This is a genomic window from Labrys sp. HAY1-8F (assembly GCF_056754975.1).
Window position 1 is genome coordinate 403,965 of record NZ_JBPGWZ010000001.1, and the last position, 455,509, is coordinate 859,473.

Below are 455,509 nucleotides of genomic sequence, written 5' to 3' on the forward strand. Positions count from 1 at the left end.
AGGTCCAGCCAGCGGCGTTGTGGGGGCTTTGATAGACAGGCGCAAAGCAGCCCCTCGGGCTGCCCGAGGCCGTGGCGAGTGTCGCGAATTGCTGGCGCGCCAGCGCCGTCAGGAGGGAGGTGAGAGTCCGGTCGGCGCATTGCATTGCGGCCCTGATGGGCGTGCCGCAGGTCAGCGAATAGGGTTTGATGCCGGTCTTTTCCCGAACGCAGTCCCGCCGCACCGCGGCAATTGGCGACCTGGGATCGAGGCCACGCAGCATCATGATCTTTTGGAGCCTGTCCATACATCCTGTCCGGCACTGCGGACTGGATTCGGCCAGTTCGTCGAAGGCGCGCAGCAGGCCGCGAGCGATCGCATTCATTTGCTCGGGATTGGAGCGATTAGCCAGAGTGACTAGTGCGAAGGCCTGCTCAGGCTGTGCAACGGCCATTCGGTAGGACGTTTCTTCCAGGGCCTGCCCACCATGGGGATGGACCGAAAGCAGCCTGAGCATCTCCGGCGAAAGGTCTTCCCGCGCCTGCTCGCAACCGAGTGGATCCGCTTCCGAGACGCAGGTCGGAGCATTGGTGGCCTGGGCCTGTGCAGCAGCGACGTGCCACAAGCAGGCAAGAATTGGCAGCGTGAGCCTCGCCAGCATGGTTGATGGCTCCCTAAGGCGTTTTGCGATCTGCCGGCATTGGCAAGAATCGCAAGGATGCGTCCAAACAAAGAGCTGCAGCATAGCGCGTTCCCGTTTGAACGCGCTGATCTCTAGTAATGGTACGTCAATCCGACCGAGACGACATTCTGGTTGAACGAGCTGGTGGAATTGAAAAGGGCCGCTTGCCTGTATTTCGAATTGGAATGATTGAACTGGTATTCGAGCGTAAGGGCCATATTGCGCCATAGGTCGTAACGAAATCCTGCGCCAGCCGACCAGACCTGAGTTTGAGTGAGATTGGATATTGCATTGTATCGTGTTTGGCCATAGCCGGCCTGGACATAGGCCGACCACAGTTGTGACAGCGCGTAGTCGGCCTGAATGCGAGACTGGAATGTCCGGCCTGACGCCGATTGCATGGCCTGAGAGACGCTGCCATTGCCTGAGGGAAGCAGAACGGGGGTTTGCGAAAAGGAGAGCGACTGATCGGCGGAGGCGGCAATAGTGATGTATTGCGTGGGGTAATATGTGATCCTTCCGCCGAATGCAGGCTGGTTCGACGAGCCTGAGATGCGGCGCGATCCGCTGCGGGTCTGATAACCGACATAGACTTCGCCGCGCACGAGCCGGATCAGCTCCGAGCCGAGGCCTGTGGTCACGTGGTAGACGGAGTCGCCCTTGACGTTCTTGTCATATCGATGGAAATCGGCGCCACCTTCGATGAAGGCATAGATCTGCGGGGTCAGCATGGTGGTGGCGCGAAGCGCCACATAATAGTCCGTTCCATTGAACGGTATGGGGAAGCCGCTCTTTGCCTCGGCCCTGTCATCGGGGCGATCGAAGCTGGCGTAGATGACGCCGCCGGACAGGCGCAAGGAGGTCTGATCGGTCACCTTCTTTTCGATCGAGGCGCCGGCCTCATAGGTGTTGGTGAAAATCGAGGAATTGGTGAGCACGGCGCCCGGCCGTTGCCAGGTCTGATAGGGCGATGACCAGAAACCTGGGACGAACATGCCGTTGGCGCGGGTGAAATCGCCGTGCAGCCGGATGGTCAGATCCGGCAAGGGCGAATAGGTCCACGCCCCTCCGACCTTGGCAGTGATGCGACTGCTATCCTGATGCGACGGGTAGAGTTGGAAATCACCATTGGCATAGACGGCGAGGCGATGAATTCCGTCTTCCCAGGCCGCGTCCAGGCGTGGCTGGATCTGCAACCCCAGGGATGACTGGCGGTGCCGTGCCTGACCGTCGATATTGTCGTTGTATACCGTGCCGAGGAACAGGGATGGATAAACCAGCCAGCCACCAAAGGGCAGTCCCTCGACAAAGCTGGGGCTGGCGGCAATACCCAGTGTCTCGATCGTGGTCTGGCTGGGCGTGGCGTCGAGCGCCAATGCAGGTTGCAGGCCGAAGCCCGGGATGAGCGTCGTCACCGATGCCAGGAAAACCAGTGACGTTTTACGCAGCATGGGTACTCCTGGCTGTTACTAAAGCGTTTTACTCTAGAAGTAGCGCATGGGAACGCGGATGAGATCGCCCGGCAGAACGGGAATGTTCGACGAAATCGGGTATTTCTTGAATCCGCTTTCACCCACATGCTGAATGTCGATGGTGGACGTACTTGCCCTGTAGGTGGTTCCGCCGGCTACAGCCAGGGCGCTCATGATATTCAGGCCGCTCTTGTAATCGTACTCCCCGGGTTTGTTGACTTCCCCCAGAATGTAAAAGGGCCTGAAGCTGGCCAGGTCCACGGTGACCTTCGGGTCGCGCAGATACTCGCCGCTGAATTTGGTGGCGAGCGTCTTTTCCATCTGCTGCTTGCTCAGGCCCGCTGCCTTCACGGTACCGGCGAGTGGCAGGGACACGAAGCCGGCTGGATCGACCTGGTATTCCCCCGTAAGACGGTCCTCGCCGAAGACAGTGACCCTGATCTTGTCGCCGGCCTGGATATTCGGGGCTGCGACCGCCGTTTTCTGGATAAGAGCTTCCTGGTCGGCTTTCGAAGCGACGCCAACGGTGTCGTTCGCGCATGATGCAAGCAGTAGGCAGAAAACCAGGACGAGCGCCGAACACTGCCTCGATTGAATACCCATACGCGACACCCACAACCCCTCGCGCCTGAGATCGGATACGTAGACGCCGTAACGATAGGCGTAAGTGTGTTTTTTTGTCCAATAATTTCTCCGGTTTTCCTCGTGCATTATTTCGTTTCGTTAATGAACAAATTCATCTGACTGATGAAGAAGGGTGTTGATAGCTCAAGCATCAAGGGTAATCTTAACGCTGTTTGGTTATAACTCGTAATGTTGATGATGGCGTTGCCAGAGGGGGAAGGTGTGTCGACTATCCCGCCTGGAACGAGAATTTACGCCGTTGGGGACATTCACGGCCGCCGGGATCTGCTGTTGCGGATGGACCAACGGATTTTGGCAGACCTCGAGGGCGGTGTCACCGAACCTCTCGTGATTTTTCTGGGAGATTATGTCGATAGAGGCCCTGAATCTGCCGGTGTGATCGAGCACTTGTCCTCGTGCCGGTTCGGCGTCCCCATCAAGGCCTTGCGTGGCAATCACGAGGATCTGCTGTTGTCCTTTCTCGATGATCCCTCGGTTCTCGATAGCTGGCGTGGCCTCGGTGGCTTGGAAACGCTGCACTCCTATGGGGTCGACGTCAGTGAGGCCTTGCGCGGACGCGGCTACCGCCAGGCACGCGAACAATTCGAACGAAAACTGCCCCCCGCCCATCGGCGATTCCTGCAAGACACCGTTCTAAGCCATGCATGCGGGGATTATTTCTTCTGCCATGCCGGCGTGAAGCCACATGTTGCCCTTGATCGCCAGGCAGGCGGAGACCTCCTATGGATCCGGGACGAGTTTTTGAAGTTCGAGGGCAGCTTCGGCAAGATCGTGGTGCACGGCCATTCACCCGTCTCCCAGCCGGAAACGCACGCCAATCGGATCAATGTCGATACCGGAGCCTTTGCTACTTCCCGCCTCACCGCAGTCGTGTTGGAAGAAGCCGGGCGACGCTTCCTGAGTGCCACGCCATGAGGAGCAGCGGGGCCGATTGTCCAGGATCATGGCTCAGGACCGTAGCTTGGGAACCGCGACGTTTCTTCGCGATCACCCCGCAACTGTCGGCTGTGTTTCTGGGTTGGCCGCTTGACGTTGTTGTGGCCATATCTATTCTGGACCTGTAAGGAGCGTTGAATGCGGTCCCGAATCCCGACGTCATATAGTCCGCGTAAAATACGTCTATCGCTTTTCGACGTATTGTGGGTGATTGCAGCGCCGTTATTGACTCTGGCATTGCGAGATGTCGACCTTCTCGCCTGGCCGAATATGCCGTTCGACCTACCGGGACCCTATCTTTTCGTTTTCGTTACGATCGCATTCGCAATCCCGGCCCTGCTCATCTTTCGCGCCGGGGATGCAATCCAGAATACCTTTTCGGTCCCCGATCTCTATGCGATCTGCGCGGTGATCGCGTTGACGATCAGCGCCAGTGCCTTGCTTCTTTTCATGCTCACACGGCTCGATGGCATACCACGGTCGACCCCTATCATCTACTCGCTCGTTCTCGGCGCAGGCCTGGGAGGGGGGCGGGCCTTCTCGAGGCTTGTCTCTCATGAGCGGGCCAGGGTCAGCGCCAAGCGCAATATCACCGATCTTCGCAAGGTCATCCTTGTCGGCACAGACCAGTTCGCGTGGCTCGTGATCAAGCTCATCGAGAGCCAATCGCCTGTCACCACGCAAATCATGTCGGTTCTCGACGAGGGGCCGTCGGCGACGGGAAGGTCGCTCAATGGCGTGCACGTGGCCGGGCGGGTCGGTGATCTCGGGCGGATCGTCGACGAATATGCGCTGCATGGCGTGACCATCGAGGCCGTGTGGCTGTCCATGGAACCCGAGCAACTGGACACGGCCAGCCTTCGCTTCATCACGGATGAATGTGATCGTCGAGGCATTGCGCTCAAGAGCGTCGCACAGGCGCTCGAACTCATGCCCAAGGCTTCCGCGCGGCGGGCACAGGCATTGCCGACGGTCGTGGCTCGCGAGGCGGCGGCGGACCCTGCGGCCGGATTGCCACGCTATTTCGGTGTGAAGCGCGTCATCGATATCGTGGCTTCGCTTATACTCATGGTACTGCTGGCCCCTGTCTGGCTGCTGGTCGCAGCTCTCGTGCTTTTCGACGTCGGGCGTCCCCTGCATTTCTGGCAGCAGCGGGTAGGGCGTAGCGGCAGGCATTTCTTCATCTACAAGTTCCGCACCTATCACGCCCCCTATGATGCCAAGGGGCACGTGGTTCCCGGGGCCGAGCGTCTCTCGCCGATCGGTCGGCTCATCCGCAAGATGCGCCTCGACGAGATCCCGCAATTGTTGAACGTCCTCGCCGGCGAGATGTCCTTGATCGGCCCGCGCCCCCTTCTGCCGGCAGACCAGCCTGCCAATCCCGGGCTCCGCCTGGCGGTACGGCCAGGCATCAGTGGCTGGGCGCAAGTCAATGGCGGCAATCTCGTGACCAGCGAGGAGAAGGACGCACTCGATGAATATTACATCGACAACGCATCCCTCGGGCTGGATCTGAAAATCGCCGTCATGACCATGATGTTCGTGTTCGGCGGCGAAAGGAGGGGAATTGCCGCGCTCAGTCGCGCCATGGCCGCACGCAGGGGCAGAAAGGCCCCGGCTCGGGGCCTGGCGGAGCAGCACTCTCCTCCGAACTATCGACGCTGACCGGGACGGCAGCGATCCAGCATGGCTTTGAAACAGCGCCGCGTTTTCCTGGTCAATCGCTATTTCCATCCCGATACGTCCGCGACCAGCCAAATCGCCTCCGATCTGGCGGCCTTCCTTGCCGAGCAGGGTTGGGACGTGACCGCCCTTACCGGTGCTGGCCGCTATGACGAACCCGCCCGCAGGCTGGATCCGGATGCGGCATTGCCCGGTGTTTCAATCTATCGTGTCGGTCCGGTGGTGGAAGCGGGCTCATCGCTCCTCAGACGGGCTGCCCTTGCCATGGCTGTTCACGCGACTCTGGCCTGGGAGCTTTGGCGACGCGCACGGGCTGGCGATATCGTTGTGGTCAAGACCGATCCGCCGCTGCTGAGCGTTTCGCTGCTGCCCATCATTGCGGTGAAGCACCTCCGGCAGATCAACTGGCTGCAAGACGTGTATCCGGAAGTCGCAGCAGAGCTTGGCGTGAAGGCCGGCCAGGGGGTCTTGGGGGGCATCCTGCGCTGGCTGCGCAACGTCAGTCTTCGCCGTGCGGCAGTGAATGTAGCGGTTGGCGAAAGGATGAAGGCGATGATCGTCGGATTCGGCGTACCGACCGCCAGGGTCACGGCGATTTGCAACTGGTGTGATGACCAGCACATCGTGCCGGTTGGCCCTGAGCCCAACCGCTTGCGCCGTGACTGGGACCTACAGGACAAGTTCGTGATCGGCTATTCGGGCAATCTCGGGCGGGCGCATGAGGTCGATACCCTCATAGGCGCCGCGCGCCTGCTTCGAGACGAGCCCGGGATCGCGTTCCTGTTCATCGGGGATGGCTATCTCACCTCTTATCTCAAGCGGGCCGTTGCCGAACAAGGGCTGGAGCGGATGTTTCGATTTCTGCCCTATCAGGACGCCGGCACATTGCCACAGTCCCTGACGGTGCCGGATATTCACTGGCTATCGCTCAATCCACGCCTGGAAGGTTTGATCGTGCCGAGCAAGTTCTACGGCATCGCTGCAGCCGGAAAGCCCATGATTGCAGTCATGGCGCCGGACGGCGAAATTTCCGACCTGATCCACCGGTTCGATTGTGGTGCCGTCATCACGCCCGGCGACAGCGCGGGTTTTGCGAAAGTCGTCCGCGAATGGCGCCATCGGCCTGAGCTTTTGGTGCAGAAGGGGCGTAATGCGCGTGCCTTGATCGAGAGCGGATTTGACCGGCTCTCCTGCCTGCGCCGCTGGCAGGCGCTATTGTCATCCATGGGAAGCCCGCCGGAGGCCAAGCGCTGATTGGCGAGCTCAGGTCAAGGGGTGTGGGCGCTGTCGGTGGACAGGCGCGCGGGTTCGCCGAGTGACGGTGTCGATACGGCCTTAATTTACCCTGATACCGCAAGGTACAAAGAAAGCGTCACGATGGACAAGGCCGTCGTTGCCAGCACCACACGGCTCGTGACCAGGGCTTGGCGGCCATAGAATTCGGCCAGCATGAAGGGGCCCGTGCCGGTCGGAAGGGCTGCGATAAGGACGGCGATGCGGACCGCATCCGGTTCCAGGCCGAGGATGGGCCCGGCAATCACCCAGGTTGCGACGGGGTGAGCCACCAGCTTCAGCCCGATCAGCAAGGCCTCTACCTTGCGTCCGGCCTCGGCGCCTTTTCCGGCATTGTCCGCCAGGAAAAGGCCGAGCGCAATGAGTGCGCATGGCGAGGCGGCACCGCCGAGCAATTTGAGAAATTGATCGAGTGTCTGAGGAAGTGGCCAACCCGCAACCATCACCACCGCCCCCAGGGCCGGCGCGACCAGCAATGGATTCTTGATCAGCGCGAGCAGCGTCTTCCACGCGATATCCCTTCGGCGCGCCTGGGCCTGAAGGCTGGCCTCGATCAGGACGATGGCAACGGCAAACAGCGCGCAGACAGTCACGATCGTCGCGACCAGGGTTGGAGCCATACCGGATTGGCCGATGACGGCAAGGACCAGTGGGAACCCCATGAAGCCGGTATTGGCGTAACCGGCATTGAGGCCGTCTATCGCCGCATCCGCCAGATGGCTGCCCTGTCTCAGGCGGATCCACAATGTAACGCAGAAGATGAGCACGCAGCCCAGGGCAAAAGCCAGAATGAAGCCGGGCTGCCAGATCTGGACCGGGTCTGCGTTGGCCATGATGTCGAACAACAGGGCAGGCAGCGCGAGATAGACAACGAGCCGGTTCACCTCGCGCGTGGCATGCGGGCCAAGCGCATTGCACCGCCGCGCAAGCCAGCCGGCGAGGATCAGCGCGAAGACAGGCAGGACGATGAGGAGATTGGAAAGCATGGCACGCCGATTGTGGTGTCGCCTTTCATAAAAGAGACGATCGATATAATCCAATCCAATGCGAAGCTATTATCCATGCATTGGAGGTATTGATGGATTCCCGGCAGATGCGGTATTTCGTGGCTCTCGCCGAGACCCTTCACTTCGGCCGGGCAGCTGCGCGAATGCATATGACCCAGCCGCCTTTCAGCCGGCAGATCGCCAATCTGGAGCGCGAACTCGGCGTGCAGTTGGTCGACCGAAATTCGCGCCACGTCACTCTGACCCAGGCGGGGGAAAGATTTCTGGCGGATTCCCGTATGGTGCTGGCCCAGTTCGAGGATGCCTGCCGCGATGCAAGGCTGGTTGCGGAAGGCCAGAAGGGCGAGCTGCGCCTGGGCTTCATGATGCATGCCGCCCATCGCATCGTGCCACAGATCGTCAGTTGCTACGCCGGGCTGAGACCGGACATTCGGATCGTCCTCCTGGAGACGACGCCTGCCGATATCGAGCACAGGCTTCTCGGCGGCGAACTCGACGCGGCCATTACCTTTGCCGGCCGGCCATTTCCGCAGTTGCGGACGGTGCCTGTTATCACGGACCATCTGTGCCTGATCGTTCCGAGGGAGCATCCCTTGGTCGGGCGGGACCGCATCACTCCTCACGATCTGGAAACGGAGGACTTGATCGCTGCGCCCGCAACCGTGGCGCCCACGCTGCGCGAGGCCATCGCGGGTTATTTCGAGAAGGCTGGCATCGTTCCGCGATTTCGCTACGAACCCCAGTTGCAGCACACCATCGTCCGGCTCGTGGCGGCACGATTGGGCGTGGCTCTGGTGCCGGCGTCGATATGCGACGAGGCGGCTGTGGATGTCATACCGAGATCGCTCGCGGCTGCGCCGACATTGAGGGTCGTTCTCTCGGTTCCGGGTGAATCCCGCAATCCGGCCGTTGCGCCCTTGATCGATGTCGTCCGGGATTGGAAAGGGTCGCCAGCTGGCAAAAGGCCGGCAACACGATTGGAGCGCTGAAGGACGCGGTAGGAAACGGCCGGATGCCTGGCACGGCCTTGCAACCGGCATCTGTCACGTCGAGCGACCTATGCCGTCAGGCCGCCTTGCTGTTCTATGAAGGCGACGATGTCGGCGAGCCCAATGCGCCGGCGCATATCGGTGAACACGAAGGGCCGCTTGCCGCGCTGCTTCTCGGTATCGGCGCGCATGATGTCGAGATCGGCGCCGACATGGGGGGCGAGGTCCATCTTGTTGATGATCAGGAGATCGGAGCGGGTGATGCCGGGGCCGCCTTTGCGCGGGATCTTCTCGCCCGCCGCGACGTCGATGACGTAGAGCGTGAGATCGGCGAGGTCCGGCGAAAAGGTTGCCGCCAGATTGTCGCCTCCGGATTCGATGAAGACCACGTCGAGATCGGGAAAACGCCGGCGCATTTCGGCGATCGCCGACAGGTTGATCGAAGCGTCCTCGCGGATGGCGGTGTGGGGACAACCACCAGTCTCGACCCCGATGATGCGGTCCTGGGGAAGCGCCTGCACCCGGTTGAGGATGAGCTCGTCTTCCTTGGTGAAGATGTCGTTGGTGACCACGGCGACCGAATAGCTTTCGCGCATCGCCTTGCACAGCATTTCGGTCAGGGTGGTCTTGCCGGCGCCGACCGGGCCGCCGATGCCCACGCGCAAAGGGCCGTGGTTTGAATGGGGACCTGGACTGACATGAGAGCCTGGGCTGGAAGTCATGAGCGGAAGATCCTCGAATATTGGGTTTCGTGCCGCATCGAGACGATGTCGGACATCAGGGTGCAGGCACCGAGGTCATCGAGCATCGCAAGCGAGGCGCGCCTTGCGGTGGCCAGGATGACCGGCTCGAAGGCCGCGAGCGCCAGCACCCCGTCGCGCTGACCGAGCGGGACCAGCCGGATGGCAGCCTGGATCAGATTGGCGGTAAAGGCGTGAAGGAAGCCGGCCAGCGCGTTTTCGAGCCCGATGCCATGGCGCGCGGCGACCCGGCCGATGGCGACGGCATAGGGCATCGGTTCGGGGGGCTCCCCGGTCCAGTGCGCGACGGCTTGCGCGAAAGCCTCGCCCTGCAGCGTGGTTTCGCGATGGCGCTCGCGCGTGCCGGCCATAGCCTCGGCGAGCTCCGCGATATCGGCGCAACTCTCTCCGCGGGAGGTCAAGCGCCAGGCCTGCGCCAAGAGGACGGCATCGTTCCAGCCGGAACCGGCCTGGATGATTGTTGTCAGCCAATCGACCAGCGTGGAGCGATCCTCGATCAGCCCGTCATGGACAGCCCGTTCCAGGCCGTGGCTGTAGGCGAAGGCGCCGACGGGAAAGGCCGGCGACAGCCAGCTCAAAAGCCGGACGAGATGCGCCGTCCTATCATTCATGACCGTGCCCATGGCTGTGATGGTGGCCGTGCCCATGCGCATGGTAGGCGCCGTGCACGGGCTGGAAGGCTGCGACCACCTCCCGGACTTCGGCCCCGAGGCCCTCCAACATGGCCCGGATCACGCGATCGCGTTCGATCAGGATGACATCGGCGCCGATTTCGGCAGCGAGATGGCGGTTGCCGAGATGCCAGGCGAGATGGGCGAGCGGGCATTGCCGGCCGGGCCTGACCTCGTAGAGCGCTTCCGGGGAGGCGAGGATGGTGATGGTGCGTCCGTCTTCCAGCACCAGGGCATCGCCGCTGGCGAGCAGCACCGCTTCGGGCAGGTCGATCATGACGATATCGCCCTGATCGGTGACGAGGCGCTTGCGGCGCAGATGACGGCCCCTGTGATCGAGCGTGATGGTGCCGAAGGGGAGCCGGCTGTCGTGATGGCAGTGGGAAGTGGCGTGCAGCATGGTCAAAACAGGAAATAACGTTGGGCCATTGGCAATTCTGCCGCCGGCGGACAGGTCAGGAGTTCGCCATCGGCGCGGACTTCGTAGGTTTCGGGATCGACTTCCATGTGCGGCAGCGCATCGTTCAGGACCATGGAGCGCTTGGAAATGCCGCCGCGCGTGTTCTCCACCGCCGCCATCGGCTTGGCGACGCCGAGCCGCTCCCTCAGGCCGCTGGCGAGCGCGGCTTTGCTGACGAACGTCAAGGAAGACGCCGCCGGCCCACCACCGAAACTGCCGAACATCGGGCGGTAATGCATCGGCTGCGGCGTTGGAATCGAGGCATTGGGATCGCCCATCGGGGCCGCGGCGATCGTGCCGCCGACCAGTACCATGTCCGGCTTGACCGCGAAGAAGGCCGGATTCCACAAGACGAGATCCGCGCGCTTGCCGATCTCGATGGAGCCGACATAGGCCGACAATCCCTGCGCGATGGCGGGGTTGATGGTGTATTTGGCGATATAGCGGCGCACCCTAAGATTGTCGTTGTCGCCGCTCTCGGCGGGCAGGCGGCCGCGCTGCAGCTTCATCTTATGCGCCGTCTGCCAGGTGCGGATCAGGACCTCGCCGACGCGGCCCATGGCCTGGCTGTCGGAAGAAATGATGGAGAAGGCACCGATGTCGTGAAGGATGTCCTCCGCTGCGATGGTTTCCTTGCGGATGCGGCTTTCGGCGAAGGCGATGTCCTCGGCGATCGCGGGCGAAAGATGATGGCAGACCATCAGCATGTCTAGATGCTCGGCGATGGTATTCTTCGTATAGGGCCGGGTCGGGTTGGTCGAGGACGGTAGCACATTGGGCAGGCCGCACACCTTGATGATGTCCGGCGCATGGCCGCCGCCGGCGCCTTCGGTGTGAAAGGCGTGGATGGTACGCCCCTTGAAGGCGGCGACCGTGTCCTCCACGAAGCCGCTCTCGTTGAGCGTGTCGGTGTGGATCATCACCTGAACGTCGTATTCGTCGGCCACGGCGAGGCAATTGTCGATGGCGGCCGGTGTCGTACCCCAGTCCTCGTGCAGTTTGAGCGAGCAGGCACCGCCTTCGATCATCTCGACCAGGGCCTCCGGCTGGGAGGTATTGCCCTTGCCGGATAGCCCCAGATTGATCGGGAAGGCGTCGAAGGAGCGGATCATGCGGGCCAGGTGCCACGGTCCAGGCGTGCAGGTGGTGGCGAGCGTGCCGTGGGCGGGCCCCGTGCCTCCGCCCAGCATGGTGGTGACGCCCGACATCAGGGCTTCCTCGATCTGCTGCGGGCAGATGAAATGGATATGCGCGTCGACGCCGCCCGCGGTGAGGATCTTGCCCTCGCCGGCAATGATCTCCGTGCCGGGGCCGATGACGATGGTGATGCCGGGCTGGATGTCGGGATTGCCGGCCTTGCCGATCGCGGTAATCAGGCCGTCCCTCAGGCCGACATCGGCCTTGACGATGCCCCAATGATCGATGATCAGCGCATTGGTGATGACGGTATCGACCGCGCCCGCGGCGCGGCTCGCCTGGCTCTGGCCCATGCCGTCCCGGATCACCTTGCCACCGCCGAATTTCACCTCCTCGCCGGGAATGGTGAAGTCCTTCTCGACCTCGATGAAAAGCTCGGTATCGGCAAGCCTGACGCGATCACCGACGGTCGGCCCATACATCTGCGCATAGGCGGCGCGTGAAAGAGAAGTGGCCATCACAGCGCTCCCATGATCTTGCCCTGAAAGCCGAAGATCTGACGCCTGCCGCCGATCGCGATCAGCCGCACCTGCCGCTGTTGCCCGGGCTCGAAGCGAACAGCCGTGCCGGCGGGAATGTCGAGCCGCATGCCGCGCGCCGCGCCGCGGTCGAACAGGAGGGCCGCATTGACTTCGAAGAAATGATAGTGGGAGCCGACCTGGATCGGCCGGTCGCCTGAATTGGCGACGACGAGAACGGTCGCCTCCGCGCCGGCGTTCAACATGATATCGCCAGCCATCGGCATGACTTCGCCCGGGATCATGGTCTAGCCTCCCACGATCAAAGCGAGGCCGGCGAGGGCAGTCACTCCCCCGGCAAATTGCGTGGCAAGCTTGCCGGCCCGGTCACCCGCGATACGGGCGATCCCCGGTCCGAGCAGGATGCCGGCCGCATGCAGCAAGGCCGTCGCCAGGGCAAAGCCGACCAGGAAGGACGTGGCGCTGGCATTGCCCAACTCGCCGCCATGGGCGAAGCCATGGAACAGGGCAAAGAACCCCACCACGACCATGCCGATGGGCGTGGGCACCTTGAACGCCATCATGGCCAGCAGGCCGAGCACCACGACCGAGGCTGATATCGCCGGCTCGATGAAGGGCAGGGGCATGCCGCCAAGGGCTGCGGCAAAGCCGGCCATCATGACGATGACGAAGGTTGTCGGGACGGCCCACAACGCGCGCCCGCCGAGCAAGGCAGCCCACAGGCCCACGCCGACCATCGCCAGCACGTGGTCCGCGCCTGAAAGCGGATGCAGGAAGCCTGTGGAGAAGGAGGCATGTTCGGCCGGGTTGAGATGGGCCAGGGCCGGTGTGGCTTCGAGCATGGCGCCAGGCACGGCGGCGAATGCGACGAGATATTTCTTCATGATCGTTCCTTGGCAGCCTCTAGAGCAAAGCGCTTATCGGATGGGTTCGTGCACGGTGACCAGCTTGGTTCCGTCCGGAAAGGTCGCTTCCACCTGCACGTCGTGGATCATCTCGGCGATACCCGGCATGACCTGCTCGCGCGTCAGCACATGTGCGCCCGCTTCCATGAGTTCGGCGACCGAGCGGCCATCCCGCGCGCCCTCGACCACGAAGTCGGTGATGAGGGCTATCGCCTCGGGGTGATTGAGCTTGACGCCGCGTTCGAGGCGCCGGCGGGCAACTATCGCCGCCATGGCAATGAGGAGCTTGTCTTTTTCGCGGGGCGTGAGGTTCATGCGAGTTCCGAAGGTTAGAGGTGCCACACTTTCGGCAGCGGGCGGTCGGCGAGCAGATAAGAAAGGACGGGCTCGAGGCGATGTCGGAGCGCCAGGCTGTCCTGGGCCAGGAGGCGCACCACGAGCTTGCCGCCCCAGGCGCTGGCACCGCCATGGCCGCCGATGATCTCGCGCACCCGTTCGATCCGTTCCTCCGGGTCCGGGCAAACCGCGAGAACCGTGGCCATGGCCTGCTGCCCGCCCAACGCCGCGGCAGTGGCAAGGCGCCCGGCGATATCGCCCTCGATGCGGAAATCCTCCGCGAAGATCAGCCTGCTGTTGCGGCGGATGCGCCAGCGATCGCGCAGAACACCGCTGCGGACGACTTCGCCCATGGCGGCGCGCCCGAACAGCACCGCCTCGACGGCGAGAAGTTCGGCGCCATCGGCCAGATCGGCCTCGAGGCAGCGGACAAGACGGCCGCCATCGAACAGAATGGTTTCCTGCGGCAGCCAGGCGAGGCGAGCGCCGGCCTCGACGACCAGCCGGTTGACCACCACCGCATCCTCGCCCGTCGAGCGGTAGATGCGTTCACAGGCCTGGGTGGTGATGGTGGCCGAGCATGCCTGCCGTGCCACGATTTCGAAGGAGAGATTGTCGCCGCCGGTCAGGCCGCCAGCCGTGTTGATGAGGATCGCCTCTGGCTCCGCGCCGGGCAGCGGTCGCGGCAACCGCGCCTTGGCGCATCCTTCCTGATAGAGGGTCTCGAGCCTGGTGGCCCCGGCGCGTCGGCGAAAGGCCAGGCGCGCGACTCCCTCGGCCCGTTCGAGACGGAGCGGAGCCTTCCTGAGGTCAGAGCAGAAGATGTCGGCGTACATCGGGCTTGTCCAGGTCGCCGGCGTCGCCGGAAAAGACGATCTCGCCGCGATCCATGATGATGACACGATCGGCGAGTTCGCGGGCGAAATCGAGATATTGCTCGACCAGAAGGATGGTCATGCCCATCTTATCGCGCAGGAATGCGATGGCCCGGCCGATATCCTTGATCACGGAGGGTTGGATCCCTTCCGTCGGCTCGTCGAGCAGCAAAAGCTTGGGCCGGGTCACCAGCGCCCTGCCGATGGCAAGCTGCTGCTGCTGGCCACCTGAAAGGTCGCCGCCCCGGCGCTGCAGCATCTGTGCGAGCACCGGGAACAGGTCGAATATATGGGCTGGAATGCTGCGATCGGCTCGTTTAAGCGGAGCAAAGCCGGTCTGCAGATTCTCCTTCACCGTCAGCAGGGGAAAGATCTCGCGGCCCTGGGGCACGAGGGCGATGCCGAGCCTGGCCCTGTCATGGGCGGGGCTGCGGCCGAGTACTTTGCCCTCGAAGCTGATGGAACCGGCGCTCGACCGATGCTGCCCGGCGATGGTGCGCATCAGGCTGGTCTTGCCGACCCCATTGCGGCCGAGAATACAGGTGACCTTGCCGGCCTCGGCCTGCAGCGAGACGCCGCGCAGCGCCTGGGCCGCGCCGTAATGCAGGGTCAGATCCCTGACGGACAGCATCATGACCCTCTATCTCCCCAGATAGACTTCGACGACCCGCGGATCCGCCGAGACATGGTCGAACCGCCCCTCCGACAACACGCTGCCCTCGTGCAGGCAGGTCACCTTCACCCCGAGTTCGCGTATGAAATGCATGTCGTGCTCGACAACGACCACCGAATGCGAGCGGGCGATCTGCCTGAGGAGGTCACCGGTCTGCGCCGTTTCGGCGTCGGTCATGCCGGCTACGGGCTCGTCGATGAGCAGGAGCTTGGGGTTCTGGGCCAGCAGCATGCCGATCTCCAGCCATTGCTTCTGGCCGTGCGACAGCCCGGCCGCCTTGTCGCCCCGCCGCTGTTCGAGACGGACGGTGGCGAGGATCTCGTCGATGCGCTCCGCCTCGGATCGCGAGCGCTGGTCGAACAGGGCAGCGAAGATGCCGCGCCTGCCCTTGAGCGAGAGGGCGATATTGTCCTCGACCGTATGGGTCTCGAACACGGTCGGCTTCTGGAACTTGCGGCCGATGCCGAGATTGGCGATGTCCGTTTCATCGAGCTTGGTCAAATCATGTTCGCCGTCGAAGAAGACCTCGCCGGTATCGGGACGGGTCTTGCCGGTGATGATGTCCATCATCGTGGTCTTGCCGGCCCCGTTCGGACCAATGATGGCGCGCATCTCGCCAGGTTCCAGGATGAGCGAGAGATTGTTGATGGCCTTGAAGCCGTCAAAGCTGACGCTGACGCCGTCGAGATAGAGAATGCTCTGCGGTTGCTGGCTCATGAGGCCGCTTCCTCCGCGGCTTCGCTTTGGGCGGGCGCAAGCGCCTTGCTCGCGGGGGCCTTGCGAGCGGACCAGGATCGACGCCAATGCGCGAAGGCGCCGACCAGGCCCTTCGGCAGCAGGAGAGGCATGGCGACGAACAGGGCGCCGAGGGCGAACAGCCACAAATCGGGCAGGGCGGCGGTGAACCAGCTCTTGGCCCAGTTAACGCTCACTGCGCCGATTACCGGCCCGATCAGGGTGCCGCGGCCGCCGATGGCGGTCCAGATCACCACTTCGATCGAATTGGCCGGCGAGAACTCGCCGGGGTTGATGATGCCAACCTGCGGGACATAGAGCGCGCCGGCGATGCCGGCCATCACCGCCGAGAAGGTGAAGGCGAACAGCTTGATGTTCTCTGGCCGCCAGCCGAGAAAGCGGGAGCGATATTCGGCATCGCGCACGGCGACCATGAGCTTGCCGAGCTTGGAGGCGGTGATCATGGCGGTGAGCGCGACGAACAAGGCCAGCATCAGGGCGCTGGCGGCGAACAGGGCCGCGCGCATGCCCGGCGCCTGCAGGGAAAAGCCGAGCAGATCCTTGAAATCCGTCAGCCCGTTATTGCCGCCGAAGCCCATGTCGTTGCGGAAGAAGGCAAGCATGAGGGCATAGGTCATCGCCTGGGTGATGATCGACAGATAGACGCCGTTGACGCGGCTGCGGAAGGCGAACCAGCCGAAGGCGAAGGCGAGCAGGCCGGGTACGGCCATCGCCATCAGTGCGGCGAACCAGAACCGGTCGAAGCCGTACCAGAACCAGGGCAGTTCCTGCCAGTTCAGGAACACCATGAAGTCGGGCAGGACGGGATTGCCATAGACGCCGCGATCGCCGATCCCGCGCATCAGATACATGCCCATGGCATAGCCGCCCAGCGCGAAGAAGGCGCCATGGCCGAGCGATAGAAGGCCGCAATAGCCCCAGACGAGGTCGAGGGAGAGGGCGAGCAGGGCGTAGTTGAGATATTTGCCGAGCAACGCCACGAGATAGGCGGGAACGTGGAAGGCGCTGTCTGCCGGTACCACCAGGTGAAGGACCGGCACCAGCACGGCCGCCGCCACGAGAAGGGCGACGAGGATGGAGAGGCGACGGTCGAGCCCGTTCTTGAGCAGGGTTGCGAGGATCATGCTTCCACCGCCCGTCCTCTCTGCGCGAACAGGCCACGCGGGCGCTTCTGGATGAAGAGGATGATGAAGACGAGCACGATGATCTTGCCGAGCACCGCGCCGGCATAGGGTTCGAGGAATTTGTTGGCGATGCCGAGCGTCAGCGCGCCCAGGAGCGTGCCCCACAGATTGCCGACGCCGCCGAACACCACGACCATGAAGGAATCGATGATGTAGCCTTGCCCCAGATTGGGAGAGACATTGCCGATCTGGCTGAGGGCGACGCCGGCGATGCCGGCGATACCGGAGCCGAGGCCGAAGGTCAGAGCATCGATTTTCGGCGTGCGGATGCCCATCGAGGAGGCCATGCGCCGGTTCTGGGTGACGGCGCGCATCTGCAAACCCCAGCGGGTGCGATTGAGGATGAGGCGCAGGGCGATGAACACGGCGATCGAGAAGGCGAAGATCCACAGCCGGTTGGCGGTGATGTTCAGTTCGCCCACGCTGAAGCTGCCGGACATCCAGCCGGGATTGGAGACCTCGCGATTTGTCGGCCCGAAGATCACGCGCACGCCCTGCTGCAGGATCAGCGAAACGCCCCAGGTCGCCAGCAGGGTTTCGAGCGGTCGGTCGTAGAGAAAGCGGATGATGCCGCGCTCGATGACAACGCCGACGGCGCCGGCGACCAGAAAAGCCAGGGGCAGGGCGATCAGCAGGGATATGTCGATGAGACCGGGCGCATAGGCGCGCACCGCCTCCTGCACGACGAAGGTGGTGTAGGCGCCGATCATCACCATCTCGCCATGCGCCATGTTGATGACGCCGAGCACGCCGAAGGTGATGGCAAGGCCGATGGCGGCCAGCAGGAGCACCGAAGCCAGCGAGACGCCGTACCAGACGTTCTCCGCCAGATCCCACATTTTCAAGCGCGCATCGATGGCGCGGATACCGGCGGTGGCCTCGTCCTTCAAGGTTCCGTCGGCACCGGCCTCGAAGCGGCCGAGCAGCGTGGCGGCTTCACGTGTGCCGAGAGAGGCGACGAGCCCGATGGCCGCGCTCTTGTCGGCCTGGGGCCTGTCGGAGAACAAGGTCGCGGCAGCGCGCGCGGTCTCCAACCGGGTCTTGACGGTGGCATCGGTCTCCTTGCCGATGGCGTTGTCGAGGGCCGTGAGCGCGCTGGGATCAGGGGTCTGGATCAGGGTAGCGGCGGCCGTGAGACGCGCCGCCTTGTCGCTGGAAGCGAGCGTAAGCGAGCCGCTCGCCTCCCTTATCGCCCGCCTGATGGCGTTGTTGACCTTGATCCTGACGAGTTCGCCCTTGCCTGCGGTCCCCTGTCCCGTACCGGTGACCGGATCGGCGACCGCAAGCGGATCGCCGGTACCCGAGGCGATCAGGATCGCCTTGTCGGATTGACGCCAGTAGAGATTGCCGTCCGCCAGCGCCGCAAGCGGGCGGGCCGCCAGCGCATCGCCGCTCCCGGCCAGGTCACGCACCACCGCCTCGACCTGCTGGAAATTTCCTGCGCCGGCCAGCTTGGCAAGGCTGGCCCGTATGCCGGCTTCATCGGCATGGACGAGGCCGGGCATGAGGAGGCAGGCCCACAGGGCCAGGATGAGGAAACGACACCCACGCATGGCGGAGCGCAACCGGAGACGGGAGGGTTTGCGGGACAGCATGCCAGCGCCTAGTTCGTGCCCTGGCCGCCGCACTTGCCGGTGGCGACGTTGAAATTGCCGCAGGAAAGCGGCTTGCGCCAATCGGCGATCAGGTCCTTGGAATCAGGCAGGTAATCGGACCATTCATCGCCCACCAGCAGCCCCGAACTCTGCCAGACGGTCTGCATCTGGCCGTCGGCCTGGATCTCGCCGATCAGCACCGGCTTGGTGATGTGATGATTGGGCATCATGGTCGAATAGCTGCCCGAAAGGTTGGGCACCGATACGCCGACGATGGCGTCGATCACCGCGTCGGGATCGGTGGTGCCGGCTTTCTCCACCGCCTTCACCCACATGTTGAAGCCGATATAATGCGCTTCCATCGGATCGTTGGTGACGCGCTTGTCATTCTTGGTGAAGGCGCGCCAGGTCTTGATGAACTGGGCATTGGCCGGGGTATCGACCGACTGGAAATAGTTCCAGGCCGTGAGGTGCCCGACCAGCGGCCCGGTGTCGAGGCCGGCCAGTTCCTCCTCGCCCACCGAAAAGGCCACGACCGGAATGTCCTCGGCCTTGATGCCCTGATTGGCGAGTTCCTTGTAGAAGGGCACGTTGGCATCGCCGTTGATGGTGGAGATGACGGCGGTCTTCTTGCCGGCCGAACCGAATTTCTTGATGTCTGAGACGATGGTCTGCCAGTCCGACTGGCCGAACGGCGTGTAGTTGACCATGATGTCGTCCTTGGCCACGCCCTTGGACTGCAGATAGGCCTGCAGGATCTTGTTGGTGGTCTGGGGGTAGACGTAATCCGTCCCCGCCAGCACCCAGCGCTTCACGCCTTCCTGCTGCATCAGATAGTCGACGGCCGGGATAGCCTGCTGGTTCGGCGCCGCGCCGGTGTAGAAGACGTTGCGCTCGCTCTCCTGGCCCTCATATTGCACCGGGTAGAACAGCAGGCCGTCGAGCTCCTTGAACACGGGCAGGACGGATTTGCGGCTGACCGAGGTCCAGCAGCCGAACACCGCCGCCACCTTGTCCTTGCCGAGAAGATCCCGGGCCTTCTCGGCGAAAAGCGGCCAGTTCGAGGCGGGATCGACCACCACGGCTTCCAATTTGTGCCCGAGCACGCCGCCTTTCTTGTTCTGCTCTTCGATCAGCATCAGCATGGCGTCCTTGAGCGTGGTCTCGGAAATCGCCATGGTGCCGGACAACGAATGCAGGATACCGATCTTGATGGTGCCTTCTTCGGCCCTGGCCGCGCCGCAGATGATCAGCATCGCGGCAATGCCGCCCGACAGGCTATGACCAAGTCTTCCAAGCTTCGACATGACGCCTTCCCCTTGCTTCTTGTTGGATCCCGTGGGGCTCCTGCAAGCGGCGTGCCAATCGGGCGAAAGACCGTTCTCGGAAGGCACCGGGCGTGGCGATCGGGTTTTCGGGGCTGGCAGGTGGGGCTGGCGCCCATCGGTGGTGGGGCGAAATTTTATGCATGCCTAACGATTAGGCGAATTGCTGCCTTTGGAAGCTCACCTCCTGGGTCGGGTGTTGTCGTACGGAATGCTCGTAAGCTATGTCCGCCCGTGCGGGACCGGTCGGAGGTTTCATCGGATAGGCAGGCAAGCCGGACCGATCGGCTCGAAGGCCTTGTAGGTGAGAATGAATTCCTGATGGCCGAGCGCTTCCGATTTCGTCATCGCGCCCGACGCCACGTCCTGGATCAGTGCGAGGATTTCGTCGCCGACCTCGTCCAGCGAGGCGCGCCCTTCCAGGATACGGCCGGCATCGACATCCATGTCTTCGGCGAGGCGTCGATAGGTATCGGGATTGGCGCAAATCTTGATGACTGGTGACAGCGCCGAGCCGGAGACGGAGCCGCGTCCTGTGATGAAGAGCACGAGGTGAGACCCCGAGGCGATCAGCTCGACGATCTCCGCATTGTCGGAAATATTGGGAAAGCCGAACCGCACCGGTCCGTCAGGCACGACGTCCATCAGATAGAGCCCGCCACGAGGAGGGACATCGCCCGGCTTGATCAGGCCGGAGATGGGCGAGGAGCCCGACTTGGCGTAGGCCCCCATCGATTTTTCCTCGATGGTGGACAGGCCCCCATCCGCGTTGCCCGGTGCGAAACTGCCATAGCCGAGCGTGGCGTAATACTGCGCCGCTTTCGCCACGGCCCCGCGCAAGGCATCGCCGAGGGCCGGCGTCACGGCACGTGCGGCCATGATCTCCTCGCAGCCGATGAGTTCGCCCGTCTCCTCGAAGATGCAGGTGGCACCGGCCTTGACCAGCCGATCGAAGGCGCGTCCGGCCGCGGGATTGCCGGTCAGGCCGCTGGTGCCGTCCGAGCCGCCGCAAACCGTGCCGATGACCAACTCGTCGAGAGCCATGGGAACGGTGGGTTGGCTTGCCAATATGTCGACCTGCCGTGCGACCCAGGCGCGCCCGGCCTCGAGCGTGCTGCGCGTGCCGCCGCTGGTCTGGATGGTCAGCGTCTCCACGGGCCTGCCGCTCGACGCGATTGTCTCGGCAAGCGCATATTTGTTGAAGCTCTCGCAGCCCAGCGACAGCAGCAGCACGGCGCCGACATTGGGATGGGTGCAAAGCTGCTCCATCATGCGCTGGGCATAGGCGTTGGGAAAGCAGCCTGGAAAGCCGATCAGGTGAACGGGCTGGTCGGGAAAGCGTTGCACGATTTCCCGTGCCACATGATGAGCGCATTCCACCAGATAGGCGACCGCGACGACATTGCGGATGCCTTTGCGCCCGTCACTGCGAAGATAGCCTTTCATCACTCTGCCTCTGTCGCTGGCGAGCCGATGACGTGGGTCGCCGTATAGTCGCTCTTTATATTGTGGAGATGCACATGCTCGCCCGGCGCAATGGGCCGGATGGCCGAGCCGATCGGCGCACCGTATTTCATGATCCTCTCGCCTGGCGCGATGACGCGACAGGCGATCTTGTGGCCGCGCTGCACCGCCCCGGCCAGCGTAAACGCCTGCCCGTCCAGTATCAGCACGGCCTTGGCTTCAAGGCCTTCGCGCGCCACGACGACATTGTCGAGTGGCGAGAGGTGGAGCAGGCGAGGGTCCAGCTGCATGGTTGTGGCCTCACATCACGCCAAAGGTCGCCATCGCTTCGCAGGCGCTCATGCCATTGCGGATCGCCACGGCCACCTGGTTCTCCGTCGAGGCCTTTTCGAGCGCGCGGGCGATGGCTTCATCCTCCGCTTCGCGCGGAATGATCAGAACGCCTTCGCGATCGCCGAAGACGAGATCGCCCGGAGCCACGCGGATGCCTTCGATCTCGATCGTGGTGCGAAAATCAATGACCTTGCCGCGTACACCCTGATCCTGCGCGTAGACGCCGCGGCAGAAGGTGGGAAATCCCAGCGCCTCGATGTCGGCCGCATCGCGCACATAACCGTTCAGCACCGCGCCCGCGGCCTTGAGATGGGTGGCGCGCGTCGACATCAACCCACCCCAGAGGGCATAGCGCAGGGACGAGCCGGAGGCGACGTAGACCTCGCCCGGCTTCAGATCGTCGAGCGCCTCAAGCATGATGCCGAACGGCTTGCTGGCGAGCGGGCCGGCCGAAAGCTCGGTTCCCTCGGCGAAGATGTCGGCCTCCAGCACCGGCATGGCGCGCCCGGCGATGCGCATCGGCTGCTGCAGCGGGCCGATGGTCGCCGGCAGGAACTGCTTGCGCAGTCCCATGATGTCGAGGACGTCGCCAACCACCGCCGTGAACAACCGTTCCTTGAGCAGCGCGAAGGTTTCCTCGTCGCTGCGCTTGGTCGCGATCGGCATAGACTTTCTCCTTATCAAAAACCAACCAGGGCGCCGCCGTCCACCACGAGCGTCTGCCCGGTGACGTAGCTGGCGGCGGGCGAGGCCAGGAAAACGCAGGCCCAGCCGATTTCTTCCGGCGTGCCGACCCGGTTCATCTGGATGCGGCCGAGGATCTTGGCCCGGCGTTGCGGATCGTTGTCGGTGGCCTTGCGATAGAGTGGCGTATCGATCCAGCCGGGCGCCACGCCGTTGACGCGCACCCCGCGGGCCGCAAATTCCGCCGAGAGCCCGCGCACGGCGCCAAGCAGGGCAGACTTGGCCACGGTGTAGCCCATCACGAAGGGCTGGCCGATGAAGGACGTCATGGAAGCGGTGAAGATGACATTGCCGGCGCCGCGCCGGGCCTGGCCGGCGATCACGGTGCGGGTGAGCTCCAACGCACCGCGCAAATGCACGTCGAGCACTTGGTCGATCTCGGCCAGGGATGTCTCCTCGAAGGGCTTCTTGATGGTGTTGCCCGCATTATTGACCAATATGTCAATTTTCCCATGCCGCGCCTCCACGCCGGTGGCGAAAGCGGCCAGGGTGTCGACCTGGGCCAGATCCACCGCTTCGCAGGCCGCGCCGTCAATGGTGGCGGCGGCCTCCGAGAGCACATCAGCGCGCCGGCCTGCCAGGATGACCTTGGCGCCCGCCGCACCCATCGCCTGGGCGATGGCGAGGCCGAGGCCCGAGCCACCGCCGGTGATGAGCGCGGTCTTGCCCGCCAATCCGAAAGCCTGCTGCAGATTCATCGCGCCACCACCACCTTCAGACTGTCCCGGTTGCCGTCCCAGAAGGGCAGGGCGTCTTCCGCCTCCTCGAAAGGAATGATGCGCGAGATCAGCGCATCGGCTTCATCGCCGATGCCTTCGAGCCAGGCGATCACGGCGCGGAAGTCCTCGATCGTCGCGTTGCGCGATCCCATGATGTCCAGCTCCTTCAGGTTGAAGAGCTGAGTGTCGTAGGTCACCGGCGCCTTGGAATAGCCGACATAGACGACGCGCCCCGAATAGCCGGCAAGGGCGATGCATTGGGTGAAGGTCGCGGGCAGGCCGACAGCCTCGATGGCGATGTCCGCGCCGTCATCCCCGGTCAGGGCCGAGACCTCGGCAACCACGTCCCGCGAGCTGGCATCGATGGCATGGGTCGCACCGAAACGCCGGGCGAGCGCGAGCTTTTCCGCACTCATGTCGACCGCGATGACCTCGGCGCCATGGGCGACGGCGGCGATCAGGGCGCCCATGCCGATCATGCCGCAGCCGAGCACGACGACGCGTTCACCCGCGGCCACCCGGCCCCGCCTCACGGCGTGAAAGCCCACCGAAAGCGGCTCGACCAGGGCCAGATGCCGCGGTGCCAGCGTGTCGTTGATGATCAGCTTGCCGGCGGGTAGCACGATCTCCTCGGCCAGCCCGCCATCCTGCTGTACTCCGAGGGTGCGGTTGTAGCGGCAGGCATTGGTGCGGCCTTTACGGCAGGAGGCACAGTAGCCGCAATGGGTGTAGGGCATGACGATAACGCGCTTGCCGGCCGCGAAGTCCGGTGGCACGCCTGCGCCCGTTGCGATGATTTCGCCGCCGATTTCATGGCCGGGTATCCGGGGTAGCTGCACCAGCGGATTGAGCCCGCGATAGGTGTTGAGGTCGCTGCCGCACAGGCCGACATGGCGCACGGCAATGCGCACCTCGCCATCGCCTTCCACCGGGGCAGCCACGTCATGGAAACGCGTACGCCCTTCGCTTTCGATCATCAGCGCTTTCATGTCAGTTGAGCATTTCTGCCGGCAGATCGGCACCGATATATTTCTTGTAGATGGCGTTGAGCTTGCCGTTGCGCAGATTGGTATGAACCCACTCGTTCACCGCGGTGCGCAACGCCTCGTCGTTCTTTCGCAGGCCGATGGCATAGGGGAAGACGCGCAGGACATATTTGATTTCGTAAGGCGCGTCGGGTGCGCGGGTATTGGCGGTCTGCATGATGCCCGGCGAAGTCGCCATGATGTCGATCTGGCCCGATACCAATGCGGTGACGAGGGTGGCATCGTCCTCAAAGCGCACAATCTCGGCGCCGGTGCCCCGCGAGGTGAGTTCCTTGTCGTTGGAGCTGCCTCGCGTGGTGCCGACACGCAGGCCTGAGAGCGAGGCGTCGTCCTTGATCGCTATCTCCTTCCTGGCCGCAATCACCGACTGGATCACGCCATAGGGATCGGAGAAATCGATGACCTTCTTGCGCTCCTCCGTGACACTGAAGCTGGCGATGACCATGTCGGCCTTGCCTGTCAGCAGGAAGGGAATGCGGTTGGGGCTGGTGACCTGCACGATGTCGAGGTCGAAGCCCATGTCGCTGGCCAGCAATTGGGCCGTCTCCACATCGGAACCCGACGGCTTCATGGCTGCATCGATCGTACCATAGGGCGGGGAGCCCAGATCGAGTGCGATCATCAGCTTCTTGCGACTGCGGATGGTGTCGAGCGTATCGGCACGCACCACGGCCGGTGCAAACAGCATGGCGGCGCCCGCCAGCAAAAATTGCCTACGTTTCATGTCGTTTCCCTTGCCATTCTTGTTTTCAAAGCTCGCCGGCGATGAAGTCGCGCAACTCCGGCGTGACAGGATTGGCCAGTTGGCTGCCGGACAGCTGCTCCCAGACCTGGCCTCGATGCATGTAGATGACGTTGGTTGCCACGCGGCGGGCAAAGCCCATTTCATGGGTGACGAGGATCATGGTCATGCCGCCGCGCGCGAGATCTTCCATCACCTTCAGGACTTCGCCGGTGAGTTGGGGATCGAGGGCCGAGGTGACCTCGTCGAACAGCATCACCTTGGGCTGCATCGCCAGCGAGCGGGCGATGGCGACACGCTGTTGCTGGCCGCCCGAGAGCTGCTCGGGATAGTGATCGGCCTTGGCCTCCAGTCCCACCTTGCGCAGGCAGTCGCGTGCCAGTTCGCGCGCCGCGGATTTCGACAGGGACTTCACGCAGACCGGTGCGAGCATGATGTTCTGTTCGGCGGTCAGGTGGGGGAACAGATTATAGCTCTGGAAGACGATGCCGACGTCGCGGCGCAATGCGCGCTTGTCGAGCGCCGGGCTGTGGACCTGATGACCGCAGACATCGATCGTGCCGGATTGAATGACCTCCAGGGCATCGATGCAGCGCAGCGCCGTCGACTTGCCCGAGCCGGACTGCCCGATGATGGCGACGACTTCGCCACGGCCGACCTCGAAGGAAATGCCCTTCAGCACCTCGACGGCGCCGAAGCTCTTGTGAACGTTGGCGAGCTTAACGACGGCCGACATTGAGCCTCCTCTCCAGCCCTCGGCTCCAGACCGAGAGCGGGTAACAGATGACGAAATAAAGCAGTGCGACGCAGATGAAGACGGCGAAGGGCTGGAAGGTCGAATTGTTGATCAGCTTGCCCGCCTGGCTGAGCTCGACCAGGCCGACGACCGAGGCGAGCGAGGTGTTCTTCACGATCTGGACCAGGAAGCCGACGGTGGGAGCCGTGGCGATGCGCATCGCCTGTGGCAGGATCACCCGGCTCATGCGCTGCCAGCGCGTCAGTGCGAGACACTCGGCCGCCTCCCACTGCGTCTTCGGCACGGACTGGATGCAGCCGCGCCAGATCTCGCCCAGAAAGCCGGAGGCATAGATGGTCAGGCCGGCACCCGCGGCGGCGAGGGCCGGCAGTTGATCCAGCCCGAAGATCGCCAGTCCGAAATAGATCAGGAAGAGAAGGATCAGCAGAGGCGTACCCTGCACGATCTGCACATACAGGCTGGCGAGCGCGCGCAGGATCCGGCTGTCGGAAATGCGCGCCAGCGCAACGGCGAAGCCGAGAATGCCTCCGCCGACGAAGGCGAGCGCCGAAAGCGCCAGCGTCCAAAAAGCGGCCTGCAGCAGGAAGACGAGATGATAGAGCCCGAAACTTGGCATGTTACAGCGATGTCCCCAATCGGCGCTTGCGCGGGAAGATCAGCATGCCGAACGCCCAGAAGGCGCCGCGCACGACGAAGGAAAGCAGCAAATAGAGCAGGGCGGTGACGATATAGGTTTCGAAGCTGCGGAAGGTGTCGGACTGGATGCGGCCGGTGACGGCAGTCAGCTCTTCGGCCGAGATCTGTGATGTGATGGAGGAGGCCAGCATCAGCAGCACATATTGGCTGGTCAGAGCCGGATAGACCCGTTCGACCGCGGGGCGCAGGATGACGTGCCAATAGGTCTGGCGACGGGAGAGGCCCAGGCAATCGGCGGCCTCGATCTGTGCCTTGTGCACGGATTCGATGCCGGCGCGCATGATCTCGCAGGTGTAGGCCGTGATGTTCACCACCAGGGCGATGACGGCGGCGAGATTGGCGGAAAGGTGGATACCGAGCACTGCAATCCCGAAATAGATCAGGAAGATCTGTACCAGCAACGGGGTGTTGCGGATCGCCTCGACATAACCGCCGACGATACGCTGCAGCCAGGGTGCGCCATCAGCCCGGGCGATGGCGCAGAGCGTGCCGCCCACGAAGCCGAACAATGTCGACCAGGCGGAAAGCTGGAGCGTAAGCCACACCCCTTGCGCGAAGTCCCGCCAATAGGGCAGCAGTGCTGTGAAATCGAACTGATAGCTCATGCAGTGCGCGCGTGGCGCCCTCTGATCTGACGTTGCCTGCCCGGATGGATCTGCTGGCAGCGCCCAAAGGCGCGGTGCCGTGATCCCATCATTCTTGAAGGGGTATGATGCCCTTGACCGCGACGATGGTCGCGCAGTAGGTTGGCGTCAATTGGTTTTAAATGTCTAATAAACCAAGGTGCATGTATTGCGGTCGAAGAGCGTCTACAAGAAAGCCTATAATCACCTGCTCCAGCGCTTGTCGGATCCTGCGATCAGGTGCCTGGACGGCCCCGGGGCACGGCTCGCCCAGGATTTGCAGATCAGCCGCACGACGCTGCGAGCCGTACTGCGGGACCTGCAGCATGCCAGGATCCTGGGGGAGCGCGAGGTTTTGCGCCGCCCGCGACCGGTCGACTACTTCCCGGAAGAAGAAACCGAGTAGCGTTCCGCCCAGGTCGAGCGCGCCTTCATGGAATGGATCCTGCGCGCCGACATCCGTCCGGGCAATCCGATCAACGTTGCCCAGCTCTCGCGCGAGTTTGGCGTCTCGACGACGGTGATCCGCCAATATCTTCAACAGATGCGCCATTACGGCCTGCTCGCGCAGCGGCCCAACAGCACCTGGATCTTTCGCGGTATCACCACCGACTTTGCCGCCGAACTTTCGGAAATCCGCGAGTTGTTCGAGCTGCGCTCGGCCCGCAAGGTCGCGACGCTCCCCCCGAGGCGCCGATCTGGGCCGAACTCAGGGCAATCCGAGAGGATCATGTGGCCCTGTTGGCCGTGGCGGAGACCCGGTTCCACGACTTCTCGGCCCTAGACGAGACGCTGCATCGCCTGATCTACGATGCTTCCGAGAACCGCTTCGTGGTCGAGTTCTACCAGATCATCTCGATCATCTTCCACTACCATTATCAGTGGAACAAGGTGGACGAGAAGGCCCGCAACATTGCAGCGATCCATCAGCATCTCGACTATATCGATGCTCTGCTCAGCCGGGATGTCGATGCCATCGAGCGCACTTGCCGCGCCCATCTCGCTGCCGCCCGCGAGACAATGCGCCTGTCCATTGGAGACAACGTCCCACCTCTGTCTCTCTCCGGCGACAGGTGACACGCACGGGCAGGACAAGGGCTCGGCTACCATTGCGTTGGTCAGGGCGGGAAACCGGAAAAACCATCCCTGTTCCCTTTACTGCCACGTCCGGTTGACGCGTGCGCATCTCATCATCAACCATCGACCGGCGGTAATCGTTCCGATGATCCTCGGTCATGCTTGTCGTTGCCGGCCTTTCCGATCCAGGATTGGCCGCCAGTTTGATCGTGTATCGCCTGCCAATGCGGGTCGAGAGGTCATCGATGCCCCGCAGAACGCAACCGCCTCGGCCGAACGCGCCTTCATCCGAAAGGGCTGACCGGTCCTCGGGGGGATCCGGTGTCGGTGGCCTTCTCCTGGTCATCGAATATCAGGATGCCGCCGGTCGCCGGCAGTTTCGGCCTGTTACGCTCTGGTCGGTCAAGCCGGGGCGGGACGGCATTCCCCGGCTTCTCGGCTACAGCCATGATCGAGATGATCTGCGCTCTTTCCGCCTCGACAGGATCGTGTCGATCGCCGACGCGGATGGCGTGCTCCAGGAACCCCTGGATGCGTTCTATCGGGAGGTGCTCGGACTGTCTTTGCAGCAGCCGCCGCCAGCCGCCTCTGGCGATGAACGGGGAGGGGAACGCTGGGCCGTGATCCGCAGGGTCGCGCGGGAGAACGGCCTCGTGCTCGCCGTCTCGGTGGCGAGGGCCGACCTGCAAATGTCGGGCGAGGAAGTGATGATCATGCTCGACCATGTCACAGCTTGCTGTGCCGCCCAGGGCATCGACTTGAATCCGGACGAGATCGAGCGGGCTCGCCAATGGATTCGGCGCATGCGGCCGTCGGCCGATGCCGCAAGAACGAGTTTACACGAGCTTCAAGCGGCCGCACTGGCTACGAGGAAGAGGGTGATTGAGGTTTGCCTGGCGGTGGCTGACAGCGACGGTTTTCGCCATCATCGGGAATTGGCGCTCATCGACGAATTCTCGCGCGCGCTTCTCGGGGAAAGTCTCCTGCCGAACCGCCCTTTCACGCCCGACGGCTCTTGATCGTGTTGGCGAACAGAATCGGCCAGTGACGAATCCCGGTCCAGATCACGACATTGGCGTGGACTCGGTGCTGATCGAAGCGAAGGGGCTTGGAGGTACCAGGCATCAATATTGCTTAATTGGCGACGAGCTTCCGTCGATCGGGAGATCAGCAGCAGCAGGCGGGGTGATGGATCTCGGAGGGCATAGAGAACGACATTGTCGCCGTTCGAGCCAAGGGCAAGCGGCCGGGCCGCACGCCCTCGATACGAGCACGCCCTCGATACGAGAAAGGGGGATGGCGGTAAAACTCTCGGGGGGAACGCCCCAATAGGCAGGGGACACAAAACAGCTTGGCCTCGACCGCTTCATCGTTTGTCGCGAGACGCGTCATCAAAGCAGCAGTCGGATCGCAGCGCCTTCCTACGGGGTGTAAAGGATCCGAAAACGATCTGGCGCCGCCGGATCTCGGTCAACCACGTGGACTGGCGGCCAAGTCCATTGCCAAACGCCGATGCCCGGCGCGCGGGAGAATTGGATCCGCCCGCGGGTGCCTTCAACGGCTACGCTCGGCCAGGATCCGGCAATCCGCGCCCGGTTCACGCCGTGAGCACGCGACGCCGCGGCGAGAACGGCGATCGTGTCGTAGCCCTCGAAGGCGACGAAAGAGGGAGCTTCGGCCAGCCGTTCGCGCAGGGCCGTCTCGATGCGGGTGCCGAGCGGGCCGAGGCGCTCGGGCAGATAGCGCAAGAACGGGATGGCGGTGCCCTCGTCACCCAGCAACCTCGCCCATTCGGCGAACTCCGGTTGCCCGGCCGGAGCACCGATCATCATCGTGGCGAGACGTTGATCGCGGCGAACGGCCTTGACGATCGACACGGCCGGCTCCGGATACCCGACCAGCAAAAGCAGGGCTGTCGTGCGCATGTCGGCGAGTTTGTCGCATACCGCAGCGGGGATAAGCGAGTGCATGTCGAGTTCGATGACGGTGACGCCGCGTGGAGACAGATAGTCCCGCAGAATGCGGGCTCCGGAGGCCCAATAGACACTTGGCTGGGCTGCTACGGCGATCCGACTGTGGCCTGCGCCGAGGAGAAAGTCTGCATAGACCTGCCAGCCGTGGGACTGTGCCGGGGCGAGGCGCGCGACCCCGTGTGTCGGCTGTTCGGTGAGTGCGTCAAGAACCGCAGACGAGCATAGAAACGGCAGGCCGAGGGCATCGGCCCTGCCCGCTGCGGCGCGAGCGGCCACGCTGTGATACTCCCCCACCAGGGCAGCCACACCCAAGCGGTCCAATTCATCGACCGCCGCCACGCTTCGTTGCGGGTCAGCCGCTGTATCTCGGACCAGCAGTTCGAGCGGCCTTCCGGCGATCCCGCCGGCAGCATTGACCTCGCCAACGGCCAATTCGAGTCCGGCAAGCAAATGCCGGCCTGCCTCGACCCAGCCGGGCCGGCTTAGCGGAACCAGGGCACCGATCTGCACGGTCGAGCCGTCACCTGGCCCCACGCCAGGCGGAGATGGCGACGTGTTCATGCCTTGACCTCTCCTGACGTGATGGGGTGCCGTTCCGCAATCTCCGACCAAAGCGTCCATACGGCTTGAGGACAACCACATACAGCTGCGAATTCGAGGGGGACAGGAACAGTTTCAGACAATTCCGCCGATCTGTATGGTCAAGGCAAGCCATACGGTAATTTCGATCTTGCCCGCTGAGCGTTCGTCTGCGCCAGAAACGCTTCAATGGTTCTCGCGCAGCTTTTTGACGTCTTCCGCTGTCAGCTTGGACTCCTGATTGCCCCAGGTCTGGCGCATCCAGTTCACCAGATCAGCCAGGCTGCGATCGTCGAGCTGATGGCCGAAGCCCGGCATCGGCTGCATGCGCTCCAGCCCGGGAAAGCGCTGCGCCGGAATGCCGTCGACCACAGCACGCACGAGATTGCGCGCGCTGGTCAATCGCAGGGTCGCATTGGTGGCGAGTGGCACCACGACATGCGGGATGCCCTGGCCCTCGGCGCCATGGCAGCCCGAGCAGAGCGCGAGATAGGTCGGCTTGGCCGAAGCCGTGACCTCGGGCGCCACCGAGATCGCGGGCGATGGTGTCGGCGTCTGTCCTTTCGAGGCGTCGTCGAGATCGAAAAGATAGGCCGACAAGGCGTTGAGGTCGTCAGGCGTCATATATTGCGTGGAGAAATGTACGACCTCGAACATCTGGCCGGTCATCGCGCCCTGTGCCGAGAGGCCCGATTTCATGAAAGTAGCGAGCACTGGCGAGGTAAAGCCCATGCGCTCGAGGCCATTCCTGGTGATGTCTGGCGCGTGCGCGCCCTCGATGACCGAACCCTGGAGATAAGCATCCTGCCTCATGCCCTGCAGCACATTGCGCGGCGTGTGGCATTCCCCGCAATGGGCAAGCGCATCGGTCAGATAACGCCCGCGATTCCAGACGGGAGAACGTGCCGGATCTGCCGTCGAGACATCGGAGGACAGGTTGACGAGATTCCAGACCGTCAAGGTCTGGCGGATGTTGAATGGGAAGTTCAGCTCGTTCTTCTTGTTCTCGACCTTCATCGGTTCGCGCGTCATCAGAAAGGCATAGACCGCATCGACATCCTCGGCTGTCATCTTGCGGTAGGACGCATAGGGCATCGCCGGATAAAGGTGGCCTTGCTTGCCCACCCCGTCGCGCACGGCCCGATGGAATTCCGCACGCGTCCAATTGCCGATGCCATTGTCCTTGTCAGGCGAGATGTTGGTTGCATAGATCGTGCCGAACGGGGTCTGGAAAGGCAGGCCGCCGGCCCAGGGCGCGCCGCCCTTGGCCGTATGGCAGGCATAGCAGTCGGCCGCAACGGCGACATAGGCGCCCCGCTTGGCGAACGCCTTCATCTCATCGGCCGTAAGCGGCTGCTCAATATCCTTGGCGACCACGCTTTTTTCGAACAGGCCCAGCAAGATCGCACTTGCGACGGCCGCCCCCAGCACGATTCCGCCGGCGATCGTCCAGAGCAGTTTTCTCATCATGGCTGCGCTACGCCTTCACCAAGCCAGGGGTATTGAGAGCAAGATCGCGCACCGCCTCGAAATAGCGCACATAGCCGGTACAGCGACAAATATGCCTGCCGAGTGTGTCCGTGATCGTCTGCTCGAGCTCGGCACGCGGGATCGGCTTGCGTTCGAGCTGGTCCAGGAGAACGGTCGCTGCCGTCACGAAGCCTGGCGTGCAATAGCCGCACTGGAACGAAAAATGTTCGATGAAGGCCAGCTGGACAGGTGAAAGCTGGGTAATCGCGCCGTTGGCGTCGCGCTTGGCGTGCCCCTCCACGGTCCTTACCTTCCGGCCGGCGAACCACTGGGCGCCGACGATGCAGGTGCGCATTTCCTCGAGCACGCCATCATCTTTTTCCACGATCACGGTGCAGGCATGGCATATGCCCTGGCCGCAGCCCATGCGCGAGCCAGTCAGGTTGAGATACTCGTAGAGGAAATCCTGCATCATCATGGTTTCGGGCACGTCGATGGGGCCGACGGCCTTGTCGTTGATGGTGAGCGAAAGTTGCTTGGACGCGAGTGTCATGCCAGCGCCTCCAGGATCTTTTCCGACGTGATAGGCAGGTTGTAGAAACGCTTGCCGATAGCGTGTGCGACGGCATTGGCAATGGCGGGGACGACCGCGATCATCACCACCTCCGCCATGCCCCTGGGCGGGTCGGTCTCGGAAAGCGCCGGCAGGATCTCGACGGTCTGCGACCACACGGCAACATCCCCCGCCATCGGGAGCTCGTAGCGGTTCCAGTTCCAGGTGCCGTTGCCCGGGCCGTCTTCGTAAAGCGGCAGATATTCCTTGAGGGCGTGGCCGATACCCATGGCAAGGCCGCCCTGGATCTGGCCGGATACCAGTTCCGGCACGATATGCCGGCCGCAATCCATGATGGAATGATGCGACAGCAGGGAGATCCCACCGGTGGCGGTGTCGACGACGATCTCGGCGAGGGTAGCCATGGGCGTATAATAGGTCACGCCCGCATTGTTGCGCTGGACAGGCGGATAGGACACCGCCTTGCGATCTACGAACTGCCAGCCATCCAAGGTCATCAGCGCTTTGCGTTCGGCTGGCGCACCATCGCCATATCGCACGGCCAGCGCGTCGATGGCAAAACGGTGCTGGCCGATCACGCCGAGGTCGAACTCCGCCTCCGCCCATTGCCAGCGATTGAAGGTGTGGACCGTCACCCCGGTGACGAGCCCCTGGTGATGCGCTTCGGCCGCAACCTCGGCAAAGGAAAGTGGCTGCAGGCCCGCGGCATTGACCTTCCCGCCGGCAAGCCTGAGGTCGTCACGGCGCACCGCCTCCGGAGCCATCTGGCCGCCGCCGATGCCGCGTGACCACAGCGCCCGCGCCGCTGGCCAGATGGCGAGGTCGATAATGGCCCGTGCCGCCTCGCGCGTGGCGTGGCCGAGATAATAGACGCTGTTGGAAGCGCTCATGGGCGAAGTGAAGGAGGGGGTCCAGCGCGGGTTCTGCCTGCGCTGGTCTTCCTCGGCCTGCGACATGGTATAGGGCTGGTCGGTGGTCTCGAGCGGCATTTGCGGCCAGCGGACCTTGCCATATTCGGTGTCGTCAGGTGCCACGCCGAGCATGTCGGCCACCATGATGGCCTGGGAGGTGGTCACGCCGGTGCCGATCTCATGCGCGACATGGACGAGCTTCAGGCGCCCCTTGGCATCGAACTCGATGGCAGCGAAGGCAGCCTCGGCGCCGGTGCCGTAATCCTTGTGTACGTGGCCGTAGCCAACGCCATATTTCTTGCCCGGATTGGCGGCTTCGAACGCTGCCTTTTTCTTCTGCCGCTCGCTCCATAAGGGATGTTCGCGTGCCTTGAGAATGATCTCCTCATGACGCATGGCCCCGGCGGGAATGGCGCCTTGCGTGTTCTTCATGCCGGAACGCAGAACGTTCTTCAGCCGCAGATCCATGACGTCCATGCCGATCAATTCGGCCGCCTCGTCGACCATCATCTCGGTCGCCGACATCGATTGCAGCGTGCCGTAGCCTCGGGTCGAGCCTGCGTCGACGGCACGCGATGCAACCGCCGCCGCCGAGAAATCACTTTTCGGCAGGTAATAGATCGATTGTCCGGCGGTTGCCCCGACAGCACCGACCGAGGCCGAGAAATTCTCGCGCCCGCCGCCGTCATTCTTGTAGCGGCCGGTCATGGCGCGGAACTGCCCGGTCTTTCGGTCCACCAGCAGCACATTGTCCATCCAGAAGGCGTGGCGCTTCAGCCCCATCTGGAACTGCTCGTAGCGGTCGTTTGCCAGCCGCACCGGGCGGCCATTGCCGTAGAGCCCGGCGAGCACGCAATAGAAGGGGAAGATTGCGTGATCCTTGGTGCCATAGCCCACGGTGTAGCCGACCCGAAGATCGACCTCCTTCAAAGGATGTTTCGACTTCGACACCATCTGGGCCGCGACTTCTGCGACCTCATAAGGCGACTGCGTCGCGATCATGGCATGCAGGATCCCGCTTGCCGGATCGTACCAGACATTGCCATTGTCGGCCTCCATGGCCGAGGCGTCGGTCGACTGGGAGAAGTAGCTACGCTTCAGCACCAGGGCATCATCACCCGCGGCCGCGATCTCGCGCTCGATTTCGGTGGCTGCGGCCATGCCGCGCGCCATGGCGTCAGCGTTGCCGGCCGGTGGCCATTGCGGCTCGTCGCCCTTGAAGCCTGCCCGGATCACGGTGTCCTTCAGCGATGAATAGCGATCCTCCGCAAAAGGATCGCCGCCGTCGATACGCACATAGCGCGCGGAGGCATAGGGACCGGGTGTGGTGGAGGCTGCCTTGCCACCATAGCGCACGACAGTGTCATCGAAGCGCGTCAAGCGCTTGGCGGCGTCGTAGCGGGCAAAATCGTGATAGACGAGCAGGGCCACGGGCTGGCCGAGCAGGCGTGCCGTCTGCCCTTTCGGCACAAGGAAAACGTCGCCATAGAAGCCCGGCACCGGAATCTCGATGCCGTCGGCGACAAGATCCTGGTACAGCACCAGCCGGTCCGGCTTGAGATCCTCGCCCAGCACCTTGAGGTCGATGCCGTCAAACGCCAGGTCCGTTCTGGTCGCATGCAGCAGGAAGGCATGCGATTGCTCCTTGGGCCACCCTTCGAGATCGCGGGCGCGATAGTCGTGCGAGAAGGTCTTTTCACCGGTAACCTTGGCGATCGCATCGAGGCGGTATCTTGGCTTGCCCCGGCCGTTCAGCCAATCCGGCCCTGGCCGCGGCGGCGTCTCGATCAATCGCGCATCGGCGGTGAGGCCCAGGAATGATATCTTGATCGCCACGCCGGCAGCCACGCCTGCCTTCAGGAAATCCCTGCGCGAAAGAGCCGCTTTCATAGCGTTGCCTCCATGACTGCGTGGGTCACTTTCGGTCATCAGCTTAGATCACGGAAGTAATTTATTACAATCCTGTTCTGGGGAATTGCGAGCTGGCCCGTCAGTGAATGATGGACCGGCGCGCAGGATCGAATTGGAGGATGGCTCAACACGCAACGCGACACCAAGATCTGTCGCGTTGACTTCGAGCTTGCGTGCCAGGGTCCGAGGACCTCGGGATTTCGTGAGGCGATACGGCCGGCAATGACGGCCCTCCCTTGTCGATTGTCTAGTCTGGTGCCGCACCAACGGGCGGGCCGCCAGGCGGGCGGTGCAGGAAGGTAATCGAGGCGTAGGCGCCGAGCCACGAGCCTAGCGCTGCAAAAGCGACATAGGCCCAGTTCTCGGTGTAGCTGATGACCGCATAGGACGACAGCAGATACCAGACACTGCTCCAGGTCGCGGCCGGCACGCGCTTGCGGGCCACCACCGCAGCGGTGAACATGACATAGACCGCATCCGTGGCGGCGGTTGCCAGCAGGACGGCGCCGGCGGTGAGGGGATCGATGGCGGCCATTGCAGCGTCTCCGAAGCCGGACCTGGGATAAGCGAGTTAAGTCGTGGTCGCTGGCCGTCATCGTGCGGGGCGCTCCGGCGGCGCATGGCCCTCGATGCGTCATTCACGCCAGCGTCACGGCGGCTGACCGAGCATTCGTGCAGATCTTCAAAGTGCTTCATCTCGATTCCTGCAAGGTCGAGAGAGGGTGGCCCTGTCGGACTAGGTGAATGGCGCCGACAGGGCCGTGCCGGTGGCCGTGGTGAGCCGCACACCGACGGCGAAGTCTATCACCGATCATGCACACGCATTGCGTGTATTTTTTCAATCATGCATCCCGTATTACGGATGACGACTTGATCAGTCATGACCAATTGCACGCGATGAAGGTGAGGTGACTGAAACCCTGGATCAATTCACACTCAGATCCCGAATTGAGTTGAGGGAAAGAAGGAACAAGCATTGCGGCGAAGTAGGATGCTGCCGCAACGAATTCGCGTCAGTGCCGTGGTGCATGGTCCTGATATGTCGACAGGCGTTGACATCCGTCGAGCAGGCGGAATGCTGGGTCGCGTTCTGTTCAATGAAGCGGGTCAGGTTGAACTGAACCCAAGAGCCTAGTTCTTCGTCTTTATCCTCGCCGATGGCGCTGTCCGAGCCTCATGGGCTGGTTGGTGTGCGATCTCGTTCTGCAAGGCCGTGATGTGATCACGTGCAACATCGCTGACGGCCCGCTCGATGGCGCGAAAGCGAGCGATGAGGGCGAGGCCCAGAGGCGTGAGTACGGCCCCGCCGCCATTCTTGCCACCGATCTGACGCGTGGCGACGGGCTTGCCGAAGATCTGGTTGATTTCCTCTACCAGATCCCAGGCACGGCGATAGGACATGCCCATGGCACGGCCGGCCGCCGAGATCGAACCGAGCGAAGCGATGTTCTCGAGAAGCTCGATTTTTCCGGGGCCAATGCGGCCTGAGCCGCGCAACACGAAGTACGTCTTTGCGGAGATCGTCGACTATGTGCTTGCGATGATCGAGCCCGATGCTGCGCCGCTCACCTTCGTGCAGGTCGGCGCCGATGACGGCATGCGCGGCGATCCCATCAGCCGGCACGTCATCCAGGGTGGCTGGCGCGGCCTGCTGGTCGAGCCGGTGCCGGCGGCGATGGAGCGGCTGCGTACCCATTACGGCACGCGTGACTTTCACATTGTCCGCGGCGAGGACGTGTTGAGCAGCTTCTCGCTGCCGACCATCATGATGCACGAACTCAAATATGATGATCTGCCCGGAATGATCGAGACCGTGCCGGTTACGACACGCAGGCTCGACTCGCTCTGCCGGGAAACCGGATTCGAGACGGCTGACCTGTTGGTGATCGATGTCGAAGGCTGCGACGACATTGTCTTGCGCACCTTTGATTTTGACCTCCACCGCCCCTCGGCGATCCTGTTCGAGCATGTGGCGCTTACGGCCGAAGCCTCACGGGCGATTGGCGAGTTTCTCGAAAAACTCGGTTATCACATCATCTACGACCGCCATGATTGCCTCTGCCTCCTCGGCGAACGCTTCGAGCCACGGCTGGTCGAATTCCTCGGACGCGTCGTCAAGGCTGCGCGGGAGAATTGAAGGACGGGCGGCGCAAGGGGTATACGGGCAATTCCCGTAACCATCTTGGCGGCGCCCCCGCCCTTCCGAGTGCTGAGAAGGCCTTGGGTGCTTTGTGCAAGACCCATATGCCTGCCAGTCAGTCAGCCTATTTTGCCGGCGAAGCCTGGGCAGCGGCTTCGATCAGCTTGGCGACAACTGCCGGGTTCGACACCATCACCACATGCGAGGCGCCCTTGACCACCACGGTCTGCTTGGAATGGGCGCGGTCCGCCATGAAGGCCAGGGCCTGGGGCGGGATGTTGCGGTCCTTGTCGCCATAGACGAACCAGGAGGGGATCGTCTTCCAGGCCGGCTCGGTCGAGGCCTCGCCGAGCGCGGCTTCGGTGATCGGCCGCTGCGTGGCGGCCATAAGCTTCGCCTCGGCCTTGGGAACGTCCGCGGCGAACTGGTCGGGGAATTTGGCCTGCTGGATATAGAGATCCTTGCCGCCGCCCGAGGTCGGCACCGGCGGGGCGAGTGTCGGCCCGAGCGTCGAGCCGGGGAACTTGCCGCTGAGCCCGATGGCGGTTTCGCCCGTTTCCGGCGCAAAGGCCGCGACATAGACGAGGGCTTGGACATTGGCCTTTCCGGCGGCGGCCTCGCTGATGACCGAGCCGCCATAGGAATGGCCGACCAGGACCACGGGCGTCTTGATGCTGTCGATCAGGCTGGCCACGGAGTCGGCGTCACCGCGCACGCTGCGCAGCGGATTGGCGGCGGCGACGACGGGGTAGCCGTCCTTTTCGAGGCGCTGGATCACGCCGTTCCAGCTCGAGGCGTCGGCAAAGGCGCCATGCACGAGAACCACGGTTGGCTTGGCTGTCTCGGCCAGAGCGGGCGCACTCAGCAACAGGGCGCCGGCGACGGCCAGCCCTCTCACGAACTTCTTCATCGGACTTTCCTTCGGGTTGTCACCCGCACCGGATCTCGGGCGGGAAGATGAAATCGGGCGTTTACAGATCGGGAGCGAAGGTCTCGCGCATCGCGGCTTCTTCCTGCCGGATGCGGGTCACCAGGGGGATGAAATAGAGGGGAATGCCGATCACCAGCGTCCAATAGGCGTTGAGAGCCAGTGCGAAACCAATGAGTTCGGGCAGGATATTCAGAAAGTAATTGGGGTGCCGCACGAACGAGAACAGGCCACTCTGAACCCGCCGATGCTGCGGGCTGATGATGATCTTGATCGTCCATAGCCCGCCGAGCGAACGGATCACCGAAACGAGGACGAAAGTGGATGCGATGTAGATCGCGATGCCGCCCGCGGACACAAGGGCGTTCGGCTGATGCACGCCGGCCGCCGACTCGACGACCGCGCAGACGTAATAGACCACGTGAAAGACCGCGAGGAGGATGCTGTTCTTGGCGCCGTACTCCTGCGCGCCATCCCTCTTCAAGGCCTTTTCGTGCCGCGCCGAAATCACGAGCGTGAGGAGGCGCCAGGCAAAGGCGGCGACGGCGAAAAGGATGAGATGGGGTGGCATGTGAATTTCCGGATCGTCAGGAGCAGGGCGCCTTATGGCGCCAGCTTGGTAAAGACATAGTCACGTGCCTTCACGCGCGCCTCGTGGCAGGCAAAGCAGGTCTCGTGTTGGGCCAGGTCCACAGGCTTGCCGTCGATGAAGCGCCCGAACCCCCAGCCGCCGGTGGCGGCATATTTCCTGGAATCCTTGACCATGACCTGCACCGTCGTTGCCGGCCCTGGTACCAAGGCGGATTCGAATTCCGGCGACTGCACATGCTTCCAGGCAAGCTTGACCAGAATGGTCCCGTCGGGGAAGGGCAGGGTCCCGGCACGATAGGCGTCGATCGCGGTCTTGTTGCCGAGGACAGTGCGCAGCTCGTTGAGGGGCTCGTGCTCCAGCGCCGGCGCCACCAATTCCCATTGCCGGTAGCCGTCCGGAATGGTGACGTCGTAGATCGGCGAGGCCGGCTTGGATGCGCTCTTCGAGGCTTCCGTATCCTGGGCGAGCGCTCCGGCCGCAGCGACGACCACAGCCACGAGGCAGGCCCCGGCCAAGGGCATGATCACTGAGGTCTTCATCGTGGAAGTCCTTCACTTGGCTCAGAAACGGGCGACGTCGAGCATCGCCTGGGCGAAGGCTTGCGGCGCCTCCTGCGGCAGGTTGTGGCCGATGCCGCCCTTGATCAGGCGATGCTCGTAGCGGCCGGAGAACCGCTTGGCATAGGCTGATGGCTCCGGGTGCGGCGCGCCATTGGCGTCGCCTTCCATGGTGATCGTCGGCACGGTGATCGTCGGCAGGGCGGCGAGCCTCTTTTCCAACTCATCATACTTGGCTTCGCCTTGCGCCAAGCCGAGCCGCCAGCGGTAATTGTGGATGGAGACGGCGACATGATCGGGATTGTCGAAGGCCTGTGCCGAACGTGCGAAGGTCGCGTCGTCGAACTTCCATTGCGGCGAGGCGAGCTCCCAGATCAGCCGGGCAAAATCATGGGTGTATTTCGCATAGCCGGCCTGGCCCCGGTCGGTGGCGAAATAATACTGGTACCACCACTGCAACTCTGCCTTTGGCGGCAGGGGTGCCTTGTTCAGTTCCTGGCTGCCGATGAGATAGCCGCTCACCGAGACCAGCGCCTTGCAGCGCTCGGGCCAGAGGGCCGCGACGATGTTGGCCGTGCGGGCACCCCAATCATAGCCGCCGATCACTGCCTTCTCGATCTTCAGCGCATCCATGAAGGCGATGATGTCGCTGCCCAGCGCGGCCTGCTGGCCGTTGCGGGGCGTCTCGGCCGAGAGGAAGCGCGTGCTGCCATAGCCGCGCAGATAGGGCACGATCACTCGGTAGCCGGCTGCCGCCAGGATCGGTGCAACGTCGGCATAGCTGTGGATGTCATAGGGCCAACCGTGCAGCAGCAGCATGGGAGCGCCATCGGCCGGCCCGGCCTCGGCATAGCCGATATCGAGCACCCCGGCCTTGACCTGCTTGAGCGAGGCGAAGGCGGTATGGGTGCCGCGGCCGGATCCGGGCGAAGAGGAATTGGTCTGTGCGCTGACGGCACCGATTGCGCCGAGCGGCGCGACAACGGCACCGAACACCAGTGTGCCGAGCAGGCCGCGGCGCGATTGATCGATTTGTTCCGACATCGACATGAATCCCGATTGCTGAAGTTGTGGCCGTAAAAAGCCGCAACACTGTATCGGCCTTATGTCGCCATCGGCTGGATTTGAAAGGCTATGTAAGCCCTTTCCGCCTCGATACAGAGTGATACAATCGGCCACAGCCGCCGCCTGCCTGTATGGCAATGTATCGACACGCCAGCCGGATACGGCAGGATGCGGATCGAGGGCGGCGGAGACATATCGGGCAAACATGACATCGCCAAAGACGGGGCACCGGCAGCAGGGCTGCCGTGAAACGAATGGAGTTGCCCCATGTCTTCAAACAAGATGTCTTCAAACAATTCGTCTTCTTCGAGCAATTTGCCTTCGCATGATTTCGACACGTCCCGACGCGGTTTGCTGAAATCGGCTGCCGCCGCGGCGCTCGTTGGCCTGATCCCCACTGTGCTCTACGCGGCGGAAGCCGGCAACGATATCAGGCCCTTCAAGGTCGCCATTGCCGAGGAGGACATCGTCGATCTGCGCCGGCGCTTGAGCGCCACGCGCTGGCCCGAAGAGACGGTGTCCGACTTCTCGCAAGGGGTGACACTGGCAAGGCTGAAGCCGCTGGTCGCCTATTGGGCGGAATCCTATGATTGGCGCAAGGTCGAGGCCCGGCTCAACGCGCTGCCGATGTTCGTGACCGAAATCGACGGCCTCGACATCCACTTCATCCATATCCGCTCTCCACATGTCAAGGCGATGCCGATGATCATGACTCATGGCTGGCCGGGTTCGATCCTCGAATTCATGAAGGTGATGGATCCGCTGGTCGATCCCACCAGATATGGCGGCAAGGCCGAGGACGCCTTTCATCTGGTGGTGCCCTCGATCCCCGGCTTCGGCTTCTCGGGCAAGCCGACGGCCAAGGGCTGGGGCTCCGACCATATCGGCCGCGCCTGGGGCGTGCTGATGCGGCGTCTCGGCTATGAGCATTATGTGTCGCAGGGCGGCGACTGCGGCTCGGTGATTTCCCACCGCATGGCGCTGCAGAAGGTGCCCGGCCTGATCGGCATCCACGTCAACATGCCGGGGACGGTGCCCAAGGATATCGCCGCGATCCTCACGGCCGGTGGGCCGGCGCCCACGAGCCTCACCCCAGACGAGCGGCGTGCCTTCGACGCCCTTGACCTCTTCTACAAGGACAGTTCGGGCTATGCGACCATGATGGTCACGCGGCCGCAGACCATCGGCTATTCCCTGGTGGATTCACCCGTGGGCATGGCCGCCTGGATGTATGAGAAATTCGCGACCTGGACCTATAGCGGCGGCGATCCGGAGAAGGTGCTGACCAAGGATGAGATGCTCGACGACGTCTCCCTCTACTGGCTGACGCAGACGGGCGCTTCGGCGGCGCGCATCTATTGGGAGGACCACTCCAACAATTTCAATGCCGTCGACATTGCCGAACTGCCCGTCGCGGTGACGGTGTTCCCGGGCGAGATCTATCAGGCGCCCCGGAGCTGGGCGGAGCGCTGCTATCACAACCTCGTCTATTTCAGCGAGGCCGGGAATGGCGGTCACTTCGCGGCCTGGGAGCAGCCGGAGCTGTTCGTGCAGGAAGTCCGTGCGGCGTTCAGGTCGCTGCGCTGAGCTAGTCCTACGGGCGCTCGCCCCTCCGGGCGGGTGCCCATCCCCAGTGCCCGTGCAAGTGGGATTGGGATGTTTGCTTCACGACCAGGAAACGGCCTGGCTCAAGGCATCTCATAGGCGGTCGGCGGCTCAAGCAACCCGCCACGGCGAATTTCCAGGGCCCGGCCAATGCGCAAGGCCAGGGCTTCCTCGAAGCGCGGCACCGCGATCTGCAGGGCGGTCGGCAGGCCTGTTCCGACCAGGCCTGCCGGAACGCTGAGGGCGGCCATGTCCATCAGGTTGACGAAGCGCGTAAAGGTGCCGAGCGGGGTCTTGGTTTCGTCGATCTCGGCAAGCGGCGGCGGCAGGATCGGCGCCGTGGGCGTCAGCAGCGCATCCGCGCCCTCCAGATAATCGGCGAACTCGATCTGTGCGGCACGCCGCTGCTCCAGCAGGTCCTGGTAGCGGGCGCCGTCGATCTCCTTGCCCTTGAGGATGCGCGATCGCACGTCCGGATGGACCAGGCCGTCGTCCGGCCCGGCATAGCGGCCGAGATGATGCCAGGATTCGGCCGACATCAGCTCGCCGGTTAGCGTCATATAGGCTTCCGGCGCACGCGGCATCGCCTTTTCCCGAATGTCCGCGCCGAGGGCCGCGAGGTCGGCGAGTGCAGCCCGGAACCGCTCGAGCACCAGCGGCTCGACACCGGCAAGGTCGGACGCCGCGGGGATGCGCAGGCGAAGCCCGGCTAGATCATGCTCCGATGCGCTCGACAGGGCGACCGGCGGTGCGCCGAATGTCGCCGGATCGAGCGGATCCCGCCCGGCCATGGCGGCGAAGAGGAGGGCGGCATCCTCGACCGAACGGGTGAGAGGGCCGACGCTGTCGAACGAGGGGGCGAGGGTCAGCAGGCCACCGCGCCCGATCCGGCCGACGGTGGTCTTCAAGCCAACGATGCCGCACATCGCGGCCGGGTTGCGGATGGAGCCGCCGGTATCGGTGCCGAGCGCCGCCGGGACGAGGCCGGCGGCAACCGCCACGCCCGATCCGCTGGAGGAACCGCCGGGCGCCCGGGGCAGGCCCGGATCTCGCGGGTTGAGTGGCGTGCCCGTGACGTGGTTGGTGCCCCAGCCGCCGAAGGCGAATTCGACGGTCTGGACCTTGCCCACGAGCACCATGCCAGCCTCGGCCAGCCGCGTCACGGCGTTGGCCGTTACAGCCTGGGGTTCGGCACCGAGCGCCCTGGAGCCGGCCCTCGTCGGCCAGCCTTTGACGTGGAACAGGTCCTTGGCGGCATAGGGGACACCGTCGAGAAAGCCCCGCGCCTCCCCGCGGCGGCGGCGCTGGTCGGATGCGATGGCAGCCTGCAGCGCCTCTTCCGCGAAAACGGCGACAAATGAACGAAGCGCGCCGTCATGGGCGGCGATGCGCTCCAGCGCGCGACCTGTGGTTGCCTCGGAGGTAACATGACCCTCCGCCAGCAGGCGGCCGAGCTCGGCGGCTGTTGCGAATGCGGAAATGCTGTCTGCGCCCACGTCGGTCTCCTCATCGGATTCGGCCAAGCAAAGCATGGAGCGGCCCGACAAGGGAAGATCAAGATGCCAGCGCCCTCGGGACCGGTCCGATCGGAGCTTCGGCAAAGACGGCGCTCCCGGCGTTTAAGGGACGAGCAGCAGCTTGCCGGTGGTCTTGCGGCTCTCCATGTCCGCATGGGCCTTGGCTGCGTCCGCCAGTGGATACTCGCCGCCGACCCGAACCTCGAGCTTGCCCTCGGCCAGCCAGTCGAACAATTGGGTCGAACGCCTGCGCAGCAGTTCGGGCGTGTGGATATGATCGAAAAAGACGGCGTAGCCGATCTTGATGCTCCTCGGCAGGCTCATGATGTCGAGCGGGCCGGGGCCGCCCAGAACCGGGCCATACCAGCAGAACGTGCCGGACCGGCGCACTATGTCGAGCGAGCCCTGGAAAGTAGTGGGACCCGAACCGTCATAGACGACAGAGACGCCTTCTCCCTTGGTCAGACGCAGGACATCCCCGGCAAACCGCCCTTCTGCGTCGACGATCACATGGTCGGCCCCGGCTGCCTTGGCCATGGCCACCTTGTCGGGCGTCGAAACCCGCCCAATGACTTTGCCGCCCCGCAGCTTGATGATCTGTGTCAGTAGCAACCCCACGCCACCGGCCGCTGCGTGGACGAAAGCAGTGTCGCCGGGCTGGACCGGATAGAAGTCGGTGGCGAAGTGACTGGCCGTGAGCCCCTGCATCATGATCGCAGCGGCCGTTCGGTCATCGATCGCGTCTGGTACAGGCACCAGCGCGCTGGCCGGGATCGCGATCCGCTCCGCATAGCTGCCCGGTGCATAGACCCAGGCGACGCGCTGGCCCGGCTTGAAGTCCGCGACACCATCACCCCATGCCAGGACGCGGCCGACGCCTTCCACGCCCAGAATCTTGGGATCTGGGATTTCTGTCCAGGCCATGCCCTGCCTGACACCGACATCCATGAAGTTGACGCCGGCAAAGGCGACCTCGACCAGAACTTCGCCGGGACGAGGTGCCGGCTCGGCGCGCTCGACATGGCTCAGCCTGTCGCTTCCGCCGATTCCGTTCATGACGACGGCTTTCATTGATTGACTCCTATATTGAATGATCGTTCCTGAATTGTGCAAAAAAAGCTTAGCGCAGAGCCCTCAAGGCCATGTCGGCCAGGCTGGTCAGAATCCGATGGTCGGCGCCGCTGCGCCCGGCGATACGAATGCCGGCGATGCTGGCGATCAGAAACTCGGCCGTTCTTTCCGGATCGAGACCGGCGGCCACATCGCCTTCGCGTTGCGCGTCGCGGATCCGGCCGGCAAGGACGCCGCCCAGGCTTCTGGCCAAGGAAGCGTTGATCTCGGCGAGATCGGCGCGGGAAGCACCGAACTCGCAGACCGAACCGGTGCCGAGACAGGCCTGGTCGGCGGTGTCGACCACCCGGCGCAGCATCGCCTTGATGCCGTCCATGGCGCGTACACCACTCCGCAGGGCATCGAAATGGGCGGAGCATTCTCCCAGCCCATAGCGGCGCACCGCCGAGCAATAGAGCTGCCACTTGTCGCCGAAGGCAGCATAGAGGCTTTGCCGGCCGATGCCCATGGCATCGACGAGCATCTGAGCCGAACTGCCCTCGAACCCATGTTCCCTGAACACGCCGATCGCGGCGTCGAGCGCGGTGTCGGTGTCGAATTCCCGTAGTCTTCCCATATCGATCGTCTAAATATTCGGGAACGAATGTTCAAGAAAAATTTTGAAGGGATGCACCGCTTTCACCGCCGTATCGATGCCCGGCCGTCTCGATACAGGGAGCTGTGCGTTCCGGACGGGCGGATGGCGGTTGGAGCAGAAGCCGTCATCCGAAGGTGAAGGCATAGGCTTCCACGCCGGGGTCGAGGAAGCGGACCTCGAATGTCCGCGCCGCCACCCCGCCGGACTGGCGCACGAGCTGGTAGAGCCGCGTTTCTCTGACCAGGCCGTTTCCTTGCGCATCGATATCGGCTCCGTGGTCGGGGCCGGGCGCCTTCCCGTCGACGGTGACCTGGAAACGGACGGGCTTGCCGCCGACTCCGGGACCGAGTACCAGGTGCAGGTCGCGGGCGCTGAAGCGATAAGCGATGCCACCGCCCGCCTTGTCGAGAACCGCTTTTTCCGGACCGACGGTCCAGGTGCCCGACAGGCCCCATTGGTTCAGGCCGGGATCCGTCACCGAATAGTCACGCGACGCGTCAGGCGACACGCGCTCGGCCGAGGCGAAATTATCGGCGCGGCTGTAGCCGAGATAGGTCTCCTGCGAACCGAGATTGCCGAGGTCGGGACTGGCCTCCGCTCCCTTCGCCGCGGGCGCGACCGCCTCTTTCGCCAGCCCGTCACTGCCGGCTTCCCGCAGGAGGTCCTGGATCGCCTGTTCGGTCTGGCGATAATTGCCCTCGCCGAAATGGTGGTAGCGGATCTGGCCGCGGGCATCGATCAGGTAGAAGGCCGGCCAATAGCTGTTCTGGAAGGCGCGCCAGATGCGATAGTCGTTATCGACAGCCACGGGATAGCCAATGCCGAAATCCTTGACCGCCTGCCTGACATTGTCGAGCTTCTTTTCGAAGGCGAATTCGGGGGCGTGAACGCCGATCACCACCAGGCCCTGATCCTTGTACCTGTCCGCCCAGGCGCGGATATAGGGCGTGGTGCGGATGCAGTTGATGCAGGAATAGGTCCAGAAATCGACCAGCACCACCTTGCCGCGCAATTGCTCCGTGCTGAGCGGCGGCGAGTTGAGCCAGGCAACGGCGCCGTCGAGCGAGGGAGCCTGGCCCTCGACGGGAAGATCGCTGCGGAAGGGTGTCTGTGCCTTGACGCTCGCGATCAGCATGCCGCTGGCGGCGAGGCTGGACGCCACGGCGGTTCGCGGATCCACATGCAGCCTGTCGAGGATGGCCTGCTCGATGGTTACCGTACCGGCATAGGAGAGCCGCGCCAGCACGCCGGTGTCCAAGCCCAGGGCAGCGGTGCCGACGCCAACGAGCACTGCCACGCCCAGACCCTGCCGAATGCGCTCGCCGATGCCGAGCGAATGCTTCATGGCGGCAAGGAGCCTGCCGCCCACCAGAAGGGCGCCGGCCAGCGAGGTGGCGGCACCGGCCGCATAGGCGAGCAACAGCAGCGTCGTTTCGACATTGGCGCCCTGCAGGGCCGCGCCGGTCAGCACCAGGCCAAGGATCGGGCCGGCACAGGGCGCCCAGAGCAGGCCTGTCGCCACACCGAGGACGAGCGAGCTGGCGGCCGTCCGCTTGCCTGAGGCCGCTGAAGCGCCGTGCAACCGGTTGCCGAACTCGACGATCGGTTGGGTGATCGCGTTGGCGACGCGCGGCGAGATCAGGCTCAGGCCGAAGAGGGCCAGAAGCGCGATCGCAGCCAGGCGCGCGAACTCGTTGGCCTGGATGGCCCAGCTCCCACCGACAGCCGCCAGTGTCGCAACCAGTGCGAAACTGCCGGCCATGCCGGCAAGCATGGGCAGCCTGCCGCGGAGGAAAGGCAGCCCGGTTCCGGCGAAGACGAAGGGGAGAATAGGCAGGATGCAGGGGCTGAGAATGGTCAGCACGCCGCCGAAATAGGCAATGGCTAGAAGAACCATCATTGTCTCCTGTGCAACGGAGTGCCGGGCCCACGATGGCAGGGAGGCCCGACGAGCAAGGAGGCTGATGTGGCGTGCGCGCGTATCGTGAATGTGTCCGAGGCCTTGGGCGATTGTACCGGCGTGTAGGCCGGGGCTCTGGTGGCGACACGACGACACAAAACCCGAGAAGTGACCGATAGAGCCTCGATTGTATCGGAACGTATCCGCGCCCGCCGGATCCTACATCCATATGCAATGGGCGCCGGCGAGGGACACATCCAGGATACATCGCGTTGGCCTAATTTCGCATTGCCGTGGCCCTGATTTCTGCTTCTCGTATGAGACTTCCAGCAGCCAAAAGCGTTTGGCGATTTGATGGTGTCACCAGGAATCGCCGAGACGCTCCAGCCAATCCGATGGATTGGCTTGGAAACAACGAATTGGCGCAATGCGCGTTTTCAACAAAACGCGCATTGCTCTAGAAGACGTTGCTCTAGAAGACATGGTGTTGCGATGTAATACCCGGCTCGAATGCGTCGGCATTTTCGAGCGCAGGTATGAGTGACTGGCGCAAGCAGGAAGTTCAGGCATGGAACATGTCGACCACGTATTGATTGTCGATGACGACAGCGAAATTCGCGATCTGGTATCGAGCTATCTGAAGAAGAACGGCCTTCGTGCCTCGGCCGCTGCCGATGGACGCCAGATGCGCAGTTTCCTCGACGCCAATACGGTCGACCTGATCGTGCTCGACGTGATGATGCCGGGCCAGGATGGCCTCGTGCTCTGCCGCGAATTGCGGGCCGGAAAGCATAAGGCGATACCGATCCTGATGCTGACAGCCCGCAGCGACGAGATGGACCGCATCATCGGCTTGGAAATGGGCGCCGATGACTATCTGCCCAAGCCCTTCGCCGCCCGCGAACTGCTGGCGCGCATCAACGCCGTCCTGCGGCGAACCCGCATGCTGCCGCCCAATCTGCAGATCAGCGAGGCCGGCCAGCTTCTGACTTTCGGCGAGTGGCGGCTCGACACCGTCGGCCGCCATCTCCTCGACAGGCAGGGCACGGAAATCGCGCTGAGCGGGGCCGAGTATCGGTTGCTGCGCGTCTTCATCGACCATCCCCAGCGCGTCCTCAACCGCGATCAACTCCTGAACCTCACGCAAGGCCGCGATGCCGACCTGTTCGACCGCTCGATCGACCTGTTGGTCAGTCGTCTGCGCCAGCGACTCGGCGATGACGCGCGCGAGCCGACCTACATCAAGACCGTACGCAGCGAAGGCTATGTTCTCTCCGTTCCCGTGGAGATCTCGGAGCCCCGGCCATGATGGTGGACGGCGCATTCCGCCCGCTGTGGTGGCCCAAGAGCCTTCGCGCCCGATTGTTTTTGATCCTGCTTGCAGGCCTGGCGATAGCCTATGGCCTGTCGTTCGGTGTCCTCTACGCCGAACGCTATATGTCGGCGAAGGCGCTGATGCTGCGCACGCTGGAAAACGATGTAGCGACCTCGATCGCCGTTCTCGACCGGACGCCGGCGAGCGAAAGGCCTGAGTTGCTGGATTGGCTGAGCCGCGGCAACTACAACCTCGCGCTGGGGCCGGGCCTTCCCGGTGTGCCCAACACCTCCAGCCATGGCCAGGAGATCGCGGCCAAACTGGAGAGTGCAGCCGGTTCCCGTTTCCCCCTGCGCATCGAAGCCATACCGGGTGAGGGCAACCGCCTGCAGGCCCATCTGACCTTGAGCGACGGCAGCCCCCTGACCATCGAGATCACGCCGCGCGGCGTCATGCCGATCGCAGACTGGCTTCCTTACGTGCTGATGCTGCAGATGGCGCTCCTGCTGTTCTGTACCTGGTTTGCCGTCAGGCAGGCCATCCGCCCGCTCGGTGAACTCGCGGCGGCGGCCGACGCCCTCGATCCCAATGCGAAAAGCGTCCCGCTCAGCGAGGCCGGCCCGAGCGAAGTCGCCCATGCGGCCCGAGCCTTCAATGCAATGCTTGAGCGCATCGCTCACTATCTCGAAGAGCGTGTCCAGATTCTCGCCGCGATCTCCCATGACCTGCAAACCCCGATCACCCGCATGCGCCTGCGGGCCGACATGGCCGATGAGTTCAGTGGAAAAGGACAAGCTGGTGCGGGATCTTCGCGAAATCGAACGTCTGGTCCAGGACGGCATCGCCTATGCACGCAGTTCGCACAGCAGCGGCGAGAAAGCGGCGCGCATCGACCTTGTCTCCTTCGTCGACAGCATTGCTTACGACTATCAAGATACCGGAAAGGCCGTTACGGTGGTTGGCTGTGTCGACGGCGTCGCATCGACCAAGCCGCATGCGCTGCGGCGCATCCTCTCGAACTTCATCGACAATGCGCTGAAATTTGCCGGTGCCGCCGAGATTGGCGTGGAGCGCAGATCCGAGGGCAACATTGTCATCACGGTGATGGATCGCGGGCCCGGCATCCCGGAAGACATGTTGAAGGCTGCCATGCAGCCCTTTTTCCGGCTGGAACAGTCCCGCAATCGCGAGACCGGTGGCACGGGCCTCGGCCTTGCCATCGCCCAGCAACTGGCCGGCACCATCGGCGGTGCGGTCCGGCTCTATAATCGCGACGGCGGGGGGCTGGCGGCGGAAGTCGTCATCCGCTGACTGCCGGAGCATTCTCCAAGGCTTTCCGGCATTGCGGTATGCCTGCATGTCGATCTCCCCGGAAACTACCGTTTGTTACACTTCCTGGGTTTTCGGAAACATGGCGGACAAACGCCCCCTTCAAGACACTCCGGTCTTTCCGATGCCGCAGGTGGCGGTATCGACAACCCAAGATGGACAGGAGTGTATCATGACCAAGATCGACAAGGTTCTCTATACCGGCCGGACCCACACCACCGGCGGCCGTGACGGGGCTTCACGCAGCGAGGATGCCCGGCTCGACATCAAGCTGTCGCCTCCCGGCAGCAGCCAGCCAGGCACCAATCCCGAGCAGTTGTTCGCGGCGGGCTGGTCGGCCTGCTTCATCGGCGCCATGGGCCTTGCGGCTGGCAAGCGCAAGCTGAAGCTCCCGACCGATACGGCTGTCGATGCTGAAGTTGATCTCGGCACCACCGAGGGCGCCTATTTCCTGCAGGCGCGCCTGAAGGTCAGCCTGCCCGGCCTCGATCGCGAGCTCGCGCAGGCCATCGTAGAGGAAGCTCACCAGACCTGCCCCTATTCGAAGGCGACGCGTGGCAACATCGATGTGGAGCTCGCCCTCGTCTGAGGAAGCGAGCTTACCGTCACGTTGCGTCTTCCACACCCAACCGAGAGGGCGCGGCATCGCCGCGCCCGGCGAGGCTTCCAATGAAACGGATCATGATTTGCATTCTGAGCCTGGCGATCCTGGCGGCCTCCTGCGTCTATGAGCCCGACTCCCGGGAGCCGTCATCCCTTGCCGGGCTGCTGGCTCTCACGGGGGTGCTGCCCCCCGATCTGCCGCGATGACCGGCAAGAACCACAGGGACGGGCTGAGCCAACAGGCGTTCAGCCGTTTGCGTGCAGGATTTCCAGGTTGGGCAGCCCCCAACACTGGGCGTTCATATCCTGGGCCATGATGCCGAGGCCTTCGGTTTCGATCTCTCCCTGTCCCCAGATCGGATGCTGGGGACGGATCCGCGGATTGCTGCGGCCGTAGAGAAAAGGCGGAAAGATCAGGCCGTCACGATGCAGGTCCGCCTTGACCAGCAGCATCGTTCCACCGACCGCGTCCAGACGGACGGCTTCGCTCTCCCGCAGGTCGCACAGCATCTTGCTGCCATGCTCCCGCCAGCCATTCTGGTCGAAGGTCGGCCCGCCCGGCCTGGTCACGCAGTGGGGATGGACGATCTCGAATCCCGTCGCCATCAGGCGGCGCAGGACGTCGGGCGGATATTCGACGAGATCGACATCGAGCCAGAGAACCCACTCTTCGTCGCGCAGGGACCGGAACAGAAGTTGATTGCGGGCCCGCGCCAGAATCTGGCGGCGCAGGAGCTGAATCTGGGGTGCCCAGCGATGCACGCCCGTCGGAATCTTGAAACCATGGTCGCGTTTGAACAGCGACAGGCGTCTTGCGCGCGCCGACAAGCCTGGCTTGAGTTCCTGGAGCTTGTCCCAGGTACCGTCCACGCTGTCACCTTCGAGGAGACCGATGCTCAAGCGCGATTTCGGCCAATCCAGCCTGTCGAGCAGGCCGAGATAGCGGTCGAGGTGCGGAACGGCATCCTTGACGGGCGTGAGCACCAGCACGGACGGACAGGCGCTTCGCGCCGAGGTCGTGCCTTTGGATCGGACTGCCACTTTGAAACTCTCCTAAACGGCTTCAGCCTGGGCGTGTTCTATCAGCCTTTGGGCCTGCAAATCCGCCAGGCAGCCTTCCACTTCCGCCGTCGGGACATAGGGCAATTCGAAATGCTTCTGCAGGAATTCTGCCATCGCCGCGACGGTATTTCTTCCGTCGCACAGTTCGAACAATATAGCCGCCGTAATATTGAGGAAATGGACCTTGTCGCGCTCCCGGTCATAGACGACATAGCCGTCGGGCAGTTCGTTGCTCTCAACGTCGACGCTTTGCCTGAAAAGCTGTCTTGTATCGTCGCTCATATCCAAAGGTCTTACCGAAAATAGATCACCATGCCCCGCGTCGACACTATCCGCGCAATTCCGGCCGACGCTGCATCGGTATGATGATAGCGACGAAACTGCGCCCGCGATAGGGAGCAACAGTTCCTTCTGTGACCGGACGTACATCGACGCTGGATGGCAGACCGCGTCTGCATCCGCCAGGACTGTCATGAGCATCGCCGCGCTGCCGACAGGCGGCAGACGCCATGTTTGCATGGTTTGTCTTTCCAGGCGCCTCGGCGCAGACATATCGTCCAGACCCGGCCGGTGTGAGGATCGTTGCAGATTATCAAAGAAGAGTGCCGTAACCTTCTTCACATCGATCTCGGCAAGGTGCAGATAAGAGAAGCCGCTCCGGCATCCGCTGCAGACGGTCGAGATTCGGCACCCCGCTGTGAATGAGGCTCGGGATATGGTGAGGCATCGTCTTGAGTCTTTGGCGGCCTTCGTGCTTGCTCGCCGCATAATGAATTGATGATGGAGTCGAGTTTGCCACCCGTCATTTCGCAGCCGGTCGTTGCTCCCCTCTCGCGTTCAGCCATTTTCCTGGTGGTGACCGTCAAGCCCGGCGGGGAGTTGGAGGCGGCGGTCCGGGCGCTGTGCGCGGATCTGTCGGGGCTTTTGCGGGCGGTGGGGTTCCGGGACCTGGAGGGGCGGCTGTCCTGCGTGATGGGCCTGGGCTCGGATCTATGGGACCGGCTGTTCGGAGCGCCCCGGCCGAGGGATCTGCATCCCTTCCGCGAGATCCGCGGCGTCCATCATGCGGTCTCGACCCCGGGGGACATCCTGTTTCACATCCGCGCCCGGCGCATGGACCTTTGCTTCGAACTGGCGACGCAGATCATGGCGCGGATCGGGCACGCCGTCGCCGGCAGCGACGAGGTTCATGGCTTCAAATATTTCGACGACCGCGACCTGATCGGCTTCGTCGACGGTACCGAGAACCCGGTCGACCAGGCGGCGGTGGATGCCACCCTCATCGGCGAGGAGGACGGCGCCTTCGCCGGTGGAAGCTATGTGATCGTGCAGAAATATCTGCACGATCTGACCGGTTGGAACCAGGTGCCCGTCGAGCAGCAGGAGAAGATCATCGGGCGCGCCAAGCTGTCCGACATCGAGCAGGACGATGCGCTCAAGGCGCCGTACGCGCATAACGTCCTGACCTCGATCGAGGAGAATGGCGAGGCCTTGGAGATCCTGCGCGACAACATGCCGTTTGGCGACGTCGGCAAGGGTGAGTTCGGCACCTATTTCATCGGCTATGCCCGCTCGCCCAGCCGGATCGAGCAGATGCTCGAGAACATGTTCGTCGGCCGGCCGCCGGGCAATTACGACCGGCTGCTCGATTTCAGCCGGGCGGTGACCGGCTCCTTGTTCTTCGTGCCGTCGGCGACGTTCCTGGACGATGTGGCGGCCGATGCTGCCGCGCCGGCGACGGCCGAACCGGTTCCCGCAGATATCGAGCCTGCGCAAAGCCCTGGTTCGCGGCCGGCTGGCGGTGACGGCTCGCTCGGTATTGGATCGCTCAAGAAGGAAGCAGGCCATGAATAATCTTCATCGGGAGCTGGCACCGATCTCCGACGGCGCCTGGGCGCAGATCGAGGAGGAGGCGACGCGCACCCTCAAGCGCCATCTGGCCGGCCGTCGTGTGGTGGACGTCGAGGGCCCGCAGGGCCTGGCGACATCGGCGGTGGGAACCGGTCATATCCTTCCGCTTGCAGGGCCGGGCGAGGGGGTTCAAGCCGCCCAGCGGGAGGTGAAGGCCTTGGTGGAACTGCGCGTTCCCTTCGAGCTGGCACGCCAGGCCATCGACGATGTCGAGCGGGGTGCGGCGGATTCGGACTGGTCGTCGGTGAAGGAAGCGGCGCGCAAGCTCGCCTTTGCCGAGGATCGCGCGGTCTTCGATGGCTTTGCCGCGGCCGGGATCGAGGGCATCCGTCAGGGCCTCTCCAATCCGGCGCTGGCGCTGCCGGCCCAGGTGAAAAGCTATCCGGACATCGTCGCACAGGCAGTGAGCCAGTTGCGGCTGGCGGGGGTGGACGGACCCTATGCGCTCGTCCTGGGAGCCGATGCCTATACGGCTGCCACCGGCGGCAGTGATGACGGCTATCCGGTCTTCGAGCATGTCGAGCGCCTGGTGGAGGGGGGAATTATCTGGGCACCGGCGATCGAGGGCGGGCTGGTGCTGACGACGCGAGGCGGTGATTTCGAATTGTCCGTGGGCCAGGACATCTCGATCGGCTATGCCAGCCATTCGGCGACATCGGTCCAGCTTTATTTCCAGGAAAGCCTGACCTTCCGCCTGCTGACAGCGGAGGCAGCCGTCGCGCTCCTGCCCAGCAAGAAATAGGGCAGGGTCGCCAGTATGAGGCGGGTGCTTTGCCATCGAGCGCGCTGAGAGCGCCGCGATCGGAGGCACTCGGCCTTTTTCGGCGCGGTCAATCGAGTCCGGTGCGGCCGATTGTCGTTTGAGCTGCGGCACTCTCAGGTCGACGGTCCGCAGATTTTGGTGACCAGAGCCAGGAAGCCAGTCTGCTCCTCGGGCGTCAAGGTGCGCAGGATCTCTGCCTGAATTGCGACCACCAGAGGCCGCACCTCTTCCAGCAGGGCCTTGCCGCTTGGGGTCAGCGTCAGGATGCGCGCGCGCCGATCCGATGCCTTGACGAGGCGGCGGATCAATTGGCGCGCCTCCAGCCGCGAGACGACATCCCCGATCGTTACCTTGTCCATGTCGACAAGCGTGGCCAGCGTGGCCTGATCGATCTGCGGATTCTCCGCCAGCACGGACAGCACGGCGAATTGAAGCTGGGTCAGATCGAAACCGGCTTCCTGTGTCTTCTGCGTGAAGGTCGCGACGGAAAGCTGATGCAGCCGCCGGATCAGGTGCCCGGGAAGGTGGTGAATGAACGCCATATCCGCTTCCTCGAGCAAAGCGCGTTGAGACGGCAATGCTTGCTTGCTCTAGCTCTTTGGTTCCAAGCCAATCCAACGAATTGGCTAGAGCGTCTTTGCGATTCTTGGCGTGACCGCCACATCGCAAAACGCTTTAGCAGCGCTCCGTATGCGCGACAACCATTGACAAAATCAAATAGTAAGTATACGTACTATTTTCATCGGGAGGAACGACAATGGCCAATGCGATGCAGCCTGAAGACACGCCGGCGTTGCGCCAGCTTTATGCCGACTTCAAGGACCAGCACCTCAATCCGCTCTGGACGCAGCTTGGCGAGCTGATGCCGCGCCATCCCCGTCCGAAGGCGGTGCCGCATGTGTGGAAATGGTCGGATCTGTTTCCGCTGGCGCAGGCCTCGGGTGCCCTCGTTCCGGTTGGCCGCGGGGGCGAGCGCCGCGCTATCGGGCTCGCCAATCCCGGCCTCGGTGGCGAGGCCTATGTCTCGCCCACGCTCTGGTGTGCCATCCAGTATCTCGGCCCAAAGGAGACCGCACCCGAACATCGCCATTCGCAAAACGCCTTCCGCTTCGTCGTCGAGGGCGGGGGCGTCTGGACGGTGGTGAATGGCGACCCGGTGCGCATGAGCCGGGGCGATTTCCTGCTGACGCCGGGCTGGAACTTCCATGGCCATCACAATGAGACCGACCAGCCGATGGCCTGGATCGACGGCCTCGACATTCCCTTCTCCTACCAGAACGATGTCGGCTTCTTCGAATTCGGTTCGGAGCGCGTGACCGACTACGCCACGCCGCAGTTCTCGCGCAGCGAGCGGCTGTGGTGCCATCCGGGCCTGCGCCCGCTGTCGGGGTTGCAAAACACCGTTTCCTCGCCCATCGGCGCCTATCGTTGGGATTATACCGACCGAGCGCTCACCGAGCAGTTGCTGCTCGAGGAGGAGGGCCAGCCGGCCACGGTGGAGCAGGGTCACGCGGCGATCCGCTATGTCAACCCGACCACCGGCGGGGACGTGATGCCGACCATCCGCGCCGAATTCCATCGCCTGCGCGAAGGCGTGGAGACGGCGGTGCGGCGGGAGGTCGGTTCCTCGGTGTTCCAGGTCTTCGACGGTCGCGGCGCGGTGGTGATGGGCGGCGTGACGCACAAGCTCGAAAAGGGCGACATCTTCGTGGTTCCCTCCTGGATTGCCTGGTCGCTGCAGGCCGAAACCCGGTTCGACCTGTTCCGCTTTTCGGACGCACCCATCATCGAGCGCCTGAATTTTGATCGCACGCTGGTCGAGGACGGGGAGCGATGAGCGACCTCGACGCCGCCCGCCGAGCCCTGCAGGAGCGGCAGGGGCTCGGAGCGCGCTACGATGCGCCGGAAGCGCCGGCGGAAGATCTGCGGCTGGCGCGGCTGGGCACGGCCTATTTCGCCCGCAAGCTTAGCGAACTCGGGGACGCCGCGCTCTACGCGCCATCCCGCGTTCCCGGCTGGACCCGCGCGCATGTCATCTGCGACGTCGCCTATCAGGCGCGGGCGATGAGCCGGCAGATGGAGGCGGCGACAGCAGGCGAGGCGGTCCCACCCCTTTATGACGACGAGGCAGGGCGGATCGAGGATATCGAGCTCGGCGCCACGCTGCCCGCCCGAGCCCTGCGTCATCTGTTCGACCACGCGGCCGTGCATCTCAACGTGGTCTGGCGCGATCTGCCGGGTGCCGCCTGGGAGGCGCTTGTGGCCGATGTTGAGGGGCACGCACGGCCTTTGCGGGGCACGGCGATGGAACGGGCACGCCGACTTTGGCACGGAGCCCTTGAACTGGACAATGGGGCACGATTGCGCGACCTGCCGCTCGAATTCCGAGCCTGAGGGCAGGCGACATCACAGCAAGGGAAGAATCCGATGACGAGTGCGAACCTGTTTCCTTCGCCCGCCTGGCCGACGGTGCCGGTGAAGGGCGAGACGGCCGCCTATCCCATTCACCGCATTTTCTGCGTGGGCCGCAACTACGCTGCCCATGCCGCCGAGATGGGCGTGGAGGTGGATCGCGAGGCGCCGTTCTATTTCACCAAATCGGCGCTGACCGCCGAGCAGAGTGGTGCGGTGGTCGCCTATCCGCCCGGCACGTCGAATTTCCACTACGAGATGGAGCTGGTGATTGCCATCGGCGCGCCGGTCTTCAAGGCGGACGTCGCCGCGGCGCAGAAGGCCATCTATGGCTATGCGTGCGGCCTGGACATGACGCGCCGCGATCTCCAGCTCGAAGCGCGTGCCAAGCAGCGCCCCTGGGATCTCGGCAAGGATGTCGAGCAATCCGCCGTGTTCGCCCCCATCACCAGGGTCGCTGATTTCGCCGCCATCGGACCCCAGCGCATCCATCTGGCGGTGAATGGCGAGATCAAGCAGGAGGCCCATCTCAGGGACCTGATCTGGAAGGTGGAGGAGATCGTCAGCCATCTCTCGCACTACTACCATCTGCAGCCCGGCGACCTGATCATGACCGGAACGCCGGCCGGCGTCGGTGCCGTGGTGGCCGGAGACATCATCACCGGCGGCATCGGCGGTCTCGACCCGATCGAGCTCACGATCGGGGCAGCGGAATGATCCGCTTTCACGGCTATTTTCGTTCGTCCTCGGCCTATCGCTGCCGCATCGCCTTCAACCTCAAGGGCGTGACCTATGATTTCACGTCTGTGCATCTGCGCCGGGATGGCGGACAGCAGAAGGCGCCGGCCTATCGCGCCCTCAATCCGCAGGCGCTGGTGCCGACACTGGAGGAGGGCGACTTCCGCCTCACCCAGTCGCTTGCCATCATCGAATGGCTCGACGAAACGCAGCCAGGGCTGAAGCTGGTTCCCGAGGATGCGAACCTGCGTGCCGAGGTGCGCGCCTTTGCGCAGGTCATCGCCTGCGATATCCATCCGCTGCAGAACCTTCGCGCTCTCGATTATCTGAAGACCGGCTTCGGTGCCGATCAGGCGGCGCTGGATGGCTGGTGCCAGCGCTGGATCATCGATGGCCTTGCCGCCTGCGAAGCGCTGCTTGCCCGTCGCGCGCCTTCCACCTTCTGCTTCGGGGAGGCTCCCGGCCTAGCCGATGTCTGCCTGGTGCCTCAGGTTTTCTCGGCCCAGCGCTTCGGCGCCGATCTATCGGCCATGCCGCGCCTCCTGGCCGTTCATGCCGCCTGCGAGGCGCTTCCCGCCTTCGCCGACGCCCATCCGAGGAAGCAGCCCGACTGGGAGGCATGATGGCGCCTCGGCCTCCCCAACTCTACTGCCCCGGGCAGGCAAATAATTACGGACTAAATCATCAAAAAACCGGCGAAGCTGCGTGGCATCGCCGTTTTTTCTTCATGCAACGACGGTTTGTTCATACGCATCGGCGGCGCGGGCCAAGGCGGGCCTGCCCAGCATCATGTCGGCCGCCTTTTCCGCGATCATCATCACGACCGCGTTGATGTTGCCGCCCACCAGGTCCGGCATGACCGAGGCATCGACGATCCTGAGCCCGTCCACGCCGACCAGTCGCAACTGCCCGTCGACGACGCGCCGCGCATCCTGCGCGGCGCCCATCCGGCAGGTTCCCGCCGGGTGATGCACGGTCACAGACGTCGCGCGGATGAACGCATCCAGCGCGTTGTCGTCCTGGGCGGCAGCGCCCGGCGCGTTTTCCTGGACGATATGGCGTGCCATCGCCGGCTGGTTCATCGTCCTGCGCAGGATGCGCAGCCCCTCGCGCAGCGTGTCGCGGTCGCGCTCCGAGGTCAGGAAGTTCGGCGTGATGTGCGGCTTGGCCTCGGGATCGGCTGAGCTGAGCGTGATCGAGCCGGTGCTCTCAGGGCGCAGCAGGGCGACGCGGCAGCCGAAGCCATCCGGCACCGGTCTGGTGAAGGGCGGCAGATAGGGCCGGGCAGGGAAGGGCGCCGCCAGGAACAGGAACTGGACATCGGGGGCTGTCAGGTCCGGCTGCGTCTTGAGGAAGGCGGTCGCGCCGATCGGCACGTCTGAAGCAAAGCCGTCCTTGCGCAGCAGCGATTTGAGCATGGCAACGGCGAGGCGGTCATAACGCATTTCGCGCTGGAACAGGCTCGGGCTCTTGCGGCGGTAGGTCGCCATGACCGAAAGATGGTCCTGCAGATTGCTGCCGACGCCGGGGCTGGCAACCTTCACCGCTATGCCATGCCCGGCCAGATGCGTAGGGCCGCCGATACCCGAGAGCATCAGCAGTTTGGGCGAATTGATCACACCGCAGGCCAGGACGACCTCGCGCCGCGCTTGGGCAAATTGGGGGCGACCGCCCTGGCTGAAGTGAATACCGGTGACGCGGCCGTCCGCCATTTCGATGCGATCGGCACGGGCGCTGACGATGACGCGCAGGTTCTTCCGGCCCAGGGCGGGGCGTAGATAGGCGGTCGCGGCGCTGTTGCGTCTGCCAGCGTGGATGGTTTCCTGGACGTAGTCGAAGCCTTCCTGCTGTGCGCCATTGTAGTCCTTCGTCACGGGATAGCCTGCCTGGCGGCCGGCTTCGATGAAATCGCCGAGAATGGCGTCGCGATAGCGGGTCCTTTGCACACGCAACGGACCCTCGCCGCCGCGATAGGCATCGCCGCCGCCTTCCCAGGTTTCGGAACGGCGGAAATAGGGCAGCACATCGGCATAGGACCAGCCGTCGAGGCCCGATTGCGCCCAGCGGTCATAGTCGCTGCGATGGCCGCGCACATAGGCCATCACATTGATGGAGGACGAGCCGCCGATCACCCGGCCACGGGCGCATTCGATGCCACGGCCGTCGATGCCGGGATCTGGCTCCATGAAATAGCCCCAGTCGTGCAAGCGTTGCGGGAAGATCTTGCCGATGCCGACAGGGATATGGATGAGGGGATCGCGGTCCCATTGCCCGGCCTCGAGCAGCAATACGCTGGCGCCGCCCTCGGTCAGGCGGTGCGCCAGCACGCATCCGGCAGAGCCGCCTCCCACGACGACGAAGTCATAGGTGCCGGCATCCTGGACGGGGGTCACGATGGCCATGTCAGGACGCCGCCTTCAGTTCGGAGGCGGCCGTGGCAGGTCTGTGCGAGAGCCACAGCTTGAAGAAGAGCACGAAGATGCCGCCGATGATGGCCGCGCCGGCGGCGGTAATCATGATCACGCTGGGCAGAGCTCCGATGGCGAGCATCTGGCCGACGAAATAGGGGGCGCAGACCTGCCCGAACCGCCCGACCGCCATGCTCAGGCCGACGCCGGTGGCACGAATGGCGGTGGGATAGACTTCTGCGGCCATGGCGATGGCGCCGGCCGTACCGATGCCGAGGAACAGGCCGACGAGGCCGATGCACAAGGCGGCCGAGGGCACGGACGCTACGCTGTAGCCCAGGCCGACCGTGGCGGCTGCACCGAGGATGAAGGCCGGCACCATGGTCGGGATGATGCCGAACCGCTGGATGCAGCGGCCGGCAATGGCCTGTCCGAAGAAGGCGCCGAGACCGTTGAAGGCAACGACGAAGGCACCGTCCGCTGGCGAGATGCCGTTCATGCCCATCAGGGACGGCGTCCACAGCACGGTGAGGGTCAGCACGCCCATCCCTGTGAAGAAGGGTCCCCAGAGGAGGAGCGTGCCGAGCGCGCGTCCTCCGCGGAAAACCGAGCCGAAGGAGGCCCGTTCGGTCTTGTCGCCGTCGGCGGTCAGCACGGTGCTGTCGGTGACGGTGGCAAGACCCATGCGCCTGAGGATGCGTCGCGCCGCGGCCGTGTCATTGCGGCGTGCGATCAGGAATTTCAGTGATTCCGGTAGCCAAATCGCCAGGATGACGGCAATCACCAGCGGCAGCATGCCGCCGATATAGAAAATCATCTGCCAGCCGAAATGCTCGATCAGCCGCGAATTGATGAAGGCACCGGCCATCGCCCCGAGCGGGAAGGAGGACCACATCAGCGTCACACAGGTCGCCCTGTGGCGCTCCGGCGTATATTCGGCAGTCAACGCAATGAAGCAGGGCGTGGCGCCACCCAGGCCGATGCCAGCGAGGAAACGGCAAAGCATCAAGCAGTTGAAAGACTGGGCGAAGGCGGTGAGCAGGGTGAAGACGCCGATGAGCACCGCGGCGATCAGCAACAGGCGCTTGCGGCCGACCCTGTCCGCGATAGCGCCGAAGCCGATGGCGCCAAGAGCTGCGCCGAGCAGGCCGGCCGAGAAGACGGGGCCGAGCTGGGGGATGGTCAGGCCCAGTGATTTGGCGATGAACGGCGCCGCCACGCCGATCGACTGGGTGTCCATGCCGTCGAAGAAGTTGATCAGGCCGCACAGGCCGATCACCGCGATCTGCAGCCCGCTGATCGGCCTTTCGTCGATCAGCCGCGAAACGTTGAGCGAAGGGCTCGCCATGGTCTCGTTTCTCCCCGAATTGCCGGTCTTTATCCGCGAGGGAGCCGGCCGGAATCGTTCTTTGAAAATTGCCGAAATCGGGTGGCACCGCCCTGCAAGATCGCCTTCACGACCGATTTGTCCGGTGATGGCTTGGCGAGCCTGCCCAATTCGGTTGGGTTATTTTAGTACGTATACATATATTATGTATACTGTCAATTAAATTGAAAACGCTTTGCTCCATCACGATGGTCGGCGGACACGGATTAGGAAAGCGCGTTCAGGGGATCGAATTATCGTTATGGAGGCTGACGAGCTCAGTCAGCAAGCGCATCATCGTCGCGCGGCTCTCCGGCGGCAGGGGAGCGAGAAGGCGTTCCTGCACACGGCGGACGGCCGGCTCGACGTCGCTCAGGAGTTTCTCGCCAGCCGGCGCGAGGTAGAGCAGCTTGGCTCGCTTGTCGCTCGGGCTGGCCCGCCGCCGAATCCATTTCTTCGCCTCAAGACGCTCGAGCACGTCGCCGATGGTGGAGCGATCGAAGGCGATCAGACTCGAGAGCCGGGTCGCGTCCAGGCCCGGATTGGCGCGTATGGTGAACAGCGCCGCGAACTGCACCGACGTCAGATTGAAGCCATCGCACTCCTCGGCGAAGATGCTGCTCGATATCTGCTGCGCGCGCCGGATCAGGTGTCCCGGCATGCCATAGAGTTCTGTCATCGAAATGCTACCCAATTTCCGCCGGACGATAGTTAAATCATCGGCCAAGGCAAATCAAAGCAGCCTACCAGGCAAGGCCCCGAACGCAGATTGGTAACGGGCGAACGCCGGCCGCCTCGCCAATCCATCCATCGTCCGAAATCGACGTTCGTCAGCTCCCTTTGCGACGTGCCTTCGCCTGCTCGACCCATAGGTCCCAGGGCCGGTGCACTTGCGCCTCGATATTCTGCGCGGCCGTGCGCCCTTCGCCCTCACTGAGATAGGTCACATCGCCAAGACGACTGGCTTCGAGCTGATAGCGGGCATTGAGTTCGGCATAAACAGCCCGGTAGACGACTTGCGGCAGCGATTGGGCGACGACTGTCGAGCCATGGCCTCGCATCAGCACGATGTCGCTGGCGTCGAATTGTTCGGCGAGCGCGCGGCCGAGCGCGTTGTTGCTGATGAGCAAATCGGTGCTGTCGCCGCCCGCATCGCGGATCTCGAAGACGGGGGCAGCCTGGCCGATGAATCCGGCCATGTGGAACAAGGCTCGCAGCCTTGTGGATTTCGACACGCTCAAGGGCACGATCGCGTGTGAGTGGCTGTGGACCACGGCGATCACGTCGGGGCGGCGGCGATAGATCTCGCCATGGATGAAGCGCTCGAGATAGACACGCCGCCCCTCGGCGTTGACGGCTTCGCCGTCGAGCGTGAATTCGATGATGTCCTCGGCCGCCACCCGTCCCGGCGCCATGTTGCGCGCGAGCAGGAAGCGGTCCGGGCGGCGATCGTGGCGCACGCTGACATGGCCGAAGGCGTCCACGACGCCCTGATCGAACAATATGTGGTTGGCGTTGACCAGGTCCTCGACCAGTGTCGGTGACGGGGCTGCTCCGGCGCCTGCCTGGTCAGCGACGATGGCGCCGGCGGCATCCTCGAAAGCGTGGGATTTATCGACACACATGGGATGGTCCTCGAAGCATTGTTGTGAAGCTGGATCGGTGCGAGGCGGTCAGGCCGCCGCGACAGGTTGTGGGGCCGACGCTACGCCAAGGCCGTTGGCGCCATACAGCCATTGCAGGGCGTCGTACCATTGCTCCTGCGATTTGGCGGCCATGATCTCGTTGCGCAATCGGGCATGGACGCCGGCGGGATGGTAGATGTGATCGCCCACCTCGCGCGACATCAACTGGATGCGGGCGGTGCGGGTCACGCGGCGACGTTGATAGGAGGTGAGCGCGGCTTCGTGATCATCGGGATGGGCGGCGATTTCGTCGGACAGGCAGACCGCGTCTTCCAGCGCCATGCAGGCCCCTTGCGCCATATATTGCAGGGTGGGATGGGCGGCATCGCCGAGGAGCGCGACCCGTCCTTCCGTCCACCTGTCGGTCGGATCGCGGTCGCACAACACCCACAACCTCCAGTCCTTGCCGTGACGGATGATATCCTGCGCCCGAGGATGGACATGCTGGAAGCCGATGAGCACCTCCTCCTGGCTGACCGGCTTGCCGGCAACCGGTTCCGGCGCGTCGTTGTGGTAGGTGACGACGAGGTTGAAGCTTTTCCAGTCCGATAGCGGATAGTGGACGATGTGGCATTTGGGGCCCGCCCAGAGCGTTGCCGCATTCCAGCGCAGGTCTTCCGGCATCTGTTCGGTGGGAATGACGCTTCGATAGGTCGTATGGCCCGTCACCCGGGGAGCGCCGTCGCCGACGAGCTGGGTACGGATGTTGGACCATAGCCCGTCGGCTCCGATCAGCAGGCTGCCGGCGATGCGCTCACCGGTCTGGAGCAGGGCCATGATACCGGTTCCGTCTTGTTCGTAACCGGTCACGCTGCAGCCGGTGCGCAGGTCGATGAGCGGATCGGCGCGGCAGGCATTGACCAGAACCCGGTGCATGTCGCCGCGGTGGATGACGGCATAGGGATTGCCGAAGCGCTTCTGAAATGGCTCGGTCAGGTCGATCGAGGCAATCTCCTCGGCCGTCAGGGCATCCATCATACGCAGGCGGTCGACATAAACCGCCAGTTTGCGCATGGCGTCGCCGACGCCCAGATAGTCGAAGGAGTGGAAGGCGTTCGGGCCGAGTTGGATGCCGGCGCCGATTTCGCCCAGCGCCGGAGCGCGCTCGAGCACGATGCTGGCATGGCCTTTGCGGGCGAGGCCGAGCGCAGCTGCCAGGCCGCCGATTCCCGCGCCGGCAATGACGGTCTTGTGCTGCATTTTCGGTGTCTCCTCTCCATTGGCTTGTTCACTGGAACCGGTGCGGTCCGTACGGCATCGGATGATCGTGCGGCCTTGGGCAGATGGCCTCGGGCGGTGCGATCCCGGTAGTGCCCGGTCGGGTATTCGATAATTGACAGTTAACTGATAATCCGTATACTGTCAATTATCGAATGAACCATGTGCCATGTCGTCATGGGGTGCCTGTGGCGCAGCCTGCGAGATGGCAGGGCTGCAAGGGTCCCGGCTTCATGGATCGACAGGCGGAATGGTGAAGAACAAAGGCAGGCCTGCTGACGGGTCCGTCGAACGGGAGGAGCACTATCCGATGAACTACGTTACCCAGGCGGATCGCATGCTGATCGGCGGCGAGCTCGTTCATGCCAGCAGCGGCGAGTTCGACCTGTCCATCAACCCAGCAACGGAAGAGGTCATCGGCCGCGTGCCGCGCGCGACGGTTGGGGATGTCGACCGTGCTGTCAGGGCGGCGGATGCCGCCTGGCTCGAATGGTTCGCGCTCACGCCGCTGGCACGCAGCCGCGCGATGCGCGACTTCGGCAAGGCCCTGCTGGCGCGCTCGGAGGAGATCCTCAAGGTCGAGGTCGCCGATACCGGAAACACCGTCACGCCCATGCGCGGCGACGTCGGCTTCGCGGTCGACAGCCTCGACTATTATGCTGGTCTCGCCCATGAGCTGAAGGGCGCGACGATCCCCTCCACGCATGAAAATCTGCACCTCACTTTGCGCGAGCCCTATGGCGTGGTGGTGCGCATCGCCCCCTTCAATCACCCGCTGATGTTTGCCGTGGCGAGGACTGCGGCGGCGCTGGCCGCCGGCAATGCCGTCGTGGTCAAACCGCCGGAAACCAGCCCTCTCTCGGCCATGATCCTGTCGGAGATTGCGCGGGAGGCGCTACCGCCCGGAATCTTCAACATCGTCACCGGAGACGGCCGGGTCGTTGGCAACGCTCTCGTCCAGCATCCCTTGATCAAGCGCATCGCCTTCATCGGCTCGCCGCAGACGGGGCGGGCCATCCAGCGCGCGGCAGCGGAGGTCGGCGTCAAGCATGTCAGCCTGGAGCTGGGCGGCAAGAATCCCTTCATTGCCTTTCCGGACGTCGATCCGGATCGGATTGCCGATGCAGCGGTCCGTGGCATGAACTTCGCGTGGCAGGGCCAATCCTGCGGTTCAACCAGCCGTCTCCTCGTGCATGCCGACATCTACGACGCCGTGCTGGAGCGTGTCGTCGACAAGGTCAAGGCGATCCGGCTCGGTGACCCGCAATCGCCCGATACCGGCATGGGGCCCGTCAATTCGCGGGTGCAGCTGGAAAAGGTGCTTTCCTTCTTCGAGAGCGCCAAGACGGATGGCGCACGCCTGATGACCGGTGGCAAGCGTCCCTATGGTCCGATGTTCGAAAAGGGTTACTGGGTCGAGCCGACCGTCTATGCCGATGTCGAGCCGGGCATGCGGCTGTGGCAGGAGGAAGTGTTCGGCCCGATCCTGTCGGTTGGCAAGTGGACGGGCTTCGACGAGGCGGTGGAGAAGGCCAACAGTACCGAATACGGCCTGACGGCGGCGGTGTGGACCAACAACATCAACGACGCCTTGCGGATGGTACGCAAGATCCGCGCCGGCCACACCTGGATCAACGGTTCTTCGGCGCATTTCATTGGCGTTCCCTTCGGCGGCATGAAAAGCTCGGGCGTGGAGCGCGAGGAAGGCATCGAAGAGATGCTGGGCTATACCGAGACCAAGACCATCAACATCGTACTGCCGAAGGGGTGAGGGCGTGAGCCGGCGCCGGCAGAGCGTCGCGACCATATTGACAGCATACTGAATTTATGTATACTGTTTAATGAGCCAGGGAGTATCCGCGGGCCTTCAAGGCAGGCGGAGAGTGAAGGCGAAACCTTCAGGACAAACCCGGCCGCATTCCAGTTTTGTGTGCTGACAACCAAGCAGGGGACGCGCGTTTCGCTTCCGCGTGACGGTGCTGCCTAACCAAAAACAACACAAAGGGAGGATCCATGACATATGTAATCGGCGTCGATACCGGCGGTACCTTTACCGACGGCTTCCTGGCCAGCACGGATGGCGTGCTGGTCTCCGCCAAGGCCCACTCGACGCCGCCTGACTTTTCGCGCGGCTTCATCAACGTCCTTGGAGAACTGGCACACACGGTCGGAAGCAGTGTGGAGGACCTTCTATCGAAGACGGATTACATCGTTCACGGCACCACCTCTACGCTCAACGCCGTCGTCACCGGCGACGTGGCGCGTGTCGGCTTCCTGACCACTCGAGGCCATGCTGATTCCATCCGCATCATGAATCTGGAAGGGCGCTATGCTGGGCTCGGTCCGAGCGCCGTCCAGAACATCTCGCGCACCAACAAGCCCGCGCCGCTGGTGCCGCATCGCGACGTGATCGAGATCGACGAGCGCATCGACCACAAGGGCGCAGTCATCGTTCCCCTCGACGAGCAGGGCGTCCGTGCCGCGGTGAGGAAGCTGCGCGATGACGGCGTGCGGGCGATTGCCGTCTCGCTGCTCTGGGCTTTCCGCAACCCGGTGCACGAGCGGCGCATTCGCGAGCTCATCCAGGAAGAAGCGCCGGAGCTCTATGTCGCCCTGTCGCATGAGACCAGCCCGCGCATCCGCGAGTACACCCGTAGCGCCACCACCATCATCAACACGCAGATCGGCCCAGTGCTGAAGGGATATCTCACCCCGCTCGAGGAAGAACTGCGCGCCAAGAAATTCGAGGGCTCCCTTTTGGTCATGCAGGGCTCAGGTGGTTGCGTGCAGGCGGCCGATGCGCCCAAACACGCCGTCAGTACGCTGGGTTCGGTGCTCACCGGCGGCGTGATCGGCTGCCTGCGCCTGGCCGAGCGCCTGGGCCACAAGAACATCATTTCCACCGACATGGGCGGAACCACTTTCCTGGTGGGACTGGTGCGCGACGGCAAGCCGAGCACGACGACGACCACGGTGCTGCACCAGCATCAGATCAACACCGCGATGGTCGATGTCCGCACCATCGGTGCCGGCGGCGGTGCGATCGCCTGGATCGACGGCGGTGGCAATCTGCGTGTCGGCCCCCGCAGCGCCGGCGCCCGCCCCGGTCCGGTCTGCTACGGCGAGGGCGGGCAGGAGCCGACCGTCACCGATGCCGATCTCGTGCTCGGCATCATCAATGGCGACAACTTTCTCGGTGGCCGCAAGAAACTGTCCAAGGACCTCGCAGCCGAAGCGATCCGTACCAGGATCGCCGAACCGCTCGGCCTGACCGTGGAGCAGGGCGCCGCCGCGATCTACGCCATCCAGAATGCCCAGACCGCCGATCTCGTGCGCAGCGTCGTGGTCAATGGCGGGCATGATCCGCGCGATTTCGTGCTCTATTCCTTTGGCGGCGCAGGTCCGGTCCATGCAGTCAACTATTCGGCCGATCTCGGCGTGTCGGAAGTGGTGGTGCCGCTCGGCTCCACCGCCGCGGTGTTTTCGGCCTATGGGCTCGCCTCCTCCGACATCGTGCTGACCGCGGAAATGTCGGATCCGGGCAACTTCCCCATCGAGCCGGCCACGCTCAACGGCAATTTCGGCAAGCTCGAAGCTGAGCTCGCCGAACGCCTGGTCCAACAGAAGCTGCGTTTTGCCAATGTGGTCTATGAGCGGGAAGCCGAGCTGCGCTACACCATGCAGATGGCCGAGGTAACCACTCCGGTGCCGGGTGGGCCGCTCGGGGAGGCGGAGATCGCCGGCATCGGCACCAGCTTCGAGCAGCTCTATGAACGCATCTACGGCAAGGGTGCCGGGTTCAGCGACGCCGGCCTGCAGATCATCACCTACCGGGTGCGCGCTATCGGCATCCTGCCGATCCGGGCCGATCTCGCCGCGCATGAAAGCGCGACCGCCGATCCGGTTCCCTTCTCGATGCGCAAGGTGTTCCTCGATACGCGCAAGGGCTGGCAGGACACCAAGATCTACGATTATCGCAGCCTGGGCGCCGGGTCGAAACTGACGGGACCGGCCGTGGTGGAGACACCGACCACCACCGTCGCGCTGCCGGAAGGCTTTGACGGCGTGGTGGACGCCTATGGCAATCTCGCCATTCGCGTCGCGGAACAGGGCTGAGGGGGAGAAAACCATGCCGCTCATTCAAATCGCAGGGTCGGAGCGCTTCGCCTATCAGCCGAAGGCACCCGACGAGACCCGAAAGCTCGCATCGGGCGCGAAGCTGCACCAGGTGACGGACAAGGACATCGAGGCCGTCGATCCCCTGACCTATGAGGTCATCCGCCACCGCCTCGCCGCCGTCGCCGGAGAGATGGGCGACGGCCTCAAGCGCATGTCGGGCTCCGTCGTGGTGACGGACTGCAACGATTTCGGCGCGACCATTCTCGACGAATGCGGCGATTCCGTCGTCGTCGGGCTCTACAACACCCAGCTTGCCGCTTCCGTCGACATGGCGGTCAAATGGACGCTGGAGAACCGCTCCAGGCAGCCTGGCTTCCAGGCCGGCGACATGTTCCTGTGCAACGATCCCTGGGTTGGCGGCGGCCTGCACCAGAACGATGTCACCGTCTTTGCCCCGCTCGTCCATGACGGCGAGGTATTCGCCTGGACCGCCGTCGTCTGCCATCAGGTCGATCTCGGCGGTGTCTCGCCGGGAAGCTGGTCGGTGGAGGGGCGCGACGTCTTCTGGGAATCGACGCCGATCCCGCCGGTGAAGATCGTCGAGGGCGGCAGTATCCGCTCCGACATCGAGGACATGTATCTGCGCCGTTCCCGGGTGCCGCGCCTGATTGCTCTCGATTTGCGGGCCAAGATCGGTGCCAACAACATCGCCCAGGAGCGCCTCGCCGCCCTGATTGCCAAATATGGCGCGCTCACCGTCAAGGCGGTGATGAAGCGCATGATGAACGATGCCGAGGCGCGGCTGCGTGCCAAGCTGCAGGCGCTGCCGGATGGCACGTGGAGCGGCGTTGCCCACCAGGATTCCTTCCGCCACAGCGACCGGAATCTCTACAAGATCCTGCTGACCATGACCAAGCAGGGCGATAGCCTCAAGTTCGACTTCACCGGCACCGACAAGGAAACGGAGGGCTTTGCCAACTGCACTTTCGCTGGCCTTCGCGGCGGCATCATGCCCATCGTGCTGACCATGCTGTGCGGCGACATTCCCTGGTCGCCGGGCGGCCTCTATCGCTGCCTCGAGATCGTCAGTGAGCCCGGCACCATCAACAATTGCAACTTCCCGGCCGGCATTGGCAAGGCCTCGGTGGCTTCGGCCTGGGCGACGCAGAACGTGGTGTCCGAATGCGTCGCGGGCATGCTCGATGTGCATCCCGAGCACCGCAAATCGCTGATGTGCGTGTGCTGCGGTACCTGGGACCTCGCCGTGCTCGCCGGGCTCGACCAGCGCGGGAACCCCTTCGTGACCATGATCTGCGATTCCATGGCCGGGGGCCTCGGCGCCCGTGTCGATCAGGACGGGGTCGATACCGGTGGTCTCAACTGTATCCCGATGGGCCGCGTCGCCGATGTCGAGATCAACGAATTCAGCTTCCCCATGCTCTATCTGTGGCGGCGAGAGGAAACGGATTCCGGCGGACCGGGCCGTTTTCGCGGCGGCATGGGCGGATCGAGCTGCTTCATCCCGCATGATTCCCCGATCGGGGGCGTGCATCTGGTCGTCTCAGCCACCGGCAAGGCGCTGCCGCAGGCAACCGGCATCAGCGGCGGCTATCCTGCCGGCACCCAATATGATGTTCTCAAGCGCAATGCCCGTGTCGCTGAACTCTTCGCGGCCGGACGTATTCCCGCGACCTTGGAGGAGGCTGGCGGCACCGCCGACATTCTGGAAGCGCATCTGGAGACGCATCTGGGCGAGCAGGATGTCTACTACACCCATTGGCAGGGCGGCGGCGGTTACGGTGATCCGCTCCTGCGCGATGCGGTTCTCGTTGCCCGCGACGTCGAGGCCCGCAAGGTGTCCGCCAAGGCGGCCAACGACATCTATGGTGTGCTGCTGAATGGCGATGGCAGCGCGGACGAACTGGCGACCCGCCGGCGCCGCAGGCAGATCCGATGCGAACGCGTCGGCGAACCCGTCCCGAACCAGGCTGCGGAGTGAGAGCCATGAAGATCGATGACAATGTGAGGCAGCAGGCGGACGGGACCATCGTTTGCGATCATTGCGATCATCCCTTGGGGGCTGGTGTGGGCAACCCCTTCGCCAACGCCATCCGCCGCGAGCGGCCTTCCCAGGATGCGGGTCCCGGTGTGCGAGCCCCGGCGTCGCATTTCACCGATCGGCCGATTGGCCTGCGCCAGGTCTTCTGTCCCGGTTGCTATGTGCTGCTGGCGACGGAGATCGCACCGACGGACGAGCCTTCATACCGGCACTGGGAGGTGACGGCCGCCCGTTCCGAAACACAAATCTGACCCGCGAACCGGCCATGATCCTCGATGATCGCCACGGCGTCGCGCCAGCCGGCGTGCGCGATATGCAAACGGTCATGGCCGGGCGGAGCTTCAGCCTCTCAAGCGCTTGCCTCCTGGGTCGAAGGCAGGCTCGGCGAGGATGCGCGCCTTATGCGGGATCCCTAATATGGCCACTGTCACGGCATCGCCGTCACAGGCCAGATCGGCTTTGACGTAACCCAGGGCCAAGGACTGGCCGACCCAATAGCCATAGCTGCCGGAGGAAACCTGGCCGAGCGGAGTGCCGTCCGGCAGGAAGATCGGCTCGCCGCCAGTCGCATCGGCATCCTCAGCCTCGATGGCCAGCGTGACGAGCCGGTCCCGCGCCGGACGGTCGGCGACGGCCGCATAGGCGTCGCGGTTGAGGAAGTCGCCCTTGTCCAGCTTGACGAGACGCGCCAAGCCGGATTCCTGAGGCCAATATTCCGGCGAATATTCGCGCCCCCAGCTGCCATAGCCCTTCTCGATGCGAAGCGACGTCATCGCTCTCGCGCCGACAGGACCGGCGCCGAGCTCCTTCCCGGTCGCGAGGAGGGCGCGATAGAGCGCTTCCTGGTCGCCGGCCTGGCAATGAACCTCCCAGCCGAGATCGCCCGTGAAGGAAACGCGCAGGGCCATGGCCTCGATGCCCGCCAGATTGAGAAGGCGCGAACGCATGAAAGGGAAGGAGTTGTTGGAAAGGTCATCGGATGTCAGGCTCTGCAGGAGGGCGCGCGCCTTGGGGCCGGCGACGCTGAAACCGCACATGGCCTCCGTCATCGAACGAAACAGCGTTCCCTCCGGCAGGGGTACGGCGTTGAAGAAACGCTGATGATAGCGTTCCGCCATGCCGGAGCCGAAGATCATGTAACGATCATCGGCAAGCCTGGTGACTGTAAAGTCGCCGGCGACGCCGCCCCGCCGGCCGATCAGGGGGGTGAGACAGATCTGGCCTGTCCGCGTCGGCATGCGATTGGCGAACAGCGCGTCGAGCCAGGCTCGCGCACCCGGGCCGGTGACCTCATATTTGGCGAAGTTGGAGATATCGATGATGCCCGCATGCTCGCGCAGCATGCGCGCTTCCCGCCCCACCGGCTCCCACCAGTTCTGGCGCGCGAAACCGGCCGTCTCCTCCCGGGGTTCGCCCGCGACGGCGAACCATAGCGGATGTTCCCAGCCGAAGTTGAAGCCGAACACCGCGCCCATTTCCTGCTGCATCGCATGGATGGGGCGGGTGCGCACGGGCCGGCCGGCGCTGCGCTCCTCATTGGGAAAGTGGATCTTGAAGCGATGGCCGTATTGATCGCGAACCCGGGCCTTGGTGAAGGCCTTGTCGGCCCAGGAGCCGAAGCGCGCGAGGTCCCAGGCGAACATGTCGAGGGAGGGCTCACCCTCGATCATCCATTCGGCGGCGAGCTTGCCCATGCCGCCCGACTGGGAGAAGCCGGGAATGATGCCATTGCAGCAAAAATAGTTCTTCATTTCCGGCATGGGGCCGAACAGCACGGCGCTGTCGGGCGACCAGATCATCGGGCCGTTGATCACCCGCCGGATGCCGGTCGAGCCGAGCACCGGTACGCGCTCGATCGCCCGCATCATGTTGTCCTCGATGCGGGTGAGATCGTCGGGAAAGAGTTCATGGCCGAAATTGGCGGGTGTCTCGTCCTCGGCCCAGAACCGCATGTCGCGTTCATAGGCCCCGACCAGCAGGCCGAGGCCCTCCTGGCGAAGATAGTATTCGCCGTCGCGATCGGCGACCGAGGGCAGACGCCGATCGAGCGCGGCAATCTCGTGGATGGTCTGCGTGACGAAATATTGATGCTCGGTCGGCATCAGCGGCAGGGTCAGCCCGGCCATGGCGGCCACTTCGCGCGCCCACAGGCCGGCGGCATTGACGATCCACTGGCTGCGGATATCGCCTTTTGGGGTGCGCACGATCCAGCTCCCGTCGGCCTGCGCCTCGGTGCCCGTGACCGGCGTGAAGCGATGGATCTCGGCGCCGCGCTGGCGGGCACCGGTGGCATAGGCCGCCGTCACCCCCGATGGGTCGACATTGCCGCCCTCGGGCTCGAACATGATGCAACGTATGCCTGAGAAATCCACGAGCGGATGCAGCTTTTCGGCTTCACCGTGCGAGACCTCGTAGAAATTCATGGCGTAGCGGCGCGCCTTGGCTTCCTGCAGCCGCAACTGGTGCTCGCGCTCCTGGGTCTGGGCGAGATAGAGCGAGCCGGGCTGGAAGATGCCGCAGCCCTGGCCGGTCTCCGCCTCCAGCTCCTTGTAGAGCGCCATCGTGTAGTGCTGCAGGCGGCTGATATTGGTCGAGTTGTGCAGGCCGTGGATGTTGGCGGCTGCATGCCAGGTCGATCCCGAGGTGAGTTCGTCCCGTTCCAGCAGGACGATTTCGGTCCAGCCGAGCTTGGCGAGGTGATAGAGGATCGAGCAACCGATCAAACCGCCGCCGATCACGACGGCCTGGGCATGGCTACGCATGAAACGAACTTCCCGATGAACAATCATGCGGCGAAGGCCCGTTGCCGTTGGGAGATCCACGCGGAAGATCCTGGCAGGGCTTTCGCCTGTTGTGACCGGGCAAGTCTAGGCAGCAGGGCACGAGGCGGGTAGGCAGCCTTTCGCGCAAAAAAGCGGTGTTCGGCAAAGAATGACCAAATAAAACGATGTCATTGGCCTCGCGATCTTCGCTTGTTGCCGAACGCTTGAGACGTAGGATCGGCTCGGGGAAGTCTATCGGAGGATCGTGTCAGACCATGTCGGCCTTGGCGCGGGCCAGAATCCACTCCTTCACGATTTTTACCACGCTGCCCTTGGATGAAGCATTGTCGGAAAGATAATAGCCCCACGGACTGGGCGGGCGGACAGCGAAGGGTTCGGCCAGAAGCCCTCTTTTCAGAAAAGGGCGGGCGAGCGAAAGCTGTACGGCGACGCAGCCCGCACCGGCGACCGCCAGCTCCAGGGCGATATTGGAGGAGTTGGTGCTGAGATATTTCTCGTGCTCCGACGTCTCGATGCCGAGAGCCGCGCCCATGCATTGCCAATATTCCTGCCGGCTGTGCACGAAAATCCAGCCCTGCTTCAGGATATCGGCGGGGGACCTGATCGCGTTCGGCCCGGAGAGGAATTGCGGCGCGCACAGCAGAGCCAGGCTCTCATCCCATAGCGGGATGGCCATTGGTGGCTTGTTGTCGAAGCGCCGGGCGGAGACGGTGAGATCGGCCGCCGGTTCGCTGGGATCCTCCCAGATCGTGCCGTGCAGCACGACTTCGATATCAGGATGCCTGGCATGGAAGGCAGCAATGCAGCCCGCGAGCCAGTTGGTGGCGAGCGTCGCCGGGCAGGAAATCACCACCGTCCGGTTCCTGACCGAGGCGAGGATGGCTTCGGTGGCGTGGTCGATCTGATCGAGCGCCTGCCTGAGCGTCGGCAGGAAGGCCTCGCCCATCTCGGTCAGTTTCAGGCTGCGCGGATACCGTACGAACAGCTGACGGCCGATATAGTGCTCCAGGGCCCGCACATGGGTGCTGATGGCGGCCTGGGTATAGCCCAGCTCCTTGGCGGCCTCGGTAAAGCTCAAATGCCGGGCCGAGCATTCGAAGGAGCGGATGTAGTTGAGCGGAGGAGGGGGTTTCATGGCGGCTCTGGATGTTTGCCGGAGGCTAGTTCAACTGCCTCCGCCGGTTCAACGCCGCTTTGCGCCATGACATCATTTTTTTTGGGCAATGCCGCCAAACTAATCACGTGAAAGGCGCCTTGTACCACACCTATCATGGCGAGTTGTCAGATGAATTCAAGCAAGGGTGGCGTACCGGGCATGACACAGGACAGGCGTGGCGGGGGGCGCCGATCGAGAAGCGCGCGGGGCGGGGGCATTCCCCAACTGCCCTGGCAGCGCGTGTCAAATCCCTATGCGCCCATGCAGATGCTCGACGAAGAGCGCATGGAGATGCTGCATCGCAGCTCGATGCGCATTCTCTCCGAACTCGGCATTCGGGTGATGAGCACGCGGGCGATGGACCTGTTCGAAAAGGCCGGCGCGCTCGTCGACCGGGAGAGCCAGACCATCCGCATCGACGAGACATTGGTGAAGGAAGCGCTTCTCACCGCGCCGCGTCGCTTCACCTTGACGGGCCGCAATCCCGACAAGCAGCTCGAGATCGGCGGCAATGCGCTGGTCTTCGGCCTGGTGGCCGGGCCGCCCAACGTGCATGACCGCATCAACGGCCGGCGATCCGGCAATCTTGCCGACTATGAGAACTTCACCCGCCTGGCCCATTATTTCAACGCCATCCACATCCTGGGCAACCAGGTGTGTGCGCCGATCGAATTGCCGGCCAATTCGCGCCACCTCGATACCTACAAAGCCAATCTGTCTCTCAGCGATCTGAGCTTCCACTGCAGCGCCATCGGGCGCGGCCGCGCCATGGACGCCATCGCCATGATGGCGATCGCGCGGGGCATCACCCTGGAGGAGATGCGCGCTTCGCCCGGCGTCATCACCATCATTTCCGTCAACTCGCCGCGGCTCTTCGACGACGCCATGGCGGACGGCCTCATGGCCATGGCCGAACATGGACAGCCGGTAACGGTCACCCCCTTCACGCTGATGGGCGCGATGACGCCGGTGACCCTGGCGGCGGCCCTGTGCCAGCAGAACGCCGAGGCCCTGTTCGGTGTCGTGCTGACGCAGCTCGTCAATCCGGGCACGCCGGTGATGTACGGAGCCTTCACCTCCAATGTCGACATGCGCTCGGGCGCGCCGGCCTTCGGCACGCCGGAGAACACCAAGGCCAACATCATCGCCGGCCAGCTTGCGCGGCGCTATGGCCTTCCCTATCGCACCTCCAACGCCAATGCTTCCAATGCGGTCGACCTGCAGGCGGCCTATGAAACGGAGATGGCGACCTGGGGCGCCGTCCTCGGCGGCGCCAATCTGATCTATCACGCCGCCGGCTGGCTGGAGGGCGGCCTCACGGCGTCCTATGAAAAGCTCGTCCTCGACGTCGAGATCCTCCAGAACATGATGGAGTTCCTGCGTCCCCTGCCTTTCGAGGAGGACGATCTGGGCTTCGAGGCCATCAAGGCCGTGCCTGCCGGCGGGCATTTCTTCGGCAGCGAACACACGATGTCGCGCTACGAAACCGCATTTTATCAGCCCATGCTCTCCAACTGGCAGAATTACGGCAGCTGGCAGGAGGCCGGAGCGCATGACGCACTCGACCGGGCGACGGGCCTCTGGCAGCACGCTTTGCGGGAATATCAGGAGCCGGCCCTGGGCGAAGCCGTTCGTGAGGAGCTCGAGGCCTATGTCGTGCGCCGGCGCACGGAGATCGGCGCCGGGGAACCTTGAAGGGATCGATGCCATGGAGATCAGGCTGAGCGAAAGGCAGGCCAGTGAGGCGATCCGCTTTGCCGTGCTGATGTTCCCGGGCTTTCCCCTGATGGCATTCAGTTCGGTGATCGAGCCGCTGCGTGCCGCCAACACGCTGTCCGGCAAGCGCTGCTATGCCTGGACCACGGTCGGCCCTGATGGATCGAAGGTCCGGGCCTCCAACGGCATCGACATCGAGCCGGATTTCGGCGTTCGGGACGCGCCGTCCGTCGATCGCATCGTGGTGTGTTCGGGCGGCGATGCCGATCATCTGGTCGCCGAGGATGCCATGGCCTGGATCCGCCGCAACCTCAGGGCTGGCGCACATCTCGGCTCGGTCGCCGATGCGGCTTTCCTGCTGGCCCGCGCCGGTCTGCTCGACGGCTATGCCTGCACCCTGCACTGGACCAGCCAGCCGGCTTTTCGCGAGGCCTTTCCGGGCCTCGACATGCAGCGAGACCTCTATGTCATCGACCGGCGACGCTTCACGGCGGCAGGCGGGGTGGGCAGCCTCGACATGATGCTGGACATGATCGGCCGTGATTATGGCAGCGAGCTCTCGGCTGGCGTCGCCGAATGGTTTGTGCACAGTCCGCTGCGGTCGAGCGTGGACAGGCGGCTGATGCCGCTGCGCCTGCGTACCGGCATCGGCGACGAACTCGTGCTGGCCGCCGTGGCGATCATGGAGGACTGCGTTGAGGACCTTCTTCGCATGGATGCGCTGGCGCGGCGCCTCGGCGTCTCAGCCGACAAGCTCGAGCGTTCCTTCCGCTCCGAGCTCGGCGTCACGCCGAACCATTATTACCGTAGCCTGCGCCTGAGGCGGGCAGCCGATCTGCTCACCCATTCGAGCCTGCGGGTCAGCGAGGTGGCGCTGGCCTGCGGTTTCAACAATGCGGCCAATTTCTCCCGGGCCTTCCGCGACAGCTTCGGCTACGCGCCGAGGGGCGTGCGCCAGCGTAAGTCGATCTCGGGGGAGGCGCCCAGGATATGACAAGACCCAGCATGACGAGAATGGTCACGGCGGGCGGCCTTGCGGAATCGCGCATAGTTTTCGCGGAAAGCAGCCAAACAATGCGCGCGCCGGTTGGTCACTGTTCATGGACAGGAGACTATTCATGAGCATTGTGGTTTTCGATCCGGATCGTGTCGAGGATGTCGACTTCAAGGATCGCATGCGCCATCCGGCGGCTGCGGATCCGGCCGGCGGCATGTGGCTTTCCGATACCGAGCCTTCCTTCATCGATGCCGATGCCCTGCGCAAGGGTCGCCTTGCCAGGCTGCGCCAATGGATGGCCGCGGCCGGCTATGGGGCGGTCGTGCTGTTCGACCCTTATAATCAGCGCTACGCCACCGGCTCGCGCAATATGTTCGGCTACTTCCTGCGCAACTCCACGCGCTATTTCTTCATCCCCACCGAGGGGCCGATCGTCCTGTTCGAATATCCGCAGAGCTACCATGTCTCGATGGTGCTCGACACGATCGACGAGGCCCGGCCTTCCAAGCTCGTGTGGTCATCGGTGTCGGGCCGGGACGACGAGACGGCCGGTCCCTTCGCCGACGAGATCACCGAACTCCTCAAGACCCATGGCGGCGGATCGATGAAGCTCGGCCTCGACCGCTGCAGCCATCTGCAGGCAGTGGCGCTGCAAAAGCGCGGCTGCGACGTCAGGGATTGCCAGGGCGAGATCTTGGCGGTGCGCGCCATCAAGACGCCGGAGGAGGTCAAGTGCCTTCAGGTTTCGATGGCCGGCGCCGAAGCGGCCGTTGCCTCGGTCCGGGAGGCGATCAAGCCGGGCGTTTCGGAAAACGAGCTCTTCGCCATCATGTATCACGAGGTGATCCGGCAGGGCGGCGAATTCATCGAGACACGCCTGCTGAGCTCGGGCCAGCGCACCAATCCCTGGTTCAACGAGGCGAGCGGGCGCAAGATCCGCCCGGGCGAATTGGTGGCCCTCGATACCGACACCATTGGCTGCTACGGCTATTATTCCGATTTCTCCCGCACATTCCGCTGTGGGCCGGGCAAGCCGACGACCTATCAGAAGATGCTGTATCGGATGTCCTACGACCAGGTGCAGCACAATATCGGCATCGTGAAGCCGGGCATGGCCTTCCGCGAGATTGCCGAGAAAGCCTGGAAGATCCCCGAGCGTTTCGTCGACCAGCGCTACACCTCGGTGATGCACGGCGTGGGCATGCATGGGGAAACGCCGTTCATCGCCCATTCGATGGATTACGAAACCTATGGCCGCGACGGCCATCTGGTGCCGGGCATGGTCGTTTCGGTGGAAAGCTATATCGGCGAGAAGGGCGGTCGCGAAGGGGTCAAGCTCGAAGACGAGGTCCTCATCACCGAGACCGGCACGGAATTGCTGTCGCGCTTCCCTTATGAGGACGAGTTCCTGGAAGGACAGATCTGACGTGAAACGGACGCTGCATATCGACCGCAACCGGATGGCCGCCATCTTCATCGATCTCCAGGAAGAGCATCGGGCCGATCCGCGCTATCTGGTCAAAGGCTATGCCGGCGTGCTGGCGGAGGCACGCCGTCTGCAGGATATGGCACGCCGACACGGCGTGCCGCTCTATCACGCCGCCTATGTCGTGGATCCGGCGAAGCCCGGCCGTCCCTTCCATCCCATGCAGGCCGACGGACGTTCGGCTTTCAGCGACAAGGACGATCCGCGCATCGCCATCTGCGCCGAAGTCGCGCCGGCCGCGGAGGAGGCAGTCATCTTCAAATCGGAGCCGAGCCTGTTCGGCGCCAGCTCGCCGGCGGAGGAATTGCGGCGCAAGGGCATCGAATGGCTGGCCATCGCGGGGGTGTGGACCGAGGCCTGCGTCGATGCGACGGTCAAGGACGCGATAGCCCTCGGCTTCCACGTGCTCCTGGTCAAGGATGCCTGCGGCACGGCCAGCACGGCCATGCACCAGACTGCCATCCTCAACCTGGCAAATCGGCTCTATGGCGGAGCCGTGGTGGGCACCGACCAGGCATGCCGCCTGATCGCCGGCGAGCCAGTCGAGGCCTGGCAGGTCCGAGGCTCGGTGCCCCTGCGCTTTACCTATGAGAATGCCTCCGATCTCTATGCAGAACTTTGAGGAGCGTTTGCGGGTTCGAACGACGGCGACAAAACGAGGATTGCGGCACAGCGGCATGATGGAAATCCTGACCTTTATCTCCGACAATCTCCATGTGATCGGTGCCAGGGCACTCGAACACATTTCCATCGTCTTCGTGGCGGTGAGCATTGCCCTTGCCACGGCAGTGCCGATCGGCATTGCGATCACCCAGTCCAAAACTGCCGCCGACGCTGTGCTTTATCTCGCCTCGATCATGATCACCGTGCCGTCGATCGCCCTGTTCGGGCTGATGATCCCGCTGCTATCGCCCTTCGGTCACGGCATCGGCTATGTGCCCGCGGTGATCGCCGTGATCCTCTATTCGCAGCTGCCGATCATCCGCAACACCTATACCGCCATCGCCAATGTCGACCCGGCCTTGCGTGAGGCGGCTACCGGCATGGGCATGAGCACGGGCCAGCGGCTGCGCCAGGTCGAGATTCCGCTGGCCGTGCCTGTGATCATGGCGGGGGTGCGCACCGCCGTGGTGATGAATATCGGGGTGACCGCCATTGCTGCCTATATCGGCGCAGGCGGGCTCGGCACCTTCATCTCGCGCGGCATCAGCCAATCCGATCCCCGGCAGTTGATCACGGGCGCTCTGGCCGTGTCCCTCCTGGCGATCGCGGCAGACCTGTTCCTCGCTTTGGTGCAGTGGCTGCTGACTTCCAAGGGCATCAAGGGCGGAGCGAGCCGATGATCCGTCTCGAACATCTCACCAAGACTTTCGAAACGGCGGGCAAGCCCTTCGTCGCCGTCGACGACATCAATCTCGACCTGCCGGCGGGAGAGATCTGCGTGCTGCTAGGGCCGTCGGGCTGCGGCAAGACGACGACCATGAAGATGATCAACCGCCTGATCCAGCCGACCGGCGGCAAGGTCTATATCGACGGCAAGGATACCAGCGCGACCGATCCGATCCAGCTGCGCCGCTCGATCGGCTATGTCATCCAGCAGATCGGGCTGTTTCCCAACAAGACTATCTGCGAGAACATCTGCGTGGTGCCCGATCTCCTGGGCTGGGACCGCAGGAAGTCGCGCTCGCGGGCGGCCGAACTGCTCGAACTGGTGGGCATGCAGCCGGACCTGTTCCTCAGCCGATATCCGCGCGAATTGTCCGGCGGCCAGCAGCAGCGCGTCGGCGTGCTGCGCGCACTCGCCGCCGATCCGCCGGTCATGCTGATGGACGAGCCCTTCGGCGCCATCGACCCGATCAACCGCGAGGTGATCCAGGACGAGTTCCTGAAGATGCAGCGGGCGATCCGCAAGACCATCATCTTCGTCTCGCACGACCTCGACGAGGCGGTGAAGATGGCGGACAAGATCGCCATTTTCCGCAGTGGGCGCCTGGAACAATATGCCAGCCCCGACGCGCTGCTGGCCAGGCCGGCCAATGCCTTCATCGAGAATTTCCTCGGTTCCGATCGGGCCCTCAAGCGTCTGCGCCTGGTGACGGCCGCAGAAGCGATGACCGCCCAGTTCGATACGGTAGGACGCCAGGATCCGATCGCCCTCGCGCTCGAGAAAATGCAGGCCTCGGGCCAGCACGCCATCATCATGGTCTCCGGCGATGGTCGGCCGGAGGGCCTGGTGGCGCTCGACCATGCCAGGACTGCGACGGGGATGGTCGGTGACCACGCGCGCCCGATCGAGACCACGGCCGCGCTCAATTCGGATCTGCGCAATGCGGTGGCCTCCATGTTTGCGCAGGACATGCCCGTTTTGCCCTGCGTGGACGAGGTGGGGCAGCTCAAGGGCGTTTTGACCTATCGCTCGATCGTCGCCAGCCTCAGCCATGCCGGAGAAGCCGGATGAGCGGACCAGCGGCGGCAATAGCGACCAGGCAGGGCAGGGGGCGCTCGCAGTTTTGGGTGCCGCTTGGCATGTGGGCGGTGCTGCTTGCGGTTTGCCTGTGGCTGTGGCTCAGCGGCATGGCGGGCGAGATCCTCGCCTACTGGGACGACATCACCTATCTGAGCCTGCAGCATATCGAACTGGTCGCCTGGGCGGGCGGGCTCGCCATCCTCACCGCCGTTCCCGTGGGTATCCTGCTGTCGCGGCCGGCCCTCAGACGTTTTTCCGAATTCGCGATGCAGATCTTCAATCTGGGCAGCACCATCCCGACGCTCGCCATCCTCGCCTTGTCGATGACCTGGCTCGGCATCGGCATACTGCCATCCGTGTTCGGGCTGTGGGCGGCGACATTGCTGCCGATCGTGCGCAATACCTATGCAGGACTGCGCGCGGTTCAGCCCCATCTCCTGGAAGCCGCGCGCGGTATGGGCATGACACCGCTGCAGACCTTGTGGCGGGTGGAATTGCCCAATGCACTGTTCGTCATCTTCGGCGGCATCCGCACCGCTCTGGCGATCTGCGTGGGCTCGGCCCCGCTCGCCTTCCTGATCGGGGCCGGCAGCCTTGGCGAGCTGATCTTCACCGGCATCGCCCTCGACGAACTGCCGATGATGCTCGCCGGCGCCATCCCCACCGCGATCCTGGCTGTCATGACCGATTTCCTGGTGGGCCGGCTGCAATACTACCTCGTCCCGCGAGGCATCAATCCGCTGCGCTGAACAGCGGCAACAAGCAACAGAGGGAAAGACGATGACAATGCTGATGAAACTGGGCAAGTGCGTGTTTTCGGGGGTGTTTTCGGTAATCGTGCTGGCCGCGACCGGCAGCGTGGCCCCGGCGGCCAATCTCACGGTCGGCGGCAAGGATTTCACCGAGCAGCAGATCATCGCCGAGATGACGACGCAGCTTCTGACCAGCAAGGGCTACACGATCGACAAGAAGAACGGCATGGGCACCAAGATCGTCCGCGCCGCCTTGGAGAATGGCGAAGTCGATCTCTACTGGGAATATACCGGCACTTCCCTCGTCACCTTCAACAAGGTGACGGACAAGCTCTCGCCGCAGGCGACCTATGATCGGGTCAAGCAACTCGATGGCGAGAAGGGACTGGTCTGGCTGGCGCCGTCCAAGGCCAACAACACCTATGCCATGGTGGTGCGCAAGGACAACCCGAAGACCGACGCCTTGAAAACGGTCTCCGACATGGCCGCCGCCTACAAGGCCGGAACGGCGCTGATGATGGGCACCACGGCCGAGTTTCCCAAGCGCCAGGACGGCTTGCTCGGCCTGCAGAAGACCTATGACTTCGAGGCCGGCCGGGCCAACGTCAAGCCGATGGATCTCGGCCTTGCCTACAGGGCTTTGGCCAACAAGGATCTCGACGTCATCTCCGCCCAGGCGACAGACGGCCAGATCGCGGCGCTGGGGCTGCGCGTGCTCGCCGACGACAAGGGCTTCTTTCCCAACTATGCCCTCACGCCGGTGGTGCGCAAGACCGTGCTCGACGCCCATCCCGACCTGAAGCCGACCCTCGAGGCGCTTTCGACCAAGCTGGACGATGCCACCATGCAGAAGCTGAACGGCGAGGTCGATGTCGACAAGAAAACGGTCGAAGTCGTCGCGGCCGATTTCCTCAAGCAGAACGGCTTGAAGTGAGCTGCCCTGTCATCCCCACTCACAAGCAAGGCTCGTGAGGATACCACGGCCTTCGGCCGTGCCGGGGATGACGGTCACTTGCTGATGGAGCCAAAGGAACCAGATCATGATCAGCATTCTGCGCAAGCGCGCGATCGCCGCCTTGTGCGTCGCGGCCTCCTTCGTGTTGTCCACGACCGCCTTTGCCGCCACGCTCACGGTCGGCGGCAAGGATTTCACCGAGCAGTTCCTGCTCGCCGAAATGACCAGGCAGCTCTTGGAAAGCAAGGGTTATACCGTCAACAAGAAAGACGGCATGGGCACCAACATCGTGCGATCAGCCCTGGAGAACGGGCAGGTCGATCTCTATTGGGAATATACGGGCACCTCGCTGGTGACCTTCAACAAGGTGACGGAGCCGCTGTCGCCACAGGAAACCTATGCCAGGGTGAAGACGCTCGATGGGGCCAAGGGGCTGGTGTGGCTGGCGCCGTCCAAGGCCAACAACACCTATGCGCTGGCGATCCGGCCTGATAATGCCAAGACGGACGGCCTGGTCACCTTCTCCGATCTCGCCGCCGCCTATAAGGATGGCAAGCCGGTCCTGCTTGGGGCCACGGCGGAGTTTCCCAAACGCGAGGACGGCCTGATCGGCCTGGAGAAAAAATACGGCTTCAAGGCGGGGCGTGCCAATCTTCGGCCGATGGAGATCGGGCTGGTCTACAACGCCCTCGCCAGCGGCGATATCGACGTCGCCACGGTCGGCGCCACCGATGGGCGCATCGCCGCCATGAAGCTGACCCTGCTCAAGGACGATAAGGGTTTCTTCCCGAACTACGCGCTCGCCCCGGTCGTCAGGCAGGCCACACTCGAGGCGCATCCGGACCTGAAAGACACGCTCGAAGCGCTATCTGCCAAGCTGGACGACGCCACCATGCAGGCTCTGAATGGCGAGGTCGACGTCCACAAGAAGGCGATCGAGGATGTCGCCAAGGCCTATCTCAAGCAGGCGGGGTTGCTTTAATTCTGATGGCTCTTGGACTTGAACGATGAATGACTGTTATTGCGATGCCAATCCTGCGGATCGATTGAGTTCCCAATAACAGCCGAATTATTGCTGAAAATCGAATTTTTTCTGCTTGCGGTACCCGATGATGACGCCAGACTACACCTGCCTCATAGATGCCGAAACCTGGGATTTCATCAACCGGACGAACAGCTTCTATCCGCCTGAAGCCGTCGACTGGTCGATCGAACGCAACCGGGAAGTCTACGACCGGATGGCCCAGGCCTTTCATGCCGGCCGGCCGCCCGGCATCGCCATCGAAACCACGGCTGTGGAGACACCGAGCCATGCCATTCCGATCCGGATCTATTCGGCGGAGGGAGGCAATGGTCGAGCGACGATCCTCTATTTTCACGGTGGCGGCTTCGTCCTCGGCGGTCTCGACAGCCATGATGATGTCTGTGCCGAGTTCTGCGCAGCGACGGGATTGACGGTCGTCTCGGTCGACTATCGCCTGGCTCCGGAACATAAGGGAACGGCAGCGCTGGAGGATGCCATTGCCGTCTATGGCTGGGTGACGGCCGGCCTCGGGCCCCCGGTTGTGCTGGCGGGCGACTCCGCCGGTGGCAATCTGGCCGCCTGCCTGGCGGATCATGTGGGGAAAGAGGGGCGGCGACCGATCGGGCAGGTGCTGATCTATCCTCTTCTGGGAGCCGATTTCGACAAGGGTTCCTATCTGACCCATGCCCACGCACCGCTGCTGACGACCCGCGACGTCATCTATTATCGCGGCATGCGTACCGGCGGCATCGATTGCAGCGCCGATCCGCGCTTCACGCCGCTGGCGAGCTCAAGCTTCGGGCATCTGCCCCCGACCTACGTCTTCACGGCCCAATGTGATCCGCTTTCCTCCGATGGCGAGATCTATTGCAACCGGTTGCGTGCCGAGGGCGTCCCCGCCTCCTGGCATGAGGAGGAAGGCCTGCCGCACAGTTTCCTGCGAGCCCGCAACACGGCATCGCGCGCGAGGGCCGCGATGGAGCGCATAACCCGGGCTCTCTCGACGCTAGCTGCCGACGGACGAGCATAGGCCCCGCATCGGCAACGCCACTCGCATCTATATCAGGAAGGAACGAGCAATATGGTCAAGGTCTCGCAGGTGCGCGTCAGGCCGCTGGTGCTGCCCCTCAAGCAGCCCTATCACTGGTCCTATGGCATCAGGGAGAATTTCGCCGTCAATCTGATCGAGATCGAGGCCGACAATGGCATGGTCGGCATTGGCGAATGCACGGTGGCGCCGGATCAGGCGGGAACGGCGGCGATCCTCAGGCGGGTGGCGAGCCATCTGGTCGGGCAGTCCCCCTATGACGTCGCGCCCTTGATCGCGCGCATCTTCCACCAGGAATATCTCGGTCACGGCGCCAATATCATGCGCGCCGCCAACCAAATGTTCTCGGGTGTAGATATGGCGATGTGGGACCTGCAAGGCAAACTTGCGGGACTGCCGGTGCATCGGCTCCTGGGTGGGGCCCACAGCAAGGCCGTCGGCTATTTCTATTTCCTGCAGGGAGAGACTGCCGAGGAGCTGGCGCGGGACGCTGCCGCGGGCCGCCAACGCGGGGAGCGCGTCTTCTATCTGAAGGTCGGCCGAGGCGAGAAGCTCGACCTGGAAATTACCGCGGCGGTGCGCCGGGAGATTGGCGATGCGCGCCTGCGGCTCGATGCCAATGAAGGCTGGGGCGTGCACGAGGCGATCAACATGTGCCGCAAGCTCGAGAGGTTCGAGATCGAGTTCATCGAGCAGCCGACGGCAAGCTGGAGCATTCCGGCGATGGCGCATGTGCGCGCAGCCGTCGGCATTCCGATCGTCGCCGACCAGGCGGCCTTCACGCTTTACGATGTCTATGAGATCTGCCGCCAGCGCGCCGCCGACATGATCTGTATCGGGCCACGCGAGATCGGCGGCATCCAGCCGATGCTGAAGGCGGCGGCGGTCGCCGAGGCGGCGGGTCTGAAGATCTGCATCCACAGTTCCTTCACCACCGGCATCACCACCTGTGCCGAGCATCATATCGCGCTCGCCATCCCCAATCTCGACGACGGCAACCAGATCATGTGGCAACTGGTGCAAAAGGATATCGTGACCTCGCCCGACCTCGATCCGAAGCAGGGCTGGATCGAGGCTCTCCAGCGCCCGGGCCTTGGCTTCGAGCTCGACAGGGACTTGGTCGGGGAGGGCGAGAGGCGATTTGCGCAGGCGGCGTGAAGCAGGCAGGCCGCATCTCAATAGGTGGCGCGACCGCCGCTGAGGTCGAAGGTGAAGCCCGTGGTGAAGCTGCAGGCTGGTGAGACGATCCAGGCGATCATCTCGGCGGCTTCGGAGAGTTCGCCGCAGCGCGCCATCGGGATCTTGGCGGTCATGTAATCGATCGTTGCCTGGGGCAGGGCCTCCACCAGTGGCGTGCGGATGACGGCGGGCGCGAGCGCGTTCACGGTGATGCCGGCCGTGGCATAGTCCTTCCCCATCGACTTGACCAGGCCGATCAGCCCGGCCTTGGTCGCCGAATAGGCGGTCATGCCGGCATTGCCGTCCTTGCCGGCAATCGATGCGACGTGGAGAATGCGGCCATAGGCCTTTGGCAGCATCCGCCGCAGGGCCGCCTGCGAAATGATCAGGGCACCGCGCAAATTGACGGCATGCACCCGGTCGAAATCGGCCAGGTCCACCTCATGCGCCTTGATGTTGGTGGTGCCGGTGATGCCGGCGCAATTGACCAGGGCATCCAAAGTGGGCAGGTGCTGGTCGAGCCTGGCGAAGACCTCTTCCACGCTGGCGGGATCGTTGACGTCGAGGCGGGCCGCCAGTGACTTGCCGCCGCTGGCGGTGATTTCGGCCGCCAGCCTTGCGGCGCCTGCCTCGTCGATGTCGAGACAGGCCACCGTCGCACCGAGCGCGGCGAGATGGCGGGCCGCGGCAGCCCCCAAGCCGCTCGCGGCACCGGTGATTGCGACGTGGTAATCGGGCCTGAAGCTGGTCGACATGTCCGTTCCTTGTCAAATGGGATAGCCAAAGTGTGCAGCGCCTTCACCGCAACGGCTGGATCGCAAAAATATTTCTAAAACAATGAGTTATAGAAATAAAGCGTTTCTCTGTGAACGAATTTCTATTTAACTCATTGTTGTTGCATAATTTTCTGAACATGGCGCCGATTTTTCGGTACGATGTTCAAACTGTCGCCGGGTGGCTCAGGGGGCGTCGCGTTCGAGCACCGCGTGCAGGAAGCGCCGCAGCCTTTCGTTGCGCGGGGCTCCGAAGATCTGCGCAGGTGGACCTTGCTCGATGATCACGCCGCCATCCATGAAGATGACCCGATCGGCGACGTCGCGGGCAAAGCCCATTTCATGGGTGACGATCAGCATGGTCATGCCCTGCCGGGCGAGGTCGCGGATCACCGCCAGCACCTCGCCGACCAGTTCCGGATCGAGCGCCGACGTCGCCTCGTCGAGGAGCAGCAGGCGTGGTTCCATCGCCAGGCAGCGAGCAATGGCAACCCGCTGCTTCTGCCCTCCCGACAGTTGCGAGGGATAGGCGTCGGCCTTGTCGGCGAGACCCACCCTGGCCAGCAGCGCCTTTGCCTGCGAGATCGCGGTCTCACGCGGCAATTTGCGGACATGAACCGGCGCTTCGATGACGTTGCCGAGCGCTGTCATGTGCGGAAACAAATTGAAGTGCTGGAACACCATGCCCATGCGCATGCGCAAGGCATTGACGTCGGAGGCCGGCGTGAATTCTCGGCCCTCGAAGGTCATTCGTCCACCAGTCGGCTGTTCCAGCCGGTTGAGGCAGCGCAGCAGCGTGCTCTTGCCCGAACCGCTCGGCCCGATGATGGCGATGCTTTCGCCTTCGGCGACCGATAGGTCGATGCCGCGCAGCACCTCATGGCTGCCGAAGGCCATGCGCAGGCCCTGAAGCGTCAGGATCTCGGTCATCGGGGGGCCTTTCGCCGTTCGAGCGCTTTGGCCAGCTGCGACAGCGGCAGGCAGATCGCGACATAGATGACGCCGGCCATGACGTAGATTTCCAGGCTGCGGAAGGATTGGCTGGCCGCGTCATAGGAGCGGTACATGATCTCAGGCACGGCGATCGTCAGCGCCAGCGAGGTATCCTTGATCATGGCGATGACGAAATTTGTGAACGGCGGCAGGATCAGTACGGCGGCCTGGGGCAGGATGATGCGCCGCATGGCGAGCGGCGTGGGCATGCCGAGGCTGCGCGCGGCTTCGTACTGGCCGCGATCGACCGCTTCGATGCCGGCCCTGAACACCTCGGCCGCATAGGCGCCGCCGATCAGGCCGAGGGTAAGCGCCGCCGCGGCGAAGGGACCCAGGCGGATATCGAAGCTGGTCAGGCCGAAATAGATGATGAAGAGCTGCAGCAGGGCCGGCGTGGCCCGGACGAGTTCGATATAGATGCCTGCAATGACCTTCAGCCAGCGCATCGGGCTCATGCGCGCCAAAGCGAGAGCCAGGCCCAGAATGATGCTGCCGACCAGGGACAACACGGTCAGTTCGAGGGTCACCACCGCGCCGCGCAGGGTATAGGGAAAGTAGCGCTGGGCGAGGTCGAGAAAATCCGCCATGAGCGGGGACTCCGGACAAAAGGTCAGTCGCCAAAGCATTTTCCAAAGAAGCCGGCAGACTTCTTGATCAAGAAAATGCATTGAAACAAGGAGGTGGAGAGCAAGGTTCGGTCCGAAGAAACCGCACTTTGATCCAGGGACAGGGAACACGACGCCACATGCAAGTCGCGTCGCGTTCCCGTGGGCATCACTTCAGCACGCCGGTGATATAGGCTGGGTTGCTCAGGCCGTAATTTTCCATGATTTTCTTGTCCTCGCCGGCCGATTGCAAGCGGCGGATCTCGGCATCGAAGGCCTCGACCAGAGTTTGCGTGCCCTTGCGCGCAAAGACGTAATGCGTCGCCGGCAGTTTTTCGCTGCCCAGATATTCGGGCGGGAGATATTCCACCACCTTGAAGTCATAGGACGGGTTTTTCTGGACGGCATAGTCGAAGGTATAGCCCCACCAGATCGCTGCATCGAGGCGGCCGGCCTTGAGATCGAGCAGCATGGGGTCGGCGGCATCGAACTTGCGGATGTCCTGGGCGCCGAAGCGCTTCTTCAATTCTTCCGCTTCCAGCTCCTGGGCCGAGCCGCGTACCGTGCCGATGACCTTGCCCTTGAGATCCTCCACCTTGTCGATACCGCCTTCCTTGCGGGTGACGAGCACGTCGATGCCGTACCAGAACGGCACCTTGTTGTAGGCCATTACCTTCTCGCGCTCGGCGGTGCGGTAGAGGCCGGCGATGACGTCGACGCGGCCCGCCTCCAGGGCTGGTGCAAGGGCACCGTGGACGAGAACGACCGGATCGACCTCGACACCGATCGACTTGGCGATCGCCCTGGTGAAATCGGCATCGATGCCCTTCCATTCACCGCTGCCGATGTCGATCCAGGTCTCGGGCGGAATGCTGAAGGTGCCGACGCGCAGGAAGCCGCGCTTCTTGATCTGGGCGAGCAGATCCTCGGTCTCTGCACGGGCGATGGTTGGGGCGATAAGGCCTGCGCCAGCCATGCCCGCGAGAGCGGCGGCAAAATGGCGGCGGGTCATCCGAACGGTCATGTCTCTTTCCCTTCTGGTTCTGTCTGATGGCTTGATTGTTATGGCCGGGCCGCACTTCTGCGCGGCCTGGAAGGCTTGATGCTCCGGAGCAGGAACGCTCCCTGGCGATTCCGCCAAATCGCAAGACGCTTAGAGTTTGCCGAGGGTGTCCGCGAAGCGGCGGATTGCCGCCATGCCGAAGGGCGTGCACACCGTCGAGGGCAAAGCCGGTTTGCCGGCGTCCGCGTTGAGGCGCAAGGCAGCGACCTGTTTGCCGTAAGTCACCAGATGGTCGATACTCTCCTCCAGGAAGACGATGAGCGGCAAAACTTCGCGATAGAGCCTTTCTGCTTCTTCCGCGTGACCGGCCCGCATGGCGTCATACACCTTGACGAAGACATCGAAGCTCTCGCCCCCTGGGATCACACCGGCAGCACCCGCGCGCAGTATGTCGGGCAGCTCGAAGCCGCCGCGGCCGTTGAACACGTCGAACATGCCCTCGGTTTCTTCGACCAACCGGGCGATTGCAACGGCACTGCCTTCGGTCTTGGCCAGGCGGAAATTGGCGTGGCGGCGGGCGAGTTCCCTGAGGCCGGCATTGGAGAGGCCGATGCCCAGATATTGCGGCGCGTTCTGGATGCCGACGGGCAGGTCGACCTTGTCGATCACGGCGCTGAAGAAGGCGAGAAGCTCGGACTCGTCGATCGGCGAGACGGGGGAGGCTGCAGCACCAGCCAGTTGGCGCCGCGCTCCTTGGCCAGCCTGGCGAACTCGACCTGACCGGCGACATTGTTCTCGGCCACGGTAACGCTGAGCGGTACGCGCCCGTCATTCGCCTCGCTGACCCAATCGAGAAGCTGCAGCCGACTGGCACGAGACAATTTGTTGACCTCGGAGGCGAGGCCGAGGACGGCCAGGCCGTGGACACCATGGCGGATCATCGCTTCGACCGAAGCCTTCACGGGGGCTTCGATCAGTCCGCCCTCGGCGTCGAAATAGGCATAGATCATCGGGTAGACCCCATGAAAGCCGGTATGGGTTTTGGGCAAAGCACGCTCCTTGTTTATCGTTAAACAAGGCCAATATACGAGTCTGAATGGCTTGGCAAGGCCGGGTACGGGTGCCTTCGGGAAAGGACAGGGTGATGGCGAGAGGACTGCCGGCACGCTACGCCTTGCTTTTCAGCAGCCGGTCAAAGGCCGAGGGCGACTTTTCGGCCGTCGAAAAAGGCATAGGGTGCCTGGCGGGGCGCGGCGCAATCGCCGATCTCGACATAGGGAACGCCTTGGGCCGCAAGGTCCGTGGCGAGCCAGTTTGCCGGGATATTGGTCATGGCGAGTACCAGGCTGTCGGCTGCGAGGAACGATCTTTCGCCGCTGTTGTGGTCGATGATCGTGGCGCCCCGGCCGTGCCACTCGGCAATGCTGACCTCGACCTGCCAGGTAACGCCGAGCTTCTTGAGTGTCCGGCGCAAGGGAACATCGGCGGTGGTGCGCTGCAATTCCTTGCCGACAAAGGCATCCGGCGTGAGGATGGTGACCTCGTGGCCTTCTTCCGCCAGCTTCCAGGCCGTTCCGCATCCGCGCCAGCCGCCGCCTTCGTCGAGCAGCAGCACGCGCTTGCCGAGACGGGCCTGGCGGCTCATGACGGCCTCGATCGAAAAGACATTGCCCTTGTCGATGCCCGGCAGCGTTTCGACCGCCGGAATAGCTTTCTGAAAGCCGGTGTCGGGCGGAAGGGAGCCTGTGGCCAGGATGACGACATCCGGAGCCATCGCCGTCACGTCCTCGGCCTCCATGTAGCAGTTCAAGCGGACATCGACGCCGCGCTTAAGCAACTGACGCTCATACCAGGCGAGAAGATCGAGGATCTGGGCACGGCGGGGCTGCAGGCCAGCCAGCAGGAAATTGCCGCCCACCCGGCTGGAGGCCTCGGCCAGCGTCACCTTGTGCCCGCGTTCGGCGGCGACGCGAGCGGCCTCCAGGCCTGCCGGGCCGCCGCCCACCACAAGGACGTGCTTTGCTGCAGCCGCCGGCTCGAAACGGTCGCCGCCCCACATGAACTCACGCCCGACGGAGGGGTTGATCAGACAGCTGATCCAATAGTCGCGCGAGCGGCGTCCCCAGCACATCTGATTGCAGGAGATGCAGCCCCTGATGTCGTCGGCCCGGTCTTCACTGGCCTTTCTGGCCAGATGCGGGTCGGCGATCTGGCCGCGCACGATGGAAACAAGGTCTGCAGAACCTTCGCCCAGGACAGTCTCGGCATTTTCGGGCGTGCGGATATGGCTTTCGGCAATGACGAGTGCATGCGTCGTGACGGCCTTGATCCTGGCAGCCAGATCCGCGCCGAGTTTTTCCGGATAGAGAAAGGTCGGCATCAGCTTGTGAAAGTCGAGATAGCCGCCGGAACCGCAGGTGACATAGTCGATCAGGCCCTGCCGGTCGTGAAGGCTCACGATTTCGGCCAGTTCGTCGCGGCTGAGCGCAACGCTGTAGTCGGGCTCGTCGCTGATGGCCAATCCGATGATGAAGTCCTCACCGCATGACTTGCGGATGCGGCTAAGGATTTCCTTCGACAGGCGCGTGCGGTTCTCCAGCGTGCCACCCCATTGGTCCTCGCGGCGATTGGTCCAGGGCGTCCAGAACTGGTCGACCAGGCCGAGATAGGCGGCCCAGACCTCCACGCCGTCGAAACCGGCGGCCCGGCATCGGCGTGCAGCCTCCACAAAGCCGTCTATCGTCTCCTGGATCTCGGCCTCGCTCATGGCATGGGAACCGTCGCTGTCGTGGTAGCTCGGCAACCCGGAGGGAGACCAGTGCGGATGGAATGAATTGTCGGAATCGCCATGGGCGCCGATGTGATAAAGCTGCTGGATGGCGACGGCGCCGTTGTCCTTGATGGCGCTGACGACTTTCCGGAAGGCGGGAATGACGCTGTCGTCGCAAACGCGAAAATTGCCGCGTGTGAGAATGGCGGCGGGGTGGACCGGCATCGGCTCCACCACGATCATGCCGGCGCCGCCCTTGGCGCGCTCGGCATAATAGGCAGCATGGCGCTCCGTCGGCAGCCCGTTCACCGCCATGTTCGCGGTGTGGGCGCCGAAAAACGATCCTGTTCCTGAGCTCGTGCTTGCCGATTGCGATGGATGAGAACAGACGGGGAAACTGTTTGGACACCGTGGCCATCCGGTGGGTTGAGAGGGGGCTGCCGAGGGGCACGGGTTGTCGCCCCGCCCCGCGGATTTCTTGCTGCGGTGACCGGTCGTCAGTGCGAGGGCACGACGGCGGCCGCGAGCTGCCTGAGATTCACCACGCCGATGGGCTTGCCCGCCGGGTCTAGGACGGCGACATCGTCATGTGGTTGGTGGGCGAGCAGCCGGATGGCGCCCTCCAGGGTGGAGCCCGACAAGACCGTCATGCCCTTCGTCTCATAGCCCTCGACGAGGGGTGACATGATCGCATCCACCTGGATGACGCGTCCGCGGTTCACTTCCTTGACGAAGTTCTCGATGTAATCGTCGGCGGGATTGAGCACGATGTCCTGGCTGGTACCCTGCTGGATCACCTCGCCATCGCGCAGGATGGCGATGCGGTCACCCAGCCGCAACGCCTCGTCGAGATCGTGCGTGATGAACACGATCGTCTTCTTGATCTCCTGCTGCAGATCGAGAAGCACGGATTGCATGTCCATGCGGATGAGGGGATCGAGCGCGGAAAAGGCTTCGTCCATCAGCAGGATCGGGGCGTCGTTGGTGAGCGCGCGGGCGAGGCCGACGCGTTGCTGCATGCCGCCTGAGAGCTGGTTCGGGTAGCGGCTTTCGAAGCCGCCGAGACCCACCCGTTCGATCCAGCGCATCGCCTCCTCGACCTGCCGGGCGCGCGGCACACCCTGAATTTCGAGGCCGTAGACCGTGTTCTCCAGGATGGTGCGATGCGGCAGCAGCGCGAATTTCTGGAAGACCATCGCCGTCTTGTGGCGGCGGAACTCGCGCAACTCGCGCTGGTTCATCTTCACGACGTCCTCGCCGCCCACCAGTACTTCGCCGTCGGTCGGATCGACCAGGCGGTTGATGTGCCGGATGAGGGTCGATTTGCCCGAGCCGGACAGGCCCATGATCACCTGGATGCCACCGACCGGCATGCTGATGTTGATGTTGCGCAGGCCGAGGACATGGCGATGCCGCTCGTTGAGCTCGGCCTTGGTCGCTCCCTGCCGGACAAGCTCTACCATCGCCTTGGCATTCGGGCCGAAGATCTTCGAAAGGTTGCGGATTTCGATGCCGTACTGCTTCGTACCCTCAACCATGGACCGTCTCCCGATGCTTCTGGAGGCGGCGGCCATAGGCCTGGCTGACCCGGTCGAAGATGACGGCGATGCCGACGATCGCCAGCCCGTTGAAGATGCCGAGGGTGAAATACTGGTTGGCGATGGCCTTCAGCACGGGCTGGCCGAGCCCCTGGACGCCGATCATCGAGGCGACGACGACCATGGCGAGTGCCATCATGATCGTCTGGTTGATGCCGGCCATGATAGTGGGCAAGGCGAGGGGGAGCTGGACGTTCTTGAGCTTCTGCCAGCCGGAGGATCCGAAGGCATCGGCCGCCTCGAGGACATCCTTGTCGACCAGGCGGATGCCGAGATTGGTTAGGCGGATGATGGGTGGAATGGCGTAGATGACCACGGCGATAAGGCCGGGCACGCGGCCGATGCCCAACAGCATGACCACGGGGATGAGATAGACGAAGCTCGGCATGGTCTGCATGACGTCGAGCAGCGGATTGAGCGTCTTCTGGAGGCGGTCATTGAGCGCCATTAGAATTCCGATGGGAATGCCGATCACGATGGAAAGCACCGTCGCCACGAAGATCATCGAGATCGTTCGCATGGTGTCATCCCACATGCCGAAATAGCCGATCGCCAGCAAGGTGAGGAGGCAGGCGACCACCACCTTCCAGCTGCGGCTGGCGAACCAGGCGATGGCCAGGATGATCAAAGTGATGATCGGCCAAGGCGTCTGCGTCATGAAGCGCTCGGCCTGCATCAGGAAATACTGAAGCGGCGAGAAGAAGCTCTCGATGGCATCGCCATAGGTGCGGGTGAACGTGCGAAACCCCTCGTCGATCGCCTTCTTCAAGTCGCGAAGGCTGTCATCGTTCATATGGGGAAACTTGTAGAACCATTCCATCGGATAACCCCTCTTCGCCGCGACGGCGCCCCTGTTGTTTTTGCTATGGGCGTCACGAAAGCGGCGCGCCGGACGCGCGCCGCCTTTTTGCTATCAGAGCGCGGCCTTGATCTTGTCCGCGGCGGCCGGCGACACCCACTGGGTCCAGATGTCGGGATTTTCCTTCAGGAAGTGCTTGGCGCCGTCCTCGCCATTGGCCTGGTTGTCGGTCATCCAGGCCATCACCTTGTTGACGGTGTCGTTGTGCCAGGCGCGCTTCTTCAGGTAGTCCATGACATCGGGAGCGACACGTTCGGAGAACTTCTTGGCGACCAGCGTGTAGACCTTGTCGGGAACCCAGGAATTGGGCTTGGGATCGGCACAATCGGCTACGGTGTTGCAGCGCTTCCACTCCGCCTCGTCGCGCGGATAGCCGGGGTCGAGGCGCACCATCTCATATTTGCCGAGCAAGGCGGTCGGGGCCCAGTAATAGCCAAGCCAGCCCTTCTTGCGTTCGTAAGCCTTGGCGATCGAGCCATCGAGGCCGGCCGCCGAACCGGTATCGACCAGCCTGAAATTGGACTTCTCGGCATTGATGGCCTTGTAGAGCTGCGCGGTCACCACGGTGCCGCCCCAGCCTTGCGGACCGTTGTAGATGGCGCCCTTGCCGGAGTCCTCGGGATCGGGGAAGAGCTCGGGATGCTTGAGGGCGTCGCCGATCGTCTTGATGTCGGGATGGGCATCGGCGAGATATTTGGGAATCCACCAGCCCTGCACGCCGCCATCGGGCAGGGAGGTCGCTGCCGTCACCAGCTTGCCATCGTCCATGCCGCGCTTGACCACGTCAGGCAGCAGATCGATCCAGGCTTCCGGCGCGATGTCGGGCTGGCCCTTCTCGGCCATGGAGGTGATCGTCGGCACCGTGTCACCCACCGTGATCTCGGCGGTGCAGCCATAGCCGTTGTTGAGGATGAACTTGTCGATGTTGGACAGCACTTCGGCGCTCTGCCAGTTCATGCTGGCAATGGATACCGAGCCGCATTCGGCCGCCTGAGCCAGCGACATCGGCCCGACCAGGCCGAGAGCAAGGCAGCTCGTCAACAATAGTTTCTTCACGGTCATTTCCCTCTGCTTCAGGCGGCTTTGTCAGGCTGTCGGTGCGCCGCCGTCACCGTGCCCCTTGCAGCTAGGCTGGCAGGCCCATGCTGATGGATTTCTGGAATGCCGCAGCGAGGCCAGCCCCGACAGCCTGGTCGAAGCCGCCCGCCTTCATCGCCTCGATGGCGGCGGCTGTCGTACCTCGGTAATCGAGAAAGACCTCGACGGTGCTCTCTGGGTCATCGCCGTTCTTTTCGAACAGCCGTCCCGTGCCGACGAGAAGAGCGGTCACCGCCTGGCGGGCCACTGCGGCTTCGATGCCGTGGGCGGTGGCATGGCGCATCATCGCCGTCGCCAGCAGCGCCGGAAAGGCAGGGCCTGAGCCTGCAAGACCGGTCAGGTAGTCCAACTCGCGCTCGCTCCCGAGTTCGGCGCTCCTGCCGCACGCCTCGAAAATCCGGCCGACGAGGCGGCGCTCCTCGGCTGATACCGCCGGGGACGCGATCCAGGGCGTGAAGGATGCCCGCACTTCGGCTGCCGCGTTGGGCAGCGAACGCACCGCGCGCTCAGAACCGAGGCCCGAGATTAGCTGTTCCAGGCAAATACCGGCCATGACGGAGATGATAAGTTTACCCGCAGCCTTGACGTTCAGCGCCGGCCAGTCCGCCGGGCGCACGCTGACGATGATGAGATCGACGCTGTCGGCGAGATCCTGATTGTCCCGGGTCCAGCGCGCAGTGGGAAAGCGCGCGGGTTCCCCACTGCGCAGGGAGAGGACCAGATGCTCGGGCGATGTCAGGCCGGCGTCCAGCAGGGCCTGGACGATGGCGCCGCCGAGCCAGCCATTTGCACCGATCACACCGATTTTCAGGGGCCTGCTCATCGTGAACCGCTCATGTGGTCAGCCGGAAACCATGCCTGGCAATGAAACGACCACAAACTCCCCTATCGGAAAGCGTCGCCGCTCATGGACGAAACCCATGCTGCCATAGCCACGCGTTTAGAAGCAATAAAAATGTACACCATTGTCAAAAAACATGACTAGGCCGTTAGAGGTCGATTGACACCAGTGTACATTCTGCCTAGCCTTTTGAGGCACATGCAACGCTGGATCCCGAGCCATGTCGAACGACCCCATCCTGCAGCCCTTTCAGCTCAAGCATCTCAAGCTGCGCAACCGCATCATCGTGACCTCTCATGAGCCGGCCTATCCCGAGGACGGCATGCCGAAGGAACGCTATCGGGCCTATCACGTGGAGCGGGCGAAGGGCGGGGTTGCCATGACCATGACGGCGGGGTCCGCTGCCATTTCAAAGGACAGCCCGCCGGTCTTCAACAATCTGCTCGCCTACAAGGACGAGATCGTGCCCTGGCTCAAGGACCTGACCGACGCGGTTCACGAGCACGGCGCGGCTGTCATGATCCAGCTCACGCATCTCGGCCGCCGCACGCGCTGGGACAAGGGCGACTGGCTGCCTGTCGTGGCGCCTTCCCACCAGAGGGAAGCCTCGCATCGCGCCTTTCCCAAGAAGCTGGAAGACTGGGACATCGAGCGGATCATCAAGGACTTCGCCGATGCGGCCGAGCGCATGAAGGCCGGCGGCATGGACGGCATCGAGCTGGAAGCCTATGGCCATCTCATCGACCAGTTCTGGTCGCCGCTCACCAACGAGCTGGAAGGCCCCTATGGCGGTTCGCTGGAAAATCGCCTGCGCTTCGGCTTCGACGTGCTGAAGGCCATCCGCGAGCGCGTCGGCCCCGACTTCATCGTCGGCGTGCGCTATACTGCCGACGAACAGCTCGAGGGCGGTACGACCAAGGAAGAGGGCCTGGAGATTTCACGCCGCCTCAAGGAGAGCGGCCTGATCGATTTTCTCAACGTCATCCGCGGCCATATCGATACCGATGCCGGGCTGACCGACGTCATCCCGATCCAGGGCATGGCCAATTCGCCCCATCTGGACTTCGCCGGCGAGATCCGCGCAGCGACGCAATTCCCGACCTTCCATGCCGCGAAGATTCCGGATGTCGCCACGGCACGCCACGCCATCGCCGCCGGCAAGGTCGATATGATCGGGATGACGCGCGCCCACATGACGGACCCGCATTTGGTGCGCAAGATCATCGAAAAGCGCGAGGACGACATCCGGCCCTGCGTGGGCGCCAATTACTGCCTCGACCGCATCTATCAGGGCGGGGCCGCCTATTGCATCCACAATCCGGCCACCGGCCGCGAGCTGACCATGCCGCATGCCCTGCAACAAGCCAAGGTCCGCAAGACCGTGGTCGTCATCGGCGCAGGCCCGGCAGGCCTGGAGGCGGCACGCGTCGCCGGCGAGCGGGGGCATCGGGTCGTTGTCTTCGAGGCGGCAGGCAAGCCGGGCGGGCAGGTCAGGCTCACCGCCCAAAGCCCGCGGCGCAAGGAAATGATCAGCATCATCGAATGGCGCATGAGCCAGTGCGAGAAGCTGGGCGTGACCTTCCATTTCGATAGCTGGGCGGACGCCGACAGGGTCGAAGCCGAGAATCCGGACGTGGTTGTTGTCGCCACGGGCGGGCTGCCGCACACCGAGGTGCTGTCCAAGGGCAACGAGCTCGTCGTCTCGGCCTGGGACATCATCTCCGGCGACGTCAAGCCCGGCTCCAACGTGCTCATCTTCGACGATGCCGGCGATCACGCTGGATTGCAGGCGGCGGAGATGCTGGCGCAGGCCGGGGCGAAGGTGGAGATCATGACGCCCGACCGTTCCTTCGCGCCGGAAGTCATGGCAATGAACCTCGTGCCCTATATGCGCAGCTTGCAGAAGCTGGATGTCGCCTTCACCGTCACCTACCGCCTCCATGCCGTCGAAAAGTCCGGGAACCTGCTGGTTGCCCATATCGGCAGCGACTATGGCGGCATTGTCAGGCAGCGCAGCTTTGATCAGATCGTCGTCAATCACGGAACGATTCCGCTCGACGATCTCTATTTCGAATTGAAGCCGTCCTCGAGCAATCTCGGAGAGATGTCTTATGATCAACTGATCGCGGGGGAGCCCCAATCCGTGGTTCGCAACGGTGAGGGCAAGTATCAGCTCTTCCGCATCGGGGACGCGGTTGCGGCTCGCAATACCCATGCGGCCATCTATGATGCTCTTAGGCTGGCCAAGGATCTTTGAGCTCGGTGCCACGACTTTCGATGCTTGCCGGACTGGGAGAGGCTTTCAATGACACAGCGCAGCGCGGCCCTTCAGCACTTCGTCGATGCGGCCAAGGCAGCTTTCGGCCAATTTGCACAGGATCCGAAGGCGCGGAAATCCATCGCCGAGATCTTCTCGGCGTTGGAAGAACCGGGCGCTGTGCGGCCCGGCCCCGGCGGGCGTCTGCCGGTTTGCGAACAGCTCGATGTTGCCCTTGGTATCGAAACGGGCCAAGCCACGCTCGACAAGCTGCTGCAGCGTTTCAGGGAGGTCGAGCCCAACCTCCAATGGCGCCGGCGTCCGAACAATGACAGCACCGCCAGCGGCAATTTCGACGACGGCCACGCCAATGCGATGCTTCTGGGCCCCGGAGGCCTGGAGGAGCGCAGCGACGTCTGGCTCGGCGTGTCGCTGATGGCGCCGAAGGTGCGCTATCCCGACCATGACCATGCTCCCGAAGAGGTCTATCTGGTGCTGTCCGACGGCGAGTTCCGTCAGGGGCAGGGAGACTGGTTTTCGCCGGGTATCGGCGGCTCGTTCTACAACAGGCCCGGTATCCGGCATGCAATGCGCTCGCTCGCAACGCCGCTATTCGCCTTCTGGGCGCTCCGGGCCGATAGGGAGTCCTGAGGACCCTCCGGGTCGATCAGGCCTTGCAACAAGGCTCTCACTTGAAGCCATGCCTTGCATGGAAACGGTCGAGCTCACGCTGTTCCGGCCTTACGCCGGTGAAGATCTCGACATATTCGGGAATGCGCTTCATGCGAAGGGCAACGTCTTCCTGCGTCTGCATCGAGATATAGCCGATCTGGGTGAGGTAGGTCGTTCTGGCCCGCACATCGGCTGTGATCGCGGTATAGCCAAAACGCGTGAACATCTGCGCAAGGGCGTCGAGGCGTATCTGGTCGGCAGTTTGCACTTCGGCGAGGATGTCCGGCGATTCGAGGGCCCAGCTCCGCACGGCGAATTCGAACTGGGCGTCGAACAGCGTCTTGTCGATCCAGCAATCGTTGACATTGAGCATCGCTTCCGCGATCGACTCGGCATAGGCCTGCGCCTGCTTGACGAGATTGCCGGTGTTCTTGTCGCGCCAGCGCTCGATCAGGGCGCCGAGGAGTTCCTCGCGGTCCTTGAAGAACCAATAGAAGCTGGTTCGCGACAGGCCGAGCTTCTTGGCCAAAGGCAGGATCTTGAGCGTGCTGACCCCGGATTCGAGCAGGAGTTCATAGGCCGCCTCCAGCCAGACCTCGGCCGAGCCCCGCCAGCCCGTTTCGCCCAAAACCTGCTCCATGACGCCCCCTCCATCAAACGGCAAATCGGCGATCAGGCGAAATGCACATGAATGTCGAGCATAGCGTCAATTGTGTCTATTTAGTAGACATAATTGTACAGACGTTCACGCGCCTTTCCGATCCATCGCAGCACAGATGGTGCCTCAGCATGCCGGCGCGGTAAACCATGGCGACGATAAACGCGTTTGACCACCCTCCTGCTCATGGACGGGAGGGTGGTCAAACGCTTGATCGATGCGGGGTAGGACAAAGCCGCTGCGAATTGCCCCGAAGGCCAACGGATAGCGGATCCGATTCCGAGCAGTCAGTCGAAAGGGCCGCCCCTCGACATCATCCAGTCGAGAACGGCCGGGTCATGGATTGGAGCTATCTGTCGATCACCAGGTCGCTCAGCGGCTTGGAACAGCAGGGCAGGAAGAAGCCCGCCTCGACCTCGCGTTGGCGGATGCCGCCATTGTGCTGCATGTCGACGCTGCCGCTGACGAGCCTGGATTTGCAAGTGCCGCAGAGGCCATTGGCGCAGGACGAGGGAAGGCGAACGCCCGCCTTCTTGGCTGACGACAGCACCGTCTGCTCGCCGGCTACCTCGATGGTCCGCGACTGCTTGGCGAACTCGACCTTGAAGAGTCTCGCCTGCGGCGTGATATCGGCAGCCGGCTCCTCGACGCCGACACCGTCGAAGCTCTCCTCGTAGTAATTGTGGGCCGGGCTGCCCAATTCGGCGCTGAAGGAGCGGACGGCCTGCATGAAGGGCGCCGGGCCGCAACACATGATGACACGCTCGGTGAGATCCGGGATGGCCAGCGACAGGAACGCCTTGGATATCCGCCCGGTCAATCCCGGCCAGGACGGTTCGCCGATGAGCTGCTCGGGAAGCAGGAGCAGCCGCAGGCCCTTCAGCCGGTTCGCCAGCACGCAAAGCTCGTCGCGGAAGACGAGATCGCGCGGCGTCCTCGCCGCATGGACGAAGACCACGTCCGCGGCTTGCGCGGAATCGGCAATATCCCTGACGATGGACATCAGCGGGGTGATGCCCGAGCCGCCCGACAGCAGCGCGAGCTTGGCCGGCGCGGCTGCTGGCCGCACGAAAGCGCCAAGCGGCCCCAAGGCCTTGACCGTCATGCCGGGGACGAGATTGTCGTGCAGCCAGTTCGAGACGCGGCCGCCTTCCGTGCGCTTCACCGTGACGGTGATGGCCTTCCGCCTCGCCGGCGAGGAAGACATGCTGTAGCAGCGGCTTTCGGGCAAGCCGTCGATCTCCAGCTCGAGCGACAGGTGCTGGCCCGCCGCGAAATCGAAGGCCTTTCCCTCGGGCGACAGGAAGGTGAAGCTTTTCACGTCATGCGTTTCGTCATGGACATCGACGCAGAGGAGCAGGTCGAACGCTTCGGCGTGGGGAGCAATGGTCATGCCTGCACCTGCCTGCAGCGAGCCGTCAGTAGCCATTGGCGCGCATCCGATCGATGTACCAGCTGACGAAATTGTCGAGCTGGCCTTCGGTGAAGGGGGAATAGGGGCCGGGCTCATAGGCCGGATCCAGAACCCCCGAATAGGAACGCGCGACCAATTGCGCATCCTGCTCGTTGGTGGCGAGCCACACATTGGTGAGCTTGTCGAGATCGTAGTCGCGGCCCTCGACGGCGTCCTTGTGCACCAGCCATTTCGTGCGGACGAGGGTCTCGTCGGCGCTGAGCGGAATGATCAGGGTGCTCACGGCATGGTCGCCCATGAAATGATGCCAGCAATTATGGCCCCATAGATGGACGTCGCCGAGATCCTTGCGCGTCATCGAGCCAAGCAGCTTGGAGGAGGCGGCGGTGGCATCCGGCGTCTGGGACTCGCCGGCACCCGCGATGATCAGGCGCTGGGTGCGGAAATTGGTGGCGCAGTCGACGAGTTGTTCGACTGGTGCCGAGGGATGGCCTTCAGCCTCCCAGGCCTTGGTGCGTGCCTCGTAGAGAGCCTGGTGCTTCTCGGCTTCTTCCCGGTCCTCGGGGCTCAGGCTGGCCGGATCGAAGCCGAAATCGAGATCGATGAAGGAGACGCAGAGCTCGGGGTGATTGGACGAGCAGTGATAGCATTCCCGATTGTTCTCGATGGTCAGCTTCCAATTGCCCTTCTCGATGATCTCGCTTTGGAAGGCGACCTTGCTGTTCGCGATGTCGTAGGGCGCCAGGCGCTCCCGCATCACGGTCTCGAGCGTGCCGATGTCTTCGGGGGGATTGTCCGAAAGGCAGACATAGATCAGCCCGCCGATCGATCGGAAGTGAACGGGCTTGAGGCTCCAGCAGGTCTTGTCGAAGGTCATACCCATATGCGGGGCGTAGGCGAGTTCGCCCGACAGCTCATAGGTCCACTGATGATAGGGGCAGACGAGCTTGGAGACGATCGAAGTGCCGCTGTCGAGCAGGCGGGCGCCGCGATGGCGGCAGACATTGTGAAGCACCCGGATCTGGCCGTCGTCGTCGCGCAGCAGAATGATGCTGGAGCTGCCGAGATCGAGCACATGAGCATCGCCCGGCTCGGGGACGTCGCACTCCAGCCCGACAAAGATCCAGTGCCGGCGGAAGAACACCTCCAGATCCGCCTTGAAGACATCCTCGCGCGTGTAGAGGCCGGCGGGAAGGGCATGGCCCGCCATGCGCTGATCCAGCAGGGGCGAAATCACAGACGAGAATGTATTGAGCATGAGTTTTCCTGACCAGATTTCCTCCCATATTGCGCGCTTGAAACCGCCCACTCAACGGCACAAATGTTTGCATTTCCCATAACTCAATGTAATGCGTATCGGGTGACGCCACCGTCATCGCGGTGCATTCGGCGCGTCAGAATTCCCGAGGGCTGTAGGTCATGGCCAATCTGCGGCGAAAGCTTCCTCCGCTCACCGCTCTCACCGCCTTCGAGGCGGTGGCGCGCCTGGGCGGTTTCACCAGGGCGGCCGCGGAACTGGGCGTCACCCAGGCGGCGATCAGCCGCCAGATCCATCTCCTGGAGGATATGTTCGGCTTTCCCTTGTTCCGGCGCCTGCACAGGCGGGTCGAATTGACCGAGAAGGGCAAGCAGCTTTCGTCCACGACCTCGACGGCCTTCAATCTCATTGCGGAGACGATCTCGGACTGGTCGAAGGAAGAGGCGGAAGACGATCTTGCCATCGCGGCGACGATAGCCTTTTCCCATTTCTGGCTTCTCCCCCGCATTGCCTCCTTCTCGAAAGCCCATCCCAACATCAGGCTGCGCATCATCACGCAGGACAATGCCATCAAGGTCGACGGCGAGGACGTGGATCTGGCCATCCGTTTCGGGAGCGGTTTTTGGCCTGACAGTGACGCCGAATTTCTCTTCCGCGACGAGATCTTTCCCATCTGCAGTGCCGATTATGCGCAGGAGATCGGAGAGATCAGAGATCTCGCCCAGCTCACGCGCTATCCTCTGATCACCAACGATACCGCCGACCCCACCTGGACCAATTGGGCCGAGTGGCTTGCGGCGTTCTCCGTCGCGGCCCCCGGCAAAGCCTCGGGAATGCATTGCAGCTTCTATACCGAGGCGATCTATGCCGCCTTGAACGGTCATGGCATCGCGCTCGGCTGGCGCCGGCTGGTCGAGGATCTGCTGATCCAGAACCGGCTGGTCAGGCTCACGAATGAAGCCATCGTCACGCAAAGCGCCTATTTCTTCATCGCGCCCCGGCGTAAGGCACGGAAGAAGGCCGTCGATCTGTTCATAGACTGGCTCAAGCGGGAAGCCCGTCTTCTCGAACCCGCCTGATGGACCTTCGCGGCCGGCTCAGCCCAGCATGATGTTGATGGTCTTGGCCTCGGTGTAGGAGATCATCTCCTCGATGCCTTCCTCACGGCCGACACCGGAATTCTTCATGCCGCCAAAGGGAACGCCGAGGAAATGGTTGGAGCAGCCATTGATCCAGACGTGGCCGGAACGGATCCTGCGGGCGACATTGAGGGCGTTGCGGATATCGTTGGTCCACACCGCGCCGGTCAGGCCATATTCGGTGCTGTTGGCAAGGTTCACCGCTTCGTCCACCGTTTTCCAGCGCCCAACCGACAGGATGGGGCCGAATACCTCCTCCTGCCATAGCCGCATGCCGGGCTTGACGTCGGCATAGACTGTTGGTTCCACCCAGAACCCCTTGGCGAAGCGCTCGCCTGGAGGCTTACGGCCGCCCGTCATCAGGCGCGAGCCGTCATCCCTAGCGTTTTCGAAAAAGGAAACGACCTTTTCCAATTGCAGGCGTGAATTGAGAGGGCCCATGTCGGTGGCAGGATCGAAGGGATCGCCGAGCTTGAGGTGGGAAACCTTCTCGACCACGCGCTCGAGCACGGCATCATGGATGTCCTCGTGCAGGAGCAGCCGGCTGGTCGATCCGCAGGACTGGCCCTGCCAGCTGAAGTTCATGCCGCGCACGGCAGCGGCCGCGATGATCTCGGGGTCGGTGTCGGGAAAGGCAATCAGAGGGTTCTTGCCGCCCAGCTCCAGCGTCACATGCTTGACCGCCACTTCGGCGGCCGAGCGCTGGATGGCGCGTCCGGTCTGGGGCGAACCGATGAAGGCGATGCGCTTGATGCCGGGGTGGCGGACGATGGCATTGCCCACCGTGGCGCCGGGGCCGGTGACGATGTTGAACACGCCCGGCGGCAGGGCCTCGCGCGCGACCTCGGCCAGCAGCAGCGCCGACAGGGGGCTCGTCTCCGGCGGCTTGACGATCACCGCATTGCCGGCCGCGAGCATGGCGGCGGTGCGGGCGACGGCAAACATCAAGGGATGGTTGAAGGGCGCGATGCGCGCTACCACGCCATAGGGCTCCCGCACGGTCAGATGCAGATTCTCGGCCGTGGCGGGAATGGTCTCGCCCTTGAGTTCGTGAATGAGGCCGGCATAGTAGGTCAGGCTGTCGACGGCATGGCCGACATCGCCGCGCATCGGCGTGATGGTGTTGCCGGTGTCGGCGACCTCGATCTTGAGGAACTCTTCGGCGCGGGCGCGCAGGGCCTCGCCGAAGGCGCGCATGCGGGCTCCGCGCTCGGACGGGGTGAGGGCGGCCCAGGCAGGCCAGGCGGCATCGGCGGCGGCAAAGGCACGCTCGACGTCCTCGGCCGTGCCGCGCGGGGAACGGCCGATCGCTTCCTCGGTGGCGGGGTTGATGGAAATGTCGAACTCCCCGCTCGAAGCGTGCACCAGTTCGCCGCCGATCAGCATCCTGTCATGTTCTATCGCGTAAGCCATGTCTGCGTGCTCTTTCCGGCCACCCGTGCGGGTGGCCTGACATCAATGGGTGATCATGCCGCCATCGGCATTGAGGAGCTGCCCGGTAATCCAGCGGGCCTGGCGGGAGAGCAGGAAGGCGATGGCATCGGCGATGTCGTCGGGGCCGCCGGCGCGCTTGAGGCATTGCTGCTCGATCATCGCGGCCTTCTGCTCGGGCGTCACGGTCGCCCGTTCGACCTCCGTGAAGGTCGGGCCAGGCGTCAGCGTGTTGACCCGGATCGAGTGGCCACCGAGCTCGCGCGCCATGGCCCGCGACAGACCCATCACGCCGGCCTTGGACGAGACGTAATGAGCATAATTGGGCCGCCCGAACAGGATGGTCGAGGAAGCCACGTTGACCACCGAGCCTTCGCCCGATGCCACCAGCGCCTCACGAGCGGCACGCGTCATGTTGAAGACGCCCTTGAGATTGACGGCCTGGACCTGGTCCCACTCGTCGGAGGGGATTTCCCAGAAGGGACGCATCTTCAAGGTGGAGAAGATCGAGGCGTTGTTGACCAGGCCAAACACACCGCCGAAGGCTTCGACCGCCGCCGCGACGGCTCCCTGGCAACTGGCCTCATCGGCGACATTGGTGCGCACGAACAGGCGCCGGCCGGTGCCCGGCGTGTCTTCCTCGGCCACCGCGCGGCCCTTGTCCTCGTTCCAGTCGGCGATGCAGACATCGACGCCTTCGCCGGCGAGCGTGAGAGCGAGCCGGCGCCCGATGCCCTGGCCGGCGCCAGTGACGATGACGGCGCCGCGTGACGGGTAAGATTGCATGATGGGTTCCTTTCCTGCGGGCCGGATCAGGCCGCCGCGTGTTCTGGCTGGCTCTGGTGGACGTCGAGCTGTAGCGTGACCAGGGAAGCTTCGTCCTTGCGCACGACCTCGGCTTCCAGCAGCGTGCCGCAGGCGGTACAGACATGTTCGCGCAGTTCGAGATCGGCATGCGTGCGGATATGCGGTCCGTAGGTCTCCGGCTCGATGCGATAACTGCGCACCCTGTCCTTCCAGTTCGCCGTAACGGGGCCGAGGTCGCAACCGCAGCCACAGGCAAAGCGCCCCTCGGCGATGGTGAACTCCCCTTTGCCGGGAGCATGCTTGGGCGTGGCGCCGGCCAGGCGCCGGCTGCGGATCGCGGCCCGGGCCTGTTCGGTTGCGGAGAGGTCGACTGTGCCCTTCGCGATCACCACGCCATATTGGGCGGCCGCCGCCGTGCGGCTGACATGGCGGTTCGCGACATCGCCGAGCACGGCGGCAGGATCGCGCAGCAGCGGGTCGCCATAGCCACCACCGCCCTGGAAGGCATAGCCGAGCACGTCGCGCGAGGTGAGACGCATGCGGCCGGGTTTGGGGCCGATCTGCTCGACTCCGGCAGCCAGCAATTCGTCGAGATCGCCGGCAAGGCCTGCGAGGGCGGCCGGATCGCCGGCGTCGCGGCGGATGACGTTGCGGCCGCAGGCGCCGGGCAGGCCGCCGAACTGGCCCACCGCATTGGGCACCTCCACGCCATGGCCGAGCATCATGGCATGCAGGGCGTCGGTACCATAAGGTGCGATGGCGAGGGAGGCGCCGGCGCCGCCGCGCTGGCGGCCGGGGCCGCCGCTATCGGGTACGAAGGCACGGAAAAGGTAGAGGAAGGGTCCGTTCGCCTCATTGGCCTCGACATTGGCGATGGCCGGTCGCGGCACGCAGAAATCGCCGGAGCCGTCGAGGCCGTCATGATCGGGGAAGGCACCGCCACCACCCGCCGTCGAGTTGAGCAGGAAGGTACCGAACGGCCCGCCGTCGCGGTCCTGCCCCGCCAGGGTCATCACCATCATGTGGCCCTTGGTGACGGCCTGGCTTTCGCCGGCATGTTCGGGCGAGCAGGCCACCATGCGCGACAGCGCGGCAACGACGACGTTCTGGACGATCCAGGCCGTCGAGATCGTGCCCGAGGAAACCGGAGCCGGCCAGGAGGCGTTGCACAAGATGCCTTCGGGCGCGACGAAATCGACGGCGCGCAGGATGCCCTCGTTCCAGCGAATGCGCGGCGCGAGGATCGGCAGGAGCCCGGTGAGCGCGGCGCCGCGCATGCCCGAGGCCGTGCAATTGATGAAGCCGGGCGCTTGCGGCGAGGTCCCCGTCATGTCGAGGGTGAGGCGGTCGCCCTTCTTGGTCGCGGTGACACAGACGCGGTAGAGCACGTTCTCGTGGCCGTCATGCTCGATATAGTCGCGCGCCCGGAAGACGCCGTCGGGCAGGGCTGAAAGGGCCTGGCGGATCTGGCGCTCGGAACTGGCGATCTCCTCGGCCATGATGGTCTCGACCGTGTCGCCGCCATAGCGGTCCATCAGTTCGACCAGGCGGCGGGCCGCCACGGTGTTGGCCGCAATCATCGCCTTGAGGTCGAGGCCCAGAACATGGGGCAGGCGGGTCATGCCCATGATCATCTGCCACAGATCCTGGCGCAGCACGCCGTTCTCCACGAGCTTGATGCCCGGCAGCAGCATGGCTTCCTGCTGGATTTCGGTGGCACCGATGGCCCAGGAACCGAAGCTCATGCCGCCGACATCGAGCTGGTGGGCGCAGGAGCCGGCCCAGGCGACATGGCGGCCCTGGTGGAAGATCGGCGCGACGATCGAGACGTCGGGCTGATGGATGGCGCCGCGATAGGGATCGTTGAGGATGAACATGTCACCCTCGCGGATTCCTGGATTCTCGGCGAACTCGGCATTGATAGAACGGATGACCGAGGACATCGTGCCGGTGTGGAACAGCACCTGCGGACCCATGGTGACGATCGAGCCATCGGCGAGATAGAGGCCGTTGTTGAAGTCGGTCGCCTCGGTCACCACCGGCGAGCCGGAGACCGATTTGAGCGTGATCGCCTGTTCCTCGGTGATCGCCTGCAGCTTGTTGCGCACGACCTCGAAGGTGATGGGATCGATGGCGTTGTCAGTCGTAGACATTGCTGCCTCCCAAGAGCATTTTCCAGAAAAGTCGATAGACTTTTCGGCTAAGAAAATGCGTCAAAACAAAGAATTAGGGCGGGTTGCGATCCCATCGGATCGCACCATGTCCTAGCGCTGCTCGATGGTGATGTTGTTGGTGGCGTCGAGCCGGGCGACCTGACTGGCCGCCACGAAGACCGAGGTCTCGGGGTGCTCGATGACGGCGGGGCCGGTCACGATGAAATCCTTCGGCAGCCCGCGCCAATTATAGACGGCGCAATCCATCCATGCGGTGGCGACAGGCTCGAAGATCCGGCGCTTGCCGACTGTCGGCTCGCCCGTGGGGGCCACAAGGGCGATCTCGGGCCGACGCGCCTTGCCGAAAGCCTCGACACGGACATTGGTCAGCTCGAGGCCGGCCTCGCGGAAGGCCGATCCCTTGCCATAGGTCTGCTCATAAACAGCCTCGAAGCGCGCGACGAGTTCGTCCAGCGTCGCAGCGGCGATCTCGCCCGCCGGCACGGGAATGATGAGGTCGTTGGTCTGGCGGCGATAGCGCAGATCCGCCGTGCGCACGAGCTGGATATCCTCGCGGGCGACCCCGGCCCGGCGCATGGCGTCCAGGCATTCGGCTTCGAGGCTCGCGAAGGCCGCCGCGATCTCGGAGGCGACCAGGCCGTCGGCAGGCGCGCGCGATCCGCCGCCTGCCCGCATCAGCAGCGACTTTTCGACGGCGAACTGCAGGTCGGCGGCGAGCGCTCCATAGGCCGAATGCGCCATGGAGGTCACGGGCACCACCATCTTGGGCACGCCGAGCTCGGCGCCATAGCCGGCGCAATGGACCGGGCCAGCCCCGCCATAGGCGAAGATCACGAAGTCACGCGGATCGTGGCCGCGGCCGATGGTGACCTCGCGCAGCGTATCGGCCATCTGTGCATCGACGATGCGGCGTATGCCGGCGGCGGCCTCCTCGGTGGTCAGGCCGAGCGGCTTGGCGATCTGCTCCTCGATGGCGGCCGATGCCGCCGCCTTGTCGAGCTTCATCTTGCCGCCGAGAAAGGTCTGGGGATCGATGATGCCGAGCACGACATCGGCGTCGGTGACGGTGGCCAATCTGCCGCCCCGCCCGTAGCACACCGGTCCTGGCCGGGCGCCGGCACTGTCGGGGCCGACGCGCAGCTGGCCGTCGATGACGCGGGCGATCGAGCCGCCGCCGGCGCCGATGGCGCGAACCTCGATCATCGGCGTGGCGATATGAAAGCCGCCGGCCTCGTGATTGGTGGACATCAGCGGCTTGTCGTCGACCACGATGGCGACGTCGAAGGAGGTGCCGCCCATGTCGGTGGTGATGAGGTTGCGATAGCCCAGCTTCTTGGCCAGATGGACCGAGCCCATCACCCCGCCGGTCGGGCCGGAGGTGACCAGTGTTACCGGCCGGCGCGCGGCCTCGGCAACCGGCATGACGCCGCCGGCCGAATTGAGGATGGAGAAGGCGCCCTTGAAACCGCGCTTCCTGAGCATCTGCTCGATGCCATCGAGGTAGGAGACGACCTTGGGGGCAAGATAGGAATTGAGCGCGGCCGTGGCCGTGCGCTCATATTCGCCGATGACGGGGGCAACCTCGCTCGAGAGGCTGACATAGGCGCCCGGTACTTCCTCGCCGATGATGCGGGCGGCAATGCGCTCATGCTCGGGATTGCGGAATGACCACAGGAAGGCGACCGCGAAGGTCTGGACCCCCTCGCTCGCCAGGGAGCGAACCGCGGCCCGCACCTGCTCCTCGTCGAGTGCAACCAGCACTTTGCCGGCATGGTCGACACGTTCGCGGATCTCCCGCACCAGATGGCGCGGCACGATCGGCTGGGGATAGCGCCGGCGCGAATACCAGCCGAGCCGGTCGACCGGCACACCGGCGGTAAAGCCCATCAGGCGCTGGATCGCCAGCGTGTCGCCGAAACCGCGGGTGGCGAGCAGGCCGGTACGGGCCCCGTCGCGCTCGATGACGGCGTTGGTCGCCTGGGTCGTGCCATGGCCGAAGGCGATGACCCGAGCCAGCAATTCCTCGCCGGTCATGCCGCGCTGCGCGGCGGCATCCTGTACGGCATTGAAGACGCCGACCTCCAATTCGCCCGGCGTGGACAGCGCCTTGGTGGTAATCAGGCCGCCATTCTCGTCCAGCAGAACGAGGTCGGTGAACGTGCCGCCAATATCGACACCCAGAAACATGGACTTCCTCCCAGCTTGGTACCGGATGATCCATGGCCGAGCGCGTAGGCTGCCGTGCATGGCACAGCGGCTGGAAACGCGCTTGAAATTGGATTCTGTCCCGGCGCGGGGCTCTCTTTCCCCGCGAGCATGGGTCGAGTTTTACGCCCGGGCTTTACGACAATCCAATATATAATTCGCAGCGATACATAGCCAAATGCCTATGAAATGAAGAATGACGAACGGGCTTGCTGAGGCATCGTCCCGGAAATAGCTGGAGCGCCAATTCGTTTCGTTTATTGACGGACGAATCCTCAGCCCGCCATCATACCGCCGCAGGAGGCTCGAAACTCGGTACCTGACCATCTGCGGCTGCCTCCCGCACGAAATCCATCAGCCGGGACTGGAAGCGCGAGAAGGTCTTGCCCCGCTTGTGGATCAGGAAGACGGGGACAGGCAGGTCAAGCCCCGGCGTCGCGACCTGCCGCAGCAGCCCCCTGGCGAGTTCGTCGCGCACGCAGCTCTCCAGCACGAAGGCGACACCGGCATGATGGCGCACCGCCTGCTTCATGGCCTCCGGATGCCCGAATTCGAGGACGACCTCACGATGCCGGATGCCATGGGCATAGAGCGCGTCCTCCTCGAGCTCGCGCCGGACCTGCTGGCGAGGGGAGGAGACGAAGGGCAGGCTTGCGATCTCCTGCGGATCGGCGCTGTTACCGACCAGCGAGCTGTCGGCTGCGACGACCAGGACGAGCTGTTCAGTCCATAGTTTTTCGACGCCGAGGCCATCGACATCGTGCCGTGGATCCAGAATGCACAGTCCAAAATCGCAGGAGCCATCCCTGACGCTGGCGGTGACGAATTGCGGGTTGGAAACCTGGACGGTGATGCCGCCCTCGCGCAAGGTGCGGCGAAAGGCGGCGAACATCGGAGGCAGCACATAGGAGGCGACCGTCATGGACGCCGAGACCACGGCGCTGCCGGCTTCCCCGTCGCCTGACAGCGCCAGCTCGCGTTCCAGTTCGCGGGTTCGGGTGACGACATCGCGAGCCCAGGCCTCGACGCGGATGCCTTCCCGCGTCAAAACCAGGCGCCGCCCGCTGCGCTCGAAGAGCTTGGCGCCGACCTTGTCCTCCAGGAAGCGCAGATGCGCGCTGACCACCGGCTGTGCGATGCGCAGCCGCTCCGCCACGCGGGTGACGCTCTGAAGGTCGCAGACCATGCAGAAGATCTCGAGCTTGTGGAGCGAGGCCTGGGACGCGAACAAGCGCTGCGCACTGTGCCCTTTGGTCATTGGAGTCTTATCGGCACTCGGCATTTCACGCCTTCCGGCTTGAGCTGGAGATCCTTCGATTGAGAAAATAGGTCAAGACAAAGAGTTATACCAATGGCCGCGGGGATTCTCGTTGTTCAGCCGCTCTGTCGCTGTTGCGCTGCCCCTCACCCTAACCCTCTCCCCGTAAACGGGGCGAGGGGCAACGAAACCTCGACGCAATCAAGGAGCACAGCCGGGCCGGCTCGACCAGCTCATGCAAATTTAAACGAGGGTAGGAAGATGTCTTCGACCGGCGGGTGGCGCCAGGTGCGCAGCGGATATTTGTCGATCAGCCGCTCGAACTGGGCCTGGGCTCGCAAGCGATAGTCTTCGAGGTCGATGCCCGGCAATTGCCGGTCGCGCATCACCACCCGGCCGTTGATGATGGTGGTCTTGAAATCCCGGCCGGTGCCGCTGAGCATCATGGTCTGGATGGGATCGATGACCGGGCCGAGTTCGAAGGCACCAAGATCGAACAGCGTCATGTCGGCCTTGGCGCCGGCGGCAAGCCGGCCGAGATCGGGGCGCCCGAGGGCATCGGCCGCCACGAGGGTGGCAGCGTTGTAGAAATCGGCCGAGCTGCAGGCGCCGACATCCGCATCGGCAACCCGGCACAGGCTGATACCGATACGCATGTTCTCCACCATGTCGGGCGGGAAGGTGTCGGTGCCCAGGCCGATCGGAATGCCCTGGCGCTTGAGGCGCGCGAAGGATTCCATGGCGCCGCCATAGCGAGAGAGCACGAGCGGGCAATGGATCAGCGTGGCGCCGGATTGCGCCAGCAGGCCGACATCGTCGCCCCTCCGCGCCACCTTGGAGTGGCCGGTCAGGTAGACGCCATGGGGCAGCAGCGAGCGCCTGGAGAGGAAGCCGAGCGAGGCCAGCCATTCCACCGGCGTCTTGTCATGGCGCTCCACGATCGTCTCGAATTCGTCCATGCCCTGGCAGCAATGCAGGCGGATCGGACAGTCGAGCTCCTCGCGGATATGGGCCGAGCGCCGCAGCAGCTCAGGGGTGCAGTTCTCGATGCGATCGGGCGCCAACATGCCTCGGATCAGCCCGCCATGCGCGCCGTCATAGGTGCGGACATAGTCCCTGGCCGTCTCCAGTCCCCTGAGGCCGCGCTCCTCGTCCCAGAAGGTATCGAAGCTACCGTCCTGGCGGATGATGGTGACACCGGTCATGTAGCAGGGGCCGAGATAAGCCCGGATGCCGATCTCCGCCGCGCTGTCGGCCGAGCGGGCGAACTCGTCATAGGTCTCGGCCCATTGCCGGTAGAACATCGAGGTGATCGGCAGGGCCGTGGTGATGCCGTTGCGCACCAATTGCGCGAAGGCATATTTCATCTTGAAGGTCTGCTCTTCGGCTGAATACATCTCGATCGGACCGGCGGCAAGATAGTCGTCCGGCCAGACGCGCCCCTTCGCCCAGTCGGGCTGGTTGTCGAAGGCGAGGATGGTGGTGTCGAGGTCGCCCAGGGCATTGAGATCGACGAAGCCCGGCCCGAGAATGGCGTTGCCCCCGTTGATTTCCTCGTCGACCTCACCCTGATAGCCACGCCCGACGAAGACGATGGTGTCGTTCTGGTAGACGACTTCGGCATCGACGAGCGTGCGGTGCTGCTCGCCGTCGAAGCCGATCACATAGCGCGCTTTCACTCTGGTGGTGGTCATGATTTCCGGTCCGTTCGGGATGACTTGAGGAGGAGGTGGATCAGGGCGTCATCGGCCCGGCCCAGCGATTGAGGCCGATGGGTGTGGCGAGCGCTTGCCGATACATGCGCCGATAATGGGGTTCGAGCTCGTCAGCGGCGGATTTGCAGCGGGCCATGTATTCGGCGAATTCGCCGGCCAGGAGGCGGGCTTCCTGCTTCAGCGCATTCTCGTCGACCGTGAGCAGGCGGCGGTTCTCGACGACGATGCGTCCGCCCACCATCACCGTGGTGACCGACGAGCCGTTCTCGCAATAGACGAGCTGGCGCCTGAGGTCGTTGAGGGGCGTGAAGGCGAAGCTGTCGAGATCTAGGAGGATGATGTCGGCCTGCCAGCCCGGCGCCAGCCGCCCGGTCGGGCGGGGCAGGCGCATGGCCCTGGCGCCGGCCGATGTCAGCGCGGTCAGGATTTCCAGGGGCAGGGGCCAGCGGTCGAAATCGGGATCGGCGACGTTGTGGACGAGGCCGGCGACCTTGCCGACGGTCCACAGATTGATGCCGTCATCGGTGGCCGCCTCGTCATTGCCGAGACAGACATTGATGCCGCGCTGGCGCAGGCGCCTGAACGGCATGATGCCGCTGCCGATCTTGAGGTTGGACACCGGATTATGGGCGATCGAGCAGCCGGAATCAGCCAGGAGCGCCAGATCGTCCTCGTCGATCCAGATGGCGTGGATGACCATGGCCTGCTCGTTGAGCACGCCCCTATCATGGGCATAGCGGATCAGCGACTTGCCGTAATTGACCTCGCCGAGCACACGCTGCAGGCGCGTTTCCAGGATATGCATGTTGTAGGGAAGGTCGCGTTCGCGGGCGAGCGCGCCGAGCGCCTTGAAATAGGAGGGTGTGACGCGCTGGGGCGCCGAGCACGACACCGCACAGCGCAGCCGTCCCCCGGCGCGATCATGCCAACGCTCGAGGAAGCCCTCGTAATGGGCGAGCAGGTCGGCGTCCGACATCAGGGGCACCGCTTCCATGCGCTCGCGCAGGTGGGGCGGCAGCAGATCCTTCAGGAAGGGGTATTTGGCGTGCTCGACCACATTGGGCTGGTCGAGCGTTACCGTGGCCCGCATGCCGGCATCTTCATAGGCCTGCATAACGTTGTCGACTTCCGTCTGTGTGACCACCGGCACGAAGAAGCAGTCGTCATGCACGGAGGTGACGCCCTGGCGCAGCATCTCCATGGCGCCGAGCATGGTGCGCACATAGGCAAAGCGCGCGGAGACGACCTCGCGCATCAAAGGCGGTACCTCGTAGAGCATGAACAGCTCGAGCGGCCAGTTGTCGAGCGCGCCCTTCATGAAGTTGGCCGGTGAATGAAAGTGGCCGTTGACCAGGCCCGGCATGGCGAGCTTGCCGGCGGCATCGATCACCCGCACGCCGTCCATGCCGATTCCGGCCGCAAGGTCCGGGGCAATCGCCTCGATAGTGTCGCCGCGGACAAGGATGTCGGCCCTCGAATGCTCGCCATTGGTCTCATCGAGCGTGAGGACGCGCGCATCCTTGATCAATGTCAGCATGGCCTCACCGCTCCCTGTCCTGGCCACCGGCCGGATCGGCCCGGTGCTTGACCAACTGGAGACGCGTCCTGGGATCGAGCGAGTCGCGCAGGGAATCGCCGAGCAGGTTGAACGCCATGACCAGGATGGTGATGGCGAGGCCCGGAATGGCGGCGATATGGGGCGCCACGAACACAAAGCTGCGGCCTTCGCTCGTCATGATGCCCCATTCGGCGATCGGGGGCTGCACGCCGAGGCCGAGGAAGCTCAGGCCGGCGGCGGTGATCACCACCGCGCCGACGATGGTGCAGCTATAGACGACGGAGGCGGCCACCACGTTCGGCAGCATTTCCACGAACAGGATCTTGAGATCGGGCGTGGCCATGGCGCGCGAGGCCTCGACATAGGCAAGGTCGCACTCCTGGCGGGCCGCGGCATAGACCACCCGGGTGTTATAGGGCACCAAAGTCACCACCAGGGCGATCATCATGTTGACGAGGCCGGGGCCCATCAGCGCCGCGAGCATGATGGCGAGCAGCGCCATGGGGAAGGCGAACAGCACGTCCATCAGGCGCATGATCACCTCGCCGAGCCGGGGATACCAGGCGCCGATGAGGCCGAGTGGGATCGAGATGGCCGCCCCCAGGAATACGGGGATGACGCCTGAGATCAAGGTGAGGCGCGCGCCGTAGATCAGGCGCGAAAGGATGTCCCGGCCCTGCTGGTCGAGCCCCAGCAGATGGCCCGGCGTGCCAGGCGGGCGAAGCCGCAGGGCCGGATTGGCTTCGTTGGGCGGGAACGGGGCGAGAAGAGGCGCGAAGATCGCCGTGAGGACCAGCACGATGATGATGCCGGCGGCGATGCGGGCGACGGGATCGCCGAGTACGCCGCGCCAGACGAAATAGAGATTGCCGCGGCGCTGCGGCGAAAGCTTGCTGGTCGGCGCCAGGGAAGGGACCGCGGTCATGGCAGCCTCACCGTTGCTTGGGATCGAGGGCGTGGACGATGACGTCCGAGATCAGATTGCCGAGGACGAAGACGATGGCGACCGCGAGCACGCAGCCCTGGATCACCGGCACGTCGCGCTGCATGATGGCGTCGAACAGGAGTTGGCCGACGCCGGGCCAGTTGAAGATGATCTCGGTGAAGATGACGCCACCGAACAGATAGCCGATCTGCAGGCCGCCGATGCTGGCGAAGGTCGGCAGGGTGTTACGCACGCCGTGGCGCAGCACGATCTGCCGGCGGCTGAGGCCGCGGGCGCGGGCGGCCAGGATATAAGGCTGGCCGAGGACATCGAGCATGCGCGAACGGGTGACGCGGGTGACGACGGCGATCGAGGAGGCCGCGGTCGCGATCGCCGGCAGCACCATATGATGGAGCAACTGCCCGAGGCCGCCGGGATCGATCATGTTGTACATGCCGGAGATGGGGAAGAGCTTCCATTTGAAGCCGAAGAAATAGAGCAGCACGATGCCGAGCCAGAACACCGGCAGCGAGGCCAGCACCAAGGTGAGAGCCACCACCGACTTGTCGGTGAAGGTGCGGAAACGCGGCGCCGAGAGCACGCTCAGCCCGAAGCCGCAGGTCAGCACGATCACGAGGCTGCCGGCCATCAAGATGAGCGAGTTGAGGATCTTGGGTAGCAGGATCTGCAGCACCGGCAATTGCTGCGAGACGGAATTGCCGATGTCGCCATGCAGGAGATTCCACAGCCAGCGCAGATATTGCAGGATCAGCGGCTGGTCGAGACCGAGGCGCTGGCGCAAGGCTTCGAGCTGCGCTTCGGTGGCCATGCGCCCGAGCAGTGTCAGGGCGATATCACCGGGAATGAGCTGGAGCGACAGGAAAACCACCAGTGTCACGCCAAGCAGCACCGGAATGGCATAGAGAAGCCGATTGCCGGCAAAAGCGAAGATGGACATGGCAAAGCCCTTCATTGGTGCATCTGGCCGTCCCCATCGAGCTTTCGGATTCACGCATCTCAACCCGAACAGATGGAGCGCTGAGATCCTTCCCGGACTTCGGGGAAGGCGCCGGTGTGCGGCACCGGCGGATGGGGGAGAGCGGTGCGACATGGACCAGTTGGTCGTCCTAAGCGCCACGCTACCCCACCCGAGCCGGCTTTGCCGGCCCCAGCACACACAAGTTGTGTGCGACCTCCCCGAAACCGGGGAGGGATCGTTGCGCTTTGCTCGTTTCGGCGTCGATTCACGAACACCAAAATCTCAGCGGGGGCGACTGGAGGAGGGTTGTTGCTACTGCTTGGTGATGCCGGTGAGGTCGAACCAGTGCTGCGGCGCCAGCACGAAGCCCTTCACTTCGGGCCGGGCCGCATAGACGGAATCGGCCGTGTAATAGGAGGTGAAAGCCATGTCGTTGGCGATGGCATCGCGCACCTCATGCAGCTTCTTGTCCATGGCCTCCGCCGTGGCGGCACCGCGGGCCTGCGACAAGAGGGTGTCGATCTTGGGGTTGTTGTAGTAGCCCGAATTACAGCAGTTCGGCGGCAAGGCGGTGGTGGTTATCATCTGGTCGAGCCAGGCAAAGGTGCTTTCGCCCCAGGAGGCCGATGTCAGGCCGGTGCCCTCGCGCATGCCCTTCGACATCATCTCCCAGAAGGTGTTGTTGTCGAACATCTCGATGCTTGCCTTGATGCCGATCTTCTCGAAATCGCGCTGCAGCCACTCGGCGTCGCCCTTGGTATTCACGTCGGCGCCGGCACCGAAGGTCCAGTCCATCCTTGTGGTGAAGCCGTTGGGGTAGCCGGCTTCGGCCAGCAGCTTCTTGGCGCCTTCGGGGTCGTAATTGCAGTCCTTATAGGCGGGATCGAAGCCTGGGCCGCCGGGATTGAGTACGCCATAGGCTGGACGGGCCAGGCCCTTGCGCTGATATTTGGCCATGTCATCGCGGTTGATCGCCATGCAGGCGGCCTTGCGCACGCGTACATCCTTGAAATGCTCGTCCTTGTGGTTGAGCCATAGCACATAGATCATCGGGCTCTGGCCCGAGATGATCTGGATGCCCTGCTGCTTGAGGAAATCGAGAGAATCGGGAGAAGGCGTGCCGATCACGTCCACTTCGCCGCCGGCCAGCGCCAATTCGCGCGTGGAGACCTCGGGAATGCCTCTGAAGATGATCTGATCGGCCTTGGGCTTGCGCGTTGGATCCCAGTAATTGTCGTTACGGGCGATGACGAGTTTCTCGCCCACCACTCGTTCCACGAATTTGAAGGGACCGGTGCCGATGGGATGCTGCTCGATCTTGTCGTTGCCATAGGTCTCGACGGCGGTGGGGCTGATCATGCGCGGCGCACCCGAGCCGCCGGCGGCCATCCGGCGCAGGAACTCGGCATTCGGCTGCTTGAGATTGATCTTGAAGGTAGTGTCGTCGACCACCTCATAGCCGGCGAGGTCCTGCCACATCCAGCCCATCAGGCCGGGGGAGACAGGCTGGAAATATTTGAAATTCTTGTCCGTCATGCGGTCGAGATTGAACTTGGCCGCCTGCGCGTTCCAGGGCGTACCGTCATGGAACTGGACGCCCTTGCGCAGATGGAAGGTATAGCTCTTGCCATCGGCCGAGACGTCCCAGCTCTCGGCCAGCGCCGGCACGATCTTGGGCGCGACGTCGGGGCCCTTGGTAAGATCCTCCTCGACGAAAGTCTCGAACAGATGGCGCACCACCTTGAAGGTGTTCCAGGTGCGCGAGGCGTGGGGGTCGAGGCGGCTGAAATCCGATTCCACCGCGAAAGTGATGGTGTTGCCGGCCGCAAGCGCCGGTGGCGCGTCGAAGGCGGCAAAGGCGCCGGCGATCAGCGCGGCGGCCGTCACGCCCGCGCGCAGCAGGCCGTTCCACGACCTGCGCGGTCCCGTTCGTTCGGTGCGATGCTCTTTCGTCATGATGGTTCCCCTCGTGATTTTTCATTGTCGTTGGGATGGTGTTTTGACGTTCAGGGCCCGCCATGGCGGAAGCAGGCCACTTTCCTTTCGCCGGCGATGGCCGTCAGCGTGGGTGCCGATCGGGTGCAGGGCTCGAAGCGCTCGGCGCAATTGCCGGCATAGATGCAGCCCGCTCCCATAAGGCCCGCGGTTCCTTCCAGATCCTCGGCCCGCTCGGCCGCCTGTTCCCAGCGCGAATCCTTGCGCAGATGCAGCACGGTTCCGAGGAAGTCGCGGGTGAAGGGATGCAACGGCTCGGCATAGACTTCCTCGCTGGTGCCCTGTTCGAGCACGCAGCCGCGATACATCACCATGGTGCGGTCGCAGAACTGCTTGACGATCTTCAGGTCGTGGGAAACGAACAGGAAGGTGAGATCGAGCTTCTTTCTCAGCTCCGCCAGGAGATTGAGAATCTGGGCCTGGATCGAGACGTCGAGCGCCGAAACCGGTTCGTCCAGGAACAGGAACTCGGGTTCGAGCGCCAGGGCGCGGGCGATGGCGATGCGCTGGCACTGGCCGCCGCTATATTCGTGCGGATAGCGATAGGATTGGCGCGGATCGAGGCCGACGAGTTCGAGCAGTTCGTCGACGCGCCGGCTGGCCGCCGCGCCGGAAATGCCGAAATTGAGCAGGGGCCGGGCGATGTTCTCGGCCACCGTGCGCCGCGGGTTGAGCGATTGCAGCGGGTCCTGGAAGACGATCTGCAGCCGGCGGCGATAGTGGCGCATCTTTTCGCGCGAGAGGGCCCGCAGATCGGTTCCATCATAGCGTATCTCGCCGCTGTCAGGCTCGATCAGGCGCAGGATGATGCGCCCGAGCGTCGACTTGCCCGAGCCCGAGCCGCCGACGCAGCCGAGGATCTCGCCCTTGGCGATGGTCAGGCTGACATCGTTGACCGCCTTGGTGCTCGCGGCGGGCCGGCGCAGCAGGCCGCCCTTGCTGACGGAGAAGGTCTTGTTGACGGAACGCACCTCGATCAGGGCAGGGCGCGTCATTGGGTTGCACCCGCAGCGGCGAGGTGGCAGCGCACCATCCGACCCGGGCCGGCGGCGCGCCAGTCCGGCAGCTTCTGATGGCACAGCCCGATCGCCTGATCACAGCGCGGCGCGAAGCGGCAGCCGGGCGGTGGCGCCAACAGGTTTGGCGGTTCGCCCTTGATGAAGGTCATGGCGTCCGAACGGGCGTCCGGATCGGGAATGGAGCGGATGAGGGCCTTGGTATAGGGGTGCAGCGGCTCGGACAGGACCTCATCGATGTCGCCGGCCTCCTGGACATGGCCGCCATACATCACGAGGACGCGGGTGGCGATGGCGCGCACCACGCCGATATCGTGGGTGATGATGACGATGGGCAGGCCGGTCTCGCGGCTGCGTTTCTTGAGCAGCAGCAGGATCTTGGCCTGGACACCGACATCGAGCGCCGTCGTGGGTTCGTCGGCGATGAGGAGTTCCGGCTTGCAGGCCAGCACCATGGCGAGGCCGATGCGCTGGCACATGCCGCCGCTGAGCTGGTGGGGGTAGCTTGCCAGCACGCGCGCGATGTCGGGAAAGCCGACCTCCTGGAGCGCCTTGGCAGCCGCGGCGCGGGCGCCTTTGCGGCCGAGGGCCGGATCGTGGCGCATCAGCGTCTCGACGAGCTGGGATTCGATGGTGAAGGAAGGATCGAGCGAGGCGCGCGGGTTCTGGAAGATCATGCCGATGGTCTTGCCGCGAACCGTCTCCATCGCCGCCTCGTCGAGAGTGAGGAGGTCGCGCCCGCCGATCTCGATCGATCCGCCGAGATAGCGCCCGGGCGGCGAGGTGATCAGACGGATCAGCGAGAGCGCGGTCACGGTCTTGCCCGAGCCGGATTCGCCGATGATCGCGAGAATCTCGTTGCGATGGAGGTCGAAGTCGACCCCGTCGACTGCCACCACCGTGCCTGCCGGCGTGGCAAACCCGGTCTTGAGATTGCGCACCCTGAGGACGGGCCTAGTATCGCGATCCATCGACATCTCCCTTGCAGGCGGTTCTGTCGGATACGATCTGGAGCGTCACATGTATACAATAATGTGTCAACAATGAAATTCAATCTGCGGTGGCATTGCATCCGAACATCGGGCAACGTCACCACATTCCGTCAATATGAACAGCAAGCGTGCCGGTCAGGCCTGCCAGGAGGGGTGATTGAGTTGATGCGCTTCGTGAAAGGGTTCCTTCGGGCCTGATCGATCCTGATCCTCAACCCAGAAGGGCTGGATGGCACGACGGCATCGTTCCCCATCATTGCCATTGACGCCTGCGGGAAATCACATAAAGATACAATATCGTATACAATATTAAGAACAAAATGCGTCACCCCGTCCGAGGAACCCCATGCGCATCAAGCTCATCAATCCCAACACCACGGCGTCGATGACCGAGGCGATGCGTATCAGCGCCTGCGCCGTGGCTGCGCGCGGTACAGAGATCGTCGCCTCGACTTCTCGTTCCGGAGCGGCCTCGATCGAAGGGCATTTCGACGAAGCCATGAGCGTGATCGGCCTCGTCGACGAGATTCGCGACGGGCCGCCCGCGGACGCCTATGTGATCGCCTGCTTCGGCGATCCGGGCTTGCTGGCGGCGCGCGAAATCACGGACGCGCCGGTGATCGGCATTGCGGAAGCGGCCATGCATGCGGCCGCTTTCGTGGCCACCGGCTTTTCCGTCGTCACCACGCTGGAGCGCACGCGTATCATCGCCGAGCATTTGGTGCGCAACTACGGCATGCACAATCACTGCCGCCGCGTGCGGGCGACGGAACTGCCGGTACTCGAACTCGAGCAGCCGGGCACGCGGGCTCGTGACATCATCCTGGCCGAGTGCCAGATGGCGCTGGAGGAGGACAAGGCCGGGGCGATCGTGCTCGGCTGCGCCGGCATGGCCGGCCTGGCCGATTTTCTCGAGGACAGGTTACAGATCCCGGTGATCGACGGCGTCTGCGCCGCGGTCAAATTCGCCGAGGCCCTGGTCGGCATGGGCCTCAAAACCTCCAAGCATGGCGACCTCGCTTATCCCCTCGCCAAGCCCTATGCCGGCAAGTTGGCCGCCTACGCGCCAGCCGACTGGCGCGTATCAGCCCAGCGGTCGGAAGAGCGACTTGAAGTCGATGCGGGCCGGAACGTCTGACAGGTCTACCTGGGCTTCGACATGGCGCAGATGGTGCTCCATGTTGCGGGCGGCATCCTGCGCATCGCGCTTGGCCAGGGCATCGACGATGCGCTTGTGTTCGTCATAGGCGCAGGGAACCGCACCGGGAGATTCGTAAAGCGCGATCACCAGCGAGGAGCGCGACACGAGCTCATGCACGAAATCCTTGAGAACGTCATTGCCGGCCATGGAGGCAAGTTCGCGATGAAAGTCTCCCGACAGTTGCAGCCGCCGGCGCTTGTCGCCTTGCTCCTGGGCCCGGGCCTCCGCTTCCACCGCGGCCCGCAGGCGAGTGATCTCCGCATCGGTGATGGTCGCGGCCAGGCGCCGGATCAGGATGCACTCGATCTCGCGCCGAGCCTCGAAAACCTGGCGTGCTTCCTCCACCGAGGGGCGGGCCACGATCGCCCCCTTGTTGGGGATGAGCTCGACCAGTTTTTCATGGGAAAGCTGCTGCAGGACCTTGCGGATCAGCGTGCGGCTGACGCCGAAGGCGGTGGCCAGGGCATCCTCCTGGAGCGGCGTGGCCGGTCGAAGCTGATGATTGATGATGGCCGAATAGATCTCCGAATGGATCCGTTCGTCCACCCGTCCGCGGCGCCTGGGGGCGACCGGCGCTTGCTTCGTTTGAGGCCCGGACGATGGGGGCATGATGTGGCCTTGCAATTTGACTCAACGGAGGAAACCAAGTGTATTCTACATTGTATATTGCCGAGTTGGAAACAACCCCTGTCATGGTGGCCGCAACCAGGCGGCGGCACCCGGATTGTGAGGCGGCATGACCAGTTCACACAGTGAAACAGATGGGATGACGACGTTGCCTCCGGCCGTGCTGGAGGTCCGGGATCTGCGTATCGAGTTCCCAACACGCACGGGCACGCTGGTTGCCATCGACAATGTCTCCTTCGACATCGGCCAGGGCGAGATCCTCGGGGTGGTCGGCGAATCGGGTGCAGGAAAGTCGATGACCGGCAGCGCCCTGATCGGGCTTTTGCAGGCGCCGGGCCGCATCGCGGCGGGCAGCATCCGGCTGAGCGGGGAGCGCATCGACAACCTGCCTCCGCACCGCCAGCGCCAGATCCGCGGCCGGCGGATCGGCGCCATTTTCCAGGACCCGTTGACCAGCCTCGACCCCTTGTTCACCGTGGGGCGGCAGCTGACCGAGACCATCCGCACGCATTTTCCCAATCTGAATCGCGAAGGAGCGCGCCAGCGGGCGATTCGCCTTCTCACCGAAGTCGGCATCGCCGACCCCGTCAATCGTTTCGAACAATATCCGCATCAATTCTCCGGCGGCATGCGCCAGCGCATCGTCATTGCGCTGGCGCTGGCGGGGGAGCCCGAGCTGATCATCGCCGACGAACCGACGACGGCGCTCGACGTTTCGATTCAGGCCCAGATCCTGGCCCTGCTCAAGCGCCTGGCACGAGAGAAGAACACCGCCATCATGTTGGTTACCCATGACATGGGGGTGATTGCCGAGATCGCCGACCGCGTGGCGGTGATGTATGCCGGGCGAGTGGTCGAGATCGGCCCGGTGGAAGCGGTGGTGCATCGGCCCAACCATCCCTATGCGGCTGGCCTGATGGCTTCGATCCCATCGCTCAACCGGCAGGTCGAGCGCCTGGCGCAGATCGACGGGGCGATGCCGCGTCTGGGCAGTTGGCCCAAGGGCTGCGCCTTCCACCCGCGTTGCCAGCAGAGCGGTCCGCGCTGCCAGGCCGAGAGTTCCCGGCTCGCCATTGCAGGCGCCACCGCGGCGGCCTGTTTCTTGCATCAAGGCGGTACAGCGCTCTGACGATCACGCGGGAGCGGCATCTCCCGCGCCGGGTAAACTCGTCTCCAACGCTGCCATACAATATTGTATACTCGTTATAGTACAAATTTGTAGACGGCTGGTGCCGCTTATGGAATGATCGAAATGCCCGAACTGGATACGGGCAGGGGAATGGATCGTCTGCGAAGAACGGTGTCACCAGCCATTCGGAACGCAGCCGATCGCTTGGTGGCGAAGCGCGAGACAAAAATAAAGCCGCGCCGTCGTGACCGCCGACGAAGGACCGTTTAACCGGGAGATGGCCGTGAAGACCTATTTGAAGATCCTGCTGATCGCCTCGTGCGCCGTGCTGGCCACGGGAGCGGCCAGCGCCAAGACGCTGCGTTTCGCTGAAGCCCAGGAAATCAGTTCCATGGACCCGCATGCGGCGCGGGACGACTTCACGCTCAGCCTGCTCAGCAATGTCTATGAAGGATTGGTGCGCTGGAACCGCGACCTCAAGCTCGAGCCGGCTTTGGCCGAGAGCTGGGAGGCGGTTTCGGACACCGAGTGGCGGTTCCACCTGCGCAAGGGTGTCAAGTTCCACAATGGCGACCCCTTCACCGCCGACGACGTGATCTTCTCCTTCGAACGGGCGGGCGCGCCGGGCTCTCCCTTCGCCGGCCTGCTCGAGCCGATCGCCAAGATTACCAAGGTCGACGACCATACGGTGGTGGTTACGCTCAAGCGCAAATATGCGCTGCTGCTCAACGATTTCGCCGGCTGGTACATCCTGGACAAGAAATTCCAGGAATCGGTCGGTGCCACCAAGCCGATCGACCTGTCCTCCAACACCGGCGGCGCCATGACCACCCAGGGCATCGGCACCGGGCCGTTCAAGCTGGCCTCGCGCCAACCCGACATACGCACCGTGCTGGTCAAGAACGAGGACTGGTGGGACAAGCCGCAGCACAATCTCGACGAGATCGTCTATACGCCGATCACCAATGCCGCCACCCGCGTCGCCGCCCTCTTGTCGGGCGAGGTCGACTTCATCCGCAATGCACCGCCCCAGGATGTGGACCGCATCGCATCCACACCCGGCATGAAGATCATGCGCGCGCCGCACCTGCGCTCGATCTTCTTTGGCATGGACCAGCAGAGCAAGACATTGCCGGGCAGCGGCGTCGAGGGCAATCCGCTCGCCGATGTCAGGGTGCGCAAGGCGATCTACCAGGCCATCGACATCGAGGGCATCAAGCGCAGCATCATGCGCGGCAATTCGCGCCCGACGGCCGTGCCGCTCGCGCCCGAGCTTCCCTACTACGATGCCAGCCTGGACGTGCGCTTCCCCTATGACGTCGCCGCCGCCAAGGCGTTGCTGGCGGAAGCGGGTTATGCCAAGGGCTTTACCCTGCCGATGGATTGCCCGGCCGGTTCCTTCATCAATGACGAAAGGATCTGCCAGGCCACCGTCGGCATGCTCGCAAAGATCGGCATCAAGGTGCAGTTGACCATGCACACGCCGGTCCAGACCGACACCGAGCTGCCCGCCGGCAAATATTCCTTCTACATGCTGGGCTGGGCCGGCCTGCCCTCGATCGACGCCTACAACATTATGTCGGCGACGATCCATACGCCTACCGGCGATCTGGGCACCTGGAACCCCAAGGGCTATTCCAACCCCAAGGTGGACAAGCTGATCGAACAGATCGGCACCGAATACGACCCGGCCAAGCGCCAGGCCATGATCTCGGAAGTGGTGAAGATCCATCGCGACGAAGTCGGCAAGATCATGCTGCACCAGCAGTTCCTGACCTGGGGCATGAGCGACAAGGTCAATGCCGTCGTGCCCGCCGACGAGTATACGCGCTTCTGGTACTACACCATGAACTAGGGCTGCGAGCCGGCCTGTGCCGGCGACGCCATGCCCTCAGTCTTCGCTTGCCGCATGATGTTTTCTCCGGGTCCCCCGAAACTGTCCGGCGTCATGCGCAAACGGAGGGGCGGTTTCTCCCACCGCCCCTCCGCAGGTCCCGTGGGGTGTGACCGCATTTCAGCTTATTCACTCTGATGAGGTCGCTCAGCCCCTCACCCATACCCTCTCCCCGTAAGAACGGGGCGAGGGGGCTTTGGCGGCGAGTTTCATGCCGGCGGTACGCCATCTCGCCCGACCGTCGGGCGAGATGAAGGGACTGAAGATCAATCGCAACGCTCGTGCCTCCTCGCCCCGTTCTTACGGGGAGAGGTAAGGTGAGGGGCAGCACAAACCGAGGGGCATTGCCGTTGGGTCGTAGCCTTTGCTCAACTTCTTGTTTTGACGCACTTTCTCGACCGGAGACTCCTTCGTCTCTTCTGGAAAATGCGCCAGGGATCGAGAGACCCTCATGATCTCCATGCTCGCAACCCGCCTCACCAGCGTCATCCTGGTCATGCTGGTCGTTACCGGGTTGTCCTTCTGCATCTTCAATTTCCTCGGCGACCCCGTGAACAATGTACTCGGCGTCAATGCCACCCTGGCCCAGCGCGAGGAATTGCGGGCTGCCCTCGGCCTCGACCAGCCGACGATCGTGCAATTCTGGCGTTTCATCGAACGGGCGGTGGTTGGTGATTTCGGCGTCTCCTACCGCAACCGGCAGCCCGTGCTCGATCTCATCCTCACCCGCTTGCCGGCGACGCTGGAACTGGTCTTCGCGGCGACCCTGACCGCCTTGGTGGTCGGCATTCCCATGGGGGTCTATACGGCGCTGAGGCCGCGCGGATGGTTGAGCCGCCTGTTCCAGATGGGCTCGCTCCTCGGCATTTCCATGCCGCAGTTCCTGATCGGCATGCTGCTGATCCTGGTCTTTTCGGTGGAGCTGCGCTGGCTGTCGGCCTTCGGGCGCGGCGACACGGTGCGGATCGGCTGGTGGACCACCGGTTTCCTCACGGTGAGCGGCCTCAAGGCCCTGATCATGCCCACCATCACGCTCGCCGTCTTCCAGGTCTCGATGATCATGCGCCTGATCCGCGGCGAGATGTTGGAGGTGCTGCGCTCCGATTTCATCAAGTTCGCCCGGGCCCGCGGCCTGTCGGACCGGGCTGTTCATCTCACCCATGGCCTGCGCAACAGCTTGTTGCCGGTGATCACCATCGTCGGCCTGCAAATCGGCTCGCTGATCGCCTTCGCCATCGTGGTCGAGGCGGTGTTCCAATGGCCCGGCATGGGCCTCCTGATCCTGCAGGCGATCGAGTTTGCGGATTTTCCGGTGATGGCAGCCTATCTCGCCTTCGTCGGTTTCAGCTTCGTGCTGATCAACCTGATCGTCGACCTGACCTATCTCCTGGTCGATCCGAGATTGAGGGTGAAATGAGCCAGTTTGCCGCCATCGTCCGGACCATGGCCACCAGCGAACTCGCCTGGCGTTTTCGCACTTCGCCCGCGGTCATCATCGCCACCTTCATCCTCGGCCTGCTGATCCTGTGCGCCGTGGCCGCCAACCTGATCGCGCCGCATGATCCCTTCGATCCGGCCACGCTCGACATCATGGATGCACGCCTGCCCCCCGTCTGGTCGGAAGGCGGGAGCGTCCGCTACCTGCTCGGCACCGACGAGCAGGGCAGGGACATTCTGTCGGCCATCTTCTACGGCATGCGCATATCGATCCTGGTCGGCGCCGCAGCCGTGCTGTTCTCGGTTACCATCGGGGTGACCCTCGGCTTGCTGGCCGGTTATTTCGGGGGCTGGATCGATGCCCTCATCATGCGCCTTGCCGATGTGCAGCTCTCCTTTCCAACCATCATGATCGCTTTCTTCATCGATGGGGTCGCCAAGATCGTGATGCCGGCGGCGTTGCGCGAAGACATGCGCTTCTATGTCGTCATCCTCGCCATCGGCGTCGCCGACTGGGTACAGTTCGCACGCACGGTGCGGGCCGCCACCATGATCGAGCGCCAGAAGGACTATGTGGCCGCGGCGCGCATCAGCAAGGTATCCAGCCTTCGCATCGTGCTCTCGCATATCCTGCCCAACACGATCGGGCCGGTGCTGGTGCTCGCTACGCTCGGGCTGGGCGTCGCCATCCTCACCGAGGCAATCCTGTCCTTCCTTGGCCTGGGCATGCCGCCTTCCCAGCCCTCGCTCGGTACGCTCATCCGCGCCGGCAACGATCTCCTGCTGTCGGGCGAATGGTGGATCTCCCTGTTCCCGGGGGCCGCGCTGGTGCTGCTCGTCCTCTCCGTCAACATCGTCGGCGACTGGTTGCGCGATGTCCTCAATCCTCGTCTTCGTTGATCCCTGTTTTGTCGATCATGGGCCCTGAAATGACCGATCTGCTTCTCACCAATGTCCGCCCGGATGCCAAGGAAAGCGCCGACATCCTGATCCGCGGCGGCAAGATCGCCGCCGTCGGCCGCGACCTGGCCCGGCCCGAAGGCGTGCCGCAGGTGGAGGGCAAGGGGGCCATCGCCATCGCGCCTTTCGTCGAAGCACACGTCCATCTCGACAAGATCCTGTGGGGCCTGCCTTGGCACAGCATCAATGTGCCTCCCTCCTTGCGGGCCATGATCGACAATGAGGTCGCCATCCGCAAGGAGCTGCCCTGGGGCGTGCCCGAGCGCGCCGGCAATCTGATGCGGCGCTGCGTGGAGATGGGCTCGACCCATATCCGCAGCCATGTCGATATCTCCACCACCTACGGGCTCGACAATCTGCACGGCGTGCTGGAGGCCTGGCAGAAGGTGAAGCATGCCGTTGGCCTGGAACTGGTCGCCTTCCCCCAGACCGGCCTGATGATCGATCCCGGTACCGCGGATCTGATGGAGGCGGCGCTGGACGAGGGCGCCTCGGTCATCGGTGGCATCGACCCGGCCACCATCGACGCTGATCCGAAGGGACATCTCGACACCATCTTCGACATCGCGAGCCGCAAGGGCGCCAAGATCGACATCCACCTGCATGAGCCAGGGGAACTGGGCCTGTTCGAGCTCGGCATGATCGCCGAGCGCACGCGCGCTCTCGGCATGCAGGGCCGCGTCGTCGTCAGCCACGCCTTCTGCCTCGGCGACGGCCCGGCGCACAAGGTGCAGCGCATGATCGATGTGCTGGCCGAAGCCGGAATCGGCATCATTTCCGCCGTACCGGGCGAGATTGGCTTCCCACCGATGTTCGAGCTCGCGGCGCGCGGGGTGCGCTGCGCCGTTGCCTCCGATTCGCTGCGCGATACCTGGAACCCGCATGGCGATGGCGACATGCTCGACCGTTGCTGGCTCCTGGCCTACCGCACGCATTGCCGCACCGATGCCGAGTTGCTCAGGGCGCTCGACATGGGCACGCGCCGCGGTGCCGACCTGCTCGGGCTGGAAGGCTATGGACTCGAGGCAGGCTGCGAAGGCAGCCTCGTGCTGATCGAGGGCGAGAACCTGGCGCAGATCCTGGTGGATCGCCCGCCGCGCGCGCTCGTGGTGAAGAGGGGCCGTGTCGTGGCCGCCGACAATCAATGGATCGATAGCGAGGCGCCATGAAGCAGGACAACGCCAGCCCGCTGGTCGAGGTCGCCGATCTCTCCAAGACCTTCGACGTCTCGGCGCCCTTCCTGCAGCGTGTGGTCACGCGCGCCGGCCGCAAGCTGGTCCGGGCCGTCGATGGCGTGAGCTTTTGGATTGAGCGTGGCACCACCTTTTCGATCGTTGGCGAGTCGGGCTGCGGCAAGTCCACCATCACCCGCCTGATCGCCGGTCTCGATGCGCCGAGCGCGGGTCGTATCGACTTCGTCGGCGCCGGTGGCAGGGCGGTGCGGTTGCAGATGGTGTTCCAGGATCCGGTCGGCAGCCTCAATCCGCGCTGGCGCATCGGCCGCAGCATCGCCGAGCCGATGCGGCATCTGCCGGGCGCCGAGCGCCGGCGCCGGGTCGGTGAACTCCTGGCGACCGTCGGGATGGCGCCCGGTGACGGCACCAAATATCCGCATGAGTTTTCCGGCGGCCAGCGCCAGCGCATCTCCATCGCCCGCGCCCTTGCCGCCGAGGCCGAATTGCTGCTGCTGGACGAGCCGACCTCCGCCCTTGACGTCTCCGTCCAGGCGCAGGTGCTCAACCTGCTCAAGGACCTGCAGCAGCGCCTCGGCCTGACCTATCTGTTCATCAGCCACAATCTGTCGGTGGTGCGCTTTCTCACCGACCGCATCGGTGTGATGTATCTCGGCCGCCTGGTGGAGGAGGGGCCGGGCCGCACCGTGTTCGACACGCCGCGCCATCCCTATACGCGGCTGCTGCTGGAGACGATCCCCGATATCGAAAATCCCAACCGGGATCGCGCGCCCCTGGCCGGGGATCTGCCCAGCCCGCTCAATCCCCCTTCGGGCTGCGCCTTCCATCCGCGCTGCCCGCTGGTGATGGAGGTGTGCAAGCGCGAACGGCCCGAAATGCGGACGGTCGAAGGTGACGTGCGTGTCGCCTGCCACGCGGCATGATGGAAGTCTGGTAGCCTGCGCCGCTGCCCTCATCGAACCGTCTTTGCTCACCCATCCTGCCGAGGCAGTGCCCCGCGAGCCGTGACTTCGAACAACAAGTGCCTGCACCAACATTGACTTTTTGGGCGTAGCTGTCGGAACGTTGTGCGGCGGGAGTGCATTCTATGGTCATGGTGCGGTGCTCAGGCCGATTGCGAACGACCGCGAGTCCGTCAGAAGCTCCATTGGCTCTGAAAGCGAAAGGACAAGCAATGGCGATTGCCAAGAACACGATCTGCGTGTGGTACGACAAGGACGCCGAGGCTGCGGCCCGCTTCTATGCCGAGACCTTTCCTGACAGCAACGTGCATGCCGTCCATCGCGCTCCCGGCGACTATCCGTCGGGCAAGGAGGGCGATGTACTGACGGTCGAATTCACCGTTGCCGGCATCCCCTGTCTTGGCCTCAATGGCGGGCCGGCGTTCAAGCATAGCGAAGCCTTTTCCTTCCAGATCGCCACGGATGACCAAGAGGAGACCGACCGTTACTGGAACGCCATCGTCGGCAATGGCGGCCAGGAAAGTGCGTGCGGCTGGTGCAAGGACAAATGGGGCATCTCCTGGCAGATCACGCCACGCGCCTTGACGGAGGCGATAGCCGCCGGCGGTGCGGAAGCAAAACGCGCGTTCGACGCGATGATGGCGATGAGGAAGATCGATGTCGCGGCGATCGAGGCGGCTCGTCGGGGCTGACGATGCCGCCAATTCGGCAGCGTCGGGATCGATGAGGTCGCTGCCTGGGAGACCAGGGCGGCCTCGGACATCCGGTCGATGCATTGCAAGGCCACTTGCACGGTGTCGGTGGTGGTCGCAACATTGCCATCACTGTGCCATCCACTTCACCCTCGCGCGGCGAAGCCCGGGGTAACCGCTGCGGCTGGCAGGCAAGCCCTTCGATTGCGGCTGCGGCGCGATCGAATGCTCACCGGACGTGATCACTTCGGAACCAAGTTGTTCAACGTCGGTTCCAACAGGGAGGATCAATGCTTCGAGCGGGCAAAGGCGGTGGGGATGGCGACAAGCCGCAAGAAACAGACAGGCAAGGCAAAGCGGTCGCACCTGATGCAGGCTATGGCCGAGCCATTGCTGCACGACGACGAAGCAGAGAGCTTCGTGCAACAGGCCATCCACGACCTGGCTGCCTGCGATGTTCCGTTTCTGGTGGCCGGCACCTTTGCCGTCAGCGCCTATACCGGCATCACCCGCCTGACCAAGGATCTGGACATTTTCTGCAAGGCGGGGGATGCCCAGCGCCTGCTCGCCTATTTCCAGGCCGAGAACTATGCCGTCGAGATCGAGGATGATCGCTGGCTCGGCAAGGTTTTCAAGGGCAAGAAGTTCTTCGACGTCATTTTTGCCTCGCCGAACGGCACGATGCCGGTGGGAGACGACTGGTTCGAGCAGGGACGCCAGATCCATCTTTATGATTGCAAGGTAGGCATCGTCGGACCGACCGATCTCATCTGGTCCAAATGTTTCGTGCAGATGCGCCATCGCTATGACGGCGCCGACGTGGTCCATCTCATCCTCAAGACGCATGCGCAGATTGACTGGCAGCGCCTGCTTGCGCATATGGAGGTGCATTGGGAGGTGCTCCTGATGCACCTGCTCAATTTCCGCTGGATCTATCCATCAGAGCGCGACGTCGTTCCGGCCTGGCTGTTGACGGAATTACTCGAGCGGCTCGCTGCACAGCGGCAATTGCCGCCCCCACAGATGAAGATCTGCCGGGGCCGCATGTATTCACGCATAGACTTTGAGATCGACGTTAAGGAATGGGGGTTTGCCGATGTGGGCGGTGAGGGGGACCGCCGCGCTTCCAAGGGACACAGAAGCGATGAATGACAGGCCAAAAAGCATCAAGGTGGCTGCCCTGGCCGACCTGCATGTCAAGGATACGCCGGAAGAGTCCTACCGCGATCTCTTCAAGGAGATTTCGGAGGCGGCGGATGTGCTGGTGCTGGCCGGCGACCTCACCGATCTCGGCAAGCCGAAACAGGCCGAGCATCTTGCCGCTGACCTCACCGCATGCAGCATTCCCGTGGTCGCCGTGCTCGGCAATCACGACTATGAGGGAGGTGAGACGGACAGGCTGGCTTCCATTCTGGAAGCGGCAAAGGTGCATCTGCTCGACGGCCGTCATGTCGAGATCGAAGGTGTCGGCTTCGTCGGTGTGAAGGGATTTGCAGGTGGCTTCGGGCGCTTCATGCTGAGCTCGTTCGGCGAGCCCGCCATCAAGGCCATGGTGGCCGAGGGCATCGACCAGGCGATGCGCCTGGAGAATGCCATGCGGCAGGTTCGCGCCGATCGGGCGGTGGTGGTGCTTCACTACGCCCCCATCGTCGAGACGGTCGCCGGCGAGCCCCCTGAAATCTATCCCTTCCTGGGTTCCTCGCGGCTCGCCGAAACCATCGATCGCTTCGAGGTCAGCGCCGTGGTCCATGGCCATGCCCATCGTGGTGCCTATCAGGGCAAGACGCCGCGAGGCGCCCCCGTCTACAATGTGGCGGCCCATATCGAAAAGCCGACGGGCCGGCCCTACGCCTTGCTCGAGATCTGAATGCGACGGTACCTCTATCGCAGGATCGGTTTCAGTTGCGCCTGCACGGCCAGCAGGGCCGGCAAATAGCGGCTGGTCAGATCCGCCACCGGGCCGGAAGCCGGCAGGCCGGTGTTGAGCGCCGCGATCACGCGGCCGCGTACATTCAGGAGAGGCACCGCAACGGAGCGCAATCCTTCCTCCACCTCCTGGTCGATGGCGGCATAGCCCTGGGCCCTGACCCGCACCAGTTCGGCGACGACAGCCTCGGGATCGGTCAGTGTGCGCGAGGTGCGCCCCGGCAGCGTATCCGTACCCAGTATCGCCCGTGCTTCCGATTCCGGCAGGCCGGCGAGCAGCACCCGCCCCATCGAGGTGCAATAGGCCGGCAGGCGCGAGCCGGGCATCAGCACCACCGACATCACCTTTCTCTGTGCGGCGCGGGCGACATAGACGATCTCGCTGCCGTCGAGGATGGAGACCGACGAGCTTTCCCCGATCTCTTCTGACAGTCTGTCCAGCATCGGCTGCACGATCTGCGGCAGCGGCATGGTCGCGAGGCAGGCCGTGCCGAGCCGCAGGATGCGCGGCGTCAGGGTGAAGAATTTGCCGTCGTAATCGGCATAGCCCTGATAAGCGAGCGTCAGCAGGCAGCGCCGGGCCGTGGCCCGGTCCAATCCCGAGGCGGCCGAGACTTCGGCAATGGATTGGCGCGGGCGCTCGGCGGTGAAGGTCTCGATCACCGCCAGTCCTTTGGCCAACCCTCCCATGATGTCGCGTTCGCTGATCGCCATCCATTTTCTTTGTGCGATATGTCAACAAATAACATCATATCGCACAAATTGGATTTACGGAATGCGCCATCGCGCTTAATTCTGCGCCTCCAGATCGCGTTCGGCCCATGGATGGATTGAGATGGACAAGACAGTCGCGAACCTCGCCAGCGCCGTGGCTGAGATCGAGGACGGAACGACCGTGATGATCGGAGGCTTCGGCGGCGCCGGTTCGCCGATCGAGCTGATCCATGCACTGATCGACCGCTATCGCGCCACGGGGCATCCCAGGGACCTGACGGTGGTGAACAACAATGCCGGCAACGGGCATGTCGGTCTCGCCGCGCTGATCGAGGCGGGCATGGTGCGCAAGCTGATCTGCTCCTTCCCGCGCTCGGCGGATCCGGTGGTGTTCACGCAGCTTTACCTTGCCGGCGAGATCGAGCTGGAACTCATGCCGCAAGGCACGCTGGCTGAACGCATCCGCGCCGGCGGCGCCGGCATCCCTGCCTTCTATACGCCAACCAGCTTCGGCACCGATCTGGCGGCGGGCAAGCCGGTGGCGGAATTCGAGGGACGTTCCTATGTGCGCGAGCGCTGGCTCAAGGCCGATGTCGCGCTGGTGAAGGCCGAATTGGCCGATCCCTATGGCAATCTGACCTACCGGATGGCGGCGCGGAACTTCAACCCGCTGATGTGCATGGCCGCGGCCGTGACCATCGTGCAGGCCAGCCGCATCGTGCCGGCGGGCGAGATCGATCCCGAGGCGGTGGTCACCCCCGGCATCTTCGTCCAGAAGATCGTCGAAGTGCCCCATCCGCATCAGGAAGAAGACCTGAATCGCGCCAATGCCGCCTATCCGCTGGAGGCCTGAGATGAGCAGATTGTCGAGCAACCAGATTGCATGGCGCGCAGCGCAGGACATCGCCGATGGCGCCTATGTCAATCTCGGTATCGGTCTTCCCGAGAAGGTGGCCCAGTATCAGCCTGCCGGGCGCGAGGCGATCTTTCACACCGAGAACGGTATCCTGAACTTCGGCGAGAGCCCGGCAGAGGGGGAAGAAGACTGGGATCTTATCAATGCGGGCAAGAAAGCGGTGACGCTGAAGCCGGGGGCTGCCTTCTTCCACCATGCCGATAGCTTTGCCATGGTACGGGGCGGCCATCTCGACGTGGCCATCCTCGGTGCCTATCAGGTCGCCCAGACCGGTGACCTCGCCAATTGGTCGACCGGGCCGAAGGGTGTGCCCGCCGTCGGTGGCGCCATGGACCTGGTGCATGGCGCAAAGCGCGTCGCCGTCATTACCGATCACGCGACCAGGGACGGCCAGCCCAAGCTGCTCGAACGATGCACCCTGCCGCTGACCGGGGTGGGCTGCGTTACCCGGGTCTATACCAGCCTCGCCGTTGTTGACATCGAAGGTGGTCGGTTCGTGCTGCGCGAGAAACTGCCCTCTCTTTCAATCGGCCAATTGCAGGCCGTGACAGGGGCTCAGCTCCATGTATCCGGTCCGGTTGTCGATCTCGTCGTTCCGGAGCTATGACATGACCGAGGTTTTCATCTGCGACTATGTCCGCACCCCAATCGGCCGTTTCGGTGGTGCGCTGGCGTCGGTTCGGGCCGACGATCTCGGTGCCGCGCCGCTGAAGGCACTGATGGCCCGCAATGCTGGCGTGGACTGGCGCGATGTCGACGACGTGATCTTCGGCTGCGCCAATCAGGCAGGTGAGGACAATCGCAATGTTGCCCGCATGTCGCTTCTCCTGGCGGGGCTTCCTCTCACGGTTCCCGGCACCACCATCAACCGGCTCTGCGGCTCGGGCATGGATGCCGTCCTTGCCGCGGCCCGTGCCATCAAGGCCGGCGAGGCCGGTTTGATGATTGCCGGCGGCGTCGAATCCATGTCGCGCGCGCCCTTCGTCATGCCCAAGGCGGACAGCGCCTTTTCGCGCCATGCCGAAATCCACGACACCACCATCGGCTGGCGTTTCGTCAATCCGGCGATGCACAAGGCCTATGGCACCAACTCCATGCCGCAGACCGGCCAGAACGTCGCAGATGATTTCGGCGTGTCCCGCGAGGCGCAGGACGTCATGGCGCTGGCCTCGCAGCAAAAAGCCGCTTCTGCGCAGGCCAATGGGCGGCTGGCGCAGGAAATCGTGCCGGTCACGATTCCACAGCGCAAGGGCGATCCGGTGGTGATGGACCGGGACGAGCATCCCCGTGCCACCACGCTGGAATCTCTCGCCAAGCTCAGGCCGCTGTTCGAGGGGGGCTCGGTCACGGCGGGCAATGCTTCGGGCGTGAATGACGGCGCTGCCGCGCTGATCCTGGCCTCGGAAGCGGCGGCGAAAGCCCATGGCCTGGCCCCGATTGCCCGCGTCCTGGGCGGTGCGATGGCCGGCGTGCCGCCGCGGATCATGGGGATCGGCCCGGCGCCGGCCTCGCAAAAGCTCATGACGCGGCTGGGGCTGACACAGGGCGATTTCGACGTGATCGAACTCAACGAAGCCTTTGCCGCGCAGGGGCTTGCCACACTGCGCGAACTCGGCATTGCCGATGACGATCCGCGTGTGAACCCGAATGGCGGCGCCATCGCGCTTGGTCATCCGCTCGGCATGTCCGGGGCTCGCATCACCGGAACGGCGGCGCTGGAATTGGCCCACAAGGGCGGCAGGCGCTCGCTCTCGACCATGTGCATCGGCGTCGGGCAGGGCATCGCCATCGCGCTCGAGCGCGTGTGAATCCCGCCTTTCCCAATCGCGATTACGCCGCATCCACTTGCAGGAACGACAGCACCTCCGCCACGAACTCCTGCGGGAACTCGATATTGCTGAGGTGAACGGCGGGCAGCACCTTCAGCCGGGCGCCGGGGATGGTGTTGGCGATCTCTTCGCTCTTGCCGAGAGAGGTGACCGTGTCGAACTCACCGGCAATGACCAGCGTGGGGGCTGCGATCAGGGCGATGGGGCGGCGTAGGTCGGCATCGCGCACTGCTGCCCAGTTGCCGGCAAGACCCTGCCGCGAGGTGTTCAGCAGCATCTCCCGGAACGTTCGAATGACCGGCCCATTCGCCTCGATCATGGCCTTCGGAAACCAGTTGCCGATGAAGGTTTCCGCAGTCTCCTTCATATCCGGCGCGGCAAGTACGGCGGCGATGGCCTTGTCGAAATAGGCTGCGGGGCCGAGATGGGCGGCCGTGTTGCTCAACACCAGGCGCTCGATGCGCTCCGGCGCATGGATGGCGAGCCACTGGCCGACGAAGCCGCCCAGGGATAGGCCGAGGAAATGCGCGCGCTCGATGCCGAGCCAATCCATCAGCTCGATCACGTCGCGGCCGAGCCGGCCGTCTGAATAGGCGCCGGGCGATACCTCCGAGGCGCCGTGGCCGCGAAAATCATAGCGAATGACCCGAAAATGTTTCGACAGCTGCGGGATCTGCAGATCCCACATATGCAGGGTCGTGCCAATGGAATTGGACAGGATGAGAGCCGGGCGATCTTCCGGGCCGTCCGCCTTGTAGGCGATCTTGATGCCGTCTCCCGTGGTCAGGAACGACAGGGTTGCCGGCTCCTCAGGATCCGGCGTGGCCAGCCGGGCAATAGCGTTGGTCATAGCGTGCACCTTTTCATGCTGTGCTCTTTCCGGCGGCAGCGCCGGGATCGAGAGCCGCGCTCCTCGTTGGACGTTTCGAAATTAGGGCCGCAGAATTTCAATAAAAATTGAAAATATTTTACAATCTTTGTAATAATAATTGGCAATGCAAGCCTTCACGCTTCAGGAAATCCAGTGCTTCGATGCCGTGGTCCGCGAAGGCGGCTTCCAGGCTGCGGCCGCCGCGCTCCACCGTTCGCATGCGGCGATATTCGCGGCGATCGCCAAGCTGGAGACCAATCTCGGCGTCCTCCTGCTCGACCGCAGCGGCTATCGCGTAACCCTGACCGAGGCCGGCCGCTCGTTCCACCGCAAGGCCCAGTCCTTGCTCGGCGAAATGGAGGCGCTGCGCATACATGCCCGCCAGCTTGCAATGGGCGAAGAGACGCATGTGCGCGTCATTCTCGGCGACACCTGCCCCCTGCATGAAGGCCTGCAACTGCTGGGCGGCTTCTTCTCGCAATGCCCGCAGACACGACTGGACCTCCATTTCGAGACGATCGGCGGCCCATCGGAACGGCTTTTGGAGGATGAGGCCGATCTGATCCTGCATTGGGTCGAAAAGGCCGATCCCCGCCTGGAATGGATCGACCTGGGCAAGGTGTCGTTCGTGCCGGTGGTTGCCCCGCGGTTTCTGCCGTTCGAGCTCACGCGCCGGATCTCACCGGATCAAATGCGCGGGCTCACCCAATGCATCATCCGCGATACGACGCGAGCGGCAGCGAAGGTCAATTTCTACGTCTTGGAGGGGGCACCGCAATGCACGGTCGCCGATCACGCGATGAAGAAGGAGGTCATCCTTCGCGGCATGGCCTGGGGACATCTGCCGCGCTTCATGATCGAGCAGGAATTGCGGGATGGACGCCTTCTCTCCATCGCCGGCGCCTCCTTTCCGGGTGTTGAAACCGAGCTGGTCGCCGCGCGACGGCGTGATCGCCCGCACGGTCCCGTCGCCAACCGCCTTTGGGACTATATCGGCGTCCACGCACCTGCCTTGTGGACGAGCTAAAGCGTTGTCGCAATTCTTGACGGTTCCATCAAAATTCAAAACGCTTCAGGCTGATTCCTCGTATCGCGATAGGTTCCGGTTCAGAACCTCCAGGATCCTGTCCCTGGCCGGATCGCGTGCGCCCTTCAGCCAGGCCACTGAAAGCGGCAGCTTGTTGGTCATCGCGCCCGGCTCGATGGCAAGGGGCACGTAGACAACGCCGCTGACCGCGAGGCGGGCGGTCCATTGGGGGACGATGGCAATACCGATCCGCGCCGCCACGAGATTGACGATGGTCTGCTTTTCATCCGCCAATTGCGCGATCCTGGCCTGCAGGCCGGCTTCGGTGAACAGCTTGATGGTGAGGTCGTGGCTGTGGGGGCGGGATCGCCGCTCCGGAACGATGAGCGGCTCGTCCTCGAGCTCGCGGATCGCGACATGGGGCCGCTCCGCCAAGCGGTGATGGACCGACATCGCCACCACCGCGGTTTCGTGAAACAGCCGGACGGTCTTGATGCGGTGGTCCACCGCATCGGGCGGGCGAATGAAGGCGAGATCGATGCGCCCGGACAGCAGCCTTGGCAGCAGCCGGATGGTCTTGTCCTCGATGAGCTGGGTTGCCATGTCCGGGCGAACGGCTCGAAGGTCCTGGAGGAGCATCGGCAGGAGGCCGGCGGCGGCGCTGTCGATCGCACCGATCCTCAGCGGTTTGGCCGAGTTCCCGCCCATCGCCCTGAAGCGGGCCACAATGCCGTCGGATTGCTCGAGGAGTTGGCGCGCCTGCGGCAGGAGCGTTGTGCCTTCGCTGGTCAAGCCGACATTGCGCGTCGTGCGCAGCAGCAATTGCGTGCCCAGCGATTCCTCCAGAAGCCGGATATGCCGGCCCAATGAGGCCGGCAGCATGCCGAGCTTTTGCGCGGCCCGGCCGAAATGCAGTTCCTCCGCCACCATGGCGAAACACCGGAGTTGGCCGAGTTCCACGATCCTCTCCCAATTATACAAATAATTTATATAATTTTGGATGCATTGAAGTCCAGGGCTCCTCCGCGGAAAAACGATGAACAAGCGCAGCAGAAGTGCTCCGCAAAAAATGGGAGGAGATTGCCGTGGCAAGCGAGCTGGAAAGCCGTGTCTTACGCAAGATTTCATGGCGCATAGTGCCCTTCATCATGCTGCTTTACTTCATTGCATTCCTCGACCGCGTGAATATCGGTTTTGCTGCACTGGAGATGAACAAGGAATTGGGCTTCTCCTCGACCATTTTCGGCCTGGGTGCCGGCATCTTCTTCCTCGGTTATTTTCTGTTCGAGGTGCCGTCCAATCTCATCCTCAACAAGGTCGGCGCGCGCATCTGGATCGCGCGGGTGATGATCACCTGGGGCGTCATTTCCGGCCTGATGGCCTGCGTGCAGGGAGTGACGGATTTCTACATCCTTCGCTTCTTGCTTGGCGTCGCCGAAGCCGGTTTCTTCCCGGGCATCATCCTCTATCTGAGCTTCTGGTTCCCCGCCCGCCGCCGCGCCGCCGTCACGGCGATCTTCATGGCGGCGGCTCCCCTGTCCACGGCACTGGGGTCACCAATATCCGGGATGCTCCTGGAAATGCACGGGCTGATGGGTCTGGCCGGATGGCAGTGGATGTTCCTGATCGAAGCTGCACCGGCGCTGGTCTTCGGCATCATCGTGCTGTTCTATCTCACCGATCGCCCGGAGAAGGCGAAATGGCTGACGGAGGAGGAGCGCGCCTGGCTGGTTGCTACCATGGCGGACGAGCAGAAGGCCAAGGGCCCCAAGGCCAGCCACGGCATCTGGGCGGGTCTGGCCGATATCCGCGTCCTTGCCCTTGCTCTGGTCTATTTCGGCACTTCCGCAGGTCTGTATACGCTTGGCATCTGGGCGCCCCAGATCATCAAGGAATTCGGCCTGACATCGCTGCAGGTCGGCTTCCTCAACGCCATACCGGCCGTGATGGCCGTCATCGCCATGGTGTTCTGGGCCCGTCATTCCGACCGGACCGGCGAACGCACCTGGCATGTCGTCTTCGCCTGCCTGCTGGCGGCGGCCGGCCTTGCCTTCGCTTCAGGCGCCAGCGGGATCGTCACCGTCCTGATCGCCCTGATGCTGGTCAATATCGGCATCAGCTGCTCGAAGCCGCCACTGTGGAGCATGCCGACCCTGTTCCTCTCCGGCCCGGCCGCGGCAGCCGGCATCGCCACGATCAACTCCATCGGCAATCTCGGCGGCTTCGTCGGCCCCTCGATGATCGGCTGGATCAAGGACGTGACGGGCGGATTTGCCGGAGGGCTCTATTTCGTCGCCGGGCTTCTGGTGCTGTCGGCCGTGCTGACCCTGGTCCTCGCCCGTTCCGCCACCAGCACCCCAGATACTGCCAACACCAGCGCTGTCCGCCAGCATGGCTGATCCCTCTTTTCCCCTGGAGCATAGAAGATGCGCGAATATTCCATCGCCGCCATTCCCGCGGATGGCATCGGCCCCGAAGTCATCGCCGCCGGCACCACGGTGCTGGCTGCGCTCGAAAGGCGCGACGGCAGGCTGAAGTTCAACATCGAGAATTTCGACTGGGGCTCCGACCACTATAAGAAGCACGGCGTGATGATGCCGGCTGACGGGCTGTCCAGGCTCAAGAAATTCGATGCCATCTATTTCGGCGCGGTCGGTGCGCCCGACGTCCCCGATCACATCACGCTGTGGGGGCTGCGCCTGCCGATCTGCCAGGGCTTCGACCAATATGCCAATGTCCGGCCGACCAAGATCCTGCCGGGCATCACCTCGCCCTTGCGCCATTGCGGGCCCGGTGATCTCGATTGGGTCATCGTGCGCGAAAACTCCGAGGGGGAATATTCCGGGCATGGCGGCCGCGCCCATAGGGGGCTTCCCGAGGAGGTCGGCACGGAAGTCGCGATCTTCACCCGCGTCGGCGTTACCCGCATCATGCGCTATGCCTTCAAGCTGGCCCAATCACGGCCGCGCAAGTTCCTGACGGTTGTCACCAAGTCGAATGCGCAGCGCCACGGCATGGTGATGTGGGACGAGATCGCCGCCGAGGTCGCCGGGGAGTTTCCGGACGTGAGTTGGGACAAGATGCTGGTCGACGCGATGACGGTGCGCATGACCCTCAATCCCAAAAGCCTCGACACCATCGTCGCCACCAACCTCCACGCCGATATTCTCTCCGATCTCGCCGGCGCGCTGGCCGGCAGCCTCGGCGTGGCGCCGACCGGCAATATCGATCCGGAGCGGCGTTTTCCCTCGATGTTCGAGCCGATCCACGGCTCGGCCTTCGACATCACCGGCAAGGGCATCGCCAATCCCGTGGCGACGTTCTGGACGGCCGCCCAGATGCTCGACCATCTCGGGGAGGCGGATGCCTCCGCCAGGCTGATGCGGGCAGTGGAAAGGGTGACGGGCTCAGGCATTCTGACGCCCGACGTCGGCGGCACGGCCACCACCAAGGAGGTCACTGACGCGGTGGTCGATGCGATCCATTCATCCAACGTCTAGCAATCCGGCGATGACGCGGAACGACCTCGGAGCAAGGCAGGCGCCGCGTCGAACGTTCGGCGCGGCTGTCATGGAGAACCTGCCGCCAAAGCTGCTGGGCCGATGCCTGGTCATCGCAGCCGGCAACGCCTTGGCCACGAGGACGTATTGCCGGCTCCGCCACCGGGAAACGAGCGTGCTGTCGATTGCGGTCACGCCACGGTGAGATCAGCCGCTCCTTCCAACCGCGACAAGAAAATGCGAACCAGGCCGTCGAGCCTTTCGTGGATGGAGCCGAGACCGCGAGCCGCTCGCCTGTGCCGTCGGGAATAGCCTGCCGGCAGCTTGCCGAGGACATTGTACGCGGTCTGAACGAACGGTGTTTCCGGGGCAGCCCGGTGTCCTTGGCAAAAGTTCGAAATCGCATCGGGTGCCAAAAGCCGAGATTGAAGCCTCTGGGAGGAGGCTCAGCATGAGCACTGGTACTGTCAAATGGTTCGATCCCGCCAAGGGGTACGGCTTCATCGCACCGGACAATGGCAGTCGGGATATCTTCGTTCATATTACCGCCGTGACGCGCTCAGGGCTTGGCGAACTGCACGAGGGGCAGAAGGTGAGCTTCGAGCTCGTCGTCGATCGCAAGACCGGCAGCTCAAAAGCAGGTGCGCTGAAGCGTTGCTGAAGCCTCCACTGCCGCCAATATCTGGCGGGCAACTTCACTTCTTCGCACCCGGACGCCGGCTCTCCATCAATTTGCCGTCCTCTGCCGACATGCAAGGTGGGTAAAGGAAACGTAACGCTTCCCGGCTAGCCTGACCCCGTGCGGATTATGGCCATGCTCGCCTGGCTTTCGCATTGCTCGTGCCGCGCCTTCTTCGCGGGCCGGTTCGGCGATAAAGAGGGAAAGAACTTACGATGGCTCGGTCGGCGCATACCCCCAAGGCGGCCCTTCCCATCCGCAGGATGGAGATCCTGAAAGCAGCCCTCGGACCACATTACACAAGGAAAATCGGCTCGGTGCGACTGAAATCCAGGCTGGTGAAGGGCGTGGGTATCATCTGCCTGTCTCTTGGCGCCGCTGTCGGCGCGGGATCGTTCGAGGCTTTGGCGGCTGGCCAGGCCGCCGGCATTCCCGGCTGGTTGATGACGTATGTCGGCGAGGGGCAGGGACAGATTGCCCTGCCGGTCCTGCAGAGGGCGCGAGCGCTCTATGTGCAGAAGGCGAGCCAGGGAACCGTCAACAATCCCTGCTATTTCGCCATGGATGCGACGCGCCCCAACGATCCCGGCAGCTCGGGCGGACGCTTCTACATCATCTGCGAATCCCAGCACTCGTTCCGGGCCATTTCGGCGGGGCATGGTGGCGGCCGCAATCTGAGGGGCGTGGCGGATTTCTCCAATGGACGACGCTGCGCGAGGCATTTCGGCAATGCGCAGGATTCGGAACTGACGACGGGCGGCGCCTATGTGACTGCCGAGACAAAAACCTCGTTCAAGGGCTATTATCGCGTGGCCGTAAACCAGGACGCGGCATTTCTGCGGTCCTTCATCCAATTCGATGGTGTGGGCGAGACCGCGAACGCCCGCCAGCGCGCCATCGGCGGCCATGCCGCCGTCGCCCTGAAGGGCGTGTGCTTGCGCAAGGCTCCGAGCAGCCCCTATGCGAACCAGGATGGTTACGTTCCCTTCGGCAAGCTGGTGGATTATGCGGGCGGCCGCAGCAATGGCTGCACCAGCTGGTCGCTCGGGGACGTGAAGCAGATCCTCTCCATGGTGAAGGACTATCCGACCACGCTCTACATCTATCCCGAAGCCGCCGACGTCAGCAATGTCGCACGCTCGGTGGCGGCCGGGCAGTCGCCTGCCCGGGCCGGCCTCTATTGGAACGCTGCCTGCCTGAGGGAGATCGGCGCTCCCAAATACTGGTCGCGGCAAGTCCTCGAGCCGGTCTTGGCGCAATACAAGCTCGACCACCCTGCGCCGCCGCCACGGCCGACCCCGATCTGCGAAGGCAGCGAATAAGCGCGACCACCACGTAAAGTACGCGCGACAGCGCGGGGAAACTCGGCGCAGCCTCGCCCTTTGGGGGCGGAGGGAGCCGCTTCCCCAAACCGCGGCTTTTCCGTCGAATCGTTTGCCTCGGGACGCCGCGTGGGCTTCATCTGCCGCGGCGAAGATCAGAACTGGCCTCATAGTTGCCAGGAACAGCCGCCGTTATGGTGGCCTGACGATTGAACGGCTTTGAGAAAGTCGCCAATATCACCCTCCGGTCTGGAGAGTTCACCAATGAGGATTGCCTTCGCCTTGTCTTGCGCCGGCCTGATCACCTGCTTGGGCATCGCGCCGGCTTGGGCCGATGGTGCCAGTTGCAGCGACATCAAGCGGGCATTGGTCTCTGCCAATATGGACTTCATGCGCATCGAGCGGGGGCCGCTGCCGGTGGCGCCGGTGCAGGCCGCCCTGGTGATCGGTCAGATGTCCTCCCTCACGCAACTCACCCGGCTCGCTTGCGAGGAGGAGGATGCCCGCCAGATCGCGAAGGTCGTGGGGATCCGCCTGCACGCCTTGCAGGCGATGCTGCCGATCGGTTCAGCCCCCATCGAGACGGCGGAGGCCCCCGAAACCCCACCCACCGCAGCCACCCCACCCACGCCGCCCCCGGCGCCACCCAGCGAAGACCGCCGACAGACCACGCGAAAGCCGGCGAGTGCTGTCGGCTGCCATCGCGTCTATTATACGAGGGACGGTCATCGTTATTGGCGCTGCCAGCGCTGACGCCAGCCGGCCTCGCCATGCCCGAGATTTACCTCGGACCGGGAGCGAGGCTGAGGTCCGCTGCTTTGCGCCACGATCCTGGTGAGTAGCTGCCATCGCCGCTGCCGACCACCGATGGCTGCCTTTTTCGCAAGCATATCGACAGTCTTGGGCATGGCGTCCGAAGGTCGATACGGTCGAATCGTTGGCCCTGTCGGTGTTGCCTGCGGACAGGTTCAAAGACTTCCCCGACCCGGCTTTACACGCGTCGCAATTTGCTTGAGAGTTTCAGACTCGCCGCAGCAATCGGGTCCACAACGCTGCGGCCACTAAGAAAACTTCACTCACTTTGAAATCAACACAACAATGAAAGTGGTTGAACGTGCTTGAAGCTGACACGAAACTGGTCGACCTGACGGTCGACATCGTCTCTGCCTACGTCGCAAACAATCAGGTCTCCTCTTCGTCCCTTTCCGAACTGATACAATCGGTGCATGGGCGGCTGAGTGATCTGAATACTGGTAAACCGGCCGAAGCCGCCGTAGCGGCAACGCCCGCAGTACCGATCAAGAAGTCCATCACACCCGACTTCATCATCTGCCTGGAAGATGGACGCAAGTTCAAGTCGCTGAGCCGGCATCTGCGCAGCGCCTATGACATGACGCCCGAGCAATATCGGGAAAAATGGAGCCTGCCCGCCGATTATCCCATGGTGGCGCCGAACTATTCGGCTCATCGCTCCCGGCTGGCAAAGGAACTTGGCCTGGGTCAGCAGGGCCGCCAGACCAAGGAGAAGGCTCCGGCCCGCACCGTGCGCGGCAGGGCCAAGAAAGCCAACGCCTAAGGCGTTTTTGGGAAAGCCGATAAGTAACTGCTCACCCCCTGCCGTTGAGGTCGCACCGTTCCTCACCCCTCGCCCTTGCAAAGCAAAGGCTGGCCTCTCGCTGTAAGAACGGGGCGAGGGTATGGGTGGGGTGGCACCACCGTGAGCAATTACGCCACGAGGCTTCTCGATTAAGAAAATCTGTTGAAACAAAGAGTTGGAGCAAGGTTCGATTTTTCGAAAACGCGCTTTGGCTCCAGCTTCTTGTTTTGGCGCGCCCCTTGCCGGCCCTGAGGGTTCCGCCGAATCGCAAAATGCCGGGGCGAGGGAGGCTTTGCCGTCGATCGCCTGTTTCTCGCCGATTTCGTCGTCGGCCGCCAGCCAGCGGTGATTTCCATGCTTGGGCAGCTTGGCACGAGGCGACAGTCTTAAAAGGTTGGTACGCTCTCCCGATCCCCCTATGCTACGTGCATGGAGAGACCAAGCAGGGTTTTTCGGCATGGCCCATGGACGAGCTTCGCCGGGAACGCCTGCAATGTCTGGTGTCTTGCAGCTTTCTGTTGATCGCGCCCGTGCTCGATCAACAGAAAGCTGCTCAGGGGAGAGTGATGCGTGACCGGTGAGGTAATCTTGTTGAACGGTCTCGGCATTGTCGCCAGCGATCTGGTGGAGCCGGGAACAGTGGCGATCATGCTGCATGGCGGTGACGTGCAGGTCGTGCCGGTGCGTGAGCTGAGGGCGACCGTCGGCCAGATCGGCAGCGAGAAGATCGAGGGCCTGTCGATGGCACCCTCCGATTTCACGCAGGTGCAGGCGGTCATCGAACGCCGCAAGGCCGATGGCGACGACGACAGCGAGGATACGAAGGAATAGGGCGTGATTTCGTGACGCCTGCCGGGATCGCAATGTCGCTCCGGCGTGCGCAGGCGAAGCTGGTAACTACGGCTATCGCGCTCAATCTGCGACTGGAGTGAACCCCTGGACTGAGACAGACAAAATAGGGACAGTTCTCGTTAGGAGAATGGATGTCCGACCAAGAATGTCGAAGTTTCAGCCGCGAGTTCAAGCTGCGAGCGGTGCAGCGCACATCCACTCACCGACCGGCGGGCAGGGACTCGACCAGGGCTTCGGCGGCGCCGCGGCGCTCGCGCGCCTCCTGCTGCCGGTACTGCGCGGTGAGGCGAACGCAACCGGCTTCGATGCCTATGACTCGGCGCGCTTGGAGAAACGCCATGATTGAATGGACCGTGGGTCACGCTGTCTCGCGCGATGGAACGATCATCGGTTACAGGCAGGTCGGCGCTGGCCCGAGCCTCGTGCTGCTGGCAGGCGCCATGCAGAGCAGCCGCAACTTCACCCAGTTGGGGGAGTTGCTGGCCGATCGCTTCACACTGCATTTGCCTGACCGGCGCGGACGTGGCCTCAGCGGCCCACCGGGGCCGGACTACGGCATCGAGACCGAGGTCGACGATCTGTCGGCGGTCCTGGCGCAAACGGGCGCGCGCGACGTATTCGCGCTGAGTTCAGGCGCCATCGCCACGCTGTGGACGGCGCTGCACCGGCCGCAGGCGCTCACTAGAATTGCGCTCTACGAGCCGCCGCTGCCGGTCGGCACACTGTCATCGCTGGACTTTGTGCCGCGCTATGAGCGCGAGCTTGCCGCCGGCAATTTGCCGGCCGCCATGGTCACGGTGATGAAGGGGACGGGCGACCGACGCGATTGGTTCACCGGCTTGCCCCGGCTGCTGCTGACTCCGATGATGGGCATGGCGCTGCGCGGCGACGGCGAAGAGGCGGCAGCGATCCGCGAACTGGTGCCCTCCGTCCACTACGATCTGCAACTGGTCGCCGCCACGGCCGGGCAGGTTCAGCGTTTCGGCGCCATCCGCATGCCGGTCCTGCTCATGGGCGGTGACAATTCCAATCCCTATCTGCCGATGGCGCTCGACGCGTTGCAGCACGAGTTGCCTCAGGCGGAGCGGGTCGAACTCAAGGGCATCGGCCACATGGCCTCCGACAATGTCGGCAAGCCAAGATTGGTCGCCAGCGAGTTGCGGCGCTTCTTCACTAGCCCACCGAGAGTTCTGACTTAAGTAATTACGGTGAAGTGCACTTAATTTGCGATATGTGAAGCTCAGAATCAGAAACAAATGCACTTCACTTCACTGTACTTCCCGCAAGGCCGATGGCGATCGAGACGACGACAGCGAGGATGCGAAGGAATGGGGCGTGATCTCTTGAGCTTGCCGGGATCGCAATCCCGTTGCAGCGCGCTTCAGCCGAGCTTTCCGGCCGCCTCGCGGATGGTCCTGAGCAGAATGGCGAAGGCGGGATGGGCAATCATGTCGGTGCGCATGGTCAGGCCGACCGGGCCCTTGGTATCGCTGGTCTCGATGGGCAGGGTTCTCAGGGTGGCTTCCTCGATGTCGTTGCTGACCACGCCGTGCGAGATGACCCAGATCGCATCGCTCTGGCGCACGAAGGCCCGCCCGAAGGAATCCGACACCGTCTCGATTTCCGTCGGGACCGTCGCGACGCCATTGGTGATGAAGATGCGCTCCACGAAGGGGCGGATGACGGAGCCGCGCGTCGGCATCAGCACGGGATAGGCGCTCATCTGCTCGAACAGATTGCCGCCGCTGTCGAGCAGCGGATGTCCAGGCCGCACCACGAACACGACCTGTTCCGAATAGAGATGCTCGAAGAAAAAACCGGTCATCTTGTCCGGTGCCGCGAGGCGCCCGACCACGAGGTCGAGCTCACCGATGCGCAACTGCTCCAAGAGGACACTGTTTTCCCCGGTGACGATCTTGACGGTGACGCCGGTGTCCTCCTTGAGGAAGAACCGCATGGCGAGCGGCATGATATGGGCCGAGACCGTCGGCAGCGCTCCGATGCGAAGGGGTGGCCCCACTTTGGCGCCGGCGAGGGCGACGGAATCGATCCCTTGCCTGAGGGCGCTGACGGCGAGGCCGGCATGCTGCATGAACACTTCGCCGGTCCGGGTGATCCTGATGCCACGGCCGTCCCGCTCGAACACGCAAACGCCCAAGGCTTCCTCGAGCTCGCGGATCGTCTTGGTCACCGCCGGCTGGCTGACATGCAGCACGCCGGCTGCCTTCACCACGCTTTTCTGTCGCGCGACTTCCAGGAAAGTCTGAAGATGGCGGAACTTGACACGGCTGTCGATCATGGCGATCCATAACCCAGCAGTTAAGATAACGCTAGAAAATATGATTTTACCAAACCAATTGCGTCATCCATCTTCGCGGGGAGGAGACGGCCGTGCAGTTCATCACCATCGGCGGCATTACGCTGCATTTCGATCTCAGACCGGCCGGGCAGGGCCGACCCCACCTCGTCTTCATCAATTCCCTCGGCACGGATTTGCGCATCTGGAGCGAGGTGGCCGGGGCGTTCGACGGCTCGACCGCCCCGCTCGCCTATGACAAGCGCGGCCATGGCCTGTCCGATCTCGGCCCCACGCCCTATACGATCGAGGACCATGTCGACGATCTCCTTGGCCTGATCGATCATCTCGGCATTAAGGAAGTGGTGCTGTGCGGCCTTTCCGTCGGCGGCCTGATCGCGCTCGGCCTTGCTGGCCGCCGACCCGGCATCGTCAAGGGCCTGGTGCTGTGCGACACGGCGCATAAGATCGGTACCGCCGATGGCTGGAACAGCCGCATCGCCGCTGTTCAGAAGGATGGGATCGCCGCGATCGCCGATACCGTGATGAAATTGTGGTTCACGCCGCGTTTTCATGCCGAGCGCAAGCCAGCGCTGGATGGTTGCCGCAACATGCTCGCCCGTCAGCCCGTTGCGGGCTATGCGGCGACCTGCGCGGCGATCCGCGATGCCGACTATACCAGGACCGCCGAGGCGATCGCCGTTCCTACACTGTGCATCGTCGGTGATCAGGATGGTTCGACGCCGCCGGCTCTGGTGCGTTCCATGGCCGATATCATCCCCGGTTCGCAATTCGAGGTCATCGCCGGCGCCGGCCACATTCCCTGCATCGAGCAGCCGGCCGTGCTCGTTGCCCTCATCACCCAGTTTCTCGCACGCTTGCCATCGGAGTGACCCTGTCATGAGTGTTTCGGCGCCACGCTCGGCCAGATATCGCGAGGGCCTCGCCGTTCGCCGCGCCGTGCTCGGCGATGCCCATGTCGATCATGCGGAGGGGGCCTCGACCGCGTTCGACCGTCCGTTCCAGGACCTGATAACCGAGGCTGCCTGGGGTACGGTGTGGTCGCGCCCGACCTGGACGCAGCGGGAGCGCTCGATCGTTACCCTCGCTTTGCTGGCTGCACTCGGCCATGACGAGGAAGTGGCCATGCATGTCAGGGCAACCGCCAATACCGGCGCGACGCGGGAGGATATCTGCGAAGCCTTCCTGCATGTGGCCGTTTATGCCGGCGTGCCGGCAGCCAACCGGGCCATCAAGATCGCCAAGCAGGTGTTTGCCCAGATGGACGAAGAGGCCGGAAAATCCGATGTCCGCTGAACGCACCGACCTCCGGCCCGAGACGGGCGCTTTCTTTCAGCGCGACCGGAGCTGGCATCCGCCGGCCCTGACGCCGCCCTACAAGACGTCCGTGCTGCGCTCGCCGCAGAAGGCGCTGCTGTCGCTCGACAATACGCTGTCCGAGATCACGGGACCGGTTTTCGGCCACGATCTGCTGGGCCCACTCGACGACGACCTCATCCACAATTTCGCCAGGCCCGGCGAGAGCGCCATCGGCGAGCGCATCATTGTCTACGGGCGTGTCCTGGATGAGCGTGGCAAGGGCGTGCCGGGCGCACTGCTCGAATTCTGGCAGGCCAATGCCGGCGGGCGCTACCGGCACAAGAAGGAAGGCTATCTCGCCGCACTCGACCCGAATTTCGGCGGCTGTGGCCGCACCATCACCGATGTGGACGGCGGCTATGCCTTCCGCACGATCAAACCCGGTCCCTATCCCTGGCCGAATGGCGTCAATGACTGGCGTCCCGCCCATATTCATTTCTCGGTGTTCGGCCACGGCTTTGCCCAGCGTCTGATCACGCAGATGTATTTCGAGGGTGATCCGCTGATCTGGCTGTGCCCGATCGTGAAGACGATCCCTGACAGGGCTGGTATCGAAACCTTGATCGCAGCCCTCGACATGCAGGCGACCATCCCCATGGATGCCCGTGCGTATAAATTCGACATCGTGCTGCGCGGCCGCCGCTCGTCGATGTTCGAGAACCGCCTGGAGGGCAATTGATGGTTCAGGCGCTCGATCGCCTCAAGGAAAGCCCCTCGCAGACCGCCGGTCCTTACGTGCATATCGGGCTGACACCGAATTTCGCGGGGATAGCGGGCGTCTATGACCGCGACCTCGGCGACGTGATGGTCAATGCCGCGACCAAGGGCGAGCGCATCAGCGTGCGGGTGCGCGTGCTCGACGGCTTGGGGACGCCGCTCAAGGACGCGCTCGTCGAGATCTGGCAGGCCGATAGCGCCGGCCTTTACAATTCGCCTTCGGAACGGCGTGGCAAGGCCGATCCCAACTTTGCCGGCTGGGGCCGCAAGGCGACGGATATGACGACGGGTGAGTGCCTGTTCGAGACGGTCAAGCCGGGCCGGGTGCCGTTCAAGGATGGCCGCCTGATGGCGCCGCATCTCACCTTGTGGATCGTTGCCCGCGGCATCAATCTCGGCTTGCAGACCCGCCTATACTTCGCCGACGAGGCGGAGGCGAATGCCGAGGACCCGGTGCTGGCACGCATCGAGCATCGCCATCGCGTCGCCACGCTCGTCGCGGCGCGCGAAGATGATGCTTATGTCTTCGACATCCACCTGCAGGGCGAGCAGGAAACAGTGTTCTTCGATATATGACAGTCTCGCCCCTCGATCATCCGGTTCTTGCCTCCCTGTTGGGCGATGAGGAAACGGCACGCCAGTTCTCCTTCGAAGCGGAGATGGCGGCGATGCTGGCTTTCGAGCTTGCCCTCGCCGAGGCGGAAGCCGAAGAGGGGGTAATCGAAGCCGATGCCGCCGCGGCGATCGCCGCCGGCCTGGCCTCGTTCGTCCCCGATTTCGAGGCGCTCAGGCGTGGCGTTGCCCGTGATGGCGTCATCGTGCCGGAGTTGGTGCGCCAATTGCGTGGCGAGGTTGGAACGCCGCATGACGACAGGCTGCATTTCGGCGCCACTAGCCAGGATGTCATCGATACCGCCCTGGTGTTGCGACTGGTGGCGATAGTGCAGCGGCTGGATGACCTGTTGGTCGAGGTGGTCGCGAAACTGGCTGGCCTGGAATTGGAATTCGGCAGCCGCAGGCTGATGGGCCGTACCCGCATGCAGGCGGCGATCCCAATTACGGTCACTGACCGTATACAGGCTTGGCGCGAACCGCTGGAACGGCACAGGACGCGGCTCGAAGCCCTGCGGCCGGCGCTGCTGGTAGTGCAGTTCGGCGGGGCCGCGGGCACGCTGGACAAGCTCGGGACCAAGGCCGCTGCCGTTCGGGCGGGGCTCGCCGCTCGCCTCGGTCTCGGCGATGCCCCGCAATGGCACAGCCAGCGCGACCGGCTTGCCGATTTCGCCGGTCTGCTGTCGCTGATCACCGGAAGCCTCGGCAAATTCGGCCAGGATATCGCCCTGATGGCCCAGGATGGCGGCGAGATTGTCTTGTCCGCCGGCGGAGGATCCTCCGCCATGCCGCACAAGCAAAATCCGGTGGCGGCGGAGATGCTGGTTACGCTCGCTCGCTTCAACGCCACGCAGCTTGCCGGCATGCATCAGGCCTTGCTGCACGAACAGGAACGCTCGGGCGCGGCGTGGACATTGGAATGGCTGCTTCTGCCACAGATGGCCGTGGCGGCCACTGCGTCGCTGCGGTTGGCGGATGAACTCGCCACCGAGATCGGAAGTATCGGTGTGCTGGCCGACGGATAGTCGCGATCCCGAAACAGAAATGCAACGAAAACCGACCCGAGCCTGCCGATGGCATGGAATTCGCGGCGATGAGGGCAGGACATGCGCACACAGGTGGTCATCATCGGTTCGGGTCCTTCCGGCCTGCTACTCGGACAGTTGCTGGCCAATGAGGGCATCGCCAACATCATCCTCGAACGTGCCAGCCGCGACCATGTGCTCGGTCGCGTGCGTGCAGGCGTGCTTGAGCAGGGCACGCTGGATCTCATCGATGAAGCCAAGGCGGGCGAGCGCATGCATGCCGAAGGCCTGCCGCATGACGGCATCTCCCTGGCTTTCGACGGCCGGCTGCACCGCATCGACCTGGCAGCCCTGACCGGCGGCAAGCGGGTGATGGTCTACGGCCAGACCGAGGTGACGCATGACCTGATGGACAAGCGCGAGGCTGCAAGCCTGACCACCATCTATGAGGCTGGCAATGTCGAGCTCCACGACTTCGACGGCGAGGCGCCCTATGTCACTTATGAGAAGGACGGTGCCGGCCATCGCATCGATTGCGACCTCATTGCCGGCTGCGACGGCTTCCATGGTGTCAGCCGTAAATCGGTGCCGTCGACCGCGATCAGGACGTATGAGCGGGCCTATCCCTTCGGCTGGCTCGGCATTCTCGCCGAGGTGCCTCCGGCCGGTCATGAATTGATCTATGCCAACCACCCACGGGGTTTTGCGCTCTGTTCGATGCGCTCGGCTCATCGCAGCCGTTACTATGTGCAATGTCCGCTCGACGACAGGATCGAGGACTGGAGCGACGATCGTTTCTGGGACGAACTGCGCCTACGCCTGCCGCCCGAGGCCGCCGCCGGCATCGTCACCGGACCGTCCTTCGAAAAATCGGTTGCGCCGCTGCGCTCCTTCGTCGCCGAGCCCATGCGTTTCGGGCGCTTGTTCCTGGTTGGCGACGCCGCCCATATCGTGCCGCCCACCGGGGCCAAGGGGCTCAATCTTGCCGCGAGCGACGTGCGCTACCTCTATTGGGGATTGCGGGAGTTCTATCGGGAGAATTCATCGGCTGGCATCGATGTCTATTCGAGCCGGGCGCTTTCCCGCGTATGGAAGGCAGTGCGTTTTTCATGGTGGATGACGACGATGCTGCATCGCTTCCCGGACACGGACGATTTCGGGCAACGGATCCAGGAGGCCGAACTCGATTATCTCGTTCATTCACAGATGGCGTCAGCGGCACTTGCCGAAAACTATGTCGGTCTTCCCTACTGAAATCTCGGAGTCCCATGCCCGTCACATATCCTGCAGGTTATGGTTCGAGCGTTTGTTTTCATTTTACATTACCAATTAACGCGTCACATTTGACCAATATGGAAAGCCTGCGATCGGCGTGCCCAAAAGGTGCTGGTCCGGCTTTCAAAGCGTTTTGTGATTTGATCGTATCATTTCAAATCGCAAAGACGCGCCGAACCAAAGAGTTAGAGCAAACAAGCGTTCACACCTGGACGCGCTTTGCTCTAGGAGGAAAGAATGAAAAAAACCGTTCTCGCCGCCAAATCTGTTCTCGCGACCTTGGCGGTCGTCATGCTGTCCGGCAGCGCCCTGGCCGAAACCATCAAGGTCGGCGTGATCGGTCCGTTCTCAGGCCCCTTCGCCATCCAGGGCAAGAATTTCAAGGCCGGTATCGACGCCTACCGGGCTCTGCATGGCAGCAAGGTCGGTAGCGACGACATCGAGATCGTCTATCGCGACGTGCCCCAGGCCGATCCCGCGCAGTCCAAGGCCCTTGCCCAGGAACTGGTGGTCAAGGAACGCGTCCAATATCTCGCGGGCTTCTATTTCACACCGGACGCCATGGCCGTCACCCCGCTGCTGAAGCAGGCCAATGTGCCGCTCGTGGTGATGAATGCCGCGACGTCGGCCATCGTGACCAAGAGCCCCCTGGTGGTGCGCACCTCCTTCACCACCTGGCAGACCTCGGCGCCCATGGCGAAGGTTGCCTTGGAGCGCGGCGCCAAGAAGGCGATCACCGTGGTCAGCGACTATGGTCCTGGCGTCGATGCGGAAAATGCCTTCAAGACCAGCTTCACCGGTGTCGGCGGCGAAGTCGTCGGCACGATCCGCATGCCGTTGTCGACCAATGATTTCAGCCCGATCATGCAGAGGGTGAAGGATTCCGGTGCCGATACCCTGTTTGCCTTCCTGCCGTCCGGCCCCACCACGCTCGGCTTCGTCAAAGCCTATAATGACAATGGCCTGGCAAAATCAGGCGTGAAATTACTCGCGCCTGGAGACCTGACCCAGGAATCGGATTTGCCGGCGCTCGGCCAGGCCGCCGAGGGCTTGCCGACCACCTTCCACTATGCCGTCTCGCATGACTCGGCCGAGAACAAGAAATTCGTCGAGGCGGCGCGCAAGGCCATCGGCAACCCAAGCGAATTGTCGTTTCCCGCGGTCGGGGCCTATGACGGCATGCATGTCATCTACAAGATGATCGAGGCGACCGGCGGCAAGCAGGACGCCCAGAAGGCGGTGGACGCCGTCAAGGGACTGGCCTGGGAAAGCCCGCGCGGGCCCGTCTCGATCGATCCCGACAGCCGCCACATCACGCAGAACATCTATCTGCGCGTGGTCACCAAGGCCGAGGACGGCAGTTATTACAACAAGGAAATCGCCACTTTCGAGAAACAGGGTGACCCCGGCCTTGCCGCTTTGAAATGACTGCGCCGCGCCGAGATCCAAGTGCAAGGCGGCGCCGGGGAGAGCATCTTCTGGAACAGTCAGGCCTTGAGTTCAGAAAATGCATTAGAAAAAGGACATAGAGTAAGTGGTAGTTTAACAAAATTGCCATTCCTCTAGTGCTGGATCAGACCATGCAAACCATTCTCAGCGTGGGTATCGACGCCCTTGCCTATGGCATGGTGCTGTTCGTCATCTCCATCGGACTTTCCGTGACCATGGGGCTGATGCGGGTGGTGAACCTTGCCCATGGCGCCTTCGCCATGATCGGCGGCTACATCGCTTCCTATGCCGTGCAATCCCTCGGCCTGGGATATGCCCTCGCCATCATGGTGGCCGTGGCCGGCACGGTGGTGATCGCCCTTCCGCTGGAACGCCTGCTCTACCGCCGGCTCTATGGTGCGCCCGAATTGACCCAGGTGCTGATGACCATCGGCATCACCTTCTGCGTCATCGGCATCGCCAATTACGTCTTCGGCCCCACGCTGAAGACCATCCCCTTGCCCGAGCCGTTGCGCGGACCTGTCGATCTCGGCTTTCGCACCATCGCCGCGCATAAATTATTCGCCATTGCCTGTGGCTTGGCCGTTGCCCTGGCTCTCTGGTATCTGATCGAGAAAACCGGGTTCGGTATCAAATTGCGCGCCTCGGTGGACAATGCCGCCATGGCTGCTTCGCTCGGCGTGCGCACCACGATCGTCTATGCCGTGAGCTTTGCGGTCGCCGTCGGGCTCGCCGCCTTTGGCGGCATCGTCGGTGCCGAGCTCCTGCCGATCGAGCCCTATTATGCCTTGCGCTACATGGTGACCTTCCTGGTCGTGGTCTGCGTCGGCGGAGCAGGCTCGATCCCAGGTGCCTTGCTGGCCTGCCTCGTGCTTGGACTCGTCGACACTACCAGCCGCTATCTCCTGCCCGAATATGGCGAATTCTTCTTCTATCTCGCCGTGATCGCCATCGTCTGCGTCTTCCCACGCGGCCTCATGGGCAGGAGAGCCTGAATGGACATGGTGGAGGGCAAATCCGTGCCCGGTCGGGAAGAAATGTCGAAAACCAACTGGCTGAGGCGCGACCTGGCAGGTCTTGCGGCCGTCCTGGCCGCCGCCGTCGTCGGCTATTGCCTGTTTCCCGACAATCTGGCGCTGCTGACCCGCATCCTCTCGGTCGCGCTGCTCGTGCTTTCGCTCGACCTCGTCACCGGCTTTTGCGGCGTCGCCACGCTGGGCCATGCGGCCTTGTACGGTGCCGGCGCCTATGCCGCGGGGATTGCCGCCGCGCATTGGAACGTCACCGATCCATTGGCGATGCTCGCCATCTCAGCCGTGGGCGGCGCACTCGCCGGCCTGGTCTCGGGGGTGGTGATCCTGCGCGGGCAGGGGCTCGCGCAATTGGTGCTGTCGATCGCGGTGGTCCATCTCTTCCACGAAGCCGCGAACAAGGCTTCTGCCTATACCGGCGGCAGCGACGGCCTTTCGGGCATCTCACCCGACCCCGTCTTCGGTCTGTTCGAGTTCGATCTGTGGGGTCGCACCGCCTATGGCCTGGGTGTGGCGCTTCTCCTCGTCGTCTTCGCCTTGCTCAGACTGCTGGTGCGCTCGCCCTTCGGCATGCTCTGCCGCGGCATCCGGCAGGATCCCGTGCGCATCCGTGCCATGGGCGCTTCGGTGCAGGGCACGCTTTTGAAGATGTATTTCATCTCCGGTGCCGTGGCCGGGTTGGGCGGCGGGCTCAACGCCCTTTCCACCCAGGTGGTGGGTTTGGATAGCCTGAGTTTCACCCTCTCGGCCGAGGCCCTGGTCATGCTCGTGCTCGGCGGCACCGGCTCGCTCTATGGGGCGCTCGTCGGCACCATCGCCTTCATGGGTTTCGAGGATTTCGTTTCGGCGGCCAATCCGTTTCACTGGCTCACCATTGTCGGCGCCCTGCTGATCGCCGTCGTGCTGTTCGCGCCGCGTGGCCTCTATGGCTCGGCCGTCCTGCTTCTTGCCCGTTTCAAGGGGAGGGGCGGATGAGTGCGGTGTTCCAGACCCTTGATTTGAAAAAATCCTTCGGCGGCCTTGCCGTCACGCAAGGCCTGTCGATCAGCCTGAACGCCGGCGACCGTGTCGCCCTGATCGGTCCGAACGGTGCCGGCAAGACCACCTTCGTCAACCTGGTCACCGGCCACCTCGAGCCCGATTCCGGCAAGGTGGTGCTCGCCGGCAGGGACGTCACCGGGCTCGGGCCGACGGAGCGTGTGCGCCAGGGCCTCGTACGCTCCTTCCAGGTCACCCGGCTCTTCCCCGACATGACGCCGCAAGAGCATCTGGCGCTCGCCGTCCTGCAGCGCACGGGCCGTACCGGCCGCCTTTTCGGCCATTATCGTGCGAAACCCGACGTGATGGCTGAAGTGGCTGCATTGCTGGCCACGCTCGGCCTCACAGCGATCGCCACCCGTCCGGTCGCGGAGATCGCCTATGGTCAGCAGCGCCTGCTCGAGATCGCGCTGGCGTTGGCGCTCAAGCCCAAGGTTCTCCTGCTCGACGAGCCGGCCGCGGGCGTGCCGCAAAGCGATACGCCCCGCATCGAGGAGGCGCTGGCCGGCCTGCCCCCCGATCTCGCCGTGCTGATGATCGAGCACGACATGGACCTGGTCTTCCGCTTCGCCCGGCGCGTCATCGTGCTCGCGGCCGGTGCCATCATCTTCGACGGTTCTCCCGAGGACGTGACGAAGGATGCGCGTGTCCGCCAAGCCTATCTTGGAAACTATGCCCATGAGAAGCAGTCAGCATGACCGCAACGCCGCTTGAAATCAGCGATCTCAGCGCCGGCTATGGCCCGACCCGGGTGCTGGAGAACATTTCCTTCGCCGTTCCCGCCGGCGGGCGTCTTGCCGTACTCGGTCGCAATGGCATGGGCAAGACGACACTGCTCGCCACCATCGCCGGGCAGACCCGGCGCTACGGCGGCACGCTGCGCCTTGGCGGCAGGGATATCAGCCCGCTCGACAGTGCCTCACGCGCCCGCGGCGGCCTGGGCTATGTCCCGCAGGCCCGCTGCATCTTCGCCTCGCTGACGGTGGAGGAGAATCTCTTCGTTGGCCTCAAGAACCGTGGCCGCCCGGCGATCGAGGAAGCCTATGAGATGTTTCCGCGCCTCAAGGAGCGCCGCGGGAATCTCGGTTCCCAGCTCTCGGGAGGCGAGCAGCAAATGCTCACCACGGCCCGCAGCATTCTGGGCAGGCCGACGGTGCTGCTGCTGGATGAGCCGCTGGAAGGGCTGGCCCCCGTCATTTGCGAGGAATTGATGGCCGTGTTCTCGCGCCTCGCCGCCGAAGGGCAGATGACCATTCTGCTGGTCGAGCAGCGCATCCAGACCGTGATCGACTTCGCCGATCATGTCGTCATTCTGGAACGGGGGCGCATCGCCTGGTCGGGCGCCTCGGCCGCGCTCTCCGAGCAGCCGGAGGTAATCGAGCGGCTACTCGGGGTCGGCGGGCTGCATTGAGCAGGGCCCGGCGCCGGGGCGGATAGCGAGGCGGGTGGCAAGTCAACGCTTTCCCGGAACAGGCGCTCGGGACGGCTCGCGTGCTGCACCCTAACGGATCATGTCGAAATTGATATCGCCGTAATCGGCAAATAGAGCCGGACGCTGCTTTCGCAATAGGCGGAGGTTTTCGAACATGCTGTCGAGCTGGAATTGAAGTGCCGTGACAGCGGCCTGCTCGCTTCCGGTTCTCAAGCCTTGGTAAATCGCGCCATGTTCGGCGATCACGACGTCGAAACTGTTTTCGAAGGCAAAGGCGAGCAGCCTGACGCGGTCGAGCTGTCCCGTTGCGGCACGGAGTGTGCGCCAACTGTTGCCGACGCCTGAGACTTCGCAGATCAGCTTGTGGAAGGCGTTGTCGAGAGCGAAGAATGCATCGGTATCGTGCCGTGCGGCGGCTTCGCCCTGCAGGGCCAGAGAATGCTCGAAATCCTTGGCCAGGGCCGGGACGAAGTGCCGGGCCGCGAGGCGCGTTATCCGGACTTCCAGCGTTTCCCGGACGATCTGGCCGGTCAGCACTTCGTCGATGTCGATCGCGGCAACGAGCGCCTGGCCATCGGGCTCGATAATGACGAACCGTTCGCCTGCCAATTGCTGGATTGCATCCCTGAGCGGCGGGCGGGAAATCGATAAACGGGCGCAGATCTCTTCTTCCTGAATGGCCTCCCCCGGTGCCATTGCCATCGCGATGATGGCACTGCGCAACAGTTCATGAATCTGAGATGTCTCGGACAGGCCCGTATCCAACTTGACGGCTTTGAACAAATCGAGGGCCGATGTCATTGCCTGCCCCTCTGCGCCGGATTGTTGTGGCGGACTAACCCGCTCTTGCCTCAATAAAACACTGCACTGAAGCGATTGACAACTGTATCTTTTAAAATATCGATCGGATTTGATCAGACAAATTGTCAAAATGTACTGTAAAACGATTGATCCTATGACCTGTATATGAGGTATGGCCGACTTCGGCGCTCAATTCAGGCGAAGGGCAATCCCACCGGCGGCGAGCAGGCCGACGACGATCCAGGGTGGGGCTTTCCACACCGTCAGCAGCAGGAAGCCGGCCAGCGCCAGCGCAAAGTCTCGCGGCGAGAGGATGGCACTGGTCCAGACGGGGCTGTAGAGCGCCGCAGCGAGGATGCCGACGACGGCAGCATTGGCCCCGCGCATGGCTGCCTGGGCCGCCGGCCGCAGCCGCAACGCATCCCAGAAGGGCAGTATGCCGTAAACCATGAGGAGGCCCGGCGCGAAGACGGCGACCAGCGCGATCAGCGCACCGGCAATGCCGTTGGGCATTGGTGTCATGATGGCACCGAGATAGGCGGCAAAGGTGAAGAGGGGGCCTGGCACAGCCTGGGCCACGCCGTAACCGGCGAGGAAGGTCTCGTTGCTGACCCAGCCTGGCGCAACCACCTCTGCCTGCAGCAGCGGCAGGACGACATGACCACCGCCGAAGACCAGCGCCCCCGAGCGGTAGAAGGCATTGAACAGAGCGATCACGCCGGAGAAGATCGTGTCCGGGCCGGTCGCAGCCGTGAGGAGGGCGGGAATGACGAAGAATGCCGCGAACAGGGCCAGGGCGATGGCACCTTTGCGCCGCGATACGGCAAAGCCGAGACGGCCGACCGGGGCGTTCCGTTCAGCGCGGCAGAGCCAGAGCCCGGCAAGCGCGCCGATGGCGATGGCACCGATCTGGCCGAACCAGCCTGCCGTCAGGACGGTCAGGGCAACAGCCGCCAGGGCGATGGCGGCGCGTTCCCTGTCCGGCGTGAGGGTCTTGGCCATGCCCCAGATCGCCTGAGCGACGACCGCGACCGCCACCAGCTTCAGGCCGTGTAGCACACCTGCAGCCAGGGGGCCGGCAAGGGCCGATGCGCCGAGAGCGAATGCCATAAGGATAATGGCCGAAGGCAGGGTGAAGGCCAGCCAAGCTGCAAGGCCGCCCAGCAATCCCCCGCCACGCAAGACTCCGAGGCAGAAACCGACTTGGCTGGAAGCAGGGCCCGGCAGGAACTGGCAGAGCGCTACGAGGTCGGCATAGGCGGCCTCGCCGATCCACTGGCGCCGCACCACCAATTCGTCGCGGAAATAGCCGAGATGGGCAATCGGTCCGCCGAAGGAGGTCAGTCCGAGCTTGAGGAAGATGCCAAAGACCTCGAGCGGCGAACCATTGGCTGGCTCGACATGGGAACGGGCTTGCCTACGCCCATCCATGACCGACCTCCAAACGGATAGCGGCGGATCGAGTGGATATCGCAGGCCTCGCGCGGAGCTGCATGGTGGAGACGGGGCGGGGCAAAACCGGCCGGCCGAGACGTCTTGCTGCGCGGGCCGCCATCATTTCGAAAACACCTGTATCGCCGAAAATCGATATCGATAGCCGACGATACAGGTGGGAAGTCTCGGGTCAATGACGGTGTCCAATGCTGAAGCGGGCAAGCGCTTCAGCGTGCGCCCCAGGTGTCGCTCAGCTTGTAGCCTTCGGGCCAGGGATCCGAAGGGTCGAGCATGTGCTGGTGGGTGCCGGTAATCCAGGCCCTCCCGGAAATCTCGGGCAGCACTGCCGGACGGCCGCCGACCTCGGTGGTGCCGACGATGCGGCCCGTGAAGGTCGAGCCGATTACCGAAACCGCGGTCAGGCTGTCTTCCATGGTCATCTGCCTGCGTGCGTGCAGCACGGCCATGCGGGCCGACAGCGCCGTGCCCGTCGGCGAACGGTCGACCTTGCCGGGCTGGATCGCCACCGCCGCCCCGGCGCGCAGGCCCTCGGCCGTACGCTCGACGGCACCGGCGAACAGGCAGAAGGAAAAATGCTGCCAATCGGGATTTTCAGGATGGTGGAAGCCGAGCGCCGCATTGGCGGCATTGGTGATGCGCACGCCGAGCGTGGCGATGTCATGCGCCTCATCGGGCTTGAGCGAAAAGCCCAGGGCGGCGGCGTCGACGATGACGAAACTGTCGCCGCCATAGGCGGTGTCAACGGTAAGCGTGCCCAGCCCCTCGACTTCAAGCTTTGCATCAAGCTTGTCAGCGAAGCTCGGAAGGTTGCGTACGAAAATGCGTTCGGCCTTGCCGTTCCGACACTCTGCGCGAACGCGAACGAGCCCGCCGGGCGCTTCCAGGGTGATCTCCGTCACCGGCTCGTGCATCGGCAGGATGCCGCTGTCGAGCAGCACGGTCGAGACGCAGATCGAGTTCGAGCCGGACATCGGCGGGGTGTCTTCCGGCTCCATGATGATGAAGGCCGCATCCGCTTCGGGGTGCTTGGGCGGCACCAGCAGGTTGACATGGCGGAACACGCCCCCACGCGGCTCGTTCAGGACGAAGTTGCGCAGGGTCTGGTCGCGGGCGATCCAGCGGCTCTGTTCCCAGATGGTGTCGCCGGGCGGCGGGGTGACGCCGCCGACGATGACGTCGCCGACCTCACCCTCGGCATGGGCCGAGATCACATGGATGGTCTTGGTGCTGCGCATGGGAATTCCTCAGGAAAGCCAGGTCGGCAAACGGCGCGGGGCATGGCCGGTCAAGGCTGCGGCCACGCAATCGGCAAGGTTGCCCAGGCGCACGGTGCGGCCGGACAGGCCAGGACCGTAATGGGCGTATTTGCCCGAATTCGTCATCACGGCGCGGGTCCGCGTCGGGAAGACCGGTTCGGAAATCGAACACCAGCACAGGTCCGGCAATACCTGCACGCCGCTCTCCTGCAGGCGTGCAAGCGTGCCATCGCTTTGTGCTTCGCGGATGACCTGCTGTCCGGCGGTGACGATGACGGCGACATCCGCAAGACACCTGCGGCCTGCCAGCGCCTCGGCAAGGTTGCGGCATTCGTCGAGCGACGCATGCGGGCTGCCGATTGCGACGAGTTCTACCTGTTCCGGCCCTTCGTTGAGGCGCTGCCAGGCTGCAGCCATGTCGGCGCGGGTGATGACGGCATGGTCGGCGTCATCGGCCACGGCACCGCCAGCCTCTGGCGTGACCCCTTCGACATGCAGCATCGGCGCGGCCGAGGTGGTGCCGAAGGCGGCGCAGAGCGCCTTGAGGTCGTCCCGCGAAGGACGGGCCGTGGCAATGCCGCGCAGGAGCGGGATGCGTTCGGGCGCGGCGCGGCCGGCGAGATAGCCGATCAGCGGCCAGAAGGCATCGTCCACATCTCCGGGCAGTTCGACGTCAAGGACGCGGCGGGCTTTGCGGTGCCGATCGAGATAGACACCCGACAGGGGAGCCCGTCCCGTCACCGCGATGCAGAGGTCGAGGAAGTCGGGATGCTTGGCCGTTCGCGCGCCGAGCACGGTGTTGGCGAAGATCACCGCATTGGACTCGGCCCAGGCGATGGTTTCGCCGGCATTGGGGGCGCTGTCGAGCAGATAGGGCGAACAGGTGAAGGTCGGTCGGCAGCCCATGCGGACATAGGCATCGGCGAGGCTCGCGGCGGGGGCGCCGAAGGAGGGCGGCACGCCCTGTTCCCGCCAGTGGGCATGATCGACCGAAATCGCGTTCATCGTGGTGGGCACGCGGACACGGGCGCCCATCTCGGCCATCTTCTTGGCAAAGGTCAGGTTGGCGGGGCTGGCATAGATGCAGCCGTCGATATGGGCCTGGGTGACGTCCACAAGCCCCTGGGCGCCCTGCTGGGCGGCCATGGCGCAGATGATGCGCATGGCCTGCTGTATCGCCGGTCCGTCGCGTCCATCGAGCATGGAACGGTCGATATCGGTGAGGTCGAGCGTGGCAAGAGCCGGGGGCGCGAGAGACAAAGTGAGACCCTCGGCCTCGATGCCTGTATCGTCGATGCGTGCGGACTTTGCCCGTGCCAAGGCCGCGAAAGCCTCCGGCGCCAGGCGCAACACGGGCAGGGGCCTGCCGAAGAGTTCGGCGGCAATCAGCGCACCCAGGGTCAGCACGTCCTCGGGTTCCGAGAACACCAGCGCCGCTGGCGCCCGCCCGTTGAGGACGAGGTCGAGCAGCACGCCCGAACCCGTGCACGAGCCCCGGCTCGACGGCATCATCAGGATGCCACCCGTGAGGCAGGTTCCGTGCAGGGGATGGTGCACGTCAATCACCCGCCCGGTGGCGGGATCGACACCGCCCCAAAAGCTGAGCGCTTCCTCGCTGGCGATGACAGGCCCGTGGGCGGAGCCGGCAAGGATGCTGCGCGCGGATAAGGCGGTATTCATTTCACCACGAAACCAGTTCACTTGACCACAAAACCATGGGCGAAGGGGTCGCGATCGTCGATGAAGATGGTGTTGATGCCGGTCATGCGCGCCCAGCCTGCGATGGAGGGGATGATCGCCGCGCGGCCGGCAACTTCGGTTGCCGCCTCGACCCGCCCCTTGAACAGCGAGCCGATGATCGATTCATGCACGAATTCGTCGCCGACCTTCAGCTCGCCCTTGGCGGCGAGCTGGGCCATACGGGCCGAGGTGCCGGTGCCGCATGGCGAGCGATCGATGGCCTTCTCACCGTAGAACACGGCATTGCGGGCATGCGCGCCTGCCTGCGTGGGCTTGCCCGTCCACTGGATATGGCTGAGGCCCTGGATCTCAGGATGCTCGGGGTGGACGAACTCATATTTGGCGTTGAGCGCGGCGCGCAGTTTCGGGCTCCAGCCCACCAATTCGCCGGCGGTATGGTCGGCCATGTCGCGGAAGTTCTTCTGCGGCTCGACGATGGCATAGAAATTGCCGCCATAGGCGACGTCGACCACGATCTCGCCCAGCCCCTCGACCTCGGCCGTCAGGCCTTCCGCGTGGAGGAAGCCGGGCACGTTGGTGAGGCGAACCTCCTCCACGAAGCGGCCCTCCTGGCGGTAGGTGATGTCGACCTTGCCGGCGGGGGCGTCGATCGAGAGCTTGCCGGGTTCGCGCGGGGTGATCAGGCCGTGCTCGATCCCCATGGTGATGGTGCCGATGGTGCCATGGCCACACATCGGCAGGCAGCCGGAGGTCTCGATGAACAGCACGGCAACGTCACAGTCCGGCCGCGTCGGCGGATAGAGGATCGAGCCCGACATCATGTCGTGGCCGCGGGGCTCATACATCAGGCCGGTGCGGATCCAGTCGAATTCACGCAGGAAGTGGGCGCGCTTTTCCAGCATGGTCGCGCCTTCCAGGCGTGGGCCGCCGCCCGACACCAGGCGAACGGGATTGCCGCAAGTGTGGCCGTCGATGCATGAGAACGTATGGTTGGCCATGGCAGGACCTTTTCGTCAGAAACGCTGAGGCGAGAAAGAAGCGATATCGATGGCGGGCTTATGGCCGGTGAGAAGATCGGCGACGATCCGCGCCGTACCGGCCGACTGGGTCAGGCCGAGATGGCCGTGACCGAAGGCGTGGATCACGCGCGGCGTGGCGCGGGCACGGCCGATGGCGGGCAGGCTGTCGGGCAGGGAAGGGCGGAACCCCATCCACTGCACGCCACCTTCCGGCTTCAAAGCGGGCAGGAAGGCCTGCGCCTTCTTCAGCATGGCCTCGGAACGACGGAAATTCGGCTTGAGCTCCAGGCCACCGAGTTCCACGGCGCCGCCAACGCGAATGCCGGTCGACAGGCGCGAGACCACGAAGCCGTGGCCGCCGAAGGTGATCTGGGTACGTAAATCGAGGGCATCGGGCGGCAAAGTGGTGTTGTAGCCGCGCTCGGTTTCCAGCGGAATGATCTCGCCAATGGTCCGGACGATCCGGTGCGAGAAGGCGCCGGCCGCGAGTACCACCTTGGCGGCTCGCCGCACGCTGCCGTCGGCACCAAGGATCTCGACGCCGTTTTCGTGGGGGCGCAGCGCCTTGACCTCCACCCGCTCGATCAGCCCGCCGCTGGCGCGCAGATGGTCGGCCAGCGCCAGGGTATAGAGCTTGGGATCGGCGATGGAGTACCAACCGGGCGTGAAGGTGCCATGGGTGAAACGTGGGGCCAGCCCGGGCTGGATTTCGGCCATGCCGGCGGCATCGAGATGACGGAATTCGATACCGTGCGCCTGCCGAACGGCCCAGCCCGGCAGCGAGGCTTCGAGTTCCGCCTTGCTCTCATAGACCTGCAGATTGCCTTCCTTGCGCAGCATCGGCAGTGTGCTGGTCTGGGTGAGGAAGGGCTCGAGCTCGGCTTTGGACAGATCCATCAAGGCGGTCTGCGCAGCGGTCGAATGCGCCACGTGTGACGCCGAGCAGGCCCGCCAGAAGCGGAACATCCAGGGCGCGATCTGCAGCGCATAGGCCGGCGGCACGCTCAGGGGGCCCAGCGGATCCAGCAGCCATTTCGGCGCCTTCTTCAGGATGCCGGGCGAGGCGAGCGGCAGGATGTCAGTAAAGGCGAAGGCCCCCGCATTGCCCGCCGAAGCGCCGGCTGCCGGGCCTTCCCGGTCCAGTACCGCGACCGAGAGCCCGCGCGCCTTGGCGGCGATGGCGCAGGACAGGCCCACCACGCCGGCACCGATGACGATGACATCGAGATCGGAACTCACCGCACGCTCGCCAGGAATTTCTGGGTTTCGGGGTTCTGTGGCGCACCGAAGAGCTGGTCCGGCGTGCCGATCTCCGCCATCACACCCTGGTGGAAGAAGGCCACCCGCTTGGAGACATCACGGGCGAACGCCATTTCGTGGGTGACGCAGATCATCGTCATGCCCTCTTCTGCCAGCATCTTGAGCGTATCGAGCACTTCGCCGACGAGCATCGGGTCGAGCGCTGATGTCACCTCGTCAAACAGCATATATTCGGGCGACATCGCAAGGGCCCGGGCGATCGCCATGCGCTGCTGCTGGCCGCCCGACATGCGGCTGGGATAGACGGAGAGTTTCTCGCCAAGCCCGACATGGGAGAGCTGCCTGACTGCGATCTCCTCCGCCTTGGCCTTGGCCATGCCGAGCACCTTGCGCGGGGCAAGCATCACGTTTTCCAGGACGGTCAGATGCGGAAAGGCGTTCCATTGCTGGAAGACGATGCCGACCTTCCGGCGCAGCTTGTTGAGGTCGGTGCTCTTGGCGTGGACCTCGGTGCCGTCGATGGTGATCCTGCCCGAATTGATCGGCTCCAGTCCGTTGATGCAGGTCAACAGCGTCGATTTGCCCGAGCCGGATCCGCCGATGATGCTGACCACTTCGCCCTTGTCGACGGTGAGGTTGATGCCCTTCAGCACTTCGAGAGCGGAAAAGGATTTACGGACGTTCTGGATCTCAATCATGGGGGGACCACCGTCTTTCGAGATAGCCGCCCAGCCGGGCGATGGGGAAGCTGATGAGGAAATAGATGGCGCCGCAGATCATCAGGATGAACAAGGGCTCCTGCAGGCGGGTGACCAGGATCTGCGAGGCGCGCAGGAGCTCGATCAGGCCGAGCCAGAGCACCAAAGCGGAATCCTTCATCACACCGAGCGTGAGACCGATCCAGGAGGGCAGCGAGACGCGTATCGCCAGCGGGGCCACGATATAGCGCATGTCCTGCCACCAGCTCATGCCGAGCGAGCGGGCGGCCCGGCGGGTGGTTGTCGGTACCGAGCCGATGCCGCCGCGCACGATCTCGGTGCAGTAGGCGGCCGTATACAAGCTCAACACCACGCAGGAGGTGGTGAAGGGCGGCCAGCCCAGTCGCGCGATGGACTGGAAGGCATTGGCCAGCACGAGCTGGATCAGCAGCGGGACCGAGCGGAAGATGTCGAGCAGGAAGGTCAGCGGCACCGACCAATAGGGGCCGAGCTGGACGCGGATCACGCCGAAGAGGATGCCGAGAACGGTACCGGCCGCGACGGAGACCGCCGTCACCGCCAGCGTCATCCCGGCGCCTTGGGCGAGGAAGGCGAAATCGCTCCAGGTAAGGGCGGTGTTGAACATGATCAGCCCTCTCAATACCGGAACATGCGCCAGGCAATCGCCCGGGCAGCCAAAGTGACGGCCTTGGCGATCAAATAGTAGATCACCGCGGCGAGCGCGAAGAATTCGAAGGTGCGGAAGGAGCGCGCATTCAGCTCCTGCGTGACACCGGCGAGATCGGTATTCATGCCCACGGTGACGCCGAGCGAGGTCATCAGGATGGCCCAGACCATCTGGTTGGTGGCGGGCAGGAAGGCGACGCGCAGCATCTGCGGTACCACGATCATGCGGAAGGCCTGCAGCGAGGTCATGCCGAGCGAGCGGCCGGCACGGGCCTGGGTGTCGGGAATGGCCTTGAGGGCGCCGCGGAAATTCTCGGCCAGATAACCCGCATTGTTGAAGGCGATACCGACGAGCAGCGCGGTGAACGGCGTCAGATGGATGCCGAAATTGCCGAGGCCGAAATGGGCCATGTAGATCTGGAACAGCGCCGGCGTATTGCGCGCCACCTCGACCCAGGCCGAGGCGAAACCGCTGAGCAGGCGATTGCCGGACAGGCGGAACAAGGTGAGGACGATGGCGATGGCCAGGCCGATCGCCATCGACAGGAGCGCGATCTGCAGGGTGACCAGGGCGCCTTCGAGCAACTGCGGCAGCGCCTTCAGCGCCTGGTTCCAATGGAAGGCATATTTGAACATGCCGTTTCACCTCTCGAGTAGGATCGGCGGCGCGAAGCTTGCCAGCGCGCCGCCGGTGAAACGGTCAGGTCAGCGATAGGAACCGTTGACGGTGAGATTGGGAACGTGGTCGTCGACCCACTTCTTGTAGAGCTCGGCGTAGCGGCCGGTGCGAACCTGCTGGTTGATGAACAGGTTGAGATAGTTGATCAGGCCGTATTCGTCGCGATTGGTGAACAGCGCCACATAGTCGATGTCGAAGGGCGCCTTGCCGACCACGGCGATGCCGGGGAACTTGCCGGTCTTCACATTGGCCTGTGCGACCGTCGAGGTCGAGACGGTGGCGTCGAGCTGGCCCTGGCTCAAGGCGAGGAAGACGTCGGCCTGGGTCTGGTAGGGACGGAATTCGCCGCTGCCCCAGGCCTTGACCTGCTTTTCCAGCGCGATGGCTTCATAGGTGCCGGCGGTCGCGCCGACGACCTTGCCCTTCATGTCCTCGAAGGACTTGACGCCAGACTTTTCATTGGCGGTCACCGCCATTTCGAAGGCGAAGTAGGGGATGGTCATGCCGACGGTCTTGGCACGCTCCAGCGTGTCGGAGGTCGAGGCGACGCCGACATCGACGCGGCCGGACATCAGGGCCGGGATGCGCTCGGGGAAGGGGGTCTCGACGATCTCGGCCTTCACGCCGAGGGCCTTGGCGAGATCGTTGCAGTAATCGACGTCGAAGCCGATCGGGTTGTTGTTGGCATCGCGCGCGCCCATGGGCGGGAAGTCGAGCACGACAGCGCAGCGCAGCGTTCCCGAAGCGATGATGTCATCCAGCTTGTCAGCCTTGGCGGGGCTGACCATGGCGATGGCGGCCATGAGGCCGAAGGCGGCAACCGATTTCCTCATTCTAACGCTCTCTCCCTGCGTTGGCCCGTGTTTTTCACGGCGGGGCCACTATTGCGTTTTCGAGCGCGAAATCAACTAAAAATACAACATGAATACAAAAAGAATTTTATGTGTGGGCATAAGTTATTCTCGTGAGTGCCCATCACTCGTCGCCACACCGCTTCTCGCCAATGGTCCGAAGGCGCAATCTGTTACTCCCGGTGCCACCGCAGGTGACATTATTCTCAGAAGCTCCGCTCGGGAGCGGGATCCGAGGCGCGCCAGCAATGGCCCTTGATCTCCTCCCAACACCTTCGGCTATGCCGAAGATGACAGATGCCCTCATTTGGGCATGATCAGTGCGGCGGATCGGGATTATCCGCGTTTGGACCAGAGTCTATCGGGATTTCCGACTCAGATTTCGGGCGCAGTGACTTTGCTTGGGATCACGTTTGACGGCACTGAGTTCGGATTGTTTTAAGACGGACTCAATAATTTGGGGTCGTCTTTTGGTAAGAAATACGGATAGTATCTGATCGAAGAAATTTCGATACCGCAAACATGGATAAGTTCTACAAAGATTTGCGCTATAGAACAATAACTTGACCCATTTTCTTAGATTTTGCGTGTCTGTACGCGATATCGGCCGCTATCATGTCTTCCATTGCGATGCCCATCGCTTTGTAGACGGTAATGTCCGTTTCCAATTGCCTGCCGCTTTTCAAGCGCGAAAGCATGTCACCTAACGTTGTCGCGACGCCGGGATCAATCCCGCAAAGCTCGCCGCAACCAACGGGAGGTGCCTCAAAAGCCTCAAGGCTTTCGACAAACAGGCTCGCCTTTTCCAACAATTCGACCGGCAATTCTCCGTGCGGAGGCGCATACCCAACGGATGTGACATGCGTCCCCGCACGTACCCACCCTGCCTCAATCACCGGTGTGTAGGAATGGCTTGCCAAGCAAACTATATCCGACGTTCGGACCGCTGCTTCGACATCCCTGACGGCAATGGCTTTTGGATTCAGGCGCGCGAGCTTTTCAGCATCTTCATACTCAAGGGAGGCGATGCGGATCTCGGTGAAATCACCAACCAAGGGCAGTAGCAGCAAATGCTCGCGACCTTGGACTCCGGCCCCAATGATCGTTGCGACCCGAGCATTCTTGCGGGCAAGCGCGCCCACTGACAGAACGGCCGATGCCGCAGTTCGAACCGCGGTAATATACGTGCCGTCCATGATGCATACAGGCGCCCCGGTCTGCGCATCAAACAAGGTGATCGTAGCCAAATGGTTCGGAAGGTTGATTGCGAGGTTTCCCTCGAACACATTTACGACCTTAACCGCGATATTCATCCCCTCCATATAGGCGGGCATTGCCAAGCTAAATCCTTTTCCAGGAATCGTGATCTCGGGCCGGTGCGGAGACTGTACGGCACCTCGTGCAAGAGCCTGAAATCCGCTCGACAGGCGGCTAAGGAGTTCGCGGGGGTCAAGGTGCCGCATAACATCCTCTTCGCTCAGCGCCAAGATCGGCATGTCTCCTTTGCGGATTTCGGCTGCACTTTTTACGGCGTGCCTTTGCGCTTCACTACCCATGGACTTTGTTACCCTCCAAATTACATTGGTGCTAAGAATGTTGGTATCTTGTTTGAAATCAAACGATTAAATTTACTACATCATAACTTGAGGTAATGGTTTATGGGCGGACGCAAGCTACCATCCTTGACCGCCCTTCGGTCTTTCGAGGTCGTCGCTCGGACGTTCAGCTTTACAAAAGCCGCAGAGGAATTGGGTGTTACTCAAGCGGCAGTTAGTCGTCAGATCAAGAATCTCGAGCGGGAACTTGCGGTAGAACTGGTATCGCGACGGTCAACGAAGAATGCACTGACGGATGCAGGCGACTTGTTGTTCGATGGCATCTACCGTGCCTTCGAAACGATCGCCGGCACCGTTGATAAGATCACCGACACCGGCGATAGGGAGATCCTCACCATAAGCGTGGCACCCTATCTTTCCGCGCAATGGCTGACTCCACATCTCATGGAATTCTTGGCCGTCCACCCCGAAATTGATTTACGGCTGCATCATTCTTATCATCCCTCCGACCACCGCAGGGAGGGCATCGATATAGGCATCAACTGGGGCTCGGGTGAGTGGCCAGGTGTTGAGAAGATAAAGGTGGTTGACGGATCCCTAGAGGCAGTCGCCAGCCCGGCGTTGATTGAAAAAATCGGTGTGCCGGTCGATCCCAACAAGCTTCTGGGTCAACCCCTCTTTTACGAATTCGATTTGCAACATTGGCGGCTGTGGTTCGAAAATGCCCATGTGAAAATGCCTGACAATTTCAGAGGGCAGCGAATCTCCGATTCTCACGCACTTCGGCGCGCCATCGTCGATGGACATGGCGTTGGGCTGTTTTTCTCGGCGTTGCTCGATGAAGACGTTGCGGCAGGACAACTCATTAGATTGCAGGGCAGCGCCATACATACAGGATATGACTATTATTTGAATTATCCGAGAGATGTCCAATTGCCCAAGAAGGCAAGGGCCTTCATGAGATTCATATTAGCAAAAGCCGGCATCCGAGGATGATTATGGTGGACGCTGGCCCCGCGTGAATCGACTGATGAAATACTCATTATCGGGACCGAATTATGACTGCGGCCCACCTAAATTCGGATCATCAGGCTTGAAATAGTGTGCCCCTCGCGGATAGTAGCGATCCGCTACTATCGAGGGCTGCAGCCGTTGCCCTCAGCCGTCCAGATCCTCGGGCAGCAGGCCCTGCGGCAGGTTCTGATAAGCAACAGGGCGCAGGAAGCGGCGGATCGACAGCGTGCCGACGCTGGTCGCGCCGAAATTGGTCGAGGCCGGATAGGGGCCGCCATGCACCATGGCATCGACGACTTCCACCCCGGTGGGGAAGCCGTTGACGAGCACGCGCCCGGCCTTGCGCTCGAGGATTGGCAGCAGGCGGCGTGCGGCCGCAAGATCCGCCGGCTCCATATGAAGAGTCGCGGTCAACTGCCCCTCGAAGGAGCGGGCCAGCCGCTCCATGTCTTCCGGCGACGATGCCCGCACCACGAGGCCGAGCGGCCCGAACACCTCTTCGCCGAGCGCGTGGTCGGCGACGAAGCGATCGCTCGACGTTTCGAACAGGCTGGGCGCGACCTCGCGGCCGGACATCGGCGTCGCCAGCACGGATCTGACGGCGTTGCGTTCGGCCATGCGGGCCTGGCCTTCATGGTAGGATCGGGCAATGCCGTCCGACAGCATGGTCTGCGGCGCCACCTTGCCGAGAGCTTCCGTTGCAGCGGTGGTGAAGCGGTCTGCGTCGGGGCCCTCGATCACGATAGCGATGCCGGGATTGGTGCAGAACTGGCCGGCCCCCATCGTCAGGGAGGCTGCCCAGCCTTGGCCGAGTGCCTCGGGTCGTGCCTTGAGGGCTTCGGGCAGCAGGAACATCGGATTGACGGATCCGAGCTCTCCGAAGAAGGGGATCGGTTCCGGGCGGGCCGCGCAGAGATCGAACAGTGCGCGGCCACCTGCGAGCGAGCCGGTGAAGCCGACGGCCTGGATCAACGGATGCTGCACGATGGCGTGGCCGATCTCGCGGCTGTTGCCCTGGATCAGGGAGAACACGCCCGGATGCATGCCGCTCCTGCGGATGGCGGCGTCGATGGCCTCAGCCACGATCTCGCCCGTTCCCGGATGGGCCGAATGGCCTTTGACCACCACAGGGCAGCCGGCCGCGAGCGCGGCGGCGGTATCGCCGCCGGCAGTGGAAAAGGCGAGGGGGAAGTTGGAGGCACCGAACACCGCGACGGGGCCGATGGGGCGCTGCATCATGCGGATCTCGGGCCGCGGCGCGGGCTGGCGATCGGGTAATGCCACATCCACGCGGCGGTCGAGATAACCGCCAAGCTCGACATGATCGGCAAAGAGCCGGAGCTGGCCGGTGGTGCGGGCGCGCTCTCCCTGCAGGCGTGCGGCAGGCAGGCCGGTTTCCTGGCTGCCGATCTCGGTGATCGCCTCGCCGCGCGCCTCGATCTCCTCGGCGAGCAGGCGCAGGAAGGCAGCGCGCTCCCATCGCTTGGCATAGCCGAAATGCCAGAACGCGTCCTCGGCCGCCTCGCAGGCCCGGTTCACCAGCGCGCTCGTGCCGATCGAAAACCGGTGGGTGGGCCCATGGGCGGGGGCCGATGCGAAGAACCCTTCGCCTTCGACCCAGTCACCTGCGACAAGATGCTTGCCTGTGGGAGTGAAGCCCATATGCCATTCCTTCCGAGCCGTGCGGGGAAACGCGAAATTTCATCGCGCTTGTCGATTATATGTATACACCGTGTATTTTTTCTATCAACCCGTGATATCGAGCGGCAACGCGAACGACCAGGAAAGGCATGCCATGACTGACAGCCGTCTTTTGACGACGAGGGAACTGAGCGAGCAGGTGGAGGCGATCTTCCGCAAGGCCGGCTTCAATACCGCGCAGGCCGGAGCTGTGGCGCGGGTGATCGTCGCCGGCGAGCGTGACGCCTGCAAATCGCACGGCATCTATCGTATCGAGGGCGCGCTGCGCACGGTGAAGGCCGGCAAGGTTCGGCCGGACGCCGAGCCGGAACTGTCGGCTCAGGACGCCTCGGCCATCGTCAAGGTCAACGCGAAGGGCGGCTTCGCCAATCCGGCCTTCGAGCTCGGCCTTCCCTTGCTGGTCGAGCGGGCGCGTTCCTATGGGCTTGCCGCGCTGGTGATCAACGACTGCACCCATTTCTCGGCGCTCTGGCCCGAGGTGGAGGCCTTGACGGAGCAGGGTCTCGCCGGTCTCGTGATGTGCCCCAGCTACTCGGCCGTGGCGCCCACCGGCGGCAACAAGCCCTTGCTCGGCACCAACCCCTTCGGCTTCGGCTGGCCGCGCCAGGGCAAGCCGCCCTATGTCTTCGACTTCGCTACCTCCGTCGCGGCGCGCGGCGAGATCGAACTGCATCGACGGGCCGGCAAGCCATTGCCCGAGGGCTGGGCCATCGATGCCGAGGGCAAGCCGACGACGGATCCGGTGGCGGCTCTTGCCGGTGCGATGCTGCCCTTCGGCGGCCACAAGGGCTCGGCGATCGGCACCATGATCGAACTCCTGGCCGGCATCATGATCGGGGATCTCACCAGCCCCGAAGCACTGGAAGCCCTGGGCACCACGAGTCTGGCGCCGGCGCATGGCGAGTTGATCCTTGCCTTCTCGCCCGAGAAATTCGCCGCCGGACGCCCGGGAGATCCCTTCGCTCGCGCCGAGATTCTGTTCGAAACCATCGTCGGGCAGGGCGCCAGGCTGCCGTCCCAGCGCCGGTTCGTGGCGCGCTCCAAGTCACAGGCGGAAGGCATCCTCCTCAGTGCGGCCGAGGTAGAGCAGCTCGACCGCCTGCTGGCCCTCGGCCTCGACGCCGTGGACTGAGGGGCCTCGTATTGGCTGGGTGACTGCTCTTTAGAACCGGGCCGATCGCAGGAACCTTCGCTTCTTGTCATCACCGGGCTTGTCCCGGTGATCCTGCCACCATCTCGGTGGGTTGCAGTATCTCGATGCCCGGGACAAGCTCTGGCATGACAAAATCGAGTTCTTGTCGGCCTCGTTGCGATTGTAGAGCCGGCCAGCAGCAAAAAGGCCCTCCGGATGGGAGGGCCTTTTTCAGTTCGGTGCTTTCGACAATGCCGTCAGGCGGCGCATTTCTGCACGGCGCCGGGGAGGCGGCTCCACTGCGCATACCACGTGTCGAACAACTTGAGCTGAGTCTCGGCGTAGCCGCGCTGACTGTCGGACAGCACATCGGTTTCGTTGAAGTTGAGGGCGTATTCCTTGTCGCCCTTCACCACCATCATGTGCTTGAAGAAGAGCACGAGGTCCGGTCCTTCGTCGAAGGAGGAGAGCACGGCCAGGGCCTGCTCCAGTTCCTGGGCGCGCTGGCGGGCGTCGACATCACCGGCGGCGGCGGCCTGCGACAGCTTGCACAGATGGATCACTTCCTTGGGCAGCACATTGCCGATGCCGGTGATCGCGCCGGTGGCGCCGCAATTGACGAAGCCATGGAACACGGCGGTATCGACGCCGATCATCAGCGAGACGCCATCGTCGCGGCTGGTGATGTTCTCGGCCGCATAGCGCATGTCGGCCGGGCCGCCGAACTCCTTGAAGCCGACGAGGTTGGAATGCTCGGCCCTGAGGGCGAAGAACAGGTCGGCACGGGTGGCGAAACCATAATAGGGGCTGTTGTAGATCACGGCCGGCAGATCGGGTGCAGCGGTGAGGATGGCCTTGAAATGATCCTTCTGGGCCGCGACCACCGAGCCGCGCGACAACACACGTGGGATCACCATCAGGCCCTGAGCGCCGACTTTCTGGGCATGGGCAGCATGCGCCACGGCCGAGGCGGTATTGACCGCGCCGGTGCCGACGATCAGCGGGATACCGGCCTTGACCAGACGCTCGACGCCTTCCATGCGCTGGGCGTCGGTAAGGAGCGGCCAGTCACCCATCGAGCCGCAATAGACCACGGCCGACATGCCGTCGGCGATGAGCTCCTTGCCCTTGCGCACGAGAGCATCGAAATCCGGGCTGCGGTCTGCCTTGCACGGGGTCATCAGCGCGGGGATGACACCGGAGAAAATCTTGGCCTTCATCTCGGGTTCCTCTGTTGGCCTGTCGGATAGGCTTGATCGTAGCACCGCAAGGGCGCCGGTTCCTCACCTTCGACGTCTTCATACGCGTTTGTATATTATTTGTCGACAAGAAATCGACATGCAAAGATACGAAACCCCTCTTATATGAACGATACTTATCGTAATGAATTGTTTTCGCTTGTTCTTTTCGTTTCGCGGCGAGCCGGGAAAATTGGAGAAAAACGCCTCAAAGCGCGATGTCGAGACGGCGGTCGCGGACCAGGAGCTTGCGAATTTGCTCGACGATCTGCTCGGCGTGGATCTTGGCCAGCCGTTCGGCGAGGTCGACGTCACGCGCCACGACGGCATTGATCATGTCTTCGTGCTCGTCGACGAAGCGCTGCGGCAGCCGATCGTCAAAGGATTGGTAATAAAGGCGCAGGAAGCGCCGGCCCTCGTCGAGCAACCGCTGGAACAGGCCGGCAAAATAGGGATTGCGGCCGGCTTCGGCGATGGCCGAATGGAACGCGGCATTGGTGGCGATCATCGCCAGGGCATCCTGGGCCTCGACCGCCGCGGCAAATTCTGCCTGGCGGGCGTGGATCGCGTCCAGATCCTGCTGGCGATGATGCTCGGCTGCCAGCCGTGTCGTCACCCGATACATCAGCACCAACGCATCGAAAAAGGGCGACATGTTGAGGAAATCGATGCTCGATACCATGGTCGAACGATTGGGGAGGGTGTCGATCAATCCCTCGCCGGCGAGTCGCACCAGGGCCTCGCGGATTGGCGTGCGGGACATTTTGAAGCGCTCCGCCAATTGGACCTCATCGATCGGGCTTCCGGGTGGCAGCACCAGATCGAGGATTTCGTCGCGCAGGAGGTCGTAGACCATCTTGACGCCGGAACCGCGCTTGCGCTCCGTGGACGGGCCGCCCTCTGACTTTTTCTTCATTTCAGAATCCTCTTGTCGACAAGAGGGATACTGTCGAGCGGACAAGCGATCAACCGTTTCGCGGCGATACCGTTTGCCGGTGCCGGGGAGTTGGCATTACGCTCTACCCCATGAAAGGCATAGATACTTAAGTTTTTCAGTAAATTAGAATGAATATATAATTCAAAGAATTAACTCTTGGAGAGCGACTCATGCTTCCGTGCTTTTCCTGGGGCATTAGCCGCGCACCGCGGCCCGAAAGGCGGCGGACAGAGCGGCAAGTGCTTCGCGTGGCCGGCCATTGCCAACCCGGCTATGCAGCAGCACGGGCAGGCGCGGCAAATCGGGAAGGCCGAGCCTGCGCCCCACCTCGACCGCACCGAGGGGCAGCATGCGCGGCGCCAACGCCGCGACGCCGAGTCCGGCCATGACGGCGGCGGCTACCGCCGCAACACCGCCGCCGACGAAGATCTCCGTCCAGCGTATGCCGGCCGCGTCGAGAAGCCGGCCGGCCATCACCCGCACGCCGCAGGGTTCGGCCAATGTCGCAAGCGGCAGAGGCTCGTCCGCCCGGTGCTGCCAGCCCGGCGCCGCGAACCAGCCGAGCTTTTCCTCGGTGATGATCTCGCCATCGCTTCGCCCGGCATGCAGGCGCACGATCACCGTGTCGAGTTCCCGCCGGTCGAAGCTTTGCAGCAGATCACCGGACGAGCCGATCCGGATCTCGATCAGGAGCTGCGGGTCCTGCGCATTCATGCGCGCGATCAGCGCCGGCAGTTCCGGCCCGGCGACATGATCGCTGATGCCGATGGTCAGGCGCTGACGAGCCCCAGCAAACACGCCGAGCGCGCGGTCATGCACTTCGAGAAGCTCGCGGGCATGATCGAGGAAGGTAGCGCCCTGGGCCGAGAGCTGCACATAGCGAGGTGTCCGCTCAACGAGCCGGCAGCCGAGCCTGATTTCGAGACGCTTCAGCTTCAAGCTGACGGCGGCCTGCGTCGTCTGCATGGCTTCCGCCGCCCGGGTGAAGCTGTCGAGCTCGGCAATATGGACGAAGGCCCTGATGGCATCGAGGTCGAGGGGGCGTTCCATCATTTCCAATCGTTATCATTGATATCCACTTTCATAGAATATCAAAATGTTGGGGTGGCCGCTAATCTCGAACGGAAATCATGGAGAAGAACGGATATGCCGCTTACACACATCTCGTTGCGGGCTGGAAAGCCGGAGGCCTACCGGCAAGCCATCTTCGACGGCCTCTATCGCGCGATGCGCGAGACCTTCGACGTGCCCGAGGACGATCAGTTCATGACCATCACGGAACATGAGGCCGGAAATTTCCGCTATGGCGCCTCCTATCTCGGTGTCGCCCGCAGCGACGATCTCGTGTTGATCCAGATCACCGCCAACGACACCCGCAGCAAGGAACAGAAAAAGGCGCTGTTCCGGCGGATCGCCGAACTGCTCGGCCAAGAGCCCGGCATCCGGGCCGATGACGTCTTCGTCAGTCTGGTTGAGGTTGCGAAAGCCAATTGGTCCCTCGGCCATGGCCTCGCGCAATATGCCTGAGGGGGCACCACGTCCTCGAGTGCCAGCTGCAATGCTTCACCCGCCCGGCAGGATGATGAAGCCGTCGATGGTGACGGCACCGGCCTATTGCCCGATCTGCCCGGTTGCGTCCTCTGTCGTTCCGATGACGCGCCAATGCGCCGAGCCGATTACCTCGGGACGGGTCAGAAGCTCGGCATGGGTATGGCTGCGGAAAATCGACGCTGCTGGAGGCGATCATGGGCTTCTTGCCCCTGAGCGCTGGCGAGATCACACTGGCGGGAAGGCCCCGTCCGGGCCATCGGGCGGAACGTGCTCGCCCGCGATATTGCCTATCTGCCGCAGGACATTCATTGCCCAGGACCGCTCGCAGGCAGCGATCCGCGCCCGGCTCGACAAGATCATGCCGGGCTGGGACAAGTTCCTCAAATCGGCGCGGGAAGGGCGCATTCTCTATCTCGACTCCGGTGAGGTCGCCACTCCCACCATCGCCAGTGCCGAACACACGCTCGACGCCTTCGCCGCCAGGAAGGAGTGAGCCAGGCCCCCGCGACGGCGACAGAGTTGCGCGTGGAGAGCAACGCCTTCGTTCCGATCGTAACTGGTCTCGTCGGCTCTCAGCATTCCGGCAGGTTGACGGCAAGCCCGCCGGTCGAGGTCTCCTTGTATTTGAGATTCATGTCGATGCCGGTCTGGCGCATCGTCTCGATGCAATTGTCGAGCGGCATGAAATGCTTGCCGTCGCCGCGCAAGGCCAGGCTGGCGGCGCTCACCGCCTTGATCGCACCGAGCCCATTTCGCTCGATGCAGGGCACCTGCACCAGGCCCTTGGCCGGATCGCAGGTCATGCCAAGATGATGCTCCAGAGCGATTTCGGCCGCGTTCTCCACCTGCTCGTTGGAGCCGCCGAGCGCTGCGCAAAGCCCTGCCGCCGCCATGGCCGAAGCAGATCCGACCTCGCCCTGGCACCCGACCTCGGCTCCCGAGATCGAGGCGTTGTATTTGATGATGCCGCCGATGGCGGCGGCAACCAGCAGAAAGTCGCGGATGCCTTCATGGCTCGAGCCACGGCAGTGATCGCGATAGTAGCGGATCACGGCCGGCACCACGCCGGCGGCCCCGTTGGTGGGCGAGGTGACGACGCGTCCACCGGCGGCGTTCTCCTCGTTGACCGCCATGGCATAGATCGAGATCCAGTCATTGACGACATGGGGCTGTTCGAGATTGCGGCCCTGTTCGGCTAGAAGCTGCTGATGAATGGTGCGTGCACGACGCCGCACCGACAGGCCGCCCGGCAGAATGCCGTCGTGTCGTAAACCCCGGTCGATGCAGCCGTCCATCGCAACCCAGATCGCATCGAGCTTGTCGTCGAGAGCGCCGCCGTGGACGACGCCTTCATTGGCCCGCTTCATCTCGGCGATGCTGAGATTGGCGGCGGCGCCCATCGCCAGCATTTCGGCAGCCGTACCGAAGGGATGGGGAAAGCCGAGCGCACCCGGCTCATCGGACGAAGACGCATCCTTGCTGCGCTGGGCTTCGAGTTCTTCGGCCGACAGGACGAAGCCGCCGCCGATCGAATAGAAGATCCGGCTGAGAAGCACCGCGCCCTCTGCATCCGTGGCCGCGAGGATCAGGCCATTGGCGTGGCCGGGCAGAGGTGGGCCATAGTCGAAGATGAGGTCGGTGTCGGGGGTAAAGCTCAGCGGCGGCAGGCCTGGCAGCCTGATCACGCCGGCATGGCGGAGTTCTGCTTCCTTCTCCTGTGCCAGGTCCGGATCGATGGTGGCAGGCAGAAAGCCCATCAGCCCGAGGATGACGGCACGGTCGGTGGCATGGCCGTGACCGGTGAAGGCCAGCGAGCCGTGCAGGCTGGCCTTGAGCCTGAGGCCCGTCATTGCAGGCTCGTGCCTGACCAGGGCACGCAGTTCCTCCAGAAAACGGGCCGCCGCCACCATCGGCCCCATGGTGTGGGACGAGGAAGGCCCGATACCGATCTTGAAGATGTCGAAAATCGACAGAAACATGCCAAGCTCTCTAATCAACGCTCTCTAATCAAGGCAGGCGGCCCTGAAGGACCGCCTGCCGGGCGCGTAGCTATCAACCCTTACTCGGCCGCTTCGACATAGCTTTCGAGTGGCGGGCAGGAGCAGATCAGGTTACGGTCGCCATAGACATTGTCGACGCGATTGACCGGCGACCAATATTTGTCGACCCGGAAGGCGCCGGCCGGATAGCAGGCAATTTCGCGGCTATAGGACCGGTTCCATTCGCCCACCAGATCCTCGACGGTGTGCGGCGCATGCTTGAGCGGGTTGTCCTCGGGATCGAGTTTACCCGCCACGATCGCCTCGGCCTCCGCCGCGATGCCGAGCATCGCCGCGATGAAGCGGTCGAGCTCGGCCTTGGGTTCGCTTTCCGTCGGTTCCACCATCAGCGTGCCCGCCACCGGCCAGCTCATGGTCGGGGCATGGAAACCGCAGTCGATCAGCCGCTTGGCGATATCGTCGACGCTGACGCCGGCGCGATCCTTCAGCACGCGGGTGTCGAGGATGCACTCATGCGCCACCCGGCCCTTGGCCGAATAAAGGATCGGATAGGAGGCCGAGAGGCGGTTGGCGATGTAGTTGGCGTTGAGGATCGCCACCTTGGTCGCCTGGGTCAGGCCCTCGCCGCCCATCAGCAGGCAATAGGCCCAGGAAATGAGGAGGATCGAGGCCGAGCCATAAGGCGCCGAGGATACCGCGCCCTTATCGCCGGTCTGCGGCAGGGTCGGCAGGTAAGGCGCCAGATGGGCCTTGACGCCGATCGGCCCCATGCCCGGACCGCCGCCGCCATGTGGAATGGCGAAGGTCTTGTGCAGGTTGAGATGGCTGACGTCGGAGCCGATGTCGCCGGGACGGGCGAGGCCGACCATGGCGTTCATGTTGGCGCCGTCGAGATAGACCTGGCCGCCATGGGCGTGGGTGATCTCGCAGATCTCGCGCACAGTCTCCTCGAACACGCCATGGGTGGAGGGATAGGTGATCATGCAGGCGGCGAGATTGGCCGAATGGGCCTCCGCCTTGGCACGGAAATCGGCAAGGTCGATGTCGCCATTCGCCGATGCGCCGACCACCACCACCTTCATGCCGCACATCTGCGCCGAGGCGGGATTGGTGCCATGAGCCGAAGTCGGGATCAGGCAGACGTCGCGATGATGGTCGCCGCGCGCCTGATGATAGGCCTGGATGGTCAGAAGGCCGGCATATTCGCCCTGCGCGCCGGAATTGGGCTGCATCGAGAAGGCGTCATAACCGGTGATCTGGCAGAGCTTGACCTCGAGATCGGCGATCGCCTCGGCATAGCCCCGGGTCTGGCCATCGGGTGCGAAGGGATGGACGTCGGCAAACTCAGGCCAGCTCAGCGCCGTCATCTCGGCGGTGGCGTTCAGCTTCATGGTGCAGGAGCCGAGCGGGATCATCGAGCGGTCGAGTGCGAGATCGCGATCGGCCAGACGGCGCATATAACGTGTCATTTCCGCTTCGGCGCGGTTCAAATGGAAGATCGGATGGGTCAGATAGGCTGACGTCCGTTCCAGGGTCTCGGGAAGCCGATATTCATGGGTGAGGTCGTCATCCTTGCGGTCGATACCGAAGGCGCGCCAGATGGCTTCGGTATGGCCGCGGCGGGTGCGCTCGTCATAGGCGATGCCGATCTTGCTGGTGCCAACCCGGCGCAGATTGATGCCTTCGGCCTCGGCCGCCTTCAGGATGGCGCCCTGGACCGCGCCGACCTCGACCGTCACCGTGTCGAAGAAGGTCGATGGTTCGACCTTGTAGCCCTGGCTCTCCAGGCCCTTGACCAGGCGTACCGTCTTGCGATGGACGCGCTCGGCGATCGCCCTGAGCCCGGTCGGGCCGTGAAACACCGCATACATCGAGGCCATCACCGCCAGCAACGCCTGGGCGGTGCAGACGTTCGAAGTCGCCTTTTCGCGGCGAATATGCTGTTCGCGGGTCTGCAGCGACAGGCGATAGGCGCGGTTGCCGCGCGCATCGATGGAAACGCCGACGATGCGGCCGGGCATGCTGCGCTTGAGCGCGTCGCGCACCGCCATATAGGCGGCATGCGGGCCGCCATAGCCCATCGGCACACCGAAGCGCTGGGTCGAACCGACGGCGATGTCGGCGCCCATCTCGCCCGGCGCCTTGAGGATGGTCAAGGCGAGCGGATCGGCGGCGACGCAGGCCAAGGCCTCGGCGCGGTGCAGCGCCTCGATTACGCCGCTGAAGTCATGCACATGGCCGTAGGTGCCGGGATATTGGAACAGCGCGCCGAACACGCTTGCCGGATCGAGATCGGCGAAGGGATCGCCGACCACGACCTTCCAGCCCAGCGCGGCGGCGCGGGTCTCGATCACCGCGATGGTCTGGGGATGGCAATGGTGATCGACAAAGAAGGCGTTGGCTTTCGACTTGGCGGAGCGCCGACACAGGGCCATCGCCTCGGCTGCGGCCGTGCCTTCGTCGAGCAGCGAGGCGTTAGCGACGTCGAGGGCGGTCAGATCCGAGATCATGGTCTGGAAGTTCAGCAGGGCCTCGAGGCGCCCCTGGCTGATTTCGGGCTGATAGGGCGTGTAGGCGGTGTACCAAGCCGGGTTCTCGAAGATGTTGCGCTGGATCGCCGGCGGCGTGACGGTGCCGTAATAGCCCTGGCCGATCAGCGAGATCATCACGCGGTTCTTGTCGGCGACCTCGCGCAGGCGGTTGAGCACACCGTGCTCGGACAGAGCCGGCCCCCAGGCGAGCGGAGCCTTCTGGCGGATGCCCGCCGGTACGATGGCATCGATGAGCGCGTCGAGGCTGTCGGCGCCGACCGCCTTCAGCATCTCGGTCATTTCAGCAGGAGAGGGGCCGATATGGCGCCTGTTGGCGAAATCATAGGGATCATAGGTGGTTTCGGTATGAGACATCGTACCCTCTCAGAGCAAAGCGCGTTCGAGACCGAACGCTTGTTTGCTCCAACTCCTTGTTTCCAAGCCAATTCAAAGAATTGGCTCGAGCGCCTTTGCGATTCTTGATGTTTCCGTCACATCACAAAACGCTTTAGCCGATGTGAGCTTTATAGGTGGCCTCGTCCATCAGGCCAGTCGCATCATCGGCATTGGCCAGCTTGAGACGGAAGAACCAACCACCGGCCTGCGGATCGGAATTGACGAGAGAGGGGTCGTTGACGATGGCCTCGTTCACCTCGACGATCTCGCCATCGAGCGGGCAATAGACGTCCGAGGCTGCTTTGACGGACTCGACCGTTGCCGCGACGTCCCCCTTCGACAAGTGCTTGCCGACCCCTGGCAGCTCGACGAAGACGAGGTCGCCGAGTTGCTCGGCGGCATGGCCGGTGATGCCGACCGTGGCGACGCCGTCGGTGATATCAAGCCATTCATGGTCTTCGGTGAATTTCGTCATGGTGGGCCTCTCAGCTGCGCTTGTAGCGCGGGGTGATGAAGGGAAGGGTAGCGACGACGACCGGCAGGCGCTTGCCGCGGACCTCGGCGAACAGCCGGGTGCCGGGCTCGGCGCTGGCAGTGGGAACATAGCCCATCGCGACGGGAGCGCCGAGGGTGGGACCGAAACCGCCGGACGTGACGCGGCCGATCGGCGCTGCCGCCGTCTCGTCGGCGAACAGCTCCGCTCCGTCCCGGATCGGCGCGCGGCCTTCGGCGGCGAGCCCGACGCGCCGGCGCAGCGCACCACGCTCGAATTCGGGTAGGATCACTTCTGCTCCCGGAAAGCCGCCCGCGCGGGCACCGCCGCTGCGCCGCACCTTTTGCACGGCCCATTCGAGCGCCGCCGCGACTGGTGTCGTCGAGGTGTCGATATCGTTGCCGTAGAGGCAGAGCCCAGCTTCGAGCCTCAGGCTGTCGCGTGCGCCAAGCCCGATGGGATGCACATCGGGATCGGCGAGAAGGGCCTTGGCCAGTTCTTCCGCCTGGGCCGATGGCACCGAGATTTCGTAGCCATCCTCGCCCGAATAGCCCGAACGGGAAACCAGGCAGGAGGCGCCGCGGATGGAAAGGTCTCTTACATCCATGAAGGCCATAGCGGCGACTTCTGGAGCAAGCTTGGCCAGCGCTGCCTCCGCGGACGGGCCTTGCAAGGCAATGAGCCCACGATCCGTCAGTTCCTCGATCTCGCAGTCTTTGGACAGATGAGCACGCAGATGGGCAATGTCCTGCTGCTTACAGGCCGCATTGACCACCAGGAAGAGATGGTCGCTGCGATTGGCGAACATCAGATCATCAAGGATACCGCCCCCCGCATCGGTGAAGAGCCCGTAACGCTGGCGACCCGGCTTCAGCCCGAGCACATCGACCGGGACCAGCCGCTCCAGCGCGAGCGCCGCATCCTCATATTTGCCGGATTTTGCGCGCAGCACGACCTGGCCCATATGGCCGACATCGAACAGCCCTACCAAGGCGCGGGTGTGGAGGTGTTCCTTCGCCACGCCCTCGGGAAACTGCACGGGCATGTCATAGCCCGCAAACTCCACCATTCTGCCGCCGAGCGCGGCATTGAGCGCGGTCAGCGGCGTCTTTCCAAGTTCATTCCTGCCAGGTTCAATCTTGTCGTCCATGGGCATGTCCTCGGTGGTGGTTCTTCTCAGGCCAAATATCGAAAATATGGACCCATGCGCAGGCATGGCATCCCGGGGCCGTCGACTGCGCCAACGTCTTCGGACAGCTCGGATATGCCAGATCGTTTGACATTGCAGAAATTCATAGTTCAAATGCTAGGATTGAAATTTCTCATGATAAAGCCATGCAGAATATTCCCACAGAACTCCTGCGTACCTTCGTGAAGGCCATCGATTCAGGCAGCTTCACGCGCGCCGGTGTATTGGTCGGCCGCAGCCAGTCGGCGGTGAGCCTCCAGGTTCGCCGGCTCGAGGAAATCGTGGCGGCACAGCTCTTTCAAAGGGATGCGCACAAGCTGCAACTCACCCAGGAAGGAACGTTGCTCGCCCAGTTCGCGCGCCGCATCCTGGCCTTGAACGACGAGGCGCTTGCCAGCATGCGCCAGCCCAAGGTTGCCGGGCGCATCCGGCTGGGTGCCCCCCATGAATATACGGCTTCGCTGCTACCGGACTTCCTTGGCAAGTTCGCCCAGTCCCATCCGAATGTGATGCTGGAAGTAACGAGTGACCTGAGCAAGAACCTGCTCAGCCGCCAGGCCGATGGCGATCTCGATCTCGTGATTGCTTTGCACGACGAGCCGAACCTGACGGAGGGACGCCAGATCTTCACCGAGCCGCTGGTATGGATGACGAGCGCCGACCATGAGCGCCACACCCAGAGCCCTTTGCCCCTGGTGGTGGCACCGCCGCCCTGCATCTACAGGCGCCGCATCCTGGAGACACTGAACGGGCTCGGCAGGCCCTGCCGGATCGCCTATCTCAGCTCGAGCTATGACGGCATTTCCGCCGCCGTGCGGGCGGGGTTGGGCGTGACGGTGATGGCGGAGAGTGCGGCGCCGTCGGGCGTGCGCATGCTCGGTGAGCGCGACGATTTCCCGCCGCTCGGCCATCTCGAACTCAGGCTGCACCGGCTTGCCGGCAATTCGAGCGAGGCGATCATTCGCCTCGAAGACTATATTGCCGAAAGCTTCGCCGATACCGAACTCGGGCGGGCCGGCCGGCCGCGGCCCTTGCCCCTGTCGGAATAGACCGCTTCCGATACGAATACCTTCCCCGGAATACGTCTGGGGACAGGAAAGACGGTAGGAAGACACTTCAACGCTTCTTCAACGCCTCGGCCAAGGCCGCCCCGAAAGCCCCTTGCGAGGATGGCTTGTCGGGACGGCCCTGGCTGGGACGAGGCGGATTCGGCTTGGCTTTGTCGTCGCGCCTGGCTGGCTTGTCGGAGTTGGCATTGCCGTCCCGCCGCATCGACAGGGCAATGCGCTTGCGGGGAATGTCGACTTCGACCACGCGCACTTTCACGACGTCGCCGGCCTTCACCACCTCGTGCGCGTCCTTGACGAAACGATCGGCCAATTGCGAGACATGCACCAGGCCGTCCTGATGCACGCCGATGTCGACGAAGGCGCCGAAGGCGGCGACGTTGGTGACCGTGCCTTCCAAAAGCATGCCGGGCCGGAGATCCTTGATGTCGTCGATGCCGTCGGCGAAGGTCGCGGTCTTGAATTCGGGACGGGGGTCGCGGCCGGGCTTGTCCAACTCGGCGATGATGTCACGCACGGTCGGCAGGCCGAAGCGTTCATCCACGAAAGCCTGCGGATCGAGCTTTCTGAGGGCGGCACTGTCGCCCATCAGCGTGCGCACGTCGCGCCCGCAGGCGGCGACGATCTTCTTGGCGACGCCGTAGGCTTCGGGATGCACGGCCGAGGCATCCAGCGGCTCGCTGCCATTAGGAATGCGCAGGAAGCCGGCGCATTGCTCGAAGGCGCGCGGGCCGAGGCGGGAGACTTTGAGCAGGTCCTTGCGGCTGGCGAAGGGACCGTTGGCATTGCGATGCACCACGATGCCCTCGGCGAGTGAGGCGCCAAGGCCGGAGACGCGAGCGAGCAGCGAGGCCGAGGCGGTGTTGAGATCGACGCCGACCGCGTTCACCGCATCTTCCACCACACCATCCAGCGAGCGCGCCAGGCGATATTGGTCAACATCGTGCTGATATTGCCCGACGCCGATCGATTTAGGTTCGATCTTGACCAGTTCCGCGAGGGGATCCTGGAGCCGTCGCGCGATCGAGACCGCGCCGCGCAGCGACACGTCGAGATCCGGAAACTCGGCAGCGGCCGTTGCCGACGCCGAATAGACCGAAGCGCCCGCCTCGCTGACGATGACCTTGAGCGGCTTGGGCGGGGGCAGGGTGGCGAGCATGTCGATCACCAGCCTTTCCGTCTCGCGGCTGCCGGTACCGTTGCCGATGGCGATCAATTCGATACCGTGGCGGCGGACGAGGGCGGCGAGCTCCGTCTGGGTGCCGCGCAAATCGTTCTTGGGCGGGAAGGGATAGACGGTGGTGGTGGCCAGGACCTTGCCGGTGCCGTCGACTACCGCGACCTTCACGCCCGTCCGGATGCCGGGATCGAGGCCCATGGTGGCGCGCGAGCCGGCGGGGGCCGCGAGGAGCAGGTCCTTGAGATTGCGGGCGAAGACCCGGATCGCCTCTTCCTCGGCCCGTTCGCGCAAATCGCCCATCAGGTCGACATAGAGATGCAGGGAGAGCTTGACGCGCCAGGCCCAGCCCACAACCTCCATCAGCCAGCGGTCGCCGGGAAGGCTGCCCGCGATCGCATAGGCCTGGGCGATCATGCGCTCCACCGGCTTGACCGCGGAGGCATTGTCGGCGTCGACCTCGATGTCGAGCGACAGCACCTCCTCGTTGCGGCCGCGCAGCATGGCGAGCGCGCGATGGCTGGGCACGCCCGACCATTTCTCGACATGGTCGAAATAATCGGAGAATTTAGCGCCGGCCGCCTGCTTGCCGTCGATGACGCGGGCGCGCAGGAAGGCATGTTCCTTCATGTAGGCGCGCAGCCGGCCGACCAACTCGGCGTTCTCGCTGAAGCGCTCGACCAGGATGTCGCGCGCGCCCTCCAGGGCCGCCTTGGTGTCAGGGACCTCGTCGCCGAGATAGGCAGCCGCCAGCTCCGCGGGTGCCGCCGCCCTGTCGGCGAGAACGGCCTCGGCGAGCGGGCCGAGCCCGCGCTCGCGGGCGATCTCGGCCTTGGTGCGCCGCTTGGGCTTGTAGGGCAGATAGATGTCTTCCAGCTCCGCCTTGGTGGCGGCTGCGGCGATCTTGGCTGCGAGTTCGTCGTCGAGTTTGCCCTGCTCGCGGATGGAGGAAAGAATGGTCTCGCGCCGGGCCTCGAGCTCGCGCAGATAAGCGAGGCGTTCGGCAAGATCGCGCAACTGCGTGTCATCGAGCCCGCCGGTCACTTCCTTGCGGTAGCGGGCGACGAAGGGGACGGTGGCGCCTTCGTCGAGCAAAGCGACGGCGGCCGTGACCTGCTGCGGCCTGGCGCCGATCTCGGCTGCAATGATCGTGGCCAGGCGCAGGCCGGCTCCGGTGGCGTGTTGCTTGCCGTTCATGCGCTCCTCGCTCGACAATGAGTCGCGCACCATAGGCAAGGCGGGGCGGGATCGCCATGCCTCTGGCCACCGGCCCTTGCTTCTCCACAACCTGTCTTTCGCTTGCTGTTGGAGGGGCCTCAATTCCGCCCCGGCGCCCTCTAGGCGGCACGACCACTCGGTCCTGACCTCATGGCACGACGGCTCTACTTGGCTCGAACGAGCGGGAGAAACACGCTGTCGACCCAAGCTTTCCACAAGGCGGGCGGCGGCGCCGAAAACGTCATGAGGATATGCCCCCCGAAAAGATCGCTCAGCAGGGAATCGACGGGCGGGGCGAGTTTTTCCCGATCAACCTCGCCGCGCGTCACGGCACGCTCGAGGATCGTCGGAAGCATTTGCCCATGCCCCCCCTTGATGAGCGAAGCGCGCAGGTCTTTTGGCGTGGAGGTGGTTTCGGTGAAATACGCACTCGAAAGCAGCGAGAAAGTAGCGACGATCGCGGAGGTGCGTTCCGAGGCCCGGTCCAGGAATTCCAGTAGCTCCGTGCGCAGATTGCCTCGATCCGGCACGTCAATCGGGTTTTTCGCCATTTGCTGCCGAATGGCCGCGACGACGAGGGGCGCCTTGCCGTCCCAACGACGCCCGAGCACCGGGCGGCTGGTACCGGCCCTTTCGGCTACGGCCTCCATCGTCAGCCCGGCATAGCCGCGTTCGACCAGTTCGGACCACGCTGCTTCCAGAATCGCCTGTTCGAGATCCGCTCCCCGACGTCGCTGCTGCATGAAATTCCTTACCTAAATAAGATGCATGTTCGCATCTTATTTCCACCATAATGCTATAACTAGATGCGCCAGTGTATCCTATATTTGGAGCTGGGCGTGACAAGTTTTCCTCTTTCACGGCGGCTGGCCGTGTTTCGAATCCGCACGGGCCTTGTGACATTCGGTAGGGTGAGCGAAAAGGCAACCGATCCCCACGCTGCTATGACGGCCTGTCTGCGGGATGTCCTGATACAAGTTCGGGTAACGACGGCCTGTTTGATTCTGCCTTTACTGTCCACCGGATGTGCTTCGGTTCCTCTCAAGTCTGCAGGCACGTTGACGAGCTATGACAAGCTCAGCGAACCAAAAGGACTGCTGTCAAAGTCGAGAAATTACGTCGATGCCAGTGCTTTGGCTTCCGTGAAGACTGTCGGTATCGTGCCGACCACGCTGACTCAGTCGGCCTCCGCGCGGGTGAAAACGGTGAGCGATCAGGCGATGGTTGCCAATGCGCTTGATCGCGAGATCTGCGTCGCCCTGAGCGACAAGTTTCAGGTCGTTAGACCGGGCGCGCCTGCCGACCTGATGGTTCGGACTGTGGTCACCGACATCCTACCGACCAACAGGGCGGTGGCGGTGCTCGCGACTGCCGTGACATTGGGCAGCGGCTTTGCCCTGCCGGTCAGCGTTCCCAGGCTTCCATTCGGCCTGGGTGGTCTGGCGGTCGAGGCAGAAGCCGTCGACAGCAAGGGCAACCAGCGCGCCGCTATGCTCTGGGCCCGCGGCGCCAACTCGATCTCGAACAAACCGCGCATGTCCGAAGTCGGTGACGCCTATGGCTTGGCGACGATGTTCGGGAGCGAGTTCTCCCGCATGCTCGTTACCGGAAAGGAGCCGCGCACGTTGGATATCAGGCTGCCATCCGGACAGCGGATACGATCCTGGCTGGGCGGCAAGCCGAAATATGCGACCTGCGACAGTTTCGGCCGGGCGCCAGGTCTTCTGGGCGTCGTCGCCGAAAGATTCGGGGCGCCGCCGGAATGGACCGACAAGCGCCCGCAAGCCGCCCCCCAGCGTTAGATCGGTGCTTGCTTGTATCGTGGATGCCATGGCCTCGCCTCGGCCGGCCATCGCGGGGCGCTGTCCGGGAATAGCGCCTGTGTCGCTGCCCCCCGTATTTTCTCTCGGTACCCAAGAGGCTTGCCTCAATAAAATCGATGTGATTTATTCGCGTGGCGTCACTGCGCCCATCACGAGGCGGAACCGATCCGCCCGATCGAGGAAACACCCCAGGGAGAAACAAGATGCGCAAGCGTCTGGTTACCGCGCTGCTCGCCTCGGCCGTTGCCTTCGCAACCGCCTCGTCACAGGCCGAAGACCTCGTCACCAAGAGCCGGATCGGGCCGGCCGATGCTCCGAAATCACTGACCTTCCGGCTGACGGGAGACGGGCCTGACAGCACCGACCCGGTCTGGGCGGAGGGCTACAAGAAGCTGTTCAGCGACTTCATCCAGCGCCATCCCGGCTGGAAGATCGAGCTCGAACGCATGTCCGACAATATCGGCCAGGAACAGGCCCGCATGCTCGAACAGGCCAAGGCCGGGCGAGGACCCGATTGCGCCGCGGTGGATTCCTTCGTGCTGGCCCTGTTCATCGGCGCCGGCGTGCTCAAGCCGCTAGATGCCTATTTTACGAAGGACGAGGTCAATGATCTCTTCCCCTTCGTGCGCCAGGGCATCACCGGCAAGGACGGCAAGATCTATGCCTGGTGGTGGGATACCGATCTGCGCGTGCTCTACCGCAAGAAAGACGTCGTGCCGGAGGCCCCCAAGACCTGGGACGAGTTGAAGGCAGCGGCTCTCGCCTCCAAGGAGAAGGGTATGGAGGGTCTGCTCTTCAATGCCGGGCGCTGGGAGGCCACGACCTTCGACTGGCTCGCCAATTTCTGGAGCCAGGGTGGCAAACTCGTCGACGACACCGGCAAGCCCGTCTTCGCAGAGGGTGAGAACCGCGAGAAATTCCTGAAGGCCGTCAAATATTTCAAGGAACTTGTTGATTCCGGCGCCGCGCCCAAGCGCGTCACCACCATCATGAATTATGACGAGTTGAACGCCGCGGCCGCCGCCGGGACAACCGCTCTGTTCATCGGCGGCAACTGGCAATATGGCCAGCTCAAGACCATTCTCGAACCGGAAGCCTTCGAGCAATGGACCTTCTCGGAGATCCCGGGACCGACCGCCGGCCAGAACGCCACCGGTACCGGCGGCTGGACGGTCGGAGCCTTCGCCAACGATCCCGAGAAGGTTGCCATGTGCGCGGCGATCGCCAAGGAGGTCTATTCGGGCCTGGGCAATGCCCTCCAGCAGCAATTGCCAACCTCCAAGGCGCAATATGACAAGTTCGACGTCTTCAAGACCGAGGCGAACAAGACCTTTGCGGCGGCGCTCGCCCACGGCCAGGCCCGGCCGGGCGTGCCGATCTATGCGGAAATCTCCAACCAGATCCAGGTGATGATGGGCGAAGTGCTGGCCGGCACCAAGACGCCGGAAACGGCCCTCGATGCCGCCAATGCCGCCGTGCAGGCGGCCTATACCCGGCAGAAATAGGGGAGGGGCAACCGAATCCGCGGACTGATGCCAGACAGGAGAGGGACGCCATGTCGACGACCAGGGCCGCCATCGCCGCCGTGCCGCGCCGCCAGCGAGGGCTCGGCCTTGCAGGGCGGATCGACACCAATGCCTTTTCCTGGCTGGCGCCGGCCGTCTTGCTGCTCGCCGCCTTCTATCTCTACCCGATTATCGACGTCTTCCGCCTGTCCCTGACCAATGCGACGCTGCTCAGTTCCGAGGAGCGCTACACGCTCGACACCCTCTACGCCATGCTCGGCAATGCCGCGCTCGGCGATATCCTCCTCACCACCTTCATCTTCTGCGCGGCTAGCGTGATCGGCCAGCAGGCGGTCGGCTTCGGCATCGCCCTGGTGGTGGTGCGTGGCGAGCGCCGCCGCCTTCCCGGCATGACGGTGATCCGCACCATCGTGCTGATCGCCTGGGTCATTCCCGGTATCGCCAACGGCTTGATCTGGCAGATGCTGTTCTCCGAAGCGCCGTTCGGTGCGATCAACAGCGTACTGCGCCTGATGCACATCGCCCCGGTGGCCTGGCTGTCCGATCCCACCAACGCCATGATCTCGGCCATCATCTCCAATGTCTGGCGTGGCACGGCCTTCTCGATGATCGTGTTCTATGCCGCGCTCAAGGGCATCGACCCTACGCTCTATGAGGCGGCCAATGTCGACGGCGCCAATGGCTGGCAGAAATTCCGCTTCGTCACCCTGCCGATGATGCGCAGTGCCATCCTGGTCAACTCGATCCTGATCACCATCCAAACGCTCAACACCTTTGACGCCATCATCTCGCTCACCGGCGGCGGGCCGGGCCGGGCGACGGAAGTGCTCTCGCTCTTCACCTACAACACCGTCTTCCGCAATTACGACCTCGCCGGCGGCAGTATGCTCTCGGTGCTGATGCTGGCGATCAGCCTGGCACTGGCCCTGTTCTATGCCGCCTTCCTGCCGCGTTGGGAGGATCGGACATGAAGGGCGAGCGCCGCGAGAAATGGGGCGATGTCGCCACCTATATACTGGCCGTGCTGATCGCCGCCTTCTTCCTGACGCCGCTTCTATGGCTGCTGTCGCTGGCGCTGCGCTCGCGCCAGGAGGTCTTCCTCGGGGCTGCCCGCTTCATCCCCAAGCGCCCGACGCTCGCCAATTTCGCGCAGGTGCTGAGCGATCCCACCTTCCTGGTCTATCTGTGGAACGGTCTGAAGCTCTCGGCGCTCGGGGGGCTCGGCTGCCTCGCGGTGGCTGCACCCGCCGCCTATGCCTTTTCGCGCTTCTGGTTCGCCGGCCGCTCGGCCCTGATGATGGCGATCCTCGCCTTTCAGATGGTCTCGCCGCTGGTGATCCTGGTGCCGCTCTATCGCTATATGAGCGATCTCGGCCTGCTCAACAGCCATTTCGGCGTGATCATGGTCTATATCGCCGTGGGCATTCCCATGTGCACCTGGCTGCTCAAGAGCGCCATCGACGCCATTCCGCGCGAATTGGAGGAGGCGGCCGCCATCGATGGCTGCAGCCGCTTCGGCATCTTCTGGCGCATCACTTTGCCGCTGATCACGCCGGGCATCGCCTCGGCCTTCATCCTGATCATGATCCTCAACTGGTCGCAGTTCCTGATCCCCTTTCTGCTGCTCAACAAGGATCCGCAGCTGCCGATTTCGGTGGCGATCTTCAATTTCGCTGGCACGTCCAATGCCTCCACCACCCAGGTACTGGCGGCTGCCTGCCTGGTGGCGGTGGTGCCGGCCATCATCGCCTTCGTGGCGCTGCAGCGCATGGTGGTAGGAGCGCTAACTGCCGGAGCAGTTAAAGGTTAGATCGTAACATATTGTTTTATCTAGGAGTTTAAGATGTCACTCACGATCCAGCAGCGGATCGATCGCCTGAATGTCCGCGTGCTCGAGCTCGGTTTCTGGCGAGAGCACGAAAAGGTTGCCATCAAAGGCTGGACTTTCAATGGCGAACCGATCGCTCTCGGTGCCGACTGGCCCAGGCGCGACGGTGTCGTGCATTTCATGGCCAAGGCCGAGGTGCCCCAGTCCTGGCCGCTGGAGGAGACTCGCCTGATCCTCGATCTCGGCGGCGAGAGCCTGATCACGCTGAAGAGCGAGGCGGGACAGAAGCGCTACGGCCACGATCCCTATCATCAGGAATATCCGGTGCCCGGCCGGCATTTCTCGATCGAGACGGACAGTGTTGCCCGGCTGCCCTTCGGCGAGCCGGTGCCCGAGCCTCGGCTGGTCGCGGCACGCCTCGTGCGCCTCGAACCATCCGTGCATCGCCTGCGCCTGATGCTCAAGCAGGTGGCCGAGGTGGCGCACCTGCTGGGCGACCACGAGGTCGTGCCCCATCTCGTCGGCGCAGCGGAGCGCACTTATGCTGCGCTCGACTGGCCCTCGGCGACCTCGGACTATGTGGCACGCATGGGCGACTACACTCAGCAGCGCTCGATCTGGCAATTGCCGGCACTGAAACCGAACCCTGACGGGCTGCGGCAGGACCACCGCGCCAGCGTGGCGGCGGCCCATGACAGACTGGTGGCCGAATTGCGCGCGCTCAAGGCCCGCTTTCCTCAGCAGGGCAAGCTCGGCATCACCGGCCATGCCCATATCGATCTCGCCTGGCTCTGGCCCTATGACGAGACCCGGCGCAAGGCCCGGCGCACTTTCCACACCGCGCTACGCTTGATGGAGCAGTTCCCGAGCTTCATCTTCAACCAGTCAACGGCCGCCTATTATGCCCAAATCGAGGAGGACGATCCGGCACTGTTTGCCGATATCGTCGCCGCCGTGAAGAAGGGCCAATGGGAGACCATTGGCGGCATGTGGGTCGAACCCGATACCAACATGCCGACCGGCGAGAGCTTCGTGCGCCAGATCCTGTATGGCCAGCGCTATTTCCTGCGCCAATTCGGCGTGCGCCATCGCGTCTGCTGGCTGCCGGATTGCTTCGGCTTCTCGCCGGCTCTGCCGCAACTGCTCAGGCAGGGCGGCATGGATTCCTTCTTCACCATCAAGGTGAACTGGTCGGAAACCAACCGCTTCCCGCACGACCTCTTCTTCTGGGAAGGCCTCGACGGCAGCCAGGTGATTGCCCACACCTTCGACAATCCACTGCACGGCTATAATGGTTCGACTGAGCCGGCGGCCATCATTCCGACCTGGAAGAATTTCCGCCGCAAGGACATCCATGATGAAAGCCTGCTCGCCGTCGGTTATGGCGATGGCGGTGGTGGCACCACGCCCGAAATGCTGGAACGCCAGGCCCAGCTCGTCGATTTCCCGGCGATCCCGGCGCTCAGGCCGGTTCGGGTCGAGGATTTCTACGCTCGTATACACGATGAAGTGCCGGCGGAGAAAATCCCGGTCTGGTCTGGCGAGATCTATCTCGAACTGCACCGGGCCACGCTGACCACGCAAAGCCACACCAAAAAGCTGCATCGCCATGCTGAACGGGCGCTGATCACGGCCGAGACCGTCGCTTCATTGGCGGCGTTGCTCGGCGGCCCTCTGCCCGAGAGCCTTGAGCCGGCCTGGCGCAAGGTGCTCAAGAACGAATTCCACGACATCCTGCCGGGCTCGGGCATTCGCGAGATCTACGAGGATGCTGAGCGCGAACTCGGCGAGGCGCTGGCGACCGGCCGTGAAGCGCAGGAGGCCGGGCTCGCGGCAGTGGCGGCGCAGCTACCAAAGAGCGGGTCGACGGACGTGCTGGTGGTGGTCAACCCTGATCTCCATGCGCGACCCATCCGCTGCGAAATCGGTGGTGTTCCCCTTGCACCGGAAGGGACGGTGCCCCCGCTCGGCATTGCTGTTCTCGACCGCGGCGGGCTACATCCGTCAGATGGCCTCACTGTCTCGAAGATCGGCCTCGAAAACCGCTTTGTGCGGGTTGCCCTCAATGGCGACGGCACGCTCGCCAGCCTCTACGACAAGCGTGCCGGGCGCGAGGCGTTGGCCGGCCGTGGCAACCAGCTCTGGGCCTATGCCATGGACAAGCCGCGCAATTGGGATGCCTGGGACATCGAGGACGACTACACCGCCAATGGCCAGGAGCTGACGGCGGTGGAGGCGATCGACGTCGTCGAGACCGGTCCGCATCGCGTCGCCGTCAGGATCGTGAGGCGCTTCCGCGATTCCACCATCACCCAGACCCTGCGGCTATGGGCGAACTCGCCGCGCCTGGAGATCAGGACCGATCTCGACTGGCATGACCGCCGCGTGCTGCTCAGAACCCTGACGCCGGTGGCGGTGCGTTCGGACTTCGCCACCTTCGAATGTGCCTTCGGTGTCGTCAGGCGCTCGACCCACGACAACACCTCCTGGGAGAGCGCCCAATATGAGGTGCCGGCCCATCGCTTTGCCGATCTGTCGGAGCCGGGTTTCGGCGTCGCCATCCTGAACGACGCCAAATATGGCCACAGCGTCAAGGGCAATGTGCTCGGGCTGAGCCTGGTGCGCGCACCCATCTATCCCGATCCGCTGGCCGACGAGGGCGAGCAGAGCTTCCTTTATGCGCTCCTGCCGCATCAGGGCAGCTGGCATGAGGGCGGCGTGCGCGAGGAGGCGCTCGATCTGAACCAGCCGTTGCTGGCGCTCGCCACCACCGGCCTCCAGCCCGGGTCGCATCAGCCGCTCGCCGTCGAGGGCATCGCGGCCGGGCTCGGCGGTCTCAAGCAGGCCGAAGAGGGTGGGGGGCTCATCCTGCGCGTCTATGAGCCCGCCGGCGCCCGCGGTGCCTTTGCCGTCAAACTGGCCACGGGCTGGCGGCTCGGCGATGCCGTCGATATCCTCGAAGAGCCGGTGTCGCGTGCCGACGGCCCGGATCTCAAGCCTTTCGAAGTGCGCAGCTGGGTGCTGAAGAAAGGCTGAACGGCTACCGCAGAGTGGCTTCCTGGGAGCGCGGACGTCCCTACGACACTCAAGTGAGAGTCGGACGATCCGCTTTTCCCTCTCATCGAGCACCTCCTTTCCGAGAGCGGGCGGGGACCCCGCGCTGCCAGGAGAATGCCCACACCGAGCGCCATGGTTGACAAGATGGGATACCGTGCGGCTTGATCGGTCCGGATATGAAGTCTTCCCTCCTGCCGGGCGAACTCGCCGGCTCCAATTCCGGCCATGCCGCGAGCCACAATCAGGCTGTCATCCTGCGCACCATTCGCTGGAGCCAGCCGATCTCGCGCACCGAGCTCGCGCGGCGCTCCGGCCTCAGCAAGCAGGCCGTTGCCCGCATCACCGAAAAGATGCTCGACGACGGGCTGATCATCGAGGCGCGCCGGCGCTACGGCATGCGTGGGCAGCCGGCGATCGAGCTCGAAATCAATCCGGAAGGCTGTTTTTCGGTGGGTATCGGCCTCGGGCGCGATCACCTCACCATCGTCGCCGTCGATGCGCTTGGCACGGTACGCGACCGGCTCCATCGGGAGATACGCTATCTCCTACCTGACGCCTTCTTCGCCGAAGTGAAGGAAGCCCTGAAGACCTTCCGCCGCCGCCATGCCATCGACGAGAACCGGCTGGTTGGCATCGGCCTCGCCATTCCCGACCTTCTGGGTGAGATCCCCTTCATCGGCATGCCCGAGGCCTATTCCGTCTGGGAAGAGACGGATATCCGCGCCCGCTTTGCCGCCTTCACGGAACAGCCCGTTTTCATCGACAATGATGCGACGGCTGCGGCGATCGGGGAGCTCACCTACGGGCTCGGCGTGGAGATTCGCAGCTTCTTCTACATCTTCATCGGCGCGGGACTCGGCGGAGGCATCGTGCTCGATGGTGCCTGCTATCACGGCTCGAGCGGCATCAGCGGGGAAATCGGCTGGCTGCCGCTGTCGCCGGCGGGTGGGCGGGAAGGCGACGGCGTCCAGCCGCTCGGTCAGCTCGTCTCGCTGCTGCAGCTCTACGATTTTCTCGCCAGGCACGGCATCGCCGTCGCGCAGCCGCAGCAATTGCTGGCCCTCGACGAACGCGGTCGGGATCTGGTGGTGATCTGGCTGCGCATGGCCGCCCGGCATCTGGCCGAGGCAGCCATCGATATCGGCCTCCTGATCAATCCCGATGCGGTGCTGATCGGCGGTCGCCTGCCGGTGACCTTGATGGACAAGCTGCTGCTCTTCGTTCACGAGGAGCTTGCGCGCGATCCAAGGCCGATGCCACCGGTCTATCGTGCCGGTGGTTCGGAAGATGCGGCGGCGCTGGGGGCGGCAACCATGCCGCTCGCCCACGCCCTCAGGCTGGAGGCGGCCGATCCGGCACAGCGGACGCGTTCGCCCTTGCGTGCCCGCGATCTTCGCTAACGTTCTGGCGGACAAGGACGGTCCGGCGCATGTCCGGCAGCAGGATGTCGAGGAAAGGAATCGCCGCCATCCCTTGAGCCACGCCCTGCTCGGACAGCGTACTGCAGCGGATTTCCGGCAACCAGAACGGGTGTGTCGGGTCGATCATCCGGCTCCGGCGCAGCACCTGCAGGCGTGCGGCAAGCGCTTCCAGAAGCGGCGTCGGCAGGCGGCCGCCCACCACGATCAGGCGCGGTCCGATGAAGGCCGCCATGGCGATGATCATGTCGGTCAGATGCTCGGCGGCATCGTCGAGCCATTGCTGCACGGCAGGGTCCGACAGATCATGGCTGGGCAGGCGGCTGGTCGCCGCCACCTCGTCGAGATAGCGCCCGTCGCGGCCGGTGCGCATCAGTCCGACCAAGCCAGCCTTGTGCTCCGCACCGTCGAAGACGGTGCCGCCGATGATCATGCCGGCGCGAACGGTGGCGCCGAGCAGGACGAAGACGAAACTATCATCGGCCGTTGCAATCCCGGATTGCCTCTCGCTGATCGCTGCGGCGACCGTATCGCGTTCGACGATGGCCCGGTAGGGAGAAAGCGCGGCACGGATAGCCTCGGCATGTTCGCCTGCCGTCACTCCGATGCCGAACAGACGGCCGCCCGGCGCCGCCGTCGAGAGCCGGGAGGTCGCCCGCCGGATCCAGGTGGCGGCCTCGGCCGGTTCGCGCACCGAGCCCGGCGCTTCCTCGGCAAAGAGGAGCGTGCCGGCAAGATCGGTGGCGATCAGCCTCGCCCGCTCGCCGGCGAGGTCAACACCGATCGACACGGCGCTGCCCTGGCGAATGGCGAAGCGGTTCGAACGCGCCGAACTATTGGTCTCGATCAGGCCTTCGCCGGTCAGGCGGCGAAGGATATTGGCGATGCCCGGCACGGTGAGGCCGGTGACATGGGCGAGTTCGAGCCGCGTCATCGCACCGCCGCGCCGCAAGGCCTCCAAGGTGACGCGCAGATTGTGATCGGCGGCCTGTACCAGATTGAGGCCCGAAGTCTGGTCGCGCCTTTCGGGAAAACGCACGGGAAGCGGGGGGCTGCGATCGATCGGCATGGCTTCTTCGTCAGAAAGCTCGAGACGGGACTCCACCGACGATAGCCCATTGGTGCCCGCCAGGGCAGGGCTCGCCTGCGCGAAAGTGCGAAATCCTGTGCGTGCGACCGCGTAAATCACCCGCAAAGGCCATGTGGCTATAGTCGCCGAATCTCGGCACCGCCATCATGCGCCGAATACTCGTTCGACTGCACCAGAGGAAATGAAGAATGGCGAATAATGGTCACGCCAAGATAATTCCCAGAAGAACACCAGAATCAGCGGTCATGCTGGCAAGTGTCAAGCGGGCGATGGCGATCACTGCCGCCCTCAACCGCTTGACGTTCAACGATGCGGATGAAGTCCGGGCGTTGTTCAGCGACCTCATCGGCAGGAAGGTGGACGACAGCTTTATGTTGATCCCGCCATTCTACACCACCGGTGGGACGGACATCCGCGTGGGGTTCAACGTTTTCGTCAATCAGAACTGTACATTCTACGACCTTGGCGGGCTGGATATTGCCGATGACGTGATGATTGGCCCGAATGTAAGCATCCTCACATCCAGCCACCCCGTCGAGCCTTCGCAACGGCGCGCCTCCGTCATCGCAAAGCCCGTTGCGATTGAGAGGAATGTCTGGATCGCAGCCGGCGTGACGATCATCGGTGGGGTCACGATCGGCGAAAACTCGGTTGTTGCGGCGGGTTCCGTGGTCACCAGGGACGTGCCCCCAAATATGCTCGTCGCAGGCAACCCGGCCAGGATCATTCGTTCGATTGGCGACTGAGGGCGCTTCCGCGAGAAACCCGTTCCAAGCAATGCGCCCGGCCTTGATGTCGGTTGACTTTCCGATGGTAAATCTATTTTCTTTTAGGAAAATAACTTTCCAATGAGAGGAGGGCGCCTTGAAGCTGTTCATCGCCGGTCTCGATACCGAGACCAACACGTTTTCGCCGATGCACACGGGCTATGAATCCTATGCCGAGAATCTGATTGCCCATGGCGATGCCACTTCGAGGCCGCTGAATTGCTGCTCGGCGCAGCTTGCCATCTGGCGAGCCCGAGCCGAGGTGCGGGGATGGCATGTAGCCGAGAGCCTGTGCGCCGTGGCCGAGCCCGGCGGTGTCACCACGCGCTCGGTCTATGAGGCCTTCCGCGATGAGATCCTGCGCGATCTCGCCACCGCCATGCCGGTCGATGCCGTCCTGCTCGCTTTGCATGGGGCCTGCGTGGCCGAGGGCTATGACGATGTCGAGGGCGATCTTCTCGGCCATGTTCGCGCGCTGGTGGGACCTGACGTGCCGGTGGGTGCCGAACTCGACCTGCATTGCCACCTCACCGCACGCATGCTTGATCAGGCCACTTTGCTGGCGACCTATCTCGAATATCCCCACACTGATATCGAGGAACGGGCCGACCATTTGTTCGGGCTTATGGCCCAGGTGCTTGCCGGCGAGGCCCGTCCTGTGATGGCGCTGTTCGATTGCCGGATGATCGGCACCTTCCGCGTCCATGAGCAGCCCTTGCGCGACCTCGTCGACCGCATGAAGGCACAGCAGGGGCGTGACGGCATCCTGTCCGTCTCCTTCGGACATGGCTTTCCCTGGGGCGATGTCGCCGATGTCGGCGCCAAGATGCTGGTGGTAGCCGATGGTGATGGACGGCAGGCACGGGCAGTGGCTGCCCACTTCGGCCAGGAGATCTTCGCACAGCGCCACAGACTGCAGCCGGATTATCTCGACATGGACGAGGCGCTCGATCGGGCCTGCGCCATCGAGGGCGGTCCCGTCGTGCTGGCCGACGTCTCCGACAATGCCGGTGGCGGCGCGCCGGGCGACTCCACCTTCCTGCTCCGTCGTGTCATCGAGCGCGGCATTCGCAATGTCGCGAGCTGCCTTTATTGGGATCCGATCGCCGTGAGGCTTTGCCGGGAGGCGGGCGAGGGAGCCACGCTGCCGCTCAGGATCGGCGGCAAGATCGGCGTCGCTTCCGGCGATCCGATCGATCTGACCGTCACGGTCCGGCGCGTCGCTTCCGGCATCACCCAGCGTTTCGGCCAGGTGCCGATTGCGATCGGCGATGCGGCCTGGGCCAGCGCCGACGGGATCGATCTCGTGCTCAACAGCGTGCGCAGCCAGGCCTTCCATCCCGAATGCATGACCGCGCTCGGTCTCGATCCGGCCACGCGCAAGCTCGTGCTGGTCAAATCGATCAACCACTTCCGCGCGGGTTTCGAGCCGATTGCTCGCGAGATCCTGTATGTTGCGACACCAGGGGCTCTGCAGCCGCGGTTCGAGCGCATACCCTACACCAAGCTCGCGCGGCCTTATTGGCCCAAGGTGGACGACCCCTTTGCCGAGGCTGGCACCTGACGGAACAGCGCCCCGATGCAGTAGCCACTACGAATATATAATTATTCGTTTTTTCAATAAATTAGTAGAATTATCTAATGTATTTTTTATCGAAGACTCCCTGACCATCGGCGGGATACCCTAGATTGCCGCCTTCAACTCTGCAGCCCTGTGGCAGCGCACCCGGCGCCCCTCCATGGCGGCAATGGCCTCGTCATAGACCGTCAGTGCCTGGGGCCTGTCGCAGCCTGCGGCGGCGGATTGGCAGCGTTCACGATAGAAGCAGCCGGCGGGCAGCACCCGGTTGTTGGGCAGTTCGCCGACCCGGTTTGCCGCAAGCTGGGGCAATGGGTGCTCGAGGCTCGGCACCGTTGCCAGCAACGTGCGGGTATAGGGATGGGCGGGCTGCTCCAGCACCGCCTGCGCTGGGCCGGATTCGACGATCTGGCCGAGATACATCACTGCGACGCGATCGCAGAAATGACGCACCAGCGAGACGTCGTGGGAGATCAGGAGATAGGCGAGATTGCGCTCGCGCTGCAGCTTGTGCAGCAGATTGATGATCTGCGCCTGCACGGAGACGTCGAGCGCCGAGGTCGGCTCGTCGAGGATCAGCAGGTCCGGATCGGTGCTGATCGCCCGGGCTACGGCGATGCGCTGGCGCTGGCCGCCGGAGAAGGCGTGTGGCAGGCGGTCGAGAAGCTCTGGTCTCAGGCCCACCGCCGCCGCGAGTTCGGCGGCGCGCGCCCTGAGGGCCGCCCTGGTCATGCCGCCGCGCACATGCAGCGGTTCGGTGATCAAGCGCCATACCGGCATGCGCGGATCAAGCGAGGATTGCGGATCCTGAAAGACGATCTGCATGCGCTGGCGGATGTCGCGCTGCGCCTGGCCCTGCGCCAGGCGCAATTCGGCGCCGCCGATCAGCACGCGTCCAGAGCCGTGGCCGACAAGGCCGATGATCGCCTGGACCAGGGTGCTCTTGCCGCAGCCGGATTCACCGACAATGCCGAAGCTTTCGCCCGGTCGCACGACGAGGTCGACGCCGTTGACGGCATGGACATAAGGTCTCTCACGCTCGAACCAGCCGCGCGGCAGAGGAAAACGGACACGCAAGTCCTCGACGGCGAGCAGGGGCGCCTCCGTCACGAGGCGCTCCCCTGGTGCCGAATGGCCTGGCGCTGCCAGCAGGCGACGAGACGTTGCGGGGCCGGGGAGGTCGACTGCGGCTTGGTCAGGCATCGGGCGGTGGCCTCGGGACAGCGGGGACGGTAGAAGCAGCCTTCGGGCGGATCGAACAGATTGGGCACCGTGCCGGGAATGGCTTCCAGCTCGGCCTTGGGCGCGACGCGCTCCGGCAGGCAGCGCAGCAGAGCCTGGGTATAGGGATGCTGCGGCTCCTCCAGCACGGCGCGGGTCGGGCCTGCCTCGACGATGCGTCCGGCGTACATGACGTAGAGGCGATCGCACAGCTGCGACACCACCGCCATGTTGTGGGAGATGAACACGACGGAGGTGCCGGTGCGGCGGGCGCGGTTCTGGATGAGCCGCAGGATGACCGCCTGCACGGTCACGTCGAGCGCCGTGGTCGGCTCGTCGGCAATGATCAGGCCTGGATTGCAGGAAAACGCCATGGCGATCAGGACGCGCTGGCGCATGCCGCCGGAGAGCTCGAAGGGATAGGCCCGCATCACCCGTTCCGGTTCGGGGATGAGCATGTCGGCCAGGATGGCCCGGGCGGTTCGCTCGGCCTCGTCCCGGCCGACCTGCTCATGCCGGCGGATCACCTCGACGAGCTGCCGCCCTATGCGGATGGTCGGGTTGAGGGCGTTCATCGGCTCCTGGAAGATGGTCGAGACCAGCTTGCCGCGCACATCCTGCAGCGTTGCCTCATCCATGGCAAAGGGATCGCGGCCGAACAGGCGGATGCTGCCGGCAGTAACGCGATAGCCCCCTTGCGGGAGCAGGCGGGTCGCCGCCATGGTGGTGACGGACTTGCCGCAGCCGGACTCGCCGACGAGGCCGACGATCTCGGCTTGGCCGACCTCGATCGAGACGTCGTCGAGCGCTTTGATGGCGCCGCCATAGGTCGGAAATTCCAGCGACAGGCCGCTGATCGACAGCGGCAGCGCGGAGGGAGCAGTTGCGGCGGCCATCAGCGCGACCTCATTTTGGGATCGAGGAGGTCGCGGATACCATCGCCGAGCAGGTTGCAGCCCATGGCCGTCACCAGGATCGCAAGGCCCGGAAAGGTGCTGTACCACCACTGGTCGAGGATGAAGCGGCGGCCGCTGCTGACGAGCGCGCCCCATTCCGAGGTCGGCGGTTGCGCCCCGAGCCCGAGAAAACTGAGGGCGGCGGCGATGAGGATGATGTTGCCGAGATCGAGCGTTGCCTGCACGATCAGAGGCGACAGTGCGTTGGGCAGCACATGCCAGCGCAGGATATAGAAGGGCGAGGCCCCGTAAGTGCGGGCTGCTCGCACATAGACCCTTTCGCGCAGCGACAAGGTCTGGCCGCGCGCCAGCCGGACATAAGCGGGAATGCGCACGATGGCGACTGCGAGCATGGCGTTGACCAGGCTCGGTCCGAGTGCGGCCGCCAGAGCCATGGCGAGCACCAGCGCGGGCAGTGCCAAGAGGACGTCCATCAGCCGCATGATGACGGTGTCAAGACGGCCGCCGAGGATACCCGACAGGCAGCCGATCAGCGCGCCTCCGATGGTCGAGATCGCCACGATGAGAAAGGCGGCGCCGCAGGAGGCGCGCGCACCATAGATGACGCGAGAGAACAGGTCCCGCCCGACTTCGTCGGTGCCGAACCAATGGGCCGCGCTCGGCGGCTTCAGGCGCAGGGACAGGGCGACCTTGTCGGGATTGTAGGGTGCGAGCAGGGGTGCCGCGGCGATGATCACCAGGACCATGAGGACGATGGCAAGGCCGATCACGGTCAGGGGTTGCCGGCGCGACAGATAGCCGAGATAGGCAAGGCGTTCGCGCAGCTTCGAGGGAGAACGTGCACTGGTCGCTTCGGGCGCCTGCATGGTCATCAGCCGATCTCCCTGATTTGCGGGTCGGCGGCCATATAGGCCAGGTCGATCATGAGGTTGATCAGGACATAGCCGATCGAGGCGACCACGGTGAAACCCATGATGGCGGGGAAATCGAGGGTCTGGATCGAAGTCACGACATAGCTGCCCATACCCGGCCAGGCGAAGATCGTCTCGGTCAACACGGCGCCATAGAGCAGGTCGCCGAGAGCGAGCCCGAGCAGGGTGATGGAAGGGATCAGCGCATTGCGCAGGGCATGATTGAAAATGACGGCCCGCCGGCGCAACCCGCTCGCCCAGGCGGTGCGGATATAGTCCTCCTGCAGCACTTCCAGCATCGAGGCGCGGATCTGGCGGGTGATCACGCCCAGATTGGCGAAAGCGAGCACGACGCTTGGCAAAATGAGGTGGCGGACGGCGCTTGCAAAAGCATCGAGGCGTCCCTGGAGCAGGGAATCGACCAGGAAGAAGCCGGTCATCGGCCGCAGCGGCGGAATTTCCATGGCGAGACGGCCGCCACCCGGCAGGATCTGCAGCTTGGCGTAGAAAAGCAGGATCAGGATCAGGCCGAACCAGAACACCGGCATGGAAATGCCGCAGACCGAGACCACCCTGGCAATCTGGTCGACCAGCCCGTCCTTCTTCACCGCCGATGCCACGCCGAGGGGAACGCCGATCAGCACCGCCAGGAACAGGGCTGTGATACCCAGTTCCAGCGTTGCCGGCAGGAAGGTGGCGATATCGGCGGCGACCGACCGGCGGGTTCGCAGCGAGGTGCCGAGATCGCCCTGGACGAGCTTGCCGACATAGATCGCGAACTGATCCGTCACCGGGCGATCGAGGCCGAGATCGCGGCGGACATTTTCGAGCGTCTCGGCACTGGCCCGATCGCCGGCGATCAGCCGGGCCGGATCACCGGGAATGAGATGGGAAATGACGAAGGTGATGACGACAACGCCAAACACCACCAGGAACAGGAACAGACCGCGCTGGCCAATGATGCGCGCGAATGTCATCGGCTTGTCTCTCCTTGCTGGGGTGCCTGGTGAGGCTTGGCCATCCTGCGATCTAACGCAAACGGAGCCGATGGCACCGCGTACCACCGGCTCCGGCTATCGTCAGTCCGCCTTGGACATGGCTGCGAAATTATAGACCTGGATCAGCATGGGATTGTAGACATAGCCCTTCACCGCAGCCCGGCGGGCGAAGATGTCGTTCTTCTGCACGAGATAGAGATAGGGCGCGTCCTGTGTCGACAGCTTCTGAGCCTCCAAATAGAGCTGCTGGCGCTTGGGCTGGTCGACGATGCTGCCGGCCTCGCGGATCAGCGCCGTGACCTTGGGATTGTCGTAGAAGGCGCGATTGCCGGGGGCGCCCTTGCGGTCTGGATCGAACCAGTAGTTCATGAACATGTAGGGGTCGGCGAAATCGGGGGTCCAATCGCCGGCCGCCAGCTCGAAATTGCCGTTGGCCACCATTTCGCGCTTGGTGGTGTCGGCCAGCGATTGCAGATCGAGCTTGATGCCGACATCAGCGAGATTGGCCTGCAGCGCCAGACCCACCGGCTCCCAGATCGGATTGGCCTGGGAGAAGGTATAGGTGAAGTGCAGATTCGACTGCCCGGCTTCCTTCAGCAGGGCCTTGGCCTTTTCCGGATCGTAGCTGTACTGGAAGCCCGAGGGGTCATGGCCCCACATGCCATCGGGTACGGCGCCGCGCATCTGTTCGGCCTGGCCCAGCATGATGCCTTCGACGATACCCTTGTAGTCGACGGCATAGGAAATCGCCTGGCGCACGCGTGGGTCGTTCAGCGGCGGTTTGGTGTTGTTCAGATAGATATACGTGACGTAGAGGCTCGGATTGCTCTCCACGACCACGGAGGATTCCTTGCCGAGCGCTTCGGCCTGCTCGACGGGAACCTGCTCGATGATGTCGGCATCGCCATTGAGAAGCTGCAGCCGGCGCGCCGAGATGTCACCGACGATACGCACCACCACCTGCTTGAAGGCGGGCGCGGGGCCGGCATAATGGCTGTTGCGCTCCAGCACCGTGCTCTGGTTGCGCTCCCAGCTGGCAATGCGGAAGGCACCGCTGCCGGCGCTGTGCTCGGCGAGCCAGGCTTTGGCCATGTCGCCGTCCTTCTCATGCGCCATCACCTTGGGATTGACGATGGCCGCACCTGAGGTGGCGAGGGCCGAAAGGAAGGGCGAGAAGGGCGCTGACAAGACGAAGCGGACTGTCATGGGATCGACGATCTCGACGGTCTTCAGCGTGGGCAGGGCGTCCGAAGGGCCGGCCTTCAGCTTCATCAGGCGGTCGAAGCTGAACTTGACGGCGGCGGCGTCGACCGGCGAGCCATCGTCGAATTGATGGCCGGGCGCCAGCTTGAAGGTCCACACCAGCTTGGCATCATCAACCGTCCAGCTTCCGGCCAGCTCTGGTATCACCTCGGTGGAGCTGCCCTTATAGGCGACCAGCCGCTCATAGGCGGCATAGGTGAAGGTATAACCCTTATTGTCGATCTCGACGCCGGGGTCGGCGGTGGGTGCATCCTCGGATCGCGCCACTACCAAGACGTCCTTGGCTCCCGCCATGGCGCCTTGGCTGAGGCAGGTGGCGAGAAGCAGGGCGAGCCCTATGGTTTTGAGTTGAGTCGAGATCATGCGCCCTCTCCGGCATTGGATGGATGAGATCTGTGCCGGTTTCCGGCTTGGTGATCCATCGCGTAAGAATGCCGCGATTTTTCCGAAGCGCAATCAATTTTTCTGATGCTATATGTCGCCGGCAGTCTTTTTCGCACGCGGTTTGCGTGCAGCGGGTCCCGGCCTGGCATCCTGGGTGGCGGCAATTAGGTCGGTCTCGCTGATCGAGCAGATGCAGAGCACGCGAGCCGGCTCCTCACTAACCGAAATATAGGCGTGCCCCATGGCGGCATCGAAATAGCAGGATTCGCCGGCCTTCAGCCGCACCGGCGCGTAGTATTCGGTATGCAATTCGAGTTCGCCTTCGAGCACATAGGTGTATTCTTCCCCGACATGGCGGATGAAGGGGCCGAATTCGGTCATGCTTCTGGCGTGGGCGAGGGCCATGATCGGCACCATCGCCTTTTTCGAAATGTCCGTGCAGAGGTAGAAATAATCGTAATTGCTGGTCTTGATCGGCCGCCCTTCGCCGATTCGGCTAATGGCCCGGCGGGCCAGCGGCGCCTGGCTGGCCTCGGCCGTGCGGGTGCCGAACAACTCGACGATGTCGACGCCGAGCCCTTCGGCGAGCTGGATCAGCCGATCATAGGTGAGCGACATCTGGTTGTTCTCGACCTTGGACAGGGTCGAGACCGCCAGCCCGGTCATCGCACTCATCTGCGACAGGGTCCACTGGTTGCGGATTCGTATGTCCCGAAGGCAATCGCCCAGGCTGGCCTTGGCCTCCGTCGCGGATGCTGGCTTGGCGGGAAGTTTGATCGGTGGCCTGCTCTGATTTTTCATCACGATAATGATAACGCAGACAGGTTCTTGCGCAAATCGGAAAAATAATTGATCAATAGGAAAATTATCTTTCCAGCGGGATTGGCAGTGGGCAAGGCAGCGTTCGATTTCGTCATTATCGGCGGCGGCATGGCGGGGGCGTCCCTGGCCTATGAACTGGCGGAGACCGACCGCGTGTTGCTGATCGAGCGCGAGCAGTTCTGCGGCTATCATACGACCGGCCGGTCGGCAGCCCTGTTTTCCGAAACCTATGGCAACGCTACGATCCGGGCGCTGACGCGGGCCAGCCGCGGCCTTTACGAAGCGCCGCCTGCCGGATTTGCCGATCTTCCCCTGTTGACGCCGCGGCCGGTTCTGTTCATCGCGCGCGCCGATCAGGTAGCACGCCTTGCCGCCTTCACCGACATCCTCGCCGAGGCGAGTGGCAAGAAGCCGACGGTGCTCGATACCGCTCAGGCGCGTGCGCATGTGCCGATCTTGCGGACCGATTATGTCGCCCAGGCGCTGCTCGACGGCAGTTCCAGGGATATCGACGTGCACGCTTTGCATCAGGGCTATCTGCGGGGCGCGAAAGCGCGTGGCGCCGAACTCGTCACTTCGGCCGAGCTGCTAGGCCTCGACCGGCAGGCCGGGCATTGGCGGATCCGGACCTCTTCAGGTTCGTTCGAAGCCGGGACCGTGATCAACGCCGCCGGAGCCTGGGCCAGCACCGTCGGTGGGCTGGCCGGCGCCTCCACCGTGGTGCTGACGCCGCTACGCCGGACGGGAATGATGCTGGACATGCCGCGTGGCTTTGATGGCACCGCCTGGCCGATGGCGATCGACATCGACGAGGCTTTCTATTTCAAGCCGGATGCCGGCCGGCTGCTGGCGTCGCCGGCCGACGAGACGCCGAGCGATCCCTGCGACGCCCAGCCCGAGGAACTCGACATCGCCATTGCCATCGACCGCATCCAGCGCGCGGCCGATCTGCCGGTCCGTACCATCGCCCGGCGCTGGGCCGGCTTACGGACCTTCGCCGCCGATCGCAGTCCGGTGGTCGGCTATGATCCGAAGGCCGAGGGCTTCTTCTGGCTGGCGGGGCAGGGCGGCTACGGAATCCAGACGGCGCCGGCTCTCGCGAGAGCTGCTGCCGCGCTCGTCCGCTGCCGGCCTGTCGAAGAGGCGGTCCTGGCCGAAGGCTTCGATCCTACCGCTGTCTCACCCGCCCGTCCCGGGCTCGAGGCCGCGATCGTGCCGCACGAGGCAGCCGAGGCCTGAGATTGCTGGAGGAGGCAACGGCTTTCAAAATGGCCCAGGGCTGCGGATGAACAGCCAGGAGCCGAGCCTGTCGGCCCCGCCAGGCTGGTCGTCTTCGAGCCAGCCGCATTTGCGATAGAAGTTTCGCGCCACCTGGTTCCGCGTCTGGCATTTCAACGATAGGGCCGGGCCGTATCGCCTGATGGTCTCGCCGAGCAACGTGGCCCCGATGCCGCAACCGGCGAGGTCGGGATCGATATAGAGGTGATGCAGAAAATTCTCCGGCATATAGACAGCGGCAAATCCGGCGACCTGATTGTGCGTCTCGGCCACCAGAATCTGTTCGCCCTTGGTGACCTCATCGAAGCCGGGGCCGTCGAAGACGGGCCAATCGGCCCAGTAGAAGGCCATCCGCCCGGCCTTGGACAGGATTCTGGCGCAAGGCTCGCGGTCGGCGGAGCTGAAATCGCGGATCATCATGTCGATCGGCACGCAATCCTCCCTTGCAGGGGAGGCGAGCATGGAGAGCGGCTTGCCCTTGCCATCCCTGGAGCAGATGCGTTCGAGCGCAAGCATCCCCCACGCTCTCACACCCTGTTTCAGGCGTCTTTGCCATTTCCGCCGATTCCGTCAAATCGCGATGGGCTCAGGACAGGCGTGCAACGGCCGCTGTAATACGCCGGCAGGCCTCCTGCAATTCGCCGGTCGAAGTGGCATAGGAGATGCGGAAATATGGGCCGAGACCGAAAGCCGATCCGGGAACCACGGCCACGTCCACCGAGCGCAGCAGATAGTCGGTGAAAGCATGGTCGCTATCGAGGATGACGCCATCCGGCGTCGTCTTGCCGATCAATCCGCCGCAGCTCGCGAAGGTGTAGAAGGCGCCCTCGGGAACCCGGCAGGAAATACCCTCGATCGCGTTCAGCGCCTCGACGACCAGGTCGCGGCGCGCCTTGAAGGATTGGCATCTTTCGCCGACGATCGCCTGCGGGCCGGCCAGGGCCTCGACGGCGGCGGCCTGGCTGATGGAGGAGGGGCAGGAGGTCGACTGGCTCTGGACGATGGCCATGGCCGCGATCAGGGGAGCCGGACCACCGGCATAGCCGATGCGCCAGCCTGTCATGGCATAGGCTTTCGACACGCCGTTCACCGTCAAGGTCCGCCCGGCCAGTTGAGGTTCGAGCGCGGCCGGCGTCACGAAGGCAAAATCGTCATAGACGATGTGCTCATACATGTCGTCGATCATGAGCCAGACCTGCGGGTGGCGCAGCAAGACCTCGATGAGGGGGTGGTAATGCTCGGCCGCATAAGCCGCGCCTGACGGATTGGACGGCGAATTGAGCATCAGCCAGCGCGTTCGCGGTGTGATCGCGCACTCGAGGTCCTCCGCCGTCAGGCGGAAGCCGTTCTCCTCGCGGCAGGGCACGAGCACGGGCGTGCCGCCCGCAATCTTGACGATGTCGGCATAGGTTACCCAGAACGGGGTGGGGATGATCACCTCATCCCCTTCGTCGATGGTCGCCATCATGGCGTTGTAGAGGACCTGCTTGGCGCCGGCCGCGACCGTGATCTGGTCGAGGCCGAAGTCCAGCCCGTTGTCGCGCCGGAACTTCTCGCGGATCGCCGCCTTCAGCTCGGCCGTGCCGTCGAGGGCGGTATATTTGGTCTTGCCGTCGGCAATAGCCCGCACAGCCGCTTCCTTGATATTGGCGGGCGTATCGAAATCGGGCTCCCCGGCACCGAGTATGATCACGTCCCGGCCGGCCTTCTTGCGCTGCTGGGCCAGGGCCGTGATCCGGAGGATCTCCGACACCCCGATGGCCTCGATCCGGCGCGCGGGGCGAAAGCCCCGCGCCATCTGCACATTCATGTTCATGACGGGCTCACTCGACGTCGAACTTCACGCCCTGGGCCAGCGGCAACGTGCGGCCGTAATTGATGGTGTTGGTTGCCCGCCGCATATAGGCCTTCCAGGCGTCCGAGCCGGACTCGCGGCCGCCGCCGGTTTCCTTCTCGCCGCCGAAGGCGCCACCGATCTCGGCACCGGAGGGGCCGATATTCACATTGGCGATGCCGCAGTCGGAGCCACGCGCCGACAGAAAGGTCTCCGCCTCGCGCATGTCGTTGGTGAAGATGGAGGATGACAGTCCCTGCGGCACGTCGTTATGCGCTTCCAGCACCGTGTCGATATCGCTGTATTTCATCACATAGAGGATGGGGGCAAAGGTCTCTTCGAGCACCGGGCCGACCTGTCCCGGCATTTCGACCAGGGCCGGAGCGACGTAATAGGCGTCCGGCAGACCGAGATCGACGCGTCCGCCACCGTGGACGGCACCGCCGGCCTCCTTCGCAGCGACAAGCGCCTTCTGCATGGCCTTGAAGGCGACTTCGTCAATCAACGGGCCGATAAGCGTGCCTGCTTCCAGCGGACTGCCGATCGAGACCGAGGCGTAGGCGCGCTTGAGGCGCGGCACCAGGGCCTCATAGACGCTGTCATGCACGAAGAGGCGGCGCAGGCTGGTGCAGCGTTGCCCGGCCGTGCCCATGGCCGCGAAGGCGACGCCGCGCAGGGTGAGATCGAGATCGGCGGACGGGCAGACGATGGCGGCGTTGTTGCCGCCGAGCTCCAGGATTGCACGGGCAAACCGCTGGGACAGGCGCGGTGCCACCGCGCGGCCCATGGCGGTGGAGCCGGTTGCCGAAACCAGCGGAACCTTATCATGATCGACCAGGAGTTCGCCGAGGTCACGATTGCCGTAGAGAACGCCGTGCAGGCCGGCGGGGGCCGCTTCACCCTCGACCGCGAAACGCGCCAAGGCACGCTCCACCAGCGCTTCGGTCGCCAGGGCGACCAGCAAGGTCTTTTCCGAGGGCTTCCACACCACGGCGTTGCCGCAGACCAAGGCAAGCGCCGTGTTCCACGACCAGACCGCCGCCGGGAAATTGAAGGCCGAGATGACGCCGGTCACGCCGAGGGGATGCCAGGTTTCCATCATGCGATGGTCTGCCCGTTCGGTGGCGATGGTGAGGCCGTAGAGCTGGCGGGACAGGCCGACGGCGAAGTCGCAAATGTCGATCATCTCCTGGACTTCGCCCAGGCCTTCGGAGGCGGTCTTGCCGACTTCGATCGAAATCAGCCGGCCGAGCAATGCCTTATGCGCGCGCAATTCCTCGCCGAGCAGGCGGACGAGCTCGCCACGGCGGGGGGCTGGCACGTTGCGCCAAGCCCGGAAGGCCCGATGGGCCATCTCGATACGCGCAAGCGCTTCCTCGGAGCTGGTTTCCTTTACGGCCGCCAGGGTCTCGCCCGTGATCGGCGAGCGGGCCGCAAGGGTGCCGCCGGTATAGAGGCTGGCCTTGACGCCGACCTGCTCGAGCAGCGCGATGGCGTCGGCGGCGACGGACAGGGGCGCGGTGCTGGGTTCGGCGCCGGCGTGGCGCTGGGCGGACGATGCGGTCATCGGGGTTCTCCTTGCTGGGAATGCGGAATTGGCCGGGAATTCGGAACTGCGTCCTGCGGGGATCGGGGAAGGCTGTCGAGATGAGCGAGAAGAGCCTGCGCCGGGTGGAGCGGAGAAAAGCCGGCGCAGCGCTTGGTCTGGCAGCGGCAGGAAAAGCCGGTGGCCAGCACCGTCGAGGGATCAAGGTCGGCAAGACGCGGGGCCCAGCTCATCGCGAACAGGTTTTTCGACATCTGCGCATGCTCGGCTTCATGTCCGAAAAGGCCGGCCATGCCGCAGCAGCCGGCCGTGGGTAGCTTGAGGTCGAGCCCGAAATGACGGAAGACGCGCGCCCAAGCCTGGCCGGTGCCGGGCTTTGCCGTCTTCTCCGTACAATGGGGGAAGAGGTGATAGGCCGCCGCCGTGGAGGCCGGATGAGCCTGTACCAGCCGGCCGCTTTCAAGCGCCTTGGCCAGGAATTCATCGAGGCTCTGGATGTGCAGCGGCTCGCCGAGTCCCGGGCCGGCATATTCGTGGTCGCGCATAAGTACGGTGACGGGCTCGATGCCGACGATCGGCAATCCCGTTGCCAGCAGACCGCTTTGATAGGCCCTGGCCGTGCCGGCGACCTTGGCAAATTCATCCAGCATGCCCAGGACATGCAGCGCCTTGCCATTGGCGGTGGGGCCGGCCCGATGCACGCGATAGCCCAGGCGGCTCAGCAGGCCGGCGACCGCGTCAACGACGTGGCCGTCGAACGAACTCGTGAAATTGTCTTCGAGCAGGATGATCTCGTCATGCCTGGAGTCGGCGGCGAGCCGGTCGAGATCGGCGCGGGAAAGATGCGGAGCGGGCAGGGGCACGGACAGAGCCGGCAGATCGACCAGGCGCGTCCAACGCGCCAGTCGTAACAGGGCCATCAGCCGCAAACCCAGATTGGCCACTGTGGGAAAACGCCTGGCCAGCGACAGGCCGGGCTCCATCGCAGCGACGATCCTGTGGCGCAGCGGCCTGGGGCGGTGCTTGAAATAGCGATGCAGGAATCGCGATTTCATGGCGGGAATGTCGACCTTGACCGGGCATTGGCTGGAACAGGCCTTGCAGGACAGGCAAAGATCGAGGGAGGCCTTGAGCTGTTCCTCGATTGCGGCGTCTGGCAGTGCGTCACCCGTGGTGGTCGAGGTCGATCGCGCCCATTCGCGCAGCATCGCGGCCCGCCCCTTGGGGGAATAGCGGCGGTCGCGCGTAAGTTTGTAGGACGGGCACATCGGATCATGCCTGTCCCAGTTGAAGCAGGCGCCATTGCCGTTGCAGGCGATCGCCCGGTCATAATCGCGCTGGAGAGGAGCGGCGATGGCCCGGTCCTTCTCGCCCCTCAGCGGCACGGCATCGATGCGTTCGACCGGATACAGGGTGGCATCGACACTGGCGAGCTTGCCGGGATTGAGCAGGTTGAGCGGATCGAACACCCGCTTGAGAGCGCATAGCTCGTCATAGAGCTTGCCCCCGAAGAAGAAGGGAGAATATTCACCGCGATAGCCGCGGCCATGCTCGCCCCAGAGCAGACCGCCATATTTCCTGGTGAGGGCGGCAACGGCATCGCTGACCGGCCGGATCAGCGCGGCATCTTCGGGGAGGCGCATGTCGAGGGCCGGGCGGACATGCAGGCAGCCGACATCGGCATGGCCGAACATGCCATAGGCGAGGCCGTGCCGATCGAGGATGGCGCGGAACTCTTCCACATAGGGTGCCAGTCTTTCGGGAGGAACGGCGGTGTCCTCGACGAAAGGCGTGCCTTGCTTGCCTCCGCCGAGACGGCCGAGCAGCCCGACGGCCTTTTCGCGCAGGGACCAGAGGCCGGCGATGGTGTTGGCGTCGGTAACGATTTTCCAGTCGAGAACCGTGCCCGGCTGCGCTGCGAGCAGGTTCGACAAGAGGGCCAGAGCCGCATCGACTTCGTCCTGCGTCTCGCCAACGAACTCTACGAAGTTCAGCCCACCCACCGGCCTGTCGTCATCGCTTCCCAGAACGCTTTCGATCTCTCCCCACACCACATCCTGCCTGGCGAGCGAAAGGATGGTGTCGTCGAGAATTTCGATCGCGGCCGGCTCGGCCTGCAGCAGGCGCTGGACGTCGACGAGGGCCGCCTGGAAAGTGGCGTAGCGCACGGGCACCAGCGCACGGCAAGCCGGGCGCCTGCGCAACCGCAAGGTCAGGCGGGTGGTGAAGGCGAGGGTGCCTTCCGACCCGGCGAGCAGATAGGGCAGGCGGAAGTTGCCGTCCTCGCCGAGCACATGTTTGAGATTGTAGCCTGTCAGGCCCCGGTTCATCTCCGGAAAGATCGACGCGATCAGTCCGGCGTTTTCGTCGACGACCCGCAAGACTTCCCGATGAATGCGGCCTGCGGCATCTTCCCGCCGCGCCAGCTCGCGCGCTTCGGCAACCGGCATCGTCTCGACCTGAAAGGTCTCGCCATTGGCGAGAACGATCTCCATCGCCTCGATATAGTCGGAGGTCTTGCCATAGATGCGCGAGCCCTTGCCGGAGGCATCGGTGGCGACCATACCCCCCAGGGTGGCGCGCGAGGCGGTGGAAACGGTGGGCGGGAAGAACAAGCCGTAGGGCTGGAGATAGTCGTTGAGCTGGTTGAGCACCACGCCCGGCTCGACCGTCACCATCTGACGTTCGAGGTCGAGCTCGAGGATGCGGTTCATGTAACGGGAGGTGTCGACCAGCACCCCGCGCGTCAGCGACTGGCCGTTGGTGCCGGTGCCGCCGCCACGCGGCGAGAGCGGAATGCCGTGATCGGCCGCCAGCCGGACGACGCGGGCGACATCCTCGCCGTCGCGGGCAAACAGCACCGCAGCCGGCTCGACCTGGTAGATGCTGTTGTCGGTGGCATGAACGATGCGAGTGGCGCGATCGCGCGCAATGTCGCCGGCATAGCCGGCGGGCACCAGCGCGGACAGGAAGGCATCGAGCCCCGGGGGGACGGCCTTCTCCTCGACCTGCACTCTCATATTCATGGCCGCGCCGATCCTTATGCGATGGCCATCATCGCCAAATGGGGATCGCCGAGCTGTGCGAGGGCCAGATCCAGCGATCGCTTTTCGGTGGCGGCATAGAGGGCGAGCTCGTCCTGGACGGGTGCGCCGAGGGCGCCTTCGAACTCGATACGGTTGGAGCGCTCGCCATAATTCTGCTGTTCGTCGGTGCCGAGGTTCGACTGGAAGATGCCGGCGGCACTGACCGGCAGGAAGTCCTCGTAGACGATCGGATCGAAGCGCAGGAAGCCGGCCTGGACCAACTCGTCGACGCTTGCGGGAAGCCGCTTGTCCTGCCGAGCGGCAAGGCCTTGCTCGGTCGCCGAATAGCGGAAATAGGCCAGGCCCAGGGCGCGCAACTCGGACCATTCATCAGGAAAAGCACGAAAGCGTTCGGCAAGTTCCGACTGATAGTCGCCGGCATTGGCGCCGCCTTGGCCGACGCGGACATCGGCGCGCACGCCCGACAGCAGCGTGTCATAGAGCCGACGCCCCTTCGGGGTGAGCGCGATGCCGCGCTGCTCGATTTCGCCGAAACGGGCGGTGTGCGTGCCCTCACGGCCATCATTGTCCTCGGCCAGGAACTCGATCGTCTCTTCGAGCGCCTTGAAGCTGGTCTGGCGCAGCAGGATGGCGCATTTGCGCCGGGGCGGGCCCTCGATGACGGCCTTGGGAATGATGCCGCGCGCGGGCATGGCGACCTGCACGGCGTCGATATCGAGGGTGCGCGGCGTCAGATGGTTGATATGCGGCCCCTTGAAGCTGACGACGTCCGCGATCAGGCGGTGGGCATCGTGCAGCTTGTCATAGGTGCCGAGCGAGACCGTGGCCTTGGAATGCCAGCGAAAGGTTTCGAGCGCCTCCTCGACGAATTCCTGCGCCTCGCCAGGTGTGAGGCCGCCCTTGGTTTCGAACAGGTCGACCAGTTCCAGTGCCCGTGACGTGAAGATGCGCCGCGCCGCGAGGATGCGGGCTGCCTCGCTGCGCAGGGCCTCGTCCTCGATCAATTCCAGCCGCAGCAGCGAGGTGAAGACGCGGAAGGGATTGCTGCGCAGGCAGGCATCGTCGATCGGACGGAAGGCGGTCGAATGAACCGGGACGCCGGCAACGGAAAGGTCGTAATAGCCCACCGGGAACATGCCCATCACGGCAAAGACGCGGCGAATATTGAACAATTCCTCCGCCGTGCCGAGGCGGATGGCGCCATGGCGCTCGACGCTCAAGCGGGCCAGTTCGTCATTGCGCGTCAGCGTCTCCCGCAGCTCGCTATCGTCGGCAAGGATGGTATCGTTGACGTCGGCGACCAGCTCCATCAGCGTGCCATATTGCGGCACTTCGGTCCGGTACATCTGCGACATGGCCGTCGAGAACAGGGTGCGGATCTCGTCTGGATGCAAGAAGGTCTGATTGGCCATATCCCGGGCTCCCACTGCGACTCGATTGCGCGACGATCTCATTCGCAATCGTCATGTTGTCGGAACTCATGCGCCAATGGACACGGGTTGAATAGCAATGTTATCTCAACAACTCATACCGGTTGGGAATGAACATGGCCGTCAGCCAAGCTGGGGGAATGATGAAACAATATCGCTGTTGGAAGAGACCGTCGATCGCTCGATCTCTGGGGCGGTCCATGCGGGTCCGAGGGTGAAGCGATGCAGGGTCCACGACGTTTCCTGCCCTCGATCTCCCTGCTTTGCGCCTTCGAGGCGGCGGCGCGCACGGGCAGCGTGACGGCTGCGGCCAAGGAGCTCAACCTCACGCAAAGCGCCGTCAGCCGACAGATCAAACTTCTGGAGGAGCAACTCGAAGTAGAGCTGTTCCATCGCGAAAAACAAACCATCAGCGTCACACCGGGTGGGGAAGCCTATGCTCGCGAGATCCGCGATGCTCTGCGCAAGATCAGCACCGCCTCGCTGATGCTTCGCGCCAACCCGCTGGGGGGAACGCTCACCCTGGCGATCCTGCCGACCTTCGGCACGCGCTGGCTGGCACCACGGCTGCCGCAGTTCCTGACGCACAACCCCGGCATCACCATCAATCTGGTGACGCGCTTGTCCTATTTCGATTTCCGGCAGGATCCTGTTGATGCCGCCGTCCATTTCGGCAGCCCGGACTGGCCCGGCGGTGAAATGGAGAAGATCCGTTCCGAGACCGTGGTGCCTGCCTGCAGCCCGGTCCTGCGCGACCAACTCGGGTTCAAATCCGCTGCCGATCTCCGCACTGCCTCGCTGCTGCATCTGACCACCAGGCCCGATGCCTGGGAACGCTGGTTCGCCCTGCATGGCGCGCCGGCCCAATCGGTGCGGGGCATGCTGTTCGACCAGTTCGCCACGGCAGCGCAGGCTGCGATCGCCGGGCTCGGGGTTGCCCTGCTGCCCGAATTCCTCATCCTCGAGGAATTGGAAGCCGGTCGGCTGGTTCGCGCTCTCGATCTGCCGATGGTGAGCGCGGAGGCCTATTACCTGGTCTGGCCAGCCGATCGCGCCATGCACCCGCCCTTGCTGGCCTTCCGGCAATGGCTTCGCACACAGGTCTCGGTCGAGGACGACTAGGTGATCGCCATCCGTGTGGTGATGTATTGGATCATAAATTATATATAATGCATTGATATATATATTATTTATAGTTTCTATTCAGAGTCGTTTATCGATCATATGAACGAGCCGGGCACCCACCTCGTAGCCGGCTTCCTTCCAGGACCTGAAGGTGGCTGGCGTGAGTTCGGTCCTCGCCAGAGGCAGTTCGGCTTCGCTCATCGTGCCAAGGATGTGGTCCGCAAGCGCCCGGCCGAAGACGGTGCCGGGTGCGATGCCGCGGCCATTATAGCCGGAAAAGCCGACGGCCTGCGGCCCGTAGCTGTGGAAACGGGGCAGAGCATTGCCGGTCATGCCGATCTTGCCGAACCACTCATGTTCGAATTCAACCTGCTCGATGGCCGGGAACAGTTTCCGCAAGGCGCGCCTGGCCCAGTTCTTGTGGACGGCGGCACCGGCCCCGCTGAGAGCGCCCACGCTGCCAAAGACCAGCCGCCCGGATTGATCCATGCGGAAGGAGGAGAGCACGGTGCGAGTATCCCAGACGCCTTCGCCACCCGGCAGGATCTGCTTGCGCAGTTCCGGGGCGAGGGGAGCCGTAGCCAGATTGAAATAGGGCAGATGCACCTGCTCTTTGCGCACCTTTTCCCAGGGTCCCTGGCCATAGGCATCGGTCCCAACCACGATCCAGCCTGCGGTGACCTGGCCCTGCGGGGTCGTCACCAGCCAGCGGCCGTCGCGATGCTCGACATTGGTCACGGGACTGCCCGTATGGATGTGGCCACCCTGGCGCAGCACCGCATCGGCGAGGCCCCTGGCATAGGCCAAGGGCTGGAGCGTACCGGCCCTCCTGTCGAGAAGGGCGCCGGCATAGGCGTTGGTGCCCACCCGCCTTGCGGTCTCCTCGGCATCGAGAAGTTCGACCGGAGCCCCCCGCTTGCGCCATTGGCGGGCACGCTCGTCGATTTCCTGCAGTCCCTTGTGGCCGATGGCGCAATGCAGGGTGCCATTCGTCCTGAGCTCGCAGGCGATGTCGTGACGGGCGATCAGGTCCTTGACCACGGCCGGCGCGTCGCCGAGCATCTCCAGCAGACGCTCGCCATGGACCGGGCCCAGTTCCCCGGGCAGGTCCTGCGGCATGACCCACATGCCGGCATTGATCAGGCCAACATTGCGGCCGGAGCCGCCAAAACCGATCTCGACGGCCTCCAGCAGATGCACGCATGCGCCGGCCTGTGCCAGATGCAGGGCGGCCGACAGCCCCGTATAGCCGCCGCCGATGACGGCGACGTCGGCGATAACGGATTGGCGGAGCGGTTCGGTTTGCGGCGCGCGGGGAGCGGTCTTTTCCCAGAGGCCGTGGGAGCGCGGATCATTCAGCACGGTAGGATCTCGCCAAAGGGACACGATTGTTTTGCGCAGATGCCCGATGCAGGCGACATCCATTCGCCGTAGGCATGAGGGCTAGGCTTATCGCTTCCTGTCTGGCTCCGATATCCATGAATGGGCAAGAGGGCATTCCGATTTGGAATGATCCGCACATCGAAAACGCCTGGCACGGCGCGGCCTATCCGCGCGCCGAAGCTGCCGAACGAAAGACGCCGCTGTCATCCAGAGGGGAAGGGAGCATCGTTGCTCCCTCCGTTCTCTTGGTAAAAATAAGACATGAAATTCAATATGTTATATGAAAGTCCTATATTTTTATTGAAGCTTCGGTTTCCTGGGCGCGTTCAGGCACTGGCCTTTGCCGAGACCGACGCTTGCAGTACCTGCTTGTTTTGCGCCAGATCATCAAGGAAGGCGTCACACCAGTGCGACACGTCATGCACGAGCAGGAAATTCATCATGTTCTGCCAGCGCTCGCGCCGCTCCTGCAGCGACATGCTCAAGGCGCGGGCAATCGCGTTGGCCGTCCCTTCGGTATCGTAGGGGTTGACCAGCACTGCGCCATTGAGCTCGCGCGCGGCGCCGGCGAAGCGCGATAGAACGAGCACGCCGGGATTGTCGGGGTCCTGGGCTGCGATGAATTCCTTGGCGACCAGGTTCATGCCATCGCGCAGAGGCGTGACCAGACCGACCCTGGCGATCCGGTAAAGACCCGCCAGGATATGACGGCCGACCGAGCGATTGACATAGCGGATGGGGACCCAGTCGAGCGTGCCCATGGCCCCGTTCACCCGCCCGGCCTCCTCGGCCACCATTTTCTGCATCGTCTCATATTCCGGCACCTCGGAGCGGGATTTCGGCGTGATCTGCAGATAGGTGACCTTGTTGTGATAGCCCGGATAGGCGCGCAGGAAGCGCTCAAAGGCATCGATGCGCTGGGTCAGGCCCTTGGAATAATCGAGCCTGTCGACGCCGATGATGAGGTCGCGGCTTTCGACACTCTGGCGCGCCTTGCGGACAGCGCTGTTGCCGATCGCGACCTGCGCCATCTGGGCAAAGGACTTGGTCTCGATGCCGATGCCATGCACGGCGGCCTTGAAATGCAGCCCGTGATATTCGAACCGGCCTTCCCCGAGATCCCTGGCGATGCCTTCCCGGGCGAGGTAGCCGGCGAAGTTGTCGAGATCGTAGTCGGTCTGAAAGCCGATGAGATCGTAGTGGGATAGGCCTCGGATGATTTCCTCATGCATCGGCATGGCGGCGATCACATCCGAAGGAGGCCAAGGGATATGCAGGAAGAAGCCGATGGTGTTCTTGATACCCATCTGCCGCAATTCAAAGGCGAGGGGGATCAGGTGGTAGTCATGCACCCATAGGATGTCGTCCGGCTTGATCAGCGGAGCCAGGCGATGGGCGAACAGGCGGTTGACGCGAAAATAACCCGCCATTTCCTTGCGGCCATATTCGGCAAGGTCGAGCCGGTAGTGGCAGATCGGCCAGAGCACCCGATTGGCGAAGCCGTGATAATATTCTTCCACGTCGGTCTCGGTCAGATCGGTCAGCACATAGGAAATATTGCCCTGCTGCTGGAATCTGGGGGGAGGGGGCTCGACGCCGGGACTGGATTTTCCGGACCATCCGAACCAGATGCCCCCGCGCTCCTGCAGGGCGGCGTTCAGGGCAACCGCCAGACCACCGGCGGGGGCTTCACCGCTGCGCGCGGGAACGGGAACTCGATTGGAAATGACGACAAGTCGACCCATGGGAACTTTCGAATATTGATGACGGAATCGGATTAGGCCGCAACGCGGGCGATCAAGGCCCGCAATGCCGTTGGCGATGATATCAACGCGCGAGCGCGCGTTTGGGTCCCTGCCGATCCGATACGGATCGATTGGCCGCCGAGGCTGTTGACCGTCTCGAACATGGCCTCGTCGGTGAGATCGTCGCCGATCGCCAGGGGAACTCTGCCCTTGAAAGGTGCTTCCTGCAGGAAGGCTTCCAACGCCTTTCCCTTGCTTGCACGCGCAGGGCGCAATTCGACCACCATCTTACCGTGCTGAAGCGACCAGTCGGGCATGGTTGGGGCGAAGCGCGACATCAATGCCTCGACATCGGCCTTGCGCTCGGCAGCCAGGCGGTAATGCACCCCCAATGCCGCGCCCTTGTCTTCGACCACGACGCCAGACCACGCTCCAGCCTCGTCGGCGATGTCGCGCTTGAGCTGCTCGAAAGCCGAAGGGACGGTGAGGCTGTCCACCGCGCCGGAAGCATCACGCCGTTCGGCACCATGCAAGCCCGCGATGGGAAAAAGATGGGGGGCAAATAATTCGTCGGCGAGCACGATGTTCCGGCCAGTGACCAGAGCCATGGCACCCCCCAGATGCCGTGAAAGAGCCCAGAGGTCATCGGGCAGCGTCGGGGGAACGGTAATCGACAGCGGCGTCGCGGCAAGATCGATCAGCGTGCCATCGATATCCAGGAAAACCGCCCATTTGTCGGGCTCAGATAAGGCTGACGCAAAGACCATCTCGCCAGCCGAGGGCGAATTGCCAGGGCTGTCCTGACTGTTTCTATCCTCATACATGGCCCTTTAGGTAGGCGCGGAGCGCGGGCAGGGCAAGCAAAAAAGCCATCGACAAAAGCCTGGGCGGGAGTGGCACGCAGGCATATCGCCATCATCCGCGGGCCAAGACGCCAAGTTCATTTCCGTCGCACATGGCGCTCCAGCACGACGGCCGGCAGATATCCCTCATGCTGAACCTGGCTCCACGGCATGTGTCGAAAAGACTTGCCTTGAGGCCGGACAAAGCCGCTGAAGAGGGCACCGGCACAATCGGGCCCGGTGTTGGGATTGCCAATGGTGACCAGAGCTTCCGGGTTCTGCTCGCGCAGCAGATCGATAAGATCCGCCACGGTCATGGGTTCCGGCAAAACCGGCATCTTCTCCCCCTCTCCAGCCACGAATGCGCAGGACATTCATGGTGCCCCTCGGAGGGTGTATTGAGATACCTCCGAATATCGAGATGCAACAGCGCCGATACATGGCGCACGAAAAAGCCTGACGCAACCAGGATATCCTTCAGGTGCACTTCCTGAAAGGGGAAACGTGGCTCAGAATCCCTCACATCATCTTGGCAAACAAAGGGAAAGTGCCGTTTGGTCAACTTGCTCGATCCTGCCTCCGATACCGTCGTTGAAACAATGTGCTACATGCAGATCCAGGTCGCACGAAATTTCAAGGTTTAATTATACCTCTTATCTGTCGAATCGGATTTTAGACCGCATGGTCTGGGCGTTTTGGGTGGGTGGTTTGCGCGAAAGCACGGCGGTCGCCTGCGCTTCATCCGGTACCCCGCGCGGACTGAAGATTGCAGCCGCCCCTCACCAAGGCCATTCGACCCATAGCGGCAATGATACAGACGAGGGCAGCGGCGGCAAATGCCGTGGCATAGCTGGCGACCACATCCGATTGTCCTGCGGCAACCGACATCAGCGCGGCCACCGATGGGTCGGTCCAAGTTCCGTGGCGGTGCTCATGACGCCGCCGGCAAGACCGGCCTGGTGCTCGGGCACATGGGTGGTAGCGAGCACGGCCGAGCCCGAGAAGATCAGGGAGAGGCCGATTGCAAGCAGGATTTGGCCGGGCAGAAGCACCAATCCGTAGGACATTGCGCCATTGATGAAGGCGAGGACGGCGAGGCCTCAGGCCGAGAGCGAAGGGCAGGAAGGAAATGGCCGTCTGCAAGGGAGACCAGCCCCTGATGCCTTGGAGGTGGAGCGAAAGTGCGAATTCGGCGGCGGCAGAACCGGCGGTCGCGAACAGCATGCCGGCCAGCCCGACGGCGCGGCAGGAATCGAAGGCGAAGCGGGGAGGGAGGAGGGGATCCCGGGTTCTTAGTTCAACTGCCACGAAGCCGCTCAGAAAGACGATGCCCGCGGCGACAGGCCAGCATACGGCATCCGACGTCCAGGCCTGTTCGCCGCTGGCGATCAAGCCGAGGCTCGCGGCGATGATGCCGGCAGTGGCGAGGATTGCTCCCGGCAGATCCAGACCGAGGCGGCATCACCGAGCATGCGGCGCCGCGTGTCGCGACCGGCAATCTGCGCGGCACCGGCTGTACACTGTCGGCGGCGATCGCTGCGCTCCTGCCCTCGCTTCCCCTGGTAAAAGTGGTGGAGGAGGCCGAGCTTTATCTTACCGAGGCACTGAAGGCGTCCGGTCGGTTGACGGTCGGGCGCGGCCGCGGCCCCGTCCATCATTTTCACGCCTTGTGGCGCGAGGAATTGCCGGCAGGCGGTGGCTGATAAAGTCGGCCATTACGTGCTCAGCGCCGCACGGCGCTGGCAAGTTCCGCCCGCGAACGGATGCCCAGCTTGTCGTAGATGGCCTGGGTCTGGTTGCGGATGGTGGCCGGTGCGCTGCCCAGCATCTGCGCCGCCTGCTTGTGGGTTGCCCCGCTGGCGAGCAGGTGCGCCACTTCGCGCTCGCGCGGCGAGAGCCGGTCGAGCTTGGATAGCAGCGAGAGTTCCACCCTGATCAGGCTCGACTGCCGGCCTGCTCCGCGATCCTCGCGACAGCTCACCGCAACACCCTCGCGCTCGAACAGATGGATGCCGGGATGCAGAGCCGCCTGCCTGAGAGGCCGGGGCAGGCGATCGCCGTTCCAGCCGGGCCAGATGGTTTTGAGGAAACTATGGGACTGATCCAGGCCGAGATGGGCGAAGCCGGCTTCGTCGACCGCCAGTGTCGCCCGCTCGCCCGGCCCGTCCGCACTGCGACGCTCGAACGCGGCCTGCAGCGTCAGGAACAAGTGATCCACCGCACATTGCAGAAGCTGCAGGTCCTCCCCGTCCCAATGCGGATCATGGCACCGGGTGCGATAGACCGAGACGAAGAAGGTGGTCGCGCGCCCCGGCCGATTATGCATGGCGGAGGCCCATTTGCGGATGCCGTAGCGCTCCGACAATTCGGCCATCTCGTCGGTCTGCCGGGGCTGCCCACGGTCATAGATGCAGACCTTGCCGCGGTCCCGGCGCAAGGCCGTGGCGACCAGGTCCTGGCTGGCCATCGTCGACCAGAACGGGGCAAAACCGTCCGGCAGGCCAAGCGTGGAGGAGGCGGGCACAGTGGTGCGGTCGTCCACGAAGCGAGCCCAGCCATACCAGGCACAGTCGAAACCGAGCAGGGGGCGCAACAGCTCGAGGGCGTGGGCCGCCACGTCGAAATCGGCATCCTTGTCGGCGCGCCGGCCGGCTTGATGAAGATCGACCACGAATTGCGAGAACATGGACAGTTTTGAAGTCACATGCACCGACCCCGGATGGAGGGTTGTATTTTTGTCATGTTAACCGCGGACGGTGTTCGTCACAAGGTTGGTGCCCGCCGCCAATAGTGCATCTGCACCATTCCCGCCTTGTTTGCATGCGCTAGCCTGCCGGAAAGCATGCAGATGAGGGAGAACTGCGATGACCACGGGATGGGTGTGGCATGAGCGTTTCGGCTGGCACGACACCGGCACGGCGGCCGGGTTCCTGAAGGGCGAATTTATCCAGCCCCTGCAGCATGTCGAGTCGCCGGAATCAAAGGCCCGTTTCGCCTCCCTGGTGGAGGTCTCCGGCATCGGCAAGGCTCTGAAACGCATCGAGATCACCAAGGCTAGCGACGAGGACATTCTGCGTGTCCATACGAGCGAACATCTCGACAAGATGAAGGCGCTCAGTGCCGACATCCGCGGCGGCGACATGGGCGACGGCGTTTCGCCCTTCGGCTTTGCCGGCGTGGACCTCGCCTGCCTGGCTGCCGGCGGCACCATCAGTGCGTTGCGGGCGGTGGTGCAGGGCGAGGTCGCCAATGCCTATGCGCTGGTGCGCCCCCCCGGCCACCACGCTCGCCCGGAGAAGGGCATGGGCTTTTGCATGTTCGCCAATGTCGCCGTGGCGATCGCCCATGCACGTGCCAAGCTCGGTATCAAGCGCGTGGCGGTGGTCGACTGGGACGTGCATCACGGCAACGGGACCGAGGCCTGTTTCGAAGCCGATCCCGACATCCTCACCATCTCCCTGCACCAGGATGGCAATTTCCCGCCCGATACAGGCAAGGTTGCCGATCGCGGTGTCGGTGCCGGCAAGGGCTCGGCGATCAACATCCCGCTGCCGGCGGGCTCGGGTGAGGGGGCCTATCTCGATGCCTTCGACCGGGTGGTATTGCCGGCAATTGCCCGCTTCAAGCCCGATGTCATTATGGTGGCGAGCGGCTTCGATTCATCCAATGCCGATCCGCTCGGCCGCATGATGCTGGTTTCCGGCTCCTATCGCCTTATGACCCGTCGCCTGATGGATCTCGCCGCTTCGATCTGCGGGGGGCGGTTGGTGATCAGCCATGAGGGCGGCTATTCGCCCTTCTACGTGCCTTTCTGCGGCTTGGCCGTGGTTGAGACGCTCAGCGGCGTCGAGACGGGCGTCCAGGATCCCTATCAGGCCTTCTGGAAGGACCTGCCCGGACAGGATCTGCAGCCGCACCAGAAGGCCCTGGTCGATGCGGTGATACAGGCTTGCGGCCTCTGACGCCTATTGGCCGCGACGTGAAGAACAACAAGAATGGTGCGTGCGGAAGCCCAGCCAAGGGCTTCGACGGCGCGCCGCCCACCCAGCAGGAGAATATCGAGATGGGAGGACGAAATGGAAAGGCAAGCGTCTGACTTTGGCCGTGTCCGCCGCCTTTTGCTGTGGCTCAACCTGATCATCATGCTGTTTCCGCCGATCCATCTGGCGATGGCGCGCGGCAGTCTCGGCATGGCGATGTTCTTCTTCATGGGCAGCGGCCTGTTCCTGGTCGTCAGCCTCACCTATCTGCATCGGGCGAGCCCGGACCGGGAAGAGGAATAGGGGCATGGACTTCCTGATCGGTTATGGGCTGCTGGCCCTGTTCTTCATCGGCGTCGTCGTGGTGCTGGAGCGCACCCGCCAGCAGGGCCGGGACTTCACCGACTATGCGGTGGCCGGCCGCTCCTTCGGGTCATGGTTCCAGACCATGGCCTTCCTCAACACCTGGCTGCCCGGGACGATCTTCATCGCCTTCGCCGGGCTTTCCGCCTCAGCCGGGGTGATCGGCTACTATGTGATCTCCTATTCGCTGCTGGCGGTGCTGTTCATGTTCCTGATGGCGCAGCGCGTGTTCGACTGGGGCAAGGCATTCAACCTGCGCACTCAGGCCGATTTCGTCGGCATGCGCTACAATTCCACCAGCGTGCGCGTGATTGCCGCCGTGATCGGCGTGATCTCGGCCTTTCCCTGGCTGGTACTCGCCTTCCAGTCGCTTGGCCTCGTCTTCTCCTATCTGTCCTTCGGTGCCGTTGCGCCGACGATGGCGGTATTCGTCGGCATCGCGGTACTGGCCGTCCGGCAGATCTGGACGGTGCGGCTGGGCATGCGCGGCATCGTGATCTCGGACATGATCCAGGGCATCTTCGCCTATGGCATCGGCGGGCTGGTGGCGCTCGGCCTGATCGTCTGGCTGATGTCGCAGGGCCTGGGCTTTGCCGGCCTGCCGGAGAGCTTTGCCAGCCTGCCGGGCCTGCACAGCGATCTCGGCCCGCTCTACTATTTCTCGCTGGTGTTCACCGGCGCGATGGGCTCGTGGTGCTGGCCCGATATCTTCGTGCGCCTGTTCACGGCCAGGAGTGCCCAGGCGGTGCGCAATTCCGCCCTCAAGGCGGCGCCGTTCATGTTCGTGTTCCTCGCCATCATGCTGACCATGAGCATGCTGGCCTCCCAGCTTCCGGAGGTGGCGAAGGCACCGGACAATGTCTGGTTCCTGGCGGCCGGGCATGGCGGGCCGTTCGTCCTGGCGCTGGCGGGCGTGGCCGTGTTCGCCGCCACGGTGGGCAATGTGAACGCCATCACCGCTGCGGTCGGCACCCATACCGCCCAGGATATCATCCATGTCGGCGGCGCGGATGAGGCCACCAACACCCGTACCGCGCGCATCACCATCGTCATCGCTACCTTGCTGGCGGTGGTCGGGGCGGTGGCGACCGCCAATGTCACTGCCGGCCTGCTCACTCTGGCGCTCGCCTCTTATCAAGGCATCGTCCAGCTCGCCCCGGCGCTCTATCTCGGCATCTTCTGGCGCCGGGGCAACGCGGCGGGTGCCGCCAGCGGCATGGTCGCTGGTTTTTCGGTGGCCGTGGTACTGCAGTTCCTCTACCCCGTGTCCATTCCAGCCTTGGCGGGGATGACCTCGGGGGTGGTTGGCCTCATCGTCAACACGCTGGTCTATGTCGCGCTGTCCTACGCCTTGCCACAGAATGAGGCCGAGCGCCGGCGCATCGGCCGGCTGTTTGATGGCGCGGCGGAAGAGGCGGGCGATGATCTGCCGGCCGGCAAAGCGCAGCCGCGGCCGCGGCCGATCTGATGGTATGAAGTACCCCCGCGCCGCAAGTTTCCGGCGTGGGGGCCTCGTGCCGAGCCCCGGGCAGACGTGGTTCCGCCCGCCATGAAGGCGGCAGCTATCTACGGCCTTGAATGTCCCGAGGCCGCATCGCCGATCATCGTTTGGTCCGCCTCATCGGCAAGGTTGAGCGTGATTGAGGCGCCATCTGCCACGCGCTTGCGCAGGGCGTCGGAACGGCCGGGTTCCAGGCGCAACCGTTCCTGGCGGTGGAGCGATTGCAGCCTTGCTCGCGACAGGCCGAGTTCGCGCGCCAGGAGGCGGTCCAGGCGAATTCCCGCTGGCAGGTCGACACTGAGTTCGACATGCAGGATGGACCAGCCATCTGGCCGGTCGAGCACTCGCTTGGTGACGTCGACCTCGGCGCATTCCTCGATATGGAAGGCGTGCGAGCGCAAGGCTGCGAGATCGAAAGCCTGGCGACCAATCCAAATCGGGTCGTTCGTCTGCAACGCGGCGAGCATGTCCGGAGGAATATCCCCTGCACGGGCCGGCGCTCGAACAGCGGCCTGTTCCAGCTCTTGTCGCAAACCGGGCATTTATAGATCAGCCAGGCATCGAGCCGTCGGCCATTGGCATTGAGCCTTGCCTTGCCGCTGCAACGGAAGGGGCGGGCGATGCCGCATCCGGTGCAGGCCAGCCAGGGTTCAGGGGGGCTTCGGGGCGTGACGGTCCAGCGGACCCTGAGAAGATTGCACATACCGTCTCGGTCTTCCGTAAGGAAGTCCAACGAGATGGCGATCGGAGAGGCCCGTTACGGGCACGGTATGGCGATGTTCGCTGGGGAGGGAGCTGGGGCAGCGGCCTGTGTGCATGGCACATTCGGACAAGCCAGACCGGTCTCGGACCACCACCCGGTGAACACGATTACCCGCCGGGTTGCCGGCTGGCCGCCCAGGCGATGGGATGGAAAGGAAGAGACCGGTATTTACTTAGGCAAAATCGAACCTCGGCGCCCCAACGCTTGCTGGCGGATTGCTTAGCCGGCCGGGGGCGTCCTGGCAATCTGGCCGGTGATGAAACTGCAAAGAGAAACCGCCGCGCAATCCGAAGATGCGCGGCGGCTGTGACGAAGTCCGATTGCCGGGGAGCCCGCCAATCAGCGGCCTGCATTCTCCGGCAGAGGCAGAGGTTCCGCCTTACCGACGATGAAGGCGTAGGAAAAGGCGCCTAGCACGGCGAAGCCGGCCGCCAGGGCGAAGGCGGGCGTATAATCGCCATGGAACATGTCGAGCAGGAAGCCGAACATGAAGGGGCTGATGATGCCGGCAATGTTGGAGGCAAAGTTCTGGATGCCTCCGATCGAGGCGACATGGCGCGAGCTTGGCGCCACGTCGGCGGGCAGGGACCAGATCCCGGTCGCGGCGATCGCCAGGCTGGAATAGGAGATCGCCAGGAAGAATAGGGCCAGATAGATGGAGGAGGCGAAGGCGGCGGGCAGGATAGCGGCCCCGCCCGAAAAGGCCGCCGACCATCACGACCTTGCGCACCGTGGTAACGTTGGCGCCGCCACGGATCAGGCGATCGGCATAGGCACCGGCGATCCAGGCCGTCACCACCGCGGCAAGACCCGGCAGCATGCCGAGGGTGCCCAGTTCCTTCAGATTGAGGCCGCGGGCGTTCTTGAGATAGTCGGGGAACCAGGTGAGGAAAAAGTAGATCACGAAGTTGAGGCAGAAGAAGCCGAGCATCATGCCCCAGACCGTACGGTAGCCGAACAATTGCGACCAGCGGATCTTGGTGGCTTCGCTGTCGTCATTGGCCTCGGTGCGTCCGCCATTGTCGGCGATGTATTGACGCTCGAGGTCGTTGGCATCGGGATGATCGACGGGATCGCGATAGTACCAATACCATACAAGCGCCCAGACGATGCCGGCCATGCCGAGGATCACGAAGGAATAATGCCAGGTCGCTACGACGAGAAGGCTGGTGACGATGGGCAATGAGAGCACCGTGCCGACCCGCGAGCCGGAATCGATCACTGCGGTGGAGAAGGCACGCTCGCCCACCGGAAACCAGCGCGAAGCTGCCTTGGTTGCCGCCGGATAGGCCGGCGCCTCGCCGGCGCCCAGTGCAAAGCGGAAGGCGAAGAAGCCCCAGAAGCTGCGGGCGAGGGGGGTGAGCGCCGTGAAGATCGACCACCAGATCGCCGCGATGGTAAAGGCCCGGCGCGAGCCGACCTTGTCGGTGAACCAGCCCGCGATCAGCATCATCCCGTCATAGGCCCAGAAGAAGGCGCCAAGGATCAGTCCCTTCTGGGTATTAGTAAGATTGAGGCCGAGATCCGCATCGATATAGGGCAGCGCCACGCTCATATTGGCCCGGTCGAGATAGTTGATGACCAGGCCCGCGAAACACAATGTCAGGATGATATAGCGGGTGCGTGAGGCGCCAGGAGGCGCTTTCTGACTGCCACCCCGCGCGGGTGAACTAGCGGGTGTCGTATGCATGATCGGGTTCCTCCTCCCGTAGGCGTTTGTTCGTGGCGTTCGTCACGACCTTTCCGAATGGCCGCAGTTCCATTTCGAGAGCGGTTCGCACAGGTGGCGAGCCGAGAGCAGGATCCAAGTCCTGGAGATGAAGTCAGCGTAAATTCGCCTGCCTTCTTGGAGAAAGGCGGGGTGTCTAGACGAGTATTGAAAGGTGATCACACTTCCCGGCGCGCAAGAATTGCCGACCGGCATCAAAGAGGCTCATAACCAGCCTATATGCCGGTCCTGCCACATTTTCCTCCCGTTCAACTTTGGTCGAACTCCTTAGTGATTGCGCAATCATTTTGCAAGGTCTATCTTTGCATCGAAAAAACAGCGACGGGCCTTCGACATGAAAAGACCCAAGAAACGTTCAGGGAAGAAACGCATAACATTGGTCGAGATTGCCGAGGCTGCGGAAGTTAGCGCTATCACCGTGTCGCGCGCCCTTCGCAATCCGCAATCCGTTTCGCATGAGCTCAGGCAACGCATTCAGCAAATCGTCGACGATCTGGGATATGTGCCCGATCCTGCAGCGAGCGCGCTGGCTTCGGCTCGGACGAATGTCATCGGCGTGCTGATTCCGTCAGTGACCAACAATGTTTTCGCGGATGTGATGCGTGGGGTCTATGCCGAGGCAGAGGCTACCGCCTTCCGGGTACAGTTGGGCAATACCCGCTATTCCCTTATCGAAGAGGAAAGGCTGCTCCGGGTGTTCCTCAGCCAGCGCCCGGCCGGCTTGGTCGTGGCCGGCATCGATCAATCGGAGGCGGCCCGTGCGCAGCTCCTGCAGGCCGAGTGCCCGATCGTCCAGATCATGGAGGTCGGCCACGACCCTGTCGATATGATGGTCGGGTTTTCGCACCATCGCGCCGCATTCGCTGCCACGAGGCATCTGGTGGAGCGCGGATACCGGCGGATCGCTTTTCTGGGTGCGCGCATGGATCCGCGCACGCAGAGGCGCCTTCAAGGTTTCATCCAAGCGCTGGACGAAGCCGGCTTGCTCGATGAAAAGCTCATCGTCACGACCCCCAGGCCATCCACCGTGTCGCTGGGTTGCGAGTTGATGTCCGAATTGCTGGCGCGAGCGCCCGACGCCGATGCCGTGTTCTGCAACAATGACGACCTTGCGGTCGGCGTGCTCTTCGAAGCTCAGCGTCGCCGTATTGCCGTCCCCCAGCAATTCGGCATTTGCGGTTTCAACGATCTGGACATCATGGCTGTCGCGAATCCCGGTCTCACCAGCGTCAGAACCCACCGAGAAGATATGGGCAGGAAAGCCATGAGGATGTTGATCGACAGGATTGGCGGAAAGCATATCGAGCCGCGGCTGATCGATCTGGGTTACGAGTTGGTCACGCGGGAGAGCACGGCGCGCCATATGAGCATAACGGCTCCGCCCTGATGGTTGCCGGTACCTCGATCCGCCTCGGCTCCAATTCCTCGTGTCATTGCTATTCCGAGAACCCAGTCGCATCTATTTCGATCGGCGAATCGTATTTGATTCGAGAAATGAGGTGCTCCTTTACACATTTACTGAGGCGCTGTGACCAGTGCGTCGTATAGTCTGTCAGTAGATCCTCGAAAGTCTTGCGGAACGGCTTCGTTTTCCAGTTGGAAAAGGCGTTATATGCTTGGTCGTCCGACGCCAATTCCAAGAGGTATTTTGCCAGGGACTGCGGGTCAGGATACAAACTGGCATCAATATAACACCGATCTCCCGGAGCAAATTCCTCGATATTAGGTGCGCCGAGATAGACCGGAACGGATCCCGCCCAAAGTGGGTCGAAGAATTTTTCGGTGACGTAGTCCTCGGCGCAGGCATTCTCAAATGCAATGGTGAATTTGTAGTCGGCAATCGTCTTCAGTTTGCTCCTACGTCCAAGATCAGGATCAAGGACGCGATTCCGCATAAACCGGCCATAGGAATCAATTGCTAGGTACTGGGCTAAGTCCTGGAGATAGCCAGATCTGCCACTTTGATCGAACCGGCTGGAAATAAAGGAAGCTACGAGCGCGTCTTTTTTTTTGTAATGCGACGGCGGCCGACGAAAGCTTTCATACATGGCGGCGATGTCACCATGAGGGTTCGCGTAATTCAACGTGACGTCTGCGGTTCGTCGATAAGTCATCGTGAGATCGAAGGCCGCCATGAAATTGGGGTCGGACATGAATGGATAGTGTTGCTCGCACTCCATGGACCAAGCGACCCAAAGCTGTCTTGGGCGCTTTTCTGGCGGCGTTTCGCCCGCCCCAGCGGTCGGCGTCCGCTTGAACCGCCATTCGGGCAGATGGAAGACGACTGCGTCGGCAGCGCTAAAAAGGCCACGATCCGTCGAGAACTCGATTCCCTCAACAGGCCCGGGCAAATCGAGCGGCGCTCCCCAGAGGGTATCATAGAATAGGATCAGCACGCAGGGAAAAGTCCATTTTCTCGAGCCAGTCACTTAAGTTACGAAATTATATTTGTTTGTCCAATGTCTCTTTTATATTACGTTACGTAATTATCGCGCTCCTTTGTGAGGAGGCAATCATTGCGATTGATCGATTGGGGCCGCGGCGATCAAGCCGCGTTTATCCAAAGGAAGGACGGGCACTCGCCTCGCCTGAAGAGCTTGGAACCATCGTGGGGTTCGCCAGGGTGCCGTTGCGTTAAGTCTAATTGGTGACTCGCTCTGTTTCGGGGCCCCGGTAAGGTTCTTCCAAGAATGAGGAGGATACATGCCTAAGTACATCGTCCCGAAACGGCAAATCAGCCCATTTGGGCTTCGCATGGATCCCGAACTGCGAAAGCTCCTCGAAGGACAGTCGAAGCTCAAGGGCCTTTCTCTCAACTCTCTGATCGTCTCCATCTTGGAAACTCACGTCCACGGCACGATCAATCTCGTCGATCGAGTTGCCAAATTGGAGGAGCAGTTTCAGGAGGTTCTTACCAAATAGGGCCCTTATGGCGTTCAAAGGGGAGGTGGTAAGGAGAGCGTTTTGCAGAGTGTTGCCGCCCCCTGCCGCTATTCTCACGATCTGGCTGCAGGGCGCAGAAATAAAAGCCCGGCATATCGCCGGGCCTTGTTTGCATTCTGGCTGATGAGTATCAGAACTTGTAGCTGATGCCGAGATTGACGGTGGTCTGATTCCAGCCGGCCTTGACGCTCGGGTCCGTCACGACATAGCGCTTTTTCTGGAAATCAGTGTAGCGCACTTCCAAGCGGCCGATCCAATTCTGGGTGAAGGCATATTCGGCGCCGGCACCAATGGTCCACCCGATATGGGTGTTGGTGTCGCTGGTGCCGTAGGCGGTGCCGAAATACTGGCCGGAATCCGACAGCTTGCCGTTGGCGAAGGCGATACCACCCGTGGCGTAGAGCAGGATGTTGTCGAGAGCGTAGCCGGCGCGCAGCCGGGCCGAGCCCTGCCACTCGCTCTTCATCTGCAGGCGGCCGCTCCAGCCTCCACCATAATAGCTGTAGCGATGGCTGCCCTTGAGATCGGCGTAGTCGATATCCACCTCGCCACCGATCACGAATTGGTTGATCTGGTAGTTGTAACCGGCATGAGCGCCGCCCACGAAGCCATTCATATTGAAATGATCAGCAACCGACTGGGTCTGGGCCGGGGTAGGGGGCAGGAGCGGGCCGTTCTCGGAATAATTGTCGTTCTCGCGGCCCCAGCCATAGCCCGCATGCAGGCCGATATAGGGACCGGACCAGTCATAGGGCGTATAGACGGGAGCGACGGGTTCGACCGGTCGCGGTGCGAGGTCGGCAGCGTCAGCGCCGCCGGCAACCAAGGCTGCGACCATCACGGTCGGTACGAAAACTGCCTTGAACATAAATTGTTCTCTCCCACATGTGTTCACCGAAAATCCAGCGGCTGGCGCTGAAACTTTCCTATTTCAGAAGCTATGGGGACGTCGCGTTTTCGAGTCAAAAGAATATAAATTACCTTAGGGAATATATCGCATTATCGGAATTACATGTGGCGAAATTGCAACAATTACCAGCACTGTCGGTCAAATTTTACCTCCTTTCCATGCTTAATATCCACCACGCGCTTGGATTTTTCGAATTGTCTAACCAAGATACACTCTGATCATTCATAATCGTCGCTTCGAACGGCCATATCGATTGACAGACTCTAATCCGATACCTAATGAATATTGATTATGCGTTTAAATGGCATCCGCCTGCTGCGATATATGATGAGGTATGAGATGGCCGCCACTGCTGCGAAGAAACTCGATGCCGGGAGCGCCGCTCCCGTGGCCACTATCAAGAAGACGGGCATTCTCGTCGCCCGAGCCCCTTATGAAGCACCCAAGGTGCTGTCCTTCTCAGTCAAGGAATTGTCCACCGATAATGCCCTGTCAATGTTGGGCAACACCTGATCGCGCATTTTTGACGATCCTCGTCATGGAGCGTGTCTCCGCTCGCTATTTACAAGCAAGCGGATGCGCGCCAGAGCCGGTATAGCAAGTATGGCACTCACATCTCTGCTGCCGGAACCGCGAGCTTCGTGCTGACAAGGCCATCCGATTAGATGCGCCCCGATCTCGAACGCCCGGACCGGCTTGAGGGGATGCAGGGCACATTGACTTTGGCAACGACCATCTGTCGAAAATGCCCCTTGGCCCGGCCGGAGGCATGGGATTATGTTCCATAAGATATGTTATGCGAATTAATTCCCTGTAGCGCTCCGCTGAAACGGTCATACCTCTCCTCATTGGACATATCTCTTTTCCAAGGCGCAACGCCTTGGAAGTTCAGTGTGATGATGGCGGTGTCAAAGACACCGCCTTTGATTGGAGTGCTTACTTGCGAAGCTCGGTCCAGATCTTCTTGTAAAGCGCGTCGACCTCCGGCGGGCACATCAGCGCCACGGTGCCATGGGCCTTGGCATCGGCGGGAACGACAATCTCAGGAGCGTCCCTCATCTCGGCTGGCATGTATTTTTCCGAGCCTGCGATGCCATTCGCGTAATGATGGAAGGTGGAGTTCAGTGCAGCGTTCTCAGGATCCATCATGAAATTCTGGAACAGCCTGGCGTTGTCGACATTCTTTGCTTCTTTCAGCACCGCCACATTGTCGGACCAGTACGTGAAGCCTTCCTTGGGATAACCGTAATGGATCTGGGGATGCGCCAGGCGCGTGCGCAGGGCCGCCCCGTTCCAGGTCAACGAGGCCTTGAAGTCGCCTGCCCCCATCTTTTCGATGGCATTGTATTCCATGGCGATCCAGTTCGGCTTGGCGGCCGTCAGAAGGTCACGGGCTTTCTTCAATACCTGCTTGTCGCCGGTGCACTGCTCGCCGCCGACATAGCGGATGGCGGCCGTAATGACGTCCTTCATCTCCGGAACGACGTTGACCTTGCCCTTCAGCTCGTCCGGCGTCTTAAAGATGATATCCCAGGTGTTGATGTCGCCCTTATACGCCTCGGTATTGACGACGACGCCGATCGTACCCCATGCCCACGGCACGGAATATCTGCGGCCGGGATCGAAACCAGGATCCGCCCATTCCGGAGTGACGTTCTTGAAATTCTCCATCTGGCCGGGATTGGTTTCGAGCAGCAATCCTTCCTTGATCCAGATCGGCAGATAAGTCTGCGAGGGCACGACGATATCGAAACCTGAACCACCCTGGCGCGCCTTGGCGAGGGCCGTATCGTTGGAATCATAGTCGGTGATGGTGACCTTGACCGTGTATTGCTCCTCGAATTTCTTGATGAGCTTGGGGTTGGTATAGTTGCCCCAATTATAGATGTTGAGCTCGCCTTCGGCATGAGCGACGCCCGTCATGGCAAGAAGCATCAGCACCGATCTGGGGATGGACCATTTCAAATACACAGGGGATTCCCTCCAACACATTCATCGATCTATCTGCCGTGAGGGCCTCGAACAGTCCAGAGGCTCGGCGCATGACTGTGAAGATATAGTCTGACCTATTTGACGCAGGCCCCGCGTGCAGCCAGATCGTTTTGGGTCAAGCCAGAGCAGCGTAGATGGATCGGCTACGAACTCGACGGTCTATTGGTTCCCCAAATCCGAGAGGTAAGCGGGCCGTGCGCCGCGTCACGTTTGCCCAGACACGGCAAGCTCAAACGCCTCAGCAACTGGTATCGCGGCCAGCCCGGCACGAAGCTCAATATCAAAATGCCCAATGCCCCCAGGTTATGCTCTTCCAAAAAGGCCTTGGCGACAAGCGCGGACCGTGTGGGAGAACAAAGCCCCTCCCCGCCATTCCAATCAGAAATTGATTATATGAAACAAATTTTTGAATTAATTTGTTAAATTGATATCTGATATTTCAGGTCGAGGGAAATGGCGGATCGGGTTGCGCTTGACGCCCAAATCCAGCCAATGAGGCGTAGCCACGCACGACACGCTCTCGCTCCTCATAGGTTGCAACGGCCTCGATATCGGCAAAACCGTCGGGCGCCCGAGCTTCCACCATATCGATCACGCCTTCGGGACCGCCCTTGCGATTGGCCAGGACGATCTGGGCGGTGCTGGGGCGTCGCTCTGCGTCATAAGCCGCCAGGGCCGCCTCGATCGTATTCGCGGCGCGGAGGTGCTCCGACAGGGATCGGGCGTCGAGAATGGCCTGACTCGCGCCGTTCGAACCGACCGGATACATGGGATGGGCTGCATCCCCCAGCAAGGTAACGCGCCCGAACGACCAGCGCGGCAGTGGTTCGCGATCGCAGTTGGGATATTCGTAGAACGCGTCCGTGGCTTTGATGATTGCGACGGGATCGACATAGTCGAGGTGGAAGCGGTCGCGAACGAATGGCAGGACTTCTTCGAGCACGCCGGGCCTGCTCCAGTTTCCCAGGGAGAAGCTCTGAACCCTCTCTTGGCCTGCTCGTGCCATCACCGCCCAATTGGTGAGGTGCGTCTCTGAGTTTTGTTCATGTTTTTCAATTGGATAGAACACGAATTTGGCAGAGTTTCCACCCGCGATCGCCATGGTGCGACCGTCCTGCCATTTCGGCCAGGGGGTGGCGCCACGCCAGAGCATGATGCCGCTCCAGATCGGCTGGCCCTCTCCAGGATAGAGTGCGGCACGCACGGCCGAATGAATGCCATCGGCCCCCACGAACAGGTCACCGACAGCTTGCGTCGGCCTGCCGAGGCTGTCCGACAGGTGAACGATGACGGCATTACTGTTTTGCTCGAAACCATTCACGCGGCATCCGGTGCGGATCACCGCCGGGCCCATCCGCTCGATCACGGCGCGATGGATCAGGCCGAGCAACCTGCCTCTGTGAATGCTGAACTGAGGTGCGGCGAGACCTGCATCGATGCCGCGCAACTCGCGCCACACCACCTGCCCGAACCGGTTCGCATAGATCAATTCGCGCGTCCGGATGCCCGCGGCATCGAGTTCCTCGATCAGCCCCAGCTCCGTCAACAGGCCGACGGCATGCGGCAACATGTTGATGCCGACGCCCAGTTCACGCACATCCTTTGCGCCCTCGAAAATCTCGACGTCCACTCCCACCCGATGAAGGAACAAAGCAGCGGTCAACCCACCGATGCCAGCTCCCGCAATCAGTGCCTTCATGATCCTGCTCCGTATTCAGAATGCATATTTGGCATGAGGAAACCTATCATCCCAAGATCCAAGACCATCGCTGGCCGTCTCAGTTGGCTCGGTTCGCCTTCACAGTGACGAATTCGGGCATGATTCCTCCTGCTCTCCTATCGTTACCTGCCTCAAGGACGAAGCAGTGCGCACTTTTCCGACATTCGACCGGATACGCCAGCTCGAAAGCCGTCGCCCTTCCCGCCAGTGTCGCCGACCGCCTTGCGCACGGCAACCGGACAGGTTTCACTGTTGCGCAAGCCGGGAAGCACGGACGGGCGGTCCCCAAGCGTCAGGACAAGGCGTGGAAGCATGGCATTTGCGATCAAGGCCGAGATTCGTGACCTGGATGCGGAAAATCTCAGCTTCACCGCACAGAAGACGATGTATGGCGGCAAGCATATCGCTGAGGGCGACATCATCTTCCTGTTTGCGAGTGAAAATGAGGGGGGCCAGGGTCTTTTCGCCCGTGGCGTCGTGACCTCTGCCGAGGCGGTTGCCAAGAAACAGAACACCCTGCGGCAGACCCCGCGCGTGAGCATTGCCGTGCGCCGCATCGCGCTTGCCCGGAGGCCACTGGGGCGCCGCGAGCTCAAACGTCTCAGCAATTGGCAGGACGGCCACCCCGGCACGGAGCTCAATTTCAAATTCTATCGGCAAGCGACGAACAAGATCATCGGCATCACGGACGAGGCGGCGGTGTTCCTCAGCCAGTTCTTCTAGAGAGAACTGCTGATGAATGGATTCATATCTATAAATATTAAGCGATATCAATATATTATAGACATTTTATTAACATCTAGATTAAGTATGATACTATGGAGAAAAATGCTTCAAGTCTACGGATCCGGCCGGGCGACTCTGCGTGCGGCGATGGCCAGCAGCTTGAGGGGCCCCTCCAATGCCTGGCTGGCCCGATCAGTCTCGCCGCCTGTCGGGGGATGCGTATATTCGACACGCCCATTCTCGTAGATGTCGATCTCGAACCGACTGTCGGCGGCCGTCACCGTCAGGGTGATCGAGTCGGGCGTCAGTCGGTCCAGCACATACCAAAGCTGCTGCTGATCCAGCGTTCGCAACAGGCTGAAAAGTGGATGCGTCATGCTCGATGCTCCTCGAATCACGACCATGCCCACCGGCCTGTTGCGGAGGGCCGAGATGGCATTCCCCGCTCTTTGCAGCGAGGTGGCGTTTTCCTGGTCAAAAAACTATTAATAACAATAGGTTATAGAGTATTAGGTTCTGCCGGAGCGCGATTTGGCGGCCAATTCGGCTAACGCCCGGTCTGGTGACGATGTTCCGCCGTCCCTACCCGCAGGGTCGTGTTTCAGATGCCATCATCCGTCGCGTAGTCGCGCGTAAAATAGGTATTGGTCAAGGCCACAACCTCTGTTCTGTTGCGCGCATTGAGACGCTTCATGATGTTCCTGACATGCACTTTCACCGTGAACTCGCTCATCTCGAGTTCAGCAGCAATCAGCTTGTTCGGCAGTCCCCTGCGGATCAGACCGACGACCTCGAGCTGCTTTGCGGTCACCCGATCCCGCAAGGATCCCCCACCACTTGGCAAAGGCATGGTCTCGGTTCGAGACTGCATCACGCTGTGGGAGGGCACGAACACACCGCCGCTGCGGACCAGGCGAATGGCGGCGATGGCGACATCGACATTGGAATCCATGGCGATGAAGCCACTGGCACCCTGCTCCAGAGCCTTCGAAACGTCGCTTGCCGATTTCATGTCGGAAATCACCACAACCCGCACACCGGGCGTGACGGCAAGAACGCGCCTCACCATTCGCTCGACGGCGATTGTCGTCTCCCGTGTACCGGTGACGCACAGCAATGCGATGGAGGCGCCCTGCCCCCGCCTGCCCCACTCTTCGACGTCGGCGTAACCCTCCACCACCAATCCGGTTTCAGAGCCTGTCAGGCAATGCATGAGGCAGGTCCGGGTCAAGGCATTGGCGCAGATGACAACGACATGTGCGCTGGTATCCCGATATATCTGCACGGCTGGAACGGGCACGCTGTGATCGAGCGGGAGTTGCCCCGCAGTATGTTGCGGTATCGGCGCGGGAACGGCGTGCTGCTCGTCGGCGACCGGAGCGGTTGGCTTGCGAGGCGCCGACGAAGATAAGGGCATAGCGCGGTTCCAGCGGGTTGGTGCAGGCTCAACGGAGACCGCATGTGCCTTTGCGCACAGCCATTGCCTCAGCAGAACGTGAGGTTGCTCGAACGGCACCGCAATGTCAAATCCGAATATGAAATTGACATTTTAAAGCTCGTGGGTAAAAAGTTACTTCTCAAGAGACAGTGTCCAAGCTTCATGCCCAGACCCCTGCATGCCCGTCGTGTTTCGCCAGACAGCCAGGAGCGTGGCGTGAAGACGCGCCAAAACCTGATCGAAACGGCCGGACGGGTCTTTGCCGACAAGGGCTACCATGCGTCGACGAGCCGGGAAATTTGCGATCTGGCCGGCGTCAACACAGCGGCGGTGAACTATTATTTCGGTGGTATCCGCCCGCTCTATGAAGCGGCGGTGTCAGAGGCACGGCGCGAGGTCGTCATTCCGCCCGAGGCATTCGCGGCCATTCTGGAACACGCCGAGCCCCTGGATCAGCTCAAGGCCTATTATGGCCTGATGGCCCGGCGATTGCTGTCGCCGGCCGAACGCTCATGGCAGATCAGGCTGGTCACGCGCGAGATGGTGACGCCCACAGTCTCCACGCTGATTGTGGACGAGGATTTTCTGGCGCCCCAGGTCCATTGGCTGCGTGACCTGCTTGCCCGCATGCTAGATCGTCCGCTGGATCATCCCGACATCGGTAGGGCCGAACTGGCGCTCAACGCACCCTTCATGGTCCTGGCTACGGTGGAGCGCGGTGTGCTGGAATCCATCGCCCCGAGCCTGGCAGAGCGCGAACGGGAGATCGAACCGATGTCATGCGCGCTGGAAACATTCGCCCTCGCCGGCCTGCAGGCCCTGGCGCGCAAATGCCCCGGTCATTAGTGTCTCTTTGCGAGAGAGCACACTTTGCCGATGGCAAGGCGTGTTCACGACAGAGCGCTTTCTTGGCCGAAGTCCTTGTTTAAACGCGTCTTTGCGATTCTGCGTGACTCAACGAGGTCGCAAAATGGCCTACAGGCCCGCCGCCGTAGTGGCGCGATTGCGGCCGGATCTCTTGGCTTCATACATCGCCCTGTCGGCCGCCTCGATCAATTTTTCGGGCCGGTCGTCGCTGGCCGGAACGTGGGTTGCGCCGCCAACGCTGATGGTGACCTTGTCGGCGATCGGAGAGGCCGCGTGCGGCAGCCCTAGCGCCTCGATGGCCTGCACCACCTTATCTGCAAGAAAGGCAAGATCGCCCGCCTGGGTTTGCGGCAGCACCACGGCGAATTCCTCACCCCCCAGGCGTACTGCCAGGTCCTTGGGGCGATGGAAGGTGCCCCTCACCGCTGTCGCCACCGTTTTCAACACCTCGTCACCGGCAAGGTGGCCATAGGTGTCGTTATATTGCTTGAAGTGATCGACATCGATGATCAACAACGAGATCGGCTCTTTCGCGCGTATGGCCTGGCGCCACTCGGTATCAAGATATTGATCGAAATAGCGCCGGTTGCTGAGGCCCGTCAGGCCGTCAGCATTGGTCAGGCGCTGCAACTCGAGATTGGTCTCCATCAACTCCTGCTGGCTTCGACGCAAGGCACGATAGGCTTCGTCGCGTTGGATCTGGGTCAGATAGGCCGCCGAATGGTAGCGGATGCGCGCAATCAACTCGATCCGGTCGGGCAGCTTGACGAGATAGTCATTGGCGCCGATCCGAAAAGCTTCGCTCTTGACAGCCGCCTCCTCCTCCGTCGAGAGCACGATGACGGGAATGGCCTTGGTGGCGGGGTCAGCACGATATTCGCGGACCAGGGTCAGGCCATTCATATTGGGCATCACCAGATCCTGCAGGATCACGGTGGGCTTCACCCGCTTGGCGATGGCAAGGGCCTCCAGCGGATTGGAGCAATAATGCAATTCGATCTCGATCTCATCGATCAGCGCGCGCCGGATGGCCTCGCCGACCATGATCTGATCATCGACCAGAAGGACCATGACCGACTGATGGATGGTGTCGAGGGAGGCGGCGCCGTGGGATTTGACGTCTGCTGGCTGGCTCATGGGGCAGTTCCTCTTCTCAGGCGCGGCGAGCCGAGCAGTTCGGTCAGACGCGAGGCGATTCTGTCCAGCGGCAGAATGTCCGTCGCGGCACCCAGGGCGGCTGCCGCCTTGGGCATGCCATAGACCGCACTTGTAGCCTGGTCCTGCGCGATAGTGTGATGTCCAAGTTCACGGAGCGCTTTCAGGCCGCGCGCTCCATCCGACCCCATGCCGGTCAGCAGGACGCCGGTCACCGGACCTTTCCATAGGCGTGCCACGCTGTCGAAAAAAACGTCCACGGACGGACGATAAACCTGATCGACCGGATTGGGCGTATAGCCCAATTGCCCGCCGACCTTGAAAACCAGGTGATTGTCGGTGCCGGCGACCAGAACCTGTCCCGGCAAAGCGCGATCTCCCTCACTCGCGAGCTGGACCGGAAGAGCGGAATGCTGGCTGAGCCAGTTGGCAAGGCCGGGCGCAAAGCGGGCATCGACATGCTGAATGATCACGATGCCGGCAGCAAAATTACCGGGCAGGCTTTTCAACACCGTGGCCAATGCGGTGGGACCGCCGGCCGATGCGCCGATTGCGATGAGTTGCTGGGTCTGTGGTCGTGCCGTATCGGCAGACCTTTGCCTGGGATTGCCGTCGGTGACCAGATTAGCGATCACGTCGATCTTTGCCAGGAGGGGGCGTGCCCCCCAACGCGTCTCGCGCGAGCCTAGAAGTGGCGTGTCGACCGCATCGAGAGCCCCCTCCCCCATGGCGGCAAAAACGCGTGCCGCATTGGTCTCGACATCAGCTGTCACGATCAGGATGGCGCAGGGCGACTGCGCCATGATCCGACGGGTGGCTTCGATACCGTCCATGCGCGGCATGATCAGGTCCATCAGCACGAGATCGGGCAGGTCCCGGCTGCACAACTCCACTGCCTGCACGCCATCGGCGGCGACCCAGGCAAGCTGATGCTGGGGTGCCATGGCAAGCACCCGCCGCATTGCTTCCACCGCCAGCGGCAAATCATTGACGATCGCGATCCTCATACCCCAGCCTCGCCAATCAGATCCACCACTGCGTTGATCAGAGTATCATCCTGGAAACTGCCTTTGGTAAGATAATAATCCGCCCCAGCGTCCAGGCCGCGCTGGCGATCCTCCGCTCGATCTTTGTAGGACACGATCATCACCGGCAGCGATTTGAGATCGGCGTCCTGCCGGATGCGGTGGACCAGTTCGATCCCGTCGATGCGCGGCATGTCGATATCGCTGATCAGGAGATCGAAACGGCCGTTGCGCAAGGCGTTCCAGCCATCCATGCCGTCGACGGCCACTTCGACCTCGTAGCCGCGATGGTCGAGCAGTTTGCGCTGCAGCTCGCGCACGGTGAGGGAATCGTCGACGACGAGCACGCGCTTGCGCCTTTCCTCCTGCCTGCCGGCCTTCTTTCGGCCAATCTGAGCAAGCTGATCAGCGGAGGAGAGTTTTTCCATGGAACGGATGATGTCCTCGACGTCGATGATCAGGAGCGGCGAGCCGTCCTCCATCAAGGCAGCCGCACTGATATCCTTGATCTTGCCGAGGCGCGGGTCGAGCGGCTGCACCACCAGCTCGCGACCGCCGAGGAAGCGCTCGACCACCAGTCCGTACATGGCACCGGGGCTGCCGACCACGACGATGCGCAATTCGCCGTTGGGATCATCAGCCGGCGGACAACCCAGCACCTGATGTGCCGCGACCAGGCCGACCAGCTGTCCATCGAGGTTGAAATGCTGGCGCCCTTCCAGGGTCTGGACCTGATCGCCGGCGATCTTGATGGCGCGCACGATATGGGCGAAGGGAAAGGCGTAGGGCTCCCCGCCGATTTCCACGATCAGCGAACGGACCACCGAGAGCGTGAGCGGCAGCTCCAGCTTGAAGCGTGTACCTTCACCGAGCTCGGACGTTACTCGCACCAGGCCGCGAACCTGGCGGATCATCTCCTGCACGACATCCAGCCCTACGCCCCGGCCGGAAATAACGGTGACCTTTCCCTTCATGGAGAAGCCGGGCAGGAACAGGAATTCGAGCAATTCATGGGCGCTGAGCCTGTTCGCCGTGTCCGAGCTGGCAAGGTTTCGTGCAATCACGGTTTGGCGGATCTGTTCGAGATCGATACCGCGCCCATCGTCCGAGACGGTGATCTGCAACGTGCCCGCGCGGTGCGATGCTTCCAGACGGACCACGCCTTCGTTGGCCTTGCCGGCGGCAACCCTTTCGTCGGGGCTTTCAATACCGTGATCAAGGGCGTTGCGCAGGAGATGACCAAGCGGAGCATCGAGCCTGTCCAGAATGTCCCGATCCACCAGCGTGCGCTCGCCGACGATCTCCAGCCGCACCTTCTTGTCGAGTTCGCGCGCAATGTCGCGCACCATGCGCGGATAGGCCGCGATGCCGTCGGAGAAGGGACGCATGCGTATCGCCAGCGCTTGATCGTAGAGCCGGTGGGCGAGCGTGGTGGCCTGATGGTCGGTGGCTTCCAGTTCTCCCAGTCGCTGCGACAGATGCTGCCGGCATTCCAGAAGGCGTTGCTGGGCCTTGTCGAGGGCCGATTGCGCCCGTTCATCCAGGGCGTGGACCGGCAAGACAGCGCGCAGCGACTCCAATGCACTCGCCGCCTCGAGCTGGAGACGCTTGAGGCGTTGCAGCGACTGACCGAAAGGTCCCAGCCATCGCGATTCCACCAGTGATTCACCGGCGAGATCGAGGAGCCGGTTGAGATTTTCGGCACTGACTCGCAGGGCCCGGTCGGTTGATCCGGAGGCTGAGGTCGTTTCCTCCGCCACCGGTAGGGGCAGTGGGGTGGGCTCGGGCGTCTGCTTCGGCACCGGCGCCGGCATTTCCGCAGCTTCGGCTTGAGGCTGGCTGAGTTCCAGGACGAACTGATCGGCTTCGGCCTGCCAGGCCTCGTCGCGCGAACCGCTTTCGAGATCCGGCGATCTGGCGAAAGTCAGAAGCAAATCCACGCCGCGCAGGAGTACGTCGATCCGACCGTGATCCAGCCGGGCGCCGCGCTGTTGGGCCAGAACGAAAAGATCTTCCATCGCATGCGCGATCGTCACGGCGGCATGGATCTCGACGATGCGGGCAGCCCCCTTGAGGGAGTGAGCGGCTCGCATGCAGGCCTCGATCTGGTCGGCTCGCGCCGGATCCTTGTCGAGCGCCAACAAGGCCGTCGTCATCGCCTCGGCCTGTCCTTCCGCTTCGATGCGAAACAGGTCGCGCATCGAGAATTGGCTGAGATCCTGTGTCATCGTGCCAGCCCCCTGCCGAGGGTCTCGAACAACGCATGCTCATCGAGCCGGCCGACATTTCTGTCGCGCCAAGACAGCAGGCCTCGGGTGAAACCCGAACTCGACTGGGCCACGGTGGCCGGCACAGGCTTCAGCTCCGCTTCCACATAGAGATGGGTGTACTGGACCTCGTCGACGGGAAACGCAAAGCGGGAACCGGCATGGTGGGCGACGATCAGCCGGCCCTGCGGCGAATGCTGCTCGCCGCCGATGAGGACCTGGGCGATCGAGACGCAGATCACCAATTCGCCGCGCACATTGACCAAGCCCAGCAGCGCAGGATTGCGCCGGTGCGGCAGTGAATGGATGGGGCGCAGGCCGGTCACCTCGTCCAGGACCAGCGTGGGCAAGGCAAACCACTCGCTGCCCAACCGGAAGACCAGTACCGATTGGCTATTGGACGAACGCGCGATCGCGCCCGCCTCCGCTGGCGGAAGGGCAGCGGTGATCTCTCCTGGGGGAACGTCACGATCGAGCAATCGAGAGGCCGCGCGTGAAAACACCTCACAATTGTGGCAATGCGCATGGCGCCGGAGTTCCGGGCATGATTTGTCGCCGCGCACGCCGATCCGCTGCCAGCAATTGTCGATCTCGAAGGGCGACGCTGCGGCGGGAACGTCGGAAGCCAAGCTCGTCATCGCACTCTCCGTTCGTCCAGGCGTCGCAAGCGCTCGTCGAGCAGTCTGGCGCCGCCATGATCGCCCTGTTTCCTGAGCAAGAGGGCGAGATGGCCGAGCGCCTCGGTATTGGCGGGATCCAGATAGAGGGCCTTGCGGTAATAGCGCTCTGCCGTGCCCAGATCGCCGGAGGCGTCGCTGATCAAGCCCAGCAGTGCCAGGGCGTCGGGAGTTGCGCCATCCTGACGGATCAACGCTTCGCATCCACGCGCAGCCTCCTCCAGCCGGCCCCGATCGGCCAGCCGGCGCAGTTCGTCAAGGTCTGGCAGCGCTGCTTCCCGCTTCTCCTCGCGTCGAGGGGGGGCGGGAGCGAAAGGCCTCGGTTTCGGCAGTGGCGGCGGCTCACGCCGTGGCGGGGTCGCGATTGCCGACGGCGTGGGTCTTGCCTTGGTAGTGCTTAGGCGGGCGCTTTCCTTGTGGAAGGCGAACGCCATCGGAATCTTGGTCGAGGTGAAGCCGTTGGCCCCCATCAGCCCGGCCTCCGAATGGCCGACAAAGGCGATCCCATGGGGCGCGAGCAGGCGCCGGATCACGGCGATCGCCTGCCTTTGCGTCGCCGCATCGAAATAGATCAGCAGGTTGCGGCAAAAAACGAAATCATAGCTCGCCGGGTCGGCATAGAAATTCGGCGCCACGATATTGCCCAGGCTGAACTGCACGGGGCTGCGGACGGCGTCCCAAAGCCTGTATCCGTCCCTGGTTGCTTCGAAATAGCGGTCGCGGAAAGCTAGGTTCTCCCCCCGAAACGAGTTGCGCCCATAGATGCCCTGTTTGGCAAGGGCAAGCGAGCGAGCGCTGAGATCAACGGCGTCGATACGGAATTGATCGACGGTCAAGCCCGCATCGAGCAGCGCCATGGCGATCGTATAAGGCTCCTCCCCGCTCGAGCAAGGCAGGCTGAGGAGGCGCAATGGGCGAGAAGCATCAGCTTGAAACATTCCACGCGTCACCAGCCGCGCCAAGGCAACGAAAGCCTGGGGAGCGCGAAAGAACCAGGTCTCGGGGACGATGACCGCCTCGATCAACTCCTGCACTTCTTCTTCGGAATTTTGCAGCAGTTCCCAATAGGCCTGGGCGCCGTCGAGCTTGCACGCCTTGTACCGCGCCACCACCGCACGCTCGATCGCCGACGGACCGATCGAGGCAGCATTCAGCCCGATGACGCGCCCCAGGAATTGCTCGAAGCGCGGGTCGCTCATTGGCTGGCCACCGGCTGGCTGCGAACGGCGGTGAGAAGCGCAGCTGGGAGCAGGCCTTCCAGTTGAACACGCTGAACCAGGCCATGCGGGCCGGGCGCGAAAGGTGCGAATTCGGCCGGATCCAGCCGGAGCATCTCCGTGGCATTTTCCGCGATCAGACCCAGCAGGACGGTATCGTCCTGCGGATGGCGTATGACGATGATGCGCGTGCTCAGGCGCCGGCGCGCCGGCCGGCCAAGCTCGAGGGTACACAGATCGATGACCGGTACATAACGGCCGCGATATTCGAAGGAGCCGGCGACCCCCTCGGGCGCCTGACGCACCTTCTTCAATTCCGTCAACGGCATGACCTCGACGATCGGATCGATCGTCATCGCAAAGCCCTCATCGCCGATCCGGAAATAGAGGAAGAGCATTCTGAGTTCCGCCATATCCTGGAGAAAAGCGCGTTCTGGCGAAAACGCGCTGCAGCTCCAGCTTCTTGTTTCCATGCGCCCTTGCGCGTCAGGCCATCTCGAGCTTGAAGCGTGCGATGCTTCCGCTGAGATTGCTGGCGACGTGATTGAGTTCGTCGATCGCCGAGCTGGACTGGCGCAGGGATTCCACCGTCTGCTGCGTCGCTTCGGTCAGCTGTATGAGCGCCTCGCTGATCTGCTCGGCCCCCGTCGCCTGCGCCTGCATGCCTTCGCTGACGGATTCATAGCGGGGCGTAAGCGCCTGCACCTGCGTGATGATCTCGGAAAGTTTGGCTCCGATCTCATGAACGTCATGCAGGCCGCGTCGCACTTCCTCCGAGAACTTGTCCATGCCCATGACGCTGGCCGACACGGCGGACTGGATCTCCTTGACCATCTGCTCGATGTCGTAGGTGGCGACGGCCGTCTGGTCGGCTAGACGCCGAATTTCCGAAGACACCACGGCAAAGCCGCGCCCGTATTCGCCGGCCTTTTCTGCCTCGATAGCGGCATTGAGCGACAAGAGATTGGTCTGATCGGCAACCTTGGTGATCGCCGTGACCACCTGGTTGATGTCGCTGGCTTTTTCGTTCAGCACGGCAAGCTTGGCGGTGATGGAGCTGGCAGCGCCCATCACCTGGTTCATGGTGTCCTCCATATGGGCCAGCTCGACCTTGCCTCCCGATGCCAGACTGGCGGTGTGCTCGGACACCGTCACGACATCGGACATGGTCCTGACCAATTCCTTGGAGGTTGCTGCGATCTCGCGGGAGGTCGCACCGATCTCCGTTGTGGTGGCGGCGACTTCCGAGGCCGTTGCCTGCTGCTGTTTGGACGTCGCCGCAATCTCGGTCATCGACGTGCTGACGCGGATACCCGAGCGCTGGACCTGGCCGACGAGTTCCATCACTTCGTCGGCCATGCGGTTGTAGCCTTCGCCGAGATCGCCCAACTCATCCTGCCGAACGATCTGCATGCGCTGGGTAAAGTCGCCCTTGCGCATGGTGTTCATCAGCGTCTTCAACTGCAGCAGGGGCTTGGTGATGGCGCGCAGCAGCGAAAAGCCTGCAAAGGCGGCAACCACCAGGGCAAATGCGAAGGCCACTATCATGGCGCTCAGCAAAGAGAGGATTTCATTGCCGACGATATCGGGCAAGGCAAAGGCGCGTTGCTGGTTGAACGCTATTACATCGGTGAGGTTCTTGAAGGCCGTGTTGAAAGCCGCATCGACACCTGAAGCGGCCGATGCATTCGCCTCCCCGTTCCCAGGCGTGCCGTTGCGCGCCGCCGCCTGCTTGAGAAAGCCTTCCTTCAGGCTCTGATAGGAAGCGACCGAGTCCTTGAAGCGCGAGAAAAGCTGCCGATCGGCGTCGGCAACGATCGTTTCCTCATAGCCCCTGAAAAGTTGCTCCATCTTGGTTCTGCCGTCGGCAAGCTGATCGTCGGTCGGGGCCTTGGCCGCAGCCTCGCGTGACATGACGAAGGCAAGATAGTCGGCAAAAAGTCCATCCTTGACGAAAGCTGCCTGTCGTAGCCCGGCAACGGAGTCGGACTTGAGACCGGTGACATGGTCATCGATCGACTTGAGCTGCCAATAGGCAAACAGCCCGATGGCTAGAACGACCAGAAGGATAATGCCGAAACTCAGCATTATACGCGCGCGGATGGTTACTTGTTTCATGGAAGTTGCCACGTCATTTCAGTCTTGCAACGATCAGCACGTCGAGCATGGTAATATGACACGACCGTACGACGAAATCCGTAGGGAAAGCTATATCGAAATCCATGACGAGTAAGGCCAGGTTCCGCAAATGGAAGCACGCCGGACTGATGGACACTGGCGCTGAGGCCATACATGATTCATCCCCCACCCGAAATCCTTCGCGACATGCTCATTCGGATCGACGGGCTTCCCCGTCGCATTCCTGCGACCATCGGCTCCGACAAACCACACGATCGGATCAAGGCGACCCCTTCGGAGCTTTGATTCTAGCCGACGCGCTCATGCAACCAGATATGCCAACCAAACATTAATCTCTTCATAATGAAGGACTTACTCCCAGAACATGCTTTTATGAAGGAGGCACATCCGTGCATGCCTTGCGGGTGCCGGCAGCCTGGGCGAAGCCCCCGTTTCAGCGGCCGCGGTCACAGGCCAACCCAGTGGTCACGAGACCCTGCCGATCTGGCGAGGCCCCTGCCCTACCTGGAGCAGGCATCATCCCATCGCCATGTTCGAGCGCAGCGGCTGCCTGTGGCGATCCACGATTCGAGGCGGCGCTCTTGACTTCCTGCCGCAGTGTCACTGGCAATCGATAAGATATATTTTTGTTTTTATAGTGTGGATTTTCAAGCATAAATGTAAGTATAAATTTACGCAAAATCTTATAATTATCTATATATTTTTCAATATTTAAAATACCGTATTATAAAGTACCAATCTTGAATGATTCAAATATGTACTCGTTGACTTGAGTTGAAGGATATTGTTAGGCGGGTCTGATTTTTTCTTGAAGAAAGCTCTCGGCCTGTGAAACTTGAATCCGCCCTTCTGGCGTCCGCATCGCTTGTTCTGATGTCTGGTGTCGTCCATGCCCAATCCAATGGCGCCACGCCGATCGAGCTCGATCCGGTGGTGGTGGAGGGCAAGGACCGCGGCGGAGTAGCGGGCGTGATCGCAACCACCGGTTATGTCGCGACCTCCGGTCGGAGCCCCACCAAGACCGACACTCCTTTGCTGGAAGTGCCGCAATCCGTCTCCACCGTGACGCAGCCCCAGCTCGAAGAGCGCAAGCCACAGAATTTGCTCGAGGCGATCGCCTACACCCCCGGTGCCGTCGTGGGCATGTATGGCTTCGATTCCCGGTATGACGGTTTCATGGTCCGCGGCATCGACATGACCAATACCGGCGTGTTCCGCGACGGACTGCGGCAACTCAACAGCCCGAACGGCCTGTTCAGGCTCGAACCTTATGGGGTGGAAGCGATTTCCATCCTGCGTGGCCCGGCCGCTTCCATCTATGGTGCCAGCAGCACGGGCGGCATCGTCGACATCATCTCCAAGCGCCCGACCGAGACGCCTTTCCGCGAGATCGAATTGCAGACAGGTTCCTTCGGTCGGCTCCAGGGCAATTTCGACCTGTCGGGACCTCTCAATGCCGAGAAGACTGTATTCTATCGGCTGACCGGCGTCGTCCGCAATGCCAAGGCCGATCTGAGCGCCGGCCGGGACGACCGCGTCTTCATCGCACCGGTGATAACCTGGAAGCCCAACGATGCCACCAAGCTCACGCTGCTTGGCGAATATATGGATTCCACCGTTGGCGGCACTCAGGTCTACCTCAACCGCTACGCGCCCTATGTCGATAGTCGGGGCAACGTCACCGACAAGTCGGTTGGCGCCACCAAAGTATTCGCCGGCGATCGCCGCTACAACGACTTTCGCCAGCAGCAGGGGCGCATCGGCTACGAGTTCGAGCACAAGTTCAGCGATGCCCTGATCCTGCGCCAGAACGCACGCTATTCGCAACTTGGCACCAATCAGGAATATTACTATTTCGGCCCTGGCCTGACTCGCGAAAGCACGGCCGGCTTTGCCAGCGATACCAGCCTGGAAAGCCACTTTGCCACAGGTCCGCTCGAACACACGCTCGTGACGGGTCTGGACACCAGCTATCTGCATTACCGTTCGGCAGAAGGCTATGGCGGCGTGCCCCTTGGTGTCGACCCACCGTTGACCACCCAGTCGAAGCAGACGCTGGCGATGACCGGCATCTATGTCCAGGACCAAGTCAAGTGGCAGAACTGGCGCCTGACGCTCGGCGGCCGGCACGACTGGCTCTATAGCCGCTTCAGCAAGGGCACGGTCGGCAGCGGCATGACGCAAAGCAAGAGCCGCGACACCAAGTTCACCGGACGGGCGGCCTTGAGCTATGTCACCGATTTCGGCCTCGCCCCCTATGTCGCCTATGGCACCTCCTTCACGCCCAATCCGGGTGCGGTGCTCAATGGCGGCGTCGCCGTGCCCACCACCGGCGAACAGACCGAAATCGGCGTCAAATACGACATTCCCAACATGAACGCGTCGCTGCGCGCCGCCGTCTTCGACATGCGCCAGAACAATGCGGTGGTCTATGAAGTCATCGACGGTCTCAACAAGCAGGTCCAGCTCGACGTGCGCTCGCGCGGTGTCGAGATCGAGGGCGTGGCCTCGCTGACCAACGGGCTCAGCGTCCAGGCTTCCTATTCCTACAACGATGCCCGCATCCTCAAGCTCACTCCCGACACCGAGGGCAACCGTCTGTCGAGCGTGCCCTATCACATGGCCTCGCTCTGGCTCGATTATGCCTTCCAGGAGGGGCCGGCCACCGGCCTCGGCATTGGCGGCGGCGTGCGCTATGTCGGCTCGAGCCTGGGCGATAATCTCAATCGCGCGATACTCGAAAACAAGCCGCGAACCTTCGTGGACGCATCGATCCGCTATGACCTCGAAAACCTCAATCCAAAACTCGCCGGCATGCGCGTGCAGGTCAGCGCCACCAATCTGCTCAATGAGGTCAAGCAGATCTGCACGGTCGGCTATTGCTATTTCGACGAGGGACGCAAGGTCATTGCCAGCCTGCGCTACCGCTGGTGAGCAGTATCGAGCCTGGCACGCCGAGCAGGTACACTTTGTCCTCTCCACTCGCCATCGTGCTCGGCGTGGGCGGGCTCTATGTCGGCCAGAGCATCATCGGCGGCTTGACCTTCATCGCCTTGCCGAGCGTGCTGCGGGAGCGAAACCTGCCGCTCGACCAGATCGGCATGCTCTATCTGGCGGTGTTGCCCTGGGCCTTCAAATTCCTATGGGCGCCGGCAGTGGAACGCTACAGGCTACCGCCCGCCGGCCATAGCCGCTCGCGCTCGATCGTCCTGGTCGGCGGCCTGATCTCGGCTGCCGGCCTCGTGTTGACCGGGCTGATCGGGCCAACCAGTTTCATGCCCCTGCTCGCCGTGCTGCTGCTGATTGCCTTCGCCACCTCCACCAGCGACATCGCCTGTGACGGGCATGCGGTGGAAACCCTGTCCGAGCGCTATCATGGCTGGGGCAATGCGGCGCAGGTCGGCGGCGCCTATCTGGGGTCGGCGATCGGATCGGGGCTCTTTCTGGTGCTGGTTGCCCAGTATGGTTGGGGCGTCTCCTGCTTTGCCATGGCAGGCCTGCTGATCGTGCTCGGCTTGCTTTTCGTATTGTCGCCGGCTCCGCTCTCTCCCGGGCGCAACCATCGGCCCTCTCTGCGCCAGGCGTTGCGGCGCAAGGACATGCATCTGGGCCTGGCTTTGGCAGCGGTCAACGTCATCGCCCAGAAATGGGGCGTCAGCATGCTCGGCCCCTTTCTGATCGACAGCGGCCTCGACCTCACCTCGCTGGGCATCGTCAACGGCGTCGGCGGCATGGCCATTGGTTTCATCTGTGCCCTGATCGGCGGTGCCCTCGTGCGGTTGTTGAGCGCGCGGACCGTATTGGCACTGGCGCTCGTCCTGCAGGCCATCGCGCTGTCGGGCTTGGCCTTCGCCGCCTGGAAGGGCGGGATCGGCCAACCCCTCCTGCTCATCCTCGCACTGGCAAGCTCGTCCGGCATCATGGCTCTCGGCTTCGTCGCACTCTATGCCCAGTTTATGGTGGTCTCCGATCCCCGCCAGGCCGGCATCGACTTCACGCTGCTGCAATGCATGGACGCGCTGGTGAGCATGGCGGGTGGCATGGGTTCGGGCTGGGTCGCCCAGCATTGGGGCTATGGGCCCTATTTCGGCATGGCGGCATTTCTCGCTCTGGCTGCCGCGCCGATCGCCGCCATTCTCAGCCATCGCGTCGCCGTGCGGTCCGCTGCCCGGAAGGATCCGGCAGAGGCGCTGGTCGGAGTTCCGTACGGTCGATGATCGCATCCCTCGCGCCCTGCTTTGCTGGAAATCTCCATTGGTACAAGGAGAGCGTGGCGCTGCCGGGCGTGCATGGACGCCTGATTGCCGGTCGCAGCCTTCTCGAAAAAGGCGTGGCCGAGGATCTGATGTCACGCTTTGCCGACACCTATCCCGGCGCCGACCGCCAGGCACTTGTCTCGATGTGGACGCAATGGCATTTCGGGGCGCTGGTCATCCCGGCAACGGCCGCAACCTTGCTGCTGGACCGGGAATTGCCCGTGGATCTGGATGCGATCGGCATCGTTCCGCATGAAAGCGGGCGCACTGCCGCGCTGGTCATCCCGGATGAGGGCAGGCTGCATCCCGGCGACGCCACCAAACGCTTCTCGCGCCTTTTCGAAGGGCATGTCGAACCGCTGATCCACGATTTCGAGGCGCGATTTGGCGTGTCCAAGCGTTTGCTGTGGACCAATGCTGCTGCGATTTTCGAGTGGACATTGCAGCAGGTGCTGGACGTTGGCGTTCCCTGCCCAGTCGCCTTGGAGGAAGGCCGTGCTTTGCTGCAGCAGCGCAGTGGCGGCGATGGTCGTCCCAATCCGATTTGCGGGGCGGTTCGCTATCCCCTGGAACAGGGACAACCCGTGCGCCGGCGGAAAGTCTGTTGCCTGCGCTATCTTCTGCCGGGCGTGGAGGATTGCGGCAGCCTGTGCCCGCTGCCGCAGATAAGTCGGAAGCAAAAAGCAGACATTCCCATTTAAACAAACTTTGTAGCCTGTTGTTATCGCTTCTTTCTTGCTGAAAACAAATTCCACGCTCCGGCACAGTGCTCAAGGTTCAGTGCAGGATCTCGGCGATCCAGGCACTGTCCGGACCGCGGGCGAAATAGATACGGACTGGGCTCGCTTGTGCCTGGGGCGTGTCCTTCACCGTGGCGGTGCACGTCACGCCCGGGCGACCGACGGCGGGCACACAAGTATTGATATGGGCAGTCTGTTGCTGCTTGGCGGCCAGCGCGGGTATTGCGCGCATGGCGGCAGTTGCCTCAGCATCGCTCGGTTGGTCCAGGAGCAGAGCGGTCGCGGACGCCAGGAATACGAAAACCAAGCCATCCGCCAAAGTCCGGTTGATCGGCACGGCGGCCTCCTGTGTTCAACGTCGGAAGAACAGGCGGAGCCATGCTTATAAACCCGCAAGGGGGCAGAAATCGGATCGAGTGTTTCTGGCAGAGCGGCACGACTGATGCAGGCGGCCGGATGTCGATTTAAGCGGTGCCGGACATGTCCGGCGCAGGCGCCCCCGACGTGCCGGCACGACGATTCAGCCGGCGATACTCTCCGGGTGGCACGCCGAAACGGGCCCTGAAGCTCCTGGAGAACTGGGCCTGGTCCGTGAATCCCCACTGATAGGCTATCTCGGCGGCCGTTTGGCTATTGGCGGGATTTTCAAGGGCCGTGCGGCAGGCCGCCAGCCTCTGATCGCGGATCCAACCCGCCACCGTCTGGTCGGTGTCGCGGAACAGGTCGTGCAGATAACGGATGGAAACCCCGCAGGCCCGCGCGATCATGTCGGGATCGAGGCGCCAATCGTTGAGGTGGGCTCGGATATAGGCCTCGATCCGGGCAAGATGCGCCTCGCGCACCGTCGAGCTGCCCGATGTCAGGATACGATCATCCGCCTTGACCGCCAGCACCAGGAGATCGATGAGTTGGCGCCCCACGGCAGTGCGGGCCTCCTCGTCCAGCGCCTCGAAGCGCTGGGGCAGGAGGTGCAGCATGTCCGCAAACAGGCCGCCCGCTCCATTGGCCGCGTCGAACTGCAGCGAACACAGCCTGTCCGGACTGCGGATACGCTCCGACAGCGGTTGCGAGGCCACCTTCAGCACCCAGAGATCGGCGGGATCGGCGTGGCTGAACTCATAGGGCTCGTGGCTGCGCTCGAGGAAGAAGCCGCCGGGCGAACAGCGCACTTCGCTGCCGCATTGGGAGAAAGAAACCTGGGAACGGGTCGGCACCGTCACCAGGAACTCTTCCTTGCGGGCACTGCGAAAATGATGCGGCAGGCGCAGATATTGCAGCCCGTCCGAAGAGAGCCGAGAGATCGATACGTCGCCGAACTGCCAGATGGTGAGGTCACCGAAGAAATGATCCGGATGGCGGAACGTCAGGTCGAGCGGGAAATAGGCCCCGGCAATGGCCTGGTGCCAGTGCCGGCTCCGATCCATGGTGCGGGTCGCGCTCGTGGTGACGGAAGTCTTCATGACAGCTCCACAGAACGGTTATCGAGACTAGGCGCGAGAGGCGAGGATGGCAATCGCGCGGTCCGGCCATCCGGCCGATTGTGCACTCAGCGTCAAACCATTGCTCGCTCCCTGCAAAGACGGCCGCCGGCAAACCTGATTGGCTGATGGAAACAACGGTGCGCGAGACGCCGCTGCAGGGGATCGTGGGGGACAGACTTCTCCCGCCTTGCTTGCGGCTGGCCGGAGGGTTTTGCGATTTTGGCGGCATCGCCAAGAATCGCAAAGACGCTCCAGCCAATCCGTAGGATTGGCTTGGAACCAAAGAGTGAGAGCAAACAAGCGTTCACGTCTGAACGCGCTTTGCTCTGGGGAGGATGGATGTCGATAGAGCGAGAAAAAGTTGATCCGATCACACTATCGGTGGTGCGTGGGGTGCTGGAGACCACCCAGCGCGAGATGACGCTGGCCCTGGAAAAGACGGCGCGTTCCTCCGTCTTCAACCTGGCCCACGATTATTCGACCGCGCTCTTCAATGCCCGTCCGGAAATGATCCTCCAGGGCCAGGATATTCCCATCCATCTCGGCTCCCTGATCCCGGCCATGAAGGCCGTCGCCAAATTCTTCGGTGACGACATTCATGAAGGCGATCTCTTCCTGCACAACGATCCCGTCTTCGGCGGCAGCCACGCCATCGATACTTGCATGTACAAGCCGGTGTTCTACCAGGGCGAGCTGGTCTACTGGACCGTCTGCAAGGGACACCTCACCGATATCGGCGGCCCGGTTCCGGCCGGCTACAACCCAAACGCCACCGAGATCTACGCCGAGTGCCTGCGTATCCCGCCGGTGAAGATCTGGGACCGCGGCAAGCCACGCGAGGACGTGCTCAACCTGATCTTCTCCAACATGCGGGCGCGACGCGACCAGGAGGGCGATTTCCGCGCCCTGATTGGCGCCTGCCAGGTCGGTGAAAGGCGCCTGATCGCCCTCCTCGACAAATATGGCAAGCCGACGGTCGATGCCTGCATCGACACGCTGCTCGACATGGCCGACAGGCATATGCGCTCGCTGATAGCGAGCGTTCCCGATGGCACCTATGAGGGCAAGGCCATCCTCGAGGATGCCGGGCACGGCTTCGGCGACTTCGAGATCGGCGCCAAGGTCACCATCACCGGCGACGCCTGTCACATCGTCATCTCCAGCCCGCCCCAAGTGCCCTATTTCATCAATTCCTATGAGGGCAACTCCCATTCGGGCGTCTATCTCGGCCTGATGATGTTCGCCGCTTTGCCCCCGCCCTACAATGAGGGGCTCTATCGTTGCGTGAGCGTCGATTTCGGGCCGAAGGGCACGCTGTGCAACGCGCAGGAGCCCGCGCCCCACATGAACTGCACCACCACGCCGATGGAAACGCTGACGGATGCGGTTCGGCTCGCCTTCGAGAAGGCGATGCCTTCCAAGGTCGCGGCCTCCTGGGGACATGCCAACGGGCTCAACATCGCCGGCAAGGACGGCCGCAACGGCGAGGAGTTCGTGACCATGGTGCTTGCCACCATCATCTCGGGCGGCGGCGCCACTCCCCAGCAGGACGGCTGGCATGCCGTCGGTCCGGAATGCTGCTTCGGCGCCCTCACTTCGGGTGACGTCGAGCTTCTGGAATATTCCTATCCCATCATCATTCACCGCTACGCGCTGATGACCGATTCAGGCGGCGCCGGGAAGTTCCGCGGCGGCTCCGGCACGGCCTGGGAGGTCGAGCCGCTGAACGGCGACATGCTGTGCATCGGCTTCGGCGAAGGACGACGCATTCCAGCCATGGGCGCGGCCGGCGCCAAGTCTGCCCTGATCGACAAGAAAGTCGGCCGCGTCGAGCTCCGGCGCGGCGGCGAGGTCACGGTCGAGCGCAAGAACATCATCGAGACCATCAAGCCCGGCCAGACCATCACCAATCTCAACCCCGGTGGCGGCGGCTATGGCAATCCGTTCGAGCGTCCTGTCGACAAGGTGGTCTGGGATGTGCGCAACGGACTCGTCTCCATCGAGGGCGCTCGCGCCGACTACGGCGTGTCCATCACGAATGCCGAAACATTGGAAGTCGACCTCGCCGAAACCCAACGGCTCCGGGCGGCCTGAAAGAAATCATCATGGAACACGCTTATCGTCTCGGCATCGACGCCGGGGGCACCTTCACCGATTTCGTCATCGCCAATCGCACCAGCGGCGACGTCAAACTGTTCAAGGCACTGTCCACGCCATCCGATCCGACCAGGGCGATCGAGAACGGCCTGAAGCAGATCGCCGAGAATTTCGGCACGACGCCTTCGGCCATCGTGTCCGACTGCGACCTCTGCATCAACGGCACCACGGTCGGCCTCAATGCCCTGATCACCCATCGGGGCGGCAAGACCGGGCTGATCTGCACGGCGGGCCATGAGGATTCCATCGAGATCCGCAACGGCCATAAGGAAGACGGCTTTCGCTACGACCCCGAATATCCGGCGGCCACCATGCTGGTGCCGCGCTATCTCAGGCGCGGCGTGCGCGAGCGCGTGCTATCGGATGGCTCCGTCCGCACCGCGATACAGGAAGAGGACGTGCGGCAGGCCTGCCGCCTGTTCCTCGCTGAGAAAGTGGAGACGGTAGCGATCTCCTTCGTGTGGTCCGTGCTCAATCCTGGGCATGAGCGCCGCGCCGCCGAGATCGTGCGGGAGATGATGCCCGACGTGATCCTCACCGTCGGCAGCGAACTCTATCCGCAGATCCGTGAATATACCCGCACCTCCACCGCGGTGACCAATGCCTATCTGGCTCCGGTGATGCGGCGCTACGTCACCGCCGTCGACCGCTATTTCCGCGATCTCGGTGCCAAGCAGCCCGTGCGTTACTTCCAGTCGAATGGCGGCCTAGCCGTCGGGCAGGTGATGACCGATCGCTCCGTCTACGCCATCAATTCCGGCCCCGCCTCCGCGCCGCAGGCCGGCCTCTATGTCGGCGCCCCGTTCGGCAAGGAGAATGTCATCACCGTCGACATGGGCGGCACCTCCTTCGACATCACGCTCACCCGCAACGGCCAGACCAACCTGAACAAGAACGTCGACTTCCTGCGCTACCGCGTCGGCGTTCCCATGATCCAGGTCGAGACGCTCGGTGCCGGCGGCGGCTCGATCGGCTGGATCGACAGCCTGGGCCTGCTGCAGGTCGGTCCGCAATCAGCGGGCTCCGAGCCCGGCCCGGCCTGCTATGGGCGCGGAGGAACCGATCCCACGACCTCCGATGCCAATCTCGTGCTCGGCTATCTCAATCCCGAGGGGCTGCTCGGCGGCAAGCTGCCTCTCGACGTCGGACGAGCTCGCGAGGCCATCGCCAGGATCGCCGGGCCGCTCGGCATCAGCGTCGAACAGGTTGCCTATGGCATGTTCACGATCGTAAACAGCGGCATGGTCAACGGCATCCGGCGCGTGTCGGTCGAGCGTGGTTATGATCCGCGCGACTTCGTCCTGGTCGGGGCCGGCGGCGCCACCGCCGCCCACATCACCGCTCTGGCGCGCGAGATGGGCATCGATACCATCATCCTGCCCAAGCTCGCCTCCGGCCTGTGCGCCTTCGGGCAGATCATCTCGGACGTCAAATACAACTATATGGCAACCGCTCCTTTGCGCCTGGACAATGCCGGCGCCTGCGAGAAGATCGACGTGCTCTTCGCCGAGATCGAGGCCCAGGGTGTCCGCCATCTGGAGGCAGACGGCTTTGCTGCCGACCGCATCGCCATCAAGCGCAGCCTCGAAATGCGCTATGTCGGCCAGGTGCATGAATGCACGGTCGACATCGATAATTTCAGGATCGACGACACCACGATCGACCGGGTCAAGGAAGCCTTCCATGCCCGTCACGAAGAACTCTACACCTATTGTGAGCGGCACAACCCGGTCGAGGTGGTGAATATCGAATCCACCCTCTTCGGGTTGATCGAAAAACCCAGGCCTCCTCGCCTCGACAGCACCGGTAGCCTGGAACAGGCCCTGAAAGACCGACGGCCCGCGATCTTCCACAGATCGGGCGAGACGACGTCTACACCTGTCTATGACGGCTCGAAGCTGGGCGTGGGCGTGTCAGTTGCAGGGCCTGCCATCATCGAGGAGGTCACCACCACCATCGTCATCGAGCCGGGCTGGACCGCAAGCCTGCATGAAAGCGGCAGCTATCTGCTGACCCGCAAGGATTGACCGGCAATGCCTGCCTTTCCTGCTCTCCTTTCGCTCGCGGGGCTGTTGTCGCTAGCGATTGGGCGGCAGGAAGAAGGCCTGGCGGAAATAGGAGCGGAAGGCTTCCATGGCGGGCGTGAACACCGCGTCCCGCCGCCAGGCCAGGCCGACATCCATCGAGGGGATCGGCTCGGTCGGCACGATCGTCTCGATGCGCTTGCCCTCCAGCGACCAGGGCCTGAGCACCATGTCCGACAGGATCGCCACCCCCTGCCCGTCCGCCACCAGCGAACGGACGGCCTCGACCGACGACGTCCGCAGCGTCACGTTCGGCCGGAAGGAAGACAGGCTCCAATAGCGCAGCGCCGTATGGGCGGCTTCGTCCACGGTCAGCATGATATAGGGCTCTTCGGCGATCTCCTTGAGGCTGACGGCGCCCTGCGCCAGCAGCCGGTGGCGGGCCGGCACCCACAGCCGCCGGCGCGAGCTCATCAATGTCTCGGTGGTGAGATCGGGATTGATCACGTTGGAGGTCAGCAGCACCGCCATGTCGTAGCGATTGGCCAGCAACCCGTCCTCGATCGCTTCGCGGTTGAGCTCGAAAAGCTGGATGTCGAGATTGGGCCAGGCCCGTCGCAGTCGGCCGAGATGGGTGGGCAGGAAATAGCCGATGACCGTGTAGGTGGCCGCCACCGTCAGCCGGCCGGCAAAATCATTGGCGGGCAGGAGAAGGCTGGTGGCCTCCTCGACCTTGTTCAGGATTTCATAGGCGTGAAACAGGAACTGGCGGCCCGCCGGCGTCATGTCCATGCCCTGGGTGGAGCGGGTGAACAGTTCGACGCCGACGATCTGCTCCAGCTCCTTGATGGCGGTGGTGATCGCCGATTGCGAGATGCCGAGTTCGCCCGCGGCCTGGGACACCTGGCCATGCTCGGCTGTCGCCACGAAATAGCGGATCTGGCGCAGACTGACCGGCATGAACAACTCCCTTCGCGTTTCAGATCGACCTCTACATCAATATTTATAAAATCGATAGATGGCCGACCAGAACTCCACCGAATCTCATACCTGCGGGCTTATCTCCGGAAAATTGACCCAATATGAGGGAAATTCAAGCGAAGTCAGGAAATCTCCTATTTCTGAAAATCAGATAACAAGCATCTGATTATAGAATTTTTCAATCTATCCGTCTCGCCGTAACGTCAGAGCAAGACCGGCGGCGATGCCGGCGCAGGACTAATTACAGAGGGAGGCTGGCTTGGCGCTGGCTGCGGTCGACATCAATTGCGACATGGGCGAAGGCTTCGGCCAATGGCGCTTGGCGGAGGCGGACGACACCGCCTTGATGGAGCTCATCAGCTCCGCCAACATCGCCACCGGCTTTCATGCGGGGGATCCATCGCTGATGGACGCCACCGTCCGGCTGGCGGCCCAGCACGGCGTCGGCATCGGCGCCCATCCCGGCTATCGAGATCTCCAGGGCTTTGGCCGCCGCCGCATCGAGGGAGCGGCCGAGGAGATCGTCAACGACATCGTCTACCAGACCGGAGCGTTGCGGGAATTTGCCCGACGCCATGGTGCCAGTCTGCAGCATGTGAAGCCGCATGGCGCGCTCTATATGGAACTGGCTGCCAATGAGGACCTGTCGCGTTCCTTCGTCCATGCGATGCAGGCCACAGCTCCCAACGCCTTCATCTACTGCATGGATGTCTCGCTGACCCATCGCGTCGCCGTCGAGGCCGGCCAGCCGGTGATCCGCGAATTCTACGCCGACCGCGACTATGGCCGCTCGGGCTCCATCGTGTTCACCCGCCGCACCGGCCGGCTCGATCCGGCGGCAATCGCCGACAAGGTGGTGCGGGCCTGCCGCGAGCAGCGGGTGCGGACCGTCGAGGGCGACGACATCGACATCGCCTTCGACTCCATCTGCTTTCACTCCGATACGCCCGGCAGCCTTGCGATCGCCCGCGCCATGCGTGCGGCCCTGGTGGCCGATGGCATCAAGATCATGCCGGCGAGCGAGCTGGCGCACCCGTTCAAAGCCATCACGAGGGGATGAAGAATGGCAATTTCGCAGATCATGTCACCCTTGCCCGGCGTCTTCTACAGACGCCCCTCCCCTGACAGCCCGTTCTTCAAGGAGGATGGAGAGGCCGTCACAGCGGCGGATGTCATCGGCCTGATCGAGGTGATGAAGTCCTTCCACGAGATCAATGCGGGCATCGGCGGCGTCAATATCAAATTCCTCGTCGATGACGGCGACGCCGTGATGGCCGGCCAGGCACTCGCCGAGGTGGAGGCATGAACATCCGTTCGGTCCTCATCGCCAATCGCGGCGAAATCGCCGTGCGCATCAATCGCGCGGCCAAGGCGCTGGGGCTGCGCACGGTGCAGGTCTACAGCGCAGCGGACAAGGACTCGCTGGCGGTACAGCTCGCCGACGAGGCCGTCGAGATCGGGCCGGCCGCCGCCAAGAAATCCTATCTCAATATCGAGGCGGTGATCTCGGCCGCCAAAGCGGCCAGGGTGGACGCCGTGCATCCAGGCTATGGCTTCCTTGCGGAGAATGCCGATTTTGCCGATGCCGTCGTGGCGGCTGGCATGAAATTCGTCGGGCCCGCCGGCTCTGCGATCCGCCTGCTTGGCGACAAGGTCGCGGCGCGGGCCGAAGCCGAGAAGGCGGGCGTGCCCACCGTGCCGGGCAGCGGGGGGCGCATCGCCAATATCGAGGAGGCCGAGGCGATCGTCGCACGCATCGGCTTTCCGGTGATGATCAAGGCTGCGGCCGGCGGCGGCGGACGTGGCATTCGCGTTGCCGCGGACATGGACGAGTTCCGCCGGCAGTTCCCCCAGGCTTCCGCTGAAGCGGCGGCAGCCTTCGGCGATGGCGGCCTCTACATCGAAAAGGCCATCGAAAAGGCGCGCCATGTCGAGGTGCAGATCCTCGGCGATGGCAGGAACTTCGTGCATTGCTACGAGCGCGAATGCTCGCTGCAACGCCGGCGCCAGAAAGTGTGGGAGGAAGCCCCGGCCGTCGGCCTGTCGCCTGAGGTGCGCGAGCACCTGTGCCAAAGTGCCGTCGCCCTCGCCCGCTCGGTCGGCTATAGCGGCGCGGGCACGGTTGAGTATCTCTATGACGAGGCAAGCCAGGACTTCTACTTCATTGAAGTAAACACCCGCATACAAGTCGAGCACCCGGTAACGGAAATGATCACCGGCCTCGACCTGGTCCAGGAAATGCTGCGCATCGCTGGCGGCGAGCCGCTCTCCGTCCGTCAGGAGGACGTCGCCGTCGCCGGCCATGCCATCGAATGCCGCATCAACGCCGAAGACCCGTTCAAGAACTTCATGCCCTGGCCGGGCGTGGTCACGGCGCTATGGGTGCCCGAAGGCGATGACATTCGTTTCGACACTATGCTCTTTGAGGGCTATGCGGTGCCGCCCTTCTACGACTCTTTGCTGGGCAAACTCGTCGTGCGCGGCGCCGACCGTGCCTCCTGCCTCTCCACGCTCCGGCAGGCGCTGGCCGGCCTGAAGATCGAAGGCATTCCCACCACCATTCCCCTGCACGAGGCCCTTGCCGCCGACGCCGATGTGGCGGCGGGGCGTTTCCACACGCGCTTTCTCGAAGGCTGGCTCGAGAGCCGTTTTGCGCCGCCGCCAGCCGAACCGGTGAAGGAGGCCGCCCGATGATGAGCCGATATTCGTTTGGCGGCGACGAGCACCTGTTCGTCGAATGCGACGAGAGCATGTCGCTGGAGGCCTTCTTCAAGAGCCTGTCCATGACCCGCGCGGTTCGGGAGGCTGGCATTGCCGGCGTCACCGAGATCTGCCCGGCCAATGCATCCTTCCAGATCCGCTTCGATCCCGATCGCATCAAGCCGGACGACATCCTGGTGGAGGTGAAGGTCATCGAGGCGGTCGCGGCGAAGGCAGATCCGGTGATCGGCACCCGCATCATCGAGATCCCGGTGTTCTATCAGGATCCCTGGACTCGATGAGACCCTGATGCGGTTTCGCGAACGCCACCAGGACCCTGGGGCCACCGATCTCGAATATGCCGCGCGCGTCAACGACCTCGCCTCGGTTGAGGATTTCGTCGCCGCCCACAGCGGTTCGCCCTGGTTCGTCTCGATGGTCGGCTTCGTCGCGGGCCTGCCCTTCATGTACCAGATGGTCGAGCGTTCCCGGCAACTCCAGGTTCCCAAATATCTGAGGCCCCGCACCGATACGCCGAAGCTGACGGTCGGCCATGGCGGCTGTTTTTCGTGCATCTATTCGGTGCGCGGCGCCGGCGGCTACCAGATGTTCGGTATCACGCCTATGCCGATCTTCGATCCCGAGCAGAAGACCGGCTATCTCCGCGACTTCATGGTGTTCTTCCGGCCCGGCGACATCGTCAAGTTCAAGCCGATCGGCCGTGACGAACATGATGCGATCGCCGCCGACGTCGCCTCCGGCCGCTATGCGCCTCAGATGCACGAGGTCACCTTCGACCTCCGGGAATTCCAGAACGACATCGACGGTTACAATGCCAGGCTGGAGGGCATGATCCATGGGCGTTAAGGTCCTCAATCCCGGCCTTTCCACCACCATCCAGGATCTCGGCCGGCCGGGCTATTTCCATCTCGGCATTCCCATCGGCGGGGCGATGGATCGGCTGGCTTTGCGCGCCGCCAATCTCCTGGTCGGCAATGACGAAGGAGATGCCTGCCTGGAGGCCGTGTTCCTTGGCCCCGAACTCGAATTCACCCGGGATGCAACGATCGCGATCACCGGTGCCGAGATGCCGATCAAGATCGCCGGGGTCGAGCAGCCGTCCTGGACCGCCCTCGGCGTCAAGGCGGGTCAGACGCTCAGCTTCGGCTTCCTCAAGGCGGGCGCGCGCATCTATATCGCCGTCGCCGGCGGCTTCGACATTCCCCTGGCGCTCGGCAGTCGCTCGACTTACGTGATCGGCGCTCTCGGCGGCTATAAGGGCCGCGCCTTGGCCAAGGGTGACGAACTCGCGATCGGCGAAGCGGGCACGGCCAAGGAAGGGTGGAGCGTGCCCGAGCCCCTGCGTCGCCGCCCGGGCGCGACCGCGCAGCTTCGTGTCCTGCCCGGCCTGTATTGGCACCGCATCCAGGAACAGTCGGGACGCGCCTTTTTCGAGGACCAGTGGAAGGTCGCACCGGAAGCCGACCGCATGGGCTATCGCTTCCGTGGTGGCCGTCCCCTGCACTTCGTCGAACGTGAGCCCCCCTTCGGAGCGGGATCGGACCCCTCCAACATCGTCGACAGCTGCTATCCCTATGGTTCTATCCAGGTGCCCAGTGGCACCGAACCGATCATCCTGCATCGTGATGCGGTATCCGGCGGCGGCTACTTCATGCTCGGCACCGTGATCTCGGCCGACATGGACCTCATCGGCCAGATGCAGCCCAACACGCCGACGCAATTCGTCGAGGTCGACATGGCCACGGCGCTGGCGGCTCGCGCCGAACGCGCAACGCTGCTCGCCTGCATCCGGGCCGTGCTGGCCTCCAGCTAGATCCACCCTGGCCGAAGCGGTTGAAAAGGCCGCGCGACCCAAGAACAGCATCCAAAAACAGCATCCAGAACCAGTGAGAGGGGAACCATCATGGCAGGCACCGTCGCGGCCGCCGAAGCCGATACACTCGACTATTCCAACCGGGCCGTCCCGCCCGATCAGCGCATGCCCAAGATGGCCCTGACCATGGCGTGGTGGGCCGTGTGCAGCGCGGTGTTCTATATCGTCGTCGGAGCCGCCCTGGCCCTCGGCTTCGGCACCCGCAACGCCATCATCGGCATGGTACTGTCGGTGATCGCCTATGGCCTGATCAATGCCGTGCTCAGCCGCTTCGCCATTCGCACCGGCCTGTCCGTCGCCTTGTTCTCACGCGTGCTGTTCGGCAATGTCGGCGCAGGGCTGGCGACGCTGATCTTCTGCGCGACCGCGATCTATTACGCGGTGTTCGAAGGGTCGGTGATCGCCGTCGGCATCCACACCATTTTTCCGTCCGTGTCCTATGCGATCGCTGCCCTGATCGTCGTGCTCTATTCGGTGCCGCTGATCTTCGGCAGCATCCAGACTTGGCTCGACAAGTTCAACGGCGTGCTGCTGCCCTTCTATATCCTCGGGCTCGTGGTCGCCGTCGGTCTCGCAATCGCCGAATATGGCTACAGCGACAAGTGGCTCAATCTCGGCCCGGCCGGCGGCGCGCCGGCTGGCGGTTGGTGGTCGTGCTTCGTCTATTACATGGGCGTGTGGGTGCTGATGATGTTCACCTTCGACTATGCCCGCTTCGGCCGCGAGGAGGACGCCGGCTATCACGCCTTCTTCAATTTCGGCATGCCCTTCTATGTCATGGTCTTCCTGGTCAGCGGCCTGTTCGGCATGTTCATGATCGGCACCGTCCCCGATCTCGGCACGGTCAGCGAAGTGACCGTCCTCCTCGCCCTGCTCAAGCTGATGGGCGTCTGGGGCCTGCTCTTCGTCTGGGTTACGCAGACACGCATCAACACGGCCAATTACTATCTCGCCGCGGTCAACATGGAGGCCCTGGTCCAGCTCTTCGGCAAGCTGCCCTTCGGACGCATCGGCTGGGCGGTCGTCGTCGGCCTGATCGTTTATCTCCTGATGCTGGCAGATGTCTTTGCCTATCTCCTGCAAGCCCTCGCCTATCAGGGCATCTTCGTGGTGGCCTGGGTTGCCGTGGCGATGGCCCATATCCTCAGCGACCGCTACCGGCGCCTGGCTGGCGATACGATCGAGTACCGTTCGAGCCATGTGCCGGCCTTCAATCCGCTTGGCCTCGTCGCCTGGTTTGCCGGCGCCGCCATCGGCATCGGCCTGCATCTGTTCGGCGGCGCCTATGCGGAGTTGTCCGCGCCGGCAACGGCCGTCGCCGCATTCAGCATCTATGCGGTGGGCCTCACCTTCGCGCGCCGTTCCTGGTTCCTGGTCGCCGACTGAAATGATGAAGCACAGGCTCCCGGTCGACCTTCGGCCGGGAGTTGCTATTGAAACCGCGAAGGAAACGGCTCTAGATCCTGTCCGGGAGATCCATCTTCCAGCGCCGTGCAGCCTGGTAGAGGCTGATGGATGAGACTTTGCGGGGGCCTATGGAAGTTATATCTCGGCTCGTTTTCACCGTGGCCAGCATCTGCCTGATGGTGTTGGCGGGCGGCCTTGTGGCGATTGCCGGCGTCCGGGTCTTCCGCGCCGCATATTCAGACGGCCAGTTCGACAATACGCTGCTCGACTCAATCGGCTTCGTGGTCGTCGGCATCGCGGTTTTCGACGTGGCGCGCTATTTCCTCGAGGAGGAGGTGCTGCGCGCCCGCGAAATGCGCGACGCCGTGGAAGCCCGGCGCAGCCTGACCAAATTCATGTCGGCCATCGTGATCGCGGTTTTCCTCGAAGCCCTGGTGACCGTGTTCAAGGTGGCCAAGCAAAGCCCGGAGCAATTGCTCTACCCGGCGCTCCTGCTCTTCGGCGGCACCGCGATGATCGTCGGTCTCGGCGTCTATCAGAAGCTGTCCGTCAGCGTCGAACGCGAAAGCCCGGCCGAACCCCGCAAGGAAAAGGGCGAAAGCAAGCGCAAGACGGAAGATCAGGGATAGAATCACGGCACCGATCAGACACGAGCCGGAGGCTCGCCCTGAGTCAGAATGGACAGCACGGCGCGACCGCTGGTGACGTCGGCCATCAACTGCCGGACATCGGGCAGACACTCCTCGCGGATCGCAGCGACAAATTCGGCCCCCGTCGCGGTATAGTCCTGAGCAAGAATCTGCACCGCCTGATGCGCCGACAATCGCGCCTGAACCAACGCCAGATCGGCAAAGCCGCAGACAATACGCGCCTCCACCCGGGCGACGATCGGCAGCTTCTCGGCGGCGCGCAGGCAGGATGCGGCGGTACCGCCATAGGCCCGGATCAAGCCGCCGCTGCCAAGCAGGATACCGCCGAACCAGCGCGTGACCACGACGGCGACACCATCCAAGGCCTGGCCGTCGATAGCCTGCAGGATCGGCTTGCCCGCAGTGCCGCTGGGCTCGCCGTCATCGTTGAAGCGGTAGAGCGGACCTATTCGCCAAGCCCAGCAATTGTGATTGGCCGTTGGATCGGAATGGTGCTTGATGAAAGCCTTGGCCGCCTCTTCATCCGTGGCGGGAGCCGCTGTGGCCAGAAAACGACTTTTCTTGACCTCCTGTCTGAAGGTCTCGGTTTTTTTAAGACTGAACAAATCCGGCATGGCCGCAATCTAAAACATTTTCCTGAAAAGTTTATGGGCTTCCTGGCTACAGGAAAGTACATTGAAACAAAAAGTTAGAGCAGAACGTCGATGTGGGGAAATCGCAATTCACCGCTGAGTGGCGGGTTCGGGAGCCAAATCACCGCGCTCCGAGGGCAAGGGATCTGCTACCCTGAACGCATCGGGCTCGGCCGCCATTCACCCACGAAGGTTCAGGTGGCGCAGTCGGGGATGCCCAATGCTCGGCCGATGACACCAGACACTTCAGATTTAACCGCTTCGTAAACCCAAAATCGAAAGCCAGATGTGGGCACCGTTCTGCATCGATTGACTTGACCCCGCGTCACTGCTGTAGTCGCCAGCAGCCTGGATGTTCTCAAAAAAGGGATTGGAATGAGCACGAGGATACATGTAGCGGCACTGGCCGGAGCGGTCTTGAGCCTGTTCCAGCTTTCAGGCGGAGCCCATGCTGCCCAATGCGGCAAGAACGCATCCGGCTATGAAGCATGGAAGCAGGAGTTTTCAGCCGAGGCACGCGCCAAGGGCGTTGGTCAGGCCGGCATCGCCGCGCTGATGAGCACCCATTACGCCACAGCCACCATCAACGCCGATCGTGGCCTGAAGAGCTTCAAGCTGTCCTTGGATCAGTTCCTTGCCAAGCGCGGCGGCAATACGATCGTCGCGCGCGGGCGCCAGCTCAAGAAATCCCAAGGCGCGCTGTTTGCCGATATCCAGCGCCGTTACGGCGTTCCCCCCGGACCGCTGCTGGCGATCTGGGGCATGGAGTCGGGCTTTGGTGCCGTCAAGGGCAATCAGAACATGCTCTCCTCGGTGGCAACGCTTGCCTATGACTGCCGCCGGCCCGAATTCTTCACCGACCAGCTCTACGCCGCGCTCAAGCTTGTCGACAGCGGCCGCTTCACAGCGCAAACCCGCGGTTCCATGCATGGTGAAGTGGGCCAGACCCAGTTCATGCCCAAGACCGTGCTGCAATATGGTGTCGGCAATCTCGACAGTGCGGCCGGCGCCCTCGATTCGACCGCCAACTATCTGAAGGGTCATGGCTGGAGCGCTGGCCAGGGCTATCAGCCGGGCGAGCCGAATTTCTCGGCCATCCAGGCCTGGAATGCCGCCTCGGTCTATCAGCAGGCCATCGCCCATATCGGCCAGCGCATCGACGCCCAATAGGAGACTTGGCGGGCTCTCTCACCCGAACACAGTCGACTATCGATCAATTGCGCCGTGGAGCACTCGCCTCCACGGCGTTTTTCATTATTTGACGTTGCGTCATGGCATTTGAGGCACATAAGAAGCTTGCATCGCTTCACGCGTCCAGCCGCTTGTGTGCCAGGTGGGACTTGGCATCCCTCAGTAACGCCTCTCACTATCGCGCATCGCGCCTGTGCTGCCCTTGAGGAGCCTCCCTCAGTCGAAGGTGCCGACATGGAGTGGCCTCATTCGTCACTACCAGCACAGGCCCGGGGTCAGGAAGGGCCTCCTCGCGAGACGTCTAAAGTATTATGCTCCAGCCAATATCATCGCGAATGAACTCCTTCTTTTCGGTATGATGCAAGCGGAGGTTGCTGTTTTTGCCTTCTTTACTTCAAGCTGGACTTGGCAATCTTGGGGCATTCATGCACAATAATAATGTGTACCGGTAGCGTGCCTGCGGATTTTCATCACCGGTCGCAAGGCGGCAAGTATTCGACCAGCTACACAGGCGATGGGCTATCAGCCCCGGGAGACGGTCAAATGCTGGAAGTCATGGCTTTTGAGACGTTGCATGATCTGCGCAGAGCCAAGACGGTCGATGAGGTGAAATCGACGTTTGGTTTAGCGCTACAGAATTTCGGATCCCATTCCTTTGTCATTTGTGACATTCCGGCAGGCGCACCGCCTGGTGTTCGCGAACTGCACGCCTCCAACTGGTCCGAGGCATGGCAGCAGCGCTATGTGGAGCGCGATTATGCCATGCATGATCCGATACCCAACAATGTCGGCCGGCAGATCAACCCCTATTACTGGCATGAGGCCGCCGAGGCGTTCAAAGACAACTCGATCGCAAACCGGATCATGGCCGAGGCCCGTTCGGATTTCGGCATGGGCGACGGCTTCTGCGTTCCCATTCATGGCCTCACCTCCGTCGCGGGGCTGATCTCGATTTCGACACCGGAAAAGAACTGGATTCTGTCCGAGGAAGAGAATGCCGCGATCCACATGATCAGCATCTATGCCTACGAAGCCATTCGGCGCTTGCGAACGACGCGTCCTTCCGGCGGTGGCGGACCTGTTCTCTCGGCTCGCGAGACCGAATGTCTGCGCTGGACTGCGGAAGGTAAGACGGCGTGGGAGATCAGTTGCATCCTGGGAATATCCGAAGAAACGGCAACAAAATACCTCAAGAATGTTGCCAAAAAACTCGGAACCCGAACCAAAGCCCATACAGTTTCAAGAGCATATAGACTACATTTGCTACAATGACACTGCCCCATTTTTGGGGTATTGCAATACTGTACCATGGCGGCAAGTCTCTCCGGACAAATGGAGAGGTTCTGCTATGTTACACATTATCAAGGGATTTGATTCCTCTAAGCAATTTGAGTTGGAACTGGCTTTCCGTTTTCGGAACGAAGCGTTTGTCGAAGAAGCCGGCTGGGAAAATCTGCGCCGGCCTGATCGCAGGGAAATCGATCAATTCGATACCGACGACACCATCCACATCCTGGCCATGAAGGATGAGCAGGTTCAGGCCTATAGCCGGCTCAACCCGACGATCAAGCCTCATGTTCTGTCCGAGGTCTATCCCGGCCTGGCTTCGCGGGGACTGATCCGAGACCCCAGGGCCTGGGAGTGGAGCCGCATGGGCACGGCGAAGCGGGCGCGCGGCGCCGGTCGAGGCTGGAACGGCCCGATTGGTCTGTTGCTGCGGAGCGTGGCCTATGTCGCCTTGAAGTTCGATATCCAGACCCTGGTCTGGCAGGCCCATCCGGGCTGGATTACCAGAGCGAGTGAACTTGGTTTCGACCCCTTCCCGATGGGGCTGCCAAAGACCATTGCGGGTGAGCCCGTCATCGCGGCCCATATGGCTGTCAATCTCGGCGTCTTTGTCCGGATGGACGCTCTGAATTTGCCGCGCACCGGGCTGGCGGATCCCGCGCCATGCGAGTGGAGCGACCTGATTACGCCGATGCAGCAGATTCACGCTTGAACGGGGTCCGAACTGGTTCGCCGCGAACCCACCTATCGTCGCTGCGAGCTCTCTCCCGCCCGACTTCGCACCACTATGCAGAAGAACAGGTTCGCGCCATCTCACATTCTCTTCGAAATTTCTTGCCGGCTCCTCATTCAAAATCTCGATAATCTTTCATCTCAAGAGTTGCGCCATGTCCATGCAATCCAGCGCTACGGGCTTGCTTACCTATCAACAGGTGGTGAAGGGCCTCGAAGACATCGTCAGGCACTGCACGGATCGTGCCGCCGTGCACGCGGCCGTCGCGGTTCTCCAGGAGATGGGGAAGATCGACGCTCCCCAGCCCAGAACCTATGTGGTGGACATCTTTCACGCCACGGATACGATCGAAGACGAAGCCGTTTGCTTCAGCTCCGACCCCGGTGCCCGTTACGGGCCGTGCGACGCCTGGTACAATTACGAGATTGCCAAGAAATACGCGATGACCGGCACGCTCGAACTGATCGGCCGTAAACCCGCCGATGTCCTCAAGGAGGCCCGCCTCTACACGCAGCACGGCGAGTATAGGGACATTCGGCCAATGGCGCGCGCGACGACCACCGGCGACATCATCGTGGTCTCCGACGCCATGACGGAATTGCAACTGCTGATCGCCGTGGTCGATCGCAAGGGCTTTTTCGATTTGCGGGAAACCAAGTTCCACTAACCCGACCTCCCTGCCCGCTCGTCGCCGGACCACCCGTCACAGGCGGAAGCCCACCTGTCGGTCATCGCTCCCTGCCTCACGGCAAGCCGGCTCATCACGCACAAAAACTAAGCTCTTGCGCTAAGTGTTAAAGACTGATAGTTAGCTCCGAGGATAATTGATTGTCTCCGGCCTCGGCCCGGACAGCAGCTGCAATAAAACCGCGAGAGGTGATGTGATGAAGCTGGTATTGATGGAATTTCTGTCTCTCGATGGTGTCTATCAGGGCCCGGGAGGCCCTGACGAGGACACGACGGACGGTTTTGTCCGTGGCGGCTGGTTCGTCCCCTTCATCGATGATGCCCTGATGCGCTCGGTAACCGACTGGGTCTCCGAAGCCGATGGCTTCCTGTTCGGCCGCCGCACCTATGAAAGCTTCGCGCGCGATTGGCCGAAGATGGACGATCCCAATGATCCCGTGGCCAGCAAGTTGAACGGCGCTCCGAAATATGTGGCCTCGAACACACTCGAGCAGGCCACATGGGCGCCTTCGACCATCCTGTCGGGCGACATTCTCGGCGGCGTCGCCGCGTTGAAGGCAAAGGCCGGCCGCGAACTCCAGATCCATGGCAGCGGCCGGCTCGCCTATTCGCTGCTGGCGGCTGGATTGGTGGATGAATTCAGGCTCATGGTCGCTCCCGTCGTGCTGGGACAGGGCCGCAGGCTCTTCAAGGAAGGCGGGCAGCCTCTCGGGTTCAAGCCTGTGAAGACCGAAGTGACGCCAGCCGGCCTCTCGATCCAAGTCTATCAGAAAGGCGAATCCCCCACATTCGCAACATACAGTCCGTCGTGACGAATGGGGCAAGCTGCGCCCTTGCCATGCCCGCGGCATCGCTGGGCGGGAGACCGCGAAATGCCGCGATATCACCATCACGGCGAAACAAATGGAAATCGCAGGTTAAGGCAGTGCGCGCATGGTGACGGCCTCTTTCACCGGAGCAAAGCCGATGCTCGAAAGTGTGCTGCTTGCCTTGCTGTTCTCCTTCTTGACCTACTATCTCACCTTCGACCTCTAACAAGGGATGTCGATGCGCCTGTCGGTCAATGCCCCGCTTCAGCCAGGATCGGATAGAGCGAGGCGACCAGTGCCAACGCCATGGCGATGTTGAAAAGACGCAGCCGTAGAGGTTTCGACAGGAAACCGCGCAAAGCGGTTCCCGCTGCCGCCCAGACCAAGAGGCAGGGTGCATTAACCAGAACGTAGATGGCCGCCACCACCAGGACATTGCCGAAGAAGCCACTGGCCGGCGTATAGGTGGCAATGGCGCCGATAGCCATGATCCAGGCCTTCGGATTGATCCACTGGAAGGCCGCTGCTTGGAAAAAGGTCATCGGGCGATCCTGGCCGCCTTCGGAATCCGGCCTGCCTGCCTTGGCAATCTTCCAGGCAAGGTAGAGGAGATAGGTCGCACCGCCATAGCGCAACAGCGTGTGCAGGAGCGGAAAGACCGTGAACAGGCCGCCTATGCCGAAACCGGCGGCGAGCACGAGGACACAGAAACCGAGATTGATGCCGAGAAGATGAGGCATGGTGGCCTTGAGACCGTAATTGGCTCCGGAGGCCAGCAGCATCGTATTGTTCGGGCCGGGCGTGATCGAGGTGACGAAGGCATAGATGACGAAGGCGATAAGCAGGTCGGGTGTCATGGGAAGTCGGGTGTCATGGGAGGTGGCCGCTCCGTAGAGAATTGACGGGATCATAGCGGCGTGACACTATTTTGAAATATGCAATAGTGTCATGTGACACAATTGATGGTCCTGCCGTGAAGCTCGCATCTCCCTGGGTACCGCGTTTGGCACAAGGTGGTGGGCCACCTTTCGAGCGGCTTGCCGCAGCGCTTGCCGACGACATTGCCGCCGGCCTGATCTGCGCCGGCGACCGTCTGCCGGCCCATCGCGACCTTGCCTGGCGTCTCGGCGTTGGCGTCGGCACCGTCACCAAGGCCTATGCCAGGCTGGAGCAGCGCGGCCTGGTGAGATCACTCCATGGCCGCGGCATGTTCGTGGCCGGTTCCTCGGCCGCGGCGGCCGGCGCAATCGACCTCGGCATCAACGCCCCTCCGCAGATGCTGAGCGACAGGCTGCTACAGGCCACACTGTCGACACTGGCAAAGCGCCTCGATGCCGGCACCTTCGGAGCCTATTCCCATCCCGCAGGCCGCCCGGAGCATCGGCGCCTGATGGCGCGCTGGCTGGCCAGATGGGGCTTTGAGGCCAGGCCGGACTGTATCGTGCTGAGCCATGGCGCCCAGCACGCTCTCTATATTGCGATGGCCATCGCCTGCCCGCCGGGAACGATCTTGCTGACCGAGGCGCTGACTTATCCGGGGGCGTTGCTGGCGGCAGGGCAGGCCGGCCTCGAGACCGTCGGTCTCGCGATGGACGAGGAAGGACTCACGCCCGACGCCCTGGCCGAAGCACTCGGCTCCGAGCGCGGCCGGCATCGGGTGCTCTATGTGACCCCGACCCTGCACAATCCAACAACGGCGACGATGGGCGCCGAACGCCGCCAGACTTTGGTCCGCCTATGCCGAGCCCACGACGTCGCCATCATCGAGGACGACGTCTACGGCATTTTCGCGCCCGCAGGCGTCTGTCCCCTGGCGTCCCTTGCGCCCGAACGTACCTTCCATGTCACCGGCCTCTCCAAGACGTTGAGTCCCGGGCTTCGCATGGGCGCGCTCGTCGTCCCGCCCGATCGCATGGCCGAGGCGGAGGCACGGCTGCAGGCGAGCAGCACCATGGCGTCGGCACTCCTGGCCGAAATCATGGAGATGTGGCTGGTGGACGGGACAGCGGAAGCGGTTGCGGCGTCGGTCCGCGCGGACGCGGCCCGACGCTCGGCGCTCGCCACCGAACGCTTGCCCAAGCATGCGTCACTGAAGGTCAATGGCGGTTTTCATGCCTGGCTGCCGATGCCGGCCGAGGCGGCAGACCGTTTCGTCGCTCGCGCCGCCCTGCACGGGGTCGCTCTGATGCCGGCGCGCGCAGCAATGGCCGATCCCGCCGCTTTGCAGGGCGGCGTGCGGATAAGCCTCGGCGCTCCGGCAATCGATCAGCTCGATCAGGCTCTTGGCATTCTCGCCGATCTGTTGGTGTCCAACCGGCCGGTGCTCGTCTGAGCAAACAAGCGTTCAGTCCTGAATGCGCTTTGCTCTAGAGGGCCGGCGGACGGCCCTGACTTTTCCGCTGGCACCACCTCCGCAGAAGAAGCGATCGCCCCCATCGGATTCGAGCCCGGAGACGACCAGGCCGGCCGGCATCTCGATGCTGTCGAGAACCTTGCCGGTAGCCGGATCGATATGCCGCAATTCGCTCTCGTCATTTTCCAAGGTGGCGTGCCAAAGCTCCCCATCCACCCAGGTCACACCAGTGACGAAACGGTTGGATTCGATGGTGCGTAGCGTGGCGCCGGTCTCAGGATCGATCTGGTGAATCTTGCGGTCCTGGTATTGGCCGACCCAAAGGGCGCCTTCCGCCCAGGCCAGGCCTGAATCCTTGCCGCCGCCGGGCGCTGGAATGGTGGCGAGCACCTTGCCGGTGGCCGGATCGATCTTCTGGATGCGATCCTCCGCGATCTGAAACAGATGCCGGCCGTCAAAGGCGGTGCCGGCATGCGCGGCGACATCGAGAAACCTCACCGTCTTGCCACTGTCGGGATCGAGTGCGTTCAGCTTGTCGCCGGACGCAAACCAGACGTTGTCACCATCGAAGCTGACCCCGTGCACGGCCTCGACACCGGCAAAAGGGCCATATTCGCGAAGGATTTCTGCTGATGTCCGTTTCATCGGGCGACCCTAACTTCATGGCAAAGGCGCGGGGAGTAACAAGGTTGTCGCGAAACTCGGCACGGGCGGCGTCACCCAGCGGCGTGCCCGGCCGCGGCCGAAGAACTGCACTTTGGCGGCCAAGGCGAGCTCGTCGAGGGCGCGCTGCACCGTACGCTGGCTGGCACCGAGCGCAAGCGCTAGAGCCGAGCTCGACCAGGCTTCGCCATCGGAGAGGAACGCCAGCACCGCTGCATATTTCTCTTCGACCGGCCGGGCCAGTACCAGGACGTCGCCGGCACGGCGAGGGACCAGGGCAAAGCCGCGCCGGGTCGCGTTGACGGCGGCCATTCCCCGCAAGATCGCGCGCAGGCGGCCCATCTCGACCCGAAGCCGGGCGCGATGGGACTCGTCGGCCGATTTGGCTCCGAAGGCGCGCGCCACCAGTTCGTCGCGCGTCACATCGCCGGGCCAGGCCTCGCCCAACGCCCTGACAAGGGCAAACAGCACCGGCCGTCTGGCGAGCGAAGCCCCCTTCTCTGCATCGCGCACGACATGACGGCAGGCATCGACCAGGAAGGCTTTCGATGTCTGCAAAGCCTCGACTTCATCGAGCAGCACGGGGCGTTCGCAGCAGCCGGTGATCAGGCGCGCGGCCGGTGTGTCCAGAATCCGCATGGCGCTTTCGACCTCCGCCGCCAATGCCGGGATCCCGGCCTGGCGTGCGGCCAGCTTGGCCCGGGTCAGCGCCGCACGGGCCTGGCGGGTCCGCAGCCTGCGCATCGCAATGCCGGCAACCACCAGGTCATGCGCCGTCCTCAAGGCCGGCGGCAGCGGCGCGGGATCGAAATTGGCAAGCTCTGCCTCGGCGGCGTCCAGGCGCCCGATCAGCAGCAGGCGCCGAGCTTCGAGATATCTGGCATGTGCGGCATTCACCCAGTCGCCATGCTGTTCCAGTGTCATGCGCGCCGCATGAAGGGTCTTGGCGGGCCAGCCTAGATCGCGCGAGACGAAGGCGATCTCCGCCTCGGCGACAACGCATCTTGCGCGCGCCACCGCTTGCCTGGTGCCGAAGGCACGGCCCGCGCTTCGGATCAGTGTCCGAGCGCGATCGAGGTCCCCGAGCTGCGCCATTGCGATGCCGCGCAGGGCCAATGCCGGCGCATCGTCGCGCAGGGCAACCCGGTTCAGGGCACCGAGCGGGTCGCCGGCGGCGAGCGCACGGGCCGCGGCCGTAATCAGCGAGTCCATTCGAATCCCGCCAAACTTGTCACTCCCACCATCCGACACTCCCGGACTAGCACGAAACACCGGATCGTATCGAGAACGCAGTGAGACCCGTCATGAGCCTCATTCACGCCAGCAGGATATGGAACAGCCCAGCGCATGACGGCGCCGGATGGATCTCCCGGCTTGCCTTTGTCGGCTGTCTGGGTCTCGCCTTCGCGCTGGGCACGGCGATCATGTTGGAATGGTCGCTGGCGATGGCCGGCATGGGTGAGATCCCGATGCCCGGCAACTGGACGATGTCGATGATGTGGCTGCCGATATGCGGGCAGAGCTGGCCCGGCTTGGCCCTATCCTTCCTCGCCATGTGGCTGGCCATGATGGCAGCCATGATGCTGCCGAGCCTGTCGCCCGTTCTATGGCGCCGTCGCGAGGCTCTGGTCGCGGCGGGAAAAAGCGTCCCGGCCATCTTATCGCCCTGATCGGCCTGGGTTATCTCTCGGTGTGGGCCTTGGTCGGCTGCCTTGTCTTCCTGTGCAACGCAACCTTCGCGGTAGCATGCGCCAAGCTGCCGGAGTTGTCGCGTACCGTACCGCTCGCCGCAGGCCTGATCGTTCTGTTGGCCGGCGCCTGGCAATTCACGCCATGGAAGGCCCACCAGCTCGCCTGCTGGCACGGTATGCCAACAAACAGAGTCGAGCGACCGGCGCACGCGGCCTTGCTGGACGGCTTGCGGCTGGGGGCCCATTGCAGCCTGAACTCCGTCGGCCTGACCACGATCCTTCTGATGACCGGGATGATGGATCTGCGCATCATGGCAGCCGTCACGGCGGCCATCAGCTTCGAGCGTCTCGCACCGAACGGTCCACTCGCCGCGCGGCTGATCGGAGGCGTAATCATCGCCGCCGCCCTTATCCTGATCGTCAAAGCGCTTTGCGATTAGAGCGTCGTTCTGAAAAGTGGATGCTGGTTTTCGGCAAAAACGATGCGACGACAATAACCTATAGCGTCGATAAGTGCGAAGACGCGCTATGGTTTCAAGGCTCGCCTGTTTCAGGTCCCGCGGCGTGCGGTGAAAGCGGGCGGATCGCTGGCAGGGAACGACTCGTCGCTCGCTTCGTCGACCTCGTCCCAAGGATCGGCAGGCTGCATCGCCATATTCCGGCGCCTACCGGCGGCTGCCGCGCCGTGCGCATTAAGCACCTCGAGTTTCCGGCGCAGTCGATGATTGTCATCCAGAAGCCTGGCAATGGTGATCAGTCCCGCAAATGAAGCCAGAAGGCCAAGGCCACGCATATCGTCCTCCCCTTTTCAAGCCGCAGACCCCGCCCAATCGCCGTGGCCTTGATGTCCAAACGCATTGCTGCTGAACCTGCTAACCGGCCCCGTGGTTCCCGCCGGCTGACCCTGTGGCTCTGCTCCAATTCGTCGCAGGCCAGAAACCTTTGCTGTTGGCGGTGGTTCTCGCCATCGACAATCATCAAGGTACGGATCCGATGCAAGCTTATGACGTGCGCGCGCTTTTCTCATTTGCCGACAGAGCCAGTCGGCTGAGCGGCAGCGATCCATCGCTCGATCGCGACATCTGCCTGAGCCTTCGTTATCTCGATGGTCGCATGTTCGCCGATTGGCTGGTCGTCCTGCCTGACCATCGCCTGTCTTCAGCCAATGGTTCGCATCGTGCCGAGCCTGACGCGCTCACAGCCTCCGTCGATGCCGTCGAAAGACTTCGGCAATGCCTGCTGCCCGGCAGCCGGTTGAGTGTCCGGTCGCTCGATGGCGGCCTGGAACAGTTTCAATGCCAGGTACGATATAGTTTAGACGCAGATGAAACCAGCAAGGCGGTCGTCGCCGGCTCGGAGCCTTGCGCCCGGCTGGCTGCTCTCCTTCATGCCTTTGCCAATTCGACCCTGGGTTGGCCAAATCTTGCAAGCGAACCGGCCAGGCTGCGCTTTGCCTTGGTCGACAAGTAAGCACACCTGGCCGAAAACTGTTTCAAAACAGCGTGTCGATGCTTGCTCGACACGCAAACATCAACGGCGTTCGCTTCCGAGCAGGGTGGCGCCGACCAGAAGCCCTATTACGAACCCGACAATGCCGGCTGAGGACAGGATCGTCGCGGCGGTGCCTGGGTGTTCCCTCGCCGCATCGGTCACGGCGTGCGCTTGCTCGCGTGCCTGCTGGAAGGAAGCTCGCGTCTGTCCCTTGGCACGATCCACGGCCTCCGAGGCCGCCTCGCGCGTGCGCTCCAATGTTTCGGCGCCACGGTCCGCGATGGATTTGCCAAGTGCGCCGATTTCCTTTCTGAGTTCGGTAATCTGCTTTTCCAGTTCCTTGCGCACATCGTCCGAGGAAATCGAGTCGGCCATCATGTTCTCCGTTCTGGTGATCCGTGACGGCGGTGGCTCGCAGCCTGCACCGCACCGAACTATAACGCCCGACCTGGCGCCATGTTCCCGTCTTGCCGCCGACGCACGAAAAAGGCTCCCCTTGGGGAGCCTTGGAGCATTTTGAGATTTGACGCGGTTCAACTGGAATTGCGGTCGGTACGACCGTTGAGGGAAATCCCCGCGATCAGTTGAACAGATCCTGGGTCAGGATCGCCACTTCCGTGCGATTGCGCGCCTTGATCTTGCGCATGATGTTGCGGATATGGATCTTCACCGTGCTCTCGCTCATCTCGAGCTTGTAGGCGATGATCTTGTTGGACTCGCCGCGGCGCAAGTGGTCGATGACGTCGATCTGCCTTTGGGTAAGAACCTGGCGGAATGGCCCCTTCTCCGCAGCCGGCATGGGAGCTGTCTGCGCAGCCAGGAGGCTCGTAACAGGCACGAACCTCTCCCCGGCCTGGACCAGACGAATGGCAGCCGCCGCCATATCCAGATTGAAGGTCATACCGACAAAACCACGGGCGCCTTGCTCCAGGGTACGGCGAACCAAAGCGGGATTCTCGGCATCGGAGAGTACGATGATCTGGCTATCGGGAGCCTTGGCTTGCAGCTTGGCAATGTCGTCGCAGATGGCGCGTTCCGTCGCCCAGTCGCCAGTTGAGCACAGCAGTACGGTGACGGGAGCGGCTGGGTCCAACGGGCGCCATTCGTCTACCGATCCGTAGCCGCTCATCGTGCAGTTCAATTCGGAATCGGCGAGGCAGCGCGCCAAACAGTCTCGGATCAGCGTTGCCGCGCTGATGATGACGACCGGGATTGTTGCAATCCGAGGCGTGATGGAGGGCGTGGCAATGGGTGCCGTCGGTCGCACTGCGTCATCGCGCAGTCTCGGCGAGCGATCAAACATGTCGACGCTCCTGTAGGCGTCGGAAAGAACAGCAGTACCCATTACCATATTACCTTATATCAGACCGCCCCTATTCAGCAGGCCTACAAACTGCGTGAAGCGATAGAGGTATCTCCCGGCGGCGTATGTGCGATTTCGCACATACGCCATGGCGTGGCGCCCAACGGACGATGGCGAATCCGGTTGGCGGACAATGATCTGATGTACCCTGGAGGACCTTTACTCACGCTGGGATCGAGAACCCATTGCCGCCCGTGTAAGCAAGACCAATAAGAACTCTCGTTCTATATAGATCGGCACCCTCAGAGTTTATCAGAATAATATAAACGCCATACATTTATCTGAAATGTGTTCTCATTGAGAAATCAAAGTTAATTTGAAGGCAGCTGCCATAATTCTTATTTTAGGAAAATTTATATGGGAACAATTTTATCCTCTGATTGTTATACTGCTCATATCGGGAGTGCGTACACTCAACAATCGCGGAGAAAGACCATGACAAACAGGTTGATGAACTTGATTGGCGTATCTTTGGTGGCGCTATGGCTGCCAGCTGCTGCCCAGGCGCAAGGCGTGATGGGCGGAGCCCAGGAAGGGGCGGAACGCGGCAATGAGAACGCAGGGCCGATCGGTGGCATCGTCGGTGGCACGGTTGGCGCCGTGACGGGCGGTATCAACGGACTGCTGGGAATTCAGCAGCGCCCCCGCTTCCGCCAATATGTGATCGAGCGCCACGTTCCGTCCTACCGCTATGAGGAGCCCGTCAATGTGGGCGTCGTCCTGCCCGAGGACGGTATCGAATATTATGACGTGCCCGCGGACTATGGTGAAGTCCGCTACAAATATACGGTGATCAACGACGAGGTGGTGTTGGTCGATCCGGGCACCCGTCGGATCGTACAGGTTGTAGAATAGGGCTCGCTTGCGGCCGTGCCTCGCTTCGAACGGGCTCGCTGCAGAGTTGATTGAGAAATCTTCCGGCTGCGCGACACAGCAGCCGGAAGATCAGGGCTTCTGCTTCAGCAAGCGCGGACCAGGGCATGGCACTTCGGCACGCCTCTATCGCCATAAGAGTGGCGGATATAGGTTATGCACTACACCTGACAAAGCAGATCAGCTCGATAAGATATCGATACAGGAATATTATATATGTCATTGATATATAATACCTTTTGTAGAAATACAAGAAGAGGCCTGCCCTTTCCGCATAGGCACAAGATGCGCCAAACGGGTATGCGCGCTCGGTGCATGAGCGACCCAATTTAGCGTGGCCACCTCGTATAGGTCAGGTTATCGGCACAAGGTCATTCTTATCCTTAACTTCAACGAGCCAACCCATCGGAGTTCGTGTCAGGGCGCCTCTGACAGGACGCCCGCGCACGCCGTGACCGGGAACCGCTCCCACGTCCCTGCCATTCTCCGATCCCCTCACCCGCCGAAACGGGGCTCGGGAATGCCCCGAATGCCTAGATCATGGATGGCGAAGAGGCTGCCCCGCAACACGCCGTCGCCGGGGAAGCGCGGCAAAGGCGGCTTGGCCATCGAGGTCACATAGAGCACATCGAGATCGGGACCGCCGAACATCACGCTGGTGACCTTCTTGACCGGCATCTCGATCACCCGGTCGACCGAGCCGTCCGGCCGATAGCGCACCAGCTTGCCATCGTAGACCAAGGCATTCCACAGGCAGCCCTCGGCGTCCACCGTCGAGCCGTCGGCCGCACCACCACCCGATCCGTCGACCTTGGCGAAGGTCCGGCGGTTCGACACGCCGCCAGTGTCCTGGTCATAGTCATAGGCAGAGATCTCGCCGGACCACGTGTCGGTGAAATAGAAAATAGTACCGTCCGGGCTCCAGCACGGCCCGTTCGAGCAGATGATGCCGGAATCGAGCCTGGTGACCTTGAAATCCGTCGACAGGCTGTAGAGCGCCCCGTTCGGCCCTTCCTCCATCGTGTCCATCGAGCCGGCGATGAAGCGGCCGCGCTTGTCGACCTTGCCGTCATTGATGCGGTTGTTGGGCAGGTCGGGCTCGGGATCGTGGATGAGTTCGACGTCACCCGTCTTGAAGTCGAGAAGATGGAAGCCACGCGCCAGCGAGACGACGGCGCCCGAGCCGTCCTGGCGCAGCGCCATGGAGCCGATTTTCTGCGGCACGTCCCAGGCCCGGAGCTCCCTACCATCGGCAGTGGCACGGAAGACGCGGCCGTCGAAACTGTCGATCCAGTAGAGACGCTGCTGGTCGACGTCCCAAAGCGGGCCCTCCCCCAGGGTGGTCTTCACATCCAGCAAGACTTCGATACGCATGCTCGTTCCCTCTCCTTCAGCCGTTTTGTCGTCAGCCTTCCGGCTGGCAGCCCCGATTAAGTGCTCAGAAATTCACGGCATGGCCGCCTTTCAGGCTCAGTATTTCGCGGGCCTCGTCCGGGGTCGCCACGGCGAGGCCCAGCCCCTCGATGATCTGGCGGACCCTGGTGACCTGTTCCGCATTGGAGCGGGCGAGCACGCCGGGCCCGTTCCAGAGCGAGTTCCTCCAGCCCGACGCGGACGTTGCCGCCCATCGCAGCCGACATCGCCGCAATGTTGAACTGGTTGCGGCCCGCACCGAGGACGGACCAGCGATACTGGTCGCCGAACAAGCGATCTGCGGTGCGCTTCATGTGCTGGACGTCGTCGGGATGGCCGCCAATGCCACCCTGCAGGCCGAAGACGGTCTGGATGAAGAGCGGCGCCTTCACCAGGCCGCGATCGAAGAAATATTTTAGATTGTACAGGTGCGCCGTGTCGTAGCATTCAAACTCGAAACGGGTGTCGTTGCCCGCGCAGGTGGTCAGGATGTGCTCGATCTGCCCGAAGGTGTTGCGAAAGATGATGTCCTTGTTGGCGAGATAGGTTCGCTCCCACTCATGCTTGAGATCGGTGAAGCGATCGAGCATGCCGAACAGGCCGAAATTCATGGAACCAAGATTGAGCGAGGCGACCTCCGGCGCGAAGGTCGCCGCCGGTCGCACGCGCTCCTCGATGCTCATGGTCGGGGCACCGCCGGTGGTGAGGTTGATGACGCAGTTCGAGCGCTGCTTGATCTGGGGCAGGAACCTGGCAAAGGCCTCCGGCGTCTGGTCGGGCTCACCGGTCACGGGATTGCGGGCGTGGAGGTGCACGATCGCCGCGCCAGCCTCGGCGGCGCCGACCGCCGCATCGGCGATCTCTTCCGGCGTCACCGGCAGATGCGGCGACATCGAGGGCGTATGAATGGCGCCGGTTACGGCGCAAGTGATGATGACTTTATTGCGGGCCATGCCGTTTACTCACTTTCCGATGTCCTTGGCGGCCCTGCGCTTGTGCGCGCGCAGAGCCATCAGCTGGCGGTCGCGCCATTTCTGGCGCTCACCGAGCTTGTCGCGCGGTAGAAGGGCGCTGCGCTCCGCTTCGATGCGCTCCATCACGGGGCCAGCCCAATCGACGCGGTACTGCACCGACGGGAAGATGTTGGCGTAGATGCCTTGGTAGCGCTCGGCATAGTCGCGCACGCCCCCGGGCGCGTTGAGGTCGATCGTCTCGAAGGGCCCCATGAAGGACCAGCGCAAGGCCAGCCCGTCGCGCAGGCCTATATCGATGTCCTCGACGCTGGCGATATCGTCGGCGACCAGGCGGAACGCCTCTTCGAGCAGAGCACCCTGCAGGCGGTTCATGATGAAACCGTCGATCTCGCGCTTCATCACCAAAGGTGACTGGCCACAACTGCGCATGAAGTCGGCCGCCTTGCACATGGCCTCCTGCGAGGTCCAGGGCGAGGGGCAGACCTCCACCGCCTGTACCAGGTAGGGCGGATTGATCGGATGGCACACGAGGCAGCGCTGGCGGCCGGGAAGATGCTCCATGAAGGCGGAAGGCAGGATCGCCGAAGTCGAACTTGCCAGCACCGCCTTGGCGGGCGCCAGCCGGTCGAGATCGGCGAACAGAGTGCGCTTCAGCTCGACCTGTTCGGGCGCGTTCTCCTGGACGTGGTCGACGTCATCGAGCGCTACGGCAAGATCGGGCTCGATGCGGATGCGTGCCTTGACTTCGCGAGGTTCGGAACCGCCGAGAAGGTCATTTGCGGCAAGATCCGGCAACATCTCGTCGATGAAGGCCAAGGCTTTCGGCAAGGCGTCGGCGTCCTTGTCCCAGAGCCTGACCTCATGGCCGGCCCTTGCGAAGGTGATGGCCCAGGCGCGGCCGATGAAACCGGATCCGATGATGGCTGTCTTCATGGGAATGTTCCCGACTGAGAGGGGGGCGCTCACAGGGATTCGACGTTGCCGTCGACGCCCAGGGACTGGCCGGAGATGTTGATTCCGGCCGGTGACAACAGGAAGAGCACCATCGCAGCGACATCCTCCGGGCCGGTCATGCGGCGCAGCGAGATGCGGTCGAGATATTGCTTCTCCATCGCCTCATAGGGCACGCCGACCTGGGTGGCGCGATCGCGGATCACCCCTTCCATGCGCGGCCCGCGGATGATGCCGGGCAGGATGGCATTGACCCGGATACCGGAGGGTCCGAGTTCCTTGGCAAGGCTCTGGGTGAAGCCGATGACACCCCATTTGGCGGCCGAATACGGCGTGCGATAGGCATAGCCATAGCGCCCCGCCGCCGAGGACAGGTTGATGATGGCGCCATCGCCCGCCTGCTTGAGCAGGGGCACGCCGTGATGAGAACAGAGGAACTGCCCGGTGAGGCAGATATCGATGGTGCGGCGCCAATCGGCGGGCGAGATCTCCTCCACACCACCGGTCGGCCCGGCAATGCCGGCATTGTTGATGAGCGCATCGAGGCCCCCGAGCCCGGCTCGCACGTCGTCGAAGAGCCCAGCCACGGCCTCTTCGTCCGAGACGTCGCACAGGCTGGCGCCGTGTCCGGGATGAGCTGCCCTGAAATCGGCAAGATGCTGCTCGGCGACATCGCACACATGCACCCTGGCGCCATTGTCGATTAGGAGATCGGCAATGGCGCGGCCGATGCCGGAAGCTCCGGCTGTGATGAGAACGCGAAGGCCAGGTTTGAGGGCAATTCCGGTCATGGATATTTCCTTGATTTACAATGTTTTCAGGAATTTTTTTCACGCAATGTGATAACCGCGCAAAGCACCACTACCCCGTAGAGAATGGCGCGGGTCGCATAAGGGAGCGTGGTGCCGGCCAGCAGGGTCTGCAGGGCCGTCAGCAGCAGCACGCCGCCGATCATGCCGATATAGCGCCCTCGCCCGCCGGTGATCAGCGTTCCTCCAACCACGGCGACGGCGATGGACGGCAGCAGATAGTCATCGCCCATGCCCAGGCTCGCCTGGCCGGAGAAGCCGGCAAGGAGGCAGCCCACCAGGGCCGCGCAGCAGCCGGACAGCATATAGACCTTGACCGTGGTTGCGCCGACCGGCACGCCTGACAATTGGGCAGCGCGCGCGCCATTGCCGATGGCATAGACACGCCGGCCGAAGGCGGTCCGGCCGAGCAGGACGATGGCGAGGAACACGAACAGGACGACGAGAGGCACGATCGGCGTAACGCCCATCACCTGCCCGGTCATGATCCAGCGCAGCCCCGGGGCCGAAAAACCGTCGGGCGTCCCGCCGGAATAGACCAGCGCAAAGCCCTGCAGGATGCCGTTCATCGCCAATGTCATCACGATCGGCGACAAGCCGAGTGCAACGATGCCGAGGCCGTTCAACAGGCCGATGAACGTACCCATCGCCAGGGCCAGCGGCAGGGCATAGAGCATCGCACTATCCGATCCCTTCATCAGGCCGGCGCTGACGATGCCGCAGAACGCGATCGTCCACGGCAGGGAGAGGTCAAGGCCGCCGGTGAGGATCACGCTCCCCTGCCCAAGCGCGAGAATGGCCAGGAAGCTCGCGAGCACGATCAGTGAATTGTAGTAGCCCCACGACGCCAGCGTACTGCCGAGCACGAACTGGCTGACGATGAGGACGATCGCAAAGCAGACAAAGGCTGGAAGGACCGTGCGCAGATCCTCCTGGCGGCGGATCCAGAAGCTGGGACGGGCAATCTGAGATCGCGCGGCTTGAACCGGCTCGGCCGGCAGTCGCAACCGCGTTTCCGGCAGTGACAGCTGCCGCGGCAGGCGGCCCTGGCGCCAGGCCGCCAAGCGATGGCCGATCAGGCGCAGGGTGGTGGCGAGCACCGATGTGCGGGTGATCGAAGCGCCGAGCACCGCCAGGATCAGGATGGTGCCCTCGACGACGGAGGAATAGAAGGCCGGCACGTTGAGGACGAGCAGGATGTTGACCACCATCATCAGCACATAGGCGCCGAAGATGGTACCAACAGGCCCGCCGCGCCCGCCGCCCAGCAATGTACCGCCAACCACCACGGCCGCGAACATCTGCAGCAGCATGGGATTGCCGACCAGCGGGTCGCCCGAGCCGGTCTGCGCGCTGATGAACACGCCGGCCAGGCCGTAGAGCCCGCCGGCCAGCACATAGACAAAGAACTCGCACAGGCGGGTGTTGAGGCCCGCCGCCCGGGCCGCGTCCCGGTCAGAGCCGATCGCGTAGATCGCCTTGCCGAAGACGGTATTCTTGAGGAAAAGCCAGCCCAACACCAGGAGTACGAGCATGAGAACCGGTCCCGGCAGCCATTCGGGGATCGCGTCGGCCGTGAAGAAGGCCGTGAAGTCAGCGGGAAGCTGGCCGCCGGGCTTGTCCATCACCAGCAGCGTCACCCCCTGCAGGATGAACATCGTCGCGAGCGTCACGACGATCGGCTGCAGGCGCAGGAAGGCGATGAAGAAACCGTTGAACGCCCCCGCCGCCGCTCCGATGGCGATGCCGGCGCAGGACCACAAGAGGATGCTGGAAGGATCGTCCTGCATGTGGCTTGCCAGCGTGACGTTCACCAGCGAAACCACGGCAGCCGCCGACAGGTCGAACCCGCCCGACAACACCACGATAGTCTGGCCGATAGCAGCCGTCGCCAGCGTGGCTCCGCCCGTAGCAATGGTCGAGACATCGTAATAGTTGAGGGATCCGCTGACGAGGCGGATCAGCCCGAGGCAGGCCAGGAAGGCGGTGACTGCGATCAGCGCACCCCGATGGCGCGACCAGCGCAGGCCCGCGCGCTTGGCCCGCGACGGCTTGAGGGACATGTCGACGTGGGCCGCGCTCATGATGCCTCCCGGATCGTGGAAGCGCTGCCCAGCGTGGCGCGCAGAATGGCGTCTTCGGAAATCGCAGGGCCGGTGAGATCGGCCGCAACCTTGCCGCGATAGAGCACGAGGACGCGATGGGCGAGATGGTCGAGTTCGGCAATCTCGGTGGAATGGAACAGGACGGCGCCGCCGGCGGCGGCATATTGCTGGATCAAGGCATAGATCTCGTGCTTGGTGCCGACGTCGATGCCGCGGGTCGGGTCGAACAGCAGCAGCACGCGGCTTTGCGCGAACAGCCATTTTGCGATGGCGATCTTCTGCTGGTTGCCGCCGGAAAAGGACTTCACGCTGGTCCACAGCGCGCGCATCTGCACGTTGAGCCTGCCGAAGACCCTGGCGACATCCGCCTCCTCGCGGGTTTCGTCGATCAGGCCGAACCTTGTATAGCGCTCGATCACCGGCAGGGAGACATTGCGCTGCCCGTCGAGCTTGAGGAAAAGAGCTTCGGTCTTGCGGTCCTCGGGAACCAGGCTGATGCCGATACGCGCCTCGATGGCGTCACGGGGCGAGGTCAAGGTCACTGCCTGACCGTCAATTCGGATCTCGCCGCGATATTCCTCCATGCCGAACAGGGCCGAGAAGAGCTCGAGCTGGCCCATGCCCTGCAGGCCCGCGACGCCGAGGATCTCGCCCGCACGCAGATCGAGGCTGACCTCATCGAGCCTCTTATGGGTGCCAAGTCCTTTCACCGACAGCACGGGATCGCCGGTCAGCGACGGCACCGGCGGCTTGGGCGGAAAGGAACGACCCAGCTCTCTGCCCGCTATCATGCCGATCAGGTCCTCGTCGGCGACATCGGCAAGGCTGGCGGTAGCGATATGCTTGCCACCACGCAGGACCGTGACCCGATCGCAAAAGGCCCTCACCTCCGCCATGCGATGAGAGATGAACACCACCGTCACGCCGTCGCGCTTCAGCCCGTCGATCAGGCCGCCCAGCCAGTCGATGTCCCGGCCGGACAAGGTGGAAGTCGGCTCGTCGAGGAGGAGGATCCTGGGGCGGCGGAACAAGGCGCGGGCAATCTCGATCTTCTGGCGAATGTTGAGATCGAGATCGCGCAGGTCGGTATCGAGATCGATCGCCTCCAGGCCGAGCGCTTCCAGATGATCAATCACCTGCCGGCGCGCCTCCGAGCGGCGGATCTGGCCGAACAGGGTCGGCGGATAGGGCAACAGCATATTGTCCAGCACCGTCAGGTCCTTGACGATGGTGAGTTCCTGAAAAGCCGTCTGAATACCGAGCCGATGGGCTGCGCGCGGACTGCCGAGCACCGCCTGCTGGCCAAAGATCTCGAAATGGCCCGTCGTGGGCATGATCAGGCCGGACAGCAGCTTGACGAGCGTGGATTTGCCAGCGCCGTTTTCGCCCAGCAGTGCGTGGGCCTCGCCTGCCAGGACCTCGAAGGAGACGCCGTCGACGGCGATGGTCGGTCCGAAGGAGCGACTGATATCGCAGGCCGCAACCGCCGTTTTCGACAAGGCCGTCTGAACGGATATGGATGACATACGAGCCGGTCCCTGGAAATTGGTGTTGTCGGCAGCACCGGAGCCGGAATCGGTTCTGGTGCTGCAGATCTTTGATGCCGCATCGTTTTTGCCGAAAACCGGCGCCCCCTTTTCGGTACGATGCTCAAAGCAGTACAGGTGGGTCAGCAAGGATGGCGCAGACCCACGCCGCCGTCAGTTCTCGGGCTGGCCGACCAGCGCCGCCGACAGCCCTAGTTCGGGCGTCTCGGCCGAATAGATCGAGGCGAACCAGCCGGGATTGGAAACGAGAGAAGGCTTGAAGGCATTGCAGCCGGCCTTCATCTCCGCCCAACTGCCCTCCTGGCAAAGCTTGATCGTCTCGTTCGTCACGATTGGCAAAGGCAGCACCGTGTGCTTGGGGATGTCCTTGCCATCGAGTTTGGCGATGGCGAGCTTCAGGGCCAGGCCACCCGAATAAGGCGGTGAGGCATAGGAAATGCGGGGGGCGGCCATTGGTGTGTAGGTGCCGTTGGCGCCCTCGACCTCGGTGCCCACAGGCAGCATCTGGATGCGCCCGCCATTCGAGCCCTCACCGGCACAAGGCTTGAGCTTGTCGGGAGTAGCGCCGGCCTCGATCTGCATGGTGTTGGCGGTATAGCAGCCCACCTGCATCCACAGCCCGTCGATCTCGTCCCATTTGCGGGTGGCCATGATCTTGGATAATTCGGTGCGGGCCACCGCCTGGCTCCACATGCCGATGGCTTCGTTGACGATCTTGATGTCGGGATATTTGGCGAAGACTTCCTTGGCGGCCTTGGTGCGCAGCGTATCGACCGAGGTGCCGGGTACGCCGGTGATGGCGATGATGTTGCCCTTGCCGTTCAGTTTCTTGGCCAGCCATTCGGCCGTGACCCGCCCTGCCTCGCTCTGGTCGATCGTGACGTTGTAGGCGCAAGGTTCGGTGATCTCGCCATCATAGGCAATCACCACCACGCCCTTGCCGCAGGCATTCTTCACGGCTGCGTTCAAGGCAGTGGGGGAGATCGGGAAGACCACGATGGCCTTGGCGCCGGCCTGCACCATGGCGTTGATCTGCTGGATCTGGCGCTGGGCATTGGGGCCGGCGACCTGGACCTGGAGATCGACCTTATCGGCCAACTCCTTGCTGGCGGCCATGGCCTTGACCATGTTGGCGGCCTCGCCTTGCCAGTCATTGCCGATATAGCTCATCGACAGATAGATCTTGTATTTGTCCTTGGCCTCGGCCTGCCCGCCAAGGGCGCATAGGCCGAGCAGTCCCGCGCCCACCAGGGCAGCGCCGCGCTTTACCAATCCCATTCTTCCCTCCCTGTCAGCCCGCTTCGTTGCGGCGGGCACTTCGACTCGTTGATGAGCCAGCTTCTTTGAGCTACTTTTGATCATAAATCAAAGATCAGAAATTTTGCAAGCGCAGAGGACCGCTTTCTCCGGACGGCGAACCGACCTACAAGACGAGAACCCGGCATTGGGATTGCAACGCGGAGGTGTCATGAGCGAAATCAGGTCCAAGGCGCGAGAGCCGCTCTCGGTCGTGCGTGTGCAGCGCGCCACCATGCAGGAGGACGTCTATCGCCAGGCCAAGGAACTGATCCTCAATGGCGATCTGGCTCCGGGCCAGTCCATCACCATTCAGTGGCTGGCCGATGCCTTCGGCGTCAGCGCCATGCCCGTGCGCGAGGCGATTCTTCGCCTGACAGCGGAAAAGGCCCTCACCGTGGTGGCCGGACGAAGCCTCGGCATCCCCCATCTCACCCGCGAAAGGCTGGCGGATCTGACGCGTACTCGCCTGGAGATCGAAGGCCTGGCGGTGTCATGGGCCGTGCCCACCCTTCAGCCCGCGACACTCGCCCGGCTGGACGAACTGGTCGAGGAGATGGACAATATCAAGCCGAACAAGGAGGCGCGGAAGATCTATCTGCGCGCCAACCGGGCCCTGCATTTCGAGATCTATCAGGCGAGCGGTTCGGAAACCCTGTTCGGCATCATCGAAACTCTCTGGCTCCAGGTCAGCCCCTATTTCAACCTGCTGCAGGAACGCGGCAATTTCGTCGTTTCGAACAAGCACCATCGTGTCCTGGTGGAGGCGCTGAAATCCGGCGACCACGCCGGCGCCGTACGCGCCATCCAGGCCGATATCGGCGACGCGGCCAATATCCTCGAAACTATACTCTGACAGGCTTGCTCGGCTTTCGAGGGTGCGTCTGCGACCGGGCGTCACGCTTCATTCCAAAACGGAGCGCGTTCGCACCCGGCTGTTTCTAAATGCTTTTCTATCTCTATTGACTTCGTCACCTCGCAAATCGGTCTGGGCGAGCACTTTCACGGCTGTGTCACATCGTCCGACAATAGTGCGCCCATGCCGCAAATCGGCGGCATAGCAACCAACTTTTCACCCGGCGCCCGACACGCCGGGTGCTTTGTTTTCGGGCGGCAAGATCGGCAAGGCGCTCTGCGAATCGCGGGAATGTTCCTTGAGCAAAGCCCCCGAGGTTGCATCTTGCCTGTGACGCGGTATGAACGGCGAACGACATCGGGACTGGCTTGGGCATGCAGGCGGATTTCTTGAGCTTTGCTGGTGAATGGGGAGCGGCCGTGTTGCTGCTGCTCTTCTTCGTCAGTGCGGTCTCCTTGTTGCCCCGGCCCGCGCTTTGCATCGTAGCCGGCTCCGCCTACGGGCTTTACGGCATTCCGCTCGCCCTGATCGGCTCCATCCTCGGTGCGTCGGTGGCCTATTGGCTGGGTGTGGTGGTCGGACGCCGCTACGGGCACCGGCTCACCCGGCGCTGGCGCTTGTTGGAACCGCTTCGCGAGGCCGTCCGGCTGGGCGGCTGGCGCATCGTGCTGTTGTGCCGCTGCGCGCCGATCGCGCCTTCGAGCCTGGTCAGCTTCGTGTTCGGCTCGACGTCGATCGCCTTCGGCCCCTTCCTGGTGGCGACCGGCGTTGGCATTCTGCCCGGCATCGCCTTGCAGGTCGCTGCTGGGGCCGGGCTACGCGCGAGTTCTGGATGGTCAACTGTCCATGCTGCAGGTCGTCGCCCTCGGCTTCGGCCTCTGCGCCGGCTTGGCAGCCCTTCTCTTGCTGGGCCGCAAGCTGCGGCAGGTGTTGGCGACCTATCAGCGTGAGCCGGCGGTGGAAAACCCGCTGCGTTAGGCCCAGCGCGCGCGATCCCGGATGCCGACGGCTGGCAAGGCCCCTCACCCGCGTTTTCTTCGCCGGATACTCGCCGCTACCGCGCCTGCCACCAGCAAACCGGCGGCTGTGAGGGCAATGATGCCGGTCGCGCGGATGGCTGCCAAAGCGAGGATGATGGATGTCAGGGCGTGGATGAGGGCGTCGGCGATACTCAACAAGGGCGGCGCATACCAAAAAGGTTTGAAGGACAGAGATCGGTCTCAATTGCGGGGCAAGGATGCCACGAGAGTTGGGCACTGATGGGGCGCTCGCGCGCAACGGCTCCAACCTTATTTGGCCCTGCCCTGACGGGGCAATCGGATCACATCCCTGTCACGCGGGTTGGCGATTTAATAGCAGCATGGAAGGGCTGAGGGTTTGACCCGAACCAGGTACCGAGCCGGTGTCCGGCTGCGGCACGTGTTCGACATCAGGCATCGCGGCTAGACCCACGGCATTTCCCTGAGAGAGCAAAAAGACGTTCTGCCCAGGCAGATGCATCAGCACGAAGAAATACAGGAAATTGCGATCCAATACGGTCGCGGGTCCCGCCGGTGGCAATCATGACGATGGACATTCACGATGTAAGTCTCGCGCTGACGCAGGTTCCCGGCGGGGAGACCGCGAGCCGGCCGCCCGACAAGCTCAAGACCGTCCTCGTCTGTGGCAATGATGGGGTCATTGACGAGCAACGCGTGTTTGCGATCCTGGACCGTCTTCTCATGGATGAAGGCGCGTTTCGTATCGTTCATGGCGGTAAGCGTGGCGCCGACCTGTTGGCGACCAAATGGGCCGTCGCGCATCGGGTCCGGTCGATCGTCGAGCGCGCGTCCTGGTTTCGATATGGCAAGTCGGCAGGTCCGCTGCGCAACGAGCATATGCTCAACTGCTACGAGCCCTTCCTGGTCATCGCCTTTCCGGGCGACAAGGATTGTGCGGACCTGGTCGCGCGGGCCCGACGATCCGGCGTTCGCATCATTGAAGCCGGCGCGCTTTGAGGCTCGCAGCGCCGCGAGCCTGGTCCTCGGGGCGGGCCGGAGCTTCGCTGCCTCCCTCCGGCTGCATCACTGGATATCGCCGTCAAACAGATTATTGGTCATGTAGGCGATTTCGGTACGGTTGCGCGCCCGGATCTTCTGCATAATGTTGCGGATATGCACTTTGACCGTGCATTCCTCCATATTCAGCTTGTAGGCGATGATCTTGTTGGACTCGCCCTGACGCAAACGCTGGATCACGGCCAATTGCTTGGGCGTGAATGCTGCCTGCCGCGGCACCCCTTCATCCTGGCTTTCCTCGCCGCCAAGGCCGGCGCGTGACTTGGACGGCAACAGGCCGCTCGCCGGGACGAAGACGCCTCCCGCCGCCACCAGGCGTATGGCCGCGAGGGCAACATCCAGACTGGCGCTCATGCCGATATAGCCCCTGGCGCCCCTGCCGAGAGCCGCCACGACCAGTCGGGGATCCTCGATGTCGGAAACCACGATCACCCGCACGTCGCCCTCATGGCGCGACACATAATCGAGATCGAGCTCCACGATCGCCTCGGTTGCTTTCTGACCCGTGACGCAAAGCAGGACGATGCACGATGCGTGCCCTCCCCCGTTCTGGTGCCATTCCGCCAGGCTGGCATATCCGCGCGCAGCAAAAGCGGGGGCGGCAGAAATGAGGCTGTGTGTCAGGCAACTACGGGTGAGCTGCTTTTCGTCGATGACGGCGATCGTCCACGGCGCACCCTGCCGGTCTTGTTCGGGAAAATGGGGAGCGGGTATCGTTTCCACGGGAGGGGTCTTTCACCAAGAAAATGGACCATGAGACCTTCGGCGGCGAATTGCCGAAGCACATAGTGCGCCACCCTGTCCCGCTGGCTACCATTGAAAGCGCGGCCCGCTTGCCAGGATCGGCGGTAGATCGACGAGGCGAAAGCCTCATCCATCCGATTCTCTTGCGGCAAGCGGTCTAGCCAAAATCGGCCGGCAAGCTCGTCGTGAGACCAATCCCGCTAAGTTGCTCCACTCAACTCCAACCCGTTGGTCAAAGCGACTTTAGAAACTTCTTAGAGCCTTTTCCATAGTCTGTCTTGGACTAGTCTGCATGGACTAATGGTCTAAGCTCGGCAACTGGCCTAGAGTGAGGTGTCATGCACGCCCCATCGCCGCTGCACTTGCTCCTGATCGACGATCACTCGCTCCTGCGCGCGGGCTTGCGCCTGGTGCTGGAGCAGGGGTTGCCGCATGCCATGATCCGCGAAGCCGGCTCGATCGCCCAGGCCATCGCCGAGAATCAGGTGCGGCCCCATGCGGTGCTGCTCGATATCGAGATGCCCGGCCTGAGCGGAATGGAAGGGCTTGCGGTGTTCAGGCGACGCTGGCCGGGCGCGCCGGTGATCATCCTCACCTCGCATGACGATGTCGACACCCGGGCGGAAGCGCTGGCCAAGGGCGCCGCGGCCTTCCTGTCCAAGGCGGAGCCGACCGATCGTATCGTCGCCACCGTCGAAGGCGCCCTGCGGGGAGAGATGCCGCCCGGCGAGGTTGCCCACTCCGCCGCCAGAAGCCAGGCCCAGCTCACGCCGCGTCAATACGAGGTTCTCGACCAATTGGGCCGGGGTTATTCCAACAAGGTGATCGGGCGACACCTCAACCTGTCGGAAAATACCGTGCGCGTGCATGTCCAGGCATTGCTGGCCGCCTTCAATGTGGCGAGCCGGGCTGAGGCCGTGGCCGTGGCCCGCGAACGTGGCTTGATGCGCTGAATGGCGGTTCCCTGGTTCAAGCCGGTCCCAGCTCGCATTGCTGCGGAGCAGCTTCGCTTCATGCTCGGCACGGCGCCGTTCGCCTTCATCATCGGCGGCATCGGCAATGCGGCGATGGCCGTCATCTTCGCCCTGGATGCTCCGGTGCTTCCCTTGGCAATCTGGGCGGTCTGCGCTTCTCTCCCCGTGCCCTTTTTGCGCCTGCTCGCCAGCCGCTTTCGCGACAGCCCGGATCCCGTTGCCGAGGTCGGCCGCTATCAGCGCTATACCATCATCCTTGCCACGGCGATCGGCGTCTTGCGGGGCATATTGCCCTGGATCGCCTTCGATCAGGCTTCTCCGCTCGCCATAGCGTTGCTGATCTGCTTCATGGCCGGCATCCAGGCCGGATCCCTCACTTTCATGGCTCCCGTATTGCCGGCCTTTGTCGGCTATTCGGTCGTGTTCATCGCCCTACTGGCCCTCAAGCTGATCACGCTTGGCGATCCAATGTATTGGGGGATGGCGATCGGCAGCATATTATTCTGCATCGCCATCATCGCTTCGGCGCGAAGCGCTTCGCAGACCTTCCAAAAAATGGTGGAGCTGCGTTTCGACAACAACGAATTGGTGGAGCGCCTGCGCCAGGAGACGGCGGTCGCCCAGGCTGCTCGCCTCGAGGCAGAAACGGCCAACCAGGCGAAATCGAAATTCCTGGCCGCCGCCAGCCACGATCTTCGCCAACCTATCCATGCCCAGGGCCTGTTCCTGGAAGTGCTCGCCCGCGGCCAATTGACGGCACAGCAACGCGAAATCCTGGACAATGCCCGCGCCGCCTCAAGCGCCTCGGGCGACATGCTCAACACGCTTCTCGATTTCTCGCGGCTCGAAGCCGGCGTGGTCACGGTGAGCAAGCGCTGTTTCGAACTCCAGCCTCTGCTCAACAGGATCGGCACTGAACTTGCCCCGTCGGCGGATGAAAAAGGCATCGTCTACCGCCAGCGCGATACCGATGTCGTGGTGGAATCGGACCCAGCGCTGGTTGAACTGATCCTCCGCAATCTGATCTCCAACGCCATTCGCTATACTGATCGCGGTGGCGTGCTGATCGGCTGCCGGCGCCGTTTCGATCAGGTGCATGTCGAGGTCTGGGACAGCGGCATCGGTATCGCCGCCGACAATCAGCAGGAGATCTTTCGCGAGTTTCATCAACTCGGCAACCCCGAGCGTGACCGCCGCAAGGGACTTGGCCTGGGATTGGCCATTACCGAGCGGCTCGCCCGGGCGGCCAATCATGAATTACGGCTTCGCTCGGTGGTCGGCCGCGGCAGCAAATTCGCTCTCGTCCTGCCGCTCGCCACAGGGCAGGCGGGTATGCCTGCCGATCCCGCGCCGTCCGAATCCTTGGCCGAACACACGGCGTTGGGCGCGCCATGCCGGATCCTCGTCATCGACGACGACGAAGCCGTCCGGGAAGGCATGCTGCGCCTGCTCACAACCTGGGGAGCGCAGTGTGAGGCGGTAGAAGGCATCGAGGAGGCGCGGCTTTGCCTCGGCCGTCTGGCGCCGGATCTGGTGATCTGCGACTACCGCTTGCGCGAGCAGCGGACCGGCGCGGAGGCGATTGCGATCCTGCGGGAACAAATCCCCGGCTTGCCTGCCATTCTCATCACTGGCGATACCGCGCCTGAACGGCTGCGCGAAGCGGAGGCCAGCGGCATTCCCCTGCTGCACAAGCCGGTTCTGCCGGCCGCCCTTTTCACCAAGATCCGCACCACCATGTCGCTTGGGGCAAAGCGCGCTCATGGCTGAACGCGCCGGCTGGCCGTCGCCTTCAGCCGAATCGACCCATCGCAAAGGGAGCCGGATTGGCAAAAGTGGGCAGCCCCATCATCATTTCCGACAGCAGCCGCCCCGTGGCCGGGCCGAGCGTCAAGCCATGGTGGTTGTGGCCGAAGGCGAACCAAAGACCCTTGTGGCGCGGTGCCGGGCCGATCACGGGACGCATATCCGGCAGGCATGGGCGCGATCCCATCCAGGGCTCGGCCTCGACGCGCTGATCGAGCGGAAACACCTCGCGGGCATGAGGTTCGGTCCGGTCGAGCTGCACCGGCGTCGGCGCGTGATCGCGTGAGGCGAACTCGATTCCCGTCGTCAGTCGGATACCGCGGGTCATCGGCGCCAGCAGATAACCGCGCTCGATGTCGACGATAGGTCGATTGAGTACGGCGCCGGGAGCTGGCTTGAAATGCACATGATAGCCGCGCTTGACCGCGAGCGGCATGCGATAGCCGAATTTCGTGTAGAGCCGGTCCGACCACGGCCCGAGGGCGACGACGGCCTCGCGCGCATGATAGTGTCGGGTCGGGGTCTCCAGGCTCCAGCCGTCCTCCTCTTGGCGCAGGGCGGTCGCGTCGGCTTCAACGAAGCTGCCGCCATTGCGGCTGAAAAGCGCGGCATAATCCTTCACCAGCCGACCGGGATCGGCAATCGTGGCCGGATCGCGCCAATGCACCGCGCCTGCGAACACCCCCGCAAGATTCGGTTCTCTCTCGCGCAGAGCGGAAGCGCCAAGCAGATCGTAGCGCAGGCCGAATTCGTCGAGCTGTCTGGCCGCCGAACAGGCTTTTTCAAAGGCCGCGGTGGTGCGATAGGCCTCCATCCAGCCGGTCGGTCGCAATTGTTCCGAAATGCCGGCATCGGCCATCAGCTTGGCATGCTCATCGACCGAATGCTCGATCAAAGGTAGCATGTCGAGGGCAGCCTGACGCAGCCGCCTGGGAGAGGATTCCCACCAGAAACGCGCGAGCCACGGCAGGGCCTTGGGCAGGAAGCGCCAATGGTAGCGCACATCCGCCGACAGGTTCAGCCCATAGTGGAGAACCGTCGAGAGCTCGCGCGGAAAGCCGTAGGGAATGACGCTTGCGCGCTCGATCAGGCCCGCATTGCCGTAGCTGGTTTCCTCGCCGGGGGGGCGCCGGTCGACGAGAATGACGGATCGTCCCAATTTCTGAAGATGCAGAGCAATCGAGACACCGATGATGCCGGCACCGAGTACCAGCACATCGCTCGATTGCCTGATGACCTGAACCATGGACCCCCGCCTCCAAGCAATATCGGGGTCAAGACCTCAATCATGGCCAAGACCTCGATCGTAACCAAGACCTGACCGTTCCATCGTGGAGCATATGACGGCCGGCCATTTCGCGCCTGTCCTTGCGCCGAGCGCCGGCATGCCCGCAAGCAATTTCGTCGAGTGGTGCCGCAACCGCGCTGGTTTGCCGCTCGGCTCGCGAGAAAAGCCTGGAGACGGCAATGGTCTTTTGCGCGCGCTGTGGGCACTCTCCGAAAGCATCTCGCGGTTCGACGTGACGATCGGAATCACCAAGGCGTCTCGAAACAAAGGCCCGGACAAAGGCCGTTTCCGCCTGAACGCGCCTTGCTTTAGGTTCGCCGCTTCGAATCATCGCAATCCGATCGGAGTGAGACAAGATGGACCGTTCATCGGACGAAGCCCATTGGACCGGTGTCGCCCAGCAATGGATCGCTTGGGCGCGCTCGCCCGAACATGACGCCTTCTGGGCCTATCGCCAGTCACTGCTCGCATTCATCGGCCCCGGCCAGGGCAAGGCTCTGGAGATCGGCTGCGGTGAAGGGCGGGTCAGCCGCGAACTGCGCAAGCTGGGCTATCACGTAACGGCAACCGATGCCGTGGCGCCCATGGTCGATGCTGCCCGGGAAGCGGAATCGGCCGACGCTTATGCCGTCGCCAGTGCTGCTCGCCTGCCCTTCGCTGCTGCGAGCTTCGATCTGGTCGTGGCCTACAACGTCCTGATGGATGTCGAGGATGTCCCTGCTGCCGTTGCCGAAGCCCGGCGCGTCCTCAAGCCGGCCGGCGAGTTCCTGATTTCACTGGTGCATCCCTTTCGGGATCGGGGTCACTTCGCCGGCCCCGCACCCGATGCGCCCTTCGTCCTGGAGGGCAGCTATTACGGCCGCGTGCGCTTCGAGGGCGAAGAGGAGCATGATGGCCTTCGCATGCACTTCGCCGGTTGGTCGCAGCCGCTCGAGGACTATGTCGCCGCGCTCTCGCAAGCGGGCTTGGCGATCACGGCCCTGCGTGAGCCCGTTCCCGACATTGCGAATACGGACCGCCTCAATCAGTGGACGCGTCTGCCCCTCTTCCTATGGCTCAAGGCCAGGATTTTGCCTTAACCTCCCTTCTGTGTTACTTTAGAAAATAACCGTAAAAATTTGATATAAATAAATAATTTCTATCAGAAATTACAGCCTCAGCGAGGTTGGAGGTCAGACTGGCGACCTTGGCCCGCCTTACACCGCCCATTCGACATCGGTGGTGAAGGCGATGGTCAGCCAACGATCCCGGCTCTCCCCGCCAATCGCTTCGCCGATCTTGTCACGGATCCGATCCCATTCCTCCAGGCGCATGGCGGGCCGGCCAGCCGGCACGATGAAATAAAGCTCGATCTGCCGGCCTCGGCCGACCTTTGCGACATAGGCCTTGTGGGTCAGGAAGCCATATTTGGCGACGAAGGTCTTGGCGACGGTGTCGACATGGTCCTTGAGAGAGGATGGCGTCACCAGAAGGATTTCGGACAGGGCCTGCCTGACGGTCGAAACCGGCAGAGGAATGATGACCAGGCAAAGCAGGAGCAGGACCGCGGGGTCGACATAGGGCGTGAGCCAGTCCAAACGGGTCCCTTCGATCGCGTAGCCGATGCAGAAGGCCAGAAGGAGCGCCCCGGTGATCGAGGCCGACATGATCCAGGCCTTGGCATCGAGCGCCACGAAATCGGAGCGAATGGTCCGGTTCATGCGGGTCTCGACCACGGCCATGGCGACGCAGGCCGCCAAGGCCACGGCTGCATAGAGGATGGCATATCCGAATTGGAGATCCCTGCCACCGACCATCAGGCTGCCAATGGCATTGATCATCGCATAGATGGCCGCTCCGATCAGCATCACACCGTTGAGGCCGAGAACCATCGGCTCCAGGTGCCAAAAGCCCATGGTGAAGCGCTCATGCAGCTTGCCCACGGCGGTGGCGGGAGACGAATTGGCCGCAATCAGGCTCGCCACGATCAGCGCAAGGCCGCTCATGCTGGCATCGACCAGCATATAGACGCCGTCGAAGACGATGGAGAAGGAGCCGGAAAGCAGGCCGAACACGACGCCGAAGCCGGCCACGAAAATCGTGACGGCGATCGAGACTTTGAGAATGCCTTGTTCCGTGTACACCTTCAGCCCCCGCTTTGCCGAACAGCCAACGCCTTTACCCTCCGCGCTGAATGCACGCAGGCCCGGGCATCGCCCGGCAGGCAGACGGTCGTACCAACAGCGTCAGTCGAAAGGCGATGCCTTTGGCGAGACTGGAAGTGTGTTGCGGACGCAATTATCCGATGCGGCCCGCGCCCAGAACTCCGGCGGACATGCCGCAACCGGCAAGTCCAGCGTTCTGCAGGCTTGGCTGCGGAGCGCGCGGCGCGCGCCGACAGGGGCTTTCGCCCGCCCACCTCGGCTTCATCCTCGGCGGCGGTGCCGTCCAGATATGAACTCGAAGCAGAAGGCGCCTTATGCAGGACCGTGCTGGCCTCCTCCGGCCGAGAGGCTGATGGCTGCGATTGCACGGAAACGGAATCTTCCCGTGGCACCTTTTTCTTGCGCGCCTTTTTTACCGAAGAAGTCTTCGCCTCCTCCGGTTCAAGCGCCGGGACCTTAGCGACCTTCCGGCCGCGTTTGGCGCCGTTCTTGCCTTCCTCTCCACCACGAGCCTCGACTCGCGGGGAAACCTCGGCCTCGCTTTTCTGCTCGACTGCGGCCTGAGCGGGAACAGCCACAGGCTCCAGAGGAGCAGGCTCTGGGCGCTCGGCCCCAGGGCCGACAGGTCGAGGCTGAAAGAATTGCTCAGCATGTTGCCAAGCTCTGGATCGCGAACTCGCAGGCTCAGGCGTATCCTCCCAGGACGACGTCTGTCGCGGGGGTGGAGAGGCCTGGGTCGGAGTCGATCGCGATCGCCTGACCTCGACAAAGAAAGGCTTGGAGGGGGGTTTCATTCAGGAATGTATGCTTGTTGGCGAGTCGTGGAACGCGGCAAGCATTACACCCTCGACCGTGCTTGGCAAACCGCCAGATCGGGTGGAATGCGAAATATCGTCCTCTTCCCACCGACAATATCCACTATACCGGGTTCCTTGCAGGATCATTGCACCTTCAGGTGCGCTTCCGGCAGCGTATCCACTCGACGACCGCACCTGCCGATCGAATGGAGAGGGACCCTCGCGGCGCAGCCAAGGTCTGCTGCAGAGCATTCCCGCAACCGTGCACAAAGCGGCCCCTTCCGACATTTGCGACGCCCTCTTGCCGGCGCCAAGGGATAATTCCGGCCCGTTTGCTCTTCCGTCGCAGAAATGTTGAGAGCTAGAACAGGAGAGAAGCCAGGTTCATATTTGGGCTAGAGCGTTTTCCGAAAAAGTTGATACACTTTTCGATTAAGAAAACACGACAAAACAAGAAGTTAGCGCGAAAAGGCGCATTTCTGCCAAACGTCGAGCCAGTCAAAGGAGGAATTGTCATGGCTGCCAAGGACGTGAAGTTCTCATCCGAAGCACGTGAGAAGATGCTGCAAGGCGTGGACGTGCTTGCGAACGCGGTCAAGGTGACGCTCGGCCCCAAGGGCCGGAATGTCGTCATCGAAAAAAGTTTCGGCGCCCCCCGCATCACCAAGGATGGCGTGACCGTCGCCAAGGAAATCGAACTGGAAGACAGGTTCGAGAATATGGGGGCCCAATTGGTCCGCGAGGTCGCCGCCAAAACCTCGGACTCGGCTGGTGACGGCACCACCACCGCTACCGTTCTGGCCCAGGCCATCGTCAGGGAGGGCGCCAAGGCTGTCGCCGCCGGCATGAATCCGATGGATCTCAAACGCGGTATCGACATGGCAGTGGAAGCCGTGGTCGCCGATCTCAGGAAGCACGCTCGCAAGGTTACCAAGAACGATGAAATCGCCCAGGTCGGCACCATCTCGGCCAATGGCGATGCGGAGATCGGCGAGTTCCTGGCCAAGGCGATGAAGAAGGTCGGCAATGAGGGCGTGATCACCGTCGAGGAAGCAAAGGCGCTGGCCACCGAACTCGAGGTGGTGGAAGGCATGCAGTTCGATCGGGGCTACATCTCGCCCTATTTCGTCACCAATGCGGAGAAGATGCGGGCCGACCTCGAAGATCCCTACATCCTCATCCATGAAAAGAAGCTCTCCAGTCTTCAAGCATTGCTCCCCTTGCTCGAAGCCGTCGTGCAAAGTGGCCGCCCCCTGCTGATCATCGCCGAGGATGTGGATGGCGAGGCACTCGCCACGCTGGTGGTGAACAAACTGCGCGGCGGGCTGAAGATTGCCGCCGTCAAGGCGCCGGGCTTCGGTGACCGCCGCAAGGCCATGCTGGAAGACATCGCCATTCTCACCGGCGGCAGCGTCGTCAGCGAGGATCTCGGCATCAAGCTCGAAAATATCGACCTGCAAATGCTTGGGCAGGCCAAGAAGGTGGTGATCGAGAAGGAAAGCACCACCATCGTCAACGGCGCTGGCAAGAAGGCCGAGATCCAGGCCCGCATCGCCCAGATCCGGGCGCAGATCGAGGAGACCAGCTCTGACTACGACCGGGAGAAACTGCAGGAACGCCTGGCCAAGCTGGCGGGCGGCGTGGCGGTGATCCGGGTCGGCGGCGCTACCGAAGTCGAGGTCAAGGAGCGCAAGGATCGGGTCGACGATGCACTCCACGCCACCCGCGCGGCCGTGGAAGAAGGCATTCTTCCCGGCGGTGGCGTAGCCCTGTTGCGTTCGCTCGGCGCCCTCGACAGCGTGAAACCGGGCAATAGCGACCAGAAGACCGGCATCGATATCGTCAGACGCGCAATCGAAGTGCCGGCGCGGCAGATCGCGGCGAATGCCGGCGCCGATGCCAGCATCATCATCGGCAAGCTTCTGGAAAAGGATAGCTATAGTTGGGGCTACAATGCCTACACGGGTGAATACCAAGATCTTGTCCGGGCCGGCGTGATCGATCCCGCCAAAGTGGTGCGGACAGCCCTGCAGGGGGCGGCGTCAATCGCCGCCCTGCTGATCACCACCGAAGCTCTGGTGGCTGAGTTGCCTGACAAGGAGGCGCCGCCAGCCATGCCCGGAGGCGGTGGCATGGGCTTTTGACGGCCGTTTACGGAACCCGCCTCCTCGCGGGTTCCGACGGCAATCCCGTATGCAACGGTCGTCGCGCCGGCCTCATTCCCCTTTTCAGCCATTGCGGCCAGATGATGATCGCAATGTGCGAAATCGCACTGACAGGTCTGATTGCGTCCTGCCTTGTCGTTACGTCATATCGACAGTTCGAGGGCGAAATCTTGGTGCGGAAAGAAACATTGCTGGACCTTATCGAGGGAAAATCCCGGGCCAGGAAGGTCCGCCGGGGGATCGCTCGTCGCCAGCACTATTTCGCCGTCTGTATCGTGGCGACGCTCGCCGCGGCGCTCGTGACCACGGCCATTGCCGGGGTCACGGCCTATCAGGGCCAGACCACCTATTGGAATCACCCGGCACAAAAACGCGCTTCCCTGGCCAAGTCCTAGAGCCACGGCCTAAGGAGCGGGGGCGTTCAGGCATGAGCAGCGCTGCTGCGGGTGCGTGGTCAGGCCTTGTCGGCCAGCCAGGCCGCCGCTGAAGATCCCAACTTCGGCGCGGGCAAATCCCACATCATTGGGATATCCGCGATCGCAACGGGCGGGCGGATGCGGCGGGCCGGTCCCCAACCGGTCTGCTCGACGAGGTCGGACCAGTCGAAAGGTTGCTCGGGCGCTGGCGCTTCGGTATCGTCCGGTTGGTTGCCACCTGAAACCAGCAAGCGCGCGGTGCGCGCGAGCGATCCGCGTATCTCGCATCCCCGCCCCGTCTGCAGCCGTTCCACCAGCCCCCGGACGGCCGCGGCGGCCAGGAGGTAGCCGGTGGCATGGTCGATTGCCTGCCCGGGCAGCGGTGTCGGGCGGTCTTGCCCTGCCGCGCGCATGCCTGCATCGGCAATGCCCGTGCTCATCTGAATCAGGCTGTCATAGCCTCGCCGTCCGCTCCAGGGGCCGCTCCAGCCATAGGCGTCCAGGCACACATCGACCAGTCCCGGATTGAGTTGCCGGCGGCGCGTCGAATCAAGCCCGAGACGGGCAAGCGCATCGGGCCGATAGCCGTGAACGAAGATATCCGCCCGCGCGAGCAGTTGCTCCAGCGTGCGCAGACCGTCGGGGTTCTTCAGATCAAGCCGGGCGCAGCGTTTGCCGAGCACGACCTCCGGCACGGTGCCCGGCTCCTCCCAACCCGGGGGATCGATGCGCAGAACCTCTGCCCCAAAGCCCGCGAGGAAGCGCGTCGCAACGGGACCGGCAAGAATGCGCGTCAGGTCCAGTACGCGGATGCCCTGCAAAGGCCGACCTGCCGACAGCGGTAGGTGTGGCCGGTCACCGCCAGCGGTGCTGCTACGATGCAGCAGCGGCTCGGCATTGACGGCCCTTCCCTGTGGATGATCGGCCCATTGCGCGAGCGTCCGCATGGTGGCGGCGCAGCCATTCTTCGCCACGATGGCCGTCTCCAGGGCCGCCGCCTGCCATTGCTTCACGGCGGCAGCCACCGCCTCGCGTTCGGCATGCGTCCTCAGGACAGCCAAGGCTGCATCGCGGTGATGCGGAGCATTCGTGTGCAGCCGGATCCAGCCATCTGCCGCCCTATAATCGCCGGCCACAGCATCCCATAGCGGCGGCATCGACCATCCCTGCGGCCGTAGCGTGGTGAGGAACCAGAACGAGGCCAGCCGCCGATCGACCTGCACGGCGGGGAATTTGCCTTGTCGCAACGACGCCAGTTCGGCGACAGAGAGGCTGGCGGCGGCCACCGCCGCGCCGGCGAGATCGGTAACGTGGAATGTCGAGGGCAGAGCACCGGCGCCTTCTATCGTCAGATGGCTGAGATGCGCAGGATCTCCGCCGACGGCTTGCCAGATCTCGCGCAGGAAATACGCAGCGGGAGCTGAGACCGTCGACGATAGAAATGTCGGAGCCGTATCGTCGCGCATGGAAGCCTCAATATGATTTTCTTCAATGAACAATTTCGGGGCACCTCGGCCCAGACTTCGCCGACCGCCGGAGGGCGCATATCGATCTAGTCGTGCACAAGGCTTGAATGAACGGTGCGGCATGCTAAAGCGTTTTTCGGTTCGGCGAGCCCGCCCAGAATCGCAAAGATGCGTCCAAACAAGGCGTTAGAGCTGACGAGCGCCAGCCATGAACGCGCTTTGCTCTTGAGATACTTATCCTGCCTTCCTCTTGTTCTTGCTTTTCTTCGATTGGCTTCGTCCTGCTGTTGGAAAGCTGGAAATCGACATGATTTCAATGTTCTTGCTAGAACCGCTCATCAAATCACGCAATTCGAATTGCCTGGAATCGATAGTATGAATGTGTTTGCCCGACCCATAGCGTTTGTGGGTGTTCTACTCTGCCTTGCCCTTTCCGCCTGCGGCGACCAGGAACCCAGCCAGCGCAAGGAATTCATCGAATTCCTGCAAACCCGCATTCTCGACAAGCCCGGCGCCCATGTGCCGCAATTGAGCGGCAACCAGAAGGACGCCTTCGGCCCGTACGTCAAGGACTACGCCATCATCATCGACTTCGCGGCAGGCCCGACGGGTGAGCCTGGCAATCTACAGCAGCGCTTCGGCGCCATCATGGCCAAGGGCTCTATTCGCTCGATGAGCGATCTGGCGACGCGGCGCGAGGATCTGGCAGCCGTGCACAATCTTGTCGGCGAGCTCGGCGGCGCCATCGACCAGGCCCTTGCCAAGGCCGACGCTGCCAAGGCGCAGCTCAAGCAGCCGGACGATCTCAAGGCCGTCTTCGACAAGGCCTATGAGCGGGACGTGACGGAGGTTGCCAGGAACGTCAAGCAGATGTTGCCGCCGGTCCAGGACATGACCACTGCTGCCTTGCGGCTCTCCGATTTCATCACCGGCAATAAGGACAGGCTCGAGGTCAGCGGCATGATGATCACCGCCAAGGATCAGAAGACCCTGTCGGCCTTGCAGCCGCTTCTCGACGATTTCAACGCCAAGGGACAGGCCGCGATGGCTCTCCAGCAGAAATTCCGCTCATTCCAGTAGGATGTCATCACGCCCTGAAGCGTCTTTGCGATTTGACGGAATCGCCAGAATCGCAAAGACGCTCAAGCCAATCCGTCGGATTGGCTTGGAAACAAGGAGCTGGAGCAAATATGCCTCCAGCTCTGAACGCGCCCTGCTTGAGGTATCGAATATGCTGATCTTGCGAAAACTCATCATGATCGTGGCTGTGGCCGTCATCGCCATCGTCGGCACGGCCGGCTATCGCTGGTACGACTATGTGACGGCTGCCAAGGACCCGCTCGACGAAGTGGGCATCGAGCTCAACAGCCGCATGCCGATGGCCCTGCGCAAATGGGGCTGCTATCAGTTGCAAAAGCGTTTCGGGGACCGCCTGCCGCCCTATGGCTGCTCCAGCGGCGACGGCAGAAGCTGGATGTAACCAGGCCACCCTGAACAAGGAACCTTGCCGGTGGGGATGGGCAGTCGCTCAGCCGCAACTGGCGCTGACCACCCGCCCGGTCGCCGGGTTGGTGGTGATAGTGACCCGATCCTGACGAAAATCGAAGGTGACGGCTTGGCCCGGCTTGATCTGGCGCACGATCTGGGCACCTGTCAGTTTCCTGGCCTCATCGTCCGCCGGCTTGGGCTGGCCGACCAGACGCTGCGCCGCCCCCGCCACGCAAGATGAAGATGGCCCCGACTGTGCGGCATTGGAAGCGCAGGCCGTCAGTGCCAGCAGGGCAACGGGTATGAACGGCAGGAAGGGCCTGATCTGGCTGGTAAGCATGCTGATTCCTCATTGCAGTATTTGACCGGCAGAACCGATCGAGCCTGTCATGCCGGATTGTACCTCGCCCTTTCATCCCGTCGGATGAAACTCAATCAAAAAATATGATTTAATTCATATATTTCAAATTATTCCATAGCATTCCTTATGTCAAACATTCAAAAAACGTCCTGACGCTCACCCCTGCTGCTTGACCTCGATATGCAGGCTGAACGCGCCGAACGTCTGTCGTCCGGAAAAAGCGCCTGCAGGCGCACGGCTTGCCATGTGGCTCGTGAAGAATTATTTGTTGATTGGACAAGAATGGAGGCTTCGATGGCGCGCCCTCGGGAGTTCGATCGTGGCGAGGCCCTGGCAAAGGCACGTGACGTCTTTTGGAGCCGTGGCTATGAGGGAACTTCCATGGCCGACCTCGTGTGCGAACTTGGCCTCGCCTCGGCGCGCATCTATGCCGCCTTTGGCTCCAAGGAGGATTTGTTCCGGGAAGCGGTCGCGCTTTACGAAGCGCAAGAAGGCGGCTTCGTGGAACGGGCGCTGGCCCAGGAGCCGACGGCCCTGGCGGCGGCCGAACGGATCTTTCGGGAGGCGGTGGACACCTATACGCGGCCGGGAAAGCCTTGGGGCTGCATGGTCGTCACTGCAGCCACCAATTGCGCGACCGAGAATACGAAGATAGGCGACTGGCTGGCCGAGCGCCGCCGCGCTCAGACGAGTGCGATCACCGGACGGCTCGATCGCGCCATCCGCGAGGGCGAGTTGCGGCCCGAGGCGGATGCCCGCGCCCTCGGCGACACTTTCGCCACCGTGATGCATGGCCTGTCGGTCAAGGCGCGGGACGGCGTATCGCGCGAGCGCCTGCAGGACGTAACTCGCCTCGCCATGCAGTTGCTCCAGGCGCAAACCGGTTCGCCAAGCGTTCGATAAGAGGCCTTTCAGCCTGGGCGATCGATGCTATCCAGCCTTTCCGGATCGCCCACTCATTGAGCCTCTCACCGAGGCCTTCTGCGTCAAATCACGACCGGCAAATGAAATTGCAGATCAGATCGGCGATGACATCGGGAGCGTCCTCGAAACAATAATGCCCGACTCCGGCGAGCCGCTCGACGGGAGCCTGGGGGAAGAGTTCGGAGAACAAGGGCAGGAAATGCGCTGCCCGCAATGTGCGGTCTGCTTCGCCCCAGATCGCCAAGGCGGGTTTGTCGCGGATGATCTCGAAGGCCACTGGGCCCGGCTGCTCGAAACGGTGGGCGCCTAGGGCAAAACCCTCTGCCCAGCCGATGGCACCCAGGCATTCAGCCGGATCTGAAAAAGGAGCGCCATAGGCCGAGAGCCATGCGTCGGTGATGACGGCATTGTTCTCGAAACCGTTGAGCTTCAGTGTGCTCAGGATGTTGAAGCCGAGCTGGCCGAGCACGCTCCTCAACACGCCCCCGGCATGGGCCCGGGCAATCCATTGGAACCAGGGCGCCGCTTGTGCATTGGCCGTGAGGCGCTCGACGAGATCGGCTTGCCCGAAGGGCGTCGGTCCATTGACCGAGATGATCCGACGGATCCGCTGCGGCTGCCGGGCGGCAAGGCCCATGCCGACGGGGCCGCCGAAATCATGCATGACGAGAGTGATCTGGCTGAGGTCGAGCGCGAGGACGAAGCGCTCGAGATTGTCGATGTGGTCCTGGAGCCAATAGCTGCGGCCTGCCGGGGTCCCGCTCTTGCCGAAACCCATATGATCGGGAACGAGCACGCGATGCGTCCGGCTCATAACGGGAATCAGATGACGGAAAAGATAGCCCCAGGTCGGCTCGCCATGCAGGCACAGGACGGGTTCGCCATCATCGAGGCCCTCATCGACATAGTGCATTCGAAAACCGGCGGCATTGGTGAAGTGTGGAGCGAATGGAAAGGTGCCGTCGAAGGTCGCTTCCGCCTCGATCATTGGGAATATCTCCTGTCATGGTTTTAGATTGAAACCATGACAGGACTAAATCCTGCAGTTTTAATTTGCAACCGATATGCTATGAGTTCGAGGGACAAGCCGGGAACGGCTGGAGCGCGTTTCGATGCGTGACAGTCGAGCCGTCCCCTCGGCACGAACAAGGATGGATCGGCGAGTGCCATGGCCAAGCGGGTAAGCCACCGGGAATCTGCGTGCGGCGTCGCCCGGCCGCTGGATGCGATCGGCGACTGGTGGTCGCTGCTGATCGTGCGCGACGCCTTCGATGGCCTGCGTCGGTTCGGCGAGTTTCAGAAGAGCCTTGGCCTGGCCAAGAACATCCTCTCGGCCCGGCTCCGCAACCTGGTGGCCCACGGCATCATGGATCTGGCGCCCGCCGGTGACGGCGGTCCCCATTACGAATACGTCCTGACCGAGAAGGGCCGCGGCCTATTCCTGGTTCTGGTGGCCTTGCGGCAATGGGGAGAGGATTTCTTCTTCGAGCCGGACGAAGCCCATGTGCTGTTGGTGGATAAGAAAACCACCCTGCCCGTGCGACGGCTTGAGCTTCGTGCCCAGGACGGACGCGTGCTGGGCGCGCAGGACACCTTCGTCCGCAGCCCACCGGGTGGAGCAGATATGGAGGAGAAGAACTGAGCCCCTGCTCGCTGGCGCAGCAGGTCGTTCTACCGTTCCTCCCCATGCCCATCGCAGCCGCGTTCACGGTGCGCCGCCAGGCGCGCCTGGAAATCGCCGGAGAGATCCGCCAGCGTCACCTTGGCAAACTGATCGAGCAGCAATTGGCGGGCTTTGCCGAGCGCATCGTCGAGACGCGCATTCACAGCCTGTTCGACCAGGCATTGCGGGTGGTCCTCGGCCAGACCCAGGGCGAATATGGGCGGCTCGCCGATGGCGGCATAGACATCGCGCAAAGTGAATTGATCGAGGGGCCGGGCCAGTTTCCAGCCGCCGCCATGGCCTTTCTCCGACGTCACATAGCCCTGCTCCCTCAGTCCGGCCATGGTGCGGCGGATCACCACGGGATTGGTATCGAGCATCCTGCCGATCTCATCCGAGGTCAGGCCGCGCTCGGCCTGATCGATGTGGAGCAGCACATGGAGCATGCGTGACAGCCGGCTGTCGCGAGCCATTTCCGTTCCCTTTTCTTCCGGCATCCCCGCTCCGGCAATCGCACCGTTGCACGCAGATTCCGCTGATGCAGAGATAGCCGCAATATGATCTCGTAACAATAAAAGTTGCGTTCTTGAGCGCCTCGCATATCATGTAACTCTTAATGATACGAATCTGGCAGGCATGCCAGCGAGCCGTTTCTCAACTCCGGACCTACAGGTGCTCCAATGATCGCCGCATCGCCTCTCGACGGTATCGACCGCCCTCGCCACGCCGCTGATCACGACGTCATCATCATCGGCGGCAGTTTTGCCGGCGTCTCGGCCGCAATGCAGCTCGCCCGCGCCCGACGCCGCGTGCTTCTCGTCGATGGCGGCCAGCCGCGAAACCGCTTCGTCGAGAACGCCCATGGCTTTCTCGGACAGGATGGACGGCCCCCGCGCGAGATCATCGGCACCGCTCTTGCCCAGCTCTCCGCCTATCCGACTTTCGGTTTTCTCGCCGGACAGGCCCTGCAGGCACGCAAGAACGGAGATTTCTTCGAAATCGATCTGGGAGAAAAAGGCACCGTGCGCGGCCGGCGGCTGATCCTGGCAACCGGCGTCGGGGACGACCTGCCGGAGATCGCCGGCATGCGCGAGCGCTGGGGCCTTTCCATCTTCAGCTGTCCCTATTGTCACGGCTATGAGGTCGCGGATCGCCGCCTCGGCGTAATCGCCAACCATCCGATGTCGGCGCATCAGGCCGTCCTCGTGTCGGACTGGGGCCCGACTGTCTATTTCACTCAGGGCCGGTTCGAGCCGGATGAGGAACTCCTCCCCCTGTTTCGTATGCGCAAGATCGAGGTCGAACGCAGCCCGATCGTCGAGATTATCGGATCCGGCACGGCGGTCGAGGCCGTCCGATCCGCGGATGGCCTGACGGTGCCGGTCGAAGCCATTTTCACCGCACCACAGACCTATTTGACGTCTCCCCTTGCCGAACAGCTCGGATGCCGCATCGAGGACGGCCCCCTCGGGCCCCTCATCGGCGTCGACGACCAGAAGCGCACCAGCATCGAGGGCGTTTTTGCCGCTGGCGATGTCACCAGCATGATGGCAAATGCGACGCTGGCGTCTGCAGCCGGTGTGATGGCAGGTGTGTCCGCGCACCGCTCGCTTGTTTTCGACAGCGGCGCGCATGGATGATCCGCGGGATCAGGCAGGCCGGAACCGGCCCGCCGTCGGGCACGGGATCACGCCCGCACCCACCCGGCCCGGATCAACATGGAGAAAAGGCGGCGATAGCAGGCCTCGGCAAAGGCGAGCAGCCTCGTTCCCGCGAGCACCATCAGGCCCCGCGATAGCATGGCTCCTGTCAGGCCGCTTAGCGCGCCGCCGAAAATGTCGAGAGGATAATGCACGCCAAGATAGATGCGCGCCCAGCCGACCATCAACCCGATGACGGCAAACAGCCAGGCGCTAGCCGCCCGTCCGGCGAACGCATAAGCCCAGGCCGCGGCGAACAGGACGGTCGCATGATCGCTGGGAAACGAACTATCGGCAGCATGCGCCAGATAGCTGTGTCCGATCCCAGCCTCGTGCGGCCTGGGTATCTGAACCCCGGTCGAGATCAACAGATTGATCCCCAGAGCCAACAAGATGGCGGTCACGACGGCCATCGCGGCACCACGGTCACGCGAATTGCCCCATAGCCAGTCGATCATCAGCTTCGCTGGCAGGCTGAAGATCAGAAAGACAGCGGCGAGATAGCCGATGTCGAGGCCGACCGCACTGGCCGGCACGCCCGCATTGAGGATCGCGAACAGGGTCTGGTTCAGGGTCATTCAGCAATCATCGCATGGAAAACACTTCGGCCGCCGCCAGCAGAAAGCAAGCAGCGGCCGGATGGATCACATCGTCCCTGCGAGGCTGTCGGCGACATCCTTGGCGGCCGCCAGCGTCACTGCGATGTCTTCGCGGCTATGGGCCGTCGACACGAACAGGTTCTCGTAGGCCCCGGGATGGAAGAGCACGCCGCGCTCCAGCATGCCTTCCCACCAGCGCCGGAACAGTTCCTGGTCGGCATAGCGCTCGGCATCGCGATAGTTGTGGATCGGCTTGTCGGCGAACCACACCTGCATCAGGGGGCCGAGACCAACCGTGTAGGCGGGTAGCCCGGCCTGTTTCAGGACGCGGTCGAGGCCTGTCCTCAATTCGTCCGAGACAGCATCCAGCTGCTCATAGACCCCATTCTGGCCGAGTTCGTTCAACGCCGCATTGGCGGCGGCGACCGCGATGCCATTGGCCGTATAGGTGCCCGCCATCGACACGGTCCCGTCAGCGACCAGGCTCATGATCTCCTTCCTGCCGCCGAGGGCCGCCACCGGGAAGCCGCCGCCGAGCCCCTTGGCGAACACCGACAAATCAGGCCGAATGCCGAGCCGCGCCTGAGCGCCACCAAGGCCCAGGCGGAAACCGGTGATGACCTCGTCGAAGATCAGCACGACATCATGCCGGGTGGCGAGATCGCGCATCGCCTCCAGATAGCCCGGCTTGGGCAGGATGCAGCCGGTATTGCACATCACCGGCTCGGTAATGATGCCGGCGATATCCTCGCCATGCTTGGCCAGAACGTCGGCCAGCACCTGCGCATCGTTCCAGGGCAGGATGATCAGGTTCTCCTCCACGCCGCGTGGCATGCCGGGGCCCTGTGCAACGGCCGTGGGGCTGTGGTCCGGTCCGGCCTTGTCGATCGGCGGGTGCTTGCTCCAATACACGCCGTCGGAAAAGCCGTGATACATGCCCTCGAAGCGGATGATCTTACGCTTTTTGGTGAAGGCCCGCGCCAGGCGCGTCGCATAGAGCACCGCTTCGGTGCCGGTATTGCACAGGCGCGCCTGCTCGACGCCAGGTACCGCGGCCACGATCTTTTCGGCCAGGACGGCCTCGTCCGCCGTCGGCAGGGCGAAAACGGTGCCGCGCTGCTCGATGAAATCGACGACGGCGCGGGTCACCTTGGGCGGGCGATGCCCGAGGATCATCGGGCCGAGCCCGAGCAAATAGTCGATGTAGTGATTGCCGTCGACATCGACGAGCCGAGATCCCTCGCCCTTCTCGACGAACAGGGGATAGGGCAGCCAGCCGGACCATTGGGCCCGGGCGGTCGAGTTCACGCCCCCTGGAATGACGTGGCGCGCCGTTTCGAACAGGGCGGCGCTGGTGGCGGTGCGCGTGAGAGTGGTGCTGATGAAATTCACGGAACTATCTCGATTGAAGAGGGAGTTGGCGAACGCCCCGTCCTTCGACGGGTGCTCCTGGGCTCAGTGCTGGGTGAGATCGGCGTCGAGGAAACCGAGGGGATGGGGTGGGCGGATCACCCGCGTGCCGGCCTGTTCCTGCTCCGCGGCAATGTTGCGGTGGAGCTCGGGCATCTTGGTCCAATGGACCTTGGGCCTGTAGTGATGCTCGGCGTGATAGCCGTTGTTCATCCAGGTCCAGTTGTAGACCTTTTCATAGGTACTCACGCCCCAGGCCAGCGGCTTTTCCGGGTCGCCACCGAAATGCTCGTAATAGCCGTTGAGGGACGACAGGCACTGGCCCAGATAGTTGAAGGGCAGCATGCAGACGATGAAGCGCCAGTCGAGCAGCGCCAGCACCAGGTAGAAGCCGATCATCACGGCAAGTTCGAACTTGGCCTGACGAGCCTCGCCCGGACGCCTGACCGCCATGGCCCTGAGGATCTCGGCAGGGTCATCACGGAAATAGCTCAGGAAGGTATAGGCCCAGACGTTTTCGGGTTTTCCGTCATGGCCATGCTTGTAGATCGACAGATAATCGATCGTCTTGCCACTGCCGTCGGGGCGGTCCATGTTGCCACTGTGATGGCGCATATGAACAAAATTATACATGATCTGCGAAAACCCGAGCGTAATCGACAGCATGAAGCTGAAGGCGACATTCAAGGTCTGGCTGGCAAAGAACGAATTATGAATGAAGTTGTGGGATATACTGTTGATATTCCATGATATCGACAGCGAATAGATCAGTGCCAGGCAGATGAAGCTCCACCACGACAAATGCGGAAAGGCGAAAAACAGTCCGATCACGGCAAGGAAATGAGCGGTGCCGAGTACCACGGGTACCCAGTCCCATTTTGAGTATTGCAGCATGCGCATCTTGAACGTTCCTGGTTCGGTCGCCTGGTCAGGCAACCAACAGAGCGGCTGCCGCACCAACCGCAAGGAACGTGCCAAGATAGCCAAAGCAGGGAATGGCCGCCTTCCACCAAGGTTTTTGGCACATTACCCGCCATGGCGGCGCGCAGTGCGCCGATTGCCACTCCGACATTTCATGACGCGAGCTACAAAACTTGTAGCTCGCAATTTGGAGGGAGCCGAGGAAGCCGCGGCCTAGGCGTGCCGATCTTCTCCGTTCCATCGGCAGGTCGATGGAGCGGGATCGGCATTTCCGCCGGCAAGCACTCGTCTCCATGCCGGTCTGGAGACCGGCACACCGGTTTGCGACCCCAAGAAAGCCGACTGGCACGCATCTTGCCACCCGAGAGGCAAACCTTCTGCCAGCGGATCGTGAAATGGCGTATCGGATATATTGCGACTTCGACGGAACGATAGCGACCAGCGACGTTACCGACGTCCTGCTCGAGGCTTTCGCGGCCCCCGGCTGGCGCGACATCGAAGCCCAATGGCAGGCAGGCCTGATTGGCTCCGCCGATTGCATGGCGCGCCAGGTCGCGCTCCTGCATTGCAGCCGCCCTACCCTCGATCGATTGCTCGATTCCATCGACATCGATCCCGGCTTCGTCGATTTCGTCGCCTTCTGCCGGGACCATGACATCGAGCCGACCATCGTCAGCGACGGCCTCGACTATGCCATCCGACGCATCCTTTCGCGTCTTGGCCTGGGTGACCTGCCTGTTATCGCCAACCGCCTGATGTTCCTGGCCGAAGACCGTCATGCCATGCTCAGCCCCTACGCCTCCACGGCCTGCCGTTCGGCTGCTGGAACCTGCAAATGCGAGGCCGTCAGGGCGACTGGCGGAGCGGGGCCGCATACCACCATCCTGGTCGGCGACGGCCGCTCGGATTATTGCGCGGCCGGGGCCGTCGATCTCGTCTTCGCCAAGGCCGGCCTTCTGGAGCATTGCCAGGCCAGCGGCATCGTGCATTTGCCCTACAGGGATTTTGCCGAGGTCACGCAGCTTCTGGCCGAACGACTGCCGAGCCTCGGCGCCGGGTTGGCCGGTCTGGCCGTGCAGGTCCCCGATGGAGCCTTCCTCGGGCAGGAAAAGCATACCGGCCTGCTCGAGACCTGCATCCCAGCCAGGGTGCTGCCATGATGCCGATCAGGATCCTGGATCTCGACGGTAGCCTGCCCGGCCAGAAGCCGATCGCCCGGCGCCTTCAGTCCGGCCAGGCGGTGCTGCATGATCTGCGCTCGCTCGGCCCGGCCTTGCGTCTGTGGGCGCGCCGGCAGACCTATGCGGCTTTCGAGAGCTTCTGGGCCAGCCTGCCGGTGCCGTCCGAGCCAGCGCTCACCCTGGTGGGCTCGGGCGATTTCCATCATCTCACAGCCGGCTTCATCGCCTCGGCACCGGGACCGCTGACAGTGGTTCATTTCGACAATCATCCCGATTGGTGCTGGACCATGCCCCGCCGCCATTGTGGGTCGTGGGTCAACGAAGCGCTCGCCCTGCCGCATGTCGAGCGTGTGGTCACCATCGGCCCCTGCAGCGACGATCTGGTGCGTCCGGATCGCAAGGGGGCCAATCTGGAGGCCTTGTCGAACGGGCGCCTGGAGCTCTTCCCCTGGTGGCATGGTCCCTCGGAAACGCGCAAGGAAGTCCGCAGCGGTGCCGGGCATGTTGCCGCCGACGGACTGATCCGCTGGCATAATCTGGTGGATCAGGACTGGAGCGGCTTTCTTTGCGCCCTGATGGAGCGCGTACCGACGGAACGGATCTGGATCACCATCGACAAGGACGTGCTGCCGCCGACCGAAGCCGTGACCAACTGGGACCAGGGCGGGCTGCCGCTGCAGCGCCTGATCGAAGCCATCCAGCGCCTGGCGGCCAATTTCAGCGTGGTCGGCGCTGACATCTGCGGCGAATATGCGCCGATCCGCCACCGCAATCCTTTCAAGCTCATCGAATCCCGGCTCGACCAGCCGCGCGTCGATGCAGAGCCGGATCTCACTATCAATGCCCATACCAACGAGCGGCTGATCGCTGCCTTCGAGGCTGTCCTATGAACGGTTTTGCCTTCCTCGTCCTCTTCGGCACGATCCTGTGCGACGTCGTCGGGCAGCTCTGTTTCAAGGCTGGCCTCGACGGTGTCACAGGCGGGGATTCGTCCCGTCCGGTCTGGCTCAAGGTCGCGACCACGCCCTTGATCTGGCTGGGCGTGGCGACCTACGCCATCGAGATCGGCGCCTGGCTGTTCGTGCTGTCACGCATGCCATTGAGCGTCGCTTTCCCGTTAGCGAGCCTCTCCTATTGCGGCATCGCGCTCGCAAGTCGCTTCATTCTCAAGGAGCCGGTATCGCGCCGGCGCTGGCTCGGGACCGCCCTCATTGCCGTGGGTGTCGCTATTGTGGGGACTTCGACATGAACGTTCATACCCCCCCGATCGGCAAATCTGAGACCCAAACCCAGTCCGCTCCTCCTCAGGCCCATGCCTTCCATTATGCCGGCGGCCCGACCGCCGTCCTGCTGATTCATGGGCTGACCGGCACGCCGGCCGAGCTGAAGCTGGTCGCCAAGGGCCTGGCCCGGGCCGGTTATTCCGTCTACGGCGTACAGCTCGCCGGCCATTGCGGCAGCGAAGCCGACCTCATGGCGACCGGCTGGAAGGACTGGCTCGCCAGTGCCCTGGAAGCTTTCGACCGGATCCGCCAGAACCACGATGCCGTGTTCGTCGGTGGCCTGTCGATGGGTGCGCTGCTGGCCCTCCTGGTGGCGTCCCACCGTTCCGATCGCGTCGCGGGCTGCCTGCTCTATTCACCGACCATGTTCTATGATGGCTGGAGCGTGCCGCGCGGCAGCGTGCTTCTGCACGTGGCCATCCTGCTTGGGCTCGGGCGCTTTTTCCGCTTCCGAGAGAATTTTCCTTACGGCATCAAGGACGACCGACTGCGGGCCCGGGTGCAGGCCGCCATGGAATCCGGCCGCAGTGAAGAGGCGGGCCTGCTCTATATGCCTGGCCGAAGCCTTGCCCAGCTTCTCTACCTCATTCGCGATCTGAAACCACGTTTGCCCGCTCTGCGCATGCCCGCTTTGGTCCTGCATGCCCGCGAGGACGACGTCACCAGCATCCGCAATGCCAATTATCTGGCGGCCAATCTCGGCGGCAATGTCGAGAAGATCCTGCTCGAAAACAGCTATCACATGATCACGCTCGACCAGGAGCGCGATCTGGTGGTCGACCATTCCGTCGGCTTCCTCAAGCGTACCGAGCCGCGCCGGCTCGCCCAGCCCACGCTGAGCCTGGCGCTCAATCGAGGACGATCATGACGCTGACCGCCGTCGTCGAGAACTCGATCGCCGCCTTCGACAGTGCGGACTGGAATCGCTGCTTTCCGTCCGATCCGGAAAACTGGGCCTTCTATCGTGCCTGCGAGGAAGCCGGCCCTCCGGGCTTCACCTGGTACTACGCGGCCATCCGCGATAATGGCCGGTTGGTCGCCGTCGTGCCGGCCTTCGGCACCGAATATCGCCTCGACACCACCGTGCAGGGGGTCTTGAAGCGGATCACCAACCAGATCCATCGCGTGCTGCCCGCTCTCTTGTCACTGCGCCTGATCGCCTTCGGCTCGCCGGTTGCCGAAATCTGCCATCTCGGCTTTGCTCCGGAGGTGCCGGCCTATGACCGGCCGGCTCTGCTCCGGCGTATCGTCACCGCCCTGCAGGAATTCGGCGCCGCCAAGCGCTACGGCCTGCTCGGCATCAAGGATGCCCCCTCCCGGGATGACGGCCTGTGGCGCAGCGCGCTCACGCCAAGCGGCTTCACTCGCCTGCCCGGCCTGCCGACGGCCATGCTCGACCTGCCTTTTGCCACTTTCGACGCCTATCTCGAAAGCTTGAGTAAGGCCACCCGCAAGGACATGCGGCGCAAGCTCAAGGCCTTCAAGGATATTCGCGTCGAGCAGCGCCGCGAGATCGACGACGTGGTTGGCGAGGTATCCGCCCTCTACCAGCAAACGGTCGCCCATAGCGACCTTCAGTTCGAGTATCTGCCGCCGGACTATTTCCCGCAGTTGCTGCGCTTTCTTACCCCCGAAGCTAGCGTCTTCCTCTACTGGCATGGCAATGAGCTGGTCGCCTTCAATTTCGTGATCGAGACCGCGGACCGCCTGATCGACAAATATATCGGCATGAACTACGCCGTCGTTCCGAAATTCAGTCTCTATTTCAACAGTTGGCTGCACAATGTCCGCTATTGCATCGAGCGCGGCATCCCGGTCTATCAGAGCGGCCAGGCCTTCTATGGCCCCAAGCTGCGGCTGGGCTGCCGGCTGCAACCCAATTGGCAATATTTTCGCCATCGCAACGCGGCAATTAACACCATACTGCAAGTCGTCGCCAAATTCGTGCGGTTGGACCGCTTCGATCCTGCGATCGCCAATCTCGTGAAGGATGCGGCATGACCAACACGATATCCACTCCGCGTCCGGGCTACCGCAATACCCTGTTTGCGTGGCTGCTTCTGCTCGTGTTCGAAACCACCTCGCAATTCGCCCTCAAGATCGGCGGCGAGGCGCTGGCGCATCTTCCCTTCGGCCTCGCCTGGCTTATGGAAGCGGCGAGCAATCCCTGGGTCATCGTCGGGGTCTTCGGCTATCTAGGGGCCTTCTCCGCCTGGATGGTCATTCTCGATCGCATTCCGCTCAGCTTCGGCTTTCCTCTCACCGCCGTGGTGATGCTGGTGGTTGCCATCGCCTCGCACTATGTCTTTGGTGAAGAACTCTCGCCCTGGCGCATGGTGGGCATCGGCCTGATCGTGGCGGGGGTGGTCGTCATGGGGGGAGGCGACGGGTGACGATGCTCACCGTTCTCTATAAATGGTGGAGCCGCTCGATACGCTGGAAGCTCGTCGGCGTGTTCGTCATCATCAGCGTCATTCCGATGCTGATCGCGACCAAATTCGCCACGCAAGTGGTCTCCACCACGTTCGAGGACAATGTCGAGGCCTGGCTGTTCCAGACCTCGCACTTTTTCGTGGCCAACATCCTCGACCAGCGTCGGGAAACCGCCAGCATCGCCGACGTGCTCGCCGAGAATGGCAGCCTGACCGCTCTCGTCACCGGACAATCGCACGAGATGCCGCCGGCGGTGTCGCATATGATCAATGCACTCGGCTATGATCTCCTGCTGATCTCCGACAATGAGGGCAAGGTCGTCTTCTCCTCCAAGCCGGCCACCAACATCACCAGCGTACCCTTCGGCGAGGGCCAGAAGCTCTATCTCGACGTGATCGACGGCACGCCGACCCTGATGGCGGCGGGCTCCAGCACCTTCGATTATCAAGGCCAGCGCTACCACGTGCTGATCGGTACGCTGGTCGACCAAAGCTTCGTCGCCAATATGGGGGCATTGTCGTCGCTGACTGTTCGCCTCTACTACAAGGTCAATGGCCAGTTCACGCAGGTCTATGCCTCCAACGGGCAAGCACCCATTGCCTTGCCCGCGGCGACGCTGGCCGAGGTCGCTGGCAATGGCGTCGATGAGTATACATCCGCCGACATCGCTAGCGAGGATATCTCCATCGGCATCTATGCGCCGATCCGAGATGGCAACACCCTCATTGGCGTATTGTTTTGTGGCCTCAGCTCGGAGTCGGGCATTGCCGATTGGGTGACGAGCAAGAACCTGTTCATCGCCATCTTCGCCTTCGGCATGCTGCTGTCGCTCGGCGCCGGCCTGATCATGTCGCGCCTGCTCACCAGCCCGGTCATTCGTCTTGCGGAGGGCGTCAACGCCATCGCGAAGGGGGATTTCACCCAGCGCGTGCCGACCCGCCGCCACGATGAACTCGGCCAGTTGTCCATCGCGTTCAACTCGATGGCCCAACAGCTCGAGGGGCTGCGCAAGATGGAAGCCAAGCTCAGAAGGCGCGAGCGCATGACCACGCTCGGCGAGGTTGCCGCCGGCCTTGCGCATGAGGTGCGCAATCCGCTCGGCATCATCAAGACCTCCGCCGAGCTCCTCCAGAACAGCGCCAACCTGACCGAGGTGGAGACGCGGCGCCTGGGCTATGTCATCGACGAGGTCCGCCGGATCGACCAGTTGATCCGCGACTTCCTGGCCTTTGCCCGGCCGCCGCAGCGCATGACGGACCTGGCTCCCGTCGATCTTGTCGACCGGGTTCTCGGCAGTTGCCAGAGCGAGATCGAGCACCAACAGGTCCTCGTCAATGTCGAGGACGAAAGCGGCGGAGCCCGCATCCATGTCGATCGCGACCAGATGATCCAGGCCTGCCTCAACCTGGTGCTCAACGCCCTGCAGGCCATGGAAGGAACGCCAGAACTGGCGACGGCACCCGGGCTTGCCGTTCGCCCCCGCCTCGACATTCGCATCACCACCGAGGGAGACGAGGTGCATTTCATCTTTGCCGACAATGGACCTGGCATCCCGTCAACCCTGATCGACCGCATCTTCGATCCCTTCGTCACCACCAAGGACAGCGGCACCGGGCTTGGCCTCGCACGCGTCTTCGCCGTCGCCGAAGGTCATGGCGGCTGGATCGAGGCCCGCAACGCCACGCATGGCGGCGCCATTTTCGAACTCGTGATACCCGCATCTCAACGGAGGGCAGGCGATGTCCCAAACGATCCTGCTCGTTGACGACGAGGTGAAGTTGCTCGACGTGTTGAGCGGCGTGCTGGAGGGGCTGGGCTATCGCCCGCTTACCGCCAACAGCGGTGCCGCCGCGCTCGAGCGGTTGGAGCAGGAACCGGTCGATCTCGTGCTCACCGATCTGCGCATGCCCGGCATGAGCGGGCAGGAATTGCTGGCCGAAATTCACCGCCGCCATCCTTCCATGCCGGTGGTGATCATGACCGCCTACTCGACGGTGCGCGACGCCGTCCAGGCCATCAAGGACGGAGCCTTCGACTATATCGACAAGCCGATCGAACAGGAGGAGCTGGCGACGACCCTCGCCAACGCCCTGCGGCTTCACGAGGCTTTGCGCGACAACGAGCGCCTGCGCCAGGAATTGGCCGGACGCTACAAGTTCGACACGCTGGTGGGCAAATCCCCTGCCTTCCAGAAGGTACTGCGTGCCGTGAGCGAGGTGTGCGAGCAGCGTACCACGGTGCTGCTCACCGGCGAGAGTGGCTCGGGCAAGGAAGTGGTGGCCCGCGCCATCCACTTCAACAGTCCGCGCCAACGCAAACCCTTCGTCGCGGTCAATTGCGCCGCCATTCCCGAGGCACTGCTGGAAAGCGAGTTCTTCGGCCATGTGAAGGGCAGTTTCACCGGCGCCGTCAGCAATCGCGTCGGCCGTTTCGCCCAGGCCGAGGGTGGCACCCTCTTCCTCGACGAGGTCGGCGACATGCCGCTCAACCTGCAGGCCAAGATCCTGCGCGTGCTGCAGGAGCGCCAATATGAGCCGGTGGGAGCCACGGGTTCACGCACGGCCGATGTGCGCATCATCGCCGCGACCAACCGCGACCTCACCCAGATGGTGGCCGAGAACAAGTTCCGCGAGGATCTTTACTACCGCCTCGCCGTGTTCCCGATCGCCTTGCCGCCTCTGCGCGAACGCGCCGAGGACATTCCGCTGTTTCTCGATCTTTTCGCCGACGACCTCGCGCCCACGCTCGGCAAGCGCGACATCCGTTTCAGCCCCGACGCCGTGCGCGTGCTGACCACCTATCGCTGGCCCGGCAACATCCGCGAACTGCAGAATTGCGTAGAACGTTCACTGATTTCGGCGCGCGGCCCGGTGATCTCGGCCACCGACCTGCCGCCCTATATCGCCGAAAAGCCCGGCAACGGCGCGGCGCAGGATTTTCCCATTCAACTAGACGATGCAGCTGCCGCCTTCGAACGCGGCCTCATCGTCGAAGCCCTGAAGCGGGCCGACGGCGTGCAGGTGCGCGCAGCCGAACTGCTCGGCATCAATGAACGCAGCCTTTGGCACCGGCTGAAGAAATACGACATCACCGTCTCCAAGACGGTCGGGCCGCGCTCCTAGAGCAAAGCGCGTTCAGGTGTGAACGCGCGTTGCTCTCATTGTTTTGTTTCGACGCGTCTTTGCGATTCTTGGCGATTCCGACGAACCGCAAAACGCTTTGACGCCGCCCCATAGGAGATCATGAGATGGATTCCATCCTGGACCGCATCGTGCGCTGGGCCTTTGCCAGGATCGTCAGCCGCGGCAATCTGACGGTGGTGACACCCGCCGGAACCCGGCTCGTCTTCGGTGACGGCAGCGGCGAACCTGTCACCGTCCGCCTGACGGACCGGGCTGCTGTGGTGGCGCTGCTGGCCGATCCGGACATGCGGCTCGGCGAACTCTACATGGACGAGCGCTTCCTGGTCGAGCAGGGCTCGATCTACGATTTCGTCCATCTCATCCTGCGCGAGGGCCAGAACCAGACCCATCCCCTGCCCGCGCGCCTCATCGATCGGGCCCGCGCCGCTCTGCGCCGGTTCCGGCTGCGTAACCTGCCGGGCCGTTCCAAGCGCAATGTCGCGCATCACTATGATCTCGACGGGCGCCTCTACAACCTGTTCCTGGATGCCGACCGGCAATATTCCTGCGCCTATTTCGAATATCCCGGCCAGAGCCTGGAAGACGCCCAGGCCGCCAAGAAGCAGCACATCATCGCAAAGCTTCGGGTGGGGCCGCAGCACAGGGTGCTCGACATCGGTTCGGGCTGGGGTGGTCTCGCCTGCTCGATCGCCGAGGCCGGAGCTGCCGAGGTCCGAGGCGTCACCCTGTCGGAAGAACAGCTCGCCTTTGCCCGCGAACGGCCCAAGGGCGTTGTCGAGGGCCGCGTCCATTTCGACCTGATCGATTATCGCAGTGTCCAGGGACGCTTCGACCGCATCGTTTCCGTCGGCATGTTCGAGCATGTCGGTCTTGCCTATTACGAGACCTTCTTCCGGACCGCCGCCCGGCTTCTGGCCAACGACGGCGTGATGCTCCTGCATACCATCGGCTGTTCGTCCGAACCCGGCTTCACCACGCCCTGGCTCGACAAATACATCTTCCCCGGCGGCTACATCCCCTCGCTTTCGGAGATCCTGCCGGCCATCGAGCGGGCCGGGCTGATCGTCACCGATGTGGAAGTGCTGCGCCTGCATTACGCCGAAACGCTGAGGGCCTGGCGCGAACGTTTCCTGTCACACTGGGGCGAGGCCGAGGCGCTGTATGACGCGCGTTTTTGCCGGATGTGGGAATATTACCTCGCCGCCGCCGAGGTCGCCTTCCGCTGCGAGGATCTGGTGGTGTTCCAGATCCAGCTCGCCCGATCCAACCAGACCCTGCCGATGACACGCGACTATATCAGCGCCGAACGCCGGCCGGCGGCCAGCAAGTTTACGCCCGCTGACACCCAGCTTGGAAACGTAGCCTGAGGAGGCGCGCCCGACTCGTCTCCTCTCAGACTGCCCGGACTGCCCCCTGAACCAAACGAAATGATGGAATAGCCGCAAGAATCTCCCTCAACTCCACCGAACGGTGACGAACATGGCCCATATCGTGCTGATCAATCCGCGCTTCGAGGCTTCCTATTGGGGCCTGGAACATGCCCTGCCCCTGTTCGATGCCAAGGCCAACCTGCCGGTCGCCTGCCTGCCCTTGCTGGCGGCGCTGACACCGGCCGAATACACCGTCACCCTGATCGACGAAAACGTCGAGGCAATCGACTATGAGCTCTGCGCCCGGGCCGATATCGTCGGCCTCACCGGCATGATCGTGCAGCGTTTCCGCATGCGCGAGATCCTCGATGAGTTGAAGCGTCGCAAGTGCTTCGTAGCGGTCGGCGGTCCCTGGATCACGGTGAGCGAGGACTATTTTGGCGACGACGCCGACGTCACCTTCATCGGCGAAGCCGAGGAGAGCTGGCCACGCTTTCTGGATGACTGGGTCCATAATCGCCATGCCCGTCGTTACGAGCAGGCCGACAAGACCGATATGTCAACGGTGCCGGTGCCGCGCTTCGATCTCCTCAAGATGGACGATTATGCGGTCGGCAGCGTGCAATTCTCGCGCGGCTGCCCGTTCACCTGCGAGTTCTGCGACATCATCGTGGTGTTTGGCCGCAAGCCCCGCATCAAGACCAGCCGGCAGGTCATCGCCGAACTGGAGGCGCTGCTGGCGACCGGGATGGATACCGCCTTCATCGTCGACGACAATCTGATCGGCAACAAGAAGGCGATCAAGGAAGTGCTGCGCGACGTCGTCACCTGGCAGGTCGCGCATGACTATCCGATGACCTTCGTCACCGAAGCCTCCATCGACCTCGCCGACGATGCCGAACTGATGGAACTGATGGTGGACGCCAATATCCGCGTGGTGTTCATCGGTATCGAAACACCCAATGAAGCCGCTTTGCGCGAGACCAAGAAGCTGCAGAACGTGCGCAAGGGCGCCACCATGCTGGAAAAGGTCCACACCATCCAGCGCAGCGGCATCGAGGTATGGTGTGGCATGATCCTGGGTTTCGACAGCGACGATGCCTCCATCTTCGAAGCCCAGCGCGTTTTCATCCGGGAGTCCCGCATCGTCAACGCCATGGTCGGCATGCTCGCCGCCATTCCCAAGACGCCGCTCTACGCTCGGCTCGCCAAGGAAGGCCGTCTCGATCTCTCCGACCGGCAGCCCTACGGCACCAATGTCATCCCTCTTAATTTGAGCCGCGAGGCACTGCGCGACGGCTATCTGGAGGTCATGGCCGATCTTCACCAGCCCCAGGCCTTTTTCGACCGGCTGGACGCGCTCTATCTCGACGAACGCATCAAGCCGGAGCGCTCCAGGCTGCGGCATCTGCGCCGCCATCCGCTGCGCCTGGCGAAGCTCAACCTGATGTGGATGCTCGAAGCCGCCGGCATCTTCCTGCGTCTGATGCGCCGGGTGCCCCAGAAGGAACTGCGGCGGGTCTATCGCCAGCGCCTGTGGACGATGCTCAAGCGTCGCCAGTCGCCGGTGGTGATGCAGATCTATGCGATCAAATGCGCCATGCATTACCACGCCCATACCATGATCAGCGACATGCGGGCGGGCCGGATCGTCAACTCGTTCTAGGACGTGTCGTCAGCTATGGTTTCGAAGCTTTGCTTGGACAGATTTGTGCTGACGGACGTCCAATGACCGCGCGGCAATTGCGCGCGGTCAGAAGTCGAGGAAACGCCAGCACAAGGCAAGGAGCCAAAGGCTTCTTGCGCTGGGTCGTTCTCAGCCACTTTGGCGGTCACTTAGACCTATGCCGTTTCACGAACCATCGCCGCTGACGACAGCACGGGCGGCACGAACGACAGCATCCGTCGTAATATCGAACTTCTTGTAGACATCGTCGATTTTGCCGGATTCACCGAAGTCGTGCATCCCGACGAAGCGCCCCTCGAAGCCGAGATAGCGCTCCCAGCCGAGTTCCACCGCTGCTTCCACGGCGACGCGCGCGGTCCCTTCGCCGAGCACCGCCTTCTTGTAGGCAAGATTCTGCTCCTCGAAGAGCAGGCGGCAGGGCATGGAGACAACGGCCGTGGGCACTCCCTCCTGCTGCATGATTTCGCGGGCCTCGACGGCGAGATGCAGTTCGGAACCTGTCGCCAGGATGGTCAGCTTGCGCGCTCCGCCCTCGGCTTCCAGCAGGACATAGGCACCGCGGGCGGATTTGTTCTCCAGGCTCGCCTCCCGGCGCAGCAGCGGCATGGGTTGGCGTGACAGTGCGATGAGTGCGGCACGGCGCGGCTGATCGAGAATGAGTTCCCAGCATTCGGCCGTCTCGACGGGATCGCCGGGGCGGTAGACACCCAGATGCGGGATGGCACGCAGCGCCGCCAGATGCTCGACAGGCTGATGGGTGGGGCCGTCCTCGCCCAGACCGATCGAATCATGCGTCATCACGAAGATCGTGCGGATGCGCATCAGCGCCGCAAGCCTGATGGCTGGGCGGCAATAATCCGAAAAGCACATGAAGGTTCCGCCGTAGGGGACGAGGCCGCCATGCAGCGCGATGCCGTTCATCGCAGCCGCCATGCCATGCTCGCGCACGCCGTAGTGGACGTAAGACCCGGCATAGGCGCCCGGCCTGATCTCGACCTGGCTCTTGGTCCTCGTGTTGTTGGAGGGCGTGAGGTCGGCCGAGCCGCCAAGCAATTCGGGGATCGCGTTGGCGAGGTGTTCGAGCACGGCGCCGCTCGCCTGCCGGGTTGCCATGCCCTTGTCGCCAGCGATGAACTCCTGCTTGGCGGCGGCAATGGCGCTCTTCCAATCTGCCGGCAGTTCGCCCCTGTGGCGGCGCTCGAATTCCGCGCGCAGCGGCTCCGGCGTGGCCTTGACACGCTCCAGCCAGGCGGCGCGAGCGCTTGCTCCCTTCGAGCCGATGTCGCGCCAGGCCTTCAGGAGGTGGTCGGGGATCACGAAGGGCGGCGAGTCCCAGCCCAGTATCTTGCGGGCACCGGCGATCTCCTCTTCCCCTGGCGCATCGCTATGGGCCTTCTGCGTGCCGGCCCTGGTGGGGAAGCCGAAGCCGATGATCGTCTTGCAGGCGATCATCGACGGCTTGTCCGTCACCGCGCGGGCGGCCGTGATCGCCTCGCGGATGGCGTCGGTGTCATGGCCGTCAATCTCCTGAACATGCCAGCCGGAGGCCCGGAAGCGCTCGATCTCGTTGTCGGACACGGCGAGGCTGGTCGCCCCGTCGATGGTGATGGAATTGTTGTCCCAGAAGGCGATGAGCCGCCCCAGCTTGAGATGGCCGGCCAGCGAGATCGCTTCCTCGCTGATGCCTTCCATCAGGCAGCCATCGCCCATAAAGACATAGGTGTAATGGTTGACCAGATCGTCGCCGAAGGTCGCGTTCAGGATGCGCTCGCCCAGAGACATGCCGACCGAATCCGCGATGCCCTGCCCAAGAGGTCCAGTGGTGAGCTCGATGCCGGCGGCATGGCCGTATTCGGGGTGACCTGGTGTCTTGCTGCCAACCTGGCGGAAACGCTCCAGCTCTTCGATCGGCATGTCCTTCTCGCCTGTCAGGTAAAGCAGGCTGTAGAGCAGCATCGAGGCATGGCCGTTGGAGAGAACGAAGCGATCCCGATCGGGCCAGTGGGGCTCCGCCGCATCGAACGTCATGAAATCCTTGTAGAGGACAGTGGCGATGTCAGCCATGCCCATGGGCGCGCCGGGATGACCGCTCTTGGCCTTCTGCACGGCATCCATCGACAGGAACCTGATGCAATCTGCCATGTCGCGGAGATGCTGGTCACGCGGGGCAGGTACCGTCTTCGGTGTCGCGGTTGAAGTGGCTTCATCCATAAGCACGATCCTTCTCAATGAGGTGATTGCGCGACAGCAAGCCTGTCAACCGCGTTGCCTTATCGCGCAGATACGGCAACATTCGTTCATACTATAATCTGGTAACCTAGTCGCTTGATGACGAACCCTCATTGTCTTTTTGGCTGGGCTGAATACCACCGCCCCCATCCTGAAGTTCGCCTGGAAAGCAGCGCGAAAGTCACGATCGACATTCCACTCATGGTAGGCGCGTGGGGGGCAGTACAAATCGTTCCACCCAAAGCTTGAATCGTAATCAGTCTTCAATGGGAAGCCTGAATCTCAACAAGTCTTGGCGTAAAGCGCGTTCTAGCGAAACTTCAGGCCGAAGGAATAGCTCAGGCTGAGGCCGACCGTGTTCTGATTGACCGAACCGAAGCGCTTTGTGACCGGGCTGTCGGCGGCATCGCCCGTCAGGCGCTCGAACTTGTCGTAGACCGTAGCCTTCCAGGCTGGCGAGAATTGATAGGAAACCGAAGCGAGGGCGCCATAGGCCTTGATGCCGGCCGAGGGGTCGTAGGGTATCACCTGCCCATTACGCAGGGCATCGCGCTCCGTCACGCCGAAGGAGGAGCGCATATAGGTCCCGTTGCCGACCGACAGGCGCGGGCCTATGGAAAAAGTGAAGGCGCCATAGGGCAGCACCCAATCGGCCGAGAAATCAGCGACCAACCCCTGTCCCGCCCGCAGGGCCTGGCGTACCTCCGCCCGGGCACGCAACTGGTTCTCGATCAGCCAATATTCCATGAACAGGCCGGCATCCAGCGTCGCGGGTACCGTGTGCACCCCGGTGAGGTCCCGCTCATCCGACCGTGAGCGGCCACCGCGGAAATCGGCCGCGGGCCCGATGGCAAAGCCATGGCTCTCCAACAAGGCGAAGGAGAACGCATCGTCGGGGGCGCCCCAGCCTGGCGCTTCCCCGGCGCGCCTGATGTCGAAATCGGAGGGCAGCACCGTGACGCTGGTTTTCGAAGCGCCTTCATAGGTCGGCCCGTACTGAACCCCAACGCCTAATGTCACGATCCAGTCCGGACCGGTATCAGGCTGCGAGGAGAAGTTCAGTACCGAATAGGGAGAGCGTTCATCGGCATGCGCCGGCAAGCCGGAGACGAGCGAACCGGCACCCAGACCAAGGAAAGCTAGAACGGGCAACACACTCGAACGCATGGACGCGGCATCCTCAAACTGGATCGTACTTGCGGTACCTTCCATCGCCTTGACAAGCAAAATCAGGTTAGAGGTTTAAGATTTCGTGGGCATGATGCGATTGCGCCAGGGTAGAGAGAGCCACGGCGCGCCCAGATTATCAATCATCATGGCCGTGCGGGCGCCAAGCTGGCTGCCAGATAGAGACGGTTCATCAATCTGAGCTGGTCGGGAGCACCGGGGGTCGTGGGCGCATCCCTGCGCATCATGCCGACCATGGTCTTCATGTTGTTGAGCACGACCGCCGCTATATCGTCCGCCTCGGCCTCGGCCAGGCCTGGAGCGTTGGCCTTCAGCGCTACGCGTACGCCGGCAAGAGCCTGGGCGCGGAAGCGGAGGCGGATCTGCGTCCAATCCGTCCTCGAATCCAACAAGGCCGTGACGGCCCGTGCCTTGGGATGAAGCTTTACCAGGAGCTCGATCAGGAGGTCCGCCAGTTCCTCCGGCGTGACACGTCCCGCCTGGTCGCGCACGGCGTCATAGGCCGCGGCAAGGACCGCCGCATAATGGTCCATCAGGGCATCCGCCACCGCGTCCTTGCTGGGAAAGAAGCGATAGAGCGAGCCGATGCGGGCATCGGCGCGCAGGGCGATCTCCGCCATCGTCGTCGCTTCGAACCCGCGCTCCTGGATCACCTGCGCCGCCGCCTCCAGCAGTTCCGCCACGCGTTGACGGCCGACCTCGCGCTGCGGCGCCAGGGTTTTGCGTTTCTGGCTTGACAAATTTGAGTCCATCCTCAAATAGATATGTTGCTTGAGTAGTTCCTCAAATAAATAGCGACCTTCCCCGCACGGCGCAACCCGGCCCAGGACGGTCGAGAACCCGGCGAAAGGATGGTTCCATGCTCGCCCTACCCGCCCGCACCACGGCCCTCATTCTGATCGATCTGCAAAAGGGCATTGTCGGTACGCCGACCGAGCCCTATTCCGGCTCGGACGTGCTTGCCAGAGGGCAACTCCTGGCCAGGCGGTTTCGCGCCGCTGGCGCCCCCGTCATTCTCGTCAATGTCGCCTTTTCTCCGGATTTCGGCGACGCGCCCAGGGGGGCGGTCGATCAGCCGATGAAAATACCGCCCGGCGGTTTTCCCGACGGCTGGGCTGATCTGGCCGACGGCCTTGCAGAAGCCTCCGATCTTCGGATCACCAAGCGCCAATGGGGCGCCTTCTACGGCACCGAACTCGACCTGCAGCTGAGGCGTCGCGGCATCACCACCGTGGTCATCGGCGGCATCGCCACCAATATCGGCGTCGAGTTCGACCGCCCGCGCTGCCCATGAGCACGGCTATGCCGTCGTGCTGGTGGAGGATGCCTGCGCGGGCCGCGCTGCCGACATGCACGCCTTCGCCTTCGAACGCATCTTCCCGCTGCTCGCCCGCGTGGCAAAGGCCGACGAGGTCTCGCTGCAGTCATGAAGCGCCCGGCTCGATGGCCGGGCCTTGCCCGACTCTCCCTTCAATCCGCACCGCCGGCTCGACGTTGGGCCGTATTGCTGGCCTCTTCCATCCTGCTTGCGGCCCTGCTGCAAGGGTTGAAGCTTCCCCCTGCCTTCATGCTCGGGCCCCTGGCCGCCGGTGTCCTGCTCCAGATGGCGGGCGGATCGGTCAAGGTTCCTCCACCCCTGACCGCTGCAGCACAAATGGTGATCGGCTGCCTCATTGCCCAGGCGATCAATCCAACGATCCTTGCCAGCCTTGCTCGGCAGTGGCCGGTATTCTGCGTCGTGGTCGGCCTTGCCGTCGCTGCGAGCATGCTGATCGGATGGAGCATGAGCCGCTTGCGCATCATCGCCGGCAACACGGCCGTCTGGGGCATGCTGCCGGGCGCCGCCACCGTGATGATGGTGATGGCGGAAGCCTATGGTGCCGATTTCCGCCTCGTCGCCTTCATGCAATATCTGCGCGTGGTGCTGGTGGCCGCGGCCGCTTCGCTGGTCGCCCTCCTTTTCGTGCAGGGCGGTGGCGGCCGCTTCGCGACCGGCTTCTTCCCGCCGATGGCGCTCGCCGATCTCCTGGCCACGACAGCCATCGCGCTTGCCGGCGGCGGCCTCGGCCGCCTCCTGCGCATCCCGGCAGGCATGCTGCTCGGGCCCCTGGCCCTCGGCGCGCTCTTCAATGTGCTGGGTTGGGTCCGGATCGAATTGCCGCCGATCGCATTGATCATAAGCTATGCGCTGATCGGCTGGAACACGGGCCTGCGCTTCACCCCGCAGATCCTGGCCGCCGCCGCCCGGGCCCTGCTGCCGAGCGTGGGCGCTACCGTCCTTCTCATGGCCTTCTGCGGTTTTCTGGCCTGGCTGCTCGTGATCTTCCTGCATGTCGATCCGCTGACGGCCTATCTCGCCACCAGCCCGGGCGGGGTCGATGCGGCCGCCATCATCGCGGCCTCGACCCATGTCGACACTCCCTTCGTCATGGCCTTGCAGACGGTTCGGCTGATCATCGTGCTGGTCATCGGCCCGAGCGTGGCGCGATGGGTGGCCGATACGCTCGGCCGGCCGGTTTCCGAGGCCGGGCCGGTCGATCCCGACTAGCTGGGCTGCCAATCCCGGTCTTGGACGAGTTAAGCCAAGAATCGGGATTGGAGCGCCCTAACTTGCCTGTCGCTCAAGCCTCAATCATAGATCGGGAAGCTGGTGAGCAGGTCCTGCACCTCCTCGCGCACGCCGGTTTCCACGGCGCCGTTGCCCTCTTCGCCATCGGCGGCAAGACCGTCGATCACCTTGAGCGTCAGGCGTGCAACCTGCCTGAACTCCTCGGTCATGAAGCCGCGGGTCGTGCAGGCCGGCGTGCCCAGGCGTACGCCGGAGGTGACCATCGGTCCCTGGGGATCGAACGGAATACCGTTCTTGTTGCAGGTGATGTGAGCGCGTCCGAGCGCGGCTTCCACCGCCTTGCCGGTGAGGTTCTTGCGGGTGAGATCCACCAGCATCAGATGGGTGTCGGTACCGCCAGACACGATGTCGACGCCGCCACTGGACAGTCCCTCCGCCAGGGCCTTAGCGTTATCAACGACATTGGCGGCATAGGTCTTGAACTCGGGCGTCAGCGCCTCGCCGAAGGCGACGGCCTTTGCGGCAATGACGTGCATCAGGGGCCCTCCCTGCAGGCCGGGGAAGACCGCCGAATTGATCTTCTTGCCGATGTCCTCGTCATTCGACAGCACCATGCCGCCGCGCGGGCCGCGCAGGGTCTTGTGCGTTGTGGTGGTCACCACATGGGCATGGTCGAGTGGATTGGGATGGACGCCGCCTGCAACCAAGCCGGCAAAATGCGCCATGTCGACGAACAGCTTGGCGCCGATCTCGTCGGCGATCTCGCGGAAGGCTTTGAAGTCGATGATGCGCGGATAGGCCGAGCCACCGGCCAGGATCAGCTTGGGCCGGTGGGTCTTGGCGAGGGCGCGCACCTCGTCGAGATCAATCCGATGCGTCTTGGGGTCAACGCCATAGGAAACCACGTTGAACCACTTGCCCGATTGGTTGACGGGCGCACCATGGGTGAGATGGCCACCCGCGGCAAGGTTCAGGCCGAGAAAAGTATCGCCCGGCTGCATCAGGGCCATGAACACCGACTGGTTGGCCTGGCTGCCCGAATTGGGCTGCACATTGGCAAAGCTGCAGTTGAACAACTGCCGCGCCCGCTCGCGGGCAAGTTCCTCGACCTCGTCGACGTGTTGGCAGCCGCCATAGTAGCGGCGCCCGGGATAGCCCTCGGCATATTTGTTGGTAAGGACGGAGCCCTGCGCCTCCAGCACCGCCCTGGAGACGATGTTTTCGGAGGCAATCAGTTCGATCTCCTCGCGCTGGCGATGAAGCTCGCGGCCGATGGCGCCGCTGACCGCCGGATCGGCCTTGGACAGGGTATCGCGAAAGAAATGGCCGGTATCCGTGCTGCCGGATCTGACGGGGCTATCCATGAAACTCTCCCTTGTGACGCCCGGAGGCGCTGATAACCATCGTCAGCCGGTCCAACCGAGCCCGGCTGAGATGCAGTTGATTGAAAGCAGCAGGGCATTGACCGCCCGCTTGGGGCTGGCGGACTTGCCGTCCTGGGTGCGGACTTCCCGTAAAAGCTGAACCTGCAGGCGGTGGATCGCATCCATCTGCGGGCGGATCTGGTCGAAATGGCGCTTGAAAGAGGGAAATCGCTCCGAAAGGGCCAGTCCGCCATTGACCTCGCCGATCATCTTGCGGGTCAGGTCATATTCGGCCGCGATCTTACGATAGATGCGTTCACCCACCTCGTTGTCCTGCACCAGCGAGGCATAGAGGTGCCCGATCTCCATGTCGGTCTGGTAGAGCCCCTTGTCCACTTCGTCGACGACGAGCCGGAAGAAGCGCGAGCGTTCGAACATCTGACGCAGGAGGTCGAGGCCGGCATCGCCGCGAACGCCCACGAAGGAGTTGAGCGCGCTGCCGATGCCATACCAATTGGTGATCAGGTGCCGGTTCTGGCTCCAGGCGAAGACCCAGGGAATGGCGCGCAGATCCGAGATGTCGCGGGCGCCGAAGCGCCGCGCCGGGCGCGATCCGATCTTGAGCAGCGACAATTCCTCGACCGGGCTGGCCTGGTTGAAATAGTCGATGAAGCCGGGCTCGCGGATCAGGCCGGAATAGCTAGCCTGCGACATGCCGGTCAGCGCTTCCAGGGCCTCGTTGAACTCGGGGATATCCTTGAGCTCGCTCTCGTTGCGCGACTTGACAGAGTGGGCGAACACGCTCGCGGCCAGGATCTCGAGCTGGTAGAGGCCGGTACCACGATTGGCGAATTTCGACGACACCACCTCGCCCTGCTCGGTCACACGCATGACCCCGTCGATGGTCCCGGCCGGCTGGGCCGCGATGGCGCGGCCGGTGGGCGCCCCGCCACGGCTGACCGAGCCGCCGCGGCCATGGAAGAAGCTGATCTTGACCTTGCGCTTGAGACCCAGCGCAGCGATGCGCCGCTGGGCCTTGCTCAGCTCCCAGTTGGAAGCGAGGAAGCCGCCATCCTTGTTGCTGTCGGAATAGCCGAGCATGACTTCCTGGCGGTTGGCGAATTCGCGCACCGATCGGCGCACGATCGAAATCCCGAACAATTGGTCGAGAATGTCGGGGGCAGCGCGCAGATCCGCGATGGTCTCGAACAACGGCACCACGCGCAGGTTGATGGTGCCGCTGCCGTCGGCGGCCGTGGCCAGGCCGCTATATTGGGCGAGCAGATAGACAGCGAGCAGGTCGTCGCAGGAGCGTGTCATCGACAGGATGAAGGCACCGATGGCGCCTGTGCTCGGATCCACCGACGCGTCGCGGATGACGTCGAAGAGGTCGAGCAATTCCCGGGCTTCGTCGGACAAGGTTGCCCGATCAAGCGTTGGTCTCCTGCCTGATTGCAGCTCGGAACGCAGGCGAGTGCTCCATTGCCCGGTTTCTGGCTGCAGCACCGCGTCTGCCGCGATCTGGCCGAATAACTCGGCCAGCACGCGATTGATGACCGTGGAATTCTGGCGGATGTCGAGCGAGACGGTGCGGAAGCCGAAACTCTCGACCTGCTGGCGCAGGGGGCGAATGAGGCGCCGCGCCGTCAGCGAGCCGCCAAGCTTGATGAGGACGTTTTCGAGATCGCCGAGATCGGCGTTGAAGGCATCCGCCCGGGCATAGGGCTCGGCGAGAGACTCGCTGCGCAGGGCGCGCAGACGCTCCAGCATGCCCGCCGCGAACTGGCGCAGGGGCTCCCCGGGATTGCGTGCCGTCACGGCCGATGCCGTGCCCGTCGAGCTCAGGAGGCGCGCCAGGGCCTGGCCGAAATCCTCGGGAATGTCGACGACGTTGGCGCTGACGCTGAGCAAGGTCACCAGGCGGCGCACCTGCTGAATATACCAGCCGATGACGGCCTGGCGGCAAGCATCGAGTGCATAGGCCGTGGTCTTGGCCGTGACATTGGGATTGCCGTCGCGGTCGCCGCCGATCCAGGAGGCGAAATGCAGGAAGGAGGGTACCTTGAGGTCATATTCCGGGTAGTGGCGCCCCAGTGCCTCCTTGGCCGTCTCGTAGATCCGGGGCGTCGCCTCGAAGATGACCTCGCGGAAGAAGTGGAGGCCCCAGGCGATTTCGCGCTCGACCGATGGCCGTTCGAGCCGCAATTCGCCCGACATCCACAGCAGCTCGATCTCGCTAGCGAGGTCGTTGACGTGCTGCTCGCGCTCGCGCGGCGCCCAGCGATGCTGTTCCAGCTCGGTGAGCTTGCGATAGATGCGCCGGTGGATCTCGAGAACGGTGACCCGCTTGGCTTCGGTCGGGTGTGCCGTCATGGTCGGCCCGACCCACAATTGGTCGAGCGCCGCCTGCACTTCCTCGGCCGGATAGCCGGCGGCGGCGATCTCGCCCAGCACGTTGGAAAAGGAGCCGACGATTTCGTCGGCGCCGCCGATCTGTTCGAGCTCGCGCCGAGCGCGCACGGCGAGGAGTTCGTTGACAATGGCGACGAGCTGGAACCAGATTCCGGTCGCCTGCAGCGCGCAGATGCGCTGCTTCTTGTCGAGCCTATCCAGAGGCTCGGTGCCGGCCAGCACCGCGGCCAGAGAAGGCTCGCGTTCACTGACGACAGAAAGGAGCAGCCTGAACAGCAGGCTGCGCACGTCCTCGCGGAAACTGAGTGGCCTGCTCTCATCCATCCAAGGCGTCCCCCGTCATCTATCCATGATACCGCAGGCAGCCCGACACCGGCCTCTTGCCTGTTCCCCCGAATGCTTCGTCCTGGGGATTTTTGGTTGGCTTAGCAGATCGCGTTTTGCCGCGGTTGGAAACGCCCGGACGGGTAGAAATCCTGTTCGTTCGGGTGGTGAAAAGACTGGCCGCCCGGATGGTGCAAGACTGTGGCCGCGCCTACTCGTGGCCAGCCACACCAATGGCTCCGCATCATGTCTCATTACAAAAATTTTATTAAATAGCTAATATTTTCAAATAATTATGGTGATACATTATAGTATTTTAGGAGAATTTCTTGCCGCCACGCGTTCATCCCCTCAATCATAGAGGGACGACGAGAAAGAATGGCAGGATCAACGGCGAAACACCCAGCCGAAACGTCGCGGCGGGGAGGCTTCCTCCTCCTTTTCGAAGCGCGCAACGACGTTCGTCAGCCCTTCATACATCCGGCTTCGCCGCATGATCCGATAATGCCAGGAGGCGAGCAGGCGCTCCAGGGTCGTTTCATGGTCGTCCCGAACTTCGATGAACAGCAGGGGGCGGCAGCGCTCGATCAGGCCGTCGAGACCGCCGAGGACCTCCAACTCCATGCCTTCGACATCGACCTTGACGAGGTCGAAATCCTCACTCGCGAAAAGGTCGTCACCCCTGACAATCACAAGAGGGCCGGTATTCCCGGGCTCGACCATTGCTCCGCCCGAATTGTGGTCCGCCACCGCGACCACCCTGCCCCGCCCGGCCTTCGCTCCGAGCGCATGATCGACGCGGCTGAGATCGACATTCCGGCAATGGTTGAGCTGACAATTGAGGCGCAGGATCGCCTGGGAGCGTGGATTGGGTTCCACAGGCACGACGATGGCTGCGTCGAAGAAATGGGAAAAATAGACCGTGTGGTTGCCGACATGCGCGCCGACTTCCAGGATACGTGGTTTGCTGCCAACCAAGGTTCGCAGCGCTTCGAGATCATCGAGCTCGTAGAAGCGGCCGTGGACATGAAAGTTCTGCACGGAATCGCCGAGATCATCGACGAAAAAGGAAAAGCGCCGGCCAGCCTGATCGAACGACATCACGGAGCCGTCGACCCGCTGCACGAGATTGACCGGTGCATCCGCCCGCTCGGCGGAAACCTTGAGAGCGTGCAGGCGGAAATTGCATTGCCGGCCGTTCAGGCTCCTGTCGGCCATGGGCAGGCCCTCGTGCTGGAAGACGAGGTCGAGCCGGTCCTCCGACTTCGGATCCAGGCTGAACGCGACCGCAAGACGCCGGTCATCCTCGAACCGGATCGAGGCAGCCTCCCAGGACCCGACGCGGATCGTGACACCCGGCGCAAGCCCTGCCTGCCGCCGCGCTGAGACCGCCATCGGCTCGAGCTCGATGACGACCTGCCGCCTTCCCGTTTGCGGCTCGGCGAACTTCAAGGTGAGATGGGATTCGCGACCCTCGCTGACCGGACGGCCATCCTCCAGGGCAAAGCCGCGCAGAAGGTGGGGCGAGCGGCGATGCAGCACGCCATCGAAGGCCAGCCGCACGGGCAGGCTCGCTCCAACCTCCAGCGCTCCCGCCTCGAAAGCCGGAAAGAGCTGGGCATTATGGCGCTGTTGCCACCAGGTTGCGGCGAGCCCCTTGGCCTCGGCTCCCGACCGGTAATGGAAGAAGGCGGTGGTAACGGCCACCTTGTCGAGTTGGAAGGCGTCGTCTGTCAGAAGAAAGCGATAGAGTTGATGGACGCTGGGGATGCGGATGTCCGAGATCACCAGCAAGGCGCCCGGCTTCAGCCGCTCGCGGATGGCGGCGAAGGCAAGATCGGCCGCCGGATAGCCGTCGGCGCCGCCGAGAACGGCGATGTCGACTTCCTCCTGCGGCGGCTGCACCAGCATGGCTCTGGCAACCGGGCCGTCGATCCAGGTGATGTTTTCCGCCGTGAAGCCTCTGCCCGCCGGCAATGTGGCCTGCTCGCCGCCGGCATAGACGCTGTGCCATCTGGCGTAGCGGGCGAGCAGAAGCGTGGTATGGCCGGTTCCCGTCTCCAGGCTGCGCAAAGCCCCCGCTGCGGCAGCTTCCCGCACGCGCCAGTCGAGATGATCCAGGGCCGACTCGCTGAGGGTTCCCACCTCCCCGCAGCCGAGCTCGAGCGGGAACCGCGCCAGCAGGTCCTTGAGAAAATCGGACATCGGCATCTGCAATCCTCGCACCGCGCTTCATTCGCCACTGGAGCATATCGGCAGCATCGGCAACCAGAAAGCCTGCCCTGAACGCGAAAAGCCACCCTTTGTGAGGGTGGCTTTCCATGCTGTGCCCGGCTCCCGACGGAGCCAGGCAACCTTCACGGTGATCACGCCAGATCGAAGCGATCCGCGTTCATGACCTTTGTCCAGGCGGCGGCGAAGTCGGTAACGAACTTGGCGTTGGCATCCTGGCTGGCATAGACCTCGGCCAGCGCCCGCAGCTGGGAGTTGGAGCCGAACACCAGGTCGGCGCGGGTGCCGGTCCACTTCACCTCGCCCGTGGCGCGGTCGCGGCCCTCGAACACGTCCTCGGCCGGCGAGGTCGCCTTCCAGGCCGTGCCCATGTCGAGCAGGTTGACGAAGAAGTCGGTGGTCAGCGCCCCTGGCCGGTCGGTCAGCACGCCATGCTTGCTACCGCCGGCATTGGCGTCGAGCACGCGCAGGCCCCCGACCAGCACCGTCAGCTCCGGCGCCGTCAGGCCCAAGAGCTGGGCCTTGTCGACCAGCAGCCCTTCGGCCGGAACGCTGTAGTCCGTCTTCAGATAGTTGCGGAAGCCATCCGCCACCGGCTCGAGCACGGCGAAGGATTCCACATCGGTCTGCTCCTGGCTCGCATCGGTGCGGCCCGGTGCAAAGGGCACCGTCACCTCATGGCCGGCCTGCTTGGCCGCCTGCTCGACCGCGGCATTGCCGCCCAGCACGATCAGGTCGGCGAGCGAGACCTTCTTGCCGCCGGCCTGCGCCGCATTGAAGCCCTGCTGGATCTCCTCCAGCGTGGCGAGCACCTTGGCCAGGTGCGCCGGCTGGTTGGCCTCCCAGTCCTTCTGCGGGGCGAGACGGATGCGCGCGCCATTGGCGCCGCCGCGCTTGTCGGAGCCGCGGAAGGTCGAGGCCGAGGCCCAGGCCGTGGCGGTGAGTTCGGAAATCGACAGGCCCGAAGCCAGGATCCTGGCCTTGAGATCGGCCGCGTCCTTCTCGTCGATCAGGGCATGGTCGACAGCCGGCAGCGGATCCTGCCAGATCAGCTCCTCGGCCGGAACCTCCGGGCCGAGATAGCGGGCGCGCGGGCCCATGTCGCGATGGGTCAGCTTGAACCAGGCCCGGGCAAAGGCGTCGGCGAAGGCCTCCGGGTTCTCGAAGAAATGCCGGGAGATCTTCTCATAGGCCGGGTCGACACGCAGCGCCAGGTCGGTGGTCAGCATGGAGGGGGCATGGCGCCTGGAGCGGTCATGCGCATCCGGCACCGAGCCGGCACCCGCCCCGTGCTTGGGCTGCCACTGATGGGCACCCGCCGGGCTCTTGGTCAGCTCCCAGTCATAGCCGAACAGGTTCCAGAAGAAGTTGTTGCTCCATTTGGTCGGCGTCGAGGTCCAGGTCACCTCAAGGCCCGAGCCGATGGCATCGCCCCCCTTGCCCGTGCCGAACTTGTTGTGCCAGCCCAGGCCCTGCAGCTCGATGCCGGCCGCCTCGGGCTCGGGACCGACATTGGCCGCATCGCCGGCACCATGGGTCTTGCCGAAGGTATGGCCGCCCGCGATCAGCGCCACCGTCTCCTCGTCGTTCATCGCCATGCGGGCGAAGGTCTCGCGGATGTCGCGCGCCGCCGCCAGAGGATCGGGATTGCCGTTCGGCCCTTCCGGATTGACGTAGATCAGGCCCATCTGCACGGCGGCGAGCGGGTTCTCCAGATTGCGGTCGCCGGTGTAGCGCTTGTCGTCGAGCCAGACGTTCTCGGTGCCCCAGTAGATGTCCTCTTCGGGCTCCCACACATCCTCGCGGCCGCCGGCAAAGCCGAAGGTCTTGAAGCCCATCGATTCCAGGGCGCAATTGCCGGTCAGGACCATCAGATCGGCCCAGGAGATCTGGTTGCCGTATTTGCGCTTGATCGGCCAGAGCAGGCGGCGGGCCTTGTCGAGATTGACGTTGTCGGGCCACGAATTGAGGGGGGCGAAGCGCTGCGTGCCCGAGGAGGCCCCGCCGCGCCCGTCGCCGGTGCGGTAGGTGCCGGCACTGTGCCAGGCCATGCGGATGAACAGCGGACCATAATGGCCGAAATCGGCCGGCCACCAGTCCTGCGAATCCGTCATCAGCGCGAACAGGTCCTGCTTCAGCGCGGCAAGGTCGAGCTTCTTGAACTCTTCAGCATAGTCGAACGCCTTGCCCATCGGATTGGACAGGGCAGAATGCTGGTGCAGGATCTTCAGGTTCAGCTGGTTCGGCCACCAGTCTCGGTTCGAGCGAACCTCAAAGCCGGGACGCGCCCCATGCGCAACCGGGCACTTGCCGGGGGTCGGCGTATCGCTTCCGTCCATGATCGTCTCCAATGGTTCTTGTTGATGAAATTCGCTTGGCCAAGGACTTTGGCCAGGAACTATCGCGTCTCAGAAAGACAATTGCGTGTCATGGTCCATGACAAAGTGGCCCATGAGAGAGTGGCTCACGAACGCGGTATGGCTTCTCGCCGACCGCTTGACCGCAATAGAACACCCTGCAAACGACATTAATCGCAGCCACCCGAATTCTGTGCGCCTTCGAGGCGGCATGTCTCGGGGATCACAACGCGGAATCTGGGTCACATCCGACTCGCCTCATCGCCCCCGTTTAGAGCTTTACTAGAGTTCTCTCATCAGTTTAAGTCAGCTTTTCCGATTATTGCGATAAGGCCAGCTTATGAAAAATCTGACGCTCCGGCAGTTGCGCTATGTCGAGGCACTGGTCCGGCATAGCCATTTCGGCCGGGCGGCGGATGCGTGCGCGATCTCCCAGCCCGCTTTGTCGATGCAGATCAAGGAATTGGAGGAAGGCCTGGGCCTGGCGCTGTTCGAAAGAGGCGCGCGCCAGATCAGGCTCACCAGCTTCGGCAACGAGTTCGCCACACGGGCCCGCGACATTCTGCGCGCAGTCGAGGCGTTGGGAGACCTGGCCCAAGCCTGGCAGGACCAGCTGGTCGGGCCGCTGCGCATTGGCATCATCCCGACGGTTGCTCCCTATCTGCTGCCGACCCTCGTCGGCAATCTCGCCCGCTCGCATGAGGGCCTGGACATCCATGTGCGCGAGACTGTGACGCCCCGACTGATCCAGGAACTCATCGACGGGCGTCTCGATACCGCCATCGTCGCTTTGCCGGTATCGGAGCCGTCCTTCAACGAGGTCGCGTTGTTCACCGAAAGCTTCGTGCTGGTGAGGCCGAGTGAGGACGAGGGAAAGCCGGTGCCGGACCGGGAAATGCTCAGCGAGATGCGGCTGCTCTTGCTGGAAGAGGGTCACTGCTTCCGCGATCAGGCGCTCGCCTTCTGCAATGCCCCATCCCTGCGGACGCGCGAATTGCTGGACGGCAGTTCCTTGTCGACACTTGTTCAAATGGTCGGGGCCGGTATCGGGGTCACCTTGATCCCGGAAATGGCCATGCCGATGGAAACACGCTCGGCGCATGTCTCCATCGCCCGTTTCGCAGATCCCCAACCCTCGCGCACCATCGGCATGATCTGGCGCAAGACCAGCCCCCTCGTCAAACAACTCCTGGAAATCTCGAAAGTGGTACGCGATGCGGCCGATCTGTTGAGACTGCGCCACGACCAGAGCCTGTCCGATTTGCTGCTTGCACCTGCCGGGTCCCACGCCTCGTAGTTGATCCTTGGAGCCCCTTAGTCGCGGCAAGAGCGCCAGAGCATAATCCGGGTTTGGTCGAGGACACTCGTGTGAACAGGCCGGGGCCCACAAGAGACCCGGCCCTATCGCGCTGCCGACGCAACCTACGCCGCCATATCGCGATTGCGATCCTGCCAGAGTTCCAGGATCGCGAGTATGGCCACGAGCGCCCCAAGCACGATGTGCCAGTTGCGCAGCGGTGAACCATAGGCGAACACGAATGGCTGTATTGCCAGCCACAGACCGCAGGCGAGCGACAAGATTTCCTCCCAGCGCCGCAGGAACACCACCTCCAGCCCGGCAAGCACCACGACGGCCGCGCCCACCAGGGCCGTGACCAGCATCACGGTGGGCGTTTCGGTGCTACCGAACCATAGGGGAGAGATGACGATCGCGACGCCGAGGATCATCGAGGCGATGTCCTCCCAGCGTCGGTGTTGCAAAAGCCCCAAGGGCCCCATGACGTTGAACGTTGCCATAATGCGCCTCCTCTCAAGGTCATGAGCTTTGCTCAAACGCCCGCGAGGACAACCGTGCCTTGCTTGAGAACATCCTCGGCAGGCGTTCTTTGCACTGGCATCATTATCTCAAGAAAGCCCAGTAACTTCAATGCGTCTTATTATCCTGGCCGGCCCATCCAACGTAGAATGCAAGACGTTTTCCGATCAGGATTTTCGGTAGGCCGGAAGCATGTTCTTGTACGACTTCATCGAGGCATCAGCGGCTGAGTTTCAAATAATGTGGTGCCAGCGAGACGCATCATGGATAATGCCCCATCGAGCACTATCCGAATGGAGGCCAGGTGACGGAACTGGAAATCCCGCGGGTCGAAGCCCGCATTCGGGCCAGCTTCGCAAAGCAAGGCCTTATGGATACGCTCGGGGCAACGCTGGCCGGCGTGTTGCCGGGCCGGGTCGAGATCGCTCTCGTGCCCAGCAGCGCGGTGTCTCAACAACATGGCTTCGTTCACGCCGGAGCCGTGAGCGCCATTGCCGATAGCGCGGCAGGCTATGCTGCCCTCAGCCTGATGCCGATGGACCAGGGCGTGCTGACGGTCGAGTTCAAGATCAATCTCCTGGCCCCGGCGGCGGGCGAGCGTATCGTGGCGCGCGGCAAGGTGGTCAAGGCCGGGCGCACGCTGACGCTGGCACAGGCCGAAGTCTTTGCGCAGAGCGAGGGCAAGGAACGGCTGACCGCCGTGCTGACCGCGACGCTCATGGCGATCGAAGGCAGGGACGGCATCGTCGATTGAGTGCCATGTCCTGGATTTGGTGGCTCCAGGCGCCTGAAACCTCTCTATCGGGCCGCGCTTGCCGTTCCCGTTCGATCCTCTCTGTGACGCCACGCGCCACCGAGACGGAACCAAGGATGCCCTGGTCGGCTTCCATAAGGGCGAAACTCATTTCGACATAGAGCTTGCGCCCGTCTTGTGCAGCGCCCTCGAACCACCCTATTGCGCCTGCTTCACCGATTGACAAGTCGGGTCGATCAGGTCCTCGCCATGAGCCGGCGCACCATCCTCCCGACGGCGGCCGAGGATGTAGAAGCCTCTGCTTCCATCCCTGAAGACCGCACCGACCACCACGATGGTCTGAAAGCCCATCGCGGCCCTGGCTTCGGGAATGCCGTCGGCAACCGCCTGGAATGGATTGAAGCCGGAGAGGTTGTCCCGCTTCAGCCTGAAAACGAGATAAGAAGGATCGGACGCTGTCGGCTTCAGGGGCACCCAGCCTTCCGAAAGCTTCGCCTCATTGTCTTTCAGGGCGTTGCGAATGCCCGCCCTGACACAGCTGACATGGATATGAAGCTGGTTCTGGGATCTGTCCTTCGCCGAATTCACGGCAAGCGCGCCCATATTCCAATCCAGGTCGCGCTTGAGGATTGCGCCGGGATAGGACCGCGCGGCCCAGGCATGCTCGAAATAGTTTTCGGCACCGGGCGCCAGGAGGGTCGCATCCTCGATCCCGGTGATGCGTTTCGTCGGAATGAGCAGATAATTGTAGGGTTTTGTCGGGGCATTGTCCTTGAGTACGGCGAAACCGCGATCCACACCCTTGCTGATGTCGACCTCGGCGCAATGCCGGCGCTCGGCCTGCTGCTGTTGTTCCGGCACGCATTGCCCGTTGACGATTTTCCAGAGGGCATCGGGATCGAGAAAGCGCGAGAGAAAGAAAAAAAGGACGAGGCCGGCCAGTGTGGCAAGGATGGCGAGAGTCATCCCGGTTCTGCGCCAGCCGATCGCACTCGCCCTCATGCTTTCGCCTCCTTGGGCCCGCCGATCTCGGCGACCCGACCCGTAAACCAGAGCAGGCCAAGCTCGCGCCAATGCCCGCCTGCTACCGAGCCAAGTAATCGCCCCGCATGAAACCTTCATTAAGGAAGCCGATCACCGCATCGAAGGCCTGCCCCCGGTTCTTTTCCATGAGCACCATATGCGTCGCCTGCCCGATCTCGACGAAGCGCTTGCAGGGCGACTTGGTGAGGCGGACGAACAGATCATGCGCCATGTCGAACCGGACATCGATGTCCCACTCCGCACCGACCAGCAACACCGGACAGCCTATGTCCGAGGGGTCGTAGAGCGGCCTGCCAGCGGTCCAATGCTCGCGCACGTCCTGCACGGCACCGGAGGGCGCCCTGATCGTGCCGGGCATGGGCGAGCCCATATCGGTCGCGAGCGTCTCCTTCTCCCAGGTTTCGAACCAGCCCTCGGGTATCAATGTCCCTCTCGCCTCTTCCGGTGCCGGGCTTTTCCATGCCGCCTCGAAAGCTTTCGGGCTCACCAGGCGATAGGCTCCGAGCGGCCCTCCCGCATCGATGCGCACCGGCTTTTCCGAGAGCCAGAGGGGCGTCACCAGCACGAGTTTCTCGACCGGCGCATCCGGCTGGCTGGCAAGAATGCCGGCCACCGTCGCCCCCCAGGACATGCCGAGCAAACCGAGCCGCGCTATGCCGCGCTCGCTACGGATGAAGTCGACCGCGGCGGCGAGGTCCCGGACTGCCGTATGGGCCGGCGTCAGGGGAACGCCGTCCTCGGGCGGTCGTTCCATCTCGGGCAAACGGGTGGAGCCGCCATAGCCCCGGGCGTCGACAGCCCAGACATCGTATCCGGCGCGGGCCAGCACATCCATGAACGAGCCTTCGCCTACCGGCACATCGAACAGGCTCGCGGAGGGAAAGGTGGCGCCATGCATCATCACCAAAGTGCGCTCGGACCTGAACGTGCTCACACCGTCCGGTCGCTTGTTGAGGAGTTGCAACTGGATGCCCGGCGTATCACTTGCGATCAGCAGGGTCCGGGCAATGATGCGCGGCATCGACAGGGTATCGGCTGAAGTCATGACAGGTTCCTTATCAGACGAATTGCCAGCTGAAGGCGCTGCCGTCACGACGGACGCGGCCCGCTGAGGTCTCGGCGAAATGCGTGGTCAGCACGAGGGCGCCGGTCTCGGCGGCATGGTTCAGCGCCCACTGGCGTGACGCCGTGGCCGCCTGCGGGAATTCGCAATAGGTCGAGTTCCAATCCGGTCTGGCGACCTGGAGGGGGTGATGCAGCACATCGCCCCAGAACAGGGCGTATTCGCCTTCCGAGCGAAAGCCGATCGAAGCATGGTCGATGCTGTGCCCTGGGCTGGGAAAGAAGGAGAAGCCCTCCTCCACTTCCGAACCATCCACCACGATTTCACGGGCAAGCCCTGCTTCGAGGATGGGAACCACGCTGTCTTCGAACACGCCCGGAAGCGGCAGGCGAGCCATGGGCCCCAGGCTTGCTTCGGCCCGGATCGCGGCATCCGAGCCCGTCGCCGCCGCGAGCGCCGCGTTATAAGCGCGCTCGCGGGCGGAAAAGACGTAACGGGCGTTCGGAAAGGTGGGGATCCATCGCTCTCCGAGCTTGCTCGTATTCCATCCCGCATGGTCCGCATGGATGTGGGTCAGCAGCACCAGATCGACGTCACCCGGAGCAACGCCGACCGCACTCAATCGCTCGAGGAACGGCTCATTGAGATGATGCAGCACTGCCAGGCCGGGGCGTTCCTTGTCGTTGCCGGAAGCCGTATCGACGAGGATGATCCGATCGGGGGTGGTGACCAGCCAGGCGTGAACGCTCTGGCGCAACAGCCCCGTCTGCCGGTCGACCGATCCCGGGCCCAGCTTTCGCACTTCCTCGGCTCCCGCCTCGGAATCGTACTCGGGATAGAGAAGAGCGGCATCGATCCCCTCGAGGGCCAACTCCGGAATCTTGGTGATGGTGGCTGCGCCGACCCGATAGGATCCGAGGGCTTGTTCCGTGTCCTGTTCCATATCCTGCTCCACATCTGCCGCCTCGAAGGACGGCATTGTCCGATGCAGGATTTAGCGCTATCGATGTCATATTAGAAATCGATACGGCTCATGTCGCACATCAACCATTTCGATCTTCGTTCCTTCGATCTCAACCTCTTGGTGGCTTTCGACGCCTTGATGCAGGAGCGCAGCGTCACGCGCGCGGCGGCCCGCCTCAAGGTCGGGCAGCCGGCGATGAGCCACAGCCTGTCGACCCTGCGCGTGCTGTTGCTGGACGAACTCTTCGTCCGCGTCGGCACCGTGATGCAGCCCACCGCCTATGCCTTCGCCCTGGCCGACCCGGTTCGCGTGGCCCTTGCGCAGATTCAAGCCGCTCTCCATGCGCCCTCCACCTTCGAGCCGGCGACGGAGGAGCGCACATTCCGCCTCGGCTTCTCCAGCGAGGTGGAGCTGTTGCTGATACCCGAGCTCACGGCCCGCTTGCGCAGATCCGCACCCGGCCTGAGGCTGCTCAGCCGGCAGACGGGAAGCGACGAGGTTCATCGCCTGCTGGATGAAGGCACGCTGGACCTGGCCGTCGGCTGTTTCCAGGCCGTTGCGCAGCGCCACAAGGCACAATTCCTGTTCGAGCAGGCCTTGAGTTGCGTCTTCAATCCCGACCGACTCGATATCGACCTGCCGATCAGCCTGGCCGATTATCTGGCGCTGCCGCATGCGCTGGTCACGCTGACCGACAGCCTGCAAGGCTGTCTAGAGGCCGCCCTCGATGCCATCGACGCCAAGCTCAACGTGGTGTCGGCATCGTCCGAGTTTCTGAGCGTCCTGGCGACCGTCGCCGCCTCGCCGATGATCACCACGATCCCTACCCGCATGGCACAGCTTTACGGACCGCGCTTCGGCCTGACGGCAGGCCCTGCTCCCCTCGATCTCACGCTGCCGGCGGTTTCGATGGTGTGGTCATCCCGCCTCGACCAGGATCCGGCTTCGTCCTGGTTCAGGGCCGAGGTCGCCGATACGCTCCTTGCCTTCGAGGCGGCGGCCCAGGACGCACCAAAGCGAATGAGACGACAGAAATTGGTATTGGAATTGGCAGGGCAACGCCCGCGTAAGGAACCGGCACAATGATCGCCCTGAAAGTCATCCGCGTCGCCGCCTGGAGCGCGATCGCGGTCGCCGCTCTCCTGCTCGGGGCGAATGCCCTGCTGCCGGACGCATGGAAAGGCGAACCTAAGCAGTCTGCGCTCGAAAAGCCCGTCATCGACATGGCGGCGGTGGGTGGCCCCTTCCGGCTCACCTCGCACAAGGGAGAGGTGATCGACAATGCCCGGCTGGCCGGCAAGCCCTATCTCGCCTTTTTCGGCTTCACCCATTGCCCGGACGTCTGCCCGACCACGCTGTCCGATCTCACCGAACTGATGAGTGCCCTCGGGCCCGCCGCCGGGGCCTTCAACGTCCTGTTCATCACCGTCGATCCGGAACGGGACAGCCAGGGCCTGCTGGCGCAATACATGACCTCGTTCGATGAACGCATCCTGGCCTTGCGCGGCAGTCGGGCGGAAACGGATGCAGCGGTGAAGGCCTTCGCGGCCTATGCCCGCAAGGTGCCGATCGAAGGTGGCGAGTACAGCATGGATCATACCGCCAGCGTCTATGTTATGGGTGCCGACGGCAAGTTTGCCAGCATGCTCGACATGCATGAACCGCGCGAGACCAAGCTTCAGAAACTACGTCGAATTATCGAGACAAAGGCATGAACATGAAGAGAAAATATGTTCTGAAACCTCTGCGAAGCCTTTCGATTGCGATACTGGTTTCTCTGCCCGGCCTCGCCCATGCCACCGGTCCCGTGATCGAGATCCTCACCACCGAGGGCTGCAGTTGCTGCATCGGGTGGGCCCGCCATCTGCAGGGAGAAGGCTATACGACGGATGTCCAGAAACTCCCGTCGAGCGAACTGCAGCAGCGCAAGCTGCAGCTGGGGGTGCGACAGGATCTTGCCTCCTGCCATACCGGCTTGATCGGGGGCTATGTCGTCGAAGGCCATGTTCCAGCCCGCGAGATTGCACGCCTGCTCTCCGAACGCCCCGACGCGGTTGGGCTGGCGGCGCCCGACATGCCTGTCGGTTCGCCCGGCATGGGAGAAGGCAGCGCCGATGCCGAGCCATACGACGTCCTGCTGCTGCGCAAGGATGGCACCACCCAGGTCTTTGCCAGCTATCGCTGACCTCAGCCCCGCGAAGACAGTCTCCGGCTCCGGTCGCGTCGCTTTGCCGCGGCGTGTTGGCTGCAGTGCAGCATTCGCTCCAATTGCCCACCGATCGATACCGGATTTGGCTGTGAATGGTGCGCATGCACACGGACGAATCAACGATGATGCGTTAGATTGATCCCTGTTGATCAGCCGATTTATACTTGCGGCTAGAGCCACAAGCGTGAGGTGGCCGGGCGACGAACATTAATTTTTCGATCGCACTCTGGATAAAAATACTTACCGGCACCAGACTACCATAATATGCCGCAATCTTAGCGGATGTTCTTTGTGAGTCACTCGGAACTCTACGGGTTTCCTGCAGTTGAGTGAGCAAGGGCGCAGTCAACCCGATCAGCCACCATGGGAGGCTGCCATGACTGAGAGAAACAGCGACGTTTTCGACCTGTTTGCGGAACTTTATACCAACGCGGCCCAGGAGGAGATGAGCCTCCAGCAATATTTGCTCGCGTGCCGCGAGGACCAATCGATGTATGCCTCCGCGGCCGAGCGGATGATCGACGCGATCGGCAAGCCGAAGCTGCTCGACACCAGCAAGGACGAGCGCCTCGGACGGATTTTTGCCAACCGCACGGTCAAGACCTATCCGGCCTTCGCCGATTTCTATGGCATGGAAGATACGATCGAGCGTCTGGTCGGCTATTTCCGCTATGCCTCTCAGGGACTGGAAGAGCGCAAGCAGATCCTCTACCTCCTCGGCCCTGTCGGTGGCGGCAAGTCTTCCCTGGCGGAACGGCTGAAGAAGTTGATGGAGGAGCGTCCAATCTACACGCTCAAGGTCGGCGGTAAGATAAGCCCGGTTTTTGAATCGCCGCTGGGTCTCTTCAATCCGGACCGGATGGGCGATCTGCTGGAAGACAAATACGGTATTGCACGGCGGCGTCTGAACGGCCTGATCTCTCCATGGGCAACCAAGCGCCTCGATGAGTTGTCGGGCGACATCTCCAAATTCAGCGTCGTCAAGCTCGTGCCTTCGCGGCTGCGCCAGATCGGCATTGCCAAGACCGAGCCGGGCGATGAGAACAATCAGGACGTCTCGGCCCTGGTCGGCAAGGTGGATATCCGCCAGCTCGAACATTTCAGCCAGTCGGACCCGGATGCCTATTCCTACAGCGGCGGGCTCAACCGCACGACCCAGGGGCTGCTCGAATTCGTCGAGATGTTCAAGGCGCCGATCAAGGTTCTGCATCCCCTGCTGACCGCAACGCAGGAAGGCAGCTATAACGGCACCGAGAATTTCGGCGCCTTCCCCTATCAGGGTATCGTCGTGGCCCATTCCAACGAGTTGGAATGGCTGCAGTTCAAGAGCAACAAGAACAACGAAGCCTTCCTCGACCGCATCCTGGTGGTCAAGGTGCCCTATTGCCTGCGTGTCACCGAGGAAAGGCAGATCTACGAGAAGCTTCTGCGCGAGAGCGAACTGGCCAGCAGCCCTTGCGCGCCGGAAGTGCTCGACCTTCTCAGCCGCTTCTCGGTGTCGACCCGGTTGGCCGAGTTCGACAATTCGCCGCTCTATACGAAAATGCGTATCTACGACGGCGAAAACCTGAAGGAACTGGATCCCAAGGCGAAGGCCGTGCAGGAATATCGCGATGCCGCCGGCGTCGATGAAGGCATGACCGGCGTCAGCACGCGCTTTGCCTTCAAGATCCTGTCGCAGACCTTCAATTACGACACCCAGGAACTGGCCGCCGATCCCGTGCATCTGATGTACATCCTGGAGGAGGCAATCAAGCGCGAGCAGTTCGCGAAGGAAACGGAAACCGCCTATCTCGATTTCATCAAATCGGAGCTGGCAAGCCGCTACGCTGAGTTCATCGGACACGAGATCCAGAAGGCCTATCTCGAATCCTACTCAGAATATGGCCAGAACCTGTTCGACCGCTACATCGCCTATGCCGATGCCTGGGTGGAGGATCAGGACTACAAGGATCCCGATACCGGCCAGGTCCTCAACCGCGAGGTGCTCGACAAGGAACTGTCCCAGATCGAAAAACCGGCCGGCATCGCCAATCCCAAGGATTTCCGTAACGAGGTGGTGAAATTCACCCTGCGCGCCCGGGCCAGGAACAATGGCCGCAACCCGGCCTGGACCAGCTATGAAAAACTGCGCGAAGTCATTGAAAAGCGGATGTTTGGCCAGGTCGAGGACCTCTTGCCGGTGATCAGCTTCGGCTCCAAGCAGGACAGCGTGACCGAGAAGCGGCATACGGAGTTCGTGCAGCGCATGGAGGCGCGCGGCTACACCCAGCGCCAGGTGCGTCGACTGGTGGATTGGTACATGCGTGTAAACAAGGCGGGTTGATCCCGGCCGGGTGGTGTTCCCATGCCAATCTTTATCGATCGCCGCCTCAATCCCAAGGACAAGAGCCTGGGCAATCGCCAGCGCTTCCTGCGCCGCGCGCGCGCCGAGTTGAAGCAGAGCATTCGCGACCAGATCAAGACCGGCAAGATCGCGGATGTCGATGCCAAGCACTCTGTCTCGATGCCGGTGCACGGCACGAGCGAGCCGACCTTCCGCGAGGCGAGGGACAGCGGCGGCCGCCATCATGTCCTGCCTGGCAACAAGCAGTTCGCACCGGGTGACAGGGTCTCCAAGCCCAATCAAGGCGCCGGGTCGGGCTCGTCTCCCGGCTTGAGCGACTCGGAGGATGATTTCCGCTTCGTGCTCACCCGCGAGGAGGTGCTGGACCTCTTCTTCGAGGATCTCGAACTGCCCGACATGATCAAGCTCAATCTCAAGGAGATCCTGATCGTCAAGCCGCGGCGGGCGGGTTATGCGGTGAGCGGCTCGCCGACCAACATCAATGTCGGGCGGACCATGCGCAACAGCCATGGGCGCCGCATTGCCCTCAAGCGTCCGAAACAGGAGGAGATGGATACGATCCTCCAGGAACTGGAAGGGCTGGAAGCCGGCCCGGCAGGTGCCGCAGCCGACCAGCGCATCGCGGAACTGCGCGAGGAGCTTGACCGCCTGGAGCGCCGGCGCCGGGTGATTGCCTATATCGATCCGGTCGACATCCGCTTCAACCGTTTCGACGCGCAGCCCGTACCGAACGCCAATGCGGTGATGTTCTGCCTCATGGACGTATCCGGCTCGATGGGAGAGCGGGAAAAGGATCTGGCCAAGCGCTTCTTCGTCCTGCTGCACCTCTTCCTGAAACGGCGCTACGAGCGCACCGACATCGTCTTCATCCGGCATACTCACGAGGCGCAGGAGGTCGACGAGGAAACCTTCTTCTACTCGACGCAGAGCGGGGGCACTGTGGTCTCCACAGCCCTCGAGGAGATGCAGCGCATCATTAAGGAGCGCTACCCCTCCAATGAATGGAACATCTATGCCGCCCAGGCCTCGGATGGCGACAATATCGCCACCGATTCCGGGCGTTGCATCGCACTGCTTGATGGCGAGATCATGCGCCTTTGCCAGTATTTCGCCTATGTCGAGATCATCGATGAACGTGAGAGCCACATTTTCGGTGGCACCGAGAACGGAACCTCACTCTGGCAAGCCTATGCGGCCGTCACCGAGCGCTGGGCGAACTTCCAGATGAGCCGCATCGCCAAGGCTTCGGACATCTACCCGGTTTTCCGCCGGCTCTTTACCAGGCAGTCCGCCTCGAAGGGCGGCTAAAAGGAGCGTCGATGCCCAAGCCTACGCCCAAGCATGCGCCCAACGCCGACTTGCTGTTCTCAGGCTCGGACTGGAATTTCAAGACGCTGTCTCGGGCCTATGACGCCATCGAGGCGCTGGCGGTCGAGGAACTCCACCTCGACATCTATCCCGTGCAGATGGAAATCATCTCGTCCCAACAGATGCTCGATGCCTATTCATCCGTTGGGATGCCGCTAATGTACCGGCATTGGTCGTTCGGCAAGCATTTCCTTCATCAGGAGCTCATGTATCGCAAGGGTGGCCGCGGGCTCGCCTATGAAATCGTCATCAATTCCAATCCTTGCGTCGTCTATCTGATGGAAGAAAACACCATGGCGCTGCAGGCCCTGGTGACGGCTCATGCGGCGCTCGGCCATAATCACTTCTTCAAGAACAACTATCTTTTTCAGCAATGGACGGATGCCGGCGCGATCCTGGGTTATCTCGATTTTGCCAAGGGCTTCATCACCCGCTGCGAGGAACGCCATGGCGTCGCCGCGGTGGAGGCCATTCTCGACGCTTCCCACGCGCTGATGGAACAGGGCGTGTTCAGATATCGCCGCCCGCCCAAACTGTCCTCGGAAAAGCAGCGCGAAGGGGTGCGCGAGCGGTTGGAATATGAGGAACGCACCTATAACGATCTCTGGCGCACGCTACCGGCCTCCAAGGGCGGGGACAGGGCCGAGGAAGCCAAGGACGGCATGCCCGAACGGAAGAAGTCGCTCAATCTTCCGGAGGAAAACCTGCTCTATTTCCTGGAGAAAAACAGCCTGATCCTCGAGCCGTGGCAGCGTGAACTCGTCAGGATCGTGCGTGTCATCGCACAATATTTCTATCCGCAGCGGCAGACCCAGGTGATGAACGAGGGCTGCGCGACCTTCGTGCATTACACCCTGATGAACGCGCTGTTCGACCGAGGTCGGATCAGCGAGGGCGCCATGCTCGAGATCCTGCGCAACCATTCCAACGTGGTGTTCCAGCCGGGCTTCGACGATCCCCGCTTTTCCGGCATCAATCCCTATGCGCTCGGCCTCGACATGATGCAGGACATCCAACGCATCTCGACCGAACCGACGCAAGAAGATCGCGACTGGTTTCCCGAATTCGCGGGCAACGGCAATTGGCGCGAGGTCCTGCTCGACGCTTGGGCCAATTACCGCGATGAGTCCTTCATACGCCAATATCTCAGCCCCGCGCTGATCCGCAAATGGCGGATGTTCGTCTTGTCCGATGCGGCCAACGAATCCTTCTACAAGGTCGCCTCGATCCACAATGAGCGCGGCTACGAGAATATCCGCGCTGCCCTCGCCCACAGTTATGACATCGGCGCCAACCGCTCGGACATCCAGGTCGTCGATGTGGACCTGCTGGGCGACCGGCATCTGCGCCTGCAGCACAAGGTCAATGACGGCATCGTGCTCGAGCCCAACAGCCGCGACGCGACGCTGCGCCATATCCGCAGCCTTTGGGGTTACGAGGTGAGCCTGGAAGGCATCGACGCGCGGACGGGAACCAGGATCTATGAATGTTCAACCCGCCAGGCGGCGAGTTGAGTTGGCCACGAGTTGAGTTGGTCGAGGCGAGTGGGTCCCGCCCTCAGGGCTTGCCCGGCTCCAGCGCGATGCGCGCCTGCCGCGCCGTGACGGCACCGCAAACGCCATAGCTTGGGCTCCATTCGAAGCGCAGGCCCTCCTCCACCCGGGTAACATCCAGTTCGAAGATGATGCCCGGCATCATGTCGAAATCGGTGCAGTCGATGGTGCTCACGCCTTCCAGGGCGAAGGTGACGACGGCATGCCTGTCGGTAATCAGATGACCCGACTCATCCGCCTTGTCCGTGAGGTTCCAGGCGTGGATGCGTATGAGGCCCTCCCCCTTGCCGAAGAAGGCAATCTCCAGCAATTCGCCATCGTGGAAGCGCGGCACGCGGCCGAACCAGGCGAGCAGCACTTCGCCGCCGGGCAACTCGTGCAGGCCTGAAGCGGGGGCGGTCATCGGCTCACGCAAGCTCCTCGGGTGTTTCGGAATCGTTGCGGAACGTCGCAAGCTCCCCCAGGAGATCGACCAACTGATCGATGCGCTCGCGGCCGAAGCGCTCTTCCAGCACCGCATAGATCTTGCGGCTGTCGGGCAGGACTTCACGAATGACGGCCTGGCCCGCGGGCGCGAGCTTCAGAAGCACGCGGCGCCCGTCCCCCTTGTCCTTGTGCTTGGTGATGAAGCCGCGCTCTTCCAGCGAGCGGATCATGCGGGTGAGGCTGGGCGCCAGGATGAAAGCGCGATCGGCGACCTCGGAGGCGTCCAGCATGCCGGCTTCGTTCAGCACGCGCAGCACACGCCATTGCTGCTCCGTCACGCCGTGATTGGCGAGCATGGGGCGAAAATGGCTCATCACCGCCTCGCGCGCCCTCAGGAGCGCGATCGGCAGCGAACGCCGCGTTTCCTTCAGCCTTGCTTCCTCGATCACCGGAGGCGTTTCCTTCACTTCATCCATGCATCGTCACCCGATAGCGGCTCTGGGGCTTGAGCACTACTTGCATACTCTGCCCGCTGCGCAAACTCCGGGCGCCGTTCATGGTGTCCTGGCACCGCCATGGCGCGCCTGGCCGATGCGCCATTCGCCTGGCGGCTCGCCGACATGCTTGCGGAAGAAGCGCGAGAAATAGGCCGGATCGCGAAAGCCGATCTCATAAGCGACGTCCTCGACCGAACGGATGGTGAAGACCAGGAGGCGCTTGGCCTCGATCAGGCGCCGCCTGTCGATGAAGGCCTTGGCCGACAGGCCATGGGAGGCCCCGCAGGCCCTGGCGAGCAGATGTGGGGTGGTGCCGAGCGCCGTAACATAACGCTCGATCGGCCAGGCGTCCCGGAAATGCCGGTCTACCAGGCGCCTGAAGGCCAAGGCGAGGTCATGGCCCTCGCGTTCGCCGATGCCGCCGGTCTGGCCGAGCAAGGCGATGTCGTTCATCGCCACCGCCAGCAAGGCCCCCAGGGGCGCCATCTGTCCCTGCCGATAGTCTTCGAGCAGGCGCTGCATGGTCGCGGCCAGAGAAAGCCAGAAACGGCTCTCGCTCTGCCCGCGCACCATGATCGGCTCCTCGATCGGCAGGGCCGAAAGCGCGGCGATCGGCGGCAGAGCGCTGTCGGCGATCGAGGCGACGATGGCGTCGGTCTCCTCAGGCGCGACAGTGAAACCATGCACCACGCCGCTGGGGATGTAGCTGACCGCAGGTGCGATAAAGTCCAGCCGCCTGTCCTCGATGAAATATTCGCCGCGACCTCTGGTCCAGAAGGTGATCTGTGCCATCCTATCATGTCTATGGGCGGAAACCTGGCCTGAATGCAGCGATTTTCGCTCCATTACCGTTTCCATATGCAGGAATCCGACATCAACAGGGCGATCGGGCTCACCATAGACGAAGAAGCTGGGAACCTTGTCGGACACGGGCGCCTTCTTAAAAAAGTACAAGTGATTTTACCATTCTGTCCATGGTACGCGCCGCCGGCAAGGCCTAGCCTGGCGTCAACGAACATCAGGGAGGAAGGCGATGCGATCGGAAGATTTCCGCGCCGATAAGAAACGGCCCTTCACGGGCGCCGAATATCTGGCTTCGCTGCGCGACGGGCGCGAGGTCTACATCAATGGCGAACGGGTTGCCGATGTCACCGCCCACCCTGCCATGCGCAATTCGGTGCGCTCGCTGGCACGGCTCTATGACGCGCTGCATGACGAGAAAACCAGGCCGATCCTGACTGCGCCGACCGATACCGGTTCCGGCGGCTACACCCACAAATATTTCCGTGTCGCCCGCTCCTCGGCCGAACTGGTGGCGCAGAAGGACGCCATCGCCCATTGGGCCCGCATGACCTATGGCTGGATGGGCCGCACCGCCGACTACAAGGCGGCGCTGATGAACACGCTCGGCGCCAACGCCGACTGGTATGGCCCCTTCAAGGACAATGCGCTGGCCTGGCACAAGCGGGCGCAGGAAGCTGTTCTGTTCATGAACCACGCCATCGTCAACCCGCCGATTGACCGCCACAAGCCGGCCGATGCGGTGAAGGACGTCTTCGTCCACATCACCAAGGAGACCGATGCCGGCATCCACGTCTCCGGCGCCAAGGTGGTCGCCACCTCCTCTGCCCTCACCCACTACAATTTCCTCGCGCAGAGTTCAGCCACCGTCACCGAGGACCCGTCCCTCTCCGTGATGTTCATCGTGGCGATGAACGCGCCCGGGGTGAAGATGTTCTGCCGGACCTCCTACGAAGAGACGGCCAATCGCGGCGCCCAGCCCTTCGACTATCCGCTCTCCTCCCGCTTCGACGAGAATGACGCCATCCTGGTGCTCGACAATGTCTTCATCCCCTGGGAGGACGTGCTGGTGCTGCGCGATGCCGGCAAGATCCTGTCCTTCCATCCCGCATCCGGCTTCATGCACGGCTATTGCTTCCAGGGCTGCATCCGCTTCGGGGTGAAGCTCGATTTCCTCGCCGGCCTGTTGGCCAAGGCCCTGCGCGCCACCGGGGGCGACGCCTTTCGCGGCAACCAGGCGATGCTGGGCGAGGTGATCGCCATCCGCCACCAGTTCTGGTCCTTCGCCAATGCCATGGCCCATAATCCCCTGCCCTGGGCCAATGGTGCCGTGCTGCCGAACCTGGAAGCCGCGCTCGCCTACCGCACCTTCATGTCCGAGGCCTATCCCAGGGTGATCGACATCGTCAGGCGCACCATCGCCTCGGGCCTGATCTACTTGCCATCCTCGGCCCGGGATTTCGCCAATCCCGAGATCGACCGCTACCTCGCCCAATATGTGCGCGGCTCCAACGATATGGGCCATGTCGAGCGCATCAAGATCATGAAGCTGCTGTGGGATGCGACGGGCACGGAATTCGCTGGTCGCCACGCCCTATACGAGCTCAATTACGCCGGCGCACCCGAGGAAGTCCGCCTGCAGGTGCTCAAGGGCGCCGAGCGCGGCGGGCGCCTCAAGGAGATGGAAGCCCTCGTCGACCAATGCATGGCCGATTATGACGAGAAGGGCTGGACGAGCGAGACCTGGCTGCCCCCGCTCGGCGAGGCCATACCGCCCCGCGCCGCCGCCGAATGAGGCCGCCATGCAGGAGCGCCCCTCGAAAAACGCTTTCCGTGACGCCATGGCGCGGGTATGCGCCAGCGTCAACGTGGTTACCACCAACGGTACGGCCGGGCGCGGCGGCTTCACCGCCACCGCCATGTGTTCGGTGACGGACGAGCCGCCGACCCTGCTGGTGTGCATGAACAGCCGCTCGGCGCAAACAGGCCGCTTCATCGAGAACGCCCGCTTTTGCGTCAACGTGCTGACACCGGACCACCAGCACCTCGCCGGCTATTTCGCCGGCCAGCGCGCAGAGATGGAGGCCCGCTACGCCGCCGCCGACTGGATCGACTTTCCCTCCGGCAACCAGGCTTTGGCCGACGCCATCGTCTCCTTCGACTGCCGCCTGATCGACCGGCATCTCATCGGCAGCCACCACATCTTCATCGGCGAGGTGGTGGATCTGCGCAGCCGCAAGGATGGCCATGCGCTGCTCTATTTCGACAGGGGGTATGCGCAAGTGCTCGGGCAGGCGGGGAGTTTTGGGGGGTAGGATGACCTGAGCCCTAAAAACTGGATCGCTTCAGGTTAGAATTCTTCGTGTCGTTTCCCCTGGGTAGGATCCACACACCATTGAACATGTGTAAATCTTTATTCCACTCCGAATTGCAATACAGGCGTGGCAGGATATTGCGGTAAAAATCTACTCAATTCAACAACACGTCCGCTCTACCCGTGCCGAACGACCGCGATCACAGCGATATTGATCTTATTCATTCCTGTCACAGCGTCGAATGTATTTTTTGCTTCAGCGCCACCGACTAATATCTCCTCGATCAATCCGCACCGCGTGATCCGCAAGAAGATGCGCCCTTGCCAACAATCGCATAGCGATAACGGTCCGTCTGCTCAGACCATCCGTAACGATCCGGAATGACGAGGCATCGCTATGCTTTAACACCGGCAGCCGTGAACTCGACCGCCGGCAAGCCCCTCCCTGCCGGACGGATATTTCAATCCTGCCTGCCAGCGTGCTTGATACGGCCCATATTTCACGCCACATCTTCCGGGATGAGAAACGACCAGCCGGATCAGCGATGGTGGAAATGGAGCCTGCTGGCCTCCCTTCTCCTCAATTTGCTGGTCGCCGCGCTCATCCTGCCGCGACCACTGGTGTCGCCTCTGAAGGAAGAGCAGGCGATAACGGTCGAATTGGTGCAGTCGGTCGATCCGCCACCGAAGCCGAAAGCCGAAGCGCCCCCGCCAGCCAAACCGGTACGGCCACCGGCAGAAAGCGCCGTGAAACCACCGCCGCCGAAGGCTGCGGACGAACGGCAGGGCACGCAGCCTGTCATGAAGCCGGTGTTTCTGTTTGGCGACAAGGATCGCGGCCCCCGAAAGGCGCCGGACGGCAACAGCCCTGAAAACGGCTCGACCCTACCCCCGGCCCGGCCTGATCCGGCTCAAACAAATGGTTCGAACACACCGGCCGTGACGCCGGCCCCAACCGAGCAGGCTCCCCAGGTTGCTGCGACAGAGGCGTCGGCTGCACCCACCCAACCCCAGGCCCCAAATCAGGCACAACCAGGTCCGAAGCTGCCCGAATCCAGGACCTTGTTTTCGCAAGAGACGACCAACGACATCAACGCGATGCTTGCGATGGGAAGCATGTCTCGCGGCGAGCGGGTGGGCCAGCTTTGCGTCACGGAACTGCACGAGCAATTGCTGCATGCCTCGCCCTCCTATGTCCCCGATATGCTCCCTCGCGAACAGCTCGAGCAAGGCACCGTGCTCGAGGATTCCAAGGCAGCGTTCGCCTCCAAGTCACAATGGTACGATTTGAGCTATCGTTGCGAAGTCGATGCGAAGGTGACGAAGGTCATCGCCTTCGCCTTCCAGGTCGGCAATCCGGTTCCGCGCAGCGACTGGAAAAGCCGCGGGCTCCCCGCGCCATAAACGAGGCGTGAAACGCCCGGCTTGGCTGCGGGGCGTCCGCGATCTTGGTGCATGGCAATCCGCGCGGCAGAGGCCCCAACCTGCCTATCGCGCCTTGCGCGGGCAATTTCAGCCCTGCGAGACGTCCGGCCGCCGATGCCGGCACGATGGACGAAGCGCTTTGGCCGGAACTTGTCCCTGGTCACCCCGAGATGATCTCGTAGTGAAGGATCTGGGCCTCGCTGAGGGACGATCGCACTCCGGGCGATATCAAACCGGAGCCGAAGAGTAGAACGTCTTCACGCCGCACGAATACCTCAATGCCGGGTCCCGTCGACACGAATGTGCCCGACGAGCTTCGCTCGGCAAGCCTGGCCCTGCCGTTCGAAATGGTGAAGGTCGCGTGATGCCTTGAGACCCAAGGCCGCGGCACGACGATATTGCACTCTGGGGATCGGCCGACGGTCACGGATTCATTGTTGCGGCAGGATCGCAACTGATCCCCATATCTGATGATGAGATTGAGGTGCCGTGTCGGGCTGGCAATCCTGTCGAAAGCGGTGCTCTGGTGGGCAAGCTGCGTACTGACAACACCATCGTCATCCCGCAGGGTATAGACATCGAAGGGCTCCTGCTTCCCCTTGAAGGCCATGCTATCGAGGAGCCGCAAGGCACCGCGGCTGCCCGGGATAAGTGCTTCGAAAAAGCTCTGGCTGACCAGCACCTCCCCGGGGTTTGCCGTGCTCGACAACCTCGCGGTGACATTGACAACATCGCCGAATATGTCGCCCCGCATTCGAAGGACCGCTCCGAAATGCAATCCGACCCTGGCCTTCAACGGCCCATTCGTCAGCTGGCTGCTGATCTGGCCGACAGCCTTCAGCGCCGCCTCCGGCCTCTTGAACAGGCTGAGCACGTCGTCGCCCTTCGAGGAAATGAATTCACCGCCGTATCGGGCGGTGATCTCGCGAATCGCGTCCAGGCATTCCGAGATTTGCCGCAGAGCACCAACATCGCCGATGCGCTCATAGAGCGGCGTGCTCCCCACGACATCGACCAAGAGGACGGCAGCTAGAATTCTCTCCTGATCCATCAACGTGCATCCGCCCCGAGAGCGCAACACCTCTATACTACACCAAAATTACCCCTGGTTTCATTACTTGAGGTCCAAATAAAACGGTGTTGGTAACGGGCGAAGCCGGCTTCATGGCAGGATGAGCCATTGTCGAGCTGCGGCGGGCTATACAGTGCGCACCTTCGAGTGCAGCGCCGGCGCAAGTGGCGCCGACGGCTCCCCGGCGTCCGTCTTATTTTTTTGAGCAACGTCGGGCCTTGCACGGTCAATGTGCAAATACCAGACCGGCGATGATAAAGGCCGCGCCCCAGATGTCGTAGTAGTGCAAACTTTCCCCGAGCAAAAGATAGGCGAGCAAGGCCACGAAGACGGTCTGCAGATAAAGCAGCATGCTGGCGCGGCCAGCGCCAAGCACCTCGACGCTGCGATTGTAGAGGTAGTACATCAGTGCGCCGCCTGGCCCGGCCAAGTAGGCAAGCGCCAACAGGCCATTCGCGTGCAATGCCGAGCCGCCGCCGTATATTGACTCCCACAGATAGAAAGGAAAGGCGGCAAGGGAGCCGGCCCCGAGCAGAACCACGACCGTGGGCAGGAGGGCGATGCCGAATTTGGAACGGCGCAAGAGCACAGTGTAAAGGCCCCAGCAGAATGCGCTTCCTACGATCCACAGTTCGCCGATACTGAACTGGAGCCCTATCAGCGCGCGGAAATCACCCTGGGCAACAATCACCATCATGCCGGCCAAGGCAAGTAACGCTCCGATTGCCTTCCGGAGACCAAGCGGTTCGCCAAGCACGATCCGGGCGATAACCATGGTCATGACGGGTGAAAGTGCCATTATGATGCCGGCAGTGGTGGCATTGGTGGAATGGAGGCCTGTGTAGATCATTCCTTGACACAGGGTCAGACCAATCGTTCCTATGAGCAGAACCTCCACCGCCCGCGATCGGATCAACGCAATTATCGCGCGATAGTGGTGATGCACGATCGGCAGCAAAATTGCGCAAGCAAGCAACAGCCGCCAGAAGCAGAGCGCCCACGGCCCCATTTCCGGCGCCACCCATTTGGCCGCGATGTACACGCCAGCCGAAAGAAGCCACCCCAGGACCGCGGTCGAGTAAGCGATTGGAAGGGACACGCCAGAGGCGGCCTTCGCATCGTCAGCATGTATTATCGGCAGCATTTGGATCTCAGCCTCCTCCTACCGCGAATGGCCCCGGAGAGATTGCAGCGCCGCGTCGCCGGGTGCTGTTCTCTCGCTTGGAGCCCAATCAGCGCTCTTCAACCTGCTCGGCCTGACGACCAACCATCCCATTTCTTCTGATGGGATCGTTTCCTGGCAACACAACGACGCTCTCACATTACTCCGTCTCAGAAGATTAGAGTGTCCGCCGTTGCAAAAAATATTACGCGCTTCATATCAACCTCACTTCCACGGCTGAAATTACTACTAATTGCGAAGATCGATTACCAAGCATAGTGTCACGATGCGCCAACCTTTATCAAGGAACAGGCTGTGACCGATCACGAACGCACCCTGAAGGAAATCGCAGCCATCCGCGAACTTCTGACCTCGAAGCCTCGGCCGGTCGGATGGGGCGAGCGGCGCGCACGGCTCGATGAGGTCGGAACAAACTGGCCTATTGCCGATGATATCCTGTGCACAGCTGTCCAGTGCGACGGCGTCCCCGGTGAATGGTCGATGGCGCCGGGCAGCGACGCTGAGAAGGTGCTGCTGTATTTCCACGGCGGCGGTTACTGCTCAGGCTCTATTGAAAGCCATCGCCGGCTGGTGACGGAAGCAGGCCGCGCGGCGCGCATGCGAACCCTTGCGATCGGCTATCGCCGCGCTCCCGAGCACCCTTTTCCGGCCCAGCACCAAGACGCACTCGCCGCATGGCGCTTTCTGCGGCGGCAAGGCATCGCCGCCGAACACATTGTGGTCGGTGGTGATAGTGCGGGCGGCAATCTCACTTTGGCCCTGATCGCTTGCCTGCGCGCCGCTGGTGACCCTCTTCCCCGCTGTGCATGGTTGATTTCGCCCTGGACCGATCTCACCATGTCCGGCTCGTCGCTCGCCAGCAAGGACTCGATCGATCCGATCATCCATAAGGCCTATCTGGAGGAGCTTGCCGGCGCCTATGTCCCCGTGGGGAAAGAGTATTGCGACCCGCTCATCTCGCCGCTGTTCGCCGATCTGCACGGCTTTCCGCCGCTGTTGATCCAAGTTGGTTCGGCTGAGACGTTGCTGTCGGACGCCACGCGGCTTGCCGAGGCAGCAGGGATTGCGGATGTGTCGGTGCGACTTGAGATATGGCCGCATATGATTCACGCTTGGCCACTTTGGAACGCTGGTCTGGACGATGGCCGCCGCGCGCTTTCAGCTGCGGGTGAATTCATTCGCAAAGCCGGGTGCCAGCCAGCCAAATGTTAGGAACGGCAGCCTTTCATATAATCGGTTCCAAAACGCCCATATTGCTGCCGGCCACCTTGGAGGTCAGCGCGAAGTGAGGCCGCAAGACCGCGTGGACCTTGCAGACTTCGGTGCATGGCTGCGCGCGCACAAAGACCCAAAGCTTGCCAATCGGGTCGCGGGAGGGCAATTTCAGCCCAGCGAGACATTCGGCGGCCGATGCCGCTGTCTTCTCTGGTCGGACAACGGGACAAGGGAACGCGAAGATCATGATCATGGACGGTGGAATTGCCGATACCGGCGAGATGGACGAGGCCACCAAGCTCGGGCTCGGATCGGGGCTTCTCAGCCGCCGCTCGTTCCTGGTCGGCTCCGCCGCCGGCCTTGGCGCACTCGGTCTGGCCGGCTGCGCGACGTCAGGCGGCATGAGCCGGGCCGAGGCGGCGAGGCTCTATGCGGCGGTGCCCGAGGAGAAATTCCCGATCCCGGCGGTCGATGTCAGCAAGATCGACCCGAAATATTATCGCCGGAAAGTGCAGTACCCCAGCAAGGAAGCGGCCGGCACGATCATCGTCGATCCGAGCAAATATTATGTCTACCGCATCGAGGGCGACGGGATCGCCACCCGTTACGGCGCCAATGTCGGCCGCCAGGGCTTCCTGTGGCATGGGGACGCCTATGTCGGGCGCAAGGCCGAATGGCCGGTGTGGACGCCGCCCAGGGAGATGATCGCGCGCCAGCCGGAGGCCGCTAAATATGCCGGCGGCATGCCGCCCGGCCTGAACAACCCGCTCGGCGCCCGCACGCTCTATCTATATCAGAACGGCAAATACACGCTCTACACACTCTACAGCACCATCATTCCCCAGTCGATCGGCTCCGGCGTTACGAGCGGCTGTACCGGCCTGCTTACCCAGGACATGCTCCACCTCTACGGTCAGACGCCGGTGGGGACGAAGGTGGTCGTGCTGCCGGCCTAAGGCTAAGGCCCAATACGGTTTCCCGGCGTATCCTTGCCCTACCATTGAAGTCGCAGCCTTGCGGCCTCAATCCGCCGAAGGAGGGTCAGGACGCCTCCGAAAACCGGGCGGCTATGTCCAGGCGTTGAGATCGCTGACGAGCTGCCTGTCCAGCGACAGACTTTCGAGGCCGCTGGAAAGCAGGATGCCGCCGCGATCATGGTGACCACTTCCGCCCAGCTTGCGTTTGTGGTGCAGGAAGTGGCCGACCTCGTGCGCCATCACGCCGATGAAGGCCTCGCCATAGTCGAACACCCCTGGATTACCCTGGTCGACGACCACGCAGACCTGCTCGTCCGGCAGGAACTGCCCCGCCGCCTCACTGTCCGTGGCATCGTAATCGCCGACGAGAAAGCAGGTGAGATCGGCGCCGCCCTGTTTGAGCGGCACGATGTCCTGGCGGAAGACATCCCGCATGATCTTCGGCCCCAGGGCCTTTTCCACCATGATCCAGTCGGCGCCGGCCGGGGTGAAGAAGATGTTCGTCTGGGCCCCGAAGATCCAGTTCAGCCGGGTAAGGAACCAGGACGCGTCATCAGGCTTGAATTTCGTTGCGTTGACAACCTTGCCCGCCCGGTCGAAATGCCTGAGGAACTTGAAGGCGAGCGTGTAGCTCTTGCGCGGCATGATGGCGACATCGAGCTTGATGACCGTGCCGCCACGCGTGCCCGTGAGCGGGGGAATGCCGGTCCCCTTGGCCTGGACCTTGAGGGCACGTGCCCCGGCCTGCGGCCGTATGGTGCCATAGAGTGAAGTGCGCAGCCGCAGCAACTGGTCGTCGCGCTCCTGGCTTTGCTGTTTGCCGTACCGGGCGTCGATATAATCCTGAGCGACGCGCTCGACCTGCTCGACGCGGACATCGTCGATCTGCAGTCGGGCCTGATCGTAGGACAGGTGAACGCCTTTGGCGTCACGCAGGCAAACCAGATTGAAGCCACCCTCTGGGACCACCATGAAGTTTTGCGCGGCAAACACCCCGGAATATTGCAGGAACTGCACGAAACTCGCCATGACGTTCCCCAGCCTCGATCCGCGATGATGCCGCGCCCGGTCCATCGCAGCCGCGAGAACCACCCGTGATCATTGTTGTCCGGTTGAGTGAACAATATAGCGGAAATCGGCTTTGCGAGGCAATCAACCGGCACCGATCCCGCCTGGCGCCGACCTGAACTCGGATCGCTCGTCAAAACCTCCAATTGAAAATCGTCTTGAAGGCATGCTGCTGGGCGTAGCCGGGGAACTGCCCGTTGTGGGAGAGGCCGATAAAGGCGGGCACCCCGCAAAAAATCTGCGTCGCTCTGTCGGGCGGGCAGAGCGGCGTTCGTCCTCGGGGCATGGCAAGATGCTTTCTACCATGACTTCCTGCTCTCCAAGCCAAGAGCTCTTCTCCCAGCCAAGAGGACAACGATCATGCCCAGCACCATCCGTCTGCACCGCGTTCTGGCCACCAGCCCCGAGAAGGTCTACCGCGCCTTCCTCGAAGCAGATGCCCTCGCAAAATGGCTGCCGCCGAACGGCTTCACCTGCACCGTGCATCACTCCGAGCCGACGGTCGGCGGTACGTTCAAAATGTCGTTCCGCAACTTCACCACGGGCCATGGCCATTCGTTCGGCGGCGAGTATCTCGAACTCGTCCCGGGCGAGCGGCTGCGCTATACGGACAAGTTCGACGATCCCAATCTGGCGGGCGAGATCGTGGTGACGGTGACGCTGAAGAAAGTGTCCTGCGGCACGGAGCTGAATATCGAGCAGGCCGGCATTCCCGACCTCATCCCGCCCGATGCCTGTTATCTCGGCTGGCAGGACTCGCTGCGCAATCTAGCCCGGCTGGTCGAGCCCGAGATCAATCAATAGTTTCGATCTATAAGGCGGGGCGCCATGCCCGGCGCCCTGCCCGTGATTGATCATCAATCAAAGCTGGATCCAGGCCGTCTTGAGATCGCTGTATTTGTCCAAGGCGTGCAGCGATTTGTCATGACCGTTGCCGGACTGCTTCACGCCGCCGAGCGGCACTGTGTTGTCGGCACCACCATAGGTGTTGACATGCACGACGCCGGCGCGAAGGGCGCGGATCATGCGATGAGCACGCGAAAGGTCGGCGGTCCAGACGGCGGAAGCAAGACCGTAATCGCTGGCATTGGCGATGGCGATGGCCTCGGCTTCCGTCTCGAAGGGGATGATCGACAGGATCGGGCCGAAGACTTCCTCCCGTGCCAGCGTCATTTGGGGAGTGACGTCGAAGATCGTCGGCTGCATGTAGAAGCCGCCGCTCTCCTGCAGGATCCGCCGGCCGCCGGTCCTGAGATTGGCCCCCTCGCCGAGGGCCTGTTCGGCATAAGCGAGATCCTTCCTCAACTGAGCCTCACTGGAAACCGCGCCGATCTCCGTGGAGAGTTGCAGGGGGTCGCCGACTTTCATGCACGAGGCGATGGTGGTGAGCTTTTCGGTAAAGGCCTCGCGAATGGAAGCGTGCACCAGCAGCCGGGAGCCGGCGACGCAGACCTGGCCGGCATTGCGAAAGATGCCATGGGCCGAGACTTTCGCGGCCCGGTCGAGGTCGGGCACGTCGGCAAACACGATGTTGGGCGACTTGCCGCCGAGCTCCAGATAGACACGCTTGAGGTTGGAGCGGGCCGAGTATTCCAGCAGCTTGCGCCCGACACCGCCCGACCCGGTAAAGGCTATGACGTCGATATCCCCGTGCAGGCCGAGTGCCTCGCCGGACACCGCTCCCCTGCCCGTGACGACGTTCAGCACGCCTTCCGGCAGACCAGCCTCGGCGCAGAGCGAGGCCAGCTTGAGGAGGCTCAGCGAAGCCCCTTCCGCCGGCTTCAGCACCACGCAATTGCCGGCCGCCAGCGCGGGCACGATTTTCCAGGCCCCGATCATCATCGGAAAATTCCATGGCACGATGGCGGCGACGACGCCGACCGGCTCGCGATGCACGAGCCCGAGCACGTCACCGGCCGTCGGCGCGATTTCGCCATAGACCTTGTCGATCGCCTCGGCATAGTAGCGGAAGGTTGCCGCGGCACTGCCCGGCTCGGCCTTCAGGGCCATGGCCATTTCCGTACCGTTGTCGCGCACGCCCAGCACGGCAAGGTCGAGGGCGTCGCGCTCGATCAGCTCGGCGATGCGCAGCAGCACCTTCCTGCGCACCGATGGCGCCGACTTCGACCAGGAGCCTTTCTCGAAGGCAAGACGGGCGGCGCGCACGGCGCGGTCGACATCCCCTGCCCCGGCGTCGCCGATCGTGGTCAGCTTGCGCCCGTCGATCGGCGAGATGACGTCCAGGACAGCGCCATCCTGCGGCTCGCTCCAGCTGCCGCCGATGAACAGTGATTGCGGGGCGACGGGAAGGAGCCGGAGACGATCGATCTGGTCCTGCATTTCTCAATTCTCACACGATAACGGGTCACGAAGTCGAGGGCGACGGCAGGATGGGCGGATTGCGTCATCCCTCACCCTTACCCTCTCCCGGCCCGGGAGAGGGAGGCATCAGCGTTGTGCTTCTTCTTATCCCCTCGCATCTCTCCCAGTCGAAGCCCCCTCTCCCCTGAGGGGAGAGGGGTTAGGGGTGAGGGATCTCGGCCTGCTTTGCATCCGGAATTCATCACGCCTCCTGCCCGACGCCGAGCCGGGCAAAAGCAGTGGCGTCGGTAGATTTGAGCCGGATGGCGGAAAGGAAGCCGATGATGCCGGCGATCGGAACCAGTCCAGGCAGCAGCACGGCGAGCACGCCATTGGCGCCCGCGAGCGCGCCGAAGTTCACCGCGATGAAATAGATCAGCGCCAGCAGGACCAGGCCGGTCACCACCGGCAGGATCTTGGTCACCAGCACATTGCCTTCAAGCTCGGGATTGCGCGTGAAGAAGGCGACGATCGCCAATGCCGTGAAGGCCATCAGCAGGATGATCGCCAAGGTAGCGACGTTGGTGAGCCAGGAGAACAGGGCCAGCACCGGATCCAGGCCGGTGGCGGCAAACAGCGCGACCACCAGCGCGGCGATGACGGTCTGGATCATCGAGCCGACATGGGGGCTCTGGAACAGGGGATGCGTCACGCCGACCGATCTCGGCAGAAGCCCCTCGCGGCCGGCCACATAGAGGTAGCGCGCCACGCCATTGTGGAAGGCCAGAACACCGGCGAACAGGCTCGTGATGAACAGAAGGCTCATCACCACGGTGATGCCGTGGCCGACATAGCGTTCGGCGAGGCCGAAGAGGAAGGTCGTCGGATCGGCAAGGCCCTGCAGCTGCGGCACGAGCTTGTCGACGCCGGCGCCGTTCACCATCAGCCATGAGGTCAGCATATAGAATACGCCGATGATCAGCACCGAGATATAGGTCGCCCGCGGCACGGTCCTGTGCGGTTCGCGGGCCTCCTCACTGTAGATCGTCGTCGCCTCGAAACCGATGAAGGCGGCAAAACAGAACAGGAGGCCGATGGCAGGCGTGCCGCTCCAGAACGCCGCCGGCGTAAAGGGCGTGAAGGTGAGGCCGGCATCGCCTCCCTTGAAGAAGATCGCCGCATCGATGACCAGCACGACGAGATATTCCAGCGCGACCAGCACGGTGAGGATCTTGGCCGACAGATCGACACGGCGATAGCCGAAAACAGCCACCGCGGCGATGCCGACATAGGTCCACACCCACCAGGGCAGGTCCAGGCCGAACTGCTCGGCGAAGAATCCCCTTGTCGCCGCACCGAACATGCCGAACACGCCGATCTGCATGCAATTATAGGCGAGAATGGCGATGAGGGCCGCCGCTCCCCCCATCAGGCCGCCAAGCCCTTGCGCCGTATAGGCGTAGAAGGCACCGGCATTGCGGATATGGCGGGCCATGGCGACATAGCCGACGGCAAAGAGCAACAGGATCAGGGTGACCAGGACGAAGGTCAGCGGGATGCCGGGCCCATTTCCGAGCAGCATGGACAGGGGCACGCCGCCGGCGACCGCCGTCAGGGGTGCTGCCGCCGAGACCACCAGAAAGGTGATCGCCCCCACGCCGAGGCTGTTCTTGCGGAGCTGGTTGGATGGTTGGCTTTGCGAGTCTTGTCGCGTGTCTTGCCGCGAATCTTGCACGGTCATGGGCGTTCGTTCCCCTGTTGAAGGCGCCGGCATGCGTGGGGAAGGCTCGCCCGCCGTTTCGTCAGAAACGGCGCGAACGATGCTGCCCCTTATTCTTGTTGGCCGTCTGTATTGATGCGCGAACTTCGGTTCATTATTTGAACCATTACTTCAAATATAGACTTGCAAAGAACCGCGGCAGCTGTCAAGTTATTTCGCATGTTAATTATCTCGGGTCGCGGCAGAAGAACCCGCAAGGCTCCCGGCGCACCGGAAGCCAAGACGAACCGACCCCCGGTGGAGGAAGAATGAGCACGATCGGCAAGGCCCTTTCATTGCTGGACACCGTGTCGCGCCTGCAGGAGGAGGCGGGGCTGACCGACATCGCCCGGCTCTGCGCCCTCGATAAGGCCACCGCCCGGCGCTTCCTGGTGGAACTCACCAAGCATGGCTTCGTCGAGCAGGATCCGGTGACACGCAAATACCGCATCGGGGCAGCGCCGGTGCGCCTCGCCCGCATTCGCGAGGCCCGCTACCCCTTCCTGCGCATCGCACTGCCCCATATCAAGGCGCTGGCGGAAGCCTCGGCCGAGACGGTGCATCTTTCCGAATTCTCGGGCAGCCAACTCGCCACCATCCATGTCGAGGATTCACCCAAAGCCCATCGGGTCATCGTTGATGTCGGGGGCATCCTGCCCTTCCACGCGACGGCGTCGGGGCTAGCCTTCCTGGCCTTTCGCCCCGCGGCGGAGATCGAAGCTGCCTTGGCATCGCCGCTGGAACGCTTCACCGAGCATACGATCACCGACCCGGCCAGGATTGGCGAATTGCTTGAAGAAACCAGAGCCCGCGGCTTCTCGATCGGCCATCAGGGCTTCGAGGTCGGCGTGGTCAGCGTGGCCGCCCCGATCCGTGCGCCCAATGGGAAGCCGATCGGATGCATCGCCGTTGCGGCTCCGACGGTGCGTGTCGGCAAGACCGCCCTGCAGGCCTTGGGTGCCGAGGCCGTCGCCACGGCCGAGGTCATCTCGGAAAAATATTACGGTCTGGAACGGCCCGCTGAAACCAATGCTCGTCTCGGGAGGACTGCCTGATGAGAGTGGCGGTCTCGGCGCCCAGAATACTCGTCATCGGAACGGGCGACACCAAATCGGACGAGCTGCAATTCATGGCCTCCGTCATCCGGGAAGCGGGCGGACACCCTGCCATGGTCGATGTCAGCATCCTGGGCGATCCGCCCTATCCCCCCGATCATTCCAGGCACGATATCGCCACGGCTGCCGGTACCTCCATCGATGCCATCATCGCCAGCGGGGACGAAAACAGCGCGATGGCCCTGATGGCACAGGGGGCGGCAGCCCTCGTCCTCGACCTCTACCGAGCCGGCAAGGTGGATGGCATCATCGCGCTCGGCGGCTCGATGGGCACCGACCTCGCCCTCGACGTATCCGCTGTCCTGCCGGTGGGCGTTCCCAAATTCGTCGTCTCGACGATCGCCTACTCCCACCTCCTTCCGCCCGAGCGCATCGCACCGGACCTGATGATGATCCTGTGGGCTGGCGGCCTCTACGGTCTCAGCGGCATTTGCTGTTCCGTGCTCTCGCAGGCCTGCGGCGCCGTGGTCGGCGCGGCCCGACATGGCCGGAAGCCGGATTCCGCGCGTCCCCTGATCGGCATGACGTCCCTCGGCTCCACCTGCCTCAAATATATGAAGCATCTCAAGCCCGAGCTGGAACGGCGCGGCTATGACGTCGCGGTGTTCCATGCCACCGGCATGGGCGGACGCGCCTTCGAGGCGGTCGCTGAGAAGGGTGGCTTTGCGGCGGTGTTCGATTTCTGCATCCAGGAAGTCAGCAACCACCATTACGGCAGCATCGTCACCTCCGGTCCCGACCGCCTGGAGAATGCCGGGCGCGCCCGCATTCCCCAGATCGTCGCCCCGGGCGCCGTCGACATGGTGGACCTGCCATCCTGGCGCGAGCCGCCGCCCATCCTGGCGGACCGCCCCTATCACGCCCATAACCGCCTGATCGGCTCGGTGACCGCCTCCCCCGAGGGCCGGCGCGAGATCGCCCGGGTGATCGCCGCAAAGCTCAAGCGGGCCGCCGGGAGAACCGCCTTCCTGCTGCCGATCGAGGGATTGCAGGAATGGGACAAACCGGGCGAGCCCCTGCACGATCCGGCCGGCCACGCCGCCTTTGTGGATGAAATCCGCAAGGCCCTGCCCCCGAGCGTCACCCTTCGCGAGATCAACGCCCACATCAACGCGCCGCAATTCTCGGACGTCGCGCTCGCGCTCTTCGACGAATGGGTGGCCGAGGGCATCGTACCGGAGGGACGGCCATGACCGGCGAGCGCGCCCTCATCCTCGATTTCGGTGGGGTGGTGACCCGCACCCTGTTCGAAACGCACGATGTCACAGAGCGCACCCTCGGCCTGGCGCCTGATACGCTTACCTGGCGCGGCCCCTTCGCCCCGGAGACCGATCCGCTCTGGGTCTCGATGCAACGCCAGGAGATCAGCGAGCGCGACTACTGGCTCACACGAGCCGGCGAGGTCGGCCGCATGGTCGGCGAAGACTGGACGGATATGCAGACTTTCGTGCGCCGGGCCCGCGGCGCCGAACCCGAGCTGGTGCTGCGCCCGGAAGCGCGCGAGGCCATCCTGCAGGTGAAGGCAGCGGGGCTGAAGCTCGCCATCCTCTCCAACGAACTCGACCTGTTCTACGGCGTCGAATTCCGCCAGCGCTTTCCCCTGATCGACCGCTTCGATGTCATCGTCGATGCCACCCATACCGGCATTCTGAAACCGGATGCGCGCGCCTATGAGCAGGTCCTCGCCGAGCTCGACCTGCCCCGCGAGGCTTGTGTCTTCGTCGACGACCAGCTCAAGAACATCGAAGGCGCCAGAGCAGTGCGCCTGCCCCATGTCCATTTCGACGTCACCCGGCCGTCCCAGGGCTATGCCCAGGCTCTGGCCATGCTCGGCATTTGAATTTGAAGAGGAATGAACGATGCGTGAGACCAATTTCCTGATCGAGAACAATGCACGCCAGCTCTGGCATCCGATGGCGCATCCGGCCGACATGCAGGCCAATCCGCCGCGCATCATCACCTCGGCCAGGGGCGTCGAGATCACCGATATCCACGGCAAGACGGTGCTGGACGGCGTCGGTGGCCTCTGGAACGTCAATCTGGGCTATTCCTGCGACCCGATCAAACAGGCGATCAAGGACCAACTCGACGAACTGCCCTATTACTCGACCTTCCGGGGCACCACCAACGCGCCCTCGATCGAGCTCGCCTATGAGCTGGCGGAGTGGTTTAAGCCGGACGGACTCAGCCGCGCCTTCTTCACCTCCGGCGGTTCGGATTCGGTGGAAACCTGCCTGCGTCTGGCGCGGCAATATCACCGGGTCAGCGGCCAGCCCGAGCGTACCAAGTTCATCGCGCTGAAGAAGGGCTATCACGGCACCCATTTCGGCGGCGCCTCCGTCAACGGCAACCAGCATTTCCGCCGCAACTACGAGCCTTTGTTGCCGGGCGTATACCACCTGCCGGCACCTTGGCCCTACCGTAATCCGTTCGGGACCAGCGATGGCGCCGAGATCACGGCGGCGATCGGCCGGCTGTTCGAAGAGGAAATCGCCTTCCAGGGCGCCGATACCATCGCTGCCCTGATCCTCGAGCCCGTGCTCGGCTCCGGCGGCATCATCGTGCCGCATGAGAACTTCCTGCCGCTGATGCGCGAGATCTGCGACCGGCACGGCATTCTCCTGATCGCCGACGAGGTGATCACGGCCTTCGGCCGCACCGGCGCCTGGACCGGCTCGCGCCTGTGGGGCATCAAGCCCGATTTGATGTCCACAGCCAAGGCGATCACCAACGGCTATTTCCCCTTCGGCGTGGCGATGATCTCGGAGACGATCGCTCAGGCCTTCGAGAGCAACAAGAACACGCTCGCTACCATCAGCCATGGCTACACCTATTCCGGCCACCCCATCGGCGCGGCGGCGGCGATCGCCACGCTGAAGGAAATTCGCCGGCTCGACGTCGCCGCCAACGCCGCCGCCCGCGGCGCGGAACTGGGCCAAGGGCTCGAAAACCTCAAGGCCAGGCACGAACTGGTTGGTGACGTGCGCGGCATCGGCCTGATGTGGGCGCTCGAACTGGTCGGCGACCGCGCCAAGAAGACGCCGGCCGCCAAGGATGTGGTGCAGAAGGTGCAGGACGTCGCCTATGAGGCCGGCGTGCTGGTGCGCACCTCCGGCGCCAATGTCATCATCTCGCCGCCGCTGGTGATCAGCGCCGAGGACGTCGCGCGCATCGTTGCCGCCCTCGATGCCGGGCTGGCCGCGGCGGGAGGACGCTGAGATGGCCGGCAATGCCGCTCTGCTCGCGCGCCGCGAAAGGCTGCTCGGGCGCAACATGTCGCTGTTCTACCAGGAGCCGGTGCATCTGGTGCGCGGCGAAGGCGTCTGGCTCTGGGATGATGAGGGCCGGCGCTATCTCGACTGCTACAACAACGTGCCGCATGTCGGCCATTGCCACCCGCGCGTGGTCGAGGCGATCACGCGCCAGGCTTCGACGCTCAACACGCATACACGCTATCTGCATGAGGAAATCCTCGACTATGTCGAACGCCTGACCGCGACCTTCGACACCAACCTGAACGCGGCGATCCTCACCTGTACCGGCAGCGAGGCCAATGACGTCGCTTTGCGCATGGCGCAGGCAATGACCGGCCGGATCGGGGTGATTGCCACCGACCACACCTATCACGGCAATACCGCGGCGGTATCGCAGCTCTCCACCCGCATGCCGCCTGTCGGCGGCTTCGGTGGCCATGTCCGCCACGTGCCAGCGCCGGACAGCTACCGTCCGCTGGGCGGCGTACCGGGCGAGGCTTTCGCGGTGGCCTTCGCCACCAAGATCGAGGAGGCGATCGCCTCGCTGGAGGCGAGCCCGCACGGCTTTTCCGCCCTGATCATCGATCCCTTCTTCGCCAATGAAGGCTTTCCCGATCTGCCCCGGGGCTTTCTGGACCGGACGGTCTCAGCCGTGCGCAAGGCCGGCGGACTCGTCATCGCCGACGAGGTCCAGCCCGGCTTCGGCCGAACGGGCAGCCATATGTGGGGCCACCAGCGCGCCGGCTTCCTTCCCGATATCGTCACTTTGGGCAAGCCCATGGCCAATGGCCATCCGGTCGGCGGCGTGGTCGCCAACATCGATACGCTGAACACCTTCCGCAAGGCCTTCCGCTACTTCAACACCTTCGGCGGCAATCCTGTTTCCTGCGCCGCGGCGATGGCGGTGCTCGACGTGATCGAGGAAGAAAGGCTGATCGAGAACGCTAGCACCGTCGGTGCCCATGCGCGCGCCGGCTTCGAGCGTCTCGCAGGCAAGCATGCCCTCATCGGCGACATCCGCGGCAGCGGCCTGTTCATGGGCACCGAATTCGTACTGGATCGCTCGACCAGGGCACCGGCTCCCGATCTCGCCACCCGCATCGTCAACGCCATGCGGGAGCGCGGCGTGCTGATGGGCAAGATCGGCGTGCATCAATGCGCCACCAAGATCCGCCCGCCCATGCCGTTCTCCAAGGAACATGCCGATCTGATGCTGTCGACCCTCGACGATGTGCTGTCGGGTCTGTGAGGCGGTGATGATGGGCGATCCGGCGCAAGAACTGAAGAACACGCTGTTTGAGCGAGCCAGCGAAGCGCTGCAGCATTGGCCGGCGCCGGCCCAGCAGCCGCAACTCCTCAAATATCGGGAGAATGCGGTTTTCCGTGTCGTCCTCGCCGATGGCCGGCCGGCGGCTTTGCGGCTGCACCGGGCGGGCTATCACGACGAGGCAGCACTGCAATCGGAATTGGCCTGGATGACGGCCCTGCGGCAGGGCGGCCTGGCGGTACCCGCCACCATTCCGTCCGAGGATGGGCACCCCCTGGTCACACTGCCAGCCACTCACCGTTTTGCTGCCCAACATGCCGACATCGTCAGCTGGATCGACGGCGTGCCGCTCGGCCAAACGGGAATGCCCCTGGCGCAGCCACCGGAAAAACAGGCCGAGCTTTTCTTTAGGATCGGCCAGGCCATGGCCACCATGCACGATCTCGCCGATGGCTGGCAGCGGCCATCCGGTTTCCATCGGCCAGCCTGGGATATCGAAGGGCTGGTGGGCGAGCAGCCGCTCTGGGGACGGTTCTGGGATTGTCCGGGCCTTTCGCCACGGGAAAGCGAAGCTCTTGCCAAGCTGCGGATCAGGCTCCGCCAGGCCCTCGACAGCCACGCCCCTTGCCTCGACTACGGCCTCATCCATGCCGACCTCGTGCGCGAGAACGTCTTCATGACCAATGGCGGCGTGGCCTTCATCGATTTCGACGATTGCGGCCACGGCTACCGCCTGTTCGACCTTGCCACGGCGCTGCTGAAGAACCGGCGCGAGCCGGCTTATCCGGCCATCGAGCAGGCGCTGGTCGCCGGCTATCGCAGCCGCCGCGGCCTCAGCGAGGAGGCGCTGGCGGCCCTGCCGCTCTTCCTCCTCTTGCGGAGCCTGACCTATATCGGCTGGCTGGCGCAACGGCCTGAGACCCCCGACGCCGCCGAACGCCTGTCGCGTTATCTGAAAGAAAGCTTTCAACTGGCCGAGACTGTGCAAATCGACCCTTGACACGGTTCACAATTTTATTAACATGTTAATTAAATAGATCGGGAAACGCCAAGGCCATGCCGCACCTCACCGTGGAATATTCCGGCAATCTCGAAGGGCGCGTCGAGATCGGCGCGCTCTGCGACCGGCTGCACGCCGCCATTCTGGCCACGGGGCTCTTCGAGCTCGGCGCCATTCGCGTTCGGGCCTTGAAGGCGGACCATTTCACCATAGCCGACCGCCTGCCCGAGAACGGCTTCGTCGACCTCAACTTCCGCATCGGCCACGGCCGCAGTGCCGATGAAAAGAAGCGTACGGGCGAGGCCCTGTTCGCCGCGGCGGGCGAGGTGCTCGCTGCCTTGTTCGCAACCCCTCATTTCGCGCTTTCGCTGGAGATCCGGGAAATCGACCCGGAGCTGAGCTGGAAGCGCAATGCCATCCATCCGCGCCTTCGCGGCAAATAGCCTGCGCGACGGCCGCCCCCGATCACCGAGAGATCCATTCATGTCGACACTGCAGGAAAACCTGGCCAAGGCCGAAGCCTATCTGGCTCGTTTCAAGGGCATGGTCGTGCCCAACCGCATTGGCGGCGAAGACGTCGCAGCAGCCGATGGCGCGACCTTCGAGACGATCTCGCCGATCGATCTGAAGTCGCTGGCCCGCGTGGCGCGCGGCTCGGGCGCCGATGTCGATCGCGCCGCCAAGGCGGCCAAGGCGGCTTTCGCCGAATGGGCGGCCATGCCGGGCGGGGCTCGCAAGAAGCTCCTGCACAAGATCGCCGATGCCATCGTGGCGCGCGCCGAGGAAATCGCCTTCGTCGAATGCATGGATACCGGCCAGGCCTTGAAATTCATGGCCAAGGCAGCCTTGCGCGGCGCCGAGAATTTCCGCTTCTTCGCCGACCGGGCACCCGAGGCCCGTGACGGCAAATCCCTGCGTGCCGAGGGCCAGTTCAACGTCACCACGCGCGTGCCGATCGGACCAGTGGGCATCATCACCCCCTGGAACACACCCTTCATGCTGTCGACCTGGAAGATCGCACCGGCCCTCGCCGCCGGTTGTACCGTCGTGCACAAGCCGGCCGAATTCTCGCCGCTGACGGCAAGGCTGCTGGTCGAGATCGCCGAGGAGGCCGGATTGCCCAAGGGCGTGTGGAACCTCGTCAATGGCTTTGGCGAGGATGCCGGCCGCGCCCTCACCGAACATCCCCTGATCAAGGCGATCGGCTTCGTGGGCGAGAGCCGCACCGGCGCGATGATCATGCGGCAGGGCGCCGAAACCCTGAAGCGCGTGCATTTCGAACTGGGCGGCAAGAACCCCGTGATCGTCTTCGCCGATGCCGATCTCGAACGCGCGGCAGACGCTGCCGTCTTCATGATCTATTCGCTGAACGGCGAGCGCTGCACCTCCTCCTCGCGCCTGCTCGTCGAGGAGAGCATCTACGACAGGTTCACCGCACTGATCGCCGAGAAGGCCAGCCGGATCAAGGTCGGCCATCCGCTCGATCCGGAAACGGTGGTCGGGCCGCTGATCCACCCGGTGCATGAGAAGAAGGTGCTCGACTATATCGCCATCGGCCAGGCCGAAGGTGCCAAGGTGGCCGCGGGGGGCACCAAGGTCGAGGGACCGGGCGGGGGATGCTATGTCTCGCCGACCTTGTTTACGGGTGCCAACAACCGTATGCGCATCGCTCAGGAAGAGATCTTCGGACCGGTGCTGACGGCGATCCCCTTCACCGACGAGGACGAAGCCCTGGCCCTGGCCAACGACGTCCAATACGGCCTGGCGGGCTATCTGTGGACCGCCGACCTCGGCCGGGCCCTGCGCTTCACCGACCATCTCGAAGCCGGGATGATCTGGGTCAATTCGGAGAATGTGCGCCACCTGCCCACGCCCTTCGGCGGGGTCAAGAATTCCGGCATCGGCCGCGACGGCGGCGACTGGTCCTTCGACTTCTACATGGAGACGAAGAACATCGCCTTCGCGACCAAGCCCCACGCCATCACGAAGCTGGGCGGCTGATTGACCGCTCACCAGAAATACACCGTCATCCCCTGCCAAGCCACTCGCGAGCGCAGCGAGAGAGGGCGAGGAGAAGGGGATCAGGGGCTCAATGGCTCAACTTACGGCCCCTGGATCCCCTTCCCGCCACCTGCGGTGGTGCTGTCGCCCCAATTTGCAGCGCAAGTTGGGCTGAGGATGACGCCTCAAACCGGTACTTCATGAATAGGCCCCAGGCCTGGCCGTCATAGAATACAGCCCGCCCCTCGATGGGAGCGGGCGGGAGGAAGATCCGATGCCCCTACCCCAACCTGTTCTCCATCCACCCTTCAACATCGTCAGGCTCAGCCATGTCGAACTCGCCGTGACGGATCTGGCCAAGTCGCGCGCCTTCTATGTCGACATTCTCGGCCTGCAGGTGACCGACGAGACATCGGACACCATCTATCTCAGGGCGATGGAGGAGCGCGGCCATCATTGCATCGTCCTCAAAAAGGCCGAGACCGCCGAGGCGCGCGACCTCGGTTTCAAGGTCTATTCGGAGGACGACCTCGACAGGGCGGCACATTTCTTCAAAGGCAGAGAGCTGCCGGTCGAATGGATCGAGCGCCCCTACCAGGCCAGGACCTTCCGCACCCGCGATCCGCAGGGCATTCCGCTCGAATTCTATGCCCAGATGGAGCGCCTGCCGCCCATCCACCAGAAATACGCGCTCTATCGTGGCGTCAAGCCGCTGCGCATCGACCACTTCAACTGCTTCTCGCCCAATGTCGACGAGGCCGTGGCCTTCTACAACGAGATCGGCTTTCGCGTCACCGAATATACCGAGGACGAAGAAACCGGCCGGCTCTGGGCGGCCTGGACCCATCGCAAGGGCGGCGTGCACGACATCGCCTTTACCAATGGCCGCGGGCCGCGCCTGCATCACACCGCCTTCTGGGTGCCGACCCCCCTCAACATCATCGACCTGCTCGATCTGATGGCGACGTCGGGATGGGTTGCCAATATCGAGCGCGGTCCCGGGCGCCATGGCATCTCCAATGCCTTCTTCCTCTATATTCTCGATCCGGACGGGCATCGCATCGAGATCTATTGTTCCGACTACCAGACGGTCGATCCCGATCTGGAGCCGATCAAATGGGACCTCAAGGATCCGCAGCGCCAGACTCTGTGGGGAGCCCCCGCCCCCAAATCCTGGTTCGAGCATGGCAGTCCCTTCGCCGACACGCCCATCATCGACCCCATCCTCAAGGCCCAGCCGATCATCGCCCCCTGATCGCCAGTTTGGGCATCGCTGCCCCGGAACCAACGAAACGGAGCGTGTTCTGTCCTGAATGCACTCCGCCCTGCACTGTCAAGGAGACGATTGTGACCGACAGGCCCCGTTTTGCCGCCTTCTCCCATCAGGGAGCCCTGAAATACGGCCTTGCGAAGGGCGAGGGCATCATCAACCTGTCGAAGCGCCATGGCGAGCGCTGGCCGAGCTTGCGGGAGGTGATCGAAGCCGGCGCCCTGGCACAACTCGCCGAGGAAGCAGTATCGCTAACCCCCGATTATGCCCTTTCGGACATCACCTTCGAAATTCCGATCCCTGCCCCGGAGAAGCTGATCTGCGTGGGCGTGAACTTTCCCGACCGCAACGAGGAATACAAGGACGGCCAGGCCGCGCCGGCCAACCCCTCCCTCTTCATCCGTTTTCCGCGCTCCTTCACCGGCCACGGCCAGCCGCTGATCCGCCCGCCCGAAAGCCCGCAGCTCGATTATGAGGGCGAGATCGTCATCGTCATCGGCAAGGGTGGCCGGCGCATAGCCGAGACCGAAGCGCTCGACCACATCGCCGCGTTGTCGCTGTGCAACGAAGGCACGATCCGCGACTGGGTGCGCCACGCCAAGTTCAACGTCACCCAGGGCAAGAATTTCGATCGCACCGGTTCGATCGGCCCCTGGCTCGTCCCCTATATGGACAGCACCCAGCTTGCCGACATCGAACTCACGACCTGCGTCAATGGCGAGATTCGCCAGAAGGACCGGACCAGCCGGATGATCTTCTCCTTCACCCGGATCATCGCCTATGTCTCGACCTTCACCACGCTGGTTCCCGGCGACGTGATCGTCACGGGCACGCCGACCGGGGCCGGCGCGCGCTTCGATCCGCCGATCTGGCTCAAGCCCGGCGACGTCGTCGAGGTCAGCGCCGAGGGTCTCGGCACCCTCAGCAACACGATCGCCGACGAGGTCTGAGATGATGACAGCAGCTGAAATCGAAGCCGCCGCGGAAAGCCTGGACGAGGCCGAGCGCACCCGCATCCAGACCGGCCTCCTCTCCCTCAAGCATCCCGGTATCGACATAGCCGACGCCTATGCGATCCAAGCCCGCTGGGTGAGCAGGAAGATCGATCGCGGCGCCAGGGTGATCGGCTGGAAGATCGGCCTTACCTCCAAGGCGATGCAGTCTGCGCTGAACATCGACATTCCCGATTCCGGCGTGTTGTTCGACGATATGCTGTTCGAGGACGGCGCCACCATCCCAGCCGACCGCTTCATCCAGCCGCGCGTCGAGGCCGAACTCGCCTTCGTGATGAAGGCACCGCTTCGGGGGCCACGCGTCACCGTCTTCGACGTGCTTGAAGCCACCGACTATGTCACCCCCGCCCTCGAAATCCTCGATACACGCATTCTTCGCGTCGATCCCGAGACCGGGAAGGCCCGCACCATCTTCGATACCATCTCCGACAACGCCGCCAATGCCGGCATCGTCACCGGTGGTCGAGCGATGCGACCGGATCAGGTCGATCTGCGCTGGATCGGTGCCATCGTCACGCGCAACGCCGAGGTCGAGGAGACCGGCCTCGGCGCCGGTGTGCTCAACCAGCCGGCGCGAGGCATCGCCTGGCTCGCCAACCGGCTGGCCGAGTATGGTCAGGGCATCGAGGCCGGACAGATCGTGCTCGCCGGCTCCTTCATCCGTCCCATCGAGGCGCGGCATGGCGACACGATCCACGCCGATTTCGGCCCCTATGGTTCAGTGAGCATCTATTTCGCCTGAGAGCAGAAATGCCCCGAGATTGGAGGGCCGATCTCCTCAGCCCCATCAAGAGATGGAGCGGGATCGACCGTCTTGGAAACCTCGCGCGCGATTGAAGGCGAAGATGGTCGATCTGGAGATCGACCCTCCAGGTTGCGTATTTCAATCCCCGAACAGCTCCAGCAGGCTCGCCACCTCGAGATCGGGGGTCACATCCGGCCGGGCGGCAGCCACCACGCCGGTCGTGACCAACACGGAACGCATGCCCGCCCGCTTGCCGGCCAGTATGTCGGTGGCGATCTGGTCGCCGATCATGATCGTCCCCTCGCGCGGCGTGCCGAGAAAGCCGAGCGCCTCTTCGATCATCAGCGGCTCGGGCTTGCCCACTACGATCGGCCAGCAGGACGGCACCGCCGCCTGGACGGCCGCCATCAGCACGCCGACGCAGGGCTCGAAGCCCCTCTCGACCGGAGCCAGCATGTCGGGATTGGTCACCACCACCGCGGCTCCGCCGAGTGCCGCGCGCACCGCCGTGCTCAGCTTGGCATAGCTGAGCTGATAGTCGAAGCCGAGCACCACGACCTCGGCATCGTCCCCCGCCGGGGTGAAGCCCGCCGCCTCCAGCGCTGCGAATAAGGGCTGTTCGCCGATGGCAAAGACCCGCGCCCCCGCAGGCCAGCGCCGGCGCATCAGGCTGGCGGTAGCCGAGACCGCGCAGAAGACCTGCCCGGGCTCGGCGACAATGCCCATCCGCGTCAGCTTAGCGGCGAAATCATCAGCCGATTTCGTGGCGTTGTTGGTGACGAAGGCGTAGGGAATGCCGTCGGCATGCCAGCGCCGGAAGGCCTCGACAGCATCGGGAATCGGGCTGTCGCCACGATAGGCCACCCCATCGAGATCCGAAACGATCCCCTTCAGACTCATGGATTGGAATGACGGCATCGACGAGGTTCCCTGACACGATTCGGCCGGGATCATAGGCTGGCCTGGTACACAGCGGCCATTGCCTGAACTCCTGCATTCCTGTGCCCGTAACCACCCCGCGCAGAGTCCGGTTTTCCATGCCTCTTGATTGGGCATGGCGCGAGAAGGGTCAGCAATGGAATCGTGGAGCTGTAGGCATCAGGCTCCGGCGCCATCTGGTCTAGAGTTTCATCACCCACCAACGACAAGGTGGGACGGCTCGGCACTGCGTCGGATCGGAAGGCGAGCCCGAAAAACTTCTGCGCCCCCATTCAGAGGAACGAGAGATGATCAACCGCAGAGACCTTATGCTGGGCGCGCTGGCTGGAGCCGGCGCCTTCGGCTTCGGCCGCGTCAACCCCGACTTCCTGGTCAGTTCGGCCTTCGCCGCCGAAGGCCGGTCCCTGCGCTTCCTCGGCGCCGAGGCGCTGACCGGCAATTGGGACCCGACCACGCATACCAATCTCGGCCAGCTCATCGTCGAGGGTTTCGTGTTCGGCTATCTCACCCGGGCACCGATGAAGCCCGACAATCCGGAAGAACTGGTGTTCGAACTGGCTGAGTCCCTCAAGCCGATCGACACCTACACGCTGGAAGTGAAGCTGCGCAAAGGCGTGAAGTTTCACGACGGCACGCCCTTCACCTCGGCAGACGTCAAGGCCACCTATGAATATGGCTCGCAGCCCGACAGGCCGGCGCAATGGTATCCGGGCCAGGTCAAGGTCGACATCGTCGACGAGCACACCTGCCATATCAACACCAAGGACTATGGCTATCCGGCTGCGCTCTATTACTACCTCTCGTCCTTCCTGCCGATCATGGCCGCCAAGGACATCGCCAACAAGGCACAGCTCTCGACCCGCATGAACGGCACCGGCCCGTTCAAATATGTCGACCAGAAGGGCGACACAACCATCCTGGCCGCCAATACCGATTTCATATTCGGCGCGCCCAAGATCCCCGGCGTCGAATATCATTTCGTCGGCGACACCACGACACGCACTTTGTCCCTGCTCAACGGCCAGGCCGACATCATCGAGCGCCTGGAACAGGAGCAGGTCGACACCATCGCCAAGGACGACCGTTTCGCCATCCACAAGGCTGTTTCGGTGGAGAACAAATATCTGTTCTTCCGCTGCTCCAAGAAGCCCTTCGACGATCCGCGCATCCGCCTCGCCGCCTGCCACTCGATCGACCGCAAGCAGGTGCTCGAGGTCCTCGGCGTTTCCGGCACCTTCTCCAAGGCCCATATCTCGCCTGTTAAGTTCGGCTACACCGAAGTGGCCGACTATCCCGAATATGATCCGGACAAGGCCCAGGCCCTGCTGGCCGAGGCGGGCTTCCCCAAGGGCGAGGGCCTGCCGGAACTGACCTATTACTCCTCGGTCGGCTTCTATCCGAAGACCAAGGAATATGCCGAATTGATCACCGGCATGCTGGAGGAACAGGGCTTCAAGGTGAACCTGCAAACCCTGGAAGTCGCGGCCTGGGGCAATCTGCTCTACGACAAGCCCGGCGGCGGTGAAGGCAACATGATCGACTGCGGCTGGTGCACGGGCTCGCCCGAGCCGGACCTGGTGATCCGCACCCATTTCCATTCCTCCTCCAAGCGCATCACCGGCATCGTCGACAAGGAGATCGATGCGGTACTGGACAAGGAGCGCAACGCCGCCTCGATCGAGGAGCGCAAGAAAATCCTGCAGACGGAAACCCTGCCGACCATCGCGCGCAAGGCGCCGGCGCTGGCCCTGTTCACCTCGGTGTTCATCCACGCCTACTCCAAGAAGCTCGACGGTCTCTACATCTACCCGAACGGCATGCAGGACATGAGCAAGGCAAACCTGGCCTGAGCCGCAAGGGACTGGAGCCGGTCCCCCCGGCCGGCTCCTCTTTTTCCAGGCGGTGCGGGATCGTTGCCGATGCTGATTGTCGAATTCCTGATCAAGCGGATCGCCCAGGGCCTGCTCATCGTGGCCCTGACGTCGCTGATCATCTTCACGCTGCTGCGCGTGGTTCCGGGCGACCCGGTCCGCCTGATCGTGGGTGGCATGGCGCCGGATAATGTCGTCGAAGAAGTCGCCACCAAGATGGGCCTGCGCGATCCGATCATCGTGCAATATGGCCGCTACATGGTAGGCCTCGCCAAGGGCGATCTCGGCCAATCCTATATCAGGCCGCGCAGCGGCGGTGTCGCGGCAGGCGGGCAATATGTCGACCCGACCAAGGCCGAGATGGCACCGGTGGCCAGCCTCATCCTCGAACGCCTGCCGCTGACCCTGCAGCTCGCCGGTGTCGCCCTGGTCTTCGCGTTGCTGATCTCCTTTCCGATCGGGCTCGCGGGCGGGCTCAACCAACACGGCTGGCCGAATGCGCTAGCCTTCGGCGTGCAGTCGCTGTTCGTCTCCATCCCGAATTTCTGGCTCGCCATCGTGCTGATCCTGTTCCTGTCGGTGAAGCTCGATTGGCTACCGGCACTCGGGTACAAGGGCTTCAGCTATGTGCTGCTGCCGGCCTTCGTGCTGGCGGTGGAGATCTCGCCCTTCATCATCCGCACCCTGACCACCTCGCTGGGCGAGGTGATGCAGGCGCCCTTCATCGACGAAGCCCGCGTACGCGGCCTGTCGCGCCGGCGCATCGTCTATTCCCATGCCCTGCGCAACGCCTCGGTGCCCCTGGTCAACCTGCTCGGCATCCAGCTCTCCACCCTGATCGGCGGCGTGCTGGTGATCGAATACATCTTCGACTATCCGGGCCTGGGCAATCTCACCGTGGTCTCGGTGCTCGGCCGCGATTTTCCAGTGATCCAGGGCATCGCCATCACCACCAGCGCCGTCTTCGTCTTCATCAACATCCTGGTCGATCTCGTGGCCTATCTCATCGACCCCCGCGTGGAGATCTGAGCATGAGTATCGTGACCAGCGACGCCGTGCCCGTCCATGAACGGGCCCAGTCGATCAGCCGGCGCATCCTGGCCAGCGCCTGGGCCATGCCGAGCTTTCGCGTCGGCCTGTTCGTCTTCCTGGCGCTGCTCCTCGTCTCGGCAATCTATCCCGAGCTCTCCTCTATCTCCGCCACCAAGATGGTGGTGAAGGACAAGTTCATTCCGCCGCTGTTCATGGGCGAGAAGTGGACCTGGCTCCACCCGCTCGGCACCGACCAGCTCGGCCGCGACATGCTGCTGCGCTGCCTGATCGGCCTGCGCTATTCGCTGCTGATCGGTATCGTCACCGTGGCGCTGGTCTTCCTGATCGGCTGCGGGCTCGGCCTGCTCGCCGGCTTCAAGGGCGGCTGGTGGGATACCGTCATCATGCGCATCACCGACGCGCAGCTCTCGATCCCGATGATCATCCTGGCCATCACCATCCTGGGCGTGACCAAGCCCGAAGTGCACACCATCATCATCGTGCTGGCTCTGTCCGGCTGGCCGCTCTATGCCCGTGTCGCCCGCAGCGCCGCCGTCACCGAGCGCGGCAAGGAATATGTCCGCGGCCTGCGGGTGCTCGGCGCCGGCGACTGGCGCATCCTCCTGCTCTATGCCGCGCCGAACATCCTGCCGCCGATTGCCTTCGTCGCCGTGCTGGACGTCGCCCGCATGATGATCTTCGAGGCGATCCTCGGCTTTCTCGGCCTCGGCATCCAGCCGCCGACGCCGAGCTTTGGCTCGATCATTTCCGACAGCCGCAAATATCTCATCAATGCCTGGTGGATCGCCACCAGCCCCGGCGTGTTCCTGGCCCTGGCGCTGACATCGATCAACCTGATGGGATCCGCCCTCGAAAAGGCGCGCAACAAGATCTATGGAGGCGCCTGAGATGGACAATTCCCCGATCCTGGAAACCCGCCATCTCACTGTCGGCTCGCCGCGCGACGAGGCGCCGGTGCTCGACGACATCGCGCTCACGCTCCACAGCGCCGAGATCTTCGGCATCTATGGCGAGAGCGGCGCCGGCAAGACGGTGCTCAGCCGTGCCCTCGCCAACTGGCTGCCCGAGAGCCTGGCTTATCGCCGCGGCTCGGTGCTGTTCGCAGGAAAGGACGTCACCACGGATTCCGCCGGCAACAGTTTCATCGTCGGCCGCGACATCGCCTATATCGGTTCCAAGCCCCAGAGTTCGCTCGATCCGACCCAGCCGGTCGGCGTGCAGATCTGCGAAAAGCTCCGCAGTGTGCGCCCGGCCTGGAGCAGGAAGGAATGCCACGAGCGTGTCATCCAGCTGCTCGGCGAGGTACGCATCCCCTCCCCGAGGGAGCGCTACTGGGAATACCCGTCCAAATTCTCCGGCGGCATGATGCAGCGTGCCATGATCGTCGACGCGATCTGCGCCGAGCCGGCCGTTCTGATCGCCGACAACATCACCCAGCCGCTCGACGTCACCATCGCCGCCCAGATCGTGGCACTGCTGCATGATCTCTGCCAACGCCACAAGATGGCGACGATCTACCTGTCGTCGTCGCTGGCGACGCTCGGCCAGTTCGGCGGGCGCACGGCCGTGCTGCACCAGGGGCGCCTGGTGGAAGAGCAGCCCTTCTCCGAGTTGATGCGGATGCCGCAGGACGACTACACCCGCCGCGCTATCGCCAGCGTGCCACGCATCTGGTCGACAAGCGAACAGCCGCTCTCGCGCCGCAACGAGGCCGACGCGCCGCTGATGCGGGTGGCTGACGCTCATCGCACCTATCTCGCCCGCAAGCGCGGCACCTTCAACACCTATCGCCATATCCAGGCGGTGCGTGGCGTCAGCTTCGACATCCTGCCGCGCGAGAATTTCGGCATCGTCGGCGAATCCGGTTGCGGCAAGTCGACCTTGACCCGCCTGCTCGCCTGGCTGGAAGCGCCCGACAAGGGCGACATCATCCTTGGTGGCGTCTCGCTGCGCACCCTTTCCGCCCGTGAGCTGCTCGCCAAGCGCGGCGAGTTCCAGCTGCTGCTGCAGGATCCTTACAACGCCCTGCCCCCACGCACGACGGTGGGGCGGATGATCGAGGAAAGCCTGCTGATCCGCGGCAGCCATAGCGGCAAAGCACTGCGCGAGCGCGTATTCGCCGCCATGCAGGAGGTCGGCCTATCGCCCCGCCTCTATGACGAATTGCCCAATGCCTTGTCCACCGGCGAACGCCAGCGCATCTCGATCGCCCGCGCCCTCGTGCTCTCGCCCAGGCTGCTGATCCTCGACGAAACCCTGTCCGCCCTCGACCAGCGCGAACAGGCCAAGCTCATTGAGCTGTTCTCCAGCCTGCAGGAGAAGAACGATCTTACCTATGTCTTCATCTCCCATGACCTCGCCATGGTCCGGAAGGTGTGCACCCGCATCGCGGTGATGTATCTGGGCGAAATGGTCGAGATCGCCGACAATCACGATCTCTTCTTCGAGCCGCAGCATCCCTACACCAAGGCCCTGCTCTCAGCTGCGCCGACCCTGGAGGAAAAGCCTTTCGATCCGCAGGACTATCTGCTCGAAGGCGAACCGCCGAGCCCCATCGACATCCCGCCCGGCTGCAGCTTCGCTTCCCGCTGCCCCAAGGCTTTCGGGCGCTGCCGCACCGAGACACCCGCGTTGAGAGAACACCGCCCGGGCAGCTTCGCCGCCTGTCATTTGCTCGATGCGGAGGCGGGAGAAAAGTCGGCAGCGGCATAATAGAACGATTAGTCTGGAATAAAGCGCAACCAGCCTTCTCCACGAAGTGGGGAAGGTGGCCCGGCGAAGCCGGGTCGGATGGGGTGTGGTGAGCAACTCTCCATTCTCCGAAAGCTGGCACGACGGTAGTGCCATCGCGTTGCTTTCAGCGCGCTGCCCGCCACACCCCATCCGTCATTTCTTCGAAATGACACCTTCCCCACTACGTGGAGAAGGCTGGTTGCGCTCTATTTTGTAAGGCGAACACAAGCCGCCTTGATGCGGTCGACGGCCAACTGCAAGGATCCGATCACCAGATCGTCCGGCAGGCGCAATACGCGCCACCCCTGGCGTTCCAGCCAGGCCTAGCGCTCTCGATCATAAGCCGCAGCTTCCTCATTCTCATGCGTGCGGCCATCGACCTCGATGACCAGGGCGGCCTCATGGGCAGCAAAATCCACGGTATAGGGACCTATCGGCACCTGCCGGCGGAACTTGACGCCAACGCCACCAGCTCGCAATTCCCACCACAACATGCTCTCCGACTTGGTCATCAGCCGCCGGCGTTCCCGCGCGAATTTGCGGCTGGATTGTCGATAGGAACGCGGCTCATTCATGGAGAAAGCATGAAGCGGCTACCGCCGCGATTCAAGCATCCCGCCCCTACTCCTCCGTCACCAGGCGCCAGATCACCTCCGTGAGCACTGCCAGCCCCTTGTCGAGGGAGGTCTCGTCGGTGAATTCGGCGGGGTTGTGACTGAGGCCGTCCCGGCTCGGCACGAAGATCAATGAAGCCGGCACGCACTTGTTGAGGGCAAGCGCGTCATGGCCGGCGATCGTCTTCATTTCCATCAAGGAAAAGCCCAGATCCCGGGCGACCGAAGCGGTCAGCGCTGCGCCATGTGGATCGAGCGCTGCCGTGCCGCGCTGCTCGTCGGCCGCGACCTCGACGTCGACGCCCAAGGACGCCACTGCAGCCCGCGTCTCGGCCAGAAAGCGGTCGCCGAGCCCGCGGGCGATCGCGGCATCCTCATGTCGGAACTCGAACCAGACCTGGACCCGGCTGGGCGTCACATTGGGCGAATTGGGAGAGACGGTGATGCGGGCCGCTGACGCATGGGCGCCGGTGCGGCTGAGTTCGATCAGGCAGTGGTGCAGCTCGATCGCCCTGGCAGCCGCCCGCAGGGCATCGCGGCGGCGGGCCATGCGGGTCGGGCCCGTATGTGAGGGCTCGCCATGAAAGACCAGCGACAGCTTGCGTGCCGCCCAACAGCCGGTGACGACGCCGATCTCGACCCCCTCTTCCTCCAGAAGCGGCCCCTGCTCGACGTGAAGCTCGACATAGCGCCGGGGTTCCAGGGTCAGGTCTGCGGTGCCACGATAGCCGATGGCGGTTAGCGCTTCCCCCAGGGTGACGCCAGTACCGTCGGCAAGAGCGAGGGCGGCATCGAGCGCAAGCGTGCCGGCAAAGACCGAACTGCCGGTCAGGCTCGGCTGGAAGCGGGCGCCCTCCTCGTTGGTCCAGTTGGCCAGGACGAGATTGCGCCTGGCCTTGCCCGGCTCGACGGCCGCACGCGCGGCGACCGCCTCGATCGCCAGAAGGCCCGCCAGCACGCCATAGACGCCGTCAAAACGACCGCCGGTCGGCTGGCTGTCGAGATGGGAGCCGACGACCACCGCATCCTTCGACGACGGGGCCAGGCTGGCAATGCCGAACATGTTGCCGATGGGATCGACATGCAGAGCGAGCTGGCGGCCACTGATTTCCGCCGCAAGCAGCGCACGGGCCTGCCCGTCCTCCGATGTTCCGGTCAGGCGGCAGACGCCGCCATCGGGCGTGGCGCCGATCCGCGCAAAAGTCTCCAGCAGGCTGTTCAATGTCGAGGTCATGCTCGCCTCATGCCCGGGGCTGGAGCGGCCAGTCCATGGTGATTGACCTAAGGTCCTCCAGTGCCTTGGTCACCTGCAAGACGCCGAGATCGTCGCAGCGATGGCCGATGACCTGGATTCCGATCGGCAGATGCCGATCGTCAAAGGCCGTGCAGACGGTGGAGGCAGGCTGGCCGGTCTGGTTGAACAGGGCCGTGAACACGGTATGGGCCAGCGGCACCTCCCGCGAGACGCCCGGTTCCTCGGCTGGGAAATTCACCACCGGCAAGGTCGGGGCGATCACATAGTCCCAGCCCTCGAAAGCGGCGAGCAGCACCGCTTTCATCTTCGTGATGGCGCTGAGGCTGCGAAAGAGATCCTCACCCGAATGCGAAGCCCCCTGCAGGGCCCAATCCCGCACGTATTGATTGATACCGTTGCCGTCATGTGCAGGCAGGTCGCTATATTCGACGAAGCCGCGGACCTGCAGATAGAGGTCGATGGGGGCATAGGCGTCCTGGTCCAGCGGCGAGACGAAGGGTTCGACGATAGCCCCGGCCCCCTCCAGCAACCGGCCAGCAGCCTCTACGGCTGCATGCACGGCGGATTCCGGCTTCGGCCCGAACCCCATATCGGTAAGGACGCCGATGCGCAGCCCCTTGAGGTCGCGTTCGAGATGCCGGTGATACTGCATGCCGTCGCCCGGGAAGCTCCAGGTATCGCGCTCGTCGGGACGCGTCAGCACGCTCAGCATGCGGGCGATGTCCGCGACCCGCCGTCCCATCGGGCCGGCCATGCGCATGGTGTCGGGTGGCAGATGCGGCACCCGGCCGTGGCTCGGCTTGAGCGAGGCGAGCCCGCAATGGGCCGCGGGCAGGCGCACCGAGCCGGCAATGTCGGTTCCAACAGACAGGAAGCCCATGCCGGCCGCGACCGAGGCACCGGCACCGGAGGAGGATCCGCCCGTATTCCAGGACAGGCCCCAGGGATTGCGGGTGATGCCGTGCAGCGAGCTGATGCCTGATGCCATCAACCCGCAATCGGGCATGGTCGTCTTGGCGAAGATCGGGGCGCCGGTCTCCATGAGGGCAAGGGCGGGCGGCGAATTGTAGGTCGAGGCCGGCTGGTTTCGGTTGGCGGCAATGCCGTGGGTGTAGGGCCAGCCCACCATGGCCACGCTGTCCTTGACGGTGACCGGGATGCCGTCGAGCACACCAGCGGGCGTACCGGCCCGATAGCGGGCCTCGGAGGCCCGGGCCGTGGCGAGGGCCTCGTCCGGCCGCAGGCAGAACAGCGCGTTGACAGCGGTATTGGTCGCCTCGGCGTGTTCGATCACCGTGCGCGTAACCTCGACCGGGGAAAGCTCCCCTGCCGCATAGGCGTCGACGATCTCACCGACACTCATGGCGACAAGGCTGGTGATGGACATGGAAGGCTCCCTGTTCCGGCGCGGATAGGAGCACCGGTGATACCGCTCGACCTAACGGGTTTTGGCCAAGCTCGGGTAGAGGCGCAGTCTGCCGGACAAGAAATCATGGAGCATCAGACATCCTCACCGCAGCCTTTCGCGGCGAAGATAGGATCGGGGCAATGGCTTGCGCCATAGCCTCCAAAATCACCATCGCTAGGGCAAAGTGCGTCAAACGAAACGCTCCGGCTCTAGTTCCTTGTTTCGACATGCCTTTGTGATTCCAGGCGATTTCGCAAAGGTCTTGGCGACACCACAAAGGCTCCGGGGGCCGACGACGGAATGAGTATGTTCGAGGAGGAGCGGGCACGGGCCGAGGCCCATGTCCGACAGCTGCCCGGCTGGGCAGCACGCGCGATCACGACGGAACCAGCCATACCGGTGCTTGCCTCACCGAGTTGGCGAGGCGTCGACGGCTCGCCCTGGCGGGTCCGCGACAAGGCAAGCGGCGACAGCCTGTTCGTCAAACTCATGCATCCCGACGCCGCCTTCTACATCGATGTCGCCTGCGCCTTCCAGGCGGCGCGGCAGGCCTCCGAACTCGGTATCGGTCCTCATGTCTACCTCGCGGACGAGAGCACGGGGGCCATGGTGATGGAGGACCTCGACGCCGGCTGGCGTACCGCCACGCTGGAGCGCCTGCTCGAACAGGATATCGTCGATCGCGTTCTTGTCGCGCGCCGGCGTTTTCAGGAAAGCTCCGCGCTCTCCCGCACCAGCAGCGTGTTCGACGAGATCGAGCGCTTCCACCGGGATGCTCGCGCGGCCAAAGGCCAATTGCCTGCCGATGCGGACTGGCTGCTGGCGGAATTGCGCTATGCCGGCGAGGCGCTGGCGCCTGGCCGAAAGGCGCCGGTGCCCAGCCATGGCGACGGCAATGTCTCCAACATCATGATCAGCGAGGCTGGCGAGATCCGCTTGGTCGACTGGGACAGGGCTGGGAATGCCGACCCACTGGAGGATCTCGGCAGCTTCCTCGCCGAAGCCTTCGACCAGGAACCGGAGGCGAGGGATGCTTTCGCCCGCAGCCAGGGCGGCTTCGACGAGGCCGCCTACAACCGCGCCTGGCTCTACGGCGTGGCGGATGATCTGCGCTGGGGGCTGATCGGCACCCTGGTAGCCGCCCGCTCGCCGCGCAACACCCTGGAATTCCATAAATTCGCCAGCTGGCGCCTGGTGCGCTGCCGCATGGCCGCGCATTCGCCCCGTTTCGGCGAAGCGCTGCGGAGGATCTGATGTCCGTCAAGAAACGTCTCGGCGAAGCCGCCAGCGAAGCCGAACATCGCCTCGAGCAAGCAGTCGCCCGGGTGCCGTCCTGGCAAGGCCGCGGCGTGCATTATACCTCCCTGGTCGGCGGTTTGATGAACCAGAACTGGGTTGCCGAGATCGAAGGCGATGCCAGGCGCTATTTCATCAAGGTGCCTGGTGCGGGCTCGGAGATGTTCATCGACCGCGTCGCCGCCAATGAAGCCGCGCGCAACGCCCACGCGATCGACGTGGCGCCCGAAGTGGTGTTCTTCGATGCGGCGGATGGCCTGGAGATCAGCGAATTCCTCAACGGCTACCGGGCTTGCACCAATGCCGATTTCTCCGATCCGGCCATCCAGGCCGACGTGCTCGACATCTATCGCCGCCTGCATGCCAGCCCGGCTCTGTCCCTGACCAAGACCATCTTCGACATGATCGAGGAGCATATCGAGCAGGGCCACGAACTCGGCGCCCATTTTCCGCCGGCCATGCCCTGGATCGAGCACCGCTATCGCCAGGCCAAAACCGCCTTCCTGGCCTCGGGGCTCGATCTCGTACCCTGTTTCAACGACCCGATGCCCGGCAATTTCCTGATCAGTGCCGACGGTGCCCCCAATTCGCGGCCGATGAAACTGATCGACTATGAGTTCGCCTCCAACAATGAACGGGCCTATGAGCTCGGTGTGCTGTTCGCCGAGATGTTCTACGACGAGCGCAAGACCCTGGAGCTCATCGAGGAATATTGCGGCTCGGTCCGGCCCGACATGGTTGCCCGCGTCATGCTTAACCGCGCCCTGGCCGACGTCAAATGGGCGAGCTGGGCCGTGGTCAACCGCAAGCTCAACAGCTGGGACTTCGACTACCAGAAATATGGCGTGTGGAAATACATGCGTGCGCGCCAGGTCATGTATGACCCGCGGTGGGAGAGCTGGCTGCGGCAGATCTGATCATCTTGGGGGGCTGGTTTTGCGACCAGCCTTTCATGCACCGCACCTGCGGGCAAGGTTGGGCGGGTCCGAAGACCCGCCCCCCAATCAAGGCGAAGCCTGCAGGGTGTGAGACCTGAAACTATGGCGCGGCAGGCGCTCCTGCGTCTCCACGGCCGGCAGCGGCGCCTTCAGCTCTGGCACCTCCTGCGCGGTACGCCGCGCATCACGCGGCGCCATGTTGAACTGGCGGCTGAAGCTGCGCGAGAAATGCGAGACGTTCTTGAAGCCGACCTGGTAGGCGATCTCCGAGACCGTGAGTCGTCCCCCCGGATCGCCCACCAGCAGCTCATAGGCCCGCTGCAGACGCCTCAACTGCATGAACTGGCTCACCGTGGTGTCGTCGTCATTGAACAGGCTGTAGAGATAGCTCAGTGAGATCCTGCTGCTGGCGGCGATCTTGCGAGGTGTCAGTTCCTGGTCGCCGAGATTCTTCTCGATAAACTCGAAAATGCGCCGGCGCAGATGATAGCGCGCATTGCGCACATCCACGGTCGAGCCGCGATCCTCCGCGCCGATAGCAAGCGCCACGAAGCTGAAGATCTCGGTGGCGAGCGCTTCCGGATTGGGCGGCGGGCAATCGGCGAAGACTTCTGCAACACTGCGCAACAGATCCACCATGAGACGCGTCATCTGTACATTGGCTCCGAAGCGGCGGCCGATGTGATCGTCGACCGACGTCATCCGCCCCCGCAGTTCCAGCACGGGAATGCGCAACACCATGAGCGTGGTGTTCTCCTGGGCAGAGAACTCGTGAAATTCCATCTGGCTGAACAGCCCATACTCGCCGGCCCCCACGCTGCCTGTACGGCCGGCCTGCGCATAGTGCAGCCTCCCGCTCAGGGGAACCAGGAGCATGTAACAGGCCTCGCTTGCACCTCTGGCCGGCTCGCAATGACAGACCCGCTCTCCCTCGGCCTGCGTGATTTCCAAAGTGAGCCGGCCGATATGGATCGGCCGTGATGCCGCGGGTCGCGTGCGGATGGCAGGATGATGCATGAGGTGGCCCCGTTCGATCTGTCTGGATGGTGTTCGGTCTTGTTATGGGTTCGGCCCGCAATCTGGTGCAGACTCGGCCTATCGATGGCTCTGCGGCCACTTGGCCTGAGAGGTTAGAGAAAGTTGCGATTCTAGCGGATCGCAACTTTCTCTAACTCTTTGTTTTAACGCTTTTTCTTGATCGAAAAGTCTGTCAACTTTTCTGGAAAATGCTCTAGCGCGTCCCCTCCCCGGTATTCTCGCTTCGCGGTCCGGCAACGATGATCTCCGTGCCGGCCTCCTTGAGGCCGCCTGCGAGCGAGCCTTGCGGCTGCCTGTCGGTGACCAGGCGATCGATCGCATCCCAGCGCGAGCAGATGGCGACCGCGAGCTGGTCGAATTTGGCGTGATCGGCCACCACGATCGCCTCCGCGGCCCGCTGGACCATGGCGGCATAGACGGCACCGGCCTCCTCGTCGGCATCGTAGATGCCACGGGCACCCAGGCCAGTGGCGCCGACAATGGCGCGATTGGCCTCGTAGCCATTGATGCTGGCAATCGTCTGCGATCCCAGCAGATAGCCTTCGCTGGCATGGACGCGGCCGGCACAGAACAGTACGCGGATGGTCGGGTTGGTGCCGAGCGCCATCGCGGCGGCGAAATCATGGGTGATGACGGTGATGTCGCGGTTGCGGGCGGCCAGGAAGCGGGCGACATGATAGGTCGTGGTGCCGCCACCCAGCATCAGCACTTCCTTAGGCAGGATCATGGCCGACACCGCCGCGGCGATGGCTTCGCGCTCGGCGATCATCACATGGCGGCGATCACTACGAGAGGGTTCGTGCGCAAAGGGACGCGAAGCCCCGCCATAGGTTCGATTGATCAGGCCCTGTTCATGCAATTCGAGGAGGTCGCGCCGGATAGTCTCACCGGAGACACCGAGGGCGGCGGCGAGTTCGGACGCCCGCAGGGTCGGTGCGGCGGAAAGCTGCGCGATGATGCGCTGCTGGCGCACTTCCTTGGAAAGCCGGTCGCGTTCCTGGCTCGGCTGAGCCGAACGGGAATGTCTGTCTTCCTTCTCCGCGGACGGTGCATCGCTTGCCATCGATCACTCCACCGGTTGGCGTCGCTGCTGGAAACGGGACTTGGCGTCCTCTCCCATGATCTTGTTCCAATAAATGTGGAATGTCCACAAAAAATGCGGAACCTTCCTCATATCCACATGCTACCGCCTTCTCTCAACCATTCTGTTTCTTGACCAAATGGATAAAATAAATGTCGGTTTTTATATAATTTTCAAAATGAGGTACGGTCTGACACCGATATTCTTCGAACTGTGTGCTGAGCGTCTTTAAAGATTGTGGAACCTCACACACAATTCAATGTTGGATGCAAAGTTGCTCATCTCCCGCAGGGAGATGCCCGTCAGCCCCACCGGAAACCGCCTGGACCAGCCATGCAGATTGAGAAGGAAATCCTCGCCCTCAACGCCTATGACCCAGCGGCGGCCGCGCCCGGCGACGAAAAAACGCGCCGCGCGGTGGAGCGGCGCCTGGGTGCTTTCGGGCGAGCAGCCGTGCTGTTCTATCGTGAGCCCATCGAGGCGGTGAGCGCCGAGGGCGTGTGGATCCAGGGGGCGGATGGCAGGCGCTATCTCGACGTCTACAACAACGTGCCCTCCGTCGGGCACTGCCATCCGCGTGTGGTCGAGGCCGTCCGGCAGCAGGTCGGCACGCTGAACATCCACACACGCTATCTCAATGCGGTCGTCGACAGCTATGCCGAGCGCCTGCTGGCGACCCTGCCGGAGCCGATCGGCAATGTCGTCCTCACCTGTACCGGCAGCGAGGCCAACGACCTTGCGCTGCGCGTCGCCCAGGCGGCCACTGGCGGCACAGGTTTCATCGTGACCGAAATGGCCTATCACGGCAACACGGCGGCGGTGACCGACATCTCGCCGTCCTCGCGCCCGGGCCGCCCGCTTGCACCGCATGTGCGGACCGTGTCGGCACCGGATTCCTACCGCAGAACGGACGAGCATCCCGGCGAGGCCATGGCCGCCGCCGTGACCGAAGCGATTGTGGACATGGCGGGCAAAGGCATCCGCTTTGCCGGCATGATCGCCGACACCATCTTCTCGAGCGATGGCGTCTATGCCGACCCGCCCGGCCTGCTGGCGCCCGTCATCGCCGCCGTGCACGCCCAGGACGGCCTCTTCATCGCCGATGAGGTCCAGCCGGGCTTCGGGCGTACCGGCGACGACCTCTGGGGGTTCCAGCGCCACGGCATCGTTCCCGACATCGTCACCATGGGCAAGCCGATGGGCAACGGCTTCCCCATGGGCGGCATGGCGCTGAGCCCGGATCTGCTCGCCGCCTTCAACGCCCGCGACAGGTATTTCAACACCTTCGGCGGCAATCCCGTGGCCGCCGCCGCGGGCCTCGCCGTGCTCGACGTGATCCGGGACGAAGGCCTCATCGAGAATGCCCGAGAGATCGGCCGCTATCTTCGCAACGGCCTGCAGGAGATTGCCAACCGGCATCTTGCCATCGGCGAAGTTCGCGGTGCCGGCCTGTTCATCGGCCTGGAATTCGTCACGGACCGCGAAAGCAAGACCCCGGCGCCCGAAACGGCCAGTGCCATGATAAACGGACTGCGCGAGCGCGGGGTCCTGATCGGCGCGGCGGGCGCCTATGGCAACACCTTGAAGATCCGTCCGCCCCTCTGCTTCGGCAGGGAGCATGCTGACGCCTTCGTCGACCATTGTGATGCGGTCCTGGAGCAGATCGGCGGCTAGGAAAAATGCGGCGTCGCGTCCGCTGCTGGCTGTCCGAACCTTCGCCAAGCCATGCCCAAAAGTCCCGCAACCGCCTGTTGGCCTCACTTACTCCACACCTGAATGATCAGTTTCGTTCGATCACAGTGGAAGTAGGAGTGCGCCATGCATAGTTTGTCCCTCTTTGCGATCTTGTCGTTATCGCTTGCGGCAGCAACTTCGGCATCGGCCCAGTTGCTTGGCGAGAAATACACGCGCTACCCTGGCCAGCCCGCCTGTACGCTTTTCGTCTCCCTCGACAAGATCAAAGCGGGACGCCCGCTTCCCACCGATTGCATCAAATTGCGGCAATTCCAGAGGGTGACCTATCAGCGCAATGTGGGGGGCTACGAGGTCATCGATGTCGGTGGCCGCATCTATTTCACCTTCGGAAACTGCGATTACACCGGCAATACCAGCCCGTCCAAGAGCTGCTTCACCTTCAAGTCCAACGCCGCGGATATGAAGGCCGATGATATCGGACTTGCCGAACGCAAGGCGGCCGACAGTAAAAGGCGCCTGGACAAGTGCCTGGAGCAGGCGGTACCGGCTCGCCCTGGTCAGCGAAGGGTCGCGCAACGAAGCTGCACTTCCTTTGCCGCGACATATAGGAACGAGAAGAAGAATCTGGATCGAATCCGCGCCCAATAAATTGTGAGTCGCATGTGCCGCCTGGTCCCTTATTCCAATGACCTTTGGGGCGGATACGAGGATGCCGTTCTGAGAAATGGCACTTATCCCGCGTTGCTCGATGTCGATATCAATCGCGCAGCAGCGGCAGCAATTGTTTGCCCTGCCGCTTGATCTCGGAGAGATAGGGCGTGTCGGAAAGCACGAAATGCGTGATGCCGAGCTCCCGGTATTTGCGCAGCGAATGGGCGACATCGGCGGCCGAGCCGACAAGCCAGTTCGTGCCGGCGCCGCCTCCGCCGAACTTGCCGGGAGCGGTATAGAGATTGTCGTCGAGCACGTCGCCGCGCGAGGAGAGATCGAGCAGCCTGCGCTGCCCCTCGGCGACGGCCTGGCGATGGTCATGCCAGCCGGCACCATTGGTCCTGGCCATCTCGGCGACCTTCGCCTCGGCATCGGCCCAGGCCTGCTCCGTCGTGTCGCGGACCAGCGTGGTGATCCGCAAGCCGAACTCCAAAGGCGGAAGATCGCGGTCGAGTGCCGTGCTCAAGGCCCTGAGGCGTTCGATCCGCTCCCGTACGCCGCCAAACGGCTCTCCCCAGAAAAGCTGGACATCGGCCTCGGTTGCGGCCACGCGCTCCGCCGCCTCCGAGGCGCCGCCGAAATAGAGCCTGGGATGTCGACGCTGGCCATGCGGGGAAATGCGTGGCGCCGCAGTGGAAGCGGCAACCCGGAAATGCTCACCGTCAAAGGTGACGTTCTCTTCGGTCCAAAGCCTGCGCACGAGGCGCATGAATTCCCGGGTGCGGGCATAGCGATGCGCCTGCTCCCCCTCGGCATCGCCATAGGCCGCCAGTTTATCCAGGCCCGACACGACGTTCACGCGCACGCGGCCGCCGCTCAGTTGATCAAGCGTGGCCGCGGCGGAGGCGAACTGGGCCGGCTGCCAATAGCCGGGCCGGATGGCGATCAACGGTTCGAAGGTCGAGGTTCGCACGGTAAGGGCAGTGGCGAGGGTGAAGGTATCGGGCCGGCCCCAGCCGGTGCCGATCAGCGCCCCCTTCCAGCCATGGTCCTCCAGGGCCCTGGCCTGACGAGTCAGCGTTTCGAGGCTGTTGTGATCCTCGACGGCTGAATCACCGCGATGGCCGGCCCTGATGTCATTGGGGATGTACCATAGATATTCGCCAGTCCCACTCATGGGTTCGGCCTGCCATTGCCCATGGCTGCGGAGCCGTCATGATTGCCGGCGTGGCATGCGATCCTGTTCGACATGGTTCGTCTTTCCCTGATCATTCCCGATGGCCCGAAGCGCCCGCGCCCCTAGAATGTGACTTTGAGGTAAGCCGAGGTCAGCGCACCTGCCCCCAGCGGCGGATGGTGATGCTTTCCAGCGTCGCGAACACCACGTTCTCCATGACCAGACCGATCAGGATCACGAGGGCGAGGCCAGCGAAGACACGGTCGGTGTAGAGCTCGTTGCGGTTTTGAAAGATGAACCAGCCGAGCCCGCCCTTGCCGGACGAGGCGCCAAACACCAGTTCCGCCGCGATCAGCGTCCGCCACGCAAAGGCCCACCCAATCTTCAGCCCCGAGAGGATCGCCGGCAAGGCAGCGGGCACCAGGATCTGAAAAACATAACGTACGCCCCGCAGGCCGTAATTGCGGCCCGTCATGCGCAGGGTCTCTGGCACGGCCTGGAAACCGGCGAAGATGTTGAGGGAAAGCGGCCACAACACTGAATGGATAAGCACGAAGATCAGGCTGCCGGCACCGAGCCCGAACCACAGCAGTGCCAGAGGAAGCAGGGCGATGGCGGGTAGCGGGTTGAACATGGCCGTCAGCGTCGACAAAAGGTCCCGGCCCAATTGGGTGGCGACGGCGAGCGTGGTCAGCGCGAAGGCGAGCACGATACCGGCGAGATACCCCTGGACGAGGACGAGGAGCGACAGCCGCACCCGCTCGGGTAGTTCTCCACTGGCCATATCAGCAGCGAAGGCCCGTGCGGTCGCCGTGAAGGTCGGCAACAGCAGATCATTGTCCTGATAGCGAGCCAAAATCTCCCACAAGAGCGCGAGGACGATGAGTATCAGGCCCTTGCGCAGCCAACCCTGCTGCCACAGGCGGGTCGCCAATGGCAGCCGGCGTTCAAGCGCCACTTCGACGAAGGGCGCCAGGTCGTGCTCGAATTCCGGGCGGACCGGTGGAACGAGCGGCCCATTCACGGCCGTACTCATGCCCGCCCTCTCCAACCGACCCTCGCCTCGACTGCCCCCTGCGCCTCTTCGCTCTCCTCCTCGAACAGCAGGCGATGGATACGCTGGCTCGCAGCCTGGAAGGCCGTTCCGCCGACGCTCGTCAGGTCCCATTCGTGGCTGTTGATCTCTGCGCGCACCCGGCCCGGGCGCGGCGAGAGCAGCGCCACGCGGTTGCCGACGACAAGCGCTTCCTCGATGGAATGGGTTACGAACAACAGGGTGAAACGGACCTCATCCCACAATTGCAGCAGCTCCTCCTGCATCTTGCGCCGCGTCAGGGCATCGAGCGCCGCGAAAGGCTCGTCCATCAAGAGGATCTCCGGCTGCATGGCGAGCGCCCTGGCGATCGCCACCCGCTGCTTCATGCCGCCCGAGAGCTGGTGCGGGAAGACGTTTGCAAAGGCAGCGAGGCCTACCTTGTCAAGGTAATGCAGGGCCCGCTCCCGCGCCCGCTGACGCGGCAGGCTTCCCGAAGCGACGAGCGGGAAGACCACGTTCTGCAGCACCGTCTTCCACGGCGGCAGTTGATCAAACTCCTGGAAGACGACGATGCGGTCAGGTCCCGGCGCGCGTATCGGCCGCCCCCTGAGCACGAATTCGCCTTCGACCGGCCTGATGAACCCCGCCGCCGCCTTCAACAGCGTGGACTTGCCGCAACCCGACGGCCCGAGCAGGACGAAACGATCACCCTCATAGACATCGAGATCCACCCTATGCGTGGCCCGGACGACCTGATGGCGGGTCGCATATTCCAGGGTCACCGAGCGTGCCTGCAGCAGCGGCCCTGGCAAGGCGCTCTCGGCAACGGGCTGCAGCGCACGCGGAACGTCGCGCGGCCTGCGAAAAGCAGGCTTGGAAAAACCGTGCAGGAGGCTGTCCGTCATGCGGTCTACCGATCACCCATCTCAAAGTCTTCCTTGGAACGAAGCATTCAGCTGCCGCCGGAAATGCGAGGCTCATCGAAGAAATAGTCCGAAAGACTCTTCGGCTCGTTCTTGATGGCGCCGACGCGGTGCAGGAACTGGCCGAGCCCCAGCGTGTTGTCGGGGGCGATCTTGAAGCTCACTTCCGGGTTCTTGATGATCTGCAGGAGCAGCTTCCGGTCGGTCTTGGCGCCCGTCACCTCCAGATAGATATCGGCCGCCGCCTCGGGATTGTCGCGGATGAACTTGGCGGCTTCATCGAGACCGTCGAGGAAGGCCCTGTAGGTCTTGGGGCTGTCCTTGACGAATTTCTCCGTGGCGTAGAGCACCGTCGAGGAGGCCGACCCACCCTGCACGTCATAGGATTTGAGAACGATGTGGGCCTTCGGATTTTCGGCGAGTTCCTGTTCCTGGAACGGGGGATTGCCGAAATGGGCCGTGATTTCGGTGCCGCCCTTGATCACCGCCGCGGCGGCTTCCGGATGCGGCAGCGCGACCGAGATCTGGTCCAGCCTGGCATAATCCGCATCGCCCCATTGCTTGGCCGAGGCCCATTGCAGGATGCGCGATTGCACCGAAACGCCGACGGCCGGCAGCGCGATGCGATCCTTGTCGGTGAAGTCGGCAATCGTCTTCACATTGGCGTTGTTGGTGACGAGGTAGTAGGGGAAATTGCCGAGCGAGGCGACGCCCTTGACGTTCTGCCTGCCGTGGGTGCGGTCCCACAGCGTGAACAGCGGTCCGACGCCTGCCCCCGCAATGTCGATGCTGCCCGATAGCAGCGCATCGTTCACCGCCGCCCCGCCCGAGAGCTTGACGAATTCGACATTGATGTCGATGCCTGTGGCCTTGCCGTGCTTTTCGAACAGCTTCTGCGCCTGTGCGACATTAAGCGTGAGATAGACGACGCCGAATTGCTGGGCGATGCGCAATTTGCCCTCTTCGGCCCGTGCCGCTGAGGCGATCAGCAACCCCGCGCCGGCCAGCACCCCAACCATCGCCCGCAAATGACGTTTCATGAAACACCCGCTCGTCGCTCAGAATCCTCTCAAATATAGAAAGTCTATTGAATTAGTCAATTTTATGCGAAACAGCGATTCGCGCCGCCGATAGGCTGCCCGGCTCGCTGTTTGTTTGCACGCAGCCCAGGATCGAGACCGGCCAATGCCCATTCGGCGAGCCGACCCCGCGGGATAGCCCGGCTCTCGAGGGAGAGGCTCGGACGCTATTCGGGGGCAACACGCACGGCGAGCTTGCCGAAATTGCGACCTTCGAGCAGCCCGATAAAGGCTTCGGGCGCCTTGTCCAACCCGTCCACGATATCCTCCTTGTAGCGAAGGCGCCCCGAGGCGATCCATTCCGCCGCCTCCCGATAGAAGGCCGGGCGCTGGTCGGCGAATTCGCGCTGGATGAAGCCGCGGATGAGAAGGCTCTTGCTCAGGACATCCCGCATCACCGGCGGCAGGCGGTCGGGGCCGGGATGGGCATCGGGGCCTGCATTGTATTGCGCAATCAAGCCGCAGACAGGGATACGGGCAAAATCGTTGAGCAGCGGAAACACCGCATCCCATACCCGGCCGCCGACATTCTCGAAATAGATGTCGATCCCCTCGGGGCAGGCAGCAGCGAGCTGCGCGCCGAAATCGGGAGCATGGTGATCGACCACGGCATCGAAGCCGAGTTCATCCCGCACGAAGGCACATTTGTCCGCGCCACCGGCGATACCGACGGCGCGGGCGCCCTTGATCCGGGCAATCTGACCAACAACCGAGCCGACGGCGCCGGATGCGGCGGCAACGACGACGGTCTCACCTGGCTTGGGCTGGCCAATCGTCAACAAACCCGCATAGGCCGTGAAGCCGGGCATGCCGAGCACCCCGAGCGCCGTGCTCACCGGTGCCGCCTGCGGGTCGAGCTTGCGCAACCCCGCGCCATCGGAAAGCGCGAAGCTCTGCCAGCCGGAATGGGAGAGCACGATGTCGCCCTCCCTGTAATCGGGATGGCGCGAGCGTATCACGCGGGCGACGGTGCCCCCTTCCATGACGTCGCCGATCGCCACGGGCTTGGCATAGGATTTGGCCGCGCTCATGCGGCCGCGCATATAGGGATCGAGCGAGAGATAGAGGACCTGGAGAAGGAGCTGCCCCTCCGAAGGCTCGCGGACCGGCACATCCTCGAACCTGAAATTGTCGGGCGAAGGTGCACCGACGGGCCGGGAAGCGAGCACTATTCGCCGATTTACAAGGGTTGACGTCGTCATGATCAAGCCGGCCTCCATTTAACCTGTTTCAAAACGCTCGTTCCGGCCACGGAATGCCCCGCACCGGGAATAGGATGCCTGTTCCATTTAAGGGCGTTTGCGGAAAAGTCATCGCAAGCCTGCGCACATTTTCACGTAATCGCATTCCGGCACGCCCCTAGGGAGGCCTCGATCTCAGGCAAACGATGCCGTGCGCTCGGATGAGCCTGGCCAGATGTTGTCCCCCACCTCGACGACGTCGCCTCAGTCCGCAATCGCCTTGCGATGGCCGAGGACGAGAGAGATTTCGTCGGCAGCCTCGGCTGTGGCCCGTGTCGCTTCCTCCAACGAGGTTGCGACGGTCTTCATCGGCAGGAACGGGACGGTCAGCACGGCAATTGTCTGCGCGTGCATGTCGAAGATCGGGAAAGAGACATTCGTAACGCCCGACACCACCAGCGAGGGGCGCACATCGTGGCCTTGGTCCTGCACGGTCGACAGATGGCTCTTCACGGCCTGCATCGACTCGCCCTCGGCCAGATGGCGCTCCACGCCAATCAGGACGCGGCGGCGCTGCTCCTCGGGCAAGCCCGCCAGCAAAACCAGACCCGAACTGGTCTGGTGCGCCGGAAAGCGAGCGCCCACCGAGACCGAGTATCGCATGCTCAAAGGTGAATCGACCTGGCAGACAATGGTCACTTCCACGCCGGTCAGCACCGCCAGATGGCAACTTTGCTGGATCGTATCGGCGAGCCGTCGCATCGGTCCGATCGCCGCCTCGCTCAGCGTGCGAATGCGCGGGGTGGAATGCGCCAGCGAGAACAGGTGCAGGGTCAGGGAATAGCGGTCGCTCTTGGGATCCCGCTCCAGATAGCGCCGCCGCTCCATGAGCTGGATAATGCGATAGACCTCATGAATCGACCGCCCCACTCCTGCTGCAATCTGGCTCTGCGTCAGGGGTATTTGGGTAGCCGCCATGTATTCCAGGATATCGAGCGTTTTCTCGGCCGCTGGCGCCCGATAGGGCTCGGCCTCCGCTTCGGTCGGGCCGCCTGTTGCCTTCACCGCCTTTGCCAATCTCGCTCTCCCTCCGGGCACGCCCACATCGCCATCCACCTTGTGCATCGGAAAGCTCTTGTCACGCAATTTCATATATGCAAATACTTTGTATTAGTAAAAACAAAACGACTGCCCCCTCTTCGCCGAGAAGGTCGGGACAGGCGCAGGTTATCGCCGCGAAACGAGGAAACGCATGAGCCAAGAAGAGCCAATCCTTCGAGACGAGCTGTTGGCAGGAGTCGTCCGGCTCCGCTTCAACCGGCCGGAAAAGATGAATGCATTGTCGACACCGATGCTGCGGTGTCTGGAAGGCCATCTGGATCAGATCGCGGCCGACCCCAGCGTCCGGGTGGTCGTCCTTGAGGGCGTCGGCGGTAAGGCCTTCGTGGCGGGGGCCGACATTGCCGAATACCAAGGCGGTCAGCACGCTGCATTTGTGGCCTATCAATTCGAGAGCCGCCGGATCTTCGACAAGCTCGAGGCATTACCCAAACCGGTCATCGCTGCCATCCGCGGCTATGTCTTGGGTGGAGGTTTCGAGATTGCGCTGTGCTGCGACATCCTGTTGTGCGGCACCAGCGCCCAACTCGGCCTGCCCGAGGGCCGACTCGGGCTGTCACCGGGCGGCGGCGGCACGCAGAGGCTCACGCGTGCCGTCGGGCGCTCCATTGCCTCCGAGGTAATGCTGGCTGGATGGCGCCTGAGCGGCGAGCGCGCCTTCCAACTCGGCCTTGCCGCGGAATGCTGCCTCGACGAGGCGCTGGACGAACGGGTACTCGCCCGCGCCCGCGCCATGCTGAAGATTGCTCCCCTGGCCCAGGCCGAGATGAAGCGATTGATCCGCCAGGGTTTCGATGCCCCGCTGCCGGTGGCGCAGAGCTTTGAGCAGGAGGTGCTTTTTCGCCTTTATGGCACACAGGACGGACAGGAGGGTATCGACGCCTTCCTGGAAAAGCGCGACCCGCTGTTCTTGGGACGATGACGATGCATGCGATACAGGAAACCCGGCATGTCGGCCTGACCTGGGACCACCCTCGCGGCTATGGACCGCTCGACGCGGCGGCCGGCCGTGACAGCGAAGCCGGGCTGCGTTGGGATCGCCAGCCGCTGGAGGGTTTCGAATCCCATCCGATCGGCGAACTTGCTGCCCGCTACGATCTTCTGGTGCTGGATCATCCCCATATCGGCGAAGCCGTGGCTCTCGATTGCCTTGCGCCACTCGAGGCGTTCTTCCAACCCGAGTTGATCGCCAGTTGGGCGCAGCAATCGGCAGGACATGCCATGGCGAGCTATGCCTGGGCCGGGCGCCATTGGGCCCTGCCCATCGACATCGCGACGCAGGTCATGGCCTCGCGTCCCGATCTTTTAGAGGGGCCGTCACCGCAAAACTGGCCCGAGGTTTCGGCACTGGCAGCCGACAGCCCCGTGGCCCTGTCCACCGCCGGCCCGCATGCATTTCTCTGCCTGCTTTCGATCGCGGCCGGGCTGGGGGAACCGCTCGGCGATGATGAGCCTTTTCTGTCGCCCTCCACGATCGAGGGCGCGCTTTCCATCCTGGCCGACCTTCATCGACGCACCCCCGCCTGGACGCGTGCGCTCAATCCGATCGAACTTCTGGAGGCGATGAGCTGGACCGACGATCTCGCTCTCGTGCCGTTAATCTATGGCTATGTCGGCTATGCCCGTGCCGATCAGCCCGGCCACAGGCCCGTGAGCTTCACCAACGCGCCCGCCGGGTCTACCGGGCGGCCCGGCAGCGTGCTCGGCGGCACCGGCATCGCCATTACCCGGCGCGCCCGGCCCGACCAGGCACTACTCGAGCACCTCGCCTGGCTGATGTCATCAGAGTCACAGCGCGACTTCATCCCACGCCATGGCGGCCAGCCGGCCAGCCGAACCGCCTGGGAAGACCGGGCCGTCAATCAGGCCAGTGGCAACTTCTACCGAGCAACACTGCCGACCATCGAGCACGCGATGATACGGCCGAGATTCGATGGCTACATCGCCTTCCAGACCCAGGCCTCCGCCAACGTCCGATCCGCCCTGCAGGGCGAAATCACCCCGTCTCAGCTCACCGCGACCTTGCATGATGCCTGGCACGAGGCGCGGGCGGCGGCGCGCGGCCCCAAATTCTGACATTGCGGAGAGACCTCATGGCCGACAAGGCTCTAGATCATATCACCATCCTCGACCTCAGCCATTTGCTGCAGGGGCCGTTCGCGACCCAGCTCCTCGCCGATATGGGCGCCAACGTCATCAAGGTCGAGCGCCCGGGCCAGGGCGACCTCTTCCGCACCCTGACTTTCAACAATCGCTGGGTCGGCGGAACCGAGAGCCCGAATTACCTGGCCTGGAACCGAAACAAGCGCTCGATCGCCCTGGACCTGAAATCGGCGGATGCCAAGACCGTCCTGTACAAGCTGGCCGAGACGGCAGACGTAGTCGTGCAGAACTTCCGCCCAGGCGTGCTGGCACGCCTTGGTTTCGGCTATGAGGATTTCCGCAAGATCAACCCGCGGATCATCTACTGCTCCGGCTCGGGCTATGGGGAGAGCGGCCCCTATCTGAGCCGTCCGGGCCAGGACATGCTGCTGCAAGGCCTCACTGGCATCGCCGCCGCCACCGGCCGAGGCGACGGTCCGCCCGTGCCCGTCGGCTCGGGATTTTCCGACCAGGTCGGCGCCATGAACATGGTCTACGGCATCCTGACCGCACTACTCTGGCGCGAACGATCGGGTAAGGGCCAGGAAATCAAGGTCAACTTGATGTCGGCAATGCTGGCCCATCAAGGTCAGGAGATGCTGATGGCCATGAATTTCGGTCAGGATTTCCAGCGCCCGCGCTCGGGCATCGGCCATCCCGGCATGGACGCACCCTTCGGCGTCTATCCCACCAGCGACGGCTGGATCACCATCGCCATGAGCCCCTATCGCAGGCTCGTGGACGTTTTGGGCGATGCTTCCCTGCTCGACTATGACGATCCCAAGCTGCTGTTCGAAAAGCGCGACGAGATCTGGGAAAAGCTGGCGGCCCTGACAAAGCTGCGGACGACAGCGGAGCTGATGGAAGCGATGCTCGCCGTCGACATCTGGTGCGGCGAGGTCAAGACACATTTGCAAGTCACCGACGACCCGCAAGTCCACCATCTCGGTGCCCTGAGCCACTACGACCATCCAACCGCCGGGCGGGTCAAGGTCGTGGCACCGGCGGTGTCGATGAGCGAGACGCCCGCAACGATCGAACGGCACGCGCCGCTGGTCGGCGAGCACTCCCGCGAAGTGCTGGCGCAGGCCGGATTCTCGGCGGAGGAAATCGACGCAATGATCGAGCGCGGCTCCCTCGCCTAAAACATCGTGCCGAAAAGTGGACGCCAGTTTTCGGCAAAAACGATGCTGCAGGCCTGATTCAAGAATAATCGACAGTTTGGAGGAAAAGCGCGATGCTGCGCAATGTGCGCTGGCAGTTGGCCAGCTTGCTGTTTCTTGCCGGGGTAATCAACTATCTCGACCGCGCGGCGCTCTCCGTCGCAGCACCACTCATCACCACCGACCTCGGGCTCGATCCAGCCCAACTCGGCGTGGTCTTCAGCAGCTTCTTTTTCGGCTATACGATCTTCTGCTTCATCGGCGGCGCCGCGGCCGATCGTTATGGCCCGCGGCTAGTCCTGATCGTAGCGATGACGCTGTGGTCGATCTTTTGTGGCCTGACATCCCTGGCTTACAGTGTCGGCAGCCTGCTGATCCTGCGCATCGTCTTCGGCATGGGAGAAGGGCCGTTCAACACGACGATGGCGAAATTCGTCAGCAATTGGTTCCCTCGCGCCGAGCAGGCCAGCGCCATTGGCATCGCCAATGCTGGCACACCGCTGGGTGGCGCCATCGCCGGGCCGATCGTCGGGTTCGTGGCGATCACCTTCGGCTGGCGAATCTCGTTCGTGGTGATCGCGGCGATCGGCCTTGCCTGGGTCCTGCTCTGGGCCCTCAGCGCGACCGATCGTCCGGCGCAGCACCGGCGCGTCAGTGAAGCCGAGCGGCGCGAGATCGAAAAGGACCAGGAACCCGCCGGGGGCCAGGCCCGCCAGTCCCTTGCCTTCTATCTCAGCCAGCCGGCCGTATTGTCGACTGCCATCGCCTTCTTCGGCTATTCCTACATCCTCTATTTCTTCCTGACCTGGTTTCCCAGCTATCTGACCATGGCCCAGCATCTGAGCATCAAGGACATGGCGGTGGTGAGCGTCATACCCTGGAGCCTGGGCTTTCTCGGCCTGGCTTCGGGCGGTTTCGTCTGCGATCGTCTCGGGCAGCGCTTGGGCAACCAGTTGGCGGCCCGCAAACTCGTCATGGTCGTCAGTCTCCTGGTGGCAGCCGCGATGGTAGCCCTGGCCGGCACGGCCTCGACCGTGGAGGTCGCAGTGGGTCTGATGGCCGTCTCGGTGTTCTTCATGTATCTGAGCGGCTCGACCTACTGGTCGATCATCCTCGCCATCGTCGAACCTCGGCGTATCGGCGGCGTGGCGGGCTTCGTGCATCTCATCGCCAATCTGGCGGGAATTGTGGCCCCGATCGTCACCGGTTTCTTCGTCGAGAAAAGCGGCAGCTTTACCAGCGCCTTCGTCCTGGCCGGTGGCATCGCGACAATGGGGGCGCTTCTGGTGGCTTTCCTGGTACGCGAACGCCAGGAATCGCCGAGACACGTCGAAACAAGGAGCTAGGACAAACAAGCGTCCGGCCAGCAAATACCGCAAATGATGGACATCCCGCAGATCCCTCTCGATCGAGAGGAATCTGCTTGGTCCGATCAGCCCAGTTTCTCATGGATAGGCGGGCCGACGATCTCGACCTTGAAGCGTTTGCCGACGGCCTGCGCCTTGGCCAAATCGACAATTTCGGGACCCAACTCGTTGAAAGCCGCGATGGCACGGTCATAGCCGCCCGGCGTCATGATGTTCATCACCTTGACTGGCGGCTGGTCCGGCTTGAGATTGTCGAAGGTGTGGGCGACGCCGGGCGGAAAGGTCACGAAGTCGCCGGGGCCGGCCTCGAAGATCTCCTCATCGCCCTGGACCGTGAGGATGCCTTCGAGCACATAGAAGGTGTCCTCCTGGTCCTCGTGCCGATGCAAAGGCGGGCCGCTGCGATAGGACACCTCCCCTACCATCAGGTCGAAGCGTCCATCGCTCAAATCGCCCGACGACTTGACCCGCCAGGGCGCGACCACAGCGCCGTCGCCATGGCGGACCACTCTTGTTCTGGCCATCTCCATCTCCTCTCGTGATAGTAGCTGCGCACTTATGCGGAACCGCGGATCAGGCCGCCGCGCGAACCTTGTTGATGAGGACGCCAAGCCCCTCGATCTCGCAGACGACCTCGTCGCCCGGCTTGAGGAAACGGCCATCGGCAAGGCCACCACCGGCGCATGTCCCCGTCAGAATCACGTCGCCCGGCAGCAGCGTCATTCCTCGGGAGACCTCGGCAATGAGCTGCGGCACCTTCCAGACCATCTCCGCAGTGGATGCCTTCTGGCGGATCTCGCCATTGACCCGGCAGGTCATCGCCAGCGGATAAGGCTCTGCGAGTTCGTCGGCCAACGTCAGCACCGGCCCGAGCGGGCAGGCATTGTCGAGGCCCTTGGCCTGCGTCCAGTTCTTGCCGTAGCTCTGATTGAGGGCCGGGAAATCCTCGTTCATCTGGAGGTCGCGATAGCTCACATCATTGGCGACCGTATATCCCGCGACATGGTCCAGCGCGCGCTCCGCCGGGATGTCCCGACCGGCGCGTCCGATGACGATGGCGACCTCCACCTCGTGATCGAGCTTGGCCGATACCGGATGTGCGAAGATCGGATCGCCGGGATTGGCGACCGATGACGGGGTCTTGACGAAGAAGAACGGCTTTTCGGGCATCTTCACCCGCGCTTCCGCATCATGGCCGGGATAATTCACGACATGGGCGAGGATCTTCGACCCCGTCTCGATGGGCGCCAGGAGCCTGGCCTGGGCCAGGGGAACCGAGCCGGCATCGCCGGCGGACAGAATCCGGCCGATCAGCGCTGCACGCGTCGGCTCATCGGCCAGCAGGAACAAGCGAATGTCGCGGAACATCGGGGCCAACCATGCCAGTCCGGCAGCCTGGGCGGCCCTTGGCAGACTGTGCAGCCGGTCTCCCTTGACCAAGCCGAGTTCGGGCCCATCCGCCCCCAGAAAACGGGCAATCTTCATATCCACTCCTTCACAACAGCTCATGCAGATCAGTTCTTGGCAGCAGGGCTCAGCCATGGTGGGCGAGCCGTCGCCTCGGTGGATATCTAGCCCTCGCCTTTATGGACACGGAAGGCTGCCCCGCGCGGACACAGCGTTCGCCCCGACGAGACAGTCTGTCCTGCTTCACGGGGCTATTGAGGGCTGGGGCAGCCGCCTAGGCTGGCGCCACTATCGATAGGGGAGACAGCGGCATGGAAACGATCCGAGACGGGCTGGAAATGGTCCTCGGGCGTATCGACGGTGGCGACAGTGGCCGGCATGTCTTCACCCGCCTCTATCATCAGGCGGCCCGAGCCGCGGCCGATGCGGCCGACGCCCGCCGCCGCACCGGGCTAACGCTGGGACCCCTCGACGGCACGCTGGTCTCCATCAAGGATCTCTTCGATATCGCCGGCGAGGTCACGCTGGCCGGGTCGCAGGTCCTGGCCGGTGGGCAGCCGTCCCGGGCCGACGCCCTTGTCGTGAGGCGTTTGCGGCGGGCAGGCGCCGTCATTCTCGGCAAGACCAACATGGTCGAGTTCGGCTTCAGCAGCCTCGGCCTCAACCCGCATTACGGCACACCGGCAAATGCGGTGGCGGCGGAGCGCATTCCGGGCGGGTCATCCTCGGGGGCAGGCGTCTCGGTCGGCGAAGGCACCAGCGAGATCGCGATCGGCAGCGACACGGCCGGCTCCATCCGGGTGCCGGCAGCCTTCAACGCTATCGTCGGCTTCAAGCCGACGGCCGGGCGTCACCCCAGGGACGGCGTCCTGCCTTTCTCGCCCTCGTTCGACTCGATCGGGCCCCTCGCCCGCTCGGTGCAGTCCTGCGCGGATGCCGATGCAATCATGGCGGGCGAAGAGCCCCGGGGCCTTGCGCGTCAGCAGATTGCCGGCCTGCGCCTAGGCATACCGGCAGGCCGGCTGCTCGACGGCCTCGACGACAAGGTGGCCGATGCCTTCGAGCGGGCCAGGCGCCATCTGTCCGATCGGGGCGCCGTCGTGACCGATATCACCATCGACGATCTCCTGACGGCACTGGCACAAGCCATCCCATCGGCATCGATCCCGGCGATCGAGTCAGCTGCCATTCACTGGCAGGTGCTGCAGGACGGCGAAACCCACATCGATCCCCGGGTCGCCAGACGCATGCGGCAGGGCAGCGAGGTCACGGCGTCCGCCTATATCCGGGCCCTGCGCGAGCGTATCAGGCTCTGCGCAGCCATGGATGAGCGGCTGCGGCCTCATGATGCCCTCATGCTGCCGACGGTCGCCATCACACCGCCGCTGTTGGCGCCGCTGATCGGCGATGACGCACTCTATCTCGCCACCAATGCGCAGGTCCTGCGCAACACCGTCATGGCCAATCTGTTCGATCTGACCGCCATTTCCTTGCCCTTGCCGTGGTCGAGCCTGCCGACGGGCCTCATGCTCGTCGGCAGGCATGGCAGTGACCGGCAATTGCTGGAGATTGCCGCTGGCGTCGAGGCGATCCTGCCAAAATCACCATCTATCGAGCCAGGGCACTGAGAGCAGCCCGTTCAACGTCCTGGAGCCGCTTCAGACCGCAAGCACCTGCTCGTCATGGACGGCACGGCAATCCATCTCATATTCGAGGCCCTCGACCGGGGGGCGGCAAAAGTGCCAGTCGATCCCCGCATGTCCTGCCCCTCGCCGCAGAATCTCGGTTTCGAGGAAGGGATGGATGTCGCCGAGTGTATAGACATGGGTGGCCGTGGTATCGCCCCATGCCATGTCGAAGCTCGCAAGCCGTCGTTCCATCTCGCCGAGCACGAAGGCCGCCTTCTCGCGCATCGCATCCGGCGAGGTGTCGCCAAGACGAATGATGCGCCCGGCATAGGGTCCGTCGACGGCCCTGGCTTCCCCACTGCCCGATATCACGAAACTCGGCGCCGGACTGATCGGTGGAATCGTATTTTGGGGAACCGTATAGGAGAAGGCGTGGAAGACCGTCTGCCGCGGCGCTTCGACTTTCGGGCAGACATTGGAACGTGCAACCGGATTGGTCTCCCCGTCGAACAGGCCCCAGGCGCGCAGCGTCTCGACATAATGCTGGTTGAAGGCCCGGAAACCGGCATCGCTGAACTGGCCGGGCGAGCGCAATTCGCAGGCACAGAAGGCCGTCAGCGGACGGCCCGCTTCCCGCAATGTCCGCCCGATCAGCCCGAACCCTTCCTCCAGTGAAACCGGCCTGGCAAGGCGATGGCGCCGGATGGCGTACCCCTCAAGAGCCGCAACGCCGCTGGAATACTGGAAAACGGCCGGTATGAAACGATAGCCTCCCGTTTCGAAGATCTTGGTGGCGGACATCCTGTTCTCCCTTGCAATCACATGTATCTGCTGCCTTGGGTATCGGCATCGGATCGGGGACAGAAGCCTCGCCGCCGGAATGGCCTGTCCAGAAATTTGGACAATCTCGACCGCCGATCCGTTGTATCGAGATGATCAGTCCAACCGGGGATTTCGCCATGCAGGACCACCTTGCCGCCGAAGCCGAAATCGTCTGCCGCAAGGCGCGCCAGGAGGATTTCAGCCCTGCAAGCGAGCTCCTGAACCGCTATCATGTCGATCGGCTCAGTACCGAGGAGCGCCAGGACGGCTTCATCTCCGCCCTGTTCACGCCGGCCCAGTTGCAGGACATGGCCGAGGAAATCGGCGTGTTCGTCGCCGCTTCCGAGGGGCGGATCCTTGCCTGCCTGTGTTGCTACGACAGTGCCTCGCCGGCCCTGCCGCCGCCCTATCGCACCATGAGCGGCCATTTCGACAAGTGGCTCTTTCGCGGCACAGCGCTGTCGGCATGGCGCTGCTTTGCCTATGGGCCTGTCTGCATCGATGTATCGGCCCGCGGCAAGGGGCTCCTGCGCCGGCTTTTCGCCGCCATGCTGCCGGAGGTCCGGCAGCGCTACCAGGCCGGCACGGCGTTCGTCGCCAAGGCCAACCCCCGCTCCCTTTCGGCCCATATCGACCAGCTCGGCATGACGCCGGTCGGCGAGTTCAGCCATGCCGGCCAGGATTTCGTCGCCCTCGCCTTCGCTATCGACTGAAGGGACGGCGACATCGGATCATTGACCCGCTCCGCCCTCGCGTTCAGCCGGGAAGCGATAGGGGCCGAGCAGCGACAACAGGGCGATGGCGAGCGAGAGAGCGGCGGCAAAGCCGATCAAGGCCGGATCGTAGGACTGCCTGAGATCGCGGGACAGGCTCATGATATGAGGCCCCAGGCCCGATCCGACGGTGAAGAGGGCGAACAGGACGGCATAGATCGCCGCCATGGCGCGAAGACCGAAATAGCGGCTGACCAGGAAGCCCATCAGGTCGATTTCGGCGCCGATGCCGAGGCCGCAAAGGGCGGCTGCCACATAGGGCAGAAAGCCGCTATTGCCTCCTGCGAGCAGCACCCCGATACCCAGCACAGGCAAGGCAAAGAAGATCATGCCGACATGGGGGCCGAAGAAGCGGTCGAGACAATAGCCGACGATCAACCGGCCCAGGATCATCGTCCCCCCAGCGACACTCATCGCAGTCGCCGCCGCGGCAGGCGCAAAGCCACGCTCGCGCAGGAGCACGACCAACTGGGCGAGGACGCCGTTGATCGAGGTCATCGCAAGCAGGAGAGCAGCAGCAAGCAACCAGAACTGAGGCGAGTGCTTCATCGCCTGTGCCAGGGTGAGGCCGCCCGGCCGGGCCTCCGTCATGGCGCGGCGATCGAGCGCCGTGGCTTCATGGCGAACTCTGGCTTCATGCAGGAACAGCCAGACTGGCAGCAGGGCCAGGACAACGATCAGGAGGCCGAGGCCGAGATAGGCCGCCCGCCAGCCATAGGCTTCGATGAGCAGGCTGGCATACAGCGGCACCAGGGCCACGCCCAGCCCTGCCCCCGCCATCGCGATTCCCATGGCAAGGCCGCGTTCCCGGTCGAATCTGGCCGCGATCGCCTTGACATAGCCCGTCGGATTCTGGCTGGCGCTGAAGATCCCCTGCAGGATGAAGAGCCCGTAGAGCATCGCCAAAGAAGATTGCATCAGGCTCAGGGCAGCCGTCGAGGCTGCGAACAGGGCGATGAGCGGAATCATCACGGGGCGTATGCCGTAGCGATCCATCAGCCAGCCGATCACCGGCGTCGCGAGTGCGGCGGCCGAGGTCAGCACCAGCAGGGCCGAGGACAGCGTGCTGCGCTCGAAGCCGAGCGTCCTGGCCACGGGGTCGACGAAGACACCGAAGGTGAAGACGATGACCGGCCCTTGGGCCACGATGACCCCCAGGCCCGCGGCGAGAACCACCCACCATCGGTTGCCAAACGTCCCTGCCATGCGGGCCGGAGCGGATGCCGGTATGTCATTGCCTGAAACCGTCATTTCACGGCCGCCCCGGCTTGGTCCACGTCCCGGGTTTGATCCGGCCTGCTCAGGCTGAAACGTCCGCCGCCATGAGCGATCACGTAGAGAAAGCCGCCCAGCGTCGCCAGGTGGAACAGGAACAAATTGAGCTGGGCCAGGCGCTGCTCGAGCGGATAGGTCCAGAAATTGTGAAAGATCGAATTGAGCAGCAGGGTTTCAAGGAATAGCAGGACGGCACAGAGGCGCGTCGCTATTCCGAGGGCAAAGGCCATGCCGACGATGATCTCGAAAGCCGCTGCCAGCGGCAGGAGTTGGGAGGATGCCGGCACGCCGAAGGCTTTCATATAGGCAAGGAAGAAGTCGAACTCGACGATCTTGCGGACACCCGACACCACGAAGATGACGGCGAGCAGAACGCGCCCGCCGAGCATCAGATAGGCCTCGGCTCCAGCCGGTACGCTTAGGTCACTCGCGCTCCAGGCCTTTGGCCGCGTTTCGGAAATCGGCATCGTGTTTTCCTCCCCTCAAGCAAAGCACGTCCTTGCGATTCTTGGAGATCCGCCAAATCGCAAAACGCTATGTGGGCACCCTGGTCCGCAGGGCGAAGCAGGTGCCTTCTTGCTCTCGACGATGAAGCGAGCACGATCGTGGGACTAGCGCGGATCGGAGGAACGCACCGTCCAGGAAATCACTGCAATCGAAAGGCCGGGATGGGCGGAGACCAGTCGGCGGCGTCCCTGCCTCAGGCCAATTTTGCGGGGCCGGTTTTGGGCCGGCTCCCGGTTTCGGCGGGAATCCTGTCCTCGATGTCGAGCGAGAAATCGGCCATCTCTACGATCTGCCTGGCCGTGGCGCGCAACTGGCGCTCGATGAATTTGAGAAAGCTGCGCACCTTCAGCGGCAGATGCCGCCCGCTCGGATAGAGGGCATAGACATCGGCGCCGGGTGGCTGCCAATCGGGCAGAACCGACACCAGCGTTCCCTTGCGCAGGGCCGAGGCGCACATATAGCGCGGCAGCACGGCGATCCCCTGGCCCTCCAGCGCCATGTCACGCAGCATCGTCAGATTGTTCATGCGGACGACGACATGGGGAGAAACGCTGGCTTGCTCTTCACCCCGCAAAAAGGTCCAGTCGGCCGGCACATAGGGCGAATAGAAGTGCAGGCAGTCCTGCTCGGCAAGTTCGGCCGGAACGGTGGGCATGCCGCGCGCGGCCACATAGTCGGGGCTCGCATAGGCCCCGCGGGGAACTGTCAGGAATTTGCGGGCGATCAAGCGTGAATCGGCCAATGTGCCGATCCGGAAAGCCAGATCGAAGCGTTCCTCGATCAGGTCGATATGCCGGCTGGTCACCTCGACATCGATGTCGACCTGGCTGTTCTCGCGCCGGAATCGCGCAATGGCGGGGCCGATGATGTGCATGCCCAGTTCGATGGGCAGGCAAAGGCGCAGGATGCCGGTCGGCTGGCCCTGCTGGTCCTGGACCGCCGCTTCCGCCGCCTCGATTTCGGCGATGATGCGCACGCAGCGCTCATAATAGGACAGGCCGATATCCGTGGGACGAACCGTCCTTGTATTGCGATGTAGAAGCCGGGCGCCGAGACGCGCCTCCAGTTCCGCCACGCGATGGCTGACGGTCGACTTGGACATGCGCAAACGCCTGGAGGCGGCGGCAAAGCCGGCAGTCTCGACCACGGCGGCGAATATCGCCATGTCTTCATAGATCATCGTCACGCCCCGCATCCTGAGAGCCAGAGGCGTTCGGGCCGGAACGCAACCGCTCTCACTCCCCGTTTCCAAGCCAATCCGTCGGATTCGCTAGAGCATCTTCGCGATTCCCGGCGGTTTCACCAGATCGCAAAATGCCCTGCTCCATCGTCCAAATATTCGGACACGCCGTTGCGAACTATCCCTCTGTGGCGCGCAGCCCGCCAGCCCTAGGTTCCGGCCAGCAAGCCAACATGGGCAAAGAGTGCCTCGGCAAGGAGCAAGATTTCAATGGGCGACACAGGTCAGATCATCGATGTCCATCAACATCCGCTGCCGCGCTGGTATCTGAGGAGGCTGGCCGATGCCGGTCTCGCCAAGCTCGGCGGACGCTCGCCCGACGAGCCGAGCCTGCAATGGAGCCCGGAAAGCGCGCTCGGCCAGATGGACGAGCTCGGCATTGCCGCTGCGCTGCTGTCTTTTTCCGATCCCGGTGCCTCGATCGGCGATCCCGGGTTCCGGCGCGAACTCGCCCGCGAGTGCAACGAATATCTGGCCGATATCGCCGGGCAGGCCCATGGCCGCTTCGGTGCCCTCGCCGTCCTGCCCTTGCCGGATGTCGAGGATGCCCTTGCCGAACTGAACCATGCTGCCGACCGGCTGAATCTTTCCGGGGTCGTCCTGCTCTCCAACTATGGCGGGGCCTATCTCGGCGATGCGCAATTCGATCCTCTCTTCGCGGAGCTGTCACGCCGGCGGCTGCCGGTCTTCCTCCATCCGGCAATGCCCGCCTATGACGCACCGCTCTCCTATTTCCCCTGGATCCTGGAGTTCGTGTTCAACACGACACGAGCCGCAACGCACCTCATCTATAGCGGCACGCTCGACCGGTACCCCGACATTCCGATCATCCTGGCCCATGGCGGGGGCACGCTGCCTTTCCTGTCCTTCCGCCTCGATATGGGCCAGCGCATTCCGGGCCTCGAGCTTGCCCACCCCGTCCGCCACTATCTCAGCCGCTTCTACTACGACACCGCCTTTGCGACCGCGCCGGAGGCTCTGTCGGCCCTGCTGTCCCTGGTCGAGCCCTCGCAGCTCCTGTTCGGATCGGACCTGCCTTTCGGGACGGTGCCGGCGGCGGCGCTCTCGATCAGCCAGCTGGCACAGTCACCACGCCTGGACGACCGCATCCGGGAGGCGATCGACCATGGTTCCGCGCGTCGGCTGTTCCCAAGTCTGGCACAAGCCCGATCGAGCCGGGTGCACGCACTTTCCATCGCCAAGTGAGGACCGAACATGCCCGTGCCGCTCTATCGCGACTTCCTCGACCAGGCCCAGCTCGATCGGGACTATGATGTCGAGGCTTCGGTCCCCGATTTTTCGGCCTATCGCAGGCGCTTCGATGCCGCCAGCCTGGAGGCCCTCGCCAGCCTGCAGCCCCGCCGCCGCATCCCCTATGGCCCGACGCGGGCCGAATATTTCGATCTCTATTTGGCCAAGGCTCCCAATGCTCCGGTGCTGGTCTTCTTCCATGGCGGCTATTGGCGCATGCTCTCGAGCGAAGATTTCGCCTTCGCCGCCGCCGGCGCGGCTGCCAACGGCATAACCGTCGCCAATGTGAACTACGCGCTCTGCCCAGGCGTCTCCATCGGCGAGATCGTCCGCCAGGCGCGGGCAGCCGTCGCCTGGATCCATCGCAACGGTGTCACTCTCGGCCTGGATACCCGCCATCTGCATGTCGGCGGGCACTCGGCCGGCGCGCATCTAGCCGCCATGTGCCTGCTGGCTGAATGGCACGAAGACTATGACCTGCCCGCAGACATGCTTCAGGGCGGCATTCTGGTGGGCGGCCTCTACGACCTCAGCCCCCTGCCCTATACGTTCATACAGCCGCAGCTCCAGCTCGATTGGGGCATGGTGCGTCGCAACAGCCCCTTGCTTCTGGCGCGGCCCATGCCGCAGGCGAAGCTTCTGGTTGCCTATGGCGGTCGCGAGACCGGTGAGTTCCAGCGCCAGTCACGCGACTTCGCCACGGCCTGGACCCAGGCCGGTAATTCGCCGCCCTCATTGCTGGTGCAGAGTGAGGAGGATCACTTTTCCTCCGCACTGGCGCTGTCGGATCCCGCCTCCTCCCTCAGCAACGCCATCCGCGCCTTGATCCACGCAGCGCTCCGACGCGATGGATAGAACGGCGATCTCACCACCCGGCTGGAGCCACTATGGCTTTGGTGGCTCCGTTGCCTGTCCGCAAAACCGGATGTTCCCGAGTCCCTCAGTCCTCAGGTATTTGACTCGCCCCCGCACAACTTAAGGCTGAGCATAGGTATAATCGCGCCACTATCAATAAAAACTTTCAAATCCAGCAAACAATTCGATTTTATATGCCGATGTATCAATTTATAATTTGAATATTATTCATAAACAATGATTCTACGATAATTTATTCCTATATGATAATTGATCATTCAAAAATCATACACTTGAAAGTATCATTAAAACACGATAATTTTGATTCATATTCTGTGAAATTTTGAGATATTTTCTCATTATTCCGGTGCGGGGCAGGCTTTGCCTAAAGGCACCGTGCGGCCCATTCAGTCAGGTGCACAGACCTGAACCGACCGGGTTATGTGGAAAAGGAGGGGCCCCATGACGTCGACCGGAAACGCTCGAGTTCGCTCCCGCCTGCCCAAGCGGTCGCTCCTGAGTTTCCTGTTGGCGTCAGGCGCCGTCATGCTGTGCCAATCCGCGCATGCACAGGCGACAGCCAGCGGTGGACAGACGGTGCGCATTACGCCGGCCCAGGCGACCTGCAAGAACGAGATCTGCTTTCATGCCATCGACAAGGGCTCGCTGCTTTACAGCAACGCCGATACGCCCATCGACGTGACGGTGCCACCTGCCTTGAATGGTGACGATTACGACATCGGTATTTTTGCGGAGAACGAGACCACCATCAATCTCAAGGGTGGGGGAATCGTTCGCGTCGGCGGGGGCTCGACGGGGCTGCAGGCCAATTGGGCAGACGCGCCGGGCGGTACGATCTACGCAACCAACCTAAACCTCGATGTCGCGGACGTTGCCAACGGTGCGATAGCCTCCCGGAGCAGCCGCATGACGTTTAGCGGCCAAACCACCTTGGTTGGCCATGGTGCCTGGTCGGATGGTCTTTCTGCGCAGTTCGACAGCACCATTACCGTGAATGGCCCGATCGATGCCAGCGGTGCCTGGCTCTACGTCGCCCACAGCGGCGACGGCAGCCGGGTCGATTTGAAGGGCGGAGGAACCATTTCGCTGACCGGAGCAGGCCAGGGTGTTTTTTCGGCGAGCGCCGACGGAATTTTGACGGCGACCGGTCTGAAGATCCACGCCGATACGAACCAAGGCAGTGGTACCTCCTTGCTGACCGGAGGCAGTTTGAGCACTATCAAGGTCTCCAACAGCGAGCTGGATGGCGCCAATTCTGCGGGAGCGATCTGGGGCGTCCATGTCTCGAATGCAGTGACCGAGAATGCGACCTTCGCTCTGGATAATACCAAGCTTACGATGAACTCGGCCGGAGCCGCCATCTATGCAGATGGTGGGCGAGCCATGGTGCGCTTGATCGGTTCAGACGTCACGGCCTTCAAAGGCACCGGGGGCCTGCTTGCCGATGTCGGTACGGGCCGGATCTTCCATCTACCCAGTGGACTCAGCCTCACCGCAATCGATTCCACGCTCTCTGGGAACATGGAGGTGGAGGCACCTGCTGCGGATGGAGCAAATACCCTGTCGGCCAGTCTGCGTGGCATCACGACATGGACCGGTAATCTGGCTGTGAACGGCGCTTCGCGAGGCAATGTGACTTTAGCCGATTCTGCCCGCTGGATCGGCTCGGCAAGCAATGCCACGACCGTCGTGCTGAGTTCTCCCGATGCCCTGTGGGCGATCCCGGGAGGCGGCAATTCCACCGTCAGCGGCACGATGAAGAACGCCGGCAAGATCGCCTTTCAGACCGGCGGGCCAACGACGCTGACGGTGCGCAACTTCGTCAATGACGGCGGCACCATCCAGGTGAACATCAACGCCGCAGGCCAGAACGATTTCATCCACGCCACCGTCACCGCCACCATCAATGGCGGCACGGTTTCCGTCATCCCCGCTTCCGGCAATTATTCGATCGGCCAGACCTACAAGATCCTGAGCGCCAATGGCGGTATCACCGGCCAGTTCTCCAAGGTGGTCGACAACGCCCCCTTCGTCGATCTCGGCCTGTCGCAGAACGCCAATAACATCTATCTGAAGGTGACACGCAACGACGCCAGCTTCGCCTCCGTCGCCACCAGCGAGAGCCAACGCGCTGTGGCCGAAAGCATCGAGACGCTGGCAGGCGGCAGCTCTCTCTATGAAGCCGTCGCCAAGGCTCCGGATGTCGCCAGCGCCCGTCAGGCCTTCTCGACCCTGTCCGGCGACATCCATGCCTCGGCCCGGAGCGTATTGATCCAGGACAGCGGGCTGCTGCGCGATGCCGTGCTGAATCGTCTCTATACCGCCGATCTGGCTGCCGTCGCCCCCACGGCCCCAGCCACCGGCCTGCTGTCCTATGCTGAAACCGCGACGCCCCACGGCCCGACGCCGTTCGGCTCGGACGCTTCGCCCGCCCCTTCCGGCTTCTGGGCACAGGGGTTTGGTTCCTGGGGCCATTTCGGCGGCGGTCACGATGTCCGCATCGATCACAGCACGGGCGGCTTCCTCCTCGGCTTCGATGCGCTGGTCCAGGGTTCGTTCCTGCAGGACTGGCGCCTGGGCGCCCTCGCCGGCTACAGCCATTCGAGCTTCGATGCCGATGCCAGCTCCGCCTCAGGCAAGGCCGATAATTACCATGTCGGCCTCAATGCCGGTCGGCAGTGGAACGCCCTCGCCTTACGGCTAGGGGCCACCTATACATGGCACGACGTCGACAGCGACCGCAGCGTGATCCTGCCCAGCTACGCCGACCGGCTCGGCACCAGCTATGACGCCGGTACGGCGCAGCTCTTCGGTGAGCTCGGCTATCGGATCGACAGGGGAGCCTTGCGCTTAGAGCCCTTCGTCAACGCAGCCTATCTCAACCTGCATACCGACGGCTTCCGGGAGACCGGCGGCGACGCGGCTTTGACCGGCCGGGGCGAAACCAGCAATCTCGGCTTCACCACCCTGGGCGCTCGGGCCGCGACCAGCTTCGACCTGACCGGGGACATCGTCGCCACCGCGCAGGCGACCCTGGGCTGGCGGCATGCCTATGGTGATCTCAGGCCAACCGCGGCACTCGCTTTGGCCAATGGTTCGAGCTTCCTCGCCAATGGTGCACCAATCGCTCGCGATGCGCTGGCGGTCGATGCCGGGCTGAGCGTGGCGCTGTCGCATTCGGCCAGCCTCGGCGTGTCCTATAGCGGACAATTCGGCGAGAAGGCCGTCGACCAGAACGTCAAAGGCAATTTCGTCTGGAGGTTCTGATTGCGAAAGAAGACGAGACGCGCTGTCGGGCGCGGGAAGATCCCAACCCGCCCTACGACGTTTGTCTCGTCTCCCTCAAGGTAGGCGCATCGCTACAGCAGTCTTGCTAAGAAAATAGATTAAGATAATCAGGTATAGCTCAGAATTAACTGGATAAATCGTACTTCTATCTAGATAGGAAGTCGATTGGGCCTGGGCAGCAACGCGATCAGCAGGAGACAGACAAAGGCACCGCCGGCGGCGGCCAGAAAGCCATCGATATAGGAGAGCACCGCCGCCTGCTTGGCGATGGCCGAGGACAACAGGCTCGTCGCCCGGGCGCTGGCGATCGCCACATCCGCCGTGTGGGCGCTGACGGCATTGCGATAGGCCGCCAGGCGATCGACCGTCGCGCCAGCGAGGCTGTCGACATGCAGGCCGATGAGATTCGAATGAACCTGTTCGCGCACGCGCACGAAAGTTTGCATAAAGGCCGTGCCGATTTCGCCGCCGAACATGCGGCTGATCTGCAGCAGGGCACCGATCGTCAGCGCATCGGCCGGATTGATCGACTGCACCGCCAGGACGACCAGCGCCGTGAGCGCGAAGGACTGGCCGAGGGCCTGCAGGATCTGGGATTGCAGGAAATCGTCGGTGGCCCATGCGCTGGTGAGCTGGGCCGCCATCAGGCAGGCAATACCGACCAGGGCGGTGCCGGCGGCCAGCACCCACCTCCCGTCGAAGCGCTTGAGGACATAGCCGAGCGGCACCACGATGATGAGCTGAGGCAAGGCGATCCACAGCAGCACGGCGCCGACCTGCAATTCCCGAAAATTCTGCACCGACTGCAGATAATTGGGAATGATGTAGGCTGTTGACAGGATGATGAAGCGAAAGCCTGCCAATAGGAGCAGCAACAGCAGGAGATGGTGCTGCATCAAGAGCCGCAGATTGAGGAAGGGCCTGCGGCTGACCCATAGCTCGCGCACGACGAAGGCCGCCGTCACCAGGCCGCCGGCGATCAGCAGGCCGTTGACCAGGCCGCTATTGGTCCAGTCGAGCCGGTTACCCTGGTCGAGGCCAGCATAGAGCAGGCTGAAGCCGGCCCCGGCATAGACCAGGCCCGGCCAGTCGAAATGGTGCAGGAGTTCGGTCTTAACGTCCTCGCGTGGAATGCCGAACCATACGCAGGTGAACATCAGCGGCAGCAGGCCGCAATATTGCCAGCTGATCCAGCGCCAGGAGAGATTGTCCGCATACCAGCCTTCGAGCGAGGCCGCGACATTCTGCGAGAGCTCCGAATTCATGGCGTAGACCGCGATGCCGTAGATGATCAGGCGTGGCGGCAGGCTGCGGGCGATGAAGCTGATGGTGAGTGGAATGAACGTTCCGGAGCCGACCCCCGCCAGGAATTGGGCGGCCAGGAAGGCTCCGAGATTGGGGGAGAGAGGCGCGAGCAGGCTGGCGACGAAGAGCAGCGTGATACCCAGTAACAGCATGCGCCGGACCCCAAAAATGGCGCCGAGATAGGGGCAGGCAACCCCGACCAGCATCTGGCCGACAGCGAAGGTGGTGGTCATCCAGGCGCCTTCGTCGAAGCCCAGATGAAGCCCGCCACGCAGATCTGCGAGGCCGAAACTGGTGACGCGGCTGCCGAGCGTCGACATGATGGAGCCGAGCAGCACGCCGAGGATGCCGATATAGGGACGCAGCGTATCGGCACGAAAGCGCGGCGGCGCATGCGCTGCCGGCTCGAGGGCCGCGCCGGTCGCCGTCAGGGGGGCGGCTGACGTCGTCATGCCGGCCACCGTCATGGCGCCGCTGCCGTGCCGGTGCCTGCCTTGTCATCGGCTCCGGTATCGACGGTGGCAACCACAGACATGCCCGGCCGGATCAAGGTTCCCAGGGCCGGATTGGGGTCGAGGGCGATCTTGACCGGAATGCGTTGCACGACCTTGGTGAAATTGCCGGTGGCGTTGTCGGGCGGCAGCAGGGCGAAGGTGCTGCCGGTGCCGGGCGACCAGGCTTCGACACGTCCTGCCAGGACCAGATCGGGAAAGGCATCGACGGTGACATGCGCCGGCTGACCAAGGCGTATATTGGTCATCTGCGTTTCCTTGTAGTTCGCCACCACCCAGATATTGGGCAACGGCACCACCGCGATCACCTGGGTGCCGATATTGACGAACTGGCCCGGACGAACCTGGCGCTGGCCGACGAGCCCTTTGGCCGGCGATCGGATCTTGGTGTAGCCAAGATTGTTGGTGGCGAGGGTGACCTGCGCCTCCGCGGCCTTGATCTGGGCTTTGACCTGCTGCTCCTGGACATCGAGGCCGGCAAGCAGGGCCTTCTGCTGGTCGAGCTGGGCCTCATAGAGCGCCTTCTGGGCCAAAGCGCGCTGGGCATTGGCATCGGCCTGCTCGACCGATTGCTGGGTGCCGGCCGTGCCGGTCTTGAGCAGATCGCGCTGGCGCGTACTTTCGAGTTGATAGCGCCGCACATCAGCACTGCCCGCGTCGATATTGGCGCCTGCCTGCCGGATCAGGGCATTCTGCACGTTCTTCTGATTGGCGACATTGGCGAGACTGGCCTCGGCCGCGGCGAGATTGGCCTGTGCCAATGCAAGCTGGGCCTGATAGTCGGACGGTTCGATCTCGGCGATGAGATCGCCGGCCTCCACCGCCTGGTAGTCGCGAATGGGGACTTCCTTGATGTAGCCGGAGACGCGGGCCGACAAGGGCGTGACGTCGCCCACGATGAAGGCATTGTCGGTCTCCGCGAGGCGGGCGGCACCGGTCCAGCGGTTCCAGTTGCCGGCGACATACCAGACGAGCCAGGCAGCAAGCAGCAGGAAGCCGACGCGCAAGGCCGGATAGAGCCAGCGCGACCTCAGGCTGCGCGCGGGCGGCGGCGTTTCGGATACGGTCGACTTTTCTGCTGCATCCGACATCTGATCCTCGCACTCACACTCGAATGCGACCGATCCTGGCGAAGGATTATGGATGGCGAAACAAAAATATTCCAATACGCACACCGGACTCGCCAAGTCCGATCGAACCCATATCCATCAGGGTTCACCGAGCCAGTGAATCGGCACCGGCACGTCACGCCTCGAGGGCATGCCGGGCGTCCGGGCTCACCCCAAGAAGCCGGAAGCGCCGTCCCACAGCAATTTCAGCGCCGTCACGACCAGCAAGCCATAGCAGGCACGATAGACTTGGCGCTGATCCAGAACGCCATGAAGCCGCCAGCCTGACCAGACACCAAAGGGAATGGCGAGCAGGCAGATCGCCATCAACGCCCAGGTCGTGCCCGCAGGCTGCACCAGCACCAGCCACGGCACCAGTTTGGTCGCATTGCCAACGGTGAAGAACAGGCTTGTCGTTCCCGCGTAGATCTCCTTCCCAAGTCCAAGAGGCAGCAGATACATCGCAAGCGGCGGTCCCCCCGAATGCGCCACCATGGTGGTGATGCCCGACGTGAGGCCGGCGGCGACTGCCTTCGGCTTGGAGCGCGGACGATGCGTCATTTCCCCGCCCCGCACGAGCCAGAGGCCGACGAAGGCCAGGGTAATGGCCGCCATCATGACCGCAATGGCTCGATGGTCGAGTACGCAGAACAGCAGGAAGCCGAAGCCGATGCCGATCACAAGTCCCGGCAGCAGTAGCACGAGGTCCGGCTTGGACCAGGTCGAGGGCTTCCAGTAGCGCAATGCATAGAGATCCATTGCGATGAATAGAGGCGCAAGCAGTCCGCCCGCGGTGACAGGATCCATGACCAGCGAGAGCAGCGGGATGCCGACAATGGCAAAGCCGCCACCGAATGCGCCCCTCATGAAGCTGATCAGGAACACGCCCGCGAAGGCGACCAGGATGGTGGCAGCGCTCAGGTCCATGGCACCGCCTCCATCACGCGCAGGCATTCCTGCCGGTGCCGCCTCACCTCTGCCCAAGCGGGGATCATGACATCCTCGTCCGGTCGGGCGGGACGGCACGGCCATAGACCGCCGCTTCGATATCGCCGCGTGCGAGGCCGATGTCGCGCAGGGCGAAATCATCGTATTCGCGCAAGTCCGCGAGGGCGGCACGCCGGGCAAAAAAGCGCAGCATTCCATCGTAAAGTGCCGCGAGTTGCCGATACAATGCGTCGGGCTTCTTCGCGATCGCGGGGTGAGTGATGGTCGACAGGGGAGCAGACATTTCCGATCTCCAATAATTGCTTCGGGCAATGCGACGCCGTTGCCGCAAGCCTTGGCGAGCTGGCCGTTCCGAACCGTAGAAATCTTCGCAATTCCCGGTACAATCCGGTTGATGAAGATAGAATGATCCGATATGCTTCTCGGTGCAATTATAACATTGCTCTCGGTGCAATAATGTCAAAGTCCGAATATCTGAAGCTGGCCGACGAGATTGCCGCGGACATAGCGGACGGCAGGCTCAGCCCAGGCGATCGCCTGCCCCCTCAACGCAACTTTGCCTATGAGCGCAAGATTGCCGCCTCGACGGCAAGCCGCGTCTACGCCGAGCTGTTGCATCGCGGCCTTGTGGTCGGCGAAACCGGCCGGGGCACCTTCATTTCGGGCAATGCCAGGCGCGGCGTGGCAGCGCCAAGCGAGCCGAGCGGCATTCGGATCGATCTCGAATTCAATTACCCTTTGCTTCCCAATCAGACTACGCTCATTGCCAAAAGTCTTGATGGCCTGGAACAACCCGCCGCCCTCGACATTGCACTGAGGCAGGCGACCAGTATCGGAACGCCGGCGCTGCGAACCCTAGCCTCCTCCTTCCTTTCGCGGGACGCTTGGTCGCCAACCCCGGAGCAACTCGTCTTTACCGGCAATGGCCGCCAGAGCCTGGCGGCCGCCCTTGCCGCCATCGTTCCGACCGGCGGGCGCTGCGGCGTCGAGGCCTTGACCTACCCTTTCATCAAGGGCGTTGCCGCGCGGCTCGGCATCACGCTGGTGCCCTTGGCGATGGACGAGGGTGGCCTGCGTCCCGACTCGGTGCAAAAGGCGCACCATGAGGCCCATCTTTCGGCGCTCTACGTCCAGCCGGCTGTCCAAAACCCGCTGAACATGACGATGAGCGCGGCGCGCCGGGCCGACCTTCTGCACGTCGCCGAAAAGCTCGACCTTCCGATCATCGAGGACAATGTCTACGGCTTCCTCGACGACGAGCCGCCGCTCGCAGCTCTCGCGCCGGCACGGTGCGTCGTCATCGACTCCCTGTCCAAGAAGGTCGCGCCGGGCCTGACTTTGGGCTTCATCGTGCCGCCGCAGCGTTTGCGTGAAACCATCATGGCTTCGGTGCGCTCGGGCGGATGGACCGCCTCCGGCTTTGCCTTTGCGGCGGCGCAGCGACTGATGGGCGATGGCACCGCTGCCGAACTCTCCAGGCTGAAACGCCTGGATGCCCGCGCGCGCCAGAAGCTGGCCGCCGAGCGCCTTTCGGACTTCGAGATTCAAACCAACGAAAAGTGCTACCATCTATGGCTGACATTGCCGGCGCATTGGCGCTCGCAAACCTTCGTCGCGGCGGCGGCCAGGCGCGACATTGCCCTGTCTCCCTCCACGACCTTCGCCGTGACGCCAGGCCATGCGCCCAACGCCGTCCGGCTGGCGCTGGCCAGCCCGACCATGGACCAGCTCGATAGCGGCCTGGCCACGCTGGCCGCGATGCTGGCCATGCGAGAGGACGATTTCGACTCAACCGAATAAGCCGAATGCACTCCCGCGATGCCGGTGCACGCTGGAATGGGCGCCCCGATCATCCAAACAGGGGCGAGGCGCCGTTTTCCGCCGCCGAGACCTGTCGGCGAAACAAGCCGAAGAGCTCGCGCCCGACCCCGAATTCGTTGTCGGCGAGATCCGGCTGGACGTTCGCCCGCTCGAGCGCTCCCGGCGTCAGCACGTCGATCGTGCCCGAAACCGCATCGACGCGCACGAGGTCACCGTCTTCGAGCCTGGCAAGCGGCCCTCCGTCGAGCGCCTCGGGACTGACATGGATCGCCGCGGGCACCTTGCCGGAAGCGCCCGACATCCGGCCATCGGTGACGAGGGCAACCTTCAGCCCCTTGTCCTGCAGCACGGAGAGCATCGGGGTCAGGCTGTGCAGTTCCGGCATGCCATTGGCTTTCGGCCCCTGGAAGCGCACCACCACCACAGTATCGTCGGTGAATTCGCCGGCGCGGAAGGCCTGCTTGACCGCCTCCTGGTCGGCGAAGACGCGTGCCGGCGCCTCGACGACATGGCGCTCCGGTGCCACGGCCGAAACCTTCATCACGCCGGTGCCGAGATTGCCTCGGAGCCGCTTGAGGCCGCCTGTCGGCTGGAATGGTTCACCGGCCGACCGCAGCACCTTGGGGTTCAGCGACGCGCTCGTACCCTCCGACCACACCAGGGCGCCATCGATCAGCTTCGGTTCGTGGGTGTAGCGGGCCAGCCCCTCGCCGGCCACGGTGCGCGTGTCGGGATGCAGCAGCCCGGCTTCGAGCAGTTCGCCGATCATGAAGCCGAGACCGCCCGCGGCATGGAAATGGTTCACATCCGCGAGCCCGTTCGGATAGACGCGTGCCATCAGGGGCGTCACGTCCGAAAGATCGGCAAAGTCCTGCCAGTCGAGCACTATCCCGGCCGCCCGCGCCATGGCGATCATGTGAATGAGCAGATTGGTGGAGCCGCCCGTGGCGTTGAGCCCGACGATGCCGTTGACGAAGGCGCGCTCGTCGAGCACGTCGCAGACCGGCGTGTAGTCGTTGCCCAGGGCCGAGATCGACAAGGCACGCCTGGCGGCTTCCACGGTGAGCGCATCGCGCAGGGGCGTGTTGGGATTGACGAAGCTCGAGCCCGGCAAATGCAGGCCCATGAATTCCATCAGCATCTGGTTGGTGTTGGCCGTGCCGTAGAAAGTGCAGGTGCCCGGCCCGTGATAGGCCGCCATCTCCGCTTGCATCAGCTTGTCGCGCCCGCATTGGCCCGTGGCGAAGAGCTGGCGCACCTTGGACTTCTCGTCATTGGCGATGCCGCTCGCCATCGGCCCGGCCGGCACGAAGATCGCCGGCATATGGCCAAAGGCGGCCGCCGCAATGACGAGGCCCGGCACGATCTTGTCGCAGACACCGAGATAGACGATCGAATCGAAGGTGTTGTGGCTGAGCGCGATGCCGGCTGCCATGGCGATGGCATCGCGCGAGAACAGCGACAGCTCCATTCCGGCCTGGCCCTGGGTGACGCCGTCGCACATCGCCGGAACACCGCCGGCCATCTGAGCCGTGCCGCCGGCCGTACGCGCCGCCGCGCGGATCAGGTCGGGGTAGCTTTCATAGGGCTGGTGCGCCGAGAGCATGTCGTTATAGGCGCTGATGATGCCGAGATTGCCTGCGCCGCCCTTGACCAGCGTCGCCTTGTCGCCCGCCGGCATGGCCGCATAGGCATGGGCCTGGTTGCCGCAGGACAGATGGGCGCGGACGGTGCCGGCGGCGCGGGCGCGCGCCATGCGCGCGAGATAGGGACGGCGAAGGGCGGCGGACCGCTCCACGATCCGATCGGTGACCCGTGCGAGCGTTGGGTTCAGCGCCATGGTGGCCTTTCTCGGGTTGGGAGACGATGCTGCTTTTGGCATGGAGCATCGTCTCCTGATGGCTTCGTCGATAAGGAGGCAAGGCAAGAAACACGCCAGCCAGAGGGACAACGCCCCCGGGCCCACGTATCTGTCAGGCTGCGACCAGTTCCTCCGGCGGGCTCTTGGCACCCGTCATGAAGGCGACCGCGTCGGACATCGTGTAGTCGCGCGGATTGATAACGCAGAGCCGCCGGCCGAGCCGGTGGATGTGGATGCGATCGGCCACCTCGAAGACATGCGGCATGTTGTGCGAGATCAGCACGATCGGCAGCCCCCGCCGCTTCACGTCGAGGATGAGTTCCAGGACACGGCGGCTTTCCTTGACGCCGAGAGCGGCAGTCGGCTCGTCCATGAAAACCACCTTCGATCCGAAGGCGGCCGCACGCGCCACCGCGACGCCCTGGCGCTGGCCACCCGACAGGGTCTCGACCGCCTGGCCGATGTTCTGGATGGTCATCAGGCCGAGTTCGGTCAGCTTCTCGCGGGCCCGCTTTTCCATGGCGGGCCTGTCGAGCATCTTGAACCATTGGCCGAGGATGCCGGGCTTGCGGATCTCCCGCCCCAGGAACATGTTGTCGGCGATGGACAGGGCCGGCGACAGAGCCAGGTTCTGGTACACGCACTCGATCCCCGCTTCGCGGGCATCGATGGGCGACTTGAAGTTGACGACCTTGCCGTCGAGCCTGATTTCCCCCTCGTCGGGCGTGATGGCGCCCGACAAGGCCTTGATCAGGGACGATTTGCCAGCCCCGTTGTCGCCGATCACGGCGAGGATCTCGCCGGGATAAAGGTCGAACTCGCAATTGTTGAGAGCGGTGACCCGGCCATAGCGCTTGATCAGGCCGCGTGCGCTGAGAATGGGTTCCTGTGCCATTAGCCTGCAACCTTTCTGATCCACTGGTCGACGGTCACGGCGCCGATGATGAGAACGCCGATGAGCAGGTAGGTCCATTGCGGGTCGGTGCCGACCAGCCTGAGGCCGAGCTGGAACACGCCGACGATCAGGGCGCCGAAGATCATGCCCAGGATCGAGCCGCGGCCTCCGAACAGGGAGATGCCGCCGATGACCACCGCGGTGATCGACTCGATATTGGCGAACTGGCCGGAGGTCGGTGAAACCGAGCCGAGGCGGCCGATCAGGACCCAGCCCGCCAGGGCGCAGATGAGGCCGGACAGCGTATAGACCTGGAGCAGCATCTTGTTGGTGCCGACGCCGGAAAGTTCGGCCGCGTCGGGATCATCGCCCACGGCATAGACATGCCGGCCCCAGGCAGTGTGGTTGAGCACGTACCACAGGACCGCGACCAACAGCACCATGGCGACCACGCCGGCCGTCAAGACCGCGCCTCCGAAGCGGAAGCTCGCACCGAAGAGTTGCAGCAGCGGGGCCTGGGCCGCGATGTCCTGGCTGCGGATCGTCTCATTGGCCGAGTAGAGGAAATTGGCTGCCAGGATGATCTGCCAGCTGCCCAGCGTGACGATGAAGGGCGGCAGCTTCATGCGGGAGACGAGCAACCCGTTGATATAGCCGCAGAGGGCACCGCAGGCGAAGCCGCACAGGATCGATAGGGGAACCGGCAGGCCGTACCGGAAGGTGAACTGCCCCATCACAACGGAGGACAGCACCATGATCGCGCCGACTGAGAGGTCGATGCCGGCCGTCAGGATGACCAGAGTCTGCGCTGCGCCGACGATGCCGGTGATGGCCACCTGCTGCAGGATCAGCGTCAATGAAAAGGCCGAAAAGAACTTACTGCCCAGGATGATGCCGAAGATGGCGGTGGACAGTACGAGCACGATCAACGGCACCATCGCCGGATTTCCGTGCAGGAAGTGCTGTGCCTTTTCCAGGAGTGATTTCTTGTGAACGTCGAAACTGGCTACGCTGGTGTCGCTGCCCGAGAGGACTTTTTCGAAGTCCTGTGGACGTCCGACATTTGCCGAAGGATCGGTCATATCTTTGGTCTCCTCCCGCGGGGCGGGGCCCCTCGCAAAAGGAGCGGCGCGGGGGCCGCTCCTCCGTAAGAACAAGATTGAACGTTGGCCGGGCTGAGCTCAGATCAGCCCCAGCACAGGTCCTTACCTTTCTTGGTGTCGATGGATTCGACGCCGGAAGCCGGCTTGTCGGTGACGAGGGTGGCGCCGGTGTCGAAGAACGCCTTGCCTTCGGTGGGCTTGGGCTTCTCGCCGCTATCGGCGAACTTCTTGATGGCTTCGATGCCCATGGCCGCCATCTTGAGCGGATATTGCTGCGACGTGGCGCCGATGACGCCCTCAGCGACGTTCTTCACGCCCGGGCAGCCACCGTCGACCGAGACGAGCAGCACGTCCTTCTCGCGGCCGACGGACTTCAGCGCCTCATAGGCGCCCGCGGCGGCCGGTTCGTTGATGGTGTAGACGACGTTGATCATCGGGTCCTTCTGGAGACAATTCTCCATGGCGGACCGGCCACCCTCTTCATTACCGTTGGTCACGTCGTGGCAGACGTTGCGGGCATCGCCCCAATCCTGGATCTTGGTCGGATTGGCGATCTTGGAAATGCCGAACCCACTCATGAAGCCCTGGTCGCGCAGGACATCGACGGTCGGCTGGCTCGGATTGAGATCGAGATAGGCGATCTTGGCTTCCTTGGCCTTGTCGCCGAGCGTTGCCCGGGCCCATTGGCCGATCAGTTCGCCCGCCTTGAAATTGTCGGTGGCGAAGGTGGCGTCGGCGGCGTCGATCGGCTCCAGCGGCGTGTCCAGCGCGATAACGAGGATGCCGGCGGCGCGGGCCTTCTTGACGGAGTCGATGATGGCCTTGGAGTCCGAAGGCACCAGCAAAATGCCCTTTGCCCCGTCGGCGATGCAGGATTCGATGGCCGAGACCTGGCTCTCATTGTCACCGTCGATCTTGCCCGCATAGGCCTTGAGGTTGACGCCAAGCTCCTTGGCCTTGGCGGTCGCGCCCTCCTTCATCTTCACGAAGAAGGGATTGGTGTCGGTCTTGGTGATCAGGCAGGCACCGACATCGGCTGCAAAGCCTGGGGTCGCAAAGACACCGAGAGACAGGACGCTGGCGCACAACAGCGCCGACTTCAGGACACGTTTTTTCATCATATTCCTCCCATTTTGGATCGCTTGGCCGGCTGCCCGGACCTTGCTTTCGGGGCGCCTTCATTGCCGCGTTGGCGCCTGGACATAAAAAACATCATCCCTGCCTGCCTTGTCAATAAATAAATAAGTCTTATTTAGTTATTTATTGACGCCCTTGCACGAAGCGCCCATTCTTGGTGAAAGGAGCGATGTCGCCCAATGCAGCTTCCTCTCGTTCGAGCCACGGATTCGAACGAGAGGAAGCTGCAAGATTTCAGACACTTGCAGAGTTTCTTAATATTGTCCGCGAACGGGCAATATTAAGAAACTCTGCTTACGGGGAGGAAATGGGATGGAGGCTGGCACCCAGAAGGCCGGTTCGCCCGAACTGGCCGAGAACCGCTTTCATCGCGGCACCAACCAGAGTGGTATGCGCGACCACAACGAGCGTATCGTGCTCTCGCTCGTTCGCGAGCACGGCGCCCTGGCCAAATCCGACATCGCCCGCATGACCAGCCTGTCACTGCAGACCGTTTCGGTGATCATGCGGGAACTGGAAGAAGCAGGCTTGTTGACGCGCCAGGAGCCGGTGCGCGGACGCATCGGCCAGCCCTCGATCCCCATGGCGCTCAATCCGGAAGGCGCCTATTTCCTCGGCCTGAAGATCGGCCGGCGCAGCGCCGATCTGGTGCTGATCGATTTCCTGGGCAATGTGCGCGCGATGCTGCACAAGTCCTACCGCTACCCTGCCCCGGGCGAGACGATTGGCTTTGCGCTCGACGGCATCGCGTCCATCAGGGCAACGCTCAGTCCTGCCGCGAACAAACGCATCGCGGGGCTCGGCATCGCCATGCCGTTCGAGCTGTGGAACTGGGCCGATGCGGCCGGTGCCCCGCCCGCCGTGATGGACGAATGGCGCGATCGCAGCATCCAGGCCGACCTCCAGTCGAATTGCGATTTTCCGGTCTATCTGGAGAATGACGCCACCGCAGCCTGTGGGGCCGAACTCGTCTTCGGCCAGTTCGCAGGCGTGCGTGACTTCGTCTATTTCTATATCGGCGCCTTTGCCGGAGGGGGTATCGTGTTGAACGGCCGCCTGTTCGGCGGCCGGACCGGCAATGCCGGCGCGCTCGGCTCCATGCCTGTCCCCGGCCCCAACGGCAAGCCGACCCAGCTCATCGACGTCGCCTCCATCGCCATGCTGGAAAAGGCGTTGAAGGAACGCGGCATCGAAGCCGCGCATCTATGGACATCGCCCGAGGTATGGGGCGATCTGGGTGAGGAAGTCGAGCTCTGGATCCGCAAGGCGGCCGACGCCCTGGCTTACGCCATCGTCTCGTCCTGTGCCGTGATCGATTTCGAGGCGGCCGTCATCGATGGCTGGATGCCGTCCGATGTCAGGGCGCGCCTGGTCGACGCCGTGCGCGAGGCATTCGGCAGGATCGACGTTGAGGGACTGAGAACGCCCCATGTGCGCGAGGGAACGGTGGGCATTCATGCCCGCGCGCTCGGCGGCGCCAGCCTGCCTTTATCGGCGCGCTTTCTCGTGCTCGCGGACACCTCCAAAGAGAGCAACACCGTCAAGAACGGCGATCTTCACGGCCGCTAGGGCGCCGCAAATGGTGCCTTGAGCCCTTTCGCCTATACGGCACAAGACCTCATTCATGAATTGAAAAATATGCAATAATATATTGTTATTGCAATATTTTTTCCAGTAAATTCAACCTATTTTGACACAGCGACCCCAGGCCTGCCTCGGCCCATGCATGCTATCCGCCTGCGATGGCGAGGCTCGGCCTCGCGGCGTCCAATTCAAGCAAGACATGAGGCTCTGGCGAACGGACATTCCGGAAGAGACGAAGATAAGCATCTTGTCTGACGATAGAAATGACGCCACTATCCGCGTCCTGTTCAAAATAATCATAATTTTCAAAAGTGTACCGCATAGAAAAATAAGGTCATTGATATGCTTCGTAGCCTGACCATCTTTCTAAGCTCCGTCGCGTTGGTCGCTTGGGTTCCACCTGCTCTTGCGGAAATCTCATCGGGTGTACGGCAACAGACCCACAATATCCGCGGTTTGCAGCATCCTGCCACAATGATCCTCGATCACTGGGGTATCGCGCATCTCTATACCGCCAACCGGCGCGACGCGTTCTTCATGCAAGGCTACAATGCCGCGCGCGACCGCCTGTGGCAGATTGATCTGTGGCGCAAGCGCGGCCTTGGTCTTCTGGCCAGGGATTTCGGTCCGAGCTATGTCGAGCGGGACCGTGCGGCACGCCTGTTCCTCTATCGCGGCGACATGGGCAAGGAATGGCAGTCCTACGGGCCGCATGCGAAAGACTACGCGGACGCCTTCGTTGCCGGTGTCAACGCCTATGTCCAGGAAACGCGGGAGGGTGCGCAGCCGCTACCCGAGGAGTTCAAGATCGCCGGCTCGCGTCCCGATCTGTGGAATGCGGACGATATCGTGCGCATCCGCAGTCACGGTCTGACGCGCAATGTCGAGCTCGAAGTGCAGCGCGCACAAATTACCTGCGCTGCCGGGCTCCAGGCCGACAGGCTCCAGGCTCAATTCGAACCCGCCTGGACGACGAAGCTTCCCGATGGCCTCGATCCCTGTTCAATTCCACGGGATGCGCTCAAGGACTACACGCTTGCGACCGATCCGGTGAAGTTCGGGGCGGGCAAGAAGGCGGCGCAGGCCTATGATCCCGATGCCCTCCTTGCGCAGGCACAGACCAAGGTCGAGACGATCGGCTCCAACAATTGGGTCGTCTCCGGCAAGCGCACGGCAACCAGGCGCCCGATCCTGGCCAATGATCCGCATCGCGACCATAGCGTGCCGTCCCTGCGCTATATCGTTCACCTCGTCGCGCCGGGCATGAATGTGATCGGTGCCGGCGAACCGGCGCTGCCCGGCATTTCGATCGGCCATAATGGCCGCATCGCTTTCGGCCTGACGATCTTCGGCATGGATCAGGAAGATCTCTATGTCGAGGCACGCAATCCGAGCAATCCCGATCAGGTCAAGTTCGGGACGGACTGGGAGCCGATCCGGATCGTGCGCGAAAAGGTCGAGGTCAAGGGCGCCGAGCCACAAGAGATCGAGATGCGCTTCACCCGGCACGGGCCGGTTCTTGCCACCGATGCCAAGCGCAATCTGGCTTTTACCATTCGCTCCGTCTGGTTCGAGCCGGGAACCTCGGCCTATTTCGGCTCGTCCGACTACATGACGGCGAAGACCTGGCCTGAATTCCAGGCTGCGATGAAGCGCTGGGGCGCGCCCTCGGAAAACCAGATCTATGCCGATACCAAGGGCAATATCGGCTGGCAGCCGGGTGGGATGGCGCCGCGCCGCCTCAGCTATGACGGTCTGCTGCCGGTGCCGGGCGATGGGCGCTATGAATGGCAGGGCTTTTTGCGCCTGGATGAATTGCCGAGCGTCTTCAATCCGAAGACCGGCTATTTCGCCACCGCCAACCAGATGAACCTGCCGCCCGACTATCCGGTCGCGCAGCGCCGCATCGGCTTCGATTCCTGGGCCAATCCCGCCCGCTGGGACCGCATCGTCGAGGTACTGCAGGACAAGAAGAAATTTAGCCTCGCCGACGCAATGGACTTGCAGAACGACGACACCACCATGCTTGGCCGCCGGCTGATCGTGCTCCTCAAGCCGCTGCAATCCGATGATCCCCAGATAGGCAAGGGGCTGCAGCTCTTGCGTGGTTGGAATGCGCGCGATGACCGCGACAGCGCGGCCGCCGCCCTGTTCGAGGTGTGGATCAGCAAGCATATCGGTCCGGCGCTGGTGAACGCCACCGTGCCGGAGGCGGCTCGCTCCCTCATTCCCAAGCCGAGCGTCGGCGCGATGTTCGAGCTTCTGGAGAAACCGGACGCCTCGCTCGGCACCGATCCGGCCGCGGCACGCGACAAGCTGCTGCTGCAGAGCATCGGCGCGGCGGTCGCGGAGGTTTCCAAGCTTCTCGGCGAGGATGCCGGCCAATGGCGCTGGGGCCGGCTGCACCATGCCCAATTCGATCACGCGCTCACGTCGCTTGCCGACCCCTCGACCCAGGCGCAGATGCGTGTGGGCCCGCTCGAGCTTGGAGGTGCCAGCAACGTGCCCCATGCCACGAGCTATCGCAGCTCGGACTTTCGCCTGACCTCTGGCGCTTCCTTCCGCATGGTGCTGGATGTCGGCAATTGGGATGCCAGCCGCGTCATCAACACGCCCGGACAATCGGGAAATCCCTTCAGCCCCCATTATCGCGATCTCGCGCCGCTCTGGGCCGATGGACAATATGTGCCCCTGCTCTATTCCAAGCCAGCGGTCGAAAATGCGGCGAGCGAAATCGTGACCTACGCGCCCGCGCATTAACTGGCTCGGGAAATACCCGTTGCTGCATGAGGCAACCGTCGCTCTGGCAAGCGCGGCTGCCTATTCCTCGGAAGACAGGAAAGCTCGCGTCGCAACGGCCGATACCTTCTGCCGCAACCTCACCTTGTTCCCCTCGACCGCGGACACCTGGGATATGTCGATGAAAGGCTCCCGGGGATCCAGGATATCCTCGCTGCTCAACTTGATCGAGGAGCCTTCCACGCTTTCTACAATGCCGACATGTTGATCATTGGCGTCAACGACTTCCATATTTTCGCGGATATCCATCATGGCCGTTCCCTCTCGTGTAATCGGGAATCTAACTGCCCAGCGGCTATGGAGTTCCTCGAGGCATCCCGAGGGACGAGGCTGGTTGGGTTTGTCGCTACCCGTCACACCACGGTGATTGGCAAGCCTTGGCGTCGCTCAGGCCATCGAGATTGGCCACAGCTCCGGTCGGCGGCATGAAACAATCCGCGCCGAAGCTTGTTCTTCTTGAGGAATGGTCCCTCGCGGACATGCCGAGAGCACGCCGTCCCGTCGGCGCACATCGTCTCATTCGCCCGGCGCGACCGCGCCGACAAGGGCGGGAGAGCCGATAGGGAGGACTGGAATGAGCTGGGTAGGCAGATGGAAGAACCAATACGGATCGATCCTTACCATTACCGATGATGCGGAAGGCAGGATCACCGGCACTTTCAAGACGGCGCTCCTCGAAAGCGGCTTCTACGGCACGGAGATCGCCGTCTCGGGCCTTCATCTCGGACATTGCATCAGTTTTGCCTTCACGGCCTCGACCGCTGGCGGAGATTTGCTTTGTTCCTATAGCGGATTGTCGCGCGGCGACCGCCTCAACACGGTCTGGCATGTCATCTCCGATGGTCAGCTCGATCCGGACGCCCGCATCACCGAGCGCCCTTGGCCCCACGCGGTGACGACAAACGCCGATATCTTCGTGCGGGAGACATAGAAAGAGCCTCCCGGCGTTCAGACATGAACGTGCCTTGCCTCAGGAGAAAGCCCCATGGTTTCTCGCCCGTTCTGGAAAGGCTACCTCAAACTCTCGCTGGTCACCTGCCCGGTGGCGCTGACGCCGGCGACGTCGGAGAGCGAGAAAGTCCGGTTCCATACGCTCAACCGCGCGACCGGCAATCGTATCGTCAGTCAATATGTCGATGCGGTCACCGGCAAGCACGTCGAGGAGGACGACGAGGTCAAGGGCTATCAGTGCGGCGAGGATGACTATGTCATGCTCGAGGAAGACGAGATCGAGGCCGTCGCTCTGGAGAGCACCCGTACCATCGACATCGAACTCTTCGCGCCGCAGGAGAACATTGAATGGATCTGGCTCGACAAGCCGCATTATCTGACGCCGGACGATCCTGTCGGGGAGGAAGCTTTCGCGGTCATCCGGGACGCCATGGCGACGACGCATATGGTCGGCATTGCCCGCCTGGTGATGTATCGGCGGGAGCGTGCGGTAATGCTGGAGCCCCGCGGCAAGGGCATCGTCGTGTGGACCCTGCGTTTCGGCGACGAGGTCCGTGACCCCGGCACCTATTTCGACAAGCTCGGCAATATCAGTCCCGATCAGGCCGCGCTGCAGCTCATGCAAAAATTGATCGATGGGCGCACGAAATCCTGGAGCCCGGAGATGGTCCGCGATCCCGTGCAGGAGCGTCTTCTCGAAATTATTGCCACCAAGAAGAAAGGGCGGCGTCGGTCCGCGGCCCAGCCCAAGACCGAAGTGCCCGGCAAGGTGGTCAGCATCATGGATGCCCTGCGCCGGAGCCTGGCGCGCGAGGCACGACGCTGATCTCCGTACCGCCCTCTCTCAAGCTGTTTTGCGCACCGTCCGGGCTTCGAGGGGCACGGCCGCCTCGCGGAAATGCGCCCAGGGATCGGCGGCAAGGGCCGATAGCCGCGTCGGCGTGTTCGTCAGGGTGAAATAGGCCGGCCCGATCGCGGGCGCCAGTTCCTCCCAGGCGAGCGGCATGGAAACGGCGGCACCCGGCCGTGCTCGCGTCGAATAGGGCGCAACCGCCGTTGAGCCGCGCTGATTGCGCAGATAATCGATCAGGATCTTGCCATGGCGTTTTACCTTGGCGATGGTTGAGACGAAGCGATCCGGACTGTCGGCGGCCATGGCATCGGCCATGGCCTTGGTGAAGGCCTTGACCTTCGGCCAGTTGGCTTTCGGCTTCAAGGGAGCGACTACATGCAGCCCCTTGCCACCCGACGTCTTCACGAAAGCAGTTAACCCGGCCTGTTCCAGCCGCTCCTTCACCTGTTCGGCGGCTGCGATGACCTCGCCCCACGCGACATCGTCACCGGGATCGAGATCCATGGTGATCATATCGGGCCGCTCCCAATCGGCGAGCGTCGATCCCCACGGGTGGATCTCCAGGACGGCAGCCTGGACCAGGCCGATCAGGCCGTCGAGGTCCTCGATCGCGATCAGCGGCTCGCCATCCCGGTCCTTGGGGTCGCTCACCTGAAGAATGTGCTCGTTCACGCCCTTCCAGGCGTGCTTTTGGAAGAAGCGAGGTCCCTCGATGCCATCGGGACAACGCAGCAGGGCCAAAGGCCGCCCGACGACGAAGGGGGCCATGGCGCGCCAGACCTCGGTATAGTAATCGGCAAGCCCTTCCTTCGTCACGCCTTCCTGCGGCCAATAGAGCCGGTCGGGATGGGTGAGCTTAACGGTTCGGCGCGGTGCTGCAGCCATGGTTCCTGCCTTTTTCCTGGTCTCCCTGACGACCTCTTTTGCCGGCTTGTCCTCGCGGAGACCGCGAAAGGCAGCATGGCGCAGATGACGATCGGCCGTCCAGGCCCGGAATTCCACCTCGGCCACCAAGTCCGGGCGCGTGAAACGCACCTGCCGCCCTTCCTCGGCGGTGAGCGGGCGGGCAAACGGGTTCTGCTTGACGCGCATGCCCTCCAGGCGCCCGAACAGAGCTTCGGCGACCGAACGGGTGAATCCGGTGCCGACCCGGCCGACCGGCTCCAGGCCCCCGTCTTCATAGACGCCGAGGACGAGCGATCCGATCGCCTTTCGGGATGTCGTCGATGGCACATAGCCGGCGACCACGAACTCCTGGCGCGCCGAGCATTTGGACTTGACCCAGCTCCTGCCGCGCCCGGATTGGTAGGGGGCTGTGCGAAGCTTGGAGACGATGCCTTCGAGGCTCAGCCGGCAGGCGTGACGCAGGACCATGGCGCCGCTCGCCTCGAAGTGATCGGAAAAGCGGATCTCCGCCCCGGCATCGGCGAGCAGTTCCTGCAAAAGCGTCTTGCGCCGGACGAGCGGCAAGGCCCGGAGGTCATAGCCGTCAAGATGGATGAGATCGAAGCCATAATAGACGAAGCGGTCGGAGCGACCCTCGCTCAGATCGGCCTGCAGAGAGGAAAAATCAGAGGCTCCTGTGCCGGCCTCGACCACCAACTCGCCATCGAGCAGCGCCGAGCCTATCGGCAGGGCCTGCAATGCTGCCGGCACCTGCTTGCCGAACTTTCCGGTCCAATCGAGACCGCTGCGGGTCAGGAGCTTGACCCGCCCTGCCTCGATGCGCGCCTGCAGGCGATAGCCATCGAATTTGATCTCGTGGATCCAATCGGGACCGGTCGGCGCCTTGGCAACGAGCGTCGCGAGCGTCGGCTCGACAAAATCCGGCATCGGCGTCCTCTTTGTCCCCTTGATCGAGGCCGGATCGGAGACGGTGCCGGGCTTGTGTCGACCTGCTGGTTGCCGGGTTCGCCTGGCCTTGGGAGCAATCCTGCCCGTCTTGGATGACCAGCCCGGTTCTTCGCCCGCAATCTCGGCGACATCGCGGCCCGTCTTCACCGATTCCGGCCGTTCCTCCAGAATGTCGGGGGCGTCCGGTGGACGAGCGGCCTCGTCCTCTGCCTTGATCAGTAGCCAGTTCTCGCGCTTTTCGCGTGGTTTGCCGCGCATCCGGATCAGATGCCAGCGGCCGGCAAGCTTTTCGCCCTTCAGCTCGAATTCCAGATGCCCCTTGTCATAGCCCCGATGCGCATCCCCGATCGACTGCCAAGTGCCCCGATCCCACAGGACCACGGTGCCGCCGCCATACTCCCCCTTGGGGATGGTTCCCTCGAAATCTCCATAGTCGAGCGGATGGTCCTCGACATGCACGGCAAGGCGCTTTTCGCCGGGGACCAGGCTGGGTCCCTTGGTTACCGCCCAGCTTTTGAGCACGCCGTCCATCTCGAGCCGGAAATCATAATGCAGCCGCCTGGCGTCGTGCTTCTGGATCACGAAGCTGTTGCCACGCCTGCGACCGGCTCGTCCCTTGGGTTCGGGAGTCACCTTGAAATCGCGTTTGTGGTGATAGGGTTCGAGCGCGCTCATCTCAGCCCGCCTTGCGCCGAGTCTTATGCGCAGTCGTCTTGCGCGTGGTCGTCTTGCGAGTGGCCTTGGGGGGCGCCGAGGATCGCCGCGCCGGTTTGATGCCAGTCACTCCCGCGCTTTCGCGCAAGACCGCCATCAGATCAACCACCTTTTCGCGGGCAGACTCCTTGCGGACCGGAACCGGCTTTCCTGCGATCTTGGCCTTGACCAGATCGGCGAGGGCCTGTTCATAGCGATCCTCGAATTGCGATGGATCGAATGCGCCGGACTTGGTTTGGATGATGTGCTTGGCCAGATCCAGCATCTCGCCTTCGATGGTGAGGTCCGGCACGTCATCGAAGACCTCCTCGGCCGGGCGCACCTCATAGTCGAAATTGAGTGTGGTCGCGATCAGCCCCGGCCCATGCGCCCGGATCAGCACCGTCCGGACCCGCCGGAACAGTACGGTTCGGGCCAGCGCCGCGACCTCGCCGGCGCTCATGCCATCGCGGATCACCGCATAGACTTCCTCGGCCTCCCCATTGGCTGGCGCGAGATAATAGGGGTTGTCGAAATAGACATCGTCGATCTCCCTGCATGGCACGAAGGCGTCGACGGCCAGAGTCTTGTCGCTTTCCGGCACGGCGGATGCGACTTCCTCCGGCTCCAGTACGACATAGTCCCCTGGTGTTGTCTCATAGCCTTTGACCTGCTCTTCCCGAGGCACGGTCTTGCCAGTCTCGCCATCGATGAAGACACGATGGACGCGATGGCCGGTTGCACGGTTGAGCGTGTGAAATACCATGCGATCGGAAGCCGATGTGGCCGTGTAGAGCGCAACCGGACAAGCAACCTCCGCAATTTTCAGGAATCCCTTCCAGTTCGCTCGTGGCGCCATAGATCTACCTCCAGGCTCGACGATGACCGCCACGAGAGCCCTTGCGACGACACCCGCGACTATTCCTCAAACCGAGCGTCGGTGCGATTGTTCCTGCGCTCCGTCGCTGTCGGCCTTGCCGTCCAATAGCGTCGGAACGAAAGGGCCCAATCCTATCGGAGATATGCCCAGGCCAGATAAGCAACGAGGCAGGCCAGGGCAGCGCCAACCGTTCCCACCACCAGCACATAAAGGACCCGCCAGCCCGCTGGCCCCTGCCGGACCGTATCGGCTGTAATGTTTTGCGTATCCCGCCCATCGCGCGGAGCCGGCTGGACATTGTCCTTTTCGATCGTAGGGGTCATGTCAGCCTCCTTCTCTCGATCTGCTTGTCGCCCCAAACCCTTTTCCTGCCGATACGTTCCTCAAGGGCGCGGAGACTGCCTGCCTGCGCCAACCGGTCATGGCTCGCTCCGCCCGGAACCATCCGACCCTACCCGGGTTGTTAATCAGGAGATGTGATATGGACACCCAACCCTGGAGCCGCCCGGTCCAGTTCGGAGCCGACAGCGGAAACGTCAGGATTCTGACTTCCACCGAAGAGGCATCCTATTATTTGCAGAACGAATGGTCTGCTGATGTCGGGCCGAAATTCATCGAAGCGCAGCGGACTTGTCTGGATGTTCTGGCCGGGATCGGGGGGCCCGACGATGCGCGAGCCGCCTTCCTCGAAGCCTGCAAGGAAGCCGAAATTCCCGTGATGCCTTGAGAAGGCATGCATGACGGCTACCCTGCCCGCTCCCCGGGAGTCGCCCGACAGAAGGCCTGTCAACACGGTGCCGCTACAAGCTTGTAACGGTTGGCTGGCGAGGCGCTCCGACTTCTACCAGGAACGCAGATATTGCGGCAGGCCGAGCGTGCGTGACTAGCTCGCTTGCCTATAATCCTCCTCGCCCATTTCAAAGGTCAGGCGGGCCCTCGCCCGGTTGAGCCTGCTTTTGACCGTGCCCACGGCACAGCCGCAGATCTGCGCCGCGTTCTCATAAGATTCGCCCAGGATCACGATGAGGGCGATGATCTCCTTGTATTTGTCGGGCAGGTTCTGGAACGCTCGGCCGACTTCACCCATCCTGACGTTCCATTCCTGTTCGCCCGACGGCACCGCACTGTCGAACAGCGTGTCGTCGCCGCGCAGCACCTCACGGCTCCTCTTCTTGGCCTTTGTGCAATAGCTGTTGCGCATGATCGTGAAGAGCCAGGACTTCAACCGGGTTCCCGGTTCGAATTGATCGATATTGGCGAGAGCCTTGAGAAGCGTTTCCTGAACCAGGTCGTCGGCATCGGTGGGTTCCTGACAGAAGGTGCGTGCAAAAGCGCGCAAGGCAGGGATCAGCTTTACGATGTCGGTCCGCTCAGTGTTCTCGGTCACATGATTATCCGGCAAGGAAAATCCCCTTCCTTTGGCGGCTGAGATGGTGTGATGTGCTAATTCAACGCAGGGAGCGCGAAGGTTGTTCCGCCCCTAAGCGATAAACCTCAACACCTTCAGTCGAGTCGCTGCAGCCCGCTGTCCTTCATCTTCGACACCCGCGTCGTCCCAATTGCTTCCGCTCGTCCTTTGGATAGCGCACTTGGAACAGCATGTGCCGGTGCCGGTTTGATCAAAAATGGGTTTGGACCGCGTGGGGGAGATCGGCATGCGCCGTGCAGATGTCCGCATCGGCATATCGGGTTGGAACTACCCGCCCTGGCGTGGCAAATTCTATCCCGAAGGACTGCCGCACAGGAGCGAACTCGCCTATGCCAGCAGTGTTTTCAAGACGATAGAGGTCAACAGCACTTTCTATCGTCTGCAGACGCCGGCGACCTTCGCGCGATGGTTCGAGCAGACCCCCGATGATTTCGTCTTCGCCGTCAAGGCCCCGCGCTTCATCACCCACGTCAAGCGGCTGCGCGAGATTTCGGCGCCGCTCGCCAATTTCCTCGCTTCCGGCGTATTACGCCTGGAGCACAAGCTGGGGCCGATCCTGTGGCAGCTGCCGCCCAGTTTCCGGTTCGATGCGGATCTACTCGCGGATTTCCTGAAGCAACTGCCTCGCGATACCGCCGCCGCCGTGCATGCCGCCAGGAAGCATGACGACAAACTCCGCACCGAACCGTGGCTGAAGACGCCGAAAGAGCAGCCGATACGACATGCTCTCGAAATCCGACACGAAAGCTTCCTCGTCAGCGATTTCATCACACTGCTGCGCGAGCACGATGTGGCCCTCGTCTGCGCTGACAGTGTCGACTGGCCGCTTGTCATGGATGTCACGTCGAAATTCATCTATTGCCGGCTGCATGGATCAAAGGAACTCTATCGCAGCGCTTACGATGCTGAGGCGATCGATCTCTGGGCAAGACGGGTAAAGGCGTGGGCCCTGGGCAGGACACCGGCCGAAAGCCGGTTGGTGGGACAGCCCGAGGACATATCGCGACGGCGCGACGTTTTCGTCTTCTTCGACAATACCGACAAGCTGCAGGCACCACATGATGCCCAGACCTTGATGGAGCGGCTCCAACGTTTTACGATTCAAGCAAAGAGTTAGACCTATTGTGCCGATTGAGGCGCTACGCGCCGCAGTGGCCGCGATTCCCCCGAAATCAAGCGCGCCCCGGACCACGCGAACGGTGATCCGGGGCGCTTGTTTTATTGCCAGTTCCGGCTGGCGTACCAGGAATCGATCTCCGAGCGGACCTTGTCCTTGGTAAGACCATAGCGCTCCTGGAGCTTGCCCTCGAGCTGCTCACGCTGACCCGCAATGACATCCAGGTCGTCGTCGGTGAGCTTGCCCCATTGCTCCTTCACCTGACCCTTGAGCTGCTTCCAGTTTCCTTCCACGCGATTCCAATCCATGTCGTCCTCCTGTTTCGAGACCGCTACCAAACTCGCCAGGAGCCGAAATGTTCTGAAGCCCATTCATGTCGTGCGGCGGCTATTGAAAGCGGGGGGATCGCTGGCGGGAAAGGATGCGTCCGCCGCCTCATCCACTTCATCCCACTGCCCAGGAGGATAGCGCATCGCCTCGATCCCGGCATGGCGCTCCCCGCCCAATCCGCGCTTGGACTTCTCGTCCAAGATTACTTCCCGGGCCATACGGGCGTCGAGTTCCGCCCGCAGACGCCGATTTTCGTCGAGCAGCCTGACGATGGCGAACCCACCCGCAAGAGATACCAGAAGACGAAGGCGGGACATCGTATCCTCCTCAACCAGAAAGATTGCTGACTGGTCCGTTGTCGACATCTGCAACAGGGCGAGCGTGCCGCGAAATGTCGATTTCAGCCAATCTTCACAAGAAATTCTCCAGATACCTGAATATGCCTTCAGAAATCCGTCAGTAATTATCGTACATACATGGAACAATTTCTCAATCATGTGAGTTATTACCCACCGATTGAAAGGAGATTAGCATGATTTACACAATTCTCCTCGTTATTCTTATACTTGCACTGCTTGGTGCCCTGCCAAGATGGCCTTATTCGACCGGCTGGGGATATTGGCCGAGTGGCGGCCTCGGCCTTGTCGTCGTCATTCTGCTCCTGCTCCTCCTGTTGGGTCGATTGTGATTCTATCGAGACTGGGACGACGGCGGTGCCCGCTTGCGTTTCGTGCCGCCTTCTTCCACGCTCCCTGGTTTGGGAGCCGATCTCTCTGCAGCCTGCCTGACGAGTGCGGGGGTAACGCCGCACCGGATGGCATCAGCAGCCCTTCGGCATTTCGTTGTCCATCGCGACCAAGCGTGCGGATTTCGTGCCGAGACTCGGCCGCATAGGGCGCCATGCCGGTTCCGCCTTGTTTGGATCTCATGGTATCGCTCCTTTGAGCACGGCCATCCTTGCGGCAACCGTCTCGTGGACTACGCCACACATGGCTCGGCACACTCTCCCTAACCCTCGACAACCATAGGGGTTCCCTGGGCGGATAGCCTGATGTGTTCGCTGCGTTTGGAACCAGTCCCTTTTTGCGCCGTTGATCCGCTGCTAAAGCGTTTTGCGATTTGACCGGGTCACCTGGAATCGCAAAGACGCGTCGAAACAAAGAGTTAGAGTAAAACTGCGGTTCGGAGAAATCGCACGTTGCTCTAGGAGGGAGCGATGCCAAGATTGAGGATCGTATCGCCCAATCAACTCGACCTTTGCCGGCGCCGTTGCGGGCGGGGGTTTTCATATCTCGATGCTCAGGGCCATCGGATCGCCGACAAGGTGGCCCTGGCGCGGTTTCGCGCCCTGGCCATTCCACCGGCCTATTCTCAGGTCCGCATCGCGTCCGACGAACGGGCGCATATCCAGGCGGTCGGTCGGGATGAAGCGGGACGGCTGCAATATCGCTATCATCCCGAGTGGGAACGCCGGCGGGAAAACCGCAAGGCCTTGAACATGGTAAAGCTGCTACGCACGCTTCCCAGGATCCGGGCCGCTGTCCGCCGCGACCTCGCCTCTCCGAAGCTGGATCGGAACAAGGCCATCGCCTGCGCCGTCGCCCTGATCGACAGCACGCATATACGGGTCGGTGGCACCGCCTATGCGCGGGACAATGGCAGCCATGGCGCCGCCACCCTGCTCAAACGGCATCTCACTATCAAGGCGGGCCGGGTCGAACTGCGTTTTCGCGGCAAGGGCGGCAAGCCCATACGCTGCATGACGGACGATGCCGCCCTCGCCCGCGCCCTCGGCCGCCTGCGCGCCTTGTCGGGGCCGAGGTTGTTCCAGTTCGTAAGTGCGGACGGCGCCCTCCACCCCATCGAAGCTGGCGACATCAACGCCTATCTGCGCGACATTTCCGGCATCGACGTCACGGCCAAGGATCTGCGCCTGCTGGGCGCCAGCAAATGGGCCGTCCAGGAACTCGCCGCCCTGACGCCGGCTCTTAACATAACAGGCCGCAAACGGCAGATTGCCGCCGTCATACGCCAGGTATCATATCATCTCGTCAACACACCGGCGGTCGCCCGCAAGAGCTATGTCCCGGCCCTCATCCTCGACTCCTTCAAAACCGGCAAGCTGCGCGCAGCGTTCATGAAGGCCCGTTCGAGCAGCTATCGCCGCCGCGCGGAAGCGGCGCTGCATCTTCTGGCCACAAAAGAGCAGACCGTCTGATCGGATCGCTCGCGTCCGGACATGCGGGCCCTCCTCGATTTCCTCGACGATTTTCGCCATGTCGAGGCCATTCGGGAACCTGGCACGGCCGTATTGGTTTGGAGGACCAGCACAAAGGAGGCCCATCATGCCCCGTGGAGATAAGTCGAAATATACCGACAAGCAGGAACGCAAGGCCGACCATATCGCCGAGGGTTACGAGGCTCGCGGCGTATCCGAGAAGGAGGCCGAAAGGCGCGCCTGGGCCACCGTCAACAAGGACGATGGCGGCGGCAAGAAACCGGGCGGTTCGGGGCGTGGCAAAGCCACGACCCATCCGGCTTCCCATAAGGGCGGCAAGCTCGGAGGCGAGGCTTCCGCCTCGCGGCCAGCGGCGGCACGCTCCGCATCCGCCAAGAAAGCAGCCGCCACGCGCAAGCGCCACGAAGCCGGGCATGCCTGATACGGCATGCCCGCAGCGTGAGGGAAGACATCATGACCCGCAAGCCGAAGCCTTCGGACAGGGACCGCGACCAGCCCTACACCACCGAGCGAGAGGAATATCGGTTCGACAAGGTGAAACCACCGACCGATCCGGAAGAACGACGTGCCCACAGCAAGCCTGGCGGCGGAGTCAAACGCGCACCGGACAAAGGTCGTCCCCCGCACCGATCGGGTGATCCGGATCGATGATGCTACGGCAAGCTCGAACGGGTACCGCCATGCGACCTCCAACCGGCGCAGAGACCCTGGACCCAGATCAGGACGAGATCATCACGCTCGCCGAGGTCAGACGATTGGTTGCTGTTTGCGAGCGCTGCGATCTTTACAAGCATGCCACCCAGGTCGTGATGGGAGAAGGTCGGGAAGATACCCGCCTGGTTCTGGTCGGCGAGCAGCCGGGCGATCAGGAGGACCGGCAGGGGCGCCCTTTTGTCGGGCCGGCCGGCCGGTTGCTCGACAGATGCCTCCAGGATGCAGAACTCGATCGCGACGCGTGCTACCTCACCAACGCCGTCAAGCACTTCAAATTCGAACGCCGGGGCAAGCGCCGGATTCATGAAAGGCCCAATGCCGGCGAGGTGCAGGCCTGTAAATGGTGGCTGGACAGGGAGTTGAAGATCATCAAGCCCGAATTGGTGGTGGCTCTCGGTGCGACGGCTGTCCAGGCCCTGCTCGGCCGTGGCGTCGGTGTGATGAAACAGCGCGGTCAGGTCCTGCCCGGGCCGGACGGCCTCCAGATTCTCGTGACTGTCCATCCCAGCTATCTGCTGCGCATCCCGGACTCCGATATGGCTGCGCGCGCCCGTTCTGCCTTCATCGAGGACCTACGCAAGGTCCACGCCATCCTCGCAAAAAGGGTACAAGCGCGATGAAGTCACCTCAGGCACGCCCCGCTGTCCTAGCGTGAGACAGCCTCCAAACGCGCAGTCAATGGAACAAACCTGCCGCATCCGGCTTAGGAAACAGGACCGCGGCCGGCCTCCCCGGTTGCAGTCGAGGTCCGGCCCGCAGCCTGAGGAGCGGGTAAGGCCCAGATTTCATTCGTCGATGAGGGAGGTACGAATGATGCAACCGGATAGAAAATCCTTCGACTTCGCCGAGCATCGTCACGCCTATCAAGGCTTCGTGCGGCTCACACTGATCGTGGTCTTTCTCCTGCTCTCCCGCCTCGTGGCACTCGCTGTCGGAGGGGTGGCCCATTTATGGCTTCTGGCTTGCCTGGAGGTCGCTCTATCGATCGTTGCCGCCGTGGTTGGCGCGGCGATCCCTGGCCTTGATTGGAAGCCTGGAGCCGCCGTACTGGCCTTTTGCCTGCTGACCCTGGCGATCGCCGCCGGTTGAGCCTGCCCGTTCGGGCCACGAGGTGAAGATGGGCAGGGTGAAGGCAGCTCTCGATGAATCCCGCACCTTGATGCTCGGGGCACAAATCCTGCTGGGTTTTCAATTGCAGGCTCCTTTCCAGGACGCCTTCGAACATCTCACGCCCGCCGAAAAGGCCATCGAGATCATCGTGCTCGGCCTCATGGTGCTGGTTCTGGGCTTGCTGGTCTTCCCCAGCGCGCACCATCGCATCGTCCACAAGGGGCACGCCGCTCCTGGGGTTGAAGAAACGGTCAAATGGGCGATGGTTGCAACCTTGCTGCCATTCGCACTGGCGCTGGGGTTCGCTCTTTACATAGCCGGGATCCGTGTCGCCGGCTTCGCCACCGGCGTGGCCGCAGCATTGGCCGGGTCCATCCTCGCATTGGGCACCTGGTACGGCCTGCCGCTCTTTCAATGCCGGCAACAGCGGGAACAACCTATGCCGATCGCCCAGGAAACCTCCATTGGCACCAAGGTCGAACACGTCCTGACCGAGGCGCGCGTGGTTCTGCCCGGTGCACAGGCCCTTCTGGGCTTTCAACTGGCCATCATCCTGACCGAGGGCTTCGAACACCTGCCCCCGTCTGCTAAGCTCGTGCACGGCTTGGCGCTCGGGCTGGTGGCGTTGTCCACCATTCTGCTGATGGCCCCGGCCGCCTACCACCGGCTGGGCTACCGCGGCCGTGATACCGAAGAGTTTTATGAGGTTGCGAGTCGGCTCGTCCTGGCTGCAACCGTCTTTCTGGCTCTCGGCCTCTGTGCGGACGTCCACGTGGTCGTGCAGAAGATCGCCCAAAGAGATGAGCTTGCAAATCTGCTCGCCGGCCTCTCGGCCGCACTGCTGCTGGGGCTGTGGTATGTGCTCCCTTTGTGGCATGCCCGGCGACGGCTGGGCGAGGAACAGTCAGAAGACACTCCTCCACCGAGACAAGGATCGAGGACAAGGCCCGGTTCTCACAATCTTCCAACGTGAATGACGGAAGTGTGGAGCAGGATTTCCCGTGCGATCTGCGGCCAGTCCTCGGCATGCAGTTCGTGGCCGGCGCCCTCGATGGAGACGAGGCGCGCTCCCTTGATGGCCGCCACCATGGCATGGGCATGTGCGATCGGAAACACCGGATCCGCCATGCCATGCACGACCAGGGTGGGAATCTGGATATCAGCGGCTTTGGCTCGGACGGGCGACGGGGCCGCCGCCGCCAAATGGTTCTGCAGGCTCGAAAAGGATGGCGAACGAGCCAGATCCCTTTCGATCAGACGCCGGGCTGCGCTGGCATCATGCGGGTGGCGTTTGCTTGCGACCGCCTCGGCGTCGCGGGCCAGAAAATCCGCCACCTGATCCCGATCATTCCAATCCAGATGGTCGAGCGTGGCCATGTGCCTCCTGTAGTCGTCGTCGGGCGGCGGCAACCACTCGACGCCGAGCGGCGTGGAGCTGACGATGGTCAACGTCTTGACCCGATGCGGCCTGATGAGTGCGGCCAACTGGGCAATGACCCCACCCATCGACATGCCGACCAGATGACCTGCCTGCAGATTGTAGCCACTGAGCACAGCCATGGCATCCTTCGCCATGTCCTCGAGTGTGTACTTGGCTGTTCCCGGCACATAGGCCGTCGACAGGCCGGTGTCCCTGTTGTCATAGCGGATGACATAACGGCCACCCGCGGCAAGCAATTCCGCGAAGTCATCGGGCCACCAGACCATCGAGGCGAATGCGCCCATGATCAGAAGGATAGGCGGATCGTCGAGATTGCCGAAAGCCTGCGTCTGGATCTTCACCCCCTCGCCTTCAATGGTCCGCTCTTCCATCGCGCCAAACTCCTTCCTGGTAAGGCCGATCCCGCCATGCGATCGGCCTGGATGGGAAGATTGGGCGATAGCCCATGTCGGTACGACGATGATCCTCCGCCCGGGAGGAGCCAGCCCTGCGGCTCCATCGATACAATTGCCGCGTCAAATGAGCGTATCGGTCCTAACGTGTAGAGCCGGACATGGGATCGAGATGCAATTCGACCTTGGCCTTGTCGGTGGTCATGTAAGTGACCTCATAATAGCCGCTTTGGCTCCATTCCACCTCCGAGATATAGGCAAAGCCCTCGCGGGCTTCGACCTTCGCGATGATCTGCGACAGCTTGAGGCTGCCCTGTGGAGGTAGAGCGGTGCTGGTGGTCTGAGCGCTGGCCACCCCAGCAAGAAGCAGAAGGCCGGCAAGGGCCCCGACTAGTCTTCCCATTGCGCATCCCTCATGTTTCGAATGCACAACAAAAACCAAACAGAAGGCTTTAGGTTCCCAAGGACGCCGCCCCGGGACGTCGGCCAGGATCACGCGCCGACGCGGCTCAGATCCATCGTCAATTCGATGACCAGCCCTTCAGAGTGCCATTGGCGCGAAAATCCGCCGAACTGGCTGGCGGCCAGTCGCACGAGACGACTACCGAAACCTTCCGCGCCCGACGGCTGTACCTTCGGCCCGCCGAGCTCGCGCCACACGATGATGGCATCGCCGTCACGGCGCCCGCATTCGATCTCCACCCGGCCTGCCGATGTAGAAAAGCTGCCATATTTGGCAGCATTCGTAGCAAATTCATGCAGAAGAAGCGCAACCGGCGTAACCGCGCTTTCCGCAAGTTCGAAATCGACCCCCTCAACTGTGAACCGCTTGCGCTCACCTTGCGCTCCTTCCACATAGGGAGCCAGAATGGCCTCGATCAGCGCGTGCAGGGTCGCCGTTTTCCTGAAGCCGTTGTCGACGGTTCCGGAAGCCAGGGTCAGGGCATGCGCCCTCGACAGCGCGCCCAAGCGATCGGCGACGATCGAGGCGAGCATCGCCGGGGTTTCGGCGGAGGCCACGCTCAGATTGACGATGCTGGTTGCAAGGGCGAACAGGTTTTTGACCCGGTGATCCATCTCATGCAGGAGAAGTTGTTGCTGCTCCTGGGCCCGGCGTCGTTCGGTGATATCGCGCGCGATCTTGGATGCACCGATGATGATGCCATCGGCATCCTTGATCGGAGAGACGCTCAGCGAGATATCGACAAGGCTGCCGTCCTTGCGCTGGCGGATGGTCTCATAATGGTCGATCCGCTCCCCTGCCCGGATGCGCGCCAGTATGGCGGGCTCCTCATTATGCCGGTCGGGTGGAATCAGCGTCATCACCGATCGGCCGATCGCCTCGGAAACGCCATAGCCGAACAGATGCTCGGCCCCGGCATTCCAGCTGGTGATGATCCCCTCGAGATTCTTGGATATGATCGCGTCGTCCGAAGATTCCACGAGCGCGGCCAAGCGGCGGGCGGTCTGGTCGCCGTGGTGACGCTCTATCGCAAAACCCAGTTGACGGGCAATGATCAGCGCCAGTTCGCGCTCTTCATCCGCGAAAAGATGGGGTGCCTCATAATATAGGGTGAATTTGCCGGCCATGCCCTGGCTGACCATGACCGGAATGAAGGCCAACGCACCAATGCCCTCACGCCGGGTCAGCGCCGCAAGGTCGGGCGGCAGATCGGCCTGAGCGATGTCGTCTATATATACGGGCGCCGGCTCCTCGTCGCCAGGCTCCCATGGCGAATGTCCCTCGACACCGGCCCTATATTCTTCCGAAAGCCACCGCCAGGCCGCAAAACGCAGGACGCCCCCGCCATCGAACCGCAAGATCGATGCACGCGTGCAGCCCAGCATGTCATCGATGGCATCCAGGGCCGCGCTGTAGATCTGATCGAGATTGCGTGCGCGATAGAGCCGATCGGTGAAGTGGAAAAGCGAACTTTGCTGGCGCATCCGATGCGCGAGCGGCACTTGTTCGTGCGAATCCGCCGCCCCAAAAGCGAGCGTCGGTTTTCCACTCAGCTCCTCCTTCTTGGTTTTCAACGCCGACCCAGCCCTACTTATCTCAAAGACCCGGCACTATTGCTCGATACCCGCTCCGAGATCGATCGGCATATGAGATGCACCACCCTGCCTCGAAGCACGGTAGAATACCACTATCACAATAGCGGCGCCCTTCGGATAAATACACTCCAAAACCCGGCCAGCCAAGTCTTCGACCGCCTGACAAAGGCAGGATCTGCTTCATGGTAAAAAGTGTCGCAGCCAGCAGCAACCTAGCCGGATTCATGCCTTTCAGGAGGTGTTCTCACCGGCATTGCTGCGGTTCTTGCCTTTGGGCGCACCGGTCTGGTCTTTCGGTGTTTCGCCGTGCTTGAGCTTTTCCGCCTCTTCGTTCCGCCCCTTGTCGTTGGGGCGTCCCAGGGGCTCCATCGCCTTTTTCTCGGGCATCGTGCTCCACTCCGTTGATATATGGTTTTCCAACGGCCCGGAGACAATTCGGTTCCAACCTCCTGAGGATGCTGTGTTCGCGGCGGCGTCAGCGGATGGAGGCTTTGCCCTCCTCCTTCTTCTTGTTGGTGAAGCGCGCATTGCCCAGCCCCGTGCCGATCGTCAATATGCCCCAGCGCTTGACGTCGCCCATGCGAGGCACCTCCGACAGGCCCTGGACCACGGCGTCGTTGTGAAGAACGACGTGGCTTTGCTGCCCCCCGATCTTGGGCACGAATTTGAGCAAGGCTGCCGGCAGGTTGAAATTGTCGCTTTCCCAATTGGAACCCGGCAGATTCTGGCCCCCGCGTGCGATGGATCCGTCGGATTTGATGGCGCCCGGACAACCAACACCGATCACCGGGGTAAGGCTGATCTTGTTCTTCTCCGCCCGCGAACGCAGATCCTGCAGCATCTCCCCAAGCCGACCGATTGCCGCCGTTCGCGCCGGCTCGTCATCGGCATGGCGCCAGATCAGGAGCTTTTCAACTTTTGCCCGGCCAAGATCGGCTTGCTTGTCGACCTGGCTCAACACGATGCCGGCCCGGATGTTGCGCCCGCCAATGTCCACCGCCAGCATGCCGTCGTGATTGGCCAGCACATAGGGCGGCAGCAGATGCAGGCTGCCGATCAACCCCGCTTCATCCGGATGATTGGTGATTGGCACCACCTCTACCGAGCCCTCCTCGGCGCTGAGCAGGGCCTGGGTTCTTGCAATCGCCAGTCTTCCCACACGGCTTTCCCGAAAGCCTCCGCCGATGACGATGCGTTCGGTGCGTCGCCAGGAGGCGGTTCTCAGGAAGCGCCGGATCACGCTCGACAGCGAGCGGGCAAATTCCTCCAACGCACCGTGCACGAGTGCGGCGCTGATCAGATCGTCGCCGATCAGCATGTCGTCGATTTGCCTGCGCTTAATTTCCTCGGTGGCTTCCTCACCCAGGGGATCATTGCCCGTCTTGCGGTAGAGCAGGCGCAACTCCTCAAGCTTTTCGAGAAAGGCTCCCGTATTGGCCTTGTCGCCGACAAAGCCCTCCTTGTCGCGCAGGCCGATATTGTAGCCATCGACGCGGACGGAAGGCAGCATGTCGCCGCCGTGATTGAGAAATTGCCAGCCCGCTTGATCGTTCATTCCCGAACCCGTCGATCCCCTCGGCAACCGTTGTTGCTGGCGACAACCAATCGCACACGGGAAGGTTCCCCACCAAAGTCTGCCCCGAGGCCGGCAAAAATGGCTCACAGCCGGGGGAACCCTCTTCCGCGCGTGTCGTTCGGTAGGCAAGCAGGCATTGAAGCAGACCCTCGGGTTTGCCTGAAGTCGTCGAGGCTGAGCGGCCGACGCCCGCGGCTCACCCGTTTTGCAACCGATCCCAAGGAGACCGACGATGTCGCACGCATCCTATCGCATCATTGGCACCGCCGAAGGCTGGGTCATCGAGCACGATGGCCAGCGCGGCGGCGGATACGAACTTCCGGAAGCGGCTTTCGAAACCGCAGTCACTGCTGCCTCGCTGGATCTCAAAGACCGCCGAAACGTCAACATATCCGTGGAATTTCCGGAAGGTCCCGAAGATGGCGAGGCCCTGGCAACCGAATCCGAACCGGCCCGTCAGCGCGGCCAATTCGACAGCCTGACCGGCAAAGCCGAGTGACGCTGAAAGCGGCAATCGCCATCGTCGGTTCGGGAGAGATTGGGAGAACGACCGACATGTCCCGCATCAAGGCGTTGCGCGTCAGCATCGATCGGGGCGAAAGCGGGGGATAGGATCCCGTCTACAGATCCGATCATTATTCTGCCCGGCATGGATGGCGAACCGGGCGGTATTTCTCTAAGCCTGATCAGATCCGTTTGGCCCAGGCGGAATCGACGTTCCCTGCCCGCGTCATTTTCCGAGGTGCCTCATTTACCGGTGCGCCGGAATCTGGCCGAATCCATGCTGGCCCTGCGGAAGGAGTACTCTATGACAAAGGACCAGCTGTCCTCCGGCGGCATCCTAGCAGGCCACACGATCCTGGTTGCCGACGATGAAATCATCATCGCGCTCGATATCGAGGATACGCTGGCATCCGCCGGCGCCCGGATCGCGGGTCCCTGCCTGACTTTGGCCTCCGCGCTGGAGATCACCGATCAGCAATCCATCACGGCCGCCGTTCTGGATATCAGCCTCGGAAGGGATACGAGCGAACCCATCGTCGACTTGCTCGCGGCCCGTGGCATTCCCATCGCATTCTGCACGGGCAAGATGCTTCCAGAAGCCTTCCGGCAGAAAGTTCCCGACGCGCCGGTTCTGGGCAAACCCGTTCAGCATCATCTATTGCTGGAAACAATGGCTCGCCTGACCAAACAGTAAAGGTCTGGGCAGTAAAGGTCTGGCGCGGCGCCATTCCTGGCGGATCCTCAGACTGTTCCGAACGCTCCATGGAACATGCACAAGTTTGGGTGGTTACAGGCAAGCACTGGTGGAAATCGCGAAGCGCCGGCCTCGAAAGAAAAGGCCACGGCGTTTTCACGCGAACTCCACCAGGGCAGAGGGTGCGGCAGCCGCACTCGGCCGGATTGACTCAAAACAAGTGACGACCCATGCAGCAACTCCACGGCCTACGTCTCCTCATCGTCGAAGACGAGATCTTTCTCGCGGGCGATCTGGCCGACTATTTCGAGCAGAAAGGGGCTGTGATCCTCGGGCCGGCATCAACGATCGAGGCGGCGCAATGCCATGTAAGTTCGGCGAATGCGGCCATCCTGGACGTCAACATCAATGGCAAGATGGTCTTCCCGATCGCGGACCGCCTGCTCGCACTGGGGATCCCGTTCGTCTTCTTCAGCAGCTATGACGAAGACGTTATCCCCTTGCATCTCAAACATGTCGACAATGTTCGCAAGTCGGGCGACCGTCACGCTTTGCTTGAAACACTGTTTGCGGCGCGCCGCAGGACGCAGGATGAAATCAAGGGCCTCGCCGGGGATCCGACCAATGACGTGGCCGGTTTCCTTCCCGAACTCAGGTTCAGGGCACGCCAATATCTTCCCGGCAAGGCTGCCGCCGACCGGCTGGTCGAACAAACGCTGCTTGCCGCCAT

At 63.1% G+C, this 455,509-nt stretch carries 419 protein-coding genes and 5 pseudogenes (2 of these 424 only partly in view); 203 read left to right on the forward strand and 221 right to left on the reverse strand.

All coding sequences use genetic code 11. The features are described 5' to 3' along the window. The 3 genes from ACR9ZN_RS01855 to ACR9ZN_RS01865 all read right to left on the reverse strand — a co-directional run. Positions 1-640, reverse strand: partial view of a hypothetical protein gene (locus ACR9ZN_RS01855; protein ID WP_481271187.1) — the 5' portion only. Its footprint begins 38 nt before the window's first position; only the first 640 of its 678 coding nucleotides appear in the window; it begins with the start codon at positions 638-640; its stop codon lies off the left edge, out of view. Between the two features lie 113 nt (positions 641-753). Continuing rightward, a complete protein-coding gene (locus ACR9ZN_RS01860) occupies positions 754-2,112 on the reverse strand; it encodes an outer membrane beta-barrel protein (RefSeq protein WP_481271188.1) in 1,359 nt (452 codons plus the stop codon). Between the two features lie 33 nt (positions 2,113-2,145). Beyond that, positions 2,146-2,844 (reverse strand): polysaccharide biosynthesis/export family protein, encoded by a 699-nt coding sequence (locus ACR9ZN_RS01865; RefSeq protein WP_441773618.1) that lies wholly within the window; start codon positions 2,842-2,844, stop codon positions 2,146-2,148. A gap of 108 nt (positions 2,845-2,952) precedes the next feature. Here ACR9ZN_RS01865 and ACR9ZN_RS01870 point away from each other — a divergent pair, with 108 nt between their 5' ends. The 3 genes from ACR9ZN_RS01870 (at position 2,953) to ACR9ZN_RS01880 (ending at position 6,651) form a co-directional block, all read left to right on the forward strand. After that, the gene (locus ACR9ZN_RS01870) at positions 2,953-3,693 is read left to right on the forward strand and encodes a metallophosphoesterase family protein (protein ID WP_481271189.1); all 741 of its coding nucleotides are present in this window, start codon (positions 2,953-2,955) and stop codon (positions 3,691-3,693) included. A gap of 246 nt (positions 3,694-3,939) precedes the next feature. Continuing rightward, positions 3,940-5,379: a sugar transferase gene (locus ACR9ZN_RS01875; RefSeq protein WP_454818305.1), complete on the forward strand. Its 1,440-nt coding sequence runs from the start codon at positions 3,940-3,942 to the stop codon at positions 5,377-5,379. A gap of 21 nt (positions 5,380-5,400) precedes the next feature. Further along, entirely contained in the window at positions 5,401-6,651 is a 1,251-nt protein-coding gene (locus ACR9ZN_RS01880; RefSeq protein ID WP_454818303.1) for a glycosyltransferase family 4 protein, read from the forward strand. 86 nt (positions 6,652-6,737) lie between these two features. On the opposite strand, the gene ACR9ZN_RS01885 is transcribed toward ACR9ZN_RS01880, so the two are convergent. Then, on the reverse strand, positions 6,738-7,676 hold the full coding sequence (locus ACR9ZN_RS01885; protein ID WP_454818301.1) for an AEC family transporter: 939 nt from the start codon (positions 7,674-7,676) through the stop codon (positions 6,738-6,740). 92 nt (positions 7,677-7,768) lie between these two features. On the opposite strand from ACR9ZN_RS01885, the gene ACR9ZN_RS01890 reads away from it, so the two are divergent. Next, positions 7,769-8,686, forward strand: a complete 918-nt coding sequence (locus tag ACR9ZN_RS01890) for a LysR family transcriptional regulator (RefSeq protein WP_481271190.1) — start codon at positions 7,769-7,771, stop codon at positions 8,684-8,686. 68 nt (positions 8,687-8,754) lie between these two features. Here ACR9ZN_RS01890 and ureG read toward each other — a convergent pair whose 3' ends face one another. From ureG to ACR9ZN_RS02005, 23 genes are all read right to left on the reverse strand, one after another. After that, the gene (gene ureG / locus ACR9ZN_RS01895; RefSeq protein ID WP_454818297.1) at positions 8,755-9,408 is read right to left on the reverse strand and encodes an urease accessory protein UreG; all 654 of its coding nucleotides are present in this window, start codon (positions 9,406-9,408) and stop codon (positions 8,755-8,757) included. Beyond that, on the reverse strand, positions 9,405-10,094 hold the full coding sequence (locus ACR9ZN_RS01900) for an urease accessory protein UreF (protein ID WP_441773718.1): 690 nt from the start codon (positions 10,092-10,094) through the stop codon (positions 9,405-9,407). Before ACR9ZN_RS01900 ends, ureG begins: the two co-directional genes overlap by 4 nt. After that, positions 10,051-10,518 (reverse strand): urease accessory protein UreE, encoded by a 468-nt coding sequence (locus ACR9ZN_RS01905; protein ID WP_454818295.1) that lies wholly within the window; start codon positions 10,516-10,518, stop codon positions 10,051-10,053. The genes ACR9ZN_RS01900 and ACR9ZN_RS01905 overlap by 44 nt, the downstream gene beginning before the upstream one ends. 2 nt (positions 10,519-10,520) lie before the next feature. Beyond that, entirely contained in the window at positions 10,521-12,233 is a 1,713-nt protein-coding gene (gene ureC / locus ACR9ZN_RS01910; RefSeq protein ID WP_481271192.1) for an urease subunit alpha, read from the reverse strand. Continuing rightward, positions 12,233-12,538 carry an urease subunit beta gene (locus tag ACR9ZN_RS01915; RefSeq protein WP_481271194.1) on the reverse strand — a complete coding sequence of 102 codons (306 nt, stop codon included), beginning with the start codon at positions 12,536-12,538 and terminating at the stop codon, positions 12,233-12,235. Before ACR9ZN_RS01915 ends, ureC begins: the two co-directional genes overlap by 1 nt. 3 nt (positions 12,539-12,541) lie before the next feature. Continuing rightward, complete coding sequence (locus ACR9ZN_RS01920; protein WP_454818289.1) at positions 12,542-13,138, reverse strand: HupE/UreJ family protein; 597 nt, start codon at positions 13,136-13,138, stop codon at positions 12,542-12,544. A 33-nt stretch (positions 13,139-13,171) separates the two neighbouring features. Then, the gene (locus ACR9ZN_RS01925; protein WP_434961026.1) at positions 13,172-13,474 is read right to left on the reverse strand and encodes an urease subunit gamma; all 303 of its coding nucleotides are present in this window, start codon (positions 13,472-13,474) and stop codon (positions 13,172-13,174) included. Positions 13,475-13,488: 14 nt separating this feature from the next. Then, the gene (locus tag ACR9ZN_RS01930) at positions 13,489-14,331 is read right to left on the reverse strand and encodes an urease accessory protein UreD (protein WP_481271195.1); all 843 of its coding nucleotides are present in this window, start codon (positions 14,329-14,331) and stop codon (positions 13,489-13,491) included. Then, entirely contained in the window at positions 14,306-15,001 is a 696-nt protein-coding gene (gene urtE / locus ACR9ZN_RS01935) for an urea ABC transporter ATP-binding subunit UrtE (RefSeq protein ID WP_481271934.1), read from the reverse strand. The genes ACR9ZN_RS01930 and urtE overlap by 26 nt, the downstream gene beginning before the upstream one ends. Before the next feature lie 9 nt (positions 15,002-15,010). Beyond that, positions 15,011-15,760 carry an urea ABC transporter ATP-binding protein UrtD gene (urtD, locus tag ACR9ZN_RS01940; RefSeq protein ID WP_434961024.1) on the reverse strand — a complete coding sequence of 250 codons (750 nt, stop codon included), beginning with the start codon at positions 15,758-15,760 and terminating at the stop codon, positions 15,011-15,013. Continuing rightward, on the reverse strand, positions 15,757-16,920 hold the full coding sequence (gene urtC, locus ACR9ZN_RS01945) for an urea ABC transporter permease subunit UrtC (protein WP_454819335.1): 1,164 nt from the start codon (positions 16,918-16,920) through the stop codon (positions 15,757-15,759). Before urtC ends, urtD begins: the two co-directional genes overlap by 4 nt. Continuing rightward, positions 16,920-18,578: an urea ABC transporter permease subunit UrtB gene (gene urtB / locus ACR9ZN_RS01950; protein ID WP_481271197.1), complete on the reverse strand. Its 1,659-nt coding sequence runs from the start codon at positions 18,576-18,578 to the stop codon at positions 16,920-16,922. Before urtB ends, urtC begins: the two co-directional genes overlap by 1 nt. An 8-nt stretch (positions 18,579-18,586) precedes the next feature. After that, positions 18,587-19,834, reverse strand: a complete 1,248-nt coding sequence (gene urtA, locus ACR9ZN_RS01955; RefSeq protein WP_434961366.1) for an urea ABC transporter substrate-binding protein — start codon at positions 19,832-19,834, stop codon at positions 18,587-18,589. A gap of 324 nt (positions 19,835-20,158) precedes the next feature. Further along, positions 20,159-21,349 carry a UxaA family hydrolase gene (locus ACR9ZN_RS01960; protein WP_454818280.1) on the reverse strand — a complete coding sequence of 397 codons (1,191 nt, stop codon included), beginning with the start codon at positions 21,347-21,349 and terminating at the stop codon, positions 20,159-20,161. After that, a complete protein-coding gene (locus ACR9ZN_RS01965; protein ID WP_481271199.1) occupies positions 21,349-21,657 on the reverse strand; it encodes a UxaA family hydrolase in 309 nt (102 codons plus the stop codon). Before ACR9ZN_RS01965 ends, ACR9ZN_RS01960 begins: the two co-directional genes overlap by 1 nt. 10 nt (positions 21,658-21,667) lie before the next feature. Next, the gene (locus ACR9ZN_RS01970) at positions 21,668-22,366 is read right to left on the reverse strand and encodes an RraA family protein (protein WP_481271201.1); all 699 of its coding nucleotides are present in this window, start codon (positions 22,364-22,366) and stop codon (positions 21,668-21,670) included. Between the two features lie 14 nt (positions 22,367-22,380). Then, positions 22,381-23,142: an SDR family NAD(P)-dependent oxidoreductase gene (locus ACR9ZN_RS01975; protein ID WP_454818276.1), complete on the reverse strand. Its 762-nt coding sequence runs from the start codon at positions 23,140-23,142 to the stop codon at positions 22,381-22,383. After that, positions 23,139-24,140: a zinc-binding alcohol dehydrogenase family protein gene (locus ACR9ZN_RS01980; protein ID WP_481271203.1), complete on the reverse strand. Its 1,002-nt coding sequence runs from the start codon at positions 24,138-24,140 to the stop codon at positions 23,139-23,141. Before ACR9ZN_RS01980 ends, ACR9ZN_RS01975 begins: the two co-directional genes overlap by 4 nt. Positions 24,141-24,153: 13 nt before the next feature. After that, positions 24,154-24,933 (reverse strand): transporter substrate-binding domain-containing protein, encoded by a 780-nt coding sequence (locus tag ACR9ZN_RS01985; protein WP_481271205.1) that lies wholly within the window; start codon positions 24,931-24,933, stop codon positions 24,154-24,156. 25 nt (positions 24,934-24,958) lie between these two features. Then, positions 24,959-25,687 carry an amino acid ABC transporter ATP-binding protein gene (locus ACR9ZN_RS01990; RefSeq protein ID WP_434961016.1) on the reverse strand — a complete coding sequence of 243 codons (729 nt, stop codon included), beginning with the start codon at positions 25,685-25,687 and terminating at the stop codon, positions 24,959-24,961. Next, a complete protein-coding gene (locus ACR9ZN_RS01995; RefSeq protein ID WP_481271207.1) occupies positions 25,671-26,324 on the reverse strand; it encodes an amino acid ABC transporter permease in 654 nt (217 codons plus the stop codon). The genes ACR9ZN_RS01990 and ACR9ZN_RS01995 overlap by 17 nt, the downstream gene beginning before the upstream one ends. A 1-nt stretch (position 26,325) precedes the next feature. Next, positions 26,326-27,009, reverse strand: a complete 684-nt coding sequence (locus ACR9ZN_RS02000) for an amino acid ABC transporter permease (RefSeq protein WP_434961014.1) — start codon at positions 27,007-27,009, stop codon at positions 26,326-26,328. A 157-nt stretch (positions 27,010-27,166) separates the two neighbouring features. After that, the gene (locus tag ACR9ZN_RS02005; RefSeq protein ID WP_481271984.1) at positions 27,167-27,580 is read right to left on the reverse strand and encodes a hypothetical protein; all 414 of its coding nucleotides are present in this window, start codon (positions 27,578-27,580) and stop codon (positions 27,167-27,169) included. Here ACR9ZN_RS02005 and ACR9ZN_RS02010 point away from each other — a divergent pair. The 3 genes from ACR9ZN_RS02010 (at position 27,461) to ACR9ZN_RS02020 (ending at position 29,123) form a co-directional block, all read left to right on the forward strand. After that, positions 27,461-27,811 carry a GntR family transcriptional regulator gene (locus tag ACR9ZN_RS02010; protein ID WP_481271209.1) on the forward strand — a complete coding sequence of 117 codons (351 nt, stop codon included), beginning with the start codon at positions 27,461-27,463 and terminating at the stop codon, positions 27,809-27,811. The two genes, ACR9ZN_RS02005 and ACR9ZN_RS02010, sit on opposite strands and share 120 nt — an antisense overlap. Then, entirely contained in the window at positions 27,760-28,104 is a 345-nt protein-coding gene (locus tag ACR9ZN_RS02015; protein WP_481271210.1) for an FCD domain-containing protein, read from the forward strand. Before ACR9ZN_RS02010 ends, ACR9ZN_RS02015 begins: the two co-directional genes overlap by 52 nt. A 245-nt stretch (positions 28,105-28,349) precedes the next feature. Next, a complete protein-coding gene (locus ACR9ZN_RS02020) occupies positions 28,350-29,123 on the forward strand; it encodes a tellurite resistance TerB family protein (protein WP_481271212.1) in 774 nt (257 codons plus the stop codon). Positions 29,124-29,525: 402 nt separating this feature from the next. Here ACR9ZN_RS02020 and ACR9ZN_RS02025 read toward each other — a convergent pair whose 3' ends face one another. From ACR9ZN_RS02025 to ACR9ZN_RS02050, 6 genes are all read right to left on the reverse strand, one after another. After that, complete coding sequence (locus ACR9ZN_RS02025) at positions 29,526-30,638, reverse strand: ABC transporter substrate-binding protein (protein WP_481271213.1); 1,113 nt, start codon at positions 30,636-30,638, stop codon at positions 29,526-29,528. Between the two features lie 204 nt (positions 30,639-30,842). Further along, a complete protein-coding gene (locus tag ACR9ZN_RS02030) occupies positions 30,843-32,126 on the reverse strand; it encodes a c-type cytochrome (RefSeq protein ID WP_481271215.1) in 1,284 nt (427 codons plus the stop codon). Between the two features lie 7 nt (positions 32,127-32,133). Next, positions 32,134-32,679, reverse strand: coding sequence for a (2Fe-2S)-binding protein (locus ACR9ZN_RS02035; protein ID WP_441773641.1), 546 nt, complete (start codon positions 32,677-32,679; stop codon positions 32,134-32,136). Then, positions 32,676-35,501, reverse strand: coding sequence for a xanthine dehydrogenase family protein molybdopterin-binding subunit (locus tag ACR9ZN_RS02040; protein WP_481271217.1), 2,826 nt, complete (start codon positions 35,499-35,501; stop codon positions 32,676-32,678). The genes ACR9ZN_RS02035 and ACR9ZN_RS02040 overlap by 4 nt, the downstream gene beginning before the upstream one ends. A 268-nt stretch (positions 35,502-35,769) precedes the next feature. Continuing rightward, a complete protein-coding gene (locus tag ACR9ZN_RS02045) occupies positions 35,770-36,057 on the reverse strand; it encodes a hypothetical protein (protein ID WP_434961007.1) in 288 nt (95 codons plus the stop codon). Between the two features lie 596 nt (positions 36,058-36,653). Continuing rightward, on the reverse strand, positions 36,654-37,043 hold the full coding sequence (locus ACR9ZN_RS02050) for a winged helix-turn-helix domain-containing protein (protein WP_454819333.1): 390 nt from the start codon (positions 37,041-37,043) through the stop codon (positions 36,654-36,656). Between ACR9ZN_RS02050 and ACR9ZN_RS02055 the strand changes: the two genes are divergently transcribed. Continuing rightward, positions 36,928-37,659 (forward strand): FkbM family methyltransferase, encoded by a 732-nt coding sequence (locus ACR9ZN_RS02055; protein WP_481271219.1) that lies wholly within the window; start codon positions 36,928-36,930, stop codon positions 37,657-37,659. The two genes, ACR9ZN_RS02050 and ACR9ZN_RS02055, sit on opposite strands and share 116 nt — an antisense overlap. Before the next feature lie 127 nt (positions 37,660-37,786). Here the strand turns inward: ACR9ZN_RS02055 and ACR9ZN_RS02060 are convergent, their stop codons facing one another. The 4 genes from ACR9ZN_RS02060 to ACR9ZN_RS02075 form a co-directional block, all read right to left on the reverse strand. Next, a complete protein-coding gene (locus ACR9ZN_RS02060; RefSeq protein ID WP_454818254.1) occupies positions 37,787-38,572 on the reverse strand; it encodes an alpha/beta fold hydrolase in 786 nt (261 codons plus the stop codon). 61 nt (positions 38,573-38,633) lie between these two features. Next, positions 38,634-39,161, reverse strand: a complete 528-nt coding sequence (locus ACR9ZN_RS02065; RefSeq protein WP_481271221.1) for an isoprenylcysteine carboxyl methyltransferase family protein — start codon at positions 39,159-39,161, stop codon at positions 38,634-38,636. 32 nt (positions 39,162-39,193) lie between these two features. Continuing rightward, a complete protein-coding gene (locus ACR9ZN_RS02070) occupies positions 39,194-39,721 on the reverse strand; it encodes a cytochrome P460 family protein (protein ID WP_481271223.1) in 528 nt (175 codons plus the stop codon). A 21-nt stretch (positions 39,722-39,742) separates the two neighbouring features. After that, positions 39,743-40,783 (reverse strand): alpha/beta fold hydrolase, encoded by a 1,041-nt coding sequence (locus ACR9ZN_RS02075; protein ID WP_481271225.1) that lies wholly within the window; start codon positions 40,781-40,783, stop codon positions 39,743-39,745. Positions 40,784-41,086: 303 nt separating this feature from the next. Between ACR9ZN_RS02075 and ACR9ZN_RS02080 the strand changes: the two genes are divergently transcribed. Then, entirely contained in the window at positions 41,087-42,391 is a 1,305-nt protein-coding gene (locus ACR9ZN_RS02080; protein ID WP_481271935.1) for an epoxide hydrolase family protein, read from the forward strand. 101 nt (positions 42,392-42,492) lie between these two features. Here the strand turns inward: ACR9ZN_RS02080 and ACR9ZN_RS02085 are convergent, their stop codons facing one another. The 4 genes from ACR9ZN_RS02085 to ACR9ZN_RS02100 form a co-directional block, all read right to left on the reverse strand. Beyond that, positions 42,493-43,905 carry an amidase gene (locus tag ACR9ZN_RS02085; RefSeq protein ID WP_481271227.1) on the reverse strand — a complete coding sequence of 471 codons (1,413 nt, stop codon included), beginning with the start codon at positions 43,903-43,905 and terminating at the stop codon, positions 42,493-42,495. Positions 43,906-44,028: 123 nt separating this feature from the next. Beyond that, entirely contained in the window at positions 44,029-44,997 is a 969-nt protein-coding gene (locus ACR9ZN_RS02090; RefSeq protein WP_481271228.1) for a quinone oxidoreductase family protein, read from the reverse strand. 49 nt (positions 44,998-45,046) lie between these two features. Next, a complete protein-coding gene (locus ACR9ZN_RS02095; RefSeq protein ID WP_481271229.1) occupies positions 45,047-45,613 on the reverse strand; it encodes a TetR/AcrR family transcriptional regulator in 567 nt (188 codons plus the stop codon). A gap of 145 nt (positions 45,614-45,758) precedes the next feature. After that, positions 45,759-47,531, reverse strand: a complete 1,773-nt coding sequence (locus tag ACR9ZN_RS02100; RefSeq protein WP_481271936.1) for a cytochrome c biogenesis protein DipZ — start codon at positions 47,529-47,531, stop codon at positions 45,759-45,761. Between the two features lie 571 nt (positions 47,532-48,102). Between ACR9ZN_RS02100 and ACR9ZN_RS02105 the strand changes: the two genes are divergently transcribed. The 4 genes and pseudogenes from ACR9ZN_RS02105 (at position 48,103) to ACR9ZN_RS02120 (ending at position 50,988) form a co-directional block, all read left to right on the forward strand. Continuing rightward, entirely contained in the window at positions 48,103-48,843 is a 741-nt protein-coding gene (locus ACR9ZN_RS02105; protein ID WP_434960983.1) for a response regulator, read from the forward strand. Further along, a pseudogene (locus ACR9ZN_RS02110) lies at positions 48,840-50,160 on the forward strand (ATP-binding protein). The gene ACR9ZN_RS02105 and the pseudogene ACR9ZN_RS02110 overlap by 4 nt, the downstream one beginning before the upstream one ends. A 190-nt stretch (positions 50,161-50,350) precedes the next feature. Then, the gene (locus ACR9ZN_RS02115; RefSeq protein WP_481271230.1) at positions 50,351-50,767 is read left to right on the forward strand and encodes an organic hydroperoxide resistance protein; all 417 of its coding nucleotides are present in this window, start codon (positions 50,351-50,353) and stop codon (positions 50,765-50,767) included. A gap of 92 nt (positions 50,768-50,859) precedes the next feature. Continuing rightward, positions 50,860-50,988, forward strand: a complete 129-nt coding sequence (locus ACR9ZN_RS02120; protein WP_481271231.1) for a hypothetical protein — start codon at positions 50,860-50,862, stop codon at positions 50,986-50,988. Between the two features lie 39 nt (positions 50,989-51,027). Here the strand turns inward: ACR9ZN_RS02120 and ACR9ZN_RS02125 are convergent, their stop codons facing one another. Further along, entirely contained in the window at positions 51,028-51,822 is a 795-nt protein-coding gene (locus ACR9ZN_RS02125; protein ID WP_454818236.1) for a glycosyltransferase family protein, read from the reverse strand. A 12-nt stretch (positions 51,823-51,834) separates the two neighbouring features. Next, entirely contained in the window at positions 51,835-52,464 is a 630-nt protein-coding gene (locus tag ACR9ZN_RS02130; protein ID WP_481271232.1) for a PqqD family protein, read from the reverse strand. 159 nt (positions 52,465-52,623) lie between these two features. On the opposite strand from ACR9ZN_RS02130, the gene ACR9ZN_RS02135 reads away from it, so the two are divergent. Both ACR9ZN_RS02135 and ACR9ZN_RS02140 read left to right on the forward strand, forming a co-directional pair. Beyond that, complete coding sequence (locus tag ACR9ZN_RS02135; RefSeq protein ID WP_481271937.1) at positions 52,624-53,697, forward strand: Dyp-type peroxidase; 1,074 nt, start codon at positions 52,624-52,626, stop codon at positions 53,695-53,697. Continuing rightward, on the forward strand, positions 53,690-54,496 hold the full coding sequence (locus tag ACR9ZN_RS02140) for a family 1 encapsulin nanocompartment shell protein (protein WP_481271233.1): 807 nt from the start codon (positions 53,690-53,692) through the stop codon (positions 54,494-54,496). The genes ACR9ZN_RS02135 and ACR9ZN_RS02140 overlap by 8 nt, the downstream gene beginning before the upstream one ends. Before the next feature lie 134 nt (positions 54,497-54,630). Here the strand turns inward: ACR9ZN_RS02140 and ACR9ZN_RS02145 are convergent, their stop codons facing one another. Then, positions 54,631-55,059 carry a MarR family winged helix-turn-helix transcriptional regulator gene (locus ACR9ZN_RS02145; protein WP_454818231.1) on the reverse strand — a complete coding sequence of 143 codons (429 nt, stop codon included), beginning with the start codon at positions 55,057-55,059 and terminating at the stop codon, positions 54,631-54,633. A gap of 215 nt (positions 55,060-55,274) precedes the next feature. Between ACR9ZN_RS02145 and ACR9ZN_RS02150 the strand changes: the two genes are divergently transcribed. Genes ACR9ZN_RS02150 through maiA form a run of 4 tightly spaced genes read left to right on the forward strand, consistent with a single transcriptional unit; the run spans position 55,275 to position 58,290 of the window. Then, on the forward strand, positions 55,275-56,354 hold the full coding sequence (locus ACR9ZN_RS02150; RefSeq protein WP_481271234.1) for a cupin domain-containing protein: 1,080 nt from the start codon (positions 55,275-55,277) through the stop codon (positions 56,352-56,354). Then, entirely contained in the window at positions 56,351-56,911 is a 561-nt protein-coding gene (locus ACR9ZN_RS02155; protein WP_481271235.1) for a maleylpyruvate isomerase N-terminal domain-containing protein, read from the forward strand. Before ACR9ZN_RS02150 ends, ACR9ZN_RS02155 begins: the two co-directional genes overlap by 4 nt. Before the next feature lie 33 nt (positions 56,912-56,944). After that, positions 56,945-57,646: a fumarylacetoacetate hydrolase family protein gene (locus ACR9ZN_RS02160; RefSeq protein ID WP_481271236.1), complete on the forward strand. Its 702-nt coding sequence runs from the start codon at positions 56,945-56,947 to the stop codon at positions 57,644-57,646. Next, complete coding sequence (gene maiA / locus ACR9ZN_RS02165; RefSeq protein WP_481271237.1) at positions 57,643-58,290, forward strand: maleylacetoacetate isomerase; 648 nt, start codon at positions 57,643-57,645, stop codon at positions 58,288-58,290. The genes ACR9ZN_RS02160 and maiA overlap by 4 nt, the downstream gene beginning before the upstream one ends. Before the next feature lie 102 nt (positions 58,291-58,392). Here maiA and ACR9ZN_RS02170 read toward each other — a convergent pair whose 3' ends face one another. From ACR9ZN_RS02170 to ACR9ZN_RS02190, 5 genes are all read right to left on the reverse strand, one after another. Then, positions 58,393-60,069, reverse strand: a complete 1,677-nt coding sequence (locus ACR9ZN_RS02170; protein WP_481271238.1) for a GMC family oxidoreductase — start codon at positions 60,067-60,069, stop codon at positions 58,393-58,395. 1 nt (position 60,070) lies between these two features. Further along, on the reverse strand, positions 60,071-61,423 hold the full coding sequence (locus tag ACR9ZN_RS02175; protein ID WP_481271239.1) for an MFS transporter: 1,353 nt from the start codon (positions 61,421-61,423) through the stop codon (positions 60,071-60,073). Positions 61,424-61,682: 259 nt separating this feature from the next. Further along, entirely contained in the window at positions 61,683-62,120 is a 438-nt protein-coding gene (locus ACR9ZN_RS02180; protein ID WP_434960970.1) for a MarR family winged helix-turn-helix transcriptional regulator, read from the reverse strand. 151 nt (positions 62,121-62,271) lie between these two features. Further along, entirely contained in the window at positions 62,272-63,066 is a 795-nt protein-coding gene (locus ACR9ZN_RS02185) for a class II aldolase/adducin family protein (protein WP_454818218.1), read from the reverse strand. Between the two features lie 48 nt (positions 63,067-63,114). After that, positions 63,115-64,326: a 3-hydroxybenzoate 6-monooxygenase gene (locus ACR9ZN_RS02190; protein WP_454818216.1), complete on the reverse strand. Its 1,212-nt coding sequence runs from the start codon at positions 64,324-64,326 to the stop codon at positions 63,115-63,117. A 328-nt stretch (positions 64,327-64,654) separates the two neighbouring features. Here ACR9ZN_RS02190 and ACR9ZN_RS02195 point away from each other — a divergent pair, with 328 nt between their 5' ends. The 4 genes from ACR9ZN_RS02195 (at position 64,655) to ACR9ZN_RS02210 (ending at position 70,773) form a co-directional block, all read left to right on the forward strand. Further along, complete coding sequence (locus tag ACR9ZN_RS02195; RefSeq protein ID WP_454818214.1) at positions 64,655-66,115, forward strand: aldehyde dehydrogenase family protein; 1,461 nt, start codon at positions 64,655-64,657, stop codon at positions 66,113-66,115. A 242-nt stretch (positions 66,116-66,357) separates the two neighbouring features. Next, positions 66,358-68,460, forward strand: a complete 2,103-nt coding sequence (locus ACR9ZN_RS02200; RefSeq protein WP_454818212.1) for a hydantoinase/oxoprolinase family protein — start codon at positions 66,358-66,360, stop codon at positions 68,458-68,460. A 13-nt stretch (positions 68,461-68,473) separates the two neighbouring features. Then, complete coding sequence (locus ACR9ZN_RS02205; RefSeq protein ID WP_481271240.1) at positions 68,474-70,462, forward strand: hydantoinase B/oxoprolinase family protein; 1,989 nt, start codon at positions 68,474-68,476, stop codon at positions 70,460-70,462. 5 nt (positions 70,463-70,467) lie between these two features. Beyond that, positions 70,468-70,773 carry a hypothetical protein gene (locus ACR9ZN_RS02210; protein WP_454818208.1) on the forward strand — a complete coding sequence of 102 codons (306 nt, stop codon included), beginning with the start codon at positions 70,468-70,470 and terminating at the stop codon, positions 70,771-70,773. Positions 70,774-70,863: 90 nt separating this feature from the next. On the opposite strand, the gene ACR9ZN_RS02215 is transcribed toward ACR9ZN_RS02210, so the two are convergent. Together ACR9ZN_RS02215 and ACR9ZN_RS02220 are read right to left on the reverse strand one after the other, a co-directional pair. Continuing rightward, complete coding sequence (locus tag ACR9ZN_RS02215; RefSeq protein ID WP_481271241.1) at positions 70,864-73,284, reverse strand: GcvT family protein; 2,421 nt, start codon at positions 73,282-73,284, stop codon at positions 70,864-70,866. 268 nt (positions 73,285-73,552) lie between these two features. After that, positions 73,553-74,440, reverse strand: coding sequence for a LysR substrate-binding domain-containing protein (locus ACR9ZN_RS02220; protein ID WP_322432150.1), 888 nt, complete (start codon positions 74,438-74,440; stop codon positions 73,553-73,555). A gap of 180 nt (positions 74,441-74,620) precedes the next feature. Here ACR9ZN_RS02220 and ACR9ZN_RS02225 point away from each other — a divergent pair, with 180 nt between their 5' ends. The 11 genes from ACR9ZN_RS02225 (at position 74,621) to ACR9ZN_RS02275 (ending at position 86,064) form a co-directional block, all read left to right on the forward strand. Beyond that, entirely contained in the window at positions 74,621-76,156 is a 1,536-nt protein-coding gene (locus ACR9ZN_RS02225; RefSeq protein ID WP_481271938.1) for a trimethylamine methyltransferase family protein, read from the forward strand. 13 nt (positions 76,157-76,169) lie between these two features. Beyond that, entirely contained in the window at positions 76,170-77,171 is a 1,002-nt protein-coding gene (locus ACR9ZN_RS02230) for a GlxA family transcriptional regulator (RefSeq protein WP_481271242.1), read from the forward strand. 124 nt (positions 77,172-77,295) lie between these two features. Next, positions 77,296-78,600, forward strand: coding sequence for a M24 family metallopeptidase (locus ACR9ZN_RS02235; RefSeq protein WP_434960961.1), 1,305 nt, complete (start codon positions 77,296-77,298; stop codon positions 78,598-78,600). Between the two features lies 1 nt (position 78,601). Continuing rightward, positions 78,602-79,282: an isochorismatase family protein gene (locus tag ACR9ZN_RS02240; RefSeq protein WP_481271243.1), complete on the forward strand. Its 681-nt coding sequence runs from the start codon at positions 78,602-78,604 to the stop codon at positions 79,280-79,282. A 58-nt stretch (positions 79,283-79,340) separates the two neighbouring features. Further along, positions 79,341-80,003, forward strand: coding sequence for an ABC transporter permease (locus ACR9ZN_RS02245; RefSeq protein WP_481271939.1), 663 nt, complete (start codon positions 79,341-79,343; stop codon positions 80,001-80,003). Next, positions 80,000-81,118, forward strand: coding sequence for an ABC transporter ATP-binding protein (locus ACR9ZN_RS02250; RefSeq protein WP_481271244.1), 1,119 nt, complete (start codon positions 80,000-80,002; stop codon positions 81,116-81,118). The genes ACR9ZN_RS02245 and ACR9ZN_RS02250 overlap by 4 nt, the downstream gene beginning before the upstream one ends. Continuing rightward, positions 81,115-81,876 carry an ABC transporter permease gene (locus ACR9ZN_RS02255; protein WP_481271245.1) on the forward strand — a complete coding sequence of 254 codons (762 nt, stop codon included), beginning with the start codon at positions 81,115-81,117 and terminating at the stop codon, positions 81,874-81,876. Before ACR9ZN_RS02250 ends, ACR9ZN_RS02255 begins: the two co-directional genes overlap by 4 nt. A gap of 43 nt (positions 81,877-81,919) precedes the next feature. After that, positions 81,920-82,813: a glycine betaine ABC transporter substrate-binding protein gene (locus tag ACR9ZN_RS02260; protein ID WP_481271246.1), complete on the forward strand. Its 894-nt coding sequence runs from the start codon at positions 81,920-81,922 to the stop codon at positions 82,811-82,813. A 106-nt stretch (positions 82,814-82,919) separates the two neighbouring features. Then, positions 82,920-83,816 carry a glycine betaine ABC transporter substrate-binding protein gene (locus ACR9ZN_RS02265; RefSeq protein WP_441773683.1) on the forward strand — a complete coding sequence of 299 codons (897 nt, stop codon included), beginning with the start codon at positions 82,920-82,922 and terminating at the stop codon, positions 83,814-83,816. Positions 83,817-83,946: 130 nt separating this feature from the next. Then, on the forward strand, positions 83,947-84,888 hold the full coding sequence (locus ACR9ZN_RS02270) for an alpha/beta hydrolase (RefSeq protein ID WP_454819321.1): 942 nt from the start codon (positions 83,947-83,949) through the stop codon (positions 84,886-84,888). A gap of 51 nt (positions 84,889-84,939) precedes the next feature. Then, positions 84,940-86,064 carry a mandelate racemase/muconate lactonizing enzyme family protein gene (locus tag ACR9ZN_RS02275; protein ID WP_481271247.1) on the forward strand — a complete coding sequence of 375 codons (1,125 nt, stop codon included), beginning with the start codon at positions 84,940-84,942 and terminating at the stop codon, positions 86,062-86,064. 17 nt (positions 86,065-86,081) lie between these two features. Here the strand turns inward: ACR9ZN_RS02275 and ACR9ZN_RS02280 are convergent, their stop codons facing one another. The 11 genes and pseudogenes from ACR9ZN_RS02280 to ACR9ZN_RS02330 form a co-directional block, all read right to left on the reverse strand. After that, positions 86,082-86,840, reverse strand: a complete 759-nt coding sequence (locus ACR9ZN_RS02280; protein WP_481271248.1) for an SDR family NAD(P)-dependent oxidoreductase — start codon at positions 86,838-86,840, stop codon at positions 86,082-86,084. Between the two features lie 204 nt (positions 86,841-87,044). Next, entirely contained in the window at positions 87,045-87,788 is a 744-nt protein-coding gene (locus ACR9ZN_RS02285; protein ID WP_441773685.1) for an amino acid ABC transporter ATP-binding protein, read from the reverse strand. Then, on the reverse strand, positions 87,785-88,438 hold the full coding sequence (locus ACR9ZN_RS02290; protein WP_481271249.1) for an amino acid ABC transporter permease: 654 nt from the start codon (positions 88,436-88,438) through the stop codon (positions 87,785-87,787). Before ACR9ZN_RS02290 ends, ACR9ZN_RS02285 begins: the two co-directional genes overlap by 4 nt. A gap of 187 nt (positions 88,439-88,625) precedes the next feature. Further along, the gene (locus ACR9ZN_RS02295) at positions 88,626-89,480 is read right to left on the reverse strand and encodes a substrate-binding periplasmic protein (protein WP_434960951.1); all 855 of its coding nucleotides are present in this window, start codon (positions 89,478-89,480) and stop codon (positions 88,626-88,628) included. Between the two features lie 129 nt (positions 89,481-89,609). Next, a complete protein-coding gene (locus ACR9ZN_RS02300) occupies positions 89,610-90,128 on the reverse strand; it encodes a dihydrodipicolinate synthase family protein (RefSeq protein WP_481271250.1) in 519 nt (172 codons plus the stop codon). Then, the gene (locus tag ACR9ZN_RS02305; RefSeq protein WP_481271251.1) at positions 90,125-90,508 is read right to left on the reverse strand and encodes a dihydrodipicolinate synthase family protein; all 384 of its coding nucleotides are present in this window, start codon (positions 90,506-90,508) and stop codon (positions 90,125-90,127) included. Before ACR9ZN_RS02305 ends, ACR9ZN_RS02300 begins: the two co-directional genes overlap by 4 nt. 143 nt (positions 90,509-90,651) lie before the next feature. Next, a pseudogene (locus ACR9ZN_RS02310) lies at positions 90,652-92,638 on the reverse strand (oxidoreductase). A gap of 88 nt (positions 92,639-92,726) precedes the next feature. After that, the gene (locus ACR9ZN_RS02315; protein ID WP_441773687.1) at positions 92,727-93,767 is read right to left on the reverse strand and encodes a quaternary amine ABC transporter ATP-binding protein; all 1,041 of its coding nucleotides are present in this window, start codon (positions 93,765-93,767) and stop codon (positions 92,727-92,729) included. Next, complete coding sequence (locus ACR9ZN_RS02320; protein ID WP_434960947.1) at positions 93,760-94,647, reverse strand: ABC transporter permease; 888 nt, start codon at positions 94,645-94,647, stop codon at positions 93,760-93,762. The genes ACR9ZN_RS02315 and ACR9ZN_RS02320 overlap by 8 nt, the downstream gene beginning before the upstream one ends. A gap of 93 nt (positions 94,648-94,740) precedes the next feature. Next, the gene (locus tag ACR9ZN_RS02325) at positions 94,741-95,742 is read right to left on the reverse strand and encodes an ABC transporter substrate-binding protein (protein ID WP_454818187.1); all 1,002 of its coding nucleotides are present in this window, start codon (positions 95,740-95,742) and stop codon (positions 94,741-94,743) included. 70 nt (positions 95,743-95,812) lie between these two features. Continuing rightward, positions 95,813-96,607, reverse strand: coding sequence for a pyrroline-5-carboxylate reductase family protein (locus ACR9ZN_RS02330; protein ID WP_434960945.1), 795 nt, complete (start codon positions 96,605-96,607; stop codon positions 95,813-95,815). 238 nt (positions 96,608-96,845) lie between these two features. Here ACR9ZN_RS02330 and ACR9ZN_RS02335 point away from each other — a divergent pair, with 238 nt between their 5' ends. Next, positions 96,846-98,882: an oxidoreductase gene (locus tag ACR9ZN_RS02335; protein WP_481271252.1), complete on the forward strand. Its 2,037-nt coding sequence runs from the start codon at positions 96,846-96,848 to the stop codon at positions 98,880-98,882. A 48-nt stretch (positions 98,883-98,930) separates the two neighbouring features. Continuing rightward, on the forward strand, positions 98,931-99,533 hold the full coding sequence (locus tag ACR9ZN_RS02340) for a dimethylsulfoniopropionate lyase (RefSeq protein WP_481271253.1): 603 nt from the start codon (positions 98,931-98,933) through the stop codon (positions 99,531-99,533). Between the two features lie 37 nt (positions 99,534-99,570). On the opposite strand, the gene ACR9ZN_RS02345 is transcribed toward ACR9ZN_RS02340, so the two are convergent. The 3 genes from ACR9ZN_RS02345 to ACR9ZN_RS02355 form a co-directional block, all read right to left on the reverse strand. After that, positions 99,571-100,194, reverse strand: coding sequence for a TetR/AcrR family transcriptional regulator (locus ACR9ZN_RS02345; protein ID WP_441773691.1), 624 nt, complete (start codon positions 100,192-100,194; stop codon positions 99,571-99,573). Between the two features lie 367 nt (positions 100,195-100,561). Next, positions 100,562-101,605: an FAD-binding oxidoreductase gene (locus tag ACR9ZN_RS02350; protein WP_481271940.1), complete on the reverse strand. Its 1,044-nt coding sequence runs from the start codon at positions 101,603-101,605 to the stop codon at positions 100,562-100,564. 25 nt (positions 101,606-101,630) lie between these two features. Next, positions 101,631-102,884 carry an aromatic ring-hydroxylating oxygenase subunit alpha gene (locus ACR9ZN_RS02355; RefSeq protein WP_481271254.1) on the reverse strand — a complete coding sequence of 418 codons (1,254 nt, stop codon included), beginning with the start codon at positions 102,882-102,884 and terminating at the stop codon, positions 101,631-101,633. 161 nt (positions 102,885-103,045) lie between these two features. On the opposite strand from ACR9ZN_RS02355, the gene ACR9ZN_RS02360 reads away from it, so the two are divergent. Next, on the forward strand, positions 103,046-103,963 hold the full coding sequence (locus ACR9ZN_RS02360) for a LysR substrate-binding domain-containing protein (protein WP_481271255.1): 918 nt from the start codon (positions 103,046-103,048) through the stop codon (positions 103,961-103,963). A gap of 18 nt (positions 103,964-103,981) precedes the next feature. Here the strand turns inward: ACR9ZN_RS02360 and ACR9ZN_RS02365 are convergent, their stop codons facing one another. From ACR9ZN_RS02365 to ACR9ZN_RS02420, 12 genes are all read right to left on the reverse strand, one after another. Next, the gene (locus tag ACR9ZN_RS02365) at positions 103,982-105,436 is read right to left on the reverse strand and encodes an aldehyde dehydrogenase family protein (protein ID WP_481271256.1); all 1,455 of its coding nucleotides are present in this window, start codon (positions 105,434-105,436) and stop codon (positions 103,982-103,984) included. A gap of 42 nt (positions 105,437-105,478) precedes the next feature. Further along, positions 105,479-106,240, reverse strand: coding sequence for an SDR family NAD(P)-dependent oxidoreductase (locus ACR9ZN_RS02370; RefSeq protein WP_434960938.1), 762 nt, complete (start codon positions 106,238-106,240; stop codon positions 105,479-105,481). A gap of 26 nt (positions 106,241-106,266) precedes the next feature. After that, the gene (locus tag ACR9ZN_RS02375; RefSeq protein WP_481271257.1) at positions 106,267-108,414 is read right to left on the reverse strand and encodes a hydantoinase B/oxoprolinase family protein; all 2,148 of its coding nucleotides are present in this window, start codon (positions 108,412-108,414) and stop codon (positions 106,267-106,269) included. Between the two features lie 111 nt (positions 108,415-108,525). Then, a complete protein-coding gene (locus ACR9ZN_RS02380; protein WP_481271258.1) occupies positions 108,526-110,622 on the reverse strand; it encodes a hydantoinase/oxoprolinase family protein in 2,097 nt (698 codons plus the stop codon). Between the two features lie 304 nt (positions 110,623-110,926). Then, a complete protein-coding gene (locus tag ACR9ZN_RS02385) occupies positions 110,927-111,898 on the reverse strand; it encodes a LysR family transcriptional regulator (RefSeq protein WP_481271259.1) in 972 nt (323 codons plus the stop codon). A gap of 233 nt (positions 111,899-112,131) precedes the next feature. After that, positions 112,132-113,592 (reverse strand): amidohydrolase family protein, encoded by a 1,461-nt coding sequence (locus ACR9ZN_RS02390; RefSeq protein WP_481271260.1) that lies wholly within the window; start codon positions 113,590-113,592, stop codon positions 112,132-112,134. A 40-nt stretch (positions 113,593-113,632) separates the two neighbouring features. Beyond that, complete coding sequence (locus tag ACR9ZN_RS02395; protein WP_481271261.1) at positions 113,633-115,150, reverse strand: amidohydrolase family protein; 1,518 nt, start codon at positions 115,148-115,150, stop codon at positions 113,633-113,635. A 4-nt stretch (positions 115,151-115,154) separates the two neighbouring features. Next, positions 115,155-116,096 (reverse strand): ABC transporter permease, encoded by a 942-nt coding sequence (locus tag ACR9ZN_RS02400; RefSeq protein WP_481271262.1) that lies wholly within the window; start codon positions 116,094-116,096, stop codon positions 115,155-115,157. Positions 116,097-116,103: 7 nt separating this feature from the next. Next, positions 116,104-117,054, reverse strand: a complete 951-nt coding sequence (locus ACR9ZN_RS02405; protein WP_454818167.1) for an ABC transporter permease — start codon at positions 117,052-117,054, stop codon at positions 116,104-116,106. Between the two features lie 333 nt (positions 117,055-117,387). Then, positions 117,388-119,031, reverse strand: a complete 1,644-nt coding sequence (locus ACR9ZN_RS02410; protein ID WP_481271263.1) for an ABC transporter substrate-binding protein — start codon at positions 119,029-119,031, stop codon at positions 117,388-117,390. Between the two features lie 50 nt (positions 119,032-119,081). After that, the gene (locus ACR9ZN_RS02415) at positions 119,082-120,065 is read right to left on the reverse strand and encodes an ATP-binding cassette domain-containing protein (RefSeq protein WP_481271264.1); all 984 of its coding nucleotides are present in this window, start codon (positions 120,063-120,065) and stop codon (positions 119,082-119,084) included. Further along, positions 120,062-121,057 carry an ABC transporter ATP-binding protein gene (locus tag ACR9ZN_RS02420; RefSeq protein WP_481271265.1) on the reverse strand — a complete coding sequence of 332 codons (996 nt, stop codon included), beginning with the start codon at positions 121,055-121,057 and terminating at the stop codon, positions 120,062-120,064. The genes ACR9ZN_RS02415 and ACR9ZN_RS02420 overlap by 4 nt, the downstream gene beginning before the upstream one ends. 367 nt (positions 121,058-121,424) lie before the next feature. Here ACR9ZN_RS02420 and ACR9ZN_RS02425 point away from each other — a divergent pair, with 367 nt between their 5' ends. Beyond that, positions 121,425-122,216 (forward strand): aspartate/glutamate racemase family protein, encoded by a 792-nt coding sequence (locus tag ACR9ZN_RS02425; RefSeq protein WP_454818159.1) that lies wholly within the window; start codon positions 121,425-121,427, stop codon positions 122,214-122,216. Here ACR9ZN_RS02425 and ACR9ZN_RS02430 read toward each other — a convergent pair. Next, a complete protein-coding gene (locus ACR9ZN_RS02430) occupies positions 122,163-122,825 on the reverse strand; it encodes a GntR family transcriptional regulator (RefSeq protein ID WP_434960927.1) in 663 nt (220 codons plus the stop codon). The genes ACR9ZN_RS02425 and ACR9ZN_RS02430 overlap by 54 nt on opposite strands. Positions 122,826-123,045: 220 nt before the next feature. Here ACR9ZN_RS02430 and ACR9ZN_RS02435 point away from each other — a divergent pair, with 220 nt between their 5' ends. The 9 genes from ACR9ZN_RS02435 (at position 123,046) to ACR9ZN_RS02475 (ending at position 133,040) form a co-directional block, all read left to right on the forward strand. Continuing rightward, positions 123,046-124,035 carry an ABC transporter ATP-binding protein gene (locus ACR9ZN_RS02435; RefSeq protein WP_481271266.1) on the forward strand — a complete coding sequence of 330 codons (990 nt, stop codon included), beginning with the start codon at positions 123,046-123,048 and terminating at the stop codon, positions 124,033-124,035. Positions 124,036-124,318: 283 nt separating this feature from the next. Then, positions 124,319-125,890, forward strand: a complete 1,572-nt coding sequence (locus ACR9ZN_RS02440; protein ID WP_454818155.1) for an ABC transporter substrate-binding protein — start codon at positions 124,319-124,321, stop codon at positions 125,888-125,890. Between the two features lie 490 nt (positions 125,891-126,380). After that, positions 126,381-127,346 carry an ABC transporter permease gene (locus ACR9ZN_RS02445; protein ID WP_434960924.1) on the forward strand — a complete coding sequence of 322 codons (966 nt, stop codon included), beginning with the start codon at positions 126,381-126,383 and terminating at the stop codon, positions 127,344-127,346. Beyond that, positions 127,343-128,266, forward strand: a complete 924-nt coding sequence (locus ACR9ZN_RS02450; RefSeq protein ID WP_434960923.1) for an ABC transporter permease — start codon at positions 127,343-127,345, stop codon at positions 128,264-128,266. The genes ACR9ZN_RS02445 and ACR9ZN_RS02450 overlap by 4 nt, the downstream gene beginning before the upstream one ends. Positions 128,267-128,295: 29 nt before the next feature. Further along, positions 128,296-129,495 carry an amidohydrolase family protein gene (locus ACR9ZN_RS02455; RefSeq protein WP_454818151.1) on the forward strand — a complete coding sequence of 400 codons (1,200 nt, stop codon included), beginning with the start codon at positions 128,296-128,298 and terminating at the stop codon, positions 129,493-129,495. Continuing rightward, complete coding sequence (locus tag ACR9ZN_RS02460) at positions 129,492-130,442, forward strand: ABC transporter ATP-binding protein (protein WP_481271267.1); 951 nt, start codon at positions 129,492-129,494, stop codon at positions 130,440-130,442. Before ACR9ZN_RS02455 ends, ACR9ZN_RS02460 begins: the two co-directional genes overlap by 4 nt. A gap of 257 nt (positions 130,443-130,699) precedes the next feature. Continuing rightward, the gene (locus tag ACR9ZN_RS02465; RefSeq protein ID WP_434961357.1) at positions 130,700-131,173 is read left to right on the forward strand and encodes a VOC family protein; all 474 of its coding nucleotides are present in this window, start codon (positions 130,700-130,702) and stop codon (positions 131,171-131,173) included. Between the two features lie 369 nt (positions 131,174-131,542). Then, positions 131,543-132,325: a nucleotidyltransferase family protein gene (locus ACR9ZN_RS02470; RefSeq protein ID WP_481271941.1), complete on the forward strand. Its 783-nt coding sequence runs from the start codon at positions 131,543-131,545 to the stop codon at positions 132,323-132,325. After that, positions 132,318-133,040, forward strand: coding sequence for a metallophosphoesterase family protein (locus ACR9ZN_RS02475; protein ID WP_481271268.1), 723 nt, complete (start codon positions 132,318-132,320; stop codon positions 133,038-133,040). The genes ACR9ZN_RS02470 and ACR9ZN_RS02475 overlap by 8 nt, the downstream gene beginning before the upstream one ends. A gap of 14 nt (positions 133,041-133,054) precedes the next feature. Here ACR9ZN_RS02475 and ACR9ZN_RS02480 read toward each other — a convergent pair whose 3' ends face one another. Then, on the reverse strand, positions 133,055-133,813 hold the full coding sequence (locus tag ACR9ZN_RS02480) for an IclR family transcriptional regulator domain-containing protein (RefSeq protein WP_481271269.1): 759 nt from the start codon (positions 133,811-133,813) through the stop codon (positions 133,055-133,057). Positions 133,814-133,934: 121 nt separating this feature from the next. On the opposite strand from ACR9ZN_RS02480, the gene ACR9ZN_RS02485 reads away from it, so the two are divergent. The 3 genes from ACR9ZN_RS02485 to pcaF are packed head-to-tail and all read left to right on the forward strand — an operon-like array spanning position 133,935 to position 136,537. Beyond that, positions 133,935-134,666, forward strand: a complete 732-nt coding sequence (locus tag ACR9ZN_RS02485; protein ID WP_481271270.1) for a 3-oxoacid CoA-transferase subunit A — start codon at positions 133,935-133,937, stop codon at positions 134,664-134,666. A 1-nt stretch (position 134,667) separates the two neighbouring features. After that, positions 134,668-135,336, forward strand: a complete 669-nt coding sequence (locus ACR9ZN_RS02490; protein WP_481271271.1) for a 3-oxoacid CoA-transferase subunit B — start codon at positions 134,668-134,670, stop codon at positions 135,334-135,336. A 1-nt stretch (position 135,337) separates the two neighbouring features. Then, positions 135,338-136,537, forward strand: coding sequence for a 3-oxoadipyl-CoA thiolase (gene pcaF / locus ACR9ZN_RS02495; protein ID WP_481271272.1), 1,200 nt, complete (start codon positions 135,338-135,340; stop codon positions 136,535-136,537). A gap of 22 nt (positions 136,538-136,559) precedes the next feature. On the opposite strand, the gene ACR9ZN_RS02500 is transcribed toward pcaF, so the two are convergent. Next, positions 136,560-137,408: an alpha/beta fold hydrolase gene (locus tag ACR9ZN_RS02500; RefSeq protein ID WP_481271273.1), complete on the reverse strand. Its 849-nt coding sequence runs from the start codon at positions 137,406-137,408 to the stop codon at positions 136,560-136,562. A gap of 145 nt (positions 137,409-137,553) precedes the next feature. Here ACR9ZN_RS02500 and ACR9ZN_RS02505 point away from each other — a divergent pair, with 145 nt between their 5' ends. Continuing rightward, the gene (locus tag ACR9ZN_RS02505; RefSeq protein ID WP_481271274.1) at positions 137,554-138,456 is read left to right on the forward strand and encodes a LysR family transcriptional regulator; all 903 of its coding nucleotides are present in this window, start codon (positions 137,554-137,556) and stop codon (positions 138,454-138,456) included. A 45-nt stretch (positions 138,457-138,501) separates the two neighbouring features. On the opposite strand, the gene ACR9ZN_RS02510 is transcribed toward ACR9ZN_RS02505, so the two are convergent. Continuing rightward, positions 138,502-139,416, reverse strand: coding sequence for a LysR family transcriptional regulator (locus ACR9ZN_RS02510; protein ID WP_454818135.1), 915 nt, complete (start codon positions 139,414-139,416; stop codon positions 138,502-138,504). A 125-nt stretch (positions 139,417-139,541) separates the two neighbouring features. Here ACR9ZN_RS02510 and ACR9ZN_RS02515 point away from each other — a divergent pair, with 125 nt between their 5' ends. The 9 genes from ACR9ZN_RS02515 to ACR9ZN_RS02555 all read left to right on the forward strand — a co-directional run bounded on the left by ACR9ZN_RS02515 (position 139,542) and on the right by ACR9ZN_RS02555 (position 147,605). Next, positions 139,542-140,855, forward strand: a complete 1,314-nt coding sequence (locus tag ACR9ZN_RS02515) for an MFS transporter (RefSeq protein WP_481271275.1) — start codon at positions 139,542-139,544, stop codon at positions 140,853-140,855. 27 nt (positions 140,856-140,882) lie between these two features. Beyond that, entirely contained in the window at positions 140,883-141,956 is a 1,074-nt protein-coding gene (locus ACR9ZN_RS02520) for a tartrate dehydrogenase (protein WP_454818131.1), read from the forward strand. Positions 141,957-142,407: 451 nt separating this feature from the next. Next, the gene (locus ACR9ZN_RS02525) at positions 142,408-142,617 is read left to right on the forward strand and encodes a cold-shock protein (protein ID WP_434960903.1); all 210 of its coding nucleotides are present in this window, start codon (positions 142,408-142,410) and stop codon (positions 142,615-142,617) included. A gap of 335 nt (positions 142,618-142,952) precedes the next feature. Continuing rightward, entirely contained in the window at positions 142,953-143,957 is a 1,005-nt protein-coding gene (locus ACR9ZN_RS02530) for a hypothetical protein (RefSeq protein ID WP_454818129.1), read from the forward strand. Positions 143,958-144,221: 264 nt separating this feature from the next. Then, entirely contained in the window at positions 144,222-144,710 is a 489-nt protein-coding gene (locus ACR9ZN_RS02535; protein WP_454818127.1) for a hypothetical protein, read from the forward strand. A 361-nt stretch (positions 144,711-145,071) separates the two neighbouring features. Continuing rightward, complete coding sequence (locus tag ACR9ZN_RS02540) at positions 145,072-145,533, forward strand: Ros/MucR family transcriptional regulator (RefSeq protein ID WP_454818125.1); 462 nt, start codon at positions 145,072-145,074, stop codon at positions 145,531-145,533. Positions 145,534-146,124: 591 nt separating this feature from the next. After that, a complete protein-coding gene (locus tag ACR9ZN_RS02545; RefSeq protein ID WP_434960899.1) occupies positions 146,125-146,385 on the forward strand; it encodes a hypothetical protein in 261 nt (86 codons plus the stop codon). A gap of 166 nt (positions 146,386-146,551) precedes the next feature. Continuing rightward, entirely contained in the window at positions 146,552-146,752 is a 201-nt protein-coding gene (locus ACR9ZN_RS02550; protein WP_454818123.1) for an FAD-dependent monooxygenase, read from the forward strand. Then, entirely contained in the window at positions 146,745-147,605 is an 861-nt protein-coding gene (locus ACR9ZN_RS02555) for an alpha/beta fold hydrolase (protein WP_481271276.1), read from the forward strand. Before ACR9ZN_RS02550 ends, ACR9ZN_RS02555 begins: the two co-directional genes overlap by 8 nt. A 182-nt stretch (positions 147,606-147,787) precedes the next feature. On the opposite strand, the gene pcaQ is transcribed toward ACR9ZN_RS02555, so the two are convergent. Next, the gene (pcaQ, locus tag ACR9ZN_RS02560; protein WP_454818119.1) at positions 147,788-148,705 is read right to left on the reverse strand and encodes a pca operon transcription factor PcaQ; all 918 of its coding nucleotides are present in this window, start codon (positions 148,703-148,705) and stop codon (positions 147,788-147,790) included. Positions 148,706-148,797: 92 nt separating this feature from the next. Between pcaQ and pcaD the strand changes: the two genes are divergently transcribed. The 11 genes from pcaD to ACR9ZN_RS02615 all read left to right on the forward strand — a co-directional run bounded on the left by pcaD (position 148,798) and on the right by ACR9ZN_RS02615 (position 158,640). Then, a complete protein-coding gene (pcaD, locus tag ACR9ZN_RS02565) occupies positions 148,798-149,595 on the forward strand; it encodes a 3-oxoadipate enol-lactonase (RefSeq protein WP_481271277.1) in 798 nt (265 codons plus the stop codon). Positions 149,596-149,602: 7 nt separating this feature from the next. Beyond that, positions 149,603-150,019, forward strand: a complete 417-nt coding sequence (gene pcaC, locus ACR9ZN_RS02570; RefSeq protein ID WP_481271278.1) for a 4-carboxymuconolactone decarboxylase — start codon at positions 149,603-149,605, stop codon at positions 150,017-150,019. After that, the gene (gene pcaH / locus ACR9ZN_RS02575; RefSeq protein WP_481271279.1) at positions 150,009-150,761 is read left to right on the forward strand and encodes a protocatechuate 3,4-dioxygenase subunit beta; all 753 of its coding nucleotides are present in this window, start codon (positions 150,009-150,011) and stop codon (positions 150,759-150,761) included. The genes pcaC and pcaH overlap by 11 nt, the downstream gene beginning before the upstream one ends. Further along, entirely contained in the window at positions 150,761-151,375 is a 615-nt protein-coding gene (gene pcaG, locus ACR9ZN_RS02580) for a protocatechuate 3,4-dioxygenase subunit alpha (protein WP_481271280.1), read from the forward strand. Before pcaH ends, pcaG begins: the two co-directional genes overlap by 1 nt. After that, positions 151,372-152,436 (forward strand): 3-carboxy-cis,cis-muconate cycloisomerase, encoded by a 1,065-nt coding sequence (locus ACR9ZN_RS02585; RefSeq protein ID WP_481271281.1) that lies wholly within the window; start codon positions 151,372-151,374, stop codon positions 152,434-152,436. The genes pcaG and ACR9ZN_RS02585 overlap by 4 nt, the downstream gene beginning before the upstream one ends. An 81-nt stretch (positions 152,437-152,517) precedes the next feature. After that, positions 152,518-153,690 carry a 4-hydroxybenzoate 3-monooxygenase gene (gene pobA, locus ACR9ZN_RS02590; RefSeq protein WP_481271282.1) on the forward strand — a complete coding sequence of 391 codons (1,173 nt, stop codon included), beginning with the start codon at positions 152,518-152,520 and terminating at the stop codon, positions 153,688-153,690. A gap of 258 nt (positions 153,691-153,948) precedes the next feature. Beyond that, a complete protein-coding gene (locus ACR9ZN_RS02595) occupies positions 153,949-155,139 on the forward strand; it encodes an ABC transporter substrate-binding protein (RefSeq protein ID WP_481271283.1) in 1,191 nt (396 codons plus the stop codon). A 152-nt stretch (positions 155,140-155,291) separates the two neighbouring features. Continuing rightward, positions 155,292-156,155 carry a branched-chain amino acid ABC transporter permease gene (locus ACR9ZN_RS02600; RefSeq protein ID WP_481271284.1) on the forward strand — a complete coding sequence of 288 codons (864 nt, stop codon included), beginning with the start codon at positions 155,292-155,294 and terminating at the stop codon, positions 156,153-156,155. A gap of 6 nt (positions 156,156-156,161) precedes the next feature. After that, on the forward strand, positions 156,162-157,166 hold the full coding sequence (locus tag ACR9ZN_RS02605; RefSeq protein ID WP_481271942.1) for a branched-chain amino acid ABC transporter permease: 1,005 nt from the start codon (positions 156,162-156,164) through the stop codon (positions 157,164-157,166). Then, the gene (locus tag ACR9ZN_RS02610; protein ID WP_481271285.1) at positions 157,163-157,927 is read left to right on the forward strand and encodes an ABC transporter ATP-binding protein; all 765 of its coding nucleotides are present in this window, start codon (positions 157,163-157,165) and stop codon (positions 157,925-157,927) included. The genes ACR9ZN_RS02605 and ACR9ZN_RS02610 overlap by 4 nt, the downstream gene beginning before the upstream one ends. Then, a complete protein-coding gene (locus ACR9ZN_RS02615) occupies positions 157,924-158,640 on the forward strand; it encodes an ABC transporter ATP-binding protein (protein ID WP_481271286.1) in 717 nt (238 codons plus the stop codon). Before ACR9ZN_RS02610 ends, ACR9ZN_RS02615 begins: the two co-directional genes overlap by 4 nt. Before the next feature lie 90 nt (positions 158,641-158,730). Here the strand turns inward: ACR9ZN_RS02615 and ACR9ZN_RS02620 are convergent, their stop codons facing one another. From ACR9ZN_RS02620 to ACR9ZN_RS02670, 11 genes are all read right to left on the reverse strand, one after another. Beyond that, complete coding sequence (locus ACR9ZN_RS02620) at positions 158,731-159,591, reverse strand: GntR family transcriptional regulator (protein ID WP_481271287.1); 861 nt, start codon at positions 159,589-159,591, stop codon at positions 158,731-158,733. 60 nt (positions 159,592-159,651) lie between these two features. Continuing rightward, positions 159,652-160,893, reverse strand: coding sequence for a chromate efflux transporter (gene chrA, locus ACR9ZN_RS02625; RefSeq protein ID WP_454818097.1), 1,242 nt, complete (start codon positions 160,891-160,893; stop codon positions 159,652-159,654). A 230-nt stretch (positions 160,894-161,123) separates the two neighbouring features. Continuing rightward, positions 161,124-162,152 (reverse strand): trans-3-hydroxy-L-proline dehydratase, encoded by a 1,029-nt coding sequence (locus ACR9ZN_RS02630; protein ID WP_454818095.1) that lies wholly within the window; start codon positions 162,150-162,152, stop codon positions 161,124-161,126. 9 nt (positions 162,153-162,161) lie between these two features. Then, positions 162,162-163,853 (reverse strand): cis-3-hydroxy-L-proline dehydratase, encoded by a 1,692-nt coding sequence (gene lhpI / locus ACR9ZN_RS02635; RefSeq protein ID WP_481271288.1) that lies wholly within the window; start codon positions 163,851-163,853, stop codon positions 162,162-162,164. A 17-nt stretch (positions 163,854-163,870) separates the two neighbouring features. Continuing rightward, positions 163,871-164,872: a 4-hydroxyproline epimerase gene (locus ACR9ZN_RS02640; RefSeq protein ID WP_454818091.1), complete on the reverse strand. Its 1,002-nt coding sequence runs from the start codon at positions 164,870-164,872 to the stop codon at positions 163,871-163,873. Between the two features lie 15 nt (positions 164,873-164,887). After that, positions 164,888-166,132, reverse strand: a complete 1,245-nt coding sequence (locus tag ACR9ZN_RS02645; RefSeq protein ID WP_481271289.1) for an NAD(P)/FAD-dependent oxidoreductase — start codon at positions 166,130-166,132, stop codon at positions 164,888-164,890. Further along, positions 166,129-166,851: an amino acid ABC transporter ATP-binding protein gene (locus ACR9ZN_RS02650; protein WP_434960879.1), complete on the reverse strand. Its 723-nt coding sequence runs from the start codon at positions 166,849-166,851 to the stop codon at positions 166,129-166,131. Before ACR9ZN_RS02650 ends, ACR9ZN_RS02645 begins: the two co-directional genes overlap by 4 nt. Then, positions 166,844-167,497, reverse strand: a complete 654-nt coding sequence (locus tag ACR9ZN_RS02655) for an amino acid ABC transporter permease (protein WP_434960878.1) — start codon at positions 167,495-167,497, stop codon at positions 166,844-166,846. Before ACR9ZN_RS02655 ends, ACR9ZN_RS02650 begins: the two co-directional genes overlap by 8 nt. Positions 167,498-167,508: 11 nt before the next feature. Then, positions 167,509-168,174 (reverse strand): amino acid ABC transporter permease, encoded by a 666-nt coding sequence (locus ACR9ZN_RS02660; RefSeq protein WP_454818086.1) that lies wholly within the window; start codon positions 168,172-168,174, stop codon positions 167,509-167,511. Positions 168,175-168,243: 69 nt separating this feature from the next. After that, the gene (locus ACR9ZN_RS02665) at positions 168,244-169,050 is read right to left on the reverse strand and encodes an ABC transporter substrate-binding protein (protein ID WP_434960876.1); all 807 of its coding nucleotides are present in this window, start codon (positions 169,048-169,050) and stop codon (positions 168,244-168,246) included. Between the two features lie 566 nt (positions 169,051-169,616). Further along, the gene (locus ACR9ZN_RS02670; RefSeq protein ID WP_454818084.1) at positions 169,617-170,624 is read right to left on the reverse strand and encodes an ornithine cyclodeaminase family protein; all 1,008 of its coding nucleotides are present in this window, start codon (positions 170,622-170,624) and stop codon (positions 169,617-169,619) included. Between the two features lie 102 nt (positions 170,625-170,726). On the opposite strand from ACR9ZN_RS02670, the gene ACR9ZN_RS02675 reads away from it, so the two are divergent. After that, positions 170,727-171,620: a LysR substrate-binding domain-containing protein gene (locus ACR9ZN_RS02675; RefSeq protein ID WP_481271290.1), complete on the forward strand. Its 894-nt coding sequence runs from the start codon at positions 170,727-170,729 to the stop codon at positions 171,618-171,620. 162 nt (positions 171,621-171,782) lie between these two features. On the opposite strand, the gene ACR9ZN_RS02680 is transcribed toward ACR9ZN_RS02675, so the two are convergent. Next, positions 171,783-173,300, reverse strand: a complete 1,518-nt coding sequence (locus tag ACR9ZN_RS02680; protein WP_454818080.1) for an aldehyde dehydrogenase (NADP(+)) — start codon at positions 173,298-173,300, stop codon at positions 171,783-171,785. Between the two features lie 133 nt (positions 173,301-173,433). Between ACR9ZN_RS02680 and ACR9ZN_RS02685 the strand changes: the two genes are divergently transcribed. After that, a complete protein-coding gene (locus ACR9ZN_RS02685; protein WP_441770804.1) occupies positions 173,434-174,471 on the forward strand; it encodes an Ldh family oxidoreductase in 1,038 nt (345 codons plus the stop codon). Positions 174,472-174,728: 257 nt separating this feature from the next. Here the strand turns inward: ACR9ZN_RS02685 and ACR9ZN_RS02690 are convergent, their stop codons facing one another. From ACR9ZN_RS02690 to ACR9ZN_RS02700, 3 genes are all read right to left on the reverse strand, one after another. After that, positions 174,729-175,691 carry a dihydrodipicolinate synthase family protein gene (locus ACR9ZN_RS02690; RefSeq protein ID WP_441770803.1) on the reverse strand — a complete coding sequence of 321 codons (963 nt, stop codon included), beginning with the start codon at positions 175,689-175,691 and terminating at the stop codon, positions 174,729-174,731. A gap of 226 nt (positions 175,692-175,917) precedes the next feature. Further along, positions 175,918-176,625: a GntR family transcriptional regulator gene (locus tag ACR9ZN_RS02695; protein WP_434960870.1), complete on the reverse strand. Its 708-nt coding sequence runs from the start codon at positions 176,623-176,625 to the stop codon at positions 175,918-175,920. A gap of 216 nt (positions 176,626-176,841) precedes the next feature. Further along, positions 176,842-177,699: a LysR family transcriptional regulator gene (locus tag ACR9ZN_RS02700; protein WP_481271291.1), complete on the reverse strand. Its 858-nt coding sequence runs from the start codon at positions 177,697-177,699 to the stop codon at positions 176,842-176,844. 93 nt (positions 177,700-177,792) lie between these two features. Between ACR9ZN_RS02700 and ACR9ZN_RS02705 the strand changes: the two genes are divergently transcribed. Next, positions 177,793-178,173: a tautomerase family protein gene (locus tag ACR9ZN_RS02705; RefSeq protein WP_441770802.1), complete on the forward strand. Its 381-nt coding sequence runs from the start codon at positions 177,793-177,795 to the stop codon at positions 178,171-178,173. A 307-nt stretch (positions 178,174-178,480) separates the two neighbouring features. Further along, entirely contained in the window at positions 178,481-178,690 is a 210-nt protein-coding gene (locus ACR9ZN_RS02710; protein ID WP_481271292.1) for a hypothetical protein, read from the forward strand. 79 nt (positions 178,691-178,769) lie between these two features. On the opposite strand, the gene ACR9ZN_RS02715 is transcribed toward ACR9ZN_RS02710, so the two are convergent. The 4 genes from ACR9ZN_RS02715 to gcvT form a co-directional block, all read right to left on the reverse strand. Continuing rightward, on the reverse strand, positions 178,770-180,176 hold the full coding sequence (locus tag ACR9ZN_RS02715) for an L-serine ammonia-lyase (RefSeq protein ID WP_434960867.1): 1,407 nt from the start codon (positions 180,174-180,176) through the stop codon (positions 178,770-178,772). 80 nt (positions 180,177-180,256) lie between these two features. Then, positions 180,257-183,103: an aminomethyl-transferring glycine dehydrogenase gene (gcvP, locus tag ACR9ZN_RS02720; RefSeq protein WP_481271293.1), complete on the reverse strand. Its 2,847-nt coding sequence runs from the start codon at positions 183,101-183,103 to the stop codon at positions 180,257-180,259. Between the two features lie 133 nt (positions 183,104-183,236). Beyond that, on the reverse strand, positions 183,237-183,599 hold the full coding sequence (gcvH, locus tag ACR9ZN_RS02725; RefSeq protein WP_434960865.1) for a glycine cleavage system protein GcvH: 363 nt from the start codon (positions 183,597-183,599) through the stop codon (positions 183,237-183,239). A gap of 10 nt (positions 183,600-183,609) precedes the next feature. Next, positions 183,610-184,767, reverse strand: a complete 1,158-nt coding sequence (gene gcvT / locus ACR9ZN_RS02730; protein WP_481271294.1) for a glycine cleavage system aminomethyltransferase GcvT — start codon at positions 184,765-184,767, stop codon at positions 183,610-183,612. 185 nt (positions 184,768-184,952) lie between these two features. On the opposite strand from gcvT, the gene ACR9ZN_RS02735 reads away from it, so the two are divergent. After that, on the forward strand, positions 184,953-185,855 hold the full coding sequence (locus tag ACR9ZN_RS02735; RefSeq protein WP_481271295.1) for a LysR substrate-binding domain-containing protein: 903 nt from the start codon (positions 184,953-184,955) through the stop codon (positions 185,853-185,855). 67 nt (positions 185,856-185,922) lie between these two features. Here ACR9ZN_RS02735 and ACR9ZN_RS02740 read toward each other — a convergent pair whose 3' ends face one another. Both ACR9ZN_RS02740 and ACR9ZN_RS02745 read right to left on the reverse strand, forming a co-directional pair. Then, complete coding sequence (locus ACR9ZN_RS02740) at positions 185,923-188,247, reverse strand: Tex family protein (RefSeq protein WP_481271296.1); 2,325 nt, start codon at positions 188,245-188,247, stop codon at positions 185,923-185,925. A gap of 185 nt (positions 188,248-188,432) precedes the next feature. Next, a complete protein-coding gene (locus ACR9ZN_RS02745; RefSeq protein WP_441770797.1) occupies positions 188,433-189,011 on the reverse strand; it encodes a TetR/AcrR family transcriptional regulator in 579 nt (192 codons plus the stop codon). Positions 189,012-189,212: 201 nt separating this feature from the next. Here ACR9ZN_RS02745 and ACR9ZN_RS02750 point away from each other — a divergent pair, with 201 nt between their 5' ends. The 6 genes from ACR9ZN_RS02750 (at position 189,213) to ACR9ZN_RS02775 (ending at position 197,902) form a co-directional block, all read left to right on the forward strand. Then, a complete protein-coding gene (locus ACR9ZN_RS02750) occupies positions 189,213-190,070 on the forward strand; it encodes a DUF3313 domain-containing protein (RefSeq protein ID WP_481271943.1) in 858 nt (285 codons plus the stop codon). Positions 190,071-190,294: 224 nt separating this feature from the next. Further along, the gene (locus ACR9ZN_RS02755; protein ID WP_481271297.1) at positions 190,295-191,596 is read left to right on the forward strand and encodes an extracellular solute-binding protein; all 1,302 of its coding nucleotides are present in this window, start codon (positions 190,295-190,297) and stop codon (positions 191,594-191,596) included. 50 nt (positions 191,597-191,646) lie between these two features. Continuing rightward, positions 191,647-192,588, forward strand: a complete 942-nt coding sequence (locus ACR9ZN_RS02760; protein ID WP_434960858.1) for a carbohydrate ABC transporter permease — start codon at positions 191,647-191,649, stop codon at positions 192,586-192,588. Next, complete coding sequence (locus tag ACR9ZN_RS02765) at positions 192,585-193,427, forward strand: carbohydrate ABC transporter permease (RefSeq protein WP_454818056.1); 843 nt, start codon at positions 192,585-192,587, stop codon at positions 193,425-193,427. The genes ACR9ZN_RS02760 and ACR9ZN_RS02765 overlap by 4 nt, the downstream gene beginning before the upstream one ends. A 33-nt stretch (positions 193,428-193,460) precedes the next feature. Beyond that, complete coding sequence (locus ACR9ZN_RS02770) at positions 193,461-196,481, forward strand: alpha-mannosidase (protein ID WP_481271298.1); 3,021 nt, start codon at positions 193,461-193,463, stop codon at positions 196,479-196,481. 197 nt (positions 196,482-196,678) lie between these two features. Continuing rightward, positions 196,679-197,902, forward strand: a complete 1,224-nt coding sequence (locus ACR9ZN_RS02775) for an ROK family transcriptional regulator (RefSeq protein WP_434960855.1) — start codon at positions 196,679-196,681, stop codon at positions 197,900-197,902. On the opposite strand, the gene ACR9ZN_RS02780 is transcribed toward ACR9ZN_RS02775, so the two are convergent. Further along, complete coding sequence (locus ACR9ZN_RS02780; RefSeq protein ID WP_481271299.1) at positions 197,835-198,989, reverse strand: ROK family transcriptional regulator; 1,155 nt, start codon at positions 198,987-198,989, stop codon at positions 197,835-197,837. The two genes, ACR9ZN_RS02775 and ACR9ZN_RS02780, sit on opposite strands and share 68 nt — an antisense overlap. Before the next feature lie 209 nt (positions 198,990-199,198). On the opposite strand from ACR9ZN_RS02780, the gene ACR9ZN_RS02785 reads away from it, so the two are divergent. Then, positions 199,199-199,756 carry a sugar O-acetyltransferase gene (locus ACR9ZN_RS02785; RefSeq protein WP_481271300.1) on the forward strand — a complete coding sequence of 186 codons (558 nt, stop codon included), beginning with the start codon at positions 199,199-199,201 and terminating at the stop codon, positions 199,754-199,756. A gap of 118 nt (positions 199,757-199,874) precedes the next feature. Beyond that, complete coding sequence (locus tag ACR9ZN_RS02790; RefSeq protein ID WP_481271301.1) at positions 199,875-201,341, forward strand: M81 family metallopeptidase; 1,467 nt, start codon at positions 199,875-199,877, stop codon at positions 201,339-201,341. A 120-nt stretch (positions 201,342-201,461) separates the two neighbouring features. Here ACR9ZN_RS02790 and ACR9ZN_RS02795 read toward each other — a convergent pair whose 3' ends face one another. The 6 genes from ACR9ZN_RS02795 to ACR9ZN_RS02820 all read right to left on the reverse strand — a co-directional run bounded on the left by ACR9ZN_RS02795 (position 201,462) and on the right by ACR9ZN_RS02820 (position 207,851). Next, the gene (locus ACR9ZN_RS02795; RefSeq protein ID WP_481271302.1) at positions 201,462-202,466 is read right to left on the reverse strand and encodes an oligopeptide/dipeptide ABC transporter ATP-binding protein; all 1,005 of its coding nucleotides are present in this window, start codon (positions 202,464-202,466) and stop codon (positions 201,462-201,464) included. Beyond that, complete coding sequence (locus ACR9ZN_RS02800; protein WP_481271303.1) at positions 202,463-203,473, reverse strand: ABC transporter ATP-binding protein; 1,011 nt, start codon at positions 203,471-203,473, stop codon at positions 202,463-202,465. The genes ACR9ZN_RS02795 and ACR9ZN_RS02800 overlap by 4 nt, the downstream gene beginning before the upstream one ends. Continuing rightward, complete coding sequence (ddpC, locus tag ACR9ZN_RS02805) at positions 203,473-204,366, reverse strand: D,D-dipeptide ABC transporter permease (RefSeq protein ID WP_481271304.1); 894 nt, start codon at positions 204,364-204,366, stop codon at positions 203,473-203,475. The genes ACR9ZN_RS02800 and ddpC overlap by 1 nt, the downstream gene beginning before the upstream one ends. Further along, positions 204,366-205,382, reverse strand: coding sequence for an ABC transporter permease (locus ACR9ZN_RS02810; protein ID WP_434960848.1), 1,017 nt, complete (start codon positions 205,380-205,382; stop codon positions 204,366-204,368). Before ACR9ZN_RS02810 ends, ddpC begins: the two co-directional genes overlap by 1 nt. Before the next feature lie 102 nt (positions 205,383-205,484). Further along, complete coding sequence (locus tag ACR9ZN_RS02815) at positions 205,485-207,029, reverse strand: ABC transporter substrate-binding protein (RefSeq protein WP_434960847.1); 1,545 nt, start codon at positions 207,027-207,029, stop codon at positions 205,485-205,487. A gap of 108 nt (positions 207,030-207,137) precedes the next feature. Next, the gene (locus ACR9ZN_RS02820) at positions 207,138-207,851 is read right to left on the reverse strand and encodes a helix-turn-helix domain-containing protein (RefSeq protein WP_434960846.1); all 714 of its coding nucleotides are present in this window, start codon (positions 207,849-207,851) and stop codon (positions 207,138-207,140) included. Between the two features lie 87 nt (positions 207,852-207,938). On the opposite strand from ACR9ZN_RS02820, the gene ACR9ZN_RS02825 reads away from it, so the two are divergent. Beyond that, positions 207,939-209,111, forward strand: coding sequence for an NAD(P)/FAD-dependent oxidoreductase (locus tag ACR9ZN_RS02825; RefSeq protein WP_481271305.1), 1,173 nt, complete (start codon positions 207,939-207,941; stop codon positions 209,109-209,111). 24 nt (positions 209,112-209,135) lie between these two features. On the opposite strand, the gene ACR9ZN_RS02830 is transcribed toward ACR9ZN_RS02825, so the two are convergent. From ACR9ZN_RS02830 to hglS, 5 genes are all read right to left on the reverse strand, one after another. Then, positions 209,136-209,666, reverse strand: coding sequence for a GNAT family N-acetyltransferase (locus ACR9ZN_RS02830; RefSeq protein WP_454818042.1), 531 nt, complete (start codon positions 209,664-209,666; stop codon positions 209,136-209,138). A 70-nt stretch (positions 209,667-209,736) separates the two neighbouring features. Continuing rightward, entirely contained in the window at positions 209,737-210,966 is a 1,230-nt protein-coding gene (locus ACR9ZN_RS02835; protein ID WP_454818040.1) for a pyridoxal phosphate-dependent aminotransferase, read from the reverse strand. Between the two features lie 7 nt (positions 210,967-210,973). Then, on the reverse strand, positions 210,974-212,551 hold the full coding sequence (amaB, locus tag ACR9ZN_RS02840; RefSeq protein ID WP_481271306.1) for an L-piperidine-6-carboxylate dehydrogenase: 1,578 nt from the start codon (positions 212,549-212,551) through the stop codon (positions 210,974-210,976). Continuing rightward, positions 212,548-215,556, reverse strand: a complete 3,009-nt coding sequence (locus ACR9ZN_RS02845) for an FAD-binding and (Fe-S)-binding domain-containing protein (RefSeq protein ID WP_454818036.1) — start codon at positions 215,554-215,556, stop codon at positions 212,548-212,550. Before ACR9ZN_RS02845 ends, amaB begins: the two co-directional genes overlap by 4 nt. Positions 215,557-215,570: 14 nt before the next feature. Continuing rightward, on the reverse strand, positions 215,571-216,989 hold the full coding sequence (gene hglS, locus ACR9ZN_RS02850) for a 2-oxoadipate dioxygenase/decarboxylase HglS (protein WP_481271307.1): 1,419 nt from the start codon (positions 216,987-216,989) through the stop codon (positions 215,571-215,573). Between the two features lie 240 nt (positions 216,990-217,229). On the opposite strand from hglS, the gene ACR9ZN_RS02855 reads away from it, so the two are divergent. Beyond that, the gene (locus tag ACR9ZN_RS02855; protein ID WP_454818032.1) at positions 217,230-218,129 is read left to right on the forward strand and encodes a LysR family transcriptional regulator; all 900 of its coding nucleotides are present in this window, start codon (positions 217,230-217,232) and stop codon (positions 218,127-218,129) included. An 81-nt stretch (positions 218,130-218,210) separates the two neighbouring features. Here the strand turns inward: ACR9ZN_RS02855 and ACR9ZN_RS02860 are convergent, their stop codons facing one another. The 5 genes from ACR9ZN_RS02860 to ACR9ZN_RS02880 all read right to left on the reverse strand — a co-directional run bounded on the left by ACR9ZN_RS02860 (position 218,211) and on the right by ACR9ZN_RS02880 (position 223,169). Beyond that, positions 218,211-219,494, reverse strand: coding sequence for an NAD(P)/FAD-dependent oxidoreductase (locus ACR9ZN_RS02860; protein WP_481271308.1), 1,284 nt, complete (start codon positions 219,492-219,494; stop codon positions 218,211-218,213). Between the two features lie 347 nt (positions 219,495-219,841). Then, positions 219,842-221,260 (reverse strand): alpha,alpha-trehalose-phosphate synthase (UDP-forming), encoded by a 1,419-nt coding sequence (gene otsA, locus ACR9ZN_RS02865; protein WP_454818028.1) that lies wholly within the window; start codon positions 221,258-221,260, stop codon positions 219,842-219,844. A 32-nt stretch (positions 221,261-221,292) separates the two neighbouring features. Next, the gene (otsB, locus tag ACR9ZN_RS02870; RefSeq protein ID WP_454818026.1) at positions 221,293-222,084 is read right to left on the reverse strand and encodes a trehalose-phosphatase; all 792 of its coding nucleotides are present in this window, start codon (positions 222,082-222,084) and stop codon (positions 221,293-221,295) included. A 116-nt stretch (positions 222,085-222,200) separates the two neighbouring features. Then, positions 222,201-222,476, reverse strand: coding sequence for a ubiquitin family protein (locus tag ACR9ZN_RS02875; RefSeq protein WP_434960835.1), 276 nt, complete (start codon positions 222,474-222,476; stop codon positions 222,201-222,203). Positions 222,477-222,989: 513 nt separating this feature from the next. Continuing rightward, positions 222,990-223,169, reverse strand: coding sequence for a hypothetical protein (locus ACR9ZN_RS02880; RefSeq protein WP_481271309.1), 180 nt, complete (start codon positions 223,167-223,169; stop codon positions 222,990-222,992). A 363-nt stretch (positions 223,170-223,532) separates the two neighbouring features. Between ACR9ZN_RS02880 and ACR9ZN_RS02885 the strand changes: the two genes are divergently transcribed. Then, positions 223,533-223,805, forward strand: coding sequence for a bifunctional hydroxymethylpyrimidine kinase/phosphomethylpyrimidine kinase (locus ACR9ZN_RS02885; RefSeq protein WP_481271310.1), 273 nt, complete (start codon positions 223,533-223,535; stop codon positions 223,803-223,805). A gap of 20 nt (positions 223,806-223,825) precedes the next feature. Here the strand turns inward: ACR9ZN_RS02885 and ACR9ZN_RS02890 are convergent, their stop codons facing one another. Beyond that, positions 223,826-224,788 carry a helix-turn-helix transcriptional regulator gene (locus tag ACR9ZN_RS02890; protein WP_481271311.1) on the reverse strand — a complete coding sequence of 321 codons (963 nt, stop codon included), beginning with the start codon at positions 224,786-224,788 and terminating at the stop codon, positions 223,826-223,828. 178 nt (positions 224,789-224,966) lie between these two features. Between ACR9ZN_RS02890 and ACR9ZN_RS02895 the strand changes: the two genes are divergently transcribed. The 3 genes from ACR9ZN_RS02895 to ACR9ZN_RS02905 all read left to right on the forward strand — a co-directional run bounded on the left by ACR9ZN_RS02895 (position 224,967) and on the right by ACR9ZN_RS02905 (position 227,913). Further along, positions 224,967-226,064 carry a class II histone deacetylase gene (locus tag ACR9ZN_RS02895; RefSeq protein ID WP_481271312.1) on the forward strand — a complete coding sequence of 366 codons (1,098 nt, stop codon included), beginning with the start codon at positions 224,967-224,969 and terminating at the stop codon, positions 226,062-226,064. Positions 226,065-226,178: 114 nt separating this feature from the next. Continuing rightward, positions 226,179-226,385: a hypothetical protein gene (locus ACR9ZN_RS02900; RefSeq protein ID WP_434960831.1), complete on the forward strand. Its 207-nt coding sequence runs from the start codon at positions 226,179-226,181 to the stop codon at positions 226,383-226,385. Between the two features lie 4 nt (positions 226,386-226,389). After that, a complete protein-coding gene (locus ACR9ZN_RS02905) occupies positions 226,390-227,913 on the forward strand; it encodes a sodium:solute symporter family protein (protein WP_454818018.1) in 1,524 nt (507 codons plus the stop codon). A gap of 98 nt (positions 227,914-228,011) precedes the next feature. Here ACR9ZN_RS02905 and ACR9ZN_RS02910 read toward each other — a convergent pair whose 3' ends face one another. From ACR9ZN_RS02910 to ACR9ZN_RS02920, 3 genes and pseudogenes are all read right to left on the reverse strand, one after another. Then, complete coding sequence (locus ACR9ZN_RS02910) at positions 228,012-228,413, reverse strand: DUF1062 domain-containing protein (RefSeq protein ID WP_481271313.1); 402 nt, start codon at positions 228,411-228,413, stop codon at positions 228,012-228,014. Positions 228,414-228,475: 62 nt separating this feature from the next. Then, positions 228,476-228,649 (reverse strand): annotated as a pseudogene (locus ACR9ZN_RS02915) (DUF1062 domain-containing protein); the annotation flags it as partial. A 439-nt stretch (positions 228,650-229,088) separates the two neighbouring features. Continuing rightward, positions 229,089-230,399 carry an MFS transporter gene (locus ACR9ZN_RS02920; protein ID WP_481271314.1) on the reverse strand — a complete coding sequence of 437 codons (1,311 nt, stop codon included), beginning with the start codon at positions 230,397-230,399 and terminating at the stop codon, positions 229,089-229,091. Between the two features lie 373 nt (positions 230,400-230,772). Here ACR9ZN_RS02920 and gntR point away from each other — a divergent pair, with 373 nt between their 5' ends. Further along, entirely contained in the window at positions 230,773-231,825 is a 1,053-nt protein-coding gene (gntR, locus tag ACR9ZN_RS02925; RefSeq protein WP_481271315.1) for an HTH-type transcriptional regulator GntR, read from the forward strand. 49 nt (positions 231,826-231,874) lie between these two features. Here the strand turns inward: gntR and ACR9ZN_RS02930 are convergent, their stop codons facing one another. After that, a complete protein-coding gene (locus ACR9ZN_RS02930) occupies positions 231,875-232,834 on the reverse strand; it encodes a glycosyltransferase family 10 domain-containing protein (RefSeq protein WP_481271316.1) in 960 nt (319 codons plus the stop codon). Between the two features lie 307 nt (positions 232,835-233,141). Here ACR9ZN_RS02930 and ACR9ZN_RS02935 point away from each other — a divergent pair, with 307 nt between their 5' ends. Then, entirely contained in the window at positions 233,142-233,360 is a 219-nt protein-coding gene (locus ACR9ZN_RS02935) for a hypothetical protein (protein ID WP_434960826.1), read from the forward strand. Between the two features lie 151 nt (positions 233,361-233,511). Here ACR9ZN_RS02935 and ACR9ZN_RS02940 read toward each other — a convergent pair whose 3' ends face one another. Continuing rightward, positions 233,512-234,249, reverse strand: a complete 738-nt coding sequence (locus ACR9ZN_RS02940; protein WP_434960825.1) for an outer membrane protein — start codon at positions 234,247-234,249, stop codon at positions 233,512-233,514. 381 nt (positions 234,250-234,630) lie between these two features. Here ACR9ZN_RS02940 and ACR9ZN_RS02945 point away from each other — a divergent pair, with 381 nt between their 5' ends. Continuing rightward, positions 234,631-234,804: a hypothetical protein gene (locus ACR9ZN_RS02945; RefSeq protein WP_434960824.1), complete on the forward strand. Its 174-nt coding sequence runs from the start codon at positions 234,631-234,633 to the stop codon at positions 234,802-234,804. Positions 234,805-235,227: 423 nt separating this feature from the next. On the opposite strand, the gene ACR9ZN_RS02950 is transcribed toward ACR9ZN_RS02945, so the two are convergent. After that, a complete protein-coding gene (locus tag ACR9ZN_RS02950; protein ID WP_481271944.1) occupies positions 235,228-236,226 on the reverse strand; it encodes an extracellular solute-binding protein in 999 nt (332 codons plus the stop codon). A gap of 496 nt (positions 236,227-236,722) precedes the next feature. Next, positions 236,723-237,982: a flavin-dependent oxidoreductase gene (locus tag ACR9ZN_RS02955; protein ID WP_481271317.1), complete on the reverse strand. Its 1,260-nt coding sequence runs from the start codon at positions 237,980-237,982 to the stop codon at positions 236,723-236,725. 333 nt (positions 237,983-238,315) lie between these two features. Here ACR9ZN_RS02955 and ACR9ZN_RS02960 point away from each other — a divergent pair, with 333 nt between their 5' ends. Continuing rightward, positions 238,316-238,726: a hypothetical protein gene (locus ACR9ZN_RS02960; protein WP_481271318.1), complete on the forward strand. Its 411-nt coding sequence runs from the start codon at positions 238,316-238,318 to the stop codon at positions 238,724-238,726. Between the two features lie 116 nt (positions 238,727-238,842). Here the strand turns inward: ACR9ZN_RS02960 and ACR9ZN_RS02965 are convergent, their stop codons facing one another. Next, complete coding sequence (locus ACR9ZN_RS02965; RefSeq protein WP_481271319.1) at positions 238,843-239,106, reverse strand: hypothetical protein; 264 nt, start codon at positions 239,104-239,106, stop codon at positions 238,843-238,845. Positions 239,107-239,330: 224 nt separating this feature from the next. Continuing rightward, a complete protein-coding gene (locus ACR9ZN_RS02970; RefSeq protein ID WP_481271320.1) occupies positions 239,331-240,029 on the reverse strand; it encodes a response regulator transcription factor in 699 nt (232 codons plus the stop codon). A gap of 354 nt (positions 240,030-240,383) precedes the next feature. Here ACR9ZN_RS02970 and ACR9ZN_RS02975 point away from each other — a divergent pair, with 354 nt between their 5' ends. After that, the gene (locus ACR9ZN_RS02975; protein WP_454818000.1) at positions 240,384-241,013 is read left to right on the forward strand and encodes a TetR/AcrR family transcriptional regulator; all 630 of its coding nucleotides are present in this window, start codon (positions 240,384-240,386) and stop codon (positions 241,011-241,013) included. A gap of 129 nt (positions 241,014-241,142) precedes the next feature. Here ACR9ZN_RS02975 and ACR9ZN_RS02980 read toward each other — a convergent pair whose 3' ends face one another. The 7 genes from ACR9ZN_RS02980 to ACR9ZN_RS03010 form a co-directional block, all read right to left on the reverse strand. Then, complete coding sequence (locus ACR9ZN_RS02980) at positions 241,143-242,171, reverse strand: diguanylate cyclase domain-containing protein (RefSeq protein WP_454817998.1); 1,029 nt, start codon at positions 242,169-242,171, stop codon at positions 241,143-241,145. Continuing rightward, on the reverse strand, positions 242,168-243,196 hold the full coding sequence (gene cheB, locus ACR9ZN_RS02985; protein WP_454817996.1) for a chemotaxis response regulator protein-glutamate methylesterase: 1,029 nt from the start codon (positions 243,194-243,196) through the stop codon (positions 242,168-242,170). Before cheB ends, ACR9ZN_RS02980 begins: the two co-directional genes overlap by 4 nt. Beyond that, on the reverse strand, positions 243,193-245,442 hold the full coding sequence (locus ACR9ZN_RS02990; RefSeq protein ID WP_481271321.1) for a hybrid sensor histidine kinase/response regulator: 2,250 nt from the start codon (positions 245,440-245,442) through the stop codon (positions 243,193-243,195). The genes cheB and ACR9ZN_RS02990 overlap by 4 nt, the downstream gene beginning before the upstream one ends. Beyond that, the gene (locus tag ACR9ZN_RS02995) at positions 245,439-246,119 is read right to left on the reverse strand and encodes a chemotaxis protein CheW (RefSeq protein ID WP_454817992.1); all 681 of its coding nucleotides are present in this window, start codon (positions 246,117-246,119) and stop codon (positions 245,439-245,441) included. The genes ACR9ZN_RS02990 and ACR9ZN_RS02995 overlap by 4 nt, the downstream gene beginning before the upstream one ends. Then, entirely contained in the window at positions 246,116-247,357 is a 1,242-nt protein-coding gene (locus ACR9ZN_RS03000; protein WP_454817990.1) for a CheR family methyltransferase, read from the reverse strand. Before ACR9ZN_RS03000 ends, ACR9ZN_RS02995 begins: the two co-directional genes overlap by 4 nt. Then, positions 247,354-247,773, reverse strand: coding sequence for a chemotaxis protein CheW (locus tag ACR9ZN_RS03005; protein WP_434960812.1), 420 nt, complete (start codon positions 247,771-247,773; stop codon positions 247,354-247,356). Before ACR9ZN_RS03005 ends, ACR9ZN_RS03000 begins: the two co-directional genes overlap by 4 nt. An 88-nt stretch (positions 247,774-247,861) precedes the next feature. Further along, the gene (locus ACR9ZN_RS03010) at positions 247,862-249,493 is read right to left on the reverse strand and encodes a methyl-accepting chemotaxis protein (RefSeq protein ID WP_454817986.1); all 1,632 of its coding nucleotides are present in this window, start codon (positions 249,491-249,493) and stop codon (positions 247,862-247,864) included. Between the two features lie 894 nt (positions 249,494-250,387). Here ACR9ZN_RS03010 and ACR9ZN_RS03015 point away from each other — a divergent pair. From ACR9ZN_RS03015 to fhuF, 3 genes are read left to right on the forward strand one after another with little or no spacing between them, the layout of a single operon-like run. Next, the gene (locus tag ACR9ZN_RS03015) at positions 250,388-252,448 is read left to right on the forward strand and encodes a TonB-dependent siderophore receptor (RefSeq protein ID WP_481271322.1); all 2,061 of its coding nucleotides are present in this window, start codon (positions 250,388-250,390) and stop codon (positions 252,446-252,448) included. Between the two features lie 35 nt (positions 252,449-252,483). Beyond that, complete coding sequence (locus ACR9ZN_RS03020) at positions 252,484-253,731, forward strand: MFS transporter (RefSeq protein WP_481271323.1); 1,248 nt, start codon at positions 252,484-252,486, stop codon at positions 253,729-253,731. Then, the gene (fhuF, locus tag ACR9ZN_RS03025) at positions 253,728-254,471 is read left to right on the forward strand and encodes a siderophore-iron reductase FhuF (protein WP_481271324.1); all 744 of its coding nucleotides are present in this window, start codon (positions 253,728-253,730) and stop codon (positions 254,469-254,471) included. Before ACR9ZN_RS03020 ends, fhuF begins: the two co-directional genes overlap by 4 nt. A gap of 76 nt (positions 254,472-254,547) precedes the next feature. On the opposite strand, the gene ACR9ZN_RS03030 is transcribed toward fhuF, so the two are convergent. Both ACR9ZN_RS03030 and ACR9ZN_RS03035 read right to left on the reverse strand, forming a co-directional pair. After that, a complete protein-coding gene (locus ACR9ZN_RS03030) occupies positions 254,548-254,847 on the reverse strand; it encodes a hypothetical protein (protein ID WP_322432017.1) in 300 nt (99 codons plus the stop codon). 127 nt (positions 254,848-254,974) lie between these two features. Continuing rightward, entirely contained in the window at positions 254,975-255,970 is a 996-nt protein-coding gene (locus ACR9ZN_RS03035) for an AraC-like ligand-binding domain-containing protein (RefSeq protein WP_434960806.1), read from the reverse strand. A 360-nt stretch (positions 255,971-256,330) separates the two neighbouring features. On the opposite strand from ACR9ZN_RS03035, the gene capB reads away from it, so the two are divergent. Together capB and capA are read left to right on the forward strand one after the other, a co-directional pair. Further along, a complete protein-coding gene (gene capB / locus ACR9ZN_RS03040) occupies positions 256,331-258,085 on the forward strand; it encodes a caprolactamase subunit beta (RefSeq protein WP_454817976.1) in 1,755 nt (584 codons plus the stop codon). An 11-nt stretch (positions 258,086-258,096) separates the two neighbouring features. Then, positions 258,097-260,175: a caprolactamase subunit alpha gene (gene capA / locus ACR9ZN_RS03045; protein ID WP_481271325.1), complete on the forward strand. Its 2,079-nt coding sequence runs from the start codon at positions 258,097-258,099 to the stop codon at positions 260,173-260,175. A 51-nt stretch (positions 260,176-260,226) separates the two neighbouring features. Here capA and ACR9ZN_RS03050 read toward each other — a convergent pair whose 3' ends face one another. Continuing rightward, positions 260,227-261,132, reverse strand: coding sequence for a LysR family transcriptional regulator (locus ACR9ZN_RS03050; RefSeq protein ID WP_434960803.1), 906 nt, complete (start codon positions 261,130-261,132; stop codon positions 260,227-260,229). Between the two features lie 280 nt (positions 261,133-261,412). Here ACR9ZN_RS03050 and ACR9ZN_RS03055 point away from each other — a divergent pair, with 280 nt between their 5' ends. The 7 genes and pseudogenes from ACR9ZN_RS03055 to ACR9ZN_RS03085 all read left to right on the forward strand — a co-directional run bounded on the left by ACR9ZN_RS03055 (position 261,413) and on the right by ACR9ZN_RS03085 (position 267,783). After that, entirely contained in the window at positions 261,413-262,213 is an 801-nt protein-coding gene (locus tag ACR9ZN_RS03055) for a 5-oxoprolinase subunit PxpA (protein WP_454817972.1), read from the forward strand. 3 nt (positions 262,214-262,216) lie between these two features. Next, a complete protein-coding gene (locus ACR9ZN_RS03060) occupies positions 262,217-262,459 on the forward strand; it encodes an acetyl-CoA carboxylase (RefSeq protein WP_441770754.1) in 243 nt (80 codons plus the stop codon). After that, positions 262,456-263,847 (forward strand): acetyl-CoA carboxylase biotin carboxylase subunit, encoded by a 1,392-nt coding sequence (locus ACR9ZN_RS03065; RefSeq protein ID WP_454817970.1) that lies wholly within the window; start codon positions 262,456-262,458, stop codon positions 263,845-263,847. Before ACR9ZN_RS03060 ends, ACR9ZN_RS03065 begins: the two co-directional genes overlap by 4 nt. After that, positions 263,844-264,720, forward strand: a pseudogene (locus ACR9ZN_RS03070) (5-oxoprolinase subunit B family protein). Before ACR9ZN_RS03065 ends, ACR9ZN_RS03070 begins: the two are co-directional and overlap by 4 nt. Further along, entirely contained in the window at positions 264,710-265,687 is a 978-nt protein-coding gene (locus ACR9ZN_RS03075) for a 5-oxoprolinase subunit C family protein (RefSeq protein ID WP_481271326.1), read from the forward strand. The pseudogene ACR9ZN_RS03070 and the gene ACR9ZN_RS03075 overlap by 11 nt, the downstream one beginning before the upstream one ends. Before the next feature lie 90 nt (positions 265,688-265,777). Further along, a complete protein-coding gene (locus ACR9ZN_RS03080; protein WP_481271327.1) occupies positions 265,778-267,133 on the forward strand; it encodes a purine-cytosine permease family protein in 1,356 nt (451 codons plus the stop codon). Positions 267,134-267,258: 125 nt separating this feature from the next. Beyond that, a complete protein-coding gene (locus ACR9ZN_RS03085; protein ID WP_481271328.1) occupies positions 267,259-267,783 on the forward strand; it encodes a GNAT family acetyltransferase in 525 nt (174 codons plus the stop codon). Between the two features lie 14 nt (positions 267,784-267,797). On the opposite strand, the gene ACR9ZN_RS03090 is transcribed toward ACR9ZN_RS03085, so the two are convergent. After that, positions 267,798-268,409 (reverse strand): IMPACT family protein, encoded by a 612-nt coding sequence (locus ACR9ZN_RS03090; protein WP_481271945.1) that lies wholly within the window; start codon positions 268,407-268,409, stop codon positions 267,798-267,800. Between the two features lie 402 nt (positions 268,410-268,811). Between ACR9ZN_RS03090 and ACR9ZN_RS03095 the strand changes: the two genes are divergently transcribed. The 5 genes from ACR9ZN_RS03095 (at position 268,812) to ACR9ZN_RS03115 (ending at position 273,146) form a co-directional block, all read left to right on the forward strand. Beyond that, positions 268,812-269,606, forward strand: coding sequence for a lytic murein transglycosylase (locus tag ACR9ZN_RS03095; protein ID WP_434960795.1), 795 nt, complete (start codon positions 268,812-268,814; stop codon positions 269,604-269,606). Positions 269,607-270,170: 564 nt separating this feature from the next. Next, entirely contained in the window at positions 270,171-270,899 is a 729-nt protein-coding gene (locus tag ACR9ZN_RS03100) for a LuxR family transcriptional regulator (protein WP_434960794.1), read from the forward strand. A 121-nt stretch (positions 270,900-271,020) separates the two neighbouring features. Next, the gene (locus ACR9ZN_RS03105; RefSeq protein ID WP_481271329.1) at positions 271,021-271,626 is read left to right on the forward strand and encodes an acyl-homoserine-lactone synthase; all 606 of its coding nucleotides are present in this window, start codon (positions 271,021-271,023) and stop codon (positions 271,624-271,626) included. 175 nt (positions 271,627-271,801) lie between these two features. Next, positions 271,802-272,314: a hypothetical protein gene (locus ACR9ZN_RS03110; RefSeq protein ID WP_454817960.1), complete on the forward strand. Its 513-nt coding sequence runs from the start codon at positions 271,802-271,804 to the stop codon at positions 272,312-272,314. A 232-nt stretch (positions 272,315-272,546) separates the two neighbouring features. Continuing rightward, positions 272,547-273,146 carry a dihydrofolate reductase family protein gene (locus ACR9ZN_RS03115; protein ID WP_441770748.1) on the forward strand — a complete coding sequence of 200 codons (600 nt, stop codon included), beginning with the start codon at positions 272,547-272,549 and terminating at the stop codon, positions 273,144-273,146. A 248-nt stretch (positions 273,147-273,394) separates the two neighbouring features. On the opposite strand, the gene ACR9ZN_RS03120 is transcribed toward ACR9ZN_RS03115, so the two are convergent. After that, a complete protein-coding gene (locus ACR9ZN_RS03120) occupies positions 273,395-274,000 on the reverse strand; it encodes a LysE family translocator (RefSeq protein ID WP_441770747.1) in 606 nt (201 codons plus the stop codon). A 116-nt stretch (positions 274,001-274,116) separates the two neighbouring features. Between ACR9ZN_RS03120 and ACR9ZN_RS03125 the strand changes: the two genes are divergently transcribed. Next, positions 274,117-275,475 carry an aminotransferase-like domain-containing protein gene (locus ACR9ZN_RS03125; protein ID WP_481271330.1) on the forward strand — a complete coding sequence of 453 codons (1,359 nt, stop codon included), beginning with the start codon at positions 274,117-274,119 and terminating at the stop codon, positions 275,473-275,475. A gap of 12 nt (positions 275,476-275,487) precedes the next feature. On the opposite strand, the gene ACR9ZN_RS03130 is transcribed toward ACR9ZN_RS03125, so the two are convergent. Beyond that, positions 275,488-276,141: a Vgb family protein gene (locus ACR9ZN_RS03130; protein ID WP_454817954.1), complete on the reverse strand. Its 654-nt coding sequence runs from the start codon at positions 276,139-276,141 to the stop codon at positions 275,488-275,490. Between the two features lie 15 nt (positions 276,142-276,156). Further along, entirely contained in the window at positions 276,157-277,371 is a 1,215-nt protein-coding gene (locus ACR9ZN_RS03135) for a helix-turn-helix domain-containing protein (RefSeq protein ID WP_481271331.1), read from the reverse strand. Positions 277,372-277,463: 92 nt separating this feature from the next. Between ACR9ZN_RS03135 and ACR9ZN_RS03140 the strand changes: the two genes are divergently transcribed. The 4 genes from ACR9ZN_RS03140 to ACR9ZN_RS03155 all read left to right on the forward strand — a co-directional run bounded on the left by ACR9ZN_RS03140 (position 277,464) and on the right by ACR9ZN_RS03155 (position 279,320). Continuing rightward, positions 277,464-277,829 (forward strand): hypothetical protein, encoded by a 366-nt coding sequence (locus ACR9ZN_RS03140; RefSeq protein ID WP_481271332.1) that lies wholly within the window; start codon positions 277,464-277,466, stop codon positions 277,827-277,829. Continuing rightward, positions 277,766-278,290 (forward strand): DUF2182 domain-containing protein, encoded by a 525-nt coding sequence (locus ACR9ZN_RS03145; RefSeq protein WP_481271333.1) that lies wholly within the window; start codon positions 277,766-277,768, stop codon positions 278,288-278,290. The genes ACR9ZN_RS03140 and ACR9ZN_RS03145 overlap by 64 nt, the downstream gene beginning before the upstream one ends. A gap of 20 nt (positions 278,291-278,310) precedes the next feature. Further along, entirely contained in the window at positions 278,311-278,619 is a 309-nt protein-coding gene (locus tag ACR9ZN_RS03150) for a hypothetical protein (RefSeq protein ID WP_481271334.1), read from the forward strand. 173 nt (positions 278,620-278,792) lie between these two features. Then, entirely contained in the window at positions 278,793-279,320 is a 528-nt protein-coding gene (locus ACR9ZN_RS03155) for a hypothetical protein (protein WP_481271335.1), read from the forward strand. A gap of 60 nt (positions 279,321-279,380) precedes the next feature. Here the strand turns inward: ACR9ZN_RS03155 and ACR9ZN_RS03160 are convergent, their stop codons facing one another. After that, positions 279,381-279,719, reverse strand: coding sequence for an ElaB/YgaM/YqjD family protein (locus ACR9ZN_RS03160; RefSeq protein WP_454817946.1), 339 nt, complete (start codon positions 279,717-279,719; stop codon positions 279,381-279,383). A 202-nt stretch (positions 279,720-279,921) separates the two neighbouring features. Next, entirely contained in the window at positions 279,922-280,644 is a 723-nt protein-coding gene (locus ACR9ZN_RS03165) for a LuxR C-terminal-related transcriptional regulator (RefSeq protein WP_454817944.1), read from the reverse strand. A 495-nt stretch (positions 280,645-281,139) separates the two neighbouring features. Here ACR9ZN_RS03165 and ACR9ZN_RS03170 point away from each other — a divergent pair, with 495 nt between their 5' ends. After that, positions 281,140-281,559, forward strand: a complete 420-nt coding sequence (locus ACR9ZN_RS03170) for a DUF1236 domain-containing protein (protein ID WP_434960781.1) — start codon at positions 281,140-281,142, stop codon at positions 281,557-281,559. A 513-nt stretch (positions 281,560-282,072) separates the two neighbouring features. On the opposite strand, the gene ACR9ZN_RS03175 is transcribed toward ACR9ZN_RS03170, so the two are convergent. The 7 genes and pseudogenes from ACR9ZN_RS03175 to ACR9ZN_RS03205 all read right to left on the reverse strand — a co-directional run bounded on the left by ACR9ZN_RS03175 (position 282,073) and on the right by ACR9ZN_RS03205 (position 290,654). Next, positions 282,073-282,951: an SMP-30/gluconolactonase/LRE family protein gene (locus ACR9ZN_RS03175; protein WP_454817942.1), complete on the reverse strand. Its 879-nt coding sequence runs from the start codon at positions 282,949-282,951 to the stop codon at positions 282,073-282,075. Positions 282,952-283,015: 64 nt separating this feature from the next. Then, positions 283,016-283,943: pseudogene (gene kce, locus ACR9ZN_RS03180) on the reverse strand (3,5-dioxohexanoate:acetyl-CoA acetone transferase). A gap of 9 nt (positions 283,944-283,952) precedes the next feature. Next, on the reverse strand, positions 283,953-284,897 hold the full coding sequence (locus ACR9ZN_RS03185; RefSeq protein WP_481271336.1) for a 3-hydroxyacyl-CoA dehydrogenase: 945 nt from the start codon (positions 284,895-284,897) through the stop codon (positions 283,953-283,955). 29 nt (positions 284,898-284,926) lie between these two features. After that, complete coding sequence (locus ACR9ZN_RS03190) at positions 284,927-285,706, reverse strand: SDR family oxidoreductase (protein WP_441770737.1); 780 nt, start codon at positions 285,704-285,706, stop codon at positions 284,927-284,929. Positions 285,707-285,732: 26 nt separating this feature from the next. Continuing rightward, positions 285,733-287,808, reverse strand: coding sequence for an ABC transporter permease (locus tag ACR9ZN_RS03195; protein WP_434960776.1), 2,076 nt, complete (start codon positions 287,806-287,808; stop codon positions 285,733-285,735). Further along, the gene (locus ACR9ZN_RS03200) at positions 287,805-289,355 is read right to left on the reverse strand and encodes a sugar ABC transporter ATP-binding protein (protein WP_434960775.1); all 1,551 of its coding nucleotides are present in this window, start codon (positions 289,353-289,355) and stop codon (positions 287,805-287,807) included. Before ACR9ZN_RS03200 ends, ACR9ZN_RS03195 begins: the two co-directional genes overlap by 4 nt. A gap of 174 nt (positions 289,356-289,529) precedes the next feature. Then, on the reverse strand, positions 289,530-290,654 hold the full coding sequence (locus tag ACR9ZN_RS03205; protein ID WP_434960774.1) for a sugar ABC transporter substrate-binding protein: 1,125 nt from the start codon (positions 290,652-290,654) through the stop codon (positions 289,530-289,532). 190 nt (positions 290,655-290,844) lie between these two features. On the opposite strand from ACR9ZN_RS03205, the gene ACR9ZN_RS03210 reads away from it, so the two are divergent. Both ACR9ZN_RS03210 and ACR9ZN_RS03215 read left to right on the forward strand, forming a co-directional pair. Beyond that, complete coding sequence (locus ACR9ZN_RS03210; RefSeq protein WP_454817934.1) at positions 290,845-291,528, forward strand: GntR family transcriptional regulator; 684 nt, start codon at positions 290,845-290,847, stop codon at positions 291,526-291,528. Positions 291,529-291,917: 389 nt separating this feature from the next. After that, a complete protein-coding gene (locus ACR9ZN_RS03215; RefSeq protein ID WP_481271337.1) occupies positions 291,918-292,478 on the forward strand; it encodes a TVP38/TMEM64 family protein in 561 nt (186 codons plus the stop codon). Positions 292,479-292,550: 72 nt separating this feature from the next. On the opposite strand, the gene ACR9ZN_RS03220 is transcribed toward ACR9ZN_RS03215, so the two are convergent. Next, positions 292,551-292,703, reverse strand: a complete 153-nt coding sequence (locus tag ACR9ZN_RS03220) for a hypothetical protein (protein WP_434960771.1) — start codon at positions 292,701-292,703, stop codon at positions 292,551-292,553. Between the two features lie 387 nt (positions 292,704-293,090). Between ACR9ZN_RS03220 and ACR9ZN_RS03225 the strand changes: the two genes are divergently transcribed. Beyond that, positions 293,091-293,525 carry an SLOG family protein gene (locus tag ACR9ZN_RS03225; protein ID WP_481271338.1) on the forward strand — a complete coding sequence of 145 codons (435 nt, stop codon included), beginning with the start codon at positions 293,091-293,093 and terminating at the stop codon, positions 293,523-293,525. A gap of 66 nt (positions 293,526-293,591) precedes the next feature. Here the strand turns inward: ACR9ZN_RS03225 and ACR9ZN_RS03230 are convergent, their stop codons facing one another. Further along, positions 293,592-294,308, reverse strand: coding sequence for a LuxR C-terminal-related transcriptional regulator (locus tag ACR9ZN_RS03230; protein WP_434960769.1), 717 nt, complete (start codon positions 294,306-294,308; stop codon positions 293,592-293,594). A 359-nt stretch (positions 294,309-294,667) separates the two neighbouring features. Here ACR9ZN_RS03230 and ACR9ZN_RS03235 point away from each other — a divergent pair, with 359 nt between their 5' ends. Both ACR9ZN_RS03235 and ACR9ZN_RS03240 read left to right on the forward strand, forming a co-directional pair. Beyond that, the gene (locus ACR9ZN_RS03235; protein ID WP_481271339.1) at positions 294,668-295,282 is read left to right on the forward strand and encodes a response regulator; all 615 of its coding nucleotides are present in this window, start codon (positions 294,668-294,670) and stop codon (positions 295,280-295,282) included. Then, entirely contained in the window at positions 295,283-297,073 is a 1,791-nt protein-coding gene (locus tag ACR9ZN_RS03240; RefSeq protein WP_481271340.1) for an ATP-binding response regulator, read from the forward strand. A 22-nt stretch (positions 297,074-297,095) separates the two neighbouring features. On the opposite strand, the gene ACR9ZN_RS03245 is transcribed toward ACR9ZN_RS03240, so the two are convergent. Next, on the reverse strand, positions 297,096-298,355 hold the full coding sequence (locus ACR9ZN_RS03245) for an NAD(P)/FAD-dependent oxidoreductase (protein ID WP_454817923.1): 1,260 nt from the start codon (positions 298,353-298,355) through the stop codon (positions 297,096-297,098). Between the two features lie 398 nt (positions 298,356-298,753). On the opposite strand from ACR9ZN_RS03245, the gene ACR9ZN_RS03250 reads away from it, so the two are divergent. Next, the gene (locus ACR9ZN_RS03250) at positions 298,754-299,476 is read left to right on the forward strand and encodes a class I SAM-dependent methyltransferase (RefSeq protein ID WP_454817921.1); all 723 of its coding nucleotides are present in this window, start codon (positions 298,754-298,756) and stop codon (positions 299,474-299,476) included. A gap of 117 nt (positions 299,477-299,593) precedes the next feature. On the opposite strand, the gene ACR9ZN_RS03255 is transcribed toward ACR9ZN_RS03250, so the two are convergent. Further along, a complete protein-coding gene (locus ACR9ZN_RS03255; RefSeq protein ID WP_481271341.1) occupies positions 299,594-300,520 on the reverse strand; it encodes a cation diffusion facilitator family transporter in 927 nt (308 codons plus the stop codon). A 1,333-nt stretch (positions 300,521-301,853) separates the two neighbouring features. On the opposite strand from ACR9ZN_RS03255, the gene groL reads away from it, so the two are divergent. Next, positions 301,854-303,482 carry a chaperonin GroEL gene (groL, locus tag ACR9ZN_RS03260; RefSeq protein WP_481271342.1) on the forward strand — a complete coding sequence of 543 codons (1,629 nt, stop codon included), beginning with the start codon at positions 301,854-301,856 and terminating at the stop codon, positions 303,480-303,482. Then, positions 303,479-303,898: a hypothetical protein gene (locus ACR9ZN_RS03265; RefSeq protein ID WP_454817914.1), complete on the forward strand. Its 420-nt coding sequence runs from the start codon at positions 303,479-303,481 to the stop codon at positions 303,896-303,898. Before groL ends, ACR9ZN_RS03265 begins: the two co-directional genes overlap by 4 nt. A 59-nt stretch (positions 303,899-303,957) precedes the next feature. Here ACR9ZN_RS03265 and ACR9ZN_RS03270 read toward each other — a convergent pair whose 3' ends face one another. Then, positions 303,958-305,385, reverse strand: a complete 1,428-nt coding sequence (locus ACR9ZN_RS03270) for a CoA transferase (RefSeq protein WP_481271343.1) — start codon at positions 305,383-305,385, stop codon at positions 303,958-303,960. Between the two features lie 375 nt (positions 305,386-305,760). Between ACR9ZN_RS03270 and ACR9ZN_RS03275 the strand changes: the two genes are divergently transcribed. Together ACR9ZN_RS03275 and ACR9ZN_RS03280 are read left to right on the forward strand one after the other, a co-directional pair. Further along, a complete protein-coding gene (locus ACR9ZN_RS03275) occupies positions 305,761-306,465 on the forward strand; it encodes a DUF3053 family protein (protein WP_481271344.1) in 705 nt (234 codons plus the stop codon). 151 nt (positions 306,466-306,616) lie between these two features. After that, a complete protein-coding gene (locus tag ACR9ZN_RS03280) occupies positions 306,617-306,865 on the forward strand; it encodes a hypothetical protein (RefSeq protein WP_434960758.1) in 249 nt (82 codons plus the stop codon). Positions 306,866-306,913: 48 nt separating this feature from the next. Here the strand turns inward: ACR9ZN_RS03280 and ACR9ZN_RS03285 are convergent, their stop codons facing one another. Beyond that, a complete protein-coding gene (locus tag ACR9ZN_RS03285) occupies positions 306,914-307,213 on the reverse strand; it encodes an I78 family peptidase inhibitor (RefSeq protein WP_481271345.1) in 300 nt (99 codons plus the stop codon). A gap of 315 nt (positions 307,214-307,528) precedes the next feature. Between ACR9ZN_RS03285 and ACR9ZN_RS03290 the strand changes: the two genes are divergently transcribed. Continuing rightward, positions 307,529-308,137, forward strand: coding sequence for a TetR/AcrR family transcriptional regulator (locus ACR9ZN_RS03290; RefSeq protein ID WP_481271346.1), 609 nt, complete (start codon positions 307,529-307,531; stop codon positions 308,135-308,137). 88 nt (positions 308,138-308,225) lie between these two features. Here ACR9ZN_RS03290 and ACR9ZN_RS03295 read toward each other — a convergent pair whose 3' ends face one another. Further along, positions 308,226-309,146, reverse strand: coding sequence for an alpha/beta fold hydrolase (locus ACR9ZN_RS03295; RefSeq protein ID WP_481271347.1), 921 nt, complete (start codon positions 309,144-309,146; stop codon positions 308,226-308,228). A 180-nt stretch (positions 309,147-309,326) separates the two neighbouring features. On the opposite strand from ACR9ZN_RS03295, the gene ACR9ZN_RS03300 reads away from it, so the two are divergent. Continuing rightward, entirely contained in the window at positions 309,327-309,800 is a 474-nt protein-coding gene (locus ACR9ZN_RS03300) for a winged helix-turn-helix transcriptional regulator (RefSeq protein ID WP_454817900.1), read from the forward strand. A 29-nt stretch (positions 309,801-309,829) separates the two neighbouring features. Here ACR9ZN_RS03300 and ACR9ZN_RS03305 read toward each other — a convergent pair whose 3' ends face one another. Further along, on the reverse strand, positions 309,830-310,294 hold the full coding sequence (locus ACR9ZN_RS03305; protein ID WP_434960753.1) for an Rrf2 family transcriptional regulator: 465 nt from the start codon (positions 310,292-310,294) through the stop codon (positions 309,830-309,832). A gap of 207 nt (positions 310,295-310,501) precedes the next feature. On the opposite strand from ACR9ZN_RS03305, the gene ACR9ZN_RS03310 reads away from it, so the two are divergent. Continuing rightward, positions 310,502-311,461, forward strand: coding sequence for an NAD(P)/FAD-dependent oxidoreductase (locus tag ACR9ZN_RS03310; protein ID WP_454817896.1), 960 nt, complete (start codon positions 310,502-310,504; stop codon positions 311,459-311,461). Positions 311,462-311,508: 47 nt separating this feature from the next. Here the strand turns inward: ACR9ZN_RS03310 and ACR9ZN_RS03315 are convergent, their stop codons facing one another. The 3 genes from ACR9ZN_RS03315 to ACR9ZN_RS03325 all read right to left on the reverse strand — a co-directional run bounded on the left by ACR9ZN_RS03315 (position 311,509) and on the right by ACR9ZN_RS03325 (position 314,430). Beyond that, a complete protein-coding gene (locus tag ACR9ZN_RS03315) occupies positions 311,509-312,099 on the reverse strand; it encodes a phosphatase PAP2 family protein (RefSeq protein WP_434960751.1) in 591 nt (196 codons plus the stop codon). Between the two features lie 66 nt (positions 312,100-312,165). Beyond that, complete coding sequence (locus tag ACR9ZN_RS03320; RefSeq protein WP_454817892.1) at positions 312,166-313,512, reverse strand: aspartate aminotransferase family protein; 1,347 nt, start codon at positions 313,510-313,512, stop codon at positions 312,166-312,168. Positions 313,513-313,575: 63 nt separating this feature from the next. Next, positions 313,576-314,430 carry a fatty acid desaturase family protein gene (locus ACR9ZN_RS03325; RefSeq protein ID WP_434960749.1) on the reverse strand — a complete coding sequence of 285 codons (855 nt, stop codon included), beginning with the start codon at positions 314,428-314,430 and terminating at the stop codon, positions 313,576-313,578. Between the two features lie 416 nt (positions 314,431-314,846). On the opposite strand from ACR9ZN_RS03325, the gene ACR9ZN_RS03330 reads away from it, so the two are divergent. The 10 genes from ACR9ZN_RS03330 (at position 314,847) to ACR9ZN_RS03375 (ending at position 325,527) form a co-directional block, all read left to right on the forward strand. After that, positions 314,847-315,611 (forward strand): MtnX-like HAD-IB family phosphatase, encoded by a 765-nt coding sequence (locus ACR9ZN_RS03330; RefSeq protein WP_481271348.1) that lies wholly within the window; start codon positions 314,847-314,849, stop codon positions 315,609-315,611. Then, positions 315,608-316,522, forward strand: coding sequence for an arginase (locus ACR9ZN_RS03335; RefSeq protein ID WP_454817886.1), 915 nt, complete (start codon positions 315,608-315,610; stop codon positions 316,520-316,522). The genes ACR9ZN_RS03330 and ACR9ZN_RS03335 overlap by 4 nt, the downstream gene beginning before the upstream one ends. After that, positions 316,519-316,881, forward strand: coding sequence for an EamA family transporter (locus tag ACR9ZN_RS03340; protein WP_434960746.1), 363 nt, complete (start codon positions 316,519-316,521; stop codon positions 316,879-316,881). The genes ACR9ZN_RS03335 and ACR9ZN_RS03340 overlap by 4 nt, the downstream gene beginning before the upstream one ends. Continuing rightward, positions 316,878-317,783: an alpha/beta hydrolase gene (locus ACR9ZN_RS03345; protein ID WP_454817884.1), complete on the forward strand. Its 906-nt coding sequence runs from the start codon at positions 316,878-316,880 to the stop codon at positions 317,781-317,783. The genes ACR9ZN_RS03340 and ACR9ZN_RS03345 overlap by 4 nt, the downstream gene beginning before the upstream one ends. After that, the gene (locus ACR9ZN_RS03350) at positions 317,780-318,916 is read left to right on the forward strand and encodes a GNAT family N-acetyltransferase (protein WP_454817882.1); all 1,137 of its coding nucleotides are present in this window, start codon (positions 317,780-317,782) and stop codon (positions 318,914-318,916) included. Before ACR9ZN_RS03345 ends, ACR9ZN_RS03350 begins: the two co-directional genes overlap by 4 nt. After that, complete coding sequence (locus ACR9ZN_RS03355; protein ID WP_434960743.1) at positions 318,913-319,308, forward strand: EamA family transporter; 396 nt, start codon at positions 318,913-318,915, stop codon at positions 319,306-319,308. Before ACR9ZN_RS03350 ends, ACR9ZN_RS03355 begins: the two co-directional genes overlap by 4 nt. Before the next feature lie 2 nt (positions 319,309-319,310). Next, complete coding sequence (locus ACR9ZN_RS03360; protein WP_481271946.1) at positions 319,311-321,113, forward strand: sensor histidine kinase; 1,803 nt, start codon at positions 319,311-319,313, stop codon at positions 321,111-321,113. Further along, a complete protein-coding gene (locus ACR9ZN_RS03365; protein ID WP_481271349.1) occupies positions 321,088-322,470 on the forward strand; it encodes a sigma-54-dependent transcriptional regulator in 1,383 nt (460 codons plus the stop codon). Before ACR9ZN_RS03360 ends, ACR9ZN_RS03365 begins: the two co-directional genes overlap by 26 nt. 125 nt (positions 322,471-322,595) lie before the next feature. Next, a complete protein-coding gene (locus tag ACR9ZN_RS03370) occupies positions 322,596-323,858 on the forward strand; it encodes a class I SAM-dependent methyltransferase (RefSeq protein ID WP_481271350.1) in 1,263 nt (420 codons plus the stop codon). A 112-nt stretch (positions 323,859-323,970) separates the two neighbouring features. Continuing rightward, positions 323,971-325,527, forward strand: coding sequence for a B12-binding domain-containing radical SAM protein (locus ACR9ZN_RS03375; protein WP_481271351.1), 1,557 nt, complete (start codon positions 323,971-323,973; stop codon positions 325,525-325,527). A 186-nt stretch (positions 325,528-325,713) separates the two neighbouring features. Here the strand turns inward: ACR9ZN_RS03375 and tkt are convergent, their stop codons facing one another. The 3 genes from tkt to ACR9ZN_RS03390 form a co-directional block, all read right to left on the reverse strand. Beyond that, entirely contained in the window at positions 325,714-327,759 is a 2,046-nt protein-coding gene (gene tkt, locus ACR9ZN_RS03380) for a transketolase (protein ID WP_481271352.1), read from the reverse strand. 327 nt (positions 327,760-328,086) lie between these two features. Beyond that, positions 328,087-328,944 (reverse strand): MipA/OmpV family protein, encoded by an 858-nt coding sequence (locus tag ACR9ZN_RS03385; protein WP_481271353.1) that lies wholly within the window; start codon positions 328,942-328,944, stop codon positions 328,087-328,089. A gap of 146 nt (positions 328,945-329,090) precedes the next feature. Continuing rightward, positions 329,091-329,705, reverse strand: coding sequence for a TetR/AcrR family transcriptional regulator (locus ACR9ZN_RS03390; RefSeq protein ID WP_481271354.1), 615 nt, complete (start codon positions 329,703-329,705; stop codon positions 329,091-329,093). A gap of 119 nt (positions 329,706-329,824) precedes the next feature. Here ACR9ZN_RS03390 and ACR9ZN_RS03395 point away from each other — a divergent pair, with 119 nt between their 5' ends. The 3 genes from ACR9ZN_RS03395 (at position 329,825) to ACR9ZN_RS03405 (ending at position 331,513) form a co-directional block, all read left to right on the forward strand. Beyond that, positions 329,825-330,259 carry an isochorismatase family protein gene (locus tag ACR9ZN_RS03395; protein WP_481271355.1) on the forward strand — a complete coding sequence of 145 codons (435 nt, stop codon included), beginning with the start codon at positions 329,825-329,827 and terminating at the stop codon, positions 330,257-330,259. A gap of 16 nt (positions 330,260-330,275) precedes the next feature. Beyond that, positions 330,276-330,395, forward strand: a complete 120-nt coding sequence (locus ACR9ZN_RS03400) for a hypothetical protein (RefSeq protein WP_481271356.1) — start codon at positions 330,276-330,278, stop codon at positions 330,393-330,395. Between the two features lie 74 nt (positions 330,396-330,469). Beyond that, on the forward strand, positions 330,470-331,513 hold the full coding sequence (locus ACR9ZN_RS03405) for an AbrB family transcriptional regulator (RefSeq protein WP_481271357.1): 1,044 nt from the start codon (positions 330,470-330,472) through the stop codon (positions 331,511-331,513). Between the two features lie 80 nt (positions 331,514-331,593). Here ACR9ZN_RS03405 and glyA read toward each other — a convergent pair whose 3' ends face one another. The 4 genes from glyA to katG all read right to left on the reverse strand — a co-directional run bounded on the left by glyA (position 331,594) and on the right by katG (position 340,205). Next, positions 331,594-332,898, reverse strand: coding sequence for a serine hydroxymethyltransferase (glyA, locus tag ACR9ZN_RS03410; RefSeq protein WP_481271358.1), 1,305 nt, complete (start codon positions 332,896-332,898; stop codon positions 331,594-331,596). A 42-nt stretch (positions 332,899-332,940) separates the two neighbouring features. Beyond that, positions 332,941-335,634, reverse strand: coding sequence for a phosphoenolpyruvate carboxylase (locus ACR9ZN_RS03415; RefSeq protein WP_481271359.1), 2,694 nt, complete (start codon positions 335,632-335,634; stop codon positions 332,941-332,943). 387 nt (positions 335,635-336,021) lie between these two features. Beyond that, positions 336,022-337,839, reverse strand: a complete 1,818-nt coding sequence (locus ACR9ZN_RS03420) for an FkbM family methyltransferase (RefSeq protein ID WP_481271360.1) — start codon at positions 337,837-337,839, stop codon at positions 336,022-336,024. Between the two features lie 161 nt (positions 337,840-338,000). Beyond that, on the reverse strand, positions 338,001-340,205 hold the full coding sequence (gene katG / locus ACR9ZN_RS03425; RefSeq protein WP_481271361.1) for a catalase/peroxidase HPI: 2,205 nt from the start codon (positions 340,203-340,205) through the stop codon (positions 338,001-338,003). Between the two features lie 358 nt (positions 340,206-340,563). On the opposite strand from katG, the gene ACR9ZN_RS03430 reads away from it, so the two are divergent. Beyond that, positions 340,564-341,520: a hydrogen peroxide-inducible genes activator gene (locus tag ACR9ZN_RS03430; RefSeq protein ID WP_481271362.1), complete on the forward strand. Its 957-nt coding sequence runs from the start codon at positions 340,564-340,566 to the stop codon at positions 341,518-341,520. 125 nt (positions 341,521-341,645) lie between these two features. Here ACR9ZN_RS03430 and ACR9ZN_RS03435 read toward each other — a convergent pair whose 3' ends face one another. After that, entirely contained in the window at positions 341,646-342,020 is a 375-nt protein-coding gene (locus ACR9ZN_RS03435; RefSeq protein WP_454817854.1) for an SPW repeat domain-containing protein, read from the reverse strand. 389 nt (positions 342,021-342,409) lie between these two features. On the opposite strand from ACR9ZN_RS03435, the gene ACR9ZN_RS03440 reads away from it, so the two are divergent. Then, positions 342,410-342,793, forward strand: a complete 384-nt coding sequence (locus ACR9ZN_RS03440; RefSeq protein ID WP_434961352.1) for a PaaI family thioesterase — start codon at positions 342,410-342,412, stop codon at positions 342,791-342,793. 198 nt (positions 342,794-342,991) lie between these two features. On the opposite strand, the gene ACR9ZN_RS03445 is transcribed toward ACR9ZN_RS03440, so the two are convergent. From ACR9ZN_RS03445 to ACR9ZN_RS03455, 3 genes are all read right to left on the reverse strand, one after another. After that, a complete protein-coding gene (locus ACR9ZN_RS03445; protein WP_481271363.1) occupies positions 342,992-343,795 on the reverse strand; it encodes a CDP-diacylglycerol diphosphatase in 804 nt (267 codons plus the stop codon). Between the two features lie 82 nt (positions 343,796-343,877). Then, positions 343,878-344,882 (reverse strand): alpha/beta hydrolase, encoded by a 1,005-nt coding sequence (locus tag ACR9ZN_RS03450; RefSeq protein WP_481271364.1) that lies wholly within the window; start codon positions 344,880-344,882, stop codon positions 343,878-343,880. Positions 344,883-344,895: 13 nt separating this feature from the next. Further along, positions 344,896-345,843 (reverse strand): MBL fold metallo-hydrolase, encoded by a 948-nt coding sequence (locus ACR9ZN_RS03455; RefSeq protein WP_481271365.1) that lies wholly within the window; start codon positions 345,841-345,843, stop codon positions 344,896-344,898. Positions 345,844-345,933: 90 nt separating this feature from the next. Here ACR9ZN_RS03455 and ACR9ZN_RS03460 point away from each other — a divergent pair, with 90 nt between their 5' ends. From ACR9ZN_RS03460 to ACR9ZN_RS03485, 6 genes are all read left to right on the forward strand, one after another. After that, positions 345,934-346,950 carry a LysR family transcriptional regulator gene (locus ACR9ZN_RS03460; RefSeq protein ID WP_481271366.1) on the forward strand — a complete coding sequence of 339 codons (1,017 nt, stop codon included), beginning with the start codon at positions 345,934-345,936 and terminating at the stop codon, positions 346,948-346,950. Continuing rightward, positions 346,947-347,579: an SCO family protein gene (locus ACR9ZN_RS03465; protein ID WP_481271367.1), complete on the forward strand. Its 633-nt coding sequence runs from the start codon at positions 346,947-346,949 to the stop codon at positions 347,577-347,579. The genes ACR9ZN_RS03460 and ACR9ZN_RS03465 overlap by 4 nt, the downstream gene beginning before the upstream one ends. Next, entirely contained in the window at positions 347,576-348,049 is a 474-nt protein-coding gene (locus ACR9ZN_RS03470) for a DUF411 domain-containing protein (protein ID WP_481271368.1), read from the forward strand. The genes ACR9ZN_RS03465 and ACR9ZN_RS03470 overlap by 4 nt, the downstream gene beginning before the upstream one ends. A 400-nt stretch (positions 348,050-348,449) precedes the next feature. Continuing rightward, positions 348,450-350,399 carry a PrkA family serine protein kinase gene (locus tag ACR9ZN_RS03475; RefSeq protein WP_481271369.1) on the forward strand — a complete coding sequence of 650 codons (1,950 nt, stop codon included), beginning with the start codon at positions 348,450-348,452 and terminating at the stop codon, positions 350,397-350,399. Between the two features lie 21 nt (positions 350,400-350,420). Next, entirely contained in the window at positions 350,421-351,728 is a 1,308-nt protein-coding gene (locus tag ACR9ZN_RS03480) for a YeaH/YhbH family protein (RefSeq protein WP_434960721.1), read from the forward strand. An 11-nt stretch (positions 351,729-351,739) separates the two neighbouring features. Further along, positions 351,740-353,302, forward strand: a complete 1,563-nt coding sequence (locus tag ACR9ZN_RS03485) for a SpoVR family protein (protein WP_441770695.1) — start codon at positions 351,740-351,742, stop codon at positions 353,300-353,302. Between the two features lie 43 nt (positions 353,303-353,345). Here the strand turns inward: ACR9ZN_RS03485 and ACR9ZN_RS03490 are convergent, their stop codons facing one another. The 3 genes from ACR9ZN_RS03490 to ACR9ZN_RS03500 all read right to left on the reverse strand — a co-directional run bounded on the left by ACR9ZN_RS03490 (position 353,346) and on the right by ACR9ZN_RS03500 (position 355,194). Continuing rightward, positions 353,346-353,744, reverse strand: coding sequence for a hypothetical protein (locus ACR9ZN_RS03490; RefSeq protein WP_481271370.1), 399 nt, complete (start codon positions 353,742-353,744; stop codon positions 353,346-353,348). Positions 353,745-353,748: 4 nt separating this feature from the next. Next, a complete protein-coding gene (gene hpaR / locus ACR9ZN_RS03495; protein WP_434960719.1) occupies positions 353,749-354,243 on the reverse strand; it encodes a homoprotocatechuate degradation operon regulator HpaR in 495 nt (164 codons plus the stop codon). Positions 354,244-354,321: 78 nt separating this feature from the next. Further along, positions 354,322-355,194, reverse strand: a complete 873-nt coding sequence (locus tag ACR9ZN_RS03500) for a helix-turn-helix domain-containing protein (RefSeq protein WP_481271371.1) — start codon at positions 355,192-355,194, stop codon at positions 354,322-354,324. 103 nt (positions 355,195-355,297) lie between these two features. Here ACR9ZN_RS03500 and ACR9ZN_RS03505 point away from each other — a divergent pair, with 103 nt between their 5' ends. From ACR9ZN_RS03505 to ACR9ZN_RS03515, 3 genes are all read left to right on the forward strand, one after another. Beyond that, complete coding sequence (locus tag ACR9ZN_RS03505) at positions 355,298-356,860, forward strand: 4-hydroxyphenylacetate 3-hydroxylase N-terminal domain-containing protein (protein ID WP_481271372.1); 1,563 nt, start codon at positions 355,298-355,300, stop codon at positions 356,858-356,860. A gap of 7 nt (positions 356,861-356,867) precedes the next feature. Then, entirely contained in the window at positions 356,868-357,380 is a 513-nt protein-coding gene (locus ACR9ZN_RS03510) for a flavin reductase (protein ID WP_454817829.1), read from the forward strand. Between the two features lie 380 nt (positions 357,381-357,760). After that, positions 357,761-358,783, forward strand: a complete 1,023-nt coding sequence (locus tag ACR9ZN_RS03515) for a DUF930 domain-containing protein (RefSeq protein WP_481271373.1) — start codon at positions 357,761-357,763, stop codon at positions 358,781-358,783. A 181-nt stretch (positions 358,784-358,964) separates the two neighbouring features. Here the strand turns inward: ACR9ZN_RS03515 and ACR9ZN_RS03520 are convergent, their stop codons facing one another. Beyond that, entirely contained in the window at positions 358,965-359,855 is an 891-nt protein-coding gene (locus ACR9ZN_RS03520) for an adenylate/guanylate cyclase domain-containing protein (protein ID WP_481271947.1), read from the reverse strand. A gap of 247 nt (positions 359,856-360,102) precedes the next feature. After that, positions 360,103-361,020, reverse strand: coding sequence for a DMT family transporter (locus ACR9ZN_RS03525; protein WP_481271374.1), 918 nt, complete (start codon positions 361,018-361,020; stop codon positions 360,103-360,105). A 333-nt stretch (positions 361,021-361,353) separates the two neighbouring features. Between ACR9ZN_RS03525 and ACR9ZN_RS03530 the strand changes: the two genes are divergently transcribed. Further along, positions 361,354-362,271: an alpha/beta hydrolase gene (locus ACR9ZN_RS03530; RefSeq protein WP_481271375.1), complete on the forward strand. Its 918-nt coding sequence runs from the start codon at positions 361,354-361,356 to the stop codon at positions 362,269-362,271. Between the two features lie 248 nt (positions 362,272-362,519). After that, complete coding sequence (locus tag ACR9ZN_RS03535) at positions 362,520-363,230, forward strand: L,D-transpeptidase (protein WP_481271376.1); 711 nt, start codon at positions 362,520-362,522, stop codon at positions 363,228-363,230. A 111-nt stretch (positions 363,231-363,341) separates the two neighbouring features. Here the strand turns inward: ACR9ZN_RS03535 and ACR9ZN_RS03540 are convergent, their stop codons facing one another. After that, positions 363,342-364,280 carry a hypothetical protein gene (locus ACR9ZN_RS03540; RefSeq protein WP_481271377.1) on the reverse strand — a complete coding sequence of 313 codons (939 nt, stop codon included), beginning with the start codon at positions 364,278-364,280 and terminating at the stop codon, positions 363,342-363,344. Between the two features lie 399 nt (positions 364,281-364,679). Between ACR9ZN_RS03540 and ACR9ZN_RS03545 the strand changes: the two genes are divergently transcribed. Continuing rightward, on the forward strand, positions 364,680-365,123 hold the full coding sequence (locus ACR9ZN_RS03545; protein WP_434960709.1) for an SRPBCC family protein: 444 nt from the start codon (positions 364,680-364,682) through the stop codon (positions 365,121-365,123). Between the two features lie 57 nt (positions 365,124-365,180). Here ACR9ZN_RS03545 and ACR9ZN_RS03550 read toward each other — a convergent pair whose 3' ends face one another. Together ACR9ZN_RS03550 and ACR9ZN_RS03555 are read right to left on the reverse strand one after the other, a co-directional pair. Continuing rightward, positions 365,181-366,659: an aldehyde dehydrogenase gene (locus ACR9ZN_RS03550; protein WP_481271378.1), complete on the reverse strand. Its 1,479-nt coding sequence runs from the start codon at positions 366,657-366,659 to the stop codon at positions 365,181-365,183. Between the two features lie 223 nt (positions 366,660-366,882). Beyond that, positions 366,883-368,361, reverse strand: coding sequence for an APC family permease (locus ACR9ZN_RS03555; protein WP_481271379.1), 1,479 nt, complete (start codon positions 368,359-368,361; stop codon positions 366,883-366,885). A 287-nt stretch (positions 368,362-368,648) separates the two neighbouring features. Between ACR9ZN_RS03555 and ACR9ZN_RS03560 the strand changes: the two genes are divergently transcribed. The 11 genes from ACR9ZN_RS03560 (at position 368,649) to hpaH (ending at position 380,041) form a co-directional block, all read left to right on the forward strand. Continuing rightward, positions 368,649-369,434, forward strand: coding sequence for an IclR family transcriptional regulator (locus ACR9ZN_RS03560; RefSeq protein WP_454817813.1), 786 nt, complete (start codon positions 368,649-368,651; stop codon positions 369,432-369,434). Next, on the forward strand, positions 369,434-370,687 hold the full coding sequence (locus tag ACR9ZN_RS03565; RefSeq protein ID WP_481271380.1) for a Tm-1-like ATP-binding domain-containing protein: 1,254 nt from the start codon (positions 369,434-369,436) through the stop codon (positions 370,685-370,687). The genes ACR9ZN_RS03560 and ACR9ZN_RS03565 overlap by 1 nt, the downstream gene beginning before the upstream one ends. Then, complete coding sequence (locus ACR9ZN_RS03570) at positions 370,684-371,334, forward strand: HAD family hydrolase (RefSeq protein ID WP_434960704.1); 651 nt, start codon at positions 370,684-370,686, stop codon at positions 371,332-371,334. Before ACR9ZN_RS03565 ends, ACR9ZN_RS03570 begins: the two co-directional genes overlap by 4 nt. A gap of 19 nt (positions 371,335-371,353) precedes the next feature. Beyond that, positions 371,354-372,712 carry an aspartate aminotransferase family protein gene (locus ACR9ZN_RS03575; protein ID WP_434960703.1) on the forward strand — a complete coding sequence of 453 codons (1,359 nt, stop codon included), beginning with the start codon at positions 371,354-371,356 and terminating at the stop codon, positions 372,710-372,712. A 1-nt stretch (position 372,713) separates the two neighbouring features. Further along, positions 372,714-373,997, forward strand: a complete 1,284-nt coding sequence (locus ACR9ZN_RS03580) for an aspartate aminotransferase family protein (RefSeq protein WP_481271381.1) — start codon at positions 372,714-372,716, stop codon at positions 373,995-373,997. Positions 373,998-374,004: 7 nt separating this feature from the next. Then, positions 374,005-375,015 (forward strand): phosphotransferase enzyme family protein, encoded by a 1,011-nt coding sequence (locus ACR9ZN_RS03585; protein WP_481271382.1) that lies wholly within the window; start codon positions 374,005-374,007, stop codon positions 375,013-375,015. 56 nt (positions 375,016-375,071) lie between these two features. After that, positions 375,072-375,458 (forward strand): 5-carboxymethyl-2-hydroxymuconate isomerase, encoded by a 387-nt coding sequence (locus ACR9ZN_RS03590; protein ID WP_481271383.1) that lies wholly within the window; start codon positions 375,072-375,074, stop codon positions 375,456-375,458. Between the two features lie 40 nt (positions 375,459-375,498). Beyond that, entirely contained in the window at positions 375,499-377,016 is a 1,518-nt protein-coding gene (gene hpaE / locus ACR9ZN_RS03595) for a 5-carboxymethyl-2-hydroxymuconate semialdehyde dehydrogenase (protein ID WP_481271384.1), read from the forward strand. 274 nt (positions 377,017-377,290) lie between these two features. After that, positions 377,291-378,271, forward strand: coding sequence for a 3,4-dihydroxyphenylacetate 2,3-dioxygenase (gene hpaD / locus ACR9ZN_RS03600; RefSeq protein ID WP_481271385.1), 981 nt, complete (start codon positions 377,291-377,293; stop codon positions 378,269-378,271). A gap of 92 nt (positions 378,272-378,363) precedes the next feature. After that, entirely contained in the window at positions 378,364-379,236 is an 873-nt protein-coding gene (locus ACR9ZN_RS03605; protein WP_481271386.1) for a fumarylacetoacetate hydrolase family protein, read from the forward strand. A gap of 1 nt (position 379,237) precedes the next feature. Further along, entirely contained in the window at positions 379,238-380,041 is an 804-nt protein-coding gene (hpaH, locus tag ACR9ZN_RS03610) for a 2-oxo-hept-4-ene-1,7-dioate hydratase (protein ID WP_454817797.1), read from the forward strand. Positions 380,042-380,182: 141 nt separating this feature from the next. Here hpaH and ACR9ZN_RS03615 read toward each other — a convergent pair whose 3' ends face one another. After that, on the reverse strand, positions 380,183-380,962 hold the full coding sequence (locus ACR9ZN_RS03615; protein WP_481271387.1) for an HAD-IIA family hydrolase: 780 nt from the start codon (positions 380,960-380,962) through the stop codon (positions 380,183-380,185). A gap of 308 nt (positions 380,963-381,270) precedes the next feature. Here ACR9ZN_RS03615 and ACR9ZN_RS03620 point away from each other — a divergent pair, with 308 nt between their 5' ends. From ACR9ZN_RS03620 to ACR9ZN_RS03635, 4 genes are all read left to right on the forward strand, one after another. Continuing rightward, positions 381,271-382,833, forward strand: a complete 1,563-nt coding sequence (locus ACR9ZN_RS03620) for an ABC transporter substrate-binding protein (RefSeq protein ID WP_481271388.1) — start codon at positions 381,271-381,273, stop codon at positions 382,831-382,833. Between the two features lie 69 nt (positions 382,834-382,902). Then, a complete protein-coding gene (locus ACR9ZN_RS03625) occupies positions 382,903-383,883 on the forward strand; it encodes an ABC transporter permease (RefSeq protein ID WP_434960693.1) in 981 nt (326 codons plus the stop codon). 2 nt (positions 383,884-383,885) lie between these two features. Further along, on the forward strand, positions 383,886-384,794 hold the full coding sequence (locus ACR9ZN_RS03630) for an ABC transporter permease (RefSeq protein WP_481271389.1): 909 nt from the start codon (positions 383,886-383,888) through the stop codon (positions 384,792-384,794). Between the two features lies 1 nt (position 384,795). Next, the gene (locus tag ACR9ZN_RS03635; protein ID WP_454817792.1) at positions 384,796-386,619 is read left to right on the forward strand and encodes an ABC transporter ATP-binding protein; all 1,824 of its coding nucleotides are present in this window, start codon (positions 384,796-384,798) and stop codon (positions 386,617-386,619) included. A gap of 344 nt (positions 386,620-386,963) precedes the next feature. On the opposite strand, the gene ACR9ZN_RS03640 is transcribed toward ACR9ZN_RS03635, so the two are convergent. From ACR9ZN_RS03640 to ACR9ZN_RS03650, 3 genes are read right to left on the reverse strand one after another with little or no spacing between them, the layout of a single operon-like run. Further along, entirely contained in the window at positions 386,964-387,215 is a 252-nt protein-coding gene (locus tag ACR9ZN_RS03640; protein WP_454817790.1) for an endonuclease domain-containing protein, read from the reverse strand. A 46-nt stretch (positions 387,216-387,261) separates the two neighbouring features. After that, positions 387,262-388,488 (reverse strand): allantoate amidohydrolase, encoded by a 1,227-nt coding sequence (locus ACR9ZN_RS03645; protein ID WP_481271390.1) that lies wholly within the window; start codon positions 388,486-388,488, stop codon positions 387,262-387,264. A gap of 7 nt (positions 388,489-388,495) precedes the next feature. Beyond that, positions 388,496-389,896, reverse strand: a complete 1,401-nt coding sequence (locus ACR9ZN_RS03650) for an amidase (protein ID WP_481271391.1) — start codon at positions 389,894-389,896, stop codon at positions 388,496-388,498. 321 nt (positions 389,897-390,217) lie between these two features. Here ACR9ZN_RS03650 and ACR9ZN_RS03655 point away from each other — a divergent pair, with 321 nt between their 5' ends. Both ACR9ZN_RS03655 and ACR9ZN_RS03660 read left to right on the forward strand, forming a co-directional pair. After that, positions 390,218-391,171 (forward strand): phosphotransferase, encoded by a 954-nt coding sequence (locus ACR9ZN_RS03655; protein WP_481271392.1) that lies wholly within the window; start codon positions 390,218-390,220, stop codon positions 391,169-391,171. Further along, the gene (locus ACR9ZN_RS03660; RefSeq protein WP_481271393.1) at positions 391,171-392,130 is read left to right on the forward strand and encodes a phosphotransferase; all 960 of its coding nucleotides are present in this window, start codon (positions 391,171-391,173) and stop codon (positions 392,128-392,130) included. Before ACR9ZN_RS03655 ends, ACR9ZN_RS03660 begins: the two co-directional genes overlap by 1 nt. An 87-nt stretch (positions 392,131-392,217) precedes the next feature. Here the strand turns inward: ACR9ZN_RS03660 and ACR9ZN_RS03665 are convergent, their stop codons facing one another. Beyond that, positions 392,218-393,168, reverse strand: a complete 951-nt coding sequence (locus tag ACR9ZN_RS03665; RefSeq protein WP_454817780.1) for a helix-turn-helix domain-containing protein — start codon at positions 393,166-393,168, stop codon at positions 392,218-392,220. A 214-nt stretch (positions 393,169-393,382) separates the two neighbouring features. Continuing rightward, positions 393,383-394,252, reverse strand: coding sequence for a DeoR/GlpR family DNA-binding transcription regulator (locus tag ACR9ZN_RS03670; protein WP_434960684.1), 870 nt, complete (start codon positions 394,250-394,252; stop codon positions 393,383-393,385). Positions 394,253-394,603: 351 nt separating this feature from the next. On the opposite strand from ACR9ZN_RS03670, the gene ACR9ZN_RS03675 reads away from it, so the two are divergent. Continuing rightward, positions 394,604-395,944 (forward strand): aspartate aminotransferase family protein, encoded by a 1,341-nt coding sequence (locus tag ACR9ZN_RS03675; protein ID WP_481271394.1) that lies wholly within the window; start codon positions 394,604-394,606, stop codon positions 395,942-395,944. Between the two features lie 153 nt (positions 395,945-396,097). Continuing rightward, positions 396,098-396,613 carry a hypothetical protein gene (locus ACR9ZN_RS03680; protein ID WP_481271395.1) on the forward strand — a complete coding sequence of 172 codons (516 nt, stop codon included), beginning with the start codon at positions 396,098-396,100 and terminating at the stop codon, positions 396,611-396,613. 109 nt (positions 396,614-396,722) lie between these two features. Here the strand turns inward: ACR9ZN_RS03680 and ACR9ZN_RS03685 are convergent, their stop codons facing one another. The 6 genes from ACR9ZN_RS03685 to ACR9ZN_RS03710 form a co-directional block, all read right to left on the reverse strand. Then, positions 396,723-397,793 (reverse strand): LLM class flavin-dependent oxidoreductase, encoded by a 1,071-nt coding sequence (locus tag ACR9ZN_RS03685; RefSeq protein WP_481271396.1) that lies wholly within the window; start codon positions 397,791-397,793, stop codon positions 396,723-396,725. Positions 397,794-397,944: 151 nt separating this feature from the next. Then, the gene (locus tag ACR9ZN_RS03690) at positions 397,945-398,829 is read right to left on the reverse strand and encodes an ABC transporter permease (protein ID WP_454817772.1); all 885 of its coding nucleotides are present in this window, start codon (positions 398,827-398,829) and stop codon (positions 397,945-397,947) included. Next, positions 398,826-399,734 (reverse strand): ABC transporter ATP-binding protein, encoded by a 909-nt coding sequence (locus ACR9ZN_RS03695; RefSeq protein ID WP_454817770.1) that lies wholly within the window; start codon positions 399,732-399,734, stop codon positions 398,826-398,828. The genes ACR9ZN_RS03690 and ACR9ZN_RS03695 overlap by 4 nt, the downstream gene beginning before the upstream one ends. A 47-nt stretch (positions 399,735-399,781) precedes the next feature. Then, positions 399,782-400,771 (reverse strand): ABC transporter substrate-binding protein, encoded by a 990-nt coding sequence (locus tag ACR9ZN_RS03700; RefSeq protein WP_481271948.1) that lies wholly within the window; start codon positions 400,769-400,771, stop codon positions 399,782-399,784. Positions 400,772-400,998: 227 nt separating this feature from the next. Beyond that, positions 400,999-402,033 carry an NADP-dependent oxidoreductase gene (locus tag ACR9ZN_RS03705; RefSeq protein WP_481271397.1) on the reverse strand — a complete coding sequence of 345 codons (1,035 nt, stop codon included), beginning with the start codon at positions 402,031-402,033 and terminating at the stop codon, positions 400,999-401,001. A 243-nt stretch (positions 402,034-402,276) separates the two neighbouring features. Further along, the gene (locus ACR9ZN_RS03710; RefSeq protein WP_454817766.1) at positions 402,277-403,164 is read right to left on the reverse strand and encodes an IclR family transcriptional regulator; all 888 of its coding nucleotides are present in this window, start codon (positions 403,162-403,164) and stop codon (positions 402,277-402,279) included. A 136-nt stretch (positions 403,165-403,300) separates the two neighbouring features. Here ACR9ZN_RS03710 and ACR9ZN_RS03715 point away from each other — a divergent pair, with 136 nt between their 5' ends. From ACR9ZN_RS03715 to ACR9ZN_RS03730, 4 genes are all read left to right on the forward strand, one after another. Continuing rightward, positions 403,301-404,053 (forward strand): enoyl-CoA hydratase/isomerase family protein, encoded by a 753-nt coding sequence (locus ACR9ZN_RS03715; RefSeq protein ID WP_481271398.1) that lies wholly within the window; start codon positions 403,301-403,303, stop codon positions 404,051-404,053. A gap of 2 nt (positions 404,054-404,055) precedes the next feature. Beyond that, positions 404,056-405,207 (forward strand): extracellular solute-binding protein, encoded by a 1,152-nt coding sequence (locus ACR9ZN_RS03720; protein ID WP_481271399.1) that lies wholly within the window; start codon positions 404,056-404,058, stop codon positions 405,205-405,207. 17 nt (positions 405,208-405,224) lie between these two features. Next, a complete protein-coding gene (locus ACR9ZN_RS03725; protein ID WP_454817760.1) occupies positions 405,225-406,418 on the forward strand; it encodes a CaiB/BaiF CoA transferase family protein in 1,194 nt (397 codons plus the stop codon). 92 nt (positions 406,419-406,510) lie between these two features. Continuing rightward, entirely contained in the window at positions 406,511-407,782 is a 1,272-nt protein-coding gene (locus ACR9ZN_RS03730; RefSeq protein ID WP_454817758.1) for an MFS transporter, read from the forward strand. Positions 407,783-407,868: 86 nt separating this feature from the next. Here the strand turns inward: ACR9ZN_RS03730 and ACR9ZN_RS03735 are convergent, their stop codons facing one another. Both ACR9ZN_RS03735 and ACR9ZN_RS03740 read right to left on the reverse strand, forming a co-directional pair. Next, the gene (locus ACR9ZN_RS03735) at positions 407,869-408,327 is read right to left on the reverse strand and encodes a cupin domain-containing protein (RefSeq protein WP_441770646.1); all 459 of its coding nucleotides are present in this window, start codon (positions 408,325-408,327) and stop codon (positions 407,869-407,871) included. Positions 408,328-408,376: 49 nt separating this feature from the next. Then, positions 408,377-409,288 (reverse strand): fumarylacetoacetate hydrolase family protein, encoded by a 912-nt coding sequence (locus ACR9ZN_RS03740; RefSeq protein WP_481271400.1) that lies wholly within the window; start codon positions 409,286-409,288, stop codon positions 408,377-408,379. Between the two features lie 233 nt (positions 409,289-409,521). Here ACR9ZN_RS03740 and ACR9ZN_RS03745 point away from each other — a divergent pair, with 233 nt between their 5' ends. Next, positions 409,522-410,838: an amidase gene (locus ACR9ZN_RS03745; protein WP_481271401.1), complete on the forward strand. Its 1,317-nt coding sequence runs from the start codon at positions 409,522-409,524 to the stop codon at positions 410,836-410,838. Between the two features lie 30 nt (positions 410,839-410,868). On the opposite strand, the gene cnbZ is transcribed toward ACR9ZN_RS03745, so the two are convergent. Next, on the reverse strand, positions 410,869-411,639 hold the full coding sequence (gene cnbZ / locus ACR9ZN_RS03750; RefSeq protein ID WP_481271402.1) for a 2-amino-5-chloromuconate deaminase CnbZ: 771 nt from the start codon (positions 411,637-411,639) through the stop codon (positions 410,869-410,871). Between the two features lie 158 nt (positions 411,640-411,797). Between cnbZ and ACR9ZN_RS03755 the strand changes: the two genes are divergently transcribed. Beyond that, positions 411,798-412,373, forward strand: coding sequence for an N-acetyltransferase family protein (locus ACR9ZN_RS03755; protein WP_481271403.1), 576 nt, complete (start codon positions 411,798-411,800; stop codon positions 412,371-412,373). A gap of 18 nt (positions 412,374-412,391) precedes the next feature. Here the strand turns inward: ACR9ZN_RS03755 and ACR9ZN_RS03760 are convergent, their stop codons facing one another. From ACR9ZN_RS03760 to ACR9ZN_RS03770, 3 genes are all read right to left on the reverse strand, one after another. Beyond that, positions 412,392-413,684 carry an MFS transporter gene (locus ACR9ZN_RS03760; protein ID WP_481271404.1) on the reverse strand — a complete coding sequence of 431 codons (1,293 nt, stop codon included), beginning with the start codon at positions 413,682-413,684 and terminating at the stop codon, positions 412,392-412,394. Then, a complete protein-coding gene (locus ACR9ZN_RS03765; RefSeq protein ID WP_454817746.1) occupies positions 413,681-414,175 on the reverse strand; it encodes a DoxX family protein in 495 nt (164 codons plus the stop codon). Before ACR9ZN_RS03765 ends, ACR9ZN_RS03760 begins: the two co-directional genes overlap by 4 nt. Positions 414,176-414,408: 233 nt before the next feature. Beyond that, positions 414,409-415,395 (reverse strand): LysR family transcriptional regulator, encoded by a 987-nt coding sequence (locus ACR9ZN_RS03770; RefSeq protein ID WP_441770827.1) that lies wholly within the window; start codon positions 415,393-415,395, stop codon positions 414,409-414,411. A 270-nt stretch (positions 415,396-415,665) separates the two neighbouring features. On the opposite strand from ACR9ZN_RS03770, the gene ACR9ZN_RS03775 reads away from it, so the two are divergent. The 3 genes from ACR9ZN_RS03775 (at position 415,666) to ACR9ZN_RS03785 (ending at position 420,849) form a co-directional block, all read left to right on the forward strand. Continuing rightward, complete coding sequence (locus tag ACR9ZN_RS03775; RefSeq protein ID WP_481271405.1) at positions 415,666-416,661, forward strand: amidohydrolase family protein; 996 nt, start codon at positions 415,666-415,668, stop codon at positions 416,659-416,661. Positions 416,662-416,670: 9 nt separating this feature from the next. Further along, positions 416,671-417,561 (forward strand): alpha/beta hydrolase, encoded by an 891-nt coding sequence (locus ACR9ZN_RS03780; RefSeq protein ID WP_481271406.1) that lies wholly within the window; start codon positions 416,671-416,673, stop codon positions 417,559-417,561. Positions 417,562-418,023: 462 nt separating this feature from the next. Next, complete coding sequence (locus ACR9ZN_RS03785; protein ID WP_481271407.1) at positions 418,024-420,849, forward strand: autotransporter outer membrane beta-barrel domain-containing protein; 2,826 nt, start codon at positions 418,024-418,026, stop codon at positions 420,847-420,849. Between the two features lie 170 nt (positions 420,850-421,019). On the opposite strand, the gene ACR9ZN_RS03790 is transcribed toward ACR9ZN_RS03785, so the two are convergent. From ACR9ZN_RS03790 to ACR9ZN_RS03805, 4 genes are all read right to left on the reverse strand, one after another. Continuing rightward, on the reverse strand, positions 421,020-422,627 hold the full coding sequence (locus ACR9ZN_RS03790; protein ID WP_441770636.1) for an MFS transporter: 1,608 nt from the start codon (positions 422,625-422,627) through the stop codon (positions 421,020-421,022). A gap of 11 nt (positions 422,628-422,638) precedes the next feature. Beyond that, positions 422,639-423,778, reverse strand: a complete 1,140-nt coding sequence (locus ACR9ZN_RS03795; protein WP_481271408.1) for an HlyD family secretion protein — start codon at positions 423,776-423,778, stop codon at positions 422,639-422,641. Between the two features lie 186 nt (positions 423,779-423,964). Further along, the gene (locus tag ACR9ZN_RS03800; protein WP_481271409.1) at positions 423,965-424,723 is read right to left on the reverse strand and encodes a sulfite exporter TauE/SafE family protein; all 759 of its coding nucleotides are present in this window, start codon (positions 424,721-424,723) and stop codon (positions 423,965-423,967) included. A 64-nt stretch (positions 424,724-424,787) separates the two neighbouring features. Then, positions 424,788-425,027 carry a DUF1127 domain-containing protein gene (locus tag ACR9ZN_RS03805; protein WP_481271410.1) on the reverse strand — a complete coding sequence of 80 codons (240 nt, stop codon included), beginning with the start codon at positions 425,025-425,027 and terminating at the stop codon, positions 424,788-424,790. A gap of 173 nt (positions 425,028-425,200) precedes the next feature. Here ACR9ZN_RS03805 and ACR9ZN_RS03810 point away from each other — a divergent pair, with 173 nt between their 5' ends. Continuing rightward, positions 425,201-426,544, forward strand: a complete 1,344-nt coding sequence (locus ACR9ZN_RS03810; protein ID WP_481271411.1) for an aminotransferase-like domain-containing protein — start codon at positions 425,201-425,203, stop codon at positions 426,542-426,544. 49 nt (positions 426,545-426,593) lie between these two features. Here ACR9ZN_RS03810 and edd read toward each other — a convergent pair whose 3' ends face one another. The 4 genes from edd to ACR9ZN_RS03830 all read right to left on the reverse strand — a co-directional run bounded on the left by edd (position 426,594) and on the right by ACR9ZN_RS03830 (position 431,542). Further along, a complete protein-coding gene (gene edd / locus ACR9ZN_RS03815; protein ID WP_481271949.1) occupies positions 426,594-428,405 on the reverse strand; it encodes a phosphogluconate dehydratase in 1,812 nt (603 codons plus the stop codon). 133 nt (positions 428,406-428,538) lie between these two features. Beyond that, a complete protein-coding gene (locus tag ACR9ZN_RS03820) occupies positions 428,539-429,321 on the reverse strand; it encodes an ATP-binding cassette domain-containing protein (RefSeq protein WP_434960636.1) in 783 nt (260 codons plus the stop codon). Continuing rightward, complete coding sequence (locus ACR9ZN_RS03825) at positions 429,321-430,403, reverse strand: ABC transporter permease (RefSeq protein WP_434960635.1); 1,083 nt, start codon at positions 430,401-430,403, stop codon at positions 429,321-429,323. The genes ACR9ZN_RS03820 and ACR9ZN_RS03825 overlap by 1 nt, the downstream gene beginning before the upstream one ends. Before the next feature lie 104 nt (positions 430,404-430,507). Beyond that, positions 430,508-431,542, reverse strand: coding sequence for a substrate-binding domain-containing protein (locus ACR9ZN_RS03830; protein ID WP_481271412.1), 1,035 nt, complete (start codon positions 431,540-431,542; stop codon positions 430,508-430,510). 331 nt (positions 431,543-431,873) lie between these two features. Here ACR9ZN_RS03830 and ACR9ZN_RS03835 point away from each other — a divergent pair, with 331 nt between their 5' ends. Both ACR9ZN_RS03835 and ACR9ZN_RS03840 read left to right on the forward strand, forming a co-directional pair. Next, positions 431,874-433,130, forward strand: coding sequence for an ROK family transcriptional regulator (locus ACR9ZN_RS03835; RefSeq protein ID WP_481271413.1), 1,257 nt, complete (start codon positions 431,874-431,876; stop codon positions 433,128-433,130). 489 nt (positions 433,131-433,619) lie between these two features. Further along, positions 433,620-435,905 carry a penicillin acylase family protein gene (locus tag ACR9ZN_RS03840; protein ID WP_481271414.1) on the forward strand — a complete coding sequence of 762 codons (2,286 nt, stop codon included), beginning with the start codon at positions 433,620-433,622 and terminating at the stop codon, positions 435,903-435,905. Between the two features lie 60 nt (positions 435,906-435,965). Here ACR9ZN_RS03840 and ACR9ZN_RS03845 read toward each other — a convergent pair whose 3' ends face one another. Then, positions 435,966-436,196 (reverse strand): DUF2171 domain-containing protein, encoded by a 231-nt coding sequence (locus ACR9ZN_RS03845; protein WP_434960632.1) that lies wholly within the window; start codon positions 436,194-436,196, stop codon positions 435,966-435,968. A 322-nt stretch (positions 436,197-436,518) separates the two neighbouring features. Between ACR9ZN_RS03845 and ACR9ZN_RS03850 the strand changes: the two genes are divergently transcribed. Further along, positions 436,519-436,875 carry an avidin/streptavidin family protein gene (locus ACR9ZN_RS03850; protein ID WP_434960631.1) on the forward strand — a complete coding sequence of 119 codons (357 nt, stop codon included), beginning with the start codon at positions 436,519-436,521 and terminating at the stop codon, positions 436,873-436,875. 54 nt (positions 436,876-436,929) lie between these two features. Continuing rightward, positions 436,930-437,721, forward strand: a complete 792-nt coding sequence (ku, locus tag ACR9ZN_RS03855; protein WP_481271415.1) for a non-homologous end joining protein Ku — start codon at positions 436,930-436,932, stop codon at positions 437,719-437,721. An 18-nt stretch (positions 437,722-437,739) separates the two neighbouring features. Here ku (ACR9ZN_RS03855) and ligD read toward each other — a convergent pair whose 3' ends face one another. The 3 genes from ligD to ACR9ZN_RS03870 form a co-directional block, all read right to left on the reverse strand. Continuing rightward, positions 437,740-440,277, reverse strand: a complete 2,538-nt coding sequence (gene ligD, locus ACR9ZN_RS03860) for a DNA ligase D (RefSeq protein ID WP_481271416.1) — start codon at positions 440,275-440,277, stop codon at positions 437,740-437,742. Position 440,278: 1 nt separating this feature from the next. After that, on the reverse strand, positions 440,279-441,154 hold the full coding sequence (gene ku / locus ACR9ZN_RS03865) for a non-homologous end joining protein Ku (protein ID WP_454817716.1): 876 nt from the start codon (positions 441,152-441,154) through the stop codon (positions 440,279-440,281). A gap of 152 nt (positions 441,155-441,306) precedes the next feature. Beyond that, positions 441,307-441,498 (reverse strand): hypothetical protein, encoded by a 192-nt coding sequence (locus ACR9ZN_RS03870; protein ID WP_434960627.1) that lies wholly within the window; start codon positions 441,496-441,498, stop codon positions 441,307-441,309. 158 nt (positions 441,499-441,656) lie between these two features. On the opposite strand from ACR9ZN_RS03870, the gene ACR9ZN_RS03875 reads away from it, so the two are divergent. Continuing rightward, positions 441,657-441,902: a DUF982 domain-containing protein gene (locus ACR9ZN_RS03875; RefSeq protein WP_454817714.1), complete on the forward strand. Its 246-nt coding sequence runs from the start codon at positions 441,657-441,659 to the stop codon at positions 441,900-441,902. A 156-nt stretch (positions 441,903-442,058) separates the two neighbouring features. On the opposite strand, the gene ACR9ZN_RS03880 is transcribed toward ACR9ZN_RS03875, so the two are convergent. Further along, on the reverse strand, positions 442,059-442,562 hold the full coding sequence (locus ACR9ZN_RS03880) for a sigma-70 family RNA polymerase sigma factor (protein WP_434960625.1): 504 nt from the start codon (positions 442,560-442,562) through the stop codon (positions 442,059-442,061). A gap of 268 nt (positions 442,563-442,830) precedes the next feature. On the opposite strand from ACR9ZN_RS03880, the gene ACR9ZN_RS03885 reads away from it, so the two are divergent. After that, the gene (locus ACR9ZN_RS03885) at positions 442,831-443,721 is read left to right on the forward strand and encodes a DUF72 domain-containing protein (RefSeq protein WP_481271417.1); all 891 of its coding nucleotides are present in this window, start codon (positions 442,831-442,833) and stop codon (positions 443,719-443,721) included. 101 nt (positions 443,722-443,822) lie between these two features. Here the strand turns inward: ACR9ZN_RS03885 and ACR9ZN_RS03890 are convergent, their stop codons facing one another. Further along, positions 443,823-444,029 carry a CsbD family protein gene (locus ACR9ZN_RS03890; RefSeq protein WP_434960623.1) on the reverse strand — a complete coding sequence of 69 codons (207 nt, stop codon included), beginning with the start codon at positions 444,027-444,029 and terminating at the stop codon, positions 443,823-443,825. A gap of 63 nt (positions 444,030-444,092) precedes the next feature. Further along, on the reverse strand, positions 444,093-444,548 hold the full coding sequence (locus tag ACR9ZN_RS03895; RefSeq protein ID WP_481271418.1) for a hypothetical protein: 456 nt from the start codon (positions 444,546-444,548) through the stop codon (positions 444,093-444,095). A 35-nt stretch (positions 444,549-444,583) separates the two neighbouring features. On the opposite strand from ACR9ZN_RS03895, the gene ACR9ZN_RS03900 reads away from it, so the two are divergent. The 7 genes from ACR9ZN_RS03900 (at position 444,584) to ACR9ZN_RS03930 (ending at position 449,087) form a co-directional block, all read left to right on the forward strand. After that, positions 444,584-444,739 carry a DUF3309 family protein gene (locus ACR9ZN_RS03900; protein ID WP_434960621.1) on the forward strand — a complete coding sequence of 52 codons (156 nt, stop codon included), beginning with the start codon at positions 444,584-444,586 and terminating at the stop codon, positions 444,737-444,739. Between the two features lie 528 nt (positions 444,740-445,267). Then, positions 445,268-446,269: a DNA topoisomerase IB gene (locus tag ACR9ZN_RS03905; protein WP_481271419.1), complete on the forward strand. Its 1,002-nt coding sequence runs from the start codon at positions 445,268-445,270 to the stop codon at positions 446,267-446,269. A gap of 127 nt (positions 446,270-446,396) precedes the next feature. Continuing rightward, the gene (locus ACR9ZN_RS03910; RefSeq protein WP_434960619.1) at positions 446,397-446,711 is read left to right on the forward strand and encodes a plasmid stabilization protein; all 315 of its coding nucleotides are present in this window, start codon (positions 446,397-446,399) and stop codon (positions 446,709-446,711) included. Positions 446,712-446,743: 32 nt separating this feature from the next. Next, entirely contained in the window at positions 446,744-446,941 is a 198-nt protein-coding gene (locus ACR9ZN_RS03915) for a hypothetical protein (RefSeq protein WP_454817705.1), read from the forward strand. After that, positions 446,941-447,624, forward strand: coding sequence for a UdgX family uracil-DNA binding protein (locus ACR9ZN_RS03920; RefSeq protein ID WP_454819300.1), 684 nt, complete (start codon positions 446,941-446,943; stop codon positions 447,622-447,624). The genes ACR9ZN_RS03915 and ACR9ZN_RS03920 overlap by 1 nt, the downstream gene beginning before the upstream one ends. 190 nt (positions 447,625-447,814) lie before the next feature. Continuing rightward, on the forward strand, positions 447,815-448,093 hold the full coding sequence (locus tag ACR9ZN_RS03925) for an aa3-type cytochrome c oxidase subunit IV (protein ID WP_481271420.1): 279 nt from the start codon (positions 447,815-447,817) through the stop codon (positions 448,091-448,093). Positions 448,094-448,121: 28 nt separating this feature from the next. Beyond that, positions 448,122-449,087: a DUF6328 family protein gene (locus ACR9ZN_RS03930; protein WP_481271421.1), complete on the forward strand. Its 966-nt coding sequence runs from the start codon at positions 448,122-448,124 to the stop codon at positions 449,085-449,087. On the opposite strand, the gene ACR9ZN_RS03935 is transcribed toward ACR9ZN_RS03930, so the two are convergent. The 5 genes from ACR9ZN_RS03935 to ACR9ZN_RS03955 form a co-directional block, all read right to left on the reverse strand. Then, a complete protein-coding gene (locus tag ACR9ZN_RS03935; RefSeq protein ID WP_481271422.1) occupies positions 449,069-449,926 on the reverse strand; it encodes an alpha/beta fold hydrolase in 858 nt (285 codons plus the stop codon). The two genes, ACR9ZN_RS03930 and ACR9ZN_RS03935, sit on opposite strands and share 19 nt — an antisense overlap. A gap of 163 nt (positions 449,927-450,089) precedes the next feature. Next, the gene (locus tag ACR9ZN_RS03940) at positions 450,090-450,350 is read right to left on the reverse strand and encodes a PepSY domain-containing protein (protein WP_434960613.1); all 261 of its coding nucleotides are present in this window, start codon (positions 450,348-450,350) and stop codon (positions 450,090-450,092) included. Positions 450,351-450,439: 89 nt separating this feature from the next. Then, complete coding sequence (locus ACR9ZN_RS03945; protein ID WP_481271423.1) at positions 450,440-451,894, reverse strand: PAS domain S-box protein; 1,455 nt, start codon at positions 451,892-451,894, stop codon at positions 450,440-450,442. Between the two features lie 342 nt (positions 451,895-452,236). After that, on the reverse strand, positions 452,237-452,392 hold the full coding sequence (locus tag ACR9ZN_RS03950) for a hypothetical protein (protein WP_434960611.1): 156 nt from the start codon (positions 452,390-452,392) through the stop codon (positions 452,237-452,239). Positions 452,393-452,480: 88 nt separating this feature from the next. After that, positions 452,481-453,560, reverse strand: coding sequence for an ROK family protein (locus ACR9ZN_RS03955; protein WP_454817696.1), 1,080 nt, complete (start codon positions 453,558-453,560; stop codon positions 452,481-452,483). A 253-nt stretch (positions 453,561-453,813) separates the two neighbouring features. On the opposite strand from ACR9ZN_RS03955, the gene ACR9ZN_RS03960 reads away from it, so the two are divergent. The 3 genes from ACR9ZN_RS03960 to ACR9ZN_RS03970 form a co-directional block, all read left to right on the forward strand. Further along, positions 453,814-454,080: a hypothetical protein gene (locus ACR9ZN_RS03960; protein ID WP_454817694.1), complete on the forward strand. Its 267-nt coding sequence runs from the start codon at positions 453,814-453,816 to the stop codon at positions 454,078-454,080. A 282-nt stretch (positions 454,081-454,362) separates the two neighbouring features. Further along, complete coding sequence (locus tag ACR9ZN_RS03965) at positions 454,363-454,779, forward strand: response regulator (RefSeq protein WP_454817692.1); 417 nt, start codon at positions 454,363-454,365, stop codon at positions 454,777-454,779. A 230-nt stretch (positions 454,780-455,009) separates the two neighbouring features. Next, a protein-coding gene (locus tag ACR9ZN_RS03970; protein ID WP_481271424.1) for a response regulator crosses the window boundary here: on the forward strand, positions 455,010-455,509 show its 5' portion. 103 nt of this gene lie beyond the right edge of the window; only the first 500 of its 603 coding nucleotides appear in the window; it begins with the start codon at positions 455,010-455,012; its stop codon lies beyond the right edge, outside the window.

Coding starts and splice junctions, on each gene's coding strand:
- ACR9ZN_RS01860 (WP_481271188.1), bottom strand. CDS start 2,112: ATGCTGCGTAAAACGTCACTGGTTTTCCTGGCATCGGTGACGACGCTC.
- ACR9ZN_RS01865 (WP_441773618.1), bottom strand. CDS start 2,844: ATGCACGAGGAAAACCGGAGAAATTATTGGACAAAAAAACACACTTAC.
- ACR9ZN_RS01870 (WP_481271189.1), top strand. CDS start 2,953: ATGATGGCGTTGCCAGAGGGGGAAGGTGTGTCGACTATCCCGCCTGGA.
- ACR9ZN_RS01880 (WP_454818303.1), top strand. CDS start 5,401: ATGGCTTTGAAACAGCGCCGCGTTTTCCTGGTCAATCGCTATTTCCAT.
- ACR9ZN_RS01885 (WP_454818301.1), bottom strand. CDS start 7,676: ATGCTTTCCAATCTCCTCATCGTCCTGCCTGTCTTCGCGCTGATCCTC.
- ACR9ZN_RS01890 (WP_481271190.1), top strand. CDS start 7,769: ATGGATTCCCGGCAGATGCGGTATTTCGTGGCTCTCGCCGAGACCCTT.
- ureG (WP_454818297.1), bottom strand. CDS start 9,408: ATGACTTCCAGCCCAGGCTCTCATGTCAGTCCAGGTCCCCATTCAAAC.
- ACR9ZN_RS01900 (WP_441773718.1), bottom strand. CDS start 10,094: ATGGGCACGGCCACCATCACAGCCATGGGCACGGTCATGAATGATAGG.
- ACR9ZN_RS01905 (WP_454818295.1), bottom strand. CDS start 10,518: ATGCTGCACGCCACTTCCCACTGCCATCACGACAGCCGGCTCCCCTTC.
- ureC (WP_481271192.1), bottom strand. CDS start 12,233: ATGGCCACTTCTCTTTCACGCGCCGCCTATGCGCAGATGTATGGGCCG.
- ACR9ZN_RS01915 (WP_481271194.1), bottom strand. CDS start 12,538: ATGATCCCGGGCGAAGTCATGCCGATGGCTGGCGATATCATGTTGAAC.
- ACR9ZN_RS01920 (WP_454818289.1), bottom strand. CDS start 13,138: ATGAAGAAATATCTCGTCGCATTCGCCGCCGTGCCTGGCGCCATGCTC.
- ACR9ZN_RS01925 (WP_434961026.1), bottom strand. CDS start 13,474: ATGAACCTCACGCCCCGCGAAAAAGACAAGCTCCTCATTGCCATGGCG.
- ACR9ZN_RS01930 (WP_481271195.1), bottom strand. CDS start 14,331: ATGTACGCCGACATCTTCTGCTCTGACCTCAGGAAGGCTCCGCTCCGT.
- urtE (WP_481271934.1), bottom strand. CDS start 15,001: ATGCTGTCCGTCAGGGATCTGACCCTGCATTACGGCGCGGCCCAGGCG.
- urtD (WP_434961024.1), bottom strand. CDS start 15,760: ATGAGCCAGCAACCGCAGAGCATTCTCTATCTCGACGGCGTCAGCGTC.
- urtB (WP_481271197.1), bottom strand. CDS start 18,578: ATGCTGTCCCGCAAACCCTCCCGTCTCCGGTTGCGCTCCGCCATGCGT.
- urtA (WP_434961366.1), bottom strand. CDS start 19,834: ATGCTGATCATCTGCGGCGCGGCCAGGGCCGAAGAAGGCACCATCAAG.
- ACR9ZN_RS01960 (WP_454818280.1), bottom strand. CDS start 21,349: ATGAAAGGCTATCTTCGCAGTGACGGGCGCAAAGGCATCCGCAATGTC.
- ACR9ZN_RS01965 (WP_481271199.1), bottom strand. CDS start 21,657: ATGCAGCTGGACCCTCGCCTGCTCCACCTCTCGCCACTCGACAATGTC.
- ACR9ZN_RS01970 (WP_481271201.1), bottom strand. CDS start 22,366: ATGCCGATCGCGACCAAGCGCAGCGACGAGGAAACCTTCGCGCTGCTC.
- ACR9ZN_RS01975 (WP_454818276.1), bottom strand. CDS start 23,142: ATGAATCTGCAGCAGGCTTTCGGATTGGCGGGCAAGACCGCGCTCATC.
- ACR9ZN_RS01980 (WP_481271203.1), bottom strand. CDS start 24,140: ATGATCGAAAGCGAAGGGCGTACGCGTTTCCATGACGTGGCTGCCCCG.
- ACR9ZN_RS01985 (WP_481271205.1), bottom strand. CDS start 24,933: ATGAAACGTAGGCAATTTTTGCTGGCGGGCGCCGCCATGCTGTTTGCA.
- ACR9ZN_RS01990 (WP_434961016.1), bottom strand. CDS start 25,687: ATGTCGGCCGTCGTTAAGCTCGCCAACGTTCACAAGAGCTTCGGCGCC.
- ACR9ZN_RS01995 (WP_481271207.1), bottom strand. CDS start 26,324: ATGCCAAGTTTCGGGCTCTATCATCTCGTCTTCCTGCTGCAGGCCGCT.
- ACR9ZN_RS02000 (WP_434961014.1), bottom strand. CDS start 27,009: ATGAGCTATCAGTTCGATTTCACAGCACTGCTGCCCTATTGGCGGGAC.
- ACR9ZN_RS02010 (WP_481271209.1), top strand. CDS start 27,461: ATGGAATGGATCCTGCGCGCCGACATCCGTCCGGGCAATCCGATCAAC.
- ACR9ZN_RS02005 (WP_481271984.1), bottom strand. CDS start 27,580: ATGGCGCATCTGTTGAAGATATTGGCGGATCACCGTCGTCGAGACGCC.
- ACR9ZN_RS02020 (WP_481271212.1), top strand. CDS start 28,350: ATGCCCCGCAGAACGCAACCGCCTCGGCCGAACGCGCCTTCATCCGAA.
- ACR9ZN_RS02025 (WP_481271213.1), bottom strand. CDS start 30,638: ATGAACACGTCGCCATCTCCGCCTGGCGTGGGGCCAGGTGACGGCTCG.
- ACR9ZN_RS02030 (WP_481271215.1), bottom strand. CDS start 32,126: ATGATGAGAAAACTGCTCTGGACGATCGCCGGCGGAATCGTGCTGGGG.
- ACR9ZN_RS02035 (WP_441773641.1), bottom strand. CDS start 32,679: ATGACACTCGCGTCCAAGCAACTTTCGCTCACCATCAACGACAAGGCC.
- ACR9ZN_RS02040 (WP_481271217.1), bottom strand. CDS start 35,501: ATGAAAGCGGCTCTTTCGCGCAGGGATTTCCTGAAGGCAGGCGTGGCT.
- ACR9ZN_RS02045 (WP_434961007.1), bottom strand. CDS start 36,057: ATGGCCGCCATCGATCCCCTCACCGCCGGCGCCGTCCTGCTGGCAACC.
- ACR9ZN_RS02055 (WP_481271219.1), top strand. CDS start 36,928: ATGGCACGGCCGGCCGCCGAGATCGAACCGAGCGAAGCGATGTTCTCG.
- ACR9ZN_RS02060 (WP_454818254.1), bottom strand. CDS start 38,572: ATGAAGAAGTTCGTGAGAGGGCTGGCCGTCGCCGGCGCCCTGTTGCTG.
- ACR9ZN_RS02065 (WP_481271221.1), bottom strand. CDS start 39,161: ATGCCACCCCATCTCATCCTTTTCGCCGTCGCCGCCTTTGCCTGGCGC.
- ACR9ZN_RS02070 (WP_481271223.1), bottom strand. CDS start 39,721: ATGAAGACCTCAGTGATCATGCCCTTGGCCGGGGCCTGCCTCGTGGCT.
- ACR9ZN_RS02075 (WP_481271225.1), bottom strand. CDS start 40,783: ATGTCGGAACAAATCGATCAATCGCGCCGCGGCCTGCTCGGCACACTG.
- ACR9ZN_RS02080 (WP_481271935.1), top strand. CDS start 41,087: ATGTCTTCAAACAATTCGTCTTCTTCGAGCAATTTGCCTTCGCATGAT.
- ACR9ZN_RS02090 (WP_481271228.1), bottom strand. CDS start 44,997: ATGAAAGCCGTCGTCATGAACGGAATCGGCGGAAGCGACAGGCTGAGC.
- ACR9ZN_RS02095 (WP_481271229.1), bottom strand. CDS start 45,613: ATGGGAAGACTACGGGAATTCGACACCGACACCGCGCTCGACGCCGCG.
- ACR9ZN_RS02100 (WP_481271936.1), bottom strand. CDS start 47,531: ATGGTTCTTCTAGCCATTGCCTATTTCGGCGGCGTGCTGACCATTCTC.
- ACR9ZN_RS02105 (WP_434960983.1), top strand. CDS start 48,103: ATGGAACATGTCGACCACGTATTGATTGTCGATGACGACAGCGAAATT.
- ACR9ZN_RS02115 (WP_481271230.1), top strand. CDS start 50,351: ATGACCAAGATCGACAAGGTTCTCTATACCGGCCGGACCCACACCACC.
- ACR9ZN_RS02120 (WP_481271231.1), top strand. CDS start 50,860: ATGATTTGCATTCTGAGCCTGGCGATCCTGGCGGCCTCCTGCGTCTAT.
- ACR9ZN_RS02135 (WP_481271937.1), top strand. CDS start 52,624: ATGGAGTCGAGTTTGCCACCCGTCATTTCGCAGCCGGTCGTTGCTCCC.
- ACR9ZN_RS02140 (WP_481271233.1), top strand. CDS start 53,690: ATGAATAATCTTCATCGGGAGCTGGCACCGATCTCCGACGGCGCCTGG.
- ACR9ZN_RS02145 (WP_454818231.1), bottom strand. CDS start 55,059: ATGGCGTTCATTCACCACCTTCCCGGGCACCTGATCCGGCGGCTGCAT.
- ACR9ZN_RS02150 (WP_481271234.1), top strand. CDS start 55,275: ATGGCCAATGCGATGCAGCCTGAAGACACGCCGGCGTTGCGCCAGCTT.
- ACR9ZN_RS02155 (WP_481271235.1), top strand. CDS start 56,351: ATGAGCGACCTCGACGCCGCCCGCCGAGCCCTGCAGGAGCGGCAGGGG.
- ACR9ZN_RS02160 (WP_481271236.1), top strand. CDS start 56,945: ATGACGAGTGCGAACCTGTTTCCTTCGCCCGCCTGGCCGACGGTGCCG.
- maiA (WP_481271237.1), top strand. CDS start 57,643: ATGATCCGCTTTCACGGCTATTTTCGTTCGTCCTCGGCCTATCGCTGC.
- ACR9ZN_RS02170 (WP_481271238.1), bottom strand. CDS start 60,069: ATGGCCATCGTGACCCCCGTCCAGGATGCCGGCACCTATGACTTCGTC.
- ACR9ZN_RS02175 (WP_481271239.1), bottom strand. CDS start 61,423: ATGGCGAGCCCTTCGCTCAACGTTTCGCGGCTGATCGACGAAAGGCCG.
- ACR9ZN_RS02180 (WP_434960970.1), bottom strand. CDS start 62,120: ATGACAGAACTCTATGGCATGCCGGGACACCTGATCCGGCGCGCGCAG.
- ACR9ZN_RS02185 (WP_454818218.1), bottom strand. CDS start 63,066: ATGTGTGTCGATAAATCCCACGCTTTCGAGGATGCCGCCGGCGCCATC.
- ACR9ZN_RS02190 (WP_454818216.1), bottom strand. CDS start 64,326: ATGCAGCACAAGACCGTCATTGCCGGCGCGGGAATCGGCGGCCTGGCA.
- ACR9ZN_RS02195 (WP_454818214.1), top strand. CDS start 64,655: ATGAACTACGTTACCCAGGCGGATCGCATGCTGATCGGCGGCGAGCTC.
- ACR9ZN_RS02200 (WP_454818212.1), top strand. CDS start 66,358: ATGACATATGTAATCGGCGTCGATACCGGCGGTACCTTTACCGACGGC.
- ACR9ZN_RS02205 (WP_481271240.1), top strand. CDS start 68,474: ATGCCGCTCATTCAAATCGCAGGGTCGGAGCGCTTCGCCTATCAGCCG.
- ACR9ZN_RS02210 (WP_454818208.1), top strand. CDS start 70,468: ATGAAGATCGATGACAATGTGAGGCAGCAGGCGGACGGGACCATCGTT.
- ACR9ZN_RS02215 (WP_481271241.1), bottom strand. CDS start 73,284: ATGCGTAGCCATGCCCAGGCCGTCGTGATCGGCGGCGGTTTGATCGGT.
- ACR9ZN_RS02220 (WP_322432150.1), bottom strand. CDS start 74,440: ATGAAACCCCCTCCTCCGCTCAACTACATCCGCTCCTTCGAATGCTCG.
- ACR9ZN_RS02225 (WP_481271938.1), top strand. CDS start 74,621: ATGACACAGGACAGGCGTGGCGGGGGGCGCCGATCGAGAAGCGCGCGG.
- ACR9ZN_RS02230 (WP_481271242.1), top strand. CDS start 76,170: ATGGAGATCAGGCTGAGCGAAAGGCAGGCCAGTGAGGCGATCCGCTTT.
- ACR9ZN_RS02235 (WP_434960961.1), top strand. CDS start 77,296: ATGAGCATTGTGGTTTTCGATCCGGATCGTGTCGAGGATGTCGACTTC.
- ACR9ZN_RS02245 (WP_481271939.1), top strand. CDS start 79,341: ATGGAAATCCTGACCTTTATCTCCGACAATCTCCATGTGATCGGTGCC.
- ACR9ZN_RS02250 (WP_481271244.1), top strand. CDS start 80,000: ATGATCCGTCTCGAACATCTCACCAAGACTTTCGAAACGGCGGGCAAG.
- ACR9ZN_RS02255 (WP_481271245.1), top strand. CDS start 81,115: ATGAGCGGACCAGCGGCGGCAATAGCGACCAGGCAGGGCAGGGGGCGC.
- ACR9ZN_RS02260 (WP_481271246.1), top strand. CDS start 81,920: ATGAAACTGGGCAAGTGCGTGTTTTCGGGGGTGTTTTCGGTAATCGTG.
- ACR9ZN_RS02265 (WP_441773683.1), top strand. CDS start 82,920: ATGATCAGCATTCTGCGCAAGCGCGCGATCGCCGCCTTGTGCGTCGCG.
- ACR9ZN_RS02270 (WP_454819321.1), top strand. CDS start 83,947: ATGACGCCAGACTACACCTGCCTCATAGATGCCGAAACCTGGGATTTC.
- ACR9ZN_RS02275 (WP_481271247.1), top strand. CDS start 84,940: ATGGTCAAGGTCTCGCAGGTGCGCGTCAGGCCGCTGGTGCTGCCCCTC.
- ACR9ZN_RS02280 (WP_481271248.1), bottom strand. CDS start 86,840: ATGTCGACCAGCTTCAGGCCCGATTACCACGTCGCAATCACCGGTGCC.
- ACR9ZN_RS02285 (WP_441773685.1), bottom strand. CDS start 87,788: ATGACCGAGATCCTGACGCTTCAGGGCCTGCGCATGGCCTTCGGCAGC.
- ACR9ZN_RS02290 (WP_481271249.1), bottom strand. CDS start 88,438: ATGGCGGATTTTCTCGACCTCGCCCAGCGCTACTTTCCCTATACCCTG.
- ACR9ZN_RS02295 (WP_434960951.1), bottom strand. CDS start 89,480: ATGACCGTTCGGATGACCCGCCGCCATTTTGCCGCCGCTCTCGCGGGC.
- ACR9ZN_RS02315 (WP_441773687.1), bottom strand. CDS start 93,767: ATGGTTGAGGGTACGAAGCAGTACGGCATCGAAATCCGCAACCTTTCG.
- ACR9ZN_RS02320 (WP_434960947.1), bottom strand. CDS start 94,647: ATGGAATGGTTCTACAAGTTTCCCCATATGAACGATGACAGCCTTCGC.
- ACR9ZN_RS02330 (WP_434960945.1), bottom strand. CDS start 96,607: ATGAGCAGGCCCCTGAAAATCGGTGTGATCGGTGCAAATGGCTGGCTC.
- ACR9ZN_RS02335 (WP_481271252.1), top strand. CDS start 96,846: ATGTCGAACGACCCCATCCTGCAGCCCTTTCAGCTCAAGCATCTCAAG.
- ACR9ZN_RS02340 (WP_481271253.1), top strand. CDS start 98,931: ATGACACAGCGCAGCGCGGCCCTTCAGCACTTCGTCGATGCGGCCAAG.
- ACR9ZN_RS02345 (WP_441773691.1), bottom strand. CDS start 100,194: ATGGAGCAGGTTTTGGGCGAAACGGGCTGGCGGGGCTCGGCCGAGGTC.
- ACR9ZN_RS02350 (WP_481271940.1), bottom strand. CDS start 101,605: ATGACCATTGCTCCCCACGCCGAAGCGTTCGACCTGCTCCTCTGCGTC.
- ACR9ZN_RS02355 (WP_481271254.1), bottom strand. CDS start 102,884: ATGCTCAATACATTCTCGTCTGTGATTTCGCCCCTGCTGGATCAGCGC.
- ACR9ZN_RS02360 (WP_481271255.1), top strand. CDS start 103,046: ATGGCCAATCTGCGGCGAAAGCTTCCTCCGCTCACCGCTCTCACCGCC.
- ACR9ZN_RS02365 (WP_481271256.1), bottom strand. CDS start 105,436: ATGGCTTACGCGATAGAACATGACAGGATGCTGATCGGCGGCGAACTG.
- ACR9ZN_RS02370 (WP_434960938.1), bottom strand. CDS start 106,240: ATGCAATCTTACCCGTCACGCGGCGCCGTCATCGTCACTGGCGCCGGC.
- ACR9ZN_RS02375 (WP_481271257.1), bottom strand. CDS start 108,414: ATGTCTACGACTGACAACGCCATCGATCCCATCACCTTCGAGGTCGTG.
- ACR9ZN_RS02380 (WP_481271258.1), bottom strand. CDS start 110,622: ATGTTTCTGGGTGTCGATATTGGCGGCACGTTCACCGACCTCGTTCTG.
- ACR9ZN_RS02385 (WP_481271259.1), bottom strand. CDS start 111,898: ATGACCAAAGGGCACAGTGCGCAGCGCTTGTTCGCGTCCCAGGCCTCG.
- ACR9ZN_RS02390 (WP_481271260.1), bottom strand. CDS start 113,592: ATGACCACCACCAGAGTGAAAGCGCGCTATGTGATCGGCTTCGACGGC.
- ACR9ZN_RS02395 (WP_481271261.1), bottom strand. CDS start 115,150: ATGCTGACATTGATCAAGGATGCGCGCGTCCTCACGCTCGATGAGACC.
- ACR9ZN_RS02400 (WP_481271262.1), bottom strand. CDS start 116,096: ATGACCGCGGTCCCTTCCCTGGCGCCGACCAGCAAGCTTTCGCCGCAG.
- ACR9ZN_RS02405 (WP_454818167.1), bottom strand. CDS start 117,054: ATGTCCATCTTCGCTTTTGCCGGCAATCGGCTTCTCTATGCCATTCCG.
- ACR9ZN_RS02410 (WP_481271263.1), bottom strand. CDS start 119,031: ATGACGAAAGAGCATCGCACCGAACGAACGGGACCGCGCAGGTCGTGG.
- ACR9ZN_RS02415 (WP_481271264.1), bottom strand. CDS start 120,065: ATGACGCGCCCTGCCCTGATCGAGGTGCGTTCCGTCAACAAGACCTTC.
- ACR9ZN_RS02420 (WP_481271265.1), bottom strand. CDS start 121,057: ATGGATCGCGATACTAGGCCCGTCCTCAGGGTGCGCAATCTCAAGACC.
- ACR9ZN_RS02425 (WP_454818159.1), top strand. CDS start 121,425: ATGCGCATCAAGCTCATCAATCCCAACACCACGGCGTCGATGACCGAG.
- ACR9ZN_RS02435 (WP_481271266.1), top strand. CDS start 123,046: ATGACGACGTTGCCTCCGGCCGTGCTGGAGGTCCGGGATCTGCGTATC.
- ACR9ZN_RS02445 (WP_434960924.1), top strand. CDS start 126,381: ATGATCTCCATGCTCGCAACCCGCCTCACCAGCGTCATCCTGGTCATG.
- ACR9ZN_RS02450 (WP_434960923.1), top strand. CDS start 127,343: ATGAGCCAGTTTGCCGCCATCGTCCGGACCATGGCCACCAGCGAACTC.
- ACR9ZN_RS02455 (WP_454818151.1), top strand. CDS start 128,296: ATGACCGATCTGCTTCTCACCAATGTCCGCCCGGATGCCAAGGAAAGC.
- ACR9ZN_RS02460 (WP_481271267.1), top strand. CDS start 129,492: ATGAAGCAGGACAACGCCAGCCCGCTGGTCGAGGTCGCCGATCTCTCC.
- ACR9ZN_RS02470 (WP_481271941.1), top strand. CDS start 131,543: ATGCAGGCTATGGCCGAGCCATTGCTGCACGACGACGAAGCAGAGAGC.
- ACR9ZN_RS02475 (WP_481271268.1), top strand. CDS start 132,318: ATGAATGACAGGCCAAAAAGCATCAAGGTGGCTGCCCTGGCCGACCTG.
- ACR9ZN_RS02480 (WP_481271269.1), bottom strand. CDS start 133,813: ATGGCGATCAGCGAACGCGACATCATGGGAGGGTTGGCCAAAGGACTG.
- ACR9ZN_RS02485 (WP_481271270.1), top strand. CDS start 133,935: ATGGACAAGACAGTCGCGAACCTCGCCAGCGCCGTGGCTGAGATCGAG.
- ACR9ZN_RS02490 (WP_481271271.1), top strand. CDS start 134,668: ATGAGCAGATTGTCGAGCAACCAGATTGCATGGCGCGCAGCGCAGGAC.
- pcaF (WP_481271272.1), top strand. CDS start 135,338: ATGACCGAGGTTTTCATCTGCGACTATGTCCGCACCCCAATCGGCCGT.
- ACR9ZN_RS02500 (WP_481271273.1), bottom strand. CDS start 137,408: ATGACCAACGCTATTGCCCGGCTGGCCACGCCGGATCCTGAGGAGCCG.
- ACR9ZN_RS02505 (WP_481271274.1), top strand. CDS start 137,554: ATGCAAGCCTTCACGCTTCAGGAAATCCAGTGCTTCGATGCCGTGGTC.
- ACR9ZN_RS02520 (WP_454818131.1), top strand. CDS start 140,883: ATGCGCGAATATTCCATCGCCGCCATTCCCGCGGATGGCATCGGCCCC.
- ACR9ZN_RS02525 (WP_434960903.1), top strand. CDS start 142,408: ATGAGCACTGGTACTGTCAAATGGTTCGATCCCGCCAAGGGGTACGGC.
- ACR9ZN_RS02535 (WP_454818127.1), top strand. CDS start 144,222: ATGAGGATTGCCTTCGCCTTGTCTTGCGCCGGCCTGATCACCTGCTTG.
- ACR9ZN_RS02550 (WP_454818123.1), top strand. CDS start 146,552: ATGTCGAAGTTTCAGCCGCGAGTTCAAGCTGCGAGCGGTGCAGCGCAC.
- ACR9ZN_RS02555 (WP_481271276.1), top strand. CDS start 146,745: ATGATTGAATGGACCGTGGGTCACGCTGTCTCGCGCGATGGAACGATC.
- pcaQ (WP_454818119.1), bottom strand. CDS start 148,705: ATGATCGACAGCCGTGTCAAGTTCCGCCATCTTCAGACTTTCCTGGAA.
- pcaC (WP_481271278.1), top strand. CDS start 149,603: ATGAGTGTTTCGGCGCCACGCTCGGCCAGATATCGCGAGGGCCTCGCC.
- pcaH (WP_481271279.1), top strand. CDS start 150,009: ATGTCCGCTGAACGCACCGACCTCCGGCCCGAGACGGGCGCTTTCTTT.
- pcaG (WP_481271280.1), top strand. CDS start 150,761: ATGGTTCAGGCGCTCGATCGCCTCAAGGAAAGCCCCTCGCAGACCGCC.
- ACR9ZN_RS02585 (WP_481271281.1), top strand. CDS start 151,372: ATGACAGTCTCGCCCCTCGATCATCCGGTTCTTGCCTCCCTGTTGGGC.
- pobA (WP_481271282.1), top strand. CDS start 152,518: ATGCGCACACAGGTGGTCATCATCGGTTCGGGTCCTTCCGGCCTGCTA.
- ACR9ZN_RS02595 (WP_481271283.1), top strand. CDS start 153,949: ATGAAAAAAACCGTTCTCGCCGCCAAATCTGTTCTCGCGACCTTGGCG.
- ACR9ZN_RS02600 (WP_481271284.1), top strand. CDS start 155,292: ATGCAAACCATTCTCAGCGTGGGTATCGACGCCCTTGCCTATGGCATG.
- ACR9ZN_RS02605 (WP_481271942.1), top strand. CDS start 156,162: ATGGTGGAGGGCAAATCCGTGCCCGGTCGGGAAGAAATGTCGAAAACC.
- ACR9ZN_RS02610 (WP_481271285.1), top strand. CDS start 157,163: ATGAGTGCGGTGTTCCAGACCCTTGATTTGAAAAAATCCTTCGGCGGC.
- ACR9ZN_RS02615 (WP_481271286.1), top strand. CDS start 157,924: ATGACCGCAACGCCGCTTGAAATCAGCGATCTCAGCGCCGGCTATGGC.
- chrA (WP_454818097.1), bottom strand. CDS start 160,893: ATGGATGGGCGTAGGCAAGCCCGTTCCCATGTCGAGCCAGCCAATGGT.
- ACR9ZN_RS02630 (WP_454818095.1), bottom strand. CDS start 162,152: ATGCGCAGCACCAAGACCATCCATGTGATCTCGGCCCATGCCGAGGGT.
- lhpI (WP_481271288.1), bottom strand. CDS start 163,853: ATGAATACCGCCTTATCCGCGCGCAGCATCCTTGCCGGCTCCGCCCAC.
- ACR9ZN_RS02640 (WP_454818091.1), bottom strand. CDS start 164,872: ATGGCCAACCATACGTTCTCATGCATCGACGGCCACACTTGCGGCAAT.
- ACR9ZN_RS02650 (WP_434960879.1), bottom strand. CDS start 166,851: ATGATTGAGATCCAGAACGTCCGTAAATCCTTTTCCGCTCTCGAAGTG.
- ACR9ZN_RS02655 (WP_434960878.1), bottom strand. CDS start 167,497: ATGTTCAACACCGCCCTTACCTGGAGCGATTTCGCCTTCCTCGCCCAA.
- ACR9ZN_RS02660 (WP_454818086.1), bottom strand. CDS start 168,174: ATGTTCAAATATGCCTTCCATTGGAACCAGGCGCTGAAGGCGCTGCCG.
- ACR9ZN_RS02665 (WP_434960876.1), bottom strand. CDS start 169,050: ATGAGGAAATCGGTTGCCGCCTTCGGCCTCATGGCCGCCATCGCCATG.
- ACR9ZN_RS02670 (WP_454818084.1), bottom strand. CDS start 170,624: ATGGGTAGTGAAGCGCAAAGGCACGCCGTAAAAAGTGCAGCCGAAATC.
- ACR9ZN_RS02675 (WP_481271290.1), top strand. CDS start 170,727: ATGGGCGGACGCAAGCTACCATCCTTGACCGCCCTTCGGTCTTTCGAG.
- ACR9ZN_RS02680 (WP_454818080.1), bottom strand. CDS start 173,300: ATGGGCTTCACTCCCACAGGCAAGCATCTTGTCGCAGGTGACTGGGTC.
- ACR9ZN_RS02685 (WP_441770804.1), top strand. CDS start 173,434: ATGACTGACAGCCGTCTTTTGACGACGAGGGAACTGAGCGAGCAGGTG.
- ACR9ZN_RS02690 (WP_441770803.1), bottom strand. CDS start 175,691: ATGAAGGCCAAGATTTTCTCCGGTGTCATCCCCGCGCTGATGACCCCG.
- ACR9ZN_RS02695 (WP_434960870.1), bottom strand. CDS start 176,625: ATGAAGAAAAAGTCAGAGGGCGGCCCGTCCACGGAGCGCAAGCGCGGT.
- ACR9ZN_RS02700 (WP_481271291.1), bottom strand. CDS start 177,699: ATGATGGAACGCCCCCTCGACCTCGATGCCATCAGGGCCTTCGTCCAT.
- ACR9ZN_RS02705 (WP_441770802.1), top strand. CDS start 177,793: ATGCCGCTTACACACATCTCGTTGCGGGCTGGAAAGCCGGAGGCCTAC.
- ACR9ZN_RS02715 (WP_434960867.1), bottom strand. CDS start 180,176: ATGTTTCTGTCGATTTTCGACATCTTCAAGATCGGTATCGGGCCTTCC.
- gcvP (WP_481271293.1), bottom strand. CDS start 183,103: ATGTCTCATACCGAAACCACCTATGATCCCTATGATTTCGCCAACAGG.
- gcvH (WP_434960865.1), bottom strand. CDS start 183,599: ATGACGAAATTCACCGAAGACCATGAATGGCTTGATATCACCGACGGC.
- gcvT (WP_481271294.1), bottom strand. CDS start 184,767: ATGGACGACAAGATTGAACCTGGCAGGAATGAACTTGGAAAGACGCCG.
- ACR9ZN_RS02735 (WP_481271295.1), top strand. CDS start 184,953: ATGCAGAATATTCCCACAGAACTCCTGCGTACCTTCGTGAAGGCCATC.
- ACR9ZN_RS02740 (WP_481271296.1), bottom strand. CDS start 188,247: ATGAACGGCAAGCAACACGCCACCGGAGCCGGCCTGCGCCTGGCCACG.
- ACR9ZN_RS02745 (WP_441770797.1), bottom strand. CDS start 189,011: ATGCAGCAGCGACGTCGGGGAGCGGATCTCGAACAGGCGATTCTGGAA.
- ACR9ZN_RS02750 (WP_481271943.1), top strand. CDS start 189,213: ATGACGGCCTGTCTGCGGGATGTCCTGATACAAGTTCGGGTAACGACG.
- ACR9ZN_RS02755 (WP_481271297.1), top strand. CDS start 190,295: ATGCGCAAGCGTCTGGTTACCGCGCTGCTCGCCTCGGCCGTTGCCTTC.
- ACR9ZN_RS02760 (WP_434960858.1), top strand. CDS start 191,647: ATGTCGACGACCAGGGCCGCCATCGCCGCCGTGCCGCGCCGCCAGCGA.
- ACR9ZN_RS02765 (WP_454818056.1), top strand. CDS start 192,585: ATGAAGGGCGAGCGCCGCGAGAAATGGGGCGATGTCGCCACCTATATA.
- ACR9ZN_RS02770 (WP_481271298.1), top strand. CDS start 193,461: ATGTCACTCACGATCCAGCAGCGGATCGATCGCCTGAATGTCCGCGTG.
- ACR9ZN_RS02775 (WP_434960855.1), top strand. CDS start 196,679: ATGAAGTCTTCCCTCCTGCCGGGCGAACTCGCCGGCTCCAATTCCGGC.
- ACR9ZN_RS02780 (WP_481271299.1), bottom strand. CDS start 198,989: ATGCCGATCGATCGCAGCCCCCCGCTTCCCGTGCGTTTTCCCGAAAGG.
- ACR9ZN_RS02785 (WP_481271300.1), top strand. CDS start 199,199: ATGGCGAATAATGGTCACGCCAAGATAATTCCCAGAAGAACACCAGAA.
- ACR9ZN_RS02800 (WP_481271303.1), bottom strand. CDS start 203,473: ATGGCCGCCGCAACTGCTCCCTCCGCGCTGCCGCTGTCGATCAGCGGC.
- ddpC (WP_481271304.1), bottom strand. CDS start 204,366: ATGACCATGCAGGCGCCCGAAGCGACCAGTGCACGTTCTCCCTCGAAG.
- ACR9ZN_RS02810 (WP_434960848.1), bottom strand. CDS start 205,382: ATGACATTCGCGCGCATCATTGGCCAGCGCGGTCTGTTCCTGTTCCTG.
- ACR9ZN_RS02815 (WP_434960847.1), bottom strand. CDS start 207,029: ATGATCTCGACTCAACTCAAAACCATAGGGCTCGCCCTGCTTCTCGCC.
- ACR9ZN_RS02820 (WP_434960846.1), bottom strand. CDS start 207,851: ATGAAAAATCAGAGCAGGCCACCGATCAAACTTCCCGCCAAGCCAGCA.
- ACR9ZN_RS02830 (WP_454818042.1), bottom strand. CDS start 209,666: ATGCTTGCGCTCGAACGCATCTGCTCCAGGGATGGCAAGGGCAAGCCG.
- ACR9ZN_RS02835 (WP_454818040.1), bottom strand. CDS start 210,966: ATGAACATGAATGTGCAGATGGCGCGGGGCTTTCGCCCCGCGCGCCGG.
- amaB (WP_481271306.1), bottom strand. CDS start 212,551: ATGACCGCATCGTCCGCCCAGCGCCACGCCGGCGCCGAACCCAGCACC.
- ACR9ZN_RS02845 (WP_454818036.1), bottom strand. CDS start 215,556: ATGAATATGAGAGTGCAGGTCGAGGAGAAGGCCGTCCCCCCGGGGCTC.
- hglS (WP_481271307.1), bottom strand. CDS start 216,989: ATGGCCAATCAGACCTTCTTGCATCCAGACGAGATCCGCACCCTGTTC.
- ACR9ZN_RS02855 (WP_454818032.1), top strand. CDS start 217,230: ATGCAGGGTCCACGACGTTTCCTGCCCTCGATCTCCCTGCTTTGCGCC.
- otsA (WP_454818028.1), bottom strand. CDS start 221,260: ATGGGTCGACTTGTCGTCATTTCCAATCGAGTTCCCGTTCCCGCGCGC.
- otsB (WP_454818026.1), bottom strand. CDS start 222,084: ATGTATGAGGATAGAAACAGTCAGGACAGCCCTGGCAATTCGCCCTCG.
- ACR9ZN_RS02875 (WP_434960835.1), bottom strand. CDS start 222,476: ATGTCCTGCGCATTCGTGGCTGGAGAGGGGGAGAAGATGCCGGTTTTG.
- ACR9ZN_RS02880 (WP_481271309.1), bottom strand. CDS start 223,169: ATGTCCTACGGATTGGTGCTTCTGCCCGGCCAAATCCTGCTTGCAATC.
- ACR9ZN_RS02890 (WP_481271311.1), bottom strand. CDS start 224,788: ATGTTCTCGCAATTCGTGGTCGATCTTCATCAAGCCGGCCGGCGCGCC.
- ACR9ZN_RS02895 (WP_481271312.1), top strand. CDS start 224,967: ATGACCACGGGATGGGTGTGGCATGAGCGTTTCGGCTGGCACGACACC.
- ACR9ZN_RS02900 (WP_434960831.1), top strand. CDS start 226,179: ATGGAAAGGCAAGCGTCTGACTTTGGCCGTGTCCGCCGCCTTTTGCTG.
- ACR9ZN_RS02905 (WP_454818018.1), top strand. CDS start 226,390: ATGGACTTCCTGATCGGTTATGGGCTGCTGGCCCTGTTCTTCATCGGC.
- ACR9ZN_RS02910 (WP_481271313.1), bottom strand. CDS start 228,413: ATGCTCGCCGCGTTGCAGACGAACGACCCGATTTGGATTGGTCGCCAG.
- ACR9ZN_RS02920 (WP_481271314.1), bottom strand. CDS start 230,399: ATGCATACGACACCCGCTAGTTCACCCGCGCGGGGTGGCAGTCAGAAA.
- gntR (WP_481271315.1), top strand. CDS start 230,773: ATGAAAAGACCCAAGAAACGTTCAGGGAAGAAACGCATAACATTGGTC.
- ACR9ZN_RS02935 (WP_434960826.1), top strand. CDS start 233,142: ATGCCTAAGTACATCGTCCCGAAACGGCAAATCAGCCCATTTGGGCTT.
- ACR9ZN_RS02940 (WP_434960825.1), bottom strand. CDS start 234,249: ATGTTCAAGGCAGTTTTCGTACCGACCGTGATGGTCGCAGCCTTGGTT.
- ACR9ZN_RS02945 (WP_434960824.1), top strand. CDS start 234,631: ATGGCCGCCACTGCTGCGAAGAAACTCGATGCCGGGAGCGCCGCTCCC.
- ACR9ZN_RS02950 (WP_481271944.1), bottom strand. CDS start 236,226: ATGCTTCTTGCCATGACGGGCGTCGCTCATGCCGAAGGCGAGCTCAAC.
- ACR9ZN_RS02955 (WP_481271317.1), bottom strand. CDS start 237,982: ATGAAGGCACTGATTGCGGGAGCTGGCATCGGTGGGTTGACCGCTGCT.
- ACR9ZN_RS02960 (WP_481271318.1), top strand. CDS start 238,316: ATGGCATTTGCGATCAAGGCCGAGATTCGTGACCTGGATGCGGAAAAT.
- ACR9ZN_RS02965 (WP_481271319.1), bottom strand. CDS start 239,106: ATGACGCATCCACTTTTCAGCCTGTTGCGAACGCTGGATCAGCAGCAG.
- ACR9ZN_RS02980 (WP_454817998.1), bottom strand. CDS start 242,171: ATGAGCCAGCCAGCAGACGTCAAATCCCACGGCGCCGCCTCCCTCGAC.
- cheB (WP_454817996.1), bottom strand. CDS start 243,196: ATGAGGATCGCGATCGTCAATGATTTGCCGCTGGCGGTGGAAGCAATG.
- ACR9ZN_RS02990 (WP_481271321.1), bottom strand. CDS start 245,442: ATGACACAGGATCTCAGCCAATTCTCGATGCGCGACCTGTTTCGCATC.
- ACR9ZN_RS02995 (WP_454817992.1), bottom strand. CDS start 246,119: ATGACGAGCTTGGCTTCCGACGTTCCCGCCGCAGCGTCGCCCTTCGAG.
- ACR9ZN_RS03000 (WP_454817990.1), bottom strand. CDS start 247,357: ATGAGCGACCCGCGCTTCGAGCAATTCCTGGGGCGCGTCATCGGGCTG.
- ACR9ZN_RS03005 (WP_434960812.1), bottom strand. CDS start 247,773: ATGCTCTTCCTCTATTTCCGGATCGGCGATGAGGGCTTTGCGATGACG.
- ACR9ZN_RS03010 (WP_454817986.1), bottom strand. CDS start 249,493: ATGAAACAAGTAACCATCCGCGCGCGTATAATGCTGAGTTTCGGCATT.
- ACR9ZN_RS03015 (WP_481271322.1), top strand. CDS start 250,388: ATGTCTGGTGTCGTCCATGCCCAATCCAATGGCGCCACGCCGATCGAG.
- fhuF (WP_481271324.1), top strand. CDS start 253,728: ATGATCGCATCCCTCGCGCCCTGCTTTGCTGGAAATCTCCATTGGTAC.
- ACR9ZN_RS03035 (WP_434960806.1), bottom strand. CDS start 255,970: ATGAAGACTTCCGTCACCACGAGCGCGACCCGCACCATGGATCGGAGC.
- capB (WP_454817976.1), top strand. CDS start 256,331: ATGTCGATAGAGCGAGAAAAAGTTGATCCGATCACACTATCGGTGGTG.
- capA (WP_481271325.1), top strand. CDS start 258,097: ATGGAACACGCTTATCGTCTCGGCATCGACGCCGGGGGCACCTTCACC.
- ACR9ZN_RS03050 (WP_434960803.1), bottom strand. CDS start 261,132: ATGCCGGTCAGTCTGCGCCAGATCCGCTATTTCGTGGCGACAGCCGAG.
- ACR9ZN_RS03060 (WP_441770754.1), top strand. CDS start 262,217: ATGGCAATTTCGCAGATCATGTCACCCTTGCCCGGCGTCTTCTACAGA.
- ACR9ZN_RS03065 (WP_454817970.1), top strand. CDS start 262,456: ATGAACATCCGTTCGGTCCTCATCGCCAATCGCGGCGAAATCGCCGTG.
- ACR9ZN_RS03075 (WP_481271326.1), top strand. CDS start 264,710: ATGGGCGTTAAGGTCCTCAATCCCGGCCTTTCCACCACCATCCAGGAT.
- ACR9ZN_RS03080 (WP_481271327.1), top strand. CDS start 265,778: ATGGCAGGCACCGTCGCGGCCGCCGAAGCCGATACACTCGACTATTCC.
- ACR9ZN_RS03085 (WP_481271328.1), top strand. CDS start 267,259: ATGGATGAGACTTTGCGGGGGCCTATGGAAGTTATATCTCGGCTCGTT.
- ACR9ZN_RS03095 (WP_434960795.1), top strand. CDS start 268,812: ATGAGCACGAGGATACATGTAGCGGCACTGGCCGGAGCGGTCTTGAGC.
- ACR9ZN_RS03100 (WP_434960794.1), top strand. CDS start 270,171: ATGCTGGAAGTCATGGCTTTTGAGACGTTGCATGATCTGCGCAGAGCC.
- ACR9ZN_RS03110 (WP_454817960.1), top strand. CDS start 271,802: ATGTCCATGCAATCCAGCGCTACGGGCTTGCTTACCTATCAACAGGTG.
- ACR9ZN_RS03115 (WP_441770748.1), top strand. CDS start 272,547: ATGGAATTTCTGTCTCTCGATGGTGTCTATCAGGGCCCGGGAGGCCCT.
- ACR9ZN_RS03120 (WP_441770747.1), bottom strand. CDS start 274,000: ATGACACCCGACCTGCTTATCGCCTTCGTCATCTATGCCTTCGTCACC.
- ACR9ZN_RS03130 (WP_454817954.1), bottom strand. CDS start 276,141: ATGAAACGGACATCAGCAGAAATCCTTCGCGAATATGGCCCTTTTGCC.
- ACR9ZN_RS03135 (WP_481271331.1), bottom strand. CDS start 277,371: ATGGACTCGCTGATTACGGCCGCGGCCCGTGCGCTCGCCGCCGGCGAC.
- ACR9ZN_RS03140 (WP_481271332.1), top strand. CDS start 277,464: ATGAGCCTCATTCACGCCAGCAGGATATGGAACAGCCCAGCGCATGAC.
- ACR9ZN_RS03145 (WP_481271333.1), top strand. CDS start 277,766: ATGGCGCCGTCGCGAGGCTCTGGTCGCGGCGGGAAAAAGCGTCCCGGC.
- ACR9ZN_RS03150 (WP_481271334.1), top strand. CDS start 278,311: ATGCTGGTTTTCGGCAAAAACGATGCGACGACAATAACCTATAGCGTC.
- ACR9ZN_RS03160 (WP_454817946.1), bottom strand. CDS start 279,719: ATGATGGCCGACTCGATTTCCTCGGACGATGTGCGCAAGGAACTGGAA.
- ACR9ZN_RS03165 (WP_454817944.1), bottom strand. CDS start 280,644: ATGTTTGATCGCTCGCCGAGACTGCGCGATGACGCAGTGCGACCGACG.
- ACR9ZN_RS03170 (WP_434960781.1), top strand. CDS start 281,140: ATGACAAACAGGTTGATGAACTTGATTGGCGTATCTTTGGTGGCGCTA.
- ACR9ZN_RS03175 (WP_454817942.1), bottom strand. CDS start 282,951: ATGCGTATCGAAGTCTTGCTGGATGTGAAGACCACCCTGGGGGAGGGC.
- ACR9ZN_RS03185 (WP_481271336.1), bottom strand. CDS start 284,897: ATGAAGACAGCCATCATCGGATCCGGTTTCATCGGCCGCGCCTGGGCC.
- ACR9ZN_RS03190 (WP_441770737.1), bottom strand. CDS start 285,706: ATGACCGGAATTGCCCTCAAACCTGGCCTTCGCGTTCTCATCACAGCC.
- ACR9ZN_RS03195 (WP_434960776.1), bottom strand. CDS start 287,808: ATGAGCGCGGCCCACGTCGACATGTCCCTCAAGCCGTCGCGGGCCAAG.
- ACR9ZN_RS03200 (WP_434960775.1), bottom strand. CDS start 289,355: ATGTCATCCATATCCGTTCAGACGGCCTTGTCGAAAACGGCGGTTGCG.
- ACR9ZN_RS03205 (WP_434960774.1), bottom strand. CDS start 290,654: ATGGGATTGGTAAAGCGCGGCGCTGCCCTGGTGGGCGCGGGACTGCTC.
- ACR9ZN_RS03210 (WP_454817934.1), top strand. CDS start 290,845: ATGAGCGAAATCAGGTCCAAGGCGCGAGAGCCGCTCTCGGTCGTGCGT.
- ACR9ZN_RS03225 (WP_481271338.1), top strand. CDS start 293,091: ATGACGATGGACATTCACGATGTAAGTCTCGCGCTGACGCAGGTTCCC.
- ACR9ZN_RS03235 (WP_481271339.1), top strand. CDS start 294,668: ATGCACGCCCCATCGCCGCTGCACTTGCTCCTGATCGACGATCACTCG.
- ACR9ZN_RS03240 (WP_481271340.1), top strand. CDS start 295,283: ATGGCGGTTCCCTGGTTCAAGCCGGTCCCAGCTCGCATTGCTGCGGAG.
- ACR9ZN_RS03245 (WP_454817923.1), bottom strand. CDS start 298,355: ATGGTTCAGGTCATCAGGCAATCGAGCGATGTGCTGGTACTCGGTGCC.
- ACR9ZN_RS03250 (WP_454817921.1), top strand. CDS start 298,754: ATGGACCGTTCATCGGACGAAGCCCATTGGACCGGTGTCGCCCAGCAA.
- groL (WP_481271342.1), top strand. CDS start 301,854: ATGGCTGCCAAGGACGTGAAGTTCTCATCCGAAGCACGTGAGAAGATG.
- ACR9ZN_RS03270 (WP_481271343.1), bottom strand. CDS start 305,385: ATGCGCGACGATACGGCTCCGACATTTCTATCGTCGACGGTCTCAGCT.
- ACR9ZN_RS03275 (WP_481271344.1), top strand. CDS start 305,761: ATGAATGTGTTTGCCCGACCCATAGCGTTTGTGGGTGTTCTACTCTGC.
- ACR9ZN_RS03280 (WP_434960758.1), top strand. CDS start 306,617: ATGCTGATCTTGCGAAAACTCATCATGATCGTGGCTGTGGCCGTCATC.
- ACR9ZN_RS03285 (WP_481271345.1), bottom strand. CDS start 307,213: ATGCTTACCAGCCAGATCAGGCCCTTCCTGCCGTTCATACCCGTTGCC.
- ACR9ZN_RS03290 (WP_481271346.1), top strand. CDS start 307,529: ATGGCGCGCCCTCGGGAGTTCGATCGTGGCGAGGCCCTGGCAAAGGCA.
- ACR9ZN_RS03295 (WP_481271347.1), bottom strand. CDS start 309,146: ATGATCGAGGCGGAAGCGACCTTCGACGGCACCTTTCCATTCGCTCCA.
- ACR9ZN_RS03300 (WP_454817900.1), top strand. CDS start 309,327: ATGGCCAAGCGGGTAAGCCACCGGGAATCTGCGTGCGGCGTCGCCCGG.
- ACR9ZN_RS03305 (WP_434960753.1), bottom strand. CDS start 310,294: ATGGCTCGCGACAGCCGGCTGTCACGCATGCTCCATGTGCTGCTCCAC.
- ACR9ZN_RS03310 (WP_454817896.1), top strand. CDS start 310,502: ATGATCGCCGCATCGCCTCTCGACGGTATCGACCGCCCTCGCCACGCC.
- ACR9ZN_RS03315 (WP_434960751.1), bottom strand. CDS start 312,099: ATGACCCTGAACCAGACCCTGTTCGCGATCCTCAATGCGGGCGTGCCG.
- ACR9ZN_RS03325 (WP_434960749.1), bottom strand. CDS start 314,430: ATGCGCATGCTGCAATACTCAAAATGGGACTGGGTACCCGTGGTACTC.
- ACR9ZN_RS03330 (WP_481271348.1), top strand. CDS start 314,847: ATGGCGTATCGGATATATTGCGACTTCGACGGAACGATAGCGACCAGC.
- ACR9ZN_RS03335 (WP_454817886.1), top strand. CDS start 315,608: ATGATGCCGATCAGGATCCTGGATCTCGACGGTAGCCTGCCCGGCCAG.
- ACR9ZN_RS03340 (WP_434960746.1), top strand. CDS start 316,519: ATGAACGGTTTTGCCTTCCTCGTCCTCTTCGGCACGATCCTGTGCGAC.
- ACR9ZN_RS03345 (WP_454817884.1), top strand. CDS start 316,878: ATGAACGTTCATACCCCCCCGATCGGCAAATCTGAGACCCAAACCCAG.
- ACR9ZN_RS03350 (WP_454817882.1), top strand. CDS start 317,780: ATGACGCTGACCGCCGTCGTCGAGAACTCGATCGCCGCCTTCGACAGT.
- ACR9ZN_RS03355 (WP_434960743.1), top strand. CDS start 318,913: ATGACCAACACGATATCCACTCCGCGTCCGGGCTACCGCAATACCCTG.
- ACR9ZN_RS03360 (WP_481271946.1), top strand. CDS start 319,311: ATGCTCACCGTTCTCTATAAATGGTGGAGCCGCTCGATACGCTGGAAG.
- ACR9ZN_RS03365 (WP_481271349.1), top strand. CDS start 321,088: ATGTCCCAAACGATCCTGCTCGTTGACGACGAGGTGAAGTTGCTCGAC.
- ACR9ZN_RS03370 (WP_481271350.1), top strand. CDS start 322,596: ATGGATTCCATCCTGGACCGCATCGTGCGCTGGGCCTTTGCCAGGATC.
- ACR9ZN_RS03375 (WP_481271351.1), top strand. CDS start 323,971: ATGGCCCATATCGTGCTGATCAATCCGCGCTTCGAGGCTTCCTATTGG.
- tkt (WP_481271352.1), bottom strand. CDS start 327,759: ATGGATGAAGCCACTTCAACCGCGACACCGAAGACGGTACCTGCCCCG.
- ACR9ZN_RS03385 (WP_481271353.1), bottom strand. CDS start 328,944: ATGCGTTCGAGTGTGTTGCCCGTTCTAGCTTTCCTTGGTCTGGGTGCC.
- ACR9ZN_RS03395 (WP_481271355.1), top strand. CDS start 329,825: ATGCTCGCCCTACCCGCCCGCACCACGGCCCTCATTCTGATCGATCTG.
- glyA (WP_481271358.1), bottom strand. CDS start 332,898: ATGGATAGCCCCGTCAGATCCGGCAGCACGGATACCGGCCATTTCTTT.
- ACR9ZN_RS03415 (WP_481271359.1), bottom strand. CDS start 335,634: ATGGATGAGAGCAGGCCACTCAGTTTCCGCGAGGACGTGCGCAGCCTG.
- ACR9ZN_RS03420 (WP_481271360.1), bottom strand. CDS start 337,839: ATGTCCGATTTTCTCAAGGACCTGCTGGCGCGGTTCCCGCTCGAGCTC.
- katG (WP_481271361.1), bottom strand. CDS start 340,205: ATGGACGGAAGCGATACGCCGACCCCCGGCAAGTGCCCGGTTGCGCAT.
- ACR9ZN_RS03430 (WP_481271362.1), top strand. CDS start 340,564: ATGAAAAATCTGACGCTCCGGCAGTTGCGCTATGTCGAGGCACTGGTC.
- ACR9ZN_RS03435 (WP_454817854.1), bottom strand. CDS start 342,020: ATGGCAACGTTCAACGTCATGGGGCCCTTGGGGCTTTTGCAACACCGA.
- ACR9ZN_RS03440 (WP_434961352.1), top strand. CDS start 342,410: ATGGATACGCTCGGGGCAACGCTGGCCGGCGTGTTGCCGGGCCGGGTC.
- ACR9ZN_RS03445 (WP_481271363.1), bottom strand. CDS start 343,795: ATGAGGGCGAGTGCGATCGGCTGGCGCAGAACCGGGATGACTCTCGCC.
- ACR9ZN_RS03450 (WP_481271364.1), bottom strand. CDS start 344,882: ATGACTTCAGCCGATACCCTGTCGATGCCGCGCATCATTGCCCGGACC.
- ACR9ZN_RS03455 (WP_481271365.1), bottom strand. CDS start 345,843: ATGGAACAGGACACGGAACAAGCCCTCGGATCCTATCGGGTCGGCGCA.
- ACR9ZN_RS03460 (WP_481271366.1), top strand. CDS start 345,934: ATGTCGCACATCAACCATTTCGATCTTCGTTCCTTCGATCTCAACCTC.
- ACR9ZN_RS03465 (WP_481271367.1), top strand. CDS start 346,947: ATGATCGCCCTGAAAGTCATCCGCGTCGCCGCCTGGAGCGCGATCGCG.
- ACR9ZN_RS03470 (WP_481271368.1), top strand. CDS start 347,576: ATGAACATGAAGAGAAAATATGTTCTGAAACCTCTGCGAAGCCTTTCG.
- ACR9ZN_RS03475 (WP_481271369.1), top strand. CDS start 348,450: ATGACTGAGAGAAACAGCGACGTTTTCGACCTGTTTGCGGAACTTTAT.
- ACR9ZN_RS03480 (WP_434960721.1), top strand. CDS start 350,421: ATGCCAATCTTTATCGATCGCCGCCTCAATCCCAAGGACAAGAGCCTG.
- ACR9ZN_RS03485 (WP_441770695.1), top strand. CDS start 351,740: ATGCCCAAGCCTACGCCCAAGCATGCGCCCAACGCCGACTTGCTGTTC.
- ACR9ZN_RS03490 (WP_481271370.1), bottom strand. CDS start 353,744: ATGACCGCCCCCGCTTCAGGCCTGCACGAGTTGCCCGGCGGCGAAGTG.
- hpaR (WP_434960719.1), bottom strand. CDS start 354,243: ATGGATGAAGTGAAGGAAACGCCTCCGGTGATCGAGGAAGCAAGGCTG.
- ACR9ZN_RS03505 (WP_481271372.1), top strand. CDS start 355,298: ATGCGATCGGAAGATTTCCGCGCCGATAAGAAACGGCCCTTCACGGGC.
- ACR9ZN_RS03510 (WP_454817829.1), top strand. CDS start 356,868: ATGCAGGAGCGCCCCTCGAAAAACGCTTTCCGTGACGCCATGGCGCGG.
- ACR9ZN_RS03515 (WP_481271373.1), top strand. CDS start 357,761: ATGACGAGGCATCGCTATGCTTTAACACCGGCAGCCGTGAACTCGACC.
- ACR9ZN_RS03520 (WP_481271947.1), bottom strand. CDS start 359,855: ATGGATCAGGAGAGAATTCTAGCTGCCGTCCTCTTGGTCGATGTCGTG.
- ACR9ZN_RS03525 (WP_481271374.1), bottom strand. CDS start 361,020: ATGCTGCCGATAATACATGCTGACGATGCGAAGGCCGCCTCTGGCGTG.
- ACR9ZN_RS03535 (WP_481271376.1), top strand. CDS start 362,520: ATGATCATGGACGGTGGAATTGCCGATACCGGCGAGATGGACGAGGCC.
- ACR9ZN_RS03540 (WP_481271377.1), bottom strand. CDS start 364,280: ATGGCGAGTTTCGTGCAGTTCCTGCAATATTCCGGGGTGTTTGCCGCG.
- ACR9ZN_RS03545 (WP_434960709.1), top strand. CDS start 364,680: ATGCCCAGCACCATCCGTCTGCACCGCGTTCTGGCCACCAGCCCCGAG.
- ACR9ZN_RS03550 (WP_481271378.1), bottom strand. CDS start 366,659: ATGCAGGACCAGATCGATCGTCTCCGGCTCCTTCCCGTCGCCCCGCAA.
- ACR9ZN_RS03555 (WP_481271379.1), bottom strand. CDS start 368,361: ATGACCGTGCAAGATTCGCGGCAAGACACGCGACAAGACTCGCAAAGC.
- ACR9ZN_RS03560 (WP_454817813.1), top strand. CDS start 368,649: ATGAGCACGATCGGCAAGGCCCTTTCATTGCTGGACACCGTGTCGCGC.
- ACR9ZN_RS03565 (WP_481271380.1), top strand. CDS start 369,434: ATGAGAGTGGCGGTCTCGGCGCCCAGAATACTCGTCATCGGAACGGGC.
- ACR9ZN_RS03570 (WP_434960704.1), top strand. CDS start 370,684: ATGACCGGCGAGCGCGCCCTCATCCTCGATTTCGGTGGGGTGGTGACC.
- ACR9ZN_RS03575 (WP_434960703.1), top strand. CDS start 371,354: ATGCGTGAGACCAATTTCCTGATCGAGAACAATGCACGCCAGCTCTGG.
- ACR9ZN_RS03580 (WP_481271381.1), top strand. CDS start 372,714: ATGGCCGGCAATGCCGCTCTGCTCGCGCGCCGCGAAAGGCTGCTCGGG.
- ACR9ZN_RS03585 (WP_481271382.1), top strand. CDS start 374,005: ATGATGGGCGATCCGGCGCAAGAACTGAAGAACACGCTGTTTGAGCGA.
- ACR9ZN_RS03590 (WP_481271383.1), top strand. CDS start 375,072: ATGCCGCACCTCACCGTGGAATATTCCGGCAATCTCGAAGGGCGCGTC.
- hpaE (WP_481271384.1), top strand. CDS start 375,499: ATGTCGACACTGCAGGAAAACCTGGCCAAGGCCGAAGCCTATCTGGCT.
- hpaD (WP_481271385.1), top strand. CDS start 377,291: ATGCCCCTACCCCAACCTGTTCTCCATCCACCCTTCAACATCGTCAGG.
- hpaH (WP_454817797.1), top strand. CDS start 379,238: ATGATGACAGCAGCTGAAATCGAAGCCGCCGCGGAAAGCCTGGACGAG.
- ACR9ZN_RS03615 (WP_481271387.1), bottom strand. CDS start 380,962: ATGCCGTCATTCCAATCCATGAGTCTGAAGGGGATCGTTTCGGATCTC.
- ACR9ZN_RS03620 (WP_481271388.1), top strand. CDS start 381,271: ATGATCAACCGCAGAGACCTTATGCTGGGCGCGCTGGCTGGAGCCGGC.
- ACR9ZN_RS03625 (WP_434960693.1), top strand. CDS start 382,903: ATGCTGATTGTCGAATTCCTGATCAAGCGGATCGCCCAGGGCCTGCTC.
- ACR9ZN_RS03630 (WP_481271389.1), top strand. CDS start 383,886: ATGAGTATCGTGACCAGCGACGCCGTGCCCGTCCATGAACGGGCCCAG.
- ACR9ZN_RS03635 (WP_454817792.1), top strand. CDS start 384,796: ATGGACAATTCCCCGATCCTGGAAACCCGCCATCTCACTGTCGGCTCG.
- ACR9ZN_RS03640 (WP_454817790.1), bottom strand. CDS start 387,215: ATGAATGAGCCGCGTTCCTATCGACAATCCAGCCGCAAATTCGCGCGG.
- ACR9ZN_RS03645 (WP_481271390.1), bottom strand. CDS start 388,488: ATGACCTCGACATTGAACAGCCTGCTGGAGACTTTTGCGCGGATCGGC.
- ACR9ZN_RS03650 (WP_481271391.1), bottom strand. CDS start 389,896: ATGTCCATCACCAGCCTTGTCGCCATGAGTGTCGGTGAGATCGTCGAC.
- ACR9ZN_RS03655 (WP_481271392.1), top strand. CDS start 390,218: ATGAGTATGTTCGAGGAGGAGCGGGCACGGGCCGAGGCCCATGTCCGA.
- ACR9ZN_RS03660 (WP_481271393.1), top strand. CDS start 391,171: ATGTCCGTCAAGAAACGTCTCGGCGAAGCCGCCAGCGAAGCCGAACAT.
- ACR9ZN_RS03665 (WP_454817780.1), bottom strand. CDS start 393,168: ATGCATCATCCTGCCATCCGCACGCGACCCGCGGCATCACGGCCGATC.
- ACR9ZN_RS03670 (WP_434960684.1), bottom strand. CDS start 394,252: ATGGCAAGCGATGCACCGTCCGCGGAGAAGGAAGACAGACATTCCCGT.
- ACR9ZN_RS03675 (WP_481271394.1), top strand. CDS start 394,604: ATGCAGATTGAGAAGGAAATCCTCGCCCTCAACGCCTATGACCCAGCG.
- ACR9ZN_RS03685 (WP_481271396.1), bottom strand. CDS start 397,793: ATGAGTGGGACTGGCGAATATCTATGGTACATCCCCAATGACATCAGG.
- ACR9ZN_RS03690 (WP_454817772.1), bottom strand. CDS start 398,829: ATGAGTACGGCCGTGAATGGGCCGCTCGTTCCACCGGTCCGCCCGGAA.
- ACR9ZN_RS03695 (WP_454817770.1), bottom strand. CDS start 399,734: ATGACGGACAGCCTCCTGCACGGTTTTTCCAAGCCTGCTTTTCGCAGG.
- ACR9ZN_RS03700 (WP_481271948.1), bottom strand. CDS start 400,771: ATGGTTGGGGTGCTGGCCGGCGCGGGGTTGCTGATCGCCTCAGCGGCA.
- ACR9ZN_RS03705 (WP_481271397.1), bottom strand. CDS start 402,033: ATGACGACGTCAACCCTTGTAAATCGGCGAATAGTGCTCGCTTCCCGG.
- ACR9ZN_RS03710 (WP_454817766.1), bottom strand. CDS start 403,164: ATGAAATTGCGTGACAAGAGCTTTCCGATGCACAAGGTGGATGGCGAT.
- ACR9ZN_RS03720 (WP_481271399.1), top strand. CDS start 404,056: ATGCATGCGATACAGGAAACCCGGCATGTCGGCCTGACCTGGGACCAC.
- ACR9ZN_RS03725 (WP_454817760.1), top strand. CDS start 405,225: ATGGCCGACAAGGCTCTAGATCATATCACCATCCTCGACCTCAGCCAT.
- ACR9ZN_RS03730 (WP_454817758.1), top strand. CDS start 406,511: ATGCTGCGCAATGTGCGCTGGCAGTTGGCCAGCTTGCTGTTTCTTGCC.
- ACR9ZN_RS03735 (WP_441770646.1), bottom strand. CDS start 408,327: ATGGCCAGAACAAGAGTGGTCCGCCATGGCGACGGCGCTGTGGTCGCG.
- ACR9ZN_RS03740 (WP_481271400.1), bottom strand. CDS start 409,288: ATGAAGATTGCCCGTTTTCTGGGGGCGGATGGGCCCGAACTCGGCTTG.
- ACR9ZN_RS03745 (WP_481271401.1), top strand. CDS start 409,522: ATGGAAACGATCCGAGACGGGCTGGAAATGGTCCTCGGGCGTATCGAC.
- cnbZ (WP_481271402.1), bottom strand. CDS start 411,639: ATGTCCGCCACCAAGATCTTCGAAACGGGAGGCTATCGTTTCATACCG.
- ACR9ZN_RS03755 (WP_481271403.1), top strand. CDS start 411,798: ATGCAGGACCACCTTGCCGCCGAAGCCGAAATCGTCTGCCGCAAGGCG.
- ACR9ZN_RS03760 (WP_481271404.1), bottom strand. CDS start 413,684: ATGACGGTTTCAGGCAATGACATACCGGCATCCGCTCCGGCCCGCATG.
- ACR9ZN_RS03765 (WP_454817746.1), bottom strand. CDS start 414,175: ATGCCGATTTCCGAAACGCGGCCAAAGGCCTGGAGCGCGAGTGACCTA.
- ACR9ZN_RS03770 (WP_441770827.1), bottom strand. CDS start 415,395: ATGATCTATGAAGACATGGCGATATTCGCCGCCGTGGTCGAGACTGCC.
- ACR9ZN_RS03775 (WP_481271405.1), top strand. CDS start 415,666: ATGGGCGACACAGGTCAGATCATCGATGTCCATCAACATCCGCTGCCG.
- ACR9ZN_RS03780 (WP_481271406.1), top strand. CDS start 416,671: ATGCCCGTGCCGCTCTATCGCGACTTCCTCGACCAGGCCCAGCTCGAT.
- ACR9ZN_RS03785 (WP_481271407.1), top strand. CDS start 418,024: ATGACGTCGACCGGAAACGCTCGAGTTCGCTCCCGCCTGCCCAAGCGG.
- ACR9ZN_RS03790 (WP_441770636.1), bottom strand. CDS start 422,627: ATGACGACGTCAGCCGCCCCCCTGACGGCGACCGGCGCGGCCCTCGAG.
- ACR9ZN_RS03795 (WP_481271408.1), bottom strand. CDS start 423,778: ATGTCGGATGCAGCAGAAAAGTCGACCGTATCCGAAACGCCGCCGCCC.
- ACR9ZN_RS03800 (WP_481271409.1), bottom strand. CDS start 424,723: ATGGACCTGAGCGCTGCCACCATCCTGGTCGCCTTCGCGGGCGTGTTC.
- ACR9ZN_RS03805 (WP_481271410.1), bottom strand. CDS start 425,027: ATGTCTGCTCCCCTGTCGACCATCACTCACCCCGCGATCGCGAAGAAG.
- ACR9ZN_RS03810 (WP_481271411.1), top strand. CDS start 425,201: ATGTCAAAGTCCGAATATCTGAAGCTGGCCGACGAGATTGCCGCGGAC.
- edd (WP_481271949.1), bottom strand. CDS start 428,405: ATGGCGCTGAACCCAACGCTCGCACGGGTCACCGATCGGATCGTGGAG.
- ACR9ZN_RS03820 (WP_434960636.1), bottom strand. CDS start 429,321: ATGGCACAGGAACCCATTCTCAGCGCACGCGGCCTGATCAAGCGCTAT.
- ACR9ZN_RS03825 (WP_434960635.1), bottom strand. CDS start 430,403: ATGACCGATCCTTCGGCAAATGTCGGACGTCCACAGGACTTCGAAAAA.
- ACR9ZN_RS03830 (WP_481271412.1), bottom strand. CDS start 431,542: ATGAAAAAACGTGTCCTGAAGTCGGCGCTGTTGTGCGCCAGCGTCCTG.
- ACR9ZN_RS03835 (WP_481271413.1), top strand. CDS start 431,874: ATGGAGGCTGGCACCCAGAAGGCCGGTTCGCCCGAACTGGCCGAGAAC.
- ACR9ZN_RS03840 (WP_481271414.1), top strand. CDS start 433,620: ATGATCCTCGATCACTGGGGTATCGCGCATCTCTATACCGCCAACCGG.
- ACR9ZN_RS03845 (WP_434960632.1), bottom strand. CDS start 436,196: ATGATGGATATCCGCGAAAATATGGAAGTCGTTGACGCCAATGATCAA.
- ACR9ZN_RS03850 (WP_434960631.1), top strand. CDS start 436,519: ATGAGCTGGGTAGGCAGATGGAAGAACCAATACGGATCGATCCTTACC.
- ku (WP_481271415.1), top strand. CDS start 436,930: ATGGTTTCTCGCCCGTTCTGGAAAGGCTACCTCAAACTCTCGCTGGTC.
- ligD (WP_481271416.1), bottom strand. CDS start 440,277: ATGAGCGCGCTCGAACCCTATCACCACAAACGCGATTTCAAGGTGACT.
- ku (WP_454817716.1), bottom strand. CDS start 441,154: ATGGCGCCACGAGCGAACTGGAAGGGATTCCTGAAAATTGCGGAGGTT.
- ACR9ZN_RS03870 (WP_434960627.1), bottom strand. CDS start 441,498: ATGACCCCTACGATCGAAAAGGACAATGTCCAGCCGGCTCCGCGCGAT.
- ACR9ZN_RS03875 (WP_454817714.1), top strand. CDS start 441,657: ATGGACACCCAACCCTGGAGCCGCCCGGTCCAGTTCGGAGCCGACAGC.
- ACR9ZN_RS03885 (WP_481271417.1), top strand. CDS start 442,831: ATGCGCCGTGCAGATGTCCGCATCGGCATATCGGGTTGGAACTACCCG.
- ACR9ZN_RS03890 (WP_434960623.1), bottom strand. CDS start 444,029: ATGGATTGGAATCGCGTGGAAGGAAACTGGAAGCAGCTCAAGGGTCAG.
- ACR9ZN_RS03895 (WP_481271418.1), bottom strand. CDS start 444,548: ATGATTGAGAAATTGTTCCATGTATGTACGATAATTACTGACGGATTT.
- ACR9ZN_RS03900 (WP_434960621.1), top strand. CDS start 444,584: ATGATTTACACAATTCTCCTCGTTATTCTTATACTTGCACTGCTTGGT.
- ACR9ZN_RS03905 (WP_481271419.1), top strand. CDS start 445,268: ATGCCAAGATTGAGGATCGTATCGCCCAATCAACTCGACCTTTGCCGG.
- ACR9ZN_RS03910 (WP_434960619.1), top strand. CDS start 446,397: ATGCCCCGTGGAGATAAGTCGAAATATACCGACAAGCAGGAACGCAAG.
- ACR9ZN_RS03915 (WP_454817705.1), top strand. CDS start 446,744: ATGACCCGCAAGCCGAAGCCTTCGGACAGGGACCGCGACCAGCCCTAC.
- ACR9ZN_RS03920 (WP_454819300.1), top strand. CDS start 446,941: ATGCTACGGCAAGCTCGAACGGGTACCGCCATGCGACCTCCAACCGGC.
- ACR9ZN_RS03925 (WP_481271420.1), top strand. CDS start 447,815: ATGATGCAACCGGATAGAAAATCCTTCGACTTCGCCGAGCATCGTCAC.
- ACR9ZN_RS03930 (WP_481271421.1), top strand. CDS start 448,122: ATGGGCAGGGTGAAGGCAGCTCTCGATGAATCCCGCACCTTGATGCTC.
- ACR9ZN_RS03935 (WP_481271422.1), bottom strand. CDS start 449,926: ATGGAAGAGCGGACCATTGAAGGCGAGGGGGTGAAGATCCAGACGCAG.
- ACR9ZN_RS03940 (WP_434960613.1), bottom strand. CDS start 450,350: ATGGGAAGACTAGTCGGGGCCCTTGCCGGCCTTCTGCTTCTTGCTGGG.
- ACR9ZN_RS03945 (WP_481271423.1), bottom strand. CDS start 451,894: ATGCGCCAGCAAAGTTCGCTTTTCCACTTCACCGATCGGCTCTATCGC.
- ACR9ZN_RS03950 (WP_434960611.1), bottom strand. CDS start 452,392: ATGCCCGAGAAAAAGGCGATGGAGCCCCTGGGACGCCCCAACGACAAG.
- ACR9ZN_RS03955 (WP_454817696.1), bottom strand. CDS start 453,560: ATGAACGATCAAGCGGGCTGGCAATTTCTCAATCACGGCGGCGACATG.
- ACR9ZN_RS03960 (WP_454817694.1), top strand. CDS start 453,814: ATGTCGCACGCATCCTATCGCATCATTGGCACCGCCGAAGGCTGGGTC.
- ACR9ZN_RS03965 (WP_454817692.1), top strand. CDS start 454,363: ATGCTGGCCCTGCGGAAGGAGTACTCTATGACAAAGGACCAGCTGTCC.